327 protein-coding genes, 8 tRNA genes, 12 pseudogenes and 2 riboswitches (1 of these 349 cut by a window edge) are annotated in these 372,484 nt (G+C 71.7%); of the genes and pseudogenes, 198 read left to right on the top strand and 149 right to left on the bottom strand.

The window, feature by feature from the left end:
- Window positions 1-78: 78 nt before the first annotated feature.
- The 4 genes from AB0924_RS02530 to AB0924_RS02515 are packed head-to-tail and all read right to left on the bottom strand — an operon-like array spanning window position 79 to window position 1,660.
- Window positions 79-342: a hypothetical protein gene (locus AB0924_RS02530; protein ID WP_366910478.1), complete on the bottom strand. Its 264-nt coding sequence runs from the start codon at window positions 340-342 to the stop codon at window positions 79-81.
- Between the two features lie 52 nt (window positions 343-394).
- Window positions 395-784 (bottom strand): hypothetical protein, encoded by a 390-nt coding sequence (locus tag AB0924_RS02525; RefSeq protein WP_366910477.1) that lies wholly within the window; start codon window positions 782-784, stop codon window positions 395-397.
- Entirely contained in the window at window positions 778-1,206 is a 429-nt protein-coding gene (locus AB0924_RS02520; protein WP_366910476.1) for an ATP-binding protein, read from the bottom strand. Before AB0924_RS02520 ends, AB0924_RS02525 begins: the two co-directional genes overlap by 7 nt.
- A gap of 46 nt (window positions 1,207-1,252) precedes the next feature.
- Complete coding sequence (locus tag AB0924_RS02515) at window positions 1,253-1,660, bottom strand: NUDIX domain-containing protein (protein ID WP_366910486.1); 408 nt, start codon at window positions 1,658-1,660, stop codon at window positions 1,253-1,255.
- Between the two features lie 109 nt (window positions 1,661-1,769).
- On the opposite strand from AB0924_RS02515, the gene AB0924_RS02510 reads away from it, so the two are divergent.
- From AB0924_RS02510 to AB0924_RS02465, 10 genes and pseudogenes are all read left to right on the top strand, one after another.
- The gene (locus AB0924_RS02510; RefSeq protein ID WP_366910475.1) at window positions 1,770-2,558 is read left to right on the top strand and encodes a GntR family transcriptional regulator; all 789 of its coding nucleotides are present in this window, start codon (window positions 1,770-1,772) and stop codon (window positions 2,556-2,558) included.
- Window positions 2,559-2,726: 168 nt separating this feature from the next.
- Window positions 2,727-3,083 carry a hypothetical protein gene (locus AB0924_RS02505; RefSeq protein WP_366910474.1) on the top strand — a complete coding sequence of 119 codons (357 nt, stop codon included), beginning with the start codon at window positions 2,727-2,729 and terminating at the stop codon, window positions 3,081-3,083.
- Window positions 3,083-4,459 (top strand): FtsK/SpoIIIE domain-containing protein, encoded by a 1,377-nt coding sequence (locus AB0924_RS02500; protein ID WP_366910473.1) that lies wholly within the window; start codon window positions 3,083-3,085, stop codon window positions 4,457-4,459. The genes AB0924_RS02505 and AB0924_RS02500 overlap by 1 nt, the downstream gene beginning before the upstream one ends.
- Before the next feature lie 33 nt (window positions 4,460-4,492).
- On the top strand, window positions 4,493-5,113 hold the full coding sequence (locus AB0924_RS02495; protein WP_366910472.1) for a DUF2637 domain-containing protein: 621 nt from the start codon (window positions 4,493-4,495) through the stop codon (window positions 5,111-5,113).
- Window positions 5,114-5,123: 10 nt separating this feature from the next.
- A complete protein-coding gene (locus AB0924_RS02490; RefSeq protein ID WP_366910471.1) occupies window positions 5,124-5,315 on the top strand; it encodes a mobile element transfer protein in 192 nt (63 codons plus the stop codon).
- Between the two features lie 16 nt (window positions 5,316-5,331).
- The gene (locus tag AB0924_RS02485) at window positions 5,332-5,526 is read left to right on the top strand and encodes a hypothetical protein (RefSeq protein ID WP_366910470.1); all 195 of its coding nucleotides are present in this window, start codon (window positions 5,332-5,334) and stop codon (window positions 5,524-5,526) included.
- Between the two features lie 25 nt (window positions 5,527-5,551).
- Window positions 5,552-5,857, top strand: coding sequence for a SpdD protein (locus tag AB0924_RS02480; RefSeq protein WP_366910485.1), 306 nt, complete (start codon window positions 5,552-5,554; stop codon window positions 5,855-5,857).
- 94 nt (window positions 5,858-5,951) lie between these two features.
- Window positions 5,952-7,305: pseudogene (locus AB0924_RS02475) on the top strand (replication initiator).
- Window positions 7,302-7,508, top strand: coding sequence for a helix-turn-helix domain-containing protein (locus tag AB0924_RS02470; RefSeq protein ID WP_366910469.1), 207 nt, complete (start codon window positions 7,302-7,304; stop codon window positions 7,506-7,508). Before AB0924_RS02475 ends, AB0924_RS02470 begins: the two are co-directional and overlap by 4 nt.
- Window positions 7,496-8,731 carry a site-specific integrase gene (locus AB0924_RS02465; RefSeq protein ID WP_366910468.1) on the top strand — a complete coding sequence of 412 codons (1,236 nt, stop codon included), beginning with the start codon at window positions 7,496-7,498 and terminating at the stop codon, window positions 8,729-8,731. The genes AB0924_RS02470 and AB0924_RS02465 overlap by 13 nt, the downstream gene beginning before the upstream one ends.
- Before the next feature lie 77 nt (window positions 8,732-8,808).
- Here AB0924_RS02465 and AB0924_RS02460 read toward each other — a convergent pair.
- Both AB0924_RS02460 and AB0924_RS02455 read right to left on the bottom strand, forming a co-directional pair.
- A tRNA-Arg gene (locus AB0924_RS02460) sits at window positions 8,809-8,881 on the bottom strand.
- 195 nt (window positions 8,882-9,076) lie between these two features.
- Window positions 9,077-9,167, bottom strand: a tRNA-Ser gene (locus tag AB0924_RS02455).
- Window positions 9,168-9,349: 182 nt separating this feature from the next.
- On the opposite strand from AB0924_RS02455, the gene AB0924_RS02450 reads away from it, so the two are divergent.
- Both AB0924_RS02450 and AB0924_RS02445 read left to right on the top strand, forming a co-directional pair.
- Window positions 9,350-9,880, top strand: a complete 531-nt coding sequence (locus tag AB0924_RS02450; protein WP_366910467.1) for an SSI family serine proteinase inhibitor — start codon at window positions 9,350-9,352, stop codon at window positions 9,878-9,880.
- Between the two features lie 270 nt (window positions 9,881-10,150).
- On the top strand, window positions 10,151-14,611 hold the full coding sequence (locus AB0924_RS02445) for a PAS domain-containing protein (protein ID WP_366910466.1): 4,461 nt from the start codon (window positions 10,151-10,153) through the stop codon (window positions 14,609-14,611).
- Between the two features lie 81 nt (window positions 14,612-14,692).
- Here AB0924_RS02445 and AB0924_RS02440 read toward each other — a convergent pair whose 3' ends face one another.
- The 3 genes from AB0924_RS02440 to AB0924_RS02430 form a co-directional block, all read right to left on the bottom strand.
- On the bottom strand, window positions 14,693-16,351 hold the full coding sequence (locus AB0924_RS02440) for a long-chain fatty acid--CoA ligase (RefSeq protein ID WP_358929827.1): 1,659 nt from the start codon (window positions 16,349-16,351) through the stop codon (window positions 14,693-14,695).
- Between the two features lie 335 nt (window positions 16,352-16,686).
- The gene (locus AB0924_RS02435) at window positions 16,687-17,250 is read right to left on the bottom strand and encodes a SigE family RNA polymerase sigma factor (protein ID WP_366910465.1); all 564 of its coding nucleotides are present in this window, start codon (window positions 17,248-17,250) and stop codon (window positions 16,687-16,689) included.
- Between the two features lie 325 nt (window positions 17,251-17,575).
- A complete protein-coding gene (locus tag AB0924_RS02430; RefSeq protein WP_358929822.1) occupies window positions 17,576-17,833 on the bottom strand; it encodes a hypothetical protein in 258 nt (85 codons plus the stop codon).
- Window positions 17,834-18,203: 370 nt separating this feature from the next.
- Between AB0924_RS02430 and AB0924_RS02425 the strand changes: the two genes are divergently transcribed.
- Window positions 18,204-19,070 (top strand): bifunctional DNA primase/polymerase, encoded by an 867-nt coding sequence (locus AB0924_RS02425; protein WP_358929820.1) that lies wholly within the window; start codon window positions 18,204-18,206, stop codon window positions 19,068-19,070.
- 39 nt (window positions 19,071-19,109) lie between these two features.
- Here the strand turns inward: AB0924_RS02425 and AB0924_RS02420 are convergent, their stop codons facing one another.
- Window positions 19,110-20,330: an MFS transporter gene (locus tag AB0924_RS02420; RefSeq protein ID WP_366910464.1), complete on the bottom strand. Its 1,221-nt coding sequence runs from the start codon at window positions 20,328-20,330 to the stop codon at window positions 19,110-19,112.
- A 68-nt stretch (window positions 20,331-20,398) separates the two neighbouring features.
- On the opposite strand from AB0924_RS02420, the gene AB0924_RS02415 reads away from it, so the two are divergent.
- From AB0924_RS02415 to AB0924_RS02400, 4 genes are all read left to right on the top strand, one after another.
- The gene (locus tag AB0924_RS02415) at window positions 20,399-21,391 is read left to right on the top strand and encodes a helix-turn-helix domain-containing protein (protein ID WP_366910463.1); all 993 of its coding nucleotides are present in this window, start codon (window positions 20,399-20,401) and stop codon (window positions 21,389-21,391) included.
- An 84-nt stretch (window positions 21,392-21,475) separates the two neighbouring features.
- On the top strand, window positions 21,476-22,015 hold the full coding sequence (locus AB0924_RS02410) for a GNAT family N-acetyltransferase (RefSeq protein ID WP_358929814.1): 540 nt from the start codon (window positions 21,476-21,478) through the stop codon (window positions 22,013-22,015).
- A gap of 45 nt (window positions 22,016-22,060) precedes the next feature.
- Window positions 22,061-22,471, top strand: a complete 411-nt coding sequence (locus AB0924_RS02405) for a VOC family protein (protein ID WP_358929812.1) — start codon at window positions 22,061-22,063, stop codon at window positions 22,469-22,471.
- Between the two features lie 77 nt (window positions 22,472-22,548).
- Window positions 22,549-23,508 (top strand): cation:proton antiporter, encoded by a 960-nt coding sequence (locus tag AB0924_RS02400; RefSeq protein ID WP_366910462.1) that lies wholly within the window; start codon window positions 22,549-22,551, stop codon window positions 23,506-23,508.
- 190 nt (window positions 23,509-23,698) lie between these two features.
- Here the strand turns inward: AB0924_RS02400 and AB0924_RS02395 are convergent, their stop codons facing one another.
- Window positions 23,699-24,169 (bottom strand): NUDIX domain-containing protein, encoded by a 471-nt coding sequence (locus AB0924_RS02395; protein WP_358929808.1) that lies wholly within the window; start codon window positions 24,167-24,169, stop codon window positions 23,699-23,701.
- Window positions 24,170-24,171: 2 nt separating this feature from the next.
- Window positions 24,172-24,540: pseudogene (locus tag AB0924_RS02390) on the bottom strand (XRE family transcriptional regulator); the annotation flags it as partial.
- Here AB0924_RS02390 and AB0924_RS02385 point away from each other — a divergent pair.
- The 4 genes and pseudogenes from AB0924_RS02385 to AB0924_RS02370 all read left to right on the top strand — a co-directional run.
- A pseudogene (locus AB0924_RS02385) lies at window positions 24,541-24,951 on the top strand (protein kinase); the annotation flags it as partial. It abuts the pseudogene before it with no gap.
- A gap of 153 nt (window positions 24,952-25,104) precedes the next feature.
- Window positions 25,105-25,367, top strand: a pseudogene (locus AB0924_RS02380) (helix-turn-helix domain-containing protein); the annotation flags it as partial.
- Window positions 25,368-25,438: 71 nt separating this feature from the next.
- Window positions 25,439-25,864, top strand: coding sequence for a Fur family transcriptional regulator (locus tag AB0924_RS02375; RefSeq protein WP_358929806.1), 426 nt, complete (start codon window positions 25,439-25,441; stop codon window positions 25,862-25,864).
- A gap of 216 nt (window positions 25,865-26,080) precedes the next feature.
- A complete protein-coding gene (locus AB0924_RS02370) occupies window positions 26,081-26,689 on the top strand; it encodes a superoxide dismutase (protein WP_358929804.1) in 609 nt (202 codons plus the stop codon).
- A gap of 206 nt (window positions 26,690-26,895) precedes the next feature.
- Here AB0924_RS02370 and AB0924_RS02365 read toward each other — a convergent pair.
- Together AB0924_RS02365 and AB0924_RS02360 are read right to left on the bottom strand one after the other, a co-directional pair.
- Window positions 26,896-26,982 (bottom strand) — tRNA-Ser (locus AB0924_RS02365).
- A gap of 107 nt (window positions 26,983-27,089) precedes the next feature.
- A complete protein-coding gene (locus tag AB0924_RS02360; RefSeq protein ID WP_366910461.1) occupies window positions 27,090-28,586 on the bottom strand; it encodes a trypsin-like peptidase domain-containing protein in 1,497 nt (498 codons plus the stop codon).
- Between the two features lie 328 nt (window positions 28,587-28,914).
- Between AB0924_RS02360 and AB0924_RS02355 the strand changes: the two genes are divergently transcribed.
- The 3 genes from AB0924_RS02355 to AB0924_RS02345 all read left to right on the top strand — a co-directional run bounded on the left by AB0924_RS02355 (window position 28,915) and on the right by AB0924_RS02345 (window position 31,692).
- Window positions 28,915-29,742: a glycerophosphodiester phosphodiesterase gene (locus tag AB0924_RS02355; RefSeq protein ID WP_366910460.1), complete on the top strand. Its 828-nt coding sequence runs from the start codon at window positions 28,915-28,917 to the stop codon at window positions 29,740-29,742.
- Between the two features lie 202 nt (window positions 29,743-29,944).
- Window positions 29,945-30,583: an ATP-binding protein gene (locus AB0924_RS02350; RefSeq protein WP_358929798.1), complete on the top strand. Its 639-nt coding sequence runs from the start codon at window positions 29,945-29,947 to the stop codon at window positions 30,581-30,583.
- 143 nt (window positions 30,584-30,726) lie between these two features.
- A complete protein-coding gene (locus AB0924_RS02345; RefSeq protein WP_366910459.1) occupies window positions 30,727-31,692 on the top strand; it encodes a DUF5926 family protein in 966 nt (321 codons plus the stop codon).
- Window positions 31,693-31,936: 244 nt separating this feature from the next.
- Here AB0924_RS02345 and AB0924_RS02340 read toward each other — a convergent pair whose 3' ends face one another.
- Both AB0924_RS02340 and AB0924_RS02335 read right to left on the bottom strand, forming a co-directional pair.
- A complete protein-coding gene (locus AB0924_RS02340) occupies window positions 31,937-32,539 on the bottom strand; it encodes a hypothetical protein (protein ID WP_366910458.1) in 603 nt (200 codons plus the stop codon).
- 55 nt (window positions 32,540-32,594) lie between these two features.
- The gene (locus tag AB0924_RS02335) at window positions 32,595-33,260 is read right to left on the bottom strand and encodes a bifunctional DNA primase/polymerase (RefSeq protein WP_366910457.1); all 666 of its coding nucleotides are present in this window, start codon (window positions 33,258-33,260) and stop codon (window positions 32,595-32,597) included.
- A 603-nt stretch (window positions 33,261-33,863) separates the two neighbouring features.
- Between AB0924_RS02335 and AB0924_RS02330 the strand changes: the two genes are divergently transcribed.
- A complete protein-coding gene (locus tag AB0924_RS02330) occupies window positions 33,864-35,300 on the top strand; it encodes a PP2C family protein-serine/threonine phosphatase (RefSeq protein ID WP_358929790.1) in 1,437 nt (478 codons plus the stop codon).
- Window positions 35,301-35,478: 178 nt separating this feature from the next.
- Window positions 35,479-36,966: an aminopeptidase P family protein gene (locus tag AB0924_RS02325; protein ID WP_366910456.1), complete on the top strand. Its 1,488-nt coding sequence runs from the start codon at window positions 35,479-35,481 to the stop codon at window positions 36,964-36,966.
- 158 nt (window positions 36,967-37,124) lie between these two features.
- Here the strand turns inward: AB0924_RS02325 and AB0924_RS02320 are convergent, their stop codons facing one another.
- On the bottom strand, window positions 37,125-37,571 hold the full coding sequence (locus AB0924_RS02320; protein WP_366910455.1) for an ATP-binding protein: 447 nt from the start codon (window positions 37,569-37,571) through the stop codon (window positions 37,125-37,127).
- 241 nt (window positions 37,572-37,812) lie between these two features.
- Between AB0924_RS02320 and AB0924_RS02315 the strand changes: the two genes are divergently transcribed.
- The 9 genes from AB0924_RS02315 (at window position 37,813) to AB0924_RS02275 (ending at window position 47,660) form a co-directional block, all read left to right on the top strand.
- Window positions 37,813-38,643: a hypothetical protein gene (locus AB0924_RS02315; RefSeq protein ID WP_358929783.1), complete on the top strand. Its 831-nt coding sequence runs from the start codon at window positions 37,813-37,815 to the stop codon at window positions 38,641-38,643.
- A 178-nt stretch (window positions 38,644-38,821) separates the two neighbouring features.
- Window positions 38,822-39,559, top strand: a complete 738-nt coding sequence (locus AB0924_RS02310) for a YcnI family protein (RefSeq protein WP_358929781.1) — start codon at window positions 38,822-38,824, stop codon at window positions 39,557-39,559.
- Window positions 39,560-39,649: 90 nt separating this feature from the next.
- Window positions 39,650-40,303, top strand: coding sequence for an SCO family protein (locus AB0924_RS02305; RefSeq protein WP_358929779.1), 654 nt, complete (start codon window positions 39,650-39,652; stop codon window positions 40,301-40,303).
- On the top strand, window positions 40,300-40,773 hold the full coding sequence (locus tag AB0924_RS02300) for a copper chaperone PCu(A)C (RefSeq protein WP_358929777.1): 474 nt from the start codon (window positions 40,300-40,302) through the stop codon (window positions 40,771-40,773). The genes AB0924_RS02305 and AB0924_RS02300 overlap by 4 nt, the downstream gene beginning before the upstream one ends.
- 13 nt (window positions 40,774-40,786) lie before the next feature.
- Window positions 40,787-42,688, top strand: a complete 1,902-nt coding sequence (locus AB0924_RS02295) for a copper resistance protein CopC (RefSeq protein ID WP_366910454.1) — start codon at window positions 40,787-40,789, stop codon at window positions 42,686-42,688.
- A gap of 8 nt (window positions 42,689-42,696) precedes the next feature.
- Window positions 42,697-43,995 carry an iron uptake transporter deferrochelatase/peroxidase subunit gene (gene efeB / locus AB0924_RS02290; RefSeq protein WP_366910453.1) on the top strand — a complete coding sequence of 433 codons (1,299 nt, stop codon included), beginning with the start codon at window positions 42,697-42,699 and terminating at the stop codon, window positions 43,993-43,995.
- Window positions 43,996-44,097: 102 nt separating this feature from the next.
- Window positions 44,098-45,030 carry a prephenate dehydratase gene (gene pheA / locus AB0924_RS02285; RefSeq protein WP_366910452.1) on the top strand — a complete coding sequence of 311 codons (933 nt, stop codon included), beginning with the start codon at window positions 44,098-44,100 and terminating at the stop codon, window positions 45,028-45,030.
- Window positions 45,031-45,582: 552 nt separating this feature from the next.
- The gene (serS, locus tag AB0924_RS02280; protein WP_358929769.1) at window positions 45,583-46,860 is read left to right on the top strand and encodes a serine--tRNA ligase; all 1,278 of its coding nucleotides are present in this window, start codon (window positions 45,583-45,585) and stop codon (window positions 46,858-46,860) included.
- Window positions 46,857-47,660 (top strand): HAD-IIB family hydrolase, encoded by an 804-nt coding sequence (locus AB0924_RS02275; RefSeq protein WP_358929767.1) that lies wholly within the window; start codon window positions 46,857-46,859, stop codon window positions 47,658-47,660. Before serS ends, AB0924_RS02275 begins: the two co-directional genes overlap by 4 nt.
- Before the next feature lie 336 nt (window positions 47,661-47,996).
- On the opposite strand, the gene AB0924_RS02270 is transcribed toward AB0924_RS02275, so the two are convergent.
- The 6 genes and pseudogenes from AB0924_RS02270 to AB0924_RS02245 all read right to left on the bottom strand — a co-directional run bounded on the left by AB0924_RS02270 (window position 47,997) and on the right by AB0924_RS02245 (window position 52,205).
- Window positions 47,997-48,101 (bottom strand) — tRNA-OTHER (locus AB0924_RS02270).
- Window positions 48,102-48,364: 263 nt separating this feature from the next.
- Window positions 48,365-48,606: pseudogene (locus AB0924_RS02265) on the bottom strand (hypothetical protein).
- Window positions 48,607-48,695: 89 nt separating this feature from the next.
- Complete coding sequence (locus AB0924_RS02260; protein ID WP_358929763.1) at window positions 48,696-49,415, bottom strand: ABC transporter permease; 720 nt, start codon at window positions 49,413-49,415, stop codon at window positions 48,696-48,698.
- 9 nt (window positions 49,416-49,424) lie between these two features.
- Complete coding sequence (locus AB0924_RS02255; protein WP_366910451.1) at window positions 49,425-50,336, bottom strand: ABC transporter ATP-binding protein; 912 nt, start codon at window positions 50,334-50,336, stop codon at window positions 49,425-49,427.
- Complete coding sequence (locus tag AB0924_RS02250; RefSeq protein WP_366910450.1) at window positions 50,333-51,250, bottom strand: ABC transporter permease; 918 nt, start codon at window positions 51,248-51,250, stop codon at window positions 50,333-50,335. The genes AB0924_RS02255 and AB0924_RS02250 overlap by 4 nt, the downstream gene beginning before the upstream one ends.
- Window positions 51,240-52,205, bottom strand: a complete 966-nt coding sequence (locus tag AB0924_RS02245; RefSeq protein ID WP_358929848.1) for an ABC transporter ATP-binding protein — start codon at window positions 52,203-52,205, stop codon at window positions 51,240-51,242. Before AB0924_RS02245 ends, AB0924_RS02250 begins: the two co-directional genes overlap by 11 nt.
- A 239-nt stretch (window positions 52,206-52,444) precedes the next feature.
- Between AB0924_RS02245 and AB0924_RS02240 the strand changes: the two genes are divergently transcribed.
- The 6 genes from AB0924_RS02240 (at window position 52,445) to AB0924_RS02215 (ending at window position 58,715) form a co-directional block, all read left to right on the top strand.
- Window positions 52,445-53,287 carry a M24 family metallopeptidase gene (locus tag AB0924_RS02240; protein ID WP_358929757.1) on the top strand — a complete coding sequence of 281 codons (843 nt, stop codon included), beginning with the start codon at window positions 52,445-52,447 and terminating at the stop codon, window positions 53,285-53,287.
- Window positions 53,284-55,038: an SDR family oxidoreductase gene (locus AB0924_RS02235; RefSeq protein WP_358929755.1), complete on the top strand. Its 1,755-nt coding sequence runs from the start codon at window positions 53,284-53,286 to the stop codon at window positions 55,036-55,038. Before AB0924_RS02240 ends, AB0924_RS02235 begins: the two co-directional genes overlap by 4 nt.
- Before the next feature lie 76 nt (window positions 55,039-55,114).
- Window positions 55,115-56,062, top strand: a complete 948-nt coding sequence (locus tag AB0924_RS02230) for a MerR family transcriptional regulator (protein ID WP_366910449.1) — start codon at window positions 55,115-55,117, stop codon at window positions 56,060-56,062.
- Window positions 56,063-56,183: 121 nt separating this feature from the next.
- Window positions 56,184-56,732, top strand: a complete 549-nt coding sequence (locus AB0924_RS02225; protein WP_358929751.1) for an RNA 2'-phosphotransferase — start codon at window positions 56,184-56,186, stop codon at window positions 56,730-56,732.
- Between the two features lie 107 nt (window positions 56,733-56,839).
- Window positions 56,840-57,742: an LLM class flavin-dependent oxidoreductase gene (locus tag AB0924_RS02220; RefSeq protein ID WP_358929749.1), complete on the top strand. Its 903-nt coding sequence runs from the start codon at window positions 56,840-56,842 to the stop codon at window positions 57,740-57,742.
- Window positions 57,743-57,827: 85 nt separating this feature from the next.
- Window positions 57,828-58,715 (top strand): Cof-type HAD-IIB family hydrolase, encoded by an 888-nt coding sequence (locus AB0924_RS02215; RefSeq protein WP_358929747.1) that lies wholly within the window; start codon window positions 57,828-57,830, stop codon window positions 58,713-58,715.
- A 39-nt stretch (window positions 58,716-58,754) separates the two neighbouring features.
- Here the strand turns inward: AB0924_RS02215 and cydD are convergent, their stop codons facing one another.
- From cydD to hisC, 4 genes are all read right to left on the bottom strand, one after another.
- Window positions 58,755-62,282, bottom strand: a complete 3,528-nt coding sequence (gene cydD / locus AB0924_RS02210) for a thiol reductant ABC exporter subunit CydD (protein ID WP_358929745.1) — start codon at window positions 62,280-62,282, stop codon at window positions 58,755-58,757.
- A 60-nt stretch (window positions 62,283-62,342) separates the two neighbouring features.
- Window positions 62,343-63,347: a cytochrome d ubiquinol oxidase subunit II gene (cydB, locus tag AB0924_RS02205; RefSeq protein WP_366910448.1), complete on the bottom strand. Its 1,005-nt coding sequence runs from the start codon at window positions 63,345-63,347 to the stop codon at window positions 62,343-62,345.
- 15 nt (window positions 63,348-63,362) lie between these two features.
- Complete coding sequence (locus AB0924_RS02200) at window positions 63,363-64,871, bottom strand: cytochrome ubiquinol oxidase subunit I (protein ID WP_358929741.1); 1,509 nt, start codon at window positions 64,869-64,871, stop codon at window positions 63,363-63,365.
- Between the two features lie 244 nt (window positions 64,872-65,115).
- Complete coding sequence (gene hisC / locus AB0924_RS02195; RefSeq protein WP_358929739.1) at window positions 65,116-66,195, bottom strand: histidinol-phosphate transaminase; 1,080 nt, start codon at window positions 66,193-66,195, stop codon at window positions 65,116-65,118.
- A 429-nt stretch (window positions 66,196-66,624) separates the two neighbouring features.
- On the opposite strand from hisC, the gene AB0924_RS02190 reads away from it, so the two are divergent.
- From AB0924_RS02190 to AB0924_RS02180, 3 genes are all read left to right on the top strand, one after another.
- Entirely contained in the window at window positions 66,625-67,737 is a 1,113-nt protein-coding gene (locus AB0924_RS02190; protein ID WP_358929737.1) for a LacI family DNA-binding transcriptional regulator, read from the top strand.
- A gap of 370 nt (window positions 67,738-68,107) precedes the next feature.
- Window positions 68,108-69,184: a metallophosphoesterase gene (locus AB0924_RS02185; protein WP_366910447.1), complete on the top strand. Its 1,077-nt coding sequence runs from the start codon at window positions 68,108-68,110 to the stop codon at window positions 69,182-69,184.
- Between the two features lie 181 nt (window positions 69,185-69,365).
- Window positions 69,366-70,229 carry a hypothetical protein gene (locus tag AB0924_RS02180; protein WP_366910446.1) on the top strand — a complete coding sequence of 288 codons (864 nt, stop codon included), beginning with the start codon at window positions 69,366-69,368 and terminating at the stop codon, window positions 70,227-70,229.
- 144 nt (window positions 70,230-70,373) lie between these two features.
- Here AB0924_RS02180 and thiC read toward each other — a convergent pair whose 3' ends face one another.
- The gene (gene thiC / locus AB0924_RS02175; protein WP_358929730.1) at window positions 70,374-72,158 is read right to left on the bottom strand and encodes a phosphomethylpyrimidine synthase ThiC; all 1,785 of its coding nucleotides are present in this window, start codon (window positions 72,156-72,158) and stop codon (window positions 70,374-70,376) included.
- Window positions 72,151-72,324: riboswitch (TPP riboswitch) on the bottom strand. It overlaps the preceding gene by 8 nt.
- A 72-nt stretch (window positions 72,325-72,396) precedes the next feature.
- Here thiC and AB0924_RS02170 point away from each other — a divergent pair.
- Window positions 72,397-73,782 (top strand): YibE/F family protein, encoded by a 1,386-nt coding sequence (locus AB0924_RS02170; protein WP_366910445.1) that lies wholly within the window; start codon window positions 72,397-72,399, stop codon window positions 73,780-73,782.
- A 97-nt stretch (window positions 73,783-73,879) separates the two neighbouring features.
- Here AB0924_RS02170 and AB0924_RS02165 read toward each other — a convergent pair whose 3' ends face one another.
- The 4 genes from AB0924_RS02165 to AB0924_RS02150 form a co-directional block, all read right to left on the bottom strand.
- Window positions 73,880-74,317: an SsgA family sporulation/cell division regulator gene (locus AB0924_RS02165; protein ID WP_143630291.1), complete on the bottom strand. Its 438-nt coding sequence runs from the start codon at window positions 74,315-74,317 to the stop codon at window positions 73,880-73,882.
- 101 nt (window positions 74,318-74,418) lie between these two features.
- Window positions 74,419-75,333 carry an IclR family transcriptional regulator C-terminal domain-containing protein gene (locus AB0924_RS02160; protein ID WP_358929725.1) on the bottom strand — a complete coding sequence of 305 codons (915 nt, stop codon included), beginning with the start codon at window positions 75,331-75,333 and terminating at the stop codon, window positions 74,419-74,421.
- Window positions 75,334-75,531: 198 nt separating this feature from the next.
- Window positions 75,532-75,744, bottom strand: coding sequence for a DUF5326 family protein (locus AB0924_RS02155; RefSeq protein ID WP_358929723.1), 213 nt, complete (start codon window positions 75,742-75,744; stop codon window positions 75,532-75,534).
- Window positions 75,745-75,909: 165 nt separating this feature from the next.
- A complete protein-coding gene (locus tag AB0924_RS02150) occupies window positions 75,910-76,227 on the bottom strand; it encodes a cupin domain-containing protein (RefSeq protein WP_132855170.1) in 318 nt (105 codons plus the stop codon).
- Window positions 76,228-76,285: 58 nt separating this feature from the next.
- Here AB0924_RS02150 and AB0924_RS02145 point away from each other — a divergent pair, with 58 nt between their 5' ends.
- The 6 genes from AB0924_RS02145 to AB0924_RS02120 all read left to right on the top strand — a co-directional run bounded on the left by AB0924_RS02145 (window position 76,286) and on the right by AB0924_RS02120 (window position 81,083).
- Entirely contained in the window at window positions 76,286-76,663 is a 378-nt protein-coding gene (locus AB0924_RS02145; protein WP_351661667.1) for a phage holin family protein, read from the top strand.
- A gap of 7 nt (window positions 76,664-76,670) precedes the next feature.
- A complete protein-coding gene (locus tag AB0924_RS02140) occupies window positions 76,671-77,201 on the top strand; it encodes a low molecular weight protein-tyrosine-phosphatase (RefSeq protein ID WP_358929720.1) in 531 nt (176 codons plus the stop codon).
- Window positions 77,198-78,346 carry a cystathionine gamma-lyase gene (locus AB0924_RS02135; protein ID WP_358929718.1) on the top strand — a complete coding sequence of 383 codons (1,149 nt, stop codon included), beginning with the start codon at window positions 77,198-77,200 and terminating at the stop codon, window positions 78,344-78,346. Before AB0924_RS02140 ends, AB0924_RS02135 begins: the two co-directional genes overlap by 4 nt.
- Before the next feature lie 216 nt (window positions 78,347-78,562).
- On the top strand, window positions 78,563-79,468 hold the full coding sequence (locus AB0924_RS02130) for a LysR family transcriptional regulator (RefSeq protein WP_358929716.1): 906 nt from the start codon (window positions 78,563-78,565) through the stop codon (window positions 79,466-79,468).
- Window positions 79,469-79,555: 87 nt separating this feature from the next.
- Window positions 79,556-80,038 carry an NUDIX hydrolase gene (locus AB0924_RS02125; RefSeq protein ID WP_358929714.1) on the top strand — a complete coding sequence of 161 codons (483 nt, stop codon included), beginning with the start codon at window positions 79,556-79,558 and terminating at the stop codon, window positions 80,036-80,038.
- 178 nt (window positions 80,039-80,216) lie between these two features.
- Entirely contained in the window at window positions 80,217-81,083 is an 867-nt protein-coding gene (locus AB0924_RS02120) for a GNAT family N-acetyltransferase (RefSeq protein ID WP_366910444.1), read from the top strand.
- 53 nt (window positions 81,084-81,136) lie between these two features.
- On the opposite strand, the gene AB0924_RS02115 is transcribed toward AB0924_RS02120, so the two are convergent.
- Window positions 81,137-81,556 (bottom strand): heme-binding protein, encoded by a 420-nt coding sequence (locus AB0924_RS02115; RefSeq protein WP_366910443.1) that lies wholly within the window; start codon window positions 81,554-81,556, stop codon window positions 81,137-81,139.
- A gap of 125 nt (window positions 81,557-81,681) precedes the next feature.
- On the bottom strand, window positions 81,682-82,890 hold the full coding sequence (locus AB0924_RS02110) for an MFS transporter (RefSeq protein WP_358929708.1): 1,209 nt from the start codon (window positions 82,888-82,890) through the stop codon (window positions 81,682-81,684).
- Between the two features lie 141 nt (window positions 82,891-83,031).
- On the opposite strand from AB0924_RS02110, the gene AB0924_RS02105 reads away from it, so the two are divergent.
- On the top strand, window positions 83,032-83,490 hold the full coding sequence (locus AB0924_RS02105; protein ID WP_358929706.1) for a MarR family transcriptional regulator: 459 nt from the start codon (window positions 83,032-83,034) through the stop codon (window positions 83,488-83,490).
- 9 nt (window positions 83,491-83,499) lie between these two features.
- Entirely contained in the window at window positions 83,500-83,952 is a 453-nt protein-coding gene (locus AB0924_RS02100) for a GNAT family N-acetyltransferase (protein WP_366910442.1), read from the top strand.
- A 57-nt stretch (window positions 83,953-84,009) separates the two neighbouring features.
- On the opposite strand, the gene AB0924_RS02095 is transcribed toward AB0924_RS02100, so the two are convergent.
- Both AB0924_RS02095 and dnaB read right to left on the bottom strand, forming a co-directional pair.
- Entirely contained in the window at window positions 84,010-85,398 is a 1,389-nt protein-coding gene (locus AB0924_RS02095; RefSeq protein ID WP_366910441.1) for a serine hydrolase domain-containing protein, read from the bottom strand.
- Between the two features lie 84 nt (window positions 85,399-85,482).
- Complete coding sequence (gene dnaB, locus AB0924_RS02090; protein WP_358929700.1) at window positions 85,483-86,961, bottom strand: replicative DNA helicase; 1,479 nt, start codon at window positions 86,959-86,961, stop codon at window positions 85,483-85,485.
- A gap of 458 nt (window positions 86,962-87,419) precedes the next feature.
- Here dnaB and AB0924_RS02085 point away from each other — a divergent pair, with 458 nt between their 5' ends.
- Window positions 87,420-88,757: an MATE family efflux transporter gene (locus tag AB0924_RS02085; protein ID WP_366910440.1), complete on the top strand. Its 1,338-nt coding sequence runs from the start codon at window positions 87,420-87,422 to the stop codon at window positions 88,755-88,757.
- A gap of 132 nt (window positions 88,758-88,889) precedes the next feature.
- On the opposite strand, the gene rplI is transcribed toward AB0924_RS02085, so the two are convergent.
- The 4 genes from rplI to rpsF form a co-directional block, all read right to left on the bottom strand.
- Window positions 88,890-89,336: a 50S ribosomal protein L9 gene (gene rplI / locus AB0924_RS02080; RefSeq protein ID WP_358929695.1), complete on the bottom strand. Its 447-nt coding sequence runs from the start codon at window positions 89,334-89,336 to the stop codon at window positions 88,890-88,892.
- 18 nt (window positions 89,337-89,354) lie between these two features.
- A complete protein-coding gene (rpsR, locus tag AB0924_RS02075) occupies window positions 89,355-89,591 on the bottom strand; it encodes a 30S ribosomal protein S18 (protein WP_003949403.1) in 237 nt (78 codons plus the stop codon).
- Window positions 89,592-89,631: 40 nt separating this feature from the next.
- The gene (locus AB0924_RS02070; protein ID WP_366910439.1) at window positions 89,632-90,216 is read right to left on the bottom strand and encodes a single-stranded DNA-binding protein; all 585 of its coding nucleotides are present in this window, start codon (window positions 90,214-90,216) and stop codon (window positions 89,632-89,634) included.
- Between the two features lie 73 nt (window positions 90,217-90,289).
- On the bottom strand, window positions 90,290-90,580 hold the full coding sequence (rpsF, locus tag AB0924_RS02065; protein WP_004985983.1) for a 30S ribosomal protein S6: 291 nt from the start codon (window positions 90,578-90,580) through the stop codon (window positions 90,290-90,292).
- Window positions 90,581-90,866: 286 nt separating this feature from the next.
- Here rpsF and AB0924_RS02060 point away from each other — a divergent pair, with 286 nt between their 5' ends.
- The 3 genes from AB0924_RS02060 (at window position 90,867) to AB0924_RS02050 (ending at window position 93,599) form a co-directional block, all read left to right on the top strand.
- A complete protein-coding gene (locus AB0924_RS02060) occupies window positions 90,867-91,184 on the top strand; it encodes a hypothetical protein (protein ID WP_358929691.1) in 318 nt (105 codons plus the stop codon).
- Window positions 91,185-91,361: 177 nt separating this feature from the next.
- Complete coding sequence (femX, locus tag AB0924_RS02055) at window positions 91,362-92,483, top strand: peptidoglycan bridge formation glycyltransferase FemX (RefSeq protein WP_358929689.1); 1,122 nt, start codon at window positions 91,362-91,364, stop codon at window positions 92,481-92,483.
- A gap of 84 nt (window positions 92,484-92,567) precedes the next feature.
- Window positions 92,568-93,599 (top strand): alanine racemase, encoded by a 1,032-nt coding sequence (locus AB0924_RS02050; protein WP_358929687.1) that lies wholly within the window; start codon window positions 92,568-92,570, stop codon window positions 93,597-93,599.
- A gap of 96 nt (window positions 93,600-93,695) precedes the next feature.
- Here AB0924_RS02050 and AB0924_RS02045 read toward each other — a convergent pair whose 3' ends face one another.
- Window positions 93,696-95,228, bottom strand: coding sequence for a glycosyltransferase 87 family protein (locus AB0924_RS02045; protein WP_358929685.1), 1,533 nt, complete (start codon window positions 95,226-95,228; stop codon window positions 93,696-93,698).
- Between the two features lie 130 nt (window positions 95,229-95,358).
- Window positions 95,359-97,623, bottom strand: a complete 2,265-nt coding sequence (locus tag AB0924_RS02040) for a transglycosylase domain-containing protein (RefSeq protein WP_366910438.1) — start codon at window positions 97,621-97,623, stop codon at window positions 95,359-95,361.
- Between the two features lie 711 nt (window positions 97,624-98,334).
- On the opposite strand from AB0924_RS02040, the gene AB0924_RS02035 reads away from it, so the two are divergent.
- From AB0924_RS02035 to AB0924_RS02025, 3 genes are all read left to right on the top strand, one after another.
- Window positions 98,335-99,018: a helix-turn-helix transcriptional regulator gene (locus AB0924_RS02035; RefSeq protein WP_358929681.1), complete on the top strand. Its 684-nt coding sequence runs from the start codon at window positions 98,335-98,337 to the stop codon at window positions 99,016-99,018.
- A gap of 43 nt (window positions 99,019-99,061) precedes the next feature.
- Complete coding sequence (locus tag AB0924_RS02030; protein ID WP_358929679.1) at window positions 99,062-100,144, top strand: inositol-3-phosphate synthase; 1,083 nt, start codon at window positions 99,062-99,064, stop codon at window positions 100,142-100,144.
- A 110-nt stretch (window positions 100,145-100,254) separates the two neighbouring features.
- The gene (locus AB0924_RS02025; RefSeq protein WP_366910437.1) at window positions 100,255-101,571 is read left to right on the top strand and encodes an MFS transporter; all 1,317 of its coding nucleotides are present in this window, start codon (window positions 100,255-100,257) and stop codon (window positions 101,569-101,571) included.
- 51 nt (window positions 101,572-101,622) lie between these two features.
- On the opposite strand, the gene AB0924_RS02020 is transcribed toward AB0924_RS02025, so the two are convergent.
- Complete coding sequence (locus AB0924_RS02020) at window positions 101,623-103,089, bottom strand: CCA tRNA nucleotidyltransferase (protein ID WP_358929675.1); 1,467 nt, start codon at window positions 103,087-103,089, stop codon at window positions 101,623-101,625.
- Window positions 103,090-103,345: 256 nt separating this feature from the next.
- Here AB0924_RS02020 and AB0924_RS02015 point away from each other — a divergent pair, with 256 nt between their 5' ends.
- From AB0924_RS02015 to trxA, 7 genes are all read left to right on the top strand, one after another.
- The gene (locus AB0924_RS02015) at window positions 103,346-105,712 is read left to right on the top strand and encodes a DUF6049 family protein (RefSeq protein WP_358929672.1); all 2,367 of its coding nucleotides are present in this window, start codon (window positions 103,346-103,348) and stop codon (window positions 105,710-105,712) included.
- A 46-nt stretch (window positions 105,713-105,758) separates the two neighbouring features.
- A complete protein-coding gene (gene murJ, locus AB0924_RS02010) occupies window positions 105,759-108,110 on the top strand; it encodes a murein biosynthesis integral membrane protein MurJ (protein ID WP_358929670.1) in 2,352 nt (783 codons plus the stop codon).
- A gap of 118 nt (window positions 108,111-108,228) precedes the next feature.
- Window positions 108,229-109,929: a protein kinase family protein gene (locus AB0924_RS02005; protein ID WP_358929668.1), complete on the top strand. Its 1,701-nt coding sequence runs from the start codon at window positions 108,229-108,231 to the stop codon at window positions 109,927-109,929.
- A gap of 22 nt (window positions 109,930-109,951) precedes the next feature.
- Window positions 109,952-110,677 carry an RNA polymerase sigma factor SigM gene (gene sigM / locus AB0924_RS02000; RefSeq protein ID WP_366910436.1) on the top strand — a complete coding sequence of 242 codons (726 nt, stop codon included), beginning with the start codon at window positions 109,952-109,954 and terminating at the stop codon, window positions 110,675-110,677.
- The gene (locus AB0924_RS01995) at window positions 110,674-111,603 is read left to right on the top strand and encodes a hypothetical protein (protein ID WP_366910435.1); all 930 of its coding nucleotides are present in this window, start codon (window positions 110,674-110,676) and stop codon (window positions 111,601-111,603) included. The genes sigM and AB0924_RS01995 overlap by 4 nt, the downstream gene beginning before the upstream one ends.
- 170 nt (window positions 111,604-111,773) lie before the next feature.
- A complete protein-coding gene (trxB, locus tag AB0924_RS01990) occupies window positions 111,774-112,745 on the top strand; it encodes a thioredoxin-disulfide reductase (protein ID WP_358929662.1) in 972 nt (323 codons plus the stop codon).
- Between the two features lie 63 nt (window positions 112,746-112,808).
- Window positions 112,809-113,141, top strand: a complete 333-nt coding sequence (gene trxA / locus AB0924_RS01985) for a thioredoxin (protein ID WP_358929660.1) — start codon at window positions 112,809-112,811, stop codon at window positions 113,139-113,141.
- A gap of 107 nt (window positions 113,142-113,248) precedes the next feature.
- Here trxA and AB0924_RS01980 read toward each other — a convergent pair whose 3' ends face one another.
- The 9 genes from AB0924_RS01980 to rpmH form a co-directional block, all read right to left on the bottom strand.
- Window positions 113,249-113,866 carry a GNAT family N-acetyltransferase gene (locus AB0924_RS01980; RefSeq protein WP_358929658.1) on the bottom strand — a complete coding sequence of 206 codons (618 nt, stop codon included), beginning with the start codon at window positions 113,864-113,866 and terminating at the stop codon, window positions 113,249-113,251.
- Between the two features lie 312 nt (window positions 113,867-114,178).
- Entirely contained in the window at window positions 114,179-115,276 is a 1,098-nt protein-coding gene (locus AB0924_RS01975; RefSeq protein WP_358929656.1) for a ParB/RepB/Spo0J family partition protein, read from the bottom strand.
- A complete protein-coding gene (locus tag AB0924_RS01970) occupies window positions 115,273-116,346 on the bottom strand; it encodes a ParA family protein (protein WP_358929846.1) in 1,074 nt (357 codons plus the stop codon). Before AB0924_RS01970 ends, AB0924_RS01975 begins: the two co-directional genes overlap by 4 nt.
- A gap of 287 nt (window positions 116,347-116,633) precedes the next feature.
- Window positions 116,634-117,350, bottom strand: coding sequence for a 16S rRNA (guanine(527)-N(7))-methyltransferase RsmG (rsmG, locus tag AB0924_RS01965; RefSeq protein WP_358929654.1), 717 nt, complete (start codon window positions 117,348-117,350; stop codon window positions 116,634-116,636).
- Between the two features lie 115 nt (window positions 117,351-117,465).
- Window positions 117,466-117,978, bottom strand: coding sequence for a R3H domain-containing nucleic acid-binding protein (locus AB0924_RS01960; RefSeq protein WP_358929652.1), 513 nt, complete (start codon window positions 117,976-117,978; stop codon window positions 117,466-117,468).
- 15 nt (window positions 117,979-117,993) lie between these two features.
- Window positions 117,994-119,268, bottom strand: coding sequence for a membrane protein insertase YidC (gene yidC, locus AB0924_RS01955; RefSeq protein ID WP_358929650.1), 1,275 nt, complete (start codon window positions 119,266-119,268; stop codon window positions 117,994-117,996).
- Between the two features lie 3 nt (window positions 119,269-119,271).
- Complete coding sequence (gene yidD, locus AB0924_RS01950) at window positions 119,272-119,637, bottom strand: membrane protein insertion efficiency factor YidD (RefSeq protein ID WP_358929648.1); 366 nt, start codon at window positions 119,635-119,637, stop codon at window positions 119,272-119,274.
- The gene (gene rnpA, locus AB0924_RS01945; RefSeq protein WP_358929646.1) at window positions 119,634-120,005 is read right to left on the bottom strand and encodes a ribonuclease P protein component; all 372 of its coding nucleotides are present in this window, start codon (window positions 120,003-120,005) and stop codon (window positions 119,634-119,636) included. Before rnpA ends, yidD begins: the two co-directional genes overlap by 4 nt.
- A gap of 20 nt (window positions 120,006-120,025) precedes the next feature.
- Window positions 120,026-120,163, bottom strand: coding sequence for a 50S ribosomal protein L34 (gene rpmH / locus AB0924_RS01940; RefSeq protein ID WP_005482975.1), 138 nt, complete (start codon window positions 120,161-120,163; stop codon window positions 120,026-120,028).
- 395 nt (window positions 120,164-120,558) lie between these two features.
- Between rpmH and dnaA the strand changes: the two genes are divergently transcribed.
- From dnaA to AB0924_RS01890, 10 genes and pseudogenes are all read left to right on the top strand, one after another.
- Window positions 120,559-122,565: a chromosomal replication initiator protein DnaA gene (gene dnaA / locus AB0924_RS01935; protein ID WP_358929643.1), complete on the top strand. Its 2,007-nt coding sequence runs from the start codon at window positions 120,559-120,561 to the stop codon at window positions 122,563-122,565.
- A 985-nt stretch (window positions 122,566-123,550) separates the two neighbouring features.
- Complete coding sequence (dnaN, locus tag AB0924_RS01930) at window positions 123,551-124,681, top strand: DNA polymerase III subunit beta (protein ID WP_358929641.1); 1,131 nt, start codon at window positions 123,551-123,553, stop codon at window positions 124,679-124,681.
- 210 nt (window positions 124,682-124,891) lie between these two features.
- Window positions 124,892-125,767, top strand: a complete 876-nt coding sequence (gene gnd, locus AB0924_RS01925; RefSeq protein WP_358929639.1) for a phosphogluconate dehydrogenase (NAD(+)-dependent, decarboxylating) — start codon at window positions 124,892-124,894, stop codon at window positions 125,765-125,767.
- A 52-nt stretch (window positions 125,768-125,819) separates the two neighbouring features.
- Complete coding sequence (gene recF, locus AB0924_RS01920) at window positions 125,820-126,941, top strand: DNA replication/repair protein RecF (RefSeq protein WP_366910433.1); 1,122 nt, start codon at window positions 125,820-125,822, stop codon at window positions 126,939-126,941.
- Window positions 126,938-127,471 carry a DciA family protein gene (locus AB0924_RS01915; protein WP_358929635.1) on the top strand — a complete coding sequence of 178 codons (534 nt, stop codon included), beginning with the start codon at window positions 126,938-126,940 and terminating at the stop codon, window positions 127,469-127,471. Before recF ends, AB0924_RS01915 begins: the two co-directional genes overlap by 4 nt.
- Before the next feature lie 378 nt (window positions 127,472-127,849).
- Window positions 127,850-129,931, top strand: a complete 2,082-nt coding sequence (gyrB, locus tag AB0924_RS01910) for a DNA topoisomerase (ATP-hydrolyzing) subunit B (RefSeq protein ID WP_358929633.1) — start codon at window positions 127,850-127,852, stop codon at window positions 129,929-129,931.
- Between the two features lie 42 nt (window positions 129,932-129,973).
- Window positions 129,974-132,568: a DNA gyrase subunit A gene (gyrA, locus tag AB0924_RS01905; protein ID WP_358929631.1), complete on the top strand. Its 2,595-nt coding sequence runs from the start codon at window positions 129,974-129,976 to the stop codon at window positions 132,566-132,568.
- 18 nt (window positions 132,569-132,586) lie between these two features.
- Window positions 132,587-133,318: a DUF3566 domain-containing protein gene (locus AB0924_RS01900; RefSeq protein ID WP_366910431.1), complete on the top strand. Its 732-nt coding sequence runs from the start codon at window positions 132,587-132,589 to the stop codon at window positions 133,316-133,318.
- A 111-nt stretch (window positions 133,319-133,429) separates the two neighbouring features.
- Window positions 133,430-133,503, top strand: a tRNA-Ile gene (locus AB0924_RS01895).
- A gap of 74 nt (window positions 133,504-133,577) precedes the next feature.
- Window positions 133,578-133,658, top strand: a pseudogene (locus AB0924_RS01890) (VOC family protein); the annotation flags it as partial.
- Between the two features lie 164 nt (window positions 133,659-133,822).
- Here AB0924_RS01890 and AB0924_RS01885 read toward each other — a convergent pair.
- The gene (locus AB0924_RS01885; protein WP_366910430.1) at window positions 133,823-138,238 is read right to left on the bottom strand and encodes a hypothetical protein; all 4,416 of its coding nucleotides are present in this window, start codon (window positions 138,236-138,238) and stop codon (window positions 133,823-133,825) included.
- A 469-nt stretch (window positions 138,239-138,707) separates the two neighbouring features.
- Between AB0924_RS01885 and AB0924_RS01880 the strand changes: the two genes are divergently transcribed.
- Window positions 138,708-138,896, top strand: a complete 189-nt coding sequence (locus AB0924_RS01880; RefSeq protein WP_358929624.1) for a ferredoxin — start codon at window positions 138,708-138,710, stop codon at window positions 138,894-138,896.
- A 16-nt stretch (window positions 138,897-138,912) separates the two neighbouring features.
- Here the strand turns inward: AB0924_RS01880 and AB0924_RS01875 are convergent, their stop codons facing one another.
- Both AB0924_RS01875 and AB0924_RS01870 read right to left on the bottom strand, forming a co-directional pair.
- Entirely contained in the window at window positions 138,913-139,671 is a 759-nt protein-coding gene (locus AB0924_RS01875; protein WP_358929844.1) for a glycosyltransferase, read from the bottom strand.
- A gap of 253 nt (window positions 139,672-139,924) precedes the next feature.
- A complete protein-coding gene (locus AB0924_RS01870; protein WP_358929622.1) occupies window positions 139,925-140,269 on the bottom strand; it encodes a DUF6344 domain-containing protein in 345 nt (114 codons plus the stop codon).
- Window positions 140,270-140,617: 348 nt separating this feature from the next.
- Between AB0924_RS01870 and AB0924_RS01865 the strand changes: the two genes are divergently transcribed.
- Window positions 140,618-140,746: a DLW-39 family protein gene (locus AB0924_RS01865; RefSeq protein ID WP_003999697.1), complete on the top strand. Its 129-nt coding sequence runs from the start codon at window positions 140,618-140,620 to the stop codon at window positions 140,744-140,746.
- Window positions 140,747-141,140: 394 nt separating this feature from the next.
- On the top strand, window positions 141,141-142,418 hold the full coding sequence (locus AB0924_RS01860; RefSeq protein ID WP_366910429.1) for a hypothetical protein: 1,278 nt from the start codon (window positions 141,141-141,143) through the stop codon (window positions 142,416-142,418).
- Here AB0924_RS01860 and AB0924_RS01855 read toward each other — a convergent pair.
- Window positions 142,382-143,935 (bottom strand): protein kinase, encoded by a 1,554-nt coding sequence (locus AB0924_RS01855; protein ID WP_366910428.1) that lies wholly within the window; start codon window positions 143,933-143,935, stop codon window positions 142,382-142,384. The genes AB0924_RS01860 and AB0924_RS01855 overlap by 37 nt on opposite strands.
- Before the next feature lie 136 nt (window positions 143,936-144,071).
- On the bottom strand, window positions 144,072-144,620 hold the full coding sequence (locus AB0924_RS01850; protein ID WP_358929616.1) for a DNA-binding protein: 549 nt from the start codon (window positions 144,618-144,620) through the stop codon (window positions 144,072-144,074).
- 183 nt (window positions 144,621-144,803) lie between these two features.
- Here AB0924_RS01850 and AB0924_RS01845 point away from each other — a divergent pair.
- Window positions 144,804-144,876 (top strand) — tRNA-Ala (locus AB0924_RS01845).
- A 150-nt stretch (window positions 144,877-145,026) separates the two neighbouring features.
- On the opposite strand, the gene AB0924_RS01840 is transcribed toward AB0924_RS01845, so the two are convergent.
- Window positions 145,027-145,725 carry a DUF5324 family protein gene (locus AB0924_RS01840; protein ID WP_358929614.1) on the bottom strand — a complete coding sequence of 233 codons (699 nt, stop codon included), beginning with the start codon at window positions 145,723-145,725 and terminating at the stop codon, window positions 145,027-145,029.
- A gap of 241 nt (window positions 145,726-145,966) precedes the next feature.
- Between AB0924_RS01840 and AB0924_RS01835 the strand changes: the two genes are divergently transcribed.
- The gene (locus AB0924_RS01835) at window positions 145,967-146,500 is read left to right on the top strand and encodes a peptidylprolyl isomerase (protein WP_358929612.1); all 534 of its coding nucleotides are present in this window, start codon (window positions 145,967-145,969) and stop codon (window positions 146,498-146,500) included.
- Window positions 146,501-146,620: 120 nt separating this feature from the next.
- Window positions 146,621-147,502 (top strand): rhomboid family intramembrane serine protease, encoded by an 882-nt coding sequence (locus AB0924_RS01830; RefSeq protein ID WP_358929610.1) that lies wholly within the window; start codon window positions 146,621-146,623, stop codon window positions 147,500-147,502.
- 261 nt (window positions 147,503-147,763) lie between these two features.
- Here AB0924_RS01830 and crgA read toward each other — a convergent pair whose 3' ends face one another.
- Window positions 147,764-148,018 (bottom strand): cell division protein CrgA, encoded by a 255-nt coding sequence (crgA, locus tag AB0924_RS01825; RefSeq protein ID WP_143630171.1) that lies wholly within the window; start codon window positions 148,016-148,018, stop codon window positions 147,764-147,766.
- A gap of 140 nt (window positions 148,019-148,158) precedes the next feature.
- Here crgA and AB0924_RS01820 point away from each other — a divergent pair.
- The 5 genes and pseudogenes from AB0924_RS01820 to AB0924_RS01800 form a co-directional block, all read left to right on the top strand.
- A pseudogene (locus AB0924_RS01820) lies at window positions 148,159-148,944 on the top strand (DUF881 domain-containing protein); the annotation flags it as partial.
- 226 nt (window positions 148,945-149,170) lie between these two features.
- The gene (locus tag AB0924_RS01815) at window positions 149,171-149,332 is read left to right on the top strand and encodes a hypothetical protein (protein WP_358929605.1); all 162 of its coding nucleotides are present in this window, start codon (window positions 149,171-149,173) and stop codon (window positions 149,330-149,332) included.
- Window positions 149,329-149,967 (top strand): aminodeoxychorismate/anthranilate synthase component II, encoded by a 639-nt coding sequence (locus AB0924_RS01810; RefSeq protein ID WP_358929603.1) that lies wholly within the window; start codon window positions 149,329-149,331, stop codon window positions 149,965-149,967. Before AB0924_RS01815 ends, AB0924_RS01810 begins: the two co-directional genes overlap by 4 nt.
- Entirely contained in the window at window positions 149,964-151,022 is a 1,059-nt protein-coding gene (locus tag AB0924_RS01805) for a class E sortase (protein WP_366910427.1), read from the top strand. The genes AB0924_RS01810 and AB0924_RS01805 overlap by 4 nt, the downstream gene beginning before the upstream one ends.
- 13 nt (window positions 151,023-151,035) lie before the next feature.
- Window positions 151,036-151,788, top strand: a complete 753-nt coding sequence (locus AB0924_RS01800; RefSeq protein ID WP_358929599.1) for a class E sortase — start codon at window positions 151,036-151,038, stop codon at window positions 151,786-151,788.
- 83 nt (window positions 151,789-151,871) lie between these two features.
- Here the strand turns inward: AB0924_RS01800 and pknB are convergent, their stop codons facing one another.
- The 6 genes from pknB to AB0924_RS01770 all read right to left on the bottom strand — a co-directional run bounded on the left by pknB (window position 151,872) and on the right by AB0924_RS01770 (window position 160,056).
- Window positions 151,872-153,875, bottom strand: coding sequence for a Stk1 family PASTA domain-containing Ser/Thr kinase (gene pknB / locus AB0924_RS01795; RefSeq protein ID WP_358929597.1), 2,004 nt, complete (start codon window positions 153,873-153,875; stop codon window positions 151,872-151,874).
- A gap of 173 nt (window positions 153,876-154,048) precedes the next feature.
- Window positions 154,049-155,527, bottom strand: a complete 1,479-nt coding sequence (locus AB0924_RS01790) for a penicillin-binding transpeptidase domain-containing protein (protein WP_358929595.1) — start codon at window positions 155,525-155,527, stop codon at window positions 154,049-154,051.
- Window positions 155,524-156,975 carry an FtsW/RodA/SpoVE family cell cycle protein gene (locus AB0924_RS01785; RefSeq protein WP_358929593.1) on the bottom strand — a complete coding sequence of 484 codons (1,452 nt, stop codon included), beginning with the start codon at window positions 156,973-156,975 and terminating at the stop codon, window positions 155,524-155,526. The genes AB0924_RS01790 and AB0924_RS01785 overlap by 4 nt, the downstream gene beginning before the upstream one ends.
- Before the next feature lie 27 nt (window positions 156,976-157,002).
- Window positions 157,003-158,589: a Stp1/IreP family PP2C-type Ser/Thr phosphatase gene (locus AB0924_RS01780; protein ID WP_358929591.1), complete on the bottom strand. Its 1,587-nt coding sequence runs from the start codon at window positions 158,587-158,589 to the stop codon at window positions 157,003-157,005.
- Between the two features lie 89 nt (window positions 158,590-158,678).
- A complete protein-coding gene (locus tag AB0924_RS01775) occupies window positions 158,679-159,191 on the bottom strand; it encodes an FHA domain-containing protein (RefSeq protein WP_358929589.1) in 513 nt (170 codons plus the stop codon).
- 10 nt (window positions 159,192-159,201) lie between these two features.
- The gene (locus AB0924_RS01770) at window positions 159,202-160,056 is read right to left on the bottom strand and encodes a DUF3662 and FHA domain-containing protein (protein ID WP_358929587.1); all 855 of its coding nucleotides are present in this window, start codon (window positions 160,054-160,056) and stop codon (window positions 159,202-159,204) included.
- A 407-nt stretch (window positions 160,057-160,463) separates the two neighbouring features.
- Here AB0924_RS01770 and AB0924_RS01765 point away from each other — a divergent pair.
- The 5 genes from AB0924_RS01765 (at window position 160,464) to AB0924_RS01745 (ending at window position 163,927) form a co-directional block, all read left to right on the top strand.
- Window positions 160,464-160,547 (top strand) — tRNA-Leu (locus AB0924_RS01765).
- 261 nt (window positions 160,548-160,808) lie between these two features.
- Window positions 160,809-162,197, top strand: a complete 1,389-nt coding sequence (locus AB0924_RS01760) for a DUF2252 domain-containing protein (protein ID WP_366910484.1) — start codon at window positions 160,809-160,811, stop codon at window positions 162,195-162,197.
- Between the two features lie 13 nt (window positions 162,198-162,210).
- Window positions 162,211-162,687, top strand: a complete 477-nt coding sequence (locus AB0924_RS01755; protein ID WP_358929583.1) for a hypothetical protein — start codon at window positions 162,211-162,213, stop codon at window positions 162,685-162,687.
- 49 nt (window positions 162,688-162,736) lie between these two features.
- The gene (locus tag AB0924_RS01750; protein ID WP_358929581.1) at window positions 162,737-163,549 is read left to right on the top strand and encodes a hypothetical protein; all 813 of its coding nucleotides are present in this window, start codon (window positions 162,737-162,739) and stop codon (window positions 163,547-163,549) included.
- A 48-nt stretch (window positions 163,550-163,597) separates the two neighbouring features.
- Window positions 163,598-163,927 (top strand): rhodanese-like domain-containing protein, encoded by a 330-nt coding sequence (locus tag AB0924_RS01745; RefSeq protein WP_358929842.1) that lies wholly within the window; start codon window positions 163,598-163,600, stop codon window positions 163,925-163,927.
- Window positions 163,928-164,080: 153 nt separating this feature from the next.
- Here AB0924_RS01745 and AB0924_RS01740 read toward each other — a convergent pair whose 3' ends face one another.
- From AB0924_RS01740 to paaA, 5 genes are read right to left on the bottom strand one after another with little or no spacing between them, the layout of a single operon-like run.
- A complete protein-coding gene (locus tag AB0924_RS01740; RefSeq protein ID WP_358929579.1) occupies window positions 164,081-165,145 on the bottom strand; it encodes a 2Fe-2S iron-sulfur cluster-binding protein in 1,065 nt (354 codons plus the stop codon).
- Entirely contained in the window at window positions 165,145-165,669 is a 525-nt protein-coding gene (paaD, locus tag AB0924_RS01735) for a 1,2-phenylacetyl-CoA epoxidase subunit PaaD (protein WP_358929577.1), read from the bottom strand. The genes AB0924_RS01740 and paaD overlap by 1 nt, the downstream gene beginning before the upstream one ends.
- Window positions 165,663-166,382 (bottom strand): 1,2-phenylacetyl-CoA epoxidase subunit PaaC, encoded by a 720-nt coding sequence (gene paaC / locus AB0924_RS01730; RefSeq protein ID WP_358929574.1) that lies wholly within the window; start codon window positions 166,380-166,382, stop codon window positions 165,663-165,665. The genes paaD and paaC overlap by 7 nt, the downstream gene beginning before the upstream one ends.
- Window positions 166,379-166,666, bottom strand: coding sequence for a 1,2-phenylacetyl-CoA epoxidase subunit PaaB (paaB, locus tag AB0924_RS01725; RefSeq protein WP_094218582.1), 288 nt, complete (start codon window positions 166,664-166,666; stop codon window positions 166,379-166,381). Before paaB ends, paaC begins: the two co-directional genes overlap by 4 nt.
- The gene (gene paaA / locus AB0924_RS01720) at window positions 166,663-167,682 is read right to left on the bottom strand and encodes a 1,2-phenylacetyl-CoA epoxidase subunit PaaA (RefSeq protein WP_358929571.1); all 1,020 of its coding nucleotides are present in this window, start codon (window positions 167,680-167,682) and stop codon (window positions 166,663-166,665) included. Before paaA ends, paaB begins: the two co-directional genes overlap by 4 nt.
- A gap of 424 nt (window positions 167,683-168,106) precedes the next feature.
- On the opposite strand from paaA, the gene AB0924_RS01715 reads away from it, so the two are divergent.
- The 3 genes from AB0924_RS01715 to AB0924_RS01705 are packed head-to-tail and all read left to right on the top strand — an operon-like array spanning window position 168,107 to window position 171,104.
- Complete coding sequence (locus tag AB0924_RS01715; RefSeq protein WP_366910426.1) at window positions 168,107-169,090, top strand: DUF5819 family protein; 984 nt, start codon at window positions 168,107-168,109, stop codon at window positions 169,088-169,090.
- On the top strand, window positions 169,087-170,334 hold the full coding sequence (locus AB0924_RS01710) for an HTTM domain-containing protein (RefSeq protein WP_366910425.1): 1,248 nt from the start codon (window positions 169,087-169,089) through the stop codon (window positions 170,332-170,334). Before AB0924_RS01715 ends, AB0924_RS01710 begins: the two co-directional genes overlap by 4 nt.
- Window positions 170,331-171,104: a TrmH family RNA methyltransferase gene (locus AB0924_RS01705; protein WP_366910424.1), complete on the top strand. Its 774-nt coding sequence runs from the start codon at window positions 170,331-170,333 to the stop codon at window positions 171,102-171,104. The genes AB0924_RS01710 and AB0924_RS01705 overlap by 4 nt, the downstream gene beginning before the upstream one ends.
- Here the strand turns inward: AB0924_RS01705 and paaN are convergent.
- Complete coding sequence (gene paaN, locus AB0924_RS01700; RefSeq protein ID WP_358929563.1) at window positions 171,101-172,792, bottom strand: phenylacetic acid degradation protein PaaN; 1,692 nt, start codon at window positions 172,790-172,792, stop codon at window positions 171,101-171,103. The genes AB0924_RS01705 and paaN overlap by 4 nt on opposite strands.
- 160 nt (window positions 172,793-172,952) lie before the next feature.
- On the opposite strand from paaN, the gene AB0924_RS01695 reads away from it, so the two are divergent.
- Together AB0924_RS01695 and AB0924_RS01690 are read left to right on the top strand one after the other, a co-directional pair.
- Window positions 172,953-174,467 carry a 3-hydroxyacyl-CoA dehydrogenase gene (locus tag AB0924_RS01695; protein WP_366910423.1) on the top strand — a complete coding sequence of 505 codons (1,515 nt, stop codon included), beginning with the start codon at window positions 172,953-172,955 and terminating at the stop codon, window positions 174,465-174,467.
- Window positions 174,464-175,051, top strand: coding sequence for a TetR/AcrR family transcriptional regulator (locus tag AB0924_RS01690; protein WP_358929559.1), 588 nt, complete (start codon window positions 174,464-174,466; stop codon window positions 175,049-175,051). Before AB0924_RS01695 ends, AB0924_RS01690 begins: the two co-directional genes overlap by 4 nt.
- A gap of 45 nt (window positions 175,052-175,096) precedes the next feature.
- Here AB0924_RS01690 and AB0924_RS01685 read toward each other — a convergent pair whose 3' ends face one another.
- A complete protein-coding gene (locus AB0924_RS01685) occupies window positions 175,097-175,579 on the bottom strand; it encodes an Lrp/AsnC family transcriptional regulator (RefSeq protein WP_358929840.1) in 483 nt (160 codons plus the stop codon).
- 190 nt (window positions 175,580-175,769) lie between these two features.
- Here AB0924_RS01685 and pdhA (AB0924_RS01680) point away from each other — a divergent pair, with 190 nt between their 5' ends.
- Genes pdhA (AB0924_RS01680) through AB0924_RS01650 form a run of 7 tightly spaced genes read left to right on the top strand, consistent with a single transcriptional unit; the run spans window position 175,770 to window position 183,655 of the window.
- Window positions 175,770-176,915, top strand: coding sequence for a pyruvate dehydrogenase (acetyl-transferring) E1 component subunit alpha (gene pdhA / locus AB0924_RS01680; protein ID WP_358929557.1), 1,146 nt, complete (start codon window positions 175,770-175,772; stop codon window positions 176,913-176,915).
- Window positions 176,912-177,916, top strand: coding sequence for an alpha-ketoacid dehydrogenase subunit beta (locus AB0924_RS01675; protein WP_358929555.1), 1,005 nt, complete (start codon window positions 176,912-176,914; stop codon window positions 177,914-177,916). The genes pdhA (AB0924_RS01680) and AB0924_RS01675 overlap by 4 nt, the downstream gene beginning before the upstream one ends.
- Entirely contained in the window at window positions 177,916-179,226 is a 1,311-nt protein-coding gene (locus AB0924_RS01670) for a dihydrolipoamide acetyltransferase family protein (protein WP_366910422.1), read from the top strand. Before AB0924_RS01675 ends, AB0924_RS01670 begins: the two co-directional genes overlap by 1 nt.
- A gap of 46 nt (window positions 179,227-179,272) precedes the next feature.
- Complete coding sequence (locus AB0924_RS01665; protein WP_366910421.1) at window positions 179,273-180,184, top strand: NTP transferase domain-containing protein; 912 nt, start codon at window positions 179,273-179,275, stop codon at window positions 180,182-180,184.
- The gene (locus tag AB0924_RS01660) at window positions 180,181-181,533 is read left to right on the top strand and encodes a molybdopterin molybdotransferase MoeA (protein ID WP_358929549.1); all 1,353 of its coding nucleotides are present in this window, start codon (window positions 180,181-180,183) and stop codon (window positions 181,531-181,533) included. Before AB0924_RS01665 ends, AB0924_RS01660 begins: the two co-directional genes overlap by 4 nt.
- Entirely contained in the window at window positions 181,530-182,627 is a 1,098-nt protein-coding gene (locus AB0924_RS01655; RefSeq protein ID WP_358929547.1) for a potassium channel family protein, read from the top strand. The genes AB0924_RS01660 and AB0924_RS01655 overlap by 4 nt, the downstream gene beginning before the upstream one ends.
- Window positions 182,628-182,674: 47 nt before the next feature.
- Window positions 182,675-183,655: an NAD(P)H-quinone oxidoreductase gene (locus AB0924_RS01650; protein ID WP_358929545.1), complete on the top strand. Its 981-nt coding sequence runs from the start codon at window positions 182,675-182,677 to the stop codon at window positions 183,653-183,655.
- Between the two features lie 58 nt (window positions 183,656-183,713).
- Here the strand turns inward: AB0924_RS01650 and AB0924_RS01645 are convergent, their stop codons facing one another.
- Complete coding sequence (locus AB0924_RS01645) at window positions 183,714-184,316, bottom strand: hypothetical protein (protein WP_358929543.1); 603 nt, start codon at window positions 184,314-184,316, stop codon at window positions 183,714-183,716.
- 164 nt (window positions 184,317-184,480) lie between these two features.
- On the opposite strand from AB0924_RS01645, the gene AB0924_RS01640 reads away from it, so the two are divergent.
- A complete protein-coding gene (locus tag AB0924_RS01640) occupies window positions 184,481-185,020 on the top strand; it encodes a bacterial proteasome activator family protein (RefSeq protein WP_358929541.1) in 540 nt (179 codons plus the stop codon).
- Between the two features lie 95 nt (window positions 185,021-185,115).
- On the opposite strand, the gene AB0924_RS01635 is transcribed toward AB0924_RS01640, so the two are convergent.
- Complete coding sequence (locus tag AB0924_RS01635) at window positions 185,116-186,723, bottom strand: protein kinase (RefSeq protein ID WP_366910420.1); 1,608 nt, start codon at window positions 186,721-186,723, stop codon at window positions 185,116-185,118.
- A 343-nt stretch (window positions 186,724-187,066) separates the two neighbouring features.
- On the opposite strand from AB0924_RS01635, the gene AB0924_RS01630 reads away from it, so the two are divergent.
- Window positions 187,067-188,650 carry a protein kinase gene (locus AB0924_RS01630; protein ID WP_358929537.1) on the top strand — a complete coding sequence of 528 codons (1,584 nt, stop codon included), beginning with the start codon at window positions 187,067-187,069 and terminating at the stop codon, window positions 188,648-188,650.
- 83 nt (window positions 188,651-188,733) lie between these two features.
- On the opposite strand, the gene AB0924_RS01625 is transcribed toward AB0924_RS01630, so the two are convergent.
- Complete coding sequence (locus tag AB0924_RS01625) at window positions 188,734-189,732, bottom strand: phosphotransferase (RefSeq protein ID WP_358929838.1); 999 nt, start codon at window positions 189,730-189,732, stop codon at window positions 188,734-188,736.
- Between the two features lie 548 nt (window positions 189,733-190,280).
- Between AB0924_RS01625 and pdhA (AB0924_RS01620) the strand changes: the two genes are divergently transcribed.
- The 3 genes from pdhA (AB0924_RS01620) to AB0924_RS01610 are packed head-to-tail and all read left to right on the top strand — an operon-like array spanning window position 190,281 to window position 193,874.
- On the top strand, window positions 190,281-191,468 hold the full coding sequence (pdhA, locus tag AB0924_RS01620; RefSeq protein ID WP_358929534.1) for a pyruvate dehydrogenase (acetyl-transferring) E1 component subunit alpha: 1,188 nt from the start codon (window positions 190,281-190,283) through the stop codon (window positions 191,466-191,468).
- A gap of 1 nt (window position 191,469) precedes the next feature.
- Window positions 191,470-192,447 carry an alpha-ketoacid dehydrogenase subunit beta gene (locus AB0924_RS01615; protein WP_358929532.1) on the top strand — a complete coding sequence of 326 codons (978 nt, stop codon included), beginning with the start codon at window positions 191,470-191,472 and terminating at the stop codon, window positions 192,445-192,447.
- 11 nt (window positions 192,448-192,458) lie between these two features.
- On the top strand, window positions 192,459-193,874 hold the full coding sequence (locus AB0924_RS01610; RefSeq protein ID WP_358929530.1) for a dihydrolipoamide acetyltransferase family protein: 1,416 nt from the start codon (window positions 192,459-192,461) through the stop codon (window positions 193,872-193,874).
- Between the two features lie 118 nt (window positions 193,875-193,992).
- On the opposite strand, the gene AB0924_RS01605 is transcribed toward AB0924_RS01610, so the two are convergent.
- The gene (locus tag AB0924_RS01605) at window positions 193,993-196,317 is read right to left on the bottom strand and encodes a hypothetical protein (RefSeq protein ID WP_366910419.1); all 2,325 of its coding nucleotides are present in this window, start codon (window positions 196,315-196,317) and stop codon (window positions 193,993-193,995) included.
- A gap of 244 nt (window positions 196,318-196,561) precedes the next feature.
- Here AB0924_RS01605 and AB0924_RS01600 point away from each other — a divergent pair, with 244 nt between their 5' ends.
- Window positions 196,562-197,311 carry a hypothetical protein gene (locus tag AB0924_RS01600; protein WP_366910417.1) on the top strand — a complete coding sequence of 250 codons (750 nt, stop codon included), beginning with the start codon at window positions 196,562-196,564 and terminating at the stop codon, window positions 197,309-197,311.
- Between the two features lie 83 nt (window positions 197,312-197,394).
- Here AB0924_RS01600 and AB0924_RS01595 read toward each other — a convergent pair whose 3' ends face one another.
- Window positions 197,395-198,297, bottom strand: a complete 903-nt coding sequence (locus AB0924_RS01595) for a D-alanyl-D-alanine carboxypeptidase (RefSeq protein WP_358929524.1) — start codon at window positions 198,295-198,297, stop codon at window positions 197,395-197,397.
- A 188-nt stretch (window positions 198,298-198,485) separates the two neighbouring features.
- On the opposite strand from AB0924_RS01595, the gene AB0924_RS01590 reads away from it, so the two are divergent.
- Window positions 198,486-199,136, top strand: coding sequence for a GntR family transcriptional regulator (locus AB0924_RS01590; protein ID WP_366910415.1), 651 nt, complete (start codon window positions 198,486-198,488; stop codon window positions 199,134-199,136).
- Window positions 199,133-200,428, top strand: coding sequence for an MFS transporter (locus tag AB0924_RS01585; protein ID WP_358929520.1), 1,296 nt, complete (start codon window positions 199,133-199,135; stop codon window positions 200,426-200,428). Before AB0924_RS01590 ends, AB0924_RS01585 begins: the two co-directional genes overlap by 4 nt.
- Window positions 200,429-200,506: 78 nt before the next feature.
- Here AB0924_RS01585 and AB0924_RS01580 read toward each other — a convergent pair whose 3' ends face one another.
- Together AB0924_RS01580 and AB0924_RS01575 are read right to left on the bottom strand one after the other, a co-directional pair.
- Entirely contained in the window at window positions 200,507-201,265 is a 759-nt protein-coding gene (locus AB0924_RS01580) for a class I SAM-dependent methyltransferase (RefSeq protein WP_358929518.1), read from the bottom strand.
- Between the two features lie 197 nt (window positions 201,266-201,462).
- Window positions 201,463-202,287 (bottom strand): maleylpyruvate isomerase family mycothiol-dependent enzyme, encoded by an 825-nt coding sequence (locus AB0924_RS01575; protein ID WP_358929516.1) that lies wholly within the window; start codon window positions 202,285-202,287, stop codon window positions 201,463-201,465.
- Between the two features lie 217 nt (window positions 202,288-202,504).
- On the opposite strand from AB0924_RS01575, the gene AB0924_RS01570 reads away from it, so the two are divergent.
- Window positions 202,505-203,323 carry a carbon-nitrogen family hydrolase gene (locus AB0924_RS01570; RefSeq protein WP_366910414.1) on the top strand — a complete coding sequence of 273 codons (819 nt, stop codon included), beginning with the start codon at window positions 202,505-202,507 and terminating at the stop codon, window positions 203,321-203,323.
- A gap of 53 nt (window positions 203,324-203,376) precedes the next feature.
- Here the strand turns inward: AB0924_RS01570 and AB0924_RS01565 are convergent, their stop codons facing one another.
- The 4 genes from AB0924_RS01565 to AB0924_RS01550 form a co-directional block, all read right to left on the bottom strand.
- A complete protein-coding gene (locus tag AB0924_RS01565; protein ID WP_358929511.1) occupies window positions 203,377-203,868 on the bottom strand; it encodes an LURP-one-related family protein in 492 nt (163 codons plus the stop codon).
- 67 nt (window positions 203,869-203,935) lie between these two features.
- Window positions 203,936-204,190, bottom strand: coding sequence for a DUF6458 family protein (locus AB0924_RS01560; RefSeq protein WP_358929509.1), 255 nt, complete (start codon window positions 204,188-204,190; stop codon window positions 203,936-203,938).
- A 131-nt stretch (window positions 204,191-204,321) separates the two neighbouring features.
- Entirely contained in the window at window positions 204,322-205,620 is a 1,299-nt protein-coding gene (locus AB0924_RS01555; protein ID WP_366910413.1) for a M18 family aminopeptidase, read from the bottom strand.
- Between the two features lie 112 nt (window positions 205,621-205,732).
- The gene (locus tag AB0924_RS01550; RefSeq protein ID WP_358929505.1) at window positions 205,733-207,559 is read right to left on the bottom strand and encodes an acyl-CoA dehydrogenase; all 1,827 of its coding nucleotides are present in this window, start codon (window positions 207,557-207,559) and stop codon (window positions 205,733-205,735) included.
- 143 nt (window positions 207,560-207,702) lie between these two features.
- On the opposite strand from AB0924_RS01550, the gene AB0924_RS01545 reads away from it, so the two are divergent.
- The 3 genes from AB0924_RS01545 (at window position 207,703) to AB0924_RS01535 (ending at window position 210,486) form a co-directional block, all read left to right on the top strand.
- The gene (locus AB0924_RS01545; protein ID WP_358929503.1) at window positions 207,703-208,176 is read left to right on the top strand and encodes an SseB family protein; all 474 of its coding nucleotides are present in this window, start codon (window positions 207,703-207,705) and stop codon (window positions 208,174-208,176) included.
- A gap of 136 nt (window positions 208,177-208,312) precedes the next feature.
- Window positions 208,313-209,290, top strand: coding sequence for a pirin family protein (locus AB0924_RS01540; protein WP_366910412.1), 978 nt, complete (start codon window positions 208,313-208,315; stop codon window positions 209,288-209,290).
- Between the two features lie 149 nt (window positions 209,291-209,439).
- Window positions 209,440-210,486 carry an AI-2E family transporter gene (locus AB0924_RS01535; protein WP_358929498.1) on the top strand — a complete coding sequence of 349 codons (1,047 nt, stop codon included), beginning with the start codon at window positions 209,440-209,442 and terminating at the stop codon, window positions 210,484-210,486.
- On the opposite strand, the gene AB0924_RS01530 is transcribed toward AB0924_RS01535, so the two are convergent.
- Window positions 210,456-212,579 (bottom strand): SpoIIE family protein phosphatase, encoded by a 2,124-nt coding sequence (locus AB0924_RS01530; RefSeq protein WP_366910411.1) that lies wholly within the window; start codon window positions 212,577-212,579, stop codon window positions 210,456-210,458. The two genes, AB0924_RS01535 and AB0924_RS01530, sit on opposite strands and share 31 nt — an antisense overlap.
- A gap of 176 nt (window positions 212,580-212,755) precedes the next feature.
- On the opposite strand from AB0924_RS01530, the gene aspS reads away from it, so the two are divergent.
- A complete protein-coding gene (aspS, locus tag AB0924_RS01525; RefSeq protein WP_366910410.1) occupies window positions 212,756-214,519 on the top strand; it encodes an aspartate--tRNA ligase in 1,764 nt (587 codons plus the stop codon).
- A gap of 100 nt (window positions 214,520-214,619) precedes the next feature.
- Here aspS and AB0924_RS01520 read toward each other — a convergent pair whose 3' ends face one another.
- Window positions 214,620-214,976 carry an SH3 domain-containing protein gene (locus AB0924_RS01520; RefSeq protein WP_358929492.1) on the bottom strand — a complete coding sequence of 119 codons (357 nt, stop codon included), beginning with the start codon at window positions 214,974-214,976 and terminating at the stop codon, window positions 214,620-214,622.
- Window positions 214,977-215,358: 382 nt separating this feature from the next.
- On the opposite strand from AB0924_RS01520, the gene AB0924_RS01515 reads away from it, so the two are divergent.
- Window positions 215,359-216,066, top strand: coding sequence for a response regulator transcription factor (locus AB0924_RS01515; RefSeq protein ID WP_366910409.1), 708 nt, complete (start codon window positions 215,359-215,361; stop codon window positions 216,064-216,066).
- The gene (locus AB0924_RS01510) at window positions 216,063-217,679 is read left to right on the top strand and encodes an ATP-binding protein (protein ID WP_366910408.1); all 1,617 of its coding nucleotides are present in this window, start codon (window positions 216,063-216,065) and stop codon (window positions 217,677-217,679) included. Before AB0924_RS01515 ends, AB0924_RS01510 begins: the two co-directional genes overlap by 4 nt.
- 347 nt (window positions 217,680-218,026) lie before the next feature.
- Here the strand turns inward: AB0924_RS01510 and AB0924_RS01505 are convergent, their stop codons facing one another.
- The 7 genes and pseudogenes from AB0924_RS01505 to AB0924_RS01475 all read right to left on the bottom strand — a co-directional run.
- Window positions 218,027-219,241 (bottom strand): ABC transporter permease, encoded by a 1,215-nt coding sequence (locus AB0924_RS01505; RefSeq protein ID WP_358929486.1) that lies wholly within the window; start codon window positions 219,239-219,241, stop codon window positions 218,027-218,029.
- A complete protein-coding gene (locus AB0924_RS01500; RefSeq protein WP_358929484.1) occupies window positions 219,238-219,984 on the bottom strand; it encodes an ABC transporter ATP-binding protein in 747 nt (248 codons plus the stop codon). Before AB0924_RS01500 ends, AB0924_RS01505 begins: the two co-directional genes overlap by 4 nt.
- On the bottom strand, window positions 219,981-221,393 hold the full coding sequence (locus AB0924_RS01495; RefSeq protein ID WP_366910407.1) for a peptidoglycan-binding domain-containing protein: 1,413 nt from the start codon (window positions 221,391-221,393) through the stop codon (window positions 219,981-219,983). The genes AB0924_RS01500 and AB0924_RS01495 overlap by 4 nt, the downstream gene beginning before the upstream one ends.
- Window positions 221,394-221,414: 21 nt before the next feature.
- A complete protein-coding gene (locus AB0924_RS01490) occupies window positions 221,415-221,996 on the bottom strand; it encodes a hypothetical protein (protein WP_366910406.1) in 582 nt (193 codons plus the stop codon).
- A gap of 110 nt (window positions 221,997-222,106) precedes the next feature.
- Window positions 222,107-225,235 carry a VCBS repeat-containing protein gene (locus AB0924_RS01485; protein WP_366910405.1) on the bottom strand — a complete coding sequence of 1,043 codons (3,129 nt, stop codon included), beginning with the start codon at window positions 225,233-225,235 and terminating at the stop codon, window positions 222,107-222,109.
- 115 nt (window positions 225,236-225,350) lie between these two features.
- The gene (locus AB0924_RS01480; RefSeq protein WP_358938173.1) at window positions 225,351-226,052 is read right to left on the bottom strand and encodes a nucleotidyl transferase AbiEii/AbiGii toxin family protein; all 702 of its coding nucleotides are present in this window, start codon (window positions 226,050-226,052) and stop codon (window positions 225,351-225,353) included.
- 108 nt (window positions 226,053-226,160) lie between these two features.
- Window positions 226,161-226,451: pseudogene (locus AB0924_RS01475) on the bottom strand (hypothetical protein); the annotation flags it as partial.
- Between AB0924_RS01475 and AB0924_RS01470 the strand changes: the two are divergent.
- A pseudogene (locus tag AB0924_RS01470) lies at window positions 226,451-226,561 on the top strand (transcriptional regulator); the annotation flags it as partial. The pseudogenes AB0924_RS01475 and AB0924_RS01470 overlap by 1 nt on opposite strands.
- Window positions 226,558-226,767 carry a DUF397 domain-containing protein gene (locus AB0924_RS01465; RefSeq protein ID WP_358938167.1) on the top strand — a complete coding sequence of 70 codons (210 nt, stop codon included), beginning with the start codon at window positions 226,558-226,560 and terminating at the stop codon, window positions 226,765-226,767. The pseudogene AB0924_RS01470 and the gene AB0924_RS01465, both read left to right, overlap by 4 nt.
- A 50-nt stretch (window positions 226,768-226,817) precedes the next feature.
- Here the strand turns inward: AB0924_RS01465 and AB0924_RS01460 are convergent, their stop codons facing one another.
- The 6 genes from AB0924_RS01460 to AB0924_RS01435 all read right to left on the bottom strand — a co-directional run bounded on the left by AB0924_RS01460 (window position 226,818) and on the right by AB0924_RS01435 (window position 233,625).
- Window positions 226,818-227,246 (bottom strand): hypothetical protein, encoded by a 429-nt coding sequence (locus AB0924_RS01460; RefSeq protein ID WP_358938165.1) that lies wholly within the window; start codon window positions 227,244-227,246, stop codon window positions 226,818-226,820.
- Between the two features lie 14 nt (window positions 227,247-227,260).
- Window positions 227,261-228,214 (bottom strand): hypothetical protein, encoded by a 954-nt coding sequence (locus AB0924_RS01455; protein ID WP_358938163.1) that lies wholly within the window; start codon window positions 228,212-228,214, stop codon window positions 227,261-227,263.
- 223 nt (window positions 228,215-228,437) lie between these two features.
- On the bottom strand, window positions 228,438-230,153 hold the full coding sequence (gene metG / locus AB0924_RS01450) for a methionine--tRNA ligase (protein ID WP_358938161.1): 1,716 nt from the start codon (window positions 230,151-230,153) through the stop codon (window positions 228,438-228,440).
- A gap of 139 nt (window positions 230,154-230,292) precedes the next feature.
- Window positions 230,293-231,780, bottom strand: a complete 1,488-nt coding sequence (locus AB0924_RS01445) for a VWA domain-containing protein (protein WP_366910404.1) — start codon at window positions 231,778-231,780, stop codon at window positions 230,293-230,295.
- A 61-nt stretch (window positions 231,781-231,841) separates the two neighbouring features.
- Window positions 231,842-232,825, bottom strand: coding sequence for an endonuclease/exonuclease/phosphatase family protein (locus AB0924_RS01440; RefSeq protein ID WP_366910403.1), 984 nt, complete (start codon window positions 232,823-232,825; stop codon window positions 231,842-231,844).
- Complete coding sequence (locus AB0924_RS01435) at window positions 232,822-233,625, bottom strand: alpha/beta hydrolase (RefSeq protein WP_366910402.1); 804 nt, start codon at window positions 233,623-233,625, stop codon at window positions 232,822-232,824. The genes AB0924_RS01440 and AB0924_RS01435 overlap by 4 nt, the downstream gene beginning before the upstream one ends.
- Window positions 233,626-233,713: 88 nt before the next feature.
- Between AB0924_RS01435 and AB0924_RS01430 the strand changes: the two genes are divergently transcribed.
- Window positions 233,714-235,060, top strand: a complete 1,347-nt coding sequence (locus AB0924_RS01430; RefSeq protein ID WP_366910401.1) for a PLP-dependent aminotransferase family protein — start codon at window positions 233,714-233,716, stop codon at window positions 235,058-235,060.
- Here AB0924_RS01430 and AB0924_RS01425 read toward each other — a convergent pair.
- Together AB0924_RS01425 and AB0924_RS01420 are read right to left on the bottom strand one after the other, a co-directional pair.
- Window positions 234,960-235,901 carry a hypothetical protein gene (locus tag AB0924_RS01425; protein WP_366910400.1) on the bottom strand — a complete coding sequence of 314 codons (942 nt, stop codon included), beginning with the start codon at window positions 235,899-235,901 and terminating at the stop codon, window positions 234,960-234,962. The two genes, AB0924_RS01430 and AB0924_RS01425, sit on opposite strands and share 101 nt — an antisense overlap.
- A 327-nt stretch (window positions 235,902-236,228) precedes the next feature.
- Window positions 236,229-236,717 (bottom strand): hypothetical protein, encoded by a 489-nt coding sequence (locus AB0924_RS01420; RefSeq protein ID WP_358938148.1) that lies wholly within the window; start codon window positions 236,715-236,717, stop codon window positions 236,229-236,231.
- Window positions 236,718-236,896: 179 nt separating this feature from the next.
- On the opposite strand from AB0924_RS01420, the gene AB0924_RS01415 reads away from it, so the two are divergent.
- Together AB0924_RS01415 and AB0924_RS01410 are read left to right on the top strand one after the other, a co-directional pair.
- A complete protein-coding gene (locus AB0924_RS01415; protein ID WP_358938191.1) occupies window positions 236,897-238,012 on the top strand; it encodes a PP2C family protein-serine/threonine phosphatase in 1,116 nt (371 codons plus the stop codon).
- Between the two features lie 67 nt (window positions 238,013-238,079).
- On the top strand, window positions 238,080-239,249 hold the full coding sequence (locus AB0924_RS01410; protein WP_366910483.1) for a hypothetical protein: 1,170 nt from the start codon (window positions 238,080-238,082) through the stop codon (window positions 239,247-239,249).
- Here the strand turns inward: AB0924_RS01410 and AB0924_RS01405 are convergent.
- Window positions 239,239-240,801: an LCP family protein gene (locus tag AB0924_RS01405; RefSeq protein WP_366910399.1), complete on the bottom strand. Its 1,563-nt coding sequence runs from the start codon at window positions 240,799-240,801 to the stop codon at window positions 239,239-239,241. The two genes, AB0924_RS01410 and AB0924_RS01405, sit on opposite strands and share 11 nt — an antisense overlap.
- A gap of 497 nt (window positions 240,802-241,298) precedes the next feature.
- Between AB0924_RS01405 and AB0924_RS01400 the strand changes: the two genes are divergently transcribed.
- Window positions 241,299-242,642, top strand: coding sequence for a helix-turn-helix transcriptional regulator (locus AB0924_RS01400; RefSeq protein ID WP_358938144.1), 1,344 nt, complete (start codon window positions 241,299-241,301; stop codon window positions 242,640-242,642).
- A gap of 101 nt (window positions 242,643-242,743) precedes the next feature.
- Here AB0924_RS01400 and AB0924_RS01395 read toward each other — a convergent pair whose 3' ends face one another.
- Window positions 242,744-243,526, bottom strand: coding sequence for a hypothetical protein (locus tag AB0924_RS01395; RefSeq protein WP_358938142.1), 783 nt, complete (start codon window positions 243,524-243,526; stop codon window positions 242,744-242,746).
- A gap of 450 nt (window positions 243,527-243,976) precedes the next feature.
- Here AB0924_RS01395 and AB0924_RS01390 point away from each other — a divergent pair, with 450 nt between their 5' ends.
- Entirely contained in the window at window positions 243,977-244,963 is a 987-nt protein-coding gene (locus AB0924_RS01390) for a nucleoside hydrolase (RefSeq protein ID WP_366910398.1), read from the top strand.
- Between the two features lie 31 nt (window positions 244,964-244,994).
- Here the strand turns inward: AB0924_RS01390 and AB0924_RS01385 are convergent, their stop codons facing one another.
- Both AB0924_RS01385 and AB0924_RS01380 read right to left on the bottom strand, forming a co-directional pair.
- Complete coding sequence (locus AB0924_RS01385; RefSeq protein ID WP_358938138.1) at window positions 244,995-246,080, bottom strand: HoxN/HupN/NixA family nickel/cobalt transporter; 1,086 nt, start codon at window positions 246,078-246,080, stop codon at window positions 244,995-244,997.
- Between the two features lie 28 nt (window positions 246,081-246,108).
- Window positions 246,109-246,314, bottom strand: a riboswitch (cobalamin riboswitch).
- 137 nt (window positions 246,315-246,451) lie between these two features.
- A complete protein-coding gene (locus AB0924_RS01380; RefSeq protein ID WP_366910397.1) occupies window positions 246,452-247,384 on the bottom strand; it encodes an LAETG motif-containing sortase-dependent surface protein in 933 nt (310 codons plus the stop codon).
- A 258-nt stretch (window positions 247,385-247,642) separates the two neighbouring features.
- On the opposite strand from AB0924_RS01380, the gene AB0924_RS01375 reads away from it, so the two are divergent.
- Window positions 247,643-249,289, top strand: a complete 1,647-nt coding sequence (locus AB0924_RS01375) for an alpha-amylase family glycosyl hydrolase (RefSeq protein WP_366910396.1) — start codon at window positions 247,643-247,645, stop codon at window positions 249,287-249,289.
- Here the strand turns inward: AB0924_RS01375 and AB0924_RS01370 are convergent.
- Window positions 249,286-250,029 (bottom strand): DUF4142 domain-containing protein, encoded by a 744-nt coding sequence (locus tag AB0924_RS01370; RefSeq protein ID WP_358938131.1) that lies wholly within the window; start codon window positions 250,027-250,029, stop codon window positions 249,286-249,288. The two genes, AB0924_RS01375 and AB0924_RS01370, sit on opposite strands and share 4 nt — an antisense overlap.
- 286 nt (window positions 250,030-250,315) lie before the next feature.
- On the opposite strand from AB0924_RS01370, the gene AB0924_RS01365 reads away from it, so the two are divergent.
- From AB0924_RS01365 to AB0924_RS01345, 5 genes are all read left to right on the top strand, one after another.
- The gene (locus AB0924_RS01365) at window positions 250,316-250,813 is read left to right on the top strand and encodes a SigE family RNA polymerase sigma factor (RefSeq protein WP_358938129.1); all 498 of its coding nucleotides are present in this window, start codon (window positions 250,316-250,318) and stop codon (window positions 250,811-250,813) included.
- 54 nt (window positions 250,814-250,867) lie between these two features.
- A complete protein-coding gene (locus AB0924_RS01360; RefSeq protein ID WP_366910395.1) occupies window positions 250,868-252,160 on the top strand; it encodes a hypothetical protein in 1,293 nt (430 codons plus the stop codon).
- A gap of 26 nt (window positions 252,161-252,186) precedes the next feature.
- Window positions 252,187-252,903 carry a DUF4328 domain-containing protein gene (locus AB0924_RS01355; protein WP_358938125.1) on the top strand — a complete coding sequence of 239 codons (717 nt, stop codon included), beginning with the start codon at window positions 252,187-252,189 and terminating at the stop codon, window positions 252,901-252,903.
- A gap of 84 nt (window positions 252,904-252,987) precedes the next feature.
- Window positions 252,988-253,653, top strand: coding sequence for an SDR family NAD(P)-dependent oxidoreductase (locus AB0924_RS01350; RefSeq protein ID WP_358938123.1), 666 nt, complete (start codon window positions 252,988-252,990; stop codon window positions 253,651-253,653).
- Window positions 253,654-253,754: 101 nt separating this feature from the next.
- A complete protein-coding gene (locus tag AB0924_RS01345; protein ID WP_366910394.1) occupies window positions 253,755-254,699 on the top strand; it encodes an MIP/aquaporin family protein in 945 nt (314 codons plus the stop codon).
- Window positions 254,700-254,748: 49 nt separating this feature from the next.
- Here AB0924_RS01345 and AB0924_RS01340 read toward each other — a convergent pair whose 3' ends face one another.
- Entirely contained in the window at window positions 254,749-256,050 is a 1,302-nt protein-coding gene (locus AB0924_RS01340) for a hypothetical protein (protein WP_358938187.1), read from the bottom strand.
- A gap of 194 nt (window positions 256,051-256,244) precedes the next feature.
- On the opposite strand from AB0924_RS01340, the gene AB0924_RS01335 reads away from it, so the two are divergent.
- Entirely contained in the window at window positions 256,245-257,483 is a 1,239-nt protein-coding gene (locus AB0924_RS01335) for a molybdopterin-dependent oxidoreductase (protein ID WP_358938119.1), read from the top strand.
- A gap of 346 nt (window positions 257,484-257,829) precedes the next feature.
- Here the strand turns inward: AB0924_RS01335 and AB0924_RS01330 are convergent, their stop codons facing one another.
- The 3 genes from AB0924_RS01330 to AB0924_RS01320 form a co-directional block, all read right to left on the bottom strand.
- A complete protein-coding gene (locus tag AB0924_RS01330) occupies window positions 257,830-258,561 on the bottom strand; it encodes a methyltransferase domain-containing protein (RefSeq protein ID WP_358938117.1) in 732 nt (243 codons plus the stop codon).
- Window positions 258,558-259,169 (bottom strand): TIGR04282 family arsenosugar biosynthesis glycosyltransferase, encoded by a 612-nt coding sequence (locus AB0924_RS01325; protein ID WP_358938115.1) that lies wholly within the window; start codon window positions 259,167-259,169, stop codon window positions 258,558-258,560. Before AB0924_RS01325 ends, AB0924_RS01330 begins: the two co-directional genes overlap by 4 nt.
- Window positions 259,170-259,232: 63 nt before the next feature.
- Window positions 259,233-259,952, bottom strand: coding sequence for a glycosyltransferase family 2 protein (locus AB0924_RS01320; RefSeq protein WP_366910392.1), 720 nt, complete (start codon window positions 259,950-259,952; stop codon window positions 259,233-259,235).
- A 105-nt stretch (window positions 259,953-260,057) separates the two neighbouring features.
- Here AB0924_RS01320 and AB0924_RS01315 point away from each other — a divergent pair, with 105 nt between their 5' ends.
- Window positions 260,058-260,795, top strand: coding sequence for a response regulator transcription factor (locus AB0924_RS01315; protein WP_366910391.1), 738 nt, complete (start codon window positions 260,058-260,060; stop codon window positions 260,793-260,795).
- A 1-nt stretch (window position 260,796) separates the two neighbouring features.
- Window positions 260,797-261,909 carry a HAMP domain-containing sensor histidine kinase gene (locus tag AB0924_RS01310; protein ID WP_358938108.1) on the top strand — a complete coding sequence of 371 codons (1,113 nt, stop codon included), beginning with the start codon at window positions 260,797-260,799 and terminating at the stop codon, window positions 261,907-261,909.
- Window positions 261,910-261,949: 40 nt separating this feature from the next.
- Here the strand turns inward: AB0924_RS01310 and AB0924_RS01305 are convergent, their stop codons facing one another.
- The 3 genes from AB0924_RS01305 to AB0924_RS01295 form a co-directional block, all read right to left on the bottom strand.
- Window positions 261,950-262,939 (bottom strand): NAD-dependent epimerase/dehydratase family protein, encoded by a 990-nt coding sequence (locus AB0924_RS01305; protein WP_358938106.1) that lies wholly within the window; start codon window positions 262,937-262,939, stop codon window positions 261,950-261,952.
- A 112-nt stretch (window positions 262,940-263,051) separates the two neighbouring features.
- A complete protein-coding gene (locus AB0924_RS01300; protein WP_366910389.1) occupies window positions 263,052-264,983 on the bottom strand; it encodes a peptidoglycan recognition family protein in 1,932 nt (643 codons plus the stop codon).
- Window positions 264,984-265,155: 172 nt separating this feature from the next.
- Window positions 265,156-266,709 (bottom strand): M1 family metallopeptidase, encoded by a 1,554-nt coding sequence (locus tag AB0924_RS01295; protein WP_366910388.1) that lies wholly within the window; start codon window positions 266,707-266,709, stop codon window positions 265,156-265,158.
- A 134-nt stretch (window positions 266,710-266,843) separates the two neighbouring features.
- Between AB0924_RS01295 and AB0924_RS01290 the strand changes: the two genes are divergently transcribed.
- Complete coding sequence (locus AB0924_RS01290; protein ID WP_358938100.1) at window positions 266,844-267,617, top strand: VOC family protein; 774 nt, start codon at window positions 266,844-266,846, stop codon at window positions 267,615-267,617.
- Window positions 267,618-267,835: 218 nt separating this feature from the next.
- On the top strand, window positions 267,836-268,528 hold the full coding sequence (locus AB0924_RS01285; RefSeq protein ID WP_358938098.1) for a TNT domain-containing protein: 693 nt from the start codon (window positions 267,836-267,838) through the stop codon (window positions 268,526-268,528).
- A gap of 21 nt (window positions 268,529-268,549) precedes the next feature.
- On the opposite strand, the gene AB0924_RS01280 is transcribed toward AB0924_RS01285, so the two are convergent.
- From AB0924_RS01280 to AB0924_RS01260, 5 genes are all read right to left on the bottom strand, one after another.
- Window positions 268,550-268,870, bottom strand: a complete 321-nt coding sequence (locus AB0924_RS01280) for a GYD domain-containing protein (RefSeq protein WP_358938096.1) — start codon at window positions 268,868-268,870, stop codon at window positions 268,550-268,552.
- 149 nt (window positions 268,871-269,019) lie between these two features.
- A complete protein-coding gene (locus AB0924_RS01275; protein WP_358938094.1) occupies window positions 269,020-269,646 on the bottom strand; it encodes a hypothetical protein in 627 nt (208 codons plus the stop codon).
- 44 nt (window positions 269,647-269,690) lie between these two features.
- Complete coding sequence (locus AB0924_RS01270; protein WP_358938092.1) at window positions 269,691-270,515, bottom strand: rod shape-determining protein; 825 nt, start codon at window positions 270,513-270,515, stop codon at window positions 269,691-269,693.
- Window positions 270,512-270,883 (bottom strand): TraR/DksA C4-type zinc finger protein, encoded by a 372-nt coding sequence (locus AB0924_RS01265; RefSeq protein ID WP_358938185.1) that lies wholly within the window; start codon window positions 270,881-270,883, stop codon window positions 270,512-270,514. The genes AB0924_RS01270 and AB0924_RS01265 overlap by 4 nt, the downstream gene beginning before the upstream one ends.
- 114 nt (window positions 270,884-270,997) lie before the next feature.
- Entirely contained in the window at window positions 270,998-271,324 is a 327-nt protein-coding gene (locus AB0924_RS01260; protein ID WP_358938090.1) for a TraR/DksA C4-type zinc finger protein, read from the bottom strand.
- A 305-nt stretch (window positions 271,325-271,629) separates the two neighbouring features.
- On the opposite strand from AB0924_RS01260, the gene AB0924_RS01255 reads away from it, so the two are divergent.
- The 8 genes from AB0924_RS01255 (at window position 271,630) to AB0924_RS01220 (ending at window position 279,264) form a co-directional block, all read left to right on the top strand.
- Window positions 271,630-272,583 carry a sensor histidine kinase gene (locus tag AB0924_RS01255; RefSeq protein ID WP_358938183.1) on the top strand — a complete coding sequence of 318 codons (954 nt, stop codon included), beginning with the start codon at window positions 271,630-271,632 and terminating at the stop codon, window positions 272,581-272,583.
- Between the two features lie 2 nt (window positions 272,584-272,585).
- The gene (locus tag AB0924_RS01250) at window positions 272,586-273,245 is read left to right on the top strand and encodes a response regulator transcription factor (RefSeq protein WP_358938181.1); all 660 of its coding nucleotides are present in this window, start codon (window positions 272,586-272,588) and stop codon (window positions 273,243-273,245) included.
- A 101-nt stretch (window positions 273,246-273,346) separates the two neighbouring features.
- Window positions 273,347-273,889 carry a hypothetical protein gene (locus tag AB0924_RS01245; RefSeq protein ID WP_366910386.1) on the top strand — a complete coding sequence of 181 codons (543 nt, stop codon included), beginning with the start codon at window positions 273,347-273,349 and terminating at the stop codon, window positions 273,887-273,889.
- Window positions 273,890-274,003: 114 nt separating this feature from the next.
- Window positions 274,004-276,235 (top strand): protein translocase subunit SecD, encoded by a 2,232-nt coding sequence (gene secD / locus AB0924_RS01240; protein WP_366910385.1) that lies wholly within the window; start codon window positions 274,004-274,006, stop codon window positions 276,233-276,235.
- Between the two features lie 74 nt (window positions 276,236-276,309).
- Window positions 276,310-277,254, top strand: a complete 945-nt coding sequence (gene sigJ / locus AB0924_RS01235; RefSeq protein ID WP_358938084.1) for an RNA polymerase sigma factor SigJ — start codon at window positions 276,310-276,312, stop codon at window positions 277,252-277,254.
- A gap of 93 nt (window positions 277,255-277,347) precedes the next feature.
- Window positions 277,348-278,553: an FAD-dependent oxidoreductase gene (locus AB0924_RS01230; RefSeq protein WP_366910384.1), complete on the top strand. Its 1,206-nt coding sequence runs from the start codon at window positions 277,348-277,350 to the stop codon at window positions 278,551-278,553.
- A gap of 162 nt (window positions 278,554-278,715) precedes the next feature.
- Entirely contained in the window at window positions 278,716-278,865 is a 150-nt protein-coding gene (locus tag AB0924_RS01225) for a hypothetical protein (RefSeq protein ID WP_366910488.1), read from the top strand.
- Window positions 278,866-278,976: 111 nt separating this feature from the next.
- Complete coding sequence (locus AB0924_RS01220; RefSeq protein WP_366910383.1) at window positions 278,977-279,264, top strand: hypothetical protein; 288 nt, start codon at window positions 278,977-278,979, stop codon at window positions 279,262-279,264.
- 165 nt (window positions 279,265-279,429) lie between these two features.
- Here AB0924_RS01220 and AB0924_RS01215 read toward each other — a convergent pair whose 3' ends face one another.
- The 5 genes from AB0924_RS01215 to AB0924_RS01195 all read right to left on the bottom strand — a co-directional run bounded on the left by AB0924_RS01215 (window position 279,430) and on the right by AB0924_RS01195 (window position 284,926).
- Window positions 279,430-280,083: a fasciclin domain-containing protein gene (locus AB0924_RS01215; RefSeq protein WP_366910382.1), complete on the bottom strand. Its 654-nt coding sequence runs from the start codon at window positions 280,081-280,083 to the stop codon at window positions 279,430-279,432.
- Window positions 280,084-280,151: 68 nt separating this feature from the next.
- On the bottom strand, window positions 280,152-281,900 hold the full coding sequence (locus AB0924_RS01210) for a sulfite oxidase (protein WP_366910381.1): 1,749 nt from the start codon (window positions 281,898-281,900) through the stop codon (window positions 280,152-280,154).
- Window positions 281,901-282,048: 148 nt separating this feature from the next.
- A complete protein-coding gene (locus AB0924_RS01205) occupies window positions 282,049-282,774 on the bottom strand; it encodes an anti-sigma factor (protein WP_366910482.1) in 726 nt (241 codons plus the stop codon).
- Between the two features lie 23 nt (window positions 282,775-282,797).
- Window positions 282,798-283,382, bottom strand: a complete 585-nt coding sequence (locus tag AB0924_RS01200) for a sigma-70 family RNA polymerase sigma factor (RefSeq protein ID WP_358938076.1) — start codon at window positions 283,380-283,382, stop codon at window positions 282,798-282,800.
- Between the two features lie 128 nt (window positions 283,383-283,510).
- Window positions 283,511-284,926, bottom strand: a complete 1,416-nt coding sequence (locus tag AB0924_RS01195) for a helix-turn-helix transcriptional regulator (protein WP_366910380.1) — start codon at window positions 284,924-284,926, stop codon at window positions 283,511-283,513.
- Between the two features lie 214 nt (window positions 284,927-285,140).
- Between AB0924_RS01195 and AB0924_RS01190 the strand changes: the two genes are divergently transcribed.
- On the top strand, window positions 285,141-285,875 hold the full coding sequence (locus AB0924_RS01190; RefSeq protein ID WP_366910379.1) for a DUF4232 domain-containing protein: 735 nt from the start codon (window positions 285,141-285,143) through the stop codon (window positions 285,873-285,875).
- 90 nt (window positions 285,876-285,965) lie between these two features.
- Here AB0924_RS01190 and AB0924_RS01185 read toward each other — a convergent pair whose 3' ends face one another.
- The 4 genes from AB0924_RS01185 to AB0924_RS01170 form a co-directional block, all read right to left on the bottom strand.
- Window positions 285,966-286,169, bottom strand: coding sequence for a cold-shock protein (locus AB0924_RS01185; RefSeq protein WP_030736617.1), 204 nt, complete (start codon window positions 286,167-286,169; stop codon window positions 285,966-285,968).
- Window positions 286,170-286,400: 231 nt separating this feature from the next.
- On the bottom strand, window positions 286,401-286,739 hold the full coding sequence (locus tag AB0924_RS01180; RefSeq protein ID WP_358938070.1) for a MerR family transcriptional regulator: 339 nt from the start codon (window positions 286,737-286,739) through the stop codon (window positions 286,401-286,403).
- Between the two features lie 156 nt (window positions 286,740-286,895).
- Window positions 286,896-290,177 (bottom strand): FG-GAP-like repeat-containing protein, encoded by a 3,282-nt coding sequence (locus AB0924_RS01175; RefSeq protein WP_366910378.1) that lies wholly within the window; start codon window positions 290,175-290,177, stop codon window positions 286,896-286,898.
- A gap of 207 nt (window positions 290,178-290,384) precedes the next feature.
- Window positions 290,385-290,458 (bottom strand) — tRNA-Gly (locus AB0924_RS01170).
- A gap of 523 nt (window positions 290,459-290,981) precedes the next feature.
- Here AB0924_RS01170 and dcd point away from each other — a divergent pair.
- Both dcd and AB0924_RS01160 read left to right on the top strand, forming a co-directional pair.
- Window positions 290,982-291,557 carry a dCTP deaminase gene (dcd, locus tag AB0924_RS01165; protein ID WP_351672548.1) on the top strand — a complete coding sequence of 192 codons (576 nt, stop codon included), beginning with the start codon at window positions 290,982-290,984 and terminating at the stop codon, window positions 291,555-291,557.
- Window positions 291,558-291,570: 13 nt separating this feature from the next.
- On the top strand, window positions 291,571-292,074 hold the full coding sequence (locus AB0924_RS01160) for a phosphoribosyltransferase (RefSeq protein WP_358933117.1): 504 nt from the start codon (window positions 291,571-291,573) through the stop codon (window positions 292,072-292,074).
- 254 nt (window positions 292,075-292,328) lie between these two features.
- On the opposite strand, the gene AB0924_RS01155 is transcribed toward AB0924_RS01160, so the two are convergent.
- The 6 genes from AB0924_RS01155 to AB0924_RS01130 form a co-directional block, all read right to left on the bottom strand.
- Complete coding sequence (locus AB0924_RS01155; RefSeq protein WP_358933115.1) at window positions 292,329-293,072, bottom strand: hypothetical protein; 744 nt, start codon at window positions 293,070-293,072, stop codon at window positions 292,329-292,331.
- Between the two features lie 725 nt (window positions 293,073-293,797).
- The gene (locus AB0924_RS01150; RefSeq protein WP_366910377.1) at window positions 293,798-294,268 is read right to left on the bottom strand and encodes a hypothetical protein; all 471 of its coding nucleotides are present in this window, start codon (window positions 294,266-294,268) and stop codon (window positions 293,798-293,800) included.
- A 202-nt stretch (window positions 294,269-294,470) separates the two neighbouring features.
- Window positions 294,471-295,496, bottom strand: a complete 1,026-nt coding sequence (locus AB0924_RS01145; protein WP_366910376.1) for a Yip1 family protein — start codon at window positions 295,494-295,496, stop codon at window positions 294,471-294,473.
- 24 nt (window positions 295,497-295,520) lie between these two features.
- Window positions 295,521-296,993, bottom strand: a complete 1,473-nt coding sequence (locus AB0924_RS01140; protein ID WP_358933108.1) for an FG-GAP and VCBS repeat-containing protein — start codon at window positions 296,991-296,993, stop codon at window positions 295,521-295,523.
- A 195-nt stretch (window positions 296,994-297,188) separates the two neighbouring features.
- Window positions 297,189-298,487, bottom strand: coding sequence for a VCBS repeat-containing protein (locus AB0924_RS01135; RefSeq protein ID WP_366910375.1), 1,299 nt, complete (start codon window positions 298,485-298,487; stop codon window positions 297,189-297,191).
- A gap of 180 nt (window positions 298,488-298,667) precedes the next feature.
- On the bottom strand, window positions 298,668-300,950 hold the full coding sequence (locus AB0924_RS01130) for a (Fe-S)-binding protein (protein ID WP_366910374.1): 2,283 nt from the start codon (window positions 300,948-300,950) through the stop codon (window positions 298,668-298,670).
- 193 nt (window positions 300,951-301,143) lie between these two features.
- Here AB0924_RS01130 and AB0924_RS01125 point away from each other — a divergent pair, with 193 nt between their 5' ends.
- The 7 genes from AB0924_RS01125 (at window position 301,144) to AB0924_RS01095 (ending at window position 309,071) form a co-directional block, all read left to right on the top strand.
- Window positions 301,144-302,163 carry an MraY family glycosyltransferase gene (locus tag AB0924_RS01125; protein ID WP_366910373.1) on the top strand — a complete coding sequence of 340 codons (1,020 nt, stop codon included), beginning with the start codon at window positions 301,144-301,146 and terminating at the stop codon, window positions 302,161-302,163.
- Between the two features lie 94 nt (window positions 302,164-302,257).
- A complete protein-coding gene (gene dnaK, locus AB0924_RS01120; RefSeq protein WP_358933100.1) occupies window positions 302,258-304,096 on the top strand; it encodes a molecular chaperone DnaK in 1,839 nt (612 codons plus the stop codon).
- Complete coding sequence (gene grpE, locus AB0924_RS01115) at window positions 304,093-304,755, top strand: nucleotide exchange factor GrpE (protein ID WP_358933098.1); 663 nt, start codon at window positions 304,093-304,095, stop codon at window positions 304,753-304,755. Before dnaK ends, grpE begins: the two co-directional genes overlap by 4 nt.
- 36 nt (window positions 304,756-304,791) lie before the next feature.
- Complete coding sequence (dnaJ, locus tag AB0924_RS01110) at window positions 304,792-305,961, top strand: molecular chaperone DnaJ (RefSeq protein WP_358933096.1); 1,170 nt, start codon at window positions 304,792-304,794, stop codon at window positions 305,959-305,961.
- A gap of 7 nt (window positions 305,962-305,968) precedes the next feature.
- Window positions 305,969-306,427, top strand: a complete 459-nt coding sequence (locus tag AB0924_RS01105) for a helix-turn-helix domain-containing protein (protein ID WP_359547926.1) — start codon at window positions 305,969-305,971, stop codon at window positions 306,425-306,427.
- 309 nt (window positions 306,428-306,736) lie between these two features.
- Window positions 306,737-307,843 (top strand): substrate-binding domain-containing protein, encoded by a 1,107-nt coding sequence (locus tag AB0924_RS01100; protein WP_358933092.1) that lies wholly within the window; start codon window positions 306,737-306,739, stop codon window positions 307,841-307,843.
- 175 nt (window positions 307,844-308,018) lie between these two features.
- On the top strand, window positions 308,019-309,071 hold the full coding sequence (locus tag AB0924_RS01095) for a helix-turn-helix transcriptional regulator (RefSeq protein ID WP_358933090.1): 1,053 nt from the start codon (window positions 308,019-308,021) through the stop codon (window positions 309,069-309,071).
- Window positions 309,072-309,094: 23 nt separating this feature from the next.
- Here AB0924_RS01095 and AB0924_RS01090 read toward each other — a convergent pair whose 3' ends face one another.
- Window positions 309,095-310,117 carry a helix-turn-helix transcriptional regulator gene (locus AB0924_RS01090; RefSeq protein WP_358933088.1) on the bottom strand — a complete coding sequence of 341 codons (1,023 nt, stop codon included), beginning with the start codon at window positions 310,115-310,117 and terminating at the stop codon, window positions 309,095-309,097.
- Between the two features lie 325 nt (window positions 310,118-310,442).
- Here AB0924_RS01090 and AB0924_RS01085 point away from each other — a divergent pair, with 325 nt between their 5' ends.
- A complete protein-coding gene (locus tag AB0924_RS01085) occupies window positions 310,443-310,778 on the top strand; it encodes a hypothetical protein (RefSeq protein ID WP_358933086.1) in 336 nt (111 codons plus the stop codon).
- 146 nt (window positions 310,779-310,924) lie between these two features.
- Here AB0924_RS01085 and AB0924_RS01080 read toward each other — a convergent pair whose 3' ends face one another.
- A complete protein-coding gene (locus AB0924_RS01080) occupies window positions 310,925-311,338 on the bottom strand; it encodes a PPOX class F420-dependent oxidoreductase (RefSeq protein WP_358933084.1) in 414 nt (137 codons plus the stop codon).
- 141 nt (window positions 311,339-311,479) lie between these two features.
- Here AB0924_RS01080 and clpB point away from each other — a divergent pair, with 141 nt between their 5' ends.
- Together clpB and AB0924_RS01070 are read left to right on the top strand one after the other, a co-directional pair.
- Window positions 311,480-314,077, top strand: a complete 2,598-nt coding sequence (gene clpB, locus AB0924_RS01075) for an ATP-dependent chaperone ClpB (RefSeq protein WP_358933082.1) — start codon at window positions 311,480-311,482, stop codon at window positions 314,075-314,077.
- A 181-nt stretch (window positions 314,078-314,258) separates the two neighbouring features.
- Window positions 314,259-314,789, top strand: a complete 531-nt coding sequence (locus AB0924_RS01070; protein ID WP_351673254.1) for a YbjN domain-containing protein — start codon at window positions 314,259-314,261, stop codon at window positions 314,787-314,789.
- Window positions 314,790-314,834: 45 nt separating this feature from the next.
- On the opposite strand, the gene AB0924_RS01065 is transcribed toward AB0924_RS01070, so the two are convergent.
- The gene (locus AB0924_RS01065; RefSeq protein WP_358933079.1) at window positions 314,835-316,019 is read right to left on the bottom strand and encodes a pyridoxal phosphate-dependent aminotransferase; all 1,185 of its coding nucleotides are present in this window, start codon (window positions 316,017-316,019) and stop codon (window positions 314,835-314,837) included.
- Between the two features lie 140 nt (window positions 316,020-316,159).
- Between AB0924_RS01065 and AB0924_RS01060 the strand changes: the two genes are divergently transcribed.
- The 3 genes from AB0924_RS01060 to AB0924_RS01050 all read left to right on the top strand — a co-directional run bounded on the left by AB0924_RS01060 (window position 316,160) and on the right by AB0924_RS01050 (window position 319,157).
- Entirely contained in the window at window positions 316,160-316,546 is a 387-nt protein-coding gene (locus AB0924_RS01060) for a hypothetical protein (RefSeq protein ID WP_358933077.1), read from the top strand.
- Window positions 316,547-316,894: 348 nt separating this feature from the next.
- Window positions 316,895-317,440 (top strand): DUF2617 family protein, encoded by a 546-nt coding sequence (locus AB0924_RS01055; protein ID WP_366910372.1) that lies wholly within the window; start codon window positions 316,895-316,897, stop codon window positions 317,438-317,440.
- A 79-nt stretch (window positions 317,441-317,519) separates the two neighbouring features.
- Window positions 317,520-319,157: a polyamine aminopropyltransferase gene (locus AB0924_RS01050; RefSeq protein ID WP_366910371.1), complete on the top strand. Its 1,638-nt coding sequence runs from the start codon at window positions 317,520-317,522 to the stop codon at window positions 319,155-319,157.
- 16 nt (window positions 319,158-319,173) lie between these two features.
- Here the strand turns inward: AB0924_RS01050 and AB0924_RS01045 are convergent, their stop codons facing one another.
- The gene (locus AB0924_RS01045) at window positions 319,174-321,459 is read right to left on the bottom strand and encodes a SpoIIE family protein phosphatase (protein WP_358933071.1); all 2,286 of its coding nucleotides are present in this window, start codon (window positions 321,457-321,459) and stop codon (window positions 319,174-319,176) included.
- Between the two features lie 176 nt (window positions 321,460-321,635).
- Here AB0924_RS01045 and AB0924_RS01040 point away from each other — a divergent pair, with 176 nt between their 5' ends.
- The 16 genes from AB0924_RS01040 (at window position 321,636) to AB0924_RS00965 (ending at window position 338,288) form a co-directional block, all read left to right on the top strand.
- Window positions 321,636-322,397 (top strand): SRPBCC domain-containing protein, encoded by a 762-nt coding sequence (locus AB0924_RS01040; protein WP_366910370.1) that lies wholly within the window; start codon window positions 321,636-321,638, stop codon window positions 322,395-322,397.
- Window positions 322,398-322,474: 77 nt separating this feature from the next.
- Window positions 322,475-323,263, top strand: coding sequence for an aldose 1-epimerase (locus tag AB0924_RS01035; RefSeq protein WP_366910369.1), 789 nt, complete (start codon window positions 322,475-322,477; stop codon window positions 323,261-323,263).
- A 10-nt stretch (window positions 323,264-323,273) separates the two neighbouring features.
- Complete coding sequence (pyrE, locus tag AB0924_RS01030; RefSeq protein WP_366910368.1) at window positions 323,274-323,825, top strand: orotate phosphoribosyltransferase; 552 nt, start codon at window positions 323,274-323,276, stop codon at window positions 323,823-323,825.
- Between the two features lie 155 nt (window positions 323,826-323,980).
- Complete coding sequence (fbaA, locus tag AB0924_RS01025) at window positions 323,981-325,003, top strand: class II fructose-bisphosphate aldolase (protein WP_358933063.1); 1,023 nt, start codon at window positions 323,981-323,983, stop codon at window positions 325,001-325,003.
- Between the two features lie 63 nt (window positions 325,004-325,066).
- Complete coding sequence (locus tag AB0924_RS01020; protein WP_366910367.1) at window positions 325,067-326,521, top strand: MFS transporter; 1,455 nt, start codon at window positions 325,067-325,069, stop codon at window positions 326,519-326,521.
- Window positions 326,522-326,674: 153 nt separating this feature from the next.
- Entirely contained in the window at window positions 326,675-327,088 is a 414-nt protein-coding gene (locus AB0924_RS01015) for a DUF3151 domain-containing protein (RefSeq protein ID WP_351667482.1), read from the top strand.
- Between the two features lie 163 nt (window positions 327,089-327,251).
- Window positions 327,252-328,100, top strand: a complete 849-nt coding sequence (locus AB0924_RS01010; protein ID WP_366910366.1) for a tryptophan 2,3-dioxygenase family protein — start codon at window positions 327,252-327,254, stop codon at window positions 328,098-328,100.
- Window positions 328,093-329,289, top strand: coding sequence for a kynureninase (gene kynU, locus AB0924_RS01005; RefSeq protein WP_366910365.1), 1,197 nt, complete (start codon window positions 328,093-328,095; stop codon window positions 329,287-329,289). Before AB0924_RS01010 ends, kynU begins: the two co-directional genes overlap by 8 nt.
- A gap of 175 nt (window positions 329,290-329,464) precedes the next feature.
- Window positions 329,465-330,370, top strand: coding sequence for an alpha/beta hydrolase (locus AB0924_RS01000; RefSeq protein ID WP_366910364.1), 906 nt, complete (start codon window positions 329,465-329,467; stop codon window positions 330,368-330,370).
- Window positions 330,371-330,507: 137 nt separating this feature from the next.
- A complete protein-coding gene (locus AB0924_RS00995; RefSeq protein WP_358933052.1) occupies window positions 330,508-331,518 on the top strand; it encodes an alpha/beta hydrolase in 1,011 nt (336 codons plus the stop codon).
- Between the two features lie 70 nt (window positions 331,519-331,588).
- Window positions 331,589-332,809 carry an acyltransferase gene (locus AB0924_RS00990; protein WP_358933140.1) on the top strand — a complete coding sequence of 407 codons (1,221 nt, stop codon included), beginning with the start codon at window positions 331,589-331,591 and terminating at the stop codon, window positions 332,807-332,809.
- Window positions 332,810-332,879: 70 nt separating this feature from the next.
- Window positions 332,880-334,214: a sensor histidine kinase gene (locus AB0924_RS00985; protein ID WP_366910481.1), complete on the top strand. Its 1,335-nt coding sequence runs from the start codon at window positions 332,880-332,882 to the stop codon at window positions 334,212-334,214.
- Window positions 334,211-334,891 (top strand): response regulator transcription factor, encoded by a 681-nt coding sequence (locus AB0924_RS00980; RefSeq protein WP_358933050.1) that lies wholly within the window; start codon window positions 334,211-334,213, stop codon window positions 334,889-334,891. The genes AB0924_RS00985 and AB0924_RS00980 overlap by 4 nt, the downstream gene beginning before the upstream one ends.
- Window positions 334,892-334,997: 106 nt before the next feature.
- Window positions 334,998-336,386, top strand: a complete 1,389-nt coding sequence (locus AB0924_RS00975; protein ID WP_358933048.1) for a histidine kinase — start codon at window positions 334,998-335,000, stop codon at window positions 336,384-336,386.
- Window positions 336,383-337,048, top strand: coding sequence for a response regulator transcription factor (locus AB0924_RS00970; protein WP_358933046.1), 666 nt, complete (start codon window positions 336,383-336,385; stop codon window positions 337,046-337,048). Before AB0924_RS00975 ends, AB0924_RS00970 begins: the two co-directional genes overlap by 4 nt.
- A 19-nt stretch (window positions 337,049-337,067) precedes the next feature.
- Window positions 337,068-338,288: a cytochrome P450 gene (locus AB0924_RS00965; RefSeq protein ID WP_358933044.1), complete on the top strand. Its 1,221-nt coding sequence runs from the start codon at window positions 337,068-337,070 to the stop codon at window positions 338,286-338,288.
- 159 nt (window positions 338,289-338,447) lie between these two features.
- Here AB0924_RS00965 and AB0924_RS00960 read toward each other — a convergent pair whose 3' ends face one another.
- Complete coding sequence (locus AB0924_RS00960) at window positions 338,448-339,296, bottom strand: diacylglycerol kinase family protein (RefSeq protein WP_358933042.1); 849 nt, start codon at window positions 339,294-339,296, stop codon at window positions 338,448-338,450.
- A 197-nt stretch (window positions 339,297-339,493) separates the two neighbouring features.
- Between AB0924_RS00960 and AB0924_RS00955 the strand changes: the two genes are divergently transcribed.
- Window positions 339,494-340,777 (top strand): adenylosuccinate synthase, encoded by a 1,284-nt coding sequence (locus AB0924_RS00955; protein ID WP_358933040.1) that lies wholly within the window; start codon window positions 339,494-339,496, stop codon window positions 340,775-340,777.
- A 282-nt stretch (window positions 340,778-341,059) separates the two neighbouring features.
- Here the strand turns inward: AB0924_RS00955 and AB0924_RS00950 are convergent, their stop codons facing one another.
- From AB0924_RS00950 to AB0924_RS00940, 3 genes are all read right to left on the bottom strand, one after another.
- Complete coding sequence (locus tag AB0924_RS00950) at window positions 341,060-341,710, bottom strand: hypothetical protein (RefSeq protein ID WP_358933038.1); 651 nt, start codon at window positions 341,708-341,710, stop codon at window positions 341,060-341,062.
- 140 nt (window positions 341,711-341,850) lie between these two features.
- Window positions 341,851-342,543, bottom strand: a complete 693-nt coding sequence (locus AB0924_RS00945) for a GntR family transcriptional regulator (RefSeq protein WP_366910363.1) — start codon at window positions 342,541-342,543, stop codon at window positions 341,851-341,853.
- Window positions 342,544-342,654: 111 nt separating this feature from the next.
- On the bottom strand, window positions 342,655-344,010 hold the full coding sequence (locus tag AB0924_RS00940; protein WP_366910362.1) for an aspartate aminotransferase family protein: 1,356 nt from the start codon (window positions 344,008-344,010) through the stop codon (window positions 342,655-342,657).
- Window positions 344,011-344,235: 225 nt separating this feature from the next.
- Between AB0924_RS00940 and AB0924_RS00935 the strand changes: the two genes are divergently transcribed.
- Complete coding sequence (locus tag AB0924_RS00935; RefSeq protein ID WP_366910361.1) at window positions 344,236-346,908, top strand: protein kinase; 2,673 nt, start codon at window positions 344,236-344,238, stop codon at window positions 346,906-346,908.
- A gap of 129 nt (window positions 346,909-347,037) precedes the next feature.
- Window positions 347,038-348,519, top strand: a complete 1,482-nt coding sequence (locus tag AB0924_RS00930) for a substrate-binding domain-containing protein (RefSeq protein ID WP_366910360.1) — start codon at window positions 347,038-347,040, stop codon at window positions 348,517-348,519.
- 18 nt (window positions 348,520-348,537) lie between these two features.
- On the opposite strand, the gene AB0924_RS00925 is transcribed toward AB0924_RS00930, so the two are convergent.
- Window positions 348,538-349,287, bottom strand: coding sequence for an SLATT domain-containing protein (locus AB0924_RS00925; protein WP_358933027.1), 750 nt, complete (start codon window positions 349,285-349,287; stop codon window positions 348,538-348,540).
- Window positions 349,288-349,561: 274 nt separating this feature from the next.
- Between AB0924_RS00925 and AB0924_RS00920 the strand changes: the two genes are divergently transcribed.
- From AB0924_RS00920 to AB0924_RS00890, 7 genes are all read left to right on the top strand, one after another.
- Window positions 349,562-349,906, top strand: coding sequence for a YbaB/EbfC family nucleoid-associated protein (locus tag AB0924_RS00920; RefSeq protein WP_358933025.1), 345 nt, complete (start codon window positions 349,562-349,564; stop codon window positions 349,904-349,906).
- Window positions 349,907-350,017: 111 nt separating this feature from the next.
- Window positions 350,018-350,617 (top strand): recombination mediator RecR, encoded by a 600-nt coding sequence (recR, locus tag AB0924_RS00915; RefSeq protein ID WP_358933022.1) that lies wholly within the window; start codon window positions 350,018-350,020, stop codon window positions 350,615-350,617.
- A complete protein-coding gene (locus AB0924_RS00910) occupies window positions 350,610-351,272 on the top strand; it encodes a DUF5063 domain-containing protein (RefSeq protein WP_366910359.1) in 663 nt (220 codons plus the stop codon). Before recR ends, AB0924_RS00910 begins: the two co-directional genes overlap by 8 nt.
- A gap of 159 nt (window positions 351,273-351,431) precedes the next feature.
- A complete protein-coding gene (locus tag AB0924_RS00905; RefSeq protein WP_358933018.1) occupies window positions 351,432-352,724 on the top strand; it encodes an aspartate kinase in 1,293 nt (430 codons plus the stop codon).
- Complete coding sequence (locus AB0924_RS00900; RefSeq protein ID WP_359547836.1) at window positions 352,721-353,794, top strand: aspartate-semialdehyde dehydrogenase; 1,074 nt, start codon at window positions 352,721-352,723, stop codon at window positions 353,792-353,794. Before AB0924_RS00905 ends, AB0924_RS00900 begins: the two co-directional genes overlap by 4 nt.
- 319 nt (window positions 353,795-354,113) lie before the next feature.
- The gene (locus tag AB0924_RS00895; protein ID WP_366910358.1) at window positions 354,114-354,806 is read left to right on the top strand and encodes a SigE family RNA polymerase sigma factor; all 693 of its coding nucleotides are present in this window, start codon (window positions 354,114-354,116) and stop codon (window positions 354,804-354,806) included.
- On the top strand, window positions 354,803-356,038 hold the full coding sequence (locus tag AB0924_RS00890) for a hypothetical protein (protein WP_366910356.1): 1,236 nt from the start codon (window positions 354,803-354,805) through the stop codon (window positions 356,036-356,038). Before AB0924_RS00895 ends, AB0924_RS00890 begins: the two co-directional genes overlap by 4 nt.
- Window positions 356,039-356,110: 72 nt before the next feature.
- Here the strand turns inward: AB0924_RS00890 and AB0924_RS00885 are convergent, their stop codons facing one another.
- Window positions 356,111-356,929, bottom strand: coding sequence for an SURF1 family protein (locus tag AB0924_RS00885; RefSeq protein ID WP_366910354.1), 819 nt, complete (start codon window positions 356,927-356,929; stop codon window positions 356,111-356,113).
- Window positions 356,930-357,124: 195 nt separating this feature from the next.
- Between AB0924_RS00885 and AB0924_RS00880 the strand changes: the two genes are divergently transcribed.
- Complete coding sequence (locus AB0924_RS00880; protein WP_366910353.1) at window positions 357,125-358,933, top strand: prolyl oligopeptidase family serine peptidase; 1,809 nt, start codon at window positions 357,125-357,127, stop codon at window positions 358,931-358,933.
- Window positions 358,934-359,223: 290 nt separating this feature from the next.
- On the opposite strand, the gene AB0924_RS00875 is transcribed toward AB0924_RS00880, so the two are convergent.
- Window positions 359,224-361,080, bottom strand: coding sequence for an NAD-binding protein (locus AB0924_RS00875; protein ID WP_358933134.1), 1,857 nt, complete (start codon window positions 361,078-361,080; stop codon window positions 359,224-359,226).
- Window positions 361,081-361,184: 104 nt separating this feature from the next.
- Complete coding sequence (locus AB0924_RS00870; RefSeq protein WP_366910352.1) at window positions 361,185-362,126, bottom strand: hypothetical protein; 942 nt, start codon at window positions 362,124-362,126, stop codon at window positions 361,185-361,187.
- 281 nt (window positions 362,127-362,407) lie between these two features.
- Here AB0924_RS00870 and AB0924_RS00865 point away from each other — a divergent pair, with 281 nt between their 5' ends.
- Window positions 362,408-362,881 carry a carboxymuconolactone decarboxylase family protein gene (locus tag AB0924_RS00865; RefSeq protein WP_358933006.1) on the top strand — a complete coding sequence of 158 codons (474 nt, stop codon included), beginning with the start codon at window positions 362,408-362,410 and terminating at the stop codon, window positions 362,879-362,881.
- 43 nt (window positions 362,882-362,924) lie between these two features.
- Here the strand turns inward: AB0924_RS00865 and AB0924_RS00860 are convergent, their stop codons facing one another.
- Window positions 362,925-363,902 (bottom strand): hypothetical protein, encoded by a 978-nt coding sequence (locus AB0924_RS00860; RefSeq protein ID WP_366910351.1) that lies wholly within the window; start codon window positions 363,900-363,902, stop codon window positions 362,925-362,927.
- Between the two features lie 283 nt (window positions 363,903-364,185).
- Between AB0924_RS00860 and AB0924_RS00855 the strand changes: the two are divergent.
- The 3 genes and pseudogenes from AB0924_RS00855 to AB0924_RS00845 all read left to right on the top strand — a co-directional run.
- Window positions 364,186-364,353: pseudogene (locus AB0924_RS00855) on the top strand (ATP-binding protein); the annotation flags it as partial.
- A gap of 25 nt (window positions 364,354-364,378) precedes the next feature.
- Entirely contained in the window at window positions 364,379-364,795 is a 417-nt protein-coding gene (locus AB0924_RS00850) for a BlaI/MecI/CopY family transcriptional regulator (RefSeq protein WP_366910350.1), read from the top strand.
- Between the two features lie 41 nt (window positions 364,796-364,836).
- Window positions 364,837-365,005 (top strand): annotated as a pseudogene (locus AB0924_RS00845) (M56 family peptidase); the annotation flags it as partial.
- Between the two features lie 37 nt (window positions 365,006-365,042).
- On the opposite strand, the gene AB0924_RS00840 reads toward AB0924_RS00845, so the two are convergent.
- The 3 genes from AB0924_RS00840 to arsM form a co-directional block, all read right to left on the bottom strand.
- Window positions 365,043-365,498 (bottom strand): TerB family tellurite resistance protein, encoded by a 456-nt coding sequence (locus AB0924_RS00840; protein ID WP_366910349.1) that lies wholly within the window; start codon window positions 365,496-365,498, stop codon window positions 365,043-365,045.
- Window positions 365,499-365,607: 109 nt separating this feature from the next.
- Window positions 365,608-366,078: a hypothetical protein gene (locus AB0924_RS00835; protein WP_358932998.1), complete on the bottom strand. Its 471-nt coding sequence runs from the start codon at window positions 366,076-366,078 to the stop codon at window positions 365,608-365,610.
- A 62-nt stretch (window positions 366,079-366,140) separates the two neighbouring features.
- Window positions 366,141-367,034 carry an arsenite methyltransferase gene (gene arsM, locus AB0924_RS00830; RefSeq protein WP_358932996.1) on the bottom strand — a complete coding sequence of 298 codons (894 nt, stop codon included), beginning with the start codon at window positions 367,032-367,034 and terminating at the stop codon, window positions 366,141-366,143.
- Between the two features lie 22 nt (window positions 367,035-367,056).
- Between arsM and AB0924_RS00825 the strand changes: the two are divergent.
- The 3 genes and pseudogenes from AB0924_RS00825 to AB0924_RS00815 form a co-directional block, all read left to right on the top strand.
- Window positions 367,057-367,588, top strand: a pseudogene (locus AB0924_RS00825) (aquaporin); the annotation flags it as partial.
- Between the two features lie 166 nt (window positions 367,589-367,754).
- On the top strand, window positions 367,755-368,177 hold the full coding sequence (locus tag AB0924_RS00820; protein WP_366910348.1) for an arsenate reductase ArsC: 423 nt from the start codon (window positions 367,755-367,757) through the stop codon (window positions 368,175-368,177).
- A 115-nt stretch (window positions 368,178-368,292) separates the two neighbouring features.
- The gene (locus AB0924_RS00815; RefSeq protein ID WP_366910347.1) at window positions 368,293-369,072 is read left to right on the top strand and encodes a calcium-binding protein; all 780 of its coding nucleotides are present in this window, start codon (window positions 368,293-368,295) and stop codon (window positions 369,070-369,072) included.
- Window positions 369,073-369,190: 118 nt separating this feature from the next.
- On the opposite strand, the gene AB0924_RS00810 is transcribed toward AB0924_RS00815, so the two are convergent.
- Window positions 369,191-371,209 carry a cell wall-binding repeat-containing protein gene (locus tag AB0924_RS00810; protein WP_366910346.1) on the bottom strand — a complete coding sequence of 673 codons (2,019 nt, stop codon included), beginning with the start codon at window positions 371,207-371,209 and terminating at the stop codon, window positions 369,191-369,193.
- A gap of 301 nt (window positions 371,210-371,510) precedes the next feature.
- Between AB0924_RS00810 and AB0924_RS00805 the strand changes: the two genes are divergently transcribed.
- Window positions 371,511-372,050, top strand: coding sequence for a GNAT family protein (locus AB0924_RS00805; RefSeq protein WP_366910345.1), 540 nt, complete (start codon window positions 371,511-371,513; stop codon window positions 372,048-372,050).
- Window positions 372,051-372,176: 126 nt separating this feature from the next.
- Window positions 372,177-372,484, top strand: partial view of a MerR family transcriptional regulator gene (locus AB0924_RS00800; RefSeq protein WP_366910344.1) — the 5' end (the start) only. It continues 631 nt past the right edge of the window; the window shows 308 of its 939 coding nt (coding positions 1-308); it begins with the start codon at window positions 372,177-372,179; its stop codon lies off the right edge, out of view.

Genomic DNA, 372,484 nt, shown 5'->3' with positions numbered 1-372,484 from the left:
AAGCGAACAAACCCCGCGAAGTTTCCGATGTTGTCTAGGCCCACCGTCAAGCATCAGCTGAGACCAGAACGTCAAACATCACCTGGGACTAGACACGCTGGAGCTGGTGGTTTGGCCAGTTCCCGAGTCTCGGGCTTCCGCGATGCGGCGGCCGTGTTCGGCAGCTCGTAGCAGTGACTGGGCTACCTGTTCGGCGTCATCAGGGTGCAGGTAGATCTCCTGGGTCCACAGCACGGACAGCCGCACGGTGCCGTTCAGCAGGTTCGTTGCCACGTCCACCTCGACGCCGTTGCCGGTGGCGTCGGTGACCGTCAGATCCAGGTCGCTGCTGTAGGCGCTCATATGCCCGAGCATGCCTGAGGCCCGGCTTCTATACGAGGCCGGGCCTTCAGTGTCAGTTGAGAGGGGACACTCTGGTTCTGGGGCTGAACTCATAGGCGCAGGGCGGGAGCTCTGTCCGATGGGCTAGCGGTAGGTAGGCCACCGGTCGGATGGTCCAAGTGACGCGGGTGCCAGCGTGTACGACTGACACCGTGCAGGATTCCGACCGCAGTAGGGCTCGTCTGGTCTCGGCGCGGCCGTCGTGCAGCCACTCCCACGCCTCGTCGGAAGCGTCCGGATCCAAGGCTGGTGAGATCGTGCGGAGTGCCACCGCCACCCATCGGTCGGCCTGCGGTGCCGAATAGGCATCGAAGGATGCCAGGAGTGCCGGCCCCCGCTGCTCGGTGAGGTCTTCTGTCCAGCACTCGCACCAGAAGCCGCGGCGGGTTGCCTGACTCAGCACGAATGACCTCCCTGCGGCGCTTCTGCGTACAGCTCCGCGGTGACCGTGTGGCCCTGGTCGCTGTCGTGGACGACGACCCGGTGAGCGATGACGCTGACCATGCCCAGGCCTCGGCCATGCTCGGCGTCCTGGTCCTGGTGCTCAACCTTCGGGGCTGTCCCCGTACCGCCGTCGTCCGTGACCGAGACCGCCACCACCTGAGCGGAGACCGCGACGGCCAGGTGGAAGCTGCCGTACTCCCGGCCGCTCGCCGTGTGGAGGATCGCGTTCGCGCTCAGCTCGCTCACGATCAGTTCGGCGTCGTCGGCTAAAGGGGAGCCGCACAGGATGTCACGGGTCCATCGGCGGGCCCGACTCACCTCTTCCGGGAATCCTGGGCAACTCAGCCCCCAGACCCGAGCCTTACTCGTATACTCGTGCATACAAGTTCCTTTACGCTGGTAGGCCGCCATGTGCAGCGGGTTCGGGCTAGACGAGTTTCACGCCGTCGTGGGCGCGGATGGCCGGCGGGGTCGTCACGTCGAGTGCGTCCAGGACGCGAATCGAGTACGCCTCGTCGGCAAGCTCGGTGACCTCTTCGCGGGTGGCCCAGCGCAGTGCCCGGGTCTCGTCACCTGTGGTGGGCACACCGTCGGCGGCTTCACAGCGGAAGACCAGCGAGACGATCAAGCCCGACATGTTCTTGTAGACGCCTGTCAGAGTCGCGGGAAGCGCGATCTTGATGCCGGTCTCTTCGAGGACTTCGCGCTGAAGGGCCTCCGGGATGGTCTCCTCGCGTTCGAGGATGCCGCCCGGCGGCTCCCAGTGGCCGTTGTCCCGGCGCTGGATCAGGAGGGCCCGGCCCTGGTCGTCCACGACGACCCCGGCGACGCTCACGGAGTGCGGGCGTTCAGTGCTCACGTTCCTCGGCCCTCTCGGCTGGCTAGGCTCTCCACCGTAGCAACAGAACTCGCCCACTCGTCTAGATACCTAAAGGAGTACTCACGTGAGCCCTCTTCCTTCGGGCCTCCTCGGTGATCTCGACCCCACGAGCGATCGTGCGGTCTTCCGGCAGATCGCCGACCAGCTCCGCGAGGCCATCGACCGTGGGCGATTCCGCGAGGGCGAGAAGCTGCCCTCCGAAGCCGAGCTGGTCGAGCACTACGGCGTCTCCCGGATGACCGTCCGGAACTCCTTCTCCGTCCTCACGGGCGAGGGCCTGGTTCACGCCGAGCACGGCAAGGGTGTCTTCGTCCGGCCGCGTCCCCCCGTGCGCCGGCTCGCCTCCGACCGGTTCGCCCGGCGTCACCGCGAGCAGGGCAAGTCCGCCTTCATCGTGGAGGCCGACGCCGCAGGCAGTCATCCGACGGTCGACAGCCTCGAGGTCAAGGAGGAAAAGGCCAGTCAGGACATCTCCACCCGGCTCGGGTCGGTGCGGCGGGTCCTCGCTCGTCGGCGCCGGTATCTCCTCGACGGGCGGCCGGTCGAGTTCGCGACTTCCTACCTCCCGCTCGACATCGCCCGCGGGACTCCTATCGCCGAGCCCAACCCGGGTCCTGGCGGCATCTACGCCCGGCTCGAAGAGCTGGGGCACCACCTCGACCACTTCGAGGAGGAGATCCGGGCTCGGATGCCCTCGCCCGCAGAGGTCAAACTCCTGCACCTGGCGGCCGGCGTGCCCGTCATCCACCTGGTCCGAACGGCCTTCGACACCGAGGGACGTGCCGTCGAGGTCTGCGACACGGTCATGGCAGCGGATGCGTACGTCCTGTCGTACCAGCTCCCGGCGATCTGATCCCGCGAGCGGCGGTAGTGCGCGGGGACGCTTCTCCGAACTCGTACACACCGACACGCTTACTCGTATAGACGAGTGGGCAAGTTGTGTGTCAAGGTGATCCACGTGACCCGGAGATCGGGGCTCACAGGTCGACTCTTGTATAGACGAGTAGATAGGGGCAGTACCTTGCGCACCATCCGCGTTGAGACCTCCGCCGCGACGATCCTCCTCACGGAGGCCCCGGAGCCGAAGGTCCGTGACCGGCAGACCGGCGAGATCGCCAAGGACGCGATCAGCGGCGAGGCGCTGATGACCATCGGCGTCGTCTACATCGAGGACGGTGAGTCCTCGCTCATCAAGGTCACCGTTCCCGAGGGCGGCGTCTCGGAGGGCCTGATCCTCGGCTCGCCGGTGTCGCTGCCCGGCCTCATCGCCCGGCCGTGGGAGTCCGTCTTCAACGGTCAGCAGCGCCACGGCATCGCCTACCGGGCCGCCGCGGTGACCCCGGCCGCCTTCCCGGCCGTCTCCGGGGCTGCCGCCTGATGTCCGACCTGACGACGCTCCTCGAAGTGGGTGGTCCTGTCGCCGCACTCGGCGGCGGGGCCGCCTACGCCCGGGCCAAGCACCCGGCGGCGTACTGGTCCACGGTCGGCCTCCCGGTGTCCACGGTCCGGCTGCTCAGCTCGTACGGCTCGGTCATGGAGGCATGCGGCCTGACCGTGGCTCCCTCCCGGCTGCGGGTCCTCGCCGTCAAGGCCATGACCCAGCGCGAAGTGCGGCCCGTACCGCCGCGCCGGGGCATCATCCGGCCCACCACGACCGGACTGCGGATCCGCCTTCGCCTGGCGCCGGGCCAGGAGCCCGCCGACTTCGCGGCCTCCGCCGAGCGACTGCGGCACGCCTGGGGTGTCCACGCCGTCTACGTCACCACCGTGAAGCCTGGGGTCGTCGACCTGCGGCTCGTCGGCTACGACGTCTTACGTCGGGTGCGCATGCCTCGCAAGGCCGCGCACGGCCCCCTCGAAGTGCCGGTCGCCCTGAGAGAGGACGCCACACCCTTCGTCCGGGACTACCGCACCATTCCCCACCAACTCACCCTCGGCGCCACCCTGTCCGGGAAGTCCATGTACCTGCGGCACCTGGTCGCCGGACTCGCCCCTCAGCCTGTCGCCATGGTCGGCATTGACTGCAAGCGGGGCGTCGAACTGGCCCCATTTGCACCCCGGCTCTCCGCATTGGCCACTGACCCGGAGCAGGCGGCCGAGCTGCTGCCCGTGCTGGTCAACGAGATGGAGGACCGGTACGACCTGATCAAGGCCCGGCAGGGCATCGCCCCTGGCACTCCGGACGAGGAGATCACCTCCGACGTCTGGGGCCTGCCCGACCACGAACGCCCCGTGCCCATCGTCCTGTTCGTGGATGAGGTCGCTGAACTCTTCCTCGTCGCGACCAAGAAGGACGAAGAACGCCGCGACGAGATGGTCACTCAGCTCATCCGGCTCGCTCAGCTCGGTCGCGCCGCCGGCATCTACCTGGAGGTCTGCGGGCAGCGCTTCGGCGCTGAACTCGGCAAGGGCGCCACCATGCTCCGCGCCCAGCTCACCGGCCGCGTGTGCCACCGCGTCAACGACGAGGCCTCCGCGAAGATGGCCCTCGGCGACATCGCTCCGGAGGCTGTCCAGGCAGCCTGTTCCATCGCTCCCGAACGGCCCGGCCTGGCCGTAGCGGGCGACACCTCCGGCGGCTGGTCCCGCATCCGCACGCCGTACCTCTCCCTGGGGGACGCTGCCGAGACCTGCCGCGAGTCGGCCCACCTGGTGCCCGACCTGCCCGCGCTGAAGCCCTTCCGGCCCGTCGTACCCGTGCGCCCGGTCGAGACCGCGGCCCCGGTCTTCCTGCCCCGTCCGGTCACCGACTGATCTCTTCTGCTCGATTCCGGAAGGAGCCGCCTCATGCGCGCTCGCTTAGCCCGCGTCGACGCGGTGCTCGTCCAGGCGCTCATCGCCGCCGCACTGTCCTTCGCCCACCTGCACGACGTCGCCGTGGCGGCCGGACAGGACGGCTGGAAGGCCTGGGCCTACCCCGTCTCCGTCGACCTGCTGCTCGTCGCCGCCTGGCGTCGACTGCGCTCCGGTACGACCAAGACGGCGGCCTGGTGCTGGTTCGTCGTCGCACTCACCGCATCCCTCGGCGCCAACGTCGCCACCGCTGGCCTCCTCGACCTCGGCAACGTCCCGGCCTGGCTACGCATCCTCGTCGCGGGCTGGCCTGCCGTCGCCTTCCTCGGCGGCACCCTCCTCGCTCACACCGCCCCGGAGACGGACGCCGGTGCGGAGGTCATCGAGGACCAGGAGGACGAGCCCGAACCTGTGCCCGAACCGCCTGCACAACCCGCCATCGAGGCACCGCCGCAACCCCCGCCCGTACCCGTGCCGTCCGCCCTGGTCGCCCACGCCCGGAAGGTCGCCGCCGAGCACCACGCCCGCACCGGCACCCCGATCGACACCCCCACCCTGCGCGCCCGCCTCGGCGTCCCGGTGCCCATGGCCGAAGCCATCGCCGCCCACCTCTGAGAGGAGATCCATGGCCGCCAACCGCAGCTTCCGCAACGTCACCCGCATCGGCCCCGTCCAGGTCGGCACCGCCTACGACCACCGAGGCCGCGAGAAGCACACCGCCGCCTGCACCGCACCGCGTTGCGGCTTCTCCGCCGACTACGACAGCCGCGCCGCCGCCGAACTGGCCGCCCGCACCCACCGCTGTCCCGCCCGCTGAAAGGACCCGGACCACCGTGACCGTCAGCCTGCCGCTCGTCGTCGTCCTCGGCTTCTTCGCCTGGGGAGCGATCAAATTCCTCGGCGTCCGCACCTGGACCGTCGTCCTCATCGCCCTGTTCGGCTTCTGGCTCTCGCACACCTTCCTCGCGCCCGCCATCGAGTCCGGCACGCGGTCCGGCGTGGGCGTCGTAAACGGCTCACATGACTAGACGAGTAGGTAAGGAGGAGCTCGCCGTGTTCCTGCCCAAATACCCGGACAACCCGACCCCTCCGCCGGTCCACACCCATGGCGCCGTGCGGCATCAGCCGAGTGTCCGTGAGCACCGTTGCCCTGAAGTGCAGCCGCCGCAGTGGACCGACCCGGCTCCCGCCCGACGCTCCATGCAGTCGATCCCCATCGATCAGAAGACGGTCGTGGCCGTGGTCGTCGCCGGCGTCGTCCTCACCGCGTTCCTGGCCGCCGTCGCCGTCACGGCCATCTCCGTAGCCATCGCCGCCGTGGTCCTGCGCTCGCTGCTCCACGAGCACAACCGACGCTGAGACGCCCAGACCTCCGGGGCGGCGAGACACGGCCAAGCATCCGCCGCCCCGGTGGCCCATCCCTCCCGACAGTGCCCGACAGAAGGAGACCGCCATCTTCGCCCGCACCACCCCGCCACCACTCCCGGAACTCAGCAACCTCGCCGCCGACGGCACCCTGCCGGGTATCCTCCGTCAGCTCTCCGGACTCGGCGGCTGCACGCACCCCATCCGGCTGGACGGCCACCGCACCGAGTACGACGTGGACACCACGACCGGCGAGATCGGCCGCGTCCTCCAGCACCTCGACTCGACCGCCCTCCCGGCCGGCCAACTCCTCGTCCGCTGCAACAACCGCCGCATTACCCGCTGTCCGGCCTGCGCCGAGGTCTACCGCCGCGACACCTTCCACCTGATCACCGCCGGACTGCGCGGCGGCAAGGGCACTCCGGAACACGTCGCCGCCCACCCTCGCGTCTTCGCCACCTTCACCGCCCCCGGCTTCGGCCCGGTCCACAACCGCCGCACAGACGGCCGTCCCTGCCGCTGCGGCACCCACCACGACCAGGACGACGACGTCCTTGGCACACCGCTCGACCCGGACACCTACGACTACGAAGCGGCCGTGCTCTGGAACGCGCACGCCGGACAGCTCTGGCGGCGCTTCTCCATCTACCTCCGCCGAGAGGCCGCCAAGCGCGCGGGCCTGTCACAGCGCCACTTCCGCCAGCACGCCCGAGTCTCGTTCGCCAAGGTCGCCGAGTACCAGAAGCGCGGAGCCGTCCACTTCCACGCCGTGATCCGCCTCGACGGCCCCGGCGGCGGCGACACTCCACCCCCGGCCTGGGCCACCGCCGAACTGCTCACGGACGCCATCGAGGCCGCCGCCGCCAAGGTCCGCGTCGACGGCCCGGCCATCGACGGCCGTACGCACACCTTCGCCTTCGGCCGACAGCTCGACGTCCGCACCATCCGCTCGGCCGACTTCGACGGCGGCCAGGAGCTGACCGAGCGGGCCGTCGCCGCTTACATCGCCAAGTACGCCACCAAGGGTGCCGAGACCGCCACGGGAGCTCTCGACCGGCCGCTCAAGTTCGCCGCCGAACTCGCCCAGCTCGACATCAGCGACCACGCCCGCCGCCTCATCCGAACGGCCTGGACCCTCGGCGCCCGCAAGGACCTCGAACACCTCCGCCTGCGCGCCTGGGCCCACATGCTCGGATTCCGCGGCCACTTCTCCACCAAGTCCCGCCGCTACTCCACCACCCTCGGCGCCCTCCGCGACGCCCGCGCCGAATGGCGCCGAATGGCGCCGAGCCCAAACGACAACAGCCAACGGCCCGGAGACCGAGACGACGTACGTCCTCGCGCACTGGGTCTTCGCCGGCACCGGCCTGTCAGACGCCGAAGCCTGGCTGGCCTCATCTCTCGAACCCGCACCCGGAACCGAAGGGGAGCCCACCGCATGACCACGGTGACCATTACCCGCAAGTGGCACACCACGGCCGAAGTCGCCGAGATGCTCGGCTTCGGCCTCTCCAAGACCAAGGCGCTGGTCCTGAGCGGTGAGATCCGGTCCGTGAAGATCGGCCGTAACCGCCGCATCCTCCCGGCCTGGGTCGACGAGTACGTGAACCGCTGCGCCTCCGAGACCGTGGAGTGGGCGGCATGAGCGGCAAGAGGGCCAACGGCGAGGGGTCCATCTACGCGTACAAGAACGGCTTCGCGGCCTACGCCTGGGTCACTACCCCGGACGGCGACCGCAAGCGCAAGTACGTCTACGGCAAGACCCGCGAGGAGACGCACGAGAAATGGATCAGGCTCCACAGTGAAGCCAGCAAGGGCCCGGTGCAGACCCGGCACCGCACGGTGCAGGCATTCCTGTCCTACTGGCTCGAGTCGATCGTGAAGCCCAACCTCGCTCCTCTGTCGTACGTGTCGTACGAGGGCTCGGTGCGGCTCTACATCGTTCCGCACCTCGGCGGGAAGCGGCTCGACAAGCTGACCGTCCGGGACGTGCGGGAGTGGCTGACCAAGCTGGCCGGCATCTGCCAGTGCTGCGCCCAGGGCAAGGACGCCAAGCGGGCCAAGCCGCGTCAGCGGTGCTGTGCCGTCGGGGCGTGCTGTGAGGCCTATCCGTCCCGGCGGGTCGTCCAAGCCGCCCGTGACGCCCTGCGGGCCGCACTCACGCACGCCGTGACCGAGGAGGAGATCAGCAAGAACGTGGCCTCCCTGGTCAAAGTGCCCAAGCCCCGACGGCGCCGGATCAAGCCCTGGTCCGTGGTCGAGGCGGGGCGCTTCCTGGCCGACTCGGTCGCCCGTGAAGATCCGCTCTTCGCGGCCTGGGTCCTGGTGCTCTGCCTCGGCCTGCGGCGTGGTGAGGCCCTGGGCCTGACCTGGCAGTCGATCGACTTCGAGGCCGGTGAGCTGTACGTGGATCACCAGATCCAGCGCGCGGGCCGCCAGATCCTCCACCGGGAGACCAAGACGGAGGAGTCCGACGACTTCCTTCCGCTCCCCGAGTTCTGCCTCCGGGCGCTGCGGATGCGGCGTGCCCAGCAGACCGGGGACCGGAAAGCGGCCGGTGAGCTGTGGCAGGACACTCGCGGGCTGATCTTCACGACGAAGTACGGGACGCCGATCGAGCCGGGGAACCTCACCCGCATGTTCGCCCTGCGGGCCCGGCGTGCCGGGCTCCGGGTGATCCCGCTCCGGAACACCCGGCACACCTGCAGCTCGCTCCTGGTCGCCCTGAAGGTGCATCCGAAGGTCGCGCAGCGGATCCTGCGGCACTCGCAGATCGCCATGACGATGGAGGTCTACGCCGAAGCCAGCGAGGAAGAAGTGCGGGCCGCGCTCGGCAAGCTGTCCGATGCCATGGGAGGTGCCGGCTGATGCCGTTGCTGTACTTCGCTGCTGTATGACCCTGAAACGCAGAAGGCCCCGGATCTCTCCGGGGCCTTCAACCTGTGTGCACTCGGCAGGATTCGAACCTGCAACCTTCTGATCCGTAGTCAGATGCTCTATCCGTTAAGCTACGAGTGCTTGTTCTTTAGTTTTTGTCCTTCGCTCCCGGCCCTTCCGGCCCGCTCGCGGCGACAGGAAGAACATTACATGACTGCCGCCGTCATGTGAAATCCGATTCGCATACCCCTTGTGACCTGCGAAAACGCGGATGAGGGCGGGCGGAGCCGACAACGCCGAAGCCCCGGTCCTGGGACCGGGGCTTCGGGATGGGCGCGGAGGCGGAGGGATTTGAACCCTCGATGGGCTTTAAGGCCCAAACCGCATTAGCAGTGCGGCGCCATAGACCGGACTAGGCGACGCCTCCAGCACAACCACTCACGCGAGCGCGCGACTGGTGCGTGCAGATGATGACACAGTCGAGCGTGCTGTCACCAATCGACCCCCACGGTACTAGGCACCGGGGTCACAGGGCAAAGGGCTTCGCCCGGCGGTGCGGCGCCGCAACGTCCGGGGCCCGTGGGCGTTGATCAGCGCATGGTCTCTGTCATGTCGGTCGTCCCGCGGGGCGTCCTGGTGTCGGCCCTCGCCGCCCTCTCGGTCCCGTCCCTGTCCGCCCTCGCCGCCGCACCGGCCACGGCCGCCCCGGCGGCACCGGCCGCCACCTCCGCCCACCTCGCCCACCTGGCGCCCACCCCGCCCGGCGCGGGCCTCATGCCCCCGCCGGCGCGTCCCGAGGACGAGACCGGTGATCACCTCACCGTCGTCGTACGGCAGGCGGGCCGCGGGCTGGACGGTACGTACCAGGTGACCTGCCATCCCACGGCCGGGAACCACCCGGACGCGGCGGGAGCCTGCCGGGCGCTCGACGCGAACACACAGTGGGGCCGGGACACCTTCGCCCCGGTCGCCCCCGACAGCGTCTGCACCATGGTCTACGGCGGACCGGCCACCGCCCGGGTCACCGGCACCTGGGCCGGACGCCCGGTCGACGCCGCGTACGAGCGGGGCAACGGATGCGAGATCACGCGGTGGGACCGGATGGTGCCGCTGCTCCCCGACCTCGGTTCGCCCGCGTAGGCGGTACCCGGTGCGGCCACAGCTCACGTAAAGGTCCCGCGAAGGTCTCGCGGAGCCGGGACGAGAGCGGAACGCGGCCGGGAAGCGGCCGGCCGCACGACGGACGCGTACGGTCACATGTTCGCCGTCACTTCGTCGTGCGACCTCCCTCTCATCCGGCGTCGCGAGCGCAACCCGTGCCCTTAGACTCCCTCGCGTGACACCCTGCGGGCCGGTTGGCAAGATGGCCCGAGCGGTAGGCAAGGTGCGGTAACAAGGAGGAAGCGTCTCGTGAGCAGCAGGCCATCCCGAGGCGCTGCTCGCCTCGCAGCCATACTCGACGCGCTGCCCGACGCGTTGGTCCTGGTCAACGCCAACGGAACCGTCGTCAACGCCAACACCATCGCCCTGGAGGCCTTCGAGGCGCCGGGGACCGCGCTCGTCGGGCGCGGGCTGCTCGATCTGCTGCCGCAGTTCGACTCCCGGCTCATCCCCGGCTCCATGCGGCGGCCCGATCACATGGACCCGCGCGGGCGGACCAAGCCGACCCGCATGATCGCGCGGCGGACCGACGGGACGGAGTTCCCGGTCGAGGTCACGAGCGCGAATCTGGAGAACGGGCAACAGGCGTACGACGGTTACGGCTACACCGGTGACGAGCTGCTGATGCTCGTGGTGCGGGACCTGTCGGGAACCGTGGACACCGAGGCCGAGCTGGCCCGTTCGCAGCGGCAGACCGAGATGATCCTGCGGGCGGCGTCGGAGGGTGTCGTCGGTACCGACACCGACGGGCGGATCGTGCTGGTCAATCCGGCCGCCGCCCAGATACTGGGGTACCGGGCCGGTGAGCTGGGCGGCAAGGAGCTGCACACCCTCGTGGTGCACTCGCGCGCCGACGGCTCGCCCTTCCCGTACGACGAGTCCCCGCTCGCCGACACCCTGCGCTCCGGACGCAAGCACCGGGTGCGCGGGCAGGTGCTGTGGTCCAAGGGCGGGGATCAGGTCGCGGTCGATCTGACCACCGCGCCCGTACGCGACGGCGACCAGCTCGTCGGCGCCGTGATGACCTTCACCGACCGCCGGCCGTACGACGACCTCGCCGACGAGAAGTCCACTCTGGAGAAGGCGCACGCCGAGGAGTTGGAGCGGCTCTCCGAGGAGCACGCCTCCGACCTGACCGCGCTGCGCCAGGCGCACGTCACCGAGCTGGAGGAACTGCGCGAGCAGCACCAGGAGGAGCTGGCGGCGGGCGAGGAGCGGTACGCCGCCCTCGGCGAGCGGGAGAAGGACCGCTACGAGGCGCTCGCCGGGCGGCACGAGCAACTGCTCACGCTGCTGGGCCGGTCGCTGCGCGGGCCGCTGGACGAACTGCGCCGCGAGCTGTCCGCCCTCGCCGCCGACGACGCCGGACAGCTGTGGCCCGAGGCCAACCAGGTGCTCCACCACCTGTCCGCCGGGTACTCGCGCATCACCACGCTGATCGACAACGTGCTCGGCTACCAGCACCTCGACGCCGGCAGCGAGGACATCGCCCGGACGAAGGTGATGCTCGACGCCGTCGTCGCGGCCGGTGTGGACGGGGCCGTCGAGCTGATCGGGCCCGGCCGGGTGCAGTTCGCCGTGCACGCGCCGCCCATCGAGGCCGAGGTCGACGCGCAGCGGCTCGCCACCGCGCTCGCGCATCTCGTCGCCGACGTGGCCGGTGTCGACGCCACCGGCAACACGCCCGTCTCGGCGGGCGGATACCTGGACAACACGGTCGTGGTCGCGGCCGCCCAGCGCGGTGAGGTCGCGCGGATCGAGGTGCGCGGGCCGTACAGCGGGGGAGACCCGGTGCACGAGCCGATCGTGCGCGGGATCGTCCGGGCGCACGGCGGAGTGCTCCAGACGCACGAGGTGCCGGGTATGAGCGGCAGCGCCTACGTGCTCGAGGTGCCGCTCGGCGGTGGGGCCGGGGCGGTCGCCGCCCAGGTCCCGGACGCCGTGGAGGCCGTGGCGGAGGCCGCCGGGCCGGGTACCGGTGGCGGCCGGCGCCGGGCGCGCCGGGCCTCGACGGACGCCTTCCTGGAGAGCGACGTTCCGGGCGGGTCCGGTGAGCCCGCCGACGGCGGGACGGAGTCGCCCTCGCCGACCGGGCGGCGCCGCAGGCGTGCGGCGGCCGCCGTCGAGGCGGCGGCGCCGGTCGTGGCCGAGGCCCAGGACGGCGGGACCGGACGGCGACGCGGCCCGGCCGCCGAGCCCGGTGCGGGTGACTCCGGTGGCGAGGGCGTGAGCGAGGGCGCCGTGATGACGGCGGCCGAGCACGCCGCGGGTACCGCCGCCGCGGGCAACGGACTCGGCGGCGCCGTGCCGCCGCAGGGCGTGCCCGTGCCCACGGGCCGCCGTGCCCGGCGGGACGCGGACTCACCGCAGGCCGCCCTGCCGCCCGCGCTGCCCGTGGCCGGCGCGGAGCAGGCCCAGGCCGGTGCGGCCGACGACGCGCAGCCGACCGGCCGGCGCCGGCGGGCGCTGGCCGCGGCGCAGGAGCGGGCCGCGGCGCAGGAGTCCGGCGCCCGTACGGTCTTCGCCCTGCCGCCCGCCGAGGCCGACCGCTCACCCGAATCCGCCGGACCGGCGCCGGTGGTCGGCCAGACCCCGGTGGCCGTCGTGGGCGGCACGGACGACGACGGCCGGCACGACGCCATGACGCCCGACCAGGCCGAAGACCACACCCCGCCGCAGCCGCACCCCACCAGCGCGCCGACCGGCCGCCGCCGGCGGGCCGTGGCCCAGCCGGGCGAGGCGGCGCAGGCGGCGGAGCCGGTTCAGGGCCCCGCTCCGGCCGTCGACGCTCCGGCCCGGGCCGTTCCGGCGCAGGCGGCCCCGGCCCGGGCGGGTCACGCGCAGCCGGCCCCCGGGCAGGCCGTCACGGGACCGGCCGGGCAGCCGGTCCCGGGGCACGGAATTCCGGCGCAGGGTACGGCCGCACCGGCGGGCCCCGCCGGGCAGCCGGGCGGCACGGCTCAGGCCGGTGTGCCGGCTCAGGCCGCTCCCGGTCGGCCGACGGCGGTACCGCACGCCGCCGTGCCCGCGCAGGGCACCGCCGCTCAGGCCGCGGCCGTACCCCCCGGCCGGCCGGTTACCGCGCAGGTGGCCCCGGACCGGCCCGCCCAGGGCAGGCCCGGCCGGCCCCTGCTGCCCGCGCAGCAGGGCACCCACGGTCAGGGCGTACCCGCACAGGGCACCCCGGCTCAGGGAGTGCCCCTGCCCGCTCAGGCCGCCCCCGAGGCGCACCCGCCCGTCCAGGGGCAGCAGCCCGCCGCCCCGCAGGCCACTCCCCCGGCCGGGATCCCGGCCGCCCAGCCGCTGCCCGCCGAGGCGGCCGCCGGCCAGGCGCCGGTGGCTCAGGGCGGTCCGGCCACCGGTACCCCCGCCGCCGCCGTACCGCAGCAGTGGCCCGGTGCCGACGCCACCTCCGGCGCGGGTGTGGCCGTACCCCCGGCGGGTCCGGCGCCGCGGCCGAACCCGGCCACCACTCCCGCCACCGGCACCCCGCTGCCCCCGGAGCACGCCGCCGCGCAGCCCCTGCCGGCCGCGCTGCCCCTGCCCGCCGAGGCGCCGGGGAACGCCGCCGACCCGAACTCCACTCAGGGCCGGGCGATCAGTGTCCGTACGCTCGGGCAGGGCGTGCCGTTCGCGCGGCAGGCCCTGCAGGTGCAGCAGCCGACGCCCACCCCGCCCCCGCACGCGCCCGGCGGTTCCGGCCGCCGGCGGAAGCTGGGCACGCCGCCCGACCCGGCCGCCCGTCAGGAGGCGCAGCCGGGGCTGGGCGTGCGGCCGCATCCGCCGGCCGAGCAGCCGCCCGCGCAGCCCTCGCTCGCGGGGCAGTCCCGGCTCGCCCCCACCGCCGAGGGCGGCGGACGGTCGTACGCCATAGGTGCCCCGGACGCGAACGCGGCCGAGGGGCCGGAGCCGCTGGACGGTCCCGGCGGGGCCGTGGAGGTCGCCGACACCCCGCGACCGCAGCCGCTGGACGACGAGCTGCCGCCGGAGCCGCTGGACAACCCGCGCCGGCTGCTGGTGTGGCCCGCGCCGGACGTGACGACCCAGCAGGCGCTGAGCGACCGCGGCTACCGGCCGGTCGTCGTGCACTCCCGTGAGGAGGTCGACGCGCAGATCGCGGCCTTCCCCGCCGCGCTGTTCGTGGACCCGCTCACCGGGCCGATCACGCGTACCGCGCTGCAGTCGCTGCGCCAGGCGGCGGTCGCCGCCGAGGTGCCGGTGCTGGTCACGGCCGGGCTCGGGCAGGCGACGCGCGAGGCGGCGTACGGCGCCGACCCCGCCGTCCTGCTGAAGGCGCTGGCGCCGCGGGACAGCGAGCAGCATCCGCCGCGCGTGCTGCTGATCGAGGAGCACGCGGAGATCGCGCTGGCGCTGACCTCGACGCTGGAGCGGCGCGGGATGCAGGTGGCGCGGGCCGCGAGCGACAGCGACGCGGTGACGCTGGCGGGGCAGTTCCGGCCGAACCTGGTGGTGATGGACCTGATGCAGGTGCACCGCCGGCAGGCCGGGTTCAGCGGGATCATCGACTGGCTGCGTGCGAACGGGCAGCTCAACCGCACCCCGCTCGTCGTCTACACCGCGGCCGTCGATCCGGCCGACCTGCCCCGGCTGGCCTCCGGTGAGACCGTGCTGTTCCTCGCCGAGCGGTCCACCAGCCCCGAGGTGCAGAGCCGGATCGTCGACCTGCTGGCCGGCATCGGCACGAACTAGTGCGCTGACAGGCGGCGTTCGCCCCGCATGAGCGGACAGCCCCCGGCGTGTGCCGGGGGCTGTCCGTTCATGCGCCGGGCGTCAGCCGAGCCTGGTCACGTCAAGGCCGCCCTGCGCGTACTGCCTGCGGAGCACCTTCTTGTCGAACTTGCCGACGCTGGTCTTCGGGACCGTCGCGATGACCGTCCAGCGCTCCGGGAGCTGCCACTTGGCGATCTTTCCCTCCTCGGCGAGGAACGCGCGCAGCGCCTCGAAGTCGGTGCTCGCCCCCTCCCGGAGGACCACGGTGGCCAGCGGGCGCTCGCCCCACTTCTCGTCCGGCACGGCGACCACGGCGGCCTCCGCGACGTCCGGGTGGGACATGAGCGCGTTCTCCAGCTCGACCGAGGAGATCCACTCGCCGCCGGACTTGATGACGTCCTTGGCGCGGTCGGTGAGGGTGAGGAAGCCGTCGGGGGAGATGGTGCCGACGTCACCGGTCTTCAGCCAGCCGTCCTCACTGAACTTGTCTGCGGGACGGAGCGGTTCGGCGTCGGGGCCGTTGTAGTAGGCGCCCGCGATCCAGGGGCCGCGCACCTCCAGTTCACCCGCCGACTCGCCGTCCCACGGGATGCGCTCGCCGCCGGGGCCGGTGAGCCGGGCCTCCACGCCGGCCGCGAAGCGGCCCTGGGTCAGGCGGTACCCGAACTCCTCGTCGGTGCCGACCGAGTGGGCCGGCGGGCGGGCCACCGTGCCCAGCGGGGAGGTCTCCGTCATGCCCCAGGCGTGGCAGACCCGCATGCCGAGCTCGTCGAAGGCCTCCATGAGGGAGGGCGGGCAGGCCGAACCGCCGATGGTGACCTGGGTGAGGGCGGAGACGTCACGGGGGCGGGCGGTCAGCTCGGCGAGCAGGCCCTGCCAGATGGTGGGGACGGCCGCCGCGTGCGTCGGCCGCACCCGCTCGATCATCTCGGCGAGCGGGGCGGGCTGCAGGAAGCGGTCCGGCATCAGCATGTTCACGCCGGTCATGAACGTGGCGTGCGGCAGGCCCCAGGCGTTGACGTGGAACTGGGGGACCACGACCAGCGAGGTGTCCTGGTCGGTGAGGCCCATCGACTCGGTCATGTTGACCTGCATGGAGTGCAGGTAGATCGAACGGTGGCTGTACACCACGCCCTTGGGGTCGCCGGTGGTGCCGGAGGTGTAGCACATCGCGGCGGCCTGACGCTCGTCCAGCTCCGGCCAGTCGTAGGCGGTGGGCCGGCCCGCGATCAGCTCCTCGTACTCGTGCACACGCGCGGTGGCGCCCTCGAGCGGGGCGCGGTCGCCGGGACCGGAGACGACGATGTGCTCCACCGTCGGGAGCTTGGGCAGCAGCGGCGCGAGCAGCGGGATCAGCGAGCCGTTGACGACGATGACCCGGTCGGCGGCGTGGTTGACGATCCACACCAACTGCTCGGCGGGCAGCCGCAGGTTCAGCGTGTGCAGCACCGCGCCCATGGAGGGGATGGCGTAGTACGCCTCGACGTGCTCGGCGTTGTTCCACATCAGCGTCGCGACACGGTCGTCGTCGCGTACTCCGAGCCCGTCCCGCAGCGCGTGGGCGAGCTGTGCCGAGCGGGCCCCGATCTCGGCGAAGGTACGGCGGTGCGGCTCGGCCTCGCCGGTCCAGGTGATCACCCGCGACGACCCGTGGACCGTCGACCCGTGGGTCAAAATCCTCGAGATCAGCAGCGGTACGTCCTGCATGGTGCTCAGCACGGCGGTCCTCCCGGGCGACTTTGCCTACGCGGTGGTCGGGGTTGCGCTGATTCTGCGCACATACCGCGCGGTATGTCACTAGGAGAAGAGAAACAGTTTGACGACGGACCCCAGGGTGCCGCGCGGCCGGGCCCAGGTCGTGTCCGCAAAGTCGCGTCGTTCGCCCGCAGGGCGGGCGTCGCGGCGTCCGGTGCGTGCTCTGGGGGTCCCCCCCGGCCGAAGGCCGGGGGAGTGCCGGCCGGATGCCCTCGTACCGGGCGTACTCGGGCTTGCGGCCGGTGCGGCGAGAGTACGTGCCGGGCGTCGCGACGCAGGCGCGACTTTGCGGACACGGTCTAGCGGACCAGGCCCAGTTCGGGGTCCTCGCGCAGTTTGCTCAGGGCCCGGGAGACCGCCGACTTCACCGTGCCCACCGAGACGCCGAGCACCTCGGCCGTCTGGGCCTCGCTGAGGTCCTCGTAGTACCTGAGGACGACCATCGCCCGCTGCCGCGCGGGCAGTCTGGTGATCGCCCGCCACATGGCGTCGCGCAGCGCCTGCCGCTCGGCCGGGTCCCCCGAGCCGGGCGCGGGCTCGGGCTCGGGCTCGGGCAGTTCGTCGCAGACGAACTCGTCCACCCTGCGCTTGCGCCACTGCGAGGTACGGGTGTTGAGCAGCGCCCGGCGCACGTAGCCGTCCAGCGCCCGGTGGTCCTCGATCCGCTCCCAGGCCACATAGGTCTTGGTCAGCGCGGTCTGCAGCAGGTCCTCGGCGTCGCTCGGGTTGGCGGTCAGCGACCGCGCGGTGCGCAGCAGCACCGGCTGGCGGGCCCGCACGTACGACGCGAACGACGGAAACGAGTGGGTCTGCCGCGCCGGTGCGGCGGCGGCCGAGGCGCTGGTGCAGACGGGTGTGGTCATGGCTCCACGCTAGGAGCGGACCGGCCGCCCGCGGATCGGCCCCAGGTCCCGATGCCGGGTCCCCCTCAGGTTGTAGGGGTGGGGCCGTCCTCACCTCCTGAAGGTGGACCGCGGGATGACGGTCTGTGCGGGTTGTCCCCTGCGGGCTCGCCTGCGGGCGCTCCGGAGCAGCCCCGGGGCCGGCGCCCCCCGGCTCCGGCCGCCACCGGGGTCCGCGAACCGGGAAACGGCTGCGCGGCGGCACCGAAGCACCGCCGCGCAGCCGTCCTACGACCCCGAAGCACACCCCGCGGGAACCCTCACCACAAGGGTCCCCGCCCCCGGCTCACCACAGCGGGGTGAAGTGGAAGGCCACGTTCTCGGTGCCCTGCTGGAGGGCCGTGAGCTCGGAGCCGTTGATCTGCGCGACGTTCCCGCCGTTGTCACGGCCGACGCCGCTGCCGGCGAGGCTCGCCACGCCGGCGGTCGATCCGTCGCCCGCGAGGGCGCCGTTGTCCGCACCCGCGACACCGGTGAAGAGAGCGGCTGCGAGCGGTAGTGCGGAGACGGCGGCGAGAACGCGGGCGGTACGGATACTTGCCATGTTGTCCCTCCAGAACCGGGCACCTTCCGGCCGGAACGGCCGGAGGTCCGTGAAGTACGGCTTGCGCCAAGGCGGTTGGCCCACCGGCTCGGCTGTCGTGAACGACGTCGCGCATCCAGACTTGCCCACCGAATCCCGGCGAACCACCCCAGAGGCTGCCATTCGCACGCAAGCGTGATGACATGTCGATAAACCCCTTTCGCCATTTTTCTTCGCTTCGCGTCATGCCAACCCGCAGTACGGGCCCTCCGCTCTCCGAGCCACGTAAGGGACGAATCGTTCCGCCCGATTTCCGGCCGGACTTCCCATTTCCGGCGCACCCTCACGACCACCCCTTTCTTTTTTCGAACGTACGTACGAACATAGAGCCATGGCCACCACCGACCGGCAGGCCACGACGCTGGCCCTCGCACACGCCCTGTCAGCCGCCGAACGCGGACTGGCCGTCATCCCCCTGTCCCGGAGCAAGCTCCCGGCCCTGCGCTCCCCCCACCACGACGACCCCGGCCCCACCTCCTGCCACGGCGAGTGCGGCCGTTTCGGGCACGGCGTGTACGACGCCTCCACCGACCCCGCCCGGATCCGCGAGCTGTTCGCCGCCGCGCCCTGGGCCGGCGGCTACGGCATCGCCTGCGGGCTGCCTCCGTACCACCTCATCGGCGTCGACCTCGACACCAAGACGGGCACCGACTCCTCGGCCGCGCTGCGCGAACTGGCCCTGCGGCATCTGTTCACGATCCCCGAGACGGTCGTGGTGATCACCCCGAGCGGCGGCCGCCACCTGTGGCTGACCGGCCCGTCGGACACCGTCGTCCCCAACTCCGCCGGCCGCCTCGCCCCCGGCATCGACATCCGAGGCGCCGGCGGCTACCTCGTCGGCCCGGGCTCGCGCACGGAGCACGGCGTGTACGCGACCGCCCCGGGAACCGACCACCTGGCCCCCGCCGCCTGCCCGGCGGCCCTGCTGCGCCTGCTCCTGCCCCCGCCACGCGCCGCGTACCCGGCGCCGCCGCCGGCCGGCGACCACGGGCGGGGCCTGATCCACTTCGTGCTCACCGCGCACGAGGGCCAGCGCAACACCCGCCTGTTCTGGGCGGCCTGCCGCGCCTACGAGAACGGCATCGGTCCCGCCCTGCTGGCTCCCCTGATCGAAGCGGCCGTCGACACCGGCCTGACCGAACGCGAGGCCCGCGCCACGATCGCCTCGGCGGCCCGCATGACCGGCCACCGGCCCTGACGGCCGCCCGGTTCTCCGGCACCGCAACCGGGGCCGGTCCTAGTCGGTGGCGGCGGGTTCCGCCCGGACGCCCGGACGCGTACCGGGGACGGCCGGCCGCCGTTCCTCCTGCCTGCCCAGCGCCGCGAGGACCAGGGTCACGGTGACCGATCCGGCCGCCATCAGCGTCATCGCCGTGGCCGGGGAGGTCAGTTGGGCCAGCGTGCCCGCGAGAGCCGCGCCGGCGCCCTGCAGGGCGGCCATGCCGGTGGCATGCAGGCCGAGGGCCTGGCCGGTGAGGTCGTCGGGGGTGAGGGACATCAGGCGTTCCTGCAGGACCAGGCTGGCGGCGAAGCCGACGGAGGCGACGGCGGCGGCCACGGCCGACAGCGCCACCCCGGGCCGCAGGACGAAGAACAGGTAGGGCACCGCCAGCAGCAGGCGCAGCGGGGTCGCGAGCCGGCGGCGCACCGCGGGCGGCACCAGGCGGCCCACCGCCATGTCCCCCAGGAACATGCCCAGCGCCCCGCACGCGTACAGCGTGCCGGCGGCGCCGGGGGCGTAGGACACGTAGAGCGAATCGCTGCCCACCACCAGGCCGTTGGGGACCCACAGGCCCAGGTAGGTGAGGCGGCGGGAACGCGAGGACCACAGGAGGGCGTTGGTGCGCCAGGTCGCCGAGAGGGACGGGCGGCCGGTGGCACGCGGTGGGCGGGCCGTGAGACCCAGACGGCTGACGAGGGCCGACGCCAGGTACAGCGCGGCCGCGAGGAGAAGGCAGGTCCGCGGGGACAGGAGCGCCAGCAGCGCGCCGCCCGTCGCGAAACCGGCCACCTGGGTCAGACCCCAGAGCATGTTGTAGACCGAACGGCCAAGGACGTAGCCGTCCTTGGACAGGATGTCGTTCAGCAGCCCGCCGCGCACTCCCCCGCCCAGCGACGCGACCAGTCCCTGCAGCAGTACGACCGCGAGGACCGCCCGGACCGGCAGACCGGGCAGCGCCAGCACCGCCGTACCGGCGGCGAAGGCGAGGGCCAGGCCGGTCAGGATCGCGCGCGGGGGCAACCGGTCGGCACCCGAGAGCAGGAACGTGGCTCCCACCAGCTGCGCGAGCTGTGGACCGAACATGCTCACCGCCGACAGGAGCGGGGAGCCCGTGGCCCGGAAGACCAGCGTGCCGAGAGCCAGGGCACCGATCGTCTGGGCCGCGGCGAAGCCGGCGAAGGAGAGCAGGAAGGGGGTGAACTCCGGCGTGCGGAACAGGGTTCGGTAGCTGCGCATGCGGCAGAGTCTCGGGCCGGCCGGGCGGCCGTGTTTACTGTTTCGCCGACACGCGAAAGGTCGTACGCATGGGCTTGTGGCAGATCGACACCGACACCCTCGCCCGCAGCCGGTTCGTGCTCTCGCCGTTCGCCGAGACCTTCGCGAGCCTGAAACTGCTGCACGCGGGGACCGGGGCCCATCCGGGCGAGGAGGCCTGGCTGCGCGAGCATCTGCCCGGCTACCGCGCGCGCCTGGCGGCCGATCCGGTGGCCGGGCCGCTCGTACGGGCGGCCCTCGGCACGTCCTGGATCGCCGACTTCTTCTGCCCCACCTCGTGCGTGGGGGAGAGCTTCGAGCAGACCGTGGCCCGGGTGCGGACGGCCGGGGCCGGGGACGCGCGGGACGACCTCCGCGTGTCCCTGCGGGGACCGCTGCCCGCCGCCCTGGAACGGGACGACCTGCCCGAGCGGGCGGCCGCGCTGCTGATGTACGTGTGGGAGGAGACCGTACGACCGTACTGGCAGCGCAGGCGGCGGGTCCTGGAGGCCGACGTGGCCGCGCGGACCGCGCGGGTCGGCCAGGGCGGCTGGGCGGCCGTGCTGGACTCCCTCCGCCCGGGGACGCGGTGGCTCGGGAAGAGCCGGTTCCAGGTCAACCTCAACGCGTATCCGCCGCGGGAGATCGCCGCCGGCGCCGAGCTGCTGTTCATGCCGGTGACGCCGAGGTCCGGATGGGTGTCGTGGGAAGGACAGGAGCGGTACGCCGTCGTCTACCCGTGCATCGGGGTGCTCGCCGAGGACCACGGCCACCGGCCCGTCCCGGCCGGCCTCGACGCCCTCGTCGGAACCGCGCGCGCCGGGCTCCTCGTCCTGCTCGGCACTCCCATGAGCACGACCCAACTGGTCGCCGTGACCGGCCAGGGCCTGGGTTCGGTGGGCCGGCACCTGCGGGTGCTGCGGGACGCCGGCCTGGTGGAACGGCGCCGGGCCGGCCGCTCGGTGCTGTACGTGCGCACGGCGGCCGGCGAGGTGCTTCTGGAGGCCTCGGGCGCCGGCGCGCACCTCGGCCCCACGCGTTGAGGGTTTCCGGGCGTCGCCTCTCCGAATGCCGCCGCCGGAAATAACCGATGGAACGGGCATCCGGCGTTGGTTAGTCTCGCGCGGATGGAGATCCGGACGTTCGAGGAAAGTGACTGGCCGCAGGCCTGGCCGATCATCGAGCAGATAATCCGCGAAGGGGACACCTTCTGCTACGACCCACTCCAGAGCGAGGCGCAGGCGCGCGATCTGTGGCTGGTACCGCCGCCGGGACACGTCGTGGTGGCAGTGGAGGGCCGGCGCGTGATCGGCACCTCCAACATGTACCCCAACCGGCCCGGTCCCGGTTCACACATCGCCAGCGGTAATTTCATGGTCGCGCCGGAAGCACGCGGCCGGGGCGTCGGCCAGGCCCTGGGCGAATATCTGCTGGACTGGGCGCGCGGCCACGGATTCGCCGGCGTGCAGTTCAACGCCGTCGCGGCCTCCAACACACCGGCGCTCAAACTGTACGAGCGTCTCGGGTTCGCCGTCATCGGCACCGTGCCCGGCGCGTTCCGGCATCCGGCGCTGGGGCCGGTCGGCCTGCATGTCATGTACCACGACCTGGAATCGACCAGGGGACAACCCGCGGCAGGCGGCCGCCCCGCACCGGGCCGGCGCTAACGTGGCCACGGTCGCCAGCCCGACAGCGCCGAAGGAGCGAGCCGCATGGAGATCGTGTCGTCCCAGAAAGTCACCACCTTCCTGATGTTCGAGGGGAATGCGGAAGCGGCGATGACCTTCTACGCCTCCCTCTTCGACGGCGCCGAAATCGTCAGCGTCACCCGCTACGGCGCCGACGGCCCCGGGAAGGACGGAAGTGTGCAGCACGCGACGTTCTCGCTCGGCGGGCAGCAATTCATGTGCATCGACAGCCCCGTGAAACACGGATTCACTTTCACGCCCGCGATCTCTCTCTTCGTGCAATGCGAGAACGAGGCCGAGATCGACCGTCTTTACGCGGCCCTCGTCGAGCAGGGCACCGCGCTCATGCCGCTCGGAAACCACGGCTTCAGCGCCAGGTTCGGCTGGGTCAACGACCGGTTCGGCGTCTCCTGGCAACTGAACCTGCCCGCGTGAGCCCACTGTCCCCGGTCCCAGCAGAGCCGGGACACCGGCGATTCAGGATGAGACACACAGAGAGGGTGTCCCGATGAATGGCCGTCGCGCTGATCCTCTACGACGCCGGGCGGGGGCTCGACCCGCGCAAGCTCCCGGGCGACATGCACCGCATCGTCATCAGGCTGATCGTGCTCGGGGTGGCCCTCTCCTGGGCAACCGCCGCGCTGCTCGCCGTACCACTGCTCGGAATGTCGGCAGGCGCGGCGATCACGCTCGGCGCGATCCTCGTGGTCTCGGGACCGACCGTCGTCGGCCCCCTGCTCGCCTTCGTCCGACCGGCCGACCGGCTCCGGCGGATCCTCACCTGGGAAGGCTCCCTCATCGACCCGATCGGGGGCCTTCTGGGATCGCTCGTCTTCGCCACTGTCCTCGACAGCACCAAGAGAAGCGCCGGCGGGGTGCTGGCGCAGTTGGCAGTCAGCGTCGGTGTCGGCCTGGTCGGCGCCGCGGTGGGGACGGCGTTGCTGTGGCTGCTGATGTGCAAGCTCCGGCTCAGCGATGTACTCCGCATCAACGTGCAGATTGCCATCGTGGTCGCCGTGGCCGCGGCCTGTGACATGTTCCGCGACGACACAGGGCTCATCGCCGCGATCGTCATGGGACTGTTGGTCGCCAACCTGCCGGGCTTCGTCATGCCGGAGCGCGGCCCCGTCTCCGAGATGATGGTCCAATTGATGATCGGGCTACTGTTCGTCTCCATCTCGTCCACGGTCACCCCGGCGTCCCTGCACCATGTGGTCCTCCCGACGCTCGGCATCGTGGCGGTCCTCGTGCTGATCACGCGCCCCCTCGCCGCCTGCCTGGCCGCACTCGGCACCGACCTGCCCCGCAACGAGCGTGTGTTCATCGCCTGGATGGCGCCACGCGGCATCGTGGCCGCCGCCAGCGCCTCGACCTTCTCCAGCGGCCTCACCACCGCGGGCATCGGCGGCGCCTCGAAGATCCTCCCGGCCACGTTCCTGGTGATCGTGTCGACGGTGGCCCTGTACGGCTGACAGCTGTCCCCGTCGCCCGGCGTCTGGGCGTCACCCGCCCCAGAGCCGACGAGCATCGCAACGAAAAGTCGCGCTGAACGCGGGGCCGCTGCCGCGGGGAGCTGGAGCAGTTCCGACTGCCCGGTCCCCCTAGGAGATCACTTCAAGGACTTCAGAAACAGGCACATAAAGCGGGTGTCGCAGGTCTCGATCAGCCGAGGTAGGGCTGATCGCGGTGTTCTAAGAAGTGACGGATCCGGAGCTGCTGCGTGTGGTGCATCGGCAGTTGATCGATCTCCTCCGGCCGGACGAACCGCAGTTCCGTGGACTCGTCCGAGATCGCGAGCCGGCCCCCGACCACACGAGCGGTGAAGCACACGTTGAACTGCCTGCGCACCTCACCGTCGGAGTAGGCGATGATGTGGCGAGGGTCGGTGTACGTGCCCACGAGCCCGGTGATCTCTACGTCCAGCCCCGTTTCTTCCTTCACCTCACGGACGGCTGTGCCGGGGAGTGAGTCGGTCATCTCCATGCCACCGCCAGGTAGCGCCCAAAGATCGTTGTCCCGGCGGCGCTGAAGGAGCACACGTCCTTCGTCATCGGTGACCACGGCGGACGCGGCGACCACCATGCTGTTCGGCTCCGGCGCCGCGGGGTCGTCGTAGTACTCGGTCCGTGCCATGGTCACCCTTCTCGTACCGGCGTCGCGGTTTCCCACACCGCGTCAAAGCTGCTCGCGTAGGTGTCGAACATGCCTCCCTTTCCGCTGCGCCGAAGATGCCACACAGGAGCACCGTAGGCGTTCACGCCCCAAACATGGGCGTTGACCAGCGCCTGATCATCCGCACGATAGATCGAGTTGTAGAGCGTGGTGGCGTGGGTCCGCACTTCGATGCCGGATACCCCGGCAAGGGGGCGATAGTGCATGAGGGCAAGTCGGCAACGGGACTCGATCCCGTGACCGAACTTCTCTTCGGCTCCGCGCTGTTGGACATTCGTACTGTCCGGATCGCCGACCGCGATACGGACCGCGCACCCGTCGGCAGCGCGCTCGTTCAGCCTGCACACTTCATCATCGGGCAAGACCGAACGCACCTCATCGACCTCGCCTTGGCGCGCGGTGCACGCATCCCTGAGGGCTACGACTTCCCGTTCCGCGGCTGCCTCGTCCACTACGAGGCGCCGGAGATCGCGCGCAGCGTGCTCGCCACCGGAGAGGCTGAGCCGACACAAGAAGCCGACATCTATGCACTCGGCGCCTCTCTGCTCATCTCCGCCACGGGCTGGCGGGCCGTCGAGTATCCGGACGACGCACCCCGTCCCGAGCAGAGAAGGGCAGTGGCAAGCGGTAAGCGTCGGCCCGTGAAGGTGGGTGGCGCTCTGGGCGAACTGATCGACGCCATGCTCAGCCCGGTGCCCGAAGACAGGCCCACGATCTACGAGGTTGGTAAGGCCCTGAGCTGAACCGTGGGCCCAGCAAGTAGAAGACCGGACCACCCCTCAGCCTGGACAGCATTCCGGGTGGTCCGGTCGCGGAAGCCCTGATCAGGACCCCGATGCCGATGGTACCGGGGTAGTTGGCGTGCTCGAATACGGGTGTAGCCGCACCCCCGACTCCTGGTTGTCGAGTTGGAGAGGGGTCAAGTTGCGGCCCGGTATGGGGTGTCGAGGCAGTCGGTGCACTCGTGGGTGCGCAAGTACGAGCAGTCGGGTCTGCCGGGGTTGGCGGACCGGTCGCACCGGCCGGAGTCGTGTCCGCACCGGATCGCCGGGGAGGTGGAGGCGGTGGTGTGTGAGTTACGGCGCCGGCATCCCGGCTGGGGTCCGCGCAGGCTGGTGCACGAGCTGGAACGCAGGGGCATCACCCGACGCCAACCCGTCAACCATCAACTGAGACTCGACAGGTCGCATTAGGGCCGCTGCCAGCTCCATACGCAAGGAGGCGCATTCCGTGACACGTACCGCCACAGACCTGCGAGAAAGCTGCCGCGAACAGCTGCGAGCGCGGGGCGTGCGCTGCACTTCAGCGCGCCTTTCCGTGCTTCAGGTGCTGGCCGAGGACGGCGGTCATCTGGGTGCGGCGCAGATCCACCGCCGGATCAGCGAGGCGGGCGGCCGCCTGGACGTGTCGACCGTGTACCGGACCCTGGAGCGCCTGGCCGAGCTCGGGATGGTGCATCAGCTGGCCGGGACGGCGCAGGCGAGCTACGGGTTGGCGGTGGAGCCGCACCACCACGTGGTGTGCACCGGCTGCGGAGCCGTCGACCAGATCCCTGCCCCTGTGGTGGCCGAGGCGTTGCAGGCTGCGGCGGGGGTGACGGCGTTCCGCCCGGAGAGCCTGGTGCTGAGCGGTCTGTGCCCGGGTTGTCAGGCGTGATGCGGTGCGGGGCCGGCCGGGGTCCGGCGGGTGCCGGGTGAGAAGACGATCACCTTCCGGGAAGGAAGCGGCACTGAGGAGCCGCGTTACCGAAAGCTGACGGGCCGACCCCGCTGAGGTTCATGCTGATGCATTGCTTTAGTTGTTGCAAGCTCTTCGCAATAAGTGCGTAGGCTGTCTCCGGACGATCACCCACACGGAAAGGGGACGTGCCTGATGGGCACCTACGCACTTCCCGACCTGCCCTACGACTACGCCGCCCTGGAGCCGGCCATCACCGGGCAGATCCTGGAACTGCACCACGCCAAGCACCACGCCGCCTACGTCAAGGGCGCCAACGACACCCTGGAACAGATCGCCGAAGCCCGCGACAAGGACCAGATCACCCCCACCTCCCTGGTCGGCCTGGAGAAGACCTACGCCTTCAACCTCTCCGGCCACGTCCTGCACTCGATCTTCTGGCAGAACCTCTCCCCCGACGGCGGCGACCGCCCCGACGGGGCGCTGGCCGACGCCATCGACGAACACCTCGGCGGCTTCGAAGCGTTCAAGAAGCAGTTCACCGTCGCGACCGCGAGCGTGCAGGGCTCCGGCTGGGGCGTCCTGGCCTGGGAGCCTCTTGGCAAGCGCCTGATCGTGGAACAGGTCTACGACCACCACGGCAACGTCGGCCAGGGCAGCACCCCGCTGCTGGTCTTCGACGCCTGGGAGCACGCCTACTACCTGCAGTACAAGAACGTCCGCCCCGACTACGTCACCAAGCTGTGGGACCTGGTCAACTGGGAAGACGTCGCCGCCCGCTACGCAGCGGCCACCGGAGCCTGATCCGTTTCACGACCAGGCAACCAGCGGGCCGGGAAGCCAGACTTCCCGGCCCGCTCTGCCTCCGTTTCTCGCCCATTCTTGGTCCACGCCTGGTCCACACGCACTGATCCACAACGCGACAGGGCCAGATCAGGGTGAGACAGGCGCATGCAGAAGGGGCGCCCCTCATCGAGGGACACCCCTTCTGACAACGCTTACGACCTGTGCGGAGGCGGTGGGATTTGAACCCACGGTGACATCGCTGCCACGACGGTTTTCAAGACCGTTCCCTTAGGCCGCTCGGGCACGCCTCCCCGCGGCCGCCCGTGATCGGCGGCGCGCGTACAGATTACCGGGCCGCCGTGGGGGCGTGGGTACACCGGGTGCCGCCGGTTCCCGCGCGGCACCCCGGGTGGAAGCGTCAGCCGTCGCCGGCCCGGGAGCCGAGGGAGAGGTCCACCGTGTGCTCCTGGCCACCCCGCTTGTAGGTGATCGTGACCTTGTCGCCCGGCTTGTGGGTCCAGATCTCGCCGATCAGGGTGGGGCCGCTGTCGATCACGTGGTCGTCGAGCTTGGTGATGACGTCGCCGGGCTTCAGGCCGGCCTTGTCGGCCGGGCCGCCGGACTCGACCGCGGCGGAGCCGGACGCGCCCTGGTCGGTGATCTTCGCGCCGGCCGTGGAGTCCTCCAGGGACACGGACGCGCCGATCTTGGCGTAGACCGGCTTGCCGGACTTGATCAGCTGCTGGGCGACGTACTTGGCCTGGTTGATCGGGATCGCGAAGCCCAGGCCGATCGAACCGGACTGGCCGGAGCCGAAGCCGCCGCTGCTGCTCGACTGGATCGCCGAGTTGATGCCGATCACCGCGCCGGTCGCGCTCAGCAGCGGGCCGCCCGAGTTGCCGGGGTTGATCGACGCGTCGGTCTGCAGGGCGCTCATGTACGACGCCTTGCTGGAGGAGCTGCCGTCGCTGGAGGCCACCGGGCGGTTCTTGGCGCTGATGATGCCCGTGGTGACGGTGTTGGACAGCCCGAAGGGAGCGCCGATTGCGATGGTCTCGTCACCGACGGCCACCTTGTCGGAGTCGCCCAGGGCGAGCGGCTTGAGGTCGGAGGGGGCGTTCTTCAGCTTGATGACGGCGACGTCGTACCCCTGGGCGTGCCCGACGACCTCGGCGTCGTACTTCCTGCCGTTCGGGAAGGTGGCGGAGAGCTTGCCGCCGTTCACCGCGTCGGCCACCACGTGGTTGTTGGTGACGATGTGGCCCTGGGTGTCGAAGACGAACCCGGTGCCGGTGCCGCCCTCGCCGTTGGTGCTCTCCGCCTCGATGGTGACCGTGCTGGGCAGTGCCCTGGAGGCCACGTTGGCGATGGTGCCGGGGGCACGCTTGATCTGGGAGGCGCCGTCGGAGGCGGAGACGGTGGTGGAGCCGGAGCCGTCGTTGTCCTTGGCCAGGGTGTAGCCGATTCCGCCGCCCAGGCCGCCCGCGACCAGCGCGGCCACCAGGACCGCGGCGACCAGCCCGCCGCGCCCGTTGCGGGGCTTGGGGGCGGGCTGCTGGTACGACGAGCCCCAGCCCGCGCCCGCCCCGCCGGAGCCGCCGTCGCCGTAGGCGGGCGTGGCGGTGGGCGGCGGCCAGGAGCCGTCGGCGGCCGGGGCGCCGGGAGCGCCGTAGGGCTGGTGGGCGTCGGGGGCGGGACCTGGGGCTCCGTGCGGCGGGCCCGCGGGGGTCTGCGCCGCGGGTGCCGGGTACTGCTCCGGGGCGCCCGGGGTGCCCTGGGGCACCGGCGGCAGCGGAGTCGTCGGCACGCCCCCGTCGGGCGCGGGGCCCTGCGGGGAAGCAGCGGGAGATGCCACCGGCACGGGAGGTGCGGACGGGGCCGGGGGTACCGCGTTGCCCTCGTTCTCGGTGCTCACAGCTCTTCTCCTCGATCCACGGCTGTTGTTCCAGGTCGCATTCGGACACACTCGCTCAGGCACGCCCGTCGTGGCGTGCACGCCGGTCGCCCGTGCGGCGGAGGCCCGGTGCGACAGCTCTGCATGATTCGGTGTTCCACTTGTATGCAGTCAGCTTTTCCCATGGGCCGTCAGAGCACCATAAGCGGTGGCTGTGGGTCCAGGGCCACTCTTTATATGGGATATTTCTCGCAAAAGTTTGACCGAGGCGCAGAACGGATGCCACCGCTCGCCGCCCCGACCGACCGGCGCCGCCCCGTGTACCCCGCGTCGGTGGCACCATGACGCGGTGACCCACGCACCACACCACACCATCCAGGTCGTCGCTCACCGGGGTGCCTCCGAGGACGCGCCGGAGCACACCCTGGCCGCGTACAAGAAGGCGATCGAGGACGGGGCGGACGCCCTCGAGTGCGACGTACGACTCACCGCCGACGGTCATCTGGTCTGCGTCCACGACCGCCGGGTGAACCGGACCTCCAACGGCCGGGGTGCCGTGTCCGCGCTGGAGCTCGCCGATCTCGCCGCCCTGGACTTCGGCTCCTGGAAGACCCGCGAGGCCTGGCGCGGACGGGACGAGGAGCCGGACTGGGAGCACCGGCCGGAGGACCCGGCGGACACCTCCGTGCTCACCCTGGAGCGGCTGCTCGAACTGGTCGCGGACTCCGGGCGGCGGGTGGAGCTGGCCATCGAGACCAAGCACCCCACGCGCTGGGCGGGCCAGGTCGAGGAGCGGCTGCTGCATCTGCTGAAACGGTTCGGGCTGGACGCGCCTGCCTCGGCCGCCGAGTCACCGGTCCGGATCATGAGCTTCTCGGCGCGCTCGCTGCACCGGGTGCACGCCGCCGCGCCGACGCTGCCGGCGGTCTACCTGATGCAGTTCGTCTCACCCCGGCTGCGCGACGGACGGCTCCCGGCGGGCGTGCGCATCGCGGGCCCCTCGATCCGCATCCTGCGCAACCACCCGGCGTATGTGGAACGGCTGAAACGAGCCGGCCACCAGGTCCACGTCTGGACCGTGAACGAGCCGGCGGACATCGATCTGTGCGCGGAACTGGGCGTCGACGCCATCATCACCAACCGCCCGCGCGCGGTGCTGCACCGGCTGGGCCGGTGAACGGAAGGGGACGCGAGCCCGGCACGGTCGGCCGCTCACCGGCCGCGGAAGCCGGGTGAGGGACCGGTGCGCACCTCTTGACCCCGGGCGGAAAGCTGCAGCATCCTCCCTTCTCGGCCACACCCTTGAAATCCAGCCACAGAGTGACCGGCCCGTCACAGGGAGTGCTCCGGCGTATTCGCCGTGTGTGCAGACGTTGCGAATGCGTCAGCGGAAGAGGACTGGCCGGTTTCCGGTACAGGCCATTGGGGCATCCACACCGTGGCGTGGGGCGAAGGAGGTCTCGGGGGTGGCGTTGGTGGTGGCACAGGAGGTGCCCACGTCGTCGAGCATGGCCGTTCCCCATGGCCCTGCGGGCGTGGGGCAGGCGAGACACCGGATGCGTGCGCAACTGCGCGGCGGCGGGGTGCCGGACTCGGTCGTCGACGACGCCGTACTGATCCTTTCCGAGCTCTTGAGCAACGCCTGCAAACACGGGCGGCCGCTCGGGGACGCCCCGGCCGGCGACGGCGCCGTGCGCGCCGCGTGGAGGGTGGACGCGCGCGGGCGGCTCATCGTCGAGGTGACGGACGGCGGCGGTCCGACCCGCCCGGCCCCGGCCACTCCGTCGGTCACCGCGCACGGCGGCCGCGGGCTGAACATCATCACGGCGCTCGCCGACGACTGGGGCGTCCGGGACGACACCCAGGGCGAGGTGACGGTCTGGGCCGTGGTCCACGAGGACGTTCACGATCCGGACGCCGGGTGCCGGCGCGGGGGATTCGCTACGCGCGTCACCGCGTCCCCGGTCCCGGCCATGGCCGAACTGGACTTCGTGGACGCCTTCGACGAACTGGGCTGAGCCCCGGGCGGCCCGTCGGCGGGCCGCGGCCGTACGCCGTAGGCGTCGCCCGCGTGTCCGTTGTCCACAGGTTCCCGTGGGTCAGGGTGCGAACGGCTAGGCTCCCGCCCGTACCAGACGAGCCGTAACCGGGAGACCCCACGATGGCCAAGAAGCGACCCCAGACGAAGGCCAAGCGCCCGCAGCAGGCAAACGGGGACATCCCGGTGGTCGGCGCCCGCGAGCCCTGCCCCTGCGGCAGCGGCCGGCGCTACAAGGCGTGTCACGGCCGGGCCGCCGCACACGCCGTGACCGAGCTGGTGCGCCGTCCGTTCGAGGGGCTGCCGGGCGAGTGCGACTGGGTGGCGCTGCGCGAACTGGTGCCGGCCGCCACCGTCGAACTGACCCTCGCCGGCGGCCTGCCCGAGGGGGTCCCCTCGGTCACGCTGGCCACGGTGCTGCCGATGGCCTGGCCGGCGCTGCGCCGCGACGACGGCTCGGTCCTGCTCGGCCTGCAGAACGACACGCCCTCCGGTGACATCAGCCGCGACCTCGCCGACACCCTCCGGCGCGCGCTCGAGGCGGCGCCGGGTTCGCCGGTGGAGGGCCGCCGCGCGCCCGCCGACGGCCCCAGGCTGCAGGAGCTGCTCGACCGGGAGGGCCCGTTCGAGCCGGCCGTGCACAGCGGCTTCGAGTTCTGGGTGCCGGACGCGGAGAACGCCACGCCGGAGGTGGCCGCCTCCCTGGAGCGGGCGAACGCCGCCGCCATCCCGACCGTGAAGCTGTCCGGCGTGGACGCCGCCTACTGGTGCGAGACCCCGGAGAAGAACCACCTGCGCTGGGTCATGCCGCATCCGGAGGAGCAGCTTCTGGACGCTCTCGCCCGGCTGCACGCGGCGGGCCGGTCCAGCCTCGGCGAGGGCACCCGGCTGGTGGGCTCCTTCCGTGCTCACGGGCTCACGGTGCCGGTCTGGGACCTGCCGAGCGGGGTCACGGCCGAGGACGTGGAGAAGCCGGCCGCCGAGTTCGCCGAGCGGCTCGCCGCCGCCCTCGCGTCCGGGGAGCCGCTCACCCCCGAGGAGCGCCGGGCCCGCGGCGGACTGACCAACCGGCAGGTCACGCTCAGCTGACGTGCCGCGGCGCCCGTCTCACGGCTGACCGACCGGTCAGCCGTGACGGCGGAACCGGCATCAGGTGACTCCTGTCACAACTGCCCGGCGCGACTGTGGATTCGGTGTCCGAATAGCCGAGATCGAATTTGCGAACAGCCGATCTCTTGTTACCGTTCCAGTAGCCCGGTTGCTGGTGCATCCCCCGTCGCCAGCAACCGGGCCTTTCCATGTCCGCATTCGGCGGACAGACCGCCGCGATGCGTCAACTGCCTTGTGTCAGTTCGGAGTTGCTGCCCGAGCGCAGCAGCAGCGGCTCGTCGGAGCCACGCACGGCGAACTCGGTGACGGCCGTGTAGCCGTCCAGTGCGCCGCGGGTGTGCTCACGGGGCGTCTCGCAGGTGGCGGGCTCGTCGTCGGAGCCGGTGGCGCAGTGGATCTGCACGGTCCGGCCGCCGGGTCCCATCATGCTCAGCACGGGTTCCATGGCCTCGCCGGTGGCGTTGCGGTAATAGGTGCGCGCCCAGGTGTCCTCGCCCTGGGTCAGCACACAGGTCTGCGCCTCGACGCCCTCCGCGGAGGAGAGTTCCGGCCCGCAGCGGGTCGCGGTGGCCAGCCCCAGGCCGAGCAGCCGGGGCGAGCGCGAGGGTGCGGCGGAGGGCACCTTCGCGTCGCCGCCGGCGCCGTCCCGGCCACCCGCCCGCCGGGGCGCCGCGGCGTCGCCCACCTGTCCCGTGGACGCCACGGCCAGCGGCAGTGCGATCACGGCCACCACGATGCCCGCCAGGGCGAGCAGACGAAGCCTTCGGGAGTCGGGCCCGCCGCGGTGCGGCGACCGTGTGCGGCCGCCCCCAGAAATGCGCAGCATGTAGCGGAAGATAACGATCGCGGGCGGGCGGAAGCCGTGTCCGCGCCGGACACTCCTACAACTCGGGTGCGCTCACACCCGTACGAGTGAGGGCGTCGACCACGGCGTCCACCACCGCCTCCACGTCGGGCACCCAGGGCGAGGCCGAGCCGGGCAGCGGGGCACGCTCCCAGCGGACGGCGCCCTGACCGGTCTCGGACGGCGGCAGGGCGATGTAGCCGCCCTCCCCGTGGAAACGCAGGGAACCGGGCACGAAGTCCTTGGCGTAGAGCAGTTCGCCGAGCTGCTCCATGGAGTACGGCTTGACGAGCACCGCCCAGCGGGTGGGCGAGGCGACCACCGGGCCGAGGCGCATGCCCCGCCGGTCGAGGAGGTCGAGGGCGCGGGCCGCCGCGGGCGCCGGCAGGCTGACCGCGCAGGGCGCCGTACCGCCGGTGGCGAGGACGATCGGCGCGGCCGGCCGGTTGGCCCACCACCAGCGCACCATGCGCGCGTCGGTGGTGGCCGCGAGCAGACCGGGGTCGAAGGGGTGGGCGCCGGGCACCGTGCACTCCGGGTCCGGGCAGGCGCAGCGCGCCCGGCCCTGCGGGTCCGGAGCCACACCCGGGAGTACCGGCCACTGCCATTCCGTCGCGAAGGTCAGGGCCGCGCTGATCGGCTCAGGCCTCCCGTCGTTCCGCCTGGACAGGAGCCTGCGTCGCCTTCCGAGGATCTCGCGCATGAGCGCTCGTTCCTTTCCGTTGCACCGCTGGCAACACCGTGGACCACATCACACCATGTGTCGATCACTGCACTGTGCGTACCTGTTGGCGCATCACACCCCCGCGCACGGCAGGGGGACCCCAGGGGTCGATCGTCGGCCGCGTCCTCAGTGCGTCCATCGGAGCACGGGTGCGGCGCGGGGGTGGCGAAGTATGGCGTTTTGCCGTCGCGCGTGTTTCTCTCCGCCTCCGCCACGGGAGGATGGGGCTCGGCCGTCGATGGTTATGACGTCCGGGTCCGGCGCCAGGTTCCGGGTGGCCCCCAACCACCCCTGGCCTTCATCGAGTACGTACCCATCACGACCGTTGTGACGCTCCGTGGAACGACGCCAGTCGACCGCAAAGAGCCGTTACCCGAGGCAGTTTTAGGCCAACTTGGTAGTAAGGCAAGGGTTTCGAGAGAAAGCCACTTCAAACCCATGGACACCAGGAATCCCCGCAGGACAATGCTGGACATCCCCTCACGAGTGCGTGTACATGTGGAGACACTGCTAGCGGCGCAGAATGACATGGGGGTTTGCGATGCTTCTGAGCAATACGCACCGGTCTGAAGGCCGGACGCCATGAGCGCCCCCCATCCGCCGAAAGTGGCCGGAATCGATCCAACGGTTCCCACGCCCGCACACACTGTCGCGCCCGCACTCCCCGCCCCGGACGCCGCCCACGCCCCGGACGCCGCGCCTCCGGTCAGGAGCACCCCCGCTCCCACCGGCCCCGCCCCCGGGACGCTGCTCCAGGACCGGCTGGCCGGCTGGGTCTCGGACCTCACGACCCTCCACGAACTGACCGAACGCCTGTCCGCGACGAACGCGCTCGAGCCCGCCCTCCAGGAGCTGCTGCGCGCCGGTTCCGCCCTCGTCGGCGCCCGCCGCGGCCTGGTCGCCCTGGAGCCCGCCGACGGGCTCGGTCCCCGCACCACCGCAGGCCTCGGTCTCGGCCGCGCCGATCTCGGCCACCTGGAGACCGTGCCGCGTGACGCCCTGCCCCACGGCACCCTCCTCGACGCCGGCCGGGGCACCGGCGCGCACGACGGGATCGCCCACCCCGACCTCTTCGCCGAGGACGGTCTGGACCCCCGCCACCGCGAGGTGGCCGCGCGCCTCGGCTACGCCGCCAGCTACGCCCTGCCCCTGTCCACCGGGCCGGCCGGTCACCTCGGTGCCGCCGTCTGGCTCTACGACGAGCCCGCCGAGCCGGACGAGCGCCGCCGCCACCTGGCCGGCCTCTACGTCCGGCACGCCTCGGAGCACCTGGCCCGGCTGTTGGAAGTCGAGCGCACGCGCGCGTGCATGGCCACCATCACCGAGGAACTGCTCCCGTCCCGGCTGCCCCGGGTGGCCGGCGTCCAGCTCGCCGCCCGGCACCGCACCTCCCCGCGCGGCGGCGGCGACTGGTACGACGCGCTGCCGCTGCCCGACGCGGCCCTCGGCCTCTCCGTCGGCTCGGTCACCGGATCCGGGCCCAGCGCCGTGGCCGCCATGGGCCGGCTGCGCGCCTCCCTGAGGGCCTACGCCGTGATGGAGGGCGAGGATCCGGTCGCCGTGCTGTCCGACCTGGAGCTGCTGCTGCGGCTGACCGAGCCCGCGCGTTCGGCCACCGCGCTGTTCGCATACTGCGAACCGGCGCTGCGCCGGGTCACCCTGGCCGGTGCCGGGCACAGCCCGCCGCTGCTGATCGGCGAACGGCGCACCGAGTTCGCCGAGACCTCCGTCTCCGCGCCGCTCGGCATGCTCGCCTGCTGGGAGGCGCCCAGCGTGGAGGTCCAGGCCGAGGCGGGAGACACCGTCCTGCTCTACACCGACGGGCTGCTGCACCGTACCGGCGACCCATTGGACCGAGCCTTCGCCCGGCTGCACGCGGCGGCCGCGAGCATCCCGCGCGCGCTGCGCCACGACCCCGAGGCGGTCACCGACCACGTGCTGCGGACCGTGCTGCCGGACGGCCGGGACACGGCGGACAGCCCGGAGGACGTGGTCCTGCTCGCCGCCCGCTTCGACTGAGCACAGCCGTCACCCGGCGTGGCCGGGCCCCGACCGGTCGGCATGACCGGCCATAACAGCCGTTCCGGCCCCGGGCCCCTTCCGGTGCGACCGTACGATGATGGAGGTCCCCGCTCGGCCACAAGCAGGAGCGTCGCGGGCCCCGGGGGAGATCACATGGCGTATCGAGGAGGATCACGTGGCCGACGAGCTCAACCCGGCTGTCACCGACGAGGCTGCTACCGCAGCGGGTCCGGAAGCCGAGGCCGAGGAGCCCATCAAGCAGCGGAAGAACGGCCTGTACCCGGGCGTCTCCGACGAGCTGGCCGAGAACATGCAGTCCGGGTGGGCCGACACGGAGATGCGTGATCTGCGGCCCGTCCCGCAGGCCGCCGAGACCGCGCGCCGCCGCGCCGCGCTCTCCGCGCGCTTCCCCGGCGAGCGTCTGGTCGTCCCCGCGGGCAACCTGAAGACCCGCTCGAACGACACGGAGTACGCCTTCCGCGCCTCCGTCGAGTACGCCTACCTCACCGGCAACCAGACCGAGGACGGCGTCCTCGTCCTGGAGCCCACCGCCGGCGGGCACAAGGAGACGATCTACCTCCTGCCTCGCTCCGACCGCGAGAACGGCGAGTTCTGGCTGTCCGGCCAGGGCGAGCTGTGGGTGGGCCGCCGCCACTCGCTCACCGAGTCCGAGGCGCTCTACGGCATCCCGGCCGCCGACGTGCGCGAGCTGGCCGACCGGCTGCGCGAGGCCACCGGCCCGGTGCGGGTCGTGCGCGGCCACGACGCCGGCGTCGAGGCCGCCCTGACCGACAAGGTCACCGCCGAGCGCGACGAGGAGCTGCGCGTCTTCCTCTCCGAGGCCCGGCTGGTCAAGGACGAGTTCGAGGTCGGCGAGCTGCAGAAGGCCGTCGACTCCACGGTCCGCGGCTTCGAGGACGTGGTGAAGGTCCTCGACAAGGCCGAGGCGACGAGCGAGCGCTACATCGAGGGCACGTTCTTCCTCCGCGCGCGCGTGGAGGGCAACGACATCGGCTACGGCTCCATCTGCGCGGCCGGCCCGCACGCCTGCACGCTGCACTGGGTGCGCAACGACGGCCCGGTGCGCTCCGGCGACCTGCTCCTGCTGGACGCCGGTGTGGAGACGCACACGCTGTACACCGCCGACGTCACGCGCACGCTGCCCGTCAACGGCACCTACAGCGAGATCCAGAAGAAGATCTACGACGCCGTGTACGAGGCCCAGGAGGCCGGCATCGCGGCGGTGAAGCCGGGCGCCAAGTTCCGTGACTTCCACGACGCCGCCCAGCGCGTGCTCACCGAGCGGCTCGTCGAGTGGGGCCTGGTCGAGGGCCCGGTCGAGCGCGTCCTCGAGCTGGGCCTGCAGCGCCGCTGGACGCTGCACGGCACGGGTCACATGCTCGGCATGGACGTCCACGACTGCGCGGCCGCCCGTACCGAGACCTACGTGGACGGCACGCTGGAGCCGGGCATGGTCCTCACCGTCGAGCCGGGCCTGTACTTCCAGGCCGACGACCTGACGGTCCCGGAGGAGTACCGGGGCATCGGTGTCCGCATCGAGGACGACATCCTCGTCACCGAGGACGGCAACCGGAACCTCTCGGCGGGCCTGCCGCGCCGCTCCGACGAGGTCGAGGCGTGGATGGCGGCCCTGAAGGGCTGACCCCACCCGCAAGCCGCCGATGGCCGGGCACCCCTGCGGGTGCCCGGCCATCGGCGGTGCAGAGGGCCTACGGCCGGAAACCGGCTCCCAGGGCTCCGGGTGCGCACGGTTTCACGCAGGGGCGGCACCCCTGGCCGCGCGGACCGGATCGGCTCCCGTCATGCCGTGAGCAGGGAAGGGTCCCGCTTCCACTTGAGGATCTTGTCGAAGCTGACCACGGTCCCGCCCCGCCCCGGCTTGCCGCCGATGTGCACGTGATCGGCGAGTTCCCTGATCAGACAGAGCCCGCGGCCGTGCTCCGCGTCCGAGTGCGCGGGCCGGAGATCCTGGGCGACGGGGAAACCGGGCCCCGAATCGGCCACCTCGATCCGGCACTTCTCACCGTCGAGGTAGGCGGTCACCCGGTACGCCTCCGAGCAGCCCGCGGGCGCGCCGTCCCCACCGTGCTCGACGGCGTTGGCGCAGGCCTCGCTGAGGGCGACGGACAGGTCGTAGGAGACGTCCGGGTCGACGCCCGCGGTCTCCATCGTGCCGATGAGCAGCCGGCGCGCGAGCGGAACGCTGGCGGCCTCGCGACGCAGATGGAGTGACCACCAGATGCTCATGCTCCAGCCTCCTGGCCGCGGCTCGACATACCGTTACCTATTGCCGCGCGTGCCCGGCCGTAAGCACACCGTTCACGTGACGCCGCCCATAGGACGATGCGTTCTGGACGGAAACGATGTATGGAAGATCCGATTCCGGCGGAACGGGATCTTCCGGTCACGTCGGAGGCGTACCCACGGTGACCGAATTCGGCGACCTGCCGCGTGGCGCGAGCGGGTCCAGTGCGATGATGACCCCGCCATGACTGCCCCCCACCCCCGCACGGCACCCCCCGGAGCCGGGCTCCGGATGCTACGGGCCGCGGTGTTCGCCGCGGTCTGTGTCGTGCTGGCCGCGGCCGGGCACACACTGGCCTCCTGCGCGCGCCTGCCCCTGTGGACGCTCGGCGCGGGATTCCTGGGCTCCTTGCTGCTCGTGGCACCGCTCGCCGGGCGCGCGCGCTCGCTGCCCGGGATCGTCGCGCTCCTCGCGCTCGGCCAGACCGTGCTGCACACGCTGTTCGGACTGGGCCAGCACGGGACCGCGGCCGCGATGTCCATGGGCCCGATGAACACGCCGGCGAGCGACGGCGCGCTCGTCGAGCAGGCCGCCCGGCTGCTGTGCGGGTCCAGCGCCTCGGCGCTCACCCCCGGGCACGCCTACCGGCTCCTGCTCGACGCGCACCTCATCGACTCCTCGGGCAATCCGGCGGGCGCCATGCCGGCCATGCACCACATGACCGCCGGCTCCGGCGGCACGTCGGCGGCACTGCTGCCCTCCGTGCCGATGGTCCTCGGTCACGTCCTCGCGGCCGTCGTGACCGGCTGGCTGCTGCGCCGGGGCGATCTGGCCGTGCTGCGGCTGATCGAGCTGTCGGCGCACGGAGTCACGGAGGGGGCGCTCGTGCGCTCCCTGCGCGCCGCGCTCGCGCTGACCCGCGCACTGTGCGCCGGGCTGCCGCCGGCGGCCGGACCGCGCCCGCGCGCCCGCCGCGCCGCCCGCGACGAACCGCCCGCCCCGCACACCACCGCACTCCAGCACACGGTGATCCGGCGCGGCCCGCCCGCCGCCGCGTTCCTCCTCGCCGCCTGACACGACGCGAGCACCACCGCACCGGGGCCGGAAACGGACGAGCCGGACGGGAGGGGCCGCCGTCGTGCGGCACGCGCGCGTGCGCACATCACCTCAGTGGCACAGCGAACGGCACCGCCACGCGCACGCGTACTCCCGATCACCACCGGAACCCACCCGAAGTGGAGTGCTCCCTGCCATGAAGGCTTCTCGTATCGCCGCCGCCACCGCCGTCGCGGGCTCGGCCGTCCTCGCCCTGTCCGGCACCGCCTTCGCGCACGTCAGCGTGCAGCCCGAAGGACCCGCGGCCAAGGGCGGCTACGCGGTCGTCGACTTCAAGGTCCCCAACGAGCGTGACGACGCCTCGACCGTCAAGCTCGAGGTGAACTTCCCCGCCGACCACCCGCTGGCCTCGGTCATGCCCCAGCCGCTGCCCGGCTGGAGCGTGAAGGTCACCAAGTCCAAGCTGGACAAGCCGCTGACCATGCACGGGGAGAAGATCGACGAGGCCGTCACCAAGGTCACCTGGACCGCCGACGGCAAGGGCGTCGAGCCCGGCTACTTCCAGAAGTTCCCGCTCTCCATCGGCGCCCTGCCCGAGGACACCGACCAGCTCGTGTTCAAGGCGGTCCAGACGTACTCCGACAAGGAGGTCGTGCGCTGGATCGAGGTGCCGCAGGAGGGCCAGGACGAGCCCGACAACCCGGCCCCGGTGCTGGAGCTGTCCGCCGCCGCCGACGACCACCACGGCACCTCGGCCGCCGCCGCCGACGACGCCGACAAGACCGACAGCAAGAGCGGGCAGACCGCGGCCGCCGACGAGGACGCGAAGAGCGGCAGCGACACCACCGCGCGCGTGCTCGGCGTGGTCGGCATCGTCATCGGTGCCGCGGGCGTGGCCTACGGCGTCCTCGCGGGCCGCCGCCGGACCGCCTGATCACCGTTCCGCACGCGCACCGGGGGTCGTGCGACCCTTTCGTACGACCCCCGGTGCGCGCCGGAGTTCTCACATCTGGGACATTTTTCCATGCGCAAGAAGACGTTCGCCGCGGCCGCGCTGCTCGCCGCCGCCTCCCTGACCCTCTCCGCCTGCGGCAGCGGTGACGACACCACATCACCGGTCTCCGTGGTCTCCGAGGAGTCCGACTCGGGCAAGGCCGCGACCATCCTCGACCAGCCGTTCGTGAAGCCGGACCTGGTCCTGACCGACACGCACGGCAAGAAGTACGACCTGCGCGCCGAGACCAAGGGCCACCCCACCCTGGTCTACTTCGGCTACACGCACTGCCCCGACATCTGCCCGACGACGATGAGCAACATCGCCGTCGCCAAGAAGGCGCTGCCCAAGGCCGAGCAGGACGATCTCAGGGTCGTCTTCGTCACCACCGACCCCGACCGCGACACCCCCGCCGAGCTGGGCAAGTGGCTCAAGGGCATCGACCCCCAGTTCACCGGCCTGACCGGCGACTTCGCCACCATCCAGGCCGGCGCCCGCTCGCTGGGCATCTCCATCGAGCCGACGACGAAGGACAAGAACGGCAAGGCCGTCTCGGTGCACGGCACCCAGGTCATCGCCTTCTCACCGAAGACCGACGGCGGCTACGTCCTCTACGGCGAGGACACCACCGTCGACGACTACACCAAGGACCTGCCCAAGCTCGTCGAGGGAGCCAAGCCGTGAGGCGTGCCGTCCTGCCGGCGGCCGCCCTCGCCGGCGCCCTGGCCCTCACGGGCTGCGGCTCCGGTCCGGAACCGGACTCCGGCTCGGGCACCTCGAAGGCCGAACTGTCCGTGAGTGCGGTGTACATGCCCCAGCCGGTCTCCGCCGACATGGCCGCCGGGTTTATGACGATCACCAACCAGGGCGGCGCGAAGGACGCGCTGACCTCGGTCAGCAGCGACGTCGCCGGCCGGGTCACCATGCACAGCACCGTCGGCGGAGCCATGCGGGAGAAGACCTCCTTCTCGATACCCGCCCACGGCCGGCTGGTCTTCCGAAGCGGCGCCAACCACCTGATGTTCGAGGAGCTGAAGCGCACGCCGAAGCAGGGCCAGCACCTGACCCTGAAGCTCACGTTCGCCGAGTCCGGGCCCCTCACCGTCGAGATGCCGGTGAAGTCCGCCACGTACAACCCGTCGACCGGACACTGAGGGAGGGACCACCTTGACGCGGACCATCACCCCCCGCCTGCGCACCCTGGTGCTGCTGCTCATCGCCGTCACCGGCGCGCTGCTCGCGGGCGCCGGTCCGGCCGCCGCGCACGCCGCGCTGACCGGCAGCGACCCCGCGCAGGGGGTGGTGGTCGACAAGGCACCCACCCAGGTGTCGCTCACCTTCTCCGAGAAGGTGGCCATGAACGACGACTCGCTGCAGGTCCTCGACCCCAAGGGCGCGAAGGTCCAGGTCGGCTCGCCGGTCAACGTGAGCGGGACCACGTACGCCGTGAAACTCAAGAGCGGCCTGGCCAAGGGCACCTACACGGTCGGCTACCAGGTCGTCTCGGCGGACAGCCACCCGGTCGCCGGTGCCTACACCTTCTCCATCGGGGCGCCCTCGCAGACCGTCGTCTCCGGCGTCGGCACGACAGCGGGCGACACGGCCGTCGGCCGGCTCTACTCCCTGGGGCGGTACGTCTCCTACGCCGGCTTCATCGTGCTGGCGGGCGGCGCCGCCTTCGTGCTGGCCTGCTGGCAGCGCGGCTCGGGCGTACGGGCCCTGCAGCGGCTGGTGGTCGGCGGCTGGCTGACGCTCACCGCGTCCACGCTCTGGCTGCTGCTCCTGCGCGGCTCCTACACCTCCTCCGGGAAGTTCGGCGACGTCTTCGACCTGAACCTGCTCGGCCAGGTGCTGCAGACCAAGACCGGCGCCGCGCTGGTCTCACGGCTGCTGCTGCTCGCCGCCGCCGCGCTGTTCATCGCCGTCCTCTTCGGCGCCTACGACCGGCGGGAGGAGGCCGAGGAGAAGCGTGACCTGACCTTCGGGCTGACCGTCGGCGGAGTGGTCGTCGCCGCCGGACTCGCGGCGAGCTGGGCCATGGCCGAGCACGCCTCCACCGGGCTCCAGCCCGGCATCGCCATGCCCGTCGACGTGCTGCACCTACTGGCCGTCGCCGCCTGGCTGGGCGGCCTCACCGCCCTGCTCGTCGCCCTGTACCGGGCGCCCGCGGACACTCCGGTCGAGGCCGCCGCCGTCCACCGCTTCTCCCGCCTCGCCTTCGCCTCCGTCCTCACCCTGGTCGCCACCGGCACCTACCAGTCCTGGCGGCAGCTCGGCTCCTGGCCGGCGTTCACCGAGACCCGGTACGGGCAGCTGCTGCTGGTCAAGATCGCACTGGTGGCCCTGCTGGTCGGCATCGCCTGGATCTCCCGGCGATGGACGGGGCGGCTCACGGACCCGGTCACCGAAGCCGGACACACCGAGCAGCCCGTGAAGGAACCCGTCCCCGCACCGGAGTCCGCCGGCCAGGACGCCGCCCTGGGCGACGGCGAGCGCGCCGCCCAGCTCGCCCGGCAGCGGGCCGCGGTGGACACCGCCCGGCAGAAGCGGCAGCGGGACGCCGACCCCAACCGCTTCGGACTGCGCCGCTCGGTGCTCACCGAGGCCGGCGTCGCGCTCGTGCTGCTCGCCGTCACCACCTGGCTGACCCAGACCGAGCCCGGCCGCACCGAGCTGGACGCCAGGGCGGCCTCCTCGTCCTCCTCCAGTTCCTCGTCGTCCTCGTCCGGCGCACTGACCCTGGACATGCCCTTCGACACCGGCGGCACCGACGGCAAGGGCCTGGTCCGGATCGACTTCGACCCCGCGCGCGTGGGCGGCAACGAGATGCACGTCTACGTCCAGCGGCCCAACGGACGCGCCTTCGACGTCCCCGAGGTGAAGGTCGCCCTCACCCTCACGGCGAGGAAGATCGGACCGCTCCCCGTGACCCCGGACCACATCACCACCGGCCACTGGGCCGCGAGCGGGGTGCAGATCCCCATGGCGGGCGACTGGAAGGTCGCCGTGACCGTGCGGACCTCCGACATCGACCAGGTGACCGTCTCCAAGAACGCGCAGATCGGCTGAACCACACCATGCCCGACCAGTCCCTTCCCGAGACCCGCACGCCCGGCTCCCCGGCGCGCGAGCCGCACGCCCACGAGGGCACCGCCGACGGTCACCGTGGTGTCTCCCGGCGCGCACTGCTCGGCACCGCCGGTGCCACCGGGCTGGTGCTCGGCGCGGCAGGCGGTGCCGTGGGATACGCCTCCGCGCCCGCCCAGGCCACTGCGCTGACCTCGGTGGGCACCGGCCGGGCGATGTTTCACGGGAAACATCAGTCCGGCATCACCGAGGGTCTCCAGGCCCGCGGCCACCTCGTCGCCTTCGATCTCGCGGCGGGCGCGGGCCGCAAGGAAGCGGCGGCCCTGCTCCGCCGCTGGTCGGCGACGGCCGAGCGGCTGATGTCGGGTGAGGCCGCCCCCCACGGCGACACCGGCGTGGCCCAGGACGCGGGACCGTCCTCGCTGACGATCACCTTCGGCTTCGGCCACGGCTTCTTCGGGCGGACCGGCCTGGAGAAGCAGCGGCCGACGGCCCTGGACCCGCTGCCGGACTTCTCCTCCGACCACCTCGACAAGGCGCGCAGCGACGGCGACCTGTGGGTGCAGATCGGCGCCGACGACGCCCTCGTCGCCTTCCACGCCCTGCGCGCCATCCAGAAGGACGCCGGTCACGCAGCCCGTGTCCGCTGGCAGATGAACGGCTTCAACCGCACCCCTGGCGCCACCGCGCACCCCATGACGGCCCGCAACCTCATGGGCCAGATCGACGGCACCCGGAATCCCAAGCCCGCCGACGCCGACTTCGACCGGCGGATCTTCGTGCCCGCCTCGGCGGAGCCCGCGTGGATGGCGAACGGCTCCTACGCGGTCGTCCGCCGCATCCGCATGCTGCTCGACGACTGGGAGACGCTGTCGCTCGCCGCCCAGGAAGCGGTCATCGGGCGCCGCAAGGACACCGGGGCCCCGCTGTCCGGGGGCGACGAGACGACGCCGATGGACCTGGACAAGACCGACGCCAAGGGCGAGTTGGCCGTTCCCATCAACGCCCACGCCCGGATCACCCGGCCCGACCGCAATGGCGGCGCGGCCATGCTGCGGCGCCCGTTCTCCTACCACGACGGCATCGACCAGGACGGCACGCCGGACGCCGGGCTGCTCTTCGTCTGCTGGCAGGCGGACCCGCTGCGCGGCTTCGTACCGGTGCAGCGCAAGCTCGACCGGGGTGACGCCCTGTCGAGGTTCATCCGGCACGAGGCCAGCGGCCTGTTCGCGGTGCCCGGCGGCGCGGCCGAGGGAGAGTACGTGGGACAGCGGCTCCTGGAGGGCTGATTGCGGCCGGAGGACCACCCTTCCGAGGTTTCAAACCACCCGGTCGAGTGGCGTCGATGAGACACGGAAGCCCCTCGCCCCGGCGCCCATTAGGGTGAGGACATGCCAGCGAGCTATGCGTATCTCGGTCCCGAAGGCACCTTCACCGAAGTCGCCCTGCGCACGCTTCCGGAGGCCGCCACCCGGGAGCTCATGCCGTACGTGTCGGTGCAGTCCGCGCTGGACGCGGTGCGGGCCGGCGAGGCCGAGGCCGCGTTCGTGCCGATCGAGAACTCCGTCGAGGGCGGCATCACCACCACCCTGGACGAGCTGGTCGCGGGTGAGCCGCTGACGATCTACCGCGAGGTGCTGCTGTCGATCACCTTCGCGCTGCTGGTCCGGCCGGGCACCCGGCTGGCGGACATCAAGACGGTCTCCGCGCATCCGGCGGCCCAGCCCCAGGTGCGCAACTGGCTCAAGGCGAACCTCCCGGACGTCCACTGGGAGTCGGCCGCCTCGAACGCGGACGCCGCGCGCCTGGTCCAGGAGGGCCAGTACGACGCCGCCTTCGCGGGCGAGTTCGCCGCCGCCCGGTACGGCCTGGAGGCCCTGGAGACCGGGATCCACGACGCGGAGAACGCGCAGACCCGCTTCGTTCTCGTCGGCCGTCCGGCCCGGCCCGCGGCACCGACCGGCGCCGACAAGACCTCGGTGGTGCTGTGGCAGCGGGACGACCACCCCGGCGCCCTGCGCGACCTGCTGGGCGAGTTCGCCACCCGGGGCATCAACCTCATGCTGCTGCAGTCCCGGCCGACCGGCGCCGGCATCGGCAACTACTGCTTCTGCATCGACGCCGAGGGGCACATCTCCGACCGGCGGATGGCCGAGGCGCTGATGGGACTGAAGCGAATCTGCCTCCAGGTGCGGTTCCTCGGCTCCTATCCGCGCGCCGACATCCGCCCCGGCGAGGCCCGGGCCACTTCGCCTGGCACGTCGGACGAGGAGTTCGTGGCGGCCGCGGACTGGGTGGCGCGCTGCCAGGACGGCCGGTTCTGAGGCGGCCGTAGACTGCTTCGGGTCAGTCCTACCTGCATATCTTCGTTATCCACAGAAGTTATCCACAGGCTCGCTTCTCGACCTGGGGACAAGTCGACAAGGGCGGGCGATCCCGTCGACAAATCGCCCTGGAAGTCCCCCTTGCGGCCACTGCCCCGCACGTCACCCTTCGTCCACCCGTTTCCTTTGGTTCATCTTTTGGGGCGACCCCCTTCCACTCGAAAGTAGGCGTCACCCCTGCTCGGGACAAGAATTTCTTCGCCGGGCCGAAACTTCCGGAGTGATCAATTCCGGAATCCACAGACTTTCCGCACAGCCTGTGGATAACTCTCCCAGCGGCCCGGATCGCTGTGGACAACGGTCCCTCCAAGTCCCGCCGTCCACAAGGAAATCCGGTCAACCGGGAATCCGCCGACTGCCTCGTTCCAGGGATTGAGACACCTTTTCTTGACACCCTCCACCACTCCGCGCAATTGCCCTGAAACGGTACGTAAGGGGCGAGTCGCAATAGTGAGTCGTGACCTGCGAGCTCGCACCGGTAGCCTTGCTCGCGTGATTGACCTTCGCCTGCTCCGTGAGGACCCCGACCGTGTGCGCGCGTCCCAGCGCGCCCGTGGAGAGGACGTCGCGCTCGTCGACTCCCTCCTGTCTGCCGACGAACGGCGCAGGTCCTCCGGCGTCCGCTTCGACGAGCTGCGCGCCGAGCAGAAGTCGCTCGGCAAGCTGATCCCCAAGGCCACCCCGGAGGAGAAGGCCGAGCTGCTGGCACGCGCCGAACAGCTCAAGGCCGACGTCAAGGCCGCCGACGCCGAGCGCGACGCGGCCGACACCGAGACCCAGCAGTTGCTCCAGCAGCTCGGCAACCTCGTCCACCCCGACGTGCCCGTCGGCGGCGAGGAGGACTTCGTCACGCTGGAGACGCACGGCACCATCCGCGACTTCGGCGCCGAGGGCTTCGAGCCCAAGGACCACCTGGAGCTCGGTCAGGTGCTCGGCGCGATCGACGTCGAGCGCGGCGCCAAGGTCTCCGGCTCCCGCTTCTACTTCCTCACCGGTGTCGGCGCCATGCTGGAGCTGGCCCTGGTCAACGCGGCCCTCGCCCAGGCCACCGCGGCCGGCTTCACCCCGATGCTGACCCCGGCGCTGGTCCGCCCGCAGTCCATGGCGGGCACCGGCTTCCTCGGCCAGGCGGCCCAGGACGTCTACCACCTCGACAAGGACGACCTGTACCTGGTCGGCACCTCCGAGGTCCCGCTCGCGGCCTACCACATGGACGAGATCATCGACGCCGACAAGCTGCCGCTGCGGTACGCGGGCTTCTCGCCCTGCTTCCGTCGCGAGGCCGGCTCGCACGGCAAGGACACGCGGGGCATCTTCCGCGTGCACCAGTTCGACAAGGTCGAGATGTTCTCCTACGTGACTCCCGAGGACTCCCAGCAGGAGCACAAGCGCCTGCTGGAGTGGGAGAAGCAGTGGCTGACCTCGCTGGAGCTGCCCTTCCGCGTCATCGACGTCGCATCCGCCGACCTCGGCGCCTCGGCCTCCCGTAAGTACGACTGCGAGGCATGGATCCCGACCCAGGGCAAGTACCGCGAGCTGACCTCGACCTCGGACTGCACCGAGTTCCAGTCGCGTCGCCTGTCGATCCGCATGCGCGACGGCAAGCAGGTCCGCCCGCTGGCCACCCTCAACGGCACCCTGTGCGCCGTACCGCGCACGATCGTGGCGATCCTGGAGAACCACCAGCAGGCCGACGGCTCCGTCTGGGTCCCCAAGGTGCTGCGCCCGTACCTGGGCGGCCGGGAGGTCCTGGAGCCGGTCGCCAAGTGAGCGCCGGATTCCCCTTCCGACTGATCGCGACCGACCTCGACGGAACGCTCCTGCGCTCCGACGAGTCGATCTCGCGGCGCACCCGTGACGCGCTCGCCGCGGCCACCGCGGCGGGCGCGGCCCACATCGTCGTCACCGGCCGCGCGGTCCCCTGGACCCGTCACATCCTGGACGACCTCGGCTACGACGGCCTCGCCGTCTGCGGCCAGGGCGCCCAGGTGTACGACGCCGGCGCGCACCGCCTGCTCACCTCGGTCACCCTGGACCGGCAGCTCGCGGGTGTGGCCCTGGCGAAGCTGGAGGCGGAGGTGGGCCCGCTGTACCTGGCGGCGAGCCGGGACGGTCTGGAAGGCGAGGTGCTGGTGGGCCCGGGCTACGCGGTCACGGGCAACCTCCCCGCCACCCCGTTCACGGACGCGGCCGACCTGTGGTCCGCCCCGCTGAACAAGGTCTACATACAGCATCCGACGCTCGGCGACGACGAGCTGGCGGACGTGGCCCGGCGCGTGGCCGGCGGTTTCGTCACGGTGGCCATGGCGGGCGCGGGCATCGTGGAGCTGCTGCCGCTCGGCCTGTCCAAGGCCACGGGCCTCTCCCTGGCCGCCCGCCGCCTGGGCCTGAAGGCCGCCGACACGATCGCCTTCGGCGACATGCCCAACGACATCCCGATGTTCGCCTGGGCCGCCCACGGCGTGGCCATGGCCAACGCCCACGAGGAACTCAGGGCAGTGGCGGACGAGGTCACCACCTCCAACGAGGAGGACGGCATCGCGGCGGTCCTGGAACGCCTGCTCCCCTAGCCCACCGCTCCCCGCGCCCCCGTCAGGGGCGCGGGGAGCCGCCCTCCAAACCCCGCCGACGTTCCAGGGGCGCGGGGAACTGCGCGACAAACCACAACGACGCCGCAACCCAACCACGGCCCCCGGGCCTTACGGCGCAGCCCTCAGGAAAACCCCGGGCCGCCCTCCAAACCCCGCCAACATTCCAGGGGCGCGGGGAACTGCGCGACAAACCACAACGACACCGCAACCCGCCCACAGCCCCAAGCCCCACGGCGCAGCCCACGGGAAACCCCGCCGAACCACTCCAGATACCGCAAACCGAGAATCCGCCCGAGTCCCAGTGACAACGTCTCGCGGAGGATGCACGAATCGAACGTGCGCGGGCTTTCACACCCGACCATGACTCGCCTCTGATCGAACGCAGCGCAAGCCAGTGCCTTACCGCTCGGCCAATCCTCCGGGTGGGCGGCCCACGCGAGAGCGACATCGCGTGCTCGAAGCGGCCGCCCCGGACAGCTCCCATGAGCTCTACGGAGATGTGGCGATCACTCCGGAGCCCGCCTCGGGCTGCCCTGACGGGAGCTGGGCGTACTGTCGTGCATGGACATCGCCCGGCTCCTCTCCCAGTCCGTGACGCCGGGTCCGTCCCGGCGGGTGGGGCACAACCACTCTGCCCCGCCCGGGATCTGGACGCCACCGAATTAGCCGGAGCCGTGTCCGGCCTACCGGCGCCGCCACTGCGCCGGCGCGCCTTGCTGAAGAACCACCCCGCGGGCGGCTCGTCCGACCGCCAGGGCCGCGGCTCCGGCGACTCGGCGCGCCAGCGGGCGGCGAGCATCCGGGCCCGCGCGGACGGCTCGGAGGTCTCCGCGGCCCGTACGAACGCCTCGTCCAGGACGGTCTCGTCCCAGTCGTCGCCCTCGGCCCGCCCGTCTCCGCCGTGCTCCGGTGTCCGCTCAGCCATCCGCGGCCTCCCAGCCGTACATCCGCTCCGTCCAGTGTGCCCGCGCGGAGGTGAAGGCCCCGTCAAGGACGACCGGGGCCCGCACGGGTCTACTCCTCGCCCGCCAGCTTCAGTGCCCGCAGCTTCTGGCCGGCGTACCAGGTGGCCAGGACCGTGACCACGACGAGCAGCACCGTGGCCGTCGTCAGCCCGACGTCGGAGGTCACCAGGTCACCTCCCGCGAGCTTCTGGGCGACGGCGAGCGACCACTGCTGGACGCTCAGCGTGCGCGCGCCCGGCACCAGGGAGCCGAACAGCGCCTCCCAGACGAGCGCGTAGACGAGCCCGAGGACCACCGCGTGCCGGGACACCGTGCCCAGCAGCAGGAACAGCGCCGAGTAGGCGATGGAGGAGACCAGCGCGGCCACCGTGTAGGCCACGGCGATCTGCTGGCCGTTGCCGTTGAGGATCAGGCCCGCGAGCATGGTCGGCACGGCGGAGAACACCATGGTCACCGCGATGGCGACGATCAGCTTGGTCAGGATGATCGTCGGCCGCTTCAGCGGCTTGGACAGCAGGTACACCACGGAGCCGTCGTCGATCTCCGGGCCGATCGCGCCCGTACCCGCGATGACACCGATGATCGGCACCATGGTGGCGAGCGCGAAGCCGCCCAGGACGTCGGCGGCCGTCTGGTCGTCGGCGCCGGTCAGGGCGCGTACCACCACGGAGATCACGAGGAGCAGCAGCGGCAGCGCGCCGAGAATGAGGGCCCGGCGGCGGCCGAGCAGGGCCCGGTAGGTGAGCCGGGCGACGGTGGGGTCGTACATCAGGGCCTCCTACGCCGCGACCAGGTACGAGAACACGGACTCGAGGGACTCGTCGGACGGCGAGACCGTGAGCAGCCGGATGCCGTGGTCCCGGGCGACCTTCGGCAGCAGCGCGGTGAAGCGGCCGAAGTCGACGGCCTGGACGCGCAGTGCGCCCTCGGCGACGTCCACCTCGATGCCGGCCGTCGACGGGTCGGCGATCAGCGCGGCCGCGAGGGCGCGGTCGTCGCTGGAGCGCACCAGGTAGCGGTGCGGCCGGTCGGTCATCAGGCGGCGGATCCTGCGGAAGTCGCCGCTGGCGGCGTGCCGTCCGGCGACGACCACCTCGATGTGCCGGGCGAGCTGCTCGACCTCCTCGAGGATGTGCGAGGAGAACAGCACCGTGCGGCCCTCGTCGCCCATCCGCCGCAGCAGATCCATGAGCTGCATGCGCTGGCGCGGGTCCATGCCGTTGAACGGCTCGTCGAGCAGCAGCAGGGAGGGGTCGTGGACCAGCGCGGAGGCCATCTTCACCCGCTGGCGCATGCCCTTGGAGTACGTGGAGATCTTCCGGTCCTGCGCGTACTCCATCTCGACCGTGGCGAGCGCCCGCTGGGCGGCCTTCGCTCCGAGTCCGTGCAGCTCGGCGTTGGCGACGACGAACTCGCGGCCGGTGAGGAAGTCGTACATCGCCTCCCGCTCGGGGACGATGCCGATGTGCTTGTAGATGGCCTCGTTGCGCCACACCGGCTGCCCGTCGAGGGTGACGGAGCCGGTGGAGGGGGCGAGGAAGCCGCCCATCATGTTGATGAGGGTGGACTTCCCGGCGCCGTTCGGGCCGAGCAGGCCGGTGACGCCGGGGCCGATGGTCATGGTGATGTCGTTGACGGCGACCACGTTGCCGAACCAGCGGGAGACGTGGTCGATGCTGAGGGTCGTCACAGCCCCACCTTCTTGTAGCGGCGGATCAGGAGGGCGTAGCACGCGGCGATCAGGCCGAGCACGACCAGGACGTACACCACGCCCTCGCCGCTGGACGGGCCGGTGCCGCCGGGGAAGCCGGAGCTGCCGCCGAGGAACGCGGACTGGACGCCGTCGACCAGGGTGACCGGCGAGAACAGACCGATCCACGGGACGGTACCGGTGCTGCCCTGCACATCGGCGATGGCCTGGAGCGTGGAGACGGCGCCGTAGGAGATGGTCAGCACGGCGATCACGGCGGCGATGCCGAAGCCGCGGCGCGGGGTGACGGCGGCGATGACCAGACCGATCCCGGCGAACAGCAGCGAGAGCAGGGCCACCGATACCAGCCCCTGGGCGAATTCCTTGGTCTGGTGCGCGAAGCCCATCTTGGCGAGCAGCGCGCCCGCGTACATCACCAGCAGGGGAGCGCCGGTGAGGACGAACAGGGCCGAGGCGAGCGCGGCGAACTTCGCCCGCACGTAGTCGGCGGTCTCGATGGGCCGCGAGAAGTACAGCGGCACGGTCTTGAAGCGCAGGTCGCGGGAGACGGACTGGGGCGCCTGCGAGGCGACGTACAGACTGATCACGGCCTGCATGACGATCGCCCAGCGGGTGTAGGCGTGGGCGAGCGGCAGTTCGTGCGCCTTGGTGGCCACCGCGACGGCCACCATGATGGCCGCGGGCACGCACATCACCACGAACAGCAGCATCGGCAGCACCTTGGACTTCACCGAGCGGCCGAGGCCGTAGGCGCCGCGCAGGGACTGCGAGTACAGCGAGCGGCGGGCGTAGCCGCGGCCCAGACGGGGGCCGTCGTAGCCGCGGTAGCCGATGTCGTGGATGCGGGACTGGTCGCCGCCGGCGGTCACCGGCGCGGGCTGCTCAACCGCCATGGCCGACGGCCTCCTTCCGCTGCTCGTCGCTGCTGGTGAACACCTCGGAGATGTGGTGCCGGCGCTGCTCCATGCGCACCAGACCGAGACCGAGGTCGGCGACGACGTCGCGCACCAGGTCGTACGTCTCCTCGCCGGGGGCGGTCAGCAGCAGGATGTGTCCGGCGCCCGGCAGGCCGCCGCCCTCGTCGTGGGTGTCCACCCCGCGCGCGTGGAGCGCCTCGCGGACCGCCCGGGTGCCGTCCGGGTGACCGTCGCTGTCGGTGACCTCGATCGCGAGGGTGGTCGTGGTCTGGGTGAAGTCGGTGGTGGAGCTGGAGCGCAGCAGCTTGCCGCCGTCGATGACGACGACGTGGTCGCAGGTGCGTTCCAGCTCGCCCAGCAGGTGCGACGTGACCAGGACCGAGATGCCGAAGTCGGTGTGGATGCGGCGGATCAGGCCGAGCATCTCGTCCCGGCCGACCGGGTCCAGGCCGTTGGTCGGCTCGTCCAGGAAGACCAGCCGCGGGTCGTGCACCAGGGCCTGGGCCAGCTTCACCCGCTGCTTCATGCCGGTGGAGTAGCCGCCGATGGGGCGGTAGCGCTCCTCGTACAGGCCGACGTGGCGCAGTGTGTCCGCGGTGCGTTCACGCGCGGCGGTGGGCGGCAGGCCGGACATGCGCGCCATGTGCACGACGAACTCGGTGGCCGAGACGTCGGGCGGCAGGCAGTCGTGCTCCGGCATGTAGCCCACCCGCTCGCGGATGGCGGCGCCCTCGGTGGCCACGTCGAGGCCCAGCACCGCGGCGCGGCCCTCCGTGGCGGGGGACAGACCCAGCAGGATCTTGATCAGAGTGGACTTGCCGGCGCCGTTGGCTCCGACGAGCCCGGTCACACCGGGTCCGATGTCCATGGACAGCCGGTCGAGCGCGGTCACCCGGGGGAACCGCTTGCTCAGGCTTTCGGTCGCGATCACAGTCACGCTTAGAAGGTAGTGACGCCGGCCATGCCGGTCGTCAGACCTCAGAGCCGTCTTCACGTCAGACTCGAGTAGGACGGGCCCCTGAGCGATCCCCTGCCCCGGACCTACCCGAGGGCCGCTCACCGGCCGTTGTCCACAGCCCTTGATCCACCCTATTGACGCCACCTCTAACAACTGTCACATTCACCAGTGTCAAGTTACGGACGCGTACCGCAGTCGACGGACGGGGCGGCATGACGACGGCAGCAAACAGCGAACTCTCCGCGGAACTGCGGGGATTCAGGCGAGTGCAGCGCCTCGCCTACGAGTGCGCGGAGGCGGTCGCGGCACGTCTGGAGCCCGGCGTCACCGAGCGTGAGGCGGCCCGGATGCAGCGCGACTGGCTGCGTGAGCGCGGGGTGCGGGACTGGTTCCACCTGCCGTTCGCCTGGTTCGGCGACCGCACGGCGTTCGTGAACTTCCGCCTGCCGCTGCAGTTCTTCCCGACCGACCGCCGGCTGGAGCCCGGGATGCCGTTCATCCTGGACATGGCCCCGGTGTTCGAGGGATGCACCGCGGACATCGGCTACTCGGGCTCGCTCGGCGTCAACCCGGTGCAGGACCGGCTGATGACGGATCTGGAGGCGCACCGCGCGCTGATTCTGCGGGAGGTGCGCGAGCGGCGTCCGCTGCGCGAGATCTACCAGGACGTGGACCGTCTCATGGTCCGCCAGGGCTACGCCAACCGGCATCGCGCGTATCCCTTCGGGGTGATCGCCCACAAGGTGGACCGGGTGAAGGCCCGCCGCTTCTCCCCGCATCTGTTCGGCTTCGGCACGCAGTCCCTCAAGGGGCTCGCCGCCGACGCCCTGCACGGCCACCGCGAGGGCTGGTCGCCCCTGTGGTCGCCGTACCGCTTCTCCGACCACCCGCCGCGGCCGGGTCTGTGGGCGGTCGAACCTCACCTCGGGTTCCGGGGTACGGGCGCGAAGTTCGAGGAGATCCTGGTGGTCACCGACTCCCGGGACCCCGGCGAGAGCGCCTTCTGGCTGGACGACGATCTGCCGCACGTGCGGCGCTGGGCGGAGGCGAAGTGACACTGAAGGGGGCGCGTGAGCGCCGGGTCCACACCGGCGGGGTCGAGCTGTGCGTGGCCGAGCTGGGCGATCCGCAGGCGCCCACGGTGGTGCTGGTGCACGGCTATCCGGACAGCAAGGAGGTCTGGTCGGAGGTGGCCGCCCGCCTCGCCGACCGCTTCCACGTGGTGCTGTACGACGTCCGGGGCCACGGCCGCTCCACGGCACCGAGGCCGCTGCGCGGCGGTTTCACCCTGCCCAAGCTCACCGACGACTTCATGGCCGTGGTGGACGCGGTGAGCCCGGACCGGCCGGTGCACCTGGTGGGCCACGACTGGGGCTCGGTGCAGTCCTGGGAGTTCGTCACGGTGGGCCGCACGGAGGGCCGCATCGCCTCCTTCACCTCCATGTCCGGGCCGTCCCTCGACCACTTCGGGCACTGGATCAACGCGCGCGTGAAGCGTCCGACGCCCCGCCGGGTGGGCCAGCTCCTCGGCCAGGGCGCCAAGTCCTGGTACGTCTACCTGCTGCACACCCCCGCCCTGCCGGAACTGGCCTGGCGGGGCCCGCTGGGCAAGCGCTGGCCCAGGATCCTGGAGCGGGCCGAGAAGGTCCCCGCCGGTGACTACCCGACCCCGTCCCTGCCCTCCGACGCCGCGCACGGCGCCTGGCTGTACCGGGACAACGTCCGTGCCCGCCTGCGCAGGCCCCGCCCCGACGCGTTCGCGCACGCACCCGTGCAGCTGATCACGCCCCTGGGCGACGCGTTCCTGTCGGAGCGGCTCTACGACGACCTGGACGCGTGGGTACCGCGGCTGACCCGCCGCACACTGCCCGCCAAGCACTGGATCCCCCGCACCCGGCCCGACCAGGTGGCGGCATGGATCGAGGAGTTCGTCACGAGCGTCGAGGGCGGCCGGCCGGAGCCGAGGGCCACCGGCCGCCACGCGGACCGGTTCGGCGGGCAGCTGGTGCTCGTCACCGGCGCGGGCAGCGGCATAGGCCGGGCCACGGCGTTCGCCTTCGCGGAGTCCGGGGCGCGGGTGGTGGCCGTCGACCGCGACGCCGAGGCGGCCGCCCGCACCGCGGAACTGTCCCGGCTGATCGGCGCCCCCGAGGCCTGGGCGGAGACGGCGGACGTCTCGGACGAGCAGGCCATGGAGAAGCTGGCCGAGCGGGTGCACAGCGCGTACGGCGTGCTGGACGTGCTGGTCAACAACGCGGGCATCGGCCTCTCGGGCTCCTTCTTCACCACGACCACCGACGACTGGCGCAAGGTCCTGGACGTCAATCTGTGGGGCGTCATCCACGGTTGCCGGCTCTTCGGCGCGCGCATGGCCGAGCGCGGGCAGGGCGGCCACATCGTCAACATCGCCTCGGCGGCCGCCTATCAGCCGTCCCGGGCGCTGCCCGCCTACAGCACCTCCAAGGCGGCGGTACTGATGCTCTCCGAGTGCCTGCGGGCCGAACTCGCCGGGCAGGACATCGGAGTCACGGCCATCTGCCCAGGGCTGGTCAACACCAACATCACCTCCACGGCCCGCTTCACCGGCGTCGACGAGGCGGAGGAACGCCGCCGTCAACAGCGCTCGTCCCGCCTGTACGGGCTGCGCAACTACCCACCGGAGAAGGTCGCGGACGCCGTCCTGGACGCGGTGACCCACAACAGAGCGGTGGTTCCGGTGACCCCGGAAGCCCGAGGCGCCCACCTCCTGTCCCGTTTCATGCCGGGGGCCCTGCGGAGGCTGGCCCGTGTGAACCCGAAACTGTGAGGCCCGACTGCCGGACCGGTCATGGGGACGGCTCAGCCGCCCAGCCGGCTTCCGGCGACCAGCCAAGGACGTCCGCATGACCGACCCGCCGCCCCGGAAGTCCTACCGAATCGAGGACTTGGCCCACCGTTCCGGCACCACGGTAAGAACCATCCGCGCCTACCAGGACAAGAACCTCCTCCCCCGCCCCCGGCGCCAGGGCCGGATCAACCTCTACTCCGACCTCCACCTCACCCGCCTCCGTCAGATCACCCATCTCCTCGACCGCGGCTACACCCTCGCCTCGATAGGGGAACTCCTGGACGCCTGGGACACCGGACGCGGCCTGGGCGGCGTGCTGGGCCTGGTCACGGAGGTGGAGGGCCCGTGGACCGACGAGCAACCGACCCGCATCACCCGCGCGGAACTCAACGCCCGCTTCGGCGGCGTCCCCGACGACGACGCGGTGACCGAGGCGCTCGAACTGGGCGTGCTCGAACCGGTGATGGACGACTCCGACACGTTTCTCGTGCCCAGCCCCCAAGAGCTGTACGTGGCGGTCGAGTTGCACTCCGCCGGGGTGCCTCTGTCGGCGATCGCGGGCCATCTGCGGGAGTTGCGCGGCGACATCGAGCACATCGCCGCGCGTTTCCTGGAGTTCACCACCGAGCACGTGTTCGCCCGCTACCTGGACGGCCCGTCCCACCGCACGGACGCGCACGCGGACGAGGCGGCCTCACTGGTGCGCCGGCTGCGCCCGCTGGCCCGACAGACGGTGGACGCCGAACTGGCCCGCGCCATGCGTTTGTTCGCTGTGCGCCACCTCCGCACCGGGCTCGCCGCCGGCAACCCGCCGAAGCCTTCGGAAGGCAAGCGCTGCGTCGAACTGCCCGCCGATGTGATCGGCGCCGTGGAAGCCCTGGTTGGCCGCGAGCAGACGTCCGCCTTCCTGGCCCTGGCCGCCGAACGAGAGCTCAGAGCAAGAGCTTTGGACAACATGATCACAAAGAGGCATCCGGACGCAGTAGTTGATCAAATCCCATGAATCGCCCTCCCGTTGTCCACAACTTTTTCAAATGGCCTGTGGATAACGCGAGTTGTCTGTGGACCAAACCTCACGGCGAAAACAACCTGCGTGATCCGCGTCTCTCCCGCACTCTGGAGCAATGGACGACAGACGCACCGTGAAGGTGTCGAAGTACCTCTCGAAACACCTCCGCCACCAGCCCGAGCGCATCGGCCTCACGCTGGACCCGGCCGGCTGGGTCGAGATCGACACACTGATCGCCGCGGCCGCCGCACACGGATTCCACTTCACCCGCGAGGAACTCGACCACGTGGTGGCCGCGAACGACAAGAAGCGCTTCGCCGTCGAGGGCACCCGGATCCGCGCCAGCCAGGGGCACAGCGTCGCGGTCGACCTCGGTCTGCCCCCCGCGCTCCCGCCGCCGTACCTCTACCACGGCACCGTCGCCCGCAACCTGGACGCGATCCGCGCCGAGGGCCTGCGGCCCATGAACCGGCACGACGTCCACCTGTCCGCCGACCGTGAGACCGCGACCCGGGTCGGCGCCCGCCGTGGCAGGCCCGTCGTGCTGGCCGTGGACGCGGGCGCCATGCACCGCGACGGCCACGTCTTCCACGTCAGCGCGAACGGGGTGTGGCTCACCCGGGCGGTGCCGCCCCGCTACCTGCGCTTTCCCGGCGCGCACTGACCTTCCGGCCGGCACCCCCGCGAAGGGCCCGCTCACCCCGTCGCACAGCAGCCACACACGGTGACCGATTTCGGCCGTTGGCGAGCCGCCCCCGTACGCTCGGACGCATGAGTCTGCGTCTGAGCACCGTGATCCTGCCGTACCGTCGCTGGAGCGAGGGCGGCCGTGCGGCCTGGGTACGGGCCGAGGAGCTCGGTTTCCACACCGCGTACACCTACGACCACCTGTCCTGGCGCAGCTTCCGCGACGGCCCGTGGTTCGGTGCCGTGCCGACCCTGACCGCCGCCGCGGGTGTCACCGACCGGCTGCGTCTGGGCACGCTGGTCACCTCCCCGAACTTCCGGCACCCGGTGACCCTCGCCAAGGAACTGATCTCCCTGGACGACGTCTCCGGCGGCCGCGTGACCCTGGGCATCGGCGCGGGCGGCACCGGCTTCGACGCCACGGCCCTCGGCCAGGAGCCGTGGACACCGCGCGAGCGCGCCGACCGGTTCGCCGAGTTCGTGCCGCTGCTCGACCGGCTGCTCACCGAGGACTCCGTGACGTACGAGGGCCGGTTCTACTCGGCGGTGGAGGCGCGCAACATCCCCGGCTGTGTGCAGCGGCCCCGGCTGCCCTTCGCCGTCGCGGCCACCGGCCCGCGCGGGCTGCGGCTCGCCGCGCGGCACGGACAGGCCTGGGTGACCACCGGCGATCCGAAGCTGTACGAGACCGGCACCCCGCAGGAGTCCGTCGCCGCACTGCGCGGGCAGACGGCGAAGCTGGCCGAGGCCTGCGCGGAGGCCGGCCGGGACGTGGCCGAGCTGGACAAGGTGCTGCTCACCGGCTTCACCCCGGACCGCGGCAGGCCGCTGGAGTCGCTGGACGCCTTCGTGGACTTCGCGGGCCGTCACCGGGAACTGGGCTTCACCGAGATCGTGCTCCACTGGCCCATCCCGGACTCCGACTTCGCCGCGGACGAGAAGGTCTTCGAGCGAATCGCCATGGAAGGACTCGCCCAGCTCTCGTGATCCGGTGGCGGAGAGTCGTCCGCCGGCCAACTGTGGTGTGTCGATGGACTCATCTGTGCGGACTCCCGCACGGGCGTGCGGGCATATGCGCCAGAATGGCCGGGTGACCTCAGCGACCAGACAGCCCGGGACCCCGGCCGCCGCCTTCCGGCCGCGGCTGATCGCCACCGACCTCGACGGCACTCTCCTGCGCGACGACAAGTCGGTCTCCCCGAGGACGGTCGCCGCACTGGCCGCCGCGGAGGAGGCGGGCATCGAGGTCTTCTTCGTCACCGGTCGCCCGGCCCGCTGGATGGACGTCGTCAGCGAGCATGTGCACGGACACGGCCTGGCGATCTGCGGCAACGGCGCCGCCGTGGTCGACCTGCACGGCGGCCCCGGCACCCACCGGTTCGTGAAGGTGCGGGAGTTGTCCCGGCGGAACGCGCTGGACGCCGTGCGGCTGCTGCGCGACGCGGCTCCCGGCACGGTGTTCGCGGTCGAGCAGACGTACGGCTTCCACCAGGAGCCCGCCTATCCCAAGCTGCACATGGAGACGCCGGACAACCTGCTGCCCGCGGAGGAGCTCCTCGCGGCCGACGGCCCGGACGCCGACCAGCCGGTGCTCAAGATCCTCGCCTACCACCCCGAACTCGACCCGGACGCCTTCCTCACACTGGCCCGGCTGGCGGTCGGCGAGCGCGCCAACGTCACCCGCTCCAGCCCCAGCGCCCTGCTGGAACTCAGCGGACCGGGCGTCTCCAAGGCCAGCACCCTCGCGCTGTGCTGCGCCGAGCGCGGCATCACGCACGAGGAGGTCGTCGCCTTCGGCGACATGCCCAACGATGTCGAGATGCTGACCTGGGCAGGCCGGTCGTACGCGATGGGCAACGCCCACCCGGACGTCATCGCCGCCGCCTCGGGCCGCACGGTCGCGAACAACGACGACGGCGTGGCGATCGTCATCGAGCGGATGCTCGCCGAACGGGACTGACGCCCGGTAGGTCCGGCCGTACGGGTCGCGGCGCGCCCCTCAGCGCGCCGCCACCAGCGACTCCGCGGCCGCCTCGCGCCGTGCCATCGCCCGCAGCGGCCCGTCCACGGCGGTCACCTCCGCGTACGGTCCCCGCTGCACCACGCGGCCCTCGTCGAGCACGACCACCTCGTCCACCGCGTCGAGACCCGCCAGCCGATGGGTGATCAGCAGCGTCGTACGGCCCTCGGTGGCGGCCAGCAGGTCCGCGGTGAGCGCGTCGGCCGTCGGCAGGTCCAGATGCTCGGCGGGCTCGTCCAGGACGAGCACCGGGAAGTCGGCCAGCAGCGCGCGGGCCAGGGCGAGGCGCTGACGCTGCCCGCCGGACAGCCGTGCCCCGTGCTCGCCGACAAGCGTGTCCAGCCCGTCCGGCAGCCCGTCCACCCAGTCCAGCAGCCGGGCCCGGGACAGCGCGTCCCGCAGACCGGCCTCGTCGGCGTCCTTCCGCGCGAGCAGCAGGTTCTCACGCACCGTGCTGTCGAAGAGGTGGGCGTCCTGGGCGCACAGTCCGACGAGCCGCCGCACGTCGTCGCCGTCCAGGGCGTACGCGTCGACACCGGCGAGCGTGTACGAGCCCGCCCCGGCGTCGAGGAACCGCAGCAGCACCTGGGCGAGGGTGGTCTTGCCGGAGCCGGACGCACCGACCACGGCGATCCGCCGCCCCCGCTCCAGGGTGAGGTCCAGCCCGGCCAGGGCGTCGCGCCGCTGACCCGGGTGCCGGGCGGTCAGGTCCCGGACCACAAGGGGGAAGGGCGAGCCGGGCGCCGGCCGCGGCCGCTCCGGCTCGGTGACGGGCTCCGGGGCGTCGAGCACCTCGAACACCCGCTCCGCGCTCCGGCGCACCCGCTGGCGATGACGTACGGCGAGCGGAAGCCCCAGTACGGCCTCGAAGGCGGCCAGCGGGGTGAGCACCACCACGGCCATCGCCACTCCGCCGAGCCGGCCCGTGGCCACCGCCTGGGCGCCCAGCAGCGCGGTCGCGGTGACGGTCAGGCCGCAGATCAGTGCGGTGAGCCCGTCGCCGAGGGCGTTGGCGGTGGCGCCGCGCGCGGCGATCCGGGTGAGGGTACCGTCGGCCCGCCGGGCCGCCGCGGTACGGGCCGGCAGGGCGCCCGCGACGGTCAGTTCGGCGGTGCCGGTGAGCAGGTCGGTCACCCGGGTCGCGAGGGCACCACGGGCGGGCGCCAGTCGCCGCTCGGCGCGCCGGGCCGCGGTTGCGGTGACGGCGGGGACGCCGGCGCCGGCCAAGACGAGACCGGCGGCGAGGGCGGCCCCGGCCTCGGGCAGCAGCCAGGCCGTGAAGGCGACGGAGGCGGTGGAGACGGCGGCCGCGACCCCGGCGGGCAGCAGCCAGCGCAGCCAGTAGTCCTGGAACGCGTCGACGTCGGCCACCAGCCGGGTGAGCAGGTCGCCGCGGCGGGCCGCCCGCAGCCCGGCGGGCGCAAGCCGCTCCAGCCGCCGGTACACGGCGACCCGGGTGTCGGCCAGCATCCGCAGTACGGCGTCGTGGGAGACGAGCCGCTCGGCGTACCGGAAGACGGCCCGCCCGATCCCGAACGCCCGTGTCGCCGTCACGGCCACCATCAGATAGAGCACCGGCGGATGCTGCGAGGCCCGTGAGATGAGCCAGCCGGAGGTGGCCATCAGCCCGACCGCGCTGCCGAGCGCCAGGCCGCCGAGCAGCAGTGCGAGCACCAGCCGGCCGCGCCGGGGGCCCGCCATGGCTCGTACCCGGGCCGGTATCCGGCCGCGCGGTGCCGGGATCTCCTTGGCCTCCGGCTCCGCCCCGGCCCCGGCCGGGCCGCCCGTCTCGACCGAACGCACGCCGGGGTCGACGGTGTCGGTGGCTGTACCGGCTGCGGACGCCTCGGCAGCGGTCGTCCCGGCGGCGGCCGGCGTGGGGAGGTCCAGCCGGATCACCCGGTCCGCCACCTCCAGCAGCGCCGGCCGGTGCACCACCAGCAGCACCGTGCGGCCGGCCGCCAGCCGGCGCACCGCCGCCACGATCTCGGCCTCCGTCGCCCCGTCCAGTGCGGCCGTCGGCTCGTCCAGCAGCAGGACCGGCCGGTCGGCGAGAAAGGCACGCGCCAGCGCGAGCCGCTGGCGCTGGCCTGCGGACAGTCCCGCCCCATCCTCGCCGAGCACCGTGCCGGCGCGCTCGGGCAGCGCGTCCACGAACGCCAGCGCGCCCGCGTCCCCCAGCGCCCTGCGCACAGCGGTGTCGTCCGCGTCGGGCCGGGCCAGCCGTACGTTCTCCGCTATGGTCCCGGCGTACAGGTGCGGCCGCTGCGGCACCCATGCGATCCGCGAGCGCCACTCCTCGAGGTCGATGTCGGCGAGGTCGGTCCCGCCGACGCTCACCCGGCCTTCGGTGGGACGGACGAAGCCCAGCAGCACGTTCAGCAGGCTCGTCTTGCCCGCGCCGCTCGGTCCGACGAGGGCCACGGTCTCACCGGGCTCGACGGCGAAGGACACGCCCGTCAGGGCATCGGACGAGCGCTGCGGGTAGCGGACCGTCACCGTGTCGAAGGCGATGGTGCCAGGACGTACCGAGGCGGTGCCGGACGCCGGTACCGGTGTCTCCAGCACGGCGAAGATCTCCTCCGCGGCGGCGAGGCCCTCGGCCGCCGCGTGGTACTGCGCCCCCACCTGGCGCAGCGGCAGATAGGCCTCGGGCGCCAGCACCAGGATGACCAGGCCGGTGTACAGGTCCATGTCGCCACGGACGAGGCGCATGCCGATCGTCACAGCGACCAGCGCGACGGAGAGCGTGGCCAGCAGCTCAAGGGCGAATGAGGAGAGGAAGGCGATCCGCAGGGTCCGCATGGTGGCCTGGCGGTACTCACCGGTGATCCGCCGGATGGACTCGGCCTGGGCCTTGGCCCGGCCGAACACCTTCAGCGTGGGCAGCCCCGCGACCACGTCCAGGAAGTGGCCGGACAGCCGGGACAGCAGCCGCCACTGACGGTCCATCCGGGACTGGGTGGCCCAGCCGATCAGCATCATGAAGAGGGGGATGAGCGGCAGGGTGCCGACGATGATCGCCGCGGACACCCAGTCCTCGGTGACGATGCGCGCCAGCACGGCCACCGGGACGACCACCGCGAGCCCCAACTGCGGCAGGTAGCGGGAGAAGTAGTCGTCAAGGGCATCGACTCCGCGCGTGGCCAGGGTGACCAGCGAACCGGTCCGCTGCCCGCCGAGCCAGCCGGGACCCAGCTGAACCGCACGGTCCAGAACACGCCCACGCAGCTCCGACTTCACGGCCGCGCTGGCCCGGTGCGCCGCAAGCTCGGTGAGCCACGCGACGACCGACCGGCCTACGGCCACAGCGGCCAACAGCAGCAGGGGAGTGCGGAGTTCGTCGACCGCCTGACCGCGCTGGAACGCCCCGGTGACCATCTCGGCGACGAGCATCGCCTGGGTGATGACCAGTCCGGCCCCGATGGCTCCCAGGCCGACGACCGCCACCAGGAAGAGGCGGGTGGCGCGGGCGTATCGCAGCAGGCGCGGATCGATCGGTTTCACGTGAAACATGCCCTTCCGTCCGGAGGGTGCGTTTCACGTGAAACACACCCTCGGCGGGTCTCAGTGCGCGGCGTCGGCTATGTGCTGCGTGCCGATCCGCTTGCGGAACACCCAATAGGTCCAACCCTGATAGAGCAGCACGAGCGGCGTGGCCACGGCCGCGCACCAAGTCATGATCTTCAAGGTGTACGGGCTCGACGAGGCATTGGTGACCGTGAGGCTCCAGTCGCCTTCGAGCGTAGACGGCATGACGTTCGGGAAGAGCGACAGGAAAAGCATCGCCACGGCCGCCACGATCGTCACGCCGGACAGCGCGAACGACCATCCCTCACGCCCTGCCTGGTTGGCCACCAGCGCGGCCACCAGTGCGGCGACCGCCACGACCAGCGCCACCAGGCTCTTGCCGTCCCCGCTGTGGGCCTGCGTCCACAGCAGGAAGGCAAGCGCGACGACGGCGGCGACGAGCCCGACCTTCAGCGCCAGTTTCCGCGCCCGCACCCGGATGTCTCCCACGGTCTTCAGCGCCGTGAACACCGCCCCGTGGAAGGTGAACAGCGTCAGCGTCACCAGGCTGCCGAGCAGGGCGTAGGGGTTGAGCAGATCCAGGACGCTGCCGACGTACTCGAAGTTCCGGTCGATCTTCACGCCGTGCACGATGTTCCCGAAGGCCACGCCCCACAGGAACGCCGGGACCAGCGAGGTCCAGAAGATGGCCGTCTCCCAGTTGCGCTGCCAGTTCTCCTCGGGCCGCTTGGCCCGGTACTCGAAGGCGACGCCCCGCACGATCAGGCAGACCAGGATCACGAGCAGCGGCAGGTAGAAACCGGAGAAGAGGGTGGCGTACCACTCCGGGAAGGCGGCGAAGGTCGCGCCGCCCGCCGTGAGCAGCCACACCTCGTTGCCGTCCCAGACGGGCCCGATGGTGTTGATGAGCACCCGGCGTTCCGGCCGGTCGCGGGCCAGCAGCCTGGTGAGGATGCCGACCCCGAAATCGAAGCCCTCCAGGAAGAAGTAGCCGGTCCACAGGACGGCGATCAGGACGAACCAGACGTCGTGAAGTTCCATGACTGTCCCCTCGGCCTAGTACGAGAAGGCCATCGGCTTGTCGGCGTCACGGGTGTCGCCGCCGATCTTCGTGGGCGGGTTGAGGTCGGCCTCGGTCAGCTCGGGCGGGCCGGCCTTGACGTACTTCGCGAGCAGCTTGACCTCGACGACGGCGAGGATCGCGTACAGCGCGGTGAAGACGAGCATCGAGGTGAGGACTTCGCCCTGGGAGACACCGGGGGAGACCGCCTCGCGGGTCTGCAGGACGCCGTAGACGGCCCATGGCTGCCGGCCCATCTCGGTGAAGATCCATCCCCAGGAGTTTGCGATCAGCGGGAAGGCCAGGGTCCAGATCGCGATGCGCCAGTACCAGGCGGTCAGCTTCGGGCCGAGTGCCTTGTTCCGGAACAGGACCAGGTGCGGCACCTCGTCGTCACCCACCCTCAGGTGCTGGGGCAGCATGAACCTCTTGCGGGTCAGCCAGAGACCGGCGAGGCCGATGGTGAAGGAGGCCATGCCGAAGCCGATCATCCAGCGGAAGCCCCAGAAGGTGACCGGGATGTTGGGCCGGTAGTCGCCGGGTCCGAACTTCTGCTGCTCCGCCTTGTTGACGTCGTTGATGCCGGGCACGTACGAGGTGAAGTCGTCGTTGGCGAGGAACGACAGCAGGCCCGGGATCTCGACGGCGACGCTGTTGTGGCCCTTCTCCACGTCGCCGTAGGCGAAGACGGAGAACGGCGCAGGCGCCTGGCCGTCCCACAGCGCTTCGGCGGCCGCCATCTTCATCGGCTGCTGCTTGAACATGACCTTGCCGAGCACGTCACCGCTGACCGCGGTGAGCAGGCCGGCGATGACCACGGTGATCAGGCCGAGCCGCAGCGAGGTCTTCATCTCGCGGACGTGCTTCTTGCGGGTCAGGTGGTAGGCGGCGATGCCCACCATGAACGCGCCACCGGTCAGGAAGGCCGCGGACAGGGTGTGGAAGGCCTGGCTGAGCGCGGTGTTCTGGGTCAGTACGGCCCAGAAGTCGGTCAGCTCGGCCCGCCCCCGCTCCTTGTCGATCTTGTAGCCGACGGGGTGCTGCATCCAGGAGTTGGCCGCGAGGATGAAGTACGCCGACAGGATCGTGCCGATCGACACCAGCCAGATGCAGGCCAGGTGGATCTTCTTTGGCAGCTTGTCCCAGCCGAAGATCCACAGGCCGATGAACGTGGACTCGAAGAAGAAGGCGATCAGGGCCTCGAAGGCGAGCGGAGCACCGAAGATGTCACCGACGAAGCGCGAGTAGTCCGACCAGTTCATGCCGAACTGGAACTCCTGCACGATGCCGGTGACCACACCCATCGCGATGTTGATCAGGAAGAGCTTGCCCCAGAACTTCGTCGCCCTGAGGTACTTCTCCTTCTCCGTGCGCACCCATGCCGTCTGCAGCCCGGCCGTGAGGGCGGCCAGGGAGATCGTCAGGGGGACGAACAGGAAGTGGTAGACGGTGGTGATGCCGAACTGCCAGCGCGCCAGTGTCTCCGGCGCCAGAGCCAGGTCCACGTCGTCACTCTCCTTACTACGCCGTGGTACAGCGGCGGTTTGCTCCCTTTGTTAGGCACATACAGGAGCAATCGGGACGCGCTTGTGAACGCGTTCACATTCACAAGCCATTATGACGCACTGGTATTCGGCAACCGCAAGGGGGTACCCCCCGGCTCCACGGCAGAGCGGATCAACGAGAAGGGCCCCGCACACGGCGGGGCCCAGCCGTGGCCGCCGGCACTCCAGCCGCGGCCGCCTGCTCTCAGCTCTCCTTGTGGAACGTCTCCGCAACCTTCAGGAAGATGTCGTTCGCCTCGGTCTCCCCGACCGTCACCCGCACACCCTCACCCGGGAACGGCCGGACCACCACACCGTGCTCCTCGCACGCCGCGGCGAACGCGACCGTGCGCTCCCCCAGCCGCAGCCACACGAAGTTGGCCTGGGTCTCCGGCACCGTCCACCCCTGGGCGCGCAGCGCGTCGACCACGCGCGTGCGCTCGCACACCAGCGAGCCGACGCGGCCCAGCAGCTCGTCCTCGGCCCGCAGTGAGGCGATCGCCGCCTCCTGCGCGAGCTGGCTGACACCGAAGGGCACCGCCGTCTTGCGCAGCGCCGCCGCCACCGGCTCATGGGCGATCGCGAAACCGACGCGCAGCCCGGCGAGACCGTAGGCCTTGGAGAACGTGCGCAGGACGCAGACGTTGGGCCGCTCCCGGTACAGCTCGACGCCGTCGGGCACCTCGAGGTCACGGATGAACTCGCGGTAGGCCTCGTCCAGGACCACCAGCACGTCCTTGGGCACCCGGTCGAGGAACCGTTCCAGCTCGGCCCGCCGCACCACCGTGCCGGTCGGGTTGTTGGGGTTGCAGACGAAGATCAGACGCGTCCGCTCGGTGACCGCGTCCGCCATGGCGTCCAGGTCGTGCACGTCGCCGGGGGTGAGCGGCACCTGGACCGAGCGGGCCCCGTTGATCTGCGTGATGATCGGGTACGCCTCGAAGGAGCGCCAGGCGTACATCACCTCGTCACCGGGGCCGCTGGTCGCCTGGATCAGCTGCTGGGCGACGCCCACCGAGCCGGTGCCGGTGGCGAGGTGGGACAGCGGGACGGCGAACCGCTCCGACAGCTCCTCCATCAGCCCGCTGCAGGCCATGTCCGGGTAGCGGTTGAAATCGCAGGCGGCCGCGGTCACGCTCTCCATCACGCCGGGGAGCGGGGGATACGGGTTCTCGTTGGAGGACAGCTTGTAGGCGACCGGCCCGCCGGCCGCGGCCGGCTTGCCCGGCTTGTAGGTGGGGATACCCTCCAGCTCGGCGCGCAGCTTGGGGCTCGTCTCGCTCACCGCAGTCCTCCTCGCGACCACCGGCGGCCCGTCGACGCCGCCGGCTTCCAATACTCCACACCTTATGAGGATTCGGCCCCGCTGCGTACAGGTGCGGGACGACGGGAGTCCAGCCTCTTCCGTCACACAGGCATCAGGGGCATCACCGTACGAAGGCGTACGTACCAGGGGGCGTGTCGCACATATATCTACGCGCCGGTGGCTCACGCCCTGGCGCGCATCCCTCGTGAAGGTGAGTTGAGACCTCTTCGAGACCTCGGCCCCTTGGCAGGCCCACGCCCGTCGGCACGTCACGTCCTATCATTGGATCGTTCAACTGCCTTGATTTCCCAGGTAGTTAGGCGCCATCTGCCATGCAGAAACGTGCCTGTCAACGCGTGCATATGCGTCCGCACTACCCCACCGCATGAGCCCTACTATCGGCTCGCCATGACAGCAGCAGGGAAGCACCAGGTGAGCCGCGCGGAAACCTCACGTCGAGGCAGCCGGCCGGGCCGGGCGGGCATCAGAGACGTGGCCGCCGCCGCCGGGGTCTCCATCACGACCGTGTCCGACGCCCTCAACGGCAAGGGCCGGCTCCCGGACGCCACCCGGCGCCATGTCCGCGAGGTCGCCGACCGGCTGGGGTACCGCCCCTCGGCCGCCGCCCGCACCCTCCGTACCGGCAAGTCGGGACTGATCGGCCTGACCGTGACGACGTACGGGGATGAACCTTTCACCTTCACGGAGTTCGCCTACTTCGCCGAGATGGCCCGGGCCGCCACCTCCGCCGCGCTCGCCCGCGGCTATGCCCTGGTCATCCTGCCCGCGACCTCCCGCCACGACGTATGGTCCAACGTCGCCCTTGACGGCACGGTCGTCATCGACCCCTCCGACCAGGACCCGGTGGTCAGCGAGCTCGTCCGGCAGGGCCTGCCGGTCGTCTCCGACGGCCGCCCGGCCGGGTCGCTCCCGGTCACCGCATGGGTCGACAACGACCACGAGGCCGCCGTCCTCGACATCCTCGACCACCTCGCCGACGCCGGCGCCCGCCGCATCGGCCTCCTCACCGGCACCACGACGGACACGTACACCCATCTATCCACCACCGCCTACCTGCGCTGGTGCGAGCGGGTCGGCCAGGACCCGGTCTACGAGGCCTACCCCGCGCACGACCCCTGTGCGGGCACCGTCGCCGCCGACCGGCTGCTCGCCCGGCCCGACCGGCCCGACGCCGTCTACGGCCTCTTCGACCCCAACGGCACCGACCTCCTCGCCGCCGCCCGCCGCTACGGCCTGCGCGTCCCCGACGACCTGCTGCTGGTGTGCTGCAGCGAGTCCACGGTCTACGCCAACACCGAGCCGCCCATCACCACACTCTCCCTGAAGCCGCGCCGGATCGGTACGGCCGTCGTACAGCTGCTCATCGACGCCATCGAGGGCGTCGACTCGGACCAGCCCGTCGAACAGGTGATACCGACCGAGCTGATCGTGCGTACCTCGTCCCAGCGACGTCCTCCGCGCACGACCGTCAGCCCGCCACGGGCCCCGGAGAAGGGGTAGCGGGCGGGCCGCCGCCCGGTGGGGTGACCGGAGAGCGTGCGGTGGTCGCCCCCTCGGCGGTGGACACGAGGAATCCGGAGCGGCGAGGCCGGCCCGCGCGACCACAGCCCGCCCGGCCCGCGGCTCCGTTCACCCGCCCGGGCGGGCCGGCCCGCCGTCGCCGTACGGCCCACCGGTGCCAGGCAACCGGTCGAAACCCCGCCCAAACGTAATGAAAGCCGCGGTGAACCGGAGTCTCGCTCCGATTCACCACCCCTGGGTCATCACACGGAGCGACGCGCGTTCCTATGATGGGCCCACGACACCGCGGGGCCGCTGCGACCAGGCAGTCCGAAGCGGTGCAGCTGCGGTGCGATGGTGGAGGGGTCTGATGACTCAGGGGGCCGGTCGGGGACCCGAGGTGGAGCGGACGGCGACGTTGCGCGACTTCCGGGTGCCCGCGTACGTCAACGAGACCGGTCCGTACGTCCGCAGCCACCCCGGTGACACCGTGCCGCCCATGGACGAGGCCTACCCCGAGGGCTACACGCCCACCCAGCGCGACCTGCCCGTCATCAACCGCGGCGACACGCTGCAGGTGTCCGTCGAGCCGGCCCCCGTGGCCCCGGACCCGCAGCCGGCGACCGGCCCGGGCCCGCTGTACGTGGTCGGTGACGTCCACGGCTACCTGGACGAACTGCTGGCCGCCCTGCGGGAGAAGGGGCTGGTCGACGCCGACGGTCAGTGGAGCGCGGGCACCGCCCGGCTGTGGTTCCTCGGTGACTTCACCGACCGTGGACCCGACGGCATCGGCGTCATCGACCTGGTCATGCGGCTGTCCGCCGAGGCGGCCGCCGCCGGCGGGTACTGCAAGGCCCTCATGGGCAACCACGAGCTGCTGCTGCTCGGCGCGAAGCGGTTCGGCGACACCCCGGTCCACTCCGGCGCGGGCACCGCCACCTTCCAGGCGGCCTGGCTGCTCAACGGCGGCCAGAAGACCGACATGGACCGTCTCCAGGATCACCACCTGCAGTGGATGTCCCGGCTCGACGCCGTGGAGGAGGTCGACGGGCATCTGCTCATCCACTCCGACACCACCGCCTACCTCGACTACGGCGACTCGATCGAGGCGGTCAACGACACCGTCCGCGAGACCATCACCCGTAACGACGCGGACGAAGTCTGGGACCTGTTCCGCAAGTTCACGAAGCGGTTCTCCTTCCGCGACGAGGGCGGCGCGGAAGCCGTGCGCTCCCTCCTCGATACGTACGGCGGCACCCGCGTCGTTCACGGTCACAGCCCCATTCCCTATCTGCTCGGCGAAGTCGGATCCGAGGAAACCGAGGAGGACGACGGCCCCTCCGTGGAGGGACCGCACATCTACGCCGACGGTCTCGCCATCGCCATGGACGGCGGCGTGACCATGGCCGGGAAGCTGCTGGTCCAGCAACTTCCCCTGAACGCCTGAGGGTTCACCGGGCTGATCGAGTCCGACCGGATGCGCCCAGGCCAGCACGCAATTTCCGGCAACCCCCTGTCACCGCGTGGCGTCACGGCTCTACCATCGGCTTATCCGTAGCAGGCTCCCCTCCGTTTCTGCCCGACGGCTCGCCGGCGTGCGAGCCCCAAGCCCTACGGAGCATCGGGGGATGCACATGAACAGCGTTCCGCAGCACCTGCTGAACGAGGACCGCCAGGAATTCGAGCGGATCCTCGATGAGGCGCTGCGCTCCGCGCCCCAGCGACCCGAACTGGCCGCTGTCGGACAGCGGCTCAACCCGGAACAACTGCGCACCATGGCACTCAACGCCACCACGCTCATCACGGCGGCCGCGGCGACCGAGTACCAGCACTACGTGAAGGCCCGCGAGGAACTGCGCCGCCCGGCGCCGTCCGTCCCTTCGGCCACCGACGACACCGGGTCCGCGGAGCCGGGCGCGGGCCCGGTGGGTCTCGCCACCGCCCTCGGCGAGGCCGCCGAGACCACCGGCGCGGGCGCCGTCGCCGTCGTCGCGGTCCTGGCGCCCGTCCTCGCCGGCACCGCCGCGGCGATCTTCCTGCTCGTCGGCTACATCCTGAAGATGCTGGCCCCCGGCCAGGCCTTTGCCCAGACCATGCTCACCGCGGGCTGGGTGTTCGGCGCCGTGACCGCCGCCGCGGTCCTCGTCGCCGGTGCCGGGCTGCTGCTCACCGCCCTGCGCAACAGCGCCGCGGCGGAAGCCGGAGCGCATGACGCGGCCGACGCGGAGGTGGCCAGGGCCAGAGAGGCATGGCGAGAGGCCCTGCTGGAACGCGGTGTCCTGCCGTTCCTGCGGGACGCGCTCGCCCAGCCCGGTACGGCCCCGCTGCACCGCACGGCACCCACGGCCCCGACGAGCCGCATGCCGCGCCTCGGCTACGGACGCCCCGGCTTCAGCAGCCCGGACGACGGCTCCGGGTCCGACCGTCCGAGCTTCAGCAGTCCCGACTACACCAGTCCCGACTTCGGCGGTCCGGAACACCAGCCGGAATAGCCGGCCCGCGCTCCCTCGTGGGGCGCCTGCAGGACCCCGGCCGGCGCACGGCAGGGCAGTGCCGGCGGGCACGCCGCCGACCTCTCCGCGCCGCCCGACGCCCGGGGCCCGGCACGCCCCGGGCCGACGGCCGCCTTGGCCGGGTCAGTCGGCAATCGGCAGGTACACCCGGTTGCCCGACGCCGCGAACTCCTTCGACTTCTGAGCCATGCCCTCCTCGACCTCGGCCCGGGTACCGCCGTGTTCCCGGCGGATGTCCTGGGAGATCTTCATGCTGCAGAACTTCGGCCCGCACATGGAGCAGAAGTGGGCCGTCTTGGCGGGTTCGGCCGGCAGGGTCTCGTCGTGGAACTCCCGTGCCGTGTCGGGGTCCAGGGCGAGGTTGAACTGGTCCTCCCACCGGAACTCGAAGCGGGCGTCGGACAGCGCGTCGTCCCACTCCTGCGCGCCCGGGTGCCCCTTGGCGAGGTCCGCCGCATGGGCGGCGATCTTGTAGGTGATGACCCCGGTCTTGACGTCGTCACGGTTGGGCAGGCCCAGGTGCTCCTTGGGCGTGACGTAGCAGAGCATCGCCGTGCCCCACCAGGCGATCATCGCGGCGCCGATACCGGAGGTGATGTGGTCGTACGCCGGCGCGATGTCCGTGGTCAGCGGGCCGAGCGTATAGAACGGAGCTTCATCGCAGATCTCCTGCTGAAGGTCGATGTTCTCCTTGATCTTGTGCATCGGGACGTGGCCCGGGCCCTCGATCATGGTCTGTACGTTGAAACGCCTGGCGATCCGGTTGAGTTCCCCGAGCGTGCGCAACTCCGCGAACTGCGCCTCGTCGTTGGCGTCCGCGATCGAGCCCGGCCTCAGACCGTCGCCCAGCGAGTACGTGACGTCGTAGGCGGCGAGGATCTCGCAGAGCTCCTCGAAGTTCTCGTACAGGAACGACTCCTTGTGGTGCGCCAGGCACCACGCGGCCATGATCGAGCCGCCCCGCGAGACGATGCCGGTCTTGCGGTTGGCGGTGAGCGGCACATACGGCAGGCGCACGCCGGCGTGGACGGTCATGTAGTCCACGCCCTGCTCGGCCTGTTCGATCACGGTGTCCTTGTAGATCTCCCAGGTCAGTTCCTCGGCCCTGCCGTCGACCTTCTCCAGCGCCTGGTAGAGCGGGACGGTGCCGATGGGCACGGGGGAGTTGCGCAGCACCCACTCGCGGGTGGTGTGGATGTTGCGGCCGGTGGAGAGGTCCATCACCGTGTCGGCGCCCCAGCGGGTCGCCCAGGTCATCTTCTCGACCTCCTCCTCGATCGAGGAGGTGACCGCGGAGTTGCCGATGTTGGCGTTGACCTTCACCAGGAAGCGCTTGCCGATGATCATCGGCTCGATCTCCGGGTGGTTGACGTTGGCCGGCAATACCGCGCGGCCCGCCGCGATCTCCTCACGGACCACCTCGGGAGAGACGTTCTCCCGGATGGCCACGTACTCCATCTCGGGCGTGATCTCACCCCTGCGCGCGTACGCGAGCTGGGTGACCGCCTGGCCCTCACGGCCGCGGCGCGGCTGACGCGGGCGCCCGGGGAACACCGCGTCCAGGTTGCGCAGCCCGCCACGCGGCGAGGTGTGCTTGATCCCGTCGTCCTCGGGTCGGACGGGGCGGCCCGCGTATTCCTCGGTGTCACCGCGGGCGATGATCCAGTTCTCCCGCAGCGCCGACAGCCCCCGGCGGACATCGGTGTCGGCGAGTGGATCGGTGTACGGGCCCGATGTGTCGTACAGCGTGACCGACTGCCCGTTGGTGAGGTGCACCTGACGGACCGGCACACACAGGTCGGGGCGTGAACCCTCGACGTACGCCTTGTGCCAGCCGATGGACTTTCCGGCCTCCTGGGACTTCTCGTCCTGAACGGAGGCAGGCGTGCGTGCGTCCTTGTTGGTCATGAGACCTACTCCCTACGCCGGCATTACCCGGTAACAGGTTCGGCGGTCGACGCAGCGGTTTCCGACTTCGGATGTCTCCCGAGGAATGACGTTCCACGTGAAACATCGCGTATACGGAGGTCAGCGCCCTCTCAGCCCGGTGCTCCGAGCTCCCGCGTGTGCAAAAGGTGCCTCCACGCTAGCGTCAGTTCGGGCGCGGTGAACAGAGGGCCCCCTTCGTTCTTGCGATGATCGGGCGGTGACCACGACGGAACAGCACCCCTACCCGCCCTCCGAGCCGCCGCGTCAAGGCGGCTCCGAACCAGGCCGTGGCCATGGCCACTCACACGGTCACAGTCACAACCATGGGCCCGCCGCGCCGGTTTCGAAGCACCTGCGCAAGGTCATCGCGGCGATCCTCGTCCCGTTCACCGCGGCCGTCGTGGTCGGCCTGATGATTCTGTGGCCCGGAGGAGCCCCGCCGCACGAGCGCACCGGTGTCGGCTTCGACCGGCAGACACAGCAGGCCACGGTCACCCAGGTGGTGGAGCTGAGCTGCAAGTCGGTCAACGCATCGGGCGGTACGGCGGCGGGCGGCACCTCCGCTCCAGGCGACGGCTCGGCACAGAACGAGGCGAAGGGCACCTGCAGGAAGGCGACGATCCGGGTCGACACCGGCAAGGACGAGGGCCGGACCTTCACCGAGATCGTGCGGCCGGACCAGTCACGGCAGTTGCACCAGGGCGAGAAGGTCGTGGTCGCCTACGAGCCCTCGGCGCCCAAGGACCTGCAGTACTCGGTGACCGATGTGAACCGGAAGTTCCCCATGGCGCTGCTCGCGGGCATCTTCGCGCTCGCCGTCGTCGTGGTGGGACGGATGCGCGGGGTCATGGCCCTGGTCGCGCTGGCCGTGAGCTTCCTGGTGCTGACGTTCTTCATCCTGCCCGCGATCCTTCAGGGCTCGAATCCGCTGCTCGTGGCCGTCGTCGGGGCGAGCGCGATCATGCTCATCGCGCTCTACATGTGCCATGGCCTTTCAGCGCGTACCTCGGTCGCGGTGCTCGGCACCCTGGCCTCCCTGCTGCTGATCGGCGTTCTCGGCTCCGGGTTCATCGACTGGGCCGCGTTGACCGGCAACACGGACGACAGCACCGGTTTGATCCACGGTCTGTTTCCGTCGATAGACATGAGCGGTCTGCTGCTGGCCGGAGTCATCATCGGTTCGCTGGGTGTCCTGGACGATGTGACGGTGACCCAGACGTCGGCGGTCTGGGAGCTGCACGAGGCGAATCCTGCGATGGGCTGGCGCGACCTGTACCGGGCAGGCATCCGGATCGGACGCGACCACATCGCCTCGGTCGTCAACACCCTTGTGCTCGCCTACGCCGGTGCCGCCCTGCCGCTGCTCCTGCTGTTCTCGATCGCGCAGAGCAGCGTGGGCACGGTGGCCAACAGCGAGCTGGTGGCCGAAGAGATCGTGCGCACGCTGGTGGGTTCGATCGGGCTGGTCGCCTCGGTTCCGGTCACCACTGCCCTCGCCGCCCTGGTGGTGTCGGCCGACCGGCCCGGGCCGGCCGGTGCCGGAGGCTCCGGTGCGCATCCCGTTCCGGCGCGAGGCGGCAGGGGGCGGCGGCGCAAGCACTGAGCACGGGGCGTCAGGGTCGGGACACCGCCGAAGAAGCGTTCCTGCGGAGGCCCGGGCGGCAGTACGTCAGCGCCCGGCGCCCCACTGCCACGGTCCCTCAGCCGGCGCTCTGCTCCTCGGCCAGAATGCGGTCCAGAGCCTCGTCGAGGTGGGCGTCGAAGTCGGCCAGTGCACCCTCCTGGCCGAGCGGGACCAGTTTGTCCGTGCGGTCGAGGAAGGCCACGAGTGGCGGCGTCGAGGAGCGGAACAGCGCCTGGTCACTGCCCACCTGAAGCCGGATCAGCACCTCGCCCAGCACCTCGGTGTCGGCCGGAGCGATGTGCACATCACCCTCCCCACACGGCCGGCCGACCCCGTCGATCAGCAGTTCCCGCCCGAAGGCCCAGGTCACCGGGGCGTCACCGGGCAGATGGAAGGTGAGACGTACGGCGTAGGGATCACAGGTCTCGTAGCGCAACTCCACCGGGATGCGGAAGGAGAGCTCCTCGGACACGAGAAAACTCATCATGACTTCTGCCTGTACGGATTCGCGCATCGCCTACCCCGTCATATGACGTCGACTGGCCGGGAATGATCCCCCTCGACTGTGCATCAAATCTTGCTCAACGTACATGGCAGATCACAAGGAGTGAGTTTTCAGATACTGATAGAGAGGGACAGCGCGCCCAGATGCCGCCCGATCCCGGCCTGCAGGCGCAGGGCCGCGGGCAGCAGCTGTTCGCTCTGATGTACGGGGAGTGAGATGGCCATCGCGGCCGCCGTCGTACCGACCGTGATGGGGATCGCGGCACAGACCGTTCCGAGCGCGTACTCCTGCCGCTCCACCACCGGCTCCATGCGCGGCGTCCTGGCCAGCCGGCGCAGGAGAGTGTGGTTGTCCCGCACCGAGTACGGCGTGAGGGACCGTGCCGGATAGCGGCTCAGGTGGTCCCGTCGGGCCTCCTCGTCCAACTGGGACAGCAGGCACTGCCCGATCGCGTGCGCGTGCCCGGTCTCGCGGAAGTCGGCCCACTCCTCGACCGCGGGTGTCTCCCGCGAGTCGGCGACGCACACGACCTCGATCTCGCCGGCTTGGTACATGGCGTAGTACACCGGGGCACCGATGCAATCGCGCCAGTACGCGAGGGTGTCGGCCACCGTGCTGCGACGTTTCTGCTGCGCTCCGCTGCTGCTCAGCCGCTCGGCCGCGTCACCGAGGAAGAACAGTCCCTTGTCGCGGCGCAGATAGCCCTCGTGCACCAGGGTGCGCAGTAGGTGATAGGCCGTGGGCAGGGCGAGGCCGGTCTCGCGGGCGAGTTGTTTGGCTGGGGCGCCGTACTCGTGGACCGCGACGGTCTCCAGCAGGCGCATCGCCCGCTGGACGGAGCCGATGAGGGTCGCCGCCTGCGGCTGCTCCGGAACCTCCGGGGGCCGTGCGCCTCCGGGGCCGGTCGCGGGACGCGGTTGTCCCGGGACGGCCGCCGCACGGGGCCGCTGCCCATGGGGCACGCACGGTCGCGGTGGGGCGGGGGGTGCGTGGGGTTCTGCCGGTGCGGTGTCAACCGTGGCCAAGGGTCACTCCGGGGGCGCGAAGGTGGGGCAGCCCGTGCGGTGGAACACGGGTGAGGGTGTGTGCCGCGCGCGGGGCCCGGCCCCGCGTGGGTTCCGAACCTAACCGTCCGCCACCGCGTGCGGACGGCCTGCCGGGAAAACTTCCCTCCCCCGAGGGAACCGGTGTTTTCCGTTACCGGTCACCGGCTCCCACGCCCCTCACCAATCGCTGCGCGACGAGGAGTTCGACATGAACTTGCGCACGACGTAGATCAGCCCGCCGACCAGCGCGACGAAGACCAGCGCCTTGAAGAGCAGGCCGATCACGAAGCCGATGACGGTCGCTATCAGGCTGCCGAACACGACCAGGGCGATGACCGGCACCGCGACCCACTTCACCCACCACGGCAGCCCCGCGAAGATCTGTCGCATTGCCCTCGTCCTTTGCGTTCCGTTGTGTCCACGACGTCCTGCGCTCTGTCCTGGACACAGTCCCGATGTCTGCCATCGATGCTAGGGCCGCCGAGGGGGCGTGCGGGCGCCTCGCACCCCTTGTCCTCCCCTGACCCGACCCCTAGGGAACCCCGAGCCCGGAGCTCAGGCCTCGGGTGGAGAGAAGACGACCAGTACCCTCAGGTCCTCGCTGATGTGGTGGAACTTGTGGGCGACGCCGGCCGGTACGTACACCACGCTGCCGCGTGCCACCTGGGTGGTCTCCAGGCCGACCGTGATCGACGCGCGGCCGCTGACGACGACGTACACCTCGTCCTGGTTGTGCGGCTTCTGCGGGTCGTGTTCGCCGGCGTCGAGGGCGTACAGGCCGACCGACATGTTCCGCTCCCGCAGGAACTGAAGGTAGGCCCCTTCGTTGGCGGCGCGCTCCGCCTCCAGTTCGTCCAGCCGGAATGCCTTCATCGCCGTTGTCCGCCCTCGCCTCTGCTCGCCCTGGATCCGGTCTGCCACGATCAGACACATGAAGAATTTCGTAGTCAAGACGATCGCCAACGCGGCCGCTCTCGCGATCGCCGTCTGGCTGCTCGACAAGATCACTCTCACGGGCGACAGCACGGGCAAAAAGGCCGGCACCCTGATCGTCGTCGCGCTGATCTTCGGCCTGGTCAACTTCCTGGTCAAGCCGATCGTGAAGGTGCTCACCTTCCCGCTGTTCCTGCTGACGCTGGGGCTGATCACCCTGGTCGTCAACGCGCTGATGCTACTGCTGACCTCCTGGGTCTGCGGCAAACTCGACCTGAGTTTCCACGTGGAGGGCTTCTGGACGGCCGTACTCGGCGGACTGATCATCTCCGTCGTCTCCTGGGCGCTGAACCTCGTCCTGCCCGACGAGGACTGAGCTCGCCATGACCTACCGCGTCTGTTTCGTGTGCACGGGCAACATCTGCCGCTCCCCGATGGCCGAATCCGTCTTCCGCGCGCGCGTGGAGGAGGCGGGCCTCGGGGACCGGGTGGAGATCGGCAGCGCGGGCACCGGCGACTGGCACGAGGGGGAGGCCGCCGACCCGCGCACCGTCACGGTCCTGGACGAGCACGGCTACCGCAGCGAGCACGTCGCACGGCAGTTCCAGCCCGCCTGGTTCGCCCGCCTCGACCTGGTGATCGCCCTGGACACCGGCCACCTCAAGGCCCTGCGCCGTCTCGCGCCCAGCGAGGAAGACGCCCGCAAGGTACGCCTGCTGCGCTCCTACGGTCACCCCTCGTCCGACCGGCCCACGACGGCCGGTGCTCCCAGGGACACCTGCGACGACCTGGACGTGCCGGACCCGTACTACGGGGCGCCGGACGGCTTCCAGGAGTGCCTTGAGATGGTGGAGGAGGCGAGCACCGGTCTGCTCGCCGCCGTACGCGAACAACTGGAGGGACGGATCGCATGAGCGAATCCACCAAGGGCGCGGACCGCACCGGCGACGGCACGCGCGCGGTACGGGCCGGACTGCCCGAACCGGTCAAGCACGAGCCGACCCTGCCCGGGCCCGTGTTCGCCGCGCACTTCCACCTGCCGGGCGAGGTTACGGGACCGTACTCCTACGGCCGTGACGACAACCCCACCTGGACCAACCTGGAGCGCGCCATCGGCGAGCTGGAGGCACCGGGACGGGACGACGTCGAGACGCTGGTGTTCGCGTCGGGCATGGCCGCGATCTCGGCGGTGCTGTTCTCCCAGCTCCGCGCCAGCGACGCGGTCGCCCTGCCCTCCGACGGCTACCAGGTGCTGCCCCTGGTCCGCGCCCAGCTGGAGGCGTACGGCGTCGAGGTGCGCACCGCGCCCACCGGTGGAGACGCCCAGCTCGAGATCCTCGACGGTGCGCGGCTGCTGTGGATCGAGTCGCCGTCGAACCCGGGGCTCGACGTGTGCGACATCCGGCGGCTGGTGGAGGCCGCGCACGCGCGGGGCGTCCTGGTAGCCGTCGACAACACGCTCGCCACCCCGCTCGGCCAGCGTCCACTGGAGCTGGGTGCCGACTTCTCCGTGGCCAGCGGTACCAAGCAGCTGACCGGACACGGCGACGTCCTGCTCGGCTACGTGGCCGGGCGCGGCGGCGAGGCGATGGCCGCCGTACGCCGGTGGCGCAAGATCGTGGGAGCGATCTCCGGGCCGATGGAGGCCTGGCTCGCCCACCGCTCCATCGCCACGCTCCAGCTGCGCGTCGACCGGCAGAACGCCACCGCGCTCGCGGTCGCCGAGGCCTTGCGACAGCGGCCCGAGGTCTCCGGGCTGCGCTATCCGGGGCTGCCCGACGACCCTTCGCACAAGGTCGCCTCGCAGCAGATGCGCCGCTACGGCTGTGTGGTCTCCTTCACGCTGCCCACGCGCGCGCGTGCCGAGCGGTTCCTGGAGGCGCTGCACCTGGTCGAGGACGCGACGAGCTTCGGCGGGGTGCGTTCCACGGCCGAGCGCCGCCGCCGCTGGGGCGGGGACGCGGTTCCCGAGGGCTTCATCCGCATGTCCGTCGGCGCGGAGGACCCCGAGGACCTGGTGGCCGACGTACTGCGCGCTCTCGACGAGTCGGCCGAGTGAGCCGTTTAAAGGCGGCGATCCCTATCGGCAGACGGTCCGAGCCTCCCCCCTCGTGGCTCGGACCGTCCTCGGTTCTGCGCGCGAAGAACCGCCCGACCAAGGCTAGTTGACTCTCTGTCAGTGTCCAATCACGGTAGCGACAGAGACCTATCGACTTATTTATAGTTGGTGCCTGCCCGGGGGCTCGAAGAGGGCAGGGAAAGGGGAGGGCGCGCCATGGACCTGGCCTTGCTGCGCACTTTCGTCACCGTGCACCGGGCCGGTTCCTTCACTCGCGCCGCGGCCCTGCTGGGCCTCTCCCAGCCGGCCGTCACCTCCCAGATCCGCACTCTGGAGCGACAGCTGGGCCGTCCCCTGTTCCTGAGACAGGCCCGCGGGGTGACGCCGACGACCATCGGCGACGAACTCGCACACAAGGCCGCGCCCCACCTCGACGCCCTGGTCGAGATAGCCGAGAGCGCCCCGGACGACGGGTCCTCGTTAGGGACGCTGCACCTCGTCGGCCCGCCGGAGTTCACCGCCGAGCGTGCCCTTCCCGCCCTGACCCGACTGACCGGCGAGGACGGCCAAGGCTTCGCGCTCCGCGCCTCCTTCGGCACCGCGGAGGAGGCTCTGGAGGGGCTGGCCGCCGGACACCACGACCTGGCCATCAGTACCGCCCGGCCGCGCGGCGCCCTGCTGACCGCGACCCCGCTCTGCGACGAGGAGCACGTGCTGGTCGCCGCTCCCCGCTGGGCCGAGCGGATCGGACCCGGAGCCCTGCACCTCAAGGGGGCAGTGGTCCTGGAGAACCTGCCCGTCGTGGAGGTCCACGAGTCCCTGCCGTTCGTTTCGCGCTACTGGGCCTCCGTCTTCGACTCCCGTCCGGCCGCCTCGGGCACGGTCATCGTTCCCGACCTGCGTGCCGTGCTCTCCTGTGCGATCTCGGGCGCCGGACTCGCGGTACTGCCCCGCTATCTGAGTGCCTCCGCCCTGGACCGCGGCGAGATCACGACTCTGTACGATCCCCCGGTGCCGCCTCTGCGCACCTACTTCCTGACCGCACGCACCGGCACCCTCGCCATGCCGCACATCGCCCGGGCGCACGAGTGGCTCCAGCAGGCCGCAAGCGGCTGGGACTGAAACAGCCGGCCCGACTTCACGGCTCGCACTCGAGCGGTGTCGAAGGCGTGATGTTTCACGTGGAACGAGCCGGGCCACATTTCCTCCATGACCGTCCGACCCGTGGTCAAGCGCACCGCCCGCGCCGTTCTGCTCGACGGTGACGACCTGATCCTGATCAAGCGCACCAAGCCCGGCGTCGATCCCTACTGGGTCACCCCCGGTGGCGGAGTGGAAGCCGCGGACCCGACCGTCGTCGACGCCCTGCACCGAGAGGTGTACGAGGAACTCGGCGCCAAGATCACCGATGTCGTGCCCTGCTTCGTGGACACCGTGGAGCACATCGGCGAGGACGGCGGCGCGACCGGCGTGAAAGTGCAGCACTTCTTCGTCTGCCGACTGGAGTCCATGGACCCGTCGCTGCGCCATGGCCCCGAGATGGATGACCCTCTGGGCGAGTACGAGATCGTCCGTGTTCCCTTCACCCGGGTCGGCATCGCCTCCGTCCACCTCGTGCCGTTGTCACTGCGGCACTACCTGGACGGCAATATCGAGGGCGTCCGCGCCATGCACGCCCCCGACCTCGGATAGCCAGCACGGCGCGTCCGGGAGAGCTACCACGGCACGTGGCCGTGGCCCACCGATGTTTCACGTGAAACGCCTGCGTTCGTCCGGGCCCGCGTGCACGGGCCAAGACGTGACCGAAAGCGTCCACGTCCGCATTGAAACCGGTGGACGAGCGGGGGGCTGGTCGGACAGCCTGACCTGCGTGCCGACTCCTTCGCTCGCTTCCCTGCCCATCCGGCGTCTGACGCTCCACGATCTGACCGCCTGCGCCGACTTGTCCGAGGACCGGGGGTGGCCACGTGAGGAACACAAGTGGGGCTTCCTCCTCACGGCCGGCAAGGGCTACGGCATCGACGACCCCGAGGGCGGCCTCGTCGCCGCGTGCGTCGTCACGGAGTACGGTTCCTGGGAACGCACGAACCTCGGCGCCATCGGCATGGTCCTCGTGGCCGGACGCCATGCCCGCCAGGGGGTAGGACGCCGCTTGATGCGGCATGTCGTATCACTCATGGGCACCACCCCGCTGACTCTGTTCGCCACACCCTTCGGGCGTCCGCTCTGCGAGGAGCTGGGCTTCAAGGTCACCGGCCGGTCCGAGATGCTGAGGGGGCACTTCACCTCCGACGGCACGGAATCCCGGGTCCCTACACGGCCGGCCGTCGCCGAGGACCTGCCCTTGATCCTCCAGCTCGACGAGGAGGCGTTCGGCACCGACCGCACTCCCCTCATCACTCGTCTCCCCTCCTTCGCCGACCAGCTGCGCGTGGCCGAGGAGAACGGCCGGATCATCGGTTACACGGCCGCGTGGCCCAATATGGACACCCATGTCGTCGGCCCGCTGATCGCCCGGGACACGGAGACAGCCAAGGCCCTCATCGCCTCGCTCGCGGCCCACACGCACCGCCCACTGCGCACCGACATCGATGTACGGCACGAGGAGCTGCTGAGCTGGGCCAGGGCACGGGGACTGGCCTCTGTGGCCGTCAACGCCGTCATGACCTACGGCATCACGGAACTGCCGGGGGACTGGCGGCATCGCTTCGCGCCGCTGACGGTGGCCGCGGGCTGAGCGGCGGCCCCCGCTCTGGAGCGGGGGCCGCCGCTGCCGGACGGAGTGGGCGGTCAGACAAGTACCGCAACGGCCGCGGCGGCGAAACCGTGGTCCTGCTCGGGCGCGCCGCCGCCTACACCGATCGCGCCGATCAGGCGGCCGTCCCGGTGGACGGGGAGACCACCAGCGATGAAGAGCAGCGGACGGTCGAGGGCGGTGGGCAGCGTGTGGAAGGGGCCACCCGGCTGCACGGCGTCCACGAGGTCGGCGGTGGCCGCGTTGAGCTGGAGCGCGGTGTAGGCCTTGCGAGTGCTGGTCTCGCCGGAGATCAGCACCGCCCGGTCGTCCCGGCGGAAGGCGAGCAGGTGGCCGCCGGCGTCCAGGACGGTGACGCTGACGGTGACCCCGGCCTCTTCGGCAGCGCGGCGTGCTGTGGCGACGAGCAGCTCGGCGTCCTCGATGGTGAGCGGGGCGACGGTGGTGGTGCTCATGGGGAGCGTTCTCCTTGTGCGGTGGTGCGTGAGGTGACGTGATGCCGCACGGGCCGGGGCGCTCGCGCCCCGGTGTTCCGGGCGACGGCCGGGTACGGACGTGCTGTCCGGTGGCCGGGACGGGCTCAGTGGTGGACCGGGGTCCGCTGCCCGCTGGGCGCCGCCGAAGCGACCACTGTGCCGCGCGTGTCGTGGTGGCGCTCGAGGGCTGCTGAGACCACGGCCAGGACCAGGGCGGCAGTGGCGAGGGCGGCACCGACCCAGTTGGGGGCGGTGTAGCCGAGGCCGGCCGCGATGACCATGCCGCCGAGCCAGGCGGAGAGGGCGTTGCCCAGATTGAAGGCGCCGATGTTGACGGCCGACGCGAGCGTCGGTGCCCCGTGCGCTTGGTCGAGGACGCGCTTCTGCAACGGAGGGACGGTCGCGAAGCCGAGGGCGCCGATCAGAGCGATGGTCACCGCGGCGGCGATCTTGTTGTGCGCGGTGAGCGTGAAGAGCGCGAGGACCACGGCCAGCGCGCCCAGGGAGACGTACAGCATCGGCATCAGCGCGCGGTCGGCGAACTTGCCGCCGATGAGGTTGCCGCCGACCATTCCGAGACCGAACAGGACCAGAAGCCAGGTGACCGAGCCATCGGCGAAGCCCGCGACGTGCGTCATCATCGGCGCGATGTAGGTGATGGCCGCGAAGACCCCACCGAAGCCGAGGACGGTCATCGCCATGGCGAGCAGCACTTGGACGTTCTTGAAGGCGGCCAGCTCATGGCGCAGGTGCACGCCCTCCGGCCGCGGCAGGTCCGGCACCAGCCGGGCGATGCCTGCCAGGCCGATGGCACCCAGAGCGGCGACGATGCCGAAGGTGACGCGCCAGCCGACGTTCTGGCCGATCAGGGTGCCCAGCGGAACGCCCACGACGTTGGCCACGGTCAGACCGGTGAACATCATGGCGATGGCCCCGGCCTTCTTGTCGGAAGCCACCAGTTCGGCCGCGACGACGGAGCCGATGCCGAAGAAGGCGCCATGGGCGAGGGACGCGATCACACGTCCGATGAGCATGACCGCGAAGGCCGGGGCCACCGCGGAGAGCAGGTTGCCGACGATGAAGAGACCCATGAGGAGCATCAGCATCCGCTTGCGCGGGACCTTGGTGCCGAGCACGGTCATCAGCGGGGCGCCGATCACCACGCCGAGGGCGTATCCGGTCACGAGCAGGCCGGCCATGGGGATGGAGACCCCGAAGTCGCCCGCGACCTCGGGCAGCAAGCCCATGATCACGAACTCGGTCGTCCCGATTCCGAAGGCCCCGATCGCGAGGGCCAGAAGCGCGAGAGGCATGTGGGGTGACCTTCCCAAACGATTGCAGGAGCGCTTTGCGTGCGTTCACAATAGTTGCAGACGCTGGCTAAATGCAAGCGCAGGCTATTGCAGAGATGCTCTACCCTGGATCCAGCCGCCCCGGGACGGAGGAAGACCCCAATGACAGCGACGGACCCCGCGCTCACCGCCCTCGCCCAGGGCTGGTGCGCCCTCTCCCTGCTGCACGGGAGGATCGAGGCACACATCGAACGCGCCCTGCAGGCGAAGCACGACCTGAGCGTGCGCGAGTACTCCCTGCTCGACGTGCTCAGCCGCCAGCACGAGGGCGAGGGCGGTCATCTGCAGATGAAGCAGGTCGCCGACGCGGTCGTCCTCAGCCAGAGCGCCACCACTCGGCTGGTGACCCGTCTGGAGGACCGCGGTCTGCTGGAGCGCTACCTGTGCCCCACCGACCGTCGCGGCATCTACACCAACGTCACGGACGCGGGTCTAAGGCTGCTGGACGAGGCGCGGCCCACCAATGACGCCGCTCTCCGCGAAGCGCTGGACGAGGCGGCCAGGAACCCCGAGCTGGCCCCGCTGGTGAGGGTCGTGGAGTCCCTGAACGTACCCGCATAGGGTTCGGACATGGGAGATCTTGAGATACGCGGGGCGACCGCGTCCGACCTGCCCGCGATCGTGGCCATGCTCGCCGACGATCCACTCGGAGCCCAGCGCGAGTCGCCCGACGACCTGTCGCCGTATCTGACAGCCCTGGAGCGGCTGACCGCGGACCCGAACCAGCGGCTCGTCGTCGCGGTGCGCGACACCCGGGTCGTCGGCACGCTCCAGCTCACGATCATTCCCGGCCTCTCCCGCAAGGGAGCCACCCGCTCGATCATCGAAGGCGTGCGCATCCACGCCGATGAGCGTGGCAGCGGCCTGGGGACTCAGCTCATCGAGTGGGCGATCGAGGAATCCAGGCGACAGGAATGCCACTTGGTGCAGCTGACCTCCGACATCAGCCGCACCGACGCCCACCGCTTCTACGAGCGGCTCGGTTTCACCCCCTCCCACGTCGGCTTCAAGCTGCAGCTGTGAAAGCGGCCGGTGGTGGGTGTTTCACGTGAAACACCCACCACCGGCCGCATCGTTCAGTCAGTCCACGATTCCTCGCCAGCCCGCCGGATCCACTCCGCCGGGCACACCGGCGCCCTTCTCGTAGGGCTGTCGCGTGAACACGAACGACCCGAGGTCCAGATGGCGCACGGAGCCGTCCGGGCGCCGCTCGACACGCAGGACCTCTCCCGCGTAGTAGCCCTCCAGTCCGGTCCAGGTGCCGTCACCATTGGACCGGAAGCGCGCCCGGCGCCCGGCGCCGGACATCGGCCCCAGGGAAATGAGGCCGTCCGCCGTCACGCGCAGGGCGAAGGCATGGGTTCCCCAGTACCACTGTCCGGCCAACTCCAGGACGACCGGGTCGACTTCGCTCAACGGACGCCAAGGGGCGGGAATCCGGGGCTCGGCCTCCGCGACGATGCGGACGAGATCGGCGCCCACCGCTGACACCACCGGGCCGGACGTGCAGTTGGTCAGCACCACGGCCGCCACACCGTCCTCCACGCTGATACTGAGGTTCGCGAGGAACCCCGGCAGCGAGCCGGAGTGACCCACGATCAGCCGGCCGTCGCGCTGCTGGATCTGCATGCCGAGGCCGTAGGCGGCGCCGTCGACGACGTCCGACGTCTCCGCCGGGGCCGCCGGTGTGCGCATCTCCCGGACCGATTCCGCGCTCAGTACCCGGTCGTCTCCCCCGGCCAGGAAAGCGGCGAAACGCGCGAGATCAGCGGTGGTGGACCAGAGCTGTCCGGCCGGCGCCATCCGGCCCAGGTCCTCCAATGGCTCGGGCAACAGCGCGTCGGCCCACGGATGAACGGCCCAGCCACCCGCGTGCGGCGCCTGCGGCTGGGCGCTGGTACGGGTCAGCCCCAGGGGCTCCAGCACCTCCCTGCCGAGCACATCCGTCCAGGCAGCGCCGCGCAGTCGTTCCACCAGAGCACCGAGCAGGGTGTAGCCGGGGTTGGAGTAGTGGTGCCGTCGGCCAACGGGATGCAGCACCGGCCGCTCTCCCAGCACATCGCCCAGCTCGGGACGCAGCGAACCAGGTGTCCGCTCCCACCAGGGGGCGGGTGACTCCGCCGCAAGGCCGCCGGTGTGCGCGAGCAGTTGGGCGATGGTCGCCTCTCCCGCGCCGGTACCCGCCAGGTGCTTCTCCAGCGGGTCATCGAGGTCGAGCAGTCCCTCGTCACGCAGTCGCAGCACCAGGACAGCGGTGAACGTCTTGGTGATCGAGCCGATCCTGTACTGCACGTTCTCGTCCGGCGCGTGCCCGTCGACCGAGGACCGCGCGCCGTGCCACACGGTCCGCCCGTCCCGGACGACCGCGGCGACCAGCGAGGGGGTCCGCCCTTCGGTCTGAGCGACGGCGATGCGGTGCAGCAACGCCCGCCGCGTGCCGGGGAGCAGCTCTTCCTGGGATGTCGTCATGCCCCCAGTTCAGCGGCTGTGCCGACGCACGTCGAGTCCATTTACCCGGCCCCGCGCGTGACGCCACGATCTCTGAGCCGACGGTCAGGTCTGGGCCATATCCACGAAGCGTGAGTAGTGGCCCTGGAAGGCGACCGTGATCGTCGCCGTGGGGCCGTTTCGGTGCTTGGCCACGATCAGGTCGGCCTCGCCCGCGCGCGGTGACTCCTTCTCGTACGCGTCCTCACGGTGCAGCAGGATGACCATGTCGGCGTCCTGCTCGATGGAGCCGGACTCACGCAGGTCGGAGACCATCGGCTTCTTGTCGGTGCGCTGCTCGGGGCCTCGGTTGAGCTGGGAGAGCGCGATGACCGGGACCTCCAGCTCCTTGGCGAGCAGTTTGAGGTTACGGGACATGTCCGAGACCTCCTGCTGACGGCTCTCGGCACGCTTGGAGCCACCGGACTGCATCAGCTGGAGATAGTCGATGACCACCAGCTTCAGGTCGTTGCGCTGCTTCAGTCGCCTGCACTTCGCGCGGATCTCCATCATCGACAGGTTCGGGGAGTCGTCGATGTAGAGCGGTGCGGCGGACACGTCCGGCATGCGCCGGGCGAGCCGGGTCCAGTCCTCGTCCGTCATCGTGCCGGACCGCATGTGGTGCAGGGCGACGCGGGCCTCCGCCGACAGCAGACGCATCGCGATCTCGTTGCGTCCCATTTCGAGGGAGAAGATGACACTGGGCAGGTTGTTCTTGATCGAGGCGGCCCGGGCGAAGTCCAGCGCGAGAGTGGACTTACCCATGGCGGGACGGGCCGCGATGACGATCATCTGGCCCGGGTGCAGGCCGTTGGTCAGCGAGTCGAAGTCCGTGAACCCGGTCGGTACGCCGGTCATCTCGCCGCTGCGCGAGCCGATCGCCTCGATCTCGTCGAGGGCGCCCTCCATGATGTCCCCCAGCGGGAGGTAGTCCTCGCTGGTGCGCTGCTCGGTGACGGCGTAGATCTCGGCCTGGGCGCGGTTGACGATCTCGTCGACGTCGTCGTCGGCCGCGTATCCCATCTGCGTGATGCGGGTGCCGGCCTCGACCAGACGGCGCAGCACCGCGCGCTCGTGCACGATCTCCGCGTAGTACTCGGCGTTCGCCGCCGTCGGCACGGTCTGCACGAGGGTGTGCAGGTACGACGCCCCGCCCACCTTGTTGATCTCGCCGCGCTTGGTGAGTTCGGCGGCGATGGTGATCGGGTCGGCCGGCTCGCCCTTGGCGTAGACATCGAGGATCGCCTGGTAGATCGTCTCGTGCGCGGGCTTGTAGAAGTCGTGGCCCTTGAGGACCTCCACGACGTCGGCGATGGCGTCCTTGGACAGGAGCATGCCGCCGAGGACGGACTGCTCGGCGTCCAGGTCCTGCGGAGGCAACCGTTCGAAGGAGGAACCCCCGCCGTCCCAGCCACCGCTCTCCCGGCCCCGGTCGTGCTGCTCGTCACGACCCCGGCCGCCGTCGCTCCTTCGACGGGAGGCCGGCAGACGATCACTGGGCCCGGCCTCGGCCCACGGATCGTCCAAGGGCTCGGAAATGCTCACCGAGCCACCTCCTCCCGTCCGCACGGCGGACCTAGCCGTGCCCTCTGTTCTACGGCACGACACTGACAAATGAGAGGCCCAACTCCGGTTCTCGCGGGTCTGTTTTGTGACGTTTCCCGGGTCGGAGGAAGGAGCGGGCGCCGGACAACGTTAGGCCTGTCGGGAGCGTCAGCCAATCTGGTTATCCACAGGCCATGTGGACGACGGCCCAGATGCTGTGGAGAACTTCCCCAAACCTGTGCACGACCCGGTGGACAGCCCTGTGAACAAGGCCTCCCTGCGGTACACGCCACCCCACTGAGCTGCAGGTTTGCCGTCCACCGGCTGTGCAGAAGAAAAACTTTCCCAGTCGGATCAAGATCGCTGCGGACGGTACGCACGGCCGCAACACCGAGGATTCACAGTAAGGGTCAATAGGCATTTGCATCTCTTACTTGTGGACGGTTAGATTGGTGCTCATGACACAGGCTCCCGCGATCCCCAAAGCCACCCGCCGTCGGCACGACCAGGAGATCATCGCGCTGGCCGTCCCGGCCTTCGGTGCGCTGGTCGCCGAGCCTCTGTTCGTGATGGCCGACAGCGCGATCGTCGGCCACCTGGGAACGGCCCAGCTCGCCGGCCTGGGAGTGGCGTCGGCCCTCCTCACCACCGCCGTGAGCGTCTTCGTCTTTCTCGCGTACGCCACCACGGCCGCCGTGGCCCGGCGGGTCGGCGCCGGCGATCTCCAGGCGGCCATCCGCCAGGGCATGGACGGCATCTGGCTCGCGCTGCTCCTCGGTGCGGCGGTCATCGCCGCCGTCCTCCCTCTGGCCCCGGGCATCGTGGACCTGTTCGGCGCCTCCGCCACCGCGGCGCCCTACGCCACGACATACCTGCGCATCTCCGCGCTCGGTATCCCGGCCATGCTGATCGTCCTGGCCGCCACCGGTGTGCTGCGAGGCCTGCAGGACACCAGGACACCCCTTTACGTCGCCATCGCGGGTTTCGTGGCCAACGCCGCGCTCAACGTGGGTCTCGTCTACGGCGCCGGACTGGGCATCGCCGGGTCCGCCTGGGGCACCGTGATCGCCCAGTGCGGCATGGCGGCGGCCTATCTGATCGTGGTCGTTCGCGGAGCACGGCGGCACGGGGCCTCGCTGCGACCGGACGCGGCCGGTATCCGCGCCTCGGCCCAGGCCGGAGCACCTCTGCTCGTCCGTACCCTGTCGCTGCGGGCGATTCTCATGATCGCCACTGCGGTCGCCGCACGCCTCGGCGACGCGGATATCGCCGCCCATCAGATCATCCTGTCCCTGTGGAGCCTGCTGGCGTTCGCCCTCGATGCGATCGCCATCGCCGGGCAGGCCATCATCGGCCGCTATCTCGGAGCGAACGATTCCGGGGGCGCCCGGCTGGCCTGCCGTCGCATGGTCCAGTGGGGCATCGCCACCGGAGCCGGGCTCGGGCTGCTCGTGGTGGCTGCCCGTCCCCTGTTCCTGCCGCTGTTCACCAGCGACTCCGTGGTCAAGGACACGGCGCTTCCCGCGCTGCTGATGGTGGCCCTCTCACAGCCCATCTGCGGGATCGTGTTCGTCCTGGACGGTGTCCTGATGGGCGCCGGCGACGGCCCGTACCTGGCCGGGGCGATGGTCGTGACCCTGGCGGTCTTCGCACCGGTTGCGCTGCTCGTTCCCGCGCTCGGCGGTGGCCTCACCGCCCTCTGGGGGGCCATGACCCTGATGATGACGGTCCGCCTGATCACTCTGTGGCTACGGACGCGCTCGGGTCGCTGGATCGTGACGGGCGCGACCCGCTGAGTGGATCAGCCCGGCTCGCCTTGGCCCAGTTTCACGTGAAACAGGCAGCGCCACGGCAATCCGCGCCCCATACGAAAAGGGGCCACCCCAGTGGGGTGGCCCCTTTCTCAGCTGTTCAAGCCGAGCACGGCGTTACGCCGAGACGACCTCGATGTTGACCTTGGCGGCAACCTCGGGGTGCAGACGCACGGACGTCTCGTGGGCGCCCAGCGTCTTGATCGGCGCACCCAGCTCAATGCGGCGCTTGTCGACCTCGGGGCCACCGGAAGCCTTGATCGCCGAAGCGACGTCGGCCGGGGTGACGGAACCGAAGAGACGACCGGCGTCGCCCGAGCGGACGGCCAGACGGACCTTGACGCCCTCGAGCTGGGCCTTCACAGCGTTGGCCTGCTCGATGGTCTGGATCTCGTGGATCTTGCGAGCGCGACGGATCTGCTCGACGTCCTTCTCGCCACCCTTGGTCCAGCGGATAGCGAACTTCCGCGGGATCAGGTAGTTGCGAGCGTAACCGTCCTTGACGTCGACGACGTCGCCCGCGGCACCGAGGCCGGAGACCTCGTGGGTGAGGATGATCTTCATGTGTCGGTCACCCTTCCCTTATCGCGCGGTGGACGTGTAGGGCAGCAGCGCCATCTCACGGCTGTTCTTCACGGCCGTGGCGACGTCACGCTGGTGCTGCGTGCAGTTGCCGGTCACGCGGCGGGCACGGATCTTGCCGCGGTCGGAAATGAACTTCCGCAGCATGTTCGTGTCCTTGTAGTCCACGTACGTGACCTTGTCCTTGCAGAAAGCGCAGACCTTCTTCTTAGGCTTGCGCACAGGCGGCTTCGCCATGGTGTTTCTCCTGTGTGATCAAGAAGTGTGGATACGAGCCCTAGAAGGGGGGCTCGTCCGAGTAGCCGCCACCGCCGCCGGAGCCGCCGCCCCAGCCGCCGCCGCCCTGGTTGCCACCGGCGGGAGCGCCGGTCGCCCACGGGTCGTCGGCAGGAGCGCCGCCCTGCTGGCCGCCCTGCTGGCCGCCGCCGGAGCCGCCGCCCCAGCCGCCGCCACCCTGGCCGCCGCCGCCGTAACCGCCCTGGCCACCGCGGGCGCCACCGGAGGTCTTGGTGACCTTCGCCGTGGCGTTGCGCAGGCTGGCGCCGACTTCCTCGACGTCCAGTTCGTAGACCGTGCGCTTGACGCCCTCACGGTCCTCGTAGGACCGCTGCTTCAGCCGGCCCTGCACGATGACGCGCATGCCTCGCTGGAGCGACTCGGCGACGTTCTCCGCCGCCTGACGCCAGACCGAGCAGGTCAGGAACAGGCTCTCGCCGTCCTTCCACTCGTTCGTCTGGCGGTCGAAGGTGCGGGGAGTGGACGCGACGCGGAACTTCGCGACCGCCGCACCGGACGGGGTGAAGCGCAGCTCGGGGTCGTCGACAAGATTGCCGACGACCGTGATGACGGTCTCGCCTGCCATGGGGAACCTCTCGGCGGGTTTGCTGCTGGCTGCTTGCTGCTACTCGAATCCCGAGATCAGCTGAGCGGGAGGCTCAGTGGGTCTCGGGACGGAGGACCTTGGTCCGGAGGACCGACTCGTTCAGGTTCATCTGGCGGTCGAGCTCCTTGACGACCGCAGGCTCGGCCTGCAGGTCGATGACCGAGTAGATGCCCTCGGGCTTCTTCTTGATCTCGTACGAGAGACGACGACGGCCCCAGGTGTCGACCTTCTCAACCTTGCCGCCGCCATCACGGACGACGGACAGGAAGTTCTCGATCAGCGGGGAGACAGCGCGCTCCTCGAGATCGGGGTCGAGGATGACCATCACCTCGTAGTGACGCATGTGGAACCCACCTCCTTTGGACTCAGCGGCCACGGTCGTTCCGTGGCAGGAGGGTCGTGATGCGTAGGCAACGGTATCGGCCACCACTGACAATCAACGGGGTTCCACTGGGGATCCCGCAGTGCGGCCGCAGATATTTCTGGCAGGCCTGGGCAGACACCGGTGCAGACGGTACAGACTACCTGCACACCGGCTTCCGGTTGAAATCCGGCGGTGGGCACCGTCAGTCTGTACACATCGGGTGTGTATGGCGCTACAGTGCGCCGCGATCCGCAGGAGGTGCCCCATGGCACAGCAGGCATTGCGACCCAACACCGCCGGATCCCTCTTCGCCACGGACGGCAAGCCCCATCCGCTCCAGGACGCCCTCATGGCCGTGACGCTGGTCCTGGGTGTGCTGGCCTTCATCACGTCCTTCTTTTCCGGTCTCCACCTGATCGCTTCCTGGGCCGGCCTCGTGGGACTCGTGATCGGGGCTTACGGCCAGTGGATCTCGGTGACGACGCGTGAACGGTTCGGCCTGATCCTGGGTCTGGGCGCCTCCGGCGTCGGCTTCATGCTCGGCATGGCGAACGGCGGGCTGTTCGGCGGCCTCATCGGCTGAGCCCGCCGACCCTCCTTCGACGCCCCGCTAACACCGCGCGTACGCCCCGGCAGGCGACAGGCCGGGGCGAAGGTGCCGTGCGCCCAGTCGGGGTGGTCGCAAGGCGCAGTAGGCTTCGGCGCGTGAGCCGGAGCCCCTGAACCCATGGGGACACACCAGCCCGAGGAGCGCCCCGACATGAGCCTGACCCTGAGGACCATCAGCCGCGAGCAACATCTGGCCTACATCCAGAGCCTGCCGTCGGCGAGCCACATGCAGGTCCCGGCCTGGGCCGACGTGAAGGCGGAATGGCGCTCGGAGCACCTCGGCTGGTTCGACGAGCGCACCGGCGACATGGTCGGCGCGGGCCTGGTCCTGTACCGCCAGCTGCCCAAGATCAAGCGCTACCTCGCCTACCTCCCCGAGGGCCCGGTCATCAACTGGTTCGCGCCGAACCTGGACGACTGGATCCAGCCGATGCTGGCCCACCTCAAGCAGCAGGGCGCCTTCTCCGTGAAGATGGGCCCGCCCGTGATCATCCGCCGCTGGAACGCGGAGACGATCAAGAAGGGCATCCAGAGCCCGGACGTGAAGCGCCTGCGCGACATGGAGGCCGACTTCATCGAGCCGCGTGCCTTCGAGGTGGCCGACAAGCTGCGCCGCATGGGCTGGCAGCAGGGCGAGGACGGCGGCGCCGGCTTCGGCGACGTCCAGCCGCGCTACGTCTTCCAGGTGCCGCTGGCGAATCGTTCCCTGGAAGAGGTGCACAAGAACTTCAACCAGCTGTGGCGCCGCAACATCAAGAAGGCCGAGAAGGCCGGCGTGGAGGTCGTCCAGGGCGGCTACCAGGACCTCGCCGAGTGGCAGCGGCTGTACGAGATCACAGCCGTGCGCGACCATTTCCGGCCCCGCCCCCTGTCGTACTTCCAGCGCATGTGGACGGCCCTCAACACCGAGGACCCCAACCGCATGCGGCTGTACTTCGCGCGTCACAACGGCGTGAACCTGTCGGCCGCGACCATGCTGATCGTCGGTGGCCACGTCTGGTACTCCTACGGCGCCTCCGACAACATCGGCCGTGAGGTCCGGCCATCGAACGCGATGCAGTGGCGGATGCTGCGCGACGCCTACGCGCTGGGCGCCACCGTCTACGACCTGCGCGGTATCTCGGACTCGCTGGATGAGACGGACCACCTGTTCGGCCTGATCCAGTTCAAGGTCGGCACCGGCGGCCAGGCCGCCGAATACCTCGGCGAGTGGGACTTCCCGCTGAACAAGCTGCTCCACAAGGCGCTCGACATCTACATGTCGCGCCGCTGAGCGCGGGACGTTTGATTCCATAGCCTTCACAGTTCTCCACCCCACTGACACACGGCAGCCACGAGAAAGGGTCCGGGTCCGGCCATGGCGCTCACGCTCTACGTCGACACCGCGCGCTGGCGGGCGCACCACAAGCACGTGCAGGAGCAGTTCCCGGGCCTCGTCCCGGTCTGCAAGGGCAACGGCTACGGCTTCGGACACGAACGGCTGGCGGAGGAGGCCACCCGGCTCGGCTCGGACGTCCTCGCCGTCGGCACCACGTACGAGGCCGCGCGCATCAAGGACTTCTTCGGCGGCGACCTGCTGGTGCTGACGCCGTACCGGCGGGGCGAGGAGCCCGTTCCGCTGCCGGACCGGGTGATCCGTTCGGTGTCGTCGATCGACGGCGTGTATGGCCTCGTGGGCGCGCGCGTGGTCATCGAGGTGATGTCCTCGATGAAGCGGCACGGCATCAGTGAGCAGGACCTGCCGCAGTTGCACGCCGCCATAGAGAACGTCCGGCTGGAGGGCTTCGCCATCCACCTGCCGCTGGACCGCACCGACGGCTCGGACGCCGTCGAGGAGGTCATCGGCTGGATGGACCGGCTTCGCGCGGCCCGGCTGCCGCTGCACACGATGTTCGTCAGCCATCTCAAGGCCGATGAACTCGCCCGGCTGCAGCAGCAGTTCCCGCAGACCCGGTTCCGCGCCCGTATCGGCACGCGGCTCTGGCTCGGGGACCACGACGCCACCGAGTACCGCGGCGCCGTCCTGGACGTCACCCGGGTGACCAAGGGCGACCGCTTCGGCTACCGGCAGCAGAAGGCGGCCTCGGACGGCTTCCTGGTGGTCGTGGCGGGTGGTACGTCGCACGGGGTGGGCCTGGAGGCCCCGAAGGCGCTGCACGGCGTCATGCCGCGCGCCAAGGGCGTCGCACGGGCCGGCCTGGCCACGGTCAACCGGAACCTGTCCCCGTTTGTCTGGGGCGGCAAGCAGCGCTGGTTCGCCGAGCCGCCGCACATGCAGGTGTCGATCCTTTTCGTGCCCTCGGACGCTCCCGAGCCGAAGGTGGGCGACGAGCTGGTGGCCCATCTGCGGCACACCACGACCCAGTTCGACCGAATCGTGGACCGGTAGTCCGGACCGCCGGACAGCAAGGTCCCCGAACCGGGAAGGCCGTACACGCGCGATGCGTGTGCGGCCTTCTTCATGTGCACTCAGGCATTGGTTCGCTCAGAGCGAACGCTCCCCGTTCGGCGGCAGGCCGGGCCTTCCCCAGTCCACCTGAGGCGCGTCGAAGTGGACGGCGTGGCGCGGCGGATGAGCCGGGGCGCCCAGTACGAAGACGTCCTCGGCGCCGTCGAGCACTCCGCCCGAGGGGTCGTCGTCACCGGACCGGCGCACCACGTCCCTCTCAGGCATCAGGATGTCCCGCACGACGACGGCGCACAGGTAGAGCGTGCCGAGCAGATGCACCGCGATCACCCAGTCGTACCCCAGCGTGGGCAGGCCCTTGTGGGCGTCCCCGCTGGTCGTGTAGGCGAGGTAGAACCAGATGCCCAGGAAGTACGCCACCTCACAGGCCTGCCAGATCAGGAAGTCCCGCCACTTGGGCCGGGCGAGGACGGCCAGCGGCACCAGCCACAGGACGTACTGCGGGGAGTAGACCTTGTTGGTCAGGATGAAGACCGCGACGATCAGGAAGGCCAGCTGGGCGAAGCGCGGCCGACGGGGTGCGGTGAGCGTCAGCGCTGCGATACCCAGCGAGCACAGTGCCACCAGCACGACGGCGGCGTTGTTCACGAAATCGGTGGAGGGCGGGTTGCTCGAATTCTGCGCCCAGATCAGCCAGAGCGACCCGAAGTCGACGCCCCGGTCATGGCTGAACGTGTAGAACTTCGACCATCCCTCGTAGGCGAAGAGCATCACCGGCAGGTTCACCACCAGCCAGGCGACGGCCGCGCCGCCCACGGCCCGGAAGAACTCCCGCCACTTTCCGGCGCGCCAGCACAGCACCAGCAGCGGGCCGAGCAGCAGGACCGGGTAGAGCTTCGCGGCGGTGGCGAGCCCCAGGAGGACGCCGAAGGCCAGTGAGCGGCCCCGCGACCACATCAGCATCGCGGCGGCCGTCAGGGCCACCGCGAGCAGGTCCCAGTTGATGGTGGCGGTCAGGGCGGCCGCGGGCGCCAGCGCGACCAGCAGGCCGTCCCAGGGGCGCCGGGCATGGGTGCGGGTCACGCACACGGCGACGACGGCCGCGCACGCCATCAGCATTCCGGCGTTGACGAACCAGTACCACTGCTCCTGGTGCTGGATGCCGCCGCTGCCCGGCGTGAGCCACGCGGCCGCCTCCATGAACACGCCGGTCAGCACCGGGTACTCGAGGTACTCCATGTCGCCCGGGAGCCGGTCGAAGTACGGCACCAGTCCGTCGGCGAATCCGCGTCCCTGGAAGAGGTGAGGGATGTCCGAGTAGCAGGCGTGGGTGTACTGCGAGCTCGCGCCGAAGAACCAGGCGCTCTGGTAGCAGGGCGCCTTCTGCACCAGGCCGAGGGCGAACATGGCGATCGCCACGAGCACGATGACCCGTAGCGGTGTCCACCAGGTCGTCCCGAGCAGGGCGCGCCGGCCGATCGGTCCGCCGATCAGCTCGCTCCCGGCCGCGGCGACCTCGTCCTCATGGGTCGGCCGCACCGGCTCCGCGCCGACGGGCCGTACGGGCTCGGGCTCGTGCACGCCTGCGGGCGTCATCTCTGCACTGGGCATGGGGCACATCCTGCCGTACCAGTCTGGGAATACGCCGAGGGCCGCCGCACCTGGTGAGTGCGACGGCCCCATGTTTCACGTGAAACGTGCTCGGCAGGCGAAATGGCCACCAAACGGTCAGACCGGCGAGCTAGCCGTTCTGGCCCGAGAAAAGGCCTCCGTTGCCATTGCCTCTGGTGTTGCCGGTCCCGGTCGTGTCCGTGACTGAGGGCGAGGGCGTCGTTCCTCCGTCTGTTCCGCCCGTGTCCGTGCCACCGTTGCTGCCGTTGCAGTTGTTGCCCCAACCAAACTGGCAGGTGTCGCTGGGCGACGGGGAGGGGGACGGGGACGTCAGGCTCGGCGACGGGCTCGGCGAGTCGCTCGGCGTCTGGCTCGGCGTGATGGTGACCGACGGAGTCGGGGAGGGCGCACCGGCTTCGTCATGGACCTTGCCGATCTTGATCGCGTCCGGGAAGCCCGGGTCGTTCGCGTTCTTCAGCGCGGCCTTCATGTACTCGGTCCACACCTGCGTCGGGATGTCACCACCGTGGATGGAGTCCTTGCCCGCGGTGCCGTTCATGGAGAGCAGCTTGTGGTTCTTGGGGTTCTCTCGGAACATCGCCACCGAGGTCGACAGCTGCTGGGTGTAGCCGACGAACCAGGCCGACTTGTTCTTGTCGGTGGTACCGGTCTTGCCCGCCGCCGTACGGCCCAGGGCCTTGGCGTTCTGAGCCGTACCGTTCTGGATGACGTTCTGCAGGACGTCCGTGACGTTGTTGGCGATGTTCGACTCCATCGCCTGCTTGACCTTGGGCTTGCTGAAGCCGGGCTGCTCCACGCCGTCCTTCTTGACGGCGGTGACCGAGTACGGGTCCGCCTGCTTGCCGGATGCGGCGAAGGTCGCGTAGGCGTCGGCCATGCGGATCGCGCTGGGGGTGGAGGTACCGATGGCGAAGGACGGGTTCAGGTCCACCGACATGCTGTCGTTGAGGATGCCGGCCGAGCGGGCGACGTCACGGACGTGCGACATGCCGACATCGACGCCCAGCTGAACGAAGGGCGTGTTGATGGACTGCTCCATCGCCTTGCGCAGGGTGATGTATCCCCACGGGCGAGGGCTCTCGTTCTTCTGGAAGAAGAACGAGTTGTCCTTGTTGAGGTAGTACGACCCGTCCGGCTTCTTGACCTTGAGGTGGTCGTTGCCGTTGTACTTGCTCAGCGGCGAGATCCCCTGGCCATCGGAGTCGTACGTGCCGTACTGCATGGCCGCTGCCAGCACGAACGGTTTCCACGTCGAACCGACGGGGACACCCTGGGTGTCGGCGTTGTTCGTGAAGTGGCCCTTTTCGTAACCGTCACCGCCGTACAGAGCGACGATCGCACCGTCGTTGGGGCGCACCGACGCAGCACCGAACTGGACGTACTTGTCGAGCTCGCGCTTCGGGTTCAGCCGCTCCTTCTGGATCTTCTTCACGGCGGCGCTCAGGGCGTTGACCTTGTCCTTCTTGAAGGTCGTGTAGATCTGGTAGCCGCCCCGGTCGAAGTCCTTCTCAGAGATGTTCGAGTGGTTCAGGACGTACTTCTTCGCCGTGTCGGCCAGGTAGCTGATCTGGCCGGTCATGCCCTTGGTCGCCTTGCGGTCCTGCGGCATGGGGTACTTCGCGGTGGCTTCCTGGTACTGGGCGTCGGTGAGGTGCTTGTCCTTGTGCATCTCGCCGAGGATCCAGGACCACCGCGACTTCGACCGCTGGAGGTTGGCATCGGCCGTCGCGGCCTTGTCGAGGTTCTCGTTGCCCGCCGGGTCGTAGTACGTGGCTCCCTTGAGCAGTGCCGCGAGGACGGCGCACTCGCTGGGCTTGAGGTCGACGGCGTCCTTGTCGTAGTAGGTCCGCGCGGCGGCCTGGATGCCATAGGCGCCACGGCCGTAGTACGAGGTGTTGAGGTAGCCCTGCAGGATCTGCGGCTTCTTGAGCTTCGTCCCCACCTTGATGGAGATGAACATCTCCTTGAACTTACGGGTGACGGTCTGGTCCTGACTGAGGTACGTGTTCTTGACGTACTGCTGGGTGATCGTCGAGCCACCCTGCGTCTGACCGCCTCGGGCCATGTTGCCCAGGGCGCGCGCGATACCCATGGGGTCGACGCCCGAGTCCTGGTAGAAGCTCTTGTTCTCGGCCGAGATCACCGCGTACTGCATGGCCTCGGGGATCTTGTCGATGGTGACGTTCTGACGGTTCACACCCGTGCCGGTCGCGACCATCTGCGAGCCGTCGGCCCAGTAGTAGACGTTGTTCTGGGACTTGGCCGCGTCGTTCTCATTGGGGATGGAGACCATCGCGTAGCCCACGCCGACCATGACCACGAGGCTGCCGACCAAGCTGATGAACAGCCCGGTGACCAGCTTCCAGGAAGGCACCCAGCGGTGCCATCCGTCCTGGTTGTGGCGCGGGTAGTCGATGAAACGCTTCTTGGCGGGCGCGCCCGCACGGCCGCGTCCGGGGCCGGTCGGTTCGCCGACCCTGCGCCGGCCGCCGCCTCTCTGCGCCGCCCGGCGGGCCTCGGCACGGCCGCCGTAGGAGCGCTCTTCACCCCCTGGGCCATAGGAGTCCGACCCATAGGAAGAGGACCCATAGGAGTCGGCTGAGGACCCGGTGGCGCCTCGCGGTGCCGCGCGGCGGCCGGAGGCCGGGCCGGACTGGCCGCGTCGGGCCGCGGCACGTCCGCCTCCCTGCGGCTGCGGCGGTTTGCGACGGTGCTCGCTCATCGAACGACTACTCCTCGGGCAGGCGCACCCTTGCGCGCCTGGAAACGGCGGCTGGTTTCCGGTCCCCCCGAAGTACGGATGTGGTCGGTCCCGCATTCACCCGTACTGCTCCAGGGACGAGGACGCCCCCAGGCGTCACTCGGTTCCCGGTGATGTGCATGCCGCACAGACTACGCACCGCCAAAACCCGCCGAGTCCCGAAGTTCACCCCAAATCAGGCAACTTGCCTCCTACGAATCGGTGATGTGATCCCGTTCACCATCCACCCCCTTGTCGCGCATGGAAGGCCGTTCTATCGTCGTGATGTATCGAGTCGATACATCAGTGTGAGATAAAGACGTGGCGGACAGAGGGGAGGCGATCATGAGCCGGCGTTCCGGCATCCTTGAGTTCGCCGTCCTCGGCCTGCTGCGCGAGTCCCCGATGCACGGCTATGAGCTGCGCAAACGACTCAATACGTCACTGGGCGTGTTCCGGGCGTTCAGCTACGGGACCCTGTACCCCTGTCTCAAGACGCTGGTCACCAACGGCTGGTTGATCGAGGAACCGGGCAGTACCCATGAGGACGCCCTGGCCGCTCCCCTCACCGGGCGCCGCGCCAAAATCGTCTACCGGTTGACGGCAGAAGGTAAGGAGCACTTCGAGGAGCTGCTCTCGCAGACCGGTCCCGACGCGTACGAGGACGAGCACTTCGCCGCACGGTTCGCCTTCTTCGGGCAGACCTCGCGGGATGTGCGCATGCGCGTGCTGGAGGGCCGGCGCAGCCGCCTGGAGGAGCGTCTGGAGAAGATGCGCGCCTCCCTGGCGCGCACCAGAGAGCGTCTCGACGACTACACGCTTGAGCTCCAGCGCCACGGAATGGAGTCCGTGGAGCGCGAAGTGCGCTGGCTGAACGAGCTCATCGAGAGCGAGCGGGCCGGGCGGGACCTGAAGGGTCCCGCGTCCGGGGGCGCCGCTCAGCAGGACACCACCACTGGATCGACGGGCGGCCTGCCCCGTACCGGAGAGCACTTCGGTACGGATACGCCCGGCGACACCGCCACGTGAGTCCCACTCAGGGCCTCACTCGTACACACAGGGAGCAACCGGAATGGGTTCGGTTCGCGTAGCCATCGTCGGCGTGGGCAACTGCGCCGCGTCGCTGGTGCAGGGCGTCGAGTACTACAAGGACGCCGACCCGGCGTCCAAGGTCCCCGGCCTGATGCACGTGCAGTTCGGCGACTACCACGTCGGTGACGTCGAGTTCGTCGCCGCGTTCGACGTCGACGCGAAGAAGGTCGGCCTCGACCTCTCGGACGCCATCGGTGCCAGCGAGAACAACACCATCAAGATCTGCGACGTCCCGAACAAGGGCGTCACGGTCCAGCGCGGCCACACCCTCGACGGTCTGGGCAAGTACTACCGCCTGACCATCGAGGAGTCCGCCGAGGAGCCCGTGGACGTTGTCCAGGTCCTCAAGGACAAGCAGGTCGACGTTCTCGTCTGCTACCTGCCCGTGGGCTCCGAGGACGCGGCGAAGTTCTACGCCCAGTGCGCCATCGACGCCAAGGTCGCCTTCGTCAACGCCCTCCCGGTCTTCATCGCCGGCACCAAGGAGTGGGCGGACAAGTTCACCGAGGCGGGTGTGCCGATCGTCGGTGACGACATCAAGTCCCAGGTCGGCGCCACCATCACGCACCGCGTGATGGCGAAGCTGTTCGAGGACCGCGGTGTCCGCCTCGAGCGCACGATGCAGCTCAACGTCGGCGGCAACATGGACTTCAAGAACATGCTCGAGCGTGACCGCCTCGAGTCGAAGAAGATCTCCAAGACGCAGGCCGTCACCTCCCAGATCCCCGACCGGGACCTCGGCGAGAAGAACGTCCACATCGGCCCGTCCGACTACGTGGCCTGGCTGGACGACCGCAAGTGGGCCTACGTCCGTCTCGAGGGCCGCGCTTTCGGTGACGTTCCGCTGAACCTGGAGTACAAGCTCGAGGTCTGGGACTCCCCGAACTCCGCGGGTGTCATCATCGACGCCCTGCGCGCCGCGAAGATCGCCAAGGACCGCGGTATCGGGGGCCCGATCCTTTCCGCGTCCTCGTACTTCATGAAGTCCCCGCCGGTCCAGTACTTCGACGACGAGGCCTACGAGAACGTCGAGAAGTTCATCCGCGGCGAGGTCGAGCGCTAAGCACGCCGGTCCGGCCGCCCAGCGCGCCGAAGAGAACGCTCCTGCCAGGGCTGCGAAGGGTCCCCGGGTCTCCCGACCCGGGGACCCTTCGCATATGTGAGGGTGGGGCCATGCCCGTCGTCCGTGACCTGCGCGTCCTGCTGCGTCTGCGGGACTTCCGCCGCCTTCTGACCGTGCGTCTGCTGTCCCAGGGAGCCGACGGCGTCTACCAGATCGCACTGGCCGCGTACGTCGTCTTCTCCCCGGAGAAACAGACCTCGGCGGCGGCGATCGCCTCGGCGATGGCGGTCCTGCTGCTGCCCTACTCGCTGGTCGGCCCCTTCGCCGGCGTCCTGCTGGACCGCTGGCGGCGCCGCCAGGTCTTCGTGTACGGCAATCTGCTGCGCGCCCTGCTGGCGGGAGCCACCGCCGTGCTGATGGTCAGCCATGTGCCGGACTGGCTGTTCTACGCCTCCGCGCTGTGCGTCACGGCCGTCAACCGTTTCGTCCTCGCCGGGCTGTCGGCCGCCCTGCCGCGTGTGGTCGACACCGAGCGCCTGGTGATCGCCAACTCCTTGTCGCCCACGGCAGGGACCCTCGCCGCGACGGCCGGGGGCGGCCTCGCCTTCGTGGTCCGGCTCGCGGCGTCGGATTCCGATGCCGCGGTGGTACTGCTGGGAGCCTTCCTCTATCTGTGTGCGGCACTGACCGCCCTGAGCATGGCTCCCGCTCTGCTCGGTCCCGACCGTGAGCCCGCACAGCCCCATCTGAGGACGGCGCTCCTCGACACCGCACGGGACCTGCTCTCGGCCGTCCGGCACCTGGCCGCGCCCGGCCGCCGGGAGGCGGCCTGGGCACTGGCCGCCATGACGCTGATGCGCTTCTGCTACGGAGCGCTCCTCGTGCTGTTGCTCATGCTGTGCCGCTACGCCCTCTCCACGACTCCCGAGGAAGGACTGCGGCTCCTCGGACTCGGTCTGGCCGTGTCCGGTGCGGGCTTCTTCGTGGCCGCCGTGGTGACGCCCTGGGCAGTGGGACGGCTCGGGCCGGGTCGCTGGATCGCGGTATGCGCCGGCACGGCCACCGTGCTGGAGCCCGCCCTCGGCCTCCCGTTCGCCACCGGTCCCCTCCTGGTGGCCGCGTTCGTCCTGGGCCTGATCACCCAGGGTGCCAAGATCGCCACGGACACCGTCGTCCAGACGTCGGTGGAGGACGCCTTCAGAGGCCGAATCTTCGCGGTGTACGACGTCCTCTTCAACATCGCCTTCGTCGGTGCCGCCGGAGTCGCCGCGCTGATGCTCCCGCCCGACGGACGCTCAGTCGTGCTGGTGGTTCTCGTCGCGCTGATCTATGGCGGGGTGGCTGTGGGCATGGCCCACTTCGAGCGCCACCGCGGCAGAGACAGTCGAGGGGGCGATGTTTCACGTGAAACATCGCCCCCTCGATAGGCACTGGGGTCGTGTTTCACGTGAAACACGACCCCAGTGCCCCGCCGCATCTCAGCCTTGACCCGCCCACCATTCCTTGAGGGCCGCCGTCGCCTCGTCGTACGCCATCGGACCGTTCTCCAGGCGAAGCTCCAGCATGTGCCTGTAAGCCTTGCCGATGACGGGGCCGGGGCTCACGCCCAGGATCTCCATGATCTGGTTGCCATCGAGATCCGGACGGATCGCGTCCAGCTCCTCCTGTTCCTGGAGCTGGGCGATACGCTCCTCCAGGCCGTCATAGGCCCGCGACAGCGCGACCGCCTTCCGCTTGTTCCGCGTCGTGCAGTCGGACCGGGTCAGCTTGTGCAGGCGATCCAGCAGCGGGCCGGCGTCACGGACGTAGCGCCGTACCGCCGAATCCGTCCACTCGCCGGTGCCGTACCCGTGGAAGCGCAGGTGGAGCTCAACGAGTCGTGAGACATCCTTCACCAGCTCGTTCGAGTACTTCAGAGCCGTCATTCGCTTCTTGGTCATCTTCGCGCCGACCACCTCATGGTGGTGGAACGAGACGCGGCCGTCCTTCTCGAAGCGCCGGGTACGCGGCTTGCCGATGTCATGGAGCAGCGCGGCCAGGCGGAGCGTGAGGTCCGGCCCTTCCTGCTCCAGCGCGATCGCCTGTTCCAGCACGATCAGCGTGTGCTCGTAGACATCCTTGTGCCGGTGGTGCTCGTCACTCTCCAGGCGCAGCGCCGGCAGCTCGGGCAGGACATGGTCGGCCAGCCCGGTGTCGACCAGAAGAGCCAGACCCTTGCGCGGCTGCTCGGAGAGGATCAGCTTGTTCAGCTCGTCCCGGACCCGCTCGGCCGAGACGATCTCGAGTCGCCCGGACATCTCGGTCATCGCGCTGACGACCTCGGGAGCGACCTGGAAGTCCAGCTGGGCGGCGAACCGGGCGGCCCGCATCATCCGCAGCGGATCGTCCGAGAACGAGTCCTCGGGTGTACCGGGGGTGCGCAGCACCTGAGTCGCGAGGTCCTGGAGACCACCGTGCGGGTCGATGAACTCCTTCTCCGGCAGCGCCACGGCCATCGCGTTGACCGTGAAGTCGCGACGAACGAGGTCCTCCTCGATCGAGTCGCCATAGGAGACCTCGGGCTTGCGTGAGGTGCGGTCGTACGCCTCCGACCGATAGGTGGTGATCTCGATCTGGAACTGCCAGTCGGTGTCCGCGACACGGGCGCTCTTCTGCGCGCCGACCGTCCCGAAGGCGATCCCCACCTCCCAGACGGCGTCAGCCCACGGCCGCACGATTTTCAGTACGTCCTCGGGACGCGCGTCGGTGGTGAAGTCCAGGTCGTTGCCGAGCCGGCCGAGCAGCGCGTCCCGGACCGAGCCGCCCACCAGGGCGAGCGAGAACCCGGCCGCCTGGAAACGGCGGGCGAGGTCGTCGGCGACAGGGGCCACCCGCAGCAGCTCGCTGACCGCGCGGTGCTGCGCCTGGCTCAGGGCAGAGGGAGTGTCTTCGTTGGCGTTCGGCACAACAGAAGAGGGTACGTGGCCCCGGCGTCCCGGGTCGCCTCCATTGAGCGGCGCGGACACCTCCCGGCATACCCGCACAAGCGCTGTGCTTACGGCGTACAAGCGCTCTTCCCTCGATAATGGATATAGAGGACGTGGCGCCACCGCTCCCCGGTCTTGCGGAGCAGACCGCGGCACTTCCACTCAGCGCGCCTCGTTACCATGCGTGGACGCACATTCCGACGACCACTGACGACGACGAGGGACGGGCGAGCGCGTGGCCGAGGCGGCTGACTTCCAGGGGACCAGTGCCTCACCGGCCCGCCGGTGGCTGCGGCGCACCGGAGCACTACTCGCCGGTGTGCCGCTGCTGGCGGGACTCCTGCAGTTGCCCGCAGCGGCGCCCGCACAGGCCGCCTCCTCCAGCCCGGTGTCCGTCTCCCTGGACTCGCTCAGCCCGGGCGCCCCCACGGACGGGGACACGGTGACCGTGTCCGGCACGGTGACGAACACCGGCAAGCAGAACGTCACCGGCGCCCATGTGGGCCTGCGGGTGGGCCCCATGCTGAACACCCGCTCGGCGATCGACGCCGTCTCCCGGCACTCGGACGACCTCCGTACCCACACCGGCCCCGAGGTCGGCGGCAAGTACGTGGAGAAGTTCGCCAAGCTCGCGCCCGGCGTCGCACAGCACTTCAGCATCTCCGTCCCGGTGGATCAGCTCGACCTCGGCCAGGACGGCGTGTACGAGTTCGGTGTGGCCCTGTCCGGCCAGACCTCCGCCCAGCCCTGGGACCAGGTTCTCGGCATCCAGCGGACGTTCCTGCCGTGGCAGCCGTCCGAGCCGGACACCAGGGCCAGGACCACCTTCCTGTGGCCGTTGATCTCCACCTCCCACATGACGGCGAGGACGGGCCCCGGTGAGCTGCAGACGCCGGTCTTCCGCAACGACGACCTGGCCAAGGAGATCGCACCGGGCGGCCGGCTGGCGCAGATGCTGGACCTGGGCAAGGACCTTGACGTCACCTGGGTGATCGACCCGGACCTGCTGGCCTCGGTGGACGCCATGGCGGGTAGCTACCGGCTCCAGGGCGAGGACGGCACCACCACGGCAGGTCCGCACCAGGCGGTCGCCAAGCAGTGGCTGGCGAAGCTCCAGAAGGCCGTCGTGGGCAAGGAGGTCGTCGCCCTGCCCTTCGCAGACCCGGACCTGGCCTCCCTGGCACACAGCGGTACCAGCGTCACCGGCTCGCTCAGCCACCTGAAGGACGCCACCGACGTCGCCGCCACCACCGTGAAGACCGTGCTTCACGTCACACCGACGACCGACTTCGCCTGGCCCGTGGAAGGCGCCGTCGACCCGTCGATCATGAAGGTCGCCACCTCCGCCGGAGCGGACCGTGTGATCGCGCGCAGCGACAGCCTCCCGGAGACCGCCGGACTGCCGTACACCCCGTCCGCGGCTCGCCCGGTCGGCGGCGGTACCACGGCGGTGGTCTCCGACGCACGGCTGTCCACGGCCTTCGAGGACGACCTCACCAAGGCGGGCTCGGCGACGCTCGCCGTCCAGCAGTTCCTGGCGCAGAGCCTGGAAGTGAACGCGCAGACGGACGCGCAGCGCAGCATCGTGGTCGCCCCGCAGCGCATGCCGTCGGCGAGCCAGGCGCAGGCGATGGCGCAGGCCGTCAAGGAGCTACAGGGCGGCACCTGGTCCCAGGCCCAGAACCTCACCGCAGCCGCCAAGGCCAAGCCGGACCCCGACGCCACCACCCGCATCCCGTCGACGTCCGCCTACCCCTCCTCGCTGCGCAAGCGGGAGCTCCCGAGGACGGCCTTCGAACAGATCGCGCGCACCCAGGACAAGCTCGACAACTTCAAGGTGATTCTCAGCGACCAGTCCCGGGTGATCACCCCGTTCGGGCGGGCCATAAACCGTGAGATGTCCACGTCCTGGCGCGGCCGCGGTACCGAGGCGGACAGCTTCCGGGGTGACGTCGAGGCCTGGCTCGACGATCTGGCCGACCAGGTCAAGCTGATCGACAAGTCCGAGACGAAGCTCTCCGGACGCAGCGCCACCATCCCGGTGACCGTCCAGAACAACCTCGTGCAGCCCGTGAGCCACCTGGTCCTGCGGCTCACCTCGACGATGCCGACCCGCCTGAAGATCCACGGCAAGGGCTACGACGAGCAGCCCGTCGAGGTCTCCGGGGGCCACAGTCAGTCCGTGAAGTTCACCACCGCGGCCAACGCCAACGGCCGCGTGACGGTCTTCGCCCAGCTCTACACCCAGGACGGCCAGGAGTACGGCGACCCGGTCAGCTTCGACGTGAAGGTCACCGAGGTCACCCCCACCGTCATGCTGGTCATCGGCGGCGGTGTGCTCCTGCTCGTCCTGGCCGGGTTCCGGATGTACACCCAGCGCAAGCGCGCGGTGGCCCGCCAGACGGACGATGACGGTCCCGGCACGGAGGGTGGGAAGACCGACGACGATCCGGGGAACCCCGACGCACCCGGAGACCGTCTCCCCGACGAGTCCGGCGCCCCGTCCGGGGCAGAGGACCCGGAGCAGCCGAGTGACCCTGCGCCGGACACCGCACCGGAAAACACCGACCCGTCCGGGACGGGTGAGAGAGTGGACCGTTGAGCGATGTCGTGGCCGGTGTGGCCCGGGACGATGAGGTGGGGTAACCATGAACGCGCCGTACGACGGTGATCGCGGCCAGGGCGCGGCCGGCTCGGGCCACCCCGAGCCGTCGCCCGAGCCCGGCCAGGTGCCGCCGCAGCCCGCGGCGGACATGTACCTCCAGGACGCCTACGACCAGGACCCCTACCGGGCGCGGGACCTCGCCGCCCAGGACCCGGTCGCCGAGGCGTTGTACGACCGTGCCGCGCACCCGCCGCCGCCCCCAGGCACCTACGAGCAGCAGCAGCCGCTGTACGCCCCGCCGGCCCAGTCTCCGCACGCGCCGGACCCACGGGTCTGGGCGCAGACCCCGGCGCCGGAGCCCGACGGCGCGGCCCCGTACCTGCCCTACGGCGACGACCCCCGCACGACCCAGTTCGTGGGCGTGGACGACCTGGTCACGCACTCCGGTGAGGAGTACCACGAGCCGGACGCCTTCGCGCACCTCTTCCGGGACCAGCAGCAGGGCGGCGGGCCCGCGCCGATGGATCCCCCGGCCGTTCCCGGCCCCGTGGGGCCGGGCAGCGGTCAGGCTCCCGCGGGCCCCTACCCGGCTCCGCCGCACGCACAGAGCCCGCAGCACCCGAACCGGTACACGGACGCCTCGTACCAGTCCGGACCCACCGCTCCCGGCGGCCCCACGCCGCCGTCGGTACCGGCCCCGGCCGCGGCTCCCGCGTCCGCCGGTGCCGCCACCACGACGGCTGCCCCGCCCGCCCCGAAGAAGGGTGGGAAGGCCGCAGGGCTCCTGAAGTCCAGCGCGGTCATGGCGGCGGGCACGATGGTCTCCCGGCTCACCGGGTTCGTCCGGTCCGCGCTGATCGCCGCCGCACTGGGCCTCGGCCTGCTCGCCGACTCGTTCCAGGTGGCCTACCAGCTGCCCACGATGATCTACATCCTCACCGTCGGCGGTGGTCTCAACTCGGTCTTCGTGCCGCAGCTGGTGCGCTCCATGAAGGAGGACGAGGACGGCGGCGAGGCCTTCGCCAACCGCCTGCTGACCCTCGTGATGGTGGCCCTGGCCGCGCTGACCGGTCTCGCGATGTTCGCGGCGCCGTTGCTGGTGCGGATGCTGTCACCCACCATCGCGGACGATCCGGCGGCCAACGAGGTCGCGGTCACCTTCACCCGTTACTTCCTGCCCTCGATCTTCTTCATGGGCATCCACGTGGTGATGGGTCAGATCCTGAACGCACGCGGCAAGTTCGGCGCGATGATGTGGACCCCGGTCCTGAACAACATCGTCATCATCATCTCGCTCGGCATGTTCATCTGGGTCTACGGGACCGCGGCCAACTCCCACCTGGCCGTCGAGAGCATCCCGCCTCAGGGCCAGCGGCTGCTCGGCGCCGGTGTGCTGCTCGGTCTGGTGGTGCAGTCGCTCGCGATGATCCCGTACCTGCGGGAGACCGGGTTCCGGATCCGGCTGCGCTTCGACTGGCGGGGCCACGGCCTCGGCAAGGCCGCGATGCTCGCCAAGTGGACGGTCCTGTTCGTGCTCGCCAACCAGCTGGGCGCCATGGTCGTGACCCAGCTGTCCACCGCCGCGGGTGACGACTCCGGTGTCAAGGGAACCGGCTTCGCCGCGTACGCCAACGCCCAGCTGATCTGGGGTCTGCCGCAGGCCATCATCACGGTGTCCCTGATGGCTGCGCTGCTGCCGCGCATCTCGCGCTCGGCCGCCGAGGGCGACGGCGGAGCCGTCCGCGACGACATCTCCCAGGGGCTGCGTACCACCGCGGTCGCCATCGTGCCCATCGCCTTCGGCTTCCTCGCGCTCGGCATCCCGATGTGCACGCTGATCTTCGGCTCGGCGGGCATCGGCTCGGCCACCAACATGGGCTATATGCTGATGGCCTTCGGCCTCGGCCTGATCCCGTACTCGGTGCAGTACGTCGTACTGCGTGCCTTCTACGCGTACGAGGACACCCGCACCCCCTTCTACAACACCGTCATCGTGGCGGCGGTCAACGCGGCTGTCTCCGGGCTCTGCTACTTCCTGCTGCCGTCCCGCTGGGCGGTGGCGGGCATGGCCGCCGCGTACGGCCTCGCCTACGCGATCGGAGTGGGTGTCGCCTGGCGGCGGCTGCGCAAGCGGCTCGGCGGTGACCTGGACGGCGCCCGGGTACTGCGGACCTACGCCCGGCTCGGCATCGCCTCGGTGCCGGCGGCCCTGCTCAGCGGTGCGGCCTGCTACGGCATCGGGCACACCCTCGGCCAGGGCGTCGTCGGTTCGTTCGCCGCGCTGATCGCCGGTGGAGCGGTCCTGCTCGGCGTCTTCTTCGTCGCCGCCCGCAAGATGCGGATCGAGGAACTCAACTCGCTCGTGGGTATGGTCCGCGGGCGTCTGGGGCGCTGAGGCGGGGGTAGGCGCACAACCATCGTCCGCGGCTGTGTGTCGTGCATAGCGCCGGACTGTGGGCACAATTGGATTCGGCGTCGGACAGCGTGCAACGGATGGGGAGGCAGGGACGACGGTGGCGGAACGGAGCACGGCTGCCGTCGACGTGGCAGACAACAGCGGTGACGAGCCGCTGACCGCGAAGGCGGACCAGTCCACGGCCGACGGGGTGGCCCATAACCCGGAGCGGGACACGGACAGCGACGAGGCACAGGGGAGCGGCGGGACGGAGGGCCCCGGCAAGAAGGCTTCGCCGCCCGAACTGCACAGCGGTCACAAGCTCGCCAGACGCTACCGCCTCGAGGAGTGCGTCACCCGTCTGGACGGATTCAGCAGTTGGCGCGCGGTCGACGAGAAACTACGTCGTGCCGTGGGCGTCCACATCCTGTCCGCTGATCATGTGCGGGCACGGTCGGTACTGGCCGCAGCCCGGTCCTCGGCGCTGCTCGGTGATCCGCGCTTCGTCCAGGTCCTCGACGCCGTCGAGGAGAACGACCTCGTCTACGTCGTTCACGAATGGCTGCCCGACGCCACCGAACTGACCTCGCTGCTCGCGGCCGGCCCGCTGGAGCCGCACGACGCCTACCAGATGGTCAGTCAGGTCGCCTCCGCCATGGCCGCCGCTCACCGCGAAGGCCTCGCCCATCTTCGGCTGAACCCGAACGCCGTCCTGCGCGCCTCCACCGGCCAGTGGCGCATCCGCGGTCTGGCCGTGAACGCGGCGCTGCGCGGCATCAGCTCCGTCACCCCGCAGCGCACGGACACCGAATCCATCGGCGCCCTGCTGTACGCGGCCCTCACCCAGCGCTGGCCGTACGAGAACGACGCCTACGGCCTGTCAGGGCTGCCCAAGGACATCGGCCTGATCGCACCGGACCAGGTACGGGCCGGTGTGCACCGCGGCCTGTCCGAGCTCGCCATGCGGGCCCTGGTCAACGACGGCGCCACCGCCTCGCGTCACGAGGCCGCGTGCACCACGCCGGAGGAACTGGTCAAGGCGATCGGTGAGATGCCCCGCATCCGCCCGCCGGAGCCGGCCTTCACCGCGCCGCCGGAGTACCAGCGCACCACGTACCAGCAGGGCACCTACGGCCGCCCCGCTCCGCACCCCGGCGTCCCCCAGCCGCTCACGCCCCCGCCGCCCCCGCTGCAGAGCCGCACCGGCAAGGTCCTGAAGTGGGCCGTCTCCGCCCTGCTCATCGCCGCTCTGGGCCTGGGCAGCTGGCAGCTCGCGGACGCCCTGATGGACCGGAGCGACAACCCCGACGACACCAACAACACCCAGACACAGGACGGCGGCGACAAGAGCCCCAAGAAGCCCACGGACGGCAAGCCCATCGCCATCAAGGGTGCCCGGGACTTCGACCCGTTCGGCAGTGACCAGTCCGAGAAGCCGGCCGACATAAACAAGGTCTACGACAACAACCCTGCCTCCTACTGGCAGACGGACTTCTACCTGAGCCCTGAGTTCGGCAATCTGAAGTCGGGCGTCGGCGTCAAGCTCGACCTCGGCAAGGTCCAGCAGGTCGGCCAGGTGACCATCACCTTCGTGGGCGAGACCTCGGTCGAACTCCGCGCCGCCGACGCGGGCGCGGGATCCGAGCCGTCGACTTTCAACGCCTACAGCAAGGTTGCCGACGGCTCGGGCACCACGGTGACGCTCAAGCCCGGGAAGTCCCTCAAGACGCAGTACCTCCTCGTGTGGTTGACCAAGCTGCCCGCGGACAACGAGGGCCACTGGCGAGGCCGGGTGGCAGACATCAAGGTGACCAGCTGAGGTCTCCACTCGGGAGGGGCCGATGGGAGATGGCGCCGGATACGGCGACACACGGGACGAGGATCTGCTCGCCCGGCACGTAGAAGGCGACCCCGATGCCTTCGCCGAGATCGTCCGACGGCATCGGGACCGGCTCTGGGCCGTGGCGCTGCGGACGCTGGGCGACCGAGAGGAGGCCGCTGACGCGGTCCAGGACGCCCTGGTGTCCGCCTACCGGGCCGCGCACACCTTCCGGGGCCAGTCGGCCGTCACGACCTGGCTGCACCGGATCACCGTGAATGCGTGTCTCGACCGCGCGCGGAAAGCTGCCGCCCGCAAGACCGCCCCGGTCGACGACACCGAGCGGCTGGAACAGCTGCTGGAGCCGCATGAGTCCGCCTCGGCTCCCGCCGAGCGGAACGATCTGCACCGGCAGCTCCTGGAGGCGCTCGGCACGCTTCCCTACGAGCAGCGCGCTGCTCTGGTCCTGGTGGACATGCAGGGCTACCCCGTCGCCGAGGCCGCCCGAATCCTCGATGTGCCGACCGGGACGGTGAAGAGCCGGTGCGCCCGGGGCAGAGCCAGGCTTCTTCCGCTGCTCGGCCATCTGCGGCCCGGAAACACCAGTGACGAAAAAGAACCCGCTCCCGGACGGAACCGGATGCAGGGGACATCCGTCCCACCTGCAACGGGCCTTCACGGCAGAGATGCCGGGGGTACGGGTCCGAGTGATTCAGCAGTGGCGAAGGGCGGAGGTGGGCGAGCGTGACTTCCACGACAGACACGGCCGGGCACCCGGACGTCGCGGAGATCTCCGACCTCACCGAGGGCCTGCTCCCGCCGGACCGGGGCGTCGTGGTGCGGCGGCACCTGGAAGCGTGTGAGCCGTGTGCGGACGTCCTCGCCTCCCTGGAGGAGATCCGAGGACTGTTGGGCACGTTCGAGGACGCCCCCCGTATGCCCGCAGACATCGTCGGCCGCCTCGACGCCGCTCTCGCCACGGAGGCAGCCGGCACCGCCTCGGACGCCGGTCATGGGCCGCTTCTGGTTTCCGGGACGGAGGCGTCGGCGGGCGAGGAGAGCGGTGGCCGTGTTTCACGTGAAACATCGAACCCGTCGGGCCGCCCTGCTGGACGGTCCACCGCAGCGACTGGCCCGGGACGCAAGGGTGCCCGGCGTGGGCGTCGCCGGAGGACGGTAGTCCTGGGTTCCCTTCTCACTGCCGCGGTCCTGGGCGCCGGGTCCCTGGTCCTGCAGTCCCTGAACAGTGGGGGTTCCGGTACGACGGCTCACGGCACTGCAGCGCCGACCGCTGGCAGCTTCTCAGGGGACAGCGTCCAGAGCCAGGTCAAGGGCCTGCTGACCGCGGGGAAATCCAGGCAGCATCGGTCCAGTGAGCCGCGGTCGGGGGTCGAGACCGAGCAGACCGGCCCCGGGTCCACTCAGAGCGCCAACACCCTGCTCCAGTCCCAGCCCCCCGTCCCTGACTGTGTCCGTCAGGCGATCAACAGCCACGACGACGTCCTGGGCTCCAAGACCGGCAGCTATGCCGGTAGGAGCGCCTACCTGGTCGTGGTGCCCGACGCCGGCGACAGCACCCGCGTCACCGCCTATGTCGTCGACGCGGAGTGCGTCCATCAGCAGCCGAACTCCGTCGGCAAGGTACTGATGAAGCAGTCGTTTCCCCGGTCTTGAGTTCGTCGGAGGAATCCTCGGCGCCTGTGCGGTCATCCGTACCCCATGCCATCCCCGTGTGCCCGGACACACTGGGAATGCGGACCCCCTAGGATCCGTTGGGTGGGGTGAGAGCTCCGAAAGGGGCTCCACCGGTCGACTGACACAGACCAGAGACGAGGAATCAAGCCGTGAGCGACGTCCGTAACGTGATCATCATCGGCTCCGGGCCCGCCGGCTACACGGCGGCGCTCTACACCGCGCGCGCGTCGCTGAAGCCCCTGGTGTTCGAGGGTGCCGTCACCGCCGGCGGTGCCCTGATGAACACCACCGAGGTGGAGAACTTTCCGGGCTTCCGCGACGGCATCATGGGTCCCGACCTGATGGACAACATGCGGGCCCAGGCAGAGCGCTTCGGCGCCGAGCTGATCCCGGACGACATCGTCTCCGTCGATCTGACAGGTGAGATCAAGACCGTCACGGACACCGCCGGAACGGTCCACCAGGCCAAGGCCGTGATCGTCACGACCGGATCCCAGCACCGCAAGCTCGGTCTGCCGAACGAGGACGCCCTCTCCGGCCGCGGTGTCTCCTGGTGCGCCACCTGTGACGGGTTCTTCTTCAAGGACCAGGACATCGCCGTGATCGGCGGCGGCGACACCGCGATGGAGGAGGCCACCTTCCTCTCCCGGTTCGCCAAGTCGGTCACGATCGTCCATCGCCGGGACACGCTGCGCGCCTCCAAGGCGATGCAGGAGCGTGCCTTCGGCGACCCGAAGATCAAGTTCGTCTGGGACAGCGAGGTCGCCGAGGTCCAGGGCGACCAGAAACTCTCCGGGCTCAAGCTGCGCAACATCAAGACCGGCGAGCTGTCGGAGCTGCCGGTGACCGGTCTGTTCATCGCGATCGGCCACGACCCGCGCACCGAGCTCTTCAAGGGCCAGCTGGACCTCGACGAGGAGGGGTACCTGAAGGTCGACGCCCCCTCCACTCGCACCAACGTGACCGGTGTCTTCGGCGCCGGTGACGTGGTCGACCACACCTACCGGCAGGCGATCACCGCGGCCGGTACCGGCTGCTCCGCCGCTCTCGACGCCGAGCGCTTCCTCGCCGCCCTCGCCGACGAGGACAAGGCCGAGCCCGAGAAGACCGCCGTCGTCTGAACCGCCGCCGTCCGATCCTCGCCCACCTCCGCCTCACCGCACGACCAAGTTAAGGAGCCCGCCGTGGCCGGCACTCTGAAGAACGTGACCGACGACTCCTTCGATCAGGACGTCCTCAAGAACGACAAGCCCGTCCTGGTGGACTTCTGGGCCGCCTGGTGCGGTCCTTGCCGCCAGATCGCCCCGTCGCTGGAGGCGATCGCCGCCGAGTACGGTGACAAGATCGAGATCGTCAAGCTCAACATCGACGAGAACCCGGGTACGGCCGCCAAGTACGGCGTCATGTCCATCCCGACCCTGAACGTCTACCAGGGTGGCGAGGTGGCCAAGACGATCGTGGGCGCCAAGCCGAAGGCCGCCATCGTGCGGGACCTCGAGGAGTTCATCGCCGAGTAGTCGGTCGATGCCGTCGAACCGACGGCGCATGTTTCACGTGAAACACGAATGGGCCAACCCCAACGGGTTGGCCCATTCGCATGATCGGGCTCCGCTGGCACCGCCCTCTACAACGGCCGCAGTGCCGGCTCCTTCTGAACCGCCCCCAACAGCCGGTCCAGGGCCAGCTCCACGTCTTCCTTCCAGGAGAGGGCCGAGCGAAGATCCAGCCGCAGACGTGGATGCGCGGGATGCTGCCGGACCGTCTTGAACCCCACGGCCAGGAGATGGTCTGCGGGCAGCAGACAGGCGGGCTCCTTCCAGCGGGCATCACCGAACGCCTCGATCGCCTTGAAGCCGCGGCGAAGAAGATCCTTGGCAACCGTCTGGACCATCACCCTGCCCAGCCCCTGTCCCTGATAACGCGGCAGGATGAACGCCGTCATGAGCTGGACGGCATCCGGTGAGAGCGGGCTCGTGGGAAAGGCCATGGAGCGGGGCACATAGGCCGGCGGCGCGTAGAGCACGAAGCCGACCGGGACATCGTCGACGTAGACCACCCGGCCGCACGACCCCCAGTCCAGCAGCACGGCGGAGATCCAGGATTCCTTCTCCAGCGCGGACGTACCGGCCTTTACCGCGGCCTCGCCGCTGACGGGATCCAGCTCCCAGAAGACACACGAACGGCAGCGCCGGGGGAGGTCTTCGAGGTTGTCCAACGTGAGCGGTACGAGCCGACGCCCCATGAAAGCTGTTCCTCGCTTCCTCCGCCCGCCGCATCGCGAGCTGCTGTCAGGACGCTCCATTGCCTGAGCAGGCTGCCGACGAATCCGCCGACCGCCCCGATACCCAGGCCCGCGCTCACCAATCCGGTGCGGCTCATCGATCGCATGGCCCCTGTCTCCCCACTCAGAGATCCGCCAGGTGGATGCGCCATACCCACTCGCATCGTATCCACGAAGCGAGTGGGTCGATACCGCCCCAAAGCAAAGAGCGGACCGCCTTCCGGTACAACCGGATGCCGTCCGCTCTTCAGCTCACTGGGGCGTGACTGACGATCAGTCGTCGGCCTCGCCGGCCGCGCTCTCCTGCAGGCTCTGCTGGAGGGCCAGGCGCTCACCGGGAGCGAGCGTGTTCAGAATCCGCTCGAGGTCCTCCGGGGAGGCGAACTCCACGGTGATCTTGCCCTTCTTCTGGCCCAACTCGACCTTCACCCGCGTCTCGAAGCGGTCCGACAGCCGCGTCGCCAGCTCATTGAACGCCGGAGAGACCCGCCCTCCGGCCCGAGGACCCTTGGCCCGCGAAGCCTTCTGGGGCCGCGAGCCCATCAGGGTCACGATCTCCTCGACGGCCCGAACGGACAGCCCCTCCGCCACAATGCGGTGAGCAAGCCGATCCTGCTCCTCCGAGTCCTCGACGGACAGCAGCGCTCGGGCATGGCCCGCCGAAAGGACACCAGCGGCAACCCGCTTCTGCACGGCCGGTGAAAGCCTCAGCAGACGCAGAGTGTTGGAGACCTGGGGACGCGAGCGCCCGATCCGGTCGGCCAGCTGGTCGTGGGTGCAGTTGAAGTCCTTCAGGAGCTGGTCGTAGGCCGCTGCCTCTTCCAGCGGGTTCAGCTGCGCGCGGTGCAGGTTCTCCAGCAGGGCGTCGAGCAGGAGCTTCTCGTCGTCCGTGGCCCGCACAATCGCCGGGATGGCCTCAAGACCGGCCTCACGGCAGGCCCGCCAGCGCCGCTCACCCATGATCAGCTCATAGCGGGCGGGCCCGATCTGCCGGACGACGACGGGCTGGAGGAGACCGACTTCCTTGATGGAGGTGATCAGCTCGTGCAGCGCGTCTTCGTCGAAGACCTCACGCGGCTGGCGCGGGTTCGGCGTGATGGAGTCGAGGGGGAGCTCAGCGAAATGAGCCCCCACCGGAGGCGCGGGCACCTCCACGGCTGGGACTGCCGGAGACTCCTCGGTCTCCTGTGAAACAGACGGCAGTGTGGCCACCTTCGCCGCGGCCACCCCACGGTCCGACATCAATGGCACCGCAGCCGGGGATGTGGAAGCCTGGCCCCCCATCGCTGCCTGAGCCGGTTCCTTCTCCGTCGGGGCAGCAGGAATCAGTGCGCCGAGCCCACGGCCCAGCCCCCTCCGTCGCTCACTCACTGGATGCCCTCCACCATGTTCGGATCGTTCTGGGCGCCGATGTGGGCCTGGCTCGCGTCATAGCTGATGCCAACGCCCCTCAGCGCGATTTCTCGGGCGGCCTCAAGGTAGGAGAGAGCGCCGCTCGATCCAGGATCGTAGGTCAGCACCGTCTGCCCATAACTCGGCGCCTCGGAGATACGGACCGAGCGGGGAATGCTTGTCCGCAGCACCTCGTCACCGAAGTGGGTGCGCACCTCATCCGCGACCTGCGAGGCGAGACGCGTGCGGCCGTCGTACATGGTGAGCAGGATGGTCGACACATGCAGAGTGGGATTGAGGTGGCCTCGCACCAGGTCGACGTTGCGCAGCAGCTGCCCCAGACCCTCCAGCGCGTAGTACTCGCACTGAATGGGGATGAGGACCTCCTGGCCGGCGACGAGAGCGTTGACCGTCAGCAGACCCAGCGACGGCGGGCAGTCGATGAGGACGTAGTCCAGCGGCTGTTCGTACGCCTGGATCGCCCGCTGCAGCCGGCTCTCCCGGGCCACCAGGGAAACCAGCTCGATCTCCGCACCGGCGAGGTCGATGGTGGCCGGGGCGCAGAAGAGGCCTTCGACGTCCGGGACGGGCTGAACGACCTCGGCGAGAGGCTTGCTCTCCACCAGGACGTCGTAGATCGACGGAACCTCGGCGTGGTGATCGATCCCCAGCGCGGTGGAGGCGTTGCCCTGTGGGTCGAGGTCGATCACCAGGACGCGGCCGCCGTGCAGAGCCAGCGAAGCGGCAAGGTTGACGGTCGTCGTCGTCTTACCGACGCCGCCCTTCTGGTTGGCGACCACGATGACTCGGGTCTGCTCGGGTCGTGGCAGGCCTTCGCCGGCTCGCCCCAGAGCTTCCACCGCCAGCTGGGCAGCACGACCGATGGGAGTGTCGTCCATCGGAGGCGGTGTTTCACGTGAAACATCCGCCCCCATCGACTCGGTACGGGGACCGGGGACCGGATCGGTCATCGGTCCCGCGATGTTGGCGTCGGACCGCAAGGATTCACTCTCCTCGACTTCAGGCTCGCAATGAACAGAGCCTCCCATGTCTTCGGGGTCGTGAACCAGTGAGGCCTGTTGTTCTGTGGAGAAATCCACCTCTGTGGACAACTCCGCTGCCTTTCCGAGTGAACCGAGAGGCTTGCGGTCACGAGGTTCGGCCGCAGCGCGGCCCCGACTGATGATGCCGTGCAGCAGTGAGCGACGTTTCACGTGAAACACGATGCACAGCTACAGCGACCGGATCTCCGCGACACTCCGGCTTGCATGGGTTTGGCAGCTTGTGTGGAGTACGCCTCGTTCACGATACGAGCCCGAGACGTTGGTCCAACGGATCAGCGACGTCGCCGTGCCCGCCCCGTTCGAGCGGCCTTGGCCCGCTTGGCGGCGAACCGCACACCGCCCGGGCTCTCACCGACCTCCACCCGGACCACGGTGGACGCAGGATCCACCACACCGGCGCCGACATGAAGGATGGACGTCGACACCGCACCTAGCTTGCTCAGGGCGGTAGCGGCCGCCTTCAGCTCCTCCTCGGCGGTGTCCCCCTTGAGCGCCAGCATCTCGCCGTAGGGACGCAGCAGAGGGATGCCCCAAGTGGCCAGCCGGTCCAGCGGAGCCACGGCACGGGCGGTCACCACATGGACCGGTGGCAGCTTCCCCATGACTTCCTCGGCCCGGCCACGCACCACGGTGACATGGTCCAGGCCCAGCAGCTCGACCACCTCGGTGAGGAAGTTGGTCCGCCGCAGCAGGGGCTCCAGCAGGGTGATGTTCAGGTCGTTCCGGACCAGGGCCAGCGGGATGCCCGGCAGGCCGGCTCCGGAGCCGACGTCGCACACCGTCACCCCCTCGGGAACCGCCTCCGAGAGGACCGCGCAGTTCAGCAGATGCCGTTCCCACAGGCGGGGCACTTCGCGCGGGCCGATCAGGCCACGCTGCACTCCCGCCTCGGCGAGCAGCTCCGCATAGCGAACCGCATCGGCGAAGCGCTCACCGAACACTTCCCGCGCCTGTTCGGGCGCGGGGGGAAGCTCCGCTGCCTCCGTCACGGGGACCGTCCTTCCGTACAGCGCCGGGCTTCGTGCACCGGCCACCAGAACTACCAGGCTGACAAAGTTCGGCCCCGCCTGCAGGCAGACGGGGCCGTGAAACGAGAGGAGCCGATCAGGCAGGCAGTACGACGACGAACCGCTGGGGCTCCTCGCCCTCGGACTCACTGCGCAGCCCCGCGGTCTTGACCGCGTCGTGCACGACCTTGCGCTCGAACGGCGTCATGGGCTTGAGCTTCACGGGCTCGCCGGTGCTCTTGACCTCGGCGGCGGCCTTGGCGCCCAGCTCCGACAGCTCGGCGCGCTTCTTGGCCCGGTAGCCCCCGATGTCCAGCATCAGCCGGCTGCGGTCACCGGTCTCCCGGTGCACGGCCAGGCGCGTGAGCTCCTGGAGAGCCTCAAGCACCTCGCCGTCCCGGCCGACCAGCTTCTGCAGGTCACGGCCGCCGGCGTCGCTGATGATCGACACAGAGGCACGATCGGCCTCGACGTCCATGTCGATGTCGCCGTCGAGGTCGGCGATGTCGAGCAGGCCCTCCAGGTAGTCCGCCGCGATCTCGCCCTCCTGCTCCAGGCGGGTGAGGGTGTCTGCACCCTCGGCAGCGGCGGAGGTGGTGCCTTCCGTCACGGGATGGGCTCCTTCTTACTTCTTGGACGGGGACTTGGGCCGCTGCGGGCCACCCTTGCGCTGCCCGGACTGGGCTTTGCTGCGGGTGCCGGAACCGGGCTTCTGGGGCTGCTTGGCAGCGGCGGGCTTGACGTCGTCCTGCGGCTCGTCGTCGGACTTCTCCAGCGAGAGAGCGTCGCCCGCTTGCTTGGTCACGCCGGACTGACGCTGAGCCTTGCTCTGACGCTTGGGCTGCTGACGCCGCGCGGCGGTGGCGGTGGCGGTGGTCGTACCGTCCTCTGCCTGCGCCAAGGCCTGGCTCTCGCCCTTCACCACGGTGCCGTCGGTCTGAGCCGCGAGGCCCGCCTTGGTCAGGCCGTTGATGAACTTGCGCTCGAACTCGTTGCGGTCACGTCCCTTGGCGACGATCGCCTTGACGATGGTCTTCTCACTCCGCCGACGGACCTTGCCGTGCTGGGTAACGTGCTTGGTCAGGCGCTCGAGGTAGGCGGCCTGGGCCTTGGAACCCGGGGTCGGGTTGTTGTGGATGACGTACATCTGCTGGCCCATGGTCCACACGTTGGTGGTCAGCCAGTAGATGAGGACACCGACCGGGAAGTTGATACCGAAGACGGCGAACATGATGGGGAAGACGTACATCAGCATCTTCTGCTGCTGCATGAACGGCGTCTTCACCGTGGTGTCGACGTTCTTCGTCATCAGCTGGCGCTGCGTGTAGAACTGCGACGCCGACATCATGACGATCATGACCACGGTCACGACGCGGACGTCGGTGACCGAGGCGCCCAGGGCCTCGATCGTGCTGGCGCTGTCCTTGAACTTCGCGGCGAGCGGGGCACCGAAGATGTGCGCCTTACGGGCGCTCTCCAGCAGCGACGCGTTGATGACACCGATGGTCTGGCCCGAGGCGATGCCGTTGAGCACGTGATACAGGGCGAAGAAGAACGGCGACTGCGCCAGGATGGGCAGGCACGAGGAGAGCGGGTTGGTACCCGACTCCTTGTACAGCTTCATCATCTCTTCGGACTGGCGCTGCTTGTCGTTCTTGTAGCGCTCCTGGATCTTCTTCATCTCGGGCTGGAGCGTCTGCATGGCCCGGGTCGCCTTGATCTGCTTCACGAAGAGCGGGATCAGGCAGATGCGGATCAGGATCACCAGGGACACGATGGACAGGCCCCAGGCCCATCCGGTGTCAGGGCCGAAGATGGCGCCGTACACCGTGTGGAACTGGACGATGACCCATGAGACGGGTGTCGTGATGAAGCTGAAAAGACTGGCAATCGTGTCCACTAATCATGCTCCTTGGGCATGGGACGAAGTCTCTGCGGCCGGGCTCGAAGAGAGCTCGGATCGAGTCCTCTCCTCGGTGGCCGGTTCGGCGGCGGAGGTTCCGCCCTTGCGTGCGCGCCAAGCGTTGCGCAGCATTTCGTGCCACCGCGGGCGCTTGCGCGGCGGGACATGGTCCACACCGCCGAGCGACCACGGATTGCACCGGAGAATGCGCCAGGCGGTGAGTGCCGTTCCCTTGATCGCACCGTGCCGGTCGATGGCCGTGAAGCCATAGTGGGAGCACGACGGGTAGTACTTGCACACCGGCCCAAGGAGTGGACTGATCGTCCACTGATACAGCTTGATCAGGGCCAGCAGTGGGTACTTCATCGCGCGCCCCCTCCCAGCAGCCGCTCCACGGCGGCGTCCAGGTCTCGGGCCAGCTGTGCGTGGTCTGCGTCGCCCGCTCCGGGCAGCGCTCGTACGACTACCAGGCTACCGGGGGGAAAAAGAGCGACTCGGTCACGCATCAGGTGGCGCAGTCTGCGCTTGACTTGGTTGCGCACGACCGCGCCACCCACTGCCTTGCTCACGACGAAACCCGCACGCGTCGGGGGAGCGCTCTCCCCAGGCGCGTGCGGGTCCGTGGCACCGCTACGAAGGTGGACGACGAGGAGCGGGCGGCCGGCCCGGCGACCCCGTCGTACCGCGGTCGCGAAGTCCTCGCGCCGCCTCAGCCGATGCTCGGTAGGCAGCACGACGTCATGACCTGATCGAATCAGGCGGACAGGCTTGCGCGACCCTTGCTGCGGCGGTTCGCGAGAATCGCGCGGCCGGCACGGGTGCGCATCCGCAGGCGGAAGCCGTGGGTCTTCGCGCGACGACGGTTGTTCGGCTGGAAGGTGCGCTTGCTCACTCGGGGGCTCCAGAAGAAATCGGTAGTGGCGGGGTGCCGTCCTGGCTGTCACCGTGCGCCCACGAGTAGCTCGCGTCACGCCCGAGTGCACCGCTTCCCGATCACCTTCAGCGATCTGTGCCCATCGGAGGCAGGCGGCAGCAGCCATCGACAACTCGACCTGGTTACGGTACGCGGGGCTGCGCCATTCGGTCAAACCAGGGGTCAGGGGGGACACTGTCCACAGGCTGGGGACAACAACTTGAACCGTACCCGCCGCGCTGACTACCGTGGCTGGACTCCGATTCGTTCCCTTGCCCCGGCCCGAGCCGGACCGCCCCACCCGTCCACCCGATCCTCACCCTGAACCCGTCCCCGGACCACACGTCCGTGGGACCTGCGAGAGAGCGTGCCCTGTGGCTGACGTACCTGCCGATCTTGCCGCAGTGTGGCCACGAGTACTGGAGCAGCTCCTCGGCGAGGGCCGCGGACAGGGTGTCGAGGCGAAGGACGAGCACTGGATCCGGCGCTGCCAGCCACTCGCGCTGGTCGCGGACACCGCTCTGCTCGCCGTGCCGAACGAATTCGCGAAGGGCGTACTGGAGGGCCGTCTCGCACCGATCGTGAGCGAGACCCTCAGCCGCGAGTGCGGCCGCCCCATCCGCATCGCGATCACCGTCGACGACTCCATGGGCGAGCCGCCGGCCCCGCAGGCGCCCACGCCCGAGCCGCAGCCGCGCTACGAGGAACCCGAACTGCCCTCCGGACCGTACGAGGGCTACGGCCGCCACCGCGCGGGCGATCCGCAGCAGGGCGGTGAACCGTCCCGCGGGGACCAGCTCCCCACCGCGCGGCCCGCCTACCCCTCCGAGTACCAGCGGCCCGAACCCGGCGCCTGGCCGCGCCCCGCACGGGACGAGTACGGCGGCTGGCAGCAGCCGCGGCTCGGTTTCCCCGAACGCGACCCCTACGCCTCCCCGCCACAGGACTCCTACGGCACCCCCTCCCAGGACAGTTACGGTCCGCCGTCGCAGGACTACCGTTCGCCGGGCCGTGAGCGCCCCGTGTACGAGCAGCAGCGCGGCGAGTACGACGGCCCCCGCTCCGAGTACGACCGCCCGGAGTACGACTCCCGGCAGGACTACGAGCGCAAGGACCGGCAGGCCTACGACCGCGGGGACGACCGCCGGGACCGGCAGGACTACGACCCGCCCCGCGCCGACTACGACCAGCGCGACCCGGTCCGCCGAGAGCTGCCCGATCAGCCGTCGGGCGCCGGTCCGGCGCGCCGCGGCGGTCCGGGCCGCCCGGACCTGCCGCCGGCCGGTACGGGCGGCGCCCCCGGCCCGCTGGCCGCGCAGCCCGCGCCCGCGAGCGGTCCCGGCGAGCCCACCGCGCGGCTGAACCCCAAGTACCTCTTCGACACCTTCGTCATCGGCGCCTCCAACCGGTTCGCCCACGCGGCCGCGGTGGCCGTCGCCGAAGCACCGGCGAAGGCGTACAACCCCCTGTTCATCTACGGGGAGTCGGGGCTCGGCAAGACGCATCTGCTGCACGCCATCGGGCACTACGCACGCAGCCTCTACCCGGGCACGCGCGTGCGGTACGTCAGCTCCGAGGAGTTCACCAACGAGTTCATCAACTCCATCCGCGACGGCAAGGGCGACAGCTTCCGCAAGCGCTACCGCGAGATGGACATCCTGCTCGTCGACGACATCCAGTTCCTGGCGGACAAGGAGTCGACGCAGGAGGAGTTCTTCCACACCTTCAACACGCTCCACAACGCCAACAAGCAGATCGTGCTCTCCTCCGACCGGCCGCCCAAGCAGCTGGTCACGCTGGAGGACCGACTGCGGAACCGTTTCGAGTGGGGTCTGATCACCGACGTCCAGCCGCCCGAGCTGGAGACGCGCATCGCGATCCTGCGCAAGAAGGCGGTCCAGGAACAGCTCAACGCCCCGCCGGAGGTCCTGGAGTTCATCGCCTCCCGGATCTCACGCAACATTCGCGAGCTGGAGGGCGCGCTGATCCGGGTGACGGCGTTCGCCTCGCTCAACCGGCAGCCGGTGGACCTGGGTCTGACCGAGATCGTCCTGAAGGACCTGATCCCCGGCGGCGAGGACTCCGCCCCGGAGATCACGGCGCCGGCCATCATGGCGGCCACCGCCGACTACTTCGGTCTGACGGTGGAGGACCTGTGCGGCACCTCGCGCGGCCGCGCGCTGGTCACCGCCCGGCAGATCGCCATGTACCTGTGCCGTGAGCTGACCGACCTGTCACTGCCGAAGATCGGCGCGCAGTTCGGCGGCCGCGACCACACGACCGTCATGCACGCCGACCGCAAGATCCGCGCGCTGATGGCCGAGCGGCGCTCGATCTACAACCAGGTGACCGAGCTCACCAACCGCATCAAGAACGGCTGACCCAGCCGCAGACCGCGTGGAGGGCGCCCCCGGGAGGAGATCCCGGGGGCGCCCTTCTGTGCTCCTCCGGTGCGGGCGGAGAGCCTCCTGTGCGGTCTCCGGCAACTCCGCCGCGGGCTGTTCCGACCGGCTACCGACCGGCTGCCGACGGCTTACCGACGGGCTGCCCATGGGCCGTCGACGGGCTGCCATCCATTCGCCGCCGTTCCTCCCCGGCCACCGGGCGTTCGAATACCTGCGTGGTTACGGCCACCCTCCACAGGTTCGCCGACTTTCTTCCCTCCACATCCTGGGGACTGTGGAGTTGTCCCGAACCGCGTCCACAGGGACTCTGGTGAAGTAACGTCTGCGCAGCTCAGCGCCCTGTGGAATCGTGGACGACGGATCTCCACAGACTGTGGACGAGACGGTGATCCACAGGCTGTGCACGGAGTTGTCCACGGGCGGCCCACAGGCTGGAGCAGGTTGTCCCCAGCGATCTCCGGCTTCTCCACACGGCTGTCCACTGTTCGGCAACGCGACGCACCAGATCACCGCGGCGAGTGAAAGCCGTCACACAAGGCTGCCGGATCGGGGTGTGGGAAACGTGGATGATCCTGGGGACGCAGCTGGGGAGAACCGGGCTCGGGCTGTGGGCGGTGTGTGCAGAACTTTCCGTTCTCCACAGAGACCCTGAGTTGTCCACTGGTCCCACCCACAGGGTCAGTGGACAAAATTCCGGCCTTGACCTGCGAAAACGCGGTTATCCACGGTATCCACAGCCCCTACTACTACTCCCAACTAGAGAGAGCTGGGAATCCGTTTCGAAGCGGGGCCTGTGCACAACTCGCCGTCTCGAGCCCGGCTGCCCCTCGGAGCGACTTGACCCCGACAGGCACCTACTGTCAGTGCGGTGCGTCAGACTGGTCCCCGGTGTCCTTCCCGTCGCAGTGGGCGGTGACACCGAGTCGGAGGACTCAGTAGCAACAGCAGGAGGCGGCTTACGGTGAAGATCCGGGTGGAACGCGACGTACTCGCGGAGGCAGTGGCCTGGGCGGCACGCAGCCTCCCGGCCCGTCCGCCGGCGCCTGTCCTCGCCGGCCTGCTGCTGAAGGCCGAGGACGGCCAGCTGAGCCTGTCGAGCTTCGACTACGAGGTCTCCGCGAAGGTCAGCGTCGAGGCCGAGGTCGACGAGGACGGCACCGTCCTCGTCTCCGGCCGTCTGCTCGCCGACATCTCCCGCGCCCTCCCCAACCGGCCGGTGGAGATTTCCACAGACGGTGTACGGGCGACCGTGGTCTGCGGTTCCTCGCGGTTCACACTCCACACCCTGCCTGTGGAGGAGTACCCGGCGCTGCCGCAGATGCCGAACGCGACCGGCACCGTGCCCGGCGAGGTCTTCGCGGCGGCCGTGTCCCAGGTGGCCATCGCCGCCGGCCGTGACGATACGCTGCCCGTCCTCACCGGTGTGCGCATCGAGATCGAGGGCGACACCGTCACCCTGGCCTCCACCGACCGCTACCGCTTCGCGGTCCGCGAGTTCCTGTGGAAGCCGGAGAACCCGGACGTCTCCGCGGTCGCGCTGGTGCCCGCCAAGACGCTCCAGGACACCGCCAAGGCGCTGACCAGTGGTGACAGCGTCATCCTCGCGCTGTCGGGCTCGGGCGCCGGCGAGGGCCTGATCGGTTTCGAGGGCGCCGGCCGGCGTACGACGACCCGTCTCCTCGAGGGCGACCTGCCGAAGTACCGCACGCTGTTCCCGACCGAGTTCAACTCCGTCGCGGTGATCGAGACCGCCCCCTTCGTGGAGGCCGTCAAGCGTGTGGCCCTGGTCGCCGAGCGGAACACCCCGGTGCGGCTGAGCTTCGAGCAGGGCGTGCTGATCCTGGAGGCCGGTTCCAGCGACGACGCACAGGCTGTGGAAAGGGTGGACGCCCAGCTGGACGGCGACGACATCTCGATCGCCTTCAACCCCACGTTCCTGCTGGACGGCCTGAGCGCGATCGACTCCCCGGTGGCGCAGCTGTCGTTCACGACGTCCACCAAGCCGGCGCTGCTCAGTGGCAAGCCCGCGCTGGACGCGGAGGCGGACGAGGCCTACAAGTACCTGATCATGCCGGTGCGGCTCAGCGGCTGAGGCCGTCCACAGCTGTGCACAGTCGCCGGGCACCGTCGCGGTGCCCGGCGCCGTGTCCGGGCGACGAGCCCCGCAGCCGGATGGGATTCCGCAGGTCAGGCCGTGCGTATGAGCGCGTATGCCCACAACTGTGCGCGCGCGTCCGGGTTTAGGCTCGGCTCGGCACCCCGGTGCCTGTCACGGCACACACCGACCTAAGGAACACAACTGATGGAGCTCGGTCTCGTCGGCCTCGGCAAGATGGGCGGCAACATGCGCGAGCGGATCCGCCGCGCGGGCCACACCGTCATCGGACACGACCGCAACGCGGACCTCGCGGACGTCCACAGCCTGGAGGAGCTTGTGGGCAAGCTCTCCGCTCCCCGCGTGGTCTGGGTGATGGTCCCGGCCGGCGAGCCCACCCAGACCACCGTCGACCAGCTGGCCGAGCTCCTGGAGCCCGGTGACGTGGTCGTGGACGGCGGCAACTCCCGCTGGACGGACGACGAGAAGCACGCCGAGGAGCTGGCCGCCAAGGGCATAGGCTTCGTGGACTGCGGTGTCTCCGGCGGCGTCTGGGGCCTGGAGAACGGGTACGCGCTGATGTACGGCGGCGACGCCGAGAACGTCGCCAAGGTGCAGCCGGTCTTCGACGCGCTCAAGCCGGAGGGTGACTTCGGCTCGGTGCACGCCGGCAAGGTCGGCGCGGGCCACTTCGCGAAGATGGTCCACAACGGCATCGAGTACGCGATGATGCAGGCCTATGCCGAGGGCTGGGAGCTGCTGGAGAAGGTCGACTCCGTCACGGACGTGCGCGAGGTCTTCCGTTCCTGGCAGGAGGGCACGGTCATCCGTTCCTGGCTGCTCGACCTCGCGGTGAACGCGCTGGACGAGGACGAGCACCTCGACGGCCTGCGCGGTTACGCACAGGACTCCGGTGAGGGACGCTGGACCGTGGAGGCCGCCATCGACAACGCGGTGCCGCTTCCCGCGATCACCGCCTCGCTGTTCGCGCGGTTCGCCTCCCGGCAGGAGGACTCGCCGCAGATGAAGATGATCGCCGCGCTGCGCAACCAGTTCGGCGGCCACGCCGTAGAGAAGAAGTAATCCACAGGATCCCTCCGGGATCCACAACCCTGGGGGAGGTCGGCGGACGACCATGCACGTCACGCATCTTTCGCTGGCCGACTTCCGCTCGTACACCCGGGTCGAGGTTCCGCTCGACCCGGGTGTCACCGCCTTCGTCGGCCCCAACGGGCAGGGCAAGACCAATCTCGTCGAGGCCGTCGGCTACCTCGCCACCCTCGGCAGTCACCGGGTCGCCTCGGACGCCCCCCTGGTCCGCATGGGCGCCGAGCGCGCGGTCGTCCGGGCGCAGGTCCGGCAGGGCGAGCGGCAGCAGCTGATCGAGCTGGAGCTGAACCCGGGCAAGGCGAACCGGGCCCGTATCAACCGTTCCTCGCAGGTCAGGCCGCGGGACGTGCTGGGGATCGTCCGGACGGTGCTGTTCGCGCCGGAGGATCTCGCGCTGGTCAAGGGCGATCCCGGGGAGCGGCGCAGGTTCCTGGACGAGCTGATCACCGCGCGTTCCCCGCGCATGGCGGGGGTGCGCTCCGACTACGAGCGGGTGCTCAAGCAGCGCAACACGCTGCTGAAGTCCGCCGCTCTCGCGCGCCGGCACGGCGGGCGTTCCATGGATCTGTCCACCCTGGACGTGTGGGACCAGCATCTGGCGCGTGCGGGTGCGGAGTTGCTCGCCCGGCGGCTGGATCTGATAGCCGCGCTGCAGCCGCTCGCGGACAAGGCGTACGAGCAGCTGGCTCCCGGTGGCGGGCCGGTGGCGCTGGAGTACAAGCCGTCGGCGCCGGGTGAGGCCCACACGCGCGAGGATCTCCACGGTCAGCTGATGGCGGCCCTGGGTGAGGCGCGCAAGCAGGAGATCGAGCGGGGTGTGACCCTCGTGGGCCCCCATCGGGACGATCTGGTTCTCAAACTCGGTCAGCTGCCCGCCAAGGGGTACGCGTCGCACGGGGAGTCGTGGTCGTACGCCCTCGCGCTGCGGCTGGCCTCGTACGACCTGCTGCGCGCGGAGGGCAACGAGCCGGTGCTGGTCCTGGACGACGTCTTCGCCGAGCTGGACGCCCGTCGCCGGGAACGGCTGGCGGAGCTGGTCGCGCCCGGTGAGCAGGTGCTGGTCACCGCCGCCGTGGACGACGACGTACCTCATGTGCTGGCCGGAGCGCGGTACGCGGTGGCCGGCGGGACGGTGGAGCGCGTATGAGCACCGAGGAACCCATCCCGAAGAAGGACGAGCCGTCCGGTGTCGATCTCGCGCGGGTGGCGTTGCGCGCGGCGAAGGAGCAGGCACGCGCGCGCGGTGACGCGGCGCGGCAGAAGAAGCAGGCGCGGCGCGGCGGCGGTCTGCGCTCGGGTGCGCGGGCCGACGGCCGGGACCCGATGGCCCTCGGGGCGGCGATCAACCGGCTGCTCACCGAGCGGGGCTGGGAGACGCCGGCCGCGGTGGGCGGGGTCATGGGCCGCTGGCCGCAGATCGTGGGCGAGGACCTGGCGAAGCACTGTGTGCCGCAGCGGTACGACGAGGACGAGCGGGTGCTGTCGGTGAGCTGCGACTCGACGGCCTGGGCGACCCAGTTGCGGCTGCTCGCCCCGACGCTGGTGGCCCGGCTCAACGAGGACCTTGGGCACGGCACGGTCCGGCTGATCAAGGTGAACGGTCCGGGTGGTCCGGCCCGGCGTTACGGCCCGCTGCGGGCTCCGGGGAGCACGGGGCCCGGCGACACCTACGGGTGACGTACCTCACGTCCGGTGGTCGTCGCGCGGTGCCGTCGCGGGCCGTGCCGGGGCGCTGTGCACAGGTGTGGATCACGTGCTGACCCGCCAGTAGCCAAGGGCTGACGGCTCGAAGCGCTGAGTGCCGCTGTGAGCCCCTTGGAGCCCCCTTCCGTATATCGGTACCCGCCCGAGACCGGTTCAGGGCGGCACATGGGGGCTCAGGTACCGGCAAACCCCCATCACCGTCGGCGCTACCGGTAGACTGAGAAACAATCCCGCCCCAGTCGTGGGGACGTCCGGGAAAAGCTGAGCAACGCTGATCAAGGCTTACCGACGCAACATGCCGCAGCCGCTCCGGTAACCCTCTCCAAGAGGGCACCCCCAGGAGCCTGGCTCGTGCTGTGCCAGAAAGGGCGCTTCGTGGCCGATTCCGGCAACCCCAACGAGAACATCCCGTCCATCGACGCCGGCGTGACCGGCGGGGCCGCGGCATCCGGCACGGCCTCCGCCTCGTACGACGCCAGCGCCATCACCGTGCTCGAAGGGCTGGACGCGGTCCGCAAGCGACCCGGCATGTACATCGGCTCGACCGGTGAGCGCGGTCTGCACCACCTGGTGTACGAGGTCGTCGACAACTCGGTCGACGAGGCGCTGGCCGGTTACGCGGACACCATCGACGTGACGATCCTCGCCGACGGCGGCGTGCGGGTCATCGACAACGGGCGTGGCATTCCGGTGGGCATCGTGCCCTCCGAGGGCAAGCCGGCTCTCGAGGTCGTGCTGACCGTGCTGCACGCGGGCGGCAAGTTCGGCGGCGGCGGCTACGCGGTCTCCGGCGGTCTGCACGGTGTCGGTGTCTCCGTCGTGAACGCCCTGTCGTCCAAGGTCTCCGTCGAGGTCAGGACCGACGGCCACCGCTGGACGCAGGACTACAAGATGGGCGTTCCGACCGCCCCGCTGGCCAAGCACGAGGCCATCGAGCGGACCGGTACGTCGGTCACGTTCTGGGCCGATCCGGAGATCTTCGAGACCACCGAGTACTCCTTCGAGACGCTGTCGCGGCGCTTCCAGGAGATGGCGTTCCTCAACAAGGGGCTGACGCTCAAGCTCACGGACGAGCGCGAGTCGGCGAAGGCCACCAGCGGTGCGGACGAGGCGGGCGCGGACGAGAAGGCCGAGGTCAAGTCGGTCACGTACCACTACGAGGGCGGCATCGTCGACTTCGTGAAGTACCTCAACTCCCGCAAGGGCGACGTGGTGCACCCGACCGTCATCGACCTGGAGGCGGAGGACAAGGACAAGAGCCTGTCCCTCGAGGTCGCGATGCAGTGGAACAGCGGCTACAGCGAGGGTGTGTACTCCTTCGCGAACATCATCCACACGCATGAGGGCGGTACGCACGAGGAGGGCTTCCGGGCGGCCCTCACGAGCCTGATCAACAAGTACGCGCGTGACAAGAAGCTGCTGCGCGAGAAGGACGACAACCTCACCGGTGACGACATCCGTGAGGGTCTGACCGCGATCATCTCGGTCAAGCTGAGCGAGCCGCAGTTCGAGGGCCAGACGAAGACCAAGCTGGGCAACACGGAGGCGAAGACCTTCGTGCAGCGGGCGGTCTACGAGCACCTCAACGACTGGCTGGACCGCAACCCGGTCGAGGCCGCCGACATCATCCGCAAGGGCATCCAGGCGGCCACCGCGCGCGTCGCGGCCCGCAAGGCCCGTGACCTGACCCGGCGCAAGGGTCTGCTGGAGTCGGCGTCCCTGCCGGGCAAGCTCTCCGACTGCCAGTCGAACGACCCCACCCAGTGCGAGATCTTCATCGTCGAGGGTGACTCCGCCGGCGGCTCGGCCAAGTCGGGCCGGAACCCCCAGTACCAGGCGATCCTCCCGATCCGCGGCAAGATCCTCAACGTCGAGAAGGCCAGGATCGACAAGATCCTGCAGAACCAGGAGATCCAGGCGCTGATCTCCGCGTTCGGCACGGGCGTGCACGAGGACTTCGACATCGAGAAGCTCCGCTATCACAAGATCATCCTGATGGCGGACGCCGACGTCGACGGCCAGCACATCAGCACCCTGCTGCTGACCTTCCTGTTCCGCTTCATGCGGCCGCTGGTCGAGGCCGGGCACGTGTACCTCTCCCGCCCGCCGCTGTACAAGATCAAGTGGGGCCGGGACGACACGGAGTACGCCTACTCGGACCGCGAGCGCGACGCGCTGATCGAGCTGGGGCGGCAGCGCGGCAAGCGTGTCCGCGAGGACTCGATCCAGCGCTTCAAGGGTCTCGGCGAGATGAACGCCGAGGAGCTGCGGGTGACCACCATGGACCAGGAGCACCGGGTCCTCGGCCAGGTCACGCTCGACGACGCCGCCCAGGCCGACGACCTGTTCTCGGTCCTGATGGGCGAGGACGTCGAGGCCCGACGCGCGTTCATCCAGCGCAACGCCAAGGACGTCCGCTTCCTCGACATCTGAGTCGGTCTCAGCTGACCGCACCAGGAAGGATCTTCACCAGCAATGGCCGACGAGAACACTCCTGTCACCCCTGAAGAGGGCGGCGAACTCGTGATGCGTGTCGAGCCCGTCGGGCTCGAGACGGAGATGCAGCGCTCGTACCTGGACTACGCGATGTCCGTCATCGTGTCCCGCGCGCTGCCCGACGTCCGTGACGGTCTCAAGCCCGTCCACCGCCGTGTGCTGTACGCGATGTACGACGGCGGCTACCGCCCCGAACGCGGCTTCTACAAGTGCGCCCGTGTCGTCGGCGACGTCATGGGCAACTACCACCCGCACGGCGACTCCTCGATCTACGACGCCCTGGTGCGCCTCGCCCAGCCGTGGTCGATGCGGATGCCGCTGGTGGACTCCAACGGCAACTTCGGCTCCCCGGGCAACGACCCGGCGGCGGCGATGCGCTACACCGAGTGCAAGATGGCGCCGCTGTCGATGGAGATGGTCCGTGACATCGACGAGGAGACCGTCGACTTCACGGACAACTACGACGGCCGCTCCCAGGAGCCGACCGTCCTGCCGGCCCGCTTCCCGAACCTGCTGATCAACGGCTCGGCCGGTATCGCGGTCGGTATGGCGACCAACATCCCGCCGCACAACCTGCGCGAGGTCGCGGCCGGCGCCCAGTGGTACCTGGAGAACCCCGAGGCCTCGCACGAGGAGCTGCTGGACGCGCTCATGGAGCGCATCAAGGGCCCGGACTTTCCGACCGGGGCGCTCGTCGTGGGCCGCAAGGGCATCGAGGAGGCGTACCGCACGGGTCGCGGCTCCATCACGATGCGCGCGGTGGTCGAGGTCGAGGAGATCCAGAACCGCCAGTGCCTGGTGGTGACCGAGCTGCCGTACCAGGTGAACCCGGACAACCTGGCGCAGAAGATCGCCGACCTGGTGAAGGACGGGAAGATCGGCGGCATCGCCGACGTCCGCGACGAGACCTCGTCCCGTACGGGCCAGCGCCTGGTCATCGTGCTGAAGCGGGACGCGGTCGCCAAGGTCGTCCTGAACAACCTGTACAAGCACACGGACCTGCAGACGAACTTCGGCGCCAACATGCTGGCGCTCGTCGACGGCGTGCCGCGCACGCTGTCCCTGGACGCGTTCATCCGCCACTGGGTGACGCACCAGATCGAGGTCGTCGTCCGCCGGACCCGGTTCCGGCTGCGCAAGGCCGAGGAGCGGGCGCACATCCTGCGCGGTCTGCTGAAGGCCCTGGACGCCATCGACGAGGTCATCGCGCTGATCCGGCGCAGTGACACCGTCGAGATCGCGCGCGGCGGCCTGATGGGCCTCCTGGAGATCGACGAGATCCAGGCCAACGCGATCCTCGAGATGCAGCTGCGGCGGCTGGCCGCCCTGGAGCGCCAGAAGATCGTCCAGGAGCACGACGAGCTCCAGGCGAAGATCAACCAGTACAACGAGATCCTCGCCTCGCCGGTCCGTCAGCGCGGGATCGTCAGCGAGGAGCTGGCCGCGATCGTCGAGAAGTACGGCGACGACCGGCAGACGAAGCTGATCCCGTACGAGGGCGACATGTCCATCGAGGACCTGATCGCCGAGGAGGACATCGTCGTCACCGTCACGCGCGGTGGCTACGTCAAGCGGACCAAGACGGACGACTACCGGGCGCAGAAGCGCGGCGGCAAGGGCGTGCGCGGTACGAAGCTGAAGGAAGACGACATCGTCGACCACTTCTTCGTCTCCACCACGCACCACTGGCTGCTGTTCTTCACGAACAAGGGCCGGGTGTACCGGGCGAAGGCGTACGAGCTGCCGGAGGCCGGCCGGGAGGCGCGCGGGCAGCACGTGGCGAACCTGCTCGCCTTCCAGCCGGACGAGGCGATCGCCGAGATCCTCGCGATCCGCGACTACGAGGCGGCGCCGTACCTGGTCCTGGCCACGAAGTCCGGTCTGGTCAAGAAGACGCCTCTGAAGGATTACGATTCGCCCCGCGCCGGCGGTGTGATCGCGATCAATCTGCGTGAGCGGGAGGACGGAACCGACGACGAACTGATCGGTGCCGAACTCGTCTCGGCCGACGACGATCTCCTGCTGGTCAGCAAGAAGGCGCAGTCGATCAGGTTCACCGCCTCGGACGACACGTTGCGACCGATGGGCCGTGCCACCTCGGGCGTCAAGGGCATGAGTTTCCGTGGGGCGGACGAGCTTCTCTCGATGAATGTCGTTCGACCCGGTACGTTCGTGTTCACCGCTACGGACGGCGGGTACGCGAAGCGGACCGCCGTCGACGAGTACCGCGTCCAGGGTCGCGGTGGCCTCGGTATCAAGGCCGCCAAGATCGTGGAGGACCGCGGCTCGCTCGTCGGCGCGCTGATTGTCGAGGAGAGCGACGAGATCCTCGCCATCACCCTGTCCGGCGGTGTGATTCGTACGCGAGTCAGCGAGGTCAGGGAGACGGGCCGTGACACCATGGGCGTCCAACTGATCAACCTGGGCAAGCGCGATGCCGTGGTCGGTATCGCACGTAACGCCGAGGCGGGGCGCGAGGCGGAGGAGGTCGACGGCGAGGACGTCGTCGACGAGACCGCCGAGGCTGCCGCGACCACCGGCACGGACGAGGGTGAGGCGCCCTCGGCCGAGTAGCACGAGGAGTGAGTCATCGTGAGCGGAGCCACGGGCGCCGGATCGGCCGGTACCCCCACGGGTACGGAAACGGGCGGCGGCCGTGGCTCCGCCGCGCACGGGGCGGGTGCGGCGGACCCGCACACGACCCAGCTGAGGGCGGTCAGGCCCTCGGCGAAGGAATCGCCCTCCACCGATACGCCGGCATCCCAGGGGGGAACCGTGACGGACACCCGAGGCCCGCAGACCCAGCCCGCCGAGGGACAGTCGGCATCCCCGCTCCCCGGTGAGCGGCGCTCCGAGCAGCACTCCGGGCCCTACCACCCGCCGCAGGCGTACCCGGCGCAGACGCCCACCGGCGCCGTGCGCCGGCCGCGCACCGGCGCGCGGACCGCGCCGCGCACCCGCAAGGCGCGGCTGCGGGTGGCCAAGGCGGACCCGTGGTCGGTGATGAAGGTCAGCTTCCTGCTCTCCATCGCGCTGGGCATCTGCACGGTCGTCGCCTCGGCGGTGCTGTGGATGGTCATGGACGCGATGGGCGTGTTCTCGACGGTCGGCGGCACGATCTCGGAGGCGACCGGCTCCAACGAGGCGAACGGCTTCGACCTGCAGTCCTTCCTCTCCCTGCCGCACGTGCTGACCTTCGCGTCGATCATCGCGGTCATCGACGTCGTCCTCGCCACCGCCCTCGCCACCCTGGGCGCCTTCATCTACAACCTGTCCGCGGGCTTCGTGGGCGGCATCGAACTGACGCTGGCCGAGGACGAGTGATCCGCCCGCCGGGTTCGCCCGGCAGCCCCCCGACAACCGATTTTGGGACTGCCGCCCTCGTGCGCTAATCTTCAGGAGTCAGCGCGCGGGACACACACCGCAGAGCGCGGCGGGGCTATAGCTCAGTTGGTTAGAGCGCATCCCTGATAAGGATGAGGCCACAGGTTCAAATCCTGTTAGCCCCACATGCGAGAAGACCCCCAGTCGGTACCGGCTGGGGGTCTTCGGCATCCACCGCGTGAGCGGACCCGGCAAGGGCGGCCAGGGTGACCAGTCGTGGGTCGTCATGGCGGACCCCGAGGGCAACGAGTTCTGTCTCCTGGGCCGACGGCCTCGGTGAGAACCCCGGAGAGCCGGGTTCGCCGGTTCCGGGCACGCGGAAGACCCGACCGCTGGCGACGGGGGATGCACCAGCGATCGGGCCATGGCCAAGGGTAACAAGGTTGAGGTGGTTGTGGGAGGCAACCGGCTTGTTGCAAGGGGGAGTTGGCCGATCTTGATCGGTCAGTGGCACGGGGGGTCGTAGGACAGGCGGGGCAGGTACTCGTGCCACTTCTGCGGGGTCAGCACGCCCCGGGTGACCGCGCAGATGTGCCGGATGGCCGCGTCGGCGTCCAGGCGCCACAGGCGGACCGTATCCGCGCCGCTGGACACGCCGAGCACATGGCTGTTGGGGCTGAACGCCAGGAAGTTGCCGGTCTTGGCGTACGGGCTCATCGACTGGCCGATGGCGCTGGCCGACGAGGGCCGGGTGACGTTCCACAGCCGTACGGTGTTGTCGTTGCCGCCGCTCGCCAGGATGTGACCGGACTCGCCGAACGTCAGCGACGTGACCGCCTCGGTGTGTCCGGCGAGCGGCCGGCCCGGCCCGGTCGCCGCGCGGGGGTCGGTGACGTCCCAGAGCCGCACGGTGTCGTCGTCGCTGCCGCTGGCCAGGGTATGGCCGTCGGGGCTGTAGGCGAGTGTGTTGACGGGGCCCGAGTGCCTGGTGAGCGGCTTGCCGAGCGGCACGGTACGGGCCGGTTCGGTGACGTCCCACAGCCGGACGGTGCTGTCCGCGCTGCCGCTGGCGAGGGTGCGCCCGTCGGGGCTGAAGGCGAGCGTGTTGACGAAGCCCCGGTGCCCGGTGAGCGGCTTGCCGAGCGGCACCGCGCGGGCGGGGTCGGTGACGTTCCACAGCCGGATGGTGCGGTCGTCGTAGGCGGTGGCCAGGGTGTGCCCGTCGGGGCTGTACGCCAGCGCGTCCGGGCCCATGAACCGGGTCCGCAGGACCAGCGGCGGCCCGGCGGAGAAGGGGCGGGCCGGGTCGGTGACGTTCCACAGGCGCACCGTGCGGCTCCCGGTCAGCACCGCGAGGGTGCGGCCGTCGGGCGAGAACACCAGGGACCGCTGGTCGCCGTTCGTGCGCATGAAGGGCTTGCCCAGGGCCACGGGCCGGCCGGGAACGGTCACGTTCCACAGCCGGATCGCGCCGTCACGCGCGGCCGTGGCGAGCACCTTGCCGTCCGGGCGGAACGCCCCGCCGCGGCCGGTCATGTCCGACGTCGGCACCGACCACAGGCGGACCTTGCCGTCGCCGTTGCCGGTGGCGAGGGTCCGGCCGTCCGGGCTGAACCCCAGGGCGTACATCTCGCCGCTGCCGCCCGCCAGCGGCTCGCCGACCTGTGACGCCGATGCCGGATCGCCGACGTTCCACAGGCTCGCCGTGCTGTCCGCGCTGGCCGCGGCGAGCCGGTTGCCGTCGGGGCTGAAGGACACGGACCAGATGGGGCCCGTGTGACCGGTGAGGGGTGAGCCGACCGGTGCCGCGCGCGCGGGGTCGGCCGTGTTCCACAGCCGGATGGTGTCGTCCGCGCTGCCGCTGGCCAGGGTGCGTCCGTCGGGGCTGAACGCCACCGAGTGCACCAGGTCCGTGTGGCCGGTGAGCACCTTGGGCAGCGGACGCGGGTGGCGCGGGTCGGCCGTGTTCCACAGCCTGATCGTGCCGTCGTCACCGCCGGCCGCGAGGGTGCGACCGTCGGGGCTGAACGTCACACAGCGCACCGCGGCCGTGTGACCGCCGAGCGCGCCGAGCGGCCGGGTCCTGCGCGGTTCGGAGACGTTCCACAGGCGTACGGTGCGGTCCTCGCCCGCGGAGGCCAGGGTGCGCCCGTCGGGACTGAAGGCGACCAGGTAGATCGTGCCCTCGTGGCCGGCGAGGGGCTTGCCGAGGGGGACCGGGCGGGCGGGGTCGGTGACGTCCCACAGCCGGATCGTGCCGTCGTCCCCGGCGCTGGCGAGGGTGTGGCCGTCGGGGCTGAAGACGGCGCTGCTCACCCAGCTGGTGTGACCGGTGAGGGGCTTGCCCAGCGGCTCGGGACGGCCCCGGTCGGCCACGTTCCACAGGCGGACCGTCCGGTCGTAGCCGGCCGTGGCGAGGAGTTTGCCGTCAGGGCTGAACGAGGTGAGGTAGACGGCGCCGTGGTGGCCGAGCAGAGGGGTGGCCAGGGGGGCGTTGACGATCGAGATGAGCCTGCTGTACGTCCCCTCGTCGCCTGGCCGCAGGTCGTGGGCCACCAGGTCGAGCTGGGCGGCCAGCGACGGGTCGGTGTGCTGGACCCGGTCCGCCTCCGCGATCACCTGCTCGAAGACCGCGTCGTCCCGCTGCTGCCAGGCGACCACCGCCGAACCGGCCGCGAGCAGGGCGAGCACGACCAGTGCCGCCACCGCGGCCCGGCTGATCAGCACGGTGCGCCTGCGCAGCCGGACCGAGGCGGCGAGGAACTGCACCGCGCCGCGGGTCAGATAGGTGTCCCCGGCCGACTTCGCCCAGCCCCGGGCCTGTTCGAGGCGGGAGCCCCGGTAGAGCAGCGCGCTGTCCCGGCCGGAGGCCTCCCAGGCGCGGCCGTCCTCCTCCAGCCGCTGGCGCAGCAGATGGTCGCCCCGGTCCTCGTCGATCCAGTGGCGCAGCCGTGGCCAGGCGTGCAGCAGCGCCTCGTGGGTGATCTCCACGGTCTCCGCGTCGAGCGTGACCAGCCGGGCGCGCACCAGCGCCTCGAGCGACTCCTCCGTCTTGCCGGGGTCCACCGACTCCTGCGCCAGCTGGCGCCGGGTGCCGCGCCTGCGGGTGGCCTGGGTGTCCTCGCCCAGCCGGACCAGGCGCAGCAGGAGCAGCCGGGCCGCGGTACGGGCGGCCGGGTCGAGGCTGGTCCAGGCGCGTTCGGCGGTCGCCGCCACCGCGCCCTGGATGCCGCCCGCCGCGCGGTAGCCGGCCAGGGTCAGCCGGCCCGCCTTGCGGCGCTGCCAGGTGGCGAGCAGGGCGTGCGAGAGGAGGGGGAGCACTCCGGCGTCGTGCGCCCCGCGCGGGCCGTCCGCGCTCACCTCCCGCACGATCAGTTCGGCCAGCCCCGGTTCCAGCTCCAGGCCGACGGCCTTGGCGGGGCCGGTCACCGCCTCGCGCAGTTCCGCCGTGGTGAGCGGCCCGAGCACCATGTGTCGGTGCTGCAGTGCGTCGGCCAGCTCCGGGTGGCCGAGGCACTGCTCGTAGAAGTCGGCGCGGATGCCGAGGACCACGAGGACGGGGGCGGGCCCGGGCGGGTCCCGGGGCGGGGCGCAGGCGGCGTGCAGCAGCCGGACGAAGGCGCGGCGGGCGGCCTCGTCGGGGCAGAGGGTGAAGGTCTCCTCGAACTGGTCGACGATGATCACCGCTCGCGGCTGTGCGGCGGGGGCGGCCGGCGGGGTGGGGCCGGCCCCGCGCGGGGAAGGCAAGCCGGTGGCGTCGTCCGGGGGGAGCAGCGGGGCGCCGGACTGGTGGGGAATCGGGAGGGTGTCCTCGGAGCCGGAGCCGGAGCCGGAGCCGGAGCCGGAGCCGGAGCCGGAGCCGGAGCCGGAGCCGGAGCCGGATTCGGCCGAGGAGGCCGGGCGCGCGCCCTTCTCGTCGAAGGGCGTGACCCGGGAGTCGCTGCCGTCCGCTTGCCTGCCGGCCGCGTCGGGGCGGGGCGTACGTGTGTCCGGTGTGCCGGATCCGGCCGGGCGCGGGTCCGGAGCCGTGTCGCCGGGCGGTTCCTCGTCGGGGGCGGACGTCTCCCGGAGCGCCCATGCGGTGACCGCCTCGCGTACCGCGCGGGCGAAGCGCGGGGTACCGGAGCCCGGGGCGGCCGGGGGGTGGGCCGCCTCCACCTCGGCCATGCGCGCGTCGGCGGCGAGGGCGGCCAGCTCCGGGACCCGGCGGGTCAGCTCGCCCAGCGGATCGGCGCCCGGCACCAGTTGGAGCACGGCCGTCGGCCGGCCGTCGCCGTCCCCGAGCGCGCCGTCCCGCACCGCGGGCACCAGGCCGGCGTTCAGCAGGGACGACTTCCCGGCACCGGAGGCACCGACGATCATGATCAGTCCGCCGGTCCGCTCCGCGACGCGCAGCTGGGCCACGAGGGACTCGGTGCTTCGCTCCCGGCCGAAGAACCACCGGGCGTCCTCTTGGCGGTAGGGAGCCAGGCCCCGGTACGGGCACACGCCGCCGGCTACGGGCGGCGCCTGGGCCGGAGGCCGCCGGTTCTCCTGCGCGGGGACGGCGGGGCGATCGCCGGCCGGGTCGGCCAGCGCACGCTCCCACAGGCGCTGCCACCGGGGCAGGTCGTACAGGCCGCTGGAGACCGGGACCGGCCGTGCGCGGCGCGCCTCCGGGATCAGGATCTGCAGGACGGCCGCGAGGGCGGCGAACTGGGCCGGTACGTTCTTGGCCCGCCGCCAGTCACTGATCCGCTGGGCGGACACCCGCACCGGCCGTCCCCGCTCGTCCACCCGCTGCAGCCGTACGACCGCCTCGGAGACGCTCTTCAGGGGTGGATTGCCGGCCTCCTTGTACAGCAGTGCGAGGCGCTCGGCGAAGGCCGTGCGTGTCCCTGAGTCGGAACTCAAGGTCCCACCCCTTAACTCCCCCCGCATCAGGACGTCCGGACCGGAAAACTCACCCTATACGGCTGACCTGCGACTACACCCTGGTCCGGAGACCGGGACCTCCTCGGGCGGGGCCGTAAATGGCAGGATCACGACGTGGTAGCGGCATCGTCACACTCGGTCCGGACAGGCCACCGGCCAAGTACCCGGGCGGACGGCCCGAGGTGCCGATCGATCTCGGCCAATGTGCCCGCCGGGCGTGGTGGACATCGACGGCACGAGGGACATCGCGGTCCCGGACGCACAGCCCCCGCGCCGATACGCCGACACGGTGCGGGCGACGCCACCCGGCCCGTCCGGTACCGGTCCCCACGAGGGGAGGGACCGGTGCCGGACGGGCCGGGTACCAAGCGGCGGTTCACCGGGCGGCCGAAGCGGGCAGTGACGTCCTGGTAGTCGGTCACCGACCGCCGGCCGGCCCGGGAGGGTGCCGGGGTTCCGTACGCCTGGAGGACGTATGAAGGTCTCCGTGGACCGGGCCGTTTGCTACGGCTCCGCCGAGTGCGCGCACCGTGCGCCGTCCGTGTTCGCGTTCGAGGACGGGTACGGCGTGGTACGGCCCGGCCAGGAGGGCGCGGGAGACGACGCGCGGGTGCGTGAGGCGGCCGAGAAGTGTCCCTCCCAGGCCGTCGTGCTCACCGAATGACGCGGGTGAGCGCCGATCACCGGTCGGCGGGGAAGGTCCAGCCGAGGTCGGCCAGCGCACGTGCCCTGGCCTCCACCACCGCCATGCGGGCGTCCCGCTCGGCCGGGTCGGTGTGCGCGGCCTGACCGGTCACCTGTCCCTCCCACTTCCGGTACAGCAGCCCGGCCTCCCCGGTGAACCAGCCGCGGCTGACCGCGTTCAGCGCCAGCAGCAGGCCGGTGTCCTCGGAGGCGGGCAGGGCCATCCAGCCGCCCAGGGCCGTCAGAAGGTCCCGGCGGACGCAGAGCGACGCCGGATGGACCTGGGCCCGGAACCCGTGTTCCTTCCAGAAGCGCAGTACGGCACCGCGCTCGACGGGGCCTTCGTCCGGATCGCCGGGGAAGCCGGCCGTGGAGCCGTCGGGAAGCAGGTCCAGGGTTCGGGAGGTGGTCCAGCCGATCGTGCGGTCGGCCTCCAGGACGGCCAGGTCACGGGCGAGCGCACCGGGCGTGAGCCGGTCGTCGGCGTCCAGGACCTTGACATACGTGCCGTCCGCGCGCGCCAGCGCGATCGTGCGGGCGACGCCCGGCCCGCCCGGCCGCCCCTGCCGGAAACTCACCCGCTCGTCGTCCGGGACGTACGGGCTCACCTCGTCGGTCCGGCCGTCCTCCTGGATCAGCCACTGCCACTCCCAGCCGTCCGGGAGCCACTGCTCGCGCAGGGACTTGTGGGCGTCCGGCAGGAAGCGGGCGGACGGGGCGTGGACAGCGGTGACAACGGTGACGCGCCGGGGCACGGCGGCATCCACCACCTTTCCGGGCACGTGGTGAGGAGCGGTTCCGTACGGTCGCCGGGCAGCACGAGGTCCGAGAGACCTTGGGCATCCGCCCAGGCTACGGCCTGGAGGGGGACCTGACGACCCGGTACCCACGTCCCTGAACAGCGCGAGACCCCCGGCCGAGCCCGGCCGGGGGTCTGTCCGTGTCGACTGATGCGTACGCAAGTCGCCCTGATGTCGAAACGTCTGCGTTCTCAGTACTGCGGAGGCTTCAGCAGTTCAGTGGGTCCGTGGACTGAAGGCCCGGGTCCGTCTCCGCTTCCGTCTCGGTGAGGGGGCTGTGCCGGCAACTGGGGGACTTTCCGTGGGCCTCGGCCCGGATCCGCTGCTTCATCGTGGGGGGCAGGGCCCTGGCATGGGACCGGGTCCAGAGATTCGCCATGGGGCTCGTCGGGACGATCCGCTGCGCGACGCTGTCCTGCGGCGTCTCGGTCCGGGGTGCGGCCGCCGCTGCGGTGGCGGTGGTCGCGGTGACGAGTCCGAGCGCCGTGAACAGCGCGAGGAAGGCGGTGACGATGGCGGTCCACAGCTGCACGACCTTGTTGTTCCCGGTCATGGCCCCTCACTTTCAGGTTGGGCGTTTTGCGTACTTTCCTCATGATGTGTATGAGCGTCGCGATGTGGTGGACCTGAAGCCGTGGCGCGTCGATGTTCTGATCAACACCACTCGGATGGACGTAATAGCCTCGGAAATCTCCAGGAACCGGGCGAGGTCCAGCGAAACGCCAGCAAAGTGACGGCGCGTGGGGGTGTGATCACCCTCCGGCCACGGCGGTGCCGGCCTGGTCTATCGCGCGTCCGGGGGCGGGAGTTGGGGCCCGACGCAGATCACCGATCGATATCGGCCGGTGTGTATAGTCGGGCGCCAGAGGTCCCCTACGTCAAGGAAAGACGAGGTCGCGCGGTGAAGAAGCTGCTCCTGGTCGCACTGGCCGCCATCGGCGGGCTCCTCGTGTACCGCCAGATCCAGGCGGATCGCGCCGAGCAGGACCTGTGGACGGAGGCGACCGACTCCGTGCCCACGGGTTCCTGAGTACCGATTCGGAATCTGATCAGACCCCGGCCGCCTTGCGGTCGGGGTTTTGTGTTGTCCGGGTGGACGCGGGCCTCGGCGGCCCTCAGGTTCCTCTTCTTCGGCCATCCGGTCCTCTTGTCCGATTGTCCGGTGGTCCTATGGCTCGTGTTGCGGGTTCGTGAGCCGTGGTGTACGCCTCGCCGGACGGGCCGGAGGCACGGGAGCCGCCGGCACCGCAGACTCGGACGGCCGTACGGATTCCCCGGATGGCGCAGGGGTGCCCGGGGCAGGATGAGCCACGGCCGGATGCGCGGCGCGGAACGAGAGGGAGCGGCACGTGCGGGGGCGAGGGCGTAGGACGTGGTGGCGGGGCGACGGACGGCCGATGGGCCCCGCGGCCCGGACGGGCATCGTGACGGCCGCACTGTGCGCCGTGGCCGCGCTGCCGGGCGGGTTCGCGGCGGCGGCCGGGGCCCAGGACCCGTACGCCTTCGACCCGGCGGGCCGGGCCGTCACGGGAGCCACCGGCACCGCCGGCGCGCCGCGGCTGGGGCCGGGCCGTACCTACCGCGACTCCCTTCCGGGGAGCGGCTCGCTCACCTACCGCCTCGACCTCACCGCCGCCGAGTCGGCGTACGCCCCGGTCACCGCCGTCCCCCCGGCGGGCACCACCGGCAACGCCACCGACGGCATCCGCGTGTCCCTGGAGGACGCGCGCGGCACCCGCTGCTCCACCGCCTCGGCGCTCTTCGGCGCGGGCCTCAGCGCCCGCCCCGTGACCGCCCTGGGACAACGGCAGACCGGGCGCTCACTGTGCCAGGGAGCCGGAACCTACTACCTGCGCGTCGAACGCCTGAGCGCCGGCGGCTCCGCGGACGACACGGCGTCCCCGGCACCGCGCTGGGACCTGGAGATCGCACCCGTCACCGAACCCGGCCTCGCCGCCGCCGGGCCCACCACCGCTCCCCCGGGCCAGGACTCCGCCTCCCCCGAGCCCCTCACCGGCGCCCCCCGCGACCGCACCGGCGGCGCCGGATTCACCTCCGCCCGCCCGCTGGGCCAGGGCGTCTGGCGGACCGGCATCACACCCGGCGCCACCCTCTTCTACAAGGTCCCGGTCGACTGGGGCCGCCGGATGCACGCCGTCGCCGAACTCGACGCCTCCACGAGCGGCCACGGCTATGTCGGCGGCGCCCTCAACCTCTCGCTGTACAGCCCCGTGCGCGGATACGTCGACGGCGCCTCCCTCGGCTACACCGGCACCCGCAGGTCCACGGCCCTCGATCCGCTGCCGCCCGTGGAGTACGCCAACCGGTACGCCGTCCTCACCGGGCAGAACACGGTGCGCTTCGCCGGCGACTACTACCTGGTGATGCACCTCAGCGAGAAGATGGCCGACACCTTCGGGACAGGGCCGTTCCACGTGACGCTCCGGGTGTGGGTCGGCGGACAGGCGCACCCCGGGCCGCGGTACGCCGGGCGACCGGAACCGGGGGACGTCTTCACGGTCACCGAACAGGACCGCCAGGCCGCGGCGACCGGCGACACCGGGGGCGGCGGCATCGCGATGAAGGCCCTCGCGGCCGGCGGCATCGGCACCGGGACCGCGCTGCTGCTGGTGCTGGGCGGGTGGGCCCTGGCGGCCCGGCGGGCTCAGACGCGGGCCAGCGCCCAGAACCCCACGGCGTAGCAGGCCAGCGCCAGCAGCAGGATCGGGATCGCGGCCTTCGCCGGAGGCCCGGGACGCCGGATCGCCCGGCGGGCCCGGCGGCCGCGCCCCGACGCGCGCCTGGCCGGTGAACCGGCGGGAGGCACGGCTGTGGCACCGGCCGGCCGGCCGAGTGGGGGGACGCGCGGGTCCTGGGCGGTGTACGCGGCGGTGGAGGCATCGGCGCGCGGCCGCGTCCACGGGAGCGGGGGCACGGAGGCCGCCGGGACCGCCGGGGCCTCCGGGGCCGCAGGGGTCTCCGGGGCCACAGGGGTCTCCGGCGCGGGGTGCCGCCCGGCGTAGAACCCGGGGGAGGGCTCAGGACGGTGTGCCGGGGTGTGCGGGGCGCGGGCGGCGGGCTTGGTGACGGGCGTCGGCGCCTGCCCGGCCGGATGCCCGTCGTGCCGGGGCGCCGGGGGCGCCGCCTGCTCCGCATACCGGGCGTACGGCTGCGGGCTCGGCGTCGGCTGCGGGGGCGGAAGGTGGAAGCTGCCGGTGTCCGACATCGAGCCGGTGACGGAGTGTTCCGCTCCGGCACTCCCCGTGCCGACACCATCGGCACCGGTACGGGTGTCCGTGGCCGCGGGCGCTTGCCGGCCTCGTACCCCGGAGGCCGGTTTCAGCGGACCCTCGGGCCCGAACCCGGACGGCAAAGGCCCCAGTTGATCGAATATCTCGATCAACTCGTCGTCCACACCCGGCTCGGGGAGAAGCTCCACGGCGGAGGCGAGCGCCTTGCGCGCTCCCGTGGCCGTGCGGAAACGGGCCGCCGGATCGGGCTGGAGCAGAGTGGCGACGATCTGCCAGACCGGCTCCGGAACTCCCCTGGGCGCACCGGGCGTTCCATGCTCCGCGAAGTACCGCACCAGCGCCTTGGCATCCGGCTTGGCACCCTCGAGCAGATACAGGGCGACCAGCCCCACCGCGAACAGATCGGCGGGGAAGTCCGGTTCGGAGCCAAGCAGTTGCTCGGGCGCCAGATAACCCGGCGTACCCACCACGAGATTGGTCTCCGTCAGGCGGGGCTCACCGAACCGCATGGCGATGCCGAAGTCGGACAGCCGCAGCCGCGGCCGGCCGGTTCCGGTCGCCTCGAGCAACACGTTGGCGGGCTTGATGTCGCGGTGCACGACGCCTTCCGCGTGCACCGCGGCGAGCCCCGACAGAAGCTGGTCCAGCAGGGTGCACACGAAGGCCGGCGGAAGCGGGCCGTAGTCACCGACAAGATGGACCAGCGAGCCGCCCCCGACCAGATCCATGGTGAACAGGACCTTGTCGTCGTCGGCCGCCCAGCTGGCCGGAGCGAGGACATGCGGATGATCGATACGCAGGGCCTGCTCGCGTACGAAGCGCAGCAGTGAGTGGGCGTCGCTCTGCTGGAGCACCTTGGCGGCCACATAGCGCCGGCGCCGGTGGTCCCAGGCACGCCAGACGGCACCCACACCGCCACGCCCGATGGGGTCGGCCAGTTCGTACCGGCCGGCGAAGACCTCACCCACAGTCCGCCGCTCCTCCCCCCAGTCCCCTCGACGAAAGGCACCACCCCGGCCCCCACCGGGAAACGGTCATTCCCGCACCCCCCGAAACACACCCCTGGCCCGGTCCCGGACCCCCTCCGAGGACCGGGCCGTGGGATCAGTTCTGGTGGGACTGGTAGTGCGCGACCGCGTCGGAAGTGCGGCCCGCCCCGTAGACCCGGAGGAACTCTGCCAGCTCGGGGTGGGTCCGGGCGAGGCTGTCGGCGGCCTCGATTATGTCGCCGGCGGCGGCCACCGAGCGCAGCAGCGACTGGATCTCCCGCACCACGCGCTTCACCGTCGGCGCACCGGAACTGTTCGTCGTATGCGTGGTGTTGCTCAGCACCGAACCCCCCTGGGACTTCTTGATCACGTCCATCCGCTCGGTAGCCTCGGCCGCGCTGACGCTGCCGTCCGCGACCTGGGCCGCCAGCTCCTGCAGCAGCTGCACCCGCTGGACCACGGCGGGATTGCCGATCTTCGCGCGCTGGCCGCTCATCAGCTGCGACAGCATCGGAGCCGACAGCCCCAGCACCGCCGCGAGCCGGGCCTGGTTGAGCCCGAGATCGTCGATGAGCTTACGGAACAGCGCCCCCAACGGCTCTCCGTACCAGTTCCGCTGCAGCTCCCGCGCTCTCGCGGTGGCTTCCTGCTGTGCGGCGTCCATTGCGTCTCCCCATCGCTTCCCCTGAAACCGCGGTTCGCTGTAGCGAACCACGTCGAGCATCTTACGGAGAGTGGTCATTCGCCGGGACCCCCAATCTTTTTGCGGGATACGGGGGGTGACCCGGTACTCTGGTCCCCGGCGCCCGCCCGGGACGTGGTTCCTCCGGCCGGACGCTTCCTTTCCGGGGCCTTAGCTCAGTTGGTAGAGCGCCGTCTTTGCATGGCGGATGTCAGGGGTTCGACTCCCCTAGGCTCCACCTGGAAAAGCCCTCCGAACTGCGAGAACGCAGCTACGGAGGGCTTCTTCGTCGGCTTCTTCGGCCGTTTCACGTGAAACGGACGAGGGGCGGACGACCATCGCGTCGTCCGCCCCACATCCGTGGCCAGGAGGGTGAGATACCCCGGCCTCAATCCTTGTCGTCGCGGTCGGCGGCCTCGTCCTGGGCCTGCTTCGCCTGGACCTCGGGATCCAGAACCGCCGAGCCACTGCCGTCCACCGAGCCCAGGCCCGACTCCGGCACCTCGGTCGCGGCGGGCGGTTCCACCAGCCAGTCGGGGTTGGCCTGCTTGTCCCACCACTTCCAGGCCGCGAACGCACCCCCCGCCACCAGGCCGACCAGCGCCAGCACCTTCATGGCACGGCCGGCCCTGTGACGGCGCTCGTTCTTGCGCGCGAGCTTCCGGATCTCCTCGGCCGTGACCTGGCCGCGCAGCGCGGCCAGCGCGGCGGCACCCCGCGTGGCGGCCTCGTCGGCCACCGGCGCGGCCGCGGCCACTGCCTGCTCGATCCTCGGACGTGAGTACTCGGCCGCCTGCCGGGCAGCTTTACGGGTGCGGACGGCGGCCTCGTGTGCGGCCATGTCCACCTTCGGCGGCACATGCGCACGGGCCTGCTCCAGACGTGGGGCGAGCCGGGCGTCGTACTGCTCGCGGGCCTGTTCGGCGGCCTGCGACACCACGGGCGCCAGCCGTACGCGTGCCTCTTGCGCGTAATACGCGGCACGCTCCTTGGCCGTGTCGGCGTAGGGCGCCACCACTTCCGCGGCGTGCAGCACGCTGTCCTTCGCCGAGCCGGTCGCGGCGCGCACGCTTTCAATGCGGGTCACGGGTTCCTCCTCCTCGGTGGCGTACGGTAATTCGACTTTCCACCCTTTTACGGATCATGCCTCCCGGGAGCCGGTGCGGCATGCGAGGGCGGGCATATGGGTGCAACAAGGGCTTGTCGACGACACTGCCACGAATCGCCGCCGCGCGCTCCCTCTCCGCGGAACTCGCCACGGCCGGGCGCCGCCCGACCCCGACCGTGCGAGGATCGGGGGGTTACCCGAGGACAACGGAAGGCACACCGTGGCCGAGCAGCTCTACGCCACCCTGAAGACCAACCACGGCGACATCGAGGTACGGCTGTTCCCGAACCACGCGCCGAAGACCGTCAGGAACTTCGTCGAACTCGCACAGGGCGAGCGTGAGTGGACGCACCCGGGCACCGGCACCGTGAGCACCGACCGGCTCTACGACGGCACGGTCTTCCACCGGGTGATCAGCGGCTTCATGATCCAGGGCGGCGACCCGCTGGGCAGCGGCATCGGCGGCCCCGGCTACGAGTTCGAGGACGAGTTCCACCCGGACCTCTCCTTCAACAAGCCCTACCTGCTCGCCATGGCCAACGCCGGCCCGGGCACCAACGGCTCGCAGTTCTTCATCACCGTCTCCCCGACGACCTGGCTGAACCGTAAGCACACCATCTTCGGCGAGGTCAGCGGCCCGGCCGGCCAGAAGGTGGTGGACGCCATCGCCGCCGTGCCCACCACCAAGCCGAACGACCGGCCCGTCAACGACGTCGTCATCGAGTCGGTCGTCGTCGAGATGCGCGAAAGCTGAGCGCGGGCGCGCTCACGCCCCCCCGAGCCGTCGCAGGGAACCAAACGCCCCGCTCGTCCGTAAGGAAGAGCGGGGCGGGGTAGTGCCCGGGGGAAGGCCCACGATCAGCAAGGGGTGCTCATGGACCACGCCGCAGACCGCACGCACGACGCCCGGAGCGTGCCCGTGTGCTACCGGCACCCGGACCGCGAGACCGGCGTGCACTGCACCCGCTGCGAGCGCCCCATCTGCCCCGAGTGCATGGTCAGCGCCTCGGTCGGCTTCCAGTGCCCCGAATGCGTCCGCTCGGGCACCGGCCACTCTCCCGCCGCCTCCCGCCCGCGCACCGTCGCGGGGGGCACGGTGACGGCGGACCCCCGATTGGTCACCAAGATCCTCATCGGGATCAACCTGGCGCTCTACCTCGTCCAGATGGCGGTGGGGGACAGCTTCACCGACCGTTTCGACCTGGTCGCCCGTGTCCAGTTCGCCCCGTTCGGCGCCCTCGAGGGGGTGGCCGAAGGACAGTACTACCGCCTGCTGACCTCGATGTTCCTGCACGGCGGCTATGTGCACATCCTGTTCAACATGCTCAGCCTGTGGTGGATCGGCGGCCCCCTGGAGGCCGCCCTCGGCCGCGCCCGGTACCTGGCCCTGTACTTCGTCTCGGGCCTGGCCGGAAGCGCGCTCAGCTATCTCATCGCCGCTCCCAACCAGCCCTCGCTCGGTGCCTCGGGCGCGATCTTCGGGCTCTTCGGGGCCACGGCGGTGCTGATGCGCCGGCTCAACTACGACATGCGCCCGGTCATCGCCCTGCTGGTGATCAACCTGATCATCACCTTCGGCTGGGGCGGCATCGCCTGGCAGGCCCACATCGGCGGCCTGGTCGCCGGTGTCGTCACCGGGTACGCCATGGTGCACGCCCCGCGTGAGCGGCGGTCGCTGATCCAGTACGGCACGTGTGCGCTCGTACTGGCCGTGGTGGTGGTTCTCGTGCTGGTCAGAACCGCTCAGCTCACCTGACGTCGAACCGTTGTCCACAGTGTGTGGCGAATCTTGTGCATACTGTGCGGCCACAGCTGCGCCCCCTGCCGCTCGGATGTATTTCCGCAGGTGGGGCAGGGGGCGAACGGTTGTCCGGGGACCGGTAGGGCAGTCACACCGGCGTCAACGGCCGATGAGTTATCCACAGATCGTAGTCTTTTCCCCAGGGAGGGTGTGGACGACGCCGGATTCTGTGGATAACTCAGTGAACAGCCCTGGGCAGAGCCGGCCTGGAGCAGGCTACTTCCACTGCGTGGAGACACCGAAACCGGCGGCGATGAAGCCGAAACCGACCACGATGTTCCAGTTGTCCAGGCTGTCGATCGGCAGCGAGCCGTCCGTGACGTAGAAGACGACGATCCATGCCAGGCCGATGAGGAACATGGCCAGCATGACCGGCGCGACCCAGGCGCGGTTGGTGAGCTTGATGGCCTGCCCCTGCTTCGCGGGCGGGGGCGTGTAGTCGGCCTTCTTGCGGATACGTGACTTCGGCACGAGGGTCTCTCCTGTCGATGCGCTGCGTGGCCGCGCAGGTAACTGGGTCGGTCCGGGGCAGCGTACAAGGGGACACTTAGCGCTCCCCCGGGCGTCCGTTAGCGTAGTGCTTCCGCGGCGCCGAAGGAGATAAGGGTACGTTGAGCAATTCTGCCGACTCCCCCGGGACGGGATCAACGGGTTCCGGCCCCGTTCGTTCGTTGCGCCTGCGTCCGGCGCGGGTTCTCACGGTGGCCGTGTTCGCGCTGGCCGGCCTGATCTTCTTCACCAGCTTCAACACGGCCAAGGGCACCGACATCCGGCAGGACGCCTCCCTGCTCAAGCTGTCCGACCTGATCCAGGAGCGCAGCCACAAGAACAAGCAGCTGGACGAGTCCAACGCGGCCCTGCGGGGCAACGTGGAGTCGCTCGCCGAGGGTGACGACGGCAGCACCAGGGCGCAGGACGAGAAGCTGAGCGGCCTGGAGAGGAGCGCGGGCACCCAGCAGGTCAAGGGCAGCGGGATCACCGTCACCCTCAACGACGCCCCGCCGAACGCCACCGCCAAGCTCCCCGGCTACCCCGAGCCGCAGCCCGACTACCTGGTCATCCACCAGCAGGACCTGCAGGCCGTGGTGAACGCGCTGTGGCAGGGCGGGGCCAAGGGCATCAAGGTCATGGACCAGCGGCTGATCTCCACCAGCGCGGTGCGCTGTGTCGGCAACACCCTGATCCTCCAGGGCCGTGTCTACTCACCGCCGTACAAGATCACCGCGGTGGGCGACCCGGAGCGGCTGCAGCAGTCGCTCGCCGCGAGCAAGGCGATCCAGACGTACATGGTGTACGTCAACGTCTACGGTCTCGGCTGGAAGGTCACGGAGGACGGGACGGTGACGCTGCCGGGCTACTCGGGCACCGTGGATCTGCACTACGCGAAGCCGGTGCAGTCGCCACCCATTGGCGGGCCGCCGGGGCGCGGCCCCCGCCAAACCGTCACGGCCGGCGTTGAGGTGATCGGCCCCCGGTCACGTACGTCCGGGTACACGCGTCCGGACGGGTCCCCCGCACTGACCACGCAGCCCGCCGAGTCAGGCCAACCAGGGGCTCCACGCCGTTAGTCTGGTGCCGTACGGCGTGGGTTACCGGTGCCGTGGCGAGACGGGAAGGGACGGCATGTACGGCTGGATCTGGCGGCATCTGCCGGGGAACGTGTGGGTGAGGGCGCTGGTCTCGCTCGTCCTGGTCGTGGCCGTGGTCTATGTCCTCTTCCAGTACGTCTTCCCCTGGGCCGAACCGCTGCTGCCCTTCAACGATGTGACGGTGGACAACCAGTGAGCGCGCGGATTCTCGTCGTCGACAACTACGACAGCTTCGTCTTCAACCTGGTCCAGTACCTGTACCAGCTGGGTGCCGAGTGCGAGGTGCTGCGCAACGACGAGGTCTCGACGGCGCACGCTCAGGACGGCTTCGACGGCGTGCTGCTCTCGCCGGGACCGGGCACCCCGGAGCAGGCGGGCGTGTGCGTGGACATGGTCCGGCACTGCGCGGCGACCGGTGTCCCCGTCTTCGGGGTGTGCCTGGGCATGCAGTCGATGCAGGTGGCGTACGGCGGAGTGGTGGACCGGGCGCCGGAGCTGCTGCACGGCAAGACCTCACTGGTCGAGCACGGGGGCCGGGGCGTCTTCGCCGGGCTGCCCTCGCCGTTCACGGCGACCCGCTACCACTCGCTGGCGGCGGAGCCCGCGACCGTCCCGGACGAGCTGGAGGTCACGGCCCGTACCCACGACGGCATCATCATGGGTCTGCGGCACCGTGAACTCCCGGTGGAGGGTGTGCAGTTCCATCCCGAGTCGGTGCTGACCGAGCACGGGCACCGGATGCTGGCCAACTGGCTGGTGGAGTGCGGCGACGAGGGCGCGGTGGCGAGGTCGGCGGGGCTCGCCCCGGTGGTGGGCAGGGCCACGGCGTGACCGCGCTGCGCCCGGAGCGCGAGACCGATGCCTCGTACGGGGATCAGTCGTACGAGGCTTCCGGCGCGCTTGGGGACTGGCACGTGACGGGGCCGGCGCCGGGGGAGCCGTACCGGGCCGCCCTGGACGACGAGACGATGGCGCTGCGGCTCCCCGATCCGGCGCACGGCCCCGAGAGCGGGTCTGCGCGCGTCTCAGGAGCCTCTTCCGCCTCTTCGGCCTCTGGACCCCCGGAGGGGGGCCGGGCGGCCCGCAGGAAGGCCGCCAAGCGGCGCGGTGGGCGGCACGGCGGAGCGCACCGGGAGGCCGCGGCCCCGGCGGACGCGGCGGGCGGCCGGCCGCTGTCCCGTGTGGAGGCCCGGCGGCAGGCGCGGCTGCGCAAGCCGGGACCGGGTGTCATCGCGAGCCGGGCGATCGGCGAGGTGTTCATCACCACCGGTGTGCTGATGCTGCTGTTCGTCACCTACCAGCTGTGGTGGACGAACGTCCGCGCGCACGCGCAGGCGGGCAGCGAGACGCACCAGCTGCAGGACGACTGGGCGAGCGGGAAGCGGGCCCCGGGGGTGTTCGAGCCGGGGCAGGGCTTCGCGATACTCCACATCCCCAAGCTGGACGTGGTGGCGCCGATCGCCGAGGGCGTCAGCAACAAGACGGTGCTCGACAAGGGAATGGTCGGGCACTACGGCGAGGCTCCGCTGAAGACGGCGATGCCGGACGCGAAGACGGGCAACTTCGGCCTGGCGGCGCACCGCAACACGCATGGTGAGCCGTTCCGGTACATCAACAGGCTGACGCCGGGTGACCCGGTCGTGGTTGAGACGCAGGACGAGTACTTCGTGTACAAGGTGACCTCGACGCTGCCGGTGACCCCGCCGTCCAACACCAGCGTCCTGAACCCGGTGCCCAAGGGCTCGGGGTTCACCGGGCCGGGCCGCTACATCACTCTCACCACCTGTACGCCGGAGTTCACCAGCAAGTACCGGCTGATCGTCTGGGGCAAGATGATCGAGGAACGCCCGCGCAGCAAGGGCAAGCCGGACGCGCTCATCGAGTAGGGGCAACAAGACTGTGGCAGCGACCGCCGACGAGACCGAAGACCACACGGACGCGTCCGGCGCGACGCCCGTCCCGGGCCGCCGCGGCCCCGGCGGGGTCGCGCTGGCGGTCAGCTTCTTCGGTGAACTGCTCATCACCGCGGGCGTGGTGATGGGACTGTTCGTCGTCTACTCCCTGTGGTGGACGAACGTCATAGCGGACCGCAAGGCGGACCGGCAGGCCGACCGGGTTCGCGACCACTGGGCCCAGTCCACCGACACGGGTCCCGGCGCGCTGGACACCAAGGACGGCATCGGCTTCCTGCACGTCCCTGCGATGCGCAACGGGGCGGTGCTGGTGGAGAAGGGCACTGAGGAGGACATCCTCAACGACGGTGTGGCCGGCTACTACACGGACCCCGTCAAGGCCGCGCTGCCCACCACCGGGAAGAAGGGCAACTTCACCCTCGCCGCCCACCGGGACGGCCACGGCGCGAAGTTCCACAACATCGACAAGCTGAAGGACGGCGACCCGATCGTCTTCGAGACGAAGGACGACTGGTACGTCTACAAGGTCTACTCGATCCTCCCGGAGACCTCGAAGTACAACGTCGAGGTCCTCTCCCGGATCCCCGAGGAATCCGGCAGGAAGAAGCCGGGCCACTACATCACCCTGACGACCTGCACCCCCGTCTACACCTCCCGCTACCGGTACGTGGTGTGGGGCGAACTGGTCCGCGTGGACAAGGTCGACAGCAAGCGGACGCCGCCGGCGGAGCTGCGTTGACGGTTCCCGCAGCCCGGACGGGCTGAGAACGAGTGGGCCCCTGCCGGAACCGTCCGGCAGGGGCCCACTCGTTGTGTCAGGCGTCAGCCTCCGGCGCCGCCGAAGAAGTTGGTGCCTCCGTTGTTGCCGCCGTTGTTGCCGTTCTGGCCGCCGACGGTGACCAGGTCGACGCGCGAGCCACGCTGGACCGTGCTTCCCTGGCCCGGGTTCGCCGTGAAGACGATGGCGTTGTCGTCCTGGGACGGGGTGACGTTGCCGACCTGCAGGCCGTTCTGCTCCAGCAGCTTCCTGGCCTCCTTGAGCGTCAGGCTCTGGACGTTCGGGACCTGCACCTGCTGGTTCTGCACCTTGCCGACGTTGATGGCCACCGGGGTGTTCTTGGCGACCTCGCTGCCCGCCGTCGGGGTGGTCGACAGGACCTTGCCGTCGTCGTCGGGGTTGTCGGTGGGGGTGTCGTTGCAGGTGGCGTTCGGGGCCAGGCCCTTCGACTGCAGTTCGGCCTTGGCCTCGTCACAGGTCTTGCCGGTGACGTCCGGGACCGCGACCTTCTCCTCGGCCTTGGCGACCGTGAGGACGATGGTGGAGCCCTTCTGCCGGCTGGTGCCGCCGTCCGGGTCCTGCTTGGTGACCACGTCGGGCGTCTGGCTGGACACCTCGGTCTTCTTCTGGACCTCGAAGCCCTTCTTCCTCAGCTGGGCCTCGGCCTGGTCGTACTGGATGCCGAGCACGTCCGGGACGGTGACCTTGGGCGCGCCCGTGGACACCACCAGCGTGACGGTGTCGCCCTTCTTGACGTCCGAGCCCGGCGTCGGGTTCTGGTCGCAGACGTTGCCCTTCGGCTGGTTCTCGCAGGGCTTGCGGGTGGGGGACGCCAGCTTCAGGCCCCGGTTCTCGGCCATCTTCTGGGCCGTGCCGTAGCTGTTGCCGACGAAGTTCGGGGCGCCGAAGGTGTCGCCCTCGCCGTCATGCCCGTTGAAGATGTACTGCCCGATGAGGATCGCGCCCACCAGCACCAGGATGCCCGCGACCACGAGGAGGATCGTCGAGGAGTTGTTCTTCTTCTGCTGGCGGCGGCGGTCCGGGCGCTCGTCGTAGCCGTAGCCTCCGTCGTCGGGGTTCATCGGCGGGAGCATGGTGGTCGCTCCCGCGCCCGCGTCCGAGCGCAGCGCCGTCGTCGGCTGGTCGTCGGGGTAGCCGCCGTAGCCCGCCGCGCCCACGGCGCCCATCGCGGCCGTGGCGGCGACCGGCTGGCCGTCGAGGCACGCCTCGATGTCGGCGCGCATCTCGTCGGCGGACTGGTAGCGGTAGTTCGGGTCCTTGACCAGTGCCTTCAGGACGATGGCGTCCATCTCGGGCGTGATCTCGGGGTCGAAGACGGAGGGGGCCTGCGGTTCCTCGCGGACGTGCTGGTAGGCCACGGCCACGGGGGAGTCGCCGACGAAGGGCGGCCGGACCGTGAGCAGCTCGTAGAGGAGGCAGCCGGTCGAGTAGAGGTCCGAGCGGGCATCGACCTGCTCGCCCTTGGCCTGCTCCGGGGAGAGGTACTGGGCCGTGCCGATGACCGCCGCGGTCTGGGTCATGGTCATGCCGGAGTCGCCCATGGCCCGGGCGATGCCGAAGTCCATCACCTTGACCTGGCCGTTGCGGGTCAGCATGACGTTGGCCGGCTTGATGTCGCGGTGGACGATGCCGGCCCGGTGCGAGTACTCCAGGGCCTGGAGGATGCCGATGGTCATCTCCAGCGTGCGCTCCGGCAGCAGCTTGCGGCCGGAGTGCAGGAGCTCGCGGAGCGTGGAGCCGTCGACGTACTCCATGACGATGTACGGGATCGAGACCCCGTCGATGTAGTCCTCGCCCGTGTCGTAGACCGCGACGATCGCGGGATGGTTGAGCGAGGCGGCCGACTGGGCCTCCCGGCGGAACCGGGCCTGGAAGGACGGGTCGCGCGCGAGGTCCGCGCGCAGCGTCTTCACCGCCACGGTGCGGCCGAGGCGGGTGTCATGCGCGAGGTAGACCTCCGCCATGCCACCACGACCGAGCACCTGGCCCAGTTCGTACCGGCCGCCGAGGCGACGCGGCTCTTCCATAGCTACCTACCAGCCCTCTCCGTCGGTCCCGGCCGCGCACGTGTCGTGTGCGGCCGGAGGCTGCCGTCCGGGCCTACCGTACCCGGCTCGCTCCGTGTGCCCTGGCCAAGCCCGGAACCCGATACAGGACCGGTATCGCAACGTGCAACGATGTGAAGGGGACGTGAGCGGGTTCACTTCTTGGAGTTGATGACCGCCTCCATGACGCTCTTCGCGATGGGGGCGGCCAGGCCGCCGCCGGAGATGTCGTCACGGTTGGCGTTCTCGTCCTCGACCACCACGGCCACGGCGACCGGCGAGCTGTTGTCGCTGAGCTTGGCGTATGAGATGAACCACGCGTAGGGGTTGGCGCTGTTCGCGACGCCGTGCTGGGCGGTACCGGTCTTGCCGCCGACGGTCACTCCGCCGCCGATCTGTGCCTTCTGGCCCGTACCGCTCTTGACGACCGTCTCCATCATCGACTGCAGGATCTGCGCGTTCTGCGGAGACAGCGGCCGGCTCAGCTCCTCGGGGTCGGTCTTGGCGACCGGGTCGAGGTTGGAGGACTGCAGCTCGTCGACCATGTACGGCTTCATCAGCTTGCCGTCGTTGGCGACCGCGGAGGCGACCATGGCCATCTGCAGCGGGGTGGCGGCGGTGTTGTACTGGCCGATGGAGGACAGCGCGGTCTGCGACGGGTTCATGTCGTCGGAGAACACCGAGGCGCTGGAGCGGACCGGGGTGAACTGCTCGGCGTCGAAGCCGAACTTCTTCGCCTCGTCCAGCATCTTGTCGTTGCCGAGGTCGGCGCCGATCTTGCCGAAGACGGTGTTGCAGGACACCCGCAGCGCCTCGCGCATGTTGGCGTCCTTGCAGGGGATGTTGCCCTCGTTCTTCAGCTCGGTGGTCGTGCCCTTCATGATGTAGGGCAGCGGTGAGTCGGTCTTCTCGTCGGCAGACTTGTACAGCCCGTTCTCCAGCGCGGCCGCCGCGGTGACCACCTTGAAGGTGGAGCCCGGCGGGTAGGTCTCGCGCAGTGCCCGGTTGAGCGCCGGGTCGGCCGGGTTGTTCTTCTTGAGGATCTTGTTCCAGGCCTTGGAGTCCTTGTCCGTGTTGCCCGCGAAGCTCGAGGGGTCGTAGGACGGGTAGGACGCGAGGGCGAGGATCTTCCCGGTGGAGGGCTCGAGGGCCACCACGGCGCCCTTGCCGCCCTGGGCGCTCAGGCCGTTGTACGCGGCCTTCTGCGCGGCGGCGTTGAGCGTGGTGACGACGTTGCCGCCCTGCTGGTCCTTGCCGGTGATCATGTCGAGGGTCTTGCGGAAGAAGAGCCGGTCGTCGTTGCCGGTGAGGATGCCGTCCTCGATGTTCTCCAGCTGGTTGGCGCCGAAGGCCTGTGAGGAGTAGCCGGTGACCGGGGCCCACATGGCCCCGTTCTTGTAGGTGCGCTTGTACTTGAAGTCGCCGCTCTTGGCCTCGACCGACCCGGTTATGGGGTCGCCGTCGACGACGATGTCGCCCCGCGGGTTGGCGTACCGCTCGATGGCGACCCGGCGGTTGGCCGTGTCGGTGCGCAGCTGGTCGGCCTTGACGTACTGGAGCCAGTTGTCGCGGATCAGCAGGGCCAGCACGAGCAGGCCGCAGAAGATCGCGATCCGGCGCAGGGGTTTGTTCATGACGGGCGGACCACCTGGGTCATCTCGGCGTCGGGGTTGGCGGCGGGGGCGGGTGCCGGGCGGCGGGCGGTGTCGCTGATCCGGATGAGGATGCCGATCAGGGCCCAGTTGGCGATCACGGAGGAGCCGCCGTAGGCGAGGAACGGCATCGTCATGCCGGTCAGCGGGATGAGGCCCATCACACCGCCGGCCACGACGAACACCTGGAGCGCGAAGGCGCCGGACAGGCCGATGGCGAGCAGCTTGCCGAACGGGTCGCGGGCGGCGAGGGCGGTGCGCACGCCGCGTTCCACGATCAGGCCGTAGACCAGGAGGATGGCCATGACGCCGGCCAGGCCCAGCTCCTCGCCGAAGGTGGCGAGGACGAAGTCGGAGTTGGCGGCGAAGCGGATCAGCTCGGAGTGACCCTGACCCCAGCCGGTGCCGAGGGTGCCGCCGGAGCCGAACGCCCACAGGGCTTGCTGGAGCTGCTCGGAGTGGACCTTGCCGTCGTGGACGCCCGAGCGGCTGGCCAGGTACTCGTGCATGGGGTTGAGCCATGCCTGCACACGGGTCTGGATGTGCGGTTCGAAGCTGGCCACGCCGACGGCGCCGAGGGCGGACATCAGCAGACCGAAGACGATCCAGCTGGTCCGCTCGGTGGCGACGTACAGCATGATCACGAACATGCCGAAGAACAGCAGTGAGGTACCGAGGTCGGTCTCGAAGACGAGGATGAGGATCGAGATCGCCCAGACGACGAGGATCGGGCCGAGGTCGCGGCCGCGGGGCAGGTACAGCCCCATGACGCGGCGGCTGGCCAGGGCCAGCGCGTCGCGCTTGACCATCAGGTAGCCGGCGAAGAACACGGCCAGCACGATCTTGGCGAACTCGCCGGGCTGGATGGTGAAGCTGCCGACCTTGATCCAGATCTTGGCGCCGTAGGTGAGGTCCGCGCCCAGGCCCGGTACGAGCGGGAGCAGCAGCAGTACCAGCGCCGCCGCCATGGAGATGTAGGTGTAGCGCTGGAGTGTGCGGTGGTCCTTGAGGAAGATCAGGACGGCGACGAACAGTCCGATGCCCAGCGCGGTGTAGATGAGCTGGTTGGTCGCCTTGCCGCCGGCGACGCCGATGCTCTGCAGCAGCTTGGACTGGTCCAGCCGCCAGATGACGACGAGGCCGAGCCCGTTCAGCAGGGTCGCCAGCGGCAGCAGCAGCGGGTCGGCGTAGGCGGCGAACTTGCGCACCACGACGTGGGCGATGCCGGCGAGCAGGCCGAGGCCCAGGCCGTAGCCGAGCAGGCCGGCCGGGACCGAACCGTCGATGGCGAGGCCCACGTTGGCATAGGCGAACACCGGGATGATCACTGCGAAGACCAGCAGGGCCAGTTCCGTGTTGCGGCGGCTCGGTGCGCCGATGGCGCCGATCGTGGACGTGTGGTGCGTCGGTGTGTTCGAAGTACTGCTCATCGTGTGACAGGGCCTCTCACGGCGTGCTTACTGCTTGCCGCACTGATCGACGACCTTCTGCTCATTCTCGGAGAGGCTCGGGCCGGGGCTGGGCTTGGCGGTCGGGGACTTCGAGGGGGACGACGGGGACTTCGACGACGCCGACGGATTCGGCGTGGGTGATGCCTTCGACGTGAAGGAGGCCGGGTTGGTTCCCGTGGTGCCTCCGGCCTCGCCCTCGCCGGTCTTGGCGTTCTTCTCGGTCTCGGCGGCCGCGCGCTCCGCCTGCTTGCGGCAAGCGGAGGCCTGCACGGACAGGGCGTCGATCTTCGCCCGGGCCTGGTCCAGGCCGCCTGCCGTGATCGTGTTCTTGACCTGCTTCTGCTGGTAGGGCGGCAGGTACTTGAGTTCGATGTCGGGGTGGTCCTTCTCCACCTTGGACAGCGACACCCAGGCCAGGTCCTGGCTGATGCCGCGGTACAGGGCGACGTGCTCGCCGTTGGTGCCGACGTAGTACTGGGTCTGCGTCCAGCGGTAGCCGCCGTACGCGCCGCCGCCGATGACGGCGAGGGCGAGGACGCTGTAGAACGACCTCTTCAGCCACCTGCGGTTCTTGCGCGGCTTGGTGAAGTCCTCGTCGGTGTAGTCCCCGTAGCCGTCGGTGGGGACGTAGCCGGTGGTGTCGCCGGAGCCGGGCGGGCCGAACTCGCCGCCGCCCCCGGGGTGGCCCTGGCGGCCCAGGTGGGAGGCGCGGCCGGCCGGGGTCTGCATGATGCCGTTGTCGTGCAGGTGGTGCTGGTTCTCGGCGACGGCGCCGACCACGACCGGGGTGTCGGACAGCTGTCCGGCGAGGGTGTCGCCGGTGTCCAGGTCGAGTACGTCGGCGATGATGACGGTGATGTTGTCCGGGCCGCCGCCGCGCAGTGCGAGCTGGATCAGCTCCTGCACGGTCTCCTGCGGGCCCTGGTAGCTGGCGAGGGTCTCCTCCATCGTCTGGTGGGAGACGACGCCGGACAGGCCGTCGGAGCAGATCAGGTAGCGGTCGCCGGCCCGGACCTCGCGGATGGACAGGTCGGGCTCGACGTGGTCGCCGCTGCCGAGGGCGCGCATCAGCAGGGAGCGCTGCGGGTGGGTGGTGGCCTCTTCCTCGGTGATGCGGCCTTCGTCGACGAGCCGCTGCACCCAGGTGTGGTCCTGGGTGATCTGGGTCAGCACGCCGTCGCGCAGCAGGTACGCGCGCGAGTCGCCGACGTGCACCAGGCCGAGTCGCTGTCCGGTCCACAGCAGGGCGGTGAGCGTGGTGCCCATGCCCTCGAGCTGCGGGTCCTCCTCGACCATGGCGCGCAGCTGGTCGTTGGCGCGCTGCACGGCGTGGCCGAGAGAGGTGAGGATGTCGGAGCCGGGTACGTCGTCGTCGAGCGTGACCAGGGTGGAGATGACCTCGGAGGAGGCGACCTCGCCGGCCGCCTGGCCGCCCATGCCGTCGGCGATCGCGAGCAGGCGGGGACCGGCGTAACCGGAGTCCTCGTTGCCCTCCCGGATCATGCCCTTGTGCGATCCGGCGGCGAAGCGCAGTGACAGACTCATGCGCACCTCGCCCGTCGGCTCCGGGTACAGCCGGTCGTGTCGAGCCACACTGCCCACCCTCCGGTCGGGAGCGCGCCGGAGACCGGGGTGCGGCCTGCCGCTGCGTGCTCGCTCCGCTCGCGCTCACTCATGACGTACTACTTCCGCAGCTCGATGACGGTTTTGCCGATGCGGATCGGCGCGCCCAGCGGGATCGGCGTGGGGGTCGTCAGCCGGGACCGGTCCAGGTAGGTGCCGTTGGTGGAGCCGAGGTCCTCGACGATCCACTGGCCGTCGCGGTCCGGGTAGATCCTGGCATGGCGGCTGGAGGCGTAGTCGTCGTCCAGCACGATCGTCGAGTCGTGCGCCCGGCCCAGCGTGATGGTCTGGCCCTGCAGCGCGACGGTGGTGCCGGTGAGGGTGCCCTCGGACACGACCAGCTTGGTGGGGGCGTTGCGGCCGCGTCGGCCGCCGCCCTGCTGGCCGCGCTGCGGCGGGGGCGCGGACTGCCGGGCGGCCTGCTGCGGCCGTGCCGCCTCCCTGCGCGCTCCGCGCTGGGTGACGCGTGTACCGAACAGGTCACTCCGGATGACCTGCACGGCCACGATCACGAACAGCCACAGTACGGCCAGGAAACCCAGCCGCATGACCGTGAGGGTCAGCTCTGACATTGCCCCCGCTTCACCCTTCGGCTTGCCGGTAAATGATGGTGGTGCTGCCCACGACGATCCGCGAGCCGTCGCGGAGCGTAGCGCGGGTGGTGTGCTGCCCGTCCACCACGATGCCGTTGGTGGAGCCGAGATCCTGGATCGTCGAGGGCGTTCCGGTCCGGATCTCACAGTGCCGGCGCGAGACGCCGGGGTCGTCGATCCGCACGTCGGCCTCGGTGCTGCGGCCCAGCACCAGGGTCGGGCGGGAGATCTGGTGGCGGTTGCCGTTGATCTCGATCCAGTAGCGGGTGCGTCCGCCGCTCATGGGCGCGGCCGCGGGCCGCTGGGTGGCGGGCTGCGGGTATCCGTAGCCGCCGGGGCGGGTGCCGGGAGGCGGTGCGGACGGCATGGGGGGCGCTCCGGCGGGAGCGGCGGGCGGGTAGCCGTAGCCGCCGCCCTGAGCGGGGCCGGGGCGTCCGGCGGGCGGGGCGGGAGGCGCCTGCTGGCTGCTGGAGGAGGCCAGGGTGCGGCTGCGCACCCGGTACAGGCCGGTGTCCAGGTCGTCGGCCTTCTCCAGGTTGACCTTGATCGGGCCCATGAAGGTGTAGCGCTGCTGCTTGGCGTAGTCGCGGACCATGCCGGCCAGCTCGTCGCCGAGCTGCCCGGAGTAGGGGCTGAGGCGCTCGTGGTCCGGCGCGCTCAGCTCCACGATGAAGTCGTTGGGTACGACCGTGCGGTCGCGGTTCCAGATGGTGGCGTTGTTGTCGCACTCCCGCTGGAGCGCGCCGGCGATCTCCACGGGCTGGACCTCGGACTTGAAGACCTTGGCGAAGGTGCCGTTGACCAGACCTTCGAGACGCTGCTCGAACTTCTTCAGGACTCCCATGGGGCACCTCCTCCGTCGCTGCCGTTGTGCCTTGCCCTGCTCTGTGCCTGCTGTGGGCCGCTGTTCCGCCCGTACTGCTCACTGATCGTATCCACGCGTCCGGCAATGAGCCGGTTCCCCCAGCGGCTCCCCTTCGAACTCCTGCAGACAAGGATCGTAGAGGCGGGCAAGGACCAGTGTCCCGCACCTGGCTGTGGACCTGGCCCGCCTCCTGGACAGATGGCCGCGACCGGTACGAGGTTGATACGTGAACAGGCTCTCCCTGATACGTGGCCGCCGCCCGCGCTCTCTCCCTACCCGGCCGGGCGGCAGGTAAGGGATGTGAATCCACCCTGTACGGCGTGCTAATGTTCTCGATGTCGGAAGGGGCCGCACCGAAAGGGACGGGGCCGGAAGACACACCCAATGCGCGGGTGGCGGAATAGGCAGACGCGCTGGATTCAGGTTCCAGTGCCCGCAAGGGCGTGGGGGTTCAACTCCCCCCTCGCGCACACAGAGGCTACGGGCCCATCGTGAAAACGGTGGGCCCGTAGTCGTTTTGGTGTACCTCCTCTGTGAGGAAGCTCTCAAGGGTGCCGGCGGCGCGGGGGCGGGGTTTTCCACAGGGTTTCGGTTGCCCTCCGGTTGTCCACAGGGTCTGACGCGTTCCGGCCGACGGCTGTACGGTCTGCACGAGTTGATGTTCGAGCGTGCGGGCGGGGGAGGCGGTCCTGGTGACGGGATCCGGTGCGGAGACGGCGGAGCGGGCGGTGATGGCGCCCCGGTTGCCGCGGGTGCGTGGCTTCGCCCAGTGGCCGCCGCAGGGTTCGCCCAAGAAGCAGGGCAAGGCGCTGCGGTCCGCCGTCCCGCGCGACGCACACAGCGTCCTCGACCTGGACGCCGGCCGCCCGGACGCGGTCACCGCGGTGGTGGACTCCAACGCCGGCCGTATCGCCGAGCTGACGCCGATACGGGTGGGCAGGATGGCGGCCACCCCGTTCGCCTTCCTGCGCGGCTCCGCCGGGCTCATGGCGTACGACCTGGCCCGCACGCCGATGACCCGCATCGGCGCCCAGATCTGCGGTGACGCGCACGCGGCCAACTTCGGTCTGTACGGAGACGCCCGCGGCAGCCTGGTCATCGACCTCAACGACTTCGACGAGACCGTGCACGGCCCCTGGGAGTGGGACCTGAAGCGGCTCGCCGCCTCCCTGGTGCTGGCCGGACGGGAGGCGGGCGCCGGCGAGGACACCTGCCGGGAGGCCGCCCGGGACACGGTGGGCGCCTACCGGCGGACCATGCGGCTGCTGGCCGGGCTGTCCGTGCTGGACGCCTGGAACGCCATCGCGGACGAGGAACTGGTCTCCCACACCGACGCCCATGACCTGCTCGGCACGCTCGAGCGGGTCTCGGAGAAGGCGCGGGCCAACACCAGCGGCCGGTTCGCGGCGAGGTCGACGGAGGAGACGGAGGCCGGCGGGCGGCGCTTCGTCGACGCGCCGCCGGTGCTGCGCCGGGTCCCGGACGCCGAGGCCGCCGAGGTGGCCGCCGCCCTGGAGCCGTACGCGGCGACGCTCTCCGAGGACCGGCTGCCGCTGCTGGCCCGGCACGCGGTGCACGACGTGGCCTTCCGGGTGGTCGGCACGGGCAGCGTGGGCACGCGCTCGTACGTGGTCCTGCTGCTGGACCACCGCGGGGAGCCGCTGGTGCTCCAGGTGAAGGAGGCGCGTCCGTCGGCGCTCGTCCCGCATCTGGCCGCGGCCGGCTTCCAGGCGCCGGCGGTGGAGCACGAGGGGCGCCGGGTGGTCCTCGGCCAGAAGCGGATGCAGGTGGTCAGCGACATCCTGCTGGGCTGGACGACGGTCGCCGGGCGGCCCTTCCAGGTGCGTCAGTTCCGCAACCGCAAGGGCAGCGTCGACCCGGCCGTGCTCGCCGCCGACCAGATCGACGACTACGGCCGCATGACCGGCGCCCTGCTGGCCCGCGCCCACGCCCACAGCGCCGACCCGCGCCTGATCGCCGGCTACTGCGGCAAGAACGAGGAGCTGGACGAGGCGATAGCCGCCTTCGCGGTCGCCTACGCCGACCGCACGGAGGCGGACCACGGGGAACTGGTGGCGGGGGTGCGAGCGGGGCGGATCGCGGCCGAGACGGGCGTGTGACGGGGGTGGCGTGATGAAGTACGTCGAGCTGAGCGGGGACGAGGGGGAAGAGGCGGGGTTCATCGACCCCCGGCCCTATCTCGAGCGGCTGCCCGCCATCGCGGCCGACCTGCCGCCGGGTGCCCGCGCGTTCGCCACCGACCCCGGGCACTACGACTTCGGCGGCAGGCGCTGTGTGAAGGACCTTCGGCCGTCACGGGTGCGCCGCGGCGGGGGCGGGGACGTCGAGATCCGCTTCCGGCACAACTGCTTCAAGCACGACGAGGACCTCCTCGTCCGCTACACCGGGGTCTCCCGCTTCCAGTCCGACGTCCTGGGCAGCTGCGACCCCGCCTCCCTCGGTGAGGTGATCCTCGACGAGATCCTCCCGGGTCCGGCCGGCTGCACCCATGAGCTGGCCTGCCGGCCGGGCACGCTGGTGGTCGCCTGCCGGGACCTGGTGGCCGAGTGGATACCGGCCGACTGCCCCGACGCGGTGCCGCGCGCGTGAACCGGGCCGTCCGCGGCGCCGGGTTCCGGCCGTGGCCTACGCTGGTCGGATGACGACCCCGGAAGCTGAGCAGTCCCAGGCACCGCGGCCCGAGGAACGGCTGGAACAGGCCGTACGGGCAGCCGAGCAGGCGTTGATCGAGTACGAGATCGCCGTGGAGACGTTCCGCGTCGAGGTCGAGAACTTCTCCCGGCTGCACGAGCAGAAGCTCGGCCCGCTCTACATGCGTATTGAGCACCTGGACGCGGAGATCGCCGAGGCGAAGGCCGCCCGCACCGGTGACCCGGAGGACATCCGCCGGGCCGAGGAGGCCCGGGCGCATGTGCTGCCGATCCCCGGCGTCGAGGAGCTGCTGCACGGCTGGATGGACGGCAACGGCCTGTTCCCGGAGGCCACCGCCATGCTCACCGATCAGGCGGTACGCCCGCCCGAGCGGGTGCGGCCCAGCGAGGAGGCCCGCAAGCTCTACCGCGAGCTGGCCCGCAAGGCCCACCCCGACCTCGCCCAGGAGGAAGAGGAGCAGCAGCGGCGCGAGGAGTTCATCAGCCGCGTCAACGCCGCCTACGCCCGCGGCGACGAGGCGCTGCTCAGGGAGCTGGCCGAGGAATGGGCGGCGGGCCCGGTGCCGCCCGAGCGCCGGCCGAGCCCCGCGGACGAGCTGTACGCCCGCCTGGAGTGGCTCTCCCAGCGCAAGGAGCTGCTCACGCTGGTCGCCCGCGAGCTCGAGGATGGCGCCATCGCCGGCATGCTGCGACTGGCCCCGGACGACCCCGACGGCCTGCTCGACGAGATCGCCGGCCGGCTGCGCGCCGACATCGAGCAGCGGGAGACGGAACTGGCGGCCCTGCTGGCCCAGGGCTGACCGGGCGGTCCTTCCGGTAGCGTCGGGGGCATGAGTTTTGGAGCTGGGGTGCCCACCGTCGGGGTCACGGATCTCAAGGACGACGACTTCCTGCTGGACGTTCGCGAGGACGAGGAGTGGCAGGCCGGTCACGCCGATGGCGCGCTGCACATCCCCATGAGCGAGTTCGTGGCCCGCTACGGCGAGCTGACCGAGGCCGCCCCGCAGGACGGCCGGGTGCATGTGATCTGCCGGTCCGGAGGGCGTTCGGCGCAGGTCACGATGTATCTGATCCAGCAGGGCGTCGACGCGGTGAACGTCGACGGCGGCATGCAGGTCTGGCAGGCCGCGGGCCGTCCCGTGGTCACCGACGCCGGGGAACCGGGCGCCGTCGTCTGACCCGCGGCGGCTGATCCGCGGCGGCCCGGCCCCGGCCGGCCGGACCCGGGGCCGGTGTTCCGGGCGGCCGGATCCCGTGACCCGGCCTTACGGACGGCCGGGCGGGTGGGCCGGCGGCGGCTGACCGGGCTTTCCCGTGCGCCGGGCGGGAACTCAGCGGTCGAAGTCCAGCTCCACCTTCTCCGTCACCGGATGCGACTGGCAGGCCAGTACGTAGCCGGCTTCGGTCTCCTCCGCCTCCAGGGCGAAGTTGCGGTCCATGCGCACCTCGCCCGCGACCAGGAAGGCCCGGCAGGTTCCGCACACGCCGCCCTTGCAGGCGTAGGGCGCGTCGGGCCGGTTGCGCAGCACGGTCTCCAGCAGTGACTCGCCGTCCTGCACCGGCCAGGTGCCGCCGCGCCCGTCGAGCCGGGCGGTGACGGTGCTGTGCGCGGGCGCCGGGGTAGCGGCCGAAGGGGCCGATCCCGCGTCCACGTGGAAGATCTCCTGGTGGATCCGGGCCCGGTCCACGCCCAGCTCGCGCAGCGCCCGCTCCGCGCCGTCGACCAGGCCGTAGGGCCCGCACAGGAACCAGCCCGCCACCTGCTCCACCGGCAGCAGCGCGGGCAGCAGTCCCGTCAGCCGTTCCCGGTCGAGCCGGCCGGACGGCAGACCCGCCTGCTGCTCCTCCCGGGAGAGCGCGGTGACCAGCTGCAGCCGCTGCGGGTAGCGGTCCTTCAGGTCGGCGACCTCTTCGAGGAACATCGTCGAGGCGGCCGTGCGGTCCCCGCGTATCAGGCAGAACCGGGCCTGAGGTTCACGCGCCAGCAGCGTGGAGACGATCGACAGCACGGGGGTGATGCCGCTGCCGCCGACGACCGCGGCGTACAGACCCGGTGCCGGGTCCAGCGTGAAGCGGCCGGCGGGGGTCATCACCTCCAGCTCGTCGCCGACGTTGATCTCCTTCAGCGCGTACGTGGAGAAGGCACCGCCCTCGACGAGGCGCACCCCCACCCGCAGTGTGCTCGGGCCCGCGCCGGCCGGGTCGGGGGCCGCGGAGCAGATCGAGTACGTCCGCCGGATCTCGGTGCCGTCCGTGCGCCGCCGCAGGGCGAGGTGCTGGCCGGGCGCGTGCCGGTACTCCTCGCGCAGCTCCGGTGGGACGGTGAGAGTGAGCGCGACGGAGTCGTCGGTGAGCCGGTCGACCGCGGCCACCGGGAGCGGGTGGAAGCGCGCCATCACAACTCCTTGAAGTGGTCGAACGGTTCGCGGCAGGACAGGCAGCGGCGCAGCGCCTTGCACGCGGTGGAGGAGAACCGGCTGAGCAGTTCGGTGTCGGCCGCCCCGCAGTGCGGGCAGCGGACGGGTTCGCCGTCCTCCTCGGTCCTCGTCGGGCCGAGGGTCAGCGTCACCGGACCGGGGTCGCGGCGCGCGCGTGGGGGAGCGATACCGAACTCCTCCAGCTTGCGGCGGCCTTCGGCGGTGATGTCGTCGGTCGTCCAGGCGGGGCTGAGCACGGTGCGGACGGAGACGTCGCGCATGCCGTGGGCGCGCAGTACCCGCTCGATGTCCAGGCTCATCGCCTCGATGGCGGGGCAGCCGGTGTAGGTCGGGGTGAGGTCGACCTCGACCGTGTCGGTGCCGTGGACGTGCACCGCGCGCACGACGCCGAGGTCCTGGAGGGTGAGCACGGGCAGCTCGGGGTCGGGCACCGAACCGGCCAGTTCCAGCAGTTCCGCCTCCAGCGCGGTGGCCGTCACCATGACGCCCCCGGGTGGCTGCGGTGCAGGTGCTGCATCTCGGCGAGCATCCGTCCGAACTGCTCGGTGTGCAGGCCCTGCCGGCCGGCGCCCGCCGACCAGGCGCCGGTGCGGGGCCCCTCGGGCACGGTCAGGGTGGCCCGGCCCAGTACGTCCGTCACGGAACGGAGCCAGTTCTCCTCCAGGGCCGCCCAGTCGGCGTCCAGGCCCTCGACCGGCTGGAACATCTCGCCGGTGAACCGCCACAACGCCTCACACGCGCGCCGCATCCGTTCGTGGCTGTTCTCGGTGCCGTCGCCGAGCCGCAGGGTCCACTGCTCGGCGTGGTCGCGGTGGTAGGCGACCTCCTTGACGGCCTTCGCGGCCAGCGGTGCGAACGGACCGCCGGTGGCGGCGAGTTCGCTGTAGAGAAGCTGCTGGTAGGTGGAGAAGTACAGCTGGCGGGCGATGGTGTGGGCGAAGTCGCCGTTCGGCTGCTCGACGAGCTGGAGGTTGCTGAACGCCCGCTCCTCGCGCAGATAGGCGAGTTCGTCCTCGTCACCGACCATCGACAGCAGCACGCGGGCCTGGCCGAGCAGGTCGAGGGCGATGTTGGCGAGGGCGACCTCCTCCTCCAGGACGGGGGCGTGTCCGGCCCACTCCCCCAGGCGGTGGGAGAGCACCAGGGCGTCGTCGCCGAGGGCGAGCGCGGCGGTCGCGGGGACGGTGGCGGTCACAGGTGCTTCACCCCTTCCGGGATCTCGTAGAAGGTCGGGTGCCGGTAGGGCTTGTCGGCGGCCGGCTCGAAGAACGGGTCCTTCTCGTCGGGTGAGGACGCCGTGATCGCGGCGGCGGGCACGACCCAGATCGAGACGCCCTCGCCGCGCCGGGTGTACAGGTCGCGGGCGTTGCGCAGGGCCAGCTCGGCGTCGGGAGCGTGCAGGCTGCCGGCGTGGGTGTGGGAGAGGCCGCGGCGGGAGCGCACGAAGACCTCCCACAAGGGCCAGTCGGTGTTGGTCATCCTCGTGTGTCTCCCGTTCCGCCGGTGCTGCCGGTGTGCTTGGCCGCGTACGCGGCGGCCGCCTCGCGCACCCATACGCCCTCTTCGTGTGCGCGCCTGCGCTGGGTGATGCGCTGTTCGTTGCAGGGGCCGTTGCCCTTGAGGACGTCCCAGAACTCGGTCCAGTCGATGGCCCCGAAGTCGTGGTGTCCCCGCTCCTCGTTCCAGCGCAGGTCCGGGTCGGGGAGGGTGAGGCCGAGGGATTCGGCCTGGGGTACGCAGATGTCGACGAAGCGCTGGCGCAGTTCGTCGTTGGAGTGGCGCTTGATCTTCCACTCCATGGACTGGGCCGAGTGCTGGGAGGCGTCGTCGGGCGGGCCGAACATCATCAGGGAGGGCCACCACCAGCGGTCCACCGCGTCCTGCGCCATGGCGTGCTGCTCGGGAGTGCCGTTGCTGAGGGCCAGCAGCAGTTCGTAGCCCTGCCGCTGGTGGAAGGACTCCTCCTTGCAGACGCGCACCATCGCGCGGGCGTAGGGCCCGTAGGAGCAGCGGCACAGGGGGACCTGGTTGGTGATGGCGGCGCCGTCCACCAGCCAGCCGATGGTGCCGACGTCGGCCCAGGTCAGGGTGGGGTAGTTGAAGATCGAGGAGTACTTCTGGCGGCCGCTGTGCAGCTTGTCGAGCAGTTCGTCCCGGCTGGTGCCGAGGGTCTCGGCCGCGCTGTAGAGGTACAGGCCGTGGCCGGCCTCGTCCTGGACCTTGGCCATCAGGATCGCCTTGCGGCGCAGCGAGGGCGCGCGGGTGATCCAGTTGGCCTCCGGCTGCATGCCGATGATCTCGGAGTGCGCGTGCTGGGCGATCTGCCGGACGAGCGTCGCGCGGTAGGCGTCGGGCATCCAGTCACGGGGCTCGATGCGTTCGTCGGCGGCCACGGCCGCGTCGAAGGCGTGCTGGTACTCCGCCGGTGCTCCGGCGGTGTCCGGTGCTCCGGCGGCGTCTGTGCGTGCCGTGCGGTGCGCGGCTGCTGTGGCCATGCGGTCCCCCTGACCTCGGGCTCTGCTGCGGACACTGTCCCGACCGATCGTTCGGTCCGTGCGCATTAATGGTGTGCCGGGCCGGTGCCGCTGTCAACCGCTGTGGAAAACCCGCGCGATCGCCCTGTGGACACCGTGCCGGACGGGTACTGGGTGGCACTTCCGGGCGGGGCCCGCGAAGGGTCCGGGCCCGGGCTCCCACGGACTTCTCGGTGGCCAGCGGCTGGTCGTACCGCCTTGTCCGACACCCCGCCCGGGCGGCGGCGTGGTGATGGCCACGGCCTCCGGTGGTTCCCCGGGGCTGCGCCCGGTGGGCGCGGCTGAGTACCGTTCCGTGCGGGCGCCGAGCCGTGGCGCCCGTGAACCATGCGGCGCCTGTGGCGGGCGGCCGTACGACTCGGCGGAAATCGGGGATCGGGGCGGAATGGACGCGTACGACGAGGACTCGCACAACCGGCGGGGGCCGGACGGGTCGAAGGGGGCGCGTCTCCCGGAGAGCGGCCCGGACGGGCACGAGCCGCCGGGCACCGACGGGGAGGGAAGCGGTCCGTCGGTCATGGACGCGGTCTCGGACGAGTCGCCGGCCGACGACATGAGGGGGAGCCCGGCCGGTGGCGCGGAGGGGACTGAGCCGTCTGCCGAGAGCGGGGACGCGAACGAGCCCTCGGCCATGGGTACGCACGGGGACGAGCAGCCAGCCGGGGACACGGGCCCCGCCGCCGGCGGAGCCGAGGCGGCGGTGGCCCCGCCCGCGCCGCCCCGCACCGGTGTCGCCGCCCTCTCCCCCCGCTACCAGGTCGGAGCCGCGGTGGCGCTCGCGGCCGTCGCCGTCGCCGCCTGTGTGCACCTGGGGATGGTGTTCCTGAGCCTCGCGCCGGCGAACACGGTGACCAAGCAGCACGGCAAGGCGATCGAGGAGTGGGTGTACCCCGAGTTCGAGCAGAACTGGAAGCTGTTCGCCCCGAACCCCTTGCAGCAGAACATAGCCGTGCAGGTCCGCGCCGAGGTGCGGACGAAGGACGGTGATCTGCGCACCACCGGCTGGAGCGACCTCTCCGCCCGCGACGGTGCCGCGATCGACGGCAACCTGCTGCCGAGCCACACCCAGCAGAACGAACTGCGCCGGGCCTGGGACTTCCTCGCCGCCACGCACGGCACCGACAACCGGCCGGTGGGCCTGCGCGGCGCACTTTCCGAGACGTACATGCGCCGGATCGTGACGATGCGCCTGCACCGGGAGGACGCGATCGGCCGGCAGGGAGTCGTCCAGCGCGTGCAGGTCCGCTCCCGGACCACCAATGTGCAGCCGCCCGTGTGGAGCCGGGAACGGTTCTCCAGCAAGCCCGTCTACCGCGTACTTCCCTGGTGGACGGTGACCGACGACGAGGCCGCGGGAGGTGTGGCGTGAACGGTCTGTCCCTGACGCTCTCGCGGGGCATCGCCCGCGTCACCGAGTCCGCGCTCGGCCGGTACCAGAGCGCCGTGATCCGAATCGGTTTCTCCGGTACCTGGCTGCTGTTCCTGCTGCGCGAGTTCCCCCACCGCAGGGAGATGTACGGTCCCGACGGCCCCTGGGGCTGGGACCTCGGCCGGCAGCTCACGGATGAGAACCACGCCTTCACGGCCCTGATGTGGTCCGGCCAAGGAGCTTGGTTCGAGATCTTCTACGTGCTGGCGATCCTCGCCACGGCGGCACTGCTGCTCGGCTGGCGCACCCGGACCGCCTCCGTGCTGTTCATGGTGGGTGTGCTGTCGCTGCAGAACCGCAGCGTCTTCATGGGCGACGGCGGCGACAACGTCCTGCACCTGATGGCCTTCTATCTGGTCTTCACCCGCTGCGGTCAGGTGTGGTCGCTCGACGCCCGGCGGGCGGACCGTGAGGCCGCGGCACGCGCGCGTGGGGAGCGGGTCCGCCCCGACCGGCTGGGGCCGGTGCTGTGGGCGGTGCTGGGCCTGGTGCTCGCCGGTGTGACGCTGTCGGGCCGGCTGTTCGACAACGGCTGGCTGGTGCCCTCGCTGCTGTGGACGGTGTGGGCCGTGCTCGGCCTGTGGGCGGTGGTCCGGCGCCGGGCGAGGTCCGAGGAGCCGCGGATCCTGCTGGACGTGATCGCCAACGTCCTGCACAACGGCGCCCTGTTCGTGATCATGGCGGAGGCCTGCCTGATCTACGCCACGGCCGGCTGGTACAAGATCCAGGGCTCGCGCTGGCAGGACGGCACCGCCGTCTACTACCCGCTCCACCTGGACTACTTCTCGCCCTGGCCGGCGCTTGCCGACCTGATGTCCTCCAGCGGCACGATCATGATGGTCGTCACCTACGGCACGGTCATGGTGCAGGTCGCCTTCCCGTTCACGCTGTTCAACCGGCGGGTGAAGAACGTCCTGCTGGTGCTGATGATGCTTGAGCACGCGGTGATCGCGGTCGTCCTCGGGCTGCCGTTCTTCTCTCTGGCCATGATCACGGCGGACGCCGTCTTCCTGCCGACGTCCGTCCTGCTGCTGCTCGGCGGCTGGGCGGCACGCGCGCGTGAGCGGCTGGTGCGGCGCGGCCGGGACGAGGGCCCCGTGCTGCCGGGGCCGCGTGCCTCCGAGGAGGCCGTCCCGGACTCGGCCGAGGAGCGTACGCCGGGCCACGTAGGGTTCAGCGCATGACCGATCCCCTGGCCCGCTGGCGTGCGAGCGCCGGAACCGCCGTGCTGCTGGACGGCTTCCACGCCCTCAAGCACGCGCTGCGCTTCGGCGCTCAGGTCCCGGTGGCGGTCACGACCGACCGCGGGGCGGCGCTCGCCCTCGCCGAGGAGCTGGCCGGGGACGTCAGGGACAGCCTGGACGAGCTGCTGACCGAGGTGCCCGCGGCGACGTACGCCTCGCTCGTGCCGCGGCCCCATCCGACCGGGGTGGCGGCGCTGGCCGTGCGGCCGACCCGGGAGGCCAATCTGCGCTCGCTCGCCCGTACGCCCCGCCCGGCGCCCGTCGTGGTCCTCGACAACCCGCGCAACCTGGGCAACGCCGGCGCCGTGATCCGGCTGGCCGCCGGTTTCGGGGCGACCGGTGTGGTCACCACGGGCACCCTCGACCCCTGGCACCCCACCGTGGTGCGCGGCGGTGCGGGACTGCACTTCGCGACGGCCGTGGAGCGGCTCGGTGTCGACGAGCTGCCCGAGGGACCGCTGTTCGCCCTCGATCCGGAGGGCGAGGACATCCGGGGTGTCACGCTGCCCGACGATGCCGTGCTGGCCTTCGGTTCGGAGCGCAGCGGCCTTTCACCCGAGGTGCGCGGGCGGGCCGACCGGCTGCTGGCGCTGCCGATGCGCCCCCAGGTCTCCAGCTACAACCTGGCCACCAGTGTGGCCATGACGCTGTACCACTGGAGTGCCACCGGGGGCGCGGCGACGGCGCCCCCGGCGGTCTCGGCTTCCTAGGCGTCGCGGCGGACCTCCACCACCCGGAAGCGGTTGGCCACGAACGCGCCGTCGGTGAGTGCCGCGTTCGCCGCCGGGTTGCCGCCCGAGCCGTGGAAGTCGGAGAAGGCGGCCGTCTGGTTCACGTACACCCCGCCGGTCAGGTTGAGCGACAGCTGGGCGGCCTCCTCGAGGCAGACCTCCTCGACGGCCCGCTCGGCCTCCGGGTCGGTGGTGTACGCGCCGACCGTCATCGCGCCCTTCTCGCGGACCGTGCGGCGCAGGAGCTCCACCGCGTCGGCCACCGAGTCGACCGCGACGGCGAAGGAGACGGGGCCGAAGCACTCGCTCATGTAGGCGGCCTCGTCGTCCGGCTTGGCGCCGTCGAGCTTGACGATCACCGGCGTGCGGACCACCGCGCCCGGGAAGTCCGGGTTGGTGATCTCCCGCGAGGCCAGGGCGACCTCGCCGAGGCCGGCGGCCGCCTCCAGGCGGGCCTTGACGTCCGGGTTGACGATCGCGCCCAGCAGGGCGTTCGCGCGCGCGTCGTCGCCGAGCAGTCCGTCGACGGCGCGGGCGAGGTCGGCGGTCACCTCGTCGAACGTCTTGTGGCCCTCGTCGGTGCGGATGCCGTCGCGCGGGATGAGCAGGTTCTGCGGGGTGGTGCACATCTGGCCGCTGTACAGGGACAGCGAGAAGGCCAGGTTGGACAGCATCCCCTTGTAGTTGTCGGTCGACTCCACGACGACCGTGTTGACGCCGGCCTTCTCCGTGTAGACCTGCGCCTGGCGGGCGTTGGCCTCCAGCCAGTCACCGAAGGACGTCGACCCGGTGTAGTCGATGATGCGGATCTCGGGGCGGGTGGCGAGGGTCTTGGCGATGCCCTCGCCGGGGCGCTCGGCGGCCAGTGCCACGAGGTTCGGGTCGAAACCGGCCTCGGTGAGCACCTCGCGCGCGACCCGCACGGTCAGCGCGAGCGGCAGGACCGCGTGCGGGTGGGGCTTGACCAGGACCGCGTTGCCGGTGGCCAGCGAGGCGAACAGGCCCGGGTAGCCGTTCCAGGTCGGGAAGGTGTTGCAGCCGATGACCAGACCGATGCCGCGCGGGACCGGCGTGAACCGCTTGGTCAGCGCCAGCGGGTCGCGCTTGCCCTGCGGCTTGGTCCACTCGGCGGTGTCGGGGGTGCGGACCTGCTCCACGTACGCGTACGCCACCGCTTCCAGGCCGCGGTCCTGGGCGTGCGGGCCGCCCGCCTGGAGCGCCATCATGAAGGCCTGCCCGCTGGTGTGCATGACCGCGTGCGCGAACTCGTGCGTCCGGTCGCTGATCCGCTTGAGGATCTCCAGGCAGACCACCGCGCGTGTCTCCGCGCCCGCGTCCCGCCAGGCACGCTGTCCGGCCTTCATCGCGGGCAGCAGTACGTCGAGGTCCGCGTGCGGGTAGGTCACGCCGAGCTCGATGCCGTAGGGGGAGACCTCGCCGCCCACCCAGTCGTCGGTGCCGGGCTGGCCGAGGTCGAGGCGGGTGCCGAGGACGGCGTCGAAGGCGGCCTTGCCGGCCGCCGCGTCCAAGCTGCCCTGCTCCCCGTACGCCTTGGGGTGCTCGGGGTGCGGGGACCAGTACGCGCGCGTGCGGATCGCTTCCAGGGCCTGGTCGAGCGTGGGCCGGTGCCTGGCGATCAGGTCGTGCGCGGTCAGTTCGGCGGCCATGCGGGACCAACTCCTCGTCTCAGGAACTCTTCCTCGAGTTCATGACCTGGGCGGAAACAGAGGCAGGAACGGGCGGACAGGGCTAGAGTAACCGAACGATCGGTCGGGACAAGGGGGCCTGCCGCATCTGTGGACAACCCCGTGCGGGAGGATCGCGCACATGACAGCACTCGACCTCAGCAGCCCCGTGGCCGTCGTCGGCACCGGCACCATGGGCCAGGGCATCGCCCAGGTCGCGCTGGTGGCCGGCCATCCCGTACGGCTCTACGACGCCGCGCCCGGACGGGCCCGGGAGGCGGCCGACGCGATCGGCGCCCGCCTCGACCGGCTCGTGGAGAAGGACCGGCTCACCGCCGCCGAGCGGGACGCGGCCCGTGCCCGGCTCACCCCCGCGGAGAACCTGGCCGAGCTGGCCGACTGCTCGCTGGTCGTGGAGGCCGTCCTGGAGCGGCTGGAGGTCAAGCAGCGGCTCTTCGTCGAGCTGGAGGACGTCGTCTCCGAGGACTGCCTGCTCGCCACCAACACCTCGTCCCTGTCGGTGACGGCCATCGGCGGGGCCCTGCGCAGCCCCGGCCGCTTCCTGGGCCTGCACTTCTTCAACCCGGCCCCGCTGCTGCCGCTGGTCGAGGTCGTCTCCGGGTTCGCCACCGACGTCACGTCGGCCACGCGCGCGTACGAGACCGCGCGTGCCTGGGGGAAGACCCCGGTGGCCTGCGCGGACACCCCCGGCTTCATCGTCAACCGCATCGCCCGGCCGTTCTACGCCGAGGCGTTCGCGGTGTACGAGGCCCAGGCCGCGGACCCCGCCACCATCGACGCCGTCCTGCGTGAGTGCGGCGGCTTCCGGATGGGCGCGTTCGAGCTGACCGACCTGATCGGGCAGGACGTCAACGAGTCCGTCACCCACTCGGTGTGGCAGTCCTTCTTCCAGGACGTCCGCTTCACGCCCTCCCTCGCCCAGCGCCGCCTCGTGGAGTCCGGCCGTCTCGGCCGCAAGGCGGGGCACGGCTGGTACGACTACGCCGAGGGCGCCGAGCGCCCCGAGCCGCACACCGCCGAGAAGCGGCAGCCGCCGGCCCACGTCACCGCCGAGGGAGGACTGGGGCCCGCGGCCGAACTGCTCACCCTGATCCGCGAGGCGGGCATCCCGGTCCGCGAGGAGGACGAGGACCACGGCACTCGCCTGCTGCTGCCCGGCGGCGGCCAGCTGGTGCTCGCCGACGGCCAGACGTCCGTGGAGTTCCGCGACGTCGTCTACTTCGACCTCGCCCTCGACTACCGCCGGGCCACCCGCATCGCGCTGTCCGCCTCCCAGGACACCTCGCCGACGACCCTCGCCGAGGCCATCGGCCTCTTCCAGGCGCTCGGCAAGGACGTCAGCGTCATCGGCGACGTCCCCGGCATGATCGTCGCCCGTACGGTCGCCCGGATCGTGGACCTCGCCCACGACGCCGTCGCCAAGGGCGTGGCCACCGAGGAGGACATCGACACCGCGATGCGCCTGGGCGTCAACTACCCGCTGGGCCCCTTCGAGTGGAGCCGCAGGCTCGGCCACGGCTGGGCCTACGACCTCCTGGACGACCTGCACCTGCGCGACCCCTCCGGCCAGTACGCGCCGTCCCTCGCGCTCTACCGTCACGCGTACGCCACAGACAAGCGGGAGGGCACCTCATGACCACCGCCAAGCGCGACACGTACACCCCCGAGACGCTGCTCTCCGTCGCCGTACAGGTCTTCAACGAGCGCGGTTACGACGGCACCTCCATGGAGCATCTGTCCAGGGCCGCCGGCATCTCCAAGTCCTCGATCTACCACCACGTCAGTGGCAAGGAGGAACTGCTGCGGCGGGCCGTCAGCAGGGCGCTGGACGGGCTGTTCGGGATCCTCGAGGAGGAGCCCGCGCGCGCGGGGCGGTCCGCCGACCGGCTCGAGCACGTCGTACGGCGCATGGTCGAGGTGCTCATATCCGAGCTGCCGTACGTGACGCTGCTGCTGCGGGTGCGCGGCAACACCGAGACCGAGCGCTGGGCGCTGGAGCGGCGCCGCGACTTCGACCACCGGGTCGCCGGACTGCTGAAGGCCGCGGCCGCCGACGGGGACGTACGCGGTGACGTGGAGGTGCGCCTGGCCACCCGTCTGGTCTTCGGGATGATCAACTCCATCGTGGAGTGGTACCGGCCGGACAGCCGGGGCGTCAGCGGCCGTGAGGTGGCCGACGCGGTGGTCCGGCTCGCCTTCTCGGGCCTGCGGCAGGACTGAGCCCGCCGGCCCGCGCCGGACGCGGGTCCCCGGCGCATCCGGCGATCAGGTCTCCGGCTCGGTGTCCTCCTCCTCGAACACCAGCAGGGTGCGAGTGCTGAGCACCTCGGGGATCGCCTGGAGCCGGGTGAGGACCAGCTCGCGCAGCGCCCTGTTGTCGGGCGTGTGCACCAGGAGCAGGACGTCGAAGTCGCCGCCCACCAGGGCGATGTGCGAGGCGCCGGGCAGCTGTCTGAGCTGCTCGCGGACCGTGCGCCAGGTGTTCTGGACGATCTTCAGCGTGATGTACGCCGAGGTGCCGTGTCCCGCCCGCTCGTGGTCCACGCGCGCGCTGAACCCCCTGATCACCCCGTCGTCGATGAGCCGGTTGATGCGCGCGTAGGCGTTGGCGCGCGAGACGTGGACGCGTTCGGCGACGGACCGTATGGAGGCGCGGCCGTCCGCCTGCAGGATTTTCAGGATGTCCTGGTCGATCGCGTCCAGCGGTCGGGCCGGCGGGGCGGCGCCGTCCTGCGGCCCGTCGGCCATTTGTTCAGCTGTCATGTCCCCCCGCTTCACCGTCGTGGACGTCCTGCATTCATTGCAGGATGTGGAGAACCGTTTGTCCACAGCCTGCCCGGACCTGTAGCCAAAATGTGCCGGCGACCGAACAATCGGTAGGTGAGGCGGGTCACAGCCGACACGTCTCCCGTAGCCACTCCCACGAGGAGGTGCCGTCATGACGGTCATGGAGCAGCGGGGCGCGTACCGGCCATCGCCGCCGCCCGCCTGGCAGCCCCGTATGGACCCCGCGCCGCTGCTGCCCGACGCCGAGCCGTATCGCGTCCTCGGCACCGAGGCGGCCGCGAAGGCCGACCCGGACCTGCTGCGCCGGCTGTACGCACAGCTGGTGCGCGGCCGCCGCTACAACACCCAGGCCACGGCGCTGACCAAGCAGGGCCGCCTCGCCGTCTACCCCTCCACCACCGGCCAGGAGGCCTGCGAGGTCGCCGCCGCCCTGGCCCTGGAGGAGCGCGACTGGCTGTTCCCCAGTTACCGCGACACCCTCGCCGTCGTCGCCCGGGGCGTGGACCCGGTCGAGGTGCTCACGCTGCTGCGCGGCGACTGGCACAACGGCTACGACCCCCAGGCCCACCGGGTGGCTCCTCTCAGCACCCCGCTGGCCACCCAGCTCCCGCACGCCGTCGGTCTCGCGCACGCCGCCCGCCTCAAGGGCGACGACGTGGTCGCGCTGGCCATGGTCGGCGACGGCGGCACCAGCGAGGGCGACTTCCACGAGGCACTGAACTTCGCCGCCGTCTGGCAGGCGCCGGTCGTCTTCCTGGTGCAGAACAACGGCTTCGCCATCTCCGTCCCGCTCGCCAAGCAGACCGCGGCGCCCTCGCTGGCCCACAAGGCCGTCGGCTACGGCATGCCGGGCAGGCTGGTCGACGGCAACGACGCGGCCGCCGTGCACGAGGTCCTCAGCGACGCCGTGCGGCGGGCGCGCGCGGGCGGCGGACCGACCCTGGTGGAGGCGGTGACGTACCGCATCGACGCGCACACCAACGCCGACGACGCCACCCGTTACCGCGGCGACTCCGAGGTCGAGGCCTGGCGGGCGCACGACCCGGTCCAGCTGCTGGAGCGGGAACTCACCACGCGCGGCCTGCTCGACGACGCCGGCCTGGAGGCCGCCCGGCAGGACGCCGAGGAGATGGCCGCCGACCTGCGGGAACGCATGAACCAGGACCCCGAGCTCAACCCCATGGACCTCTTCGACCACGTCTACGCCGAGACCACCGCGCAGCTGCGCGAACAGCGCGCGCAGCTGCGCGCCGAGCTCGAGGCCGAGCAGGACGGCCAGGAAGGCGACCTTCGATGACCACCGTCGCCGTCAAGCCCGCCACCATGGCGCAGGCCCTCACGCGCGCGATGCGCGACGCGATGGCCGCGGACTCCAGCGTGCACGTCCTGGGCGAGGACGTCGGCACCCTCGGCGGGGTCTTCCGGGTCACCGACGGGCTCGCCAAGGAGTTCGGCGAGGACCGCTGCACCGACACCCCGCTCGCCGAGGCGGGCATTCTCGGCACCGCCGTCGGCATGGCCATGTACGGCCTGCGCCCGGTGGTGGAGATGCAGTTCGACGCCTTCGCCTACCCGGCGTTCGAGCAGCTGATCAGCCATGTCTCCCGGATGCGCAACCGCACGCGCGGCCGGATGCCCCTGCCGATCACCGTCCGCGTGCCCTACGGCGGCGGCATCGGCGGCGTCGAGCACCACAGCGACTCCTCCGAGGCCTACTACATGGCCACCCCGGGTCTGCACGTCGTCACGCCGGCGACGGTCTCCGACGCCTACGGGCTGCTGCGCCAGGCCATCGCCTCCGACGACCCGGTCGTCTTCCTGGAGCCCAAGCGGCTGTACTGGTCGAAGGACTCCTGGAACCCCGAGCAGCCCACGGAGGTGGAGCCCATCGGGCGCGCGGTGGTCCGGCGGCCCGGTACCAGCGCGACACTCATCACCTACGGCCCGTCCGTGCCGGTCTGCCTGGAGGCCGCCGAGGCCGCCCGGGCGGAGGGCTGGGACCTCGAGGTCCTCGACCTGCGCTCCCTGGTGCCGTTCGACGACGAGACGGTCTGCGCGGCCGTGCGGCGCACCGGACGTGCCGTCGTCGTGCACGAGTCGACCGGGTTCGGCGGTCCGGGCGGCGAGATCGCCGCCCGTGTCACCGAGCGCTGCTTCCACCACCTGGAGGCCCCGGTGCTGCGGGTGGCCGGCTTCGACCTCCCCTATCCGCCGCCCATGCTGGAGCGGCACCACCTGCCCGGCGTCGACCGCATCCTGGACGCCGTGGCCCGCCTGCAGTGGGAGGCCGAGGGCTGATGGCACAGGTGCTGGAGTTCAAGCTGCCCGACCTCGGCGAGGGTCTCACCGAGGCGGAGATCGTCCGCTGGCTGGTGCGGGTCGGCGACGTCGTCGCCATCGACCAGCCGGTCGTGGAGGTCGAGACGGCCAAGGCGATGGTCGAGGTCCCCTGCCCCTACGGCGGCGTGGTCACCGCCCGCTTCGGCGAGGAGGGGACCGAACTGCCCGTCGGCGCGCCACTGCTGACGGTCGCGGTGGGCCCCGCGACGGCCGGTGAGGACGCCGGCTCGGGCAACGTCCTCGTCGGCTACGGCACCTCCGAGGCCCCGGCGCGACGGCGCAGGGTGCGCGCGACCGGTGCCAACGGGCATGTGAAGCAGGCCGTTGAGGCACCGCCCGCGCCCGTCCCCGAAAGCGCCACCGCCCCCGTGCCCGCCGAGGGACCGGTTCCCGTGATCTCTCCGCTGGTGCGCCGGCTCGCCCGGGACGGCGGCCTCGACCTGCGGGAGCTGTCCGGATCGGGCCCCGAGGGGCTGATCCTGCGCGCTGACGTCGAGAACGCCCTGCGCGCCAAGGACGCTCCCGCTCCCGTGACGGCGGAGCCCGCCGCCCCGGCATCCGCGGCCGCGCCGGCCCGCGACGGACTGCGCGTCCCCCTCAAGGGCGTCCGCGGTGCCGTCGCCGACAAGCTCTCCCGCAGCCGCCGGGAGATCCCGGACGCCACCTGCTGGGTCGACGCCGACGCGACGGAACTGATGCGCGCGCGGGCCGCGATGAACGCCGCCGGAGGACCGAAGATCTCCCTCCTGGCGCTCCTCGCCCGCATCTGCACCGCCGCCCTCGCCCGTCACCCCGAGCTGAACTCCTACGTCGACACCGAGGCCCGCGAGGTCGTCCAACTCGACCGAGTGCATGTCGGGTTCGCCGCGCAGACCGAACGCGGACTGGTCGTCCCGGTCGTGCGGGACGCCCACACGCGCGACGCCGAGTCGTTGACCGCGGAGTTCGCACGGCTCACCGAGGCCGCCCGGACCGGCACGCTCACCCCCGGGGAACTCACCGGCGGCACCTTCACGTTGAACAACTACGGCGTCTTCGGCGTCGACGGCTCCACCCCGATCATCAACCACCCCGAGGCGGCCATGCTCGGCGTGGGGCGGATCGTCCCCAAGCCGTGGGTGCACGAGGGCGAACTGGCCGTGCGCCAGGTCGTGCAGCTCTCCCTCACCTTCGACCACCGGGTGTGCGACGGCGGTACGGCGGGCGGTTTCCTGCGGTACGTCGCGGACTGCGTGGAACAGCCGGCGGTGCTGCTGCGCACCCTGTGACCTACGCCGGGTCCATAAGGAGGACCCGAGAGGACATACTCGGGGGGTGACCGAGAACGCCCCCGCCGCACCCGGGGCCGCCGCGCCGTACGACGCCGTCGTGCTGGCCGGCGGTGCCGCCCGGCGGCTCGGCGGTGCCGACAAGCCCGCGGTGCGCGTCGGCGGCCGGGCGCTGCTCGACCGGGTGCTCACGGCCTGCGCCGGCGCGGCGACGACCGTCGTCGTCGCCGGTGCCCGTCCCACCGCCCGCCCGGTGCGCTGGGCGCGCGAGGAACCGTCCGGCGGCGGCCCCGTCGCCGCGCTGGAGGCCGGGCTGCGGCTGACGACCGCCGAATACACCGCGGTCCTCTCCGCCGACCTGCCGTTCCTCGAAGCAGTCACGCTGGAGCGGCTGTTGGCGGCCCTGCGGGACACCGGCGCCGACGGCGCGCTGCTCACCGACGCCGAGGGCCGGGACCAGCCCCTCGTGGCCGCCTACCGCACCGCCGCGCTGCGCCGCGAACTGGCCGCCCTCGCAGCCGGGCGGGGCGGGCTCACCGGGCTGCCCCTGCGCCGGCTGACCGGCGCCCTCGAGCTCACCCGCGTCCCGGACCCGCTCGCGTCCTTCGACTGCGACACCTGGGACGACATCGCCGACGCCAGGGCACGCATCAGGGAGCATGGGCACGTGTTGGATGAATGGATTTCCGCAGTCAAGGACGAGCTGGGCATCGACCTGGACGTCGACACCGGTCTCCTGCTCGACCTGGCCCGCGACGCCGCCCACGGCGTGGCCCGGCCGGCCGCGCCGCTGACCACCTTCCTCGTCGGCTACGCCGCCGCACGGGCGGACGGAGGCCCCGAAGCCGTCGCCGAGGCCGCCCGCAAGGCCGCCGCGCTGGCCCTGCGCTGGGAGGAAGAGAACAGCGGGGGCGATCAGGACGGCGCCGGGGGCGCGCCCGCCCCGGACCGGCGATGACTCCCGGCACCCGGGCCGGAGCGCCCGCCGAGGACAGCGACGACCTCGACGTCGAGGAGGCCCTGGCCCTCGTGAGGGAACCCAAGGACGACGCCCAGCCCACCGCCGCCACCGCCGCCACCCCCGACGAGCGGCGGCACGAGCGGCACCGGGCGACCCCCTGGCCCAGGGCCCGGGAGATCGCCGCCCGGGCCGCCCGCTCCGGCAGCCGCCGCACCCCCGTCTCCGTCCCCCTCGCCGAGGCCCTCGGCCTGGTCCTCGCCGCCCCTCTGGACGCGCTCACCGATCTGCCCTCCTTCGACACCTCCGCGATGGACGGCTGGGCGGTCGCCGGACCCGGCCCCTGGGCGGTGCGTGAACAGGGCGCGCTCGCCGGCCACGCGCTGCCCGAGCCGCTCACCGACGGCGAGGCGGTCCGCATCGCCACCGGCGCCCGTATCCCGGCCGACACCACCGCCGTGCTGCGCACCGAACACGGCCGCACGGACACCCAGGGGCGGCTGCACGCCACCCGGGAGATGAACCACGGCCAGGACATCCGCCCCCGCGGCCAGGAGTGCCGCAGCGGCGACCAGCTGCTCCCGGTCGGCACCCTCGTCACCCCCGCCGTGCTGGGCCTCGCGGCGGCCGCCGGATACGACACCGTCACCGCCGTCGCCCGCCCTCGCGTCGAAGTCCTGGTGCTGGGAGACGAGTTGCTCACCGAAGGACGCCCGCACGACGGACTGATCCGGGACGCGCTCGGCCCCATGCTGCCGCCGTGGCTGCGCGCGATGGGCGCCGACGTCATCGGCGTACGCCGGCTGGGAGACGACGCCAAGGCCCTGCACAAGGCGCTCACCGGCTCCCGGGCCGACCTCGTCGTCACCACCGGCGGCACCGCCGCCGGACCCCTCGACCACGTCCACCCCACCCTGGAGCGCATGGGCGCCGAACTCCTCGTCGACGGAGTCAACGTGCGCCCCGGCCACCCCATGCTGCTGGCCCGCACCAAGGAGAACCAGCACCTCGTCGGCCTGCCCGGCAACCCCCTCGCGGCCGTCTCCGGCCTGCTCACGCTCGCCGAGCCGCTGCTGCGCACCCTCGCCGCCCGTACGGCCCCGGAGCCGTACACGCTGGGGCTCGGCGAGGCGGTGCACGGGCATCCGTACGACACCCGGCTCGTTCCCGTGGTGCTGCGCGGCGACCGCGCCGTGCCGCTGCACTACAACGGTCCGGCCATGCTGCGCGGGATCGCCGCCGCGGACGCGATGGCCGTCGTGCCGCCGGGCGGGGCGCAGCAGGGGGAGGAGACGGAGCTGCTGGACCTGCCATGGGCGGCAGCCGGAATCGGGGTGTGTTTCACGTGAAACTTCCGGGTCATGACGCCATTGCCCGCCGTGCGGACGAGCATCTGGTGGCCCAGCGGGTGCAGCTCCCGAGGGCGGTGGTGGAGCGCCCGATCCGCCAGGTGGCCAAACGGCTGCTCATGGCCCTGCTGGTGCTGGTCGCCACCGCGTTCGTCGTATACGCGGATCACGACGGCTACCACGACAACTCCGACGGCTCCGTGGACCTGCTGGACGCGTTCTACTACGCGACCGTCACCCTCTCGACGACCGGGTACGGCGACATCACCCCGGTCAGCGACGGCGCCCGGCTCACCAACATCTTCGTCATCACGCCCCTGCGGGTGCTGTTCCTGATCATCCTGGTCGGCACCACGCTGGAGGTCCTCACCGAACGCACCCGGGAGGAATGGCGCCTGAACCGCTGGAGGTCCACCTTGCGCGACCACACCGTCGTCATCGGCTACGGCACCAAGGGACGGTCGGCCATCCAGACCGTCTGTGCCACAGGTCTGAAGGCAGAGCAGGTGGTCGTGGTCGACCCCAGCTCCAAGGCGGTCGACGCCGCGACGGCCGAGGGATACGCGGGCGTCATAGGCGACGCCACCCGCAGTGATGTGCTCAGGCGGGCCGAGGTGCACAAGGCGCGGCAGATCATCATCGCCCCGCAGCGCGACGACACCGCCGTGCTGGTCACCCTGACCGCCAGGCAGCTCAACCGGAGCGCGAAGATCGTGGCCGCGGTCCGTGAGGAGGAGAACGCCCCGCTGCTGAAGCAGTCGGGCGCCGACGCCGTCATCACCAGCTCCGGCGCGGCCGGCCGCCTGCTCGGCCTGTCCGTGCTCAGCCCGGCCGCCGGCATGGTGATGGAGGACCTGATCCAGCAGGGCAGCGGTCTCGACATCATGGAGCGGCCCGTGGTGCGGGCCGAGGTGGGCAAGGGCCCGCGCGAGACGGACGACCTCGTGGTCAGCGTGGTACGCGGGCACCGGGTGCTCGGCTACGACGACCCGTCCATCGGTTCCCTGCAGCTGACGGACCGCCTGATCACCATCGTCCGCGCGAGCCCGGGCGCCCACGTCACCCCGCATCACCGTCCGCTGCCGACCGACTGAGCGGGCCTGCCCCGGGGTTGGCGCCGATGAGGAGTAGCGTCACGGGCATGCATGCGATCACGATTCCCGAACCTGGTGGGCCCGAGGCGCTGGTGTGGGACGAGGTCCCGGACCCCGTGCCCGGCGAGGGCGAAGTACTGGTCGAGGTGGTGGCCAGCGCCGTCAACCGTGCCGACATCATGCAGCGGCAGGGTTTCTACGACCCGCCGCCGGGCGCGTCCCCGTATCCGGGCCTCGAGTGCTCCGGAAGGATCGCCGCGCTCGGCCCCGGGGTCTCCGGCTGGGCCGTGGGCGACGAGGTCTGCGCGCTGCTCGCGGGCGGCGGCTACGCCCAGAAGGTCGCCGTGCCGGCCGGGCAGTTGCTGCCCGTGCCCGAGGGCGTCGAACTGAGGCAGGCGGCCGCGCTGCCCGAGGTGGTCTGCACCGTCTGGTCCAACGTGTTCATGGTCGCCCATCTGCGTCCGGCCGAGACCCTGCTGGTGCACGGCGGTTCCAGCGGTATCGGCACCATGGCCGTCCAGCTCGCCAAGGCCGTCGGAGCCAGGGTCGCGGTGACCGCCGGGACGAAGGAGAAGCTGGACTACTGCGCCCGGCTGGGCGCGGACATCCTGATCAACTACCGCGACCAGGACTTCGTCGCCGAGATCAAGCAGGCCACGGACGGTGCCGGCGCCGATGTCATCCTCGACAACATGGGCGCCAAGTACCTGAACCGCAACGTCCAGGCCCTCGCCGTCAACGGCCGGCTCGCGATCATCGGCATGCAGGGCGGGGTCAAGGGCGAGCTGAACATCGGCACGTTGCTGAGCAAGCGGGCCGCGATCAGCGCGACCTCGCTGCGGGCCCGTCCGCTGAGCGAGAAGGCCACGATCGTGGCCGCCGTACGTGAGCATGTGTGGCCGCTGCTGACCGGGGGGCACGTCCGTCCGGTCGTCGACCGCGAGCTGCCCATGCCGGAGGCGGCCGAGGCGCACCGGGTGGTGGAGGAGAGCGGCCACATCGGCAAGGTGCTGCTGGTCGCGCCGTAACCCGCACGGTCGCGGCCGCTGACGGCACCGGTTCGCGGTCCCCGGACCGGTCGAACGGTCAGGTACGGCGGATCCGCAGGCCCACGAACGCCAGACCCAGTCCGAGACCGACGAGGACCAGCCCGGTCCCCAGCGGCAGGATCTCCAGCGTCGGCTCGGCGGGAGCGGCGTCCTGGCGGACGTCGTTCTGTGCCGCGGTCTGCCGCGGGGGCCGGGCGGGATCCAGCCCGGCCTCCTCGGGCGGAGCGGACGCCGTCGGCGTCACGGCAGGGATGTCGGCGGTCTCCGGCTCCTGCGGACCGAAGGGGTCGGGGGCCCCGGTCACCGTCCCGGAACCGTCGTCGCCCTCCTCCTCGGCGGCCGGCCCGTCCGGGCGGCCGGGACGCATCCGCCCCTCACCGGCCCTGCTCCCGGCCCGCGACGGCTCGGCGGCCGGATCGGAGTGGGCGTGGGGGCGGGACGCGGAGTGCGACGCGGCCGGGGAGGCGGAGGCCAGAGCGGCCGGGGTGACCGGCGTGGTGGGCCGGGCCGCGGACGCGGACGGATCCGGCGGCGCGGCCTGCGCGCCGTACGCGGCGGGCGTGCCGTACACCGGCACCGCCGCCACGAGGGCGAGCAGCAGTGGTACGAGGCGGAGCGTGAATCGCAGCCATGGAGTCACGTCGGTGACCTCCCGGAGCCCAGTTGTCGAACATCGACGCAAGCCAGCCTCACATCGTGGGGCACACCGGGCATTTCTGATTGCGCCGTCGGAGCTAAAGGGCGGATCCGCCCCATGAGGGGGCAGCACGGTGATGAGGTGAGGGCGTGCGAGACAATGGCGGCATGGAGATGCCGAGGAACGAACGGTCGCCGGAGAATCCCCAGATCCTGGTCGTGGGACAGGACGGCATGGCGATCGGCGGCGGGGACGAGGACTCCCGCGAGACGCCGGTGACGGACCAGGTCGAACAGCCGGCCAAGGTGATGCGGATCGGCAGCATGATCAAGCAGCTGCTCGAGGAGGTCCGGGTCGCTCCTCTCGACGAGGCCAGCCGGGCCCGGCTCAAGGACATCCACCGCAGCTCGGTGAAGGAGCTGGAGGACGGTCTGGCGCCGGAGCTGGTCGAGGAGCTGGAACGGCTGTCGCTGCCGTTCACCGACGACACCACCCCGAGCGACGCGGAACTGCGCATCGCGCAGGCCCAGTTGGTGGGCTGGCTGGAGGGCCTGTTCCACGGCATCCAGACGACGCTGTTCGCCCAGCAGATGGCCGCGCGCGCCCAGCTGGAGCAGATGCGCCGGGCGCTGCCGCCGGGTATGGGCGGCCACGAGGGTGGTGACGACCCGCGCACGGGTGGCCGCTCGGGCGGCCCGTACCTGTAGTCCGGCCGGCGGCCCTGGCCGCCCGACAGGACAGCGGGCCCGGCGGTGTTCCGCCGGGCCCTTCGTTCACGGCCGCCTGGTGCGGCCGGGCGCTGTCAGGGGTTGCCCGTCGAGACGTTGAGCTGGATCTCGACGTCCTTCGGCTCGACGTCCGTGCCGCCCTTCGGGAACTGGTCGATGACCGCGCCCTGGCCGAAGGTGTTCTCGTCGACGTTCTTGGTCGTGACACGCCAGCCCGCGGCCGCCGCGCACTCCTTGACGGACTTGACGTACTTGAACCGGAAGTCCGGGAGCTCGATCTTCTTCTCGTCGTTGTACGACTCCTCCGGCTCCGTGCAGTCGGTCTCCTTGACCGTCTTCGACGTGTCCGGTCCCCGGTAGCCCGACGCGTGGGTCGACGCCGAGGAGCTGGGGTCGTCGCCGCCCTGGTCGTCCGTGCCGCCGCTGTTCAGGGTCAGCGCGACGATCAGGCCGACGACCGCGACGAGGGACACCACGATCGAGCCGATGATCACCGGCTTGTTGTTCTTGCCGCCGCCCCCGCCCGGGGACTGCACGGCCGTCTGGGGCGTGATGTTGTACGGCGGCGGGGTGGAGGGGGACTGCTGCCCGTACGCCGCCGGCGCCTGGTAGCCGCCCTGCTGGGGGTAGCCGTAGGCCGGGGTGGGCACCGGGGTGCCGTACGGGTTCGGCTGGTACGGCGTCTGCACCGGGCCGGTCGGCGCCGGGGCCGCCTGGTCGACGGGCGGGAACACCGTGGCGCCCACGCCCGCGCCGCTCTGCGTCGGCCCGGTGCCCGGCACGATGCTGGGCGGCGCCGCGTGCAGGGAGGCGGCGACACGAAGGCACTCGTCGCGCATGGACTCGGCGGTCGGGAAGCGCTCGTTCGGGTTCTTCTTCAGCGCGCGGGAGATCAGCGCGTCCACCGCGGTCGGCAGCGCGCGGTTGATCGAGGAGGCCGCGACCGGCACCTCCTGCACATGCGCGTAGGCGATCGCCAGCGGGGAGTCCGCGTCGAACGGCAGCCGCCCGGTCACGAGCTGGAACAGCATGATGCCGACCGAGTACAGGTCGGAGCGGGCGTCCACGCCCCGGCCGAGGGCCTGCTCGGGCGAGAGGTACTGGGGGGTGCCGACGACCATGCCGGTCTGCGTCATCGAGGTGACGCCGGACTGCATGGCGCGGGCGATGCCGAAGTCCATGACCTTGACCACGCCGCGCTTGGTCATCATCACGTTGCCCGGCTTGATGTCGCGGTGGACCAGGCCCATCTCGTGGCTGATCTCCAGCGCCGCCAGCACGTCCGCGGTGATCTTCAGCGCCTTGTCGGCGGGCATCGCGCCGGACTGCCGGACGTCCTCGTCGAGGACCGAGCCGAGCGGACGGCCCTCCACGTACTCCATGACGATGTACGGCATCGTCGCGCCGTCCAGCGCGTCCTCACCGGTGTCGAAGACGGAGACGATGTTGGTGTGGGTGAGCTTGGCCACGGACTGGGCCTCGCGCCGGAACCGCTCACGGAAGGCCTGTTCCCGGCCGAGCTCGGAGTGCAGGGTCTTGATCGCGACCTGGCGGTCGAGCACGGTGTCGTAGGCCAGGTGGACCGAGGCCATGCCGCCCTGACCGAGCAGGTCGCGCAGCTGGTAGCGACCGCCGGCCAGCGTCCGCCCCGCGTACCGCTCCTGTGCGCCGTCCTGGCTCATCTCTCCGCGTCCCCCACTGGCCGTCCGGCGCCGTCGCTGGGCGAACATGCCTTGATCGAATGTGTCATTCCCGGCCAAGTCTGCCCGAGGGCACTGGCACGTCAAGCTCGGTGCCCGTTCCGTGACCGTACGCGAAAGAAGCGTCGCGCAAGCGTTACAGCGGACGTACGAGCAGTGCACAGAATTTGCACGAGAGCGCGTGCTAGGGGTTTCATGACCGGTCTGTCTCGGGCCGGTTCCGGTTCCGGTTCCGGACCGGGGGCGGACGCGGAGGCTGTAGCGTGGCCGACGGAGACCGTAACAACACCGCGCGCACCGCGGGCAGAAACGACGGCGAGGACCGATGGCACAGACGCACAGCGCCCAGGGCCCGTCCGACCCCGAGGCGACTGGCGGCGGCATGTCAGAGACGCCCGAGATGTGGGGCAACGGCGGGCTCGTCGGCGACGGCCGGTACCGGCTGACCCACCGGCTGGGCCGGGGTGGCATGGCCGAGGTGTTCGCGGCCGAGGACGTCCGGCTGGGCCGCACGGTCGCGGTCAAGCTGCTCCGTGCCGACCTGGCCGAGGACCCGGTCTCCAAGGCCCGCTTCACGCGCGAGGCCCAGTCGGTTGCCGGACTCAACCACCACGCGATCGTCGCCGTGTACGACTCCGGCGAGGACGCCGTGGGCGGCCAGTCGGTGCCGTACATCGTGATGGAGCTGGTCGAGGGCCGCACCATCCGCGACCTGCTGCTCAACGCCGAGGCGCCGGGCCCCGAGCAGGCCCTGATCATCGTGTCCGGGGTGCTGGAGGCGCTCGCCTACTCGCACCAGCACGGCATCGTGCACCGCGACATCAAGCCGGCCAACGTCATCATCACCAACAACGGCGCCGTGAAGGTGATGGACTTCGGCATCGCCCGCGCACTGCACGGCGCGTCGACGACGATGACGCAGACCGGCATGGTGATGGGCACCCCGCAGTACCTCTCCCCCGAGCAGGCGCTCGGCAAGGCCGTCGACCACCGCTCCGACCTGTACGCGACCGGCTGCCTGCTGTACGAACTCCTCTCCCTGCGGCCGCCGTTCACCGGTGAGACCCCGCTGTCGGTGGTCTACCAGCACGTCCAGGACATCCCCACCCCGCCCTCGGAGGCCTCCGACGCCTGCCCGCCGGAGCTGGACGGCCTGGTCATGCGCTCGCTCGCCAAGGAGCCCGACGACCGGTTCCAGACCGCCGAGGAGATGCGCGGCCTGATCCAGTACAGCCTGCAGATGCTGTACGAGCAGGGCGGCCACACCGGCACCTGGAACACCGGGCCGGTGAACACGCACGACGGCCGGCACACCCCGGCGGCCGGGTTCGCGGGGACGGCCGTGATGCAGCACCCCGGCGACTTCGGGGCCGGCACCACCCAGATCCCGCAGCCGATCCTGCCCGGCGGATACGGGGGCGGCGACGACGGTGGCTTCGAGGGACACGGCAACCGGGGCAGCGGCCGCGGCAAGCTGTGGATCCTCGCCGTGCTCGCCGTGATCGCGATCGCCGCCGGTGTCGCGCTGGCGCTCAACCACAACAACGACGGCAGCGGCGGCGGGACCAAGCCGACGCCGACCCACTCCAAGGCCACGAAGGACGAGACGGCCTCCGAGTCGCCGTCCGACGACAACACCGACCAGCCCACGGACCCGTCCACCGACAACGGGACGGACAACGGCAGCGGTTCGAACTGGGGGACTCCGTCGTACACCCCCTCGTACACCCCGTCCCAGCCGGCCACCGACGACCCGAGCGACGAGCCGTCGGACCCGGAGCCCTCGGCGCCGCAGTCGTCGGATCCGACGGACGGCGGCACGGACGCGGGGACCACGGACGGCACCGACGGCGGTGTCACGGAGGGCTCGGACGGGGGCGTCACCCCGTCCGCCCCGGTGTCGCCCTGAGACGCCCCGGCTGAACCACTCCCACGCGCGCGGGCGGGCCACGGCTCACCCGCGCGCGTGGCGTTTTCCGTGTCCCTGGGCCCTCACCCCGTGAACGCGTCGCACACCGCCTCGTACTCGCGCGTCCACCACACCGCGAGCGCCGAGGCGGCCGGGAACTGGCAGTCCGCGCGGGTGTCACCACGCTCGTAGTGCCAGCGCAGCATCCAGAAGTCGTTCAGCCGCTCCCACCACACCCGGTGCACGGCCGCCGCCAGCTCGGACGGCGCGGCGCGGGCCGCGCGCCGGTACGCGCGCGCGTACGCCCGGACCTTCGGCAGGTCGAGCGCCCCCGCGGGCCGTACGAAGAAGATCGCGGCGGCGCGTACGGCCTCCTCGGCGCGGGGCTGCACGCCCAGCCGGTCCCAGTCGACGATGGCGGCCGGGCCGTCGTCCTTGTAGAGCAGGTTGAAGGGGTGGAAGTCGCCGTGCACCCAGCCGACCGGGCCGCCGCGCGGCGGACGCCGGCCGGCGTGCTGCTCCAGCAGGTCGCGGCGTTCCAGGAGCCGGTGGCGGGCGAGCTCGTCGAACGCGTCGGCGGGACGGTGGCGGCGTACGTGGCCGAGCAGCTCGTCGATCAGGGCGAACGTGTCGGCCGGGTCGGCGCTCTCGACCGGGTGCGGGCCGGTCGCCGGGCGGGTGCGCCCCTTGGGCGGCATCACCCGCTCCAGACAGGCGTGCACGGCGCCCAGGAGCGCCCCGAGGCGCGCGCTCTCGGAGCGGGTGAGCTGGCCGCCGTGGCGGTGCCGCCCGTCGATCCACGGGTGCAGGGCGTAGGCGTGGCCGCCCACGACGGCGACCGTGCGGCCCTCGCGGTGCGCGAGCGGCTGCGCCACGGGGACGCCGAGGTCGGCCAGGCGCTGGGTGGCCCGGTGACGGCGCTCGATGGCGGCCGGGTCGGCGGTGTCCGGATCGAAGTGGTGCTTGAGGAAGTAGCGGCCGCGGGTGGTGCGGACCCGGTATCCGCGGTTCAGCAGGCCCTGGTCGACGGGTTCGCAGGCGAGGGCGGTACCGGCGGCGTACAGGCGCAGCAAGGCGCCCAGAGGGGGCGCGTGCGGTACAGGGGGTGGTACACAAGAGCGCGGCACGCGCCAGATGCTAGGGCACGAAAGGGCCCGGTGAGCTGCGGCTTGTCACGGACAGTCATCGGTGATCGCATTTGGTCACAGGGTGCGCATGGGTGAAACGTGCCGCCGGGCGTCCAGATTTTCGTCTCGGATGATGAGACAGCTCAACGGTCATGTCTGGAATTCTCACCTTTCGTCCGCGAGGCACGAGTCACAAGTCGGCTCTTCCCGTGTCCGGGGTCGCCGGGATAACGTGCCGTTGCTCCGGCCTCCTGCAAGGCTGTGACCAGCGACCTTCCGCCTCCTGCGGATTTACTTGGAAATCCAAGCAAAAACGCAGGTCAGGAGGGGTTTCACAGATATGTGGAGCACTGGGTAACGTAAAAGTCGCAGGGCGCTCGCCGGGGCACCTGTCACGCCTGTTCCCGGCCGAGTGGCACCCACCCCGTGCCCGGTGGTCGAAAACAGGTGAGCCGCACTGGCCTACCGGCAACCCCGGGGGCCGGAACGACGGAGGAGCACACGTGACCGTGGACAGCAGTGCCGCGCGCAAGCCGCGACGCAGCGCCGCAGGCAAGGCCGGCACCACCGGCACCAAGCGCACCACCCGCACCACCCAGAAGAGCACCGACCCGGAGCTGGTGCAGCTCCTGACGCCCGAGGGCAAGCGGGTCAAGAACGCCGAGTACGACCGCTACGTCGACGGGATCACCCCCGACGAGCTGCGCGGCCTGTACCGCGACATGGTGCTCACCCGACGCTTCGACGCCGAGGCCACAGCGCTGCAGCGCCAGGGCGAGCTGGGACTGTGGGCCTCGCTGCTCGGCCAGGAGGCCGCACAGATCGGCTCCGGCCGGGCCCTGCGCGACGACGACTACGTCTTCCCGACCTACCGCGAGCACGGCGTCGCCTGGTGCCGTGGGGTCGACCCCACGAACCTGCTCGGGATGTTCCGCGGCGTGAACAACGGCGGCTGGGACCCGAACGGCAACAACTTCCACCTGTACACGATCGTCATCGGCTCCCAGACGCTGCACGCCACGGGATACGCGATGGGCGTGGCCAAGGACGGCACCGACTCGGCCGTCATCGCCTACTTCGGCGACGGCGCCTCCAGCCAGGGCGACGTGGCCGAATCGTTCACCTTCTCCGCGGTCTACAACGCGCCGGTGGTGTTCTTCTGCCAGAACAACCAGTGGGCGATCTCCGAGCCCACCGAGAAGCAGAGCCGCGTGCCGCTCTACCAGCGCGCCCAGGGCTTCGGCTTCCCGGGCGTGCGCGTGGACGGCAACGACGTGCTGGCCTGCCTCGCGGTCACCAAGTGGGCGCTGGAGCGCGCCCGTGACGGCGAGGGCCCCACCCTGGTCGAGGCGTTCACCTACCGCATGGGCGCTCACACCACCTCCGACGACCCCAGCCGGTACCGGGGCGACGAGGAGCGGCTGGCCTGGGAGGCGAAGGACCCGATCCTGCGCCTTCGCCGGTTCCTGGAGGCCTCAAACCACGCGGACGAGGGATTCTTCGCGGAACTCGAGGCCGAGTCCGAGGCGTTGGGCAGGCGAGTGCGCGAAGCGGTCCGTGCCATGCCGGACCCGGACCACTTCGCCATCTTCGAGAACGTGTACGCGGACGGGCACGCGCTCGTCGACGAGGAGCGAGCCCAGTTCGCCGCCTACCAGGCGTCGTTCGCGGACGCAGAGGGGGGTCACTGAGATGGCCGAGAAGATGGCTCTTGCCAAGGCGATCAACGAGTCGCTGCGGTGCGCTCTGGAGACGGACCCCAAGGTCGTCGTCATGGGTGAGGACGTCGGCAAGCTCGGCGGTGTCTTCCGGGTGACGGACGGCCTGCAGAAGGACTTCGGCGAGAGCCGGGTCATCGACACCCCGCTCGCCGAGTCGGGCATCGTCGGCACCGCGATCGGTCTCGCCCTGCGCGGCTACCGCCCGGTGGTGGAGATCCAGTTCGACGGCTTCGTCTTCCCGGCCTACGACCAGATCGTCACCCAGCTCGCGAAGATGCACGCCAGGTCGCTGGGCAAGGTCAAGATGCCCGTCGTCATCCGCATCCCCTACGGCGGTGGCATCGGCGCGGTCGAGCACCACTCGGAGTCCCCCGAGACCCTGTTCGCGCACGTGGCCGGCCTGAAGGTCGTCTCCCCGTCGAACGCGTCGGACGCCTACTGGATGATGCAGCAGGCCATCCAGAGCGACGACCCGGTGATCTACTTCGAGCCCAAGCGCCGCTACTGGGACAAGGGCGAGGTGGACGCGGAGGCGATCCCCGGCCCGCTGCACAAGGCGCGGGTGGTGCGCGAGGGCACGGATCTGACCCTGGCCGCGTACGGCCCGATGGTGAAGCTGTGCCATGAGGTCGCGAACGCGGCCGCCGAGGAGGGCAAGTCCCTGGAGGTGCTGGACCTGCGCTCGGTCAGCCCCCTGGACTTCGACTCCGTCCAGGCCTCGGTGGAGAAGACCCGCCGCCTGGTCGTGGTCCACGAGGCCCCGGTGTTCTTCGGCTCCGGCGCGGAGATCGCCGCCCGGATCACCGAGCGGTGCTTCTACCACCTGGAGGCCCCGGTGCTCCGGGTCGGCGGCTACCACGCCCCGTACCCGCCGGCCCGCCTGGAGGAGGAGTACCTGCCGGGTCTGGACCGGGTGCTCGACGCCGTCGACCGTGCCCTGGCGTACTGAGGAGAGGGTTCGTGACGACGATGACGGAATCATCCGTACGCGAGTTCAAGATGCCCGACGTGGGCGAGGGACTCACCGAGGCCGAGATCCTCAAGTGGTACGTCCAGCCGGGTGACACGGTCACCGACGGCCAGGTGGTGTGCGAGGTCGAGACCGCCAAGGCGGCCGTCGAACTCCCCATCCCCTACGACGGTGTGGTCCGCGAGCTGCGCTTCCCCGAGGGCACCACGGTCGACGTGGGCACGGCCATCATCGCGGTGGACGTGTCGGGCGGTGCGGCACCGGAGGCCCCCGCCGGGCAGCCGGAGACGGCCGCCGCCGCGCCGGAGGCCCCCGAGGCGCCGGAAGCCGAGCCGACGGGCCGCCAGCCGGTCCTGGTCGGCTACGGCGTGGCCACCACCTCCACCAAGCGCCGTCCGCGCAAGGGCTCGCAGGCCACCGCCCCGGCCGCCGCCCAGGCGGTCCAGGCCGAGCTGAACGGCCACAGCGCCCCGGCGGCCCCCGAGCGGGCCCGTCCGCTGGCCAAGCCGCCGGTGCGCAAGCTGGCGAAGGACCTCGGTGTCGACCTCGCCACGGTCACCCCGTCCGGCCCGGACGGTGTCATCACCCGCGAGGACGTCCACGCGGCCGCGGCGCCGCAGGCCACCGAGACCGCCGCGCCGGTCACGGAGGCCCCCGCCGTCCCGGCTCCGGCCGCCGCGCCCGCCGCCGTGACCGCCGACGGCGCCCGCGAGACCCGGATCCCGGTCAAGGGCGTCCGCAAGGCGACGGCGACGGCGATGGTCGGCTCCGCCTTCACCGCACCCCACGTCACGGAGTTCGTGACGGTGGACGTGACGCGCACGATGAAGCTGGTCGAGGAACTCAAGCAGGACAAGGAGTTCCAGGGCCTGCGGGTGAACCCGCTGCTGCTGATCGCCAAGGCGCTGCTGGTCGCCATCAGGCGCAACCCGGACGTCAACGCGTCCTGGGACGAGGCGAACCAGGAGATCGTGCTCAAGCACTACGTCAACCTGGGCATCGCGGCCGCCACCCCGCGCGGTCTGATCGTGCCGAACATCAAGGACGCCCACGCCAAGACGCTGCCGCAGCTCGCGCAGTCGCTGGGCGAGCTGGTGTCCACGGCACGTGAGGGCAAGACCTCGCCGGCCGCGATGCAGGGCGGCACGGTCACCATCACCAATGTCGGCGTCTTCGGCGTCGACACCGGCACGCCGATCCTCAACCCCGGCGAGTCCGCGATCCTGGCGGTCGGCGCGATCAAGCTCCAGCCGTGGGTCCACAAGGGCAAGGTGAAGCCGCGCCAGGTGACGACGCTCGCGCTGAGCTTCGACCACCGCCTGGTCGACGGCGAGCTGGGCTCCAAGGTGCTGGCGGACGTGGCGGCGATCCTGGAGCAGCCGAAGCGGCTGATGACCTGGGCCTGACGGCTGTCGCCCGGGTGATTCCCGAGGCTGAGGGGGGTGGTCGCGACTTCGTCTCGCGACCACCCCCTCTCCCGTTCGGCCCCGGTTCGGACCGCCGCGGGCATGGAGTCCGTGCCGCCTAGCGCGGGTGCGGACCGGGCGCCGGGTCCTCACGGAACCAGTGGCCGCCCGTGCTCCAGCCCAGCAGTCGGCGGCCGGGGCCCCGGTCCGCCCGCCCGCCGGACAGGACCTGACGCAGTCCGGCGAGGGCGGGGGCGAGCCGTCCGGCGATGTGCCAGGGCTGCCGCGCGCACTCCTCGGTGACGCGGTCCAGGGTGCGCCTCTGCTGGTCCGGCGCGCACAGGGACAGGTGGAACACCATCTGCCGCCAGGCGTAGGCGACGTCCTTGACGGTGCCGAGCGGCCGCGGGCTGTGGTGGACGCGTCCGGTCAGCCGGCACACCGTTTCGAAGCAGCGCAGGGCCAAGTCGTCCCAGCCGGTGCCGGGATCGATGCCGACCCGGTCGACCAGGGTGGCCAGGTTGTGGGTGGTGAGGATCTGCGCCTGCTCGATCACCGTGCCGTTCCCCGCGACCCAGGAGCCGGACCGTCCCGTGCCCGGCGCGAGTTCCGCCGCCCGCTTCCGGCACAGCGCGGCGAACCCGGGAGACGTTCGGACCCCCCGGGACCGGCGGGCGGAATCGGCCGCCTCGATGACGGCGAGGTTGCGCACCGCCGCGTAGTCGATGGCGTAGTACCGCTCGTACAGCGAGCCTCCGCCGAGAAGTTCGGCCGCGACGCGCGCGGCGGTGAGGAACTTCGGGCTGAACGTGCCCATGAAGATGTCGGCCGCGAGTTCCTCCACGAAAGGAGCGCCCAGCTCGGCCTGACGGGCCAGCACGGACAGCTCTCGAACCAGCGGGTTGGGCAGGATCGTGCCGGGGAAGGCGCGCACCGCGAGCCCGCCCAGCTGCCTCAGCGCCCCGGCCGCGGCCTCGTCCGCCCCCGAGCCGTCCCGCTGGGCGGCGACGGCCCGCACCCAGGGCAGTTCCTCCACCCGTACCTGCCGCTGGAGGTCGAACAGCAGCAGGGAGCGGCGGTTGCGGAACGCGCGGTAGTGGGCGGCGGCGAGCGACCTCAGGGCCGGATCGCGATGGGCCTCGGCGGTGGTGGCGGCGACGAGCTGGGGGACCAGCTCGGCCAGCACCTCCGCCGACGGTACGACGCCGCTCTCCACGAGCACGGCGACGGGCGCACTGAGCGCGGCCTCGACGGGCCGGCGCACGGCGGCCGGGACGAGCGCACCCGCGGGCACACCCGTCTCGCCCGCCTCCCGCTCGCTCACCGGCGCCACGATGGGCGCCACCTCACCGACCCCGCCGTCCTGCGGCAGGCCGGCCAGGCGGCCCAGTACGACGCCGGCCAGCGCGTGGTGGGAGGGCAGCGCGGCGTGGGCGGCCTGCCGCCGGCGAAGGGCGGTGTGCTCGGCGCAGCCGGGCCGCCCGCGCCGCCGGACCATGGAGGCGACGGCGTGCCGCAGCAGCCCGAGCCGCCGCGGCGTGAGCGCCCGTGCGGCGACGGCCTCCTCCAGCGCGCCGCGCAGGATGCCCAGGTTCTCCTTGGGCCTCAGGTGCTTGGTGCAGTGCGTGTGGCGCCGGGCGAGGTCGTGGTAGCGGCGCAGCAGCGCGGTGGAGCGGGCGTGCCACGGGTCGGCGGGGCCGGGGACGCTCATGTGCCCCCGCTCGTCGGTCACCTCCAGCCAGTGCAGCAGCAGTTCGTCGCCGAAGGGGTGCCAGACGGCCAGGGCCTCGCGCTGCGTCTCGACGGCCGTGCTGGGACGGCGGGCGGCGAGCGCCGAGCGGGCGTCGGCCACGGTGGAGCGGTGCACGGAGTCGGGCGGGGGCGTGGGCCGGCCGGACGGCCGCGGGCCGAAACGGAGCCGGTCCGCGAACGGCGCGAGCTCCTCCACCAGGTCGAGCGCGGCCGCCTGCTCACCGGCCCGGACCAGCCAGGCGACGGTGAGCAGCGCGGCCTCCTCGGGAACGGTCACCTCGTAACGGCCGCTGTCGAGAAGGCCGTGGAGATGCGCGAGCCCGTCCTCGGACAGGAAGTGCGCGAAGAGCGCCCGCCGGGTCTCGGGCACACCGGCGCGACGCGCGGTGGCGATCTCGTGGTCGAGCAGCGGGCCGCCCGCGCTCGGCTCGCCGGTGGCGAAGCCGCCCCGGACCACCTCGGGGGTGACCCAGGCGGGCAGGCCGGCGACGGGCGTGCGGGAACCGATCGTCAGCAGGCCGTTCGCCATCCCGTCCAGCACGGCGCGCCACCTGCGGCCGCGTTCAGCGCCGCGTCGGCGGGTCTCCGGGTCCGGGTGGGCGGCGGCCGTACGGAAGGCGGCGGCCAGCTGAGAGGCCGCGTATCCGGGGTTCGCCTGGGCAAGGTGCTGCTGCTCAGCGTCGTCGTTCATAGCCGACGTGGCGGGTTCCGCCCCCGCGCCCTCCGGGTGTAGAGCCCGGTGCTCTGCTGCTGAGCTACACGTCGATGGGCCGACAGTAGATGGCGGGACTCCGCCCCCACAAAGGGTTTTCGGTGTCGTGCGGGGTCATCACGGACGCCGCATCGGTACCCTGACGAACCGTCAGGGACGTCTCGGGGTCGAGCCGGGGAAGTCACCGATGTGGCGGCTGGGGCGCGGGCGGCACGCTGGTGACATGTCGGAAACCACTGCCGCCCGCCGCGGCCCCTCTCTCCTCCGCCGCCTCGCCGCCCCCGTCGCCGCCGCTCTCCTGGCGGGTGCGGCCGGTGTGTGGACGTCCGGTGCCGCCCACGCCTCGCCCGCCGCCGGCACCCGGTCCGTCGCCGGGTTCGGCGACTGCCCGGCTCTTCCCGAGGGCGTGGACCCCGCACGCTGGAAATGCGAGGTGCACACGGCCGCCCCGAAGCTGACCATGGGCAAGGTCACCATGACGCTCGCCCCGATCACCATGACGCACGCCGAGGGGCCCTTGCCGGACGGCACCGACGGTGGGGTCTGGGGCGCGATGCACAGCGCGCCGACCGCCGTACCGGGCGGCCTCACCGGCACCCCGGCGGGCGAGCACGCCGGGGCACTGGGCCTGGCGATACGGCCGGAGTACGGCGGACGGTCGGACTTCTACACCGGACAGCTCAGTCTCCGCTTCCGGTTGCTGAGTCCCCTGCTGCCGCGCTCCTGCGCCATCGGGGCGAGCGAGCCGGTCGACTTCCAGGTGAAGCGGTCGGGCCCCTCGAAGCACGTCTCCCAGGACCCGCCGGTGATCGAGTTCTCGGCGTACGACGACACCTTCACGGCGCCCGCGCCCGAACACTGCGGACCGCTGACGGGTCCCCTCGGCAGACGCCTCGGCCTGCCGGCGGCCACCGGGAACCTGCTGTCCTACGACGCCTCGTACACCTACCGGACCTACGACCGGCTCCCGTAGGGACGCCCGTCCGGGCGTCGGTCCGTACGCGAGAAGGGCCCGCCGCGAGCGTGCGCGACAGGCCCCCTTCCGCTGCCTGGGTGTCAGCTGATCTTGGCGTAGGCGTAGTTGACGAGCTTCTTGACGTCCGACGTGCGGTCGGTCGCCGAGGGCGCGGTCATCACGGCGCCCGTGATCGACTTGCCGTTCAGCGTGGCGGCGAAGACGAGGCAGTACTTGGCCTCCGTGCCGGAGCCGGTCTTGACGCCGAGCACGCCGTTCCAGCCGAGCAGGGTGTTGGTGTTGGTCCAGGTGCCCATCGTGCGCGTGGCGCCGGAGCTCGCGATCGTCTTCGCCGTGTAGGACTTGGTCTTCACGACGGACTTGAACGTGGAGCTCTTCATCGCGCTGCGGGCGAGCAGCGTCAGGTCCTTCACCGACGAGTAGTTGGCGCCGTTGCTGATGCCGTCGAACGAGTCGAAGTGCGTGTTCGTCATGCCGAGGCTACTGGCCGTCGTGTTCATCTTCGAGATGAACGACTTCACGCGCGCGTTGACCGTCGTACCGGTGCCGAACTTGTCGGCGAGGGCCATCGCGGCGTCGCAGCCGGACGGCAGCATCATCCCGTACAGAAGCTGACGGACGGTGACCTTGTCACCGACGATCAGGTGGGCCGACGAGGGGTAGCCCTGGCGGACCATGTAGTCACTGATCGCCTTCTTGATCGTGACCTTGGTGTCCAGGTTCAGGTTCGACTGCGAGAGCACGACCTTCGCGGTCATGATCTTCGTCGTCGAGGCGGTGAGCCGGTGGGTGTTCTCCGACTTCTTGTACAGGGCCGTGCCGGTTGCGCTGTTCATCACGTAGCCGCTCTTGGCGGTGATGGTGGGCGTCGTGAGGGCCTGCGCGGGCGCAGCGGTGAGGGCGCCGGTGGCGAGCACTGCACCAGCCGTAACGGCGACGGCGGCGGCTCTGCGGACGCGGGTGGCCTTAATGCCGGTAATCAAAGCGATATACCCCGATTGTCTGGAATGCCCCTGATATGCGGCCGAGTTGAGGTGGCGAGCGAGTGGGGCCGCACGAGTGTGACACGTAAGTAGCACAGATGGTTGTGCGGCCGCTGGGGGCGATTTCCGTCACGTCCGCATGGTGGACGAGGCCCCTCTTGCGTACGTGTTGTATCTATCCTGTCGGCATGGCAACGCCCGTGAAGCAACCACCCGCCGCCGACCGCGTCTACAGCCACGTCAAACAGGGCGTACTCGACCGCCGTTACGAGGGCGGGACGCTGCTCACCGAGGGCGAGCTGGCCGATGCCGTGGGCGTCTCGCGCACCCCCGTCCGAGAGGCGCTGCTGCGGCTGGAGATGGAGGGCCTGATCCGGCTCTACCCGAAGAAGGGCGCGCTGGTCCTGCCGGTGTCGGCGCAGGAGATTGCCGACGTCGTCGAGACCCGGCTGCTGGTGGAGGAGCACGCGGCGCGCAAGGTCGTACCCGCGCCGCCGGCTCTGCTGGAGCGGCTCGCGGAGCTGCTGGAGAGGCAGAAGGCGCAGGCCGCCGCCGGTGACTTCGCCGCCGCCGCGGTGACCGACCGCTGCTTCCACGCCGAGATCGTGCGCAGTGGCGGCAACGAGATCCTGTCGCGGCTGTACGACCAGCTTCGCGACCGGCAACTGCGGATGGGTATCGCCGTCATGCACTCGCACCCGGACCGGATCGCCAAGACGCTCGCCGAGCACGAGGAGATCCTGCGGGCCCTGGGCTCCGGTGACGCGGAGGCGGCCGTCGGGGTCGTGCACCGGCACGTGAGCTGGTTCTCGCACCTCGCGCGGGGTGAGGTGCGATGAGCGGCGCCACCCTGCCGGGTGACCCCCCGGGCGGCCGTCGCGCCGTCACGGTGTGGTCGATCGGCGTCTCGGTCTACTTCGTCGCCGTCATCTTCCGCACCTCCCTGGGCGTGGCCGGCCTGGACGCGGTCGACCGCTTCCACGTGGGCGCCTCGGCGCTCTCGACCTTCTCGATCCTTCAGCTCCTGGTCTACGCCGGCATGCAGATACCCGTCGGCCTGCTGGTCGACCGGCTCGGCACCAAGAAGGTGCTGAGCCTCGGCGCGGTGCTGTTCACGCTGGGCCAGCTCGGCTTCGCCTTCTCGCCCTCCTACGGCATGGCGCTGGCCTCGCGCGCGCTGCTCGGCTGCGGTGACGCGCTGACCTTCATCAGCGTGCTGCGCCTCGGCACCCGCTGGTTCCCCGCCCGACGAGGACCGCTGGTCGCCCAGCTCGCGGGCCTGGCGGGCATGGCCGGCAACCTGGTCTCCACCCTGGTCATCGCCCGGCTGCTGCACGGTGTCGGCTGGACCGCCGCGTTCGCCGGCAGCGCCCTGGCCGGTGCGGTCGTACTCGTCCTGACGCTGCTGTTCCTGAAGGACCACCCCGAGGGGCACGAACCCGCCCCGTCCCCGCACCAGGGCGCGGTCTACGTCCGCCGGCAGATCGCGGCGGCATGGCGGGAGCCCGGCACCCGGCTGGGCATGTGGGTGCACTTCACCACCCAGTTCCCGGCGATGGTCTTCCTGCTGCTGTGGGGCCTGCCGTTCCTGGTCCAGGCGCAGGGCCTCAGCCGCGCCACGGCCGGCGAACTGCTCACCCTGGTCGTGCTGTCCAACATGGTGATCGGCCTGGTCTACGGCCAGGTCGTGGCCCGGCACCACGCGGCCCGGCTGCCGCTGGCGCTGGGCACGGTCACCGTGACCGCGCTGGTCTGGGCGGTCACGCTCGCCTACCCGGCCGAGCACGCGCCGATGTGGCTGCTGGTGGTGCTGTGCGCGGTGCTCGGCGCCTGTGGCCCCGCCTCGATGCTCGGCTTCGACTTCGCCCGCCCGGCCAACCCGCCCGAGCGACAGGGCACCGCCTCCGGCATCACCAACATGGGCGGTTTCATCGCCTCGATGACGACGCTGTTCGCGGTCGGTGTGCTGCTGGACGCGACCGGCGACGACTACACGGTGGCCTTCTCCGCGGTGTTCGTCCTGCAGGCCCTCGGGGTCAGCCAGATCCTCCGCCTGCGCGGCCGGGCCGCCCGCCGGGAGCGGGAGCGCCTGGTGGCGAGCCGGGTGGAAACGGTCCACGTGCCGGCGTGAACCGCGTACCCGGCGGACGCCCGGCCCGGGCCCGCTGGGTCGGCGGACGGCGGACGGCGGACGGCGCCCGGCAGCGCGTCAGCGGGCCACCGGGACCAGCGTGAGGTAGGCGAGGCCGAGTACGCCCCGGTAGGCCATCCACTGGGCCCGGTGCCGGTCGAGTCGGTCGCGTACCGCGGCGGCCGAGGGATGGTCGGGGTGCCCGGCGAGCCATACCTCGGTGTCCGCCTGGTACGCGGACTCGAACTCCTCCCACTCCTCCCGGCTCGCGGTCTCCGTCCACTCGGGCCGGAAGCCGGCCCCGACGGCGAGGTCGAGCAGGGTGCCCAGGTCGCAGTGGTCGCCCGCGGACGCCTCCGGCCACATCCTGGCCAGCTCGTGCGGGGCCGGAGGGCGCTCCCAGAAGCCCTCGCCGAGCACCACCCGCCCGTCCTCGGACACCAGCCGCCGCAGCTCGCGCAGTGCCTCGGCGACGGGGGCGGTGCCCGTGCTCAGCGCCTGGCTCGCGCCCAGGCACAGCACCAGGTCGGCGGGCCCGCGTCCGCTGCCCAGCGCGGACTCCTCGGCGAACTCCACGCGATCCGTGAGGCCGCGCGCCCCGGCGTTCCGCCGTCCGCGGGCCAGGTCCTCGCCGTTGATGTCGACGCCGACCCCCTTGGCCCCGGGTACGGCCTCCAGCAGGCGGAGCAGCAGTTCGCCCCAGCCGCAGCCGATGTCCAGGACGGTCCGGGGCCGCGTGGCGGCCAGCCGACGGACCATCGCCGTCGCCCGGGCGTCGGAGAGGGGGCCGTGGAAGGTGAGGCGGGTGAGCCGGGGCGGGCCGTCGTTGTCGGTCATGCGGGGCACGTTAGTGAGCCGGGCGGCGCCGGTCACCGGAATATCGGGCCCGGTGCCGCCGCACGCCCCGGCTCCGCGAGCCGCACCGGCTCGCTACGTGAGCCGCACCGGCTCCGTGTTCGGCTGGCCGGCCCCCGTGTGCGGCCCTCCGCGTTCGGCGGGCAGGCGCCCCCCGCCCGCGAGCGGCCCGCGTTCCGCTACGGCGTCACCCTGAGGTTCCGCAGGATGGCCGCCGTCAGCTCGGGGTCGCCCTCCGTCTTCACCCGGTCCGCCACCGCCTCCAGGCTCACCCGGCCGCAGGACAGGCGGACGTAGGTCTCCCAGTCGAGGGTGAGGGTGGCCGCCGGGCCGAGGGCGGGCGCGGTCTCCAGCGTGCCGCGGCCCTGGATGTCGACCCGGACCGTGCGCAGGAACTCGACGGGCCCGTGCACGTCGAAGACGATCGCGGAACTGCGCGGCGCGTCCGCGTCCTTCGCCACGATCCTGGGCAGCGCCTCCAGCAGCATGTCGCGGGCGACGTGGGCGCCCGGCGAGTCGAGGTTGCCGGGGCGGGCGAGGGCCGCGCGCAGGTCCTGCTCGTGCACCCACACGTCGAACGCCCTGGTGCGCATCGCCTGTTCGAGGGTGATCTCGGTGCTCATCGGGCCGCGCACCTTGGTGCCGGGGTCGCGGGACTCGTTGCGCAGCTGGCGGTTCCTGCGGATGACGGTGTACTCCAGCTCCGCCGTCATCTCCGGCGCCGTGTGGTGACGGCGGACGTCGACCTGCATCTCCATGTAGCGCTGGTGTTCGTTGCTGACGTGGAAGAGGTCGCGGGGCAGGGTGTGGATGGGCCGGGGGTCGCCGAGCATCTCGCAGTCCAGGCCGATGACGTGCGAGACCACATCGCGGACGGACCAGCCCGGACACGGGGTCCGCCGGTTCCACTCGGCCTCCGGGAGCGGCTGCACCAGCTCGGATATCGCTTCGATGGAGTGGGTCCAGGCGTCGGCGTAGGGCTGGAGGGTGGGATGCAGACTCACGGAACGGGACCCCTCGGCGGTCGGTACACGGGCAGGTTGTGGCGGCGTTGCCGGCGGACGGTGGCTGCACTCGGCGGGTGTCGTGGCACTCCCCCGGCTCTCGACTTCGCTCGAGCGGGGGACCCCCAAGTTACGCTGCTCCGAGGCACCCCGGCAGTGCTTTCGTGTGACGATCGTAGGCCTGTATGGACGACTCGAATGCCAGGACGGTGGTAGTGTGCGCGCCTCGCTGATCCAGATCGCCGTGGACGACGGTGAATCGGTGGCCTCCCGGCGGCGGCGGACGGCCGCTCTGATCCGGGAGCAGGCCGGTTCCGACCTCGTGGTCCTGCCCGAACTGTGGACCACCGGCGCCTTCGCCTACGAGGAGTTCGGCGCCGAGGCCGAGCCGCTCGAGGGACCGACGTACGAGGTGATGGCCAAGGCGGCGAGCGACGCGGGCGTGTGGCTGCACGCCGGCTCGATCCCGGAACGGGGCCCGTCCGAAGGCGGCTCCGCCGCGGGCGACGGCCCCCTCTACAACACCTCTCTCGTCTTCTCCCCCTCCGGCGAGCTGGCCGCGGCCTACCGCAAGATCCACCGCTTCGGCTTCGACAAGGGCGAGGCCGTGCTGATGAGCGCGGGACGGGAGGTGGTGACGGTCCGGCTGCCCGGAACGGTCCTGGGCGTCGCCACCTGCTACGACCTGCGTTTCCCCGAACTGTTCCGCTCGCTGGTCGACGCGGGCGCCGAGACGCTGGTGATCCCGGCCGGCTGGCCCGAGCGGCGGCGTGCGCACTGGACGCTGCTGGCGCGGGCGCGGGCGGTGGAGAACCAGGCGTTCGTGCTCGCCTGCGGAACGGCCGGTACGCACGCCGGAGTGCCGCAGGCGGGTCACTCGATCGTGGTCGACCCGTGGGGCGAGGTGCTCGCCGAGGCGGGCGCCGGCGAGGAGGTCCTCACGGTGGAGTTCGACCCCGGGAAGGTGGCGGCGACCCGCGAGCAGTTCCCGGCCCTGAAGGACCGCGTACTGGGACTCCGACCGCCACGGCGCTGACCGGGGGAACGGGAGGGGCCACGGCCGGGGTCCCACCCGGCCGTGGCCCCGGCTCAGTCCTCGCGCTCCTTCTCCGCCAGGTGGATCACGCACACCGCCACCGCGATCAGCAGCGCCGGGTCCGCGTCCTCCCGTACGACGTCGACGCCGTACGTCTCCCGGACGTGCAGCCAGCGCCGGGAGATCACGGCGAGGAGTTCGCCGTCGTACTCGACGGCGAACTCACGGTCGAGGATCTTGCCGCTGACGTCCAGGTCGGTGCCGTCGGCCAGGGACACCCGGTAGTGGTTGCGCAGCAGGGACAGCCGTTTGCGGCGGATCGTGGCCAGGCCTTCGCCGTCCCGCTCGATCACCATGGTGTCGCGCAGGGCGAACATCTTCTGGTGGATGTCGATGAGGACGCGCCCCTGGACGTCCTTCAGCTCGAAGGTGTCCCGCAGCCGCATGGCCTTGCCGTCGACGAGGAACACCTTCTGGCCGTGCTCGTCCTCGATCCAGTAGTCGTCACCGATGCCGAGGAGCCGGTCGCGTACGAGGAATCTCATGCGCTGACCGTTCCCCGGCAGCGGGCAGTCGTCACAAAGCCGCTCCTGGACAGGAGGACTCTCACTCTCACACGCCGTAGCCGTCGGTGTAGCCGTCGCGGGCGTGATGGTGGTGGTGGGGTTCCTCCTCGACCACCGGCGTCTGCGGCACCACGACCCGACGGCGCCGTGCGATGCCGCTGAAGGTGGCGATGCCGATGAGGCCGACGGCCATGAAGATGATCCCGACGAGGTCGAGGTTGACTCCCTGCATGTGCCAGTCCGTCGCGAACGTCAGGATGGCACCCAGGGCGATGAGGATGATGCAACCGCCGAGGCCCATTGTCGTCGCCTCCCCTTCCGGTTCCGGAATCTCCGGTGCCGTCCGGGTACCCGGGGCCGTCCCGAACATGTGTGGGAAGGCTCGTGACGGGTGTTCAGGGGCGGCGCCGGGCCGCGGGGGCCCGGCGCGGCTCAGTCCTCCAGGAACGCCACCAGCGCGTTCGCCAGCAGGAACGGGTCGTCGGCGCCGCACAGTTCACGCGCGCTGTGCATCGACAGGATCGCCACGCCGATGTCGACGGTCCGGATGCCGTGCCGGGCCGCGGTGATCGGGCCGATGGTGGTGCCGCACGGCATGGAGTTGTTGGACACGAAGCTCTGGAAGGGGACGTCCGCCCGCTCGCAGGCGGCGGTGAACACCGCGCGGCCCGAACCGTCCGTGGCGTAGCGGTTGTTGACGTTGACCTTCAGGATCGGTCCGCCGTTGACCCGCGGGTGGTGCGTCGGGTCGTGCCGCTCGGCGTAGTTGGGGTGGACGGCGTGGCCGGTGTCGGAGGACAGACAGACGGTGCCGGCGAAGGCGCGGGCGCGGTCCTCGTACGAGCCGCCGCGGGCGAACACCGAGCGCTCCAGGACGGAGCCGAGCAGCGGGCCGTCCGCGCCGGTGTCCGACTGGGATCCGTTCTCCTCGTGGTCGAAGGCGGCCAGCACGGGGATGTGGCCGAGCGCGGCGCCGGCGGACGCGGCGGCGGCCAGGGCGGCCACGCCGGCGTGCACGGACAGCAGGTTGTCCATCCGGGGACCGGCGACCAGTTCACGGTCCCGGCCGAGGTAGGCCGGTGCCTCCACCGGGTGCACCATGAGGTCCCAGCCGGCCACCGAGCCCGCCGCCAGGCCGGCCTCCTCCTCCAGGAAGGCGATCAGTTCGCCGTCGCGCGGGGCGTCGCCGAGCCCCCACACGGGCTGCAGATGACGCTGCTTGTCGAGCTTGAGGCCCTCGCTGTTGACCGCGCGGTCCAAGTGGATGGCGAGCTGCGGCACGCGCAGCAGCGGGCGGTTCACGTCGACGAGGACCGTGCTGCCGTCGCGCAGGGTCAGCCGGCCGGCCAGGCCCAGGTCGCGGTCGAGCCAGGAGTTCAGCAGCGGGCCGCCGTAGATCTCCACCGCGACCTGCCGCCAGCCGTGGGCACCGGTGTCGGGCAGCGGCTTGACCCGCAGGTTCGGCGAGTCGGTGTGCGCGCCGATGATGCGGAAGGGGGTGTGCGGCGCGGCGCCCTCGGGGACGTACCAGGCGACGATCGCCCCACCGCGCAGCACGTACTTGCCGCCGCTCGTCCCGTCCCAGGCGTCCGTCTCGGCGACCTGCCGGAAGCCCGCCTTCTCCAGCCGCTCGGCGGTGTTCGCCACGGCGTGGTACGGCGACGGGCTCGCCGCCAGGAAGGTCATCAGGTCGTCGGTGTGGCCGCGATCGAAGCGGGCTGGTGCGCTCATGGGCTTACCTTAACGACGTGCGTGGGCCCGCCCCCGGTACGGGAGCGGGCCCACTTCGGCGATCAGTGGATGCGGAACCGGTCTTCCGGCGCGCGGCCGGACCGGGGCCGTCCTAGAAGGCGGCCTCGTCCAGCTCCATCAGGTCGAGCTCGACGCCCTCCGAGATCTTCCGGGCCAGGGTGACGCCCGGCAGGACGTTGGCCGCGAAGAACTTCGCCGCCGCGATCTTGCCGGTGTAGAACGCCTTGTCCTTGGCGGAGGCCGTCTGCAGCTTCTCGGCTGCGACGGCGGCGCCCTTCAGCAGCAGGTAGCCGACCACGACGTCGCCGGAGGCGAGCAGCAGGCGGCTGGTGTTCAGGCCCACCTTGTAGATGTTCTTGACGTCCTGCTCGGTGGCCGCGAGGTCGGTCAGCATCAGGCCGACGATGGCCTCCAGCTCGACGGCCGCCTTCGCGAGGTGCTCGCGGGCGCCCGCCAGCTCCTCGCCCCCGGTGCCGAGCGCCAGGAACTTCTTGATGTCCTCGGCGAGCGAGTTCAGCGCGGCGCCCTGGTTGCGGACGATCTTCCGGAAGAAGAAGTCCTGGCCCTGGATCGCGGTCGTGCCCTCGTACAGGGTGTCGATCTTGGCGTCGCGGATGTACTGCTCGATCGGGTACTCCTGCAGGAAGCCGGAGCCGCCGAAGGTCTGCAGCGACTGGGCGAGCTGCTCGTAGCCCTTCTCGGAGCCGTAGCCCTTGACGATGGGCAGGAGCAGGTCGTTGAGCGCGTGCTCGGCCTTGGCGTCCTCGCCGTTCGCCTCCTTGACCGCGATGGCGTCCTGGATCGAGGCGGTGTAGAGGACGAGGGCGCGCATGCCCTCGGCGTACGCCTTCTGCGTCATCAGCGAGCGGCGGACGTCGGGGTGGTGGGTGATGGTGACCTTGGGCGCGGCCTTGTCCATGAAGTTCGCCAGGTCCGGGCCCTGGACGCGCTCCTTGGCGTACTCCAGGGCGTTGAGGTAGCCCGTGGAGAGGGTGGAGATCGCCTTCGTGCCGACCATCATGCGGGCGAACTCGATGATGCGGAACATCTGGCGGATGCCCTCGTGCTTGTCACCGATCAGCCAGCCCTTGGCGGGGTGCCGGTCGCCGAAGGTCATCTCGCAGGTGTTGGAGGCCTTCAGGCCCATCTTGTGCTCGACGTTGGTGGCGTAGACGCCGTTGCGCTCGCCCAGCTCGCCGGTCTCGAAGTCGAAGAGGTACTTCGGGACGAGGAAGAGGGACAGGCCCTTGGTGCCGGGGCCGGCGCCCTCGGGACGCGCGAGCACGTAGTGGAGGATGTTCTCCTCCATGTCGTGCTCACCGGAGGTGATGAAGCGCTTCACGCCCTCGATGTGCCAGGAGCCGTCCTCCTGCTGGATCGCCTTGGTGCGGCCGGCGCCGACGTCGGAGCCCGCGTCGGGCTCGGTCAGCACCATGGTGGAGCCCCAGGTCCGCTCCACGGCGATCTGTGCGATCTTCTTCTGGACCTCGTTGCCCTCGTCGAAGAGGATGCCGGCGAACGCCGGGCCGGAGGAGTACATCCACACGGCCGGGTTCGAGCCGAGGATGAGTTCGGCGTAGGCCCAGATCAGGGACGGCGGAGCCGTCGTGCCGCCGATCTCCTCCGGCAGGCCCAGACGCCAGTACTCGGACTCCATGAAGGCCTTGTAGCTCTTCTTGAAGGACGCCGGGACGGGCGCGGTGTTCGTCTCCGGGTCGAAGACCGGCGGGTTGCGGTCGGCGTCCGCGAAGGACTCGGCCAGCTCGTTCTCCGCGAGGCGCGTCAGCTCCTCGAGGACGCTCTTGGCGGTGTCCGTGTCCATCTCGCCGAACGGGCCGGTGCCGTACAGCTTGTCGCGCCCGAGCACCTCGAACAGGTTGAACTCGATGTCGCGGAGGTTCGGCTTGTAGTGCCCCATGGTGACGGCTCCGTATCGGACTCGGCGAGGCACTGACTCCTCGCATCTGGTTCACGTACCAACAAGTAGCTCCGATGATGCTACCCGTCAGTAATAAGACGCAAGCCCGATTCCGTCATCTGTGACTGAGTACTCTTCTGCGCATGTACGGATACGGCCAGCCCATGGACGGTGGCGCCGCTCAGCAGAGTTACGTCCCCCCGCAGCAGGGCGGTGTCGGTGGGTACGGCCAGCAGCCGCCGCTCTATCCGGAGCCCTCCCCACCCTCGCTCGCGGACGCGGTGCGCGCCTTCACCACCGGTCAGATGCCCGCCGAGGACTTCCAGCAGATCTTCGCCACGTCGAAGGTGTACTGCCCGCGCGGGGACACCCCCGGCTTCCTCGCCCTGCACAACACCCAGCAGCCGGTGATCCCGATGTTCACCTCGCTCAAGGAGTTGCGCCGGTACGCGGGCAAGGAGTCCAAGTACTTCGTCATCACCGGCTCCGAGGTGATCGACCTGCTGCCGAGCGGCTACGGCTTCGTCCTGGACATGGAGGGCGAGCACCGGATGGTGTTCGACGCCAAGGCGGTCGAGCAGATGGTCGACTTCGCCATGCGCCGTATGTACGGCTAGCCGCCGCTGCTGCGCGGGCGGCGGCTGACCCGCACCCCGCTGCGAGCCCGGAGGGAATGCCCTCCGGGCTCGTTCTGTTGTGGGGTGGCAGAAAGTTCAACGCTCAACTAAAGTGACGCACAAGGAGGTACCGACCATGCCTGCAGTGACCGTCGAGAACCCGCTGACCCTGCCCCGCGTGACCGCTCCCGCCGACGCGGTGGCACGGCCCGTGCTCTCCGTCACGACCGCCTCCGGCGGTTTCGAGGGTGAGGGCTTCCCGGTGCGCCGGGCGTTCGCCGGGGTCAACTACCAGCACCTCGACCCGTTCATCATGATGGACCAGATGGGTGAGGTGGAGTACGCGCCGGGCGAGCCCAAGGGCACCCCCTGGCATCCGCACCGCGGCTTCGAGACCGTCACCTACATCATCGACGGGATCTTCGACCACCAGGACTCCAACGGCGGTGGCGGCACCATCACCAACGGCGACACCCAGTGGATGACCGCGGGCTCGGGCCTGCTGCACATCGAGGCCCCGCCGGAGCAGCTGGTCATGTCCGGCGGCCTCTTCCACGGCCTGCAGCTGTGGGTGAACCTCCCGGCCAAGGACAAGATGATGGCCCCGCGCTACCAGGACATCCGCGGCGGCAGCGTCCAGCTCCTGACCAGCCCGGACGGCGGCGCGCTGCTGCGTGTCATCGCGGGCGAGCTGGACGGTCACGCGGGCCCCGGCATCACGCACACGCCGATCACGATGATCCACGCGACCCTCGCCCCGGGCGCCGAGATCACCCTGCCCTGGCGCGAGGACTTCAACGGCCTCGCCTACGTCATGGCGGGCCGCGGCAGCGTCGGTGCCGAGCGCCGGCCGATCCACCTGGGCCAGACCGCCGTCTTCGGCGCGGGCGGTTCGCTGACGGTCCGCGCGGACGAGCGGCAGGACTCGCACACCCCGGACCTGGAGGTCGTCCTCCTCGGCGGACAGCCCATCCGTGAGCCCATGGCGCACTACGGCCCGTTCGTCATGAACACCAAGGAAGAGCTGATGCAGGCCTTCGAGGACTTCCAGAAGGGCCGCCTCGGCACGGTCCCGGCCGTCCACGGCATGACCCCGGGCGGCCCCCAGGCCTGACCCGCGACTCCGCCCCCGCCACTCCGCCCCCGTCGCCCGGCCCGCCCGTCCAGCGGTCCGGGCGACGGGCGTGTGCGGGGCCGCAAGCCCTCACCCGGCCGGGCCCGTGCGGCAGGACAGACCGGCCTGGGGCGTGATCCGCTGGGGGTGTGTCGCTGTTGCCCGAGTCCGTGCGCCGTCTCGCCGCCTGGTGCGCCGTCGTGCTGCTGGTCGCCGGGGTCGGGTGGGTCGCGATCCGGCTGTGCGCGGCGCTGCGTACCGCCGTCGTGCCGGTGCTGCTCGCGCTGCTCGGCACGGCGCTGCTCGGCCCGCTGTACCGGCGGCTCGTGAAGGCCAAGGTGCAGCGGTCGCTCGCCGCCGCGCTGACCTGCGTCGCCGTGGTGGCCGTCGTCGGCGGTGCCGTGTACATCGTGGTCGCCGCCCTCGTCGACACCGGTGACCAGATCATCGCGTCGGTACGGCAGGCCGTCAGGGCCCTGACGAGGCACTTCGGGGCCGCCGGGACCGGGCTGGACGATCTGCTGGGCAACGCCAAGAAGCTGCTGGGCAAGTACGGCGGGACCGCGGCCTCCAACGTCCTCAGCGGAGTCGGCGTGGTGGGCGAGTACCTGGCCATGGCCCTGCTCGCGCTGCTGCTCGTCTTCTTCTTCCTGCGCGACTCCCACCGGGCGGCCGAGGCGCTCCGGACCGTCGCCCCCGGCCCCCGGGGCGGCGCCCTGGAGGCGATGGCGCGGCGCGCCTTCGGCGCGGTGCAGGGGTTCATGCGCGGCACCACGCTCATCGCGCTCATCGACGCCGTCTGCATCACCGTCGGCCTGCTGATCCTTCGGGTGCCCGGCGCGATCGGGCTCGGCGCGCTCGTCTTCGTCGGCGCCTACATCCCCTACCTGGGCGCCTTCATCTCGGGCGCGGTGGCCGTGCTGGTCGCCCTCGCCGACCGGGGTTTCGTCATCGCGCTGTGGGCGCTCGGGGTGGTGCTCGCGGTGCAGGTGCTGGAGGGGCACGTGCTCCAGCCGGCCATCCAGAGCCGGACCGTGCATATGCATCCCGCGGTGGTGCTGCTGGCGATCACCGCCGGGGCGTCCGTGGCGGGCATCCTCGGCATGCTGCTCTCGGTGCCGCTGACCGCGGCCGCCTTCGGCGTCGTGAACGAGCTCCGTGAACGTCACACGGCGGCCGGGCCGTCGGACTCGTAGAGCTCGAACCAGATGCTCTTGCCCTTGCCGCGCGGGTCGACGCCCCAGAGGTCCGCGAGCAGCTCGATCAGCATCAGACCGCGGCCGGACGAGGCCAGCTCCCCGGGCCGCCGCCGGTGCGGGAGATCGTCGCCGGAGTCCGTGACCTCCACCCGCAGCCGGCGCCCGCCCGGCTCCCCGGCGACCTCGGCGAGCAGCAGCGCGTCCGCGTCGGTGTGCACGAGGACGTTGGTCACCATCTCGGAGACCAGCAGCACCGCGGAGTCCACCTGCTCGGCCGACACCCAGTCGTGCAGCAGCTCGCGCAGGTGCCGGCGGGCCTCGGCGATCCGCTCGGGCTCGTCCTGGGCCACCGGAAGCAGGGTGCGCCGCAGCCGGGGCCGCAGGGTCAGGGTGTCGTCGCGGCCGCAGCCCGCGCCCTGCCGGCACAGCAGCAGCAGCGCGATGTCGTCCTCGCGGCGGTCGGCGAGCGGGCCGGTGGTGTGGTGCGAGGACGGCCCGTGCACGCCTTGCACCAGCGCGTCGGCCATCGACTCCAGATCGCCGGTGTGCTCCTCGAGGATCGCGCGTATGCGCCGCCAGCCGCTCTCCATGTCGTGGCCGCCGGTCTCGATCAGGCCGTCGGTGCACAGCATCAGGGTCTCGCCGGGCTCCAGCGTGAACCGGGTGGTCGGGTAGTCGGCGTCGGGGTCGACGCCCAGCGGCACCCCGCCCGCCGTCGGCCGCATCATCACCGTGCCGTCGGCCATGCGGATCGCCGGGTCCGGATGCCCGGCGCGGGCGATCTCCAGCATGCCGGTGGCCGGATCCGCCTCGACGTACAGGCAGGTCGCGAAGCGCATGTCGGTCATGTGCGCGTCGTGCGTGATGCCGTGCAGGAAGCGGGCGGCGCGGGAGAGCACGGCGTCCGGGCGGTGGCCCTCGGAGGCATAGGCGCGCAGCGCGATCCTGAGCTGGCCCATCAGGCCCGCCGCTCGGACGTCATGGCCCTGGACGTCGCCGATGGCCAGCGCGAACCTGCCCGCGGGCAGCGGGATCATGTCGTACCAGTCGCCGCCGACCTGCAGCCCGCCGCCGGTCGGGATGTAGCGGGCGGCCACCGTCATCCCGGGGATCTCCGGGCCCAGCGACGGCAGCATGGAGCGCTGCAGGCCCTCGGTCAGCTCCCGCTGGGTGTCGGCGGCGCCGGCCCGGTTCAGGGCCTGGGCGAGCATCCGGGCGACCGTCGTCAGGACCGCGCGCTCGTCCGGGGTGAAGGCCACCGGGTAGGTGAAGGCAGCCATCCAGGCGCCCATGGTGCGCCCGGCCGCCGTCAGCGGCAGGAACGCCCAGGAGCGGCGCTCGAAGTGGCGGGCGAGCGGCCAGGTGACGGGGTAGCGCGTCCGGTACTGCTCGGCGGAGGAGAGGTAGACGGCCCGGCCGGTGCGGACCACCTCGGCCGCCGGGTAGTCCGTGCTGAGCGGCATGTGCAGGAAGGGCTCGTCCTCGCCGGGCTGCTGCCCGTGGTGGCCGATCACCGTCAGCCGGTCGCCCTCCACGCCGAACACCGCGAGTCCGTCCGGGGAGAACCCGGGCATGGACAGCCCGGCCGCGACCCGCAGCACCTCCGCCGTGGACCGCGCCTCCGCCAGCGCCCGGCCGGCGTCCAGCAGGAACGCCTCCCGCGAGCGGCGCCAGTCGCCGGTGACCGCGTTGCGGGCCGCCGCGGTGCCCGGGGTGGGCTCGGTGACCTCCTGGAGCGTGCCGATCAGCTCGTACGCCCGCCGGTCCGGGTCGAAGGACGGCTTCGAGCGGCTGCGTACGACCCGTACGACCCGGCCCTCCTCGTCCATGATCCGGATCCGCACCTCGGCGAGCGTGCCCTCGTCGACCGCCAGCGGCACCACCCCGGTGATCTCGTTCCAGTCCTCCGGGTGCAGCCGTGCCCGGGTCTGGTTCTCGGTGAGGGTGACCGGTTCCGGGGGCAGCCCGAGCAGCCGCGCCGCCTCCCCGTCCACGGTGACCAGTCCGGCGGCGGTGTCCCAGTGCCACAGCCCGGTCGCGAGGGCGGTGAGGACGCCACCGACGGACGGCAGGGGCTCGCCTGTACGCATTGCCCCAATTTAAGGAGATGCGATCGATAACTGCCACCCTTGGCGGTCGCCGTAAATGATGGGGAGCCGATCTTGGCGTGCCCGGTACCCTTGATGGGTCCGGGCCCCGTGCCCGGCCCCCGCCGGGGCGGCAGTCCCGGCACTCATCACCCCACCACGAAGGACGATGAACGACGATGCATCGGTACAGGTCCCACACCTGCGGCCAGCTCCGCGCCTCTGACGTCGGCACCGACGTCCGGCTGAGTGGCTGGCTGCACAATCGGCGCGACCTGGGCGGCATCCTCTTCATCGATCTGCGCGACCACTACGGCATCACGCAGCTCGTGGCCCGTCCCGGCACCTCCTCGTACGAGGCCTTGGACAAGCTCTCCAAGGAGTCCACGGTCCGCGTCGACGGCCGCGTTGTTTCACGTGGAACCGAGAACGTGAACGCCGACCTGCCCACCGGTGAGATCGAGGTCGAGGTCTCCGAGGTCGAGCTGCTCGGCGCCGCGGCCCCGCTGCCCTTCACCATCAACGCCGAGGACGGGGTCAACGAGGAGCGGCGCCTGGAGTACCGCTTCCTGGACCTGCGTCGCGAGCGCATGCACCGCAACATCATGCTGCGCACGGCCGTGATCTCCGCGATGCGGCACAAGATGGCGGCGATGAACTTCAACGAGATGGCGACGCCGATCCTGTCCGCCACCTCGCCCGAGGGCGCCCGCGACTACGTCGTTCCCTCCCGGATCCACCCCGGCAAGTTCTACGCGCTGCCGCAGGCCCCGCAGCAGTTCAAGCAGCTGCTGATGATCTCCGGCTTCGACCGCTACTTCCAGATCGCGCCCTGCTTCCGCGACGAGGACGCCCGCGCCGACCGCTCGCCGGGCGAGTTCTACCAGCTCGACGTCGAGATGAGCTTCGTCGAGCAGGAGGACGTCTTCCAGCCGATCGAGAAGCTCATGACGGAGCTGTTCGAGGAGTTCGGCGGCGGCCGCCACGTCACCTCCCCCTTCCCGAGGATCCCGTTCCGCGAGGCGATGCTGAAGTACGGCTCGGACAAGCCGGACCTGCGCGCCAAGCTGGAACTCGTCGACATCACCGACGTGTTCGAGGGCTCGGAGTTCAAGGCGTTCGCCGGCAAGCACGTGCGTGCGCTGCCGGTGCCGGCGGTCCAGGACCAGCCGCGCAAGTTCTTCGACCAGCTGGGTGACTTCGCCGTCTCGCTGGGTGCGAAGGGCCTGGCGTGGGTGCGTGTCGGCGAGGACGGGACGCTGTCCGGCCCGATCGCCAAGTTCCTCACCGAGGAGAACGTCGCCGAGCTGACCAAGCGCCTGTCGCTGGCGCCCGGCCACGCCATCTTCTTCGGCGCCGGCGAGTTCGACGAGGTCTCGAAGATCATGGGCGCGGTGCGCGTCGAGGCCGCCCGGCGCGCCGGGCACTTCGAGGAGAACGTCTTCCGCTTCTGCTGGATCGTCGACTTCCCGATGTACGAGAAGGACGAGGACACCGGCGCGATCGACTTCTCGCACAACCCGTTCTCGATGCCGCAGGGCGGCCTCGAGGCGCTGCAGACCCAGGACCCGCTGGACATCCTCGGCTGGCAGTACGACATCGTCTGCAACGGTGTCGAGCTGTCCTCCGGCGCCATCCGGAACCACGAGCCGGAGATCATGCTCAAGGCCTTCGAGATCGCGGGTTACGACCGCGAGACGGTCGAGGACAAGTTCGCGGGCATGCTCCGTGCCTTCCGCTTCGGCGCCCCGCCGCACGGCGGAATCGCGCCCGGCGTGGACCGGATCGTCATGCTCCTCGCGGACGAGCCCAACATTCGCGAGACGATCGCCTTCCCGCTCAACGGCAACGCCCAGGACCTGATGATGGGCGCGCCGACCGAGCTGGACGAGTCGCGCCTGCGCGAGCTGCACCTTTCCGTCCGGAAGCCGCAGCCGAAGTAATTCGCGCGCCGTTTCAACGACGGCCGGAGGGCGGCCCCCACAGGGGGGCCGCCCTTTTTTGTGCCGTGCCGGATTCCTGGGTGGATTCCGTTTCGCGGTGTCAGAATCCGCAGTACACCGAGCTGCCGTAGTCGCTCAGCAGATCGTCGCGGATCCAGCCGTACACCCCCGTGCTGTCGTTGCGGACGTACGTCCAGGTGTAGTCGCCCGCGACGGTGTAGCAGTGGTAGTCCAGCCGCTGGGTGGAGTAGGCGATCCCGTTGATCGCACAGCCGGTGCTGGAGCCGCTGCGCTCGTTGGCCCCGTCGGCCGTCTTGTTCCAGGCGCTCGAGTCCTTGTCCGCCACGGTCTTGCCGCACGACGCGGCCGCCGAGGCGGGCGTGGTCGCCAGGGCGATCGGCAGGCTCGCGGCCACCGCCACGAGCGTGGGCAGAACGACTGCGAATCGACGCTTCATTGAACCCCCATCGTCGTTGTTCTTGTCGTTGTTGCTTTTCCTTTCGCGTCACCCGGGATCGTCCGGGTCCCGAGTGGCACTAGTACGATTCGGTGCCGGGCGGACTGAAGAAATGCTTCCGATAAGGGATGTCCGTTTCTGATCGATGTGCGACCGAAAAAGCATGATGGGGGAATAGGCCATTCCTGTGCTGTTGTGTGACATGCGTACAACTCTGAGCGGGGTCGCCGTTCGGCTCGAAATGTACGGTCGCCGGCTCATGGATCCGCGGATTCCGGAATTCCCATTACCGGCCCGCGGCGGATGAGAAAGCTCCGTATCCGCCCCTGATCAGTGCGGGTGCAATCCGGTACGGTGTGAAATCCCAGGCGAAGGAGTCGCGTTGACCGCTCGCATACTGGTGGCCGAGGACGACGTGAAACAGGCGCAACTCATCCGTATCTACCTGGAACGGGAGGGGCACGACGTCCAGCTCGTGGCCGACGGACGCTCCGCGATCGACCGCGCCCGCGCCTCCCGGCCGGACCTGATCGTCCTCGACGTGATGATGCCGGACGTCGACGGACTCGACGTCTGCCGCATCCTGCGCATGGACTCCCGGGTGCCGATCCTGCTGCTGACCGCCCGCAGCACCGAGGAGGACCTGCTGCTCGGCCTCGACCTCGGGGCCGACGACTACATGACCAAGCCGTACAGCCCCCGCGAACTGACCGCACGGGTGAGGGCGCTGCTGCGCCGGGCGCGGGCCGCCGAGGGCGAACGGCCGGCCCTGCTCACGGTCGGCGACCTGGAGATCGACACCGCGCGCTTCGAGGTGCGGGTGGCCGGGGGACCGGTGCCGCTCACGGGCAAGGAGTTCGCGATCCTGGCCGTGCTCGCGGGCGAGCCGGGGCGGGCCTTCACCCGGGCGCAGATCATCGACCGGGTCTTCGGGTTCGACCAGAACGTGCTGGAACGCACCGTGGACGCGCATGTGATGAACCTGCGGCGGAAGCTGGAGCGGGGCCGCGACGGAGCCCGGTACGTGGAGACCGTGTACGGGCGGGGCTACCGCCTGGCGACGCCGGCGCCGGACGGCGGGACGCGGTGAGCTTCCGGCTGCGGGTGCTGGCCCTGCTGGCCCTCATCGCCCTGACCGCCACCGGAGCCACCGCCTGGCTGACGTTACGGCAGGCGACCAGCCAGGCACGGGACTCGGTGACCGCCGGACGCCAGGACGTGGCGCGGATCACCGGCGCCCTCCAGTCGTACGGCTTCCGGCACGGCACCTGGGACGGCGTGGCCCCCACCGTGCGGAAGCTGGCGGCGGACACCGGTCAGCGGATCCGGGTCGGCACCGAGACGGACGTCCTGCTCGCCGACTCCGACACCCTGGCCGGCCGCACCCCGCGCCCGGTCGGCGGACAGCCGCCCGTCCTCGTCGACCCCCGGCCCCGGCTGCGGCTGCCGGAGACCTCGGTGCCGCTCGCCTCGGTCAAGCGGACGGTGGCCGCGATCGCCGACTACCGGTCCGCCGTCACCTACGCCACCTGCCTGACCAGGGCCGGCGCACAGGTCACCGCCCGGACCGGGCGGACCGGCATCCCCCGGATCAGCACCGACCGGGACCAGGCCCAGTGTGTCCAGCCCGACCCCGGAGCCGACCCCCGGGCGGGGGAGGACCACGCGGCCGTCTCCCGCTGCTCCGGCGAACAGCGCCTCACCGCCTGTCTGCAGCGGGTCTTCAACGAACGGACCGCCACCCTCGCCCCGCCGCGCCTTCAGGTGGGGCTCGGCTTCCGGGGCGAGGCACCGGCCGGCCTGGCCGCCGCGCCCACCGTGGCGGTCGCCTCCGGTGTCGCCCTGGTCGCGGTGCTCGGCGCGCTGTTGCTCAGCCGGGCGGTGCTGCGGCCGGTACGGGCCCTGACCTCGGCCGCCCGGGACCTCGGCGAGGGCGAGCTGGAGCGGCGGGTGCCGGTCTCCGGGCGCGACGAGATGGCCGAGCTGGGCCGGGCGTTCAACCGCATGGCCCACTCGCTGCAGGCCGCCGAGGAACGCCAGCGCCGACTCACCGCCGACATCGCCCACGAACTGCGCACCCCGCTCGCCAACGTGCGCGGCTACCTGGAGGCGCTGCGGGACGGCGTGGTCGAACCGACGCCCGAACTGCTGGACTCCCTGCACGAGGAGGCGATGCTGCAGCAGCGGATCGTCGACGACCTCCAGGACCTGGCGCTGGCCGAGGCGGGGGCGCTCACCTACCACCGGGCCGTCGTGGACCTCGGCGACCTGCTGGAGACCAGCCGCACCGCCCATCTGACCCAGGCGGAGGCCGCCGGTGTGACGCTGCGGACCGAGGCACCCCGTCCGGTACGGGTCCACGCCGACGCCGACCGGCTGCGGCAGGTGGTCGGCAACCTGGTCGGCAACGCGCTGCGGGCCACCGCGCCCGGCGGGACGGTGACCCTCTCCGCCGAGCGCCGGGGCGACACGGCGGTGCTCCTCGTGCGGGACACGGGCAAGGGGATCCCCGCGGAGCAACTGCCCCACCTCTTCGACCGCTTCTGGCGCGCGGACCCCGCCCGGGGCCGCACCACGGGAGGCAGCGGCCTCGGCCTCGCCATCACCCGCCAGATCGTCACCGACCACGACGGCACCATCGAGGCCACGAGCCGGGTGGGCACCGGGACCACGTTCACGGTGACGCTGGGGGCGGTGAGGTGAGCGGCGCGGCGCGGGGCCGGTGGTGGTCGGGTGCCCGTCGCGGTGACGCCGGTGACGCCGGTGTCGGGGCGCGGGGCCGCGGCCGCGGTCACGCGGTGACGGCCTCGGCGCTCGCGCCTGACGGCGGACGGCCGTGCCCGTCGCGAAGGGCGACGGCCACCGGGTGATGAGGGACCGGCGGCCACCGGGCGGTGAGGGCTGCCCGGCGGCCGTCCGGCGGTGAAGGGCGCCGTCCGGCGGTGAAGGGCTCGGCGGCCCCCAGTGGCAGGGGGACGGTGTCCGGTCGCCGAGGGGCCTGGCGGCCGGCCGGCGGCGAGGGACCGGTGGCCGGCCGGCGGCCGTTGGGCTCACGGCCCCGCCAGCGCCTCCGTAGGGGTCAGGCGGCCCGCTCGGACCGCCGGGTACAGGCCTGCCAGGGCTCCGATGAGGAGGGTGACGGCGACGCCCGCCGCCGTCGCCCAGACCGGGACCTGGGTCGGCCAGCCCCGTACGGACGCGAAGACCGCGGTGATCGCCGTGCCCAGTACCGTGCCGCCCAGGCCGCCCAGCGCCGACAGCAGCAGTGACTCCGAGACGAACTGGCCCCGGATCTGCCCGCTCGTGGCGCCCAGCGCGCGGCGCAGCCCGATCTCCGGGCGGCGTTCCAGGACCGAGATCACCATGGTGTTGCCCACCCCGACCCCGCCCACCAGCAGGGCCACCGAACCGAGGCCGAGCAGCAGCCCGGTCAGCGTGGACTCCGTGGCCTCCCGGGCGGCCAGCGCGTCGGAGGGCCGGGATACCAGCACGGCGTTGGGCTTCTCCGGGTTGGCCGTCGCCGCGAGCACCGCCCGCACCTGGGACACCCGGTCGTCACGGGCCCGTACGTACACCGTCGACGGATGGCCGTCGAAGCCCAGGTACGTCCGGGCCGCCTGCCAGCCGACCAGCGCCGAACCGTCGATCTCCGGCGCGAGCGGCACCGGTTCCAGGACACCGACCAGGGAGAACCACTTGCCGCCGAGCCAGAGCCGGGTGCCCGGCGTGTAGACGTCGAGCCGGCGGGCGGCCTGCGCGCCGAGCACCACCGCCGGGTACTCCTCGGTCGCCTCGGTCAGCCACCGCCCGGCCCGCACCTCGCCGCCGACCGCGGGCAGCAGTTCCGCCCCGGCCGCGGCCACCTCCACACTGCCGGTACGCCCCACGGGGATGTGCTCGTTGCGGTAGACCGCCGCGTCCTTCACCTCACCGGTCGCCGCGACCTGGTCCACCGGCCCGATCCGCCGGATCATCGGCACCGCCTCCTGGGGCAGCCGGGTCGCCGTGCCGTCCGGCGTCCGCCCGGGGGCGACCCGCAGCATGTTGGTGCCCAGCGCGTCCAGCCGGCGGTCCACCTCCGCCCGGCTGGAGGACGAGATGCCGACCACGGCGACCATCGCGGCCACCCCGATCGCGATCCCCAGGGCGGACAGGAAGACGCGCAGCGGCCGGGTGCGCAGTCCGGTGCCCCCGAGCCGCAGGAAGTCGGCGGGCCGCAGCCGGGCCGGCCGGAGCGTGCCCCCGCCCGCGGTGCCCGGCCTCATCGCCGGTCCCCCGTACCCGCCGTGGCCGTGCGCGGGCCGCTGCCGCTGTCGGCCACGACGCGTCCGTCTCTCATCTCCACCCTGCGGTCGAACACCTCTGCCATCTCCCGGTCGTGCGTGATGACGACGACCGTGGTGCCGGCCGTGTGCAGTTCCCGCAGCAGCGCCAGCACCGCGGCCCCGGAGGCCGAGTCGAGGTTGCCGGTCGGCTCGTCGGCGAGCAGCAGCGCCGGTTCACCGATCACCGCGCGGGCCACCGCGGCCCGCTGCCGTTCGCCGCCGGAGAGCTGGTGCGGGAGGTGGCCGAGCCGGTGGTCGAGCCCGACGCGGGCCAGCGCCCGCGCGGCCCGGCGCCGGCGTTCCCGCAGCGGCACCCCGGTGTACAGCAGGCCGTCGGCGACCGTGTCGAGCACGGGCACCCCGACCGCGAGGTGGAACTGCTGGAACACGAACCCGACGCGCTGCGCGCGCAGCGCGGACAGCTCCCGGTCGGAGAGGCCGGCGACCTCGTACCCGTCGATGACGATGCGCCCGGCGGACGGCCTGTCCAGGGTGCCCATCAGATGCAGCATGGTCGACTTGCCCGACCCGGACGGGCCGACGACGCAGGCGAGTTCGCCGTGCCGGATGGTCAGGTCGACGTCCGCCACGGCCCTGACGCCCCCGGCGTACGTCTTGGAGACGCCCGCGAACTCGACCACCGGGGCGAGGGGGGCGGCGTACTCGACGTCCTGCGGGGTCACTTGGGGATCCTCACCTTCATGCCCTCGCGCACGCCCGGACCGCTGACCTCCACCTTGCCCCCGGCGAACAGCCCCGTCCGCACCGGGACGAAGCGTCCCGGACCGCCGGCGTCCCCGCCCTTGCCGCCGCCTTCGGTGCCGTCGTCGGCGAGTTCCAGGCCGTAACCGCCCTCGGCGAGCGCGGTCAGCGCGGCGACCGGCACGGTGAGGACGTCCTTGCGCTGCTTCTGCGTGTACCGGACGGTGACCGGTCCGCTCTGCAGCCGGCCCAGGGAGCCCTGGTCGTCGAAGGTGATCACGACGGAGACGGTCGCCGGCTTGCCGTCCGAACCACCGCCGGAACCCCCGTCCGCGCCACCGCCGTCGCCTCCGCCGTCACCCGCGCCCGCGCCGTCACCGCCCCCGCCGGACGCCGACGAGGCGTCCGAGCCCAGGCTGGCGACGGTCCCCTTGACCGAGCGGCCGTCGGGCAGGTCCACGGTGACCTCGCCGCCGCGCCGCGCCCAGTCCGTGCCGGCGGCCGGAGCGCTGACCGTCACCATGCGGGAGGTGCTGGTGTAGCTGACCTGACCGCCGGCGGCCTCGTCCCCGACGCGGGCACTGGTGCCCGCGACCCGTACCGGGCCGGGCGCGTACACGACGTCGCCGGCGCCGACCCGGCCGGTCTGCGGCAGCCCGAGATGCCTCTGCCAGCGCTTGACGGCGTTCGCGGTCAGTTCGGTGTACGACTCGTCGACGGTGAAGCCCGAGTAGCCGAGGGCGCTGAGGTTGCTCTCGAACTGCTTGACGTCCATGCCGTGCAGAGGTGCCGCCGCGGCGGCGCCCGGGCGGGTGACCGAGGCGGACGGGGTGGCCCCGGCCGGGGACTTGCCGCCCGCCGGCCCGCCGTCGCCCGTGGCCGTGCCGTCGCCCGTGGCCGCCCCGTCGCCCGCCGCCGCATCCGGGCGCTCCGGCTCCACGACCCCCAGCTCCCGGTACATCGGCAGACTGCCGTACAGCAGGACCACGGGACGGTCGTCGGCCCGCATCACCGTCTGACCGCGCCGCAGGGTGGTCCCGGTGGCCGGCAGCCAGGTCACCGTGCCCTTCGCCTTGACCGGGAAGGGAACCTGCGGGCCGTGGCCGAGCTGCCCGTCGACCTCGGTCTGGTCGGTGAGGGTGGCCCGCGTGACGTGTACGACCTGGCTGCTGCGGCCCGGTGCCGCGGCGTCGTCCGAGCCGCCGCCCCCGCCGAGGCCCAGGGCACCGACGACGCTGACGCCGGTCACGACGAGGAAGCCGGCCACGACGAGAGCGAGCCTGTTCCGCCGGCGTGCGGCGGCCCGGTCGGGCCCGAGGACCGGGCCCGTGTCCCCGGGGCCCTCGGGGTCCGCCGCTCCCGCCACCGGCTCGTGGTGTCCGTCCTTCATGACGTCCACGGCACCGGCCCGTCAGCCCTGGGCCGAGGGCGCGTCGGTGGGCACGCCGATGACGGAGGCGCACGCGCGTGTGGCCCGCTTGGCGCCCGCGGACGTGGAGTCCCAGGTGACGTCACGGAAGTGGCCGCCGGAGTCGGTGTCCGGGAAGTCGGCGGCGCCGTGCTCCTGCATGCACTTGGCGTACTTCTGGTTCTTCCGGATCTCCGCCTTGGACAGCTCGGGCTGCTGGGCCTGCTCGACACTCTCCGGGACCGGAACGCTGAGGTCCGCGCACTTCTCCTGCGCCTTGAGGGCCTTGGGGTCGCGCTTCCACTTGGACTGGTCGCCGAGGTCCACCTTGCCTGCGGCGTCGGGGTCCGGCGCGTCGAGCCCGGCGCCGCGCAGGCACTCGACCCACTTGCGCTGGGCGTCGACGTACTCGGTCAGCTCGCTCGACGCGTTCTTGGAGGCGCCGGCGCCCGCCTTGCCGCCGCCCGCCGAGGCGACCTCCCCGCCGCTGTCGCCGTCACCGCCGCAGCCGGCGACGCCCACCACGGCCGCCACCGCCACCCCGACCAGCCAGGTCCGCGTCCCGAACCGCCGCCGCGCACTCATCACCGTGTCCCCTTCACGCCGTCGCCGCCCGGCCTGTTCCGGCCGGGCGGCGACGAATGTAGATCCGGGGTGATGAAGGACCTATGAAGAAGCCGTCAAGAACTGTTCCGTCAGGACAGGGACTTGTAGCCGCTCCATCCGGTGGCGATCTTCGTGCGGGACCCGAAGGAGCCCTTGCCGTCGCCGCTGTTGCGCCAGAGGTTGCCGCTGCTGTCGCGGGAGACGAGGTCCGCCCTGCCGTCGTCGGTGAGGTCACCCACGCCGACCACGGCGTTGTAGGAGGCGCCCCAGTCGCCGAACACCTTGGCGCGGGCCGCGAACGTGCCGTCGCCCTTGCCGTTGTAGCGGTAGAGGGTGTTGGCCTTGTCCTGCGCGAGCAGGTCGCCGATGCCGTCGCCGTTGAGGTCGCCGGCGCCGATGATCTTCTTGTAGCCCTTCCATTCGTCGTACAGCTTCACGCGGGACGACAGCTTGCCGGTGCTGGTGCCCTTGTAGAGGTAGACGGCGCCGGTGGAGGCGTTGCGGGTGATCAGGTCCGGGCGTCCGTCGCCGCTGACGTCACCGGGCGAGGTCAGCACGTCGTACTGGGTCCAGCCGCTGCTCGCGAGGGTGGTGTACGACGTCGACGGCTTGACGGCCGCGTTGCGGCCCGGCTTGTACAGCCGCAGGGCCCCGCTGCTGTAGCGCACCAGGACGTCGTTGCAGCGGTCGCCGCTCAGGTCGCCGAAGGGGACGGCCTTGACGGTGGTGGCCCAGCCGGTGCCGGTGGTCTTGGAGCCGAACTTGCCGGTTCCGGTTCCGTACTGGAAGGTCAGACCGCCGGAGGAGTTCAGGGTGAGCAGGTCGCCCCGGCCGTCCGGGCCGTCCACGCTGCCGAAGTCGTGCCGCACGGCCGATCCGCGGGTCAGGAAACCCTCGCCGGAGGCCACGGTGTCCGCCGTGCCGGCGCCGACGCCGGTCGCCTTCAGGGCCCAGCGGAACTCACCGTTGGGGAACGGGGTGCCGCCGGACGTCTTCCCGTCCCAGTTCACCGACACCTGGGACGAGGTCGCCCCGCCGGTGAAGGTGCGGGTGCCACGGGCGGTCGCACCGCTCTGCACCGAGGTGAAGGTCAGGGACCAGGAGGTGACCGGGCGGGACAGGGTCACCTGGGTCCAGTGGGGCGTCGAGCCGGGCTCCACGTAGCTCTCGGTCTCCGTGCCGATGGACGTCACGGCCGAGGGGGTGACACCGGTGGTGGCGATGTGCGTGCGCTGGTAGAGGTCGGTCCAGGCGACCAGGCCCGTGTACTCGTCCACGGTCCACCGGAAGCGGCGGTCCACGGCGAGGCCCGACTCCTGGACGCCGGTGGCGACCACCCGGGTGGCGCCGGTGGCCGCCCCGGTCAGCACCAGGGTGCCGGCGGAGTGGTCGTGACGGACCGTGAAGCCGTCGCCGAGCAGCACGTCGCCGCCGGTCACCGCACGGGAGGTGGCCGCCTTGGTGTCGTAGACACCGGCGGAACCGTCGCCGCACGCCCAGTACACCCAGCGGCCCGCCGCCTGCAGCTCCTTCGGCACACAGCCGAGGCCCGGCACGGTCACCGTGGCGAGGGTGCGGTCCTCGGTGAGGCTGTACGAGGTGAGCTTGCCGGCGGTGGTGGTGGCGCTCCACAGGGTGGAGCCGTTCAACGCGGCGGCGCGCACCGAGCGCTTCAGCTTCTGGCCCTGCCCGAACTCACCGACGTACTGCGCCGGGGAGGCACCGCCGGAGTTGTACACCGCGTAGCCGTCTGAGACGTCCACGATCGTGCCGCCCGCGGTGTGGAACTCCAGGGAGCCGCTGGACCATTCGTCACCGATGGCGACCAGCCGGTCCGCGTTCTCCAGACCGCTGCCGCCCTCGTCGCCGTCGTAGTAGGTGCCGAGGAAGACGTCCTCGGGTTCGGTTCCGCTGTTGCCCCACAGCATGGTGCAGCCGGCGCCCTGGTACGGGCACGCGGAGGTGACCGAGTCACCGGTCGTCGGTTCGGACGCGGTCAGTGCGGTGCCGCCGTCGGTGGTCAGCGTGCGCACCGTGGTGGTGTCCGAGGTGCTGCCGGGCTTGTCCTCGGCGACGCGCAGGCTGCCGCGGCTGAGCGCGTAGCCCGTCTTGGCGTTCTCCACGGCCGGGACCTGGGCCACCTTCTCCAGGCTCGGCGAGCCGTCCTGCCCCTGGCCGACGCGCCGCACCCACCAGTCGGCCGGGCCGGTGCCGCCGGTGACGAGGGCGCCGCCGCCGGAGGCGTGGACCGCGTACTCGCCGGCCTTCGCCAGCAGGGTGTGCGAGGAGCCGTCCGCGAGGGACACGGCGGTCAGCTCGCTGGTTCCGGTGCCGGTGTGCAGGGGCAGCAGCAGCCAGTCGCCGGTGAGGACCGGGGCACCGTCCAGGGTGGCGCCGGGCGCCGGCAGGTCGAGCACCTGCTCGGCGCCGCCCGGGTCGGTGCGCGGCTTCAGGTGCAGGTCGCCGGAGGAGGAGTCGTACCAGCCGGTTCGGTCCTCGCTCTGGACGGTGACCGGGCGGGCGCCCACGTTCGTGAAGGCCCGGGTGGCGACGGCCGTGTCGATGTCGAGGTAGTAAAGGCTCGTGCCCACCTTGACCAGCGCGCCGTGTGCGTCCGCGGCGGTGATCGCGCCGGAAGTGACGCTCACCGAGGACGGCTGGATGGCGCGGGCGCGCCACTGGCCGTCCACGCGGTCGATCAGGTCGCGCTCGGTGACGACGGTCTTCCCGGCGAGACCCCGGTACGCCGTGGCGGACGTGAAGGACGACGTCGTCCGCGTCTTCGGGTCCCAGAGGGTGACGATCTTGTCCGAGACGGTCGACGGCAGTGCGACCAGGTCGGCGTCCGAGCCGTACCAGGCCGTCGGGCAGGTGGTCGAGCCCAGGTTCGCGCACGAGCCGACCGGCGTGTAGACGCCGTCCTCGGTGCCCACGACCGCGGTCGTGCCGTCACCGTAGTCCGTCCACAGCAGCCCGGGGACCCCGCTCGCCCGGTGCAGGAACCCGCTCTGCCCGGCGACGAGCGGCCGGTCGGTGCGCGGGTAGGCGGAGGAGCCGGGGTGGCTCAGTGTGATCTCGGTGGTGTCTGTCGCCGGGTCGGCCGGGTCGGCGGAGGCGCCGCTCTCCGGCAGTACGGCCGCGGACACGGCCGCCACGGCGACCGCGAACGAGGAGACGGCCGCGGCCATGCCGCGCCGTCTCGGGGCGTGTCTGCCCACGTGAGGTTCCCTCCCCGCGAGGGCCCCCGCCCTCGCCAAGTGAGCGGACTTTACCAGCGCTTTTGCCGTTGTTGACGAGGAGGGTGACTGGTCACGCGCCGTCACTCGGATCGGATCACGTGTCCGTGTCCGTGTCGGGGTCCTGCCCGGTGTCCGGGTACGCGCCGTCCTCCATCAGCCGCTCGGCGATGTCGTCGGACCAGTGCTGAGCCCAGGCGCGCAGGGCGAGGATCTGCGGTTCGTCCAGGCCGTACCGGAGGAAGTCGGCGTCGGCGTAGAAGTCCGTACCGGTGAGCCGGGACTGGAGGGTGGTCAGGTCGAAGGGGTCGTGGGCGTGGCGGCGGCCCAGTTCCTCCAGGCGGGGCAGGGAGAACCGGGCGGCGGCGCCCTGCGCGTCGACGAGGTCGACGGCCGCTCCCCGGTCGTAGAGCGCGCGGATCTTCGTACCGACCGCGTCCTCCAGTGACAGGGCCGGTCCGTACTCGGTCAGCTCGGGCGGCTGCCAGAAGGCTTCCTTGTGCAGCGCGAGGGCGATGGGCTCCCCGCTCGGCGGATCGGTGACGGTCAGCTGCGCGGTGAGCGGGGTGACGGCCCCGACCCGCACCCGGCGCCCGCGCGCCTCAAGCGCCGCATCGACGGCGGCCACGATCCGCTCCATGGCCTTGGGGCTCTCGGTGGCGAAGTCGACGTTGGCGTGCGGACGGGACACCAGGCCGTGTGCCTGCAGGGCATGACCGCCGGCGAGCACCAGCGCATACGGGCTGCCTGCACCGAGAACGTCCGCGAGAAGTCGCCGCTGAGGGTCGGAAGGGGTCACGGCATCCGTACTTTGCCAGATGGGGGGCGGGGTGGTGGGGCGCCCCGCCCAGGACCTCAGAAGCCCGGACAGGTGATCCGGCCGACGTGGACCCGCGAGAACGGCCGCTCACGGTCGGGCCCGCACGGCGAGGGGCGTCCCGCCGGCGTCGGCGTCGGCCGCCACGCACCCCTGGCAGTTCTGTGGGTCGGGGCCCCGGTATCCGCGGTCGCAGGTGTCGCAGTTGCGGAGTGGATGGCGGACGGGCGGGGCCGGTTCGGGGGCGCGGAACGGTGGCGGGGGTGGGAGCTGGGCGGTGAGGCGGTGGGCCAGGAGGGCGGCCGGGCGGCGCAGGGGCTCCGGTGGCAGGTCGCTGGTCAGGGCGTGGCGCACGGCGGTGAGGGTGAGGTCCCGCTCCAGAACTCAAAGACCTGCGCATTCTTGAACTCCGGTATGGCACCATCCGGGCCCAGGCGCTCTCCCCACGGGAGTCGCTGGCCTTCATCGACCAACTGCTGGGAGAGAAATGATCCGCAAGACCACCGCTCGGGACACCTCCGAGCTGGCGTGGTTCAAGAGCAGCTACAGCAGCGGCAACGACGGCAACTCCTGCGTCGAGCTGGCCATCACCCCCGGCACCGTGCACGTCCGCGACTCGAAAAACATAGGAGGCCCCCAGCTTGCGTTGGCCCCGGAGGCGTGGGCCGACTTCGTGGCGCACGCCTCGGGAAGCTGAACGGCCCGGGGACAACTCCTCCCGGGCCGTCAGACACACACGAAGCAGCCCTACGCATCGCTCGTGAGGTCGGGGGTGAACAGTTCCTCCGGCGTGTCCGCCGTGATGGCGCGGTCCAGATAGCGAGTGAGGGCGTCCGGGTCCGGACACAGCGAGAGGGGGCGGTAGATCTCCTTGGGTACGTCGATGTCACGTACCTCCAAGACCCGCAGGACCGCTCCGGACCACGCTGCGGTGTATCCGGCGGTATATCCCCTGACCCAGTCCTCGTCTTCGTGGTCCTCCGCAGACTGCTTGTCCAGCCCGGCGCGGATGCGGGCCATGTCCCGGAGGGAGAGGGATCCTTGTTGTCTCAGCTCCTCCAGTCCGGCACGGAAGTCGCCCAGTACGCGCTCCGGTGGTACGCCCAAGCCCACGGACAGCAAGTTGAACCGGAGCAGGTCGAGTAGCTCCGGTGATGCGTCGCGATCGTCGATCATGATGGCGGCCTGGGTCAGGCTTCAGCCTGGTGCGCGGTGGCTCCAGGGTCCTCGGCGAAGAGGTCGTCGACGCTCTCCACGTGGGGCGTCCGGTCCAGCCAGCGGTTGAGGAGACCGAGGTCGGTGCAGTTGGCGATGCGGTCCCGGGCCTCCTCGGGCACGGAGACGCCCCGTGCTTCGAGGAAACGAAGAATGGCCTTGGCCTCGCCCTTGGCCTCGCCTTTGGCTTCGCCCCTGGCCTCGCCCTTGGCTTCCCCCTCGGCCTGGCCCTCGAGGAAGGTCTTCTCCAGCAGGGTGCCCCGGCCGGGGAAGAAGTTGGTGAAACCCATCAGCTTTCTCCATGTCTGTCGGGCCGGAGTGTCTCCAAGGCCGATCTCCAGTAGGCCGCTGAAGTACACGGCCGTCAGCGGGTCTGTCTCCCGTAGGGCGCCGAACAGGGCCTCCAGTATGGCTGTGGCCTTCGGGTTCTTGCTATGCGTGATGGCGGAGAACGCCGCCATCGCCAGGTTCCGTGCGGCCGTACGCCGGTCGGTGATCACCGGTACGTTGTCCGGGCTCAGGACCAGGGGATGGGTGCTTTGAGTGGTCCATCCCCGCACCTCGCAGGTGAACGGGCCGCTCGCCCACCGCGCCGTACGCCGGTCGGTGCAGGTGACGAGGAGCAGCACCGGGAGGCGGAACTTCTCGTGGAGGTATGCCACGTAGTACGACCAGCTCGTCGCCTTGCGGTTGTCGCGCCGGCCCTGCGTCTCGATGGCGAGCAGGAAGGCATCCCCATCGGATGGTTCGACGCGCAGGACGGTGTCCACGCGTCTCTCCAGAGGCTGGATCTCCGTCACGTCTGCGCTGAGCACCGACACCGACGCCTTGGCGGACATCGGGACTCCGAGGAGGTCGAAGACGGGGGTGAGGAGTTCCGGCCGGTCCTGGAAGATCCGGTGAGACGCCTCGTGGGTGGATGTGACCATGCGGTCAACGTAGGTGGATCAAGGTGCCCGGATGCTGTGTGATGAGAATGGTTCACCCGTTCGGGTAGGGAGGAAACGTTCACGCCTCCTTGTTCAGCGTCCGGGAAACGCGGAGGCCCGGGAACGAGGTGTTCCCGGGCCTGCGTCTATGTGGAAGTGGCTTACGCGGTCAACTTCGCAGCCAGGCGCTCAATGAGAGTCGCTTTCCTGGCGACCGTCACCGTCAGCCCGCTTCGCCGCCGAAGCGCTCCTTGTAGTTCTCCAGGTCCTCGTCCGTGAGCTTGGCGAAGAGGACCGGCGGAACCGTGAAGGGGGTGCCGGCGGGGACGGCGGAGAGGGACATCGCCTCGGCCGCCGTGACCCACGTCGCCGTGTCGTTCTCGAGAGAGAACGCCTCGCGCATCGTCTTCGCCGTCTCCGGGATGAAGGGCTCGGAGACCACCGCGTACAGGTGGATCAGGTTCATCGCCGTGCGCAGGGTGAGGGCCGCGCCGTCCTTGTCCGTCTTGATCTCCAGCCAGGGGGCCTTCTCCTCCAGGTAGGAGTTGCCGGCCGACCACAGGGCGCGCAGGGCGGCGGCCGCCTTGCGGAACTGGAGAGCCTCCATCTGCGCCTCGTACTCGGCCAGGAGGCGCGCGATCTCCTCGCCGAGCTTCGCCTCGGCCTCGCCCGGCTCACCACCGGCGGGCACATCGTCGCCGAAGCGCTTGCGGGAGAAGGACAGAACCCGGTTGACGAAGTTGCCGAGGGTGTCGGCGAGGTCCTTGTTGACCGTGGCGGTGAAGTGCTCCCAGGTGAAGGACGAGTCGTCCGACTCGGGCGCGTTGGCGATCAGGAAGTAGCGCCAGTAGTCGGCGGGAAGGATGTCCAGCGCCTGGTCGGTGAATACGCCTCGCTTCTGCGAGGTGGAGAACTTGCCGCCGTAGTACGTCAGCCAGTTGAAGGCCTTGACGTAGTCGACCTTCTTCCACGGCTCGCGCACGCCCAGTTCGGTGGCCGGGAACATCACGGTGTGGAAGGGGACGTTGTCCTTGGCCATGAACTCCGTGTAGCGGACCTCGGTGTCCACGTCGTACCACCACGACTTCCAGTCGCGGTTCTCCGGGTCCTGGTCCGCCCACTCCTTCGTCGCGCCGATGTATTCGATCGGGGCGTCGAACCAGACGTAGAAGACCTTGCCCTCGGCCGCCAGCTCCGGCCAGGTGTCCGCGGGGACCGGGACGCCCCAGTCGAGGTCGCGGGTGATCGCACGGTCGTGCAGGCCCTCGTTCAGCCACTTGCGGGCGATGGAGGAGGCGAGCTGCGGCCAGTCCTCCTCGTGCCGGGCCACCCACGCCTCGACCTCGTGCTGCAGCTTCGACTGCAGCAGGAAGAGGTGCTTGGTCTCACGGACCTCAAGGTCCGTGGAGCCGGAGATCGCCGAGCGCGGGTTGATCAGGTCGGTCGGGTCCAGCACGCGGGTGCAGTTCTCGCACTGGTCGCCGCGGGCCCTGTCGTAACCGCAGTGGGGGCAGGTGCCCTCGACGTAGCGGTCCGGGAGGAAGCGGCCGTCGGCGGGGCTGTACACCTGGCGGATGGCACGCTCTTCGATGAAGCCGTTCTCGTTGAGCTTGCGGGCGAAGTGCTGGGTGATGTCCCGGTTCTCGGCCGAGGAACTGCGACCGAAGTAGTCGAAGGCCAGAGCGAAGCCGTCGTAGACCGCCTTCTGCGCGTCGTGCGCCAGGGCGCAGAACTCGTCCACCGCGAGGCCCTGCTCCTTGGCGGCCAGCTCGGCGGGGGTGCCGTGCTCGTCCGTGGCGCAGATGTACAGGACGTCGTGGCCGCGCTGGCGGAGGTACCGGGAGTACACGTCCGCCGGGAGCATGGACCCCACCATGTTGCCCAGGTGCTTGATCCCGTTGATGTACGGAAGGGCGCTGGTGATGAGGTGTCGAGCCATCGGGGGCTGCTCCCAGGTCGGGTTGTTTTGCGAACCTTGAAAGCGTAGCCGACATGTGTATGCCGCCCGCTTCCCGTTTTACGGGGTGAGAAGCGGGCGGCATCCATTGTGCCGGTGCGTTGTGCGCCGTTACGGGGTGTTACGGGCGCCAGGTCGCGAGTACGCCCTCGTAGAGCTCGGTGTCCGTGAGCTCTCGGGGGGTGGGGCCGGCGTGGAAGAAGGACGTGTTGTCGGTCTTCAGTTTGCGCAGGTAGTCGAAGGCCTTGTTGTCGTGCTCGCCGAACGCGACGAAGGAGAAGAAGACGCCGGGGTGGTTCTTCGCGGCCTCGGTGAGGGACTGGGTCGCGGGGGTCTTGGCGTCGGGGGCGCCGTCCGTCTGGAAGACCACCAGGACGGGGGTGCCGGGTGCGTTGTTCTTCTCGTGGTGGGCGAGTACGGCCTCGACGGCGGCGTGGTAGCTGGTGCGGCCCATGCGGCCGAGGCTCGCGTGGACGTCGTCGATCTTCGTCTCGTGGTCCTCGGCGAGGGTCAGGTCGGTGGTGCCGTCGATCTCCGTGGAGAAGAGGACGACGTGGACCGTGGCCTCGGGGTCGAGGTGGGCGGCGAGGGCGAGGGTCTGGTCGGCGAGGGCCTGGGCGGAGCCGTCCTTGTAGTACGGGCGCATGCTCGCGGAGCGGTCGAGGACGAGGTAGAGCTTCGCTCGGGTGCCGGTGAGGTTGGTCTTTTTGAGGGTGGTGGTGGCTGCCTTGTAGGCGGTGACGAGGCTGGGGGCGTGGGACTTGATCTTGGTGAGGGGGGTGGCGGGTTTGGCGTCGGGTGCCTGGGGCTCGGGCGTTGCCTCGGGCTCCGGGCTTGCCTTGGCTGACGGTGCCTGCGGCTCGGGGGACGCCTCGGCGGGGGGTGCCTGCGGCTCGGGGGACGCCTCGGCTTCGCCTTCGGCGGGATTGTTCCCACCCGCACCACCCGTGCGGCTTTCAGAGTCGGGTGCGGGTGGCCCCTGTGGGGTGTCCTCGCCGTCGGCGGCCGGCGGCTCGGCGGTGGGGGCCTGCGGCTCCGTCTCGGCCTCGGCCTTGGTCGGCTCCGGTGTGATCGAGGTCTCGGCCGCCTCCGGCGCCGGCTCGGGCTTCGTCTCAGCCTCCGCATCAGCCTTTGCCTGCGGCTCGGCCTCCGGCTCTGCCTTCGCCTGCGGCTCGGCGCTCGCCTCAGTCTCCGCCTTCGGCTCAGCCTTGGCTTCGGTCGTCTCCGGCTCCTGCTCCGCCTCCGCTTCGCTCGGCGCGGCCTTCGCCGTCTCCTCGGGCGTTGCCGTCTGCTGCGCCTCCTGTGTCGGCTCGGCCTTGATTTCCGGCTCCGGCTCCGGCTCCGGCTCCGGGGTCAGGTCGAGGACGAGTTCGGGTTCCGCGGAGCGGTCGGGCTGCCTGGGGACCGTGATGCTGTCGAAGGCTGCCGAGACCAGGTCGTGTTCTTCGGGGGACGACGTGCGGGGCTCGGGGACCTGGGCGGTGGGGGCCGGGTCGGTGGTCGTCGGCTCCGGTTCCTGCGACGGACGTCGGTCCGCACCCTCTGCTTCGGCGGTGCGCGCCTTGCGCCCCCGGCCGAATGCGTTCCGCAGGAGAGTGAGAATGCCCATGTGCGCAACCCTTTGCGTGAGTTGGTACCCGTTAATCCCTGGCCAGGACGGACACGTAAGGTTAGCGGCCCCGGGTTGCATTTCGGTCTCCGGCGGAGCCGTGGAGTGTGACGTCGGCGACGAGGGCGCGGTGGTCGGTGCCCGTCAGGCGCAGGAACCGGGCGCCGTAGGCGGAGAAGTCCGGGGTGAGCAGGACGTGGTCGATCTGCGTGCCGATGACGGAGGCCGTGCGGGAGGGCCAGCTCGGGGTGCGGTCGTGGCCGGCGAGGCGGGCCGCGTCGGTCAGGCCGGTGTCGAGGATGCGGCGGAAGGCCTCGTGGTCCTGTGAGGCGTTGAAGTCGCCCGCGAGGACGGTCGGCGTGCGGGTGTCCCCGGCGGCGAAGTCGCGGAGCCGGCCCAGTTCGCGTTTCCACAGGCCGACCTGGCCGGGGAGCGGTGGCGCGGGGTGCGCGAGCTGGACCCGTACGGCGTGGCCGCGGACGTCGGCCACGGCGCCGGGCATGCCCATCGTGCCGGGGACGCCCGCGGCGGGCCGCAGTGGGAAGCGGCTCAGGATCAGGGAGCCCCGGGAGCCGTCCGCCGCCACGGCCCGACGGTGGGGGTAGGCGCCGGCGAGTTCCTCCTCCAGGGTGGCCCGGCAGGTGCGCTCGCACTCCTCGACGAAGACGAGGTCGGGGTGGAGTCGGCGGAGCTGCGGGACCAGGGCGGGGGTGCCGCGCCCGAACTCGACGTTCGCGGTCAGGACGCGCAGGGAGGCGAGCGGCCGGCCGGCGGGCTCGTGGATCTTCCCGTAGGGGTCGAGGTACCAGGCCAGCAGGCCGAGGACGGCCACTGCCCAGACCAGCCCCGGCCACCAGCGGGCGAGCAGCGCGCACAGCAGGCCGAGTCCGGCCGGTGCGAGCAGCCAGGGCAGGAAGGCGAGGAGCTGCGGTGCGGGCGTGACGCCGTCGGTGCCGGCCATCCGGCAGCCGAGGACCAGGCTGACCCCGGTGAGGAGCAGTACCGCGCACCGGGTGCCCGGTCCGCGTCCGGGTCGTTCGGTCACCCGGCCGAGCCTACGGGCGTGGCGTCCACCCGGGCCAGGAACCTCCCCAGCACCTCGTTGAACTCCTCCGGCCGCTCCAGGTTCGGCATGTGGGCCGCGCCCTCGGCCACGTGCAGGGCGGAGTCGGGCAGCAGCGCGTGCATGGCCTGCGCGTCGGCGACCGGTGTGAAGGTGTCGTCGGCGCCCACCACGACCAGCGCCGGCACCGCGACCCGGGTCAGCAGCGGGCGGTAGTCGGTACGTTCGGCGCGGCCGCGCAGTGCGGCCGCGGCGCCCTCGGGCGAGGTGGCCGTCATCATGCGGTGCACGTGGGCCTTGACCGCGGGATCGGCGTACGGGGCGACCATCCGCTCCAGGACCTCGTCGGCGTAGCCGCGCATGCCCTCGGTGAGCAGCCGGGCGGCGAGCGCGGTCCGGCCCCGTCCGCCCTCGGGTGTCTCGGGGTCGGGGGAGGTGTCCGCGAGGACCAGGCCGCGGACGCGGTCGCCGAGGCGGTCGTAGCACTCCATGGCGATCTGGCCGCCCATCGACAGTCCGGCCAGGACGAAGGTGTCCACCTCCAGGAAGTCGAGCAGTTCCTCGATGTCGCGGGCGTGGCGGGAGAGCGGGACGGTGCCGGGGGTCACCGGGGAGGCGCCGTAGCCGCGCAGGTCGGGGGCGACCACCCGGCGCCCGGCGCAGAACGCGGCGAGCTGCGGAGCCCACATCGTGCGGTCGAAGGGGTGGCCGTGGACGAGGACGAGCGGGGTGCGGCCGGAGGTTCCGGGGCTTTTGTCGTCGTATGCGAGGAAGGGGGGCATGTGATCGACCCTAGGGTTCCGCCTCTTCTCGGTGCAATAAAATCTTTGCCCTCGGTGCAATCCAACGGATGCCGCGACAGGGGGACTTGTGGGGGACTACCGGCGTATCGCCGACCGGATCGCCGGTGACATCGGATCCGGGCGGCTCCGGCCGGGGCAACGGCTGCCGCCGCAGCGGGCGTTCGCCCGGCGGCACGGGATCGCCGCCTCCACGGCGGGCCGGGTGTACGCCGAACTCGTGCGCCGGGGGCTGGTGATGGGCGAGGTCGGGCGCGGCACGTTCGTGCGGGCCACCGAACCGGACGGGCAGCCGGGGCGGGCGCTGACCGAGGCGGCCGCCGCCACGCCCGTGAACCTGGAGCTGAACTACCCGTCCGCGCCCGGCCAGTCGGAGCTGCTCGCCCCCGCGCTCGCGACGCTGCTGCGGCCGGACGCGCTGACCGGGGCGCTGCGGCCCGCGGCGGCGGCCGGAACGGAGGCGGCGCGGGAGGCGATCGGCGGACTGCTGGCCACGGACGGCCCGCGGCCCGACCCGGCGGGGCTGCTCTTCACCGGTAACACCCGCCAGGCCATCGCCGCCACCCTCGCCTCCCTGGTCCGGCCGGGCGGCCGGGTCGGGGTGGAGCCGCTGACGTATCCGCTGGTCAAGGAGATAGCGGCCCGGCTCGGCTGCGTCCTCGTCCCGCTCGCGGCCGACGACCGGGGGCTGCTCGCGGAGTCGGTCGCCGCGGCCCACCGCGCCGCTCCGCTCTCCGCCCTCTACCTCCAGCCGACCCTGCACAACCCGACCTCGCTGACCATGGACGCCGAGCGCCGGGCGCGGGTGGCCGATGTCGTCCACAGCCTGGGGATACCGGTCGTGGAGGACCGGATCTGGTCCTTCCTGCGGCCGGCCGGCCCGCCGCCGCTGGCCGCCCTCGTCCCGGGGCTCGTACACCTGGTCGACGGGCTGTCCAAGCGGGTCGCGCCGGGGCTCACCGTGGGGTTCGCCTCCGTACCGGCCGAGCGGGCCGAGGCGGTGGCGCGCGCCATCAGGTCCGGCGGCTGGAGCGCGGGCTCCTTCGCGCTGGAGGCGGCGGTGCGGTGGATCGGCGACGGGACCGTGGCGCGGCTGGTGGCCGCCAAGCGGCGGGACGCCGCGCGCCGGCAGCGGCTGGTCGCCGACGAGCTGGCGGGCTTCGACGTACGGTCCGACCCGGCCGCCTGTTTCGCCTGGTGGCGGCTGCCCGCGCCCTGGCGTGCGGACACCTTCACCGCGGCCGCGCGGGCGCACGGGATCGCGGTGACCCCGGGCACGGCCTTCCGGGTGGACCGGAGCAGCACGCCGGACGCGGTCAGACTCGGGCTCGGGTCGGTTCCGGAGCCGGAGCTTGCGGGGGCTCTGCGGACCCTCGCCCGCGTCGCGCGGGACGGGGCGGCCGCAGCCGGCGGGTGAGCAGGGCGGTGAGGGCCACCCCGAGACCCAGGCCGATGAGCAGCCAGGAGACCGTGCGCAGGGTGCCGGTCAGGGCGTCGTAGACCGCTCCCGCGGCCGGGTGGGACACGCCCTCGGCCAGGCCGTCGAGGGTGAGGCCGCGGCCGATGACGAGGGCGAGGTTGAGCACACCGCCGCCCAGGGCCGTGCCGAGCGCGGTCGCCACGATCGCGCGCCGGCGATGGACGGCAAGGGCGATACCGGAGGCCGCGAAGACGACGGCCGCGACCGGGCACCAGAAACCGGCGACTTCGAGCACGTGGAATCCCTTCCGCAGCGGGGCCACCTCGCGCGCCTCGAGCACGGGCACCGCGGTGTGCTCCACCGGGATGCGCGCGGCCAGCGCGATGTGGTCGTCGGTGAGCTGCTGCTTGACCTGGGCGGTGACGGGGGCGAGGTCGACGGTGACCGGGCCGTCGCCCGCGTCGCCGGCGGCGGCGTCCCCGCGCAGGGCGCGCAGGACGGCGTCGTGGGTGACCCGGTTGCCGGTGTCCCAGGCCATCCGGAAGGCCCGGGTCTGGGTGAAGGAGCGCACCGCCTCGTGCACGAACGGGGCGACCGAGCCCTGCAGCGGGCGGACGTGCATGCGCTGGTCCACCTCGCGCAGGATGCCGTCCCCGACGGTCTCCGCGACGGCTTCCCGCACGTCGGGGTCGGCGGCGAGCGGGGCCATCGCGGTGACGTACCGGCCCGTGTCGGCGAGTCCGTACGCCGCCCAGGCCGCCAGCGCGCCGAACGGCACGAGGAGGCAGGACACGGCGATCAGGGCGGCCGACAGGGCGCTCCTGAGGCGTGGGGGCACCCTTCAAGGCAAGAGCCGCGCGCCCGGGTGCGCGAGCGGGGCGCGTGCATTCGGGGGAGGGAGCGGGGCCGAACCGCCCCCCCCCCGAGGCCTCGTCCCTCGTGCCTTTCGCCGCCGGACCGGGGAATCCGGCCTCCGGTGGAGGGGTCACCCGAACGGGTGTTTCCTGGTGCTGGGGAGACGCCGGGACGGTGTCCCGGACGCCGCCGGGCCGCGGGAAGCGGGCCCGGCGACCGGTGAGGACGTGAATCACAGGGGAGTGCGTGGGCCCCGGCCGGTTCGTCCGGCCGGGGCCCACGCGCGCTCGGCGGAGGCGGTCCGAAGTGCTCAGCGGATGCGGTGGCCGGCCGCGTCCTCGTGCGTGTAGTAGCGGTAGAACAGCACCGCGAACGTGGGCACGGCGATCGCCAGGGCCAGGACCGTGGACTCCCACACGCCGTGGCCGCGGCCGCTCAGGCTGTACAGGAAGCCGACCGCGATGCCCGTGAAGGCCGACCACAGCACCGCGTGGACCTCGCGCCGGCAGCGCGCGGCGAAGAACTGCAGGGCCCGGAAGACGGCGAAGAAGACGATGCCCGTCACCACGCCGAACAGCACGTTCCAGCCGGTGATGGGACCGCCGTAGCGGGTGTTGGCGGCGGCCCAGTAGCCGTAGATCAGGCCGAGCACGATGGGCAGCACCCACCGCGCGATCGCGTGGGTCCGCTCGCCGAAGACATCGGGCGGCCGGTGGCGGGCGGCCGCGTCCCGGCCGCCGAGTTCGGGCGCTGTCGTGCGCCGGGGCATTCCACCGGGCGCGGGTGCCGCTTGAGCCATGAGAGCACTCCTCTCGCTCCTCGCCCCCGGTCTCCAGGGCACACCTGGGGGGACGGCCTGGCAAGTCGGTCGGACGGGCCGGGTGCCCGGATGCGGCTGTTTCGATGCCGTGTTTCGCTGAGGGGCATGGAGCGCTGCCCGCCGTGACACAAGTGGAGTCCCGGCGCCGGCGGCATCCGCTGTGGACCCGCGGGCGAATCGCGCTGCAGGCGCTGCCCCTGCTGCTGCTCGCCGCCATCACGCTGCTGGACCTCAGGACCGGTGAATGGTTCCGGATCGTGTCCTGGATCGTTCTGGTCCCCGGCACGGCCGCCGCCCTCTGCGGGGTGTGGACGACCGCCGGGTACGCGGTGCTGTCGCTGTTCACGTACGTCGCCGTGGACCGCGTCTGGCCCAGCGAGCACCGGGCCGGTCTGGCCGACTTCCTGCTGGTCGCCCTCGGCGGCGTCCTCGCCACGCTGGCCTCCGCCGCGCGGGTTCGCAGGGAGCGGCAGATGCTGCGCATGCGGGACATCGCCGACACCACCCGCCGCACCGTGCTGCGCAGGCTGCCGCCGGACTGGGGAGGACTGGAGCACGCGGGCGCCTATCTCGCCGCCGACGTGGAGGCCCGGGTCGGCGGCGACTACTACGACATCCAGCCCGGCCCGCACGGCACCCGGGTCCTCGTCGGGGACGTCCAGGGCAAGGGTCTCGGCGCGGTGGAGACGGCGGCCGCGCTGCTCGGCACCTTCCGGGAGGCCGCCTATCACGAGGCGGAGCTGACGGTCGTCGCCGAGCGGCTGGAGGCCCGTATGACCCGGCACCGCGTCCACCGCATCGCGCTGGGCCGGGACGACGGCGACCGCTTCTCCACCGCCGTGCTGCTCGGCTTCCCCGACGACGACCCGGACACGGTCGAGCTGATCAACTTCGGCCACGAGCCGCCGCTCGCCGTCGGCCCGCACGGGGTGCGCGCCCTTCCGGCCGGTGACGGCCTGCCGCTCGGGCTCGGCGACCTGGCGGCCGGCTGCCCGCCGCTGCACCGGGTGCCGCTGGGCCGCGAGGAGACCCTGCTGCTGGTGACCGACGGGGTGACCGAGGCGCGGGACAAGACCGGGGAGTTCTACCCGCTCGTCCCGGAGGTGACCCGGGCGGTCACGGCAGACCCGCGCCGCGCCGAGCCGCACCGGCTGGTGCGCCGGGTCCGCGACGGTGTGCTCCGCTACACCGGCGGTCACCTGGACGACGACACCACGGTGTTCGCCATTCGGCGGATGCGCGAAGACCCCGAACAGGGACGTTTGCGGTCCTGAGCCGACCCTCCGCGGCGGCAGCGGCTACGGTGCTGGCTGTAGGGCGATCCACAGGGGAGGGACGATGATGCCCGGAACCGTGCTGCTGCTCGCGGCCGCGCCGCTGGGCCGGGGGCGTCTGGTGGACGCGGCCGGTGTACTGCCCGTCCTCGCCGCGGTCGCCCCCGCGGTGCTGTCCGGCACCGACACCGCGAACGTGGTCGAACTCGCCGATCCGCTCGAGCCGCAGGCCGTCCTCACCCGGCTGCGCGCCGCCGCGGCCGCGCCCGGACCGCTCACCGTGTACCTCACCGGCCAGCTCCACCTGGACCGGCGCCAGCGCCAACCCCATCTCGCGCTCGCCCGCACCACCCCGGCGACCGTCCGCTACACGGCCCTGCCCTGGGCGTGGATCCGGGAGGAGCTGCGGCTGCGCTCCCCGGCCGACACCGCGCTCGTGGTCGATCTGCACGCGGACGCGGAGACCTGGCGGCAGCTGGCCGAGCGCCCGCTGGACTCCGGACGCGCGACCGCGGTCTACGGCCGTGTCACGCCCCCGGCCAGGGGACGGGGCCCGGCCGAACCGGCGTACATGAAGGCGGTGGCGACCCTGCTGCGCAGCGGGCACCGGCCGCCGCTCGCCGAGCTGCACGAGCACGCCCTGGCCCGGGCCACCGAGCCGGGCGCGGGGCGGGACCTGGTGCTGGCCGGCCCCGGGGGCTTCGCCCACCGGCCCACCCCTGTGCCGGTGGTGCCCCGGCCGTACACGCCGGACGCCCCGGTGACCACGCCGTCGGGTCGGGGCGATCCGCACACGGCCATCAGCGACGCCGTCCGGGCCGGCCGGCACGCCGAGGCCGACGCACTCGCCGCCGGGCAGGAGGAGGCCGCCGTGCGTGCCTTCGGCCCGGCTTCCGGGGAGGCCCTGCACTGGGCCGAGGTCCGGGCGGACCTCGCCATGTTCGCGGGCGACGCGGCGCGCAGCTGCCGGGCCTGGCTGGCGGTGGCCGGGGTGCGGCTGGCCGCGGGTCAGGCGCCCGACACGCCCGTCGTGGAGGCGGCCGTGGACCGGGCCCATCACCAGTGGGGGATCATCGAGGACCCGGCGCGGGCCCGTGAACTCGGGCCCGCGCTCGCGGAGCTGAGGCTGCGGGTGCCGGGTCGCAGGCGGGGCGCGCTGGAGAACGTCCAGCGGCAGCTGCGGCAGCTCCAGGCCCCGCTGGCCCCGCTCGGCGAGGGAACCGGCTCTACCAGGTGAAACCCGGCTGCACCGGCATGCAGGCGTCGGTCTTGCCGCCGTTCAGCACCGCCGCGGACTCGGGAGCCTCGGTCGGGGCCGCGGACTTCGGGTAGGTGGCGCCGGTGCGCCAGTCGGCGCCCACGGTCAGGGTGACTCCCGTGACGTCCGTGGACGCGCGCACCTGGGGCGCCGGGATGCCGAGGGCCTTGGCCACGGCCTGCGCGTCACCCTCCAGGCGGTGGTTCGGGTACAGGACGACGGTGGTGGCCCCCGCCGCGGCCGTGGTGTCCACGGCCGCCTTGGCGAACCCCTTGTCCTGCAGCGCCCGGACGACGGCGTCGGCCCGGTGGAGCACGGGGGCCTTGGCGGTGCTGCCGGTGCCGTTGCGGACCCGCACGGCGAGGGTGCCGGCGGGGGCCGCGGGGTCGTCCGACACCTGCTCGGTGAGCTGTCGCGCGCCCTTGCCGTCGAGCGGGGTGTCGGTGCGGACCATGGAGACGAGCTGGTCGGCGTCCTCGGTGGCGGGCACCAGCCGGTTGCGGTCCTGGGACCACTGCACGGTGGGCAGCGTCGTCATCGTGATCCGACCGGTGGGGACCTTCTGCAGTTCCGTGGAGAGGTCGTACAGCTTCTTGACCGTGCCGAGGTCCTCGTCGACCGTGAGCGCCTTCGTCGCGGTCTCCGCGAGCCGGCGCATGTCGGTGGGGTTGCCCAGGGTCGCGTTCTCGCGGAGCTGGCGGACCATGGCGTTCATGTACATGTGCTGGGCGTGGGTGCGGCCGATGTCGGTGCCGTCCTCGAAGCCGTAGCGGGTGCGCAGCCACTGCAGAGCCTGCTCGCCCTTGACGTACGTGGTGCCCGCCTTCAGCTTGAGTCCCGAGCCGTGGCCCTCGGGGGTGCGCGACCAGACGTTCTGCTCGACGCAGACCGGGACCCCGCCGATGGCGTCCGCCATCGAGACCACCCCGGCGAAGTCGACCATCATGAAGTGGTCGATGTGGATGCCGGTGAGCTTCTCCCAGGTGGCGACGGTGCAGCCCGGACCGCCGCGGCCCAGCGACTCGTTGGCCATGGCCAGGGTGAGCGCGCCGTACACCTTGCCGCCGTCGGGGTCGGTGCACTTGGGGATCGGGATCATCGTGTCGCGCGGCAGGCTGATCACGGACATGTTGCCGCGGTCGGCGGAGACGTGCAGCAGCATCTGCACGTCCGCGAGCGGCGGGCGGCCCACGTCGGCCCGGGAGCCGCCGAGCTTCAGGTCCGCCGCGGTGTTCCGGCTGTCCGAGCCGAGCAGCAGGATGTTCAGCGGGGTCTGGCCCGAGGCGTTCGGGGCCGCCCTGGGCGGCGTGGAGTCGCCGAGGTTCAGCCTGGCCTTGGTGAGGTTGGCGTTGAGGTGCTCGTAGTAGAGGTATCCGGCGGCCGCGCCGCCGAACATGAGGGCCGCCAGGGTGAGGGCCGACCAGCGCAGTATCCGGCGCCCGCGGCGCGGTCTGCCGGATGTGTCGTCGTCCCCGTGGCCGTCGTCGTGCCGGCCGCGGCCGACTGGCCGCGGCTGTGCGTCCAGCGTCATTCTCTGCCTTCCCACCCCGACGACGGCGCCTGCCGCGTCTCCGGCTGCACCGGATCGCACACATTATCGGCGTGACGCGACGAGAAGGGGTGAGTGGTGAGATATGCCACTGCCGTACAACCTTCGAAGGGGTTGACCAACCCGGCCTGACCCGTCAGTAGTTCGGGCGGGGAGGGGGTCAGGGCAGGGTCCGGCCCACGGCCGGCGGGGCCGGCGAGGTGTCCGCCGCCCGGGCCGGTCCCGCGTTGGCCGCCGTGACCAGTGCCGCTACGGCGAGCACGGCCGCGGCCACGCCCCTCGTGGTGGGCGTCAGGCCGCCCGGACGGGGTCGGGCTGGAGCCGGTGCGCCGGGGCGTCCGCGGGGTTCCGATGTACGACCGGGCACGGCGACCTCACAACGACAGTAGCCTGTTAAACATGCTTAATCCGCCGTTTAACCTAGAGGCTGACGGGCGCCAACGGCAAGGCCCACCAGAGGAGTTGGGGGTGACGGGGAGATGCCGGAACGGGACGATCCGCAGGTCGTGGGGCGGCGCGTACAGCAACTGCGCACCGAACAGGGCCTGACACAGCGGCAGTTGGCCGAACCGGCCTACACACCCGCCTACATCTCCACCCTGGAGGCCGGCCGGGTCCGGGCCTCCGACGAGGCGCTGCGGCACATCGCCGGCCGGCTCGGGGTCGCCTTCGAGGAGCTGGCCGTCGGCCGGCCCGCCCACCTGGCCACCGGCCTCCGGCTGCGGCTGGCCGAGGCCCAGCGCGTTCTGGCCGACGGCGACTGCGAGGAGGCGGCGGCCCAGTACAACGGGCTGCTCGCCGAGGCGGAGGCGCACGGGCTGCTCGCCGAGCAGGCCACGGCGCTGCTCGGACTCGGCGAGACCGCACTGCAGTCGGGCGAGCTGGGCCGGGCCCGCGAGCACTTCGAACGGGCCGAGGAGCGGCTGGCCGGGGAGTCGCTGCCCGCCCGGGTGCCGGCCGTCCGCGGCCGGGCGGTCTCCCACTACCTCGCCGGTGAACTCCGTTACGCCGTCTACCTGCTGGAGACCGCTCTCGACGAGCTGAACCGCGGCGGCCTGCACGACCCGGACGCCCTGCTGCTCCTCTACGCCGGCGTCATCGGCCCCTACATGGACATGGGCGCCCACGCGCGTGCCGCCCAGGCCGCCGAGTTCGCCCTCGCGCTCGCCCCGCAGGTCGCCGACCCGGCGCTGATCGCGCGGATGCACCGCACGGTCGCCCGTACCCTGCTCGCCGAGGGCCGCCTCGCCGAGGCCGACGCCTCCCTGGCCAAGGCCGCCGAGCTGAACCGGCAGCTCCAGCTCCGCACCGAACTCGCCAACTGCCACTGGATGCGCGGCTACGTCTGCGCCCAGAACGGCGAACTGGACCGCGCCGAGGCCGAGCTGCGGCAGGCCCTCGCGATGTTCTCCCAGACCCGGGCGGCCCTCTACGGCAGCCAGGCCGCCGTCGAGCTGGCCGACGTCCTGCACCGGCGCGGCAGGTCCGCCGAGGCGGCCGAGCTGCTGAACGGGGTCCTCGGGGACTTCTCCTCCGAGCGCGGCGCCGTCCACGCGGCCGCCGCGCACCGCCTCCTTGGCATCATCGCCGAGGACGCCCGGGACACCGAGGCGGCCGAGGAGCACTACGTCCGCGCCCTCAGCCTGCTGGAACGGGCCGGGGCGGCCGGCGACCTCGCCGACCTGTGCCGTCTGCTGGGCGACCTGCTGCGCCGCACCGGCCGGGTGGAAGCCGCCCTCGACGCCTACCGCACCGGCCTGGGGCACCGCACCGCCCCGGGCACCACCACCCTCGGCCCGGCTCCGGCCCAGCCCCCGCTGTGACGGCTTCCGGGCCGGGGCTCGGCGCGGTTCCGGTCGTGGTCCGTGTTCCCGGACGCCGGCCGGGCGCCCCCTGATGCGCTGGCCCGGGCTCTCCGGGCCTGTCAGACCTCGGCGCGGCCCTGCTTGCGGACGTCCGCCAGGCGCAGTGCGCCGATCTGGACGGCCGCCTGGGTCGCCTCGTTCGGCACGTCGCCCAGGCCCCCGTTGGTGAGCGCGAAGGAGTCCTCTCCGACGCGGACGGCGGCCACGTCCATCGTGAGGACGACGTCCTGGCCGCCGGACGTGGTGGTGTAGAGGGTGAGCCGCAGGCCCTGGCGCGCGTCACCGACCTCCGGCAGCGGAGCCTCCTGCACCTGGACGTCCTCCACCAGGCCGGTCTCCGTGGTGGCGGTGAACCGGGCGCACTTCGCCGGCATCGTCCGCAGCCAGGCCAGGGCGGCGTCGACGTCGGCCGGGCGGCGCGCGCCGATCTGGTAGCGGAGCTGGGCGTCGGTGTCGGCGTCGTCCAGGCCGACGGCGACCCGGCCGGGGGCGCCGAGCAGTTCGTCGGCGTAGAGCGCGTCGAGCAGGCGCTGGCACTCCGCCGTCCGCGAACTCGCCTTCAGCAGGGCGTCGCGCCAGGTGGCCGCCCCGCGCGTCGCCGACCAGGGGGCGCCGAGGTCGTTCTGGGTGAGGAGCGCGGCCCGGGCCTGATCGTCGGTGAGCAGGGCGCCGTCGCCCCGGCCGGACGCCTTCGGCGTGGGCGAGGCCGTGTCGATGGTGGGCAGCGGCTGCTCGGCGGTCGGCGGGTGCTCCAGGCCCAGGGCCGCGCAGCCGGTGAGGGCGAGGAGGCCGGCCGCGAGAGCGGCGAGCGGGAGGGCACGGGGGCGTATCGCGGCGGTCATCGGTGGGCCTCCTGTGCGGCCGGTGGTGGTGCCACCTCTCACGGCACCACCGCCCTCACCGGCCCACCAGCGCTCCGGGCCGTCCGGGTGAGAACGCGGGTCCGGCGGCATCGGGCGCGTCGGCGAGCGTCCCGCGGCTGTCCGGCCGCCTCGGCACCGCCGCCTCGGCACCGCCGCCTCGGCACCCGGCTCGGCACCGGCTCGGCACCACCGCCTCGGCACCGCCGCCTCGGCACCGGTTCGGTGCGAGCGCTGTGTGAACGCGCCTCGGCTCCCAGGCCCGCCCCCGGGGCCCGTTCCCGGCTGTCCGGACGGGGCTGGACGGGGATCGCCCGGATGTCCGCCTCCGGGGTGCCCGCGATCGCCGTGCGGCCGGGAATGCCGGGCGGCCGTAGGCTGAGGGGGCCTTCGTGGCGAGTCCTCGGGCCGCGGTGGCGGAAGGAGTCCGTCGTGGCCGGGCAGTCCGGTATTCCTGTGATCATCGACTGTGACACCGGCGTCGACGACGCCCTGGCCCTGCTGTTCGCCGTACGCCACCCGGGGATCGATCTGCGGGCCGTCACCTGCGTGGCCGGGAACACGGACGTGGACGGGGTGGTCCGCAACACCCTGACGGTGCTGGAGCGGGCCGGTGCCCCCGACATCCCCGTGGCACGCGGCGCCGAGCGCCCGCTGATCGAACCCGCCCGCTCGGCCCGGCACGTGCACGGCTCGGACGGCATGGGCGACCTGGGCCTGCCCGCGCCCACCCGCACCCCGGCCGACGTGGACGCCGTGACCCTGCTCCGCCGGGAGATCCTGGCCTCCCCCCGCCCGGTCACCCTCGTGCCCACGGCCCCGCTCACCAACATCGCCCTGCTGCTGCGCACCCACCCGGAGGTGACCCGCAACATCGAGCGGATCGTGTTCATGGGCGGCGCGGTCGCGACCGGAAACGCCACGCCGGTCGCCGAGTTCAACGTCTGGCACGACCCCGAGGCGGCGGCGGTGCTGCTCACCGCCGGAGTGCCGATCACGATGTACGGACTGGACGTCTTCATGCGGGTCGTCGTGCCCGGCACCGATGTGCACCGGCTGCGCGGCAGCGCCGATCCGGGCACCCGGCTGGCCGGGGAGCTCCTCGCCCACCGGCCCACCGCGCAGGGCGGCGAGCCGGAGGCCGAGGAGGCGGGCGGACTCGGTGACGCGGGCGCGGTGTGCGCGGTCGCCGATCCGGCGGGCATCACCACCCGGCGCCTGCCGGTCGAGGTCTGCCTCGCGCCCGGTCCGGCCCGCGGCCAGACGCTCGTCGACCGCCGCCCCCGCCCCGGCGAGTCCGAGATCCACGAGGGAGCCCGCGAACAGGCCCTGGTGGACGTGGCGTTGCAGGTGGACGTGGACCGCTTCGTGAAGCTGTACCTGGAGACCGTCGGGGGGCCTCAGGGACAGACGGGGTGAGGAACCGGAAGGGCAGGCCGCGGGTCCGGGGTCAGTCGGACGTCGCCGGGACCCGTGCCGCCCAGCGTTCCTCAACCCGCGCCAGCCGCCAGTACGCCAGCGCCGCCGCCCACACCACCACGAACAGCCCGACGATGACGTAGCCGACGCTGTCCAGGTCCAGCCCGGCGATCCAGCCGGTCACGGCGTCGCCCAGGTCGAACTTCTCGTGCAGGACCCCGACCAGCTCGATGGTGCCGATGAAGAAGGCGACGGCGATGGACAGACCGGTGATCGTGAGGTTGTAGAACACCTTGCGGACCGGGTTGGAGAACGCCCACTGGTAGGCGAAGTTCATGAACGTGCCGTCGAGGGTGTCGAACAGGCTCATCCCGGCGGCGAAGAGCAGCGGCAGGCACAGCACCGCGTACCAGGGCAGTCCGGCCGCCGCGCCCGAACCGGCCATCACCATCAGCGTGACCTCGGTGGCCGTGTCGAAGCCGAGCCCGAACAGGAAGCCCAGCGGGAACATCTGCCCCGGCCGGGACACCGACCTGGTCAGCCGCCCCAGCACGCGGTTCATGAAGCCCCGCGAGTCCAGGTGCTGTTCCAGCTCCCGCTCGTCGTAGGTACCGGACCGCATCGCCCGGAACACCCTCAGGATGCCGGCCAGCGCGACCAGGTTGAGGGCGGCGATGAGGTAGAGGAAGGTGCCGGAGATCGTCGTGCCCATGAAGCCGAGCACCTGGTGGGTGCGCGAGTGCTCGTCCATGACCCGGCCGGCGAGCCGGGTGCCGCCCGCGATCAGCAGGGCCAGCAGCACCACCACGCTGGAGTGCCCCAGCGCGAACCAGAAGCCCACCGACACCGGCCGTCTGCCGTCGGCCATCAGCTTGCGGGTGGTGTTGTCGATCGCGGCGATGTGGTCGGCGTCGAAGGCGTGCCGCATGCCGAGGGTGTAGGCGGTGACGCCGAGGCCGACGCCGAAGACGTCCTGCCCGACCTTGTAGTGCCCGGGGGCGACGAGCAGGAACAGCACCCCGAAGGCGACGACGTGCAGGGCGGCGATCACCGCCAGCAGCCCCGCCGTTCTGATCGTGTCCTCGCGTCGCCATCGGAAGGCAGCGGCATCGGCCATCGGATTCACGCTCCAGCACCTCGTGGATCATCTCGTGAGCTGCCGTGGCCGGTCTCCTGGCTTACGGGGTGGTGCGTTCGCCGTCCCTGCCTTCCCAGCCGTGGACACGGCCAGTGGCCCGGCGGACGCCGGACGGGACGGGAACTCCCCGATCACAGTGGCGAGGGCCGCGTCGGCATGGACCCCTGAGGGGCCGTCACCGACTTCCCGAGCACCACGGCCCGCCCACCGTAGGCAGGTGAACGCCCGTCCGTACAGCCGCACATCGGCGCGGGTACTCAAGATCACATACGGAACGACCCCCGCCGTCTCGCAGGCCTCGCGGCTGCCGCGAGCGGCGGGGGTCGTGGTGTGCGTGAGGAGGCGGGCGGTCAGCCCTGGGCGCCCCGCCTGCGGCGCGCGAGGACCACGAACGCGGCGCCGCCCGCGACCAGCACGGCGGCTCCGCCCGCGATCAGGCCCGAGTTGCCGCCGCCACCGGTCTCCGCGAGGTCGCCGCCGTCGTCACCGCCACCGTCCGGCGTGGGCGCCGAGCCGGCCCGCGACTCGGAGGCCGACGGGGCCGGCGCGGACTCCGAGGAGGCCGGGGACGGCGCCGCGGGCGACTCCGAGGCGCTCGGCGCGGGCGGTGCGGACTCCTCCGCGGGGGCGCTCGGCGACGGGGACTGCGGCTCCTCCGGGACGCTGGTGCAGTCCTTCGTGCCGCCGTTCCAGGCCGCGATCAGCTTGTCCTTGATGACCGGGTGGTCCGGGCCCTCGGGCAGGGCCCCGTGCTCGAAGCCGTCGTCCGCGCCGGACTTGCCGTCGAACCTGACCGCGCCCCGGTAGAGGTCGATCTGCGCGAAGCAGCCCGCGTCCGGTACCGAGATGTCGAGGGAGTCGGTCTCGCCCGGCTTGACGGCCACCGTGTCGAAGTCGACGAAGACCTGCTCACCGGAGGTGGCGAAGCTCGCGCCGTGGGCCAGGTAGGAGGCGAGCGAGGCGGTGCAGCCGGCGGCGTCCCCGGCGGCACGGACCTTGACGTGGACCTTGCCGTCCTCGCTCGGCCTGAGGTTCTGGTCGTCGACCTTCACCGAGTCGAAGAAGTTCACGCCGTCCAGCGAGAACTGGCAGCGGTCGGTGCCGGTCTCGGTGCCCGCGCCGGTGCCGGGCGTGTAGTGGCCGCCGGCCTTCCAGCCGTCACCGCCGTGCGTGCCGTGGGCCCAGGCGCCGGAGGCGGCGGCGATCGAGGCGGCGCAGAGGGCGATCGACGCGGCGCCCGTCCCCAGCAGGCGGCGCGCGGTGACACGTCTGGCTATGGACATGGATATCCCATCGCAGAAGCTCGAGTGAGCGAAGAAGTCAGAAGAGACACGCGGCCCATCGGTCATATGCGCCACAGTGTGAGGCCATGGTGATCGGCCCTGCTGAAACCTGTCAACCTGCGTGAATACAGGGGTCGTTCATGGGGCCGTCACAACTCCATCACACGAGGAATGATCCACTCCTCATCGTCCGAAGGTTCCCTTTCCGGGCAATGTGGACAGTCTCTGTACTGTCGTCCTTCCCCGAAGGGAGCCCGTATGGCAGACCTCTCGTCCCGGAACCCCGACTGGTGGCGCCAGGCCGTCGTCTACCAGGTGTATCCGCGCAGCTTCGCCGACGCCGACGGCGACGGGCTCGGTGACCTCAGGGGAGTCACCCAGCGCCTGAACCACCTCGCCACGCTCGGCGTCGACGCGCTGTGGCTGAGCCCCTTCTACCCCTCGGAACTGGCCGACGGCGGCTACGACGTCGCCGACCCCCGGGACGTCGACCCCCGCCTCGGCACCCTGGACGACTTCGACGCCATGGCGGCCGAGGCGCACCGGCTCGGTCTGAAGGTCGTCGTCGACATCGTCCCCAACCACACCTCGCACCAGCACCCCTGGTTCCAGGAGGCGCTGCGGGCCGGTCCCGGCTCCGCCGCCCGGGACCGCTACGTCTTCCGGTCCGGCCGCGGCACGCACGGTGAACTTCCGCCCACCGACTGGCAGTCGGTGTTCGGCGGCAGCGCCTGGCGGCGGGCCGCGGACGGCGAGTGGTACCTGCACCTCTTCGCGCCCGAGCAGCCCGACCTGAACTGGGAGAACGAGGAGGTCCGCGCCGACTTCCGCACCACCCTGCGCTTCTGGTCCGACCGGGGCGTCGACGGCTTCCGCGTCGACGTCGCGCACGGCCTCGCCAAGGACCTCGCCGAGCCGCTGCGGGACATCGGCGGCATCGGCGCCACGGGCGAGGAGGCTCTGCTGCGCGTCGCGCCCGGCAGCCACCCGTACTGGGACCGCGACGAGGTGCACGAGATCTACCGCGACTGGCGCAAGATCTTCGACGCCTACACCCCGCCCCGCACCGCGGTCGCCGAGGCCTGGGTCCCGGACGCCCGCCGCGCCCTGTACGCCCGCCCGGACGAACTGGGCCAGGCCTTCAACTTCGAGTATCTGCAGGCCTCCTGGGACGCGGACGAGCTGCGCGAGGTCATCACCGGCTCGCTCGCCACCGCCCGCACCGTCGGGGCCTCGGCCACCTGGGTGCTCTCCAACCACGACGTCGTACGGCACGCGTCCCGCCTGCTGCTGCCGCCCGGCACCGACGAGAACGCCTGGCTGCTGTCCGGCGGCAGGGCCCCGGCCGTCGACCCGGCGGCCGGTCTGCGCCGGGCCCGGGCCGCGACCCTGCTGATGCTGGCGCTGCCCGGCTCCGCTTACGTCTACCAGGGCGAGGAACTCGGCCTGCCCGAGGTCGCCGACCTGCCCACCCAGGTGCTGCGGGACCCGATCTGGGAGCAGACCGGCCATGTCCGCAAGGGCCGCGACGGCTGCCGGGTGCCGCTGCCGTGGACCTCGGACGGGCCCTCGTACGGGTTCGGGCCGGGGGCCGCCTGGCTGCCGCAGCCGGAGTCCTTCGCCTCGTACGCGGTCGCGGCGCAGGCCGGTGCCGAGGGCTCCACCCTGGAGCTGTACCGCACCGCCCTGCGGCTGCGCCGGAAGCTGCTGGAGGGCGAGACGCTGACCTGGACGCCCGGCCCCCCGGCCGGTGTCCTCGACTTCGCCCGCACCGATAACTGGCGCTGCGTCACCAACCTCACCGAGCGGCCCGTACCGCTGCCGCCGGGCGAGGTGCTGCTCGCCAGCACCCCGCTCGCGGAGGCAGGATCGCTCCCGCCGGACACCACGGTGTGGCTCGGCTAGCCCACGGTCGGAGTCGGGGTGGGGGCCGGGGCGTTCCCGACGGAGCCGCCGCCGTCGCCGGTGAGGCCGCCGAGGTTCAGCGGGGTGGAGGTGGCGTTCGGCGGCGGGGTGAGCACCACCTCCGGCTGGCCCGCCGGCGGCGGGGGCGGGGTGAGGTTGTCGGAGGGCAGCTTCGGCGGGGTGGTCTGCTGGAAGATGGTCTGCTCGAAGTCGACCAGACCGGTCTTCTCCATCACCGTGATGTGGTCCAGCACGGTGTTGTTGGCCTGGTCGGCCAGGGCACGCACCAGCGAGTTCTTGGTGGTGGAGCGGATCTTGGCGATCGTGTTGAAGATCGAGCCGTGGGTCATCCGCAGGATGTTGGCGAAGTCGGTGTCGAACGACTTGCCGCTCTCCGCCTTGAGCTGGGTGACGAAGCCCTCCTGCTGGGGGCTCGCGATGTTGGGCAGGGTGATGTTCAGCATGGGCGCGATCTTGCGGCAGCTCGCGTCCAGCGCGGCGTGCCCGTCGACCAGGTGCTTGCTCGCCTCCAGGACGCCCTTCGAGGAGCCCTTCTGCAGCCCGATCTGGCCGAGCGGGTACTCCCAGAGGCCGGCGGCCCGCACCTTGACCACAAAGTCCCGGTCGCCCTCGGTGAGCGGCCCCCACTGCGTCTGGGCGATGATCCGGGTCTGCGAGGTGGAGACCGTGCTCAGCCCGAGCATGCTCGGGTAGGCGAGCGCGCCGAGTGTCAGGGCCATCGCACCGCCCACGAAGAGAGTTCCCGTCGCGTTCCGCGAAAAGCGCACCGTGCCTCCTGCCCGGTCGTGGATCCCGCCCCCGACGACACGCGGGCAGTTCGTACGCACAGCAGTACGGATGCGAGGGCCGATCGTCTCTGTGGAGCGGGTAAAAACTCTCGCCGGCCCGGACCCCGCACGACGGTGTCCGGGCCGCACTCCTTTTCCGGCGGCCGGCGCCGGGGCGTAACGCGGCCGTGCCCCCATCGCGTGTAAAGGGTGACGTCCGACCACGGAGGGACACACGGTGAGGGAAGCACCCGCGGACTACCTGGAGTTCGCAATCGCCCGCAGCGGACCGCTGTTCCGGACCGCATGCCTGCTCACGGGCGACTGGCACCTCGCCGAGGACCTGGTGCAGGAGACCCTCGCCAAGATGTTCCGGTCCTGGCGGCGGGTGAGCCGGGCCGGCTCACCGGTGGCCTATGCCGACACCGTGCTGGTGCGGACCTTCCTCTCCCAGCGCCGGCGTCGCAGCTCCACCGAGCGTCCCAGCGACCGGCTGCCGGACGCCGCCGGTCCGGCACGGGACGCGGAACTCCGGATGGCGCTGCTGGACGGCCTCGCGCGGATGACGGCCAGGGACCGTGCCGTGCTGGTGCTCCGCTACTGGGAGGACCGCTCGGTGGAGGACACCGCACAGGTCCTGCGGATGTCCCCCGGGGCCGTCCGGGCGCAGAGCAAACGCGCCCTGCAGCGGCTGCGCACCCTCCTCGGCGGCCAGTTGGCCGATCTGGCCGCCTGACGGCCGGGCGCCGCCACCCGACCACCCTCCCCAGACGAACGGAGAGCCCACCCCATGCCACGCGACGAGCACCGCCCCGACGACTTCGCGGAACGGGTGACCCGCGCCCTGAGCGGCGCGGCCGACGAGTTCCCGCCCCATTCGGCCGACCTGGTGACCCGCTCCGTCGCCCGGGGCCGCAGGATGCGTCTGTTCGGCGCCGCCCGCGTCGCCGCGGCGGCCGTCACGGTGATCGCCGTGGGCGGCACCCTGATGGCCACGGACGCCTTCGGCACCAGAAGCGGGACGGGCGGCCGGCTCGGTGCCGACGCCTCGGCGAGCACCCCGGCGTCCTTTGGCCGGTCCCCCTCCCGCGGCCACGCGTCGGTCAGCGGTGACGACATGCTCCGCACACTGAAGAGCCTGTTGCCGCCCGGCGGTACGGTCTCCGACGCCTCGGGCCGGGGTTCCCGGCCGGACGGCTCCGGCGTCTGGCCGAGTGCCAGGCTCACGTACTCCACCGATGCCGGATCCTCCGGCATCGAGCTCACCATCGCGCGACTGGCGTCCGGCCTCCCCGCCGACGAGCAGGGCACGGGCGGGTGCCTGCCGGTGGAGGCGCGCCCGTACGACAAGTGCACCACCCGCAAGCTCCCCGGCGGGGCCGTGCTCAACACCACCAGGTCCTTCACCTACCCCAGCAGCGACACCGGCCAGAAGCGCTGGTACGTGGTCCTGACGACCGCCGACGGGGTGCAGCTGACGGCCCAGGAGTTCGGCGGTGGCGGCGAGAAGGGCGCCACCGGCGGAGCCGACCCGCTGCTCTCGACCGCCCAGCTCACCTCGATCGTGCGCAGCCCGGCCTGGAACGAGGCGATCAACGCTCTGCCGGCCCCGGACACCGCTCCCACCGCCCCGAGCCGCACGGACCGGGCCTCCGGCGCCCGCCTGACCGGCGTTCTCGAGTCCCACCTGCCCCACGGCACCGTCTCCGACCTGAACAGCGGTGTCGGCCTGGTCCAGTTGGTCCACGACGACGGTCACGGCAGGAACATGGTGGAGGTCGACGTCCAGTACGACGCGACCGCCCAGCTCGCCGGCCACATGGGCTGCGCCGGCGAATCCGGCGACTGCGAAGCCAGGACCCTGCCCGACGGCACCCGGATCAAGAGGGTCAGGACCCGTTCGGAGAAGGGCGGCCCCGCTCAGGTCTGGCTGGTCGACACCCTGCGCCCCGACGGCCGCCGAGTGACGGTCCGCGAGGTCAACTCCTACGCGGAGAGCACCCCGGTGACCCGCCCTCGACCCGAACTGAGCCTGGACCGGCTGCAGGAGATCGCGCTCGACGAGGGGTACTTCGCGGACTGAGCGGGCCGATGCGCCAGGATGGGCCCGTGGACGAAGACATGGGGGAGGAAGCCGCTCGCGGGCGGCTCGACGCGCGGTCCGTCCGGACGGCCGGGTGGCTGGCCGGCGGGGCGTTGCTGGCGGCCGGGGCCGCCTGGGTGGTGCGGGCGGTCTGGGAGATCAGGCTGGCCGTGGCGGGAGAGCCCGCTTCGGGGCCGCCGGACCAGGGGGACGGGGTGCACCGGCCGCTCAACGGGCTCGAGGACTCGTACCACGTCGTGACCTCGCTGGGCGGTGCCGTCGCCCTCGTGTGCGCGCTGGTGTTCCTGGCCTGGCTGCGGCGGGTGCGGGACAACGCGCGGGTGCTGTCGGGGCGGGCGCCGAAGTACGCCGGGATCTGGGTGTATCTCGGGTGGATCGTGCCCGTCGTGAACCTCTGGTTCCCGCGCGGGATCGTCGCGGACGCCTTCCGGGCCACCGCCCCGGAACGGAAGCTGCCCGTCTCCGTCAACGTGTGGTGGGTGCTCCTGCTGATCGGCATGTTCGGCGGGGTCGGACTGGTGTCGCACGACTCGACGGACGAGGTCATCGCGCGGGCCTACGAGGAGGTGTGGCCGCTGCTCGTCGCCGACACCGCCGTGGTCGGGGCCGCCGTGGCCGGGGCGTTCGCCGTGCGGGCCGTCACCACCGCGCAGGTGGAGCGGATCCGGCGGCAGCGGGGCCGAGGGGTGGACAAGGAGTCCGCGGGCGTCGTCGGCGGGTGACGGGGAACCCGCGTGCGGCCCGCACGGCGGTCTCGTGCGCCGTGCGGGTGGTGAGGTGGCCGTGGGACGGGGAGGATTTCTTCCGTGAGTGTCATCGCCGTCGTCGGGGCCGGTCCCGGGCTGGGGGCCGCCGTCGCCCGCCGTTTCGGGCGGGAGGGCTACGACGTCGCCCTTCTCGCGCGGGACCCGGGGCGGCTGGACGACCTGGTCCGTGAACTGGCCGCCGACGCGGTCACCGCGCGTGGCTTCGCCGCCGACGTGCGCCGGCCGGAGGAACTGGCGGCCGCGCTGAAGGACGCCGGCCGCGCCCTCGGGACCGTGGAGGTGCTCCAGTACAGCCCGGTGCCGCACCGGGACTTCATGCGGCCGGTGCTGGACACCCGGTACCGGGATCTGCTCGGGCCGATCGAGTTCTCCGTGTACGGACCGGTCGCGGCGGTACAGCAGGTGCTGCCGGGCATGCGGGAGCTGGGCCGCGGGACCATCCTCTTCGTCAACGGCGGTACGGCCGCCGTGCCCCATCCCGAGCGGGCCGGCACCTCGATCGCGTTCGCCGCGGAGAGCGCGTACGGGCATCTGCTGCACGACCGGCTGGCCGGCGAGGGCATCCACGTCGCCCAGCTGATCATCCCGGGGTCGATCACACCCGGGCACGTGCGCAAGGACCCGGCCGTGCTGGCGGACACCCTGTGGGCCATGCACCGCGACCGGCGCGGATTCCGGCACTACGCCGACGACCTCGACGGCTGAAACCGCAGGCGGGCCGGGGTACCGGACGTTGCCCTGCGTGAAGAGCATTTGTGGGCCAATATGGTGATGTTGGCCGCATCGCTCTCTTCGAGGGGGCCTCAATGGCTGTGGAAATCCCTTCGCTCATCAAGCCGTCCCGGCTGCGAAGCCGGGGAGGGCTGCTGGGCGAGTGTCTGGCGGAGTTCCTGGGGACCTTCGTCCTCATCTCCTTCGGTTGCGGTGTGGTCGCGATGGCGGTCGCCGCGCTGCCCGGATCGGGCCGTGCCGCCACCCCCACGACGATCTTCCTGGCGGCCGGTGACTGGCTGCTGATCACCTGGGGCTGGGCGATGGCCGTCGTCTTCGGCGTCTACGTCGCCGGCGGCGTCAGCGGCGCGCACATCAATCCGGCGGTGACGCTGGCCATGGCCGTGCGCCGCGGGTTCCCCTGGGCCAAGGTGCTGCCGTACTGGTTCGCGCAGATCGTGGGAGCGTTCACCGGAGCGGCGCTGGTCTACCTCGTCTACCACCAGGCGATCAACGCCTTCGACGCGGCCGTGCCGGGGCCGAAGGTGAACGGGCACACCAATGCCACCTTCTCGATCTTCGCGACGTTCCCGGCCCCGTACTTCCACGGCGGGATCTGGGGGCCGCTGATCGACCAGATCGTCGGTACGGCCTTCCTGCTGATGCTGATCGCCGCCGTCCTCGACCTGCGCAACCAGGCCGTGAAGGCCAACCTCGCACCACTGGTCGTGGGCTTCGTCGTCGCCGCGATCGGCATGTCGTACGGCGCGAACGCGGGCTACGCCATCAACCCGGCCCGCGACTTCGGGCCACGGCTGTTCACCTGGGCGGCGGGCTGGGACAGTCTCGCCTTCCCGGGCAGTGTGGCCGGCTCGTTCAGCGCGTACTGGTGGATCCCGATCGTCGGGCCGCTGATCGGCGCCGTGATCGGCATCCTGGTCTACGACCTGTTCATCGGCGATGTGCTGGTGGTGCGCGGCGAGCTGGGCGAACTGCCCGAGCCGGGCCGCTCCCGGGCCGTGAAGGAGGAGGACTACTAGGCGCCGGCCCGTCCACAGGCTGTGGACCGGCTTCCCCGTCCTCGCCCCCTCACCACCCGGTAAGCAGCAGGTGGTTCAGGAGCAGGGCGAGAGCCGTCTGCGCGGCGAGCCAGGCCCGGGGGCACGGCAGGTACGCGCAAGCCGGGAGCAGCCACATCGCGAACGGCAGCCAGATCCGCTCGGTCTCGGCCTTGCTCATCCCGGACAGATCGGCGGTCAGCAGGGCGAGGAGGGCGGCGCAGACGAGGACCGCCAGGCGGACGGCGGCGGGGGACGCGCGGTGGGCGAGCACGCCGGCGGTCCGGCGCAGGCCCGCCGCCGTCGCCAGACCGGTGATCAGCACGGTGCAGGCCAGGTTGGCCCACACCCAGTAGCCGTAGGGCCGGGTGCCGCCGACGCCCTGGTGGTAACGGGTCACCAGCAGGCGGTACGCCGTCCACCAGTCGAACCCGGCGAGCGTGAACGCCAGGGGTACGACGGCCAGTCCGGCGAGCAGGGCCAGGAGCAGGGCGGGACGCCGGCGGACCCCGTCCCGGGCCGTCCACAGCACGGCCGCGCCGGGCAGGGCGATGAGCGTGAGCCCGTACGACAGATAGCAGGTCAGGCCGAACAGCAGGCCGGAGGCGGCCGCCCACGGCAGGGAGCGCCGGGTGACCGCGAGGGCCAGCAGGGCCACCGCCCAGGCCGCGACCGCCGCGAACCAGCCGTCCGCCGAGGTGCCGGTCCAGACCGCGGCCGGGGCCAGCACCACGAAGGGCGCGGCGCGGCGGGCGAACGCCTCGCCGGCCAGGGCCCGTACGGCGACCAGGACGGCCACGCAGGCCGTGGCGCCGGTGAGCACGCACCACAGCCCGGCCCAGCCGCCCCCGCGCAGCCCGGCCCGGTCGAGGAGGACGAAGGTGAGCGTGGCACCGGGCGGGTGGCCCGCGACATGGGCCGGCCAGGGAGCGGGGGTGCCGGCCACGATGTGGTGGCTGAAGTCGCGCAGGGCGGCCGGGATGTCGTGGAAGCGGCCGATGACCCGGAGGTACTCCTCGCGGGTGGTGAGACGGCCCGCGACGCCCCGGTGCCAGCCGTCGACCAGGGCGAGGGAGAGGATCCAGGCCGTCGCCGCCGCCCAGGCCGCCGCGAGCAGCGCCCGCCAGGGCAGGCGGCCGGCGAGCGACGGGCCGTACGCCACCCCGGCCGCGGCGAGGAGCACGGCGGCCGGGGTGCCGGGGCCCAGGTGCGGGTCCCACTTCGCCAGCAGGGGCGGCCAGTGCACGAACAGGGTGTGGCGGGTGGACTGGATGTGGCGGCCGGTCAGCACGGCGGCCGTCACCAGCAGGGCGGCGGCCCCGGCGGCGTACAGGTCATGGCGGAGGCCGCGCCGGGCGTCACCGCCGGCCGGGCGGGGATCGCGGCCGGCGTCGCGGCGGAGGGAGTGGGTCACGTCGGCACGTTAGGCCGCACGGCCGCGCCGGGACCGTCGCGCAGGGCGGACGTCAGCGTTTCGTCACCGGTCGCGGGCCCTTTTCCGGACCCCTCGCGGCCTACCGTCGGCACATGCGTGACCATCCCCGGCTTCCCACCGCCCCCGGCTTCTGGCGCAGCCCCCTGCGCGGGCCCTGGTTCACCTCGGTGCTCGGCCTCGTCCTGCTCGCCGGCATCACCGTGCTGTTCGTGACCGGGCTGGTCTCGTACGCCGCCTACAACCCGAACCTGTCCCCGGTGAACGACACCACGCCGGACAAGGGCGTCCTCGGTTTCTACCTCTTCGCCTGGCCGGTCGGCCCGGTATGGCTGTACCGGTTCACCCAGGGCGTCCACGTCACCCTCGGCGTCACCCTCGTCCCGGTCCTGCTTGCCAAGCTGTGGTCGGTGGTGCCCCGGCTGTTCACCCTGCCGCCGGCCCGTTCCCTCGCGCACGCGCTGGAGCGGCTCTCCCTGCTGCTGCTCGTCGGCGGCGGGCTGTTCGAGTTCACCACCGGGGTGCTCAACGTCCAGCTCGCCTACGTCTTCCCGGGCTCCTTCTACCCGCTGCACTTCTACGGGGCCTGGGTGTTCTTCGCCGCGTTCGTGGCGCACGCCGTGCTGAAGGCGCCGACGGCCGTGCGCACCGTACGGCGGCGGCTGCGCGGGGAGCCGGAGAGCGACCTGGTCGCCCCGCGCCCCGACCCGCCCACAGTCTCCCGGCGCGGGGCGCTGTGGCTGGTCGGCGGCGGTTCACTGCTGCTGTTCCTGACCACGGTGGGGCAGAGCCTGGGCGGCCCGTTCCGCCGCACCGCGCTGCTCGCGCCGCACGGCGGGCCCGACCCGGGCGGCGGCCCGAACGGCTTCCAGATCAACAAGACGGCCGGGTACGCCGGGATCGACGCGGCGGAGACCGGCGAGGAGGCGTGGCGGCTCGTCGTCACCGGGCGGACCGGCACGGTCCGCCTCAGCCGTGCCGAACTGCTGCGACTGCCCCAGCACAGCTCGTCGTTGCCCATCGCCTGCGTGGAGGGCTGGTCGACCGCCGATCAGTGGTGGCGCGGGGTGCGGCTGCGCGACCTCGCGGCGCTCGCCGGGTACGACGGCGAGGTGCCGGACGTGTTCGTGGAGTCCTTGCAGCGGCACGGCGCCTTCCGCCGCGTGGCCCTGCGCGCCAACCAGGTGGCCGACGGCCGCTCGCTGCTCGCCCTGTCCGTCAACGGTGAGGACCTGTCCATGGACCACGGCTATCCGGCGCGGATCATCGTGCCCGCGGCGCCCGGTGTGCTCAACACCAAGTGGGTGGCCCGGCTGACCTTCGGAGACCTGTGATGCGGCGCCGTTTCCCGGTCGGAAGCCCGTTCCAACTGCTGCTGCTCGGCTGCTCGTTCGCGCTCGCCGGGTACGCGGGGGTGCGGCTGCTCGCCGGTGACTGGCGCGGGATCGCGCTGTGGATCGTGGGCGCCGCGCTGCTGCACGACCTGGTGCTGCTGCCGCTGTACTCGGCGGCGGACCGGGCGCTGGTCCGCGGGCTCGGCGCCGCCGGACGGCGCGGGTGGATCTTGTACGTGCGGGTGCCGGCCGTGCTGTCCGGACTGCTGCTGCTCGTCTGGTTCCCGCTGATCCTGAACCTGGTGGACCGGCGCTACCGCGCGGCCACCGGCATGTCCGCCGACGTCTACCTCGGCCGCTGGCTGCTGATCACGGCCGTGCTCTTCGGCGGCTCGGCGCTGCTGCTGGTGCTGCGGGGGCCCGGCGTGCGCAGGGCGACGAAGCGGCGCTCACCGCCCGTCCACTGAGCGGCCGTCCGCCACCCGGCCCGGTCCGCGATCCGGAGCAGGGCCGGGGTGCCGATCCGGGCCCACGGGAACGGTTCGCCGTCCGTTTCCCGGCCATGGCGCACGACCCGCACCTCGGCGCGCTCGTCGAGGTCCGCCGGATCGGTCTCGACCATCAGCAGGCCCTCGGGACGCAGCAGTTGTCCCATCCGGTGCAGCAGGGCGTCCGGGTCGCCGCCGATCCCGACGTTGCCGTCCATGAGCAGGACGGTCCCCCAGCGGCCCTCGCCGGGCAGCGGGCCGAAGACGGAGCGGCGCAGCGCCTGGCCGCCCACGGTGATGGTGCGGGTGACGGCGGCCCCGGAGACGTCGACTCCGAGCACGGTGCGGCCCTGGGCGGCGAGTTCCGCGACCAGCCGGCCCGGTCCGCAGCCGACGTCCAGGACGGCGCCCTCGCAGCGGGCCAGCACCGCCCGGTCCACGGCGTCCGCGCCCGCGCACCAGCGCTCCACCTCCAGGGGCAGCAGCCGGCCGTCGGCGTGGCGCAGGAACAGCGGGCCCCGGCCGCTGAGCACGGCGGCGGCGTACGGATCGCAGGCCGCCCAGGCGGGCGGGGCGCCGGCCGCGCTCACCGGCCGGCCGCGCAGCGGGCGAGCCGTGCGGCGAAGGCGCCGTGCGGGGCCAGGGCGGCGACGGCGCGCGCGTCGGCGGCGGTGTCGACGTCCCGCAGCCTGGGCAGGTCCCGCACCCGCAGCCCGGCGGCCACCAGCCGCTCCCGCTGCACGGCCCCGGTCACCGGTGTCGACATGGGCACTCCGCGCAGCAGCGCGGGCTCGGGGCGGGCCAGGCCCAGCGCCCAGAAGCCGCCGTCCTCGGCCGGGCCGAAGTACGCGTCGCAGTCCGCGAAGTCCACGGTGAGCAGGGCGGGGGTGACCTGCGGGGTGTCCATGCCGATCAGCAGGGCCGGGCCGGGGCAGTGGGCGAAGGCGCCGGCGAGGCGGTCGTCGAGGCCGCCGGCGCACTGGGGGACGACGTCGAAGCCGGGCGGGAGCCAGGGACCGGGCCGGCCGTCCAGGACGAGGAGCCTGCGGGCGGCGGGCGTCCCGGCCACGGCGCGCAGGGTGTCGGTGAGGGAGGCCTCGGCGAGGGTGGCGGCCTGGGCGGGGGTGAAGGGCGGGGTGAGGCGGGTCTTGACCCTGCCGGGGCGGGGTTCCTTGGCGATGACCAGGAGGGTGATCATGATTCGGTCTCCTTGTGCGGCGCGGGGTGGTGCGAGTCCTCGGGGGCGCGGGGGACCACGCGGTCAGCCACCGCCGGCCCGCGGCCGGGGGCGGACGGCGGGCGGCTCCTTCAGGACCGTGCTCATGTCCCGCACGGCGTGCCACGTGCCGCGCCAGGTGCCGGTGACCTTGGAGGTGCCGGTGCGCGGGAGATAGGGGACGTCGTGCTCGGTGACGCGCCAGCCGGCGTCGGCGGCGCTCACCACCATCTGCAGGGGATAGCCGCTGCGCCGGTCGGTGAGGTCCAGGGCGAGCAGGGCCTCCCGGCGGGCGGCGCGCAGCGGGCCGAGGTCGTGCAGGCGCAGCCCGGTGCGGCGGCGCAGCAGACGGGCCAGTGCCAGGTTGCCGGCCCGGGCGTGGGCGGGCCAGGCGCCCCGGGCCTGCGGGCGGCGCCGGCCGAGGACCAGATCGGCCCCGCCGCCCTGGACCTCGCGGACGAACGGGACCAGGTGCGCGGGGTCGAGGGAGGCGTCGCAGTCGCAGAAGCACACCACGTCGGCGGTGGCGGCCAGCAGCCCCGCGTGGCAGGCGGCGCCGAAGCCCCGCCGTTCCTCGGTGACGACGGTGGCGCCGAGGGCGCGGGCGAGACCGGCGGAGCCGTCGGTGGACCCGTTGTCGACGACGAGGGCGCGCCAGCCGGGCGGAATGCGCTCCAGCACCCAGGGCAGGGCGGCGGCCTCGTTCAGACAGGGCAGGACGACATCCACGCCGGTGGGGCACGGTGAGGTGGTCACGGCGTTCACCCTACGAAGCCGAACCGTGACGAACCGGACATCCGCTCCTTACGAAACCCGGACGTCGCAGCCGGGACGGGGCCGGGGCGGCGGCGCGGTGCCAGGGTGGGAGACATGCAGCAGCCATACGTATCGCCGGACACCGGCCGGCGGCCGGACAGCCGGGGCCGGATCCTCGTCGTGGACGACGACCCGACCGTCGCCGAGGTCGTCGCGGGCTATCTGGACCGTGCCGGGTTCGCCGTGGACCGGGCCGGTGACGGGCCCGCCGCCCTCGACCGGGCCGCCGAGCACCGGCCGGACCTGGTGGTGCTCGATCTGATGCTGCCCGGCATGGACGGCCTGGAGGTGTGCCGCCGGCTGCGCGAGCGGGGTTCGGTGCCGGTCGTCATGCTCACCGCGCGCGGCGACGAGGACGACCGCATCCTCGGCCTGGAGGTCGGCGCCGACGACTACGTCACCAAGCCGTTCAGCCCGCGCGAACTGGTGCTGCGGGTGGAGTCGGTGCTGCGCCGCGCCCGGCCCGCCGCACCGCGCGGCCGGCTCGGCGCGGCCGGCCTGACCGTGGACCCGCAGGCCCGCCGCGCCACCAAGGACGGCGATGAACTGCTGCTCACCCTGCGCGAGTTCGACCTGCTCGCCTTCTTCCTGCGGCATCCGGGCCGGGCGTTCGGCCGGGAGGAGCTGATGCGGGAGGTGTGGGGCTGGGACTTCGGCGACCTGTCGACCGTCACCGTCCATGTCCGCCGGCTGCGCGGCAAGGTCGAGGACGATCCGGCCCGGCCCCGCCTCATCCAGACCGTGTGGGGCGTCGGATACCGCTTCGACGCCACGGGGAAGGAGGCGGTCTGACGTGCGCGACAACCTCCTCATCGCCCTCTACGCCTTCCTCGGCGCCGCAGCCACCGGCCTCGCCGGCGCGGCCGTGCTGCGCCTGATCCGCAGACGCTCCCTCACCGCCTCGCTCGCCGTGGTGGCGGCCGTCGGGGTGGTGGCCATGCTTGCCGGGACCATGGCCGTGGCCCGGGCGATGTTCCTGTCCTCCCACGATCTGCGGGTCGTCACCGCCGTCGTCGCGATGGCGGCCGTCGTTTCCCTGGCCACCGCACTGCTGCTGGGCCGCTGGGTCGTCGCCCGCAGCCGGGAACTCACCGAGGCCGCACGGCACTTCGGCGACGGCGGCGCCTTCGCCGCGCCCGCCGTCCCGGCCACCGCCGAACTGGACGCGCTGAGCCGCGAGCTGGCCGCGACCAGCGCCCGGCTGGCCGCCTCCCGGGACCGCGAGCGGGCGCTGGAGACCTCCCGGCGCGAGCTGGTCGCCTGGATCTCGCACGACCTGCGCACCCCGCTCGCCGGGCTGCGTGCCATGTCGGAGGCGCTGGAGGACGGGGTGGCCACCGATCCGGACCGCTACCTCAAGCAGATCCGCACCGAGGTGGAACGCCTCAACGACATGGTCGGCGACCTGTTCGAGCTCTCCCGCATCCACGCCGGCACACTCCCCCTCAGCCCGGCCCGTGTCTCCCTGTACGACCTGGTCGGCGACGCCCTCGCGGGCGTCGGACCGCTCGCCCGCGAGCACGGTGTACGGCTCGTCGGGGACGGGGTGGAGCCGGTGCCGGTGGAGGTCGACGGCAAGGAGATGAGCCGGGTGCTGGCCAACCTGCTGGTGAACGCCATCCGCCGCACCCCCGCCGACGGCACCGTCGCCGTCGCCGCCGAACGCGCGCCCGGCGGGGTGGTGCTGTCGGTGACGGACGGCTGCGGCGGCATCCCCGAGGAGGACCTGCCCCGCGTCTTCGACACCGGCTGGCGCGGCACGGACGCCCGGACGCCCCCGGCGGGGGCGGGTCTCGGCCTGGCGATCGTACGGGGGATCGTGGAGGCGCATCAGGGCCACGCCTCGGTGCGCAACATCCCGGGCGGCTGCCGCTTCGAGGTGACCCTCCCGGCGGCCGGGACGTAGGCGGGGACGCGGCGGCGGCACTCGAGGAGGCGCCCGGTGCTCACCGGACCCGCGCGAACTCCCGCATCCCCGCCGCGAAACCGGTCTCCGGCTTCCAGCCGAGTTCCGCGCGCAGGCGGGAGGAGTCCGCCGTGATGTGGCGGACGTCCCCCAGCCGGTACTCGCCGGTGACCAGCGGCTCCGGGCCGCCGTGGGCGGCGGCCAGGGCGCGGGCCAGCTCGCCGACCGTGCGCGGCTCACCGCTGCCGGTGTTGTACGCGGTGAGCGTTCCGGGGCGTGCCCCGGCCTCCAGCGCGGTCACGTTGGCGGCGGCCACGTCACGCACGTGGACGAAGTCCCGGCGCTGCCGCCCGTCCTCGAACACCCTTGGCGGCTCGCCGCGTTCGAGGGCCGAGCGGAAGAAGGAGGCGACCCCGGCGTACGGGGTGTCGCGGGGCATCCGGGGGCCGTAGACGTTGTGGTAGCGCAGCGAGACGGCCGTACCGCCGGTGCAGCGCGCCCAGGCGGCGGACAGGTGCTCCTGGGCGAGCTTGGTGGTGGCGTAGACGTTGCGCGGGTCGGCCGGGGCGTCCTCGGCGACCGGTCCCGGGGCCAGTTCGGCGCCGCAGGAGGGGCAGTCCGGCTCGAAGCGGCCGGCCGCCAGCCGGGCCTCGGCGCGCGGGCCGGGACGTACGACGCCGTGCGCGGGGCACTCGTAGCGGCCCTCCCCGTACACCACCATCGAGCCGGCCAGCACCAGCCGCCGTACGCCCGCCCGGGCCATCGCGGCGAGCAGGACGGCGGTGCCCAGGTCGTTGTGGGAGACGTACTCGGCCGCGTCCGCGACGCCGTCGCCGAGGCCCACCATGGCCGCCTGGTGGCAGACCGCGTCCACCCCGGCGAGCGCGCGGGCGACCGCCGCCGGGTCGCGCACGTCGGCCGCGGGATCGTCCCGGACGTCGTACACGACCGGCTCGTGCCCGCGCGCCCGCAGGGCGTCGACGACATGGGACCCGATGAACCCGGCACCGCCGGTGACCAGTACGCGCATACGCCCACGCTAGGCCCGGGTCCGGCCCCGGCCCCCGTCCGGCGGACGGCGCGTCACGAGTCCGTAAGGACCCCGTCACCGCCTCCCCGGCGGGCCCGCGGGGAAGGCCGCGTCAGTTCAGGGGGCCGGCCGCCCCGGATTCCGGGGCCTTCGCGGACGGCGCCTTCACCAGGTCCACGTCCTGCTCCCGGACGTAGGCGAGCCGGTGCCCGAACTGGATCTCGTAGTAGCGCTCGCGGCCCTTCACCACCGGGTTCGGTGCGCTGCCGTAGGACTTGCCGGCCCAGGTACCGAGCACGCTGGACCGGGTCACGTACCGCTGGCCCGCGCGGAGGTCGTACGGCAGCGGCGACTCGGGCTGCTCGTCCACGCCGTCCGGGTAGGCGTCCTCGTCCGGCAGCGCTCGCCCGAACACCGGGATCTCGCTCAGGCCCTCCTTGGGCGTGACCATCCGGCCGGCCGCGCCGACGGCCGTCGGGTGCTTCTTCGGGTTCTTGAACCAGGCCTTGTTGCCCTGGAACCAGATCGCCGTCCAGTCGCCGCTGCGTTCGGCGACCGCGAACGTCTGGCCGGCCGAGACCCGCGAGCCCAGGTCGTTGACGTCCTCCGTGGAGTCGTCGCCGTCCGGGTGCCGGCCCATGTCCTGGATCAGCGGCGCGCCGTCGGACGGCTCGGTGTGCAGGCGTACGGCGCTGGAGCCGTGCGGCGCGCACGGGTCGCCCTTCCCGGTGCACCCGGTGAACCGCGGCTTGTGGGTGGCGTAGTCGGGCAGCACGGTCACCATGGGGCTGTCCGGTCCCGCCGTCGCCTTCAGCGGGGCGCCGAGCAGGTCGAAGTAGTGCCGCCAGTCCCAGAACGGGCCGGGGTCGTCGTGCATGTCGGGAATGGAGCCGGCGGTCGGGGCGGGCACGTTGTCGTGGCCGAAGATGTGCTGCCGGTCCAGCGGGACGCCGTACTTCCTCGCCAGGTAGCGCACCAGGCGGGCCGAGGTCCGGTACATCGTCTCGGAGAACCAGGCGTCCGGCTGGGTGAGGAAGCCCTCGTGCTCGATGCCGATCGAGCGGGCGTTGACGAACTGGCTGCCCGAGTGCCAGGCCTCGTCCTTGGTCTTGATGTGCTGGGTGACGTGGCCGTCACGGGAGCTGATCGAGTAGTGCCAGGACGCCTCCGTCGGGTCCTGCACGGTCTTGAACATGTTCGGCAGGATCGCCTCGGTGTCGTGGATGACGATGTAGTCGATCTTCTGGTCCCGGGGCCGGTCGGCCAGGTCGTGGTTGCCGTACCCGCCCTCGTCGTCGGTGGTGTCGTAGGACGCGCTCAGCCAGGAACAGGACAGCTCCGGCGGGCACTCGGGGTCCTGCGCCCGCTGCGGGCCCGACCGGCCGGCGGGGTTCCAGCGCACCTCGGGGCGGGCGGCCAGGCTGACCCGCTGGCCCACGTCGGTGGTGCGGTGGGCGCCCTGCCGGATCACCTCGAAGACGTCGTGCGCGTACGTCGCCGCCTCCGCCCTGTCGCTGGAGCCGGAGAACCGGGTCACCGCGTCCCACCAGTCCGCCGGGTTCTTGCTCAGCGGCTTGCCGAGCGCCTTCTGGGTCGCCGCCAGCAGGGCGGCGCCGCCGCGCACGTTGGCGGCGGCGTCCAGCCGCAGCCGGTCCGTCGCCTCCCCGGTCAGGCGGGCGGCCCGGCGCAGGTCCGCCGCCTGCTGCTCCGGACGGCCGCGCGCGGGCCGGGCCGCGGGCCGGGGCGAGGGACCCGCCGCCCCCGTGAGGCCGGCGTCCACCAGGTGCATCGGCCCGTAGCCGCCGCCGGTGCTGGGGACACCCGGATGGGAGTCCCAGCGCGACTGGAGGTAGGACACGCCCATGAGGACGCTCACCGGCACGTGGTAGTCCTGCGCGGCGGTCGCGAAGTCGTCCTGGAGCCGCCGGTCCTCCGTCCCGCCGTCGTCGGACGGCCAGGCCAGCAGTGGCAGCAGGAGCGCCGCCGATGCGGTGGCGCAGATCAGCCCGTTGCGTCCACGCACGGCACCGGGGACACGGGACATGACACGACTCCACATACGCAAGGGCCTCCGACCGCGCTCGTGCTGCCCAGGGGAGCGAATGCTCCACCGCCACCCCGTCAACGCTGCCGTCCGTACGGCGCCACGTCGCGCCAAGGGTCACCGGCGTGGACCAGTGACCCCGCCCAGGCCACCCGGTCGGCGGCGTGAACGCTCAGTCCCCGTCGTCCTCGACGGGGTCCACCCGCCAGTCGGTGTGCCCGGGCATCGGCGGGGTGTGCGGCCCGTACAGCCACGGCGTCAGAAACGGTCTCAGGTCCCGGCCGGCGACCCCGGAGGCGAGCGCGACGAAGTCCGCGGTGCCGGCGGCCCGGCCCCGGTACCGGGACACCCACGTCCGCTCGATCCGCTCGAAGGTCTCCTCGCCGACCTCCTCCCGCAGCGCGTAGAGCACCAGCGCGGAGCCGTCGTAGCGGATGTTCCGGAAGAGGGACGGCTCGGTGGGTTCGGCGGGCGCCCCGTCGTCGTGCCGCCACTGGTCGTGCTGTTCGTACGCGTCCCGCATCGCGTCCTCCAGGGACACCCCGCCGTGCGAATCGGAGTAGAGGCGTTCGTAGAAACGGGCGTGACCCTCGCTCAGCCACAGGTCCGACCACCGCCGCAGGGCGACGCTGTCGCCCGTCCACTGGTGGGCCAGCTCGTGCACCAGGTCCCGTTCGGCGTGCACCCGGTCGCCCAGCAGGCTGTCCCTCGGCACGACGGACAGCGACTGGGTCTCCAGCGCGACCGGCAGGTCGGTGTCGGCGACCAGCACGCCGTAGCGGCGGAACGGGTAGGGGCCGAGCCGCTGTTCCAGCCAGGCCAGGTGTTCCGGGGTGAGGGCGCGGTGCTCCGCGGTGTCCGCGACGAGGTCCTCGGGCACCACGTCCCGTACCGGCAGACCGTGCGGCCCGGTGCCGTCGGTGAACGTGAACCTTCCGATGGCCACCTGGACGAGCTGGGCCGCGATCGGCTCCTCGGAGTCGTACGTCCACCGGACGCGTCCGCCGGGCAGCCGCGCCCGCTCGACCAGCCGGCCGTTGGCCACCGCCGAGAGGCCCGCCGGGGTGGTGATGCGGAAGGTGAACGGCGCCCGCAGGCTGGGGTGGTCGTCGGCCGGGAAGATCATCTTGGCGCCGTCGGGCTGCGGGTACAGCACGGTGCCGTCGGGGGTGGGCACCCAGCCGTACTCGCCGATCGCGTCGCGGCGGTGGCGGCGCTGGGCGGGGTCGGCGGTGTAGGTGACCCGCACGGTGAAGGCGGCGCCGTCCTCGACCGGGCGCGCCGGGGTGACGACGAGTTCGTCCCCGTCGCGTTCCGCCCTCGCGGTACGGCCGTCGACGGTGACCGTGTGCAGCGTGTTGCCCGCGAAGTCCAGGTCGAAGCGGGACAGGGCCTGGGTGGCGGTGGCCGTGATGGTGGCGCCGGCCGCGAACGGCGTGCCCGGCGCCCGCCAGTCGAAGGCGAGGTCGTAACGGCGCACGGTGTAGCCGCCGTTGCCGTCGAGCGGCAGCAGCGGGTCGCCGATGCCCCGGGCGCCCGGGGAGGGGGCCGCGCCGGTGGCGCCCGCGCCGGAGCCGGGGGCCCGGCGGCCCGGGTGGGGCGCGTCGTGGCCGCCGGAGCAGGAGAGGGCGCAGGCCAGGAGGGCGGTGCCGGCGAGCACGAGGGCGGTACGGCGGCCGCGCGGGCGAGCTGTGCGGGCACGGCTGCCGGTCCTCGTGATTTTCATGGCCGCACTATGTCAGCAAAGCGATGAATCACCGCTTATTTTCCTATGACCACTTTCATGTCTGTCTGTCACCTCTTCGCCATGTTTACGGCATAGTGGCGGGCGGCTTGGCACCGGACCCAGGAGGAGAACGCATGCTCGGCACCGACTTCCGCACCGGATCGCCCGTCTGGCTCGACCTCGGAAGCCCGGACACCGACGCGAGCGCCGCCTTCTACGGTGCCGTCTTCGGCTGGCAGTTCGCCTCCGCCGGCCCGGAAGCGGGCGGCTACGGCTTCTTCCTGAAGGACGGCAAGACCGTCGCCGCCCTCGGGCGCCTCACCGAACCGGGCGCCGCCCCGGCCTGGACGACGTACTTCCACAGCGACGACATCCAGGCCACCGCTCGTGACGTGGTCGCGGGCGGCGGGACGGTACGCGTCGAGCCGATGAGCGTGGGCGAGGGTTCGATGGCCCAGTTCACCGACCCCCAGGGCGCCCGGTTCGCGGTGCTGCAGTCCCCGATGGGGCTCCAGCGGACGTCCGAGGACAACGCGCTGGTGTGGGTCGAACTGCACGCCATCGAACCGGAGTCGGTGATCCCGTTCTACGCCGGGGTGTTCGGCTGGCGCTCGGCGGAGATGACGGCACCCGGCATGACGTACCAGGTGCTCAGCATCGCCGAGGGCGACCAGCAGGAGGGCGCCTTCGGCGGTGTGGCCCCGCTGCAGGGCGGCCAGGGGGACCCGCGCTGGGTGCCGTACTTCGCCGTGTCCGACCCGGAGGCCGTCGTCGCCGCCGCGCGGGACAACGGCGCGACGGTGCTCATGCCCGCGGTGGACGTCCCGGACGTCGGCACCATCGCCTGGCTGAGCGCCCCCGACCAGTCTGTGTTCGCCGTCCTGCGGCCGAACCCGCGCCAGGGCTGAGGCGTCCCCCGCCGGGCGGGCCGGCCCTCGGCTGCCCGGGGTGTTCTGTTACGCCGTTCCGGTGCCTCTCCCGCCGCAGTTCGGCGCTCCGTCCCCGGGCCGCGCATTGAATGCACCGTGCCGCGTGAGGGGCATCCGCTCCGTGCCGTCCCTTCGCGCGTCCACGAACATGCCCGCGTACCCGGTGCCCCGCGGGCACCGGAGGAGAAGGGACCCGGATGCGCGTACTGCGCCGTCTCCTGTGGAGCGCGCTCGCCTCGACGCTCCTGCTGTTCGGGGTCACGCCGGCCCCCGCCCAGGCCGCCGGAGCACACCTCCGCCACGACAGCCGCGCCTGCCCGGTCACCCACCGGACGGCGAACCTGACCAAGGCGCCGCCCGAGGGGCTGGAGAACTACTACCGCGACGACTGGCGGCTGGGTCCCAGCCACCTCCCCACCACCGGTCCCGTCGCGCAGATGCTCAAGGGCTGGAAACCGCAGGACAGCACGTCCTCCTACTGGTTCCTGGGCTGCTACTGGCAGACCAGCCAGCAGAACGTGTCCGGCTGGTGGTACCCGGACAACAACGGGTTCGTGCTGCGGGACGGCCGCCCGGTGCAGCGGACGGAGACGCTCCGCAAGGGGCAGCTCGTCGACCTCTTCGGCAGCGGCCGCGGCAACTTCCTGGCACCCGCCGGCACGCCGTACGCCAAGCGGGCCATCCCGCCGACCAACCTGGACGAGTACGACACGGCCGCCCCGCCGTTCAACTACCACCTCTACCGCGTCCTTGAGGACTTCACGGTCCAGGCCGGCCCCATCAGGCCCTGGTTCGGCCAGCCGGGACTCGGACGGCAGTACGTGACGGGGAAGACCGTCCCGGAACTGATCACCGGCAAGAAGCTGGTGGAGATCACACCGGCGGCGTAGGGACCGCGGGGCGGGCCCGGCTCAGCCGCCGGGAGCGCGGAAGGCGACCTGCCGGCGGGCGGCCTCGTCGATCTCCTCCGGGGTGAGCAGCGCAGTGGCCCGGGTGAGCAGGGCGCCGCTGGCCTTCACGTGGAGGGAGACGGCTGCCATGGCCGCCGGGTCGGGGAAGTCGACGACGAGCACGACGTCGTCCGCACCGAAGGCGAAGTACATGGCCTCGACGCTTCCGCCGAGACCGGTGACGACCTGCTCGACGGCGGCGCGGCGACCGCTCCCGCCCTCGTCGAGCAGACCCTTCGTGCCCTCGGTCGTGTAGCTGGCCTGAATGAGGAACTTCGGCATGACGCTCCCTGCACGTCGGTGACCGGTTACGCACAAGGGGCTTCCCGCTCCGGCCCCGCCCGCCTCCCGTGGCGCGGCCGGATCACCCGTTGGGCGGTCCGCGATGCCGCCGCCGGCGGGCACGGTGACCGCGCGTCACCCGGCGTCCGTCACGGGGAGAGTGTCCAGCGGGGTGCCGTCCTGGCCCAGGCCGCGTCCCACGCGGCGAGGTTGTGCCGCCGCACGGCGAGGGCCGCGGTGCCGTACGCGGCCGCGCCGGTGCCGACGGTGGCCAGGACCGCGCAGATCGCCCAGCCCATGACGCGGGAGCGGATCTCCTCGGCGGTCAGCGGCGCCCCGGTGATCTCCCCGTTTTGGTCGGCCCAGACGCGTACGGTGCTGCCCGCGCGCAGCCCGGGCTCGACCTCGGTCCGCACCGTCCGGGAACGGCCGTCGGGGCCGTCGACGCTCACCCGCGCCGGGTACCGCGTCCGCCCGGCCTCCGCCGAGCCCGGCTCGGGGTGGCGCGGCACGTCCCGGAGCAGGACCGCGGTGGTGGGCCGCCGGGTCTCGGCCTGGTGCTGGGCGGTACGGGCGTAGTGCCGGCGGGCGGCGTCGCCGGCCAGCAGGGCGACGACGGGGGCGGCCGCGAGCACGGCCGCCAGCAGGCCGATGCCGAGCCACGCCTGGAGCAGATCGGAGCGGCGGCGCAGGGGATTGCCGCGCAGCCGCCACGGCGTGACCCGGGGAAGGTCGCCGGGAGGCGGCTGAGCGGGCGGGGGTACGCGGCCGGCCAAGACGACCTCCTTCCGGTGGCGGGGACGGCGCACGGGAGGGCGGGCTAGCAGGGGTGCGGGCCGGGTGGCAGGAGGGCGCCGGCACCGGTCGTGGCGGGGTGGCGGTGGGCCGCTTCGAGGAGTTTCGCGGCACCGCGTACCGCGGCGGTGTGCGGCGCCGGGACGACGCGGAGCGGCACGTCCAGCCGGCCGGTGAGCCGATGGGTGATCTCGGGCCGCAGCGCGCCGCCGCCCGCCAGCAGGGGGCCGCGGCGCAGCGCGTCGAGGGCGGCGGAGGAGCGGTCCTGCCGCACCATCGCGGCCACCATGGCGGTCACCGCGTCGCAGAGGTCCGCGGGCGGCACGGTGTCGAGGTCGCCGGTGCCCAGAGCGGTACGGCGGGCGTCCACGACGGCGCCGTCGGACAACAGCACCACCTCGGTGAGATGGGCGCCGACGTCCACCACGAGCACGGGGCGGGCCTGGTCCGCGCCCGCGGCCAGCGCGACGGCCCGGGCGCCGGGGACGGTCAGCACACCGCGCGGGCGCAGCACGTTCACGGCGGTGCGGGCCGCGTCCCGGTAGGCGACGCCGTCCAGGACCGGGGCGGTGACGATGACCAGCGGCCGGGTGAGGCGCGGCAGCCGGTTCGAGAGCAGGCGCTCCAGCATCCTCGCGCAGGCCGGGGTGTCGACGATGGTGCCCCGCTGGACGGGGTGGACCGCGCCGGTGCCGGGAAAGGTGACCGTGGGCACGTCGAGGACCAGTCCCCGGCCGGCGATCCAGGCGCGGGTGCGGGCACTGCCCAGGTCGAGGGCGATGCCGCAGCATTTCGGGCACCGGGGCCAGGGCCGGTGCCCGGTGACGCCGGGGCGCCGGACAGCGGTCATCGGCCGGCCTCCCGGACCTGCTGGCAGCGCGCGCAGTAGCGGGCCTGCGGCACTATGAGCAGCCGCTCGCGGTCGATGGGCCGCCGGCACAGGTGGCAGGCGCCGTAGCGGCCCTGGTCCATGCGCTCGAGTGCCGCGACGACGTCGGTGAGGACCATGCGGGCGGAGGCGGCGAGCTTGACGTGCACCTCGACCTGCCCGGCGGCGCCCTGCCGCAGCAGGTCGTCGGTGCGGGACGGGACGGCGGACGCGATCTGCGTCAGCTGCTCCTGGCGGAACAGGCGCTGTTCGTGCAGGTTCTCGCGCAGTGCGGCGACGTCCTCGGGCGACAGGCGCGGATACGGGTGCGGCGCGTGCCTCGCCGGCACGCGCGGGCCGGTGCCGTGTGTCTCCGGGTCGCCGATGATCTGGTGGGTCACCACTTCACCCCTCGGGCAGAGCGGAACGGAAGGCGGGTCGGGGGACGGGGGAGGGCGCGGGGCTCAGGGAGCGACGCGCCGGCAGGTGACGCAGTAGCGGGTGTAGGGCAGGATCTCCAGCCGCTCCACGGGCACGGGCTTGGCGCAGTTCTCGCAGGTCCCGTAGGTCCCCGCCGTGACGCGGGCGAAGGCGTCGTCGATCTCCCTCAGCACCCGCTCGATGGCGGTCCGCTGCGCGGACATCAACTGGTCGTCCGCCGGGTGCCCGTTCTCGTTCACCGCCTCGAGCTGGACCAGCCGGGTGCCGCGCGCGTGCTCCAGGCGCCGACGGGCCTCGTGGGCGGTGAGGCTGCGCAGGTGGCCATCGGCGGCGGGGGTGTCGATCGACATGGTGCTTCCCTCTCTCGGGCCCGGACGGTCCGGGGTCTCGGACGGGCGGTCCTCGGTCACTGCCTCGACCCTCGCCGTTCCCGTCGCCCCTGCCCATCGGGCGCGGACCCCATTTACCGAGCGTCACGAGCCCTGACCCGGCCGGGAATGGGTGGGCGGCGGCGGAGAAAATGGGCCGCGCGCCCCATCGCCCCTGCGCGCCGAAGGCGGGCAGGCTGGGGGCGGCCAGGGCAGCGGCCCGTCCGGGGCACCCGATGCCCGACAGTGGAGGCAGGCCGCATCGCGCGAAGGAGGCGTACGTCCCGGTGTCCCTGTTCTGGCGGATCTTCGGACTCAACGCCGTGGTGCTCGGCACGGCCACGGCACTGCTGCTGTGGGCTCCGGTGACCGTCTCCGTCCCGGTCGTGCTGACCGAGGCCGTGATCCTGCTCGGCGGTCTGGCGGTGATGCTGGTCGCCAACGCCGGGCTGCTGCGCTGGGGCCTGGCCCCGCTCGACCGGCTGACGAAGCTGATGACCACCGTGGACCTGCTCCGTCCCGGCCAGCGGCTGCCCGCGCACGGCGGCACCGAGGTCGCCGAGCTGATCCGCGCCTTCAACGCGATGCTGGAGCGGCTGGAGCAGGAACGCGCCACCAGCAGCGCCCGCGCCCTGTTCGCGCAGGAGGCCGAACGCCGCCGTATCGCGCAGGAACTGCACGACGAGGTGGGGCAGAGCATGACCGCGATCCTGCTCGCCCTGAAACGGGCCGCCGACCAGGCCGGTGAGCCGCTGCGCGGAGAGCTGCACCAGATGCAGGAGATCACCCGGGAGAGCCTGGACGAGGTCCGCCGCCTGGTGCGCCGACTGCGGCCGGGCGTGCTGGACGACCTGGGCCTGGTCAGCGCGCTGACCTCGCTCACCGAGGACTTCGCCGCGCACACCGGGCTGCAGGTGCAGCGCCGCTTCGACGCCGACCTGCCCGCCCTGGAGCCGGAGACCGAGCTGGTCCTCTACCGGGTGGCCCAGGAGAGCCTGACCAACGCCGCCCGGCACGCCGAGGCCGACCGCGTCGTCGTGGCCCTGCAGCAGGCCGAGGGCAGGGTGGAACTGGCCGTCACCGACGACGGCTGCGGCATCGAAGCCGCCCGCGAGGGCGCCGGCATCCGCGGCATGCGCGAGCGGGCCCTGCTCATCGGGGCCCGCATCGACATCACCCCCGCGCCCGGTGCGGGCACCCAGGTGCGGCTCACCGCACCCGTTCCCAGGGAGCAGCCGTGACCATGCCCGCAGCCACCCCGATCCGCATCCTGCTCGCCGACGACCACGCGCTGGTCCGGCGCGGAGTGCGGCTCATCCTCGACCAGGAGCCCGACCTGGAGGTGGTCGCCGAGGCGGGCGACGGCGCGGAGGCGATCGCGATGGCCCGCACGCACGACGTCGACCTCGCCGTGCTGGACATCGCCATGCCCCGGCTGACGGGCCTTCAGGCCACCCGGGAGCTGATCGCGCTGAGACCGGGGCTGCGCGTCCTGATGCTCACGATGCACGACAACGAGCAGTACTTCTTCCAGGCCCTGAAGGCCGGTGCCTCGGGGTACGTGCTGAAGTCCGTCGCCGACCGGGACCTGGTCGCCGCCTGCCGGGCCGCGGTGCGCGACGAGCCCTTCCTCTACCCAGGGGCGGTCACCGCCCTCATCCGCAACTACCTGGACCGGGTGCGGCACGGCGAGGAGACGCCGGACCAGATCCTCACCCCGCGCGAGGAGGAGGTCCTCAAGCTGGTCGCGGAGGGGCACTCCTCCAAGGAGATCGCCGAGATCCTCTTCATCAGCGTCAAGACCGTGCAGCGGCACCGCGCCAACCTGCTGCAGAAGCTCGGTCTGCACGACCGCCTGGAGCTCACCCGCTACGCCATCCGCGCCGGCCTCGTCGAACCCTGACCCCGGCCCACCGACCGCCCGGTGCCCCGGCCGCCAACTCCCCGGCCGGGCCCGGGCCCCATGTCACCGCCACCGCCACCGCCACGAAAGGGGGCAGGCACATGCGCCCAGCACCGCGCACCCCCCTTCGCGTGCCCGCCCTCACGGCTCTGCTGGCCCTCCTGCTGGGCGCCCTCACCCTGCTCGACGGCCCCGTGGACACCGCCCGTCCCGCGCCGCCGACGGTCCTCCTCGCTCTCACGGCGCACTCCGCCCCCTCGGCCGGTGACGGCCCCGCCGGGGCCTCCGGGTCGGCCTCCGACCCGTCGGCCGTCGATGGCGGCGCCAGGTCCTCGACGGCGCACTCCGGCCACTCGGCCGGTGACAGCCGCGCCGTCCCGCACGCCGCCGTCCCGCACGCCGATGAGCCGCACGCCGATGAGCCGTGCGCCGGTGTGCGTGCCGCCCGGGCGGCCGTCCGGCAGGAGGCCCACAGGGACCGCTCGGCCCCCCACGGACCGCTCGCCGTGGCCGTGCCCGGTGCGGAAGTGGTCCCACCCGGCGGTGAACCGGACGGCGGGCCGCGGCCGGCCGCGCCCTCCCGGCCCGACCGGACGGCGGCGGATCGCGGGCGAGCACCACCGCCCGCGGCGGCCCGCGCCTGAAACCGGCGCCGCCGCCCGTCGCCCACTCACCCGTTCAGCCATTCCCCCATTCATCCGTGCCGATCCGCCGCGGCCGCACGGCCGCAGCCGTGGCATGCCCGCCGGAGGCCCGTGTTGATCCGCTCCGCCCGGGTGAGGGCGCTGCTCGCCCTCACCGTGATCGCCGTGTCGCTGTACATCGCCCTCACCGTGCCGATCCGTCTCGGACTCGATCTGCGCGGCGGCACCCAGATCGTGCTCCAGACGCGTTCCAGCCCGACCGCCACCGCCGACCGCGAGGCCACCGACCGCACCCTGGAGGTGCTGCGCGGCCGCGTCGACGCGCTCGGCGTCGCCGAACCCAGCCTCGTCCGCTCCGGTGACGACCGGATCATCGTCGAACTCCCCGGTGTCCGGGACCCGAAGCAGGCGGCCGAGGTACTGGGCCGCACCGCGCAGCTCACCATCCACCCCGTGGCCGGAGCCGCCACCGCCGGCGGGGAGCGGACCGGGGAGCGGGTCCTGCCCGACGGTTCGGGCGGGCAACTGCGCCTGCGGGAAGCCGCCCTGACCGGACAGCAGGTCAAGGACGCCGCCGCCCGCTTCGACCAGGAGTCCGGCGCCGGATGGCACATCACCGTCGACTTCGGCGGCACCGGCCGCGCCGAGTGGGCCCGGCTGACCGGGGAGGCCGCCTGCGAGCCGGTGGGCGACCCCGCGCGCCGTGTCGCCATCGTCCTCGACGACAAGATCATCTCGTCGCCGGAGGTCTCCCCCTCGGTCGCCTGCGGCACCGGCATCACCGCCGGCTCCACGCAGATCACCGGCTCCTTCGGCGACGCCGAGGCCCGCGAACTGGCCCTGCTCATCAAGGGCGGTGCCCTGCCGGTGGCCGTGGAGACGGTGGAGCAGCGCACGGTCGGCCCCACCCTGGGCGCCGAGGCCATCGCCGCCAGCACCTGGGCGGCCGTCATCGGCACCGCCCTGACCTCGCTGTTCGTCATCGCCGTCTACCGGCTCATGGGCATGCTCGCGGCCCTCGCCCTGCTCTGCTACGGCCTGATCTCCTACGCCGCCCTGGCCGCCCTAGGCGCCACCCTGACCCTGCCGGGCCTGGCCGGGTTCGTCCTGGCGATCGGCATGGCCGTGGACGCCAACGTGCTCGTCTTCGAACGCGCCCGCGAGGAGCACGCCGCCCGGGAACGCCCCACCCCGCGCTCGGCGCTGACCGCCGGCTTCCGCAACGCCTTCAGCGCGATCGCCGACTCCAACATCACCACCCTGATCGCGGCGGCCCTGCTGTTCTTCCTCGCCTCGGGACCCGTACGCGGCTTCGGCGTCACCCTCGGCATCGGTGTCCTCGCCTCCATGGTCAGCGCCCTGCTCATCACCCGGGTGCTCGCCGACCACGCCGCGTCCCGCCCCTGGCTGCGCGCCCGTCCGCACCTCAGCGGCATCGCCACCACCGGCCCGGTCCGAGACCGTCTGCTGCGCCGCGATCCGCAGCTCATGCGCCGGCCCCGCCGCTGGCTGGCCGCCTCCGCCGTGCTCCTGGCGCTCGCCGGAGCCGGTATCGCGCTGCGCGGCCTGGACCTCGGCGTCGAGTTCACCGGCGGACGGCTGGCCGAATACACCACCGGTGCCCCGGTCGACCCGGACAAGGCCCGCGCCGCGCTCGCCGACGCCGGATTCCCCCGGGCGGTCGTCCAGTCCTCCGGCGACGACCGGCTGACGGTCCGCACCGGAGCGCTGACCGACGCGCAGTCGTCCGAGGTCACCCGGACGATCGGCGCCGTCGGGGGCGGGGCGGACCGGATCCGCGACGAACTGATCGGCCCCAGCCTCGGCGAGGAACTGCGCCGCAACGCCCTGATCGCGCTCGCCCTGGCCCTCGGCGCCCAGCTCCTCTATCTGGCGGCCCGCTTCCGCTGGGTGCTCGGCACCGCCGCGGTCACCGCGCTGGCCCATGACGTACTCGTCCTGCTGGGCGTCTTCGCCTGGCTGGGCAAGCCGGTGGACGGCGTGTTCCTCGCCGCCCTGCTCACCGTCATCGGCTACTCGGTGAACGACTCCGTCGTCGTCTTCGACCGCATCCGGGAACTGCGCCGGCGTCCGCGCGCCGCACCGCTGCCCCAGGTCACGAACCATGCCATCCTGCAGACGCTGCCCCGCACCGTGAACACCGGCATGGGAGCCGCGCTCATCCTCACCGCCCTGGCCGTGCTCGGCGGCGACTCCCTCACGGACTTCGCTCTCGCCCTGCTCATCGGTCTCGTCGTCGGCACCTGGTCCTCGGTCTTCGTCGCCGCCCCCGTGGCGATCGAACTCCAGGACCGGACCGGCGGGCGCGGGCGGCGCGCGGGCTGAGGAGGGCCCGCGCCGGACGGCGGGCGCCGCACCGCAGCGGCGCTCCCGCCCGGCGCGGGCTAGGATCCGGGTCCATGGCGCTGACCGTGCACGACGTGGACCGGTTCGAGGCGTCCAGGCCCCGCCTGGAGGCGATCGCCTACCGCCTGCTCGGCTCGGCGGGCGAGGCGGAGGACGCCGTGCAGGAGACGTTCCTGCGCTGGCAGGCCGCCGACGTCGGCAGCATCGTGGTGCCCGAGGCCTGGCTGACGAAGGTGCTCACCAACCTGTGCCTCACCCAGCTCACCTCCGCCCGCGCGCGGCGCGAGACATACGTGGGCCAGTGGCTGCCCGAGCCGCTGCTCTCCGGGGACCCGATGCTCGGACCCGCCGACACCGCCGAGCAGCGCGAGTCGCTCTCGTACGCGGTCCTCACCCTGCTGGAACGGCTGTCCCCCAACGAGCGCGCGGTGTACGTGCTGCGGGAGGCGTTCGACTACCCGCACCGGGAGATCGCCGAGATCCTCGACCTCACCGAGGCCGCCAGCCAGCAGATCCTGCACCGCGCCAGGAAGCACCTCGCCGAGGGCAGGGCCCGGGCCGAGATCGACGGGGCGGCCGCCCGGCGGATCGTGGAGGAGTTCCTCGCGGCCGCCACCAGCGGCCGGACCGAGCCTCTCGTGCGGCTGCTCACCCAGGACGCCGTCGCGATCGGCGACGGCGGCGGCAAGGTCCCGGCCCGTGCCAAGGCGTTCGAGGGCGCGCTCGCGGTCGCGAAGTTCATGCGCGGCCTGTTCAAGCCCGGCACGGCCCAGCGGAACCTGGTCGGCGGCCCGCTCGAGGTCCACGTCGCGACGGCCAACGGCGGTCCGGCCATCGTGGCCCTGGTCGAGGGCCGGGTCATCGGCGTCCTGTGCCTGGAGATCACCGCCGACGGCATCGCCGCGTTCCGCAGCCAGGTCAACCCCGACAAGCTCGAACGCGCGACCAGGCGCTGGGCGGCCACCGATCACGGAGAACCCCAGCTCAGGGCCTTCTGACGCATATGTGACCCGCTTCACATCAGTCACCTGTCAGGAAACGGCGGGCCGCCCGGTTCAAGGGGCGAATCCGCTGAAGACAGGAGCAGGGACATGCAGCACCGCATCGTCGTCCTCGGAGCCGGATACGCCGGGGCCATCGCCGCCGGACGCCTCGCCAGGCGGCTGCGCCCCGAAGACGTCGCCATCACCCTCGTCAACGCCGAGCCCGACTTCGTCGAACGCGTCCGGATGCACCAGCTCGCGGCCGGCCAGGAGCTGCGGCCCCGGCCCCTCGCCGAGATGTTCGCGGGCACCGGCGTGGAACCGCGCCTCGCGAAGGTCACCGGCGTCGACGCCGACCGCGGCACGGTGGCCGTCGAGACCGCGGACGGCGCCGGGGAACTCGCCTACGACACCCTCGTGTACGCCCTCGGCAGCGGCTGGAACGACCAGGGCGTCCCCGGCACCGCCGAGCACGCCCACGACATCGCCGGCCGGGCGGGCGCGCTCCGGCTGCGCGAGCGGCTCGCCCGGCTGGAGGCCGGCCGGGCCGTGGTGGTGGTCGGGGGCGGGCTCACCGGAGTGGAGGCCGCGACCGAGATCGCCGAGGCACGCCCGGACCTCGACGTCTCCCTCGCCGCCAACGGCGGTCTCGGCGACGGGCTCTCGCCCAAGGGCCGCGGTCACCTGCGGAAGGTCTTCGGCCGGCTCGGCATCACCGTGCACGAGCACGCCACCGTCACCGCCGTCGAGGCCGACCGGGTCGTGACCGCCGACGGCGGGTCCGTCCCGGCCGCGGTCACCGTGTGGACCACCGGCTTCGCCGTCCACCCGATCGCCCGGGCCACCGCCCTGGAGGTCACCGACACCGGCCGGATCGTGGTCGACGGCACCATGCGCTCGGTGTCCCACCCGGACGTGTACGCCATCGGCGACGCGGCCATGGCGACGGGCGTCGCCGGCCGGCCGCTGCGGATGTCCTGCGCCTCGGGCGTGCCCATGGCGTGGCAGGCCGCCGACGCCATCGCGGCCCGCCTGACCGGCGGCAAGCTGCCGAACGTGCCGCTGCGCTACTTCAACCAGTGCGTCTCGCTGGGCCGCGGGGAGGGTCTGATCCAGTACGTCACCGGCGACGACCGGGCCGTCCGGGCGGCCCTGACCGGACGGCTGGCGGCCTTCTACAAGGAGCTGGTCTGCACGGGCGCGGCCTGGGGCGTCGCCAACCCGACGCTCGGCGTCCCGAGCCGGCGCCGCCGCGTCGTGCGGCAGCCGGACCGGCCGGGCCGTCCGGACCAGGTGGCCGAGGCGGTCGTCTGACCGCGGCGCGGGACGGGCGTCCTCGCGGTGAGGGCGCCCGGGCCCGCCGCCGGACGCCGTGCGTCACAGCTCCGTCGCGGGCCAGTCCAGCAGGCGGGCGCCGATCGTGGCGGTCTGCAGCATGTAGCGGTGGGCCGGGTCAGAACGTGCCCGGGAGGCCCGATGATGACGTCGTTCCTGATCCCGCCGGCCACCGCCGCGCTGATCGTGGCGCTCTGCACGGCCGTACTGATCCGCCGGGACCGCCGCCGGATGACGCCGTCCGCCGAGGCCCGGAACGCCCGCTCCACCCCCCGCTCGTCCGGCAGTTGACGGGTCGACCGGCGCCGGCACGACGCCCGCGACGGCGCCCTGCTCCTGGCCCACGGCACCGCCGGCACCCTTCCCGCCCGGCGTGCCACGCGGCCGGTGTAGCTTCACGCCATGTCCCTGGCCTTCGGTTCTCTCGGCGTCCTGGCGGCCCTGCTGGCCGTGATCAACGCAGCCCAGACCTTCTTCGGCCGCCGGTTCGTCAGATCCTTGTCGAGCGCGCGCCCGGCCCGCCGGCTGCGCGCCGAGTCGGCGGTGGCCGCCGTCGTCCTGTCCGGCGCCTCCCTGGCGGCCTTCGGCGTCCTGGCGGGCGGCCAGTGGCCCGCGCTGGGCGGCGCCGTGATGCTGGCCGGCTGGATCGCCCTCGTCCTGGTGCGCCGGCGGTTCACCGCCCGGGCGTAGGCGCCCCCCGGCCCGGGCGGTGAACCGGACGGCACCGCGGCCCATCCGTCCTCCGGCCCGTTCCGGATCACCCGCGCGGTCCTTTCACCGAGGCGTTCGCGTAAGAGTCCTGCGGAACGCGGACGGGACCCGGACCGCGCGGTCCGGGTCCCGTCGGGCGCACCGTCAGGAGGACGGCATCAGCACCGTGTCGACGATGTACACGTTGGCGTTGGCGGTCTTGACGTTGCCGCAGACGACCTTCGAGGAGTCGTTGACGGTGTAGGACTCACCGGAGCCGGACGTGGCGAGCTTCGACTTCTCCAGGGTGGGGAAGGAGCCGTTCTCCAGGTCCTTGGGCGCGAGCTTCCGGCCGACGACGTGGTAGGTCAGGATCTTCGTCAGCTGGGCCTTGTCGGCCAGGACCTTGTCCAGGGTGGCCTTGGGGATCTTCTTGAAGGCGTCGTTGGTCGGCGCGAACACGGTGATGTCCTGCGCGTTGTTGAGCGTGTCGACCAGGCCGGCCTTCTTCACGGCGGAGACCAGGGTGGACAGGGCCGGGTTGTTGGAGGCGGCGGTGGCCACCGGGTCCTTCGCCATGCCGTCGAAGGAACCGGCTCCGCTCTTCGGCACCGAGGAGCAGGCGGGCCCGAAGGGCTCGTCCATGGCCGAGGCGGAGCCGCCCATGCCGTCGTCCGAGGCGCCGGCCGACGCCGACGCCTTCGCGTCGGAGTCGGACTTGGCGGAGTCGCTGCCGCCGTCGGAACAGGCGCTGAGCGCGAGCGGCAGGACGGCCGCGGCGGCCAGGGTCACGGCGGTACGGCGGATACGGCTGTTCATCAGATCTCTCCTGGTGGTAGCGGCAGCCTGAGCTGCCTGTCCTGAGGGAAAAGGGTTGGTTCGGAAGGTCACTCGACGGTGACCACGACGGAGTGCCATCCACTGGCGCCGTCGGGGACGGTCCGGGTGCGTCTTTCGGTCTGCACCCGGCCGGAGCGGTCGGTGGCGCGCACGGTGAGCGTGTGGCCGCCCTTGGTGGCCCGCCAGGGAAAGGACCACTGGCGCCACGTGTCACGGCTGTCCTCGGCGGCCAGCCGGGCCTCCTGCCAGGGCCCGTCGTCGACCCGGACCTCGACCTTGTCGATGCCGCGGTGCTGCGCCCAGGCGACCCCGGCGACCATGACCGGACCGGCCGCCGGCCGGGCGAAGGGCTTGGGGGTGTCGATCCGGGACTGCGTCCTGACGGGCGCCCTGCGGGCCCAGCCGTGCCTGACCCAGTAGGGGTCGTAGGCGTCGAAGGTGGTCAGCTCGATGTCCGTGATCCACTTGCAGGCGGAGACGAACCCGTAGAGCCCCGGCACCACCATCCGTACGGGGAAGCCATGGTCGAACGGCAGCGGCTCCCCGTTCATGCCGACGGCGAGCAGCGCGTCCCGGCCGTCCATGACGTCCTCGACCGGGCTGCCGATGGTCATGCCGTCCACCGAGCGGGCCACCAGCTGGTCGGCCGGACCGCCGTGCGAGGGCGGCCGGACCCCGCACTCGGCCAGCAGGTCGGCCAGCCGGGCACCGGTCCAGCGCGCGGTGCCCACGTAGGGGCCACCGACCTCGTTGGACACACAGGTGAGGGTGATGTCGCGCTCGACCAGGTCGCGGCGGAGGAGATCACCGAAGGAGAGCACGACCGGCCGGGACACGCCCTTGCCGTGGACGCGCAGCCGCCAGGTCGTGGCGTCCACCTTCGGGGCCACCAGCGCGGTGTCGACCCGGTAGAAGGCACCGCTGGGGGTGATGAAGGGGCTCACGCCGGGGATCCGCAGACCGGCCCCCCGGGGAACGGCGTCCGCGGGCGAGCCGGGTGCCGGCAGCACCAGCCGGTCGCGGGAGGCGACCGCGTCCCTGCCGCTCGCACCGTTCAGCGACCGGCCCAGCGCGCCGGCCCCGGCGGAGGCGACGGCGGCGGCCGTGGCGGCGATCACGAACCCACGCCGGTCCCAGTCGCCGCCGGAACCCGGCCCGGCCCCCTCGCCGTCGGCCAGGTCCTCGGCGGAACACGGCGCGAATCCCCCGCCGTCGGCCGGGTCCTCGGCGGAATCCGGCGCGAACCCCTCGCCGTTGGCCGGGTCCTCGGCGGAATCCGGCGCGAATCCCCCGCCGTTGGCCGGGTCCTCGGCGGAACCCGGCTCCCGCCGCGCGAGCCGACCCGCGAGGACGAGGAGGACAGCCGCTCCCGCGCCCGCGCCCACGAGCGAAGGCAGGGCGTCGGACAGGCCGCGCGAGTCGGGCCGGCCGGTCGCCGCCAGCGCGCCGACGACGCCGAACAGCAGCACCCCCGCAGCGCCGGCCTTCCGGAAGCGCAGCGCGGCGATTCCGAGGGCGAATGCGAAAAGCGCCAGCACCGCCAGAATTCCGAGTTGCAGAACCAGCTTGTCGTCGGTTCCGAAATTCCGGACGGCCCAGTCCTTCACGGTGGCCGGGGTGCGGTCGATCGCCGCCCCTCCCACCGCGACGACGGGCCCCGCCTGCGGACGGACCGCCGCCGACACCAGCTCGGCCAGGGCGAGCGAGGCGAAGCCCGCCACGGCACCGGCGAGCGCGCCCGCCGTCACGCGGAGCGGCCCCGAGGGCCGGTGCGGTTTCTTCTCGTCGTCGGTCACGTGGGGAATCCGGTTCCACAGGGGTTCCGGATTGGTCGTCCACCCGATCGAGTGAATCTTTTTTCCGCACCAATCCGCGTGCCGCGCCGCTACGGATAAAAGAAAAGGCCCTTCCTGCCCGGGCCCGCCCTCGGGCCCGGACCAGCCGTCAGGCGGGGAAGCCCAGCAGGGCGACCGGCGCGGAGGTCGGCTTCGTGGAGCCACCCGCCGGCTCCACCGTGACCCCCATGCCCGACGCGCCGTCCACACCGCCGCGCAGCAGCACGGCCTGGTCGGTGCGGCCGGGATCCATGAGACCGGCCGACCGCATCGTGCCGCCGTCGTCGTACCAGAGCTGGTAGACCTTCCCTCCCGCGGGCCGGGCCATCCCGGAGGCGACGAACACGGCCTTGTCCCGTCCCCGGGAGACGACGACGCTTCCGGTGGCGCCGTCGCCCAGGGCGGCGGTCCGGGTCCGCGCGTCCGGTGCCGCCAGCACGGCGGCGATCTCGGCGGTGCCCTGCCGGGCGCTGCGCGCCTGGCGCAGGGCGTCCTCGGCTCGCTGGTGCTGCCACACCGTCGTACCGCCGAGTGTGGCGGCCGCCGCGAGACAGGCGGCCAGGGCCCACCGGGACAACAGCCGCGCCCGCTTTCCGGGCCGGCCCGGACGGGCCCCGGCCGTGCCGGGCGGCACCTGCCGGACGGAGGAGATGTGACGCAGGACCCGCGCGCGCAGGGCCGTCGAAGGCGTCATGGTGGCGGCGAGCCCCAGACGGGCCGCGGTCGCGGACAGCTCGGCGGTCTCCTGCGCACAGGGCTCGCAGTCGGCCAGGTGACGCTCGAACGCGGCGCGTTCCTCGTCGGACAGGGCATGCACGGCGTAGGCGCCGGTCATCCGGTGCAGGTCGGCGGTGGTGGTCACGCGGTCACCCCCAGGCAGTCACGCAGCCGGATGAGGCCGTCCCGGAGCCGGGTCTTGGCCGTGCCGAGGGGAAGGGTGAGCGCCTCCGCGACCTGGCGGTAGGTCAGCCCGCGGTAGTAGGCGAGCGTGACGGCCTGCCGCTGGATCTCGGTCAGCGTGCGCAGGCACCGTCGCACCTGTTCCCGCTCCAGCCTGGCCTCGACCTGTTCGGTCACCTCGTCGAAATCGGGCGTCCGCGCCAGCAGGGCGGCCTTGTGGTCCCTGACCGCCGCGGCCTCCACCGAGCGCACCCGGTCCACCGCGCGGCGGTGCGCGAGCGTGAGGACCCAGTTGAGGGCCGTGCCGATCTCGGCCCGGTAGCGGGGCGCGGTCCGCCAGACCTCCACCAGCACCTCCTGCGCCACTTCCTCCGACTGAGCCGGATCACGCAGCACGGCCTGCACGACCCCGAGGACGGGACCGGCCACGGCGTCGTAGACGGAGGCGAACGCGTCCTCGTCGCCCAGGGCGACGCGGCCCATCAGCTCCTGCAGATCAGGTTCCGACGAGGGATTCGCGCCGATGTACACGGCTTCTCTCACAAGGGGCCTCCGCGGGTTGCGACATCTCCGGACGTAATCCGGTCCAGGAGCGGTGGCGGATTGGTCCCGGCGTGAAGGAGCGCGCCTACCCCGAAAGAGCGGTCCGACGCCCCGTCGTCGGCTCGCCGTCACCCCGGCTGCGAGGGCCCCCACTCCGAGGAGCCGAGCGGATGGCTGTACGCGGGGCGTCCCACGTTCCCGCTGGTGCGGAAGGGCTTGCCGTTGTCGTCGACGCGTACGGTGCCGTGCCGGGCGCCGCTGGACCAGTCCAGCTCCAGGTACCAGCTCACGTTGTGCGCCCGCGCGTCCGCGAAGACGTAGAAGACCTCGGGGTCGGACTCGCTCACCTTGTAGGGGAAGTCGCGCTGACCGGCCTTCGGGGTGAGCGCGGGCCGCCCGGCATCGAGGTCCGTCCCGAACGCCGCCGTTCCCACACCACCACCGCACCCGACGCCCATCGCGAAGTCGTTCCAGGCGAGCGGCGCGCTCTTCTCCACCACCCGCACATGCAGGTCCTCCAGGACGACGGTGGCGCTGCCGGTCCCCTGCACGGTCAGCGCGAGCATCTGCTGTCCGCCGGCGACCCCGCCCAGCGCGGTGACCCACCCGCGCGCGTCCGGCTCACCCGGCGGCGGAGGCACCTGCTCGGGCTGCCGGTCGACCAGGTAGTGCTGGCTGCACGGGTCCTCCCACTTGTACGGATCGACGGCGACGGCGGGCGCGGTGGCCCCGTCCCCGTAACCGCCGCCCCGTGCCGCCCCGGCCCCGCCGCCACGGGTGGCGGAGGCGGAGGCGGAAGCCGGGGGACCCGCGCCGCGGGAGGCGGACGGCGCGGGCGAACCGCTCTTCGCGCCGCCCGTCCCCGGGGCGCCGGCACTCCCGGAGACGGGCTGAGAGGCCATCGTTCCCGTGGACGGGTCACCGGCCCGGCGGAGCTCGCCCCCGCCCTCGCCGGACAGGAGGTTCGCCACGAGCGCGGCCGACACCACGGCGGCGGCCACACCGGCCCCGGCGAGGACGACGGCACGCCGCCGCGCCACGCGAGCCCCCGCCGAACCCCGCACCTCACCCTCGGCCCGGGCCCCGGCCGTCCCGGCCGGGGCCGGCGCCTCGGGCTCCGCGGTTCCGGAAGCGTGCGGCGCCCCGGGCTCCGCCGCAGCGGACACGGCCGGCGCTTCCGCCTCCGCCGTCCCGGCCGCGGCCGGCGCTTCCGCCCCGCCCCCCGTCCCCTCCGGCCCGGTCGCGGACGGCTCTTCGGCCACCGCGGCCCCGGTCCCGGCCTCCGCTGCCCCGCTCGCCCGCTGCCGGCGCCGGGCGTCCGCCAGAACCCACCGCCGGTGCAGTTCCACCAGTTCCTCGGGCGTCGCCCTGCACAGCCGTGCGAACCGTTCCACGGGCGCGTAGTCCGTCGGTACGGCGTCCCCGTTGACGTACCGGTGAAGCGTGGACGCACTCGTGTGCAGCCGCTTCCCGAGCACCCCGTAACTGAGCCCGGACCGTTCCTTCAACCGGCCCAGCAGCTCCGGGAAATCGTCCCCCGTCACCGTTCCGTCCCCTCCAGGCGTCCCGGGCCCCCGTTCCAGGGGGAGGTCATTTCAGCAGGTCAGAGCTGTTGCGAGCGTTCCAGCGTCCCGGATGTCCCGGCAGTCCTGGCGACCGGGACGGATCACCGCACAAGCTTGGGCCATCCAAGCACGCCGCTCCCGGATCCCGGACGAGCGGCCCACGTCAACACCCGTACCGCACAAGGGGGATCCCATGTCCACTCGCACCCGCCGCACCCGTCTGCTGTTCGCTTCCGCACTCGCCGCCACCGCGCTGACGCTGACGGCGTGCAACGACGGACAGGATGTCCGCGACGAGGGGGCGTCGGCCGGAACCGCGTCCACGCCGGCGCCCACTGCCTCCGCCACGTCCTCGGCCAAGGCGGGCGGGGGGACCTCCGACGGCTCGGCGGACGGCTCGGCCGGCGGTGCGGCCGCTTCGAGCGGCACCACGGGCTCCCAGGCCTCGTCCGGTTCCAAGGGCTCGTCCGGGTCCACGGGCTCGAAGGGTTCGCCGGACTCGAAGGGCTCGGGGGCCATCTCCCGCTGCTCCGTCTCCGCCACCCGGACGACCGCCACGGTGGTCTCCCGCCCCCTGAACCACCTGCTCCTCACCGTCACCAACACCGGCTCGAAGAACTGCGACCTTCTCCACTACCCGGCGGTCCGGTTCGGCGAGGCCCAGTCCGTCCCGGCGGCCTACGAGGACTCCAAGCCGCAGGCGGTGGTCACGCTGGCACCCGGTGAGTCGGGCTACGCGGGCGTCCGTCTCTCGGCCGGGGACGGCAGCGGCTCCCACGGCTACACGACCAAGTCCCTGGAGGTCTACTTCGACACGAGCGCGAAGGTCGCCGCCCACCCGGCGCTGCCCGCGAAGGGCGTGTACGTCGACGACTCGGTCCAGGTCACGTACTGGCAGTCGACGATGGACGACGCCCTGAACTGGTGACACGCGAACGAGCCGGGGCCCGCACCTCAAGGGTGCGGGCCCCGGCCACGTGGTGCGCGAACCACGGGTTCGCGACGATTCGCGTCAGCGTCAGGCGGGAACGATGTTCTCCGCCTGCGGGCCCTTCTGGCCCTGCGTGACGTCGAAGGTCACCTTCTGGCCTTCCTGAAGCTCGCGGAAGCCGGTGGTGGCGATGTTCGAGTAGTGGGCGAACACGTCAGCGCCGCCGCCGTCCTGCTCGATGAAGCCGAAGCCCTTTTCCGCGTTGAACCACTTCACGGTGCCAGATGCCATATTGAATCTCCCTAGAGGGGCAGTGCCGGATCCGCACTTTACGGAACCGAGTGGCCGCGATGATCACCCCTCCGGAAAAATCCGGAAAGCTGTGCAAAGAAAAAATCTCTGGCAACCAAAACTGCAACCGGTAGCCAAGCTAACACAGGTGCCGGGCGCGGCACCTGAGCATTTTCCGGAGCGTCGGGTAATTCTCGGCCGGCCGCCGTCGTCAATTCTGTACCGGCGGGACTAGCTATCCGTGACGCGTCCGTCCAGCTTCCGGCGCATTTCCCGATTCAGGCGGAGAGCGTCGTCGAGCTGGTCCTCGAGGGAGACGATGCGGCAGGCCGCCTCGACGGGAGTGCCCTGGCCGACCAGTTCGCGAGCCCGGGCGGCGACGCGCAACTGGCGGCGGGAGTAACGGCGGTGGCCTCCTCCCGAACGCAGGGGGGTGATGAGCCCGGTCTCACCGACGGCCCGGAGGAAGGCGGGCGTGGTCCCGAGGGCGTCGGCGGCCCGCCCCATGGTGTAGGCGGGATAGTCGTCGTCGTCGAGGTTGCCGGCGACGGGAGCTGTATCGGCGGGCATGGCACCTTCGTCTCGGGGGTGCGGCGGGGAGGCCCGGGGTCCGCGCCGCACCAGCGCCGCGGACCTGGAGCTCCTCTGCCTCATACCGCAACCCTAGCGCCGCAATGCAGGGACATGTGTCCTCGCCGTGGCAGTTTTCCGGGCGCGGGAACGCTCCTACATGATCGCCCTGTACGTCTGCCAGCCCGTCGCGATCTTCGTGCGGGACCCGAAGGAGCCCTTGCCGTCGCCGCTGTTGCGCCAGAGGTTGCCGCTGCTGTCGCGGGAGACGAGGTCCGCCCTGCCGTCGTCGGTGAGGTCACCCACGCCGACCACGGCGTTGTAGGAGGCGCCCCAGTCGCCGAACACCTTGGCGCGGGCCGCGAAGGTGCCGTCGCCCTTGCCGTTGTAGCGGTAGAGGGTGTTGGCCTTGTCCTGCGCGAGCAGGTCGCCGATGCCGTCGCCGTTGAGGTCGCCGGCGCCGATGATCTTCTTGTAGCCCTTCCAGTCGTCGTACAGCTTCACGCGGGACGACAGCTTGCCGGTGCTGGTGCCCTTGTGGAGGTAGACGGCGCCGGTGGAGGCGTTGCGGGTGATCAGGTCCGGGCGTCCGTCGCCGCTGACGTCACCGGGCGAGGTCAGCACGTCGTACTGGGTCCAGCCGCTGCTCGCGAGGGTGGTGTACGACGTCGACGGCGTCACCGCCGCACCGCACGCCGGGCGGTAGGCGCGCAGGGCGCCGCTGCTCAGCCGCACCAGGACGTCATTGCAGCGGTCGCCGCTCAGGTCGCCGAACGGCACGAACCTGGCGCTGGTGGGCCAGTCGGTGCCGGAGACCTTGCTGCCCAGCGTGCCCGTGCCGGTGCCGCGCCGGATGGTGAGGGTGCCCGAGGAGTTGAGCGTGAGCAGGTCGCCGACACCGTCCTTGCCCGCGTAGTCGCGCGGCGCCGCCGCTCCGGCCGTCACCGCCACGCTGCCCGACAGGCTGAGGTCGGAGCCCTGGCCGTCGGCGGGCCGGGCGGTGAGCGTCCAGGTGTAGATGCCGTTGGTGACCAGGCGGCCCGTCGAGTCCTTGCCGTCCCACGTGGCCTTCAGCAGGCCGCGGGCGTCGGAGCCGGACACGGTGCGCACGGTGGCGCCGGACGCCCTGGCGCGGACGGTCACCTTCCAGGAGGCCGCGGGCTTCGAGAGCCACCAGGTGCCGGACCAACTCGCGGCTCCGGCCGCGACGGTGGAGTCGATGGCCGACAGCGCGGACGCGGGAACGCCGGTCGGTAGGAGGTGGACGCGCTGCTCGCGGTCGGCGTAGGCGACGCCGCCGCCGAAGCGGTCCACCGTCCAGTTCAGACCGACCCTGAAGCTGTCCCGGCCGATGTCGGTCCAGTCGGCCAGCTTGCGGCTCGGCAGTTCCGTGTGATCGCCGCTGGACGGCAGCCCGTTGTGCAGGTCGATGAGCGTGAGACCGCTCCTCGACTCGGTGCCGCCGACGCGCTCGACGAGATACCCGTCACCGAGGAGGACCCGGCTCGCCGGGGCGGTGGCGGTGCGCTTGGACGCACGGTCGTAGACGCCCGAGCCCAGCACGTCGCCCCAGGCGTCCCGGCAGACCCAGTACACCCAGCGGCCCACCGCCTGGAGGTCGGACGGGGTGCAGCCGTTGCGGGTGGTGAAGGACTCCATGGCGGCGCCGGACGGGAGCCGGGTGGCTGTGACCTTCCCTCCGGTGGCCGCGCCGCTCCACAGTGTGTCGCCCCAGACGGCCGCGGCGACCCGGTCGCGTTTCTGCAGCACCTTGCCCGCCGAGCCGTCGGCGAACCGGCCGACGTACTGACGGCCGGAGGAGGCGCCGTCGACGATCGCGTACCGTCCGGAGAGATCCTGGAGCTCCGGGCCGGGGTCGCCTGTGTCGAGGGTCGGACCCCAGTCCTCGGCGCCGTTGGCGCGCAGCATGGTCAGATCCGACTCGGTGGGCTCGAGACGGCCGTGGTGGCCGGTGCCGTCGGCGAACATCCGGATGCAGTGGCCGGTGCCGTCGGTGCAGTCGCCGTCCCGTCCGCTGACCAGCCCGTCCACCGTGGTCCTGGCCACGGTCGGAGTGCCGCCCGTGGTGAACCAAGTGCTCCGGTAGGCGCCGCGGATGGTTTCCGGCTCGTAGCGCGTGCTGTTGTCAGCCGTGGTGAGGATGCCGCTGCCGAGGGACAGCCCGAGGACCTGCGCGGGCATCGGCTGTACGGCGGTCACACGGTCGCGGACGACGGAACCGCCGGGTCCCCGGGACACGCGGTACACGCCCCAGTCGAGGTCGCCCCGCTCGACGGGCCGCGCGGCGCCCGCCACGAGGACCGAGCCGTCCGGCGCCTGGACGAGTCCGTGGGCTGCCGGGTCCATGACCTGGGTCAGATCGGTGTCCGTGCCGTCTGTGGTGAGCGCCCACAGCGGCTGGCCCCGGTACTTGTTGTCGCCGGGTGACATCGGCTCGACGCCGAGCAGCTTGTCACCGATGATCCCGTACGCGGCCTGGTGGGTCAGGGAGCCCGTGTCGAAGGTACGGGGCTCGGCGGACAGGTCGTCGCGGTCGTACAGGTCCGCCTTGCCGCGTCCGCTGCGCAGCCGCAGCACCGAGTCGGCGCCCAGCCGGAACCCGGTCACCTCCCAGGTGTCGTCCGGACCGACCCGGTCGGGCAGCCCGCCGAACACGCCGAGGGAGAGGTCGACGATTCCCCAGTGGGTCTGGGTCCGATCGTCGGCGCCGGTTTCGTAGCGCAGGATGACGGACCGGGCGTCGCCGTCCTCGACCACCACGTCGAAGGCACCGTCCGGGAGCCCGGTCACGGGGGTCTGTACGACCTCGCCCCCGTCCTGGACGCGCCACATCTGGTAGGCGCTCGGGTTCGCGTTGCCGCCGCTGGTGCTGCTGAGGACGGTGCCGCCGAACGTGCCCTGGTAGGTGTGGCCCTCGGGCACCGGCACCACGGCGGCGCCGCCCGAGGCGCCCGCGCCCTGGAGCAGGGTGACCTGGGCGTCCTCCTCCGAGTAGAGGGCGACCGTGTCGGAGCCGTCCCCGTAGTAGCCCGGCTGGAAGGACGCGGCCGCACTGAAGGAGCCGCTGTCGATGTCGTACTGCACCGGGACGTCCAGCCCCTGCTCCAGCGCGGTCGTGGTGCCGGTGGCGTACTCGGTCCACAGGAGCCGGTCGTCGCCCTCCTGGGCCCAGAGGAATCCGCTGGTCCCCGCGTTGAGGATCTGCGTGGTCCTGGGCACGGCACGTGCGGCGGCGGGCAGCACGAAGTCGGCAGCCGACTGCGGGGCGGCCGCCGCCGGGTACGGCACGGCGGCGAGCGGGAGGCTCAGGGTCAGTGCCGTCGCCAGGGCGGCCGCGGTATGCGCCGCCGGCCGGCCGGGGCGTACCGAGCGGTGGACAGGAACCGAGTTGCGACTGCGCCGGCCGGATCGGGCCACTGTTCCTCCTGGAAGCAAGAAGAAGGCATGGCGAGACGTACGGCAATGCACTGGCATTTCCCCGGCCCCCCGGCCGCTCCCCCACGCGCGTGGGAGCCTAACAGCATGTCCATGACCAGGCTGGGGGCAAGGGTGAAGTCGGGGCGGCCACAGCGGAATTCCTAGAACGGCAAAAAGGCCCGAGTCTTTCGACTTGGGCCTTCTTCGTGGAGCGGGTGACGAGAATCGAACTCGCGCTCTCAGCTTGGGAAGCTGATGTTCTACCATTAAACTACACCCGCGTAACTTCGGGCGGATCGGCTCCGCGGAGTCGATGCCCGAACGCTCGCTCACTGTACCCCATCGTGGACCCCCGGTGCCCGGACCCGGGGGTCCACGTGCGTCCGGGGCATGGGATACCGCTGCGGGGGAACGGAGTTGGGGCGTACCGTGGCGGGGTGGGAGAGGGGCCGGGCGAGGCCGGAGTGCCGCCTGGAGAGCCGTCTCTTTGATCCCGTAATGTGGCTTTCGTCGTCAGAGCAGCAGGGCGATGAGGCTCTTGGGGAAGGGACTTGAGGGATTTGATGGAACGCACCGTCGTTCGTTGCGCTGACGGGCACGTCTTCAGCGCCACTTCGTTCCCGATGCAGAAGGCCGAGCGGCTGGGCCCCGGCCGGCTCGTGAGGTGTCCGCGGTGTGCCCGGCTCCGCAGTGTGGTGCCGGTCGCCCTGGAGAAGCGGTAGCCGGGACCACCAGCACACGTACACAGGCGCGCGGAGTCGTCACGATTGTCGGGGCTCCGCGCGCCTTGCGTATCCTCGGGGCGTGCTTCTCTCAGACAAGGACATCCGGGCCGAGATCGATGCCGGGCGGGTACGGATCGATCCCTATGACGAAACCATGGTGCAGCCGTCGAGCATCGACGTCCGGCTGGACCGGTACTTCCGGGTGTTCGAGAACCACCGGTACCCGCACATCGACCCCTCGATCGAGCAGGCCGATCTGACCCGGCTGGTCGAGCCCGAGGGCGACGAGCCGTTCATCCTGCACCCCGGGGAGTTCGTGCTCGCGTCGACGTACGAGGTGATCACGCTCCCCGACGACCTCGCCTCGCGTCTTGAGGGGAAGAGCTCCCTGGGCCGGCTCGGGCTCGTCACGCACTCCACCGCCGGGTTCATCGACCCGGGGTTCAGCGGTCACGTGACCCTGGAGCTGTCCAACCTCGCCACCCTGCCGATCAAGCTCTGGCCCGGCATGAAGATCGGCCAGCTCTGCATGTTCCGGCTGACCTCGCCGGCGGAGCACCCGTACGGCAGCGAGCGCTACGGCTCCCGGTACCAGGGGCAGCGCGGGCCGACCGCCTCGCGGTCCTTCCTGAACTTCCACCGGACCCAGGTGTGAGGGCGGCGGCGACATGAGCGAAGCGCGGGAGAATCTGACCTACGAGCGGTTCGGCACCGCGATCCGCGAGCTGGCGCAGACCATCGCGGACGACGGGTACGAGCCCGACGTCGTGCTGAGCATCGCGCGGGGCGGGGTGTTCGTGGCGGGCGGGCTGGCCTATGCCCTCGACTGCAAGAACATCCACCTGGTCAACGTCGAGTTCTACACCGGCGTCGGCACCACGCTGGAGATGCCCGTCATGCTCGCGCCCGTGCCGAACGTGATCGACTTCTCCGACAAGAAGGTGCTGATCACCGACGACGTCGCGGACACCGGAAAGACGCTCAAGCTGGTGCGCGACTTCTGCCTCGACACCGTCGCCGAGGTGCGCTCCGCGGTGATCTATGAGAAGTCCCACTCCCTGGTGAAGTGCGAGTACGTCTGGAAGCGGACCGAGGACTCGATCTGGATTAATTTCCCGTGGTCTGTTGAGCCCCCTGTGATCCGCCACCACACCACCGTCCTGGACGCCTAAGCCCCAGGTCGCAGTGCTGGCCCCTGCCGTCCGGCAGGGGCTTCTGCGTATCCCTACCTTCCAGTGAGTCCGGGCGTGTCGGCACGCCCTTACCCGACAACGCGAATATCCGGGCGGTCGCATAGACGCAGCTCACCGGCCCCTCGTACGGTCATGGCAGACGTCCCAAGAGGGGCCAGCCGAAGGGGAGTTCAGGTGGCACGCGAGGAGCTGCAGCGACTGACCGGCAATGGCAACGGCACTCGGGGGCACGACTACGAAGGGGTGTGAAGGGCGGCGTCCAGCACATTCGACTGGGCGTTGACGAGATCGCCTGGGATGTTCGCCGATGCCCTGGGCGTGTAGGAAACGGCCTTGTAGATCGCCAGTGTGGACCCGTGGCGGATGACGGCCACACTGACGGGGGACTTCAGGCCGTCCTCACCGGGCTCAACAACCCACTTGAGGCGGAAGGCGACCCCTTCATCGCCTTGCGGGGGAGCGTTGGTGGCCTCGACGTCGTCGTACGTCACCTTCATGGCACCCGCGCCCGCCTCGTATCCCTTGCAGGACTTCAAGCTCGTACGAAGCTCTTTTATGACTTGTGAGGCATCCGCTGAGCGGTACGACACCAGGGTGAGGGTCGCAGAGTGCCCCTTCGTGCCTGCGATGCGCTGCACGCTGCCGACGGGGGTGTAGCCGCTGGCTCCATCCACTGCGGCGCTGACCGGCGCGCACAGCGACGGGGCGGTGTTGGCACGGCGTGCGGCATGGATGACGCCATTGCCCACGCCTTTCGTTCCCGCTCCAATCTCTTCCACTTGGACTCCGGGAAGATCATGCGCGTCCACTACGGCATCTTCGAGCTGCTGCTGAGAGAGCACACGTGCCCTGTGCTCCGTGCCTCCGCTGACGGGCCCTGCCGGGGAGCCTCCGTCATGGTTGCCGCCGCAAGCCGTCATGCCGATGGCCATCAAAGCCATGACCGCCAGGTGTCTTCGCCCGATGGCCCTGCTCATGGTCCCTCCCCTTGTCCGTACGGTGACGAGGAACGATACGACAGGTCATCGGGTGTCTTCACCGTCAGGCTGCGTGCCGGGATCGTCTTGCTCAACCCACCACTTTCCCCAGCTCACATCCAGTACGCCATGAACCACGCCTGCTCGGCTCTGCCTGGGTCGATGGCGTACGGGATGGGAGCACCCCGCGCACGCCGATACGGACCCGCAGTCGGGAACGGAGCCCCCTCCATCCCGGTGCCGGCCGATCCCCCGCCGGAGGCTCTGTTCTGACCGTAACTGCGATGGGCGGTGGTCGACTGGCCACCGGCCCTATCCACATGTGGGCGCGCGTCGGCGCAGCGCGGGCTGAGCGGGCCGGAGGCAGGAGCGGCGCCCCGAGTGGAGCCGGGAAGCCCGCCCGGCGGAGCGGAGCGCAGCCGGGGCTTGATCGGGCCCGTGTGGCGCTGACTCCAAGCTGAGTGGCCCATCACCAACCCAGAACGCGAGGCCGAGTATCCGCAGGCCTCGCGTTCTCGTGCGTCTGCCCGGCGCTGACCTGCGCAAATGATGCCTGCGGGACTACCCTCATCCAGTCAATGACGCCTGGTCCGTGCTGCCTCCGGTCCGGAAGGCCGGTACGCCGATCACGCCGTCCAAGGACGCCCGCTAGGACACCGGTGAACGGTCCGGCGCCCGGGGGCTCGTGCCGCCGGGCGCCGGACCGTGTCGTCAGAGCGTCGTCGTCACTGCCCCGCCTGCTGCTGCTGTTGCTGCTGCTGGATGCAGTCGATGGTGACCGTGTTCCCGTCGTCCTTCTTGACCGTCTTCAGGGCCTTGGTGGACTTGCTGGCCTTGGTGGACTTGCTGGACTTGCTGGATTTGGCGGACTTGGTGGCCTTGGTGGCCTTGGTGGTCTTCAGCGCCTTGGCGGCGGCGGGGTCCGCGGCGGCCTGCTGTTGCTGCTGTTGCTGCTGCTGGTTGCAGTAGACGGTGATCGTGCCCGGGTCGTCGTCCTTGGCGGCCTTCAGGGCCCGGGTGGCGGCTTCGCCCATCCGGGCCTGGTCCATCGCGGGGTAGGAGATCTGCAGGAGCGTCACGTTGCGCAACAGCGGAAGGGCGTCCCCGTCACCTTGTGCCTGGGCGCCGCCGGCGCTGAAGAGAACCGCTGCCGTCACAGCGGCGCTGACCGCGGCACATCGCTTGGCGAACTTCACTCGACCAACCTTTCGTCGTCCCTGATGCCGAATTCCTGGCTTCGGTGGACAGAATGGCCACGGCGGGCGGCGAACGATCACCGGGCACGCTGCGGTGCCTTTCTTTTCCCCCGGACAGCCTCACCGGGGAAATGCGCCTGGCGCGCGCGAAAGGCCCCCGGCGGGGGACCGCGCGGGGGCCTTCCGGAAGGGGACGGGCCGGCTAGAACGTGCCCAGCTTCACGATCGACAGCAGCGCGATCAGCTGGATGGCGGACGCGGCCAGCGCCTTCGGCCAGGGCAGGTCGTGCGAGCGGGACACCATCAGGGTGAGCAGGGCGCCCGCGCCGATCCAGGTGGCCCAGCCGAGCAACTGGACGAAGCCGGCGTCACCGCCGAAGAACATGGCGAAGACCAGGCGTGGGGTGTCCGTGAGGGACGTGATCAGCATGGACAGGCCGACCGTGGGCTGCCAGGCGCCGTTGCCGCCGAGCTGGCGGGCCAGGGTGTGGGTCACCACGCCCAGTACGAAGGCGCTCAGCACCATCGCCACGGCGGTGACCAGGACGATCGGGATCGCGTTGGACAGCGTCGCGTTGATCGCGTCCGCGCGGGCCCCGTCGAAGCCGAAGACGGCGAGCAGGCCGTAGAGGAAGGTGACGATCAGGGCCGGGGCCCACATCGTGTAGTCCCGCATCCGCAGGAACGTCTGGTTCGGGGCGAGGACGACGCCCTTCAGCAGTTCCTTCCAGTGCAGGGGCGGGCCGATCGGGCCGGACGGCGCGGCCGCGCCGGCGTGGTAGGTCGAGCCCTGGGTGTAGCCGGCGGCCTCGTCGACCGAGAACGCCTGGGTGTGGCCCGGGTTGTTCGCCGCGTACGGGTCGTATCCTCCGTGTCCGGCGCCCGGGTGGCCGCCGTCGCCGAAGTACTCCGGACCGTCGCCGGCCGGCCCCGGGTACCCGTACGGCTGCCCCTGCTGCGGGTACGGCGGCTGCGGTGCCGCCGGATAGCCGTACGAGGGGCCCGCGGCCCGTCCGTGCGGCGGCCCCTGCCGTCCCTGCGAGGGCCCGCCGGGCCGCCCCTGTCCGTACGACGGTCCCTGCGGCGCCTGCTGTCCTTGGGGGGTGCGGTTGTCTCGGCCCCCACGTCCGCTCCTGAATCCAGCCACGTCATCGAACGTACCTGGTCCCGGGGACCGACGTGCCGGGCCCGGGCGTCCGGGCCCGGCTTTGCGGCCGACCTGTGACATCCCCTAAGGGACCGTCAGGGTCGGTCAGTCGGCGAAGTTTGATCCGAAGAACGGCGTGCCCGTGGTCGAGACGCCCGAGGTGCTCGGGGCGATGGCGCGGGAGCCGGTCGTGGTGATCTTGGTGCCGTTGGAGGGAAGGTAGGTCACCGCGCCGTTGTCGGCGTTCTCCCTGGAGCCCACGATCAGGTCGGCCCTGCCGTCGCCGGTGACGTCGTCGAGCTTGACGTCCTGCCCGAAGTAGTCGTCGTCCTCGTCGCTGCCGGGCACGCCCGCCGTGGACTGGGCGAAGGACTGGGCGCCGGAGTCGGTGTTCAGGCCGTCCGGGGTGCCGTAGAGGACGGTGACCGTACCCGTGTTGGCGGCGCTGCCGATGTTCTCGCCGGCCACGCCGATCGCGAGGTCGAGGAAGCCGTCGCCGTTGACGTCGCCGAGGTCGAGCTCGTAGCCGAAGAAGTCGTTGCCCTCGGCGGTGCCGGGGACGTTGCCCGTGTCCTGGGTGATGCCGGTGGCGTTGGAGGGGCCGCCGTCGGAGCCGTAGGTCACCCAGACCTTGCCGCCCTTGCCGGAGTCCGGGACGGCCGTGCCGGTCTCCGTGGTGGTGTTCCAGTAGGCGCCGCTGACGATGTCCCCGTAGTGGTCGCCGTTGATGTCGCCGATCGCGGTGATCACGCCCGGCTTCAGGGGCATGGCCTCGGACATGTGGAGTCCGCTCGCCCCGCCCGGAATGTAGTAGTTGCGGTTCCAGCCGTCGGCGGTGTCGGTCTCGAAACCGTCGACCACCAGGTCGGTCTGGCCGCTGTTGTTGATGTCGCCGGCGGTCAGGTTGAGCGGGCCGTTCGCGTCGGTGCCCATGATCGGGGGCTTGACCGTGTACTTGCCGCCGGGGGTGCCGGAGGAGTTGAAGCCGCCTTTGAGGACGTAGATGGTGGCGGTGGAGCTGCCGACGGCCAGGTCGGCCCGGCCGTCACCGTCGAAGTCGCCGGCGGCGAGGTTCTTGCCCCAGTAGTCGTGTGCGGAGGGCGCCGGGTCGGCGACCGAGACGCCCTTGCCGGTGATGCCGGCGGCGGAGCCCCACAGGATGGCGACGCCGCCTCCGTCGGTGTCACCGCCGACGTCCTCACCGGGGGTGCCGACGGCGAGGTCGTCGTAGCCGTCGTTGTTGAAGTCGGCGTACGCGGTCTCGGAGCCGAAGTGGTCGCCGGTCTCGGCGGAGCCGGGGTTGCCGGCGGTGTTCTGGCTGATCGTGGAGCGCTTGGCGGACGATACGCCGCTTTGGGAGCCGTAGAGCACGACGAGCTGGCCGGCGCCCTTCTTGCCGCTGACGTACGCGCCGTCCGCGGAGAAGGCCGTGTCGCCGATCCCGTCGTTGTCGAAGTCGGCCTGCGGGACGACGGTGGAGTCCGCGGCCGTGGCGGTCACGGCCGCGAACGTGAGCAGCCCGCCCGTCAGCGCGGCGGCGGTGGCCGTCGCGAGGGCGAGTCGCAGAGGCTTGTGCATGCGGGTCTCTCCTGCTGCATGCGGGGGATGCCTGGCGGGCATCCGCAGTCGATGGGGTGCGGACCGTCCGGGTTCGCCGCGAGTTGTCCCGCGGTTCACGGAGCGTTCGGCGCAGAGGAGACCTGCCTCGGGGCACAAGGGTTGTGCGTGAGCCCTGTCACTTTCCGGGGCCGCCGGGAACCGGACCGGCCCGGATCACATCGCCAGGAACTCCGAGCTGGAGAAGGTCACCGCGGGTTCGCCGCCGAGCAGGTCCTTCGCCGACCCCCGGTACACGGCGACGGTGTCCTTCGTGCCGCCCCGGTGCGTCCGCACGACCAGGTCGGCCCGTCCGTCCCCGTCGAAGTCGCCGGCCGTGAGGACCCGGGTGGTGCCGGGCCCGGGCGGCGCGAGGGTGACCGCGTCCTTCCCGGACAGCCCGGCCGTCCCCGCGCGCAGGACACGCAGCCGGGAGCCGCTGGAGACGAGTTCGTCGCGGCCGTCGCCGTCGAAGTCTGCGGTGTCCAGCATCGAGCCGGGCACGGCGAGGGCCGCCCGGGCCGCGGGAGCCGGGAGGTCGTAGCGCAGGGACGTTTCCGCCGTGCCGCCGACCGCCGCGTCCAGCGCCTTGCCGCGGCCGAAGCGGCCGAGGGCCACGTCGACGCCGGCGGGCAGGCGGGTGCCGGTGCGGGCGGGGCCGGCCGGGCCGCCGAGGACGACCGCGGCGGTGCCGGTGCCCTCGGTGGCGCGGACCACGAGGTCGTCGTAGCCGTCGCCGTCGACGTCGGCCGCGGGTCCGACGGGCACCTCGCCGGGGGAGGGGAGCGGCGCGCCGGCCGCGTGCGGGGCGCCGGTCCGGCTGAACGGGCCGCGCAGGTACGACAGCCTGCCGCCGGACGCGTGCAACACCAGGTCCTTCCTGCCGTCCCCGTCGAAGTCGCCGCAGACCGGCTGGTCCGGCCAGTCGTTGCCGAAGCGGGCGCGGGCCGGGACGGTGAGCTTGACGGCGCGGCCGGTCAGCCCGGCGGGAGAGCCGAACAGCACCTGTAGCGGCACCGGGGGCCGGCCCTGGCCGTCGTAGGGCGGGTCGGTGGAGACGATCAGGTCGGTGAAGCCGTCGCCGTCCAGGTCGCAGCCCTCCTCCGCGTCGAAGACGGCCGGGGGCTGTCCCTTCGTGGGGGCTGCCTGCTTCCTCGGGGTGAGCAGTTGCCGTGCGCCGGGCGTGAGTCCGCGCGGGCCGCCGTAGACGATCCCGATGCCCGTGTCGTCGGCGTGGCTGTCCTCCTTGACGAGGTCGTTGAGGACGAGGTCGCGGTGGCCGTCGCCGTTGAAGTCGTCGGGGACGTCGCTCCCCTCACCGTGCGGGACGGGGAGTTCGGCGGGGGCGTCGGCGATCCGGGCGGGTGTGGGCCCGGCCCCGCCGTCGGCGCCGCCCGGGCCGCAGGCGGCGAGGAGCAGGGTGCCGCAGAGGGCGGCGGTGGCCGCGGTACCGATCCCACGTCTGCGCACGCGCACCGCGCACCTCTCCCGGCTCTCAGACGACAACCTCGCAATCATGCACGCGTTCGAGAGGCGGGGTAAGGGGCGGGGTGGCGGATCGGCCACGGCGGTGCGGCCACGGCGGTCCGCGGACACCACGGCGCCCCCCGGTCCGCCGTGCGGTCAGGGGGGCGCCGTGGGCTGTTCAGCGGGTGGTCACTTCACCGGCTCGGGCTCCGGCTCGCTCTCCGTCTCCGCCTCGCCCGCCGGGTCGACCGGCGTTCTGACGGAGTCGAGGAGCAGCTGGGCGACGTCCACGACCTGGATGGACTCCTTGGCCTTGCCGTCGTTCTTCTTGCCGTTGACCGAGTCGGTCAGCATGACCAGGCAGAACGGGCAGGCGGTGGAGACGATGTCCGGGTTGAGGGAGAGGGCCTCGTCGACGCGCTCGTTGTTGATGCGCTTGCCGATCCGCTCCTCCATCCACATCCGGGCGCCGCCGGCGCCGCAGCAGAAGCCGCGCTCCTTGTGGCGGTGCATCTCCTCGTTGCGCAGGCCCGGGACCTTGCCGATGATCTCGCGCGGGGGCGTGTAGATCTTGTTGTGGCGGCCCAGGTAGCACGGGTCGTGGTAGGTGATGATGCCCTCGACCGGGGTGACCGGGACGAGCTTGCCCTCGTCCACCAGGTGCTGGAGCAGCTGGGTGTGGTGGATGACCTCGTAGTCGCCGCCGAGCTGCGGGTACTCGTTGCCGAGGGTGTTGAGGCAGTGCGGGCAGGTGGCGACGATCCGCTTCGCCGACTTCGGCTTCCTGGACTCCGCCGTGACCTTGCCGTCGTCGTCCAGCTCCTCGCCGAACGCCGTGTTCAGGGCCATGACGTTCTCCATGCCGAGCTCCTGGAACAGGGGCTCGTTGCCCAGGCGGCGGGCGGAGTCACCGGTGCACTTCTCGTCGCCGCCCATGATCGCGAACTTCACGCCCGCGATGTGTAGCAGCTCGGCGAAGGCCTTGGTGGTCTTCTTGGCGCGGTCCTCCAGGGCGCCGGCGCAGCCGACCCAGTAGAGGTACTCGACCTCGGTGAGGTCCTCGATGTCCTTGCCGACGACCGGGACCTCGAAGTCGAGCTCCTTGAGCCACTCCAGGCGCTGCTTCTTGGCCAGGCCCCAGGGGTTGCCCTTCTTCTCCAGGTTCTTGAGCATCGTGCCCGCCTCGGACGGGAACGCGGACTCGATCATGACCTGGTAGCGGCGCATGTCGACGATGTGGTCGACGTGCTCGATGTCGACGGGGCACTGCTCGACGCAGGCGCCGCAGGTGGTGCAGGACCACAGGACGTCCGGGTCGATGACGCCGTTCTCCTCGGCGGTGCCGATCAGCGGGCGCTCGGCCTCCGCGAGGGCGGCGGCGGGCACGTCCTTGAGCTGCTCCTCGGAGGCCTTCTCCTCGCCCTCCATGGTCTTGCCGCCGCCGGCCAGCAGGTACGGCGCCTTGGCGTGCGCGTGGTCCCGCAGCGACATGATCAGCAGCTTCGGGGAGAGCGGCTTGCCGGTGTTCCAGGCGGGGCACTGCGACTGGCAGCGGCCGCACTCGGTGCAGGTGGAGAAGTCCAGCAGGCCCTTCCAGGAGAACTGCTCGACCTGGGACACGCCGAAGACGTCGTCCTCGCCCGGGTCCTCGAAGTTGATCGGCTCGCCGCCGGAGGTCATCGGGAGCAGGGCGCCGAGGGAGGTTCCGCCGTCGGCGTTGCGCTTGAACCAGATGTTCGGGAAGGCGAGGAAGCGGTGCCAGGCCACACCCATGTCGGTCTTCAGGGCGACGGTGATCATCCAGATGAAGGACGTCGCGATCTTCAGGCCCGCGAAGAAGTAGGTGAGGTTCTGGAGCGTGGAGACGTCCATGCCCTCGAGCCAGTGGACGACCGGGTACGAGATGAAGAACGAGGCCTCGTAGCCGTCCACGTGGTGCTGGGCGCCCTCCAGCGCGTGCAGCATGAAGATGCAGACGCCGACGATGAGGATGACGGCCTCGACGAAGTACGCCTGGCCGAAGTTGGAGCCGGCGAAGCGGGACTTGCGGCCCGGCTTGCGCGGGTGCGTGAGCTGCCGGATGACGATCAGGGCGAGGATGCCGAGCACCGTCATCGTGCCGATGAACTCGACGAAGACGTTGTACGGCGCCCAGTCGCCGATGACCGGCAGGATCCAGTCGGCCTGGAACAGCTGGCCGATGGCGTTGACGATCGTCAGCAGCAGCGAGAAGAAACCGACCGCCACGAACCAGTGCGCGACACCGACGATGCCCCAGCGGTTCATCCGGGTGTGGCCGAGGAACTCCCTGACCACGGTGACGGTGCGCCGGCCGGGCTCGTCGGTTCGGGTGCCCGCGGGCACGTTCTGGCCGAGCCGCATGAAGTTGTAGATCTGCAGGAGGGCGCGGGCGAACAGGGCCACGCCGACCACGATCAGAACCAGCGACACGATGATCGCGGCGAGTTGCATTTCGGGGCTCCTCGGGCCTGCGAGGGAAATTACTAAGCGGTAACTTATGCAGTCCGTTCGAGACTACCCGCATCTTTACTCGCACTGTAGCCAGGCGCGAGGTGATCTGGATCGCTGAGGTGTGCCTCAGCCGAGCGGCAATCTGATCGTGTTATTCGTACCGAATTGCTACTTTCGCGCCTAACTTAGAGCCGTGCTCTACGGGATCGCCGCGGCCTGCGCCGCCCTCCTCCTCACCGCCGTGCTCGCGGCGCTGCTCCGGATGCCCGCGCTGCGCGCGGGAATCGTGGACCGGCGGCGGCAGCGGCCCCTTCCGGTGCTCGGCGGAGTGGCCGTCGTGGCCGTCACCTGCCTGGTCGCCTGGGCGGGGGAGTGGCTCGGGGTCGCGCCGTTCGGGGACGGGGTCGGCCGGCTCCTGGCCGTCGCCGCCGGGATCGCCTTACTGGGGCTGGTCGCCGACGTGTGGCGGCTGCGCGCGCGGGTGCTGGTCACCGGCGCGGCCGTGGCGGCGGCCTGTGTGGTGCCGTACGACGAGACGGGCGCCTGGGGCGGCCTCCTGGCCGTGGGCTGGATCGTCTTCGCCACCCTCGCCTTCAAGGGGCTCGACCACGCCGACGGGCTGGCCGGGACCGTGGGGGTGGTCACCGCCTTCGGCGCGGGGGTCTGCGCCGCGGCGGAGCTGATGGACGGGCTCGCGGTGCTGCTCAGTGTGTTCGCCGCCGCGCTGACCGGCTTCCTGATGCACAACTGGCATCCCGCGCGCGTGGGGCTCGGGGCCTGCGGGTCGCTCTTCACCGGATTCCTGCTCTCCTCGGCCGTTGTCTTCACGCGCGCGGGGTACGAGCTCGAGCAGAGCGCGGGAGTGGTGTTCAGCCTGAGCGCCGTGGCCGCCGCGGACTTCCTGCTGGTCGTCCTCGCCCGGCTCACCTCCCGCCGCCCGCTGCTCAGGCGGGGCCCGGACCATCTGGCGCACCGGCTGCGGCGGCTCGGGCCGACCCCGCCGGGGGCGGTCGTGCTGCTGGGTGCCGGGTCCTTCTCCTCCGTGCTCGTGGGGGTGCTCGTGCACACGGGGTGGACCGGGGACAGGGCGGTGCTGTGGGTGGTCGGCGGGGTGGTCTTCGCCGTTCTCGTACTCCTTCGCATCCCTGTCCAGCCGCCCCGGCGGACGGTATCGACGCAGGTCAGCGGCCAGTTGCGTGTAAGGAACGGATAAGAGTTGAGTCCTGTTGACTCAGGTCTGTTGACCGCGCGGGCCCGCTCATGCACACTTGAGCCTGTTCCACTCAAGTCAGCTGGAGGAATCAACCATGGCACGTGCGGTCGGCATCGACCTGGGCACGACTAACTCCGTCGTCAGCGTTCTGGAGGGCGGCGAGCCCACCGTCATCACCAACGCCGAGGGTGCCAGGACCACGCCGTCCGTCGTCGCCTTCGCGAAGAACGGTGAAGTGCTCGTCGGCGAGGTGGCCAAGCGCCAGGCGGTCACGAACGTGGACCGGACCATCCGGTCCGTCAAGCGCCACATGGGCACCGACTGGAAGATCCAGCTCGACGGGAAGGACTTCAACCCGCAGCAGATCTCCGCCTTCATCCTGCAGAAGCTGAAGCGGGACGCCGAGTCCTACCTCGGCGAGAAGGTCACGGACGCGGTCATCACCGTCCCGGCCTACTTCAACGACTCCGAGCGCCAGGCGACGAAGGAGGCCGGCGAGATCGCCGGCCTGAACGTCCTGCGCATCGTCAACGAGCCCACCGCCGCGGCGCTCGCCTACGGCCTCGACAAGGACGACCAGACGATCCTCGTCTTCGACCTCGGTGGCGGCACCTTCGACGTGTCCCTCCTGGAGATCGGCGACGGCGTCGTCGAGGTGAAGGCCACCAACGGTGACAACCACCTCGGTGGTGACGACTGGGACCAGCGTGTCGTCGACTACCTGGTCAAGCAGTTCCAGTCCGGTCACGGCGTGGACCTGTCCAAGGACAAGATGGCGCTGCAGCGTCTGCGCGAGGCCGCCGAGAAGGCGAAGATCGAGCTGTCCTCGTCCACCGAGACCTCGATCAACCTGCCCTACATCACCGCGTCCGCCGAGGGCCCGCTGCACCTGGACGAGAAGCTCACCCGCGCCCAGTTCCAGCAGCTGACCGCGGACCTGCTGGAGCGCTGCAAGACGCCGTTCCACAACGTCATCAAGGACGCGGGCATCCAGCTCGGCGAGATCGACCACGTCGTCCTCGTCGGCGGCTCCACCCGTATGCCGGCCGTCGCCGAGCTCGTCAAGGAGCTGACCGGTGGCAACGAGGCCAACAAGGGCGTGAACCCGGACGAGGTCGTCGCCATCGGCGCCGCCCTCCAGGCCGGTGTCCTCAAGGGTGAGGTCAAGGACGTCCTGCTCCTCGACGTGACCCCGCTGTCCCTCGGCATCGAGACCAAGGGCGGCATCATGACGAAGCTCATCGAGCGGAACACGACGATCCCGACCAAGCGGTCCGAGATCTTCACCACCGCCGAGGACAACCAGCCCTCCGTGCAGATCCAGGTCTACCAGGGCGAGCGCGAGATCGCGGCGTACAACAAGAAGCTCGGGATGTTCGAGCTGACCGGTCTGCCGCCGGCCCCGCGTGGTGTCCCGCAGATCGAGGTCGCCTTCGACATCGACGCCAACGGCATCATGCACGTGACCGCGAAGGACCTCGGCACGGGCAAGGAGCAGAAGATGACCGTCACCGGCGGCTCCTCGCTGCCGAAGGACGAGGTCGACCGCATGCGCCAGGAGGCCGAGAAGTACGCGGAGGAGGACCACGCCCGCCGCGAGGCCGCCGAGACCCGCAACCAGGGCGAGCAGCTCGTCTACCAGACCGAGAAGTTCCTCAAGGACAACGAGGACAAGGTCCCGGGCGAGGTCAAGACCGAGGTCGAGGAGGCCGTCGCCGAGCTGAAGGAGAAGCTCAAGGGCGAGGACACCGCCGAGATCCGCACGGCCACCGAGAAGGTCGCGGCCGTCTCGCAGAAGCTGGGTCAGGCCATGTACGCCGACGCCCAGGCCGCCCAGGCCGCCGGTGGCGCGCCCGAGGGTGAGGCCAGGGCGGACGACGACGTCGTGGACGCCGAGATCGTCGACGACGAGCGCAAGGACGGTGCCGCGTGACGGAGGAGACCCCGGGCTTCGAGGAGAAGCCCGACGTCCCCTCCGGCGCCACCCCCGACGACGCCGAGCCGAAGGCCGCCCCCGAGGAGGGGGCGGCCCCGGCCGGGGACGCAACCGCAGACGCCGGCCTGGTGGCACAGCTGGACCAGGTGCGCACGGCGCTGAACGAGCGCACGCTTGACCTCCAGCGCCTGCAGGCCGAGTACCAGAACTACCGCCGCCGCGTCGAACGCGACCGGGTCGCGGTCCGGGAGATCGCCGTCGCGAACCTCCTGACCGAGCTCCTGCCCGTGCTCGACGACATCGGCCGGGCACGGGAACACGGCGAACTGGTCGGCGGCTTCAAGTCGGTGGCCGAGTCGCTGGAGACCGTCGCGGCCAAGATGGGCCTGCAGCAGTTCGGCAAGGAGGGCGAGCCCTTCGACCCGACGATCCACGAGGCCCTGATGCACAGCTACGCGCCGGACGTCACCGAGACGACGTGCGTGGCCATCCTGCAGCCCGGGTATCGCATCGGCGAGCGCACCATCCGCCCCGCGCGGGTGGCCGTCGCCGAACCGCAGCCCGGCGCGCAGACCGTCAAGGCCGAGGGCGCCGAGGAGAACACCGAGGCGGACGCGGCGGACGACAAGGAGAACGGTGGCCCGGAGGAGGGCTGACGTAATCACCGTGGACAGGAAGGAGGGACGTCGGGGATGAGTACCAAGGACTTCATCGAGAAGGACTACTACAAGGTCCTCGGCGTCCCCAAGGACGCCACCGAGGCCGAGATCAAGAAGGCGTACCGGAAGCTCGCGCGCGAGTTCCACCCGGACGCCAACAAGGGAAACGTCAAGGCCGAGGAGCGGTTCAAGGAGATCTCCGAGGCGAACGACGTCCTCGGCGACCCGAAGAAGCGCAAGGAGTACGACGAGGCGCGCGCCCTGTTCGGCAACGGCGGCTTCCGCCCCGGGCCGGGCGCCGGCGGCGGCAACTTCAACTTCGACCTCGGTGACCTCTTCGGGGGCAACGCGCAGAGTTCGGGCGGCTTCGGCGGCGGGCTCGGCGACGTCTTCGGCGGCCTGTTCAACCGCGGCGGCACGGGCACGACCCGTACCCAGCCGCGGCGCGGCCAGGACATCGACACCGAGGTCACGCTGAGCTTCACGGAGGCCATCGAGGGCGCCACGGTGCCGCTGCGGATGTCCTCCCAGGCACCCTGCAAGGCCTGTTCGGGCACCGGCGACAAGAACGGCACGCCGCGCGTGTGCCCGACCTGCGTCGGCACCGGGCAGGTCGCCCGGGGCTCGGGCGGCGGGTTCTCGCTCACCGATCCCTGCCCCGACTGCAAGGGCCGCGGCCTGATCGCCGAGCACCCCTGCCTGGAGTGCAAGGGCAGCGGCCGTGCCAAGTCCTCGCGCACCATGCAGGTCCGCATCCCGGCCGGAGTGACGGACGGGCAGCGGATCCGGCTGCGCGGCAAGGGGGCGCCCGGCGAGCGGGGCGGACCGGCGGGCGACCTCTACGTCGTCGTGCACGTCGGCGAGCACCCGGTGTTCGGGCGCAAGGACGACAATCTCACCGTCACCGTGCCGGTGACGTACCCGGAGGCGGCCCTCGGCGGCGAGGTGCGGGTCCCGACCCTCGGCGGCCCTCCGGTCACCCTGAAACTGCCGCCCGGCACCCCGAACGGCCGCACCATGCGCGCCCGGGGCAAGGGCGCGGTCCGCAAGGACGGCACCCGGGGCGACCTTCTGGTCACCGTCGAGGTGAGTGTCCCGAAGGACCTGTCGGGGAAGGCTCGTGAGGTGCTGGAGGCGTATCGCGAGGCGACCGCGGGGGAGGACCCGCGGGCGGAGCTGTTCGAGGCCGCGAAGGGAGATTGAGAGCCCCATGGACACACCCGGCCGTCGGCGTAACCCGTATGAACTGACCGAGGAGACCCCGGTCTACGTCATCTCGGTGGCGGCCCAGCTCTCCGGACTCCATCCGCAGACGCTGCGCCAGTACGACCGGCTCGGTCTGGTCTCCCCGGACCGCACGGCGGGGCGGGGCCGCCGCTACTCGGCCCGGGACATCGAACTGCTCCGTCAGGTGCAGGCGTTGTCCCAGGACGAGGGCATCAACCTGGCCGGTATCAAGCGCATCATCGAACTGGAGAACCAGGTCGTCGCGCTCCAGTCCCGCGTGGCGGAGCTGCAGGCGGCCCTGGAGGGCGCGGCGGCCGCGATGCAGCAGCGCGAGGCCGCCGTCCACGCCTCCTACCGGCGCGACCTGGTGCCGTATCAGGAGGTGCAGCAGACCAGCGCGCTGGTGGTCTGGCGGCCGAAGCGGCAGCAGCAGGCGGACTGACCGCCCACGGGAAGCGGCACCGGAAGGGGCCGGAGACGGGAGACCGTCTCCGGCCCCTTCCGCGTGCGCGGCGGCCCCCCGACGGTTGCCCGGATCTTTGCCCACCCGTGAACTTCCTTTACGTGGAGGGTCCGTAAAGAGTGCTTGGAGGTGATTCCGCTCCTCCTTCACAGGTGCAGCGGAGCGTGCTGTTGCGCACTCGTTAAGTAGTTCCGCTTGACGCCGGGTGGCCGCTCCGCGTTGTCTTTTCAGACACCTGGGTCGTAAAGAAGCACCCACGTCCGGATCGCACCTGAAGTGAGCCCTCGAATGCGTCGTATCGCCATATCCGTGGCCGCGTCCACGATGATCCTTTCGCTCGCCGGGTGTGGCGTGCTGGACGCGACGGGAGACGGTGCGAGCGCGAGCCCGACGAAGGGTGACGACGTCACCGTCGGGCTGCTGCTGCCGGAGAAGGCGAACACCCGCTACGACAAGTTCGACTACCCGATCATCAAGGCCAAGGTGTCCGAACTGACCCGCAAGAAGGGCACGGTCCGGTACGCCAACGCGGACGCGGACGCCGCCCGGCAGGCCGGCCAGATGCAGGCGATGATCGACGACAAGGTCGACGTCATCCTGCTCGACGCGGTCGACTCGCACGGCATCGTCGGCGAGGTGAAGAAGGCCAAGGAGGCGGGTATCCCGGTCATCGCCTACGACCGTCTCGCCGAGGGCCCGATCGACGCCTACATCTCCTTCGACAACGAGCTGGTCGGCGAGGTGCAGGGCCGCACGCTGCTCGAGGCCCTGGGCTCGGGCGTGGACACCTCCGACAAGGTCGTCATGGTGAACGGCTCGCCCACCGACCCCAACGCCAAGCAGTTCAAGCAGGGCGCGCTGTCCGAGCTGAACGGCAAGGTCGACATCGTGAAGGCCTACGACACCCCCGACTGGAAGCCGGAGAACGCCCAGGCCTACATGACCAAGGTGATCGCCGAGATCGGCAAGGACAACATCGCCGCGGTCTACGCGGCCAACGACGGCATGGCGGGCGGTGTCATCAAGGCCCTCACGGCGGCCGGTGTCAGCAAGCTGCCCCCGATCACCGGCCAGGACGCCGAACTGGACGCCGTGCAGCGGATCGTCGCCGGCGAGCAGTACATGAGCGTCTACAAGTCCTACCCGGACGAGGCCGAGGCAGCCGCCCAGATGGCCGTCACCAAGGTGCAGGGCAAGGACATCCAGTTCGACGCGCTGACCCAGGACCGGGTCGACAGCCCCACCGACAAGGACATCCCGTCCCGGCTCGTCCAGGTGAGCGCCCTGACCCAGGGCAAGATCAAGGACACCGTCATCGCCGACGGCATCTACTCGGTCGGCGACATCTGCACGGCCAAGTACAAGGCGGCCTGCGCGTCGATCGGCCTGAAGTAGCCCGCGTCCCACCCCCCCCCGCAGCTTGTTGCGGTGCGGCGGGCGGAAGATCGTACACAACGTCACATACCGGCCCTTTTCCCTGCCCGGTGCGACCGGAGCCGTGTTGCGGACCCGGTCCCGGCCGCGCATAGTTGCGCTGCGGAAGTGGCAGCAACCGGGGGTGGAATGGGCGATGGCCGGGCACGGGGCGGAAGAGCACCCTCACGGTGCCGACCGGCTGTGCGGGGCCGGGGATCGCGTGTATTCCCGGGCCGTACGCCGGGGGCGGGTGCCGCGCACGGACGCCGAGCCGGTGCCCTGCCTGCTGGAACTGGCCCTGCTGCACCCCGATCCGGACGACATGGACTGGCTGGTGCCGACCTCACCGCAGGAGGTCATGACCCGGCTGCTGCGCGGGGTCCAGGACGAGGTCAGGGAGAGCCAGCGACGGGTGGGCTCGGCGGTCGCCGCCTTCGAGTGGTACGCGGGCCTGGGGCGGCAGCTCCAGGCGCTGTCGGCGTCCGGTGAGGGCACGGCCATCCGGGTGCTGGACGGGCTCTCCCGCATCCAGGCCGCGATGGACGAGGCGACCGCCGCGTGCACCGTGGAGGTGCTCACGGTGCAGCCGGGCGGCATCCGCCGCGAGGCCGAGCTGTCCGAGGGGCTGCACCGGGCGCTGGCACTGCGCGGCCGGGGCGTGCGCATGCGCGACCTGTACACGCACGTGGCCCGGCACGGGCAGGGGCTGCTCAACTACCTGGAGCTGATGGGCGGGGCGGTCGAGGCCCGCACCCTGGACGAGGTCATCGACCGGCTGATCCTCTTCGACCGCACGGTCGCGTTCATCCCCGCCAACTCCGAGCGCACGATCGCCCTGGAACTGCGGCACCCGGCGCTGGTCGAGTACCTGGTGACCGTCTTCGAGCGGCTCTGGCGTTTGGCGCTGCCGCTGACGGCGCCGCTGCCCGACACCGGCATCGAGGGCATCTCGCACCGCGAGCGGTCCATCGCCGCGCTGCTCGCCGAGGGCCACCAGGACGCGGTGATCGCCGAACGGCTCGGCATCAGCGTCCGTACCTGCCGGTCGCACATCGCCCGGCTGTCGGACACGCTCGGCGCGGCGAGCCGGACCCAACTGGGCGTGCGGATCGCCCAGGTTGGCCTGGACCGGCCCCCGCACAGCGGACCGCCGGCCACGCCCGCCGCGCTGGGGTTGCCCGGCCAGGGCTCGCCGAGCGTGCGCTGAGGCGCCCGGGCCACGCCCTTGCGTCAGTCGTGCTCCCCCGGGGCCGGCATCCCGGGCTCCGGGGCCGGTTCCTGGTCCAGCAGCCCGGAGCGGGCGATGAGATAGCCGAGCTGGGCGCGGCTGCCGCTGCCGAGGGCCAGGGCGAGCTTGGCGATGTGGGCACGGCAGGTGCGCACGTTCATGCCGAGACGCCGGGCGATCGCCTCGTCGACGTGGCCCTCGACGAGGAGCTTGGCTATGGAGTGCTGGATCTCCGTGATGCCGTCGGGAGCCGTCTCGTACGGGGCGCCCGCACTCAGCGGGACGGCGCGGTCCCACATGAACTCGAAGACCTTGATCAGATAGCCGACGAGTCCGGGATGCCGGAGTTCGAGGGCGACCTGCCGGTCGTCGCGGACGGGGATGAAGGCCACCGTCTCGTCGCAGATGATGAGGCGCTCGACGAGTTCGTCGATGGTGCGGTACTCCGCCTTGCCGGCGGCGAGCTGATCGACGTAGGCGAGTCTCTCCGGGCTGTACCGGGCGGTGTGCTGGTACAGGGTCCGGATCCGTACTCCGCGGTCGAGCAGCGGCTTGTCACGTTCCAGTCCTTCGATGAGTCTGCGCTCGGGGTGCCGGGCGCTCGGCTGGACCGTGAGGACCTCTTTCTGGCACTGGGCGGTCGCCAGGTCGAGCGCCGCGTTGATCCGGTCGAGCCCCTCCAGCACAGTGATGGAGTGCGTGGAGGCCGTCACCTGGGCGCTGAGGGCCAAGAACGGTTCGAAAGCCTCCGCGAGTCCGGTTGACAGCCGCCTGCGCTCGCTGATTTCGCGCTCGAGGGGATTGAGGCGCTGGGCCAGGGCGACCGACGGAGGCACGGGCAGCAGCCAGTTGACATCGTCAGGATCGGGATGGAGGAGCGCGAACTCCATCAGACAGGGAGCAATGCCCACGTCGGCGCGGGCGATACGTCCCGTGCGCAGCGCGTTCGCGTAGAGGCGGGTACCGTCCTCGCACAGGTCCGTCAGGGCATGGGAATGTGTCTCTTTAGTCCGATCCGTTGCCAAATCTCCACCCCCCAGGGTCCTGAACGTGCAGGAACATGATGCACTGATTGTGTGGCCATGACGTGCCCGAATGAGCCATCGTCTTGTTCGACGGGGGAAGTAGGGGACTTTCAAGTGAGGACGAAGCCGACTATGCGTAAGAGAATGCTTCGCTCGGTACTTGTCGCTGCCTTCTCCGCCGTGGTGGCCTTTGGATCGCTGAGTGGCCTCTCTGGCGCGAAGGGTGACGTTCGAGCGGACACCGTCTGGTCCGTAACTGCTCCCGCCGGCCCTGCCGGTAATGGCGCCTCAGCTGCCATCGCGGACGACACCGTGTGGAGTTGACGTGACCACTCCACCCGACGACCGATCCTTCCGGCGGGAGATGGCCACCGCCTACCGCTCCGGCTGGCACTTCATCGACCTGGTCACCGCCATCCCCCACAGTGGTGACTCGTTGATGGTGACCGTGTTCGGAGAGCCGGTCGTCGTCACCCGGGACGATGACGAGGACGTACGGGCCTACCGGTGCCTGCGCAAGCCGCGCGGGGCGCCACAGCCGGTGCGGTGCGCGATCCGCTACGGCATGATCTTTGTGAACCTGGATCAAAGGGACCACCGCCTCGCGGAGCCGGAGGACCCGGAACTCACGACCATCTCAGCCACCCCCCGCAGTGCCTGACGCGATTCCCCCGTCGTAAAAGATCGCTCAGGTGCTTCCCCCCGCAGCGGCGTCACCGTGACCTGAACACGGTGACGCCGCTGCAGTTTTATGGGCACATTTCCGGGTGTGGGAGCGCGGCCACGTCGGCTGAAACCGATCGTTTGTCAGCCGTGCCCAAGCGCCCGCTCGATCTCGATCTCGATCACCACCCGCCGCGGGTTCTCCGCCGGCACCCGGTGGTAGCGCTCGGCGTACCGCCGCTCCGCCTCCGCGACCCGCTCCCGGTCGTCGCGCACCCGCGCCCGGCCCTCCAGCGTGGCCCACCGGCGGCCGTCCACCTGGCACACCGCGACCCGCGCACCCTCGGCACCGGCCGCGCGGACGTGGGCCGCCTTCGCGCTGCCCCCGTTGGTGATCACCCGGGCCAGCCGCGCCTCGGGGTCGTACGTGACCCCGACCGGTACCACGTGCGGGCTGCCGTCGGGGCGCAGGGTCGTCAGGGTGCACAGATGCCGTTCCCGCCAGAAGGCGAGATACGGCTCGTCCGGGGCAGCCGGGTCTATGGAGTGCTTGGCCATGGCCGAAACCTAGCCGCAAATGCCCCCGTCTCGCGGCCTGCCGTGCCTTGAGTGGAATAGACTCAACTTTGCGTACGCTGGTCAAGTCAGCACTGGGAAGGATCCGGCCGCCGAGCCGACGCCGAGGAGGAGAACGGACACGTGGACGCCGAGCTGACCAACAGGAGCCGGGACGCGATCAACGCGGCCGGCAACCGCGCAGTCACCGGGGGGCACCCGGACCTCACCCCCGCTCACCTGCTGCTGGCTCTGCTCCAGGGCCAGGACAACGAGAACATCACCGACCTGCTCGCCGCCGTCGAGGCCGACCAGGCCGCCGTACGCTCCGGCGCCGAGCGCGTGCTGGCCGGACTGCCCAGCGTGACCGGCTCCACCGTCGCGCCCCCGCAGCCCAACCGCGAGCTGCTCGCGGTCATCGCCGACGCCACCGAGCGGGCGAAGGCGCTCGGCGACGAGTACCTGTCCACCGAGCACCTGCTCCTCGGCATCGCCGCGAAGGGCGGCGCGGCCGGCGAGGTGCTCCAGAAGCAGGGTGCCGACGCCAAGAAGCTCGAAGAGGCCTTCACCAGGGCCAGGGGAGGACGCCGCGTGACCACCGCCGATCCCGAGGGCCAGTACAAGGCCCTGGAGAAGTTCGGCACCGACTTCACCGCCGCGGCCCGCGAGGGCCGGCTCGACCCGGTCATCGGGCGGGACCAGGAGATCCGGCGGGTCGTGCAGGTGCTGAGCCGCCGTACCAAGAACAACCCCGTCCTCATCGGTGAGCCCGGCGTCGGCAAGACCGCCGTCGTCGAGGGGCTCGCCCAGCGGATCGTGAAGGGCGACGTGCCCGAGTCGCTGAAGGACAAGCGGCTGGTGGCGCTCGACCTCGGCGCGATGGTGGCGGGCGCCAAGTACCGCGGCGAGTTCGAGGAGCGGCTGAAGTCCGTGCTCGCCGAGATCAGGGACTCCGACGGGCAGATCATCACCTTCATCGACGAGCTGCACACCGTCGTCGGCGCCGGTGCCGGCGGCGACTCCGCCATGGACGCGGGCAACATGCTCAAGCCGATGCTGGCCCGCGGTGAGCTGCGCATGGTCGGCGCCACGACCCTGGACGAGTACCGGGAGCGGATCGAGAAGGACCCCGCCCTGGAGCGCCGCTTCCAGCAGGTGCTGGTCGCCGAGCCGACCGTCGAGGACACCGTCGCCATCCTGCGTGGGCTGAAGGGCCGGTACGAGGCCCACCACAAGGTGCAGATCGCGGACAGCGCGCTGGTGGCCGCCGCCACCCTGTCCGACCGGTACATCACCTCCCGCTTCCTGCCCGACAAGGCCATCGACCTGGTCGACGAGGCGGCCTCCCGGCTGCGTATGGAGATCGACTCCTCCCCCGTGGAGATCGACGAGCTCCAGCGCTCCGTGGACCGGCTGAAGATGGAGGAGCTGGCGATCGCCAAGGAGACCGACCCGGCCTCCCGGGAGCGCCTGGAGAAGCTGCGCCGCGACCTCGCCGACAAGGAGGAGGAGCTGCGGGGCCTGACCGCCCGCTGGGAGAAGGAGAAGCAGTCCCTCAACCGGGTCGGCGAGCTGAAGGAGCGCCTGGACGACCTGCGCGGCCAGGCCGAACGCGCCCAGCGCGACGGTGACTTCGACACCGCGGCCAAGCTGCTCTACGGCCGGATCCCGGAGCTGGAGAAGGAACTGGAGGCCGCCTCCGAGGCCGAGGAGGAGGTCGCCAAGGACACCATGGTCAAGGACGAGGTCGGCTCCGACGACATCGCCGACGTCGTCGGCGCCTGGACCGGCATCCCCGCCGGACGCCTGCTGGAGGGCGAGACGCAGAAGCTGCTGCGCATGGAGGACGAGCTGGGCCGGCGCCTCATCGGCCAGACCGAGGCCGTGCGCGCGGTGAGCGACGCCGTACGGCGCTCCCGGGCCGGGATCGCCGACCCCGACCGCCCCACCGGCTCCTTCCTCTTCCTGGGCCCGACCGGTGTCGGCAAGACCGAGCTGGCAAAGGCGCTCGCCGACTTCCTCTTCGACGACGAGCGGGCCATGGTCCGCATCGACATGTCGGAGTACGGCGAGAAGCACAGCGTGGCCCGGCTGGTCGGCGCGCCTCCCGGCTACATCGGCTACGAGGAGGGCGGCCAGCTCACCGAGGCGGTGCGGCGGCGCCCGTACAGCGTGGTGCTGCTGGACGAGGTGGAGAAGGCCCACCCGGAGGTCTTCGACATCCTGCTGCAGGTGCTTGACGACGGCCGCCTCACGGACGGTCAGGGCCGCACGGTCGACTTCCGCAACACCATCCTGGTGCTCACCTCCAACCTGGGCAGCCAGTTCCTGGTCGACCCGGTGAGCAGCGAGGCGGAGAAGCGGGAGCAGGTCCTGGAGGCCGTACGGGCCTCCTTCAAGCCCGAGTTCCTCAACCGGCTCGACGACCTGGTGGTCTTCACGGCGCTGACCAAGTCCGAACTGGAGCGGATCGCCGGGCTCCAGATCGACCGGCTGGCCAGGCGGCTGGCCGAGCGCCGGCTCACGCTGGACATCACGCCCGAGGCGCTGGCCTGGCTCGCCGAGGAGGGCCTGGACCCGGCCTACGGCGCCCGTCCGCTGCGGCGCCTCGTGCAGACCACGATCGGTGACCGCCTCGCCAGGGAGATCCTCTCCGGCGAGGTCAAGGACGGCGACACGGTCCGCGTGGACCGCTTCGAGGAGGGTCTGATCGTGGGCCCGGTGACGGGCAAGACGCTCTGACGCGGACGGCCGGGAGGCCCGGGGCGGGGTCCCCGCCCCCCAGGTCGCGGGGCGGGTGCCGTGCGGCCCCCGCCCGGCTCACCGGATCATGTCAGCCCTGGGCTGACAGGCCGCGTCGGGGCTTGCCACCCCCCTCCCCGCATGGGGGAGGATGGCGGGATCCAATGAAGGGAAAAACACGGTGAGCATCGACCCGTCCTCGATTCCGAACTTCGGGGGCCAGCCCGAACCGCAGCCCCAGGGACCGGTGGGCCCCGTCGTCCCGGATCAGGACCTCGTGAAGCAGCTCCTCGACCAGATGGAGCTGAAGTACGTCGTCGACGAGGAGGGAGACCTCGCGGCGCCGTGGGAGCAGTTCCGCACGTACTTCATGTTCCGCGGGGAGGATGAGCAGGCGGTCTTCTCGGTGCGGACCTTCTACGACCGGCCCCACCAGATCGGCGAGAAGCCGCAGCTGCTGGAGTCCGTCGACGACTGGAACCGCCGCACGCTGTGGCCCAAGGTGTACACCCACACCCACGACGACGGCACCGTCCGTCTCATCGGCGAGGCTCAGATGCTGGTCGGCACCGGTGTCGACCTCAACCACTTCGTCTCCTCCACGGTCAGCTGGGTGCGGGCCGCGATCGAGTTCGACAAGTGGCTGGTGGAGCAGCTGGGCCTGGAAGAGGAAGTGAACGAAGCGGAGAAGCCCGAGGACGACGGGGAGTAACCCCGCCCCGGCCGGTCCGGGGGCCACGGCCCCCGGACCCCGCCCTCACATGTGCCGCAGCCGCTCCGCCGCCTCCCGCAGCACCTCCGGGCGCTTGCAGAACGCGAACCGCACGAACGGCGCTCCCGCCTCGCGGTTGTCGTAGAACACCGCGTTGGGGATGGCCACCACGCCCGCCCGCTCCGGCAGCGCGCGGCAGAACGCGAAGCCGTCCTTCTCGCCGAGGGGCCGGATGTCCGTGGTGATGAAGTAGGTGCCGGCCGGCCTGAAGACCTCGAATCCGGCCTGGGCGAGCCCCTCCGCGAGGATGTCCCGGCGGTCGCGCATGTCCGCGCGGAAGTCCTCGTAGTACGAGTCGGGCAGCGCCAGAGCCTGAGCCACCGCGTACTGGAACGGGCCCGCGGACACGTAGGTCAGGAACTGCTTGGCCGAGCGCACGGCGGTCACCAGGGCCGGGGCGGCCGTCACCCAGCCGACCTTCCAGCCGGTGAACGAGTACGTCTTGCCGGCCGAGCCGATCGTCACCGTCCGCTCGCGCATCCCGGGGAACGCGGCCAGCGGCGTGTGCTCGGCGTCGTCGAAGACCAGGTGCTCGTAGACCTCGTCCGTCACCACCAGCAGATCCCGCTCCACCGCCAGTTCGGCGACCGCCGCCAGTTCCGTCCGGGTGAGGACCGTGCCGGTCGGATTGTGCGGGGTGTTGATCAGCAGCAGGCGGGTGCGGTCCGTGACGGCCGCGCGCAGTTCGTCGAGGTCCAGGCGGAAGGCGCCGTCGTGCGGCCGGAGCGTCACCGGTACCCGGCGGCCGCCCGCCATCGCGATGCTCGCCGCGTAGGAGTCGTAGTACGGCTCCAGGGCCACCACCTCGTCGCCGGGCTCCAGCAGCGCCAGCAGGGAGGCCGCGATGGCCTCCGTGGCGCCGGCCGTGACCAGTACCTCGGTGTCGGGGTCGTACGACAGCCCGTAGCGCCGGAGCTGGTGCGCGGCGATCGCGGTGCGCAGTTCGGGGACGCCCGGGCCCGGCGGGTACTGGTTGCCGCGCCCGTCGCGCAGCGCGCGTACGGCGGCCTCCCGGATCTCCTCGGGGCCGTCGGTGTCGGGGAAGCCCTGTCCCAGGTTGATCGCCCCGGTCGACACGGCGAGGGCGGACATCTCGGCGAAGATCGTCGTGCCGAACTCCGCCAGACGGCGGTTGAGGTGCGGGCGCGCGGAGGAGGTCATGCCGGCCATCCTGCGCCCAAGCTCTGGACTTGCTCAACTCTGCTTTGGCGCGCTCGGCGGCCGGGCATCCCCCGGTCACCGCACGAGAGGCGGTGACAGCGAGGCGCCCACGGGGGGCCGCTTCGGGGGAAAGGAAGGAGGGCGGCGCCATGGAGATCGGATTCGGCCTGGCTCTGCTCGCGCTGCTGATCATCGCGGGGGCGGCGGACCGGGCGCGCAGGAAGCGGGCCGGGAACAGGGGCCCGGACCTCAAGAAGGGCAGGACCCGTTCGACCGGCCGGTCCCGCGCGCCCCGCACGCGGTCCTCGTCGTCCTCGTCGTCGTACGACAGCGGCGCCAGCTGGTGGGTCGCCGGTGCGGCGGACACCGGATCGTCGTCCGGCGGCCATCACGGCGGAGGCCACTCCGGTGGTCACCACTCCTGCGGGGGCGGAGGGCACTCGTCGTGCGGCGGCGGCTCCTCCTGCGGCGGCGGCTCGTCCTGCGGCGGGGGGTCCTCGTGCGGGGGCGGCGGTGGCTGCGGGGGAGGAAGCTGACGGAACACGAGCGGGGGAGGCGGCCGGCACGGGGCGGCCGGCTTCCGGGGCCCGGGCGCCCGCCGGAGGAACGCATCCGGCGGGCGCCCGGGTGTTCGCCGGCCGCGCGCCCGGCGCACGCCGTAGTTGAACAGTTGAGCTGTGGAGCCCTCTGAGGGATGGAAACCCCACGAACTTGGGTAAAAACGCTGTGGTGGAGCCACTGTTCATGATTCCCTCTAATTCACCAACGCGGCCGTCCTACTCACCGACACAGCCCTCGGACTCCCGCAGTCGCCCCCACCGGCCGGGCTGACTGGGCTGACAAGGCCGAACTCCCCCCTCCTTGTTCGTTAGCGGAGCCGACCCATGCTCACGACCCTGAACACCTCCTACACCGACACCCGTGCCGCCGACCTCGCCTGGGCCCTCGGCCGCGAACCGCTGCCCGCACTGGCCACCCTCGACCTCGAACTGGGCGGATCCCGCCTGCAGTTGCGGCTCCTCGGCGCCTCCCACCAAGTGCTGCTCGAGGAGGAGCGGGGGCGATGTTCGGAGACGGTCGCGTGCATCGCCGGTTCCAGCACCCCGCTTCCGCTGGGTGTGGCCAAGCGCGTCGACGACTGGGAGTACGAGTTCGCGGCGCGCGTCGAGGTGCTCACGCCGGGCTCGTTCGAGGGCCGCGCACAGGAGTTGCTGGCCCTCGTCTCCGACCATCCGCACGGCCTCGCCGGCGTCTTCCCCGGCAGCCCGCACGCCTTCACCGCGCTGCTGGCCCAGTGGCACGAGGGCCAGGTCCACTGGCGCACCTGGCACGCCTACCCGCAGGACGGGCAGTTGGTGGCGACCCGGACGCGGGTCGGGGCGCGGGTCCCGGCCGGCCGGACGGGGTCACACGCGTTCCGCGCGGCATAAACCAGAAATGCGTCAACTGCCCGGAGATCCACACGTGTGGGTGACGAAGCGTACCGAGTGCGTGACGTAACGTCGCAGCGTGATCGATCCGCACGCTCCCGCTCCGCCGGCGGCCCCGCCCTGGACAGGTCCCGTACGGCTGCCCCTCCGGCCCGGCACCGGGCGGTTCCTGGTCCTCGTGTGCGTCTTCGTCTGCGCGGCCTGCGGGCTGGTGTACGAACTCGAACTCGTCGCCTTCGCCTCGTACCTGATCGGCGACTCGGTCACCCAGGCCTCCGTCGTGCTGTCCGTGATGGTGTTCGCGATGGGCATCGGCTCCCTCGCGGCCAAGCGGCTGCGCTGGCACGCGGCCGCCGGGTTCGGCGCGATCGAGATAGCGCTCGCCCTGGTGGGCGGCTGCAGCGCGATGGCGCTGTACGCGGTCTTCGCCTGGACCGGTGGCTGGGGCGGCGTCTGGGCCGACGGCCCGCGCTGTCTGCTCGTCGCCTTCTCGCTCGCCATCGGCCTGCTCGTGGGCGCGGAGGTGCCGCTGCTGATGGAGCTGATCCAGCGCATCCGCCGCCAGGACGCGGGGGGCGCGGTCGCCGACCTGTTCGCCGCCGACTACGTGGGCGCGCTGGTCGGCGGTCTCGCCTTCCCGTTCCTGCTGCTGCCGTTCCTCGGCCAGTTGACGGGGGCGCTGCTCACCGGCGCGGTCAACGTGATGGCCGGAGGAGCCCTGGTGCTCGGCCTGTTCCGCCGCGACCTGACCCGCCGCGCCCGCTGGACCCTGCTGCTGGTCGGTCTCACCGTGCTCGGCGTCCTCGCCGCCGCGGCCGCCCTCGCCGGCGACTTCGAACGCGCCGCCCGGCACGCGGTGTACGGCGGGGACGTCCGGGTCGCCGTGCGGACCGGCGTGCAGGAGGTCGTCCTCGCCGGCGGCACCGGCGGCCGGCCCCTCGACCTCTTCCTGGACGGCCGGCTCAGGGTCGGCGGCCGCGACGAACGCCGCTACCACGAGGCCCTCGTCCAGCCCGCGCTGAGCGGCCCGCACACGCGCGTGCTCATCCTCGGCGGCGGTGACGGACTGGCCGCCCGCGAGGTCCTGCGCCACCGCGACGTGCGCCGCGTCGACCTGGTCGAACTCGACGCCGGCCTCACCCGCCTGGCCCGCCGCGACCCCGGCCTGTCCGCCCTCAACGGCCATGCCTACGACGACCCCCGCTTGCGCCTGACGACGGCGGACGCGCTCACCTGGCTGCGCGGGGCGCCGGCGGGGGCGTACGACGTCGTGATCGCGGACCTGCCCGACCCCGGCATCACCGCCAGCACCAAGCTGTACTCCCAGGAGTTCTACGGCCTGGCCCGCCGCGCCCTCGCCGCCGACGGGCGGCTCGTGGTGCACGCCGGTCCGGTCACCGCCCGTCCCCGGGCCTTCTGGACGGTGGCGTCGACCCTCCGGGCGGCCGGCTTCGCCACCGCCCCCTACCGGGTCCCCGGCCAGGACTCCGGCTTCCCGGCCGGTCCCGACCGCTCGGCCGACGCCTCCCGGGCCCCGCACGACTGGGGGTTCCTGCTGGCGGCACCGGGCGGTACGGCGCCGCGGCTGCGACTGGACGCCGAGGGGCCCGCGCCCCGCACCCTGACCGGGGACGGCCTGGCGGCCGACGCGCGCGCCGCGGCCGCCACGCGGATCGGGGGGCTGCCGGCGTCGACGCTGGTGCACCCGAGGTACTGACCGGGGTCCGCGCGCCTCACGGGCAGCGGTCGAGGGACTGCTGTGCCCACACGGTCTTGCCGCCCGCCTGGTACCGGGTGCCCCAGTTGTCGGCCAGGGTGGCGACGATGAACAGCCCGCGCCCGGTCTCATCGGTGGTGCGGGCGTGCTTGAGGTGCGGAGCGGACATCGCGCCGTCACTGACCTCGCACGTCAGCATGCCGTTGCAGATCAGGCGCAGGCGCATCGGCGGGGCGCCGTAGCGGACCGCGTTGCCCACGAGTTCGCTGACGATCAGCTCGGTGGTGAACGCGGCCTCCCGGTCGACCCTCCAGGCCCGCAGCCGGCGCCGGGCCGCCTCCCGCGCGAACGGCGCGGCCTCGGGGCCCGCCGGCAGGTCACAGCCGAAGACCCGGTCGGCGGGCAGCGCCGCGGTCCGCGCGAGCAGCAGCAGCGCGTCCTCCGATCGCCGCCCGTCGCTGACGGCGTAGGCGATGGCGTCGCACAGCTCGGGCAGCGGCTCGTGGGCGTGCTCGTCGAACAGGGCGCGCAGCGGCGCGGACGGGGCGAGGACGTCCCGCGCCAGGATGCGGGTGCCGATCGCGAGCGTGCTCCCGGCCGTCAGGTCGACCGTGGTGGCCGGGAACGGGGCGTTGCCGGGGCCGGCGAGCAGTGGTCCCGCCGGTACGGAGACGACGGCCGGAGCGCCGCCGGGCGGCACCACGACGGGCTCCGAGAGACCCGCCCGTACGAAGGTGCAGGTCAGGTCGATCGGGTCGTAGACGGCGAGCAGGCAGCTCGCGGTCAGCGGCTCGCGGTGCAGCGGGTCACCCGTCGGCAGCGCGGCGCGTTCCGCGGCGAGGCGGGCCGCCGTGTCGCTCAGCCGGGCCATCAGTTCGTCCGGCGCCAGGTCCAGGGACGCCAGCGAGTGGATGACCGTGCGGAGCTGTCCCATCGTGGTCGCGGCGGCCATGCCGTGCCCGGCCACCTCACCGACGATCAGCGCGGTCCGCGAGCCGGCCATGCCGATCACGTCGAACCAGGCGCCGCCTCCCTCGGGAGCCGGCAGATGCAGATGGGACAGCTCCACCGTGTCCGGCAGGGCCGGCCGCTGGGGGAGCAGCCTGCGCTGCACGGTCGCGGCGATGGTCCGCTCCCGGGCGTAGCGCCGGGCGTTGTCGATGCACAGCGCGGCGTGCGCGCACACATCGGCGGCGAGGGCGACGTCCGCCTCCTCGAAGGGGTCCTCCTCCCGGTGCCGGTAGAAGCTGACCACTCCGAGCGCCTCGCCGCGCAGCGCCAGCGGGGCGACGATCAGGGAGTGGGCGCCGGACGCCCTGATGGCGTCCGCCCGCGGCGGATCGGCGGCGAGCCACAGGGTGCCCTCCTCGACCGTGAGGAGCCGGGGCCGCAGATCGGTGAGCACCCGCGAGAACGGCGTGCCGTAGGGCAGCCGCCGCACCTCGCCCACCGGATACGCCGACACCACGCCCCGGAACGCGGCCCGGCGCAGCGGCACCTCGCGGCCGACCGGGACGAGGGGCGGCGCCTCCCCCCGCACCACCTCCTCGACCACCTCGACCACGGCGATGCCCGAGAACCGCGGCACGACCGCGTCCACGAACTCCTGGCAGGCGGCGATCACGTCCAGCCGCTCGCCGACCCGGCGCCGCACCTCGTCCACCACCGACAGCCGCCACAGGGCGTGTTCGCGTTCGGTCACGTCGATGGCCGAGGCGACCAGGCCGAGGACGTCGCCGCGCACGTTCTCCAGGCGTACGTAGGACACGGAGTAGACGCTGTGCTCCCCGCCGGACGCGGCCGGCGTCACCCGCACGATCCGGTTCAGCTCCGCCCGGCCGCTGGCCAGCACCCGGCGGGCCGCCGCCTCCTCCTGCCCGGGGTCGGCCAGGCCGTACGCCCGGGAGAAGACCCGGCCCAGCAGCCGGTCCTCCGCCATGCCGCGCAGCGCGCGGGTCGCGGTGTTGACGCGGACGATGCGCAGCCGGTCGTCCAGCACGTGCAGGCCCACCGGTGACTGGGTGAACATCGCCCGCAGGATGGCGAGGTCCTGGCCGGACGCGGCCTCCGCCGCCGCGCACACGTCCCACACCAGCGTCCCGTCCGCCAGCACGGGTCTGACCAGCACGGGCCGCATCACGTCCGGCCGGGTGAGGCCGGCCGGGCCGCCGCGCAGCAGTGCCGCCACGGTCCGCCCGACGGCCTCCTCGGCGGACCAGCCGAACGTCTCCTGGGCCGCGCGGTGCCATTCGAGCACCCGTCCGGCCTCGTCAAGACGCATGAGCCGGTCTTCGCTGGGCATCGCGGCAACACCTCCGCCCCCATCCATGCCCGCGCCGCCCACCGGCCCGACCCGATCTTGGCAAGCTGCCGCCGTTCGGGGCATCCCCGGGCGCGCGGGCGGCCGCGGCAGCGGGTTGCACGCGCTCCGCGCGCGGGAGGGTGCGTTCCGGCCGGGACTGGGTAGGCTCAGCCGACATGGAGCACCAGGTCTTCGTTCCGGTTCCGGCCGACCTGCTCAGGGAGGCGCTCGCCGAGCCCGCCCGGGTCGCCCGGGCGGTCCCCGGGCTCCAGCAGGACGCCGGTGCCGAACCCGTCTCGGGACGGCTGAAGCTGCGGGTCGGCGGACACTCCGTCACCTACCGCGGGGCGCTGCGCGTCACGCCCCGCGAGGACGGCGGCTACGCCGTCGACGGCGAGGCCGGCGAGGCCCGCGGCAGCGGCACGGCCAAGGTCGCGCTCACCCTGCGCCTCGAAGGCACCGCCGACGGCACCACCGTCATGGTCGAGGGCACCGCGGAGGCGGACGGACGCATCGCCGAGATGCCGGCGGACGCGGTGAGCTCGGCGGTGACCCGGCTGCTGACCCGCTTCGTGGAGAGCCTGGCGGCGAGCCCCGACAACCCGGACCGGGCACCCGGGCCGGAGTCGGTCTTCGACACCGAGGTCCCGCCGCCCTCCCTGGACGCCGCCGCGGACGACGGCACCGCCGCCGACCGCCCGGCGGACGGCTTCGCCGACACGGGCGCGCCGCCCGCCGAGGCCGCGCACGCGCGCCGGACGATGATCGGCCGCAGCGCGGAGGAGGTCGACCACGCGCCCCCGCGCGGCCGCTACGCCCCCGTACCGGCTCCCCAGACCGGCGCCGGCCACCAGGTGCTGCGCTGGGCGGCCCCCGCGGCCGCCCTGGCCGTGGCCTCCGCGATCGTGGTGGGCCGCGCAATGCGCCGCCGGCGCTGAGGAATCCCCCCGACAGGTCGCCCTCGGTCACAGCCGTGCGACGGACGCCCTCTTGATCGCCCAAGTAGGGTCGTCATGTGAGTAACGAAGACATCACGCTGACCGCGGGCGACGCGGAAGTGAGCGTGCGGCCCGGCAACGGCGGCCGTATCGGCGGGCTGCGGATCGGCGGCGTGGAGCTGCTGCGCCAGGGCGAGCGCTACGGCTGCTTCCCGATGGTGCCCTGGTGCGGCCGGATCCGGGAGGGCCGCTTCCTGGACGGCGCCACCGTCCGCCAGATGCCCCTCAACTCCCCGCCGCACGCCATCCACGGCACCGCGCGCGACGGTGCCTGGCGCACCGCCCGGGTGTCGGCGGACGAGGCCGTCATCACGTACGACCTGACGGACCCCTGGCCGCACCGCGGCCGGGTCACCCAGGTGGTCACGCTGACCGGGGACAGCCTGACCCTGACCATGTCCGTGGAGGCGTACGACGACTCCTTCCCGGCGCAGATCGGCTGGCACCCCTGGTTCCGCCGCAGCCTCGGCGGCTCGGACGTACGGCTCGACTTCAAGCCCGCCTGGCAGGAGGAGCGCGGCGCCGACCACCTGCCCACCGGCAACCGCATCGACCCCGGGGCCGGTCCCTGGGACGACTGCTTCGGGATGCCCGGCGGCGTCGACGTCACCCTCACCTGGCCGGGGCAGCTCGAGCTGAAGGTGGCCGGCCGCGAGGAGTGGGTGGTCGTCTACGACGAGCAGGACGAGGCGGTGTGTGTCGAGCCGCAGACCGGCCCGCCCAACGGCCTCAACACCCTCCCGCGCCTGGTCACCCCGCTGGAGCCGCTGGAGGCGACGACCACCTGGACCTGGCGGCGCCTCTAAGCTGGGCGGCATGACGGACGACGTACGCGGCGCGCTGCTGCAGCAGATCAAGGACAAGGCCGTGGTGCACGGCAAGGTGACCCTCTCCTCGGGTCTCGAGGCCGACTACTACGTCGACCTGCGCCGCATCACCCTCGACGGCGAGGCCGCCCCGCTGGTCGGCCAGGCGCTCCTGGACCTGACCGCCGACCTGGAGTTCGACGCGGTGGGCGGCCTCACCATGGGCGCCGACCCGGTCGCGGCGGCCATGCTGCACGCGGCCGCCGCACGCGGCAGGCGGCTCGACGCGTTCGTCGTGCGCAAGGCGGCCAAGGCGCACGGCCTGCAGCGGCGGGTGGAGGGACCGGAGATCGCGGGCCGGCGCGTGCTCGTGGTGGAGGACACCTCCACCACCGGCGGCTCGCCGCTCACGGCCGTGGAGGCCGTGCGCGAGGCGGGTGCCGAGGTCGTCGCCGTCGCGACCATCGTCGACCGGGCCACCGGCGCCGCCGAGAAGATCGAGGCCGGTGCGGGCGTTCCGTACCGTTTCGTTTTCTCGAAGGATGAACTGGGTCTGGACTGACGCCCGGAATTGACCTGGACTTGCCCGTGGCTTGACCGGAGCCACGGGCACCGGGTCATGTCTGGAAAGATGGGCACGACGATGACGTCACACCCAAGGTCTAGGTCAGGGCCGTAGTACGCAGAAGCCAACCCGCACACTCCAAGGAGCGGACCATGCCCATCGCAACCCCCGAGGTCTACAACGAGATGCTCGACCGGGCGAAGGCAGGCAAGTTCGCCTACCCGGCCATCAACGTCACCTCGAGCCAGACCCTGAACGCCGCCCTGCGCGGCTTCGCGGAGGCGGAGAGCGACGGCATCGTCCAGATCTCCACGGGTGGTGCCGAGTTCCTGGGCGGCCAGTACCGCAAGGACATGGTGACCGGCGCCGTCGCGCTCGCCGAGTTCGCGCACATCGTCGCCGAGAAGTACCCGGTCAACATCGCGCTGCACACCGACCACTGCCCGAAGGACAAGCTCGACGGTTACGTGCGTCCGCTGCTGGCGCTGTCCCGCAAGCGCGTCGAGGCCGGCCTCAACCCGCTGTTCCAGTCGCACATGTGGGACGGCTCCGCCGAGACCCTCGCCGACAACCTGGCCATCGCGCAGGAGCTGCTGGAGGAAGCCCGCGCCGCGAAGATCATCCTCGAGGTCGAGATCACCCCGACCGGCGGCGAGGAGGACGGCGTCTCCCACGAGATCAACGACTCCCTCTACACCACGGTCGAGGACGCGATCCGCACCGCCGAGGCCCTGGGCCTGGGCGAGAAGGGCCGCTACCTGCTGGCCGCCTCCTTCGGCAACGTGCACGGCGTCTACAAGCCGGGCAACGTCGTGCTCCGCCCCGAGCTGCTGAAGGAGCTGAACGACGGCGTCGCCGCCAAGTTCGGCAAGCAGTCGCCGTTCGACTTCGTCTTCCACGGCGGCTCCGGCTCCACCGAGCAGGAGATCCTGACCGCGCTGGAGAACGGCGTCGTGAAGATGAACCTCGACACGGACACCCAGTACGCCTTCACCCGTCCGGTCGCCGACCACATGTTCAGGAACTACGACGGTGTCCTGAAGGTCGACGGCGAGGTCGGCGACAAGAAGACCTACGACCCGCGCACCTGGGGCAAGCTGGCCGAGAAGTCCATGGCCGCGCGTGTCGTCGAGGCCGCGCAGAACCTGCGCTCGGCGGGCAACAAGATCAAGTAAGTCGCGTACGGCGGCTTCGGCGGGCCCGGTGCCTCGGCACCGGGCCCGCTGTATATCTGGAACATGCCCGATGTCCGGCTGGGCTCCTCCCAGGGCAAGTGGATCCTGCTCACCACGGTGCTCGGCTCCAGCATGGCCATGCTGGACTCCACCGTGGTCAACGTGGCGCTGCCGACCATCGGCCGCGACCTCGACGCGAGCCTCGCCGCCCTGCAGTGGACGGTCAACGCGTACATGGTCACGCTGGCCGGCCTGATCCTGCTGGGCGGGTCGCTCGGCGACCGCTACGGCCGCCGCAGGATCTTCGTACTGGGCGTCGTCTGGTTCGCGGCCGCCTCCCTGCTCTGCGGCCTCTCCCCGAACCCGGTGGTGCTGATCGCCGCCCGTGCCCTGCAGGGCGTCGGCGGGGCCCTGCTCACCCCCGGCTCCCTCGCCCTCATCCAGGCCTCCTTCCACCCGGACGACCGCAGCCGGGCGGTCGGTCTGTGGTCCGGCTTCGGCGGGGTCGGCGCGGCCGTCGGCCCCTTCCTGGGCGGCTGGCTGGTGGACGGCCCCGGCTGGCGCTGGGTGTTCCTGCTCAACGTGCCGCTCGCCCTGCTGTGCGCGCCGATCGCCGTGCGGCACGTGCCGGAGTCCGCCGCCGGCCCCGGCAAGGGCCGTTTCGACGTCCTCGGCGCCGGCCTCGGGGCGCTCGCCCTGGCCCTGCTGACGTACGCCCTGATCGAGGCGGGCGGCGGCGGGCAGGGGGTCGCGGTGAGCGCGGTCCTCGGCCTGGCCGCGGCGGTGGGCTTCGTGTACGTCGAGAAGCACCGCGCGGACCCGATGCTCCCGCCCGGCATCTTCGCCTCGCGCCGGTTCACGGCGGTCAACCTGGTCACGCTGTGCGTGTACGCGGCCTTCGGCGGCTTCTTCTTCCTGACCGCGCTCCAGCTCCAGGTGGTGTCCGGCTACTCGCCCCTCCAGGCGGGCACGGCCCTGCTGCCGACCACGGTCCTGATGCTGCTGTTCTCGGCCCGCTCGGGCGCTCTGGCCGACCGCACCGGTCCGCGGCTGCCGCTCACCGTGGGGCCGCTGCTGTGCGCGGCGGCGATGCTGCTGATGCTGCGGGTGGGCGTGCACGCGGACTACGTCACCGACGTCCTGCCCGCGCTGCTCGTCATGGGCGCCGGCATGGTCACCCTGGTCGCCCCGCTGACCGCCACGGTGCTCGCCTCCGTCGACTCCGCCCGGGCGGGCCTGGCCAGCGGCATCAACAACGCGGCGGCCCGGGCGGCGGGACTGGTCGCCGTGGCCGCGCTGCCGCTGCTGACGGGGATGGGGCCGGAGGCGTACCGGTCGGCGGTGGCCTTCGACGCGGCGTTCTCCCGGGCGATGCCGATCTGCGCGGGGGTGCTGGTGCTGGGCGCGGTGCTGGCCTTCACCCTGATCCGCCGCCCGCCCGCCGGCTGCCGCCACCCGGAATGCAGGACCTTCTGCGGCGTCGCTGCTCCGCCGCTGGAGGCCGAGCGCCGGGCTTAGGGGGCGCGGGGTACGGGGAGAGCGGGTCGCGCTCCGTCCGCGGGTGCGTGGGGGCTGGTCGAGCGGTTCCCCGCGCCCCTTCTCAGGCACCCGGCGTTTGCCGGCACCCGGTACGCCTCCGCCGCGGAGCGGTACGTGCGCCAGACTGGAGTCATGACGATTCACGAGAACCTCCTCGGCGGCCCGCCCCCCACCCACCTCCCCGACGACCCGGAGCCCCGCGAACTCCTCGCGACCGGCACCGCCCCCGCGGACGTCGCCGCCAAATACCCCACCTCCTCCCTCGCCTGGGCCCAGCTCGCCGACGAGGCGTTCGAGCGGGGCGCGGTCGTGGAGTCGTACGCCTACGCCCGCACGGGCTACCACCGCGGCCTGGACGCCCTGCGCCGCAACGGGTGGAAGGGCCACGGCCCGGTGCCCTGGGAGCACGAGCCCAACCGCGGCTTCCTCCGCGCCCTGCACGGCCTCGCCCGCGCCGCCCAGGCGATCGGCGAGCAGGAGGAGTACGAGCGCTGCTCCCAGTTCCTGAAGGACTCCTCGCCCGCGGCGGCCCAGACCCTCGGCTGACCGGCCGGCCGGCCCCCGCGGCGTCACCTGTGTGGCCCGTCTGGCAGCAGGCGGGCCTTGCCGTGACAGGAGTGATTGCGGAGGATTCGGGGTGGGGACCGGGGCCCCCGTGCCGGCATCGGCAGGGGCGGACCGCCACCCGGAGCAACAACAGGAGACAGCGATGTCGCAACCGGCTCGCCCCCCTCACGAGGCCGCTGAGCCCGAGACCCCGCATCTCGACTTCGCGGGTACGACGCCCTACGAGGACTACGTCCGGGCGGACGTGCTCACCCACCTCCAGCACACCCTCTCCGACGACCCCGGAGAGATGGTCTTCCTGGTGACGACCCAGGTCATGGAGCTGTGGTTCACCGTCGTCGTGCACGAGTGGGAGACCGCCGCGAAGGCCCTCCGCCAGGACGACGTGCCGACCGCGATCGCCGCGCTGAAGCGTTCCGTACGCGAGCTGGAGGCGCTGAACGCCTCCTGGAAGCCGCTCGGCCAGCTCACCCCGGCGCAGTTCAACTCGTACCGCGGCGCCCTCGGCGAGGGCTCCGGATTCCAGTCGGCGATGTACCGCAGGCTGGAGTTCCTGCTCGGCGAGAAGTCCGCCTCGATGCTGGTCCCGCACCGCGGTGCCCCCCGCGCCCACGCGGAACTGGAGAAGGCCCTGCACGAGCCCAGCCTGTACGACGAGGTGCTGCGGCTGCTCGCCCGCCGCGGCCACGCGATCCCCGCCTCGGTCCTGAACCGGGACGTCTCCCGGCGCTACGAGCACTCGGACGCCGTCGAGTCCGCCTGGGCCGCGGTCTACTCCGGCGACCAGGACGGCGAGCTCGTGCGTCTCGGCGAGGCCCTGTCCGACGTGGCCGAGCTGGTCTGGCGCTGGCGCAACGACCACCTGGTCGCCACCCGCCGCGCGATGGGCGCGAAGGCCGGCACGGGCGGCTCCGCGGGCGTGGCCTGGCTGGAGAAGCGCGCCCGCAAGAACGTCTTCCCCGAGCTGTGGACGGCGAGGTCCCATGTCTGAGCGTCCCGGACTCGCGCTGCGCGCCAAGGAACTGGACGCGGCGGACGAGCTGGCCCCGCTGCGTGAGCGCTTCGTCCTCGACGACGTGGTCTACCTGGACGGCAACTCGCTCGGCGCCCTGCCCGTGAACGTCCCGGACCGGGTGGCGGACGTGGTCCGCAGGCAGTGGGGCGAACTGCGCATCCGCTCCTGGGAGGAGAGCGGCTGGTGGACGGCGCCGGAGCGGATCGGCGATCGGATCGCCCCGCTGGTCGGCGCGGCACCGGGCCAGATCGTGGTGGGCGACTCCACGAGCGTCAACGTCTTCAAGGCGCTCGTGGCGGCGGTACGGATGGCGGACGCCGGCCGTGACGAGCTCCTCGTCGACGCGACGACGTTCCCCACGGACGGCTACATCGCCGAGTCGGCCGCCCGGATGACCGGCCGCACCCTGCGCCCGGTGACCCCGGCGGAGCTGCCCGGCGCGCTGAGCGACCGTACGGCGGCGGTACTGCTCAACCACGTCGACTACCGCTCCGGCCGGCTGCACGACCTGCCCGGTCTCACCGCCGCGATCCACGCGTCCGGCGCCCTCGCGGTCTGGGACCTGTGCCACAGCGCGGGCGCGCTGCCGGTCGGCCTGGACGAGCACGGGGTCGACCTGGCCGTCGGCTGCACCTACAAGTACCTGAACGGCGGCCCCGGTTCGCCCGCGTACCTGTATGTGCGCCGGGAGCTGCAGGACCGCTTCGACTCGCCCCTGCCCGGCTGGACCTCCCATGCCGAGCCGTTCGCCATGAGCTCGGCCTACGCACCGGCACCGGGCGCGGTGCGCGGCCGCACCGGCACCCCGGACATCCTCTCCATGCTGGCCCTGGAGGCCGCCCTGGAGGTGTGGGACGGGGTGTCCGTCGACGCGGTCCGCGCCAAGTCCCTGGCGCTGACGGACTTCTTCCTGGAGTGCGTCACCGCGTACACCGAGCCCGGCCGGGTCGAGTGCGTGACCCCCGGGCCGCACGCGGAGCGGGGCAGCCAGATCGCCTTGCGCTGCTCCGACGCGGGCGAGGTGATGAAGCGGCTGATCGAGCGGGGCGTGGTGGGCGACTTCCGGCACCCCGACGTCCTCCGCTTCGGCTTCACCCCGCTGTACGTGGGCTTCGCGGACACGGAACGCGCGGCCCGGCTCCTGGGAGAGCTGCTGACCGGGTGACGTGACGCGGCGGCGGGGGGTGCCCCGCGCCCCCCGCCGCCGCGTGCCGACCCCGTGTCCGCCCACGTCACCCGCCTGATACCGTCCCGGCCAACGGCCGACGAAGAGTACCCGTCCGTTCCTCCTGGTACCCGCAGAGTCCGCCAATCCCATCCCACCGCCGAGAGGTTGGAGCATGCCGGACGACGCCGCAGCAGCCCGCGCCGCCGCCGAAGAGGAGTCGGCCTTCTCGCACCCCGAGGTCGAACCCGACGTGACCGCCGCCTACGGCGACCACCCCGACCAGGTGATCGACTTCTACGCCCCGCGGACCGGCACCCCCGGCGCCCCCCTGGTCGTCGTCCTGCACGGCGGAGCCTGGCGCGCCCGCTACGACCGCCGCCATGTCACCCCGTTCGCGGATCACCTGGCCCGCGCCGGCTTCGCCGTGGCCAACGTCGAGTACCGGCGCGGCGGCGAGCCCCTGATCCCGGCGCGGAACCAGGGCGCCACGCCCGGCCCCGAGGCCGCGACCCCGCCGGCCGGCCGCTGGCCCGACACCTTCGACGACGTGGCCGCCGCCCTGGACGCCCTGCCCGGCCTGGTCCGCGAGGCGCTCCCGCAGGCCGACCCGCGCCGCACCGTCCTCACCGGGCACTCGGCGGGCGGCCACCTCGCCCTGTGGGCCGCGGCCCGGCACGTCCTGCCCGCCGACGCCCCCTGGCGCACCGACGGTCCCGCCCCGCTGCGCGGCGTGGTGGCCCTCGCCCCGATCGCCGACTTCGACGTGGCGGAGAAGCTGGACGTCTGCGGCAACGCCTCCCTGCAACTCCTGGGCGGGCACGACCACTTCGCCGAGCGCCGGCCGTACGCCGATCCCGTGCTGCTGCTCCCGAACGGCATCGCCACGACGCTGGTCCAGGGCCGTGCCGACCTGGTGGTGCCGCAGCCGGTGGCCGAGTCGTACGCGGACGCCGCCGAGAAGGCGGGCGAGATGGTGGGCCTGACCCTGCTGGCGGACGTCGGGCACTTCCCGCTGATCGACCCGGCGACGGACGCCTGCGCGGTGGTGGCCGAGGAGATCGCCCAACTCGCCTGGTGAACCGCCCCGGTCATACCCGTAGTACCTGAGGGCTACCCCGCGGGACAGCTCCCCGGTGGGACGCCGGCGACGCCCTCCGACTTCTAACTTCCCATTTCGGCAAGCCCGATGTCCGGGCTCCGCGAAGGGAAGCCACCATGGGGCAAGCGTCGCCACCCGCCACCGGTCCGCACCCGCCGTCGCCCCGCCGGGGCCGGCGGCGGCCGGGGCGGTTCCGGAACTGGCGCCAGGCGCTGCTCACCGCCGTCACGGCCGTCGCCCTGACCGCCGCAGCGCACTCCACGATCCCCGCCCCGCCCCCGGCCGGCCAGGCCCCGCCCACCGCTGCCACCCTGCGATCGGCCTACGCGGCGAACCGCGCCAACGCCGCCGAGGCCGCCGCCATGGCCGCGGCCCACGGCGACGTGCGCCGGGCCGCCGCCGACCGGGCCCTCGCCACCCGGGACCTCCTCGCCTTCGACGGCCGGGGCCCGGGCCAGGCCACCGAGGTCCTCGGTGAGCTGCGCCGGGCCGACCGCATCGCCGTCCTGGTACCCGGCTCCGACACCTCGATCGACACCTACGCCCGCTTCCACCGGGCGGCGGCCGCCTTGTACGACGACCTCACGCACCGCGCTCCCGCCGGCACCCGCGTGGCCGTGGTCGCCTGGCTCGGCTACCGGACTCCCGGCACGGTCAGCACCACGGTGACCACCACGGCCAGGGCCGACGAAGCGGCGCCCCGGCTGCGCGCCCTCACCGGGCGGTTGCGCGCCCTGGCCCCCGCCCGTACCCGCATCTCCCTGCTCTGCCACTCCTACGGCTCCGTCGTCTGCGGCCGGGCCGCGCACGGCCTGGACGTCGGAGACATCGTCCTGGTCGGCAGCCCCGGCACGGGCGCCGGCACCGTCGCCGGGCTGCGCACCCACGCCCGGGTGTGGGCGGCGCGCGGCGGCGGCGACTGGGTCGCCCATGTGCCGCACGTACGGGCCGGCCTGCTGGTCACCACCGTCGGCTTCGGCACCGACCCGGTCTCCCGGGCCTTCGGCGCCCGGGTCTTCGACGCCGCGGACGCCGATCACAGCGGCTACTTCACCCCGGGCTCGGCCGCTCTCGCCAACCTGGCCCGGATCACCCTCGGCGAGACCTCGGAGGTGACCCGTGCCTGAGCCCGCTCCCGGTCCCCGTCGCCGGACTCCCGCCCGCCCCGCGACGACGCGGCCCCGCCGCGCACCGCGCCTGCCGCACGCGATACGCCGGGGCGCCCACCGCGTGGACGCCGCCACCCCCGCCTCCCGGGACCGCGCGGTCGACGCGCTGCGCGCTCTCGCGATCCTCGGTGTCGTCCTCGGCCACTGGCTGGTCACCGCCCTGGTCCCGCAGGACGGCGCGCTGCGCACGGCGAGCCCGCTGCGGCAGCTGCCGTGGCTGGCCCCGGTCTCCTGGGCCTTCCAGACCCTCGCGGTGTTCTTCCTGGTCGGCGGTCATGTGGCGACGCGCTCACTCGCCTCGGCGCGGGCCGGGGGACTGTCGTACGGGGTGTGGCTGCGCACCCGCCTGACCCGTCTGCTCCGGCCGGTACCCGCGCTCCTCACCCTGTGGACGGTGGCGGCCGCCGCCCTGCTGCTGTCCGGCACCCCCTTCGGGACGCTGCACACGCTCCTCAAACTGGCCCTGTCCCCGCTGTGGTTCCTGCTGGTCTTCGCCGCCCTCACGGCGGCGACCCCGCTGCTCGTCCGGCTCAGCCCGCTCTGGCCGCTGGCGGTGGTCCTGCACGTGGACATCCTCCGCTTCGGCCTGCACACCGGACCCTCCTGGCTGGGCTGGGTGAACGTGGCGGCCGGCTGGCTGGTGCCGTACACCCTGGGCGCTGCCTGGACCCGTGGTGAGCTGGAGTCCCGCCGCGCGGCCCGGGCGCTGCTCCTCGGCGGTACGGCGGCCACGGCCCTGCTGGTGACCTGCGCCGGCTACCCCGCCTCCATGGTCGGGGTGCCGGGCGCCCCCGTCTCCAACCTGAACCCGCCGACGCTGGCGGCCGTGACGTTCGGCCTGGCCCAGTGCGGGCTGGCCCTCCTGCTGCGGGACCGGCTGCGCCGGGCGATGGGCCGCCCGCTCGCCTGGGCGGCCGTGGCTCTGGTCAACCTCTCCGCGATGACCGTCTTCCTGTGGCACCAGACGGCCCTGATGACCACCACGGCCGCCGCCCTCCCCACCGGCCGCCTGCCCGGCCTGCACACCGGCCCGGACGGCCTGGGCTGGGTGGCGGCGCGGCTCCTCTGGCTGCCGGTGTTCACCGCCGTACTCGCCCTGTACTGGGGGGTGTTCCGCTCCTGCGAGCAGGGCACCCGCCACCGCCGTCCCGCGAGCGGCGGCGCCTCCGGCCGGTCCCGGGTGGTCCATGTGCACCGGGGCACCGCGGGCGCCGACCATGGGGTCCAGCACTCCCCCGACAGGCCCTAGGGTGGACCGCGTGACGGAGACGGGGGGCCGCCGGGCACCGGTGCCGCTCGCGGGCTGGTGGGGGCGGCGGATGCGGGTGCTGCGCGGCGACCTGTGGGACTTCCGGCCTGATCCGCTGCCCGTCTCCTTGTGGCTGCGCTGGCTGCCGCACGGCCTGCTGTGCCTGGTCGCGTTCGGGGTCACCGTCGGCGGTACGGCACAGCTCGGGGACAACGGGTATCTGCGGCCCGGAGCGGCCTTCGTGATCGCCCTCGCGCAGGGTGGTGCGATCGTGCTGGGGCTGTGGCGGCCCGTCGCGGGCTGGTGGCTGTCGATGGCCGGGACCGTGGTGGGCGCCGTCGTGGTGCACGGCAGGCTCGCCCTGGTGCCCGGCGTGACGTTCACCTGGCCGTGGACCGCGGCCGGCATCATCGCCCACCTGCTCGTCCTGCTGCTGCTCGCGCTGCGCGTGCGCACCCGGGTGTCGGCCGAGGCCCTGGCTCTGACCGCGCTGGTCACCTGGTTCCTGCAGGGCGTGTGGGGCGGCTCTCGGTACCAGCCCACCGGCGTCGTCGCCGTCGTCCTGTCCACGGTCGTCGTGGTGCTCGGCGCCGCCCTGCGCGGCCGCCGGGTGGCCCGCGCCGAACTCGTCGAGCAGACCACCCTCACCACCGAGGAGCGGGCCCGCCGCACCCTGCTGGAGGAGCGCAGCCGTATCGCGCGGGAACTGCACGACGTGGTCGCACACCACATGTCGGTCATCTCCATCCAGGCACAGGTGGCCCCGCATCTCGTCGAGCAGCCGTCGCCGGAGCTGGTCGAGAACCTCGCGGGCATCCGGCAGAACGCGCTGGAGGCGCTCACCGAACTGCGCCGGGTGCTCGGCGTGCTGCGTTCCGAGAACCCCGAGGACCCCTACGGCCTGGGCGCCCCCGGCACCGGTACGGCACCGGACGCCCCCCAGCCCACGCTGGACCGGCTCGACGCGCTGATCGAGAACACCCGGGCGGCCGGACTGGACGTGACCGCCGAGGTCGGCGGTGTGGTGCGGCCCTGCGCCCCGGGGGTGGAGCTGTCGGCGTACCGGATCGTGCAGGAGGCGCTGAGCAACGCGCTGCGGCACGCGCCGGGTTCGACGGTGCGCGTCGAGGTCGCGCACGGCCCGGACGGGCTGCGCATCGCGGTGACCAACTCCCGCCCGAGCCGCCCCGTACCGCCGTCCGGGGGCGCCGGGCACGGGCTGCTCGGCATGCGGGAGCGCGCGGCGATGCTCGGCGGCCACGTCACCGCCGCCGCGGCCCCGGACGGCGGCTTCTCGGTCGCGGCCTTCCTCCCCCGGGACGGCACCCCGCCCGCCTTCCCGGCCGACGTGCCCGATCGGCCCGACCCGCCCCACCCGTCCACGACAGGAGAACAGACGCCATGACGAGCGGCGCCGACGCCATCCGCGTACTCATAGCCGACGACCAGCAGATGGTCCGGCAGGGCTTCACCGTGCTGCTCGACACCAAGCCCGGCATCCAGGTGGTCGGGCAGGCGGTGCACGGCCTGGACGCGATCGCCAAGGTCCGCGAACTCGCCCCCGACGTGGTGCTGATGGACATCCGGATGCCCGAGCTGGGCGGCATCGAGGCGACCCGCCGCATCACCACCGACCACCCGGACACCAGGGTCCTGGTGCTGACCACGTTCGACCTGGACGAGTACGTGTACCAGGCGCTGCGCGCGGGGGCCTCCGGGTTCCTGCTCAAGGACGCCTCGGCCGACCAGCTCGCCGAGGCGGTCCGGGTGGTGGCCGCCGGGGACGCGCTGCTCGCCCCGGGCATCACCCGCCGGCTGATCGCCGAGTTCTCCCGGCTGGACGGCACACCCCGGCCCCCGCTCATGCGGCGGGTCGGCGACCTGACCGAACGGGAGACGGAGGTGCTGACGCTGATCGCGCAGGGCCTGTCGAACGCGGAGATCGCCGGACGGCTCGTGGTGGCCGAGCAGACGGTGAAGACGCACGTGGGCCGGATCCTGGTGAAGCTGGGGCTGCGCGACCGTACCCAGGCGGCCGTCTTCGCCTACGAGTCCGGCCTGGTGCGGCCGTCCGGTTACTGACGCCCGGACACTGACGCCCGGCGGAGCCGTAGTACTTCAGGAGGACGGCCGAGGACCCGTCTCCGAGGTGACGACCGCGGCCCCGGGTCGGCCTACCGTTGCCCACGTGACCGAGACGACGCACACGCAGACGACCCCGGCGGGCGGAGCCGGGCGGCCGCGCAGCCCCGAGTGGCGGCTCGCCGCGGACGCCCTGCGCGGACTGCGGCAGGACCTGTTCGACGACGCCTTCGCCTACCGCCCGCTGCCCCGGACCCGGGCCGTCGGCCGCAACGGCCGTACGACGCGGTACACGGGCTGGACACCGCACGCCGTCGTCATCGCGCTCGGCGGGCTGGCGGCGCTGGTCGCGCTGGCGAGCACGAGCGGCTCCGGACTGCCGTCGCTGCTGTGCGCGCTGCTGGCGCTGGGCCCGGTGCTGCTGACCCTGGTGCGTCCGGTGGGCGCGTTCTGGTTCTCGCTCGCCGCGACCACGGTCGTCTCCGTCGTCGGCGGGGCGACCGGCATGGACTGGCCGTGGGGGCCGGGCAGCTTCGTCTCGCACCTGACGGTGCTCACCGTGGTGGCGATACGCACCCGCCCGCGCACGGCGGCCTGGATGTGGGTCCTCACCGCGGTCTACGGCTTCGTGACCGACACCCTGCTCGGCTGGAACCGCTACGACACGGACGTGGCCCCGATGCTGCTCCTGTCGGCGCTGATCCTGCTGGCCGTCACCGTCCGGCACATCCGCCGGCAGGCCCAGCGCGAGGTGACCGCGCAGCAGACGGTGACCGAGGCGGAGCGCTCCCGGCGCACCCTGCTGGAGGAGCGCACGACCATCGCCCGCGAGCTGCACGACGTGGTCGCCCACCACATGTCGGTGGTCGCCATCCAGGCCGAGGCCGCGCCGTACCGGGTGGAGAACCCGCCGGAGGAGCTGGAGAAGGCGTTCGCCACCATCCGGGAGAACGCGGTGGCCGCGCTGACCGAGCTGCGCCGGGTCCTCGGGGTGGTCCGCGCGGAGGACTACGAGGCGCCGGACGCCCCGCAGCCCACCCTCGCCGACCTGGACCGGCTGCTGGCCAATGTGCGGGAGACCGGTCTGGACGTGGAGAAGGCGGTGACCGGCGCGGTGCGCGAACTGCCGCAGGGCGTGGAGCTGTCGGCGTACCGGATCGTGCAGGAGGCGCTGAGCAACTCCCTGCGGCACGCGCCGGGCGCGGGTGCCCGGGTGGAGATCGGGTACGTGCTCGGCGGCCTGGGTCTGCGCGTGGTCAACGGCCCGCCGCCCGCTCCGCACCTGGTGAAGCCCGCCCGTCACCCGGCCACCACCCCTGAGCGAGGGCTTCGCCCGCACCCTTCGATGGGCGCCGGTCACGGCATCACCGGCATGCGGGAGCGTGTCACCATGCTGAACGGCGAGATGACGGCGGGCCCGGCGGCCGGCGGGGGGTACGAGGTGACGGTGTTCCTGCCGGTGCCGGCGGACATCGCGAGCGAGGGTGAGGCATGACGATCCGCGTACTGATCGCGGACGACCAGATGATGGTGCGCGAGGGCTTCTCGGTCCTGCTGAACGCGATGCCGGACATCGAGGTCGTCGGCGAGGCCGTCAACGGCCGGGAGGCGGTCGAGCGGGTGCGTGAACTCGCCCCGGACGTGGTGCTGATGGACATCCGCATGCCCGAGCTGAACGGCATCGAGGCCACCCGCGAGATCGTCGCCGCCGACGGCGCGGCGAAGGTGCTGGTGCTGACCACGTTCGACCTGGACGAGTACGTGTACCAGGCGCTGCGCGCGGGGGCCTCCGGCTTCCTGCTGAAGGACGCCTCGGCCCGCCAACTGGCGGACGGCGTGCGGGTGGTGGCCTCCGGGGAGGCGCTGCTCGCCCCCTCGGTGACCCGGCGGCTGATCACCGAGTTCTCCCGGCTCGCGGACTCCCCGCGCCTGATGCCGTCGGCGCAGGCGGCGTACGGCGAGCTGACGGAACGGGAGACGGAGGTGCTGGTCCTGATCGCGCAGGGTCTGTCGAACGCGGAGATCGCCGGGCGGCTGGTGGTGGCCGAGTCGACGATCAAGACCCATGTGAGCCGGATCCTGGTGAAGCTGGGCCTGCGGGACCGTACCCAGGCGGCGGTGTTCGCGTACGAGGCGAGGCTGGTCACACCGGGCTGAGCCGGGCTAGCGTCCCTCCATGGCAACTGCCGCGGACCTCGCTTTCGACCCCTGGGACCCCGGGTTCGTCGCCGACCCGTACCCGGCCTACGCCGAGCTGCGGGAGCGCGGCCGGGTGGTCCGGTACGAGCCGACCGACCAGTGGCTCGTCCCGCACCACGCGGACGTCTCGGCGCTGCTGCGCGACCGCCGCCTGGGCCGCACCTACCAGCACCGCTTCACGCACGAGGAGTTCGGCCGGACCGCGCCCCCGCCGGAGCACGAGCCGTTCCACGTCCTCAACGACCACGGCATGCTCGACCTGGAGCCGCCGGACCACACCCGGATCCGGCGCCTGGTGTCCAAGGCGTTCACCCCGCGCACGGTGGAGCGGCTGAAGCCGTATGTGCACGGCCTGGCGAACGACCTGGTGGCGGGGCTGGTCGAGGCGGGCGGCGGCGATCTGCTCACCGACGTCGCGGAACCGCTGCCGGTGGCGGTGATCGCCGAGATGCTGGGCGTCCCGGAGGCGGACCGGGCGTGCTTGCGGCCTTGGTCGGCGGCCATCTGCGGGATGTACGAGCTGAACCCGTCCGAGGAGACGGCGGCGAGCGCGGTCCGGGCCTCGGTGGAGTTCTCCGCGTATCTCTCGGAGTTGATCGCGGCCCGCCGCGAGCGGCCCGGCGACGACCTGATCTCGGGCCTGATCGCGGCGCACGACGAGGGCGACCGGCTGACCGAGCAGGAGATGATCTCCACGGCGGTGCTGCTGCTCAACGCCGGCCACGAGGCCACGGTCAACGCCACGGTGAACGGCTGGTGGGCCCTGTTCCGCAACCCCGGACAGCTGGCCGCCCTGCGCGCCGACCACTGCCTGGTCCCGTCCGCGATCGAGGAGCTGATGCGCTACGACACCCCGCTCCAGCTCTTCGAACGCTGGGTGCTGGACGACATCGAGATCGCCGGGACGGTGATCCCCAGGGGCTCGGAGATCGCCATGCTCTTCGGCTCCGCCAACCACGACCCGGCCGTCTTCACCGACCCCGCCCGCCTCGACCTCACCCGCCGGGACAACCCGCACATCTCCTTCAGCGCGGGCATCCACTACTGCATCGGCGCCCCCCTGGCCCGCATCGAGCTGGCCGCGTCGATGACGGCCCTGCTGGAGCAGGCCCCCACCCTCACCCTGGCGGAAGAGCCACGCCGAAAGCCGAACTTCGTGATCCGGGGGTTGGAGGGGCTGAGCGTGGAGGTGGGGTGATCACCCGTTCGGTGATCACCGAGTGATCCCGACCGGTCGCTGCCCACCGCCCGCCAAGCTGGGCGCCCCATGACGCCCAGGGTCCGGGCTGTGCCGGGCTCCGCGTGCCCCCCAGGGTCCGGGCTGTGCCGTGCGCCCCGTGACGCCTCGGGCCCCGGACTACCCGGGCACCGGCAGGGTCAGCCCCCAGGCACCCTCCCGTACCGTCCACGTCCGCCTGCGCACCGGACCCGACACCACCGCGTCCGCCCGGTAGCGGAAGTCCGCCCCCACGACCGTCACCGTGCGCCCCGCGGCCAGCAGCGGCGACGGCTCCGCGCCGGGGCCCGGCAGCGGGCGCACCTCGACCGCGGCCGTCCCGCCGTCGCCCGGCGTGACCGACACCGCCTCCACGGGCTGGTCCAGGTCCACGACCGTCTCCCCGTCGACCTCCACCCGCAGCCGGGCGGGACCGGGCGCCGGCACCGCGTCGAGCCGGGTGGGACGCGGGGCCAGCGTGCGGACCAGCGAGCGGTACCGCGTACGCAGCCAGGGGTGGCCCTCGGGGACGCTCACCGGCCGCGCGGCGGCCGCCCGCGACGGCGGGATGCCCAGCGTGCCCAGCACCACCCCGTCGCTGTCGTCGACCAGCAGGTCCAGCCGCCGCTCGGCCCCCTCCAGCACGGCCCGCGCCGCCGCCACCGGGCCGGCCGGCACGCCCAGGGACTCCGCCAGCGCAGCCTCCCCGACCGGCACCACCGCCAGCGCGCACCCGGTCAGCTCCCGGTGCCGGTGCAGCACGGTCACCGCGCGCACGAGTGCCCGGTCGTCACCGATCACGACCGGCCGCCGGGAACCCCGTCGGCCGAGTGCCCGGGCGAATTCCTCCGGTCCCTCCGGCAGACACACTTTCGTGGTCGCACCCGCGCTGAGCACGTCTTTCGCGATCCGTACGGACTCCCCGTCCCCCTGCCGTGCCGCCGGATCGATGATCACCAGCAGCTGATCGGACGTCGCGAAGGTCGCCACCTCGGTCCTGCCTCGCTTCCTCGGGTAGCATCTTTGTGCAAGAGCCCCTTGCGCTATTGCGCCAGGGGCTTCGTCTATTCCGGGGCATCCGGTCCGACGGTCGTGCGACCAAAGGCGGTCGCGGTGGTATGCGGCGATGCACCTTACGCCCACGCCCCCGACCATGGACATGCCCCGCCCGGAAGGGGTGTACGCGCGTGCCCGCACTTGTGCTGCTCGGTGCTCAGTGGGGTGACGAAGGCAAGGGGAAGGCGACCGACCTGCTCGGTGGCTCGGTGGACTATGTAGTGCGATACCAGGGCGGCAACAACGCCGGCCACACGGTCGTCGTGGGTGACCAGAAGTATGCACTCCACCTCCTCCCTTCCGGAATCCTCTCGCCCGGCTGTACGCCGGTCATCGGTAACGGTGTCGTTGTCGACCCGTCGGTCCTGCTCTCCGAGCTGAGCGGTCTGAACGAGCGTGGCGTCGACACGTCAAAGCTCCTGATCAGCGGTAACGCGCACGTCATCACGCCGTACAACGTGACCGTCGACAAGGTGACGGAACGCTTCCTCGGCAAGCGCAAGATCGGCACGACCGGCCGCGGCATCGGACCGACCTACGCCGACAAGATCAACCGCGTCGGCATCCGGGTCCAGGACCTGTACGACGAGTCGATCCTGACCCAGAAGGTCGAGGCGGCCCTCGACGCCAAGAACCAGATCCTCACCAAGCTCTACAACCGCCGCGCGATCGCCGCGGGCCAGGTGGTCGAGGAACTGCTGGGCTACGCCGAGCAGATCAAGCCGTACGTCGCCGACACCGTCCTGGTCCTCAACCAGGCGCTGGAGGACGACAAGGTGGTCCTCTTCGAGGGCGGCCAGGGCACGCTGCTGGACATCGACCACGGCACGTATCCGTTCGTCACGTCCTCGAACCCGACCGCGGGCGGTGCCTGCACGGGTGCCGGCGTCGGCCCGACGAAGATCAGCCGTGTGATCGGCATCCTCAAGGCCTACACGACCCGCGTCGGCGCGGGCCCGTTCCCGACGGAGCTGTTCGACGAGGACGGCGAGGCGCTGCGCCGCATCGGCGGCGAGCGGGGCGTGACCACCGGCCGTGACCGCCGCTGCGGCTGGTTCGACGCGGTCATCGCCCGCTACGCGACCCGGGTCAACGGCCTGACCGACTTCTTCCTGACCAAGCTCGACGTCCTCACCGGCTGGGAGCAGATCCCGGTCTGCGTGGCCTACGAGATCGACGGCAAGCGCGTCGAGGAACTGCCCTACTCGCAGACCGACTTCCACCACGCGAAGCCGGTCTACGAGAACCTGCCCGGCTGGTCCGAGGACATCACCAAGGCGAAGTCCTTCTCCGACCTGCCGAAGAACGCCCAGAACTACGTCAAGGCGCTGGAGGAGATGTCCGGCGCCCCGATCTCCGCGATCGGCGTGGGCCCGGGCCGGACCGAGACGATCGAGATCAACTCGTTCCTGTAGGCCGCGGGCGGCACCGCCCGTGGAACCGCTGCGACCGCCCGCCGGCGGCACCCTCCGGGGTGCGGCCCGGCGGGCGGTCCGCTTTCAATCAACACCGTCATGGGGGAGAAGGTCGGCTCCGGTGCCGACGGCGACTGGGGGCCGGACACCACCCGGCACCTCCAGCAGGCGCTGACCGCCGGCCCCTTCTGACCGGAGGGACGCGGAGATCCGCGCGGAGGGAGGGAGCCTCGTGCTCCCTCCCTCTTCGTGTGCCGGGGGCCGGCCTCCGGGTGCTCCGGCTCAGCTGAACACGATCATCGAGCCCTGGGCCAGGGACCGGGTCGCCGCCGCGTGCAGGCCGAGCCACACGTGCCGTTCGCGGGCGAAGGGGCTGGGGTCGTACGGCGCGGGGACGGCCGGTTCCTCCAGCTCCGTGGGGGCGGCGGGGGGCTCCGGCGCCGCCGGGGGGTTGGCCGGGTCGATGCCGATCGACGGGGCGACGTGCTCCAGCTCGCGCAGCAGACTCTGCGAGGAGCCCAGCGGGCCGCCGCCGGCGAGGAGTTCGTCGTTGGACAGCGGCTGCGGGAAGTCGACGGGGACGTACGCGCCCGCGTGGTCGTAGTGCCAGACCAGGTGGGACTGCTGGGCCGTCGACTCGAACATCTCCAGCAACTGCTCGTAGTCGCCGCCGAGTTCGTCCACCGGGGTCACCGGAAGGCCGCAGACCTGGAGCAGGTAGGCCCGGCGCAGGAAGTGCAGCGCGTCGTAGTCGAAGCCGGCCACCGGGGCGACCTCGCCGGACAGGCCCGGCATGTACTGGTACACCGGCACCGGCGGGAGCCCGGCCGCGGCCAGCGCGTCGTTGTAGTGCGCGAGTTCCTCGGCGAACGGGTTGTCCGGGGTGTGGCACAACACGTCCACGAGCGGTACCAGCCACAGGTCACAGGCCAAAGAGAGCTCCTCGCATCGGCAGGTGCGCGTCCCGCGCACGGCAGCGGGTGGTCAGGGAAGGGTAGTCGGTACGGGGCGGGCACATCCCCTGTCGTGCGGGTCCCATACCCAGAGCGCACCCTGGAGTCTCCACGTCCGCCTCATTCCGGCGGCAGCCGTTCCAGCAGGGCCAGCGAGTGGGCGTTGGCGGCGGCGACGATCTCCTGGGCGGCGCCGGCCTCGCGGCGGGCCAGCGCGTCGACGAGTTCGGTGTGCCCGGCCCACAGCCGGCCGCGGATGTCCGGCAGCCGGCGCAGGTGCTGCACCGCGCACACCCAGGACTGCACGCGCAGCCGGTGCAGGAAGTCGGCGAGGTAGGGGTTGCCGAACAGCCCGCTCAGCTCGCGCCAGAAGCGCAGGTCGTAGCCGATCAGCACGCCGAGGTCGCCGGCCGCGGCGGCCCGCTGCGCCTCTTCGCCGCGCCGGCGCACGGCGGCGAGGGCCGCCACCGTCCGCGGGCTGTCCATGTCGGCGAAGGCAGGGTGGTCGTCGGTGAGCGCCTGGAACATCCCGTCGGTGACCAGGCCGCGGGCCTCGAGCATGCTGCGGTAGTCGCCGAGGGAGTACTCGGGGACCCGGAAGCCCCGGTGCTGGTCGGCCTCCAGGATGCCCTGCGCGGACAGGTCGACCAGTGCCTCGCGGACCGGCGTCGCCGAGACGCCGTACTGTTCGGCGATCTCCTTGACGGTGAACGCCCGGCCCGGCGTGAGGCGGCCCGCCAGCACCTCGTCGCGCAGCGCGTCCGCGATCTGCTGGCGCAGGGTGCTGCGCGTCACGGAGCCGTTGCCGGGCATCGTCGGGGCCTCTCTTCACGCGTACGGGTGACGTACTCGCACGTACTCGCCATTCTTTACGAGCACGTCACCTTACGCGTTCGGATCGCCCCGGCGGCAGCCGTGGAGCGGCTACTCGGTGTACTCGTCGGCCGTGCTCAGCGCCGTGTCCAGGGCCGCGAGGCCCTCCTTCAGCTCGGCCTCGGTCACGTTGCACGGCGGCACCACATGGGTGCGGTTCATGTTCACGAAGGGCCACAGGCCGTTCCGCTTGGCGGCGGCCGCGAAGGCGGCCATGGGGGCGTTCGCCTCACCGGCCGCGTTGTACGGCACCAGCGGCTCGCGGGTCTCCCGGTTCTTCACCAGGTCCAGCGCCCAGAACATGCCGGTGCCGCGGACCTCGCCCACGCTCGGATGCCGGGCGGCCAGCTCGGCCAGGGCCGGTCCGACCACGCTCTCGCCGAGCCGCCTGGCGTTCTCGACGACGCCCTCCTCCGCCATCACGCCGATCGTGGCGACGGCGGCGGCGCAGGCCAGCGGGTGCCCGGAGTAGGTGAGGCCGCCCGGGTAGGGCCGCTTGGCGAAGGTCTCGGCGATCTCCGCGGAGATCGCGACACCGCCGAGCGGCACGTAACCGGAGTTCACGCCCTTGGCGAAGGTAATCAGGTCCGGCACCACACCGAACAGGTCGGCCGCGAACCACTCGCCGGTGCGTCCGAACCCGGCCATGACCTCGTCCAGGACGAAGACGATCCCGTACTTGTCGCACAGCTCGCGGACGCCGGCCAGATAGCCGGGCGGCGGCAGCATGATCCCGGCGGTGCCGGGGATGGTCTCCAGGACGATCGCGGCGATCGTCCCCGGCCCCTCGAAGGCGATCGTCGTCTCCAGGTGCTCCAGGGCCCGCTCGGTCTCCTGCTCCTCGGTCTCGGCGTAGAAGCGGGAGCGGTACAGGAACGGCGCCCAGAAGTGGACGACACCGGCGCTGCCGCTGTCGGAGGGCCAGCGGCGCGGGTCGCCGGTGATGTTCACCGCCTGCTGGGTGCCGCCGTGGTACGAGCGGTACGCCGAGAGCACCTTCGGGCGGCCCGTGTGCAGCCGGGCCATGCGCACCGCGTGCTCGACGGCGTCCGCGCCGCCGTTGGTGAAGAAGATCTTGTCCAGGTCGCCGGGGGTCCGCTCGGCGATCAGCCGGGCCGCCTCCGAGCGGGCCTCGATCGCGAAGGCGGGCGCGAACGTCGTCATCCTCGCCGCCTGCTCCTGTATCGCGGCGACGACCTTGGGGTGCTGATAGCCGATGTTGGTGTAGACGAGCCCGCTGGTGAAGTCCAGGTACCGCTTGCCGTCGTAGTCCCAGAAGTACGACCCCTCGGCGCCGGCCACGGCGAGCGGGTCGATGAGGTCCTGCGCGGACCAGGAGTGGAAGACGTGCGCGCGGTCCGCGGCCTTCACTGCGGCACCGGCTTCGGGATTGGGCTGAGGCGTCATGCGGCCGAGGGTAGAGGGCCCTGCCGCGGTCGCGACATCGGCGTCCTGTTCCCTGGCCGGGTGCATTTCACGACAGGTTGTCGACGTGCGCCGGGCGGGCGCCCGCGCGGCCGGGGGCGCCCGGGCGGGCTGTTACCGAACCGTGGACACACGGCGGCGCGGCTCCCGGTGCGCCCGCACTATTCTCGGTCCGTTGCAGACCTATGGGGGGAAGGCGGCGCGGGGATGGACAAGCTGGGACCGGGGGACCCGCGGCAGATCGGGGCGTACCGGCTGCTGGCGCGGCTGGGCGCGGGCGGCATGGGGCAGGTGTTCCTGGCGCGGTCGGACCGGGGCCGTACCGTCGCCGTGAAACTGATCCGCCGGGAACTGGCCGCCCAGGAGGAGTTCCGGGCCCGGTTCCGGCAGGAGGTGGGGTCCGCGCGCCGGGTCGGCGGGTACTGGACCGCGCCCGTGCTGGACGCCGACACCGAGGCGCCGGTGCCCTGGGTGGCCACCGGGTACGTCGCCGGGCCGAGCCTTCAGCAGGTCGTCGGACACGATCACGGGGCGCTGCCCGAGCGGTCGGTGCGCATCCTCGCGGCCGGGCTCGCGCACGCGCTGAAGGACATCCACGCCGCCGGGATCGTCCACCGCGACCTCAAGCCGTCGAACGTGCTGGTGACGATCGACGGGCCGCGCGTGATCGACTTCGGCATCGCGCGGGCGCTGGAGACGCTGGCCGGGGACGGCCTTACCCGGACCGGTTCGCTGGTGGGATCGCCCGGGTTCATGGCGCCGGAGCAGGTGCGCGGGGACCGGGTCACCCCCGCCTGCGACGTCTTCTGCCTCGGCTCGGTGCTGGCGTACGCGGCGACCGGTGTGCTGCCCTTCGGCGGCGCGAACAGCGGGGTGCACGCCCTGATGTTCCGCATCGCCCAGGAGGAGCCCGACCTGGACGGCATGCCGGAGGGCATCGCCGACCTGGTCCGCGAATGTCTGCGCAAGGACCCCGCCGCCCGCCCCTCGCTGGACCGGATCCTGGAGCGGACGGGCGCGGAGGACACGGTCTCCGGCGGCCGCTCCCGCGACCCCTGGCTCCCCGGCGCCCTGGTGGCCCAGCTCGGCCGCCACGCGGTACGCCTCCTGGAGGTGGAGGACCCCCGGTCGGGCGACACGGACGCCCGTGGCGTGGGCGGCCCCGGTGGGGCGCCGGGTCCGGTGGCGGGCGCGGGGATGCTCTCGGGGCCGGGCGGGCCGGTGGTCCCGGCTGCCCCGGTGGGGCCGGCCGCGTCGGCGGGTGCGGGTGCGGGTGCGGGTGCGTCTGCGGGTTCGGGTGCGCCGGGTGCCGGTGGCCCGGTGGGTCCGGCCGCCCCGGTGGGTGCCGGTGCTGAGGCGGGCGGCGGTGCGCCGGTCGGTTCGGGTGCGGCCGCGTTCGGCGGTGCGCCGGGCGCGGACGGCTCTGGTGGGGCGCCGGGCCCGGTGGCGGGCGCGGGTGCCCCGGCGGGCCCGGGTGGCCCGGTCGGCCTGGCCAAATCGGCAGGTGTGGGTGGACAAGCGGGCTCGGATGCCCCGGCCGGCGGGAGTGCCCAAGTGGGGCCGGTTGCCCCGGGTACGTCCGGCCCTGGTGGGGCGCCGGGCCCGGTGCCGGAAGCGGGTGCTCCCGCGGGCTCGGGTGCCCCCGCGGGTTGGGGCGCTCAAGTGGGCTCGGATGCCCCGGGCGTGGGTGGTTCTGGTGGGGCGCCGGGCCCGGTGGCGGGCGCGGGTGCCCCAGCGGGCGCTGGCGCGGAAGGGCCGGCTGCCCCGGCGGCCTCGGCGGGTTGGGGTGCCCAACCGGGTCAGGGTGCCCCGGGCGCAAGTGGCCCCGGCGGGGCACAGGCTCCGGCGGCGGGCGCGGGCGCCTGGGCGGGTCCGAGTGCCCAGGCAGGCCCCGGCGCCCCCGCAAGCCCCGGTGCCCAGTCGAGCCCCGGCGCCCAGCCGGGCCCCGGAGGTTCCCACGGCGCGCAGGCGCCGGTGGCCGGCGGCTCGGCCGAGCACTCGCCCGTGGCCGACGACGCGCCGACGCCTCCGCCCCCGGGCCGGCCCGGCGGTGGCGGTGCGGCGGTCGGTCATCTGCCGACCGTGGTGGCCGGGCAGACCCCGCCGCCCGGAGCGCCCCCGGCCCGGTCCGCCTACGGCTCGCCCGCTCCGTACGGCTACGGCTATCCGCAGCAGGCCCAGCAGCATCCGCAGCCCCCGTCCGCCGGCTACGGCTACCCGCAGCAGCCGTACACCCCGTACGGCGGGCTCGGTTCCACCCCGCCCTACGGCCCGCCGCCGTTCACCGGGCGGCCGGAGCCGGAGCGCCCGGGCGGCCGGTCCACCGCGCTGCTCGTCGTGATCGCGCTGGTGGTGGCTCTGGGCGCGGGCGGCTCGGTGTACGCGCTGATGAAGCACGGCGGCGACGACACGGCCGACGGCACGGTCGGCCCCGCGCCGACCGGAACCACGAGCGCCCCGCCCGTCACCTCCCCGGCCCCCGCACCGTCGGCCTCCGCCTCCGCCTCCTCCGCCGCGGCGGACGGCGCCGTCCCCGCCGCCTACCTCGGCACCTGGGAGACCACCATCGACAACGCGAACGGCACCAACACCCGCCGGCTGACCATCGGACAGGGCGAGGTCGGCGACACGGTCCTCGCCCTGGTCGCGGACGGCCCCGTCGAGGGCGGCGGCACGTACCACTGCGTCTTCGAGGCGACCCTCACCGAACAGCCGGGCGACGGCGACCCGTTGGAGATCGGCCCGTCCACGGTCACCAGCGGCGAGCCGATGTCCTCCTGCTCGCCGGGCGAGGCCAGCGAGGTCACCCTGCTCCCGGACGGACGGCTGAAGCGCGCGAAGGCGAGCGGCGGCGAGAGCCTGACCTACACCAAGCAGTGACCTGAAATCACCGTCGGCGCGGAGCAGTTGAACGTTCGGCGAACTTCGGCGGGCGTGTCCGGTTTCCGCCCCTCTCCATGCGTACCGTGACCCCACCATCCGACTCCGGTGAGTGGCGGGGGCGCCCATATGGAGTGGCTGAGCGCGGAGAACGTCGTGGCCGTCGGCACGGCGGTGCTGGGCATCGTCGCGTCCGCCGGCATGGTCTGGTACGAGCGCCGGGTGCCGCGTCGCAAGAGGATCGGCTACCGGGTGCAGATGGACAACCCCATAGGCGACGACGTCCGTTCGGGCCGTGCCAACCGCCGGCTCGGCCTCTTCGACGAGGCGCCGGACATGGCCGACGCGACCCTCGTGCTGCTCCGCGTGGAGAACGACGGCTCACAGGGCATCGACCGCGACGACTACACGAGTCCCGAACGGCACGGCTTGACCGCGGTGTTCACCGACCGCACCGTCCGGGGGGTGTCGGTCACCCAGCCGACCGGCACCGACCACCTGATGGACCACTTCACCGCCGAGCGCGGATTCGGCTACGAGGGCAACACCCTGCGCGTCCCGCGCGTCCCGCTGAACCGGGGCGACCACTTCAAGCTGCTCGTGCTGCTGTCCGGCGGGGACGTCGGCCGGGAGATCCGGGTCGTCGGCGGGATCAGGGACGGCGAGGTCCATCCCAACCGCAGCGCGACACCCGACGACAAACCGCCGCTGTTCAGCCGCGCCTCCCGGTTCATCACCATCATGCTCACGGTGTCCGTGGTGACGCTGGCGGCCATCGTCGTGGCCCGCGACGACACACCCCCGCCGATCGGCTGCGCGCAGGGCACGCTGACCGTCACGGGGTCGACGGCGTTCGCGCCGGTCCTGCGGGAGGTGGCGCGGAAGTACGAGGCGGACTGCGCGGGCGCGGCCGTCACCGTGGACGTGCACGGCTCGACGGCCGGCCTGCGGGAACTGGAGGCGGCCGGCGCGGCGGCGAAGAAGGGCTCGCCGCCGCTGGTGGCGCTCTCCGACGGGCCCAAGAGCGCCGACATGCCGCGGCTGCGGGAGAACCGCGTCGCGCTGTCGGTCTTCGCGCTGGTCGTGAACGACGACGTGGGCCTGAAGAACCTGTCGACGGCGGACGTACGACGCCTGTACCGGGGCGACATCACCGACTGGAGCCAACTGGGCGGCCGGCCGGTGCCGGTGCGGCTGGTCAGCCGGGACGCGGGCTCCGGCACCCGGCAGGTCTTCCAGCGCCGGGTGCTGGGCCGCGGCGAGATCGCGAACTCCTCCGTCGACTGCGTCCACAAGGACGACGCGACGGCCCCGGTGACCCGCTGCGAGCTCGACTCCACCGACCAGGTGCTGGCCGAGGTGGCCGGGCTGCCCGGCGCCGTCGGCTACAGCGAACTCAACCTGGCCACCCGGGCCAAGGGCCTGCACGTCCTGGCCCTCGACTCCGGCGCCCCTTCCGTGGACGCGATCGAGCACGGCCACAGCAGCTACCCGTACCGCGAGATCGAGTACGCGTACACCTACGGGCAGCCCCCGGCGGACTCCCTGGCGTCGAGCTTCCTGACCTATCTGACCAGGGGCAACGGGCAGGACGTGATGCTGTGCCGGTGAACGCGCGGCCCGTGCGGCCTACCGGGGCTCCGGCGGCCGCTGGCGGGGCATGTTCGGGCGGGCGCCGTTCGCGGGCGGCAGGGGATGCCGGCCCGCCGGTGCCGCCGACTCCGCCCGCATGCCGGACACCACCGCCGTCTGGATGCCGAGCGGCGCCGACCCGGTGCGGAACGCCACCATCCAGTCGGCCGTCTCCGTGCGCACCAGGTCCTGCACGTCCTCCGAGAAGCGCCGCAGCACCCCCAGGCACCGCTCCGCCGCCTCGCTCGCCGTGCCCTCCGCGGGGCCCAGCATCTCCCGGACGCTCTCCGAGGCCCAGTCGAACTGGAGCACCTGCAACCGCCGCTGTACGGCCTGCGCGGTGGCCACGTCCCTTATCCACCCGGAGGTGACCCCGAAGAACCGGTCGGCGCCGACGCAGGCCACCGCGAGCAACAGCGCCAGGTACCCCCAGGGCGCGACCCCGCCGACCACCCCGGTCATGTCCAGCAGGGGCAGCGCGGCCCCGAGGACCGCCCCGGCCGCCGCGCCGGCCCGCAGCGCCCGCGCGCCCCGCCGCTTCCACACCCGGTCCTCGAGGTACCAGGCAGCCGTGTGCAGCGCCCCCCGCTCCACCCACCGGTACAGCTCGTCGAGGCGTTCGGCGGGCTCCCCCCAGTCCCCGAGCGGGAAGGTCCGCCCGGTCAGATCGCCCGGCCGCGGTCCGGCCGGACCTTCGCCCCGGCCGTCCTGAGGCGGACCCTCGGGCTGCATCTCCGGCTGACCCACCCGGCACTCCCTACTGAACGCGACACCGAACACGGCACTGCGCACCCTCGTCACACCGTGTGACAGCGGCTGCCGACGTGCGGCCCCCTTCCTACCGCCCAATGGGTGGCAGGGACGTGGCTTTGCCGCCTTTTCCGCCCGGAAGGGGGCCTTGATCAGGTATAGGGCCGACGTTGTTATCACTCGAAAGAGTGGCGCGGCGATGGCCGGGCGGACCACGTAGGCTCGTGCACAGCGAACGACGACGCAGTGGACGAGGAACCAGGAGCTCATCGTGATTCCCGGTGGTGGCCAGCCCAACATGCAGCAGCTGCTCCAGCAGGCCCAGAAGATGCAGCAGGACCTCCAGCGGGCGCAGGAGGAACTGGCGAACACGGAGGTCGACGGGCAGGCGGGCGGCGGCCTGGTGCGGGCCACCGTCACCGGCTCCGGCGAGCTGCGGGCGCTGAAGATCGACCCGCAGGCGGTGGACCCCGAGGACACCGACACGCTCGCGGACCTGATCGTGGCGGCCGTGCAGGCGGCCAACGAGAACGCGCAGACGCTGCAGCAGCAGAAGCTGGGCCCGCTGGCCCAGGGCCTCGGCGGCGGCAGCGGCATCCCGGGTCTGCCCTTCTGATCCGCCGGCCGTTCCGGTGCCTGCCACCTGAGCGAAACCCCCGCCGCCTTCCGAGGACGGGCGGCAGCCGACTACCGTACGTACCGAAAGGTCTCCAGGAAGGGCAGTCCGTTGTACGAAGGCGTGGTCCAGGACCTCATCGACGAGCTGGGGCGGCTGCCCGGCGTCGGTCCCAAGAGCGCGCAGCGGATCGCCTTCCACATCCTGCAGGCGGAGCCGGCCGACGTGAAGCGGCTCGCGCAGGCGCTCCTGGAGGTCAAGGCGAAGGTCCGCTTCTGCGCGGCCTGCGGCAACGTGGCGCAGGAGGAGCTGTGCAACATCTGCCGCGACCCGCGCCGCGACCCGTCCGTCATCTGCGTGGTCGAGGAGCCGAAGGACGTCGTCGCGATCGAGCGCACCCGTGAGTTCCGCGGCCGCTACCACGTCCTGGGCGGCGCGATCAGCCCGATCGAGGGTGTGGGCCCCGACGACCTGCGCATCAGGGAACTCCTGGCCCGGCTGGCGGACGGCACGGTCACCGAGCTGATCCTCGCCACCGACCCCAATCTCGAAGGCGAGGCGACGGCCACGTACCTCGCCCGCATGATCAAACCCATGGGCCTGAAGGTCACCCGCCTGGCCAGCGGCCTCCCGGTGGGCGGCGACCTGGAATACGCGGACGAGGTCACTCTCGGCCGCGCCTTCGAGGGGAGACGACTCCTAGATGTCTGACGCCACGCTGCACGACTCGACGCGGAACCCGGACGACTTCTCGGTCCAGATCGCGGACCAGGTCGAGAGCTTCCTGGTCGCCGTCACGGAGGTGGCGAGGGGGGACGAGCCCGGCTCGACCGTCCCCTTCCTCCTCCTGGAGATCTCCCAGCTCCTGCTGGCCGGCGGCCGGCTCGGCGCGCACGAGGACATCGTCCCCGAGGAGCGCTACGAGCCCGACCTCGGCCCCGAGGCGGACGTGGACGAACTCCGCGAGAACCTGGCCCGTCTGCTGGAGCCCGTCGACGTCTACTCCGAGGTCTTCGACCCCTACGAGCCGCGCAAGGCCTCCGTGCCCGCCCGGATCTCCGACGACATCGCCGACATCATCACCGACCTCCGCCACGGTATGGCCCACTACCGCTCGGGCCGCACCACGGAGGCCCTGTGGTGGTGGCAGTTCTCCTACTTCTCCAACTGGGGTCCCACCGCCTCCGCCGTGCTGCGCGCCCTCCAGTCCGTCCTCATCCACGTCCGCCTCGACCAGCCCCTCGATGAGCTCGACGGTCTCGACACCGACCAGGGCATGGGTGACGAGACCCTCGAGTTCGAAGCGGGGCGTGTCATGGCCGAGGAGATCGGCGGCCCGCTCGGCATGGGCCGCCCGGCCCAGTAGCCGTCGCACTGTGACGCGGGGCACTTTGCGCGTGCCCCGCTTACGGCTGGGCAGGTGCCGGTTGCGGGCGTCCGGTGTCTCACCATGCGGGAGCAGGGGGGCGGAAAACGGGCGCTCGGTAAACTGAGCCGACACAAACGAACCGAGCGAGGAGCGCACGTGGGCCTTGTCGTGCAGAAGTACGGAGGCTCCTCCGTAGCCGATGCCGAGGGCATCAAGCGCGTCGCCAAGCGGATCGTGGAAGCGAAGAAGAACGGCAACCAGGTGGTTGTCGTCGTTTCCGCGATGGGCGACACGACGGACGAGCTGATCGATCTCGCCGAGCAGGTTTCACCCATGCCTGCCGGCCGGGAGTTCGACATGCTGCTGACCGCCGGTGAGCGCATCTCCATGGCGCTGCTGGCCATGGCGATCAAGAACCTGGGGCACGAGGCCCAGTCGTTCACCGGCAGCCAGGCAGGCGTCATCACCGACTCGGTCCACAACAAAGCCCGGATCATCGACGTCACGCCGGGGCGTATCCGCACCGCGCTGGACGAGGGCAACATCGCCATCGTCGCCGGGTTCCAGGGCGTCAGCCAGGACAAGAAGGACATCACCACGCTCGGCCGCGGTGGGTCCGACACCACGGCGGTGGCCCTGGCGGCCGCCCTCGACGCCGAGGTGTGCGAGATCTACACCGACGTCGACGGCGTTTTCACCGCCGACCCGCGCGTGGTGAAGAAGGCGAAGAAGATCGACTGGATCTCCTTCGAGGACATGCTGGAACTCGCGGCCTCCGGTTCCAAGGTGCTGCTCCACCGCTGTGTGGAGTACGCCCGCCGCTACAACATCCCGATCCACGTCCGCTCCTCGTTCAGCGGGCTGCAGGGCACGTGGGTCAGCAGCGAGCCGGTCGCGCAGAAGACACAGCAGCAAGGGGAGAAGAAGGTGGAACAGGCCATCATCTCGGGCGTCGCGCACGACACCTCCGAGGCCAAGATCACCGTCGTCGGTGTCCCGGACAAGCCGGGCGAGGCCGCCGCGATCTTCCGCACCATCGCGGACGCCCAGATCAACATCGACATGGTTGTGCAGAACGTGTCCGCGGCCTCCACCGGGCTCACGGACATCTCCTTCACCCTGCCGAAGACCGAGGGCCGCAAGGCCATCGACGCCCTGGAGCGCAACAAGGGCGGCATCGGCTTCGACTCCCTGCGCTACGACGACCAGATCGGCAAGATCTCCCTCGTCGGCGCCGGCATGAAGACCAACCCGGGCGTCACGGCCTCGTTCTTCGAGGCGCTGAGCGACGCGGGCGTGAACATCGAGCTGATCTCGACCTCCGAGATCCGTATCTCGGTCGTCACCCGCAAGGACGACGTGCCGGAGGCCGTCCGCGCCGTCCACACCGCCTTCGGGCTCGACTCCGACACCGACGAGGCCGTCGTCTACGGAGGCACCGGCCGATGACCGGCAAGCCGACGCTCGCGGTCGTGGGAGCGACCGGAGCCGTCGGCGCGGTCATGCTCCAGATCCTGTCCCAGCGCGCGGACGTCTGGGGCGAGATCCGTCTGATCGCCTCCCCGCGCTCGGCCGGCCGCAAGCTGGCCGTGCGCGGCGAGGAGATCGAGGTGACGGCCCTGACGGAGGACGCCTTCGCCGGGGTCGACGTCGCGATGTTCGACGTGCCCGACGAGGTCGCCGCCGAGTGGGCGCCGATCGCCGCCGCGCGCGGCGCCGTCGTCGTCGACAACTCCGGTGCCTTCCGGATGGACCCCGACGTCCCGCTCGTCGTGCCCGAGGTCAACGCGCACGCGGTGCGCAGCAGGCCGCGCGGGATCGTCGCCAACCCCAACTGCACCACCCTGTCGATGATCGTCGCCCTGGGCGCGCTGAACGCCGAGTTCGGGCTGCGCGAGCTGGTGGTGTCCTCGTACCAGGCGGTGAGCGGCGCCGGGCGGGCCGGTGTGGACGCCCTGCGGGCGCAGCTGTCCCTGGTCGCCGGGACCGAGCTGGGCACCAAGCCCGGTGACGTACGGCGGGCCGTCGGGGACGACACCGGGCCGTTCCCGGAGCCGGTCGCGCTCAACGTGGTCCCGTGGGCCGGGTCGCTGCGGGAGGACGGCTGGTCCTCGGAGGAGATGAAGGTGCGGGACGAGTCCCGCAAGATTCTCGGACTGCCCGCGCTGCCGGTCGCCGTCACCTGCGTCCGGGTGCCGGTGATCACCACGCACTCCCTCACGGTCCACGCCCGCTTCCAGGGCGAGGTGACCGTCGACGGCGCCCGCGAGATCCTCGCCACCGCGCCCGGTGTGGTCCTGTGCGACGACCCCGCCGCCGGCGAGTTCCCCACGCCCGCCGACGTGGTGGGCACCGATCCCACCTGGGTGGGGCGGGTCCGGCGCGCGCTGGACGACCCGACCGCGCTGGAACTCTTCGTGTGCGGGGACAACCTGCGCAAGGGCGCCGCGCTGAACACCGCGCAGATCGCCGAGCTGCTGGCGGCGGAGATCACGGGAGAGACTGTCGCCCGCGGCTAGAACGCTTGTAGCATCCACATAAGAAATGTGGCCGGGAGCATGGCCCGAACCGCTTGATCCACGCTCCCCGGCGACAGAGGATTTTCCTCCCCGTCCCCCGCAACCGCGCGGAGGGCGGGGAGCGTCTTTGCAGTGACCCTTGCGAGGCGTGGGCGTGAGGATCCGGCGTGGGGACGTCGGGATCCGGGCGGGGGACGCCTGTTCGAATGGGACATAAAGGAAGAGCGGGGCGCATGACGGCTGTTGAGGAACCGTCGGTTGTCGCACATGTGACGTCCGGCACGTACAACCCTCTTGGGGGGAAGCGTGTCCAACTGACGTGGCAGAGGTACTCGAACTCAGTGCGGCCCGCGGCACCGCGGCCCTCCGGCCGCCCCGTGCGGCGCTCCGGCCGCGCATGCCCGGCGGCATGCCGGTGATTGCGCCCATGCCCGCAGCGCGGCCCACCCGCATCCCCAGTCAGCGTGACGGCTCCGACGAGACCGCGGCCGCCGCGCCGGCCGCGGAGACCGCGGCCGCCGGCACCACCGTCGACCACCTCACCGAGACCTACCGGGCGCACTACCGCTCGCTGCTCGGTCTCGCCGCGCTGCTCCTCGACGACACCGCCTCCTGCGAGGACGTCGTCCAGGAGGCTTTCATCCGCGTCCACTCGGCCCGCAAACGCGTCCGCGACCCCGAGAAGACCCTCGCCTACCTGCGGCAGACGGTCGTCAACCTGTCCCGTTCCGCCCTGCGCCGCCGCATCCTCGGCCTGAAGCTGCTCTCCAAGCCGATGCCGGACATGGCGAGCGCGGAGGAGGGCGCCTACGACCAGCTCGAGCGCCGCGACCTCATCAAGGCGATGAAGGGCCTGCAGCGCCGTCAGCGCGAGGTCCTGGTGCTGCGCTACTTCGCGGACATGACCGAGGCCCAGGTCGCCGAGACGCTCGGCATATCGCTGGGCTCGGTGAAGGCGTACGGCTCCCGGGGCATCGCCGCGCTGCGGGTGTCCATGGAGGCGCTGGCATGAGCGAGCACACGGAGCACGGCGACGAGGGCGTCCCGCCCGAGGATCTCTCGCCCGAGAACCTCTCGCACGAGCGCCACGAGCCCTACGCCTGGCACGAGCCGACGCAGGGCCACGAGCAAGAGCACCCGCAATCGCACGCTGGGAACGGAACTGTGAACCACGGCCCCGACGAAAAGGGCTCCCAGGAGCCCGGCACGGGCCTCGACGCGCTCGACGGGCTCGGCTCGGACGAGCTGGCCCTGCGCGGTCTGCTGCACTCGGCGGTCGGCGACATCGAACCGCGCACCGGCACCCTCGACCACCTGCGCCGGGCGGTACCGGCCCGCCGGGCCCGCAAGCGCCAGGCCGCCGTCGGCATGGCCGCCGCGGCCCTGTTCATCGGCACCGCCATCCCCGCCCTCGTCCACGTCTCGAACTCCGGCGGCACCGACCCCAACACCGCCATGGCGGGCCAGTCCTCCGAGGCGCAGGGCGGCGCCACCCAGGGAAAGGACCCGCAGGCCGGCACCGGCGGCACCGGCGGCTCCCGCGGCAGCACCCCCGGGAAGGACAAGGACGACGGCAGGACCGGTGACCGGGGGACGACCGGCAGCGGCAACGGCTCCGCGGGCGCCGCCGATCCGTCCGCCCCCACGGCCTCGGGCGCCGGGCTGTGCACGGCGGCCCAGCTGAGCTCCGTCACCGGCAGCGCCGACGCCCCGGACTCGACGGGCGTCGTCTACGGCACCTTCCGCGTCACCAACACCTCGGGCGCCGCCTGCACCGTGACCGGCGGGGTCGTGGTCAGCGCGACGGCGCAGGGTGCGGCGGACCAGGCCAAGATCGGCGTCGTCCGGCATGTGGCCGGGGACGCGGCGGCCGCGCTGCCCGACCCCTCGCTCGAGGTCGCCAAGCTGGTCCTGCAGCCCGGCGCCGCCTACGAGGAACGGTTCGCCTTCGTTCCCTCCGAGACCTGCCCCGCCAGTGGCGGCTCCCCCTCCACCGGCGGCTCCGACGGCGGCGGCGAGCCGTCGCCCGACCCGTCGCCCTCGCAGGACGCGAGCGCCGGCGGCGGCACGGAGACCGGCGGCACCTCGGGCACCACCACCCAGCTCGTCACCGAGGAGGGCACGGCCGACGGCAGCGTCCTCGTCGGCTACACCGGCGAGACGGGTTCCCCGTCGACGTCCGCGCCGGTGCCCAACGCGTGCGCGGGCACGGTGTACTACACCGGGGTACTGGCGGCGTCGTAGCCCTCGGGGGGCGGACGGCCCCAGGACGGCGGGCGGCGGCCGGAAGGGAAGCCGCCCGCGGCCGCGGCGCCCTCAGACGGCGGTGGGAGCGGAGGGGTTCCCCTGCTCCTCGCCCTCCCGTTCCTGATCCTGCTCCGGCACCAGACCGAGCGCCGCGTCGCGCTGGAACTCCAGCTCGCGGCGCAGCAGCCGGAACCACATGAAGACCACGAATCCGGCGAAGACGAACCACTCGCCGGTGTAGCCGAGGTTCTGGAAGGCCTTCAGGTCGAGACCGGTGCCGTCGGGCGCGGTCGCGGGCACGGCCTTCATCCCCGCGTCGGCCCGGTCGAGGGTGACCCAGGCGTCGTACAGCCGGTCGGGCACCAGGTTCACCAGCGTGGCCGAGCTGATCGCCGCCGTCTGCCCGGCGGGCAGCCCGCCCTGGGCGCCGGCGCCGTTGTCCCCCGGTGTCTCGGAGGCCTGCAGCGCTCCGGTCACGGTGACCTCGCCGCCCGGTGCGGCGGGTGCCTTGGCCGCGTCCGCCGTGCCGGGCAGCCAGCCGCGCACCACGGGCAGGGACCGGCCGGAGTCGGTGCGCAGCAGCGTCAGCACGTAGAAGCCGCTCCGGTCGCCCAGCTCCCGGCCGGGCACCAGGAGCTGCTCGCCGTACCGGCCGCTCGCGGTGACCCGCCGTCCCGAGGTGCTCTTGTCGACCGGCAACATCGAGTCCAGGGGCCTGGCCGTCTCGTGCCGGTCCGACGCGGCCCGTCCGGTCGCGGCGCGGTGGTCCTGCACCCGCCCCTCGAACCGGCTCAGCTGCCAGGACCCCATGAAGACGCAGAACGGGATGGCGAGCAGCACGAAGACGTTGATGCCCCACCAGCGGGGAGTCAGCAGAAACCGGTACACGCCCACAACGGTACGGCGCCCGTGCGACCGTCCCGTCCCGGGGTCGGCCACGCGCGTGTGGCCGACCTGTGTACGCACTTGTGTACGTATGTGTGTGCGGACCACGTGGGCATGATCGGGAAGTTGTCCACAGGCTGGGGGCACCGGCAGCGGATTGTCGGTCGGGCCAGGCACTATGGGCGCATGACTGGGGCCATGAGTGAGAGCAGGACGCCGGACACACCGGACATGCCGGACTGGGAGAAGCGCTTCCGGGCGCCGCGGGTCTCGCTGCCCGACTGGGCCGAGGACGCGCCGGACCGCTCCCTGTTCGTGTCGAACGCGACGGGCACGTACGAGCTGTACGCCTGGGACCGGTCGACGGGCGAACAGCGGCAGGCCACGGACCGGCCGAACGGCACGACGGACGGCGTGCTCGCCCCGGACGGCGCGTGGATCTGGTGGTTCGACGACAAGGACGGCGACGAGTTCGGCGTCTGGCGCCGCCAGCCGTTCGAGGGCGGCGCGGACGAGACGGCCGTCCCCGGCCTCGACCCCTCCTACCCGGCCGGTCTGGCCCTCGCCCGGGACGGCCGTACGGCGGTGGTCGGCCGCTCCACGGACGACGAGGGCACGACCATCCATCTCGCCCGCGAGGGTGAGGCCACGGTGGAGATCTACCGCCACCGCGAGTCGGCCGGCGTCGGCGACCTCTCCCACGACGGCACCCTGATCGCCATCGAGCACACCGAGCACGGCGACGCGATGCACGCGGCACTGCGCGTGCTGCGCCCGGACGGCACGACGGTCGCCGAGCTGGACGACACCAAGGGCGGCACCGAGGAGCTGGGCCTGGAGGTGCTGGGCTTCGCCCCCGTGGACGGCGACACCCGGCTGCTCATCGGCCACCAGCGCCGGGGCCGCTGGGAGCCCCTGGTGTGGGACGTGGCGGCGGGAACGGAGACGGACCTCTCCCTCGACCTGCCCGGCGACGTGAGCGCCGAGTGGTACCCGGACGGCACCGCCCTGCTCGTCGTCCACGGCTACGAGGCCCGCAGCGAGCTGTTCCGCTACGACCTGGCCGCCGGCGAGCTGACCCGCATCCCCACCCCGCCCGGCACGGTCTCCGGGGCCACGGCCCGGCCCGACGGCAGCGTGGAGTTCCTGTGGTCGTCGGCCGCCGAGCCGCCCGCGGTGCGCTCAACCTCCGGCCGCGTCGTCCTGGACCCGCCCGGCATGAAGTGCCCGCCGTCGGTGCCGGTGGAGGACGCCTGGGTGGAGGGACCCGGCGGCCGCATCCACGCCCTGATCCAGAAGCCGGCGGGCGCGACGGGCCCGCTCCCCACGGTCTTCGACCTGCACGGCGGCCCGACCTGGCACGACAGCGACGCCTTCGCCGCCGGCCCGGCCGCCTGGGTGGACCAGGGGTACGCGGTGATCCGTGTCAACTACCGAGGCTCCACCGGCTACGGCCGCGCCTGGACGGACGCCCTGAAGCACCGGGTCGGCCTGATCGAGCTGGAGGACGTGGCCGCCGTGCGCGACTGGGCGGTCTCCTCCGGCCTCGCCGACCCGGACCGCCTGGTCCTCACCGGCGGCTCCTGGGGCGGCTACCTCACCCTCCTCGGCCTCGGCACCCAGCCGGAGGCGTGGGCGGTGGGCATCGCGGTGGTGCCGGTCGCGGACTACGTCACGGCGTACCACGACGAGATGGAAGCCCTGAAGGCGATGGACCGCACCCTGCTGGGCGGCACCCCGGAGGAGGTCCCGGACCGCTTCGAGGCGTCCTCCCCGCTGACCTACGTCGACCAGGTCAAGGCCCCGGTGTACATCTCGGCGGGCGTCAACGACCCCCGCTGCCCCATCCGCCAGATCGACAACTACGTCCAGCGCCTCCAGGCCCGCGAAGCGCCGCACGAGGTCTACCGCTACGACGCGGGCCACGGCTCCCTGGTGGTCGACGAACGAATCAAGCAGGTGACCCTGGAACTGGCCTACGCCGACAAACACCTGAACGACGCCTGACCCACTCGCCTCAGCCGGCCCGAGGAGCCTTCTCCACTCGGTCCGGGCCCGGACCCAGCTCAACCGACCGACCACCACCCACCCACCTTGGCTGAGCCGAGGGTCCTTGTCCCCTCCGGCAGGGTCCGGGCCCTTCACAACCGACCGACCACCACCCACCCACCCACCCACCTCGGCTGAACCGAGGGTCCTTGTCCCCTCCGGCAGGGTCCGGGCCCTTCACAGCTGGCCGAGACGGGTGGGTGTGGTGGGCGAGGACCGGGGGTCCAGGGGGCGGAGCCCCCTGGCGCTCACCCCAACTCCGCCAGCCCCCGGCGTGTAGCGGCAACGACGACCCGGTCACCAGCCCGCAACACATACTCCGGGCCCACATCCACCTGCCCCTCCACCGCGAGCACCCGCCAAGCCCCGCCCCGGAACGCCGCTCCCACCGTCCGCCCCTCCAACTCCGCATGCCCGGCCACCGACACCGAGGCGAACAGCAGCACCCTCCGCTCCACCGGCAGAGCCCCCAGCACCTGCCGCCCCAGCATCGCCCCGGCGAACGCCGGCGCCGACAGGTGCGACACACTCCGGCTCCGCGTCGGCGCACCGGGATGCGCGGCCCGCAGCGTCCGGTACACCGCCGTCGCGAAGTCGTCGTCGTACAGCCGCAGCACCACCCGGACATCCGGCCGCACCGACCGGGCGTACAGCGCGGCCTCCAGATTGGTCGTGTCCGCGCTGGTCACCGCGAGCAGCGCGTACGCGCGGTGGATCTTGGCCGCCTCCAGCACCCCTTCCTGCGTCACGTCCCCCAGCACCACCGGCACCCGCAGCCGCCGGGCCGTCGCCAGCCCACGCGCCTCCGGGTCGGCCTCGACGCACACCACCGGGACGTTCAGTTCCCGCAGCCGGGTCAGCACCCGCGTACCGATCTTCCCCAGCCCCAGCAGCACCACATGCCCGCCGAGCCCGCGCGGCGGCTTCCGCAGCGCGGAGGCGCTCCGGAAGGTGCCCAGCGCTTCGAGCACGGCCGCCAGCAACACCGGCAGAAGCAGCAACCCGACGAGCCCCGAGAGGAGTTGCAGCACCTGGCGCCCGAGGGACTCCCCGATCGCGGGATCGTCGATGGCGAACAGGTCCAGCAGCGTCAGATAGAAGGCCGGCAAGGCGCCGATGTCGGTGACCACCCACAGCGCGACGGCGAGCGCGACCACGCACGCCACCAGCCCGGCCAGCGACCAGCGCAGCCGCCGCGAGAAGAGGGAGGCGAGCGGCGGTACGACCCCGCCCCCCACCCCGACACCACGTCCCGCCGCGTCCGGCGCGGCCCCGCCGACGGCCGACACCTGCTCCAGCACCAGGGCGGACCGTCCGCGGGCGAGCCGCACCTCGTCGTCGTCCGGCAGCAGCCGGGGCTCCTGCTCCCCGCCGTGCCCGTTTCCGTCGGCCCGCGCCGTCCCACCGGGCCCGCCGCCGTTCGCGGAGAGCAGCGCCAGTGTGCACAGCCCCTGGTCCGGGAGCTGTCCGTCCCGGGCCGGCGGCCGTTCGACGGACCGCAGCAGCAGTCCGCCGGCCTGGACGACCTTGGTGGTGCCGGCGACGGCGGCCGCGGCCAGCGCGGGTGCGGCGGTGTCGGCGTCGGACAGCACGGTCGTGGAGGCGTCCGGGCCGCCGTCGGGTCCCTCGCCGGAGGCCAACGTGGCCGCCTGGTCGAGGAGTTCCTCGATGTGCTGGCCCAGCCTGCGGTTGTACAGCCGCAGCACGAGCCGGAGGCGGGGGTTGAGCCGGCGGGCGGTCAGCGCGGCCCGGATGTTGGTCTCGTCGTCGTCGTACACGAGCGCCAGCGCCGAGGCCTGCTCCACCCCGGCCTCGGCCAGCACGGCCTCGGTGACGTCGACGGCCTCCAACACCCGTAGGCCGTCGGCGCCTTGCGCGTTCCCGCCGGCCCCGGCGAACCCGCCGATGCCGCCGCCGGCCCGTCCGACGGCGGCGCTGACCATCCGGTCGAGCAGCGCGACCGAGGCGGCACGAGCCCGCCCGACCACCGGGGGCCGGGCCAGGCGCTCGTTCGGCGGCACGACGAGGGTGACCTGCTCGCCGTGGAAGGTGCGCAACTCGGCGGTCAGCCGGTGTGCGAGAGCGTCGTCACCGCACACCACCATCGTCGCCGTCCCGGCGCCGGGCCCACCTTGGTTCGGAACGCTCGCCACGAGGAAGAAGACTGCCTCATGCCGATAGGTGGTTCCAGCAACCGGATGAACTCAGGTCAGCCGAGGCACACCACGAGCAGGCAGAGCTGGGAGGGCGAGGTTGCCGCCGGCGAGGGACTCGTCGCGGACGTCCCCGAGCCGGTGCCCCCGCCGTTCGCGGGCGCCGAAGTGGCCGGCGTCTGCGCCGTCGAACCGGTGCTCCCGGAAGCGGACCCCGACCCCGTCTGAGCACCGGATCCGGACCCGGATCCGGACCCGGACCCGGAGGCGGACCCGGACACCGATCCGACGGTCCGTGTCACGGCCCGGGTGACGGCCGGAAGCGGCGAGGCGGCTGCGTCCGGTCGGCTCGGCGCGGTGGTCCCCGTCGAGGCGGCCATCGTGCGTCGGCCCTGCTCCCCGGACGCGGAGCGATGGGAGTCGGCGTGTGCGGGTGCCGCCGGGGTGTGCGCAGGGCGCGGAGCCCGGTGACGGCCGGTGGGCGGTGCCACGTCGGGCCGGGACTCGGCGGAGGTCTGCCGCTCCGCTACGCCCATGCTGTGGTTGTCGGACGCCGAGGCCGCCTGGGCCCGGTCGCCGGACTGCCGGTCCATGGAGGCCAGCGTGAGCCCGCCGCCGACGATCGCGAAGGCGGTGGCGACCGCCGCCCGGCGCTTGTTCTTCTTCCAGCGCACGAGCTGCCGCCGCCGGGCCGCCCGACCCTGCGAAGCGGCAGGACGAACCGCCACCTCGCCGGATGGCTGGAACCGGGGCGCTCCGCCCGCACCGGCCGGCACGGGCTCTTCGGCGGCGTCGGCGGCGTCGAGGGAGTCGTCGTACCAGTCACCGGTGCCGAACGCGTCGAACGGGTGCGTCTCCGCCCCCGCCGTCGGTATGCCCGGCGTCGCACGCGGCGTGCCCACCGCCACCGGCGGAGCGATGTCAGGGGCGTAGGCGCCGCACCCGGGACACACCAGGGCGCCGTTCAGATGCCGACGGCACGAGGAGCAGTAGTCCATTTACGGTCTTCCTGAGTCGGCGGCGCCTGCGGCCACGGCCGGGGCCAGTTCACGTTCGTACGGGAGATCGAGCGGCAACGGTAACGAGGCGTTCCGCAGACTGTGTGCGGTCTGTGTGGCGCTCCTGCACACATTTCCTGCGGATCCATGACCGACTCGGGATCGCCGGTTTCCGCACCTCGCCCACCTGAAGTGAGCCAGGTCACAACTGTTGCTGTCACATCTCTCCGGCCCACTCCGTCAATGAGGTGTAGCCAACAGCAACCGCACAGGAGGACGTCATGGACGCTCGCTTGAACCTCTTCGCCAACCCGGTCGCCGGCAAGTTCTTCCGCTACATCAACTCGGCCGGGAAGGTCCTGTCGGACTCGACGCTGCCGCTCGCCACGCAGGAACTGGTGAAGCTGCGTGCCAGCCAGATCAACGGCTGCGGCTTCTGCACCGACATGCACAGCAAGGACGCCGCGCACGCGGGGGAGACCGCGATCCGCCTCAACCTGGTCGCCGCCTGGAGGGAGGCGAAGGTCTTCACCGACGCCGAGCGCGCCGCGCTGGAGCTGGTCGAGCAGGGCACCCGTATCGCCGACGCGGCCGGCGGCGTCAGCGACGAGGCCTGGGCCGACGCGGCCAAGCACTACGACGAGGACCAGCTCGGCGCCCTGGTCTGCCTGATCGCCCTGATCAACACGTACAACCGCATGAACGTCATCGTCCAGCAGCCGGCCGGCGACTACGAGCCGGGGATGTTCGGCTGAGGAGTGCGCCGGCTGCGCCCATGCGCCCACCCGGCCGACGGGCTCAGCACGCCCTGCTCAACAGGTCCCCGGGCCGGCAGTCGCGGCAGTGGCCGGGGGCCGGGGCGCGGAAGGCGCGGTCGCAGCCGTCGCAGTTCTGGAGCGGCTGGGCGGATGGGCGGACCACGGGACGTGGCGGCTCGGGCGGGGCGGGCAGGGGTGTCTCACGGAGGCGGAAGGCGAGGATGTGGGCCGGCCGGGCCCGCAGACTGCCGGGGAGCCCTGCCGTGAGCAGCCCGGTGATCTGGGCGGAGTCCAGCCCCGCCGCCAGCCACTCGGCGACGGCCGGGGCGAGCCGCGCGGCCTCCCGCCCCGAGAGCACCAGCCGGGGATCGACCCGGCGCAGCGCGGCGAGCACGGCGACGGCCCGCGGCTCGGCGTCCGCGAGCGGGGCCGGAGCCTCGGTCTGGTGCTGGGTGTCGGCCCGCAGAGCCGGGGCCGGAGCCTGCACCTCGGTCTCGGTTTTGGTTCCGGCCGGTGGCACCTGCGGCGCCGGTGACGGGTGCCCGGCCGAGGCGGCTGTGAACTCGGCCCGTGATTGCGCGGGGCGCGGCCGGATCGGCTGACGGCGCGGCTTCGGGGGCCGGGGCGGCGCTGCGGGCGGCTCGGGTGGCCCGTCGGGGCCCGGAGCACCGCCGGGAACGTCGTACAGATACGTCCGGGTGCGGATCTGCCCGGAGGACAGCCGCTCGCGCCGCCGCTCCAGATAGCCGGCCGCTTCGAGCTCCCTCAGTGCCCGCGAGATCAGGATCTCGCCCTCGGTGAAGTGCTCGCACAGGGCGGCGATGCTCACGGGGGAGCCGTCGGGCAGCGAGAGGATGTAGGCCGCGACGCCGATCGTGACCGCGCTGCCGCGCCGCTGTGCGAGGGCGTTGGAGAGCACGGTGAAGTCGGCGGTGAGCCGGGTGCGTACGTGAATCACGCCGGAGGTCGGAGCTCCGGCGTCGGCGCGCAGGCGCGCGTTAGACTGCGAGTCAGCCATCGGGAAGGGGTCTACTTCCTGATCGGTCAGGCCCTCGATCGGGATGCCAGTCCCGGCCGGGGGCCGTATCTGTTTGCGGTTGTTGCCGTGAACGTAACCGTCCGTATCCCACCCCTGCAAGCTGGTCACTCGGACGGGTGACATGGCGGGGAGGGTGGGTGGGCGGGTGGTTCTTTCCCCCGGTTCTTTCCGGAGAACGGCGGCCCGCCGGACCCTCGCGAACGAGGCCCCGGCGACCCCGGAGAACGGCCTCCGACCGGAATCCGGCGCACTCAGCCCCGGCGTGTCCGACGCCGCCACCGCGAAACGACCGCCCTCCGCCCCGCCCTTCTCGTACCCGGAGGGCGAGTCGGGCCGCGGTCTGCTCCTCGTGGACGTCCTGGCCGCACGCTGGGGCTGGACGCCCCGTCACTCCGTGGGCAAGACGGTCTGGGCGGAGGTGCCGGCGTAGTCCGTGTCCCTACGATGTACCGCCCATGACATGTGGGGCAGCGGAAGGGAGACAGGGTGTGACGGCTGACCGGCGGCGTTCCAGGCGCGGGCAGGGCGAGCTGGAGGCGCAGGTCCTGTCGGCGCTGCGGGAGGCGCGCGGGCCCGCGACGGCCGGCTGGGTGCAGGAGCGCCTGGGCGGGGACCTCGCCTATACGACGGTGGTCACGATACTCACCCGGCTGCTGGCCAAGGGCGCGGTCAACAGGGAGCGGGCGGGCCGGTCCTTCGCCTGGACGCCGGTGTCGGACGAGGCGGACCTGGCCGCGCGGAAGATGCGCAAGGTGCTGGACGCCGGCGGTGACCGGCAGGCCGTACTGGCCAGCTTCGTCACCGGCCTCGCACCGGAGGACGAGCGGCTGCTGCGCGCACTGCTGGGAGAAGACGCGCCGGAGGACGACTGAGGCCTGATGGGGGTCTTCTGAGGGGGTCTTCCGATGGGAGTCTGGCGGCGCTGCTCGCACCCGCCCCGGCGGGGCCGCCACTGGTCGCCGGTGTTCACCTCGGTGGGCCTGGCGGCCTCGGGCGCGGCGGTGGGCACGGCCGTGTCCGCCATGTCGTCGGCGAACCCGGCCGTGACGACGTACCTCGTCCTGAGGGCGGCGGCGCCCCTCCGATGGGCCGGGCGCCGCCGCCTTCAGGTCCCTTCCGTCAGAGGTCGAACTCGTGCGGCGGCAGATCGAGCGCGTAGCACGCCTCACGGACGACGGCCTGCTCGTCCTTGTCGAAGTCGCCGTCGGCACCGCCGATGACGATGCCGATCTGGATCACCGCACGGGCCTCGGCGGGCTTCTTCTTCGCCTTGGCGATCTCCTGCATGACGCTCACCTTGCCGAAGGCGAAGTCGGCGGTGAGCTTGTTCAGGTTGTCCTCGAAGCGCCGGCGCAGATCGTCGGCGGGGAAGTTCTGCAGCACCTCGTTGGTGCCGATGAGCTGGGCCACGCGCTGCCGCTCGGAGGGATCGACGGTCCCGTCGGCAGCCGCCACCAGCGCGCACATGGCCATGCTCGCGTCGCGGAAGGCACCGCTCTTGAGGTCGTTCTTCTTCGCCGCCAACTGGGTCTGCATCTGAGACGCGGACTCCTTGACGCGGTCCCACAGGGCCATGCCAACCAACTCCACATGCGATAGAAGGCGTTGCGGCCACTGGAAAGCGCGACCGCATCTTCTACAGCAACGTAGAAACCCGCGGCGGGGTTCCCGGGGGAGCGGCGGGTCAGGCTTCCTGGCTGCTCAGGTCGCGCCGCAGGACGACACGGGCCGCGCGGGTCGCGTCACCGTGTGCCTGCCGGGCGGCGTGATAGTCCGCCGAAGTGATGTCGCGGCCCGAGGCGAGTACCTCACGGACCTCGCGCAGCGAGTGGTACGACGCGTCGATCGCCGTGGCCACGTCCTCGGTCGCCGTCAGTATCAGCCGCTCCCGGGCCTCGTCGCACCCGGACGCCTGGAACGCCTGCCTGATCCTGGTACCCCTGACCTGCGGGCTCGCGTGATCCTCGTCCGCGGCCAGCCGCATGGCCTCGTGCGCCCGGCGGAAGGCCACGAGGCAGTCCACGTACGCGGTCTGCCGGTCCCGCAGCCTCGTCTCCCTGCTGGCGCGCCGCCACCGCACGTGCTCGCCGGCCAGCGTGGCCCCTACGCCGAGCACGGCCCCCAACCCGGTCCCCACCAGACTCCCCCACTCCACATCGGCGATCGTGCCACAGGTACGGCAGAACCGGCCGCGTTCACCGGCCGGTTGGCTCGGCGTCAGCCCCGGCAGCCGCATCCCGACGCCGACTTGGCCTCGGCCACGCCGAGAGCCGGGTCGGCCGCCGTTTCGGTCTCCGTGCAGCAGGAGGTGACGCCGCAACAGGTGCCGGCCGGCGTGACGGCACCCGCGGCCGCCTCGGAGGCCACCGGCTTGCGGGCGCGGACGATGGCGGAGTGCATGCCGTCGGCGACCGCGTGGGCCGGGGTGATCTCGATGTCCGCGAAGCCGGCGGCCTCCAGGCCCGTCCGGTACTCGGCGAAGGAGAGCGCGCCCGCGATGCAGCCGACGTAGTCGCCACGCTCGGCCCGCTGGGCCGGGGTGAGGGAGTCGTCGGCGACGACGTCGGAGATGCCGAGCCGGCCGCCGGGCCGCAGCACGCGGAAGGTCTCGGCGAAGACGGCGGGCTTGTCGACGGACAGGTTGATCACGCAGTTGGAGATGACCACGTCGATGGTGCCCGCGGGCAGCGGGACGGCCTCGATGGCGCCCTTGAGGAACTCCACGTTGGTGGCGCCCGCCTTCTCGGCGTTGGCCAGGGCCAGGGCCAGCATCTCCTCGGTCATGTCCAGCCCGTACGCCTTGCCGGCCGGGCCGACGCGGCGCGCGGAGAGCAGGACGTCGATGCCGCCGCCGGAGCCGAGGTCGAGGACGCGCTCGCCGTCGCGGAGTTCGGCGACCGCGGTCGGGTTGCCGCAGCCGAGGGAGGCGGCGACGGCCTCGGCGGGAAGGGCGTCGCGCTCGTCGGCGGCGTAGAGGGCCGAGCCGAAGTTCTCGTCGACCTCGACCGGCTGCGGCCCGCAACAGCCGGTCCCGCCGCCGGTGACCTCCGCGGCCGCGGCCGCGTATCGCCGGCGGACGGTTTCCCGCAGGTCCGTGGGCTGCTCTCGCATGGCTTCCTCCATGACTTCCCCCATGACTTTCCCCATGGCTTCGGAACGGCCTGTATCGGTACCTGTCTATTCAACCTTGCCCGGTGTCCGGCGCGCACTTCAATCCCGCGGTGACCCTGGCCGTCTGGTTCACCGGCCGCCGAGCCCCGGACGGCCTCGCCGCGCGGGACGTCGCCGCGTACGTTCCGGCGCAGATCGCGGGTGCGGTCTGCGGCGCGGCCCTGGCCGACGCGATGTTCGCCGAGCCGCTGGTGCGCTTCTCCACCCACGACCGCTCCGCCGGTCACCTGCTGCTCGGCGAGGTCGTGGCGACCGCCGGACTGATCGCCCTGATCCTCGGCCTCGACCGCATCGCCCGCGCCGCTCTGGCGCCGGTCGCGGTGGCCTCGTACATCGGGGCGGCCTACTGGTTCACCTCCTCCACCTCCTTCGCGAACCCGGCGGTCACCATCGGCCGCGCCTTCACCGATACCTTCGCCGGCATCGCACCCGCCTCCGTACCGCCGTTCATCGCCGCCCAGCTCCTGGGAACGGTGGTCGGCCTGGGCGCCGTCGCGGCCGTCCCGGCCCACCGGCGGACACGGGCGTGCTCCGCGACCGTCTGGCCCCGGTCGCGGAACCGGGCCCCCTCGCGCACGGTGAGCCCGAACCGGCCTCCCCCTGAGCCGGGCCACTCCCATCACACCCGTCCCCGCCCCGCCTCCGAGAAGGACCCCGGCCATGAGCACCCCCACCCCGCGCCCCTCGGTGCTGTTCGTCTGCGTCCACAACGCCGGCCGCTCCCAGATGGGCGCGGCCTTCCTCAGCCACCTCGCCGGTGACCGGGTCGAGGTCCGTTCGGCCGGCTCCGCACCCGCCGGCACCGTGAACCCGGCCGTCGTCGAGGCCATGAAGGAGGTGGGGATCGACATCTCCGCCGAGACTCCGAAGATCCTCACCACGGACGCCGTACGCTCCTCCGACGTGGTGATCACCATGGGCTGCGGCGACACCTGCCCGGTCTTCCCCGGCAAGCGCTACCTGGACTGGCGGCTCCCCGATCCCGCGGGCCAGGGCGTCGAGGCCGTCCGCCCGATCCGCGACGAGACGGAGCGTCGGGTCCGCGCCCTCCTCGCCGAACTTGCCGTCTCCCCGACGGCCTGACGGCCTGAGACCTGCCTGCCGGGTGCGGGCGCCGAAACGCCGGAACGACGTGGTGAGCCACCGGCCGACGCAATACGCTCCCCTTGATCGATCACCATCCCGTGGGGGGACATCCATGCGTAAAGCCACGCGCTTCGCTCTGCTCGGCACCAGCGTCGCGCTGGTCACCACCGCGATCTGCGCCACCACCGCCCAGGCGGACGACGGTGGCGCGGGCGACATCACGATCGACAAGGTCGTCGTCAACGGCGGCAAGCCGGTCGTCGTCGGTACCACCAAGGTGGTGTCCGCCAAGGTCACCGTGACCGCGTCGGACGACTCGGGCATCGCCGAGACCACGTACATCAGCGCCTCGGGCCCGAAGCCGAACTTCGCCCAGGTCTGGGACGACGAGATCACGTGCGTCAAGGCGAGCGCCACCACGTCGACCTGCACGGGCACGCTGACGTTCGACCCGCAGGCGTCGACCGGCTTCGTCGACAACAACGCGGCGGCCACCTGGAACCTCGGCACGCTCGTCTCCGCCAACGACCACGACTACATCTACCGGGACGCGGCCACCACGTTCAAGGTGCAGCGCTACTCGAAGCTGACGGTCAACGCCTCGCCGGAACCGGTGAAGAAGGGCCGGACCATCACGGTCACCGGCAAGCTCTCCCGCGCCAACTGGGAGGACAACGAGTACCACGGCTACACGAACCAGCCGGTGAAGCTGCAGTTCCGTAAGAAGGACAGCAACACGTACACCACCCTGAAGACCCTCAAGTCCAACTCGACGGGCAACCTCAGGACAACGGTCACCGCCTCCACCGACGGCTACTTCCGCTACAGCTTCGCGGGCACGGCGACGACGCCGGCCGTCAGCGCGGCAGGCGACTTCGTGGACGTCCGCTAGCCACGCTCCCGGTCGCCGTCCCCGCGGCCGCCACCGCCCGCGAGCCCCCGGCCGGTACGCCGGCCGGTACACCGGGCGGCTCGGCCCGGACCGCACGGTGGCGGTCCGGTCCGGGCGGTCAGCGCTGGGCCGTCACCCGCAGAGGCGCCAGGTCCGGCTGAACGGCGGGCTTCCCGGCGCCGGCGGACTGCGCCTGGGCGGCCGGAGCCTGCGGGGCCGCTCCCTTGTAGTACGCGGTGTAGGCGTAGTGGCCGCCCACGCCGATGGCCGCGCCGATCTTCGGGATGACGGCCGTGTCGACGGAGCCGGTGCCGCCGAAGACGGCCACGTGGTTCACGCTCGACGACATCCGCATCAGGTACCGCTTGGTGTCGTACGACAGCGACGTGACGTCGGTCCACAGCAGCGGACCGAACGTGGTCATCGCCGACGTCGCGGAGACACCGCCACGCCAACTGCTCACGGAGGCCACCGCGGCGTTCGGGGGCAGCGACCACCACAGGTCGGCGAGCTGCATGGCGTTCGACTGCGGGCTGCCGCCGGCGACCCGGTAGTAGCTGTACTTGCTGGGCCAGTGCGGCATCCTGCCGGCGTTGTACGCCTTGGTCAGCGCCGACTCCGCGTCGGTCCCCACCGTGATGATCTTCGTGGTGCCGGGGCTGTACTTGTCGAGGTAGCCGTAGACGGACGCCGTCATGGTCGAGCCCTCGGTCAGCAGCACGACCGCGCTGCCCGAACCGCCCATGGAGCCCGCGGCGGAACTGGCCGCGAGGGCGTTGTGGTAGTCGGTGCCGGTGGCCAGGAAGACGTACTTCGGCGTGCTGGTGATCGTCTTGGCCACGGCCACCGAGGTGGAGAAGCGCGAGACGTCGGACAGCCGCTTGGCGACGTAGCCGAGCGATGTCACCTTCGACGCCACCGAACTGCTGAGGACCTTGGTGCCGCCGACGAGGTACACGGTCTTGCCCTTGGGCAGCATGCGCTTCAGCTCGGTCTGCACCGTGGAGTCCAGAGCCGAGCCCGAGGTCATCAGCACCGGCCCGCGCTTCTTGCCGGCCAGCGAGGCCGCGGTGGTGGCGTACGCCGCGTCCGACTTGCTGATGAGGACGGCCGCGCCCGCGTTCGCCAGGCCGGGCGTGCTCTTGCCGACCGTGTTCCAGGTCCACTTGGACGAGGCGATGTTGGTGTCGTAGGTGTCGGAGCCGTAGACCCGGGAGATCGCGTTGTCCCGGAGCGGCTGCCAGGCCACGTCGGTGCCGTCGCCCCGGGGGACCTGCGTCTGCGTGCCCGTGCCGAGGTCGTGGATCCACACCTGCGGGCCCTGGGGGACGTCCGGGTTGCCGGAGACGTAGATGTCGTACGCGATCCGGTCGCCCTGCGGGGACCAGGCGGGCCGGTTGTGGTCGGTGGCGTCCGTGGTGACCTGGGTCAGCCCGGTGCCGTCGGTCCCGACCGTGAACACCTGCTTGTGCCCGCCGGCCGACCGGGTGAAGGCCACCGACCGGCCGTCCGGGGAGATGCTCGGCTCCCTGGCGTCGTCGGCCAGCTTGAGGAACTTGCCGGTACGGCCGTTGTAGACCCACACCGCCGGCGTACCGGTGGTGGTGCAACTGGTGCCGGTGCGTACGAAGGCCAGCATGCCGTCGGCCGAGCCGCTCGGCTTGGAGTCGCAGCCGTCGACGTCGGTGCCGAACAGCGCCCGGGGTGTGCGCGTGCCGTCGGCCGCGGTCACCCGCAGCCGGCCTTCGGCCTTGAAGACGATGTCGCCGCCGCCGTACCAGAACGTCGGGTCGGCCGGACGCCAGCCGCTGCCCGCCGGCATGGGGATGTCGACGCCGGTGTCCTCCGAGTCGGCCCACGCCGTGCGGATGTGGTCGGAGTTCACGAAGGCGACCTGGCTGCCGTCGGCGGACCAGGCGCCCTGGTTGCCGGACGGGGAGAACTGGGACCACGAGGTCCCGTTGGGGTTGACGAAGCCCATGTGACCGCCGCCGTCGGTGTACAGCAGTTTGCCGTCGGCAGCGGGCCAGCTGCCGGTGGCCGCGGTCGCCGGGCCCGGAAGCCCGCCGACGAGACCGGCCGCGAGTGCGGCGACGGTCGTGAGCGCCGCGGATCTGCGACGCGTACGCGCGTTCAAAGTGCCCCCACAGTGAATGGATGGCTACCGGACCCCTCCCTCGGGGCGAACGGACGGCATCTTGATCGTCATCCGACGGCAGCGGCGAAACATTAGTGGCAGGCCACGACAGCTGGGAAGACAGGGGACCACCAGCGACCCCGGAACCCACCAGCGACCCCGGAACCCACCGGCCGCCACCCGGGCCGAAAGCAGTCGGCCGCAGGCCGGTGAAGCAACCGGAAAAGACGCGGCGAACCGCCGGCACGCGGCTTCCCTGATCTATGGCCGACCGATCTGACCACCTGTTAGCGTGCGCGAAATGGAAGATCTGGGACCGATAGCCTGGCCGCCCGAGCCGATCAGGACCGAGAGGCTCGTGCTCCGTGAGCCCGAGGCCCGCGACCGTGCGGCGTTCATCGAACTGCTCGCCTCGCCGCAGGTGAACACCTATCTCGGCGGTCCCCGTCAACGTGACGTGCTCGAGCGCGAGACGCCCGAGGTGCCCGAGCGGTGGCCCGGGAGTTTCGTCGTCGATCTCGACGGGTCGATGATCGGCCAGATCCTGCTCAGGAGGGCAACGGGACACCGTCGCCCGGCTGCCGCGGGGAAGGCCGATCTCGGCTACCTCTTCCTGCCGCGGGCGTGGGGATTCGGTTACGCCGCCGAGGCGTGTGCGGCGGCACTCGACTGGCTCGGCGGCACGCTCCCCGGCGAGCCGGTGGTGCTCACCACCCAGAGCGCCAACGTCGGCTCGATGCGTCTGGCGGCGAAGCTGGGGTTCACCGAGGTGGAGCGGTTCGAGGCCTGGGGCAGCGAGCAATGGCTCGGCATGCGGCCCCCGGTCACGCCGTCCGGCTGAGTCCGCGGCGGAACCGCCGGTCAGTACCGGCCCGCCCATGCGCGAGCGGACGGCGACCGCCACTCGCCCGCGCGCATGCCGTGCCGGCCTTGAGTCTCCCGTAGGGGGAGACGCGAAGGTGGGGGCATGGACGGCGACACGCTCTACTCGATCGGTGAACTGGCTCGGCGGACCGGTCTGACGGTCAAGGCCATCAGGTTCTACTCCGATCGCGGGATCGTGGCGCCGACGGACCGCAGCCCGGCCGGCTACCGCCGCTACGACATCGACGCCGTCGCGCGCCTGGACCTGGTGCGGACCCTGCGGAACCTGGGGCTGGACCTGCCCACGATCCGCAGGGTCGTGGACCGGGAGCTCACCCTTCCCGAGGTCGCTGCCACGCACGCCGAAGCCCTGGCCGTGCAGATCGGCGTCCTGCGCCTGCGGCATGCGGT

Origin of the sequence: Streptomyces sp. NPDC047869, from assembly GCF_040704065.1 — a bacterium.
Taxonomy (GTDB): domain Bacteria; phylum Actinomycetota; class Actinomycetes; order Streptomycetales; family Streptomycetaceae; genus Streptomyces.
Note: the sequence above shows the minus strand (reverse complement) of the source record. Positions and strands in the feature narration are given on the sequence as shown.

What these genes read in the sequence shown, in the direction of transcription:
- AB0924_RS02530 (WP_366910478.1), bottom strand. Translation starts at nt 342, where the DNA reads ATGAGCGCCTACAGCAGCGACCTGGATCTGACGGTCACCGACGCCACC.
- AB0924_RS02520 (WP_366910476.1), bottom strand. Translation starts at nt 1,206, where the DNA reads ATGCACGAGTATACGAGTAAGGCTCGGGTCTGGGGGCTGAGTTGCCCA.
- AB0924_RS02500 (WP_366910473.1), top strand. Translation starts at nt 3,083, where the DNA reads ATGTCCGACCTGACGACGCTCCTCGAAGTGGGTGGTCCTGTCGCCGCA.
- AB0924_RS02495 (WP_366910472.1), top strand. Translation starts at nt 4,493, where the DNA reads ATGCGCGCTCGCTTAGCCCGCGTCGACGCGGTGCTCGTCCAGGCGCTC.
- AB0924_RS02490 (WP_366910471.1), top strand. Translation starts at nt 5,124, where the DNA reads ATGGCCGCCAACCGCAGCTTCCGCAACGTCACCCGCATCGGCCCCGTC.
- AB0924_RS02470 (WP_366910469.1), top strand. Translation starts at nt 7,302, where the DNA reads ATGACCACGGTGACCATTACCCGCAAGTGGCACACCACGGCCGAAGTC.
- AB0924_RS02450 (WP_366910467.1), top strand. Translation starts at nt 9,350, where the DNA reads ATGTCGGTCGTCCCGCGGGGCGTCCTGGTGTCGGCCCTCGCCGCCCTC.
- AB0924_RS02435 (WP_366910465.1), bottom strand. Translation starts at nt 17,250, where the DNA reads ATGACCACACCCGTCTGCACCAGCGCCTCGGCCGCCGCCGCACCGGCG.
- AB0924_RS02430 (WP_358929822.1), bottom strand. Translation starts at nt 17,833, where the DNA reads ATGGCAAGTATCCGTACCGCCCGCGTTCTCGCCGCCGTCTCCGCACTA.
- AB0924_RS02425 (WP_358929820.1), top strand. Translation starts at nt 18,204, where the DNA reads ATGGCCACCACCGACCGGCAGGCCACGACGCTGGCCCTCGCACACGCC.
- AB0924_RS02420 (WP_366910464.1), bottom strand. Translation starts at nt 20,330, where the DNA reads ATGCGCAGCTACCGAACCCTGTTCCGCACGCCGGAGTTCACCCCCTTC.
- AB0924_RS02415 (WP_366910463.1), top strand. Translation starts at nt 20,399, where the DNA reads ATGGGCTTGTGGCAGATCGACACCGACACCCTCGCCCGCAGCCGGTTC.
- AB0924_RS02410 (WP_358929814.1), top strand. Translation starts at nt 21,476, where the DNA reads ATGGAGATCCGGACGTTCGAGGAAAGTGACTGGCCGCAGGCCTGGCCG.
- AB0924_RS02405 (WP_358929812.1), top strand. Translation starts at nt 22,061, where the DNA reads ATGGAGATCGTGTCGTCCCAGAAAGTCACCACCTTCCTGATGTTCGAG.
- AB0924_RS02400 (WP_366910462.1), top strand. Translation starts at nt 22,549, where the DNA reads ATGGCCGTCGCGCTGATCCTCTACGACGCCGGGCGGGGGCTCGACCCG.
- AB0924_RS02395 (WP_358929808.1), bottom strand. Translation starts at nt 24,169, where the DNA reads ATGGCACGGACCGAGTACTACGACGACCCCGCGGCGCCGGAGCCGAAC.
- AB0924_RS02370 (WP_358929804.1), top strand. Translation starts at nt 26,081, where the DNA reads ATGGGCACCTACGCACTTCCCGACCTGCCCTACGACTACGCCGCCCTG.
- AB0924_RS02350 (WP_358929798.1), top strand. Translation starts at nt 29,945, where the DNA reads ATGCGTCAGCGGAAGAGGACTGGCCGGTTTCCGGTACAGGCCATTGGG.
- AB0924_RS02345 (WP_366910459.1), top strand. Translation starts at nt 30,727, where the DNA reads ATGGCCAAGAAGCGACCCCAGACGAAGGCCAAGCGCCCGCAGCAGGCA.
- AB0924_RS02340 (WP_366910458.1), bottom strand. Translation starts at nt 32,539, where the DNA reads ATGCTGCGCATTTCTGGGGGCGGCCGCACACGGTCGCCGCACCGCGGC.
- AB0924_RS02335 (WP_366910457.1), bottom strand. Translation starts at nt 33,260, where the DNA reads ATGCGCGAGATCCTCGGAAGGCGACGCAGGCTCCTGTCCAGGCGGAAC.
- AB0924_RS02330 (WP_358929790.1), top strand. Translation starts at nt 33,864, where the DNA reads ATGAGCGCCCCCCATCCGCCGAAAGTGGCCGGAATCGATCCAACGGTT.
- AB0924_RS02320 (WP_366910455.1), bottom strand. Translation starts at nt 37,571, where the DNA reads ATGAGCATCTGGTGGTCACTCCATCTGCGTCGCGAGGCCGCCAGCGTT.
- AB0924_RS02315 (WP_358929783.1), top strand. Translation starts at nt 37,813, where the DNA reads ATGACTGCCCCCCACCCCCGCACGGCACCCCCCGGAGCCGGGCTCCGG.
- AB0924_RS02310 (WP_358929781.1), top strand. Translation starts at nt 38,822, where the DNA reads ATGAAGGCTTCTCGTATCGCCGCCGCCACCGCCGTCGCGGGCTCGGCC.
- AB0924_RS02305 (WP_358929779.1), top strand. Translation starts at nt 39,650, where the DNA reads ATGCGCAAGAAGACGTTCGCCGCGGCCGCGCTGCTCGCCGCCGCCTCC.
- efeB (WP_366910453.1), top strand. Translation starts at nt 42,697, where the DNA reads ATGCCCGACCAGTCCCTTCCCGAGACCCGCACGCCCGGCTCCCCGGCG.
- pheA (WP_366910452.1), top strand. Translation starts at nt 44,098, where the DNA reads ATGCCAGCGAGCTATGCGTATCTCGGTCCCGAAGGCACCTTCACCGAA.
- AB0924_RS02260 (WP_358929763.1), bottom strand. Translation starts at nt 49,415, where the DNA reads ATGTACGACCCCACCGTCGCCCGGCTCACCTACCGGGCCCTGCTCGGC.
- AB0924_RS02250 (WP_366910450.1), bottom strand. Translation starts at nt 51,250, where the DNA reads ATGGCGGTTGAGCAGCCCGCGCCGGTGACCGCCGGCGGCGACCAGTCC.
- AB0924_RS02240 (WP_358929757.1), top strand. Translation starts at nt 52,445, where the DNA reads ATGACGACGGCAGCAAACAGCGAACTCTCCGCGGAACTGCGGGGATTC.
- AB0924_RS02230 (WP_366910449.1), top strand. Translation starts at nt 55,115, where the DNA reads ATGACCGACCCGCCGCCCCGGAAGTCCTACCGAATCGAGGACTTGGCC.
- AB0924_RS02225 (WP_358929751.1), top strand. Translation starts at nt 56,184, where the DNA reads ATGGACGACAGACGCACCGTGAAGGTGTCGAAGTACCTCTCGAAACAC.
- AB0924_RS02220 (WP_358929749.1), top strand. Translation starts at nt 56,840, where the DNA reads ATGAGTCTGCGTCTGAGCACCGTGATCCTGCCGTACCGTCGCTGGAGC.
- AB0924_RS02215 (WP_358929747.1), top strand. Translation starts at nt 57,828, where the DNA reads ATGCGCCAGAATGGCCGGGTGACCTCAGCGACCAGACAGCCCGGGACC.
- cydB (WP_366910448.1), bottom strand. Translation starts at nt 63,347, where the DNA reads ATGGAACTTCACGACGTCTGGTTCGTCCTGATCGCCGTCCTGTGGACC.
- AB0924_RS02190 (WP_358929737.1), top strand. Translation starts at nt 66,625, where the DNA reads ATGACAGCAGCAGGGAAGCACCAGGTGAGCCGCGCGGAAACCTCACGT.
- AB0924_RS02185 (WP_366910447.1), top strand. Translation starts at nt 68,108, where the DNA reads ATGACTCAGGGGGCCGGTCGGGGACCCGAGGTGGAGCGGACGGCGACG.
- AB0924_RS02180 (WP_366910446.1), top strand. Translation starts at nt 69,366, where the DNA reads ATGCACATGAACAGCGTTCCGCAGCACCTGCTGAACGAGGACCGCCAG.
- thiC (WP_358929730.1), bottom strand. Translation starts at nt 72,158, where the DNA reads ATGACCAACAAGGACGCACGCACGCCTGCCTCCGTTCAGGACGAGAAG.
- AB0924_RS02165 (WP_143630291.1), bottom strand. Translation starts at nt 74,317, where the DNA reads ATGCGCGAATCCGTACAGGCAGAAGTCATGATGAGTTTTCTCGTGTCC.
- AB0924_RS02155 (WP_358929723.1), bottom strand. Translation starts at nt 75,744, where the DNA reads ATGCGACAGATCTTCGCGGGGCTGCCGTGGTGGGTGAAGTGGGTCGCG.
- AB0924_RS02150 (WP_132855170.1), bottom strand. Translation starts at nt 76,227, where the DNA reads ATGAAGGCATTCCGGCTGGACGAACTGGAGGCGGAGCGCGCCGCCAAC.
- AB0924_RS02145 (WP_351661667.1), top strand. Translation starts at nt 76,286, where the DNA reads ATGAAGAATTTCGTAGTCAAGACGATCGCCAACGCGGCCGCTCTCGCG.
- AB0924_RS02140 (WP_358929720.1), top strand. Translation starts at nt 76,671, where the DNA reads ATGACCTACCGCGTCTGTTTCGTGTGCACGGGCAACATCTGCCGCTCC.
- AB0924_RS02135 (WP_358929718.1), top strand. Translation starts at nt 77,198, where the DNA reads ATGAGCGAATCCACCAAGGGCGCGGACCGCACCGGCGACGGCACGCGC.
- AB0924_RS02130 (WP_358929716.1), top strand. Translation starts at nt 78,563, where the DNA reads ATGGACCTGGCCTTGCTGCGCACTTTCGTCACCGTGCACCGGGCCGGT.
- AB0924_RS02125 (WP_358929714.1), top strand. Translation starts at nt 79,556, where the DNA reads ATGACCGTCCGACCCGTGGTCAAGCGCACCGCCCGCGCCGTTCTGCTC.
- AB0924_RS02115 (WP_366910443.1), bottom strand. Translation starts at nt 81,556, where the DNA reads ATGAGCACCACCACCGTCGCCCCGCTCACCATCGAGGACGCCGAGCTG.
- AB0924_RS02110 (WP_358929708.1), bottom strand. Translation starts at nt 82,890, where the DNA reads ATGCCTCTCGCGCTTCTGGCCCTCGCGATCGGGGCCTTCGGAATCGGG.
- AB0924_RS02105 (WP_358929706.1), top strand. Translation starts at nt 83,032, where the DNA reads ATGACAGCGACGGACCCCGCGCTCACCGCCCTCGCCCAGGGCTGGTGC.
- AB0924_RS02100 (WP_366910442.1), top strand. Translation starts at nt 83,500, where the DNA reads ATGGGAGATCTTGAGATACGCGGGGCGACCGCGTCCGACCTGCCCGCG.
- AB0924_RS02095 (WP_366910441.1), bottom strand. Translation starts at nt 85,398, where the DNA reads ATGACGACATCCCAGGAAGAGCTGCTCCCCGGCACGCGGCGGGCGTTG.
- AB0924_RS02085 (WP_366910440.1), top strand. Translation starts at nt 87,420, where the DNA reads ATGACACAGGCTCCCGCGATCCCCAAAGCCACCCGCCGTCGGCACGAC.
- rplI (WP_358929695.1), bottom strand. Translation starts at nt 89,336, where the DNA reads ATGAAGATCATCCTCACCCACGAGGTCTCCGGCCTCGGTGCCGCGGGC.
- rpsR (WP_003949403.1), bottom strand. Translation starts at nt 89,591, where the DNA reads ATGGCGAAGCCGCCTGTGCGCAAGCCTAAGAAGAAGGTCTGCGCTTTC.
- AB0924_RS02070 (WP_366910439.1), bottom strand. Translation starts at nt 90,216, where the DNA reads ATGGCAGGCGAGACCGTCATCACGGTCGTCGGCAATCTTGTCGACGAC.
- rpsF (WP_004985983.1), bottom strand. Translation starts at nt 90,580, where the DNA reads ATGCGTCACTACGAGGTGATGGTCATCCTCGACCCCGATCTCGAGGAG.
- AB0924_RS02060 (WP_358929691.1), top strand. Translation starts at nt 90,867, where the DNA reads ATGGCACAGCAGGCATTGCGACCCAACACCGCCGGATCCCTCTTCGCC.
- femX (WP_358929689.1), top strand. Translation starts at nt 91,362, where the DNA reads ATGAGCCTGACCCTGAGGACCATCAGCCGCGAGCAACATCTGGCCTAC.
- AB0924_RS02050 (WP_358929687.1), top strand. Translation starts at nt 92,568, where the DNA reads ATGGCGCTCACGCTCTACGTCGACACCGCGCGCTGGCGGGCGCACCAC.
- AB0924_RS02045 (WP_358929685.1), bottom strand. Translation starts at nt 95,228, where the DNA reads ATGCCCAGTGCAGAGATGACGCCCGCAGGCGTGCACGAGCCCGAGCCC.
- AB0924_RS02035 (WP_358929681.1), top strand. Translation starts at nt 98,335, where the DNA reads ATGAGCCGGCGTTCCGGCATCCTTGAGTTCGCCGTCCTCGGCCTGCTG.
- AB0924_RS02030 (WP_358929679.1), top strand. Translation starts at nt 99,062, where the DNA reads ATGGGTTCGGTTCGCGTAGCCATCGTCGGCGTGGGCAACTGCGCCGCG.
- AB0924_RS02025 (WP_366910437.1), top strand. Translation starts at nt 100,255, where the DNA reads ATGCCCGTCGTCCGTGACCTGCGCGTCCTGCTGCGTCTGCGGGACTTC.
- murJ (WP_358929670.1), top strand. Translation starts at nt 105,759, where the DNA reads ATGAACGCGCCGTACGACGGTGATCGCGGCCAGGGCGCGGCCGGCTCG.
- sigM (WP_366910436.1), top strand. Translation starts at nt 109,952, where the DNA reads ATGGGAGATGGCGCCGGATACGGCGACACACGGGACGAGGATCTGCTC.
- AB0924_RS01980 (WP_358929658.1), bottom strand. Translation starts at nt 113,866, where the DNA reads ATGGGGCGTCGGCTCGTACCGCTCACGTTGGACAACCTCGAAGACCTC.
- AB0924_RS01970 (WP_358929846.1), bottom strand. Translation starts at nt 116,346, where the DNA reads ATGGGAGGCTCTGTTCATTGCGAGCCTGAAGTCGAGGAGAGTGAATCC.
- yidD (WP_358929648.1), bottom strand. Translation starts at nt 119,637, where the DNA reads ATGAAGTACCCACTGCTGGCCCTGATCAAGCTGTATCAGTGGACGATC.
- gnd (WP_358929639.1), top strand. Translation starts at nt 124,892, where the DNA reads ATGGAGCTCGGTCTCGTCGGCCTCGGCAAGATGGGCGGCAACATGCGC.
- recF (WP_366910433.1), top strand. Translation starts at nt 125,820, where the DNA reads ATGCACGTCACGCATCTTTCGCTGGCCGACTTCCGCTCGTACACCCGG.
- AB0924_RS01915 (WP_358929635.1), top strand. Translation starts at nt 126,938, where the DNA reads ATGAGCACCGAGGAACCCATCCCGAAGAAGGACGAGCCGTCCGGTGTC.
- gyrA (WP_358929631.1), top strand. Translation starts at nt 129,974, where the DNA reads ATGGCCGACGAGAACACTCCTGTCACCCCTGAAGAGGGCGGCGAACTC.
- AB0924_RS01885 (WP_366910430.1), bottom strand. Translation starts at nt 138,238, where the DNA reads ATGCGGGGGGAGTTAAGGGGTGGGACCTTGAGTTCCGACTCAGGGACA.
- AB0924_RS01880 (WP_358929624.1), top strand. Translation starts at nt 138,708, where the DNA reads ATGAAGGTCTCCGTGGACCGGGCCGTTTGCTACGGCTCCGCCGAGTGC.
- AB0924_RS01870 (WP_358929622.1), bottom strand. Translation starts at nt 140,269, where the DNA reads ATGACCGGGAACAACAAGGTCGTGCAGCTGTGGACCGCCATCGTCACC.
- AB0924_RS01850 (WP_358929616.1), bottom strand. Translation starts at nt 144,620, where the DNA reads ATGGACGCCGCACAGCAGGAAGCCACCGCGAGAGCGCGGGAGCTGCAG.
- AB0924_RS01830 (WP_358929610.1), top strand. Translation starts at nt 146,621, where the DNA reads ATGGACCACGCCGCAGACCGCACGCACGACGCCCGGAGCGTGCCCGTG.
- AB0924_RS01815 (WP_358929605.1), top strand. Translation starts at nt 149,171, where the DNA reads ATGTACGGCTGGATCTGGCGGCATCTGCCGGGGAACGTGTGGGTGAGG.
- pknB (WP_358929597.1), bottom strand. Translation starts at nt 153,875, where the DNA reads ATGGAAGAGCCGCGTCGCCTCGGCGGCCGGTACGAACTGGGCCAGGTG.
- AB0924_RS01790 (WP_358929595.1), bottom strand. Translation starts at nt 155,527, where the DNA reads ATGAACAAACCCCTGCGCCGGATCGCGATCTTCTGCGGCCTGCTCGTG.
- AB0924_RS01785 (WP_358929593.1), bottom strand. Translation starts at nt 156,975, where the DNA reads ATGAGCAGTACTTCGAACACACCGACGCACCACACGTCCACGATCGGC.
- AB0924_RS01775 (WP_358929589.1), bottom strand. Translation starts at nt 159,191, where the DNA reads ATGTCAGAGCTGACCCTCACGGTCATGCGGCTGGGTTTCCTGGCCGTA.
- AB0924_RS01770 (WP_358929587.1), bottom strand. Translation starts at nt 160,056, where the DNA reads ATGGGAGTCCTGAAGAAGTTCGAGCAGCGTCTCGAAGGTCTGGTCAAC.
- AB0924_RS01760 (WP_366910484.1), top strand. Translation starts at nt 160,809, where the DNA reads ATGGCGCCCCGGTTGCCGCGGGTGCGTGGCTTCGCCCAGTGGCCGCCG.
- AB0924_RS01755 (WP_358929583.1), top strand. Translation starts at nt 162,211, where the DNA reads ATGAAGTACGTCGAGCTGAGCGGGGACGAGGGGGAAGAGGCGGGGTTC.
- AB0924_RS01750 (WP_358929581.1), top strand. Translation starts at nt 162,737, where the DNA reads ATGACGACCCCGGAAGCTGAGCAGTCCCAGGCACCGCGGCCCGAGGAA.
- AB0924_RS01740 (WP_358929579.1), bottom strand. Translation starts at nt 165,145, where the DNA reads ATGGCGCGCTTCCACCCGCTCCCGGTGGCCGCGGTCGACCGGCTCACC.
- paaD (WP_358929577.1), bottom strand. Translation starts at nt 165,669, where the DNA reads ATGGTGACGGCCACCGCGCTGGAGGCGGAACTGCTGGAACTGGCCGGT.
- paaB (WP_094218582.1), bottom strand. Translation starts at nt 166,666, where the DNA reads ATGACCAACACCGACTGGCCCTTGTGGGAGGTCTTCGTGCGCTCCCGC.
- paaA (WP_358929571.1), bottom strand. Translation starts at nt 167,682, where the DNA reads ATGGCCACAGCAGCCGCGCACCGCACGGCACGCACAGACGCCGCCGGA.
- AB0924_RS01715 (WP_366910426.1), top strand. Translation starts at nt 168,107, where the DNA reads ATGGACGCGTACGACGAGGACTCGCACAACCGGCGGGGGCCGGACGGG.
- AB0924_RS01705 (WP_366910424.1), top strand. Translation starts at nt 170,331, where the DNA reads ATGACCGATCCCCTGGCCCGCTGGCGTGCGAGCGCCGGAACCGCCGTG.
- paaN (WP_358929563.1), bottom strand. Translation starts at nt 172,792, where the DNA reads ATGGCCGCCGAACTGACCGCGCACGACCTGATCGCCAGGCACCGGCCC.
- AB0924_RS01695 (WP_366910423.1), top strand. Translation starts at nt 172,953, where the DNA reads ATGACAGCACTCGACCTCAGCAGCCCCGTGGCCGTCGTCGGCACCGGC.
- AB0924_RS01690 (WP_358929559.1), top strand. Translation starts at nt 174,464, where the DNA reads ATGACCACCGCCAAGCGCGACACGTACACCCCCGAGACGCTGCTCTCC.
- AB0924_RS01685 (WP_358929840.1), bottom strand. Translation starts at nt 175,579, where the DNA reads ATGGCCGACGGGCCGCAGGACGGCGCCGCCCCGCCGGCCCGACCGCTG.
- pdhA (WP_358929557.1), top strand. Translation starts at nt 175,770, where the DNA reads ATGACGGTCATGGAGCAGCGGGGCGCGTACCGGCCATCGCCGCCGCCC.
- AB0924_RS01675 (WP_358929555.1), top strand. Translation starts at nt 176,912, where the DNA reads ATGACCACCGTCGCCGTCAAGCCCGCCACCATGGCGCAGGCCCTCACG.
- AB0924_RS01670 (WP_366910422.1), top strand. Translation starts at nt 177,916, where the DNA reads ATGGCACAGGTGCTGGAGTTCAAGCTGCCCGACCTCGGCGAGGGTCTC.
- AB0924_RS01660 (WP_358929549.1), top strand. Translation starts at nt 180,181, where the DNA reads ATGACTCCCGGCACCCGGGCCGGAGCGCCCGCCGAGGACAGCGACGAC.
- AB0924_RS01650 (WP_358929545.1), top strand. Translation starts at nt 182,675, where the DNA reads ATGCATGCGATCACGATTCCCGAACCTGGTGGGCCCGAGGCGCTGGTG.
- AB0924_RS01640 (WP_358929541.1), top strand. Translation starts at nt 184,481, where the DNA reads ATGGAGATGCCGAGGAACGAACGGTCGCCGGAGAATCCCCAGATCCTG.
- AB0924_RS01635 (WP_366910420.1), bottom strand. Translation starts at nt 186,723, where the DNA reads ATGAGCCAGGACGGCGCACAGGAGCGGTACGCGGGGCGGACGCTGGCC.
- AB0924_RS01630 (WP_358929537.1), top strand. Translation starts at nt 187,067, where the DNA reads ATGGCACAGACGCACAGCGCCCAGGGCCCGTCCGACCCCGAGGCGACT.
- AB0924_RS01615 (WP_358929532.1), top strand. Translation starts at nt 191,470, where the DNA reads ATGGCCGAGAAGATGGCTCTTGCCAAGGCGATCAACGAGTCGCTGCGG.
- AB0924_RS01605 (WP_366910419.1), bottom strand. Translation starts at nt 196,317, where the DNA reads ATGAACGACGACGCTGAGCAGCAGCACCTTGCCCAGGCGAACCCCGGA.
- AB0924_RS01600 (WP_366910417.1), top strand. Translation starts at nt 196,562, where the DNA reads ATGTCGGAAACCACTGCCGCCCGCCGCGGCCCCTCTCTCCTCCGCCGC.
- AB0924_RS01590 (WP_366910415.1), top strand. Translation starts at nt 198,486, where the DNA reads ATGGCAACGCCCGTGAAGCAACCACCCGCCGCCGACCGCGTCTACAGC.
- AB0924_RS01585 (WP_358929520.1), top strand. Translation starts at nt 199,133, where the DNA reads ATGAGCGGCGCCACCCTGCCGGGTGACCCCCCGGGCGGCCGTCGCGCC.
- AB0924_RS01580 (WP_358929518.1), bottom strand. Translation starts at nt 201,265, where the DNA reads ATGACCGACAACGACGGCCCGCCCCGGCTCACCCGCCTCACCTTCCAC.
- AB0924_RS01565 (WP_358929511.1), bottom strand. Translation starts at nt 203,868, where the DNA reads ATGAGATTCCTCGTACGCGACCGGCTCCTCGGCATCGGTGACGACTAC.
- AB0924_RS01560 (WP_358929509.1), bottom strand. Translation starts at nt 204,190, where the DNA reads ATGGGCCTCGGCGGTTGCATCATCCTCATCGCCCTGGGTGCCATCCTG.
- AB0924_RS01555 (WP_366910413.1), bottom strand. Translation starts at nt 205,620, where the DNA reads ATGAGCGCACCAGCCCGCTTCGATCGCGGCCACACCGACGACCTGATG.
- AB0924_RS01550 (WP_358929505.1), bottom strand. Translation starts at nt 207,559, where the DNA reads ATGGGGCACTACAAGCCGAACCTCCGCGACATCGAGTTCAACCTGTTC.
- AB0924_RS01545 (WP_358929503.1), top strand. Translation starts at nt 207,703, where the DNA reads ATGTACGGATACGGCCAGCCCATGGACGGTGGCGCCGCTCAGCAGAGT.
- AB0924_RS01540 (WP_366910412.1), top strand. Translation starts at nt 208,313, where the DNA reads ATGCCTGCAGTGACCGTCGAGAACCCGCTGACCCTGCCCCGCGTGACC.
- AB0924_RS01530 (WP_366910411.1), bottom strand. Translation starts at nt 212,579, where the DNA reads ATGCGTACAGGCGAGCCCCTGCCGTCCGTCGGTGGCGTCCTCACCGCC.
- aspS (WP_366910410.1), top strand. Translation starts at nt 212,756, where the DNA reads ATGCATCGGTACAGGTCCCACACCTGCGGCCAGCTCCGCGCCTCTGAC.
- AB0924_RS01520 (WP_358929492.1), bottom strand. Translation starts at nt 214,976, where the DNA reads ATGAAGCGTCGATTCGCAGTCGTTCTGCCCACGCTCGTGGCGGTGGCC.
- AB0924_RS01505 (WP_358929486.1), bottom strand. Translation starts at nt 219,241, where the DNA reads ATGAGGCCGGGCACCGCGGGCGGGGGCACGCTCCGGCCGGCCCGGCTG.
- AB0924_RS01495 (WP_366910407.1), bottom strand. Translation starts at nt 221,393, where the DNA reads ATGAAGGACGGACACCACGAGCCGGTGGCGGGAGCGGCGGACCCCGAG.
- AB0924_RS01490 (WP_366910406.1), bottom strand. Translation starts at nt 221,996, where the DNA reads ATGAGTGCGCGGCGGCGGTTCGGGACGCGGACCTGGCTGGTCGGGGTG.
- AB0924_RS01465 (WP_358938167.1), top strand. Translation starts at nt 226,558, where the DNA reads ATGATCCGCAAGACCACCGCTCGGGACACCTCCGAGCTGGCGTGGTTC.
- AB0924_RS01460 (WP_358938165.1), bottom strand. Translation starts at nt 227,246, where the DNA reads ATGATCGACGATCGCGACGCATCACCGGAGCTACTCGACCTGCTCCGG.
- AB0924_RS01455 (WP_358938163.1), bottom strand. Translation starts at nt 228,214, where the DNA reads ATGGTCACATCCACCCACGAGGCGTCTCACCGGATCTTCCAGGACCGG.
- metG (WP_358938161.1), bottom strand. Translation starts at nt 230,153, where the DNA reads ATGGCTCGACACCTCATCACCAGCGCCCTTCCGTACATCAACGGGATC.
- AB0924_RS01445 (WP_366910404.1), bottom strand. Translation starts at nt 231,780, where the DNA reads ATGGGCATTCTCACTCTCCTGCGGAACGCATTCGGCCGGGGGCGCAAG.
- AB0924_RS01435 (WP_366910402.1), bottom strand. Translation starts at nt 233,625, where the DNA reads ATGCCCCCCTTCCTCGCATACGACGACAAAAGCCCCGGAACCTCCGGC.
- AB0924_RS01420 (WP_358938148.1), bottom strand. Translation starts at nt 236,717, where the DNA reads ATGGCTCAAGCGGCACCCGCGCCCGGTGGAATGCCCCGGCGCACGACA.
- AB0924_RS01410 (WP_366910483.1), top strand. Translation starts at nt 238,080, where the DNA reads ATGCCCGGAACCGTGCTGCTGCTCGCGGCCGCGCCGCTGGGCCGGGGG.
- AB0924_RS01405 (WP_366910399.1), bottom strand. Translation starts at nt 240,801, where the DNA reads ATGACGCTGGACGCACAGCCGCGGCCAGTCGGCCGCGGCCGGCACGAC.
- AB0924_RS01400 (WP_358938144.1), top strand. Translation starts at nt 241,299, where the DNA reads ATGCCGGAACGGGACGATCCGCAGGTCGTGGGGCGGCGCGTACAGCAA.
- AB0924_RS01395 (WP_358938142.1), bottom strand. Translation starts at nt 243,526, where the DNA reads ATGACCGCCGCGATACGCCCCCGTGCCCTCCCGCTCGCCGCTCTCGCG.
- AB0924_RS01385 (WP_358938138.1), bottom strand. Translation starts at nt 246,080, where the DNA reads ATGGCCGATGCCGCTGCCTTCCGATGGCGACGCGAGGACACGATCAGA.
- AB0924_RS01380 (WP_366910397.1), bottom strand. Translation starts at nt 247,384, where the DNA reads ATGTCCATAGCCAGACGTGTCACCGCGCGCCGCCTGCTGGGGACGGGC.
- AB0924_RS01375 (WP_366910396.1), top strand. Translation starts at nt 247,643, where the DNA reads ATGGCAGACCTCTCGTCCCGGAACCCCGACTGGTGGCGCCAGGCCGTC.
- AB0924_RS01370 (WP_358938131.1), bottom strand. Translation starts at nt 250,029, where the DNA reads ATGGCCCTGACACTCGGCGCGCTCGCCTACCCGAGCATGCTCGGGCTG.
- AB0924_RS01360 (WP_366910395.1), top strand. Translation starts at nt 250,868, where the DNA reads ATGCCACGCGACGAGCACCGCCCCGACGACTTCGCGGAACGGGTGACC.
- AB0924_RS01345 (WP_366910394.1), top strand. Translation starts at nt 253,755, where the DNA reads ATGGCTGTGGAAATCCCTTCGCTCATCAAGCCGTCCCGGCTGCGAAGC.
- AB0924_RS01335 (WP_358938119.1), top strand. Translation starts at nt 256,245, where the DNA reads ATGCGTGACCATCCCCGGCTTCCCACCGCCCCCGGCTTCTGGCGCAGC.
- AB0924_RS01325 (WP_358938115.1), bottom strand. Translation starts at nt 259,169, where the DNA reads ATGATCACCCTCCTGGTCATCGCCAAGGAACCCCGCCCCGGCAGGGTC.
- AB0924_RS01315 (WP_366910391.1), top strand. Translation starts at nt 260,058, where the DNA reads ATGCAGCAGCCATACGTATCGCCGGACACCGGCCGGCGGCCGGACAGC.
- AB0924_RS01305 (WP_358938106.1), bottom strand. Translation starts at nt 262,939, where the DNA reads ATGCGCGTACTGGTCACCGGCGGTGCCGGGTTCATCGGGTCCCATGTC.
- AB0924_RS01300 (WP_366910389.1), bottom strand. Translation starts at nt 264,983, where the DNA reads ATGTCCCGTGTCCCCGGTGCCGTGCGTGGACGCAACGGGCTGATCTGC.
- AB0924_RS01295 (WP_366910388.1), bottom strand. Translation starts at nt 266,709, where the DNA reads ATGAAAATCACGAGGACCGGCAGCCGTGCCCGCACAGCTCGCCCGCGC.
- AB0924_RS01290 (WP_358938100.1), top strand. Translation starts at nt 266,844, where the DNA reads ATGCTCGGCACCGACTTCCGCACCGGATCGCCCGTCTGGCTCGACCTC.
- AB0924_RS01285 (WP_358938098.1), top strand. Translation starts at nt 267,836, where the DNA reads ATGCGCGTACTGCGCCGTCTCCTGTGGAGCGCGCTCGCCTCGACGCTC.
- AB0924_RS01280 (WP_358938096.1), bottom strand. Translation starts at nt 268,870, where the DNA reads ATGCCGAAGTTCCTCATTCAGGCCAGCTACACGACCGAGGGCACGAAG.
- AB0924_RS01270 (WP_358938092.1), bottom strand. Translation starts at nt 270,515, where the DNA reads ATGACCGCTGTCCGGCGCCCCGGCGTCACCGGGCACCGGCCCTGGCCC.
- AB0924_RS01260 (WP_358938090.1), bottom strand. Translation starts at nt 271,324, where the DNA reads ATGTCGATCGACACCCCCGCCGCCGATGGCCACCTGCGCAGCCTCACC.
- AB0924_RS01250 (WP_358938181.1), top strand. Translation starts at nt 272,586, where the DNA reads ATGCCCGCAGCCACCCCGATCCGCATCCTGCTCGCCGACGACCACGCG.
- AB0924_RS01245 (WP_366910386.1), top strand. Translation starts at nt 273,347, where the DNA reads ATGCGCCCAGCACCGCGCACCCCCCTTCGCGTGCCCGCCCTCACGGCT.
- sigJ (WP_358938084.1), top strand. Translation starts at nt 276,310, where the DNA reads ATGGCGCTGACCGTGCACGACGTGGACCGGTTCGAGGCGTCCAGGCCC.
- AB0924_RS01230 (WP_366910384.1), top strand. Translation starts at nt 277,348, where the DNA reads ATGCAGCACCGCATCGTCGTCCTCGGAGCCGGATACGCCGGGGCCATC.
- AB0924_RS01225 (WP_366910488.1), top strand. Translation starts at nt 278,716, where the DNA reads ATGATGACGTCGTTCCTGATCCCGCCGGCCACCGCCGCGCTGATCGTG.
- AB0924_RS01220 (WP_366910383.1), top strand. Translation starts at nt 278,977, where the DNA reads ATGTCCCTGGCCTTCGGTTCTCTCGGCGTCCTGGCGGCCCTGCTGGCC.
- AB0924_RS01215 (WP_366910382.1), bottom strand. Translation starts at nt 280,083, where the DNA reads ATGAACAGCCGTATCCGCCGTACCGCCGTGACCCTGGCCGCCGCGGCC.
- AB0924_RS01205 (WP_366910482.1), bottom strand. Translation starts at nt 282,774, where the DNA reads ATGACCGGCGCCTACGCCGTGCATGCCCTGTCCGACGAGGAACGCGCC.
- AB0924_RS01190 (WP_366910379.1), top strand. Translation starts at nt 285,141, where the DNA reads ATGTCCACTCGCACCCGCCGCACCCGTCTGCTGTTCGCTTCCGCACTC.
- AB0924_RS01185 (WP_030736617.1), bottom strand. Translation starts at nt 286,169, where the DNA reads ATGGCATCTGGCACCGTGAAGTGGTTCAACGCGGAAAAGGGCTTCGGC.
- AB0924_RS01180 (WP_358938070.1), bottom strand. Translation starts at nt 286,739, where the DNA reads ATGCCCGCCGATACAGCTCCCGTCGCCGGCAACCTCGACGACGACGAC.
- AB0924_RS01160 (WP_358933117.1), top strand. Translation starts at nt 291,571, where the DNA reads ATGAGCGAAGCGCGGGAGAATCTGACCTACGAGCGGTTCGGCACCGCG.
- AB0924_RS01155 (WP_358933115.1), bottom strand. Translation starts at nt 293,072, where the DNA reads ATGAGCAGGGCCATCGGGCGAAGACACCTGGCGGTCATGGCTTTGATG.
- AB0924_RS01145 (WP_366910376.1), bottom strand. Translation starts at nt 295,496, where the DNA reads ATGTCACAGGTCGGCCGCAAAGCCGGGCCCGGACGCCCGGGCCCGGCA.
- AB0924_RS01140 (WP_358933108.1), bottom strand. Translation starts at nt 296,993, where the DNA reads ATGCACAAGCCTCTGCGACTCGCCCTCGCGACGGCCACCGCCGCCGCG.
- AB0924_RS01130 (WP_366910374.1), bottom strand. Translation starts at nt 300,950, where the DNA reads ATGCAACTCGCCGCGATCATCGTGTCGCTGGTTCTGATCGTGGTCGGC.
- dnaK (WP_358933100.1), top strand. Translation starts at nt 302,258, where the DNA reads ATGGCACGTGCGGTCGGCATCGACCTGGGCACGACTAACTCCGTCGTC.
- dnaJ (WP_358933096.1), top strand. Translation starts at nt 304,792, where the DNA reads ATGAGTACCAAGGACTTCATCGAGAAGGACTACTACAAGGTCCTCGGC.
- AB0924_RS01105 (WP_359547926.1), top strand. Translation starts at nt 305,969, where the DNA reads ATGGACACACCCGGCCGTCGGCGTAACCCGTATGAACTGACCGAGGAG.
- AB0924_RS01100 (WP_358933092.1), top strand. Translation starts at nt 306,737, where the DNA reads ATGCGTCGTATCGCCATATCCGTGGCCGCGTCCACGATGATCCTTTCG.
- AB0924_RS01095 (WP_358933090.1), top strand. Translation starts at nt 308,019, where the DNA reads ATGGCCGGGCACGGGGCGGAAGAGCACCCTCACGGTGCCGACCGGCTG.
- AB0924_RS01080 (WP_358933084.1), bottom strand. Translation starts at nt 311,338, where the DNA reads ATGGCCAAGCACTCCATAGACCCGGCTGCCCCGGACGAGCCGTATCTC.
- AB0924_RS01065 (WP_358933079.1), bottom strand. Translation starts at nt 316,019, where the DNA reads ATGGCCGGCATGACCTCCTCCGCGCGCCCGCACCTCAACCGCCGTCTG.
- AB0924_RS01060 (WP_358933077.1), top strand. Translation starts at nt 316,160, where the DNA reads ATGGAGATCGGATTCGGCCTGGCTCTGCTCGCGCTGCTGATCATCGCG.
- AB0924_RS01055 (WP_366910372.1), top strand. Translation starts at nt 316,895, where the DNA reads ATGCTCACGACCCTGAACACCTCCTACACCGACACCCGTGCCGCCGAC.
- AB0924_RS01045 (WP_358933071.1), bottom strand. Translation starts at nt 321,459, where the DNA reads ATGCCCAGCGAAGACCGGCTCATGCGTCTTGACGAGGCCGGACGGGTG.
- AB0924_RS01040 (WP_366910370.1), top strand. Translation starts at nt 321,636, where the DNA reads ATGGAGCACCAGGTCTTCGTTCCGGTTCCGGCCGACCTGCTCAGGGAG.
- pyrE (WP_366910368.1), top strand. Translation starts at nt 323,274, where the DNA reads ATGACGGACGACGTACGCGGCGCGCTGCTGCAGCAGATCAAGGACAAG.
- fbaA (WP_358933063.1), top strand. Translation starts at nt 323,981, where the DNA reads ATGCCCATCGCAACCCCCGAGGTCTACAACGAGATGCTCGACCGGGCG.
- AB0924_RS01020 (WP_366910367.1), top strand. Translation starts at nt 325,067, where the DNA reads ATGCCCGATGTCCGGCTGGGCTCCTCCCAGGGCAAGTGGATCCTGCTC.
- AB0924_RS01015 (WP_351667482.1), top strand. Translation starts at nt 326,675, where the DNA reads ATGACGATTCACGAGAACCTCCTCGGCGGCCCGCCCCCCACCCACCTC.
- AB0924_RS01010 (WP_366910366.1), top strand. Translation starts at nt 327,252, where the DNA reads ATGTCGCAACCGGCTCGCCCCCCTCACGAGGCCGCTGAGCCCGAGACC.
- kynU (WP_366910365.1), top strand. Translation starts at nt 328,093, where the DNA reads ATGTCTGAGCGTCCCGGACTCGCGCTGCGCGCCAAGGAACTGGACGCG.
- AB0924_RS01000 (WP_366910364.1), top strand. Translation starts at nt 329,465, where the DNA reads ATGCCGGACGACGCCGCAGCAGCCCGCGCCGCCGCCGAAGAGGAGTCG.
- AB0924_RS00995 (WP_358933052.1), top strand. Translation starts at nt 330,508, where the DNA reads ATGGGGCAAGCGTCGCCACCCGCCACCGGTCCGCACCCGCCGTCGCCC.
- AB0924_RS00985 (WP_366910481.1), top strand. Translation starts at nt 332,880, where the DNA reads ATGCGGGTGCTGCGCGGCGACCTGTGGGACTTCCGGCCTGATCCGCTG.
- AB0924_RS00980 (WP_358933050.1), top strand. Translation starts at nt 334,211, where the DNA reads ATGACGAGCGGCGCCGACGCCATCCGCGTACTCATAGCCGACGACCAG.
- AB0924_RS00970 (WP_358933046.1), top strand. Translation starts at nt 336,383, where the DNA reads ATGACGATCCGCGTACTGATCGCGGACGACCAGATGATGGTGCGCGAG.
- AB0924_RS00965 (WP_358933044.1), top strand. Translation starts at nt 337,068, where the DNA reads ATGGCAACTGCCGCGGACCTCGCTTTCGACCCCTGGGACCCCGGGTTC.
- AB0924_RS00945 (WP_366910363.1), bottom strand. Translation starts at nt 342,543, where the DNA reads ATGCCCGGCAACGGCTCCGTGACGCGCAGCACCCTGCGCCAGCAGATC.
- AB0924_RS00940 (WP_366910362.1), bottom strand. Translation starts at nt 344,010, where the DNA reads ATGACGCCTCAGCCCAATCCCGAAGCCGGTGCCGCAGTGAAGGCCGCG.
- AB0924_RS00935 (WP_366910361.1), top strand. Translation starts at nt 344,236, where the DNA reads ATGGACAAGCTGGGACCGGGGGACCCGCGGCAGATCGGGGCGTACCGG.
- AB0924_RS00930 (WP_366910360.1), top strand. Translation starts at nt 347,038, where the DNA reads ATGGAGTGGCTGAGCGCGGAGAACGTCGTGGCCGTCGGCACGGCGGTG.
- AB0924_RS00910 (WP_366910359.1), top strand. Translation starts at nt 350,610, where the DNA reads ATGTCTGACGCCACGCTGCACGACTCGACGCGGAACCCGGACGACTTC.
- AB0924_RS00900 (WP_359547836.1), top strand. Translation starts at nt 352,721, where the DNA reads ATGACCGGCAAGCCGACGCTCGCGGTCGTGGGAGCGACCGGAGCCGTC.
- AB0924_RS00890 (WP_366910356.1), top strand. Translation starts at nt 354,803, where the DNA reads ATGAGCGAGCACACGGAGCACGGCGACGAGGGCGTCCCGCCCGAGGAT.
- AB0924_RS00880 (WP_366910353.1), top strand. Translation starts at nt 357,125, where the DNA reads ATGAGTGAGAGCAGGACGCCGGACACACCGGACATGCCGGACTGGGAG.
- AB0924_RS00875 (WP_358933134.1), bottom strand. Translation starts at nt 361,080, where the DNA reads ATGGTGGTGTGCGGTGACGACGCTCTCGCACACCGGCTGACCGCCGAG.
- AB0924_RS00870 (WP_366910352.1), bottom strand. Translation starts at nt 362,126, where the DNA reads ATGGACTACTGCTCCTCGTGCCGTCGGCATCTGAACGGCGCCCTGGTG.
- AB0924_RS00865 (WP_358933006.1), top strand. Translation starts at nt 362,408, where the DNA reads ATGGACGCTCGCTTGAACCTCTTCGCCAACCCGGTCGCCGGCAAGTTC.
- AB0924_RS00860 (WP_366910351.1), bottom strand. Translation starts at nt 363,902, where the DNA reads ATGGCTGACTCGCAGTCTAACGCGCGCCTGCGCGCCGACGCCGGAGCT.
- AB0924_RS00850 (WP_366910350.1), top strand. Translation starts at nt 364,379, where the DNA reads ATGACATGTGGGGCAGCGGAAGGGAGACAGGGTGTGACGGCTGACCGG.
- AB0924_RS00840 (WP_366910349.1), bottom strand. Translation starts at nt 365,498, where the DNA reads ATGGCCCTGTGGGACCGCGTCAAGGAGTCCGCGTCTCAGATGCAGACC.
- arsM (WP_358932996.1), bottom strand. Translation starts at nt 367,034, where the DNA reads ATGCGAGAGCAGCCCACGGACCTGCGGGAAACCGTCCGCCGGCGATAC.
- AB0924_RS00820 (WP_366910348.1), top strand. Translation starts at nt 367,755, where the DNA reads ATGAGCACCCCCACCCCGCGCCCCTCGGTGCTGTTCGTCTGCGTCCAC.
- AB0924_RS00815 (WP_366910347.1), top strand. Translation starts at nt 368,293, where the DNA reads ATGCGTAAAGCCACGCGCTTCGCTCTGCTCGGCACCAGCGTCGCGCTG.
- AB0924_RS00805 (WP_366910345.1), top strand. Translation starts at nt 371,511, where the DNA reads ATGGAAGATCTGGGACCGATAGCCTGGCCGCCCGAGCCGATCAGGACC.